437 protein-coding genes, 8 tRNA genes, 1 other RNA gene and 4 pseudogenes (2 of these 450 running past the window's edge) are annotated in these 450007 nt (G+C 68.1%); 256 read left to right on the forward strand and 194 right to left on the reverse strand.

Going from position 1 to position 450007, the window contains the following annotated elements; genetic code table 11:
* From ACFSXZ_RS15075 to ACFSXZ_RS15110, 8 genes are all read right to left on the reverse strand, one after another.
* Positions 1-969, reverse strand: partial view of a DNA polymerase III subunit gamma and tau gene (locus ACFSXZ_RS15075; RefSeq protein ID WP_378265575.1) — the 5' end (the start) only. The gene continues 987 nt to the left of window position 1, outside the view; the window shows 969 of its 1956 coding nt (coding positions 1-969); its start codon is at positions 967-969; its stop codon lies beyond the left edge, outside the window.
* An 89-nt stretch (positions 970-1058) separates the two neighbouring features.
* Positions 1059-1475, reverse strand: a complete 417-nt coding sequence (locus tag ACFSXZ_RS15080; protein ID WP_378265577.1) for an Imm1 family immunity protein — start codon at positions 1473-1475, stop codon at positions 1059-1061.
* Positions 1463-1993, reverse strand: a complete 531-nt coding sequence (locus ACFSXZ_RS15085) for a DddA-like double-stranded DNA deaminase toxin (RefSeq protein ID WP_378265579.1) — start codon at positions 1991-1993, stop codon at positions 1463-1465. The genes ACFSXZ_RS15080 and ACFSXZ_RS15085 overlap by 13 nt, the downstream gene beginning before the upstream one ends.
* Positions 1994-2297: 304 nt before the next feature.
* Positions 2298-2394, reverse strand: an RNA gene (gene ffs / locus ACFSXZ_RS15090) — signal recognition particle sRNA small type.
* Between the two features lie 9 nt (positions 2395-2403).
* Positions 2404-4452, reverse strand: a complete 2049-nt coding sequence (locus tag ACFSXZ_RS15095; protein WP_378265581.1) for an ArnT family glycosyltransferase — start codon at positions 4450-4452, stop codon at positions 2404-2406.
* 15 nt (positions 4453-4467) lie between these two features.
* The gene (locus ACFSXZ_RS15100; RefSeq protein WP_378265583.1) at positions 4468-5703 is read right to left on the reverse strand and encodes a glycosyltransferase; all 1236 of its coding nucleotides are present in this window, start codon (positions 5701-5703) and stop codon (positions 4468-4470) included.
* A 258-nt stretch (positions 5704-5961) separates the two neighbouring features.
* Positions 5962-7524 (reverse strand): sensor histidine kinase, encoded by a 1563-nt coding sequence (locus ACFSXZ_RS15105; protein ID WP_378265585.1) that lies wholly within the window; start codon positions 7522-7524, stop codon positions 5962-5964.
* Positions 7505-8248, reverse strand: a complete 744-nt coding sequence (locus ACFSXZ_RS15110) for a response regulator transcription factor (protein WP_378265587.1) — start codon at positions 8246-8248, stop codon at positions 7505-7507. The genes ACFSXZ_RS15105 and ACFSXZ_RS15110 overlap by 20 nt, the downstream gene beginning before the upstream one ends.
* A 165-nt stretch (positions 8249-8413) precedes the next feature.
* Between ACFSXZ_RS15110 and ACFSXZ_RS15115 the strand changes: the two genes are divergently transcribed.
* The 7 genes from ACFSXZ_RS15115 (at position 8414) to ACFSXZ_RS15145 (ending at position 14490) form a co-directional block, all read left to right on the forward strand.
* Entirely contained in the window at positions 8414-8968 is a 555-nt protein-coding gene (locus ACFSXZ_RS15115) for a hypothetical protein (RefSeq protein ID WP_378265589.1), read from the forward strand.
* A 55-nt stretch (positions 8969-9023) separates the two neighbouring features.
* Positions 9024-10256 (forward strand): sensor histidine kinase, encoded by a 1233-nt coding sequence (locus ACFSXZ_RS15120; RefSeq protein WP_378265591.1) that lies wholly within the window; start codon positions 9024-9026, stop codon positions 10254-10256.
* Positions 10241-10918, forward strand: a complete 678-nt coding sequence (locus ACFSXZ_RS15125) for a response regulator (protein WP_378265593.1) — start codon at positions 10241-10243, stop codon at positions 10916-10918. Before ACFSXZ_RS15120 ends, ACFSXZ_RS15125 begins: the two co-directional genes overlap by 16 nt.
* 93 nt (positions 10919-11011) lie before the next feature.
* Positions 11012-12424, forward strand: a complete 1413-nt coding sequence (locus tag ACFSXZ_RS15130; RefSeq protein ID WP_378265595.1) for a hypothetical protein — start codon at positions 11012-11014, stop codon at positions 12422-12424.
* Entirely contained in the window at positions 12421-12813 is a 393-nt protein-coding gene (locus ACFSXZ_RS15135; RefSeq protein ID WP_378265597.1) for a FixH family protein, read from the forward strand. Before ACFSXZ_RS15130 ends, ACFSXZ_RS15135 begins: the two co-directional genes overlap by 4 nt.
* Positions 12814-12820: 7 nt before the next feature.
* Positions 12821-13942 (forward strand): hypothetical protein, encoded by a 1122-nt coding sequence (locus ACFSXZ_RS15140; RefSeq protein WP_378265599.1) that lies wholly within the window; start codon positions 12821-12823, stop codon positions 13940-13942.
* Positions 13939-14490, forward strand: coding sequence for a hypothetical protein (locus tag ACFSXZ_RS15145; protein WP_378265601.1), 552 nt, complete (start codon positions 13939-13941; stop codon positions 14488-14490). Before ACFSXZ_RS15140 ends, ACFSXZ_RS15145 begins: the two co-directional genes overlap by 4 nt.
* Positions 14491-14531: 41 nt before the next feature.
* On the opposite strand, the gene ACFSXZ_RS15150 is transcribed toward ACFSXZ_RS15145, so the two are convergent.
* The gene (locus ACFSXZ_RS15150; RefSeq protein WP_378265603.1) at positions 14532-14786 is read right to left on the reverse strand and encodes a DUF397 domain-containing protein; all 255 of its coding nucleotides are present in this window, start codon (positions 14784-14786) and stop codon (positions 14532-14534) included.
* Between the two features lie 222 nt (positions 14787-15008).
* On the opposite strand from ACFSXZ_RS15150, the gene ACFSXZ_RS15155 reads away from it, so the two are divergent.
* Positions 15009-15464: a hypothetical protein gene (locus tag ACFSXZ_RS15155; RefSeq protein ID WP_378265605.1), complete on the forward strand. Its 456-nt coding sequence runs from the start codon at positions 15009-15011 to the stop codon at positions 15462-15464.
* Positions 15461-15634 (forward strand): hypothetical protein, encoded by a 174-nt coding sequence (locus ACFSXZ_RS15160; protein ID WP_378265607.1) that lies wholly within the window; start codon positions 15461-15463, stop codon positions 15632-15634. Before ACFSXZ_RS15155 ends, ACFSXZ_RS15160 begins: the two co-directional genes overlap by 4 nt.
* Positions 15635-15678: 44 nt before the next feature.
* Here the strand turns inward: ACFSXZ_RS15160 and ACFSXZ_RS15165 are convergent, their stop codons facing one another.
* Complete coding sequence (locus tag ACFSXZ_RS15165) at positions 15679-16536, reverse strand: helix-turn-helix domain-containing protein (RefSeq protein WP_378265609.1); 858 nt, start codon at positions 16534-16536, stop codon at positions 15679-15681.
* A 204-nt stretch (positions 16537-16740) separates the two neighbouring features.
* Between ACFSXZ_RS15165 and gndA the strand changes: the two genes are divergently transcribed.
* Complete coding sequence (gene gndA / locus ACFSXZ_RS15170) at positions 16741-18180, forward strand: NADP-dependent phosphogluconate dehydrogenase (protein ID WP_378265611.1); 1440 nt, start codon at positions 16741-16743, stop codon at positions 18178-18180.
* Between the two features lie 75 nt (positions 18181-18255).
* On the opposite strand, the gene ACFSXZ_RS15175 is transcribed toward gndA, so the two are convergent.
* The 4 genes from ACFSXZ_RS15175 to ACFSXZ_RS15190 form a co-directional block, all read right to left on the reverse strand.
* Complete coding sequence (locus ACFSXZ_RS15175; protein ID WP_378265613.1) at positions 18256-18975, reverse strand: Clp protease N-terminal domain-containing protein; 720 nt, start codon at positions 18973-18975, stop codon at positions 18256-18258.
* A 153-nt stretch (positions 18976-19128) separates the two neighbouring features.
* A complete protein-coding gene (locus ACFSXZ_RS15180) occupies positions 19129-19935 on the reverse strand; it encodes an IclR family transcriptional regulator (protein WP_378265615.1) in 807 nt (268 codons plus the stop codon).
* Between the two features lie 45 nt (positions 19936-19980).
* On the reverse strand, positions 19981-21102 hold the full coding sequence (locus tag ACFSXZ_RS15185) for a 5-methyltetrahydropteroyltriglutamate--homocysteine S-methyltransferase (RefSeq protein ID WP_378265617.1): 1122 nt from the start codon (positions 21100-21102) through the stop codon (positions 19981-19983).
* Positions 21103-21165: 63 nt separating this feature from the next.
* Positions 21166-22323 (reverse strand): beta-ketoacyl synthase N-terminal-like domain-containing protein, encoded by a 1158-nt coding sequence (locus ACFSXZ_RS15190; RefSeq protein WP_378265619.1) that lies wholly within the window; start codon positions 22321-22323, stop codon positions 21166-21168.
* A gap of 198 nt (positions 22324-22521) precedes the next feature.
* On the opposite strand from ACFSXZ_RS15190, the gene ACFSXZ_RS15195 reads away from it, so the two are divergent.
* Positions 22522-25230 (forward strand): sensor domain-containing protein, encoded by a 2709-nt coding sequence (locus tag ACFSXZ_RS15195; RefSeq protein WP_378265621.1) that lies wholly within the window; start codon positions 22522-22524, stop codon positions 25228-25230.
* 8 nt (positions 25231-25238) lie between these two features.
* On the opposite strand, the gene ACFSXZ_RS15200 is transcribed toward ACFSXZ_RS15195, so the two are convergent.
* Positions 25239-25850: a TetR/AcrR family transcriptional regulator gene (locus tag ACFSXZ_RS15200; RefSeq protein WP_378265623.1), complete on the reverse strand. Its 612-nt coding sequence runs from the start codon at positions 25848-25850 to the stop codon at positions 25239-25241.
* 670 nt (positions 25851-26520) lie between these two features.
* Here ACFSXZ_RS15200 and ACFSXZ_RS15205 point away from each other — a divergent pair.
* The 3 genes from ACFSXZ_RS15205 (at position 26521) to ACFSXZ_RS15215 (ending at position 28043) form a co-directional block, all read left to right on the forward strand.
* Positions 26521-27261 (forward strand): DUF998 domain-containing protein, encoded by a 741-nt coding sequence (locus tag ACFSXZ_RS15205; protein ID WP_378265625.1) that lies wholly within the window; start codon positions 26521-26523, stop codon positions 27259-27261.
* A gap of 98 nt (positions 27262-27359) precedes the next feature.
* Complete coding sequence (locus ACFSXZ_RS15210) at positions 27360-27791, forward strand: histidine kinase (protein ID WP_378266466.1); 432 nt, start codon at positions 27360-27362, stop codon at positions 27789-27791.
* A 42-nt stretch (positions 27792-27833) separates the two neighbouring features.
* Positions 27834-28043 carry a hypothetical protein gene (locus ACFSXZ_RS15215; RefSeq protein WP_378265627.1) on the forward strand — a complete coding sequence of 70 codons (210 nt, stop codon included), beginning with the start codon at positions 27834-27836 and terminating at the stop codon, positions 28041-28043.
* Between the two features lie 55 nt (positions 28044-28098).
* Here the strand turns inward: ACFSXZ_RS15215 and ACFSXZ_RS15220 are convergent, their stop codons facing one another.
* The 4 genes from ACFSXZ_RS15220 to ACFSXZ_RS15235 all read right to left on the reverse strand — a co-directional run bounded on the left by ACFSXZ_RS15220 (position 28099) and on the right by ACFSXZ_RS15235 (position 31891).
* Entirely contained in the window at positions 28099-28752 is a 654-nt protein-coding gene (locus ACFSXZ_RS15220; protein WP_378265629.1) for a hypothetical protein, read from the reverse strand.
* Positions 28753-29050: 298 nt separating this feature from the next.
* Positions 29051-29608, reverse strand: a complete 558-nt coding sequence (locus tag ACFSXZ_RS15225) for a GrpB family protein (protein ID WP_378265631.1) — start codon at positions 29606-29608, stop codon at positions 29051-29053.
* 536 nt (positions 29609-30144) lie between these two features.
* Complete coding sequence (locus ACFSXZ_RS15230; RefSeq protein WP_378265633.1) at positions 30145-31017, reverse strand: CPBP family intramembrane glutamic endopeptidase; 873 nt, start codon at positions 31015-31017, stop codon at positions 30145-30147.
* Positions 31018-31312: 295 nt separating this feature from the next.
* Positions 31313-31891 (reverse strand): TetR/AcrR family transcriptional regulator, encoded by a 579-nt coding sequence (locus ACFSXZ_RS15235; protein ID WP_378265634.1) that lies wholly within the window; start codon positions 31889-31891, stop codon positions 31313-31315.
* A gap of 71 nt (positions 31892-31962) precedes the next feature.
* Here ACFSXZ_RS15235 and ACFSXZ_RS15240 point away from each other — a divergent pair, with 71 nt between their 5' ends.
* From ACFSXZ_RS15240 to ACFSXZ_RS15250, 3 genes are all read left to right on the forward strand, one after another.
* Positions 31963-33507 (forward strand): FAD-dependent monooxygenase, encoded by a 1545-nt coding sequence (locus ACFSXZ_RS15240; protein ID WP_378265636.1) that lies wholly within the window; start codon positions 31963-31965, stop codon positions 33505-33507.
* A 641-nt stretch (positions 33508-34148) separates the two neighbouring features.
* Entirely contained in the window at positions 34149-34523 is a 375-nt protein-coding gene (locus ACFSXZ_RS15245) for a type II toxin-antitoxin system RelE/ParE family toxin (protein ID WP_378265638.1), read from the forward strand.
* Positions 34516-34878 carry an XRE family transcriptional regulator gene (locus tag ACFSXZ_RS15250; RefSeq protein WP_378265640.1) on the forward strand — a complete coding sequence of 121 codons (363 nt, stop codon included), beginning with the start codon at positions 34516-34518 and terminating at the stop codon, positions 34876-34878. The genes ACFSXZ_RS15245 and ACFSXZ_RS15250 overlap by 8 nt, the downstream gene beginning before the upstream one ends.
* 201 nt (positions 34879-35079) lie before the next feature.
* On the opposite strand, the gene ACFSXZ_RS15255 is transcribed toward ACFSXZ_RS15250, so the two are convergent.
* From ACFSXZ_RS15255 to ACFSXZ_RS15265, 3 genes are all read right to left on the reverse strand, one after another.
* Positions 35080-35153: transfer RNA gene (locus ACFSXZ_RS15255), tRNA-Phe, on the reverse strand.
* Between the two features lie 27 nt (positions 35154-35180).
* Positions 35181-35257: transfer RNA gene (locus tag ACFSXZ_RS15260), tRNA-Asp, on the reverse strand.
* Between the two features lie 13 nt (positions 35258-35270).
* Positions 35271-35343, reverse strand: a tRNA-Glu gene (locus ACFSXZ_RS15265).
* A 152-nt stretch (positions 35344-35495) separates the two neighbouring features.
* Here ACFSXZ_RS15265 and ACFSXZ_RS15270 point away from each other — a divergent pair.
* Complete coding sequence (locus ACFSXZ_RS15270) at positions 35496-36365, forward strand: alpha/beta hydrolase (RefSeq protein ID WP_378265642.1); 870 nt, start codon at positions 35496-35498, stop codon at positions 36363-36365.
* Between the two features lie 175 nt (positions 36366-36540).
* Here the strand turns inward: ACFSXZ_RS15270 and ACFSXZ_RS15275 are convergent, their stop codons facing one another.
* Positions 36541-36789 (reverse strand): hypothetical protein, encoded by a 249-nt coding sequence (locus tag ACFSXZ_RS15275; protein WP_378265644.1) that lies wholly within the window; start codon positions 36787-36789, stop codon positions 36541-36543.
* A gap of 604 nt (positions 36790-37393) precedes the next feature.
* On the opposite strand from ACFSXZ_RS15275, the gene ACFSXZ_RS15280 reads away from it, so the two are divergent.
* A complete protein-coding gene (locus ACFSXZ_RS15280) occupies positions 37394-37816 on the forward strand; it encodes a hypothetical protein (protein WP_378265646.1) in 423 nt (140 codons plus the stop codon).
* Between the two features lie 99 nt (positions 37817-37915).
* Here the strand turns inward: ACFSXZ_RS15280 and ACFSXZ_RS15285 are convergent, their stop codons facing one another.
* Entirely contained in the window at positions 37916-38119 is a 204-nt protein-coding gene (locus tag ACFSXZ_RS15285; RefSeq protein WP_027941311.1) for a cold-shock protein, read from the reverse strand.
* 364 nt (positions 38120-38483) lie between these two features.
* On the opposite strand from ACFSXZ_RS15285, the gene ACFSXZ_RS15290 reads away from it, so the two are divergent.
* Positions 38484-39728 (forward strand): L,D-transpeptidase, encoded by a 1245-nt coding sequence (locus ACFSXZ_RS15290; protein WP_378266467.1) that lies wholly within the window; start codon positions 38484-38486, stop codon positions 39726-39728.
* Between the two features lie 55 nt (positions 39729-39783).
* Here the strand turns inward: ACFSXZ_RS15290 and ACFSXZ_RS15295 are convergent, their stop codons facing one another.
* Entirely contained in the window at positions 39784-39921 is a 138-nt protein-coding gene (locus ACFSXZ_RS15295; protein ID WP_378265649.1) for a hypothetical protein, read from the reverse strand.
* 125 nt (positions 39922-40046) lie between these two features.
* Entirely contained in the window at positions 40047-41399 is a 1353-nt protein-coding gene (locus ACFSXZ_RS15300) for an MFS transporter (RefSeq protein ID WP_378265651.1), read from the reverse strand.
* A 235-nt stretch (positions 41400-41634) separates the two neighbouring features.
* Here ACFSXZ_RS15300 and ACFSXZ_RS15305 point away from each other — a divergent pair, with 235 nt between their 5' ends.
* The gene (locus ACFSXZ_RS15305) at positions 41635-42114 is read left to right on the forward strand and encodes a PaaI family thioesterase (RefSeq protein ID WP_378266468.1); all 480 of its coding nucleotides are present in this window, start codon (positions 41635-41637) and stop codon (positions 42112-42114) included.
* A gap of 3 nt (positions 42115-42117) precedes the next feature.
* Here ACFSXZ_RS15305 and ACFSXZ_RS15310 read toward each other — a convergent pair whose 3' ends face one another.
* The 9 genes from ACFSXZ_RS15310 to lanKC all read right to left on the reverse strand — a co-directional run bounded on the left by ACFSXZ_RS15310 (position 42118) and on the right by lanKC (position 55717).
* Positions 42118-44556, reverse strand: coding sequence for a serine/threonine-protein kinase (locus tag ACFSXZ_RS15310; protein ID WP_378265653.1), 2439 nt, complete (start codon positions 44554-44556; stop codon positions 42118-42120).
* Positions 44557-44634: 78 nt separating this feature from the next.
* Positions 44635-45597, reverse strand: a complete 963-nt coding sequence (locus tag ACFSXZ_RS15315) for a glutamate ABC transporter substrate-binding protein (protein WP_378265655.1) — start codon at positions 45595-45597, stop codon at positions 44635-44637.
* A complete protein-coding gene (locus ACFSXZ_RS15320) occupies positions 45597-46985 on the reverse strand; it encodes a hypothetical protein (RefSeq protein ID WP_378265657.1) in 1389 nt (462 codons plus the stop codon). The genes ACFSXZ_RS15315 and ACFSXZ_RS15320 overlap by 1 nt, the downstream gene beginning before the upstream one ends.
* Before the next feature lie 231 nt (positions 46986-47216).
* Positions 47217-47420, reverse strand: a complete 204-nt coding sequence (locus ACFSXZ_RS15325) for a cold-shock protein (RefSeq protein WP_378265659.1) — start codon at positions 47418-47420, stop codon at positions 47217-47219.
* A gap of 198 nt (positions 47421-47618) precedes the next feature.
* Positions 47619-49268, reverse strand: coding sequence for a thiamine pyrophosphate-binding protein (locus ACFSXZ_RS15330; protein ID WP_378266469.1), 1650 nt, complete (start codon positions 49266-49268; stop codon positions 47619-47621).
* A gap of 153 nt (positions 49269-49421) precedes the next feature.
* Positions 49422-51065: an ABC transporter ATP-binding protein gene (locus ACFSXZ_RS15335; RefSeq protein ID WP_378266470.1), complete on the reverse strand. Its 1644-nt coding sequence runs from the start codon at positions 51063-51065 to the stop codon at positions 49422-49424.
* Positions 51066-51112: 47 nt separating this feature from the next.
* Positions 51113-52837, reverse strand: a complete 1725-nt coding sequence (locus ACFSXZ_RS15340; protein ID WP_378265661.1) for an ABC transporter ATP-binding protein — start codon at positions 52835-52837, stop codon at positions 51113-51115.
* 136 nt (positions 52838-52973) lie between these two features.
* Positions 52974-53129, reverse strand: coding sequence for a SapB/AmfS family lanthipeptide (locus ACFSXZ_RS15345; RefSeq protein WP_378265663.1), 156 nt, complete (start codon positions 53127-53129; stop codon positions 52974-52976).
* Positions 53130-53152: 23 nt separating this feature from the next.
* Positions 53153-55717 (reverse strand): class III lanthionine synthetase LanKC, encoded by a 2565-nt coding sequence (gene lanKC / locus ACFSXZ_RS15350; RefSeq protein ID WP_378265666.1) that lies wholly within the window; start codon positions 55715-55717, stop codon positions 53153-53155.
* Positions 55718-56156: 439 nt separating this feature from the next.
* Here lanKC and ACFSXZ_RS15355 point away from each other — a divergent pair, with 439 nt between their 5' ends.
* Both ACFSXZ_RS15355 and ACFSXZ_RS15360 read left to right on the forward strand, forming a co-directional pair.
* Positions 56157-56522, forward strand: coding sequence for a hypothetical protein (locus tag ACFSXZ_RS15355; protein ID WP_378265667.1), 366 nt, complete (start codon positions 56157-56159; stop codon positions 56520-56522).
* The gene (locus ACFSXZ_RS15360) at positions 56515-56910 is read left to right on the forward strand and encodes a hypothetical protein (RefSeq protein WP_378265669.1); all 396 of its coding nucleotides are present in this window, start codon (positions 56515-56517) and stop codon (positions 56908-56910) included. The genes ACFSXZ_RS15355 and ACFSXZ_RS15360 overlap by 8 nt, the downstream gene beginning before the upstream one ends.
* Before the next feature lie 151 nt (positions 56911-57061).
* Here ACFSXZ_RS15360 and ACFSXZ_RS15365 read toward each other — a convergent pair whose 3' ends face one another.
* The gene (locus ACFSXZ_RS15365) at positions 57062-57436 is read right to left on the reverse strand and encodes a BlaI/MecI/CopY family transcriptional regulator (protein ID WP_378266471.1); all 375 of its coding nucleotides are present in this window, start codon (positions 57434-57436) and stop codon (positions 57062-57064) included.
* A gap of 282 nt (positions 57437-57718) precedes the next feature.
* Here ACFSXZ_RS15365 and ACFSXZ_RS15370 point away from each other — a divergent pair, with 282 nt between their 5' ends.
* The 5 genes from ACFSXZ_RS15370 to ACFSXZ_RS15390 all read left to right on the forward strand — a co-directional run bounded on the left by ACFSXZ_RS15370 (position 57719) and on the right by ACFSXZ_RS15390 (position 61152).
* The gene (locus ACFSXZ_RS15370) at positions 57719-57889 is read left to right on the forward strand and encodes a hypothetical protein (RefSeq protein ID WP_378265671.1); all 171 of its coding nucleotides are present in this window, start codon (positions 57719-57721) and stop codon (positions 57887-57889) included.
* A gap of 830 nt (positions 57890-58719) precedes the next feature.
* On the forward strand, positions 58720-59349 hold the full coding sequence (locus tag ACFSXZ_RS15375; protein WP_378265673.1) for a YeeE/YedE family protein: 630 nt from the start codon (positions 58720-58722) through the stop codon (positions 59347-59349).
* Positions 59349-59765, forward strand: a complete 417-nt coding sequence (locus ACFSXZ_RS15380) for a YeeE/YedE thiosulfate transporter family protein (RefSeq protein ID WP_378265675.1) — start codon at positions 59349-59351, stop codon at positions 59763-59765. Before ACFSXZ_RS15375 ends, ACFSXZ_RS15380 begins: the two co-directional genes overlap by 1 nt.
* A gap of 174 nt (positions 59766-59939) precedes the next feature.
* Positions 59940-60620 carry a VC0807 family protein gene (locus tag ACFSXZ_RS15385; RefSeq protein ID WP_378265677.1) on the forward strand — a complete coding sequence of 227 codons (681 nt, stop codon included), beginning with the start codon at positions 59940-59942 and terminating at the stop codon, positions 60618-60620.
* 265 nt (positions 60621-60885) lie between these two features.
* The gene (locus tag ACFSXZ_RS15390; RefSeq protein ID WP_378265679.1) at positions 60886-61152 is read left to right on the forward strand and encodes a GlsB/YeaQ/YmgE family stress response membrane protein; all 267 of its coding nucleotides are present in this window, start codon (positions 60886-60888) and stop codon (positions 61150-61152) included.
* Positions 61153-61230: 78 nt separating this feature from the next.
* Here the strand turns inward: ACFSXZ_RS15390 and ACFSXZ_RS15395 are convergent, their stop codons facing one another.
* The 3 genes from ACFSXZ_RS15395 to ACFSXZ_RS15405 form a co-directional block, all read right to left on the reverse strand.
* Positions 61231-61596 (reverse strand): hypothetical protein, encoded by a 366-nt coding sequence (locus tag ACFSXZ_RS15395; RefSeq protein ID WP_378265681.1) that lies wholly within the window; start codon positions 61594-61596, stop codon positions 61231-61233.
* A 31-nt stretch (positions 61597-61627) separates the two neighbouring features.
* Complete coding sequence (locus ACFSXZ_RS15400) at positions 61628-62011, reverse strand: TetR/AcrR family transcriptional regulator (protein ID WP_378265683.1); 384 nt, start codon at positions 62009-62011, stop codon at positions 61628-61630.
* A 144-nt stretch (positions 62012-62155) separates the two neighbouring features.
* Complete coding sequence (locus tag ACFSXZ_RS15405; RefSeq protein WP_378265685.1) at positions 62156-62380, reverse strand: hypothetical protein; 225 nt, start codon at positions 62378-62380, stop codon at positions 62156-62158.
* Between the two features lie 349 nt (positions 62381-62729).
* Between ACFSXZ_RS15405 and ACFSXZ_RS15410 the strand changes: the two genes are divergently transcribed.
* The 5 genes from ACFSXZ_RS15410 to ACFSXZ_RS15430 all read left to right on the forward strand — a co-directional run bounded on the left by ACFSXZ_RS15410 (position 62730) and on the right by ACFSXZ_RS15430 (position 69015).
* On the forward strand, positions 62730-65087 hold the full coding sequence (locus ACFSXZ_RS15410; RefSeq protein WP_378265686.1) for an RCC1 domain-containing protein: 2358 nt from the start codon (positions 62730-62732) through the stop codon (positions 65085-65087).
* Between the two features lie 74 nt (positions 65088-65161).
* Positions 65162-66463, forward strand: a complete 1302-nt coding sequence (locus tag ACFSXZ_RS15415; RefSeq protein ID WP_378265688.1) for a lipopolysaccharide biosynthesis protein — start codon at positions 65162-65164, stop codon at positions 66461-66463.
* Entirely contained in the window at positions 66430-67188 is a 759-nt protein-coding gene (locus ACFSXZ_RS15420; protein ID WP_378265690.1) for a glycosyltransferase family 2 protein, read from the forward strand. Before ACFSXZ_RS15415 ends, ACFSXZ_RS15420 begins: the two co-directional genes overlap by 34 nt.
* A complete protein-coding gene (locus ACFSXZ_RS15425; RefSeq protein ID WP_378265692.1) occupies positions 67185-67550 on the forward strand; it encodes a DUF2304 domain-containing protein in 366 nt (121 codons plus the stop codon). The genes ACFSXZ_RS15420 and ACFSXZ_RS15425 overlap by 4 nt, the downstream gene beginning before the upstream one ends.
* Positions 67537-69015 carry a glycosyltransferase gene (locus tag ACFSXZ_RS15430; protein ID WP_378265694.1) on the forward strand — a complete coding sequence of 493 codons (1479 nt, stop codon included), beginning with the start codon at positions 67537-67539 and terminating at the stop codon, positions 69013-69015. Before ACFSXZ_RS15425 ends, ACFSXZ_RS15430 begins: the two co-directional genes overlap by 14 nt.
* Here ACFSXZ_RS15430 and ACFSXZ_RS15435 read toward each other — a convergent pair.
* From ACFSXZ_RS15435 to ACFSXZ_RS15445, 3 genes are all read right to left on the reverse strand, one after another.
* Positions 68996-70924, reverse strand: coding sequence for a DUF6541 family protein (locus ACFSXZ_RS15435; RefSeq protein ID WP_378265696.1), 1929 nt, complete (start codon positions 70922-70924; stop codon positions 68996-68998). The two genes, ACFSXZ_RS15430 and ACFSXZ_RS15435, sit on opposite strands and share 20 nt — an antisense overlap.
* 68 nt (positions 70925-70992) lie before the next feature.
* Positions 70993-74106 carry a S53 family peptidase gene (locus ACFSXZ_RS15440; RefSeq protein ID WP_378265698.1) on the reverse strand — a complete coding sequence of 1038 codons (3114 nt, stop codon included), beginning with the start codon at positions 74104-74106 and terminating at the stop codon, positions 70993-70995.
* A 452-nt stretch (positions 74107-74558) separates the two neighbouring features.
* Entirely contained in the window at positions 74559-74882 is a 324-nt protein-coding gene (locus ACFSXZ_RS15445; protein ID WP_378265700.1) for a hypothetical protein, read from the reverse strand.
* On the opposite strand from ACFSXZ_RS15445, the gene ACFSXZ_RS15450 reads away from it, so the two are divergent.
* Positions 74881-75954: a zinc-binding dehydrogenase gene (locus ACFSXZ_RS15450; RefSeq protein WP_378265702.1), complete on the forward strand. Its 1074-nt coding sequence runs from the start codon at positions 74881-74883 to the stop codon at positions 75952-75954. The genes ACFSXZ_RS15445 and ACFSXZ_RS15450 overlap by 2 nt on opposite strands.
* Positions 75955-75960: 6 nt before the next feature.
* Here ACFSXZ_RS15450 and ACFSXZ_RS15455 read toward each other — a convergent pair whose 3' ends face one another.
* On the reverse strand, positions 75961-76785 hold the full coding sequence (locus tag ACFSXZ_RS15455) for a DUF72 domain-containing protein (protein ID WP_378266472.1): 825 nt from the start codon (positions 76783-76785) through the stop codon (positions 75961-75963).
* 160 nt (positions 76786-76945) lie between these two features.
* Between ACFSXZ_RS15455 and ACFSXZ_RS15460 the strand changes: the two genes are divergently transcribed.
* Entirely contained in the window at positions 76946-77581 is a 636-nt protein-coding gene (locus ACFSXZ_RS15460) for a GyrI-like domain-containing protein (protein ID WP_378265703.1), read from the forward strand.
* A gap of 24 nt (positions 77582-77605) precedes the next feature.
* On the opposite strand, the gene ACFSXZ_RS15465 is transcribed toward ACFSXZ_RS15460, so the two are convergent.
* Entirely contained in the window at positions 77606-77914 is a 309-nt protein-coding gene (locus tag ACFSXZ_RS15465; protein ID WP_378266473.1) for a TetR/AcrR family transcriptional regulator, read from the reverse strand.
* A gap of 95 nt (positions 77915-78009) precedes the next feature.
* On the opposite strand from ACFSXZ_RS15465, the gene ACFSXZ_RS15470 reads away from it, so the two are divergent.
* The 3 genes from ACFSXZ_RS15470 (at position 78010) to ACFSXZ_RS15480 (ending at position 82120) form a co-directional block, all read left to right on the forward strand.
* The gene (locus tag ACFSXZ_RS15470; protein WP_378265705.1) at positions 78010-79719 is read left to right on the forward strand and encodes an NACHT domain-containing protein; all 1710 of its coding nucleotides are present in this window, start codon (positions 78010-78012) and stop codon (positions 79717-79719) included.
* Positions 79720-79729: 10 nt separating this feature from the next.
* Positions 79730-80548 carry a hypothetical protein gene (locus ACFSXZ_RS15475; RefSeq protein WP_378265707.1) on the forward strand — a complete coding sequence of 273 codons (819 nt, stop codon included), beginning with the start codon at positions 79730-79732 and terminating at the stop codon, positions 80546-80548.
* 297 nt (positions 80549-80845) lie between these two features.
* The gene (locus ACFSXZ_RS15480) at positions 80846-82120 is read left to right on the forward strand and encodes an LCP family protein (protein ID WP_378265709.1); all 1275 of its coding nucleotides are present in this window, start codon (positions 80846-80848) and stop codon (positions 82118-82120) included.
* Between the two features lie 367 nt (positions 82121-82487).
* On the opposite strand, the gene ACFSXZ_RS15485 is transcribed toward ACFSXZ_RS15480, so the two are convergent.
* Positions 82488-83537, reverse strand: coding sequence for an NAD(P)-dependent alcohol dehydrogenase (locus tag ACFSXZ_RS15485; protein ID WP_378265711.1), 1050 nt, complete (start codon positions 83535-83537; stop codon positions 82488-82490).
* Positions 83538-83856: 319 nt separating this feature from the next.
* Here ACFSXZ_RS15485 and ACFSXZ_RS15490 point away from each other — a divergent pair, with 319 nt between their 5' ends.
* The 6 genes from ACFSXZ_RS15490 to ACFSXZ_RS15515 all read left to right on the forward strand — a co-directional run bounded on the left by ACFSXZ_RS15490 (position 83857) and on the right by ACFSXZ_RS15515 (position 94130).
* Positions 83857-85686 (forward strand): glycoside hydrolase family 15 protein, encoded by a 1830-nt coding sequence (locus ACFSXZ_RS15490; protein ID WP_378265713.1) that lies wholly within the window; start codon positions 83857-83859, stop codon positions 85684-85686.
* Positions 85683-87062 carry a glucose-6-phosphate dehydrogenase gene (locus tag ACFSXZ_RS15495; protein ID WP_378265715.1) on the forward strand — a complete coding sequence of 460 codons (1380 nt, stop codon included), beginning with the start codon at positions 85683-85685 and terminating at the stop codon, positions 87060-87062. The genes ACFSXZ_RS15490 and ACFSXZ_RS15495 overlap by 4 nt, the downstream gene beginning before the upstream one ends.
* Positions 87063-87115: 53 nt before the next feature.
* Entirely contained in the window at positions 87116-88855 is a 1740-nt protein-coding gene (gene ilvD / locus ACFSXZ_RS15500) for a dihydroxy-acid dehydratase (protein ID WP_378265717.1), read from the forward strand.
* Between the two features lie 38 nt (positions 88856-88893).
* A complete protein-coding gene (locus ACFSXZ_RS15505; RefSeq protein WP_378265719.1) occupies positions 88894-89961 on the forward strand; it encodes a C-terminal binding protein in 1068 nt (355 codons plus the stop codon).
* A 718-nt stretch (positions 89962-90679) separates the two neighbouring features.
* Positions 90680-91687 carry a hypothetical protein gene (locus ACFSXZ_RS15510; RefSeq protein ID WP_378265721.1) on the forward strand — a complete coding sequence of 336 codons (1008 nt, stop codon included), beginning with the start codon at positions 90680-90682 and terminating at the stop codon, positions 91685-91687.
* 841 nt (positions 91688-92528) lie between these two features.
* Complete coding sequence (locus ACFSXZ_RS15515) at positions 92529-94130, forward strand: AIPR family protein (RefSeq protein ID WP_378265722.1); 1602 nt, start codon at positions 92529-92531, stop codon at positions 94128-94130.
* Between the two features lie 42 nt (positions 94131-94172).
* On the opposite strand, the gene ACFSXZ_RS15520 is transcribed toward ACFSXZ_RS15515, so the two are convergent.
* On the reverse strand, positions 94173-95384 hold the full coding sequence (locus ACFSXZ_RS15520) for a helix-turn-helix domain-containing protein (protein WP_378265723.1): 1212 nt from the start codon (positions 95382-95384) through the stop codon (positions 94173-94175).
* 208 nt (positions 95385-95592) lie between these two features.
* Between ACFSXZ_RS15520 and ACFSXZ_RS15525 the strand changes: the two genes are divergently transcribed.
* The 7 genes from ACFSXZ_RS15525 to ACFSXZ_RS15555 all read left to right on the forward strand — a co-directional run bounded on the left by ACFSXZ_RS15525 (position 95593) and on the right by ACFSXZ_RS15555 (position 101060).
* Positions 95593-95940, forward strand: coding sequence for a GntR family transcriptional regulator (locus tag ACFSXZ_RS15525; RefSeq protein WP_378265724.1), 348 nt, complete (start codon positions 95593-95595; stop codon positions 95938-95940).
* A gap of 117 nt (positions 95941-96057) precedes the next feature.
* Positions 96058-96408, forward strand: coding sequence for a hypothetical protein (locus ACFSXZ_RS15530; protein ID WP_378265725.1), 351 nt, complete (start codon positions 96058-96060; stop codon positions 96406-96408).
* A 461-nt stretch (positions 96409-96869) separates the two neighbouring features.
* A complete protein-coding gene (locus tag ACFSXZ_RS15535; RefSeq protein WP_378265726.1) occupies positions 96870-97802 on the forward strand; it encodes a replication-relaxation family protein in 933 nt (310 codons plus the stop codon).
* Positions 97803-98188: 386 nt separating this feature from the next.
* Positions 98189-98419: a hypothetical protein gene (locus tag ACFSXZ_RS15540; RefSeq protein ID WP_378265727.1), complete on the forward strand. Its 231-nt coding sequence runs from the start codon at positions 98189-98191 to the stop codon at positions 98417-98419.
* Between the two features lie 177 nt (positions 98420-98596).
* Positions 98597-100291: a recombinase family protein gene (locus tag ACFSXZ_RS15545; protein ID WP_378265728.1), complete on the forward strand. Its 1695-nt coding sequence runs from the start codon at positions 98597-98599 to the stop codon at positions 100289-100291.
* A 140-nt stretch (positions 100292-100431) separates the two neighbouring features.
* Entirely contained in the window at positions 100432-100641 is a 210-nt protein-coding gene (locus tag ACFSXZ_RS15550; RefSeq protein WP_378265729.1) for a hypothetical protein, read from the forward strand.
* The gene (locus ACFSXZ_RS15555; RefSeq protein ID WP_378265730.1) at positions 100641-101060 is read left to right on the forward strand and encodes a type II toxin-antitoxin system VapC family toxin; all 420 of its coding nucleotides are present in this window, start codon (positions 100641-100643) and stop codon (positions 101058-101060) included. Before ACFSXZ_RS15550 ends, ACFSXZ_RS15555 begins: the two co-directional genes overlap by 1 nt.
* Before the next feature lie 44 nt (positions 101061-101104).
* On the opposite strand, the gene ACFSXZ_RS15560 is transcribed toward ACFSXZ_RS15555, so the two are convergent.
* The 5 genes from ACFSXZ_RS15560 to ACFSXZ_RS15580 form a co-directional block, all read right to left on the reverse strand.
* Positions 101105-101177, reverse strand: a tRNA-Lys gene (locus tag ACFSXZ_RS15560).
* A gap of 129 nt (positions 101178-101306) precedes the next feature.
* A complete protein-coding gene (locus ACFSXZ_RS15565) occupies positions 101307-102203 on the reverse strand; it encodes a CPBP family glutamic-type intramembrane protease (protein WP_378265731.1) in 897 nt (298 codons plus the stop codon).
* Between the two features lie 60 nt (positions 102204-102263).
* Complete coding sequence (locus ACFSXZ_RS15570) at positions 102264-102950, reverse strand: response regulator (protein WP_378265732.1); 687 nt, start codon at positions 102948-102950, stop codon at positions 102264-102266.
* Positions 102943-104070, reverse strand: coding sequence for a sensor histidine kinase (locus tag ACFSXZ_RS15575; RefSeq protein ID WP_378265733.1), 1128 nt, complete (start codon positions 104068-104070; stop codon positions 102943-102945). Before ACFSXZ_RS15575 ends, ACFSXZ_RS15570 begins: the two co-directional genes overlap by 8 nt.
* A gap of 218 nt (positions 104071-104288) precedes the next feature.
* Positions 104289-104804, reverse strand: a complete 516-nt coding sequence (locus ACFSXZ_RS15580) for a nitroreductase family protein (protein ID WP_378265734.1) — start codon at positions 104802-104804, stop codon at positions 104289-104291.
* A 73-nt stretch (positions 104805-104877) separates the two neighbouring features.
* On the opposite strand from ACFSXZ_RS15580, the gene ACFSXZ_RS15585 reads away from it, so the two are divergent.
* Positions 104878-105282: an SPW repeat protein gene (locus ACFSXZ_RS15585; protein ID WP_378265735.1), complete on the forward strand. Its 405-nt coding sequence runs from the start codon at positions 104878-104880 to the stop codon at positions 105280-105282.
* 109 nt (positions 105283-105391) lie between these two features.
* On the forward strand, positions 105392-108163 hold the full coding sequence (locus ACFSXZ_RS15590; RefSeq protein WP_378265736.1) for a penicillin acylase family protein: 2772 nt from the start codon (positions 105392-105394) through the stop codon (positions 108161-108163).
* Between the two features lie 30 nt (positions 108164-108193).
* On the opposite strand, the gene ACFSXZ_RS15595 is transcribed toward ACFSXZ_RS15590, so the two are convergent.
* Entirely contained in the window at positions 108194-109267 is a 1074-nt protein-coding gene (locus ACFSXZ_RS15595; protein ID WP_378265737.1) for an LLM class flavin-dependent oxidoreductase, read from the reverse strand.
* 93 nt (positions 109268-109360) lie between these two features.
* The gene (locus ACFSXZ_RS15600) at positions 109361-110464 is read right to left on the reverse strand and encodes a M50 family metallopeptidase (RefSeq protein ID WP_378265738.1); all 1104 of its coding nucleotides are present in this window, start codon (positions 110462-110464) and stop codon (positions 109361-109363) included.
* Between the two features lie 67 nt (positions 110465-110531).
* Between ACFSXZ_RS15600 and ACFSXZ_RS15605 the strand changes: the two genes are divergently transcribed.
* The 3 genes from ACFSXZ_RS15605 (at position 110532) to ACFSXZ_RS15615 (ending at position 113366) form a co-directional block, all read left to right on the forward strand.
* Positions 110532-110804: a PASTA domain-containing protein gene (locus ACFSXZ_RS15605; protein ID WP_378265739.1), complete on the forward strand. Its 273-nt coding sequence runs from the start codon at positions 110532-110534 to the stop codon at positions 110802-110804.
* Positions 110805-110871: 67 nt separating this feature from the next.
* A complete protein-coding gene (locus ACFSXZ_RS15610; protein ID WP_378265740.1) occupies positions 110872-112356 on the forward strand; it encodes a CoA-acylating methylmalonate-semialdehyde dehydrogenase in 1485 nt (494 codons plus the stop codon).
* Between the two features lie 5 nt (positions 112357-112361).
* Positions 112362-113366, forward strand: coding sequence for a Gfo/Idh/MocA family oxidoreductase (locus ACFSXZ_RS15615; protein WP_378265741.1), 1005 nt, complete (start codon positions 112362-112364; stop codon positions 113364-113366).
* Positions 113367-113407: 41 nt separating this feature from the next.
* Here ACFSXZ_RS15615 and ACFSXZ_RS15620 read toward each other — a convergent pair whose 3' ends face one another.
* The 3 genes from ACFSXZ_RS15620 to ACFSXZ_RS15630 all read right to left on the reverse strand — a co-directional run bounded on the left by ACFSXZ_RS15620 (position 113408) and on the right by ACFSXZ_RS15630 (position 114725).
* Complete coding sequence (locus ACFSXZ_RS15620) at positions 113408-113686, reverse strand: DUF6295 family protein (protein ID WP_378265742.1); 279 nt, start codon at positions 113684-113686, stop codon at positions 113408-113410.
* A 109-nt stretch (positions 113687-113795) separates the two neighbouring features.
* Positions 113796-114533, reverse strand: coding sequence for a dienelactone hydrolase family protein (locus ACFSXZ_RS15625; protein WP_378265743.1), 738 nt, complete (start codon positions 114531-114533; stop codon positions 113796-113798).
* A gap of 42 nt (positions 114534-114575) precedes the next feature.
* A complete protein-coding gene (locus ACFSXZ_RS15630) occupies positions 114576-114725 on the reverse strand; it encodes a hypothetical protein (RefSeq protein WP_378265744.1) in 150 nt (49 codons plus the stop codon).
* 165 nt (positions 114726-114890) lie between these two features.
* Between ACFSXZ_RS15630 and ACFSXZ_RS15635 the strand changes: the two genes are divergently transcribed.
* Complete coding sequence (locus tag ACFSXZ_RS15635; RefSeq protein WP_378265745.1) at positions 114891-115175, forward strand: DUF3040 domain-containing protein; 285 nt, start codon at positions 114891-114893, stop codon at positions 115173-115175.
* On the opposite strand, the gene ACFSXZ_RS15640 is transcribed toward ACFSXZ_RS15635, so the two are convergent.
* Positions 115176-115637 carry a DUF6328 family protein gene (locus ACFSXZ_RS15640; protein ID WP_378265746.1) on the reverse strand — a complete coding sequence of 154 codons (462 nt, stop codon included), beginning with the start codon at positions 115635-115637 and terminating at the stop codon, positions 115176-115178.
* 86 nt (positions 115638-115723) lie between these two features.
* Between ACFSXZ_RS15640 and ACFSXZ_RS15645 the strand changes: the two genes are divergently transcribed.
* From ACFSXZ_RS15645 to ACFSXZ_RS15685, 9 genes are all read left to right on the forward strand, one after another.
* On the forward strand, positions 115724-116578 hold the full coding sequence (locus ACFSXZ_RS15645) for a fumarylacetoacetate hydrolase family protein (RefSeq protein ID WP_378265747.1): 855 nt from the start codon (positions 115724-115726) through the stop codon (positions 116576-116578).
* A 250-nt stretch (positions 116579-116828) separates the two neighbouring features.
* Positions 116829-117953, forward strand: coding sequence for a tRNA dihydrouridine synthase DusB (gene dusB / locus ACFSXZ_RS15650; RefSeq protein ID WP_378266474.1), 1125 nt, complete (start codon positions 116829-116831; stop codon positions 117951-117953).
* 15 nt (positions 117954-117968) lie between these two features.
* The gene (locus ACFSXZ_RS15655; protein WP_378265748.1) at positions 117969-118307 is read left to right on the forward strand and encodes a hypothetical protein; all 339 of its coding nucleotides are present in this window, start codon (positions 117969-117971) and stop codon (positions 118305-118307) included.
* A 212-nt stretch (positions 118308-118519) separates the two neighbouring features.
* Entirely contained in the window at positions 118520-120346 is a 1827-nt protein-coding gene (gene glmS / locus ACFSXZ_RS15660) for a glutamine--fructose-6-phosphate transaminase (isomerizing) (RefSeq protein ID WP_378265749.1), read from the forward strand.
* A gap of 139 nt (positions 120347-120485) precedes the next feature.
* Positions 120486-120725 (forward strand): hypothetical protein, encoded by a 240-nt coding sequence (locus ACFSXZ_RS15665; protein ID WP_378265750.1) that lies wholly within the window; start codon positions 120486-120488, stop codon positions 120723-120725.
* 447 nt (positions 120726-121172) lie between these two features.
* On the forward strand, positions 121173-121922 hold the full coding sequence (locus ACFSXZ_RS15670; RefSeq protein WP_378265751.1) for a hypothetical protein: 750 nt from the start codon (positions 121173-121175) through the stop codon (positions 121920-121922).
* 314 nt (positions 121923-122236) lie between these two features.
* Positions 122237-122893 carry a maleylpyruvate isomerase N-terminal domain-containing protein gene (locus tag ACFSXZ_RS15675; protein ID WP_378265752.1) on the forward strand — a complete coding sequence of 219 codons (657 nt, stop codon included), beginning with the start codon at positions 122237-122239 and terminating at the stop codon, positions 122891-122893.
* A 42-nt stretch (positions 122894-122935) separates the two neighbouring features.
* Positions 122936-123352 (forward strand): VOC family protein, encoded by a 417-nt coding sequence (locus tag ACFSXZ_RS15680; protein WP_378265753.1) that lies wholly within the window; start codon positions 122936-122938, stop codon positions 123350-123352.
* A 64-nt stretch (positions 123353-123416) separates the two neighbouring features.
* Positions 123417-123956: a GNAT family N-acetyltransferase gene (locus tag ACFSXZ_RS15685; protein ID WP_378265754.1), complete on the forward strand. Its 540-nt coding sequence runs from the start codon at positions 123417-123419 to the stop codon at positions 123954-123956.
* Positions 123957-123976: 20 nt separating this feature from the next.
* Here ACFSXZ_RS15685 and ACFSXZ_RS15690 read toward each other — a convergent pair whose 3' ends face one another.
* The gene (locus ACFSXZ_RS15690) at positions 123977-124639 is read right to left on the reverse strand and encodes a YdcF family protein (protein ID WP_378265755.1); all 663 of its coding nucleotides are present in this window, start codon (positions 124637-124639) and stop codon (positions 123977-123979) included.
* Between the two features lie 102 nt (positions 124640-124741).
* Here ACFSXZ_RS15690 and ACFSXZ_RS15695 point away from each other — a divergent pair, with 102 nt between their 5' ends.
* Positions 124742-125404: an HD domain-containing protein gene (locus ACFSXZ_RS15695; protein WP_378265756.1), complete on the forward strand. Its 663-nt coding sequence runs from the start codon at positions 124742-124744 to the stop codon at positions 125402-125404.
* A gap of 87 nt (positions 125405-125491) precedes the next feature.
* On the opposite strand, the gene ACFSXZ_RS15700 is transcribed toward ACFSXZ_RS15695, so the two are convergent.
* The gene (locus ACFSXZ_RS15700; RefSeq protein ID WP_378265757.1) at positions 125492-126496 is read right to left on the reverse strand and encodes a hypothetical protein; all 1005 of its coding nucleotides are present in this window, start codon (positions 126494-126496) and stop codon (positions 125492-125494) included.
* 91 nt (positions 126497-126587) lie between these two features.
* Positions 126588-127478, reverse strand: a complete 891-nt coding sequence (locus tag ACFSXZ_RS15705) for a helix-turn-helix transcriptional regulator (protein WP_378265758.1) — start codon at positions 127476-127478, stop codon at positions 126588-126590.
* A gap of 81 nt (positions 127479-127559) precedes the next feature.
* Between ACFSXZ_RS15705 and ACFSXZ_RS15710 the strand changes: the two genes are divergently transcribed.
* Entirely contained in the window at positions 127560-127823 is a 264-nt protein-coding gene (locus ACFSXZ_RS15710; protein ID WP_378265759.1) for a nitroreductase/quinone reductase family protein, read from the forward strand.
* A gap of 349 nt (positions 127824-128172) precedes the next feature.
* A complete protein-coding gene (locus ACFSXZ_RS15715) occupies positions 128173-128601 on the forward strand; it encodes a hypothetical protein (protein WP_378265760.1) in 429 nt (142 codons plus the stop codon).
* A gap of 519 nt (positions 128602-129120) precedes the next feature.
* On the opposite strand, the gene ACFSXZ_RS15720 is transcribed toward ACFSXZ_RS15715, so the two are convergent.
* Positions 129121-129765 (reverse strand): class I SAM-dependent methyltransferase, encoded by a 645-nt coding sequence (locus tag ACFSXZ_RS15720; protein ID WP_378265761.1) that lies wholly within the window; start codon positions 129763-129765, stop codon positions 129121-129123.
* Positions 129766-130274: 509 nt separating this feature from the next.
* Here ACFSXZ_RS15720 and ACFSXZ_RS15725 point away from each other — a divergent pair.
* The 9 genes and pseudogenes from ACFSXZ_RS15725 to ACFSXZ_RS15765 form a co-directional block, all read left to right on the forward strand.
* Positions 130275-130478, forward strand: a complete 204-nt coding sequence (locus tag ACFSXZ_RS15725; RefSeq protein ID WP_378266475.1) for a type II toxin-antitoxin system HicB family antitoxin — start codon at positions 130275-130277, stop codon at positions 130476-130478.
* 347 nt (positions 130479-130825) lie between these two features.
* Positions 130826-131077, forward strand: coding sequence for a hypothetical protein (locus tag ACFSXZ_RS15730; RefSeq protein WP_378265762.1), 252 nt, complete (start codon positions 130826-130828; stop codon positions 131075-131077).
* Positions 131040-131483, forward strand: a complete 444-nt coding sequence (locus ACFSXZ_RS15735) for a type II toxin-antitoxin system VapC family toxin (protein ID WP_378265763.1) — start codon at positions 131040-131042, stop codon at positions 131481-131483. The genes ACFSXZ_RS15730 and ACFSXZ_RS15735 overlap by 38 nt, the downstream gene beginning before the upstream one ends.
* A gap of 2247 nt (positions 131484-133730) precedes the next feature.
* A complete protein-coding gene (locus ACFSXZ_RS15740; RefSeq protein WP_378265764.1) occupies positions 133731-134369 on the forward strand; it encodes a hypothetical protein in 639 nt (212 codons plus the stop codon).
* A 107-nt stretch (positions 134370-134476) separates the two neighbouring features.
* Positions 134477-134779 carry a putative quinol monooxygenase gene (locus ACFSXZ_RS15745; RefSeq protein ID WP_378265765.1) on the forward strand — a complete coding sequence of 101 codons (303 nt, stop codon included), beginning with the start codon at positions 134477-134479 and terminating at the stop codon, positions 134777-134779.
* A complete protein-coding gene (locus ACFSXZ_RS15750; protein WP_378265766.1) occupies positions 134779-135990 on the forward strand; it encodes a helix-turn-helix domain-containing protein in 1212 nt (403 codons plus the stop codon). Before ACFSXZ_RS15745 ends, ACFSXZ_RS15750 begins: the two co-directional genes overlap by 1 nt.
* Before the next feature lie 121 nt (positions 135991-136111).
* On the forward strand, positions 136112-136567 hold the full coding sequence (locus tag ACFSXZ_RS15755; protein ID WP_378265767.1) for a hypothetical protein: 456 nt from the start codon (positions 136112-136114) through the stop codon (positions 136565-136567).
* 14 nt (positions 136568-136581) lie between these two features.
* Positions 136582-136881 (forward strand): GntR family transcriptional regulator, encoded by a 300-nt coding sequence (locus ACFSXZ_RS15760; protein WP_378265768.1) that lies wholly within the window; start codon positions 136582-136584, stop codon positions 136879-136881.
* 557 nt (positions 136882-137438) lie between these two features.
* Positions 137439-138149: pseudogene (locus ACFSXZ_RS15765) on the forward strand (cell division protein FtsK); the annotation flags it as partial.
* 66 nt (positions 138150-138215) lie between these two features.
* Here the strand turns inward: ACFSXZ_RS15765 and ACFSXZ_RS15770 are convergent.
* Positions 138216-138286, reverse strand: a tRNA-Gly gene (locus ACFSXZ_RS15770).
* A gap of 88 nt (positions 138287-138374) precedes the next feature.
* Here ACFSXZ_RS15770 and ACFSXZ_RS15775 point away from each other — a divergent pair.
* Both ACFSXZ_RS15775 and dcd read left to right on the forward strand, forming a co-directional pair.
* Positions 138375-139565, forward strand: coding sequence for an oxygenase MpaB family protein (locus ACFSXZ_RS15775; RefSeq protein ID WP_378265769.1), 1191 nt, complete (start codon positions 138375-138377; stop codon positions 139563-139565).
* A 29-nt stretch (positions 139566-139594) separates the two neighbouring features.
* A complete protein-coding gene (dcd, locus tag ACFSXZ_RS15780) occupies positions 139595-140176 on the forward strand; it encodes a dCTP deaminase (RefSeq protein WP_378265770.1) in 582 nt (193 codons plus the stop codon).
* Positions 140177-140192: 16 nt separating this feature from the next.
* On the opposite strand, the gene ACFSXZ_RS15785 is transcribed toward dcd, so the two are convergent.
* The 5 genes from ACFSXZ_RS15785 to ACFSXZ_RS15805 all read right to left on the reverse strand — a co-directional run bounded on the left by ACFSXZ_RS15785 (position 140193) and on the right by ACFSXZ_RS15805 (position 146349).
* Positions 140193-141797 (reverse strand): acyl-CoA dehydrogenase family protein, encoded by a 1605-nt coding sequence (locus ACFSXZ_RS15785; protein ID WP_378265771.1) that lies wholly within the window; start codon positions 141795-141797, stop codon positions 140193-140195.
* 133 nt (positions 141798-141930) lie between these two features.
* Entirely contained in the window at positions 141931-142545 is a 615-nt protein-coding gene (locus ACFSXZ_RS15790; protein ID WP_378265772.1) for a TetR/AcrR family transcriptional regulator, read from the reverse strand.
* 38 nt (positions 142546-142583) lie between these two features.
* Entirely contained in the window at positions 142584-143558 is a 975-nt protein-coding gene (locus tag ACFSXZ_RS15795; RefSeq protein WP_378265773.1) for a cation diffusion facilitator family transporter, read from the reverse strand.
* A 44-nt stretch (positions 143559-143602) separates the two neighbouring features.
* Positions 143603-144028 (reverse strand): DUF742 domain-containing protein, encoded by a 426-nt coding sequence (locus ACFSXZ_RS15800; RefSeq protein WP_378265774.1) that lies wholly within the window; start codon positions 144026-144028, stop codon positions 143603-143605.
* Between the two features lie 89 nt (positions 144029-144117).
* On the reverse strand, positions 144118-146349 hold the full coding sequence (locus tag ACFSXZ_RS15805) for a (Fe-S)-binding protein (protein ID WP_378265775.1): 2232 nt from the start codon (positions 146347-146349) through the stop codon (positions 144118-144120).
* 131 nt (positions 146350-146480) lie between these two features.
* Here ACFSXZ_RS15805 and ACFSXZ_RS15810 point away from each other — a divergent pair, with 131 nt between their 5' ends.
* Together ACFSXZ_RS15810 and ACFSXZ_RS15815 are read left to right on the forward strand one after the other, a co-directional pair.
* Entirely contained in the window at positions 146481-146804 is a 324-nt protein-coding gene (locus ACFSXZ_RS15810; protein WP_378265776.1) for a DMT family transporter, read from the forward strand.
* Positions 146801-147361: a TetR/AcrR family transcriptional regulator gene (locus ACFSXZ_RS15815; RefSeq protein ID WP_378265777.1), complete on the forward strand. Its 561-nt coding sequence runs from the start codon at positions 146801-146803 to the stop codon at positions 147359-147361. The genes ACFSXZ_RS15810 and ACFSXZ_RS15815 overlap by 4 nt, the downstream gene beginning before the upstream one ends.
* On the opposite strand, the gene ACFSXZ_RS15820 is transcribed toward ACFSXZ_RS15815, so the two are convergent.
* Complete coding sequence (locus ACFSXZ_RS15820; protein WP_378265778.1) at positions 147362-147901, reverse strand: YbhB/YbcL family Raf kinase inhibitor-like protein; 540 nt, start codon at positions 147899-147901, stop codon at positions 147362-147364.
* Between the two features lie 187 nt (positions 147902-148088).
* Between ACFSXZ_RS15820 and ACFSXZ_RS15825 the strand changes: the two genes are divergently transcribed.
* The 5 genes from ACFSXZ_RS15825 (at position 148089) to ACFSXZ_RS15845 (ending at position 153075) form a co-directional block, all read left to right on the forward strand.
* Positions 148089-148700: a DUF4097 family beta strand repeat-containing protein gene (locus ACFSXZ_RS15825; RefSeq protein ID WP_378265779.1), complete on the forward strand. Its 612-nt coding sequence runs from the start codon at positions 148089-148091 to the stop codon at positions 148698-148700.
* Positions 148701-148866: 166 nt separating this feature from the next.
* Entirely contained in the window at positions 148867-150738 is a 1872-nt protein-coding gene (gene dnaK, locus ACFSXZ_RS15830) for a molecular chaperone DnaK (RefSeq protein WP_378265780.1), read from the forward strand.
* Complete coding sequence (gene grpE, locus ACFSXZ_RS15835) at positions 150735-151427, forward strand: nucleotide exchange factor GrpE (protein ID WP_378265781.1); 693 nt, start codon at positions 150735-150737, stop codon at positions 151425-151427. Before dnaK ends, grpE begins: the two co-directional genes overlap by 4 nt.
* A 44-nt stretch (positions 151428-151471) precedes the next feature.
* The gene (gene dnaJ, locus ACFSXZ_RS15840) at positions 151472-152647 is read left to right on the forward strand and encodes a molecular chaperone DnaJ (RefSeq protein ID WP_378265782.1); all 1176 of its coding nucleotides are present in this window, start codon (positions 151472-151474) and stop codon (positions 152645-152647) included.
* Positions 152647-153075, forward strand: a complete 429-nt coding sequence (locus ACFSXZ_RS15845) for a heat shock protein transcriptional repressor HspR (protein ID WP_378266476.1) — start codon at positions 152647-152649, stop codon at positions 153073-153075. The genes dnaJ and ACFSXZ_RS15845 overlap by 1 nt, the downstream gene beginning before the upstream one ends.
* Here ACFSXZ_RS15845 and ACFSXZ_RS15850 read toward each other — a convergent pair.
* A complete protein-coding gene (locus ACFSXZ_RS15850; protein WP_378265783.1) occupies positions 153072-153776 on the reverse strand; it encodes a dienelactone hydrolase family protein in 705 nt (234 codons plus the stop codon). The genes ACFSXZ_RS15845 and ACFSXZ_RS15850 overlap by 4 nt on opposite strands.
* Before the next feature lie 25 nt (positions 153777-153801).
* Positions 153802-154971 (reverse strand): globin domain-containing protein, encoded by a 1170-nt coding sequence (locus ACFSXZ_RS15855; RefSeq protein ID WP_378265784.1) that lies wholly within the window; start codon positions 154969-154971, stop codon positions 153802-153804.
* A gap of 323 nt (positions 154972-155294) precedes the next feature.
* On the opposite strand from ACFSXZ_RS15855, the gene ACFSXZ_RS15860 reads away from it, so the two are divergent.
* The 11 genes from ACFSXZ_RS15860 (at position 155295) to ACFSXZ_RS15910 (ending at position 166953) form a co-directional block, all read left to right on the forward strand.
* Complete coding sequence (locus tag ACFSXZ_RS15860; protein WP_378265785.1) at positions 155295-155756, forward strand: MarR family winged helix-turn-helix transcriptional regulator; 462 nt, start codon at positions 155295-155297, stop codon at positions 155754-155756.
* 168 nt (positions 155757-155924) lie between these two features.
* On the forward strand, positions 155925-157934 hold the full coding sequence (efeU, locus tag ACFSXZ_RS15865; protein ID WP_378265786.1) for an iron uptake transporter permease EfeU: 2010 nt from the start codon (positions 155925-155927) through the stop codon (positions 157932-157934).
* Between the two features lie 9 nt (positions 157935-157943).
* Entirely contained in the window at positions 157944-159164 is a 1221-nt protein-coding gene (efeB, locus tag ACFSXZ_RS15870) for an iron uptake transporter deferrochelatase/peroxidase subunit (protein WP_378265787.1), read from the forward strand.
* Between the two features lie 92 nt (positions 159165-159256).
* A complete protein-coding gene (locus tag ACFSXZ_RS15875) occupies positions 159257-159607 on the forward strand; it encodes a permease (protein WP_378265788.1) in 351 nt (116 codons plus the stop codon).
* 217 nt (positions 159608-159824) lie between these two features.
* Positions 159825-162437 (forward strand): ATP-dependent chaperone ClpB, encoded by a 2613-nt coding sequence (gene clpB, locus ACFSXZ_RS15880; RefSeq protein ID WP_378265789.1) that lies wholly within the window; start codon positions 159825-159827, stop codon positions 162435-162437.
* 99 nt (positions 162438-162536) lie between these two features.
* On the forward strand, positions 162537-163232 hold the full coding sequence (locus ACFSXZ_RS15885; protein ID WP_378265790.1) for a hypothetical protein: 696 nt from the start codon (positions 162537-162539) through the stop codon (positions 163230-163232).
* Positions 163229-163993 carry an SDR family NAD(P)-dependent oxidoreductase gene (locus tag ACFSXZ_RS15890; RefSeq protein ID WP_378265791.1) on the forward strand — a complete coding sequence of 255 codons (765 nt, stop codon included), beginning with the start codon at positions 163229-163231 and terminating at the stop codon, positions 163991-163993. Before ACFSXZ_RS15885 ends, ACFSXZ_RS15890 begins: the two co-directional genes overlap by 4 nt.
* Before the next feature lie 42 nt (positions 163994-164035).
* A complete protein-coding gene (pyrE, locus tag ACFSXZ_RS15895) occupies positions 164036-164605 on the forward strand; it encodes an orotate phosphoribosyltransferase (RefSeq protein ID WP_378265792.1) in 570 nt (189 codons plus the stop codon).
* A gap of 244 nt (positions 164606-164849) precedes the next feature.
* The gene (locus ACFSXZ_RS15900; RefSeq protein ID WP_378265793.1) at positions 164850-165239 is read left to right on the forward strand and encodes a DUF2784 domain-containing protein; all 390 of its coding nucleotides are present in this window, start codon (positions 164850-164852) and stop codon (positions 165237-165239) included.
* Between the two features lie 74 nt (positions 165240-165313).
* Complete coding sequence (locus ACFSXZ_RS15905) at positions 165314-165952, forward strand: TrmH family RNA methyltransferase (protein ID WP_378265794.1); 639 nt, start codon at positions 165314-165316, stop codon at positions 165950-165952.
* A gap of 8 nt (positions 165953-165960) precedes the next feature.
* A complete protein-coding gene (locus ACFSXZ_RS15910; RefSeq protein WP_378266477.1) occupies positions 165961-166953 on the forward strand; it encodes a glycoside hydrolase family 76 protein in 993 nt (330 codons plus the stop codon).
* A gap of 7 nt (positions 166954-166960) precedes the next feature.
* Here the strand turns inward: ACFSXZ_RS15910 and ACFSXZ_RS15915 are convergent, their stop codons facing one another.
* Positions 166961-167968, reverse strand: a complete 1008-nt coding sequence (locus ACFSXZ_RS15915) for a LacI family DNA-binding transcriptional regulator (protein ID WP_378265795.1) — start codon at positions 167966-167968, stop codon at positions 166961-166963.
* A 113-nt stretch (positions 167969-168081) separates the two neighbouring features.
* On the opposite strand from ACFSXZ_RS15915, the gene ACFSXZ_RS15920 reads away from it, so the two are divergent.
* The 3 genes from ACFSXZ_RS15920 to ACFSXZ_RS15930 all read left to right on the forward strand — a co-directional run bounded on the left by ACFSXZ_RS15920 (position 168082) and on the right by ACFSXZ_RS15930 (position 170285).
* Entirely contained in the window at positions 168082-168975 is an 894-nt protein-coding gene (locus ACFSXZ_RS15920) for a PfkB family carbohydrate kinase (RefSeq protein ID WP_378265796.1), read from the forward strand.
* Positions 168972-169604, forward strand: coding sequence for a nucleoside/nucleotide kinase family protein (locus ACFSXZ_RS15925; protein WP_378265797.1), 633 nt, complete (start codon positions 168972-168974; stop codon positions 169602-169604). The genes ACFSXZ_RS15920 and ACFSXZ_RS15925 overlap by 4 nt, the downstream gene beginning before the upstream one ends.
* Positions 169605-169871: 267 nt before the next feature.
* Positions 169872-170285, forward strand: a complete 414-nt coding sequence (locus tag ACFSXZ_RS15930) for a VOC family protein (RefSeq protein WP_378265798.1) — start codon at positions 169872-169874, stop codon at positions 170283-170285.
* Positions 170286-170318: 33 nt separating this feature from the next.
* Here the strand turns inward: ACFSXZ_RS15930 and ACFSXZ_RS15935 are convergent, their stop codons facing one another.
* The 4 genes from ACFSXZ_RS15935 to ACFSXZ_RS15950 form a co-directional block, all read right to left on the reverse strand.
* Entirely contained in the window at positions 170319-171005 is a 687-nt protein-coding gene (locus ACFSXZ_RS15935; protein WP_378265799.1) for a DedA family protein, read from the reverse strand.
* 101 nt (positions 171006-171106) lie between these two features.
* A complete protein-coding gene (locus ACFSXZ_RS15940; RefSeq protein WP_378265800.1) occupies positions 171107-171928 on the reverse strand; it encodes a YceI family protein in 822 nt (273 codons plus the stop codon).
* Complete coding sequence (locus tag ACFSXZ_RS15945; RefSeq protein ID WP_378265801.1) at positions 171925-174543, reverse strand: MFS transporter; 2619 nt, start codon at positions 174541-174543, stop codon at positions 171925-171927. The genes ACFSXZ_RS15940 and ACFSXZ_RS15945 overlap by 4 nt, the downstream gene beginning before the upstream one ends.
* A 3-nt stretch (positions 174544-174546) precedes the next feature.
* The gene (locus ACFSXZ_RS15950) at positions 174547-175056 is read right to left on the reverse strand and encodes a MarR family winged helix-turn-helix transcriptional regulator (protein WP_378265802.1); all 510 of its coding nucleotides are present in this window, start codon (positions 175054-175056) and stop codon (positions 174547-174549) included.
* Between the two features lie 199 nt (positions 175057-175255).
* Here ACFSXZ_RS15950 and ACFSXZ_RS15955 point away from each other — a divergent pair, with 199 nt between their 5' ends.
* Together ACFSXZ_RS15955 and ACFSXZ_RS15960 are read left to right on the forward strand one after the other, a co-directional pair.
* Entirely contained in the window at positions 175256-175678 is a 423-nt protein-coding gene (locus ACFSXZ_RS15955) for a PPOX class F420-dependent oxidoreductase (RefSeq protein ID WP_378265803.1), read from the forward strand.
* A 61-nt stretch (positions 175679-175739) separates the two neighbouring features.
* Entirely contained in the window at positions 175740-177128 is a 1389-nt protein-coding gene (locus ACFSXZ_RS15960; protein WP_378265804.1) for an FAD-binding oxidoreductase, read from the forward strand.
* A gap of 7 nt (positions 177129-177135) precedes the next feature.
* On the opposite strand, the gene ACFSXZ_RS15965 is transcribed toward ACFSXZ_RS15960, so the two are convergent.
* From ACFSXZ_RS15965 to ACFSXZ_RS15980, 4 genes are all read right to left on the reverse strand, one after another.
* A complete protein-coding gene (locus ACFSXZ_RS15965; RefSeq protein WP_378265805.1) occupies positions 177136-177867 on the reverse strand; it encodes a DedA family protein in 732 nt (243 codons plus the stop codon).
* Between the two features lie 63 nt (positions 177868-177930).
* Complete coding sequence (locus tag ACFSXZ_RS15970; protein WP_378265806.1) at positions 177931-178218, reverse strand: hypothetical protein; 288 nt, start codon at positions 178216-178218, stop codon at positions 177931-177933.
* 170 nt (positions 178219-178388) lie between these two features.
* Complete coding sequence (nagA, locus tag ACFSXZ_RS15975; RefSeq protein ID WP_378265807.1) at positions 178389-179537, reverse strand: N-acetylglucosamine-6-phosphate deacetylase; 1149 nt, start codon at positions 179535-179537, stop codon at positions 178389-178391.
* 70 nt (positions 179538-179607) lie between these two features.
* On the reverse strand, positions 179608-180174 hold the full coding sequence (locus ACFSXZ_RS15980; RefSeq protein ID WP_378265808.1) for a SigE family RNA polymerase sigma factor: 567 nt from the start codon (positions 180172-180174) through the stop codon (positions 179608-179610).
* A gap of 82 nt (positions 180175-180256) precedes the next feature.
* Here ACFSXZ_RS15980 and ACFSXZ_RS15985 point away from each other — a divergent pair, with 82 nt between their 5' ends.
* Positions 180257-180532 (forward strand): YciI family protein, encoded by a 276-nt coding sequence (locus ACFSXZ_RS15985; protein ID WP_378265809.1) that lies wholly within the window; start codon positions 180257-180259, stop codon positions 180530-180532.
* Here ACFSXZ_RS15985 and ACFSXZ_RS15990 read toward each other — a convergent pair.
* Together ACFSXZ_RS15990 and ACFSXZ_RS15995 are read right to left on the reverse strand one after the other, a co-directional pair.
* Positions 180501-181400 (reverse strand): SDR family oxidoreductase, encoded by a 900-nt coding sequence (locus ACFSXZ_RS15990; protein WP_378265810.1) that lies wholly within the window; start codon positions 181398-181400, stop codon positions 180501-180503. The two genes, ACFSXZ_RS15985 and ACFSXZ_RS15990, sit on opposite strands and share 32 nt — an antisense overlap.
* Before the next feature lie 72 nt (positions 181401-181472).
* Entirely contained in the window at positions 181473-182420 is a 948-nt protein-coding gene (locus ACFSXZ_RS15995; RefSeq protein ID WP_378265811.1) for an aldo/keto reductase, read from the reverse strand.
* A gap of 50 nt (positions 182421-182470) precedes the next feature.
* Here ACFSXZ_RS15995 and ACFSXZ_RS16000 point away from each other — a divergent pair, with 50 nt between their 5' ends.
* A complete protein-coding gene (locus ACFSXZ_RS16000; RefSeq protein WP_378265812.1) occupies positions 182471-183298 on the forward strand; it encodes an LLM class F420-dependent oxidoreductase in 828 nt (275 codons plus the stop codon).
* A gap of 112 nt (positions 183299-183410) precedes the next feature.
* A complete protein-coding gene (fbaA, locus tag ACFSXZ_RS16005) occupies positions 183411-184442 on the forward strand; it encodes a class II fructose-bisphosphate aldolase (protein WP_378265813.1) in 1032 nt (343 codons plus the stop codon).
* Between the two features lie 81 nt (positions 184443-184523).
* On the opposite strand, the gene ACFSXZ_RS16010 is transcribed toward fbaA, so the two are convergent.
* On the reverse strand, positions 184524-185285 hold the full coding sequence (locus ACFSXZ_RS16010; protein ID WP_378265814.1) for a DUF899 family protein: 762 nt from the start codon (positions 185283-185285) through the stop codon (positions 184524-184526).
* A 187-nt stretch (positions 185286-185472) separates the two neighbouring features.
* Here ACFSXZ_RS16010 and ACFSXZ_RS16015 point away from each other — a divergent pair, with 187 nt between their 5' ends.
* The gene (locus ACFSXZ_RS16015) at positions 185473-185880 is read left to right on the forward strand and encodes a DUF3151 domain-containing protein (protein ID WP_378265815.1); all 408 of its coding nucleotides are present in this window, start codon (positions 185473-185475) and stop codon (positions 185878-185880) included.
* Between the two features lie 12 nt (positions 185881-185892).
* Here ACFSXZ_RS16015 and ACFSXZ_RS16020 read toward each other — a convergent pair whose 3' ends face one another.
* Positions 185893-187113: a lipase family protein gene (locus tag ACFSXZ_RS16020; protein WP_378265816.1), complete on the reverse strand. Its 1221-nt coding sequence runs from the start codon at positions 187111-187113 to the stop codon at positions 185893-185895.
* Between the two features lie 59 nt (positions 187114-187172).
* On the opposite strand from ACFSXZ_RS16020, the gene ACFSXZ_RS16025 reads away from it, so the two are divergent.
* On the forward strand, positions 187173-187835 hold the full coding sequence (locus ACFSXZ_RS16025) for a TetR/AcrR family transcriptional regulator (protein WP_378265817.1): 663 nt from the start codon (positions 187173-187175) through the stop codon (positions 187833-187835).
* A gap of 11 nt (positions 187836-187846) precedes the next feature.
* Here ACFSXZ_RS16025 and ACFSXZ_RS16030 read toward each other — a convergent pair whose 3' ends face one another.
* Complete coding sequence (locus tag ACFSXZ_RS16030; protein ID WP_378265818.1) at positions 187847-188521, reverse strand: hypothetical protein; 675 nt, start codon at positions 188519-188521, stop codon at positions 187847-187849.
* A gap of 42 nt (positions 188522-188563) precedes the next feature.
* On the opposite strand from ACFSXZ_RS16030, the gene ACFSXZ_RS16035 reads away from it, so the two are divergent.
* Positions 188564-189850: an adenylosuccinate synthase gene (locus ACFSXZ_RS16035; protein ID WP_378265819.1), complete on the forward strand. Its 1287-nt coding sequence runs from the start codon at positions 188564-188566 to the stop codon at positions 189848-189850.
* Between the two features lie 24 nt (positions 189851-189874).
* On the opposite strand, the gene ACFSXZ_RS16040 is transcribed toward ACFSXZ_RS16035, so the two are convergent.
* The gene (locus tag ACFSXZ_RS16040; RefSeq protein WP_378265820.1) at positions 189875-191389 is read right to left on the reverse strand and encodes a DHA2 family efflux MFS transporter permease subunit; all 1515 of its coding nucleotides are present in this window, start codon (positions 191387-191389) and stop codon (positions 189875-189877) included.
* Between the two features lie 118 nt (positions 191390-191507).
* Positions 191508-192596 carry a glycerophosphodiester phosphodiesterase gene (locus ACFSXZ_RS16045; RefSeq protein ID WP_378265821.1) on the reverse strand — a complete coding sequence of 363 codons (1089 nt, stop codon included), beginning with the start codon at positions 192594-192596 and terminating at the stop codon, positions 191508-191510.
* Positions 192597-192896: 300 nt separating this feature from the next.
* Here ACFSXZ_RS16045 and purD point away from each other — a divergent pair, with 300 nt between their 5' ends.
* From purD to ACFSXZ_RS16095, 10 genes are all read left to right on the forward strand, one after another.
* Positions 192897-194159: a phosphoribosylamine--glycine ligase gene (gene purD / locus ACFSXZ_RS16050; protein WP_378265822.1), complete on the forward strand. Its 1263-nt coding sequence runs from the start codon at positions 192897-192899 to the stop codon at positions 194157-194159.
* 121 nt (positions 194160-194280) lie between these two features.
* Entirely contained in the window at positions 194281-194649 is a 369-nt protein-coding gene (locus tag ACFSXZ_RS16055) for a type VII secretion target (protein ID WP_378265823.1), read from the forward strand.
* Positions 194597-195220, forward strand: a complete 624-nt coding sequence (locus ACFSXZ_RS16060; RefSeq protein WP_378265824.1) for a DUF3558 domain-containing protein — start codon at positions 194597-194599, stop codon at positions 195218-195220. The genes ACFSXZ_RS16055 and ACFSXZ_RS16060 overlap by 53 nt, the downstream gene beginning before the upstream one ends.
* Positions 195217-196782, forward strand: a complete 1566-nt coding sequence (locus ACFSXZ_RS16065) for a hypothetical protein (RefSeq protein WP_378265825.1) — start codon at positions 195217-195219, stop codon at positions 196780-196782. The genes ACFSXZ_RS16060 and ACFSXZ_RS16065 overlap by 4 nt, the downstream gene beginning before the upstream one ends.
* Positions 196783-196840: 58 nt before the next feature.
* On the forward strand, positions 196841-197599 hold the full coding sequence (locus tag ACFSXZ_RS16070) for an ESX secretion-associated protein EspG (RefSeq protein WP_378265826.1): 759 nt from the start codon (positions 196841-196843) through the stop codon (positions 197597-197599).
* A gap of 95 nt (positions 197600-197694) precedes the next feature.
* Positions 197695-198036 carry a hypothetical protein gene (locus tag ACFSXZ_RS16075; RefSeq protein ID WP_378265827.1) on the forward strand — a complete coding sequence of 114 codons (342 nt, stop codon included), beginning with the start codon at positions 197695-197697 and terminating at the stop codon, positions 198034-198036.
* An 18-nt stretch (positions 198037-198054) separates the two neighbouring features.
* Positions 198055-199185 carry a transglycosylase SLT domain-containing protein gene (locus ACFSXZ_RS16080; protein WP_378265828.1) on the forward strand — a complete coding sequence of 377 codons (1131 nt, stop codon included), beginning with the start codon at positions 198055-198057 and terminating at the stop codon, positions 199183-199185.
* A gap of 51 nt (positions 199186-199236) precedes the next feature.
* A complete protein-coding gene (locus ACFSXZ_RS16085) occupies positions 199237-200388 on the forward strand; it encodes a pyridoxal phosphate-dependent aminotransferase (RefSeq protein WP_378265829.1) in 1152 nt (383 codons plus the stop codon).
* A 214-nt stretch (positions 200389-200602) separates the two neighbouring features.
* Complete coding sequence (locus tag ACFSXZ_RS16090; protein WP_378265830.1) at positions 200603-201361, forward strand: hypothetical protein; 759 nt, start codon at positions 200603-200605, stop codon at positions 201359-201361.
* Between the two features lie 383 nt (positions 201362-201744).
* The gene (locus ACFSXZ_RS16095) at positions 201745-201927 is read left to right on the forward strand and encodes a hypothetical protein (RefSeq protein WP_378265831.1); all 183 of its coding nucleotides are present in this window, start codon (positions 201745-201747) and stop codon (positions 201925-201927) included.
* Here ACFSXZ_RS16095 and ACFSXZ_RS16100 read toward each other — a convergent pair.
* Both ACFSXZ_RS16100 and ACFSXZ_RS16105 read right to left on the reverse strand, forming a co-directional pair.
* Entirely contained in the window at positions 201924-202502 is a 579-nt protein-coding gene (locus ACFSXZ_RS16100; protein ID WP_378265832.1) for an HAD family hydrolase, read from the reverse strand. The genes ACFSXZ_RS16095 and ACFSXZ_RS16100 overlap by 4 nt on opposite strands.
* Positions 202499-203455 (reverse strand): threonine aldolase family protein, encoded by a 957-nt coding sequence (locus ACFSXZ_RS16105; RefSeq protein ID WP_378266478.1) that lies wholly within the window; start codon positions 203453-203455, stop codon positions 202499-202501. Before ACFSXZ_RS16105 ends, ACFSXZ_RS16100 begins: the two co-directional genes overlap by 4 nt.
* A gap of 175 nt (positions 203456-203630) precedes the next feature.
* Between ACFSXZ_RS16105 and ACFSXZ_RS16110 the strand changes: the two genes are divergently transcribed.
* From ACFSXZ_RS16110 to purB, 4 genes are all read left to right on the forward strand, one after another.
* Complete coding sequence (locus tag ACFSXZ_RS16110; RefSeq protein ID WP_378265833.1) at positions 203631-204140, forward strand: SigE family RNA polymerase sigma factor; 510 nt, start codon at positions 203631-203633, stop codon at positions 204138-204140.
* Positions 204133-204804 (forward strand): hypothetical protein, encoded by a 672-nt coding sequence (locus ACFSXZ_RS16115; protein ID WP_378265834.1) that lies wholly within the window; start codon positions 204133-204135, stop codon positions 204802-204804. Before ACFSXZ_RS16110 ends, ACFSXZ_RS16115 begins: the two co-directional genes overlap by 8 nt.
* Positions 204805-204857: 53 nt before the next feature.
* The gene (locus tag ACFSXZ_RS16120) at positions 204858-205436 is read left to right on the forward strand and encodes a TetR/AcrR family transcriptional regulator (RefSeq protein ID WP_378266479.1); all 579 of its coding nucleotides are present in this window, start codon (positions 204858-204860) and stop codon (positions 205434-205436) included.
* Positions 205437-205542: 106 nt separating this feature from the next.
* Complete coding sequence (purB, locus tag ACFSXZ_RS16125; RefSeq protein WP_378265835.1) at positions 205543-206961, forward strand: adenylosuccinate lyase; 1419 nt, start codon at positions 205543-205545, stop codon at positions 206959-206961.
* On the opposite strand, the gene ACFSXZ_RS16130 is transcribed toward purB, so the two are convergent.
* From ACFSXZ_RS16130 to ACFSXZ_RS16145, 4 genes and pseudogenes are all read right to left on the reverse strand, one after another.
* The gene (locus ACFSXZ_RS16130; RefSeq protein ID WP_378265836.1) at positions 206958-208001 is read right to left on the reverse strand and encodes a zinc-binding dehydrogenase; all 1044 of its coding nucleotides are present in this window, start codon (positions 207999-208001) and stop codon (positions 206958-206960) included. The genes purB and ACFSXZ_RS16130 overlap by 4 nt on opposite strands.
* A 65-nt stretch (positions 208002-208066) precedes the next feature.
* Positions 208067-208978, reverse strand: coding sequence for an NADP-dependent oxidoreductase (locus tag ACFSXZ_RS16135; RefSeq protein ID WP_378265837.1), 912 nt, complete (start codon positions 208976-208978; stop codon positions 208067-208069).
* A gap of 163 nt (positions 208979-209141) precedes the next feature.
* A pseudogene (locus ACFSXZ_RS16140) lies at positions 209142-210109 on the reverse strand (MFS transporter).
* Positions 210103-210324 (reverse strand): hypothetical protein, encoded by a 222-nt coding sequence (locus tag ACFSXZ_RS16145; RefSeq protein ID WP_378265838.1) that lies wholly within the window; start codon positions 210322-210324, stop codon positions 210103-210105. Before ACFSXZ_RS16145 ends, ACFSXZ_RS16140 begins: the two are co-directional and overlap by 7 nt.
* Positions 210325-210398: 74 nt before the next feature.
* Here ACFSXZ_RS16145 and ACFSXZ_RS16150 point away from each other — a divergent pair, with 74 nt between their 5' ends.
* Positions 210399-211118, forward strand: coding sequence for a TetR/AcrR family transcriptional regulator (locus ACFSXZ_RS16150; protein ID WP_378265839.1), 720 nt, complete (start codon positions 210399-210401; stop codon positions 211116-211118).
* A gap of 73 nt (positions 211119-211191) precedes the next feature.
* Here ACFSXZ_RS16150 and ACFSXZ_RS16155 read toward each other — a convergent pair whose 3' ends face one another.
* Positions 211192-211560 (reverse strand): antibiotic biosynthesis monooxygenase family protein, encoded by a 369-nt coding sequence (locus ACFSXZ_RS16155; protein ID WP_378265840.1) that lies wholly within the window; start codon positions 211558-211560, stop codon positions 211192-211194.
* Between the two features lie 120 nt (positions 211561-211680).
* On the opposite strand from ACFSXZ_RS16155, the gene ACFSXZ_RS16160 reads away from it, so the two are divergent.
* The 3 genes from ACFSXZ_RS16160 (at position 211681) to ACFSXZ_RS16170 (ending at position 214041) form a co-directional block, all read left to right on the forward strand.
* Complete coding sequence (locus ACFSXZ_RS16160) at positions 211681-212445, forward strand: ABC transporter substrate-binding protein (RefSeq protein WP_378265841.1); 765 nt, start codon at positions 211681-211683, stop codon at positions 212443-212445.
* 3 nt (positions 212446-212448) lie between these two features.
* Positions 212449-213204, forward strand: coding sequence for an amino acid ABC transporter permease (locus ACFSXZ_RS16165; protein ID WP_378265842.1), 756 nt, complete (start codon positions 212449-212451; stop codon positions 213202-213204).
* 96 nt (positions 213205-213300) lie between these two features.
* The gene (locus ACFSXZ_RS16170) at positions 213301-214041 is read left to right on the forward strand and encodes a DUF2334 domain-containing protein (RefSeq protein ID WP_378265843.1); all 741 of its coding nucleotides are present in this window, start codon (positions 213301-213303) and stop codon (positions 214039-214041) included.
* On the opposite strand, the gene ACFSXZ_RS16175 is transcribed toward ACFSXZ_RS16170, so the two are convergent.
* The gene (locus tag ACFSXZ_RS16175) at positions 213960-214598 is read right to left on the reverse strand and encodes an MBL fold metallo-hydrolase (RefSeq protein ID WP_378265844.1); all 639 of its coding nucleotides are present in this window, start codon (positions 214596-214598) and stop codon (positions 213960-213962) included. The two genes, ACFSXZ_RS16170 and ACFSXZ_RS16175, sit on opposite strands and share 82 nt — an antisense overlap.
* Positions 214599-214890: 292 nt before the next feature.
* On the opposite strand from ACFSXZ_RS16175, the gene ACFSXZ_RS16180 reads away from it, so the two are divergent.
* The 4 genes from ACFSXZ_RS16180 (at position 214891) to purQ (ending at position 217847) form a co-directional block, all read left to right on the forward strand.
* Positions 214891-216378 carry an aldehyde dehydrogenase family protein gene (locus ACFSXZ_RS16180; protein ID WP_378265845.1) on the forward strand — a complete coding sequence of 496 codons (1488 nt, stop codon included), beginning with the start codon at positions 214891-214893 and terminating at the stop codon, positions 216376-216378.
* 9 nt (positions 216379-216387) lie between these two features.
* Complete coding sequence (locus tag ACFSXZ_RS16185; protein WP_378265846.1) at positions 216388-216828, forward strand: L,D-transpeptidase; 441 nt, start codon at positions 216388-216390, stop codon at positions 216826-216828.
* A gap of 96 nt (positions 216829-216924) precedes the next feature.
* Positions 216925-217161 (forward strand): phosphoribosylformylglycinamidine synthase subunit PurS, encoded by a 237-nt coding sequence (purS, locus tag ACFSXZ_RS16190; protein WP_378265847.1) that lies wholly within the window; start codon positions 216925-216927, stop codon positions 217159-217161.
* Positions 217158-217847 carry a phosphoribosylformylglycinamidine synthase subunit PurQ gene (purQ, locus tag ACFSXZ_RS16195; protein WP_378265848.1) on the forward strand — a complete coding sequence of 230 codons (690 nt, stop codon included), beginning with the start codon at positions 217158-217160 and terminating at the stop codon, positions 217845-217847. Before purS ends, purQ begins: the two co-directional genes overlap by 4 nt.
* Here purQ and ACFSXZ_RS16200 read toward each other — a convergent pair.
* Entirely contained in the window at positions 217796-219538 is a 1743-nt protein-coding gene (locus tag ACFSXZ_RS16200) for an ABC transporter ATP-binding protein (protein ID WP_378265849.1), read from the reverse strand. The two genes, purQ and ACFSXZ_RS16200, sit on opposite strands and share 52 nt — an antisense overlap.
* Positions 219532-221103: an ABC transporter transmembrane domain-containing protein gene (locus ACFSXZ_RS16205; protein ID WP_378265850.1), complete on the reverse strand. Its 1572-nt coding sequence runs from the start codon at positions 221101-221103 to the stop codon at positions 219532-219534. Before ACFSXZ_RS16205 ends, ACFSXZ_RS16200 begins: the two co-directional genes overlap by 7 nt.
* A gap of 78 nt (positions 221104-221181) precedes the next feature.
* Between ACFSXZ_RS16205 and purL the strand changes: the two genes are divergently transcribed.
* Genes purL through ACFSXZ_RS16220 form a run of 3 tightly spaced genes read left to right on the forward strand, consistent with a single transcriptional unit; the run spans position 221182 to position 224176 of the window.
* On the forward strand, positions 221182-223470 hold the full coding sequence (gene purL, locus ACFSXZ_RS16210) for a phosphoribosylformylglycinamidine synthase subunit PurL (RefSeq protein ID WP_378265851.1): 2289 nt from the start codon (positions 221182-221184) through the stop codon (positions 223468-223470).
* 48 nt (positions 223471-223518) lie between these two features.
* Positions 223519-223734 (forward strand): hypothetical protein, encoded by a 216-nt coding sequence (locus ACFSXZ_RS16215; RefSeq protein WP_378265852.1) that lies wholly within the window; start codon positions 223519-223521, stop codon positions 223732-223734.
* Positions 223735-223738: 4 nt separating this feature from the next.
* A complete protein-coding gene (locus ACFSXZ_RS16220) occupies positions 223739-224176 on the forward strand; it encodes a TA system VapC family ribonuclease toxin (RefSeq protein WP_378265853.1) in 438 nt (145 codons plus the stop codon).
* A gap of 18 nt (positions 224177-224194) precedes the next feature.
* On the opposite strand, the gene ACFSXZ_RS16225 is transcribed toward ACFSXZ_RS16220, so the two are convergent.
* From ACFSXZ_RS16225 to ACFSXZ_RS16245, 5 genes are all read right to left on the reverse strand, one after another.
* Positions 224195-225265, reverse strand: a complete 1071-nt coding sequence (locus tag ACFSXZ_RS16225; RefSeq protein ID WP_378265854.1) for a pentapeptide repeat-containing protein — start codon at positions 225263-225265, stop codon at positions 224195-224197.
* Positions 225266-225274: 9 nt separating this feature from the next.
* A complete protein-coding gene (locus tag ACFSXZ_RS16230) occupies positions 225275-226318 on the reverse strand; it encodes a hypothetical protein (RefSeq protein ID WP_378265855.1) in 1044 nt (347 codons plus the stop codon).
* 126 nt (positions 226319-226444) lie between these two features.
* On the reverse strand, positions 226445-227305 hold the full coding sequence (locus ACFSXZ_RS16235; protein WP_378265856.1) for a lysozyme: 861 nt from the start codon (positions 227303-227305) through the stop codon (positions 226445-226447).
* A gap of 220 nt (positions 227306-227525) precedes the next feature.
* Complete coding sequence (locus ACFSXZ_RS16240; protein ID WP_378265857.1) at positions 227526-228356, reverse strand: lysozyme; 831 nt, start codon at positions 228354-228356, stop codon at positions 227526-227528.
* 92 nt (positions 228357-228448) lie between these two features.
* Entirely contained in the window at positions 228449-229072 is a 624-nt protein-coding gene (locus tag ACFSXZ_RS16245; protein ID WP_378265858.1) for a type VII secretion system-associated protein, read from the reverse strand.
* A 55-nt stretch (positions 229073-229127) separates the two neighbouring features.
* On the opposite strand from ACFSXZ_RS16245, the gene ACFSXZ_RS16250 reads away from it, so the two are divergent.
* Positions 229128-229508 carry a sterol carrier family protein gene (locus ACFSXZ_RS16250; protein ID WP_378265859.1) on the forward strand — a complete coding sequence of 127 codons (381 nt, stop codon included), beginning with the start codon at positions 229128-229130 and terminating at the stop codon, positions 229506-229508.
* A 177-nt stretch (positions 229509-229685) separates the two neighbouring features.
* Here the strand turns inward: ACFSXZ_RS16250 and ACFSXZ_RS16255 are convergent, their stop codons facing one another.
* A complete protein-coding gene (locus ACFSXZ_RS16255) occupies positions 229686-230516 on the reverse strand; it encodes an SAM-dependent methyltransferase (protein ID WP_378265860.1) in 831 nt (276 codons plus the stop codon).
* Between the two features lie 169 nt (positions 230517-230685).
* Between ACFSXZ_RS16255 and ACFSXZ_RS16260 the strand changes: the two genes are divergently transcribed.
* The 6 genes from ACFSXZ_RS16260 (at position 230686) to arfB (ending at position 235775) form a co-directional block, all read left to right on the forward strand.
* The gene (locus tag ACFSXZ_RS16260) at positions 230686-231564 is read left to right on the forward strand and encodes a helix-turn-helix domain-containing protein (protein ID WP_378265861.1); all 879 of its coding nucleotides are present in this window, start codon (positions 230686-230688) and stop codon (positions 231562-231564) included.
* 183 nt (positions 231565-231747) lie between these two features.
* The gene (locus ACFSXZ_RS16265) at positions 231748-231987 is read left to right on the forward strand and encodes a DUF397 domain-containing protein (protein WP_378265862.1); all 240 of its coding nucleotides are present in this window, start codon (positions 231748-231750) and stop codon (positions 231985-231987) included.
* Positions 231974-232357, forward strand: coding sequence for a hypothetical protein (locus tag ACFSXZ_RS16270; protein WP_378265863.1), 384 nt, complete (start codon positions 231974-231976; stop codon positions 232355-232357). Before ACFSXZ_RS16265 ends, ACFSXZ_RS16270 begins: the two co-directional genes overlap by 14 nt.
* A gap of 144 nt (positions 232358-232501) precedes the next feature.
* A complete protein-coding gene (purF, locus tag ACFSXZ_RS16275) occupies positions 232502-234040 on the forward strand; it encodes an amidophosphoribosyltransferase (RefSeq protein WP_378265864.1) in 1539 nt (512 codons plus the stop codon).
* Between the two features lie 27 nt (positions 234041-234067).
* Positions 234068-235138 carry a phosphoribosylformylglycinamidine cyclo-ligase gene (gene purM / locus ACFSXZ_RS16280; RefSeq protein ID WP_378265865.1) on the forward strand — a complete coding sequence of 357 codons (1071 nt, stop codon included), beginning with the start codon at positions 234068-234070 and terminating at the stop codon, positions 235136-235138.
* A gap of 205 nt (positions 235139-235343) precedes the next feature.
* A complete protein-coding gene (gene arfB / locus ACFSXZ_RS16285; protein WP_378265866.1) occupies positions 235344-235775 on the forward strand; it encodes an alternative ribosome rescue aminoacyl-tRNA hydrolase ArfB in 432 nt (143 codons plus the stop codon).
* Between the two features lie 118 nt (positions 235776-235893).
* Here the strand turns inward: arfB and ACFSXZ_RS16290 are convergent, their stop codons facing one another.
* The 3 genes from ACFSXZ_RS16290 to ACFSXZ_RS16300 form a co-directional block, all read right to left on the reverse strand.
* Positions 235894-236823 (reverse strand): Gfo/Idh/MocA family protein, encoded by a 930-nt coding sequence (locus ACFSXZ_RS16290; protein WP_378265867.1) that lies wholly within the window; start codon positions 236821-236823, stop codon positions 235894-235896.
* A complete protein-coding gene (locus tag ACFSXZ_RS16295; RefSeq protein ID WP_378265868.1) occupies positions 236823-237683 on the reverse strand; it encodes a 3-hydroxybutyryl-CoA dehydrogenase in 861 nt (286 codons plus the stop codon). The genes ACFSXZ_RS16290 and ACFSXZ_RS16295 overlap by 1 nt, the downstream gene beginning before the upstream one ends.
* Positions 237684-237767: 84 nt before the next feature.
* Complete coding sequence (locus ACFSXZ_RS16300) at positions 237768-237953, reverse strand: DUF3073 domain-containing protein (protein ID WP_378265869.1); 186 nt, start codon at positions 237951-237953, stop codon at positions 237768-237770.
* 185 nt (positions 237954-238138) lie between these two features.
* Between ACFSXZ_RS16300 and ACFSXZ_RS16305 the strand changes: the two genes are divergently transcribed.
* Both ACFSXZ_RS16305 and ACFSXZ_RS16310 read left to right on the forward strand, forming a co-directional pair.
* A complete protein-coding gene (locus tag ACFSXZ_RS16305; protein ID WP_378265870.1) occupies positions 238139-239032 on the forward strand; it encodes a hypothetical protein in 894 nt (297 codons plus the stop codon).
* A 138-nt stretch (positions 239033-239170) separates the two neighbouring features.
* On the forward strand, positions 239171-240019 hold the full coding sequence (locus ACFSXZ_RS16310) for an SDR family NAD(P)-dependent oxidoreductase (protein ID WP_378265871.1): 849 nt from the start codon (positions 239171-239173) through the stop codon (positions 240017-240019).
* Here ACFSXZ_RS16310 and ACFSXZ_RS16315 read toward each other — a convergent pair.
* A complete protein-coding gene (locus tag ACFSXZ_RS16315) occupies positions 240016-240588 on the reverse strand; it encodes an RsiG family protein (protein WP_378266480.1) in 573 nt (190 codons plus the stop codon). The genes ACFSXZ_RS16310 and ACFSXZ_RS16315 overlap by 4 nt on opposite strands.
* 61 nt (positions 240589-240649) lie before the next feature.
* A complete protein-coding gene (ygfZ, locus tag ACFSXZ_RS16320; protein ID WP_378265872.1) occupies positions 240650-241771 on the reverse strand; it encodes a CAF17-like 4Fe-4S cluster assembly/insertion protein YgfZ in 1122 nt (373 codons plus the stop codon).
* A gap of 103 nt (positions 241772-241874) precedes the next feature.
* Here ygfZ and ACFSXZ_RS16325 point away from each other — a divergent pair, with 103 nt between their 5' ends.
* Entirely contained in the window at positions 241875-242723 is an 849-nt protein-coding gene (locus tag ACFSXZ_RS16325) for an aminodeoxychorismate lyase (protein WP_378265873.1), read from the forward strand.
* Here ACFSXZ_RS16325 and ACFSXZ_RS16330 read toward each other — a convergent pair.
* The 8 genes from ACFSXZ_RS16330 to ACFSXZ_RS16365 all read right to left on the reverse strand — a co-directional run bounded on the left by ACFSXZ_RS16330 (position 242714) and on the right by ACFSXZ_RS16365 (position 248286).
* The gene (locus ACFSXZ_RS16330) at positions 242714-243556 is read right to left on the reverse strand and encodes a 5-oxoprolinase subunit C family protein (protein ID WP_378266481.1); all 843 of its coding nucleotides are present in this window, start codon (positions 243554-243556) and stop codon (positions 242714-242716) included. The two genes, ACFSXZ_RS16325 and ACFSXZ_RS16330, sit on opposite strands and share 10 nt — an antisense overlap.
* Before the next feature lie 17 nt (positions 243557-243573).
* On the reverse strand, positions 243574-244185 hold the full coding sequence (locus tag ACFSXZ_RS16335; protein WP_378265874.1) for a 5-oxoprolinase subunit B family protein: 612 nt from the start codon (positions 244183-244185) through the stop codon (positions 243574-243576).
* Positions 244186-244190: 5 nt separating this feature from the next.
* Complete coding sequence (locus tag ACFSXZ_RS16340) at positions 244191-244805, reverse strand: FABP family protein (RefSeq protein WP_378265875.1); 615 nt, start codon at positions 244803-244805, stop codon at positions 244191-244193.
* A 243-nt stretch (positions 244806-245048) separates the two neighbouring features.
* Positions 245049-245360 (reverse strand): DUF1416 domain-containing protein, encoded by a 312-nt coding sequence (locus tag ACFSXZ_RS16345; protein WP_378265876.1) that lies wholly within the window; start codon positions 245358-245360, stop codon positions 245049-245051.
* A complete protein-coding gene (locus tag ACFSXZ_RS16350) occupies positions 245357-246193 on the reverse strand; it encodes a sulfurtransferase (protein WP_378265877.1) in 837 nt (278 codons plus the stop codon). The genes ACFSXZ_RS16345 and ACFSXZ_RS16350 overlap by 4 nt, the downstream gene beginning before the upstream one ends.
* Positions 246194-246234: 41 nt before the next feature.
* Positions 246235-246666 (reverse strand): DUF4395 domain-containing protein, encoded by a 432-nt coding sequence (locus ACFSXZ_RS16355; RefSeq protein ID WP_378265878.1) that lies wholly within the window; start codon positions 246664-246666, stop codon positions 246235-246237.
* A 264-nt stretch (positions 246667-246930) separates the two neighbouring features.
* Complete coding sequence (locus ACFSXZ_RS16360) at positions 246931-247353, reverse strand: TlpA family protein disulfide reductase (RefSeq protein ID WP_378266482.1); 423 nt, start codon at positions 247351-247353, stop codon at positions 246931-246933.
* 12 nt (positions 247354-247365) lie between these two features.
* On the reverse strand, positions 247366-248286 hold the full coding sequence (locus ACFSXZ_RS16365) for an LmeA family phospholipid-binding protein (RefSeq protein ID WP_378265879.1): 921 nt from the start codon (positions 248284-248286) through the stop codon (positions 247366-247368).
* Positions 248287-248379: 93 nt separating this feature from the next.
* On the opposite strand from ACFSXZ_RS16365, the gene ACFSXZ_RS16370 reads away from it, so the two are divergent.
* Positions 248380-249129, forward strand: a complete 750-nt coding sequence (locus ACFSXZ_RS16370; protein WP_378265880.1) for a winged helix-turn-helix transcriptional regulator — start codon at positions 248380-248382, stop codon at positions 249127-249129.
* Between the two features lie 9 nt (positions 249130-249138).
* On the forward strand, positions 249139-250014 hold the full coding sequence (mshD, locus tag ACFSXZ_RS16375; protein WP_378265881.1) for a mycothiol synthase: 876 nt from the start codon (positions 249139-249141) through the stop codon (positions 250012-250014).
* A 169-nt stretch (positions 250015-250183) separates the two neighbouring features.
* Here mshD and pstA read toward each other — a convergent pair whose 3' ends face one another.
* The 3 genes from pstA to pstS form a co-directional block, all read right to left on the reverse strand.
* Complete coding sequence (pstA, locus tag ACFSXZ_RS16380; RefSeq protein WP_378265882.1) at positions 250184-251236, reverse strand: phosphate ABC transporter permease PstA; 1053 nt, start codon at positions 251234-251236, stop codon at positions 250184-250186.
* Between the two features lie 58 nt (positions 251237-251294).
* Complete coding sequence (pstC, locus tag ACFSXZ_RS16385; RefSeq protein WP_378265883.1) at positions 251295-252248, reverse strand: phosphate ABC transporter permease subunit PstC; 954 nt, start codon at positions 252246-252248, stop codon at positions 251295-251297.
* 134 nt (positions 252249-252382) lie between these two features.
* Positions 252383-253489, reverse strand: a complete 1107-nt coding sequence (pstS, locus tag ACFSXZ_RS16390) for a phosphate ABC transporter substrate-binding protein PstS (RefSeq protein ID WP_378265884.1) — start codon at positions 253487-253489, stop codon at positions 252383-252385.
* Positions 253490-253906: 417 nt separating this feature from the next.
* Between pstS and pstB the strand changes: the two genes are divergently transcribed.
* Both pstB and ACFSXZ_RS16400 read left to right on the forward strand, forming a co-directional pair.
* A complete protein-coding gene (pstB, locus tag ACFSXZ_RS16395) occupies positions 253907-254683 on the forward strand; it encodes a phosphate ABC transporter ATP-binding protein PstB (RefSeq protein WP_378265885.1) in 777 nt (258 codons plus the stop codon).
* Between the two features lie 56 nt (positions 254684-254739).
* Positions 254740-255645 (forward strand): EamA family transporter, encoded by a 906-nt coding sequence (locus ACFSXZ_RS16400; protein ID WP_378265886.1) that lies wholly within the window; start codon positions 254740-254742, stop codon positions 255643-255645.
* An 8-nt stretch (positions 255646-255653) separates the two neighbouring features.
* On the opposite strand, the gene phoU is transcribed toward ACFSXZ_RS16400, so the two are convergent.
* Positions 255654-256319 carry a phosphate signaling complex protein PhoU gene (gene phoU / locus ACFSXZ_RS16405; protein ID WP_378265887.1) on the reverse strand — a complete coding sequence of 222 codons (666 nt, stop codon included), beginning with the start codon at positions 256317-256319 and terminating at the stop codon, positions 255654-255656.
* A gap of 100 nt (positions 256320-256419) precedes the next feature.
* A complete protein-coding gene (locus ACFSXZ_RS16410) occupies positions 256420-258795 on the reverse strand; it encodes an LCP family protein (protein WP_378265888.1) in 2376 nt (791 codons plus the stop codon).
* 425 nt (positions 258796-259220) lie between these two features.
* Between ACFSXZ_RS16410 and ACFSXZ_RS16415 the strand changes: the two genes are divergently transcribed.
* The 5 genes from ACFSXZ_RS16415 to ACFSXZ_RS16435 all read left to right on the forward strand — a co-directional run bounded on the left by ACFSXZ_RS16415 (position 259221) and on the right by ACFSXZ_RS16435 (position 264007).
* Entirely contained in the window at positions 259221-259892 is a 672-nt protein-coding gene (locus tag ACFSXZ_RS16415; RefSeq protein ID WP_378265889.1) for a VanZ family protein, read from the forward strand.
* A gap of 189 nt (positions 259893-260081) precedes the next feature.
* Complete coding sequence (mug, locus tag ACFSXZ_RS16420; protein ID WP_378265890.1) at positions 260082-260621, forward strand: G/U mismatch-specific DNA glycosylase; 540 nt, start codon at positions 260082-260084, stop codon at positions 260619-260621.
* Between the two features lie 203 nt (positions 260622-260824).
* A complete protein-coding gene (locus ACFSXZ_RS16425) occupies positions 260825-261607 on the forward strand; it encodes a response regulator transcription factor (RefSeq protein ID WP_378265891.1) in 783 nt (260 codons plus the stop codon).
* 153 nt (positions 261608-261760) lie between these two features.
* Positions 261761-263605, forward strand: a complete 1845-nt coding sequence (locus tag ACFSXZ_RS16430) for an acyl-CoA dehydrogenase (protein WP_378265892.1) — start codon at positions 261761-261763, stop codon at positions 263603-263605.
* 126 nt (positions 263606-263731) lie between these two features.
* Entirely contained in the window at positions 263732-264007 is a 276-nt protein-coding gene (locus ACFSXZ_RS16435; RefSeq protein WP_378265893.1) for a GlsB/YeaQ/YmgE family stress response membrane protein, read from the forward strand.
* A gap of 123 nt (positions 264008-264130) precedes the next feature.
* On the opposite strand, the gene ACFSXZ_RS16440 is transcribed toward ACFSXZ_RS16435, so the two are convergent.
* The 3 genes from ACFSXZ_RS16440 to ACFSXZ_RS16450 form a co-directional block, all read right to left on the reverse strand.
* Positions 264131-266011, reverse strand: coding sequence for a VanW family protein (locus ACFSXZ_RS16440; RefSeq protein ID WP_378265894.1), 1881 nt, complete (start codon positions 266009-266011; stop codon positions 264131-264133).
* Between the two features lie 16 nt (positions 266012-266027).
* Complete coding sequence (locus tag ACFSXZ_RS16445) at positions 266028-266321, reverse strand: GroES family chaperonin (RefSeq protein ID WP_378266483.1); 294 nt, start codon at positions 266319-266321, stop codon at positions 266028-266030.
* 107 nt (positions 266322-266428) lie between these two features.
* On the reverse strand, positions 266429-268258 hold the full coding sequence (locus ACFSXZ_RS16450) for an NHL domain-containing thioredoxin family protein (protein WP_378265895.1): 1830 nt from the start codon (positions 268256-268258) through the stop codon (positions 266429-266431).
* A 92-nt stretch (positions 268259-268350) separates the two neighbouring features.
* Between ACFSXZ_RS16450 and ACFSXZ_RS16455 the strand changes: the two genes are divergently transcribed.
* Complete coding sequence (locus ACFSXZ_RS16455; protein WP_378265896.1) at positions 268351-268914, forward strand: DNA topology modulation protein FlaR; 564 nt, start codon at positions 268351-268353, stop codon at positions 268912-268914.
* Positions 268915-268941: 27 nt separating this feature from the next.
* Positions 268942-269376 carry an FxsA family protein gene (locus ACFSXZ_RS16460; RefSeq protein WP_378265897.1) on the forward strand — a complete coding sequence of 145 codons (435 nt, stop codon included), beginning with the start codon at positions 268942-268944 and terminating at the stop codon, positions 269374-269376.
* Here the strand turns inward: ACFSXZ_RS16460 and ACFSXZ_RS16465 are convergent.
* Positions 269360-269950, reverse strand: a complete 591-nt coding sequence (locus ACFSXZ_RS16465; protein ID WP_378265898.1) for an SCP2 sterol-binding domain-containing protein — start codon at positions 269948-269950, stop codon at positions 269360-269362. The genes ACFSXZ_RS16460 and ACFSXZ_RS16465 overlap by 17 nt on opposite strands.
* Positions 269951-270009: 59 nt before the next feature.
* Between ACFSXZ_RS16465 and ACFSXZ_RS16470 the strand changes: the two genes are divergently transcribed.
* Complete coding sequence (locus ACFSXZ_RS16470) at positions 270010-270663, forward strand: TetR/AcrR family transcriptional regulator (protein ID WP_378265899.1); 654 nt, start codon at positions 270010-270012, stop codon at positions 270661-270663.
* On the opposite strand, the gene ACFSXZ_RS16475 is transcribed toward ACFSXZ_RS16470, so the two are convergent.
* Together ACFSXZ_RS16475 and ACFSXZ_RS16480 are read right to left on the reverse strand one after the other, a co-directional pair.
* A complete protein-coding gene (locus ACFSXZ_RS16475; protein WP_449224278.1) occupies positions 270623-271483 on the reverse strand; it encodes a MaoC family dehydratase in 861 nt (286 codons plus the stop codon). The genes ACFSXZ_RS16470 and ACFSXZ_RS16475 overlap by 41 nt on opposite strands.
* 84 nt (positions 271484-271567) lie before the next feature.
* Positions 271568-272911, reverse strand: coding sequence for a 3-oxoacyl-ACP reductase (locus ACFSXZ_RS16480; protein WP_378265901.1), 1344 nt, complete (start codon positions 272909-272911; stop codon positions 271568-271570).
* Between the two features lie 79 nt (positions 272912-272990).
* Between ACFSXZ_RS16480 and ACFSXZ_RS16485 the strand changes: the two genes are divergently transcribed.
* On the forward strand, positions 272991-274262 hold the full coding sequence (locus tag ACFSXZ_RS16485) for an acetyl-CoA C-acetyltransferase (RefSeq protein ID WP_378265902.1): 1272 nt from the start codon (positions 272991-272993) through the stop codon (positions 274260-274262).
* Positions 274263-274314: 52 nt separating this feature from the next.
* Here the strand turns inward: ACFSXZ_RS16485 and ACFSXZ_RS16490 are convergent, their stop codons facing one another.
* Positions 274315-274791: a DoxX family membrane protein gene (locus ACFSXZ_RS16490; protein ID WP_378265903.1), complete on the reverse strand. Its 477-nt coding sequence runs from the start codon at positions 274789-274791 to the stop codon at positions 274315-274317.
* Positions 274792-274951: 160 nt separating this feature from the next.
* Between ACFSXZ_RS16490 and ACFSXZ_RS16495 the strand changes: the two genes are divergently transcribed.
* Together ACFSXZ_RS16495 and ACFSXZ_RS16500 are read left to right on the forward strand one after the other, a co-directional pair.
* Complete coding sequence (locus ACFSXZ_RS16495) at positions 274952-276148, forward strand: AAA family ATPase (protein ID WP_378265904.1); 1197 nt, start codon at positions 274952-274954, stop codon at positions 276146-276148.
* 328 nt (positions 276149-276476) lie between these two features.
* A complete protein-coding gene (locus ACFSXZ_RS16500; RefSeq protein WP_378265905.1) occupies positions 276477-277412 on the forward strand; it encodes a bifunctional helix-turn-helix transcriptional regulator/GNAT family N-acetyltransferase in 936 nt (311 codons plus the stop codon).
* 6 nt (positions 277413-277418) lie between these two features.
* Here ACFSXZ_RS16500 and ACFSXZ_RS16505 read toward each other — a convergent pair whose 3' ends face one another.
* The 4 genes from ACFSXZ_RS16505 to ACFSXZ_RS16520 form a co-directional block, all read right to left on the reverse strand.
* On the reverse strand, positions 277419-277994 hold the full coding sequence (locus ACFSXZ_RS16505) for a peroxidase-related enzyme (protein ID WP_378265906.1): 576 nt from the start codon (positions 277992-277994) through the stop codon (positions 277419-277421).
* 41 nt (positions 277995-278035) lie between these two features.
* Positions 278036-279733, reverse strand: a complete 1698-nt coding sequence (gene mctP / locus ACFSXZ_RS16510; protein ID WP_378265907.1) for a monocarboxylate uptake permease MctP — start codon at positions 279731-279733, stop codon at positions 278036-278038.
* Complete coding sequence (locus tag ACFSXZ_RS16515) at positions 279730-280008, reverse strand: DUF3311 domain-containing protein (protein WP_378265908.1); 279 nt, start codon at positions 280006-280008, stop codon at positions 279730-279732. The genes mctP and ACFSXZ_RS16515 overlap by 4 nt, the downstream gene beginning before the upstream one ends.
* A 178-nt stretch (positions 280009-280186) precedes the next feature.
* Complete coding sequence (locus ACFSXZ_RS16520; protein WP_378265909.1) at positions 280187-280330, reverse strand: hypothetical protein; 144 nt, start codon at positions 280328-280330, stop codon at positions 280187-280189.
* A 162-nt stretch (positions 280331-280492) separates the two neighbouring features.
* On the opposite strand from ACFSXZ_RS16520, the gene ACFSXZ_RS16525 reads away from it, so the two are divergent.
* Complete coding sequence (locus tag ACFSXZ_RS16525; RefSeq protein WP_378266484.1) at positions 280493-280747, forward strand: helix-turn-helix domain-containing protein; 255 nt, start codon at positions 280493-280495, stop codon at positions 280745-280747.
* On the opposite strand, the gene ACFSXZ_RS16530 is transcribed toward ACFSXZ_RS16525, so the two are convergent.
* From ACFSXZ_RS16530 to ACFSXZ_RS16550, 5 genes are all read right to left on the reverse strand, one after another.
* Positions 280722-281594, reverse strand: a complete 873-nt coding sequence (locus tag ACFSXZ_RS16530; RefSeq protein WP_378265910.1) for an LLM class F420-dependent oxidoreductase — start codon at positions 281592-281594, stop codon at positions 280722-280724. The two genes, ACFSXZ_RS16525 and ACFSXZ_RS16530, sit on opposite strands and share 26 nt — an antisense overlap.
* An 83-nt stretch (positions 281595-281677) precedes the next feature.
* The gene (locus ACFSXZ_RS16535; RefSeq protein ID WP_378265911.1) at positions 281678-283501 is read right to left on the reverse strand and encodes a phosphoenolpyruvate carboxykinase (GTP); all 1824 of its coding nucleotides are present in this window, start codon (positions 283499-283501) and stop codon (positions 281678-281680) included.
* Positions 283502-283830: 329 nt separating this feature from the next.
* Complete coding sequence (locus ACFSXZ_RS16540; protein WP_378265912.1) at positions 283831-284517, reverse strand: hypothetical protein; 687 nt, start codon at positions 284515-284517, stop codon at positions 283831-283833.
* A 100-nt stretch (positions 284518-284617) separates the two neighbouring features.
* Positions 284618-286450, reverse strand: a complete 1833-nt coding sequence (locus tag ACFSXZ_RS16545) for a dynamin family protein (RefSeq protein WP_378265913.1) — start codon at positions 286448-286450, stop codon at positions 284618-284620.
* A complete protein-coding gene (locus ACFSXZ_RS16550) occupies positions 286447-286857 on the reverse strand; it encodes a nucleotide exchange factor GrpE (RefSeq protein WP_378265914.1) in 411 nt (136 codons plus the stop codon). Before ACFSXZ_RS16550 ends, ACFSXZ_RS16545 begins: the two co-directional genes overlap by 4 nt.
* Before the next feature lie 335 nt (positions 286858-287192).
* Here ACFSXZ_RS16550 and ACFSXZ_RS16555 point away from each other — a divergent pair, with 335 nt between their 5' ends.
* Positions 287193-287354: a hypothetical protein gene (locus tag ACFSXZ_RS16555; protein WP_378265915.1), complete on the forward strand. Its 162-nt coding sequence runs from the start codon at positions 287193-287195 to the stop codon at positions 287352-287354.
* 114 nt (positions 287355-287468) lie between these two features.
* Here the strand turns inward: ACFSXZ_RS16555 and ACFSXZ_RS16560 are convergent, their stop codons facing one another.
* Positions 287469-289022: a dynamin family protein gene (locus ACFSXZ_RS16560; protein WP_378265916.1), complete on the reverse strand. Its 1554-nt coding sequence runs from the start codon at positions 289020-289022 to the stop codon at positions 287469-287471.
* Positions 289023-289232: 210 nt separating this feature from the next.
* On the opposite strand from ACFSXZ_RS16560, the gene ACFSXZ_RS16565 reads away from it, so the two are divergent.
* Both ACFSXZ_RS16565 and ACFSXZ_RS16570 read left to right on the forward strand, forming a co-directional pair.
* Positions 289233-290396, forward strand: a complete 1164-nt coding sequence (locus tag ACFSXZ_RS16565) for a sensor histidine kinase (RefSeq protein ID WP_449224279.1) — start codon at positions 289233-289235, stop codon at positions 290394-290396.
* Entirely contained in the window at positions 290393-291052 is a 660-nt protein-coding gene (locus tag ACFSXZ_RS16570) for a response regulator (protein WP_378265917.1), read from the forward strand. Before ACFSXZ_RS16565 ends, ACFSXZ_RS16570 begins: the two co-directional genes overlap by 4 nt.
* An 8-nt stretch (positions 291053-291060) precedes the next feature.
* Here ACFSXZ_RS16570 and ACFSXZ_RS16575 read toward each other — a convergent pair whose 3' ends face one another.
* Positions 291061-291969, reverse strand: a complete 909-nt coding sequence (locus ACFSXZ_RS16575; RefSeq protein ID WP_378265918.1) for an SDR family oxidoreductase — start codon at positions 291967-291969, stop codon at positions 291061-291063.
* A gap of 217 nt (positions 291970-292186) precedes the next feature.
* Between ACFSXZ_RS16575 and ACFSXZ_RS16580 the strand changes: the two genes are divergently transcribed.
* From ACFSXZ_RS16580 to ACFSXZ_RS16610, 7 genes are all read left to right on the forward strand, one after another.
* A complete protein-coding gene (locus tag ACFSXZ_RS16580) occupies positions 292187-293125 on the forward strand; it encodes an ABC transporter ATP-binding protein (protein WP_378265919.1) in 939 nt (312 codons plus the stop codon).
* A 9-nt stretch (positions 293126-293134) separates the two neighbouring features.
* Positions 293135-293902 (forward strand): ABC transporter permease, encoded by a 768-nt coding sequence (locus ACFSXZ_RS16585; RefSeq protein WP_378265920.1) that lies wholly within the window; start codon positions 293135-293137, stop codon positions 293900-293902.
* A gap of 176 nt (positions 293903-294078) precedes the next feature.
* Positions 294079-294996, forward strand: a complete 918-nt coding sequence (locus ACFSXZ_RS16590; RefSeq protein ID WP_378265921.1) for an ABC transporter ATP-binding protein — start codon at positions 294079-294081, stop codon at positions 294994-294996.
* The gene (locus ACFSXZ_RS16595) at positions 294993-295736 is read left to right on the forward strand and encodes a hypothetical protein (protein WP_378265922.1); all 744 of its coding nucleotides are present in this window, start codon (positions 294993-294995) and stop codon (positions 295734-295736) included. The genes ACFSXZ_RS16590 and ACFSXZ_RS16595 overlap by 4 nt, the downstream gene beginning before the upstream one ends.
* Positions 295737-295876: 140 nt before the next feature.
* Positions 295877-296446, forward strand: a complete 570-nt coding sequence (locus ACFSXZ_RS16600; protein WP_378266486.1) for a hypothetical protein — start codon at positions 295877-295879, stop codon at positions 296444-296446.
* A gap of 184 nt (positions 296447-296630) precedes the next feature.
* Positions 296631-297341 carry a tRNA (guanosine(46)-N7)-methyltransferase TrmB gene (gene trmB / locus ACFSXZ_RS16605; protein WP_378265923.1) on the forward strand — a complete coding sequence of 237 codons (711 nt, stop codon included), beginning with the start codon at positions 296631-296633 and terminating at the stop codon, positions 297339-297341.
* On the forward strand, positions 297338-297919 hold the full coding sequence (locus ACFSXZ_RS16610; RefSeq protein WP_378265924.1) for a MarR family winged helix-turn-helix transcriptional regulator: 582 nt from the start codon (positions 297338-297340) through the stop codon (positions 297917-297919). The genes trmB and ACFSXZ_RS16610 overlap by 4 nt, the downstream gene beginning before the upstream one ends.
* A 12-nt stretch (positions 297920-297931) precedes the next feature.
* Here the strand turns inward: ACFSXZ_RS16610 and ACFSXZ_RS16615 are convergent, their stop codons facing one another.
* Complete coding sequence (locus ACFSXZ_RS16615; RefSeq protein WP_378265925.1) at positions 297932-299875, reverse strand: FtsX-like permease family protein; 1944 nt, start codon at positions 299873-299875, stop codon at positions 297932-297934.
* Positions 299872-300567 carry an ABC transporter ATP-binding protein gene (locus tag ACFSXZ_RS16620; RefSeq protein WP_378265926.1) on the reverse strand — a complete coding sequence of 232 codons (696 nt, stop codon included), beginning with the start codon at positions 300565-300567 and terminating at the stop codon, positions 299872-299874. The genes ACFSXZ_RS16615 and ACFSXZ_RS16620 overlap by 4 nt, the downstream gene beginning before the upstream one ends.
* 109 nt (positions 300568-300676) lie before the next feature.
* Here ACFSXZ_RS16620 and ACFSXZ_RS16625 point away from each other — a divergent pair, with 109 nt between their 5' ends.
* The 3 genes from ACFSXZ_RS16625 to ACFSXZ_RS16635 are packed head-to-tail and all read left to right on the forward strand — an operon-like array spanning position 300677 to position 304426.
* Positions 300677-302407, forward strand: coding sequence for a sensor histidine kinase (locus ACFSXZ_RS16625; RefSeq protein WP_378265927.1), 1731 nt, complete (start codon positions 300677-300679; stop codon positions 302405-302407).
* Positions 302408-302443: 36 nt separating this feature from the next.
* Positions 302444-303094 (forward strand): response regulator, encoded by a 651-nt coding sequence (locus ACFSXZ_RS16630; RefSeq protein WP_378265928.1) that lies wholly within the window; start codon positions 302444-302446, stop codon positions 303092-303094.
* A gap of 27 nt (positions 303095-303121) precedes the next feature.
* Positions 303122-304426: an amidohydrolase family protein gene (locus ACFSXZ_RS16635; protein WP_378265929.1), complete on the forward strand. Its 1305-nt coding sequence runs from the start codon at positions 303122-303124 to the stop codon at positions 304424-304426.
* A gap of 38 nt (positions 304427-304464) precedes the next feature.
* On the opposite strand, the gene ACFSXZ_RS16640 is transcribed toward ACFSXZ_RS16635, so the two are convergent.
* Positions 304465-305148: an SDR family oxidoreductase gene (locus tag ACFSXZ_RS16640; RefSeq protein WP_378265930.1), complete on the reverse strand. Its 684-nt coding sequence runs from the start codon at positions 305146-305148 to the stop codon at positions 304465-304467.
* A 53-nt stretch (positions 305149-305201) separates the two neighbouring features.
* On the opposite strand from ACFSXZ_RS16640, the gene ACFSXZ_RS16645 reads away from it, so the two are divergent.
* Positions 305202-306557, forward strand: coding sequence for an MFS transporter (locus tag ACFSXZ_RS16645; protein ID WP_378265931.1), 1356 nt, complete (start codon positions 305202-305204; stop codon positions 306555-306557).
* A gap of 10 nt (positions 306558-306567) precedes the next feature.
* Positions 306568-307203 (forward strand): HAD family hydrolase, encoded by a 636-nt coding sequence (locus tag ACFSXZ_RS16650; protein WP_378265932.1) that lies wholly within the window; start codon positions 306568-306570, stop codon positions 307201-307203.
* Positions 307204-307272: 69 nt separating this feature from the next.
* On the opposite strand, the gene ACFSXZ_RS16655 is transcribed toward ACFSXZ_RS16650, so the two are convergent.
* Both ACFSXZ_RS16655 and ACFSXZ_RS16660 read right to left on the reverse strand, forming a co-directional pair.
* Complete coding sequence (locus ACFSXZ_RS16655) at positions 307273-308364, reverse strand: inositol-3-phosphate synthase (protein ID WP_378265933.1); 1092 nt, start codon at positions 308362-308364, stop codon at positions 307273-307275.
* 52 nt (positions 308365-308416) lie between these two features.
* Positions 308417-308968, reverse strand: coding sequence for a PadR family transcriptional regulator (locus tag ACFSXZ_RS16660; RefSeq protein ID WP_378265934.1), 552 nt, complete (start codon positions 308966-308968; stop codon positions 308417-308419).
* A gap of 210 nt (positions 308969-309178) precedes the next feature.
* On the opposite strand from ACFSXZ_RS16660, the gene ACFSXZ_RS16665 reads away from it, so the two are divergent.
* The 3 genes from ACFSXZ_RS16665 to ACFSXZ_RS16675 all read left to right on the forward strand — a co-directional run bounded on the left by ACFSXZ_RS16665 (position 309179) and on the right by ACFSXZ_RS16675 (position 313805).
* Complete coding sequence (locus ACFSXZ_RS16665) at positions 309179-309580, forward strand: DUF5318 domain-containing protein (protein ID WP_378265935.1); 402 nt, start codon at positions 309179-309181, stop codon at positions 309578-309580.
* Between the two features lie 253 nt (positions 309581-309833).
* Entirely contained in the window at positions 309834-312224 is a 2391-nt protein-coding gene (locus ACFSXZ_RS16670) for a transglycosylase domain-containing protein (protein ID WP_378265936.1), read from the forward strand.
* 36 nt (positions 312225-312260) lie between these two features.
* On the forward strand, positions 312261-313805 hold the full coding sequence (locus ACFSXZ_RS16675; RefSeq protein WP_378265937.1) for a glycosyltransferase family 87 protein: 1545 nt from the start codon (positions 312261-312263) through the stop codon (positions 313803-313805).
* Between the two features lie 7 nt (positions 313806-313812).
* On the opposite strand, the gene ACFSXZ_RS16680 is transcribed toward ACFSXZ_RS16675, so the two are convergent.
* Positions 313813-314586, reverse strand: a complete 774-nt coding sequence (locus ACFSXZ_RS16680) for a deoxyribonuclease IV (RefSeq protein ID WP_378265938.1) — start codon at positions 314584-314586, stop codon at positions 313813-313815.
* 164 nt (positions 314587-314750) lie between these two features.
* Here ACFSXZ_RS16680 and ACFSXZ_RS16685 point away from each other — a divergent pair, with 164 nt between their 5' ends.
* The 11 genes from ACFSXZ_RS16685 to dnaB all read left to right on the forward strand — a co-directional run bounded on the left by ACFSXZ_RS16685 (position 314751) and on the right by dnaB (position 324218).
* Entirely contained in the window at positions 314751-315569 is an 819-nt protein-coding gene (locus ACFSXZ_RS16685; RefSeq protein ID WP_378265939.1) for a hypothetical protein, read from the forward strand.
* A 165-nt stretch (positions 315570-315734) separates the two neighbouring features.
* Positions 315735-316499 carry a hypothetical protein gene (locus tag ACFSXZ_RS16690; RefSeq protein ID WP_378265940.1) on the forward strand — a complete coding sequence of 255 codons (765 nt, stop codon included), beginning with the start codon at positions 315735-315737 and terminating at the stop codon, positions 316497-316499.
* Between the two features lie 79 nt (positions 316500-316578).
* Complete coding sequence (rpsF, locus tag ACFSXZ_RS16695; RefSeq protein ID WP_378265941.1) at positions 316579-316902, forward strand: 30S ribosomal protein S6; 324 nt, start codon at positions 316579-316581, stop codon at positions 316900-316902.
* A 10-nt stretch (positions 316903-316912) separates the two neighbouring features.
* A complete protein-coding gene (locus ACFSXZ_RS16700) occupies positions 316913-317410 on the forward strand; it encodes a single-stranded DNA-binding protein (RefSeq protein WP_378265942.1) in 498 nt (165 codons plus the stop codon).
* Between the two features lie 36 nt (positions 317411-317446).
* Positions 317447-317695: a 30S ribosomal protein S18 gene (gene rpsR, locus ACFSXZ_RS16705; RefSeq protein WP_027941586.1), complete on the forward strand. Its 249-nt coding sequence runs from the start codon at positions 317447-317449 to the stop codon at positions 317693-317695.
* Positions 317696-317707: 12 nt separating this feature from the next.
* Positions 317708-318166, forward strand: a complete 459-nt coding sequence (gene rplI, locus ACFSXZ_RS16710) for a 50S ribosomal protein L9 (RefSeq protein ID WP_378265943.1) — start codon at positions 317708-317710, stop codon at positions 318164-318166.
* Positions 318167-318372: 206 nt separating this feature from the next.
* Positions 318373-318756 (forward strand): hypothetical protein, encoded by a 384-nt coding sequence (locus ACFSXZ_RS16715; protein ID WP_378265944.1) that lies wholly within the window; start codon positions 318373-318375, stop codon positions 318754-318756.
* Complete coding sequence (locus ACFSXZ_RS16720; RefSeq protein WP_378265945.1) at positions 318753-319370, forward strand: DUF3558 domain-containing protein; 618 nt, start codon at positions 318753-318755, stop codon at positions 319368-319370. The genes ACFSXZ_RS16715 and ACFSXZ_RS16720 overlap by 4 nt, the downstream gene beginning before the upstream one ends.
* Before the next feature lie 25 nt (positions 319371-319395).
* Positions 319396-320715: a PPE domain-containing protein gene (locus ACFSXZ_RS16725; protein ID WP_378265946.1), complete on the forward strand. Its 1320-nt coding sequence runs from the start codon at positions 319396-319398 to the stop codon at positions 320713-320715.
* Positions 320712-321515 (forward strand): ESX secretion-associated protein EspG, encoded by an 804-nt coding sequence (locus tag ACFSXZ_RS16730; protein WP_378265947.1) that lies wholly within the window; start codon positions 320712-320714, stop codon positions 321513-321515. Before ACFSXZ_RS16725 ends, ACFSXZ_RS16730 begins: the two co-directional genes overlap by 4 nt.
* 420 nt (positions 321516-321935) lie before the next feature.
* On the forward strand, positions 321936-324218 hold the full coding sequence (dnaB, locus tag ACFSXZ_RS16735) for a replicative DNA helicase (RefSeq protein WP_378265948.1): 2283 nt from the start codon (positions 321936-321938) through the stop codon (positions 324216-324218).
* Between the two features lie 10 nt (positions 324219-324228).
* Here dnaB and ACFSXZ_RS16740 read toward each other — a convergent pair whose 3' ends face one another.
* Complete coding sequence (locus tag ACFSXZ_RS16740; protein WP_378265949.1) at positions 324229-324564, reverse strand: hypothetical protein; 336 nt, start codon at positions 324562-324564, stop codon at positions 324229-324231.
* A gap of 113 nt (positions 324565-324677) precedes the next feature.
* Here ACFSXZ_RS16740 and ACFSXZ_RS16745 point away from each other — a divergent pair, with 113 nt between their 5' ends.
* The gene (locus ACFSXZ_RS16745; RefSeq protein WP_378265950.1) at positions 324678-325439 is read left to right on the forward strand and encodes a dioxygenase family protein; all 762 of its coding nucleotides are present in this window, start codon (positions 324678-324680) and stop codon (positions 325437-325439) included.
* Positions 325440-325503: 64 nt separating this feature from the next.
* Here the strand turns inward: ACFSXZ_RS16745 and ACFSXZ_RS16750 are convergent, their stop codons facing one another.
* Together ACFSXZ_RS16750 and ACFSXZ_RS16755 are read right to left on the reverse strand one after the other, a co-directional pair.
* Positions 325504-328386, reverse strand: coding sequence for a hypothetical protein (locus ACFSXZ_RS16750; RefSeq protein WP_378265951.1), 2883 nt, complete (start codon positions 328384-328386; stop codon positions 325504-325506).
* Between the two features lie 167 nt (positions 328387-328553).
* Entirely contained in the window at positions 328554-329399 is an 846-nt protein-coding gene (locus ACFSXZ_RS16755; RefSeq protein ID WP_378265952.1) for a hypothetical protein, read from the reverse strand.
* A gap of 217 nt (positions 329400-329616) precedes the next feature.
* On the opposite strand from ACFSXZ_RS16755, the gene ACFSXZ_RS16760 reads away from it, so the two are divergent.
* From ACFSXZ_RS16760 to ACFSXZ_RS16775, 4 genes and pseudogenes are all read left to right on the forward strand, one after another.
* Positions 329617-330780 (forward strand): AI-2E family transporter, encoded by a 1164-nt coding sequence (locus ACFSXZ_RS16760; protein ID WP_378265953.1) that lies wholly within the window; start codon positions 329617-329619, stop codon positions 330778-330780.
* 50 nt (positions 330781-330830) lie between these two features.
* Complete coding sequence (macS, locus tag ACFSXZ_RS16765; RefSeq protein WP_378266487.1) at positions 330831-331967, forward strand: MacS family sensor histidine kinase; 1137 nt, start codon at positions 330831-330833, stop codon at positions 331965-331967.
* Positions 331964-332608: a response regulator gene (locus ACFSXZ_RS16770; protein ID WP_378265954.1), complete on the forward strand. Its 645-nt coding sequence runs from the start codon at positions 331964-331966 to the stop codon at positions 332606-332608. Before macS ends, ACFSXZ_RS16770 begins: the two co-directional genes overlap by 4 nt.
* Positions 332609-332660: 52 nt before the next feature.
* Positions 332661-333274 (forward strand): annotated as a pseudogene (locus tag ACFSXZ_RS16775) (DUF1707 SHOCT-like domain-containing protein).
* Between the two features lie 10 nt (positions 333275-333284).
* Here the strand turns inward: ACFSXZ_RS16775 and ptsP are convergent.
* Both ptsP and ACFSXZ_RS16785 read right to left on the reverse strand, forming a co-directional pair.
* Entirely contained in the window at positions 333285-334925 is a 1641-nt protein-coding gene (gene ptsP / locus ACFSXZ_RS16780) for a phosphoenolpyruvate--protein phosphotransferase (RefSeq protein ID WP_378265955.1), read from the reverse strand.
* Positions 334926-334989: 64 nt separating this feature from the next.
* Complete coding sequence (locus ACFSXZ_RS16785) at positions 334990-335862, reverse strand: ribokinase (RefSeq protein ID WP_378265956.1); 873 nt, start codon at positions 335860-335862, stop codon at positions 334990-334992.
* A 403-nt stretch (positions 335863-336265) separates the two neighbouring features.
* Between ACFSXZ_RS16785 and ACFSXZ_RS16790 the strand changes: the two genes are divergently transcribed.
* Positions 336266-337021 carry a TetR/AcrR family transcriptional regulator gene (locus ACFSXZ_RS16790; protein ID WP_378265957.1) on the forward strand — a complete coding sequence of 252 codons (756 nt, stop codon included), beginning with the start codon at positions 336266-336268 and terminating at the stop codon, positions 337019-337021.
* 48 nt (positions 337022-337069) lie between these two features.
* On the opposite strand, the gene leuS is transcribed toward ACFSXZ_RS16790, so the two are convergent.
* Positions 337070-339880 carry a leucine--tRNA ligase gene (gene leuS / locus ACFSXZ_RS16795; protein WP_378266488.1) on the reverse strand — a complete coding sequence of 937 codons (2811 nt, stop codon included), beginning with the start codon at positions 339878-339880 and terminating at the stop codon, positions 337070-337072.
* Positions 339881-339975: 95 nt separating this feature from the next.
* Between leuS and ACFSXZ_RS16800 the strand changes: the two genes are divergently transcribed.
* A complete protein-coding gene (locus ACFSXZ_RS16800; protein ID WP_378265958.1) occupies positions 339976-340383 on the forward strand; it encodes an SdpI family protein in 408 nt (135 codons plus the stop codon).
* A gap of 14 nt (positions 340384-340397) precedes the next feature.
* Here the strand turns inward: ACFSXZ_RS16800 and ACFSXZ_RS16805 are convergent, their stop codons facing one another.
* Positions 340398-341015: a YqgE/AlgH family protein gene (locus tag ACFSXZ_RS16805; protein ID WP_378265959.1), complete on the reverse strand. Its 618-nt coding sequence runs from the start codon at positions 341013-341015 to the stop codon at positions 340398-340400.
* 260 nt (positions 341016-341275) lie between these two features.
* Here ACFSXZ_RS16805 and ACFSXZ_RS16810 point away from each other — a divergent pair, with 260 nt between their 5' ends.
* The 3 genes from ACFSXZ_RS16810 (at position 341276) to ACFSXZ_RS16820 (ending at position 345976) form a co-directional block, all read left to right on the forward strand.
* On the forward strand, positions 341276-342574 hold the full coding sequence (locus ACFSXZ_RS16810) for an MFS transporter (RefSeq protein ID WP_378265960.1): 1299 nt from the start codon (positions 341276-341278) through the stop codon (positions 342572-342574).
* 10 nt (positions 342575-342584) lie between these two features.
* Entirely contained in the window at positions 342585-344042 is a 1458-nt protein-coding gene (locus ACFSXZ_RS16815; RefSeq protein WP_378265961.1) for a TNT domain-containing protein, read from the forward strand.
* An 86-nt stretch (positions 344043-344128) separates the two neighbouring features.
* On the forward strand, positions 344129-345976 hold the full coding sequence (locus tag ACFSXZ_RS16820) for a TNT domain-containing protein (RefSeq protein ID WP_378265962.1): 1848 nt from the start codon (positions 344129-344131) through the stop codon (positions 345974-345976).
* A gap of 40 nt (positions 345977-346016) precedes the next feature.
* Here ACFSXZ_RS16820 and ACFSXZ_RS16825 read toward each other — a convergent pair whose 3' ends face one another.
* A complete protein-coding gene (locus ACFSXZ_RS16825) occupies positions 346017-347456 on the reverse strand; it encodes a CCA tRNA nucleotidyltransferase (protein WP_378265963.1) in 1440 nt (479 codons plus the stop codon).
* A gap of 131 nt (positions 347457-347587) precedes the next feature.
* On the opposite strand from ACFSXZ_RS16825, the gene ACFSXZ_RS16830 reads away from it, so the two are divergent.
* From ACFSXZ_RS16830 to ACFSXZ_RS16870, 9 genes are all read left to right on the forward strand, one after another.
* Entirely contained in the window at positions 347588-348115 is a 528-nt protein-coding gene (locus ACFSXZ_RS16830) for an NUDIX hydrolase (protein WP_378265964.1), read from the forward strand.
* Entirely contained in the window at positions 348112-350286 is a 2175-nt protein-coding gene (locus ACFSXZ_RS16835; RefSeq protein WP_378265965.1) for a DUF6049 family protein, read from the forward strand. The genes ACFSXZ_RS16830 and ACFSXZ_RS16835 overlap by 4 nt, the downstream gene beginning before the upstream one ends.
* Positions 350287-350638: 352 nt before the next feature.
* On the forward strand, positions 350639-352474 hold the full coding sequence (murJ, locus tag ACFSXZ_RS16840) for a murein biosynthesis integral membrane protein MurJ (RefSeq protein ID WP_378265966.1): 1836 nt from the start codon (positions 350639-350641) through the stop codon (positions 352472-352474).
* A gap of 78 nt (positions 352475-352552) precedes the next feature.
* Positions 352553-354142: a protein kinase family protein gene (locus tag ACFSXZ_RS16845; protein ID WP_378265967.1), complete on the forward strand. Its 1590-nt coding sequence runs from the start codon at positions 352553-352555 to the stop codon at positions 354140-354142.
* A 10-nt stretch (positions 354143-354152) separates the two neighbouring features.
* Positions 354153-354761 (forward strand): RNA polymerase sigma factor SigM, encoded by a 609-nt coding sequence (gene sigM / locus ACFSXZ_RS16850; protein ID WP_378265968.1) that lies wholly within the window; start codon positions 354153-354155, stop codon positions 354759-354761.
* A gap of 97 nt (positions 354762-354858) precedes the next feature.
* Positions 354859-355611, forward strand: coding sequence for a hypothetical protein (locus ACFSXZ_RS16855; RefSeq protein WP_378265969.1), 753 nt, complete (start codon positions 354859-354861; stop codon positions 355609-355611).
* 94 nt (positions 355612-355705) lie between these two features.
* A complete protein-coding gene (trxB, locus tag ACFSXZ_RS16860) occupies positions 355706-356701 on the forward strand; it encodes a thioredoxin-disulfide reductase (RefSeq protein WP_378265970.1) in 996 nt (331 codons plus the stop codon).
* 32 nt (positions 356702-356733) lie between these two features.
* Positions 356734-357060: a thioredoxin gene (gene trxA / locus ACFSXZ_RS16865; RefSeq protein ID WP_378265971.1), complete on the forward strand. Its 327-nt coding sequence runs from the start codon at positions 356734-356736 to the stop codon at positions 357058-357060.
* A gap of 207 nt (positions 357061-357267) precedes the next feature.
* The gene (locus ACFSXZ_RS16870) at positions 357268-358413 is read left to right on the forward strand and encodes an N-acetylmuramoyl-L-alanine amidase (protein WP_378265972.1); all 1146 of its coding nucleotides are present in this window, start codon (positions 357268-357270) and stop codon (positions 358411-358413) included.
* 15 nt (positions 358414-358428) lie between these two features.
* Here the strand turns inward: ACFSXZ_RS16870 and ACFSXZ_RS16875 are convergent, their stop codons facing one another.
* Positions 358429-359076: a GNAT family N-acetyltransferase gene (locus tag ACFSXZ_RS16875; RefSeq protein ID WP_378265973.1), complete on the reverse strand. Its 648-nt coding sequence runs from the start codon at positions 359074-359076 to the stop codon at positions 358429-358431.
* A gap of 180 nt (positions 359077-359256) precedes the next feature.
* Here ACFSXZ_RS16875 and ACFSXZ_RS16880 point away from each other — a divergent pair, with 180 nt between their 5' ends.
* Both ACFSXZ_RS16880 and ACFSXZ_RS16885 read left to right on the forward strand, forming a co-directional pair.
* Entirely contained in the window at positions 359257-360570 is a 1314-nt protein-coding gene (locus tag ACFSXZ_RS16880; RefSeq protein WP_378265974.1) for an aminotransferase-like domain-containing protein, read from the forward strand.
* A 32-nt stretch (positions 360571-360602) separates the two neighbouring features.
* The gene (locus ACFSXZ_RS16885) at positions 360603-361553 is read left to right on the forward strand and encodes a D-alanine--D-alanine ligase family protein (protein WP_378265975.1); all 951 of its coding nucleotides are present in this window, start codon (positions 360603-360605) and stop codon (positions 361551-361553) included.
* A gap of 71 nt (positions 361554-361624) precedes the next feature.
* Here the strand turns inward: ACFSXZ_RS16885 and ACFSXZ_RS16890 are convergent, their stop codons facing one another.
* The 8 genes from ACFSXZ_RS16890 to rpmH form a co-directional block, all read right to left on the reverse strand.
* Complete coding sequence (locus ACFSXZ_RS16890) at positions 361625-362611, reverse strand: ParB/RepB/Spo0J family partition protein (RefSeq protein ID WP_378265976.1); 987 nt, start codon at positions 362609-362611, stop codon at positions 361625-361627.
* Positions 362608-363510 (reverse strand): ParA family protein, encoded by a 903-nt coding sequence (locus tag ACFSXZ_RS16895; protein WP_378265977.1) that lies wholly within the window; start codon positions 363508-363510, stop codon positions 362608-362610. Before ACFSXZ_RS16895 ends, ACFSXZ_RS16890 begins: the two co-directional genes overlap by 4 nt.
* Entirely contained in the window at positions 363507-364193 is a 687-nt protein-coding gene (gene rsmG / locus ACFSXZ_RS16900) for a 16S rRNA (guanine(527)-N(7))-methyltransferase RsmG (protein ID WP_378265978.1), read from the reverse strand. Before rsmG ends, ACFSXZ_RS16895 begins: the two co-directional genes overlap by 4 nt.
* A 157-nt stretch (positions 364194-364350) precedes the next feature.
* On the reverse strand, positions 364351-364896 hold the full coding sequence (locus tag ACFSXZ_RS16905) for a Jag family protein (protein ID WP_378265979.1): 546 nt from the start codon (positions 364894-364896) through the stop codon (positions 364351-364353).
* 70 nt (positions 364897-364966) lie between these two features.
* On the reverse strand, positions 364967-366046 hold the full coding sequence (gene yidC / locus ACFSXZ_RS16910) for a membrane protein insertase YidC (RefSeq protein WP_378265980.1): 1080 nt from the start codon (positions 366044-366046) through the stop codon (positions 364967-364969).
* A gap of 4 nt (positions 366047-366050) precedes the next feature.
* Positions 366051-366356: a membrane protein insertion efficiency factor YidD gene (yidD, locus tag ACFSXZ_RS16915; protein ID WP_378265981.1), complete on the reverse strand. Its 306-nt coding sequence runs from the start codon at positions 366354-366356 to the stop codon at positions 366051-366053.
* A complete protein-coding gene (gene rnpA / locus ACFSXZ_RS16920) occupies positions 366353-366760 on the reverse strand; it encodes a ribonuclease P protein component (RefSeq protein ID WP_378265982.1) in 408 nt (135 codons plus the stop codon). Before rnpA ends, yidD begins: the two co-directional genes overlap by 4 nt.
* 24 nt (positions 366761-366784) lie before the next feature.
* A complete protein-coding gene (gene rpmH / locus ACFSXZ_RS16925) occupies positions 366785-366928 on the reverse strand; it encodes a 50S ribosomal protein L34 (RefSeq protein ID WP_378265983.1) in 144 nt (47 codons plus the stop codon).
* A 525-nt stretch (positions 366929-367453) separates the two neighbouring features.
* On the opposite strand from rpmH, the gene dnaA reads away from it, so the two are divergent.
* The 11 genes from dnaA (at position 367454) to ACFSXZ_RS16980 (ending at position 381988) form a co-directional block, all read left to right on the forward strand.
* A complete protein-coding gene (gene dnaA / locus ACFSXZ_RS16930) occupies positions 367454-369049 on the forward strand; it encodes a chromosomal replication initiator protein DnaA (protein WP_378266489.1) in 1596 nt (531 codons plus the stop codon).
* A gap of 793 nt (positions 369050-369842) precedes the next feature.
* Positions 369843-370976: a DNA polymerase III subunit beta gene (gene dnaN / locus ACFSXZ_RS16935; RefSeq protein WP_378265984.1), complete on the forward strand. Its 1134-nt coding sequence runs from the start codon at positions 369843-369845 to the stop codon at positions 370974-370976.
* Between the two features lie 46 nt (positions 370977-371022).
* Positions 371023-371964: a phosphogluconate dehydrogenase (NAD(+)-dependent, decarboxylating) gene (gnd, locus tag ACFSXZ_RS16940; RefSeq protein WP_378266490.1), complete on the forward strand. Its 942-nt coding sequence runs from the start codon at positions 371023-371025 to the stop codon at positions 371962-371964.
* A 3-nt stretch (positions 371965-371967) separates the two neighbouring features.
* Positions 371968-373122, forward strand: a complete 1155-nt coding sequence (gene recF, locus ACFSXZ_RS16945; protein ID WP_378265985.1) for a DNA replication/repair protein RecF — start codon at positions 371968-371970, stop codon at positions 373120-373122.
* Positions 373123-373243: 121 nt separating this feature from the next.
* The gene (locus tag ACFSXZ_RS16950; protein ID WP_378265986.1) at positions 373244-373864 is read left to right on the forward strand and encodes a DciA family protein; all 621 of its coding nucleotides are present in this window, start codon (positions 373244-373246) and stop codon (positions 373862-373864) included.
* Positions 373865-374112: 248 nt separating this feature from the next.
* Positions 374113-376080, forward strand: coding sequence for a DNA topoisomerase (ATP-hydrolyzing) subunit B (gyrB, locus tag ACFSXZ_RS16955; RefSeq protein WP_378265987.1), 1968 nt, complete (start codon positions 374113-374115; stop codon positions 376078-376080).
* Positions 376081-376119: 39 nt separating this feature from the next.
* Positions 376120-378654: a DNA gyrase subunit A gene (gene gyrA / locus ACFSXZ_RS16960; RefSeq protein WP_378265988.1), complete on the forward strand. Its 2535-nt coding sequence runs from the start codon at positions 376120-376122 to the stop codon at positions 378652-378654.
* 40 nt (positions 378655-378694) lie between these two features.
* A complete protein-coding gene (locus tag ACFSXZ_RS16965) occupies positions 378695-379384 on the forward strand; it encodes a DUF3566 domain-containing protein (protein ID WP_378265989.1) in 690 nt (229 codons plus the stop codon).
* Positions 379385-379414: 30 nt separating this feature from the next.
* Positions 379415-379488 (forward strand) — tRNA-Ile (locus tag ACFSXZ_RS16970).
* Between the two features lie 641 nt (positions 379489-380129).
* Positions 380130-381320 carry a sensor histidine kinase gene (locus ACFSXZ_RS16975; RefSeq protein WP_378265990.1) on the forward strand — a complete coding sequence of 397 codons (1191 nt, stop codon included), beginning with the start codon at positions 380130-380132 and terminating at the stop codon, positions 381318-381320.
* Positions 381317-381988, forward strand: coding sequence for a response regulator (locus ACFSXZ_RS16980; protein ID WP_378265991.1), 672 nt, complete (start codon positions 381317-381319; stop codon positions 381986-381988). The genes ACFSXZ_RS16975 and ACFSXZ_RS16980 overlap by 4 nt, the downstream gene beginning before the upstream one ends.
* An 80-nt stretch (positions 381989-382068) precedes the next feature.
* Here the strand turns inward: ACFSXZ_RS16980 and ACFSXZ_RS16985 are convergent, their stop codons facing one another.
* Positions 382069-383118, reverse strand: a complete 1050-nt coding sequence (locus ACFSXZ_RS16985) for a MerR family transcriptional regulator (RefSeq protein WP_378265992.1) — start codon at positions 383116-383118, stop codon at positions 382069-382071.
* A gap of 301 nt (positions 383119-383419) precedes the next feature.
* Here ACFSXZ_RS16985 and ACFSXZ_RS16990 point away from each other — a divergent pair, with 301 nt between their 5' ends.
* The 4 genes from ACFSXZ_RS16990 (at position 383420) to ACFSXZ_RS17005 (ending at position 384390) form a co-directional block, all read left to right on the forward strand.
* Positions 383420-383608: a DLW-39 family protein gene (locus ACFSXZ_RS16990; protein ID WP_378265993.1), complete on the forward strand. Its 189-nt coding sequence runs from the start codon at positions 383420-383422 to the stop codon at positions 383606-383608.
* Between the two features lie 26 nt (positions 383609-383634).
* A tRNA-Ala gene (locus ACFSXZ_RS16995) sits at positions 383635-383707 on the forward strand.
* Positions 383708-383990: 283 nt separating this feature from the next.
* On the forward strand, positions 383991-384146 hold the full coding sequence (locus ACFSXZ_RS17000; protein WP_378265994.1) for a hypothetical protein: 156 nt from the start codon (positions 383991-383993) through the stop codon (positions 384144-384146).
* A gap of 67 nt (positions 384147-384213) precedes the next feature.
* Complete coding sequence (locus ACFSXZ_RS17005; protein WP_378265995.1) at positions 384214-384390, forward strand: CsbD family protein; 177 nt, start codon at positions 384214-384216, stop codon at positions 384388-384390.
* Between the two features lie 119 nt (positions 384391-384509).
* Here ACFSXZ_RS17005 and ACFSXZ_RS17010 read toward each other — a convergent pair whose 3' ends face one another.
* The 3 genes from ACFSXZ_RS17010 to ACFSXZ_RS17020 are packed head-to-tail and all read right to left on the reverse strand — an operon-like array spanning position 384510 to position 388702.
* Positions 384510-385418 carry a CPBP family intramembrane glutamic endopeptidase gene (locus ACFSXZ_RS17010; protein ID WP_378265996.1) on the reverse strand — a complete coding sequence of 303 codons (909 nt, stop codon included), beginning with the start codon at positions 385416-385418 and terminating at the stop codon, positions 384510-384512.
* 41 nt (positions 385419-385459) lie between these two features.
* A complete protein-coding gene (locus ACFSXZ_RS17015; RefSeq protein ID WP_378265997.1) occupies positions 385460-387949 on the reverse strand; it encodes an ABC transporter permease in 2490 nt (829 codons plus the stop codon).
* Positions 387950-387952: 3 nt separating this feature from the next.
* Positions 387953-388702, reverse strand: a complete 750-nt coding sequence (locus tag ACFSXZ_RS17020) for an ABC transporter ATP-binding protein (RefSeq protein ID WP_378265998.1) — start codon at positions 388700-388702, stop codon at positions 387953-387955.
* 162 nt (positions 388703-388864) lie between these two features.
* Here ACFSXZ_RS17020 and ACFSXZ_RS17025 point away from each other — a divergent pair, with 162 nt between their 5' ends.
* The 3 genes from ACFSXZ_RS17025 (at position 388865) to ACFSXZ_RS17035 (ending at position 391730) form a co-directional block, all read left to right on the forward strand.
* Entirely contained in the window at positions 388865-390079 is a 1215-nt protein-coding gene (locus tag ACFSXZ_RS17025) for a sensor histidine kinase (protein ID WP_378265999.1), read from the forward strand.
* Positions 390079-390705: a LuxR C-terminal-related transcriptional regulator gene (locus tag ACFSXZ_RS17030; protein WP_378266491.1), complete on the forward strand. Its 627-nt coding sequence runs from the start codon at positions 390079-390081 to the stop codon at positions 390703-390705. The genes ACFSXZ_RS17025 and ACFSXZ_RS17030 overlap by 1 nt, the downstream gene beginning before the upstream one ends.
* 170 nt (positions 390706-390875) lie before the next feature.
* On the forward strand, positions 390876-391730 hold the full coding sequence (locus ACFSXZ_RS17035; protein WP_378266000.1) for a spermidine synthase: 855 nt from the start codon (positions 390876-390878) through the stop codon (positions 391728-391730).
* A 31-nt stretch (positions 391731-391761) separates the two neighbouring features.
* On the opposite strand, the gene ACFSXZ_RS17040 is transcribed toward ACFSXZ_RS17035, so the two are convergent.
* On the reverse strand, positions 391762-392769 hold the full coding sequence (locus ACFSXZ_RS17040) for a M14 family metallopeptidase (protein WP_378266001.1): 1008 nt from the start codon (positions 392767-392769) through the stop codon (positions 391762-391764).
* Between the two features lie 406 nt (positions 392770-393175).
* On the opposite strand from ACFSXZ_RS17040, the gene ACFSXZ_RS17045 reads away from it, so the two are divergent.
* Positions 393176-393628, forward strand: a complete 453-nt coding sequence (locus ACFSXZ_RS17045) for a DUF6918 family protein (protein ID WP_378266002.1) — start codon at positions 393176-393178, stop codon at positions 393626-393628.
* A 142-nt stretch (positions 393629-393770) separates the two neighbouring features.
* On the opposite strand, the gene ACFSXZ_RS17050 is transcribed toward ACFSXZ_RS17045, so the two are convergent.
* On the reverse strand, positions 393771-394394 hold the full coding sequence (locus ACFSXZ_RS17050; RefSeq protein ID WP_378266003.1) for a hypothetical protein: 624 nt from the start codon (positions 394392-394394) through the stop codon (positions 393771-393773).
* Positions 394395-394482: 88 nt separating this feature from the next.
* Here ACFSXZ_RS17050 and ACFSXZ_RS17055 point away from each other — a divergent pair, with 88 nt between their 5' ends.
* Both ACFSXZ_RS17055 and ACFSXZ_RS17060 read left to right on the forward strand, forming a co-directional pair.
* A complete protein-coding gene (locus ACFSXZ_RS17055) occupies positions 394483-395043 on the forward strand; it encodes a peptidylprolyl isomerase (protein WP_378266492.1) in 561 nt (186 codons plus the stop codon).
* Between the two features lie 87 nt (positions 395044-395130).
* Entirely contained in the window at positions 395131-396042 is a 912-nt protein-coding gene (locus ACFSXZ_RS17060) for a rhomboid family intramembrane serine protease (protein ID WP_378266004.1), read from the forward strand.
* Here ACFSXZ_RS17060 and ACFSXZ_RS17065 read toward each other — a convergent pair.
* Together ACFSXZ_RS17065 and crgA are read right to left on the reverse strand one after the other, a co-directional pair.
* The gene (locus tag ACFSXZ_RS17065) at positions 396031-396441 is read right to left on the reverse strand and encodes a PH domain-containing protein (protein WP_378266005.1); all 411 of its coding nucleotides are present in this window, start codon (positions 396439-396441) and stop codon (positions 396031-396033) included. The genes ACFSXZ_RS17060 and ACFSXZ_RS17065 overlap by 12 nt on opposite strands.
* Before the next feature lie 69 nt (positions 396442-396510).
* Entirely contained in the window at positions 396511-396777 is a 267-nt protein-coding gene (gene crgA, locus ACFSXZ_RS17070; protein ID WP_378266006.1) for a cell division protein CrgA, read from the reverse strand.
* Between the two features lie 100 nt (positions 396778-396877).
* On the opposite strand from crgA, the gene ACFSXZ_RS17075 reads away from it, so the two are divergent.
* Genes ACFSXZ_RS17075 through ACFSXZ_RS17095 form a run of 5 tightly spaced genes read left to right on the forward strand, consistent with a single transcriptional unit; the run spans position 396878 to position 399954 of the window.
* Complete coding sequence (locus ACFSXZ_RS17075; protein ID WP_378266007.1) at positions 396878-397714, forward strand: class E sortase; 837 nt, start codon at positions 396878-396880, stop codon at positions 397712-397714.
* On the forward strand, positions 397714-397869 hold the full coding sequence (locus ACFSXZ_RS17080) for a hypothetical protein (RefSeq protein WP_378266008.1): 156 nt from the start codon (positions 397714-397716) through the stop codon (positions 397867-397869). The genes ACFSXZ_RS17075 and ACFSXZ_RS17080 overlap by 1 nt, the downstream gene beginning before the upstream one ends.
* A 53-nt stretch (positions 397870-397922) precedes the next feature.
* Positions 397923-398564, forward strand: coding sequence for an aminodeoxychorismate/anthranilate synthase component II (locus ACFSXZ_RS17085; RefSeq protein WP_378266009.1), 642 nt, complete (start codon positions 397923-397925; stop codon positions 398562-398564).
* Complete coding sequence (locus ACFSXZ_RS17090) at positions 398564-399316, forward strand: ATP-binding cassette domain-containing protein (protein ID WP_378266010.1); 753 nt, start codon at positions 398564-398566, stop codon at positions 399314-399316. The genes ACFSXZ_RS17085 and ACFSXZ_RS17090 overlap by 1 nt, the downstream gene beginning before the upstream one ends.
* Complete coding sequence (locus ACFSXZ_RS17095) at positions 399313-399954, forward strand: hypothetical protein (RefSeq protein ID WP_378266011.1); 642 nt, start codon at positions 399313-399315, stop codon at positions 399952-399954. The genes ACFSXZ_RS17090 and ACFSXZ_RS17095 overlap by 4 nt, the downstream gene beginning before the upstream one ends.
* Before the next feature lie 152 nt (positions 399955-400106).
* Here ACFSXZ_RS17095 and pknB read toward each other — a convergent pair whose 3' ends face one another.
* From pknB to ACFSXZ_RS17130, 7 genes are all read right to left on the reverse strand, one after another.
* A complete protein-coding gene (gene pknB / locus ACFSXZ_RS17100; RefSeq protein ID WP_378266012.1) occupies positions 400107-402116 on the reverse strand; it encodes a Stk1 family PASTA domain-containing Ser/Thr kinase in 2010 nt (669 codons plus the stop codon).
* Complete coding sequence (locus ACFSXZ_RS17105) at positions 402113-403348, reverse strand: serine/threonine-protein kinase (protein WP_378266013.1); 1236 nt, start codon at positions 403346-403348, stop codon at positions 402113-402115. The genes pknB and ACFSXZ_RS17105 overlap by 4 nt, the downstream gene beginning before the upstream one ends.
* A gap of 3 nt (positions 403349-403351) precedes the next feature.
* Positions 403352-404821 carry a peptidoglycan D,D-transpeptidase FtsI family protein gene (locus ACFSXZ_RS17110; protein WP_378266014.1) on the reverse strand — a complete coding sequence of 490 codons (1470 nt, stop codon included), beginning with the start codon at positions 404819-404821 and terminating at the stop codon, positions 403352-403354.
* On the reverse strand, positions 404818-406311 hold the full coding sequence (locus tag ACFSXZ_RS17115; protein ID WP_378266015.1) for an FtsW/RodA/SpoVE family cell cycle protein: 1494 nt from the start codon (positions 406309-406311) through the stop codon (positions 404818-404820). The genes ACFSXZ_RS17110 and ACFSXZ_RS17115 overlap by 4 nt, the downstream gene beginning before the upstream one ends.
* A complete protein-coding gene (locus tag ACFSXZ_RS17120; RefSeq protein WP_378266016.1) occupies positions 406308-407729 on the reverse strand; it encodes a PP2C family protein-serine/threonine phosphatase in 1422 nt (473 codons plus the stop codon). The genes ACFSXZ_RS17115 and ACFSXZ_RS17120 overlap by 4 nt, the downstream gene beginning before the upstream one ends.
* The gene (locus ACFSXZ_RS17125; protein ID WP_378266017.1) at positions 407726-408190 is read right to left on the reverse strand and encodes an FHA domain-containing protein FhaB/FipA; all 465 of its coding nucleotides are present in this window, start codon (positions 408188-408190) and stop codon (positions 407726-407728) included. Before ACFSXZ_RS17125 ends, ACFSXZ_RS17120 begins: the two co-directional genes overlap by 4 nt.
* Before the next feature lie 295 nt (positions 408191-408485).
* Complete coding sequence (locus ACFSXZ_RS17130) at positions 408486-409724, reverse strand: DUF3662 and FHA domain-containing protein (RefSeq protein ID WP_378266018.1); 1239 nt, start codon at positions 409722-409724, stop codon at positions 408486-408488.
* Between the two features lie 130 nt (positions 409725-409854).
* Here ACFSXZ_RS17130 and ACFSXZ_RS17135 point away from each other — a divergent pair.
* Positions 409855-409937: transfer RNA gene (locus tag ACFSXZ_RS17135), tRNA-Leu, on the forward strand.
* 250 nt (positions 409938-410187) lie between these two features.
* Here the strand turns inward: ACFSXZ_RS17135 and ACFSXZ_RS17140 are convergent.
* From ACFSXZ_RS17140 to ACFSXZ_RS17150, 3 genes are all read right to left on the reverse strand, one after another.
* The gene (locus tag ACFSXZ_RS17140; RefSeq protein ID WP_378266019.1) at positions 410188-410520 is read right to left on the reverse strand and encodes a hypothetical protein; all 333 of its coding nucleotides are present in this window, start codon (positions 410518-410520) and stop codon (positions 410188-410190) included.
* 60 nt (positions 410521-410580) lie between these two features.
* Positions 410581-411486 carry a serine/threonine dehydratase gene (locus tag ACFSXZ_RS17145; RefSeq protein ID WP_378266020.1) on the reverse strand — a complete coding sequence of 302 codons (906 nt, stop codon included), beginning with the start codon at positions 411484-411486 and terminating at the stop codon, positions 410581-410583.
* A 118-nt stretch (positions 411487-411604) separates the two neighbouring features.
* Positions 411605-411979 (reverse strand): FKBP-type peptidyl-prolyl cis-trans isomerase, encoded by a 375-nt coding sequence (locus ACFSXZ_RS17150; RefSeq protein WP_378266021.1) that lies wholly within the window; start codon positions 411977-411979, stop codon positions 411605-411607.
* A gap of 170 nt (positions 411980-412149) precedes the next feature.
* On the opposite strand from ACFSXZ_RS17150, the gene ACFSXZ_RS17155 reads away from it, so the two are divergent.
* A complete protein-coding gene (locus tag ACFSXZ_RS17155) occupies positions 412150-413175 on the forward strand; it encodes a trans-sulfuration enzyme family protein (protein WP_378266022.1) in 1026 nt (341 codons plus the stop codon).
* On the opposite strand, the gene ACFSXZ_RS17160 is transcribed toward ACFSXZ_RS17155, so the two are convergent.
* A complete protein-coding gene (locus tag ACFSXZ_RS17160; protein WP_378266023.1) occupies positions 413160-413594 on the reverse strand; it encodes a PPOX class F420-dependent oxidoreductase in 435 nt (144 codons plus the stop codon). The genes ACFSXZ_RS17155 and ACFSXZ_RS17160 overlap by 16 nt on opposite strands.
* Before the next feature lie 157 nt (positions 413595-413751).
* Here ACFSXZ_RS17160 and ACFSXZ_RS17165 point away from each other — a divergent pair.
* Both ACFSXZ_RS17165 and ACFSXZ_RS17170 read left to right on the forward strand, forming a co-directional pair.
* Positions 413752-415126: pseudogene (locus tag ACFSXZ_RS17165) on the forward strand (amidase).
* Between the two features lie 30 nt (positions 415127-415156).
* On the forward strand, positions 415157-416875 hold the full coding sequence (locus ACFSXZ_RS17170; protein WP_378266024.1) for a hypothetical protein: 1719 nt from the start codon (positions 415157-415159) through the stop codon (positions 416873-416875).
* Between the two features lie 3 nt (positions 416876-416878).
* Here ACFSXZ_RS17170 and ACFSXZ_RS17175 read toward each other — a convergent pair whose 3' ends face one another.
* Positions 416879-417727, reverse strand: coding sequence for an HpcH/HpaI aldolase/citrate lyase family protein (locus tag ACFSXZ_RS17175; protein ID WP_378266493.1), 849 nt, complete (start codon positions 417725-417727; stop codon positions 416879-416881).
* Positions 417728-417769: 42 nt separating this feature from the next.
* Positions 417770-418819 carry an HpcH/HpaI aldolase/citrate lyase family protein gene (locus tag ACFSXZ_RS17180; RefSeq protein ID WP_378266025.1) on the reverse strand — a complete coding sequence of 350 codons (1050 nt, stop codon included), beginning with the start codon at positions 418817-418819 and terminating at the stop codon, positions 417770-417772.
* A gap of 627 nt (positions 418820-419446) precedes the next feature.
* Here ACFSXZ_RS17180 and ACFSXZ_RS17185 point away from each other — a divergent pair.
* Both ACFSXZ_RS17185 and ACFSXZ_RS17190 read left to right on the forward strand, forming a co-directional pair.
* Positions 419447-420079 (forward strand): hypothetical protein, encoded by a 633-nt coding sequence (locus ACFSXZ_RS17185; protein ID WP_378266026.1) that lies wholly within the window; start codon positions 419447-419449, stop codon positions 420077-420079.
* A 21-nt stretch (positions 420080-420100) separates the two neighbouring features.
* A complete protein-coding gene (locus tag ACFSXZ_RS17190) occupies positions 420101-420751 on the forward strand; it encodes an NAD(P)H-binding protein (RefSeq protein WP_378266027.1) in 651 nt (216 codons plus the stop codon).
* A gap of 16 nt (positions 420752-420767) precedes the next feature.
* On the opposite strand, the gene ACFSXZ_RS17195 is transcribed toward ACFSXZ_RS17190, so the two are convergent.
* Positions 420768-422090, reverse strand: coding sequence for a D-arabinono-1,4-lactone oxidase (locus ACFSXZ_RS17195; RefSeq protein WP_378266028.1), 1323 nt, complete (start codon positions 422088-422090; stop codon positions 420768-420770).
* A gap of 85 nt (positions 422091-422175) precedes the next feature.
* Between ACFSXZ_RS17195 and ACFSXZ_RS17200 the strand changes: the two genes are divergently transcribed.
* Positions 422176-423357, forward strand: coding sequence for an amino acid deaminase/aldolase (locus tag ACFSXZ_RS17200; RefSeq protein ID WP_378266029.1), 1182 nt, complete (start codon positions 422176-422178; stop codon positions 423355-423357).
* Between the two features lie 104 nt (positions 423358-423461).
* On the opposite strand, the gene ACFSXZ_RS17205 is transcribed toward ACFSXZ_RS17200, so the two are convergent.
* Positions 423462-424085 (reverse strand): TetR/AcrR family transcriptional regulator, encoded by a 624-nt coding sequence (locus ACFSXZ_RS17205; RefSeq protein ID WP_378266030.1) that lies wholly within the window; start codon positions 424083-424085, stop codon positions 423462-423464.
* A 120-nt stretch (positions 424086-424205) separates the two neighbouring features.
* On the opposite strand from ACFSXZ_RS17205, the gene ACFSXZ_RS17210 reads away from it, so the two are divergent.
* The gene (locus ACFSXZ_RS17210) at positions 424206-425477 is read left to right on the forward strand and encodes a GH1 family beta-glucosidase (RefSeq protein ID WP_378266031.1); all 1272 of its coding nucleotides are present in this window, start codon (positions 424206-424208) and stop codon (positions 425475-425477) included.
* Complete coding sequence (locus tag ACFSXZ_RS17215) at positions 425474-426754, forward strand: MFS transporter (RefSeq protein ID WP_378266032.1); 1281 nt, start codon at positions 425474-425476, stop codon at positions 426752-426754. The genes ACFSXZ_RS17210 and ACFSXZ_RS17215 overlap by 4 nt, the downstream gene beginning before the upstream one ends.
* A 195-nt stretch (positions 426755-426949) precedes the next feature.
* Here ACFSXZ_RS17215 and ACFSXZ_RS17220 read toward each other — a convergent pair whose 3' ends face one another.
* Together ACFSXZ_RS17220 and ACFSXZ_RS17225 are read right to left on the reverse strand one after the other, a co-directional pair.
* Positions 426950-427348, reverse strand: coding sequence for a hypothetical protein (locus ACFSXZ_RS17220; RefSeq protein WP_378266033.1), 399 nt, complete (start codon positions 427346-427348; stop codon positions 426950-426952).
* A 7-nt stretch (positions 427349-427355) separates the two neighbouring features.
* Complete coding sequence (locus ACFSXZ_RS17225) at positions 427356-427685, reverse strand: hypothetical protein (RefSeq protein WP_378266494.1); 330 nt, start codon at positions 427683-427685, stop codon at positions 427356-427358.
* 292 nt (positions 427686-427977) lie between these two features.
* Here ACFSXZ_RS17225 and ACFSXZ_RS17230 point away from each other — a divergent pair, with 292 nt between their 5' ends.
* Together ACFSXZ_RS17230 and ACFSXZ_RS17235 are read left to right on the forward strand one after the other, a co-directional pair.
* Complete coding sequence (locus tag ACFSXZ_RS17230) at positions 427978-429360, forward strand: tetratricopeptide repeat protein (RefSeq protein ID WP_378266034.1); 1383 nt, start codon at positions 427978-427980, stop codon at positions 429358-429360.
* A gap of 71 nt (positions 429361-429431) precedes the next feature.
* A complete protein-coding gene (locus ACFSXZ_RS17235; protein ID WP_378266035.1) occupies positions 429432-430343 on the forward strand; it encodes a phosphotransferase enzyme family protein in 912 nt (303 codons plus the stop codon).
* A gap of 153 nt (positions 430344-430496) precedes the next feature.
* On the opposite strand, the gene ACFSXZ_RS17240 is transcribed toward ACFSXZ_RS17235, so the two are convergent.
* The 4 genes from ACFSXZ_RS17240 to ACFSXZ_RS17255 all read right to left on the reverse strand — a co-directional run bounded on the left by ACFSXZ_RS17240 (position 430497) and on the right by ACFSXZ_RS17255 (position 433402).
* Complete coding sequence (locus ACFSXZ_RS17240) at positions 430497-431519, reverse strand: copper resistance D family protein (RefSeq protein ID WP_378266036.1); 1023 nt, start codon at positions 431517-431519, stop codon at positions 430497-430499.
* 40 nt (positions 431520-431559) lie between these two features.
* Positions 431560-432075, reverse strand: coding sequence for a copper resistance CopC family protein (locus ACFSXZ_RS17245; protein ID WP_378266495.1), 516 nt, complete (start codon positions 432073-432075; stop codon positions 431560-431562).
* A gap of 11 nt (positions 432076-432086) precedes the next feature.
* Positions 432087-432827 carry a YcnI family copper-binding membrane protein gene (locus ACFSXZ_RS17250; RefSeq protein ID WP_378266037.1) on the reverse strand — a complete coding sequence of 247 codons (741 nt, stop codon included), beginning with the start codon at positions 432825-432827 and terminating at the stop codon, positions 432087-432089.
* A gap of 65 nt (positions 432828-432892) precedes the next feature.
* Positions 432893-433402: a hypothetical protein gene (locus ACFSXZ_RS17255; protein WP_378266038.1), complete on the reverse strand. Its 510-nt coding sequence runs from the start codon at positions 433400-433402 to the stop codon at positions 432893-432895.
* Positions 433403-433612: 210 nt separating this feature from the next.
* On the opposite strand from ACFSXZ_RS17255, the gene ACFSXZ_RS17260 reads away from it, so the two are divergent.
* The 4 genes from ACFSXZ_RS17260 to ACFSXZ_RS17275 are packed head-to-tail and all read left to right on the forward strand — an operon-like array spanning position 433613 to position 437196.
* On the forward strand, positions 433613-434260 hold the full coding sequence (locus ACFSXZ_RS17260; RefSeq protein ID WP_378266039.1) for an ABC transporter permease: 648 nt from the start codon (positions 433613-433615) through the stop codon (positions 434258-434260).
* A 4-nt stretch (positions 434261-434264) separates the two neighbouring features.
* Complete coding sequence (locus ACFSXZ_RS17265; protein ID WP_378266496.1) at positions 434265-435446, forward strand: ABC transporter ATP-binding protein; 1182 nt, start codon at positions 434265-434267, stop codon at positions 435444-435446.
* Complete coding sequence (locus ACFSXZ_RS17270; RefSeq protein WP_378266040.1) at positions 435446-436240, forward strand: ABC transporter permease; 795 nt, start codon at positions 435446-435448, stop codon at positions 436238-436240. The genes ACFSXZ_RS17265 and ACFSXZ_RS17270 overlap by 1 nt, the downstream gene beginning before the upstream one ends.
* Positions 436237-437196, forward strand: a complete 960-nt coding sequence (locus ACFSXZ_RS17275) for a glycine betaine ABC transporter substrate-binding protein (RefSeq protein WP_378266041.1) — start codon at positions 436237-436239, stop codon at positions 437194-437196. Before ACFSXZ_RS17270 ends, ACFSXZ_RS17275 begins: the two co-directional genes overlap by 4 nt.
* Positions 437197-437376: 180 nt before the next feature.
* On the opposite strand, the gene ACFSXZ_RS17280 is transcribed toward ACFSXZ_RS17275, so the two are convergent.
* Positions 437377-437832: a DUF6474 family protein gene (locus ACFSXZ_RS17280; protein ID WP_378266042.1), complete on the reverse strand. Its 456-nt coding sequence runs from the start codon at positions 437830-437832 to the stop codon at positions 437377-437379.
* A gap of 185 nt (positions 437833-438017) precedes the next feature.
* Between ACFSXZ_RS17280 and ACFSXZ_RS17285 the strand changes: the two genes are divergently transcribed.
* Positions 438018-439649: a TM0106 family RecB-like putative nuclease gene (locus ACFSXZ_RS17285; RefSeq protein WP_378266043.1), complete on the forward strand. Its 1632-nt coding sequence runs from the start codon at positions 438018-438020 to the stop codon at positions 439647-439649.
* Positions 439650-439726: 77 nt separating this feature from the next.
* Here ACFSXZ_RS17285 and ACFSXZ_RS17290 read toward each other — a convergent pair whose 3' ends face one another.
* Complete coding sequence (locus ACFSXZ_RS17290) at positions 439727-440485, reverse strand: SDR family NAD(P)-dependent oxidoreductase (RefSeq protein ID WP_378266044.1); 759 nt, start codon at positions 440483-440485, stop codon at positions 439727-439729.
* 172 nt (positions 440486-440657) lie between these two features.
* Here ACFSXZ_RS17290 and ACFSXZ_RS17295 point away from each other — a divergent pair, with 172 nt between their 5' ends.
* From ACFSXZ_RS17295 to ACFSXZ_RS17305, 3 genes are all read left to right on the forward strand, one after another.
* Positions 440658-441980: a UDP-glucose dehydrogenase family protein gene (locus tag ACFSXZ_RS17295; protein WP_378266045.1), complete on the forward strand. Its 1323-nt coding sequence runs from the start codon at positions 440658-440660 to the stop codon at positions 441978-441980.
* Between the two features lie 147 nt (positions 441981-442127).
* On the forward strand, positions 442128-443282 hold the full coding sequence (locus tag ACFSXZ_RS17300; protein WP_378266497.1) for a sensor histidine kinase: 1155 nt from the start codon (positions 442128-442130) through the stop codon (positions 443280-443282).
* The gene (locus ACFSXZ_RS17305) at positions 443279-443953 is read left to right on the forward strand and encodes a response regulator (RefSeq protein ID WP_378266046.1); all 675 of its coding nucleotides are present in this window, start codon (positions 443279-443281) and stop codon (positions 443951-443953) included. The genes ACFSXZ_RS17300 and ACFSXZ_RS17305 overlap by 4 nt, the downstream gene beginning before the upstream one ends.
* A 143-nt stretch (positions 443954-444096) precedes the next feature.
* Here ACFSXZ_RS17305 and ACFSXZ_RS17310 read toward each other — a convergent pair whose 3' ends face one another.
* Positions 444097-445548 (reverse strand): acyltransferase family protein, encoded by a 1452-nt coding sequence (locus ACFSXZ_RS17310; RefSeq protein WP_378266047.1) that lies wholly within the window; start codon positions 445546-445548, stop codon positions 444097-444099.
* 100 nt (positions 445549-445648) lie between these two features.
* Here ACFSXZ_RS17310 and ACFSXZ_RS17315 point away from each other — a divergent pair, with 100 nt between their 5' ends.
* Positions 445649-446752, forward strand: a complete 1104-nt coding sequence (locus ACFSXZ_RS17315) for a hypothetical protein (RefSeq protein ID WP_378266048.1) — start codon at positions 445649-445651, stop codon at positions 446750-446752.
* A gap of 12 nt (positions 446753-446764) precedes the next feature.
* Here the strand turns inward: ACFSXZ_RS17315 and ACFSXZ_RS17320 are convergent, their stop codons facing one another.
* Positions 446765-450007: the 3' portion of an FkbM family methyltransferase gene (locus ACFSXZ_RS17320; protein WP_378266049.1), read on the reverse strand. It continues 417 nt past the right edge of the window; only the last 3243 of its 3660 coding nucleotides appear in the window; the start codon falls outside the window, past its right edge; its stop codon occupies positions 446765-446767.

Raw genomic sequence — 450007 nt, forward strand, 5'->3', positions numbered from 1 at the left:
GGCCTGCGCGGTCATCCGCTTCAGTTCCTCTTCCGGTGCGGACACCAGGCCACGGGCGACGGCGTCGGGCACCGCGCGGACCAGGATGAGGTCACGCAGCCGGTCGAGCAGATCCGAGGCGAACCGCCGGGGGTCATGCCCGGCCTCGGCGAGGCGTTCCACGGTGCCGTACACCGCGGCGGAATCCTCGACGGCGAGTCCGTCGATCATGTCGTCGATCAGGGTCACATCGGTGACCCCGAGCAGCGCGACGGCCCGCTGATAGTCGACCCCGTCGGGACCGGCGCCGGCCAGGAGCTGGTCGAGCACCGACTGGGTGTCCCGCGCCGACCCGCCGCCCGCGCGGATGACCAGCGGATACACCGCCGGGTCGACGTGCATGCCCTCGGCCGCGACGTTGCGTTCCAGCAGCTCCCGCATCGCCCCCGGCGGAATCAGCCGGAACGGGTAGTGGTGGGTACGGGAGCGGATGGTCGGCAGGACCTTGTCCGGCTCGGTGGTGGCGAAAATGAAGATCAGGTGTTCCGGCGGTTCTTCCACGATCTTGAGCAGGGCGTTGAATCCCTGCGTGGTGACCATGTGCGCCTCGTCGATGATGAACACGCGATAGCGCGACTCGGCGGGCGCGTAGAAGGCCCGATCGCGCAGCTCGCGGGCGTCGTCGACACCCCCGTGGCTCGCCGCGTCCAGCTCGGTGACATCGATGCTGCCCGGCCCCTCGGGGGCGAGCGCCCGGCAGGAGTCACACTTACCGCACGGGTCGGGCGTGGGCCCCTCGGCGCAGTTGAGGGAGCGGGCCATGATCCGGGCGCTGGAGGTCTTGCCGCAGCCTCGCGGCCCGGAGAAAAGGTAGGCGTGGTTGATCCGGCCCGCCGCGAGCGCCGTGCGCAGCGGTTCGGTGACGTGCTCCTGCCCGACGACCTCGGCGAAGGTCGCCGGACGGTACTTGCGGTAGAGAGCCAGTGCCACGACGAGAGACTACCGGCCTACCCCCGCAAACCGCCCATTGGTCCGGCACAGGCCACGTCCGCCACCTGCCTGGCCCAGTCGACCGGCGCTCACTCGCCGGGTTGCCACTCGACGCGGGCGGACCGCTCCCCACCGGTGGCGAGGAAGTCGCGGATGGCTTGCCGCACGACAGCCAGCGGTACCTCGGCATTCGGGGGGAACTCGGTGTAGTTGTCCATGAAGTAGTACACCAACGGCTCGCCCTCGCTGGGGCCGTCTCCTGTGCTGTAGACGCCCTCGGGCCAGTCCCGCCCGCTGTAGCGAAGCACCCCTCGATCACCCCTGACGCCCACGTCGAGCCCCTGTGCGTAGGGGTCACCGGCGATGTGCGCTTCCAGAAGCATCGGCGCGTGCCCGGGTGACTCGCGCCGCACCCGGTCGATCAAGGCGTCCACTTCGTCCGGCGTGCTGATCGTGACGGGAGCGTCTCCGTGTCCCTGTGCGTAATACACGGCTAAGGTAGCCACGTCGATGTCTTCCCTCCGAGATATTCACGCACGAAGCCGTCCGTACCGTAAACGGTGAGCTTGTAGCCCGCAGGCAGGATCACGGGTATCAGCGCGTCGCACCCCAGCGGGCCTTCACACGGCACGTGGTTGATCACGAGCGTGGCCGAGCGGATCCCGTTCCGACGCATGTGAGCGGCCAATTTCATCTCCACATCGGAAGCACGCAACGGAATTCGGCGTGCCTTCAGCTCCTTGAACAGCCGGATAGCCTCATCGTATTTGCCGTCCTTACCGCTTGTCTCAGCATGGACTTCACCGTTCGCATCGATCCATCGGCCATGTGTCTTTCGACCATTGAACCGCCCGATGTCCGGAGGGAGTTCGGCTCGGAGTTGTTCGATGCGTTCCGGTGTCGGGGGCCCGGCGTCCGGTTGTGGAGCGGCCGCGGTGGCGCGGGAGTCCAGGGGGCCAAGTCGGTCCAGGTAGCGACGGACGAGGGTCTCGGCGTCCACCACGGCCCGGCCGGTCGCCTCCATACTGTCGCCGGCTTCCGCCAGCAGGGCCTGCGCGTGCCCGGCTTCCGGGGCGTGCGCGCCTTCCAGAGCCTGCGTGAGGTGCTGTCGGGCCTCGTGCAGCGCCTCAGCGGCTTGGTTCAGCGCGGCACGTGCTCGGTGCGTCCGACCGAGGACACTCCGTATCCGGTTTATGGCCTCAGCCAGCGTCGACACGCGTCCGCCCCTCCCGCGGCGTGAGCGTGCCAGGAGGGCGGCAGCCGGAGGGCCCTCCCGAGGAAGTTCACCCGGTGGTGTGGCGTCACGGGGAGTGAGCGGGGTGCGGGACAAAAAGGCGGACCCCCGCACCCGTCAGAGCCTGCTTATCCTTGCTGCCTTCCGGCCCTGGGGAGGTTCACAGGGTGGACGCCGCGGGGGTCCTCCTTCAGTGTAGATCAGGACGGCAACAAGGGTTTCGTCAGGTTGTAGAGGGTGGTGCCGCCGACCGTCTCCGCGGTGTACTTCGAGGCCACCCAGGACGCGATCGACTGGGCGTCACCGCGTCCACCAGGACCTCCGAACCCGCCGCCCCGGCCACCGGAGACGTAGTAGGTGATCTCACCCTTGGCCACGTATTCCTTGAACTGGTCGAGGGTCGGCGCCGGGTCGCCGCCGTTGAACCCGCCCATCGCCATCACCGGTTTGCCCGAGTACAGCGCGAGGCCCGCGGCGACCATCGAACCGTCGGCCGCGGCCGACCACTTGGTGCCGGTCGCCCGGAGCTTGGCAAGGACCTGGGCGTTCGGTTGGCCGCCACCGAACCCGCCGAAGCCACCGAGCCCGCCCGGACCACCGCGAGTCTCACCGGGGCCACCGCGAGTCTCACCGAACCCACCGCCGCGAGTCCCGCCGAACCCGCCACCGCCAGGGCCCCTTGCCGCGGCGCCGGCGGGACCGGAGACGGGCGTCCCACCGGAGTGCCCGATGCTCGCGGTCGCCACCGCGTAGGCGGAAGTCGCGAGCATCCCGGTGACGATCCCGGTGACCGCGAGCACGACGCCCACCCGGCGGATGCGATCGATCCCGACCAGGAGACCGAGGACCACCAGCGCGGTGAGCACCAGGATCAGGTACCGCAGCCAGGGCAGCCACGACGCTGTCCGGTCCAGCAGGATGAAGCCCCACACTCCGGCGGACGCGGCCATCAACGCGAGTACCACGCGTGCGGAGTAGTTGCGCCTGCCGCGCCACAGTTCCACCGTGCCGATACCGATCAGGCCGGCGATCCCGGGCGCGAGCGCCACCGCGTAGTACGGGTGCACGATGCCGCTCATAAAGCTGAAAACGGCCGCCGTGACAACGGTCCAACCGCCCCACAACAGCAGTCCGGCCCTGGTGCGGTCGGTGCGGGGGAACGAGCGAGTGAACCAGAGGCCCGCCACGAGCGCGATCAAGGCGGCGGGCAGCAACCACGAGACCTCCGTCCCGAAGGACTGCCCGAACATGCGCCCCAGTCCGGACTGGCCACCGAAAGCGGCGCCGCCACCGGGACCACCTCCACCGAAGGGCTGGCCGCCACCGGTGATTTCCCGCGCGATGTCCCGCCCGGCACCCTCACGTCCGGCGGCTGGTCCACCGCCGCCGAAACCGCCCCGGTTACCGAAGATACGGCCCAAACCGTTGTAGCCCAAGGCAAGTTCGAGCGCGCTGTTGGTCGTCGAACCACCGATGTAGGGACGGCTCGACGCCGGCCACAAGGCCACGACCGCCACGTACCACCCAGCCGAAACCAGAACCGCGGCCCCTGCGGCGCATACCTGCGCCAGCCGCTTTCCCAGTCCGGCCGGCGCGCACACCAGGTACACCAGCACGAACGCGGGAAGCACCAGGAACGCCTGCAGCATCTTGGCGACGAAGCCGAAACCGATCGCCGTTCCGGCCAGCACCAGCCACCAGGTGCCTGCCTTTTCCAGTGCCCGCACGGTGAAATAGGCGCCCAGCGTGAGCAACAGCACCAGAAGGGCGTCGGGGTTGTTGAACTTGAACATCAGCGCGGCGACCGGTGTCAACGCGAGCACCGCGCCGGCCAGCAGCCCGGCGGCGGGACCGTTGGTACGACGGACCGTCAAATAGACCAGACCCACCGACCCCACCCCGCACAGCGCGTTCGGGGCCAGCATGCTCCAGCTGGAGAATCCGAAGATCCGCGCGGACAACCCCATCAGCCACATGGCCGCCGGGGGCTTGTCCACGGTGACGACGTTCCCGGGGTCGAGCGAACCGAAGAACAGGGCCTTCCAGTCCCAGGTACCCGCCTGCACGGCCATCGCGTAGAAGTCGTTGGCGTAGCCGGAAGCGCTGAGATTCCAGAAATACAGTCCGGCGGTCGCGAGCAGCAGAACGGCCACCGCGGGCCGGACCCACCGCGGCCGCTCGCCGGTCCCAGGGGTGGCCGTCGGGCCGGTCCCCGAACTCATCACGGGCGGCACGAACGTAGTGGTCATGGGTAGTGCTTTCTCCTAACGATTCTTCCGGAAGACCCAGTTGCGCAACAAAAGGAAGCGCAGCAACGTGGCCACGAGGTTGGCGAGGACGAGCACGACGGGCTCGGCGACCCGGCTCGCCCCGGTGTATCCGTTGAGCAGGGCGAGTGAGCCGCTGGTGAGCGCGAGGCCGAGACCGAACACGATCAGGCCCTCGAACTGGTGCCGTCCGGCGTCCTTCCTGCCGCGCACGCCGAAGGTGAACCGGCGATTGGCCGCGGTGTTCGCGACCGCGGTCACCGCCAGCGCGACGAAGTTCGCCGCCTGCGCTCCCATTCCCAGGCGCAGCAACAGGAACAGCGCGAGGTAGGCGAGTGTGCTGGTGACACCGATGGCGGCGAATCGCACCAGCTGGGTGGCGAGCCTCGGCGGCACGCCGGGAGCGGACACGCTGATCGGCGCGCGTCCGAGCTGTGCGCGGATTTCCCTCAACGGCAGGGTTCCGGTGGTGAACGCCTTCAACATCCGTGCGACTCCCTTGAGGTCGGCGGCGGCCGTCGCGACGATCTTGACCGACGACGCCGGATCGTCGATCCAGTCCACCGGGACTTCGTGGATTCGCAACCCGGTGCGCTGGGCGAGGACGAGCAGTTCGGTGTCGAAGAACCATCCGGTGTCCTCCACCAGCGGCAGCAACCGCCGGGCCACGTCGGCGCGGATGGCTTTGAAGCCGCACTGGGCGTCGGAAAACCGGGCGGCCAGCGTGCCGCGCAGAATCAGGTTGTAGCAACGGGAAACGAACTCGCGCTTCGGTCCGCGCACCACTCGAGCGCCCCGGGCCAGGCGCGATCCGATGGCCAGGTCGGAATGTCCGGAGATCAGCGGGGCGACCAGCGGGAGCAGGGCCGCGAGGTCGGTGGACATGTCGACGTCGAGGTAGGCCAGCACCTGGGCGTCCGAAGCCGACCACACGGCGTTGAGCGCGCGGCCGCGGCCCTTCTCGTCGAGATGGCAGACGGCCACTTCGGGGAGGTCGGCGGCGAGCCGGTGGGCGATCGCGAGCGTGTGGTCGGTGCTCGCGTTGTCGGCGATCGTGATGCGGAACGGATAGGGAACAGCGTCGGTGAGATGGGCGTGCAGTCTTCGCACGCACCCTGCCAGGTCGTTTTCTTCGTTGTAGACGGGGATGACCACGTCCAGTACGGGGGTCGAGCCGCTTTCCGATGAGCGGCCCCGCGGCGCCGCGGGGGAAGCGTCTGCCGAGGTCGTCATGGTGGACACGATGTCGGGCCGGGATGTGGTCACCATAAGGGTCACCTGTGCGGAGGCTGTGAGCGTGTTCCCATAGCGGACAAAGGGGTTGATCCAGGTGGAGCGAGCCCGGCAAGATCGCGGAGCCGGGCCCCGGCGATGAGGTTTCGCCGCGCTGATGCGCACCTGCTGCCGCCCCGGATCCGGTTCCTCTGGCATCACGTTGGGCCGAACGTGGTTCTGCGAGGCAAGGTCCACGGCCCGCTCGACTGTGAGGACCTAGGCCCGGAGCCTCGCTCCGGGGGACGGTGAGGCGGAGAGGGTGAAGGCCGGGAACCGCACGGTGAATTCGGTGCGCCCGGGCCTGCTCGCCACCCCGACCTGACCGTTGTGCGCCGCCACCACCGCGGCGACGATCGCCAATCCCAGCCCCGTGCTGCCTGCCGCCCTGGACCGCGAGGTGTCGCCTCTGGCGAAGCGCTCGAACACTTCGGGTAGCACTTCGGGAGGAATGCCGGGCCCGTTGTCTTCGACCGTCAACGTGACCTGCCCCCGGGTGCTGAGGAGTTTCGTGGTCACCTCGGTACCGGGCGGGGTATGGGTACGCGCGTTGGTGAGCAGGTTGGTCACGACCTGGTGCAACTGGTTCGCGTCGCCGAGGACCGTGACCTCCTCGGGCGGCGCGTTCAGCAGCCAGCGGTGGTCCGGCCCCGAGACGTGCGCGTCGGCGACCGCGTCGGCCACCAGCCGGGCGAGGCCGACGGGTTCGTAGACGCGATGGCGTCCGGCGTCGAGCCGGGCGAGCAGCAGCAGTTCCTCGACCAGCTTCGTCATCCGGGCCGACTCGGACTCCACCCGGCCGATGGCGAAGGCGACGTCGGGCGGCACCGCGTCCCCGCTGCGACGGGTGAGTTCGGCGTAGCCACGGATCGCGGCCAGCGGGGTGCGCAGTTCGTGGCTCGCGTCCGCGACGAACTGGCGGACCCGGTTCTCGCTTTCGTGCCGGGCCGCGAGCGCGGCGTCGACGTGTCCGAGCATCCGGTTGAACGCGACGCCGACCTTGCCGATTTCGGTGCGGGGATCGGCGTCGACTTCGGGCACCCGGACCGAAAGCGCCACCTCGCCCTTGTCGAGCGGCAGTTCGGACACCTGCGCCGCCGTGTGGGCCAGCCGGTCCAGCGGGCGCGTGGTGCGGCGGAAGGTGACGGCACCGACCGCGCCCGCGACCAGCAACGCGCCCAGCGCCACCCCACCGAACACGAGCGCCAGTTGCCACCGGGTCGCCGAGACATCCGCGAGCGGCAAGCCGGTGATGGTGACCCCGCCGTCCGGATCGCGCACCGACACCAGCCGGTAGTCCCCGAGCTGCCCACCGAGGTCGAGGGTGTACTTGTGGCTGTCCGGAGGCAACGCCGACAGCTGCTTGACCTGCTCCTGCGACACCGGATCGAACGGCTCGCCCCGGACCGACTGGCTCGGACCCAGTTTGAGCACGCCGGCGGCGATCACGCCATCGGACGAGACGTGCATCGCGAGCGTGCCCGCGCCCTGCCCGAAGACCCGGAGCGCGTCCGGGGGCGGAGCGCCGGGAAAACCCGTGAAACCGGGCGGCCCGCCCGGCCGCGACGGCGCGTGCTGACCCCGTTCGCTCGCGGCGGTGAGCCGGTCGTCGAGCTGATGGAGAAGGAACCGGCTCAGCGCCACCTCGGTCGAAATCCCGACGACCAGGCAGACCAGTGCCAACAGGAAGATGAGCTGCGCGATCAGCTTTCCGCGCAGCGACAACGGGAACAAGCGGCGGCGGCGGTCACGCGGCCTGTCGTCAGGCCGGCTTGAGAACATACCCCGCGCCACGTCTGGTGTGGATCATCGGCTCCCGGCCGGCGTCGATCTTCTTGCGCAGGTAGGAAATATAGAGTTCGACGATGTTGGCCTGTCCGCCGAAGTCGTAGCTCCACACGCGGTCGAGGATCTGGGCCTTGGACAGCACGCGTTTGGGATTGCGCATCAGGAACCGGAGCAGTTCGAACTCGGTCGCGGTGAGGGAAATCCACTCCCCGCCGCGGTGCACCTCGCGGCTGTCCTCGTCGAGCGTCAGATCGCCGACGGTCAACGTCGATCCCGCGCCTGCCGAAACCACGTGGGACCGGCGCAGCAGCGCGCGCAACCGCAGGACGACCTCCTCGAGGCTGAACGGCTTGGTCACGTAGTCGTCGCCGCCCGCGGTCAACCCGGCGATCCGGTCTTCCACCGCGTCCCGCGCGGTGAGGAACAAAACCGGAAGGTTCGGGGCTTCCGTGCGTAGCCTGGAGATGACCTCGAGGCCGCTGAAATCCGGCAGCATCACGTCGAGCACGACCGCGTCCGGCCGGAATTCCCGGGCCACCCGGACCGCTTCCATGCCGTTCTCCGCACTGCGGATTTCCCAGCCTTCCATGCGCAGTGCCATGGAAACGAGTTCGGCGAGCGACCTTTCGTCGTCGACAACAAGGACACGCACCGGGGAACCGTCGGGGCGCCGCAGGTCGGCCCTGCCCCGCCCGGAGGTGGCTTTCGTCGACGTCATAGTTGCATCTTCGCCCGCGCGAGTGGGACTTGGCTGTGTAGTTCCTTTGTGTTTCCTGAGAGAACGCTTTCAGTGCACAGGATTGGCCCATCGTGTACACAGCGAGGCCACAGGCGGTTCCTCGAACCTGGCGAAGGACCACAGCATGGCACGAAAGAGGAACCGATGAGCACCGAGTCGACGACCACCGAGCAAGCTCCCCAAGCCTGGGGCGACCCACGACCGCCTTCACCGAAGTGGTCCGGCCGGAAGATCGCGGTGGCCGCCGCCGTCGCGGTCGCCATCGCCGCCTCGGGCGCGGCCGTGATCTACGCCGGAACCTCGTCGAACAGTGCCCAGCAGAGCACGCCCGCCGGTGGGATCGGCCAGGGACCTTTCCCCGGCTTCGCGGGCGGATTCGCGGGCGACGCGCTGCACGGCGAGTTCACCGTTTCCTCCGACGGCGGATACCTCACCGAACGCATGCAGACCGGGACGGTCAGCGCGTCGAGCGCGAACTCGGTCACCGTGAAGAGCGAAGACGGTTACACGCAGACCTACGCCATCGACTCCGCGACCGAGAAGCAGGGAAACCTGACCGACGGGAGCGCGGTGACCGTGATCGCGAAGGTGCCCACCGGCTCGGGCACGGCCACCGCGCTGAGCATCAGCGATGCCGACGCCGGGCCAGGCGGAGCCGGTGGCTTCCCCCGAGGCGGCCCGCCCGGGTTCGGGGGCTGATCCCCTTTCCTCCGGTTCCGCTTAGCAGGACTGGAGGTTGTGCCAGTCTGGTCGCGTGCGGAATGTCAGCGGCGCTCTGGCGCGGCAGTCGATGCTCGTCGCCGGGGTGTGCGTGGTCACCGATGGCGGGCAGTTCCTCATCCTCGGGCCGCCGCTGACCGGCTGGCGGCCCTGGGCGCTGCTGGTCGCGACCGTGATCGCGAACGCCGCCCTGGCTCTCCCGGCGCGGTGGTCCGGGGCGGTGCTGGTCGGCCATGCCGCGCTGACGACTGTCGGGCCGGTGTTGGGGCTCGGTATCCGCGCGGACGATGCCGGGCTGCTGATCGCCGGGTACCGGGCGGGTGCCTGGCTGGGAACTCGCTCGGCCGCGGTGGCGCTCGCCGCGTTGATGGCCGCGCTGGTGGCCAGCCCGATCCTCGCCGGTAACCGCGTCGGTCACGACTGGCGACTGCTCGTCCTGTATGTGCTGATGCGCGGTCTGCTGCCCTGGCTGGTCGGCCGGTACACCACCGCTCGCCGCGCCTACCTGGCCGATCTGGAACAACGCGAAACCGAGGCCGTGCGCCGCGCGGTCATCGAAGAACGCGGTGCCATCGCCCGCGATCTGCATGACGTGATTTCCCACCACGTCAGCGCGATCGGGATCCACGCGGGCGCGGCCCGTCTCGCGCTGGCGGGCCAGGACGCTGACGGCCCGGTGCCGCGGTCGCTGAGCGCGGTGGAAAAGGCGAGTCGCTCGGCGATGTCCGACCTGCACCGGCTGCTCGATCTCCTGCACGGACAGTCCCCCGAGGCGCTCCAGCCCGGCCTGAACGACCTCTGCGATCTGCTGCACGGACTTCCCGCCCGCCTGGTCGTCCACGGCAAAGCCCGGGAACTGCCGCCGTCGCTCGAGATCGCGCTCTACCGGATCGCGCAGGAAGCGCTGACCAACGCGCTGCGGCACGGGGACGGCGGAAGTATCGAGGTGGAACTCGCCTACACCGACAACGAGGTCGCGTTGACGGTCACGAACACAGTGCCGCGCGAGGCCAGGCAGAACGGCGAACGACATCATGGGCTGGCCGGCATCCGGCGGCGGGTGACGTTGTACGGCGGCAAGCTCGGCTACGGGCCGGAAGACGGCCGTTGGCGGCTCACCGCCTCATTCCAGCTCGAGGGGGAACCGACTGTGCCGATCGTTACCAACCCGACCACAGCCACGGCGGAAACGGGTCTCTGCAAGCGGTGCGGTTACGGACCGTCTCCGCCTGCTTTTGGTCGGATTGGTAAATGGCAGCCGAGATGAACGACGCGACGGCACTCACCGTCATGCTCGCCGACGACCACGCGCTGTTCCGCTCGGGATTGCGCGCGGTGCTCGACACCCAGCCCGATCTCGACTGCGTGGCCGAAGTCGCCGACGGCCGGGCCGCGGTCGCCGAGGTTAACCGGCTGCGCCCCGACGTCGCCGTGCTCGACGTGCGGATGCCGAAGCTGGACGGCCTCGCCGCGACCGAGGCGATTCTCGCCATGCCGGGCAACAAGACCAAGGTGCTCGTGCTGACCACCTACGACTCCGACGACTACGTCTACCGTGCGCTGCGGGCGGGGGCGAGCGGCTTCCTGCTGAAGAACGTGCCGCCGGAAGAGATGATCTCGGCGCTGCGGGTGGTGGCCCGAGGGGACGCGCTGATCGACCCGTCCGTGACGAGCCGGCTGATCTCTCGGTTCGCCACCAGCATCCAACCGCCGGTCCTCCCGCCCGAACTGGAACGACTGACCTCGCGGGAACGGGAAGTCCTCTCCCTGATCGCGCACGCGCGCAGCAACGCCGAAATCGCCGCCGAACTGAACGTCGGCGAGGAAACCGTGAAAACGCACGTCTCCCGCGTGCTGGCCAAACTCGGCCTGCGCGACCGTGTGCACGCGGTGGTTTACGCCTACCGGCACGGCCTCGCGCGGCCCTGACCTGTCCCGGGGATCGTCTCCCCCGTAAGAGGGATCGCCGGTCCCCCCGCGACGTGACGAAAACCCGGGCTCGGCTCGATACCTTCGGTCACGATGAAAACCAGGGGGTTTCGCGTCGCGGTGATCGTGCTGTCCTGCGCGTTCGCGGCCGTTTTCCTGCCCGTGCCCGCGTCGGCCGACAGCGCGCCCACCGGTGGTGACCTGCACATCGCGCAGACGCTCGGTGATCGGGACCTGACCGTGGTGATCCGGCGGGTCGACGGCGTGCCAGGACCGCTCCCGGTCGAGGTGGTCACGCATGCCGGCACCGCGCCCGGCACCCTCGGGCTGCGCGCGTTCCCGGTCGAGGGGGACGGAAACAGCACGGCTTCGCTGGTACTCGGGGTGCTCCCGGGCTCGTACCCGGCCACGCTCTCGGTGGACCGGCCGGGCCCGTGGGAACTGGCGATCGACGATGGCCGCGAGGTCGCACGGATCCCGTTCGTGGTGCCCGCCCGCGTGGTGCCCCCGTGGGAGAAGGCGGCCTACGGAGGATTCGTCGCGGCCGGATTGTTCCTGCTGGTCGCGTTGGTGACCGCCCTGCGCGCCAGACGCACTTGGCTCACCCTCGTGCCGGGCGCGGGCGTGGTGGCCGCGGTCGCGGTCGGCATCACCGCGGCCGTGCTGTCCGCGAGCACACCACCCCCGCCACAACCCGGGCCTCAACTGGATCCGACCGGTGCGGACGTCGCCGACCCGTACGCCATCGTCTCCTCGTTATCCACAATGGACTTTTCCCGGCCCCCGGTGAACCTCGTGGTGACCTCCGACGCCGTCGCGGGTGCCAGTGGTGAGGTGGAACTGGCCTTCACGGACGGCTCGACCGGGCGTGGCGTGGACGACCTCCTGGTGCACGACAACGCCTTCGTGCACCTGGTGATCATCGGTCCGTCGGGCGAACTCTGGCACCTGCACCCGGTTCGCGTCGCGGCGGGTCGCTACCGGGTGCGACTGAACCCACCCGAGCCCGGCGAGTACGCGGTCGCGGCCGAGATCGCCCGCCGCGGTGGCGGCGTGCAACTGGTCCGTGCGAGGTTGGATGTCCGCCCGGGCGGACGAAGCGTCTTCCCGGCCACCGTGCAGGCAGAGGTCCGGACCACCGTGGCCGGCGCCGGAAGCCCGAGCACGATCACCGCGCACTTCACCGGACCGGCCGATCTCCAGCCGTGGCTGGGCATGCTGGGCCACCTGATCGCCGTCGGCCCGCTCCCCGGCGACGCCGACCTGGGCACGGCCGCCCTCGCGGCACCGGTGTGGGCACACGCGCACGCGATGTTCCCGGCCACGCCCGGCGCGGTGGGAGGCCAGCCCGACGAGACGGTCGCGGCCTACGGGCCGGATGTCTCCTTCACCTACACCTTCCCGCTGCCCGGCCGGTACCGGCTCTGGATCCAGGCCGAGCGCGGCTACGCCGTGCTGACCGTGCCGGTGACCGTCGAGGTGCTCCAGAAGGGGGCCGGGGAATGACAAGGCGCCGAATTCTCGTCCTGGCACCCGCGGTAGTGGTGCTCGCGGCCGTGCTGGCGTTCCTCTTTTGGCCGTCCGGCGGTGGCCCCTCGGTGGCCCAGGCTTCGGGCCGTCTCTACCAGGTGCGCCTCACCGTGGACGAGCCCCGCCTGGGCGCGGGCGTCCTGACTCTCGACGTAACACCGTCCACTGTGGACACTGTCACGGTCGAGCCGGTGATGCCGCAGATGGGACACGCGCTCTCGCCGGTGCCCACGACCGAGACGGCGCCGGGTGCGTACCGGGCCGAAACCACGTTCCCGATGGTGGGGCAGTGGGAGATCACCGTGGCCCTGCACGGTCCTTCCGGTGCCGACCAGGTCGTCATTCCGTTGCTGGTCAAGGGATAGGAGAAGAATGGATCTCACTGCGAACCGGGGGGCCGTCACCACGACGGCCCGAGCGCGAGGGATGCCGGCGGCGCTGACGCTGCTGGCCGCCACGGTGATCTCCCTGGTCGGGCTGACCTGGGACATCCAGTGGCACAACGACGTCGGCCCGGACACCTTTTTCACCCTGCCGCACCTGTTCCTCTATTCGGGCAGCGCGATCGCCGGGTTCGTCAGCCTCGGGGTGGTGCTCGCCACGACCGCCGCGCAGCGGGCCGGCCGCGCGGTCGATCCGATCGTCGGCGGGCGCGCGATCCGCACCCTCGGCGTCTTCGCCGCCCCGGCCGGCTATCTGCTGTCCGGCGCGGGCGCCGCGTCGTTCCTGATCTACGGGCTGTGGGACCAGTGGTGGCACGGGCTGTACGGGTTCGACGCGGTGATCAACTCCCCGCCGCACATCGGGCTGTTGCTGTCGGCCACGGTGACGATGGCGGGCACCATCATGGTGTTCGCCGCGGCGCGGTCGGAGCGCTGGGGCCGGATCGGCACGCTGGGGGCGCTGGCCATCCTGCTCACCTTCAGCATGGTGACCGTCCTCGGGCTCAAGGACCTCGACGGCACCGTGAGCTGGACCAACGCGGCGAGCGGCTTCCTGTCCGTGCTCCTGGTGATGGTCGGCGCAGGTTTCCTCGGCCGTCCCGGCGGGGCGGTGGGCACCGCGATCATGGTCGGCGTCATCCAACTCGCGTTCTGGTGGTTCTCGCCATGGGCCGCGCGCGCCTACGCCGGCGCGGTCGGCCTGCCGATGCGTGACTACGTCTTCGTCGTGCCCGTGCTGCCGGCGCGGGTACCGATGTGCCTGATCGTGGTGGCGCTGCTCATCGAAGGCGCGCTCGTCCGGGGCCGGGCGTCCCGATGGGCCCCGGTACTGGCCGGCGCGCTCGGGTCACTGGTCGTGGCCGTGTGTGCCGCGTTCCAGTCGGCCTGGATCTACGCCGGGCCCGGGCCGAGGCTGATGGAGGAGGTCACGACCGGCGTGGCCGGCGCCGTGCTGGGACTGCTCGCCGGTTTCCTCGGCTGGCGTTTCGGACGGATGCTCCGCCTGGTCTCGCCGCCGCGGCCGGGGGAACTCGAAGGGGAGGCAGCATGAAAACGCGCCGGATCGGAAAGGTCGCCGCGGTCATGCTCGCCGTGCTGGGGCTGACGCTGACCGCCACCCCCGTGGCGGCCGCGTACGAGCCGGTGAACGTCGTGCACACCGAACGGGTCCAGGCCGGCCCGTACGGGCTGACGGTCGGGTTCAGCACGTGGCCGCTGCGGGCGCTGCAGTCGCTGGACTTCACGTTCGCCCCGGACGGCGGGATAGACGAGTTGTCGGGAACGCTGACGCAAATTCGTCCGGACGGCCGCGCGGGCCGGCGCCCGCTGGCACGGCACCCACGGAAGCGGGATGTCTGGGGTCTGGACGTGTACTCGCTCAAAACCTCGGGGGACTGGACCTTCCGGTTCGAGATCGACGGTCCGCAGGGACACGGTAGCGGGGAATTGAGCCGTCTCGCGGTGCTTCCACAGCCGGGGCCCCCGCTGTCGCTGGGCTGGTCGATCAGCGTGCTGCCGCTGGTCGGACTGGCCGTGTTCCTCGCGGTGGCCTGGCGGCGCACGAAGTCCCAGGTGGCCGGTACAACCCCGGCCACCTGAGAACGAACGCCGTCAATATCACACGAAAGTCGTTAATCAGCTCAGGACAGGAGGTCGAACTGGCCGGCCTTCACGCCGGCCAGGAAGGCCTCCCACTCACCCGTGTCGAAAACGAACACCGGGCTCGCCGCGAGCTTCGTGTCGCGCACGCCCACGAGGCCCGCGGTGCCGGTGTTGACTTCGACACAGTTTCCTCCGTTGGGCTCACTCGCGAAGGATTTGACCCACTTTCCCTCTTCGAAAAGACTTCCCGCGGTGCTGGGGTCGTAAGCCCGCGGGTGCGGACGTTCCGCCATGGGTGCTACCTCCGTGCGTGCTTGGCAGCTCGTCTGACATGGGCAAACGAGCCACCCCCCGACTTTCACGTCAACCCTCGTGGGGCCAGCCGGGTGATCCAAGACTTGACCACTCGACAGCAGGATTATTCCAGTAGTAGGATTAATCTCCCCGGCCGGGTGGCAGGTTCACCGAACCACCGGCCAGGGCCACAGGCAACAACCTCACGGGGGAGGTGTCCCGTGCTCGCAGCAGACACGGCCGCGGCACCCGCCGGGTTCGGCCATCGGCCACCCGGCGCGGTCCAGACCACGCCGTTGCCGTTCGTGATCGTCGGCAGCGTCAACGGACGTCAGACGGCTACGAGCGCGGCGACCCCTGCCGACGCACTCGAGGAGATGCTCGGCTGGCTCCGGCTCGACGAAAACGCCTCCGCCGTGTGGTACCTGCGCGAAGACTGGCCCGGCACCCTGCTCGCGATCGGCAGGCCCGCACCGGGCCTGGTCGGCGAGACCCGGCGCTGCGCACACCTTTTCCCCCTTCGCCCGGGAATGCTGTTGTACGGCTCCATAGTCGCGCATTGCGGGACCGAGCTCCACCTTCCGGATATCGAATGGCTGAACCTGGGCGCGGGAATGCCCTGTGAATGCTGCCTCGCGTTGTCCGAACCCGCCCAATGTCACCTGGAGGGACAATGACCGTCAGAATCGGGGACGCCGAAGGAATCGGCCGCTGGCCCTCCGCCCGTGAACACATCGCGCGCGAGCTGGCCGACGAGGCCGAACGCGCGCCGATGCGCACGAACTTCCGGCCACACCGGCTGGTCCGCCGGTTGTCCGCGCGAGCGTTGAGCAGGATCAAAGACTGAAAGCGCTTTCCGAAATCTTTCCGGGGCGTGGCCGCTGAAACCGGCTACGCCCCCATCTTCACGCGGTAGAAATCGGCCATGTCTTTGAGGAACTCCCGGGTCTCCTGACGTTCGAGAGCCGCGCCGCGCAGCCGGTCCCAGGCGTCCACGAAAAGCTGGAAGTCCTTCTGGTCGTCCAGGTAGATGCCGCCCGCAGAATGTTCGATGTAGACGAAATCCCTGGTGCGGTCGGGAAACCGCATGATGGTGAAGTCGTTGGGCACCGCGGCGAGCCGGGCGTCGAATCTGAGCACGTGGATGTAGACCCGCTGGCGGCGGTCGAGTTCCATCAGATGCTCGATCTGGTCCAGCATCACCGCCGGGGCGTCGCCACCCGGAGCCCTGCGCAGCGCGGCTTCGCTGAGGATGAACCGGTAGTACGGCGGCTGCGCCTGGTCGAAGACGGCCTTGCGGTCCAGCCGGTTGCGGACCAGGGAGGTCACGTCGGTGGCGCCGAACTCGGTGAACCGCTTGAGCATGTAGTGCTCGGACTGCAGCGGTCCCGGGATCCGCTCACCGTGCCAGGTCATGATCTCCACGGCGGCCGGTTCGAGATCGGTGAAGGTGCGGAACCAGTGCGGCACCACCGACCGGTACCCCGACCAGTGGCCGCGCTGTCCGGCCGCGGCGCGAGCCAGGTTCATCAGCGCCTCCGACTCGTCACCGTTGACGCCGAAGGCGTCCAGCATGGCCCGTACATCGCCGAGTTTGACGCCCACCGCGCCGGATTCGATCTTGTTGACCTTGCCCTGGGTACACCCCAGGACCTCGGCGACCTGCTGCTGCGTCATCTTCGCGGCGGTCCGCGCGTGCCGGAGTTCGTTCCCGAGTTGCTTGCGACGGGATGTGACGGTGCTAGCCATCGCGCATACCCCTGGCCGCTCCCGTTGACTCGTTCATGATCGCAATCCGTCGACTTTACCCTGTTCACGCACAGGATAGCCATGGTAACCGGCGGACGGTTGCCGGGGAAACAGCCTCGGCGCGCAGTTACACGGCCGTTCAACAGGCAGGCCACATGGGTCGCGCTAGGGTGACGACAGGGCCCGAGACGGGAAGGCAGGCAAGTGAGCACGAAGGCGAGCATCGGGGTCACCGGACTGGCGGTCATGGGGCGGAACCTCGCCCGCAACCTGGCCCGTCACGGGCACATCGTCGCGCTGCACAACCGTTCCGAGCAGCGGACGCGGGATCTCGTGGAGCAGTTCGGCGACGAAGGACAGTTCATTCCGGCCTACTCCGCGCGGGAGTTCGTCGATTCACTCGAACGGCCGCGTCAAGTGGTCATCATGGTCAAAGCCGGGGCACCCACCGACGCGGTGATCGAGGAGTTCGCGCCGCTGCTGGAAAAGGGCGACGTCATCGTCGACGCGGGCAACGCGCACTTCGCGGACACCCGCCGGCGCGAGGCCGCCCTGCGGGAGCGTGGTCTGCACTTCGTCGGCACCGGAGTGTCCGGCGGCGAAGAGGGCGCTCTGCACGGGCCGAGCATCATGCCCGGCGGCTCGAAGGAGTCCTACGCGTCGCTCGGTCCACTGTTCGAGGACATCTCGGCCAAGGTGGACGGTGTGCCGTGCTGCACGCACATCGGCCCGGACGGCGCGGGGCACTTCGTCAAGATGGTGCACAACGGCATCGAGTACTCCGACATGCAGCTGATCGCCGAGTCCTTCGACCTGCTGCGCGGCGCGCTCGGCTACGAACCGGCGCAAATCGCCGAGGTGTTCCGGACCTGGAACACCGGCAGGCTGGACTCGTACCTGATCGAGATCACCGCCGAGGTCCTCGCGCACACCGACGCCGCGACCGGCAAGCCGTTCGTCGACATCGTCGCGGATCAGGCGGAGCAGAAGGGCACCGGCCGGTGGACCGTGCAGATCGGCCTTGATCTCGGCGTGTCCATCAGCGGCATCGCCGAGGCCGTGTTCGCGCGTTCGTTGTCCGGCAGTGTCGGACTGCGCGAGGCAGGCCGCGGCCTGCCCGGCCCGACGCGAGCACCGCTCTCGGGTGCCGCCGCGGAAAGCTTCGCCGACGACGTCGAGCGGGCGCTGTACGCGTCGAAGATCGTGGCCTACGCCCAGGGGTTCAACCAGATCCAGGCCGGCGGGGCGGAATACGGCTGGGACATCGACCTCGGCGCGGTCGCCTCGATCTGGCGGGGAGGCTGCATCATCCGGGCGAAGTTCCTCGACGACATCCGCGCCGCCTACGCCGCCGAGCCCAAGCTGCCGACCCTGCTGACATCGGGTGACTTCCGCAAGGCGGTCGACGAGGCACAGGATTCCTGGCGGTCCGTGGTGTCCACGGCCGTGCGGCTCGGCATCCCGACCCCGGGCTTCTCCACCGCTCTCGCCTACTACGACGGCCTGCGCGCCGAGCGCCTGCCCGCCGCCCTGGTCCAGGGTCAGCGGGACTTCTTCGGCGCCCACACCTACCGGCGGACCGACCGCGACGGCTCGTTCCACACCGCCTGGGCCGCCGAAGGCCGCCCCGAGTCCCCGGCCTGATCGGGAGGAAGGAGTGTTTACTACGAAACATCCGTAGTAAACACTCCTTCCTCCACTTCCCGGCCCCGACGAGCGTCACCCCCGCTTGGACTTGAAGACGGCGAGGAGGCTGTCGATCTCTTCGTCCACGATGTCCTTGGTGAGGCCGAGTTCGGTGAGCACCTCGTAGGCGGGCCCCTCGCGCTGGTCGATGAGGCCGAGCAGGATGTGCTCGGTGCCGACGTAGTTGTGCACCAGCCGCAACGCTTCGCGGACGGTCAACTCCAGCGCCTTGCGGCTCCGCGCGCTGAACGGGATGCGTTCGGGCAGGTCGTCCACGCCGGGCGGCAGCAGGGCCGACACGCGCTTGCCGACCTCGGTCACCGACCCGGCATGTTTCTCGATGATCTTCGCCGCGATCCCGTCCGGCTCGCCGAGGAGGCCGAGCAGGAGGTGGATGGTGTCGATCTGATCGTTGTTGACGCCACGAGCGGCCCGCGCCGCGTGTTCCACCACGTTGCGGGCGCGCGGGGTGAAACGGCTGAAGTCCGCGTGCCCGGAGGAGGCGAAGAACTCCTTGGGGACGAAGCGTTTCTGCGCTGCCTGTTTGGAGACGCCCATGCTCGTGCCGATTTCGGTCCAGGACGCGCCGGACCGGCGGGCCTGGTCGACGAAATGACCGATCAGATGGTCGGCCACCTCGCCGACCTGCTCGGCCACCAGCACGGCGTCGGAGAGCTGCTGAAGCGGGTCCGAGCCGGGCGTCTGGCTCTTCACCGACTCGATCAAGTCGTCAAGACGAACTGGAATGCTCATGGTGATTCCTTATCTTTGTTCGCGAGCTGCGCGCCCCCGCGATCGTTCAGATTCCTTCGCGATTCGCGCCCGCAACCTGGTCGACGGGGCATCGATGCCATGCGTCAACCATAGGTTGACGATAGCGGATCGTCAACCATAGGTTGACGATCGTCAGACTGGAGCCTGCCAGTCGCCCGAAGGACCAACGGGTTGTCCCAGCGCCTTCGGAGCGCCGAGCGAGCGCGAAATCCCCCGGGCCGCGGCGCGCACCGCGGGCACCAGGACGCGGGGGTCGGTGCCCTCCACCGGAACCACGATGGAGATCGCGGCGACCGCGGTGCCGTCGGGGCCGAACACCGGCGCCGCCACCGAGACCGAGATCAGTTCCACCTGCCGGTCGCTGATGACGAACCCGTCACGGCGGATGCCGGCCAGCACGCGCCGAAGCTGCTCCGGAGCGGCGATCGTCTTCGGGGTGTAGGTCTTCAACGGCCCCGAAAGCACTTGTTCCTGCACCTCGGGCGAGGCGTAGGCGAGCAGAACCAAACCGACACCGGTGGCGTGGGCCGGAAACCGGCCACCGACCCGGGACACCACGTTCACCGCGTTACGGCCGGAAATCCGTTCGATGTAGACGACATCGGGCGCATCGAGCACCGCGAGCTGGACGTTTTCGTGCGTCGCCTCGTACAGGTCTTCGAGGAACGGCATCGCGTTCTCGCGCAGGCCGGTGCCGCGTGGTGAGAGCGACGCGACCTCCCACAACCAGAGACCGACGCGGTAACGCCCGTCGTCCTGCCGCTCCAGCGCACCCCGGCGAGCCAACTCGCCGACGATGCGATGCGTGGTGGACAGCGGAAGCCGGGCCCGGCGGCTCAGATCGGAGAGAGTCAGCGCGGGACGGTCCGGTGTGAACGCACCGAAGACGTTCAGTACGCGATCGACCACGGATGGCGCCTGCGCCGAGGTATGCCGCACAACTCCAGGTTACGGGGTCACCACGCCACCACGCCCGGTACCGGCTCAGCCCCAGACGAGCTCGGCCGTCTCGACGATGCGTTCCAGCTTGGCTTTCTGCTGGTCCTCGGTGAGGTCGTTGCCCTCTTCGGTGGAGGAGAACCCGCACTGCGGGGAGAGACAGAGCTGGTCGATGTCGACGTAGGACGAGGCCGTTTCGATCCGGCGCCGCAAGGAATCCACGCTTTCCAGCTCACCACGCTTCGTGGTGACCAGGCCCAGCACCACGTACTTGCCCTTCGGCACGAAGCGCAACGGTTCGAAGCCACCGGAGCGCTCGTCGTCGAATTCCAGGAAGTACCCGTCCACCTCGAGCTCGTTGAACAGGGCGTCCGCCACGAAGTCGTATCCGCCTTCGGCGACCCAGGACGAGCGGAAGTTGCCCCGGCACAGGTGCGTGGTGACGGTCAGTCCGGCGGGCCTGCCGGCGAGTGCGGCGTTCAGCGTCTTGATGTTGCGGATGTGCTGCTTCTCGGGGTCCCCGCCCATGCGGGCCACCATGGCGCGCTGCTCCGGGTCGTTGAGGTAGGCGAGGCTCGTGTCGTCGAGTTGCAGGTACGTGCATCCGAGTCCGGCCAAGCCGGCGATCTCCTTGGCATAGGCCGCCGCGAGATCGTCGTAGAACTCTTCGATGTCCGGGTACACCTTCTCGTCCACCGCGGCCCGGCCGCCCCGGTAGTAGATCATGCTGGGCGAGGGGATGGTCAGCTTCGGCGTCACGGAAGGGTCCACAATGGACTTCAGGAAGGTGAAGGCGTCACCGAAGATGACACCGTCGAGGTCCACCTTGGCGCCGACCTTCAGCCCGGCCGGGTTGAACTCGATGTCCCCCGCGGGATTGTGGAATCGGACGTGCAGCCGCTCCTCGCTCTTCGCGACGCCTTTCAGCTGGTAGATGAAATCCATGTGCCAGGAACCGCGCCGGAACTCACCGTCGGTCGCCGAAGCCAGGCCGGCCGAGCGTTGCAGTTCGACCGCGCCGCGGATCGCTTCGTCCTCCACGGCACGAAGATCGTCGGCGGAGATCTCACCACTGCCGAAGGCCTCGCGAGCGTGGTGGAGTTCAGCGGGCCGCAGCAGGCTGCCCACATGATCAGCGCGGAACGGCGGTGTCGTACGCGGAGTCATGCCTCGATGCTGGACGCGGCGGCCAGGGTAAGCAAGACCCGTTCCACCCAACGGCAATGTTGATCACCGGCCGGGACCGAGCACGACGGCCGTGTTGTGGCCGCCCATCCCGAGCGAGGACTTCAGCGTCAGCCCGCCGTCGACCGGTGTCTTCCCGCTGAGCAACTGCGGATGCCCCGGCGCCACCTTCGGCGGAGCGGGGAGGTAACCCCGCTCGTAGCCCATCGCCCCGACCGCGAGTTCGACCGCCGCCGCGGCACTCTGGCAGTGGCCGGCCAGCGGTTTGATCGAGTAGATCCCGGTTTCCGGACCGAAGAACTCCTCCAGCAGCGTCGCCTCGGCGGTGTCGCACTGTCGGGTCCCGGGCCCGTGCGCGTTCACATAGGCGATCTCCGAACCCGCCACGCCCGCGTTCTCGAGCGCGTCGGCGTAGCACGCGCGCAGGTGCTCCAGACTCGGTTCGATGGAGATGACGTGGTAGGCGTCGTGGGTCATGGCACCGCCCAGCACCCGGGCATAGGACCGCGCGGGCCGCTTCGACAACACGAAGGCCACCGACGCCTCGGCCATCGCGAACCCGCGGCTGCCCTCCTGGAACGGACGGCAGGCCTCCAGCGGCTCGGCGTCCGCGACCACCACCCGCAACCTGGTGAAATGCCAGATGTTCTGCGGATTCACCGACAGGTCGGTGGCCACGAACACCACGTCGTCGACGATCCCCGCGTCGAGCCACGCCTTCGCGGTCAGCAGACCCGCGTTACCCGACGCGCACATCGCCCCCACGCTGATCGCCGGGCCGTGAAAACCGAACTCCCGCATGAACATCGCGGGCGGGGTCGACGGCATCATCGACAGGTAGTCGCGGCCTCGCCCGAACCGGTTCCGCGCGTAGAAGTCCTGCCACATCGCGGTGTCCCGGAGCACTTCGGCGTGCACCACCCCGACCCGCCGTCCGGGTGTCCAGCCGCGCTCCCGGGCATCGGCGACGGCTTCCCTCGCCGATGCCCGCATGGCCCTGGCGAACCTGCTCGCTCCGTCTGTCTCGGCACCGCCGTCGGGAACCCGCACCACCCAGGCCTTTTCGTCGCCGTCGCGTCCGTACCCGCCTTCCAGCGTGGCCGCGTGTTTTCCGGACGACAGGCCCTCCCACAACCGTTCGCGGCCCCAGCCGTAACCGGTTACCGCACCGATTCCGCAAATTGCCATTTCCGGCGAGCTCATGGACTCGCTCCTCCTGAACTGTTCGCCCTAGGATCCTGGCGGGGGCGAAGGCCCCCAACAGGTCAGTTCAACGACCGGGCGCGGGTGGTCCATATCAATCCGGTCGGAAATGACCATGTTGGGTGCCTTCGCTCTACAGGAATGGCAACCAATGGTGTAGACACCAGTGACGAGGCTCTCGGCGGATCGGACGAAAGTATGGAGGCAAACGCCGACCGGCCCGCGCCGGTCGATCACGAGCAGGTGATCGACCTCGCGCTGTCGGCCGACCGTGCCGTCGTCTGGGCACTCGATTTCGAGGACGACAAGCTGACCTGGCACGACGGGTTCCAAGATCTTCTGGGGGCACCGGCCGAGCGGGTCGAGGCCATCGTGACCGAGTTGATCGAACCGCTGAAAACGGCCGCGCGGACTGCCGATCTCTGGCAGGATCTCGACCTTGAACGGCCCTACCGGAGCGCGCCTGGCCACTACAGGTGGATCCGGTTCCGGGCAAGGACGACGAAGAACGGTTTGCTGGGTATCGCCACCGACGTGACCGACCGACACGACGAGCGCCGCGAACTCGCCGACCTCGCCGACCGCTATCGGCTGCTCGTCGAGCTCAGTCCCGACCTCATCGGGGTGCACCAGGACGGCGTTCTGGTCTACGCCAACCCGATGCTGGCGCGCTTCGCCGGTGCCACCACCAGCGCCGATCTGCTCGGCAAGCCGATCACCGATTTCGTGGCCGACGAGTCGATCCCGGAGATGCTCGACCGCATCGCCTCGCTGACCGATCCCGGTGCCAGCACCGAGCCCTCCGAAGCGATACTGACCTTCACCGACGGCACCAAGGTTCCGATGGAAGTCGTCTCGGTCCGTACCACTTGGGAGGGCACAACCGCCTATCAGGTGATTTTGCGTGATCTCAGCGCGCAAAAAGCGGCGCAGTCTTCCCTGCGCTACCAGGCGGCCTTGGTCGAACACGTCAGTGACGCGATCATCGGCACCGACGCCGACGGTCGCGTGACCAGCTGGAACCCGGCCGCCGAAAGCATCTATGGGCTGCCAAGGGCGGTCGCGCGCGGGCGGCGGGTGGGCGAACTCGTCGGCGCCCCGCTCGAACCCGCGGAAATACTCCGGGCCGGCGGCGTGATCCAGGCCAGCCACCGGGCCTCCGACGGCTCGGCGCTCGAGGTCCGGGTGTCCGCGGCGGAGATGAACGGTGGCTACGTTCTCGTCTGCGCCGACGAAACCGCGCGACGGCAAGCCGAGCGGCAGTACAGCACGGTCGTCGCGTCGCTGGACGAGGGCGTGCTGGTCATCGGCCCGGACGGGATGGTCATCTCCGCCAACCCCGCGGCGGAACGCATCCTCGGCGTGCCCGAGGCCGCGATGAAGGGTTCGGCGCCGCGCGAATGGCCGCTCTACGACGAAGCCGGCAACCGGCTTTCCCCGTCGCAGTACCCATCCGCCCAGGTTCGGCGCACCGGTGTGCCCCAGGTGGGCCGCGTGATGCGCGCGCAGCGGCGTGACGGGCGGACGGTGTGGGTTTCCATGTCCTGCCGGGCGATGCACCCGGAGAACATCTCGGCGAGTTCGTTCGTGCTGTCGTTCAGCGACATCACCGAGCGCCGTGCGATCGGCGAACGGCTCGAGCACGACGCCACCCACGACCCGTTGACCGGGCTGGCCAACCGCACCCTGGTCCTCGACCGGCTCACCGGGGTACTGGGCGAGACCAGGATCGCGGTGTTGTTCATCGACCTGGACAAGTTCAAGGTCATCAACGACTCGCTGGGACACACCGTCGGCGACCGGGTGCTGCGGATCGCCGGGGAACGGCTGCGGCGCGCCGTGCGGGGTTCCGACCTGGTCGGCAGGCTCGGTGGTGACGAGTTCGTGGTGCTCGCCTTCGACACCCCCGGGCCGTCGTCGGTGAAGGCGCTCACCGAGCATCTTCGCGAGTCGCTCACCCGGCCGATCACGGTGGACGGCCGTCGCCTGCACGTCGACGCCAGCATCGGCATCGTGGTCGCCGAACCCGGCGACGAGCGCGGCGCCGACGATCTGGTGCGTGACGCCGACGTGGCGATGTACCAGGCGAAGACGCTCGGCCGGGGCCGCTTCGAATTCTTCGACGTGCAACTCCGGGAGCGGGTGCAGCGGCGGTTGCGGCTGGAGCAGGATCTGCGGGACGCGGTGCGCCTCGACAAGTTGTGGGCGGCCTACCAGCCGGTCGTCGACCTCCGGTCGAACCGGACGGTCGCCGTGGAAGGCCTGCTGCGGTGGACTCATCCGGCGCACGGGGCGGTGTCGCCGACCGAATTCATCCCGCTGGCCGAGGAAAGCGATCTGATCAATCTCCTCGGCACCTACGTGCTGAAGGAGACCACCCGCGAACTCGCGAAGCGGCGCGCCGAGGGGATCGAGGTCGATCTCAAGATCAACCTGTCCACCCGGCAGCTGGACGACCCGGGTTTCGTGTCCGCCGTGGCGGAGGCGCTGGAGCAGACGGGGCTACCCCCGAAGGCGCTGTGCCTGGAGATCACCGAAAGCGCGCTGATGCGGGATTCACACGCCGCCGACGACGCTCTGTCGGCGCTGCGCGGAATCGGGGTCCGGCTGGCGATCGACGACTTCGGCACCGGCTACTCGTCGCTGGCCCAGTTGCAGCGCCTCACCCTGGACACCCTCAAGATCGACCGGTCGTTCGTGACCGGGCTGGGCACCTCGTCCGACGCGGCGGCGATCGTCACGAGCATCATCGCGATGGCGCACGCGGTCGAGCTGACCGTGGTCGCCGAAGGCGTCGAGAACGCGACCCAGCTCGAACTGCTGCGTGACCTCGGCTGCGACCAGGCCCAGGGCTTCTACCTCGGAAAACCGCTTCCCGCCGAGGAGCTGTGGGGAATCGAGGAGTAGCAAGGGCCTCAACCCGCCGTGACGGTGGCGATCAGCTTCCCGACCTGCTCGCGGGTGGTTCGCCAGACCGCTTCCACCGAGTCGCCATCGGCCACGAACCCGGCCAGGACGACGCCCCGGATGGCGGCCAGCGCGGTCGTCACCACCGCCGCGCCGTCGCACCTGGCGACGAAGTCCGGCACCCGCTCGGCGAGGATTTCGGCGACGACGCTGTTCAGCTGTTTGTTCAGCATGGCGACCGGCGCCCGCAGCGCAGGATCGGTGCGGCCGGCCAGCCATAGCTCGACCACAGCGGTGAAGGCCGGGCTCTGATGCAGTTCCCACAATCGGTCCACGAGCGCCAGCACCATTTCCGCCTCGGTTTCCCGGTGTGGAGAACGCTCCCGGAACTCTTCGGTGATCCGCTCGGTCGCGTGCTCGAGCGCGGCCACCACGAGTTCCGTCTTCGTCGCGAAGTAATGCGCCTGAGCGCCCCTGGTCACCCCCGCCCGCGCGGCTATCTGTGCCCCGGTGACGTTCGGGTAGCCGTATTCGGCCAGGCAGTCGACCGTCGAGTTCAGCAATGCCGTCCTGGTGGCCGCCCGCCGCTCCGCTTGGGTGCGTCGTCTTACCCCAGCCATCCGGCCACCTTACTCACGGCGCGGGTAACGAGTTGTGAAGTTCGTTTCCCACAAGGATTTCACGGGCGAGTGCCGTCGATCCCGCCGGAAGGGACACCCGATTTCCCCGTCAGCCACCGGCAAGCCGACGTGTGCCTCGGTGAGCAGCAGGAAGACCCGGTCCCCACCGTGAGAGAACCACGAGCAATCCGTCCTATGTAGACAATCCGGCCGGCCTGTGACGGCCCTCCGGGCTCGGGCCGACCGGCGTGGGAACGATCACAACGAGACCATGAAACTTACTTACGGTGATGAAACACGTCATGCGCGCTGTGAGGCTTGCGGCGGAGCCGGTGCTCGTGGACCGCAGCTCCGATGACGCGCCCCTGGCATCACCGCGCTGAACCCGACGAGCCCACACGAGTGACTCCACCGCCCCGCCGCGGAACGGATCGTCACAGCGCTTACCTACCAAGAAACCAATGTGCTGGCCAAACTCGGATATGCGATCACTCCGCCGCAAGATGGGGAGCCGGCCTGACCGCGCCGAATCCGTCCAAACCTGGTAACGCGACACCGGCACTGAGAACTTCGGCGTACCGCCCGCCGAAGGCTGTCCCCCGTGCGAGCTACCAGGAAGTGTCCCCCGCACGGGGACCCGTCTACGTGGGGATTTTCGTAGTTTTCCCTCATGGACAACGACATCGCGAAGACGGACGAGAGCGACCAGACCGACAAGGCGGCCAGGAGGAACAAGGTGATGCGACGGTGGGCGCGCTTCGCCGTCGTCGCCAACGTCATCTTCTCGCTCTGCTGGTTGCTCGCCGCTGTCTGGCAGGGCCCGGCCTACAGCTCCGTCGCTCACACCATCAGTGACATGTACGCCGTCGGCGCCCCGGGAGCGGCCTTCCTGATCGTGTTCTTCACCTTGTGTGGCGCGGTGGTGATGTGGTTCGCCTACCGGTCGCTGTGGCCGTCGCTCCGGGAAGCGGGCTGGCCTGCCAAGGTGGGTGTCATCCTGGTGGCGGTTTCCATCTTCGGGCTGGGCGACCTGCTGAGCCTCTTCGAGCAGGAGGGTTGCCGGCTCGCCGACGCCGGATGCACCACCGAACTGCAGACCGCGAACTTCGGCGGTGCCACCGACGCGACCCTGAGCACGCTGGGCGTGTTCGCGCTGATGATCGGCGGGTTCTTCCTGTACATGGCGATGAACCGGCTGCCAGAGTGGAAGTCGTGGGCGCGGCCGGCCCTGTACGTGACCATCGCGTTCCTGGTGATCTTCCTGCTGGACGGAGTGCTGGGTGGCGCGGGAGTGGGCGGCTTGCTGGAGCGGGCGATCGCTTTGTCCGGCGCGGCCGCGCTCAGCGCGCTGGCGATCGGGGTGCTCCGCCGGACCAAGAAGGCCGCTGTCCCCGCCAAGGCCGCCGCATGATCGGCGGCACGGGGTTCTCGGGCACGACCTGCCGTCAGGTCGTGCCCGATCGCTCGTGGAAACAGAGGGCACGGCGCCTTGCCCGCGCGGCGCGGAGAATGCTCCCGCCGGGTCGGGCGGCGCGGCTGGCGGCGGTACGAGAGCACGCCAGGAGGGTCCGCGAAGTACACAGCCGGGTGACACACGACGTGACCGCGATGGTCGTCCAGGCCGACGCGACGCAGTTCCTGGTCGACGAGACCGCGGACCGCGCACAGGCCGGACTGCGGGCGATCGCCGAGACGGGTCGCCGGGCCATCGCCGACTTGCGGGATCTGATCGAAGCTCCCGACGCGGCCCCATGGCAGTCGTCAGGGCACGAGGCGGGCGGCCCACCTCGGCCCCTTCGACGAAATATCTACCGGAAACTTCGGTTCTTCACAGGAAACGCAAGGGCCGCGCGCCGGCGTACTGCCCATCGGGGCAGAATCTTTCGCCGCATCTACCCGGGCGGCAAGCACGATGTTGTGCGCATACAGTGGACTCCCTAACGTTTCGGGAACGTCAGGATTCCCCTTTCCATTGGAGTTTGAATGTTCCGCAAGGTTCTGGCCGTCGGTGCCATCGCGACTGCCTGCGTCCTGTCCTTCGCCCCGGCCGCGATGGCGGACGACTGGCGGTACGTCGAGTCGTCCATGGACAAACACAAGCTGGAGGCGGAATGCGACGCCGGCAAGGCCTTCGGCGGTTGGAACGAATGCAACATCACCGAGGACAACGGGTATCACCTCTTCGTCCGCTGATGTCGTCGTCGGTGTCGTCCCCGCCACGCGGGCCGGGACGACACCGACGGATCGGTCAGCCGGTGATCGCCAGCGGGGGCGAAGGATCACTGACGTGGTAGTCCGCCTCGAGCGTGAGCATGTCGGTGACATGGACTCTGCCGAAACAACCCATGATGTTCTGCGGCGCCAATCGTGCGACACCGGCCGGCAGTCCCGCGTTCGCCGTGAATGACAACACCCCGGTCGCGTTGCTGTATTCGGCTGGGACGTTTCCCACCATGTCGAAGGCACAGCCGGTGGCCGAGGCGTGCACGTTCACCGGCCCCACATAGCCGACGCTGGTGTTGGCCGCCGCGTCATAACCGGTGATGGTGAGGTTGTAAGGCTGGCCGAGCGGTGTCGCCGTGCCTGCTCCCAGCGGCGTCGTGCAGCTCTGGCGGAAGCTCACCGACAAAGTACCGATCCTGCCCGGGACGGCGTAGGTTCCGCCGGCGATCGATCCGGTCATGGTCGAAGCATGCGTTCCCGCCGACGACGGGCAGGTGAGGTGGACCCCGACTGTCCGGTCGGTGATGGTCACGGAGTCGGCGTACGCGGCGAAATGACGGTCCGCGTTGCCGTTCCGGATGGTGACACTCCCCGCCGCGGCGGCCGGGATGGCCGCCGCCACCAAGGCGGCGCAGACGGCCGCCCCCGCGGCCAGAACAGTTACCGTGCGTCTGTGCATTGAGATTCCCGTCTCCGATCTGAACCGCTTATGCGTTTTCCGGCACGAGCTGTACTTCTCCTGAAGAATCCCTCGTGGGGAACCTGTCGACCCGGAAACGTTAACCGGCCACGGAATACGGCACAAGAATCCTTCGCCACCTCCGGCGATGAGGTAAACCGTCCGAGGACCCCCGAAGAGTGGAAAATGCGGACGCGGCCATCATCCCCTTTTCAGGGAATTCCTTATCGAGTCGCGTCACCGCACAGTCTCCAAGCTCGGGAGACGCGCCGTGCCCCTTCCCTCCGCCGCGCGGGTGCTACTCCTGCCAGCCCGCGTGCCCGAGGATCTCGTCGATCACCGGTCGTTTCGCTTCGGCGTAGTAGTTGATGTCACGCCACTCGCGTTTCGCCAGTTCCCGCTTGGTCGCGACGTAGAGATCGCGGTCGGCCTCGCTGGTCCGCAGCCGGTCTCGGAAGGCAAGGTACCGCCTTGTCTCGACATGACCCGGCGGATAGCAGTGCAGGTTCACGGGCTCGTCAGGCTCACCGGTCCGGAAGCAACGGTGCTCCGGCTCACGGACGCGCAGGTCGTATCCCGCCGCTTCAAGGTCAGACAGGTAGGCCTGTTCGTCTTCCGGATCGTCGATGCCGACGACGATGTCGATGATCGGTTTGGCCGCCAGGCCTGGAACCGACGTGGAACCGATATGTTCGATCAGCCGAGCACGGCTGCCCAGGATCCTTCGTAGGTCGGCGGCACGGCGTTCAAAGCGCCTCGGCCACTCTGGGTCGTAGTCGACGATGGTGACCTTCGTGGGACGCAGCGGCCGGAGCAGGACCGCGGACAGTTTGGCGTCATCGAGTGCTTCGGGCATGTTCGCAGCCTTTCGGTGGGCAGCAGACCAACGTAGCGCGACGTCCGCTCGGCGATCAACTCCCAGCGGCGTTCCCGAGTGCTCCGCTCGACAGGCTCGACCGCGCGCCCCGAGGAGCGTGGCACAAGACGCATTCGGGCAGATTTCGGAAGCGGAGGCGCATTCACGGCGGTCCACCGGAGCACCCCGTGGTCGCCTTCGGGTAAACAAGTCCCAGGTGTTCGCCAGGAAAGGAAGAATTCACGTGCTACGCAGGCTTGTAACCGGTTTTGGTGTCGCACTGGTCGTACTCGGTGGCATGGTTTTCAATCCAGGGCCGGCCGGGGCCGATGTCGACCCACACGACCCCGTCGCGCAGGGAACCTGGGTTTTCATCAGGTGGTACCAGGGAGGCAACATTCCCTATCCGGGGTATCAGTGTGTCCAGGATGCTCTTACCCAGTACCCGGGCCACAACTATGACTGCAGGCCGGCGGGCGACACGACCCAGTTGTGGGTCGAGTTCTGAAACACCCCCGTCGGCAGGCCCTCGAGGATCACGACTGAGTCTGGAGCCGCGTGGTGGTCTCGGTCTTCCGCGAACGGAACGGGACCACCATTCCCCGGCGCGAGGCCTTGCGGATCAGGAACACGGCGGGCACCAGGCAGGTGAGCACGGCGAGCAGGCTGGCCTCCGGGCCGAACGACCCACCGGTCAGCACGGCCGGACCGGACAGCGCGGTGTTGAGCAGGCCGTCCGCGGCGTTCGAGGCCCCGGAAACGGTCGTGCCGAACACGCCGGACTCGAACAGGTTCCAGGCGAAGTGGAAACCGATCGGCAGCCACACCGAGCGGGTAAAGACGTAGCAGACACCCAGCGTGATCCCCGCCTCGATGGCGATGGAGATCGCACCCCACAACGTCGCACCGGAGTTGAGCAGGTGCGATCCACCGAACAACACAGCCGACAGCGCCAGCGCGATCCATGTGCCGAACCGGTCCTGCGCAAACCGGAAGATGACACCGCGAAAGAGCAGTTCCTCGTTGACCGAAGCGCTCGCCATCATCCCGATGCTCGCCACGAAGCCCCAGAAGGAGCCGGCGGAGAAGTGGTCCCAGCCGCCGAACATCCCGATCAGCAGCATCGTCGCGAGGAAGGCGCCGACACCGATGGCAGCTCCGCGCAGGAGGCCTGGCCTGGCCTTCTCGCGGGCCAGTTCAGGGACGCTGTCGCGCTGCTCGAGCCATCGTGAAAGCCGGGTGTAGGCGAACAATCCGGCCGCCGCGGTCCCGAGGCCGACGACGAGCGAGAGCGGGCCGAGGCCGACGACCGCGGCGTTGACGAGGCCCGCCACCACCATCACGACGATCATGGCGACCAGCAAGATGGGGAACCGGAACTTACGGAAGGAGTCCGTTTTCGTTGTCATGTCTGGAAAACTAGGCTCCCGCAAGCTGCCGGAAATCCCCTTGGGGAGGACACTTGCGTGTAGCTCCCACGGGGGACAAGCCCTCAGGTGCTTGAAACCCCCCAACCCGCCGCAGCGACTCGGCCGGCTCCCTGCGCTCGGATCAGAGCGTGGCAGCTTCCGGACGGGCTGTGCCTGGCCCTGGCTCTGGCCTCCAGCGTGCTCCCGGCCCGGATGGCCCTGCGCGGGACCGGAGCGCGGGCAAGCGTATGACCTCGTCGCCTCACTGCACGGGCAGGATCTTTCGATGAGCAGCTCAGCGAGGTGACGCGCGCCAGCCGCGTTCGAGGAGGGCAAAGGCGGCTTCGACGATGCGGGCCGGATTTTCGGAGCGGATGGCGAGCGCCGAGGTTTCCAGGGCGAAGTGGGCCAGTGCGGCACATTCGGGATCGGCTTCGGGGGCGCCGGTTTCGGCGGCAAGGGCGCGGCTGAGCGCGTCCTCGTGCCGCATCCACATCCGGTGCCAGTACTCGCTCAGCGCCGGAGTGCCGCGTACGAGGGTCATGAACTCTCGCGCCCCGTCGGCGGCGGCGCCGTACTCGACGCGGGCCAGCGTGTAGCCGCGCAACGCGTCCAGCACCGAAGTGCCCGGCGGGCGGTCGCGCACGGCGGCAACCAGGGCCTCCTCGATACCGGTGTCACGGTCGAAGACGAGGGATTCCTTGCTGGGGAAGTGTTTTTGCAGCGTCGTGGTGGACACGTCGGCGGCGTCGGCGATCTCGCGGACCCCCACGTTCTCGTAGCCGCGTTCGAGGAACAGCCGCAGGGCCGCATCGGCGAGCGCCTGGTGGGTGGCCGCCTTCTTGCGCTCCCGTCTGCCCATCCCGGTCGTCATACCTTGACAATATCACTAGTTGTACCGTGTACTCAGTTGTACGGTATCACCTTCGAGTCGAGGAGTTCTCTGTGATTACTCGTGTTCCAGTCCTGATCAGCGGTGGCGGGATCGCCGGACTGACTGCCGCCCTGCTGCTGCGACGCGAAGGGGTGTATCCGGTGCTGGTCGAGAAGCACGCCGGTGTGTCGCCGCAGCCGAAGGCGCGCCGGTTCAACCCGCGCAGCACCGAGGTGTTCCGGCTGCTCGGACTCGCAGCCGAGGTCGCCGAGGCGAGTGCGCCGCTGGCGTCGTTCACCGAGGTCCTGACCGGTCCGACGCTGGCCACGGCCCAGGTCCGGGACATGAGCGGCACCATGCGGCAACGGCGGCTGCAGCAGGCGAGGATTCCCGAGTTGAGCCCCGGACCGAACGTCCTGTGCCCGCAGGTCGTGCTGGAGCCGATCCTGCGCCGCGCCGCCGGGGAACGGGGCGTGTCCTTGCGGCCGGGTACCGAACTGGTGTCCTTCGCCCAAGACGACGACGGGGTGACCGCGCTGCTGAAGCCCGCGGACGGCGAGCCGTACGAGCTGACCGCGGACTACCTGATCGCCGCCGACGGCGCGCGCAGTTCCGTCCGCACCGCACTGGGCATCACGCGCAGCGGCCATGGCCATCTGGCCGACAACCTCGATCTCTACTTCCGCGCCGACCTTACGGACCTGGCACGGGAAAAGCCGTTCAACCTGTGCGAGATCGACAACCCGGTCGCCTCGGGCGCCTTCCTCTCGGTCAACGGCACCGACCGGTGGCTGTTCTCGACGGCCGACTTCCCCGAGGCGCACACGCTCGGCGACGGCGACTGGCACGATCTCCTGCGCATCGTGATCGGCATCCCGGATCTCGACGTGGAGCTGCTCAGCCGGTCCCCCTGGGAGTCGGCGATGCGCGTGGCCGACCGCTTCCGGGACGGCCGCGTGTTCCTGGTGGGCGACGCCGCGCACATGATGCCGCCGATGGCCGCGGCCGGAGCCAACACCGCCGTCGCCGACGCGGCCAACCTTGCCTGGAAACTCGCGGCCGTGCTGGCCGGACAGGCGGCGCCCGCCCTCCTCGACACCTACCACACCGAACGCCATCCGGCCGGCTACGCGATCGCCGAGGCCTCCAGCACCGTCCGCGGGCACGTCGGCGACATGCTCGCCGCCTACACCAAGCCGGACGCCCGGCACGACGACCTGCTGGCCACAATGTTCGGCACCCAGTACTCCGAGGGGGCGTTCGTACCCGACGGCCGCGGTCCCGCCCCCGTCGATCACTACGCCCCGGCGGGCCGTCCCGGCACGCGCGTGCCCCACGCCTGGCTCGACGCAGAAAAGTCCACTGTGGACTTCGCCGGCCCGGGCCTGACCATGCTCACCGGTCCGGACAACGGACGCTGGATCGCCGAAGCAGATCGTCTCGGGCTGCGTCTGGTCTCGGTGCCGCACCAGGACTGGCTCGCCGAGGTCTGCCTGCCCGCCGACGGCGCTCTGCTGCTACGCCCCGACGTCATCGTCGCCTGGCACTCGGCATCCGGGATACCACTCGCCGAGGCATTGCCGCGAGTGCTCGGCACCGCCGCCATCCCCGCATGACTGGCAGACCGGCTTCAGCCGGAACGGCCACCGGCCTCGACGTGCTGTGCGGTCACGGTCCGGTCCGCAAGTAGGCGTCTCGATGGTCGAGGCGCGAATAGCCCCTCGTCGGCATGAGCCGAGCGTGCCGACGGCTGGAAACTCCTCGCTGTGGCTCACCCAACCTGCAATGCAGGGCCGTGTCCAGCGCGCATCCACCACCGCATGGGACGCGGGATACCCCTTGCCCGCCCTCGTCTTCTGGGATCGGCACGTGGTGATGCGCTGTGCCGTGTGCGCCGTCGTCGTGCCAGACCAGGGTTTCACCCCGCGTTCGCGGGGTGATCCATTCGGGGACATACACATCGCGGCCGGTGGCACGTCGTACCGACGCGCGGGTGGTCCGAACCGAGGAAGTTGATTCCGTTGATCGTCCCTGCTGACACCGTGTGCGGGGGCTACTTCTGGAGGGGCAAGACCGCAGGTCGGACGCTTCGACGTACCGTCGCGACACACGCTGAACGGGGGTGAATGAGACCCAAACTGAACCCCTTGACAACGCCGTCGGTTCCTCCACGATCAAGAACGCACGCAGAGGTGTCCCGAAGGCGTCACAGGCCCACACTGATTGCAGTGCCATAACGCAGGGGTTATAGTGAGCGGTGAGATGGGAGGCAGAACTCCACGACGCTGTCGAGAGCCGGTATCTAGACCTGTGCGTCAGCGACCCGGAGACTGCCGACCTTGTCGAGGAGGCCATCGACACGCTGGAGCGTCTCGGACCAACGTTGAGCAGGCCACTCGCGGATCGGATCAAGGGTTCCGGAATACACAACCTGAAAGAGCTTCGCCCTGAATCCACAGGGCGTTCCGAAATTGGAATGCTCTTCGTGTTCGATCCGCGACGCTCCGCAATAGTGTTGGTGGCCGGAGACAAGGCAGGACAGTGGCAGCGATGGTACGAGGACGCCATTCCGCTGGCCGAGCAACGCTACAAAGAACATCTGGCCGCACTGGAGGTCGACAACGATGGCTAACTGGAAGGACGTCAAAGCGCGCAAGCGCGAGCTTGACATTGCCGCTGGCCGCGATGTCGAGGCGGCGAAGGCGGAAGCTCAGAGCCGCACACACGCATACGTGCTCGGATACCGTCTCAGCGAGTTGAGGGAACGAGCCGGGCTGAGTCAAACAGAGGTCGCCCGCCGCATGGGCGTCAAGCAGCCTCGCGTCAGCGCCATCGAGAAGGGCGGCCCTTCACAGATGGAAGTAGAGACCCTGAGCCGCTATATCGCGGCGCTGGGCGGACGCATGCGCGTGGTTGCCGGCTTCGGTGACCACGAGGAGATCGTTTCGGTGCCCGAGGTCAATCGAGACGAACTCGCCTCCGCCTGAACGCCAGGCCCATCTACGGCGTGATTGCCCTACGTCTAGACCACGCCTGCCCCACCAGCAGCAGACGCCCGGGGCTGCCCCACCCGCGACAGCGTGGGCCGGACCACTGGCCGACGCACAACTGAGACAGAAAATGAGACCCTGACATGACAAACGGCCCCCGCCGTGATCGGCGGGGGCCGTTTGTGCTGGTCTGAGGGGTGGCCAGGGCCGGGGTCGAACCGGCGACCTTCCGCTTTTCAGGCGGACGCTCGTACCAACTGAGCTACCTGGCCGGAAACGCCGGCTTTCGTGCCAGACGCTGGCGACCCTGACGGGACTCGAACCCGCGACCTTCGCCGTGACAGGGCGACGCGCTAACCAACTGCGCCACAGGGCCTTGCTGTACTGCGTACTCCCAACGGGATTCGAACCCGCGTTGCCGCCTTGAAAGGGCGGAGTCCTAGGCCGCTGGACGATGGGAGCTCGGCCGGTTTCGGCGAACCGACCGACCGCGCTCTCAGGTCCCCCCGGGAGCGATTACAAGCATAGGGTACGCCCACAACGCGCTCCAAACGGGTGTCCCTTAACCCCCGATCAGGCGGCGGACCTGCACTGACACCGCTAGCATCGGCTCAATGCCCGACAACTTCACACTGGACCGTGTCGAGCTCGGATCGGTCGAACTTCGGGTGCGGCACGGGGGATCCGGCCCTGCGGTCCTTCTCCTGCACGGCCATCCGCGTACGCACACCACCTGGTACCGGGTGGCGCCGCTGCTCGCCGAGCACTTCACTGTGGTGTGCCCGGACACGCGGGGCTACGGCGAGTCCTCGAAGCCACCGACCACCGACGATCATGAGCCTTACTCCAAACGTGTGATGGCTCAGGATTGCGTGGAGCTCATGCGAACGCTGGGTCACGAACGGTTCGCGGTGGTGGGGCATGATCGCGGAGCGTATGTGGCGACCCGGCTCGCGTTCGATCATCCGGACATCGTGCGGGCGCTGGCGGTGCTCGACGCCGTGCCGATCGGCGCGGCGCTGGCGAGGTGCGGGGCCAAGTTCGCACGGGAGTGGTGGCACTGGTTCTTCTTCGCCACACCGGACAAGCCGGAACGGGCGATCAACGCCGATCCGGACGCCTGGTACGACATCGGCACTCGCAATACGCCCGAGCGGTTGGGCGAGGCCAACTTCGCCGACTTCCGCGGCGCGATCAACGACCCGGCGACGGTGCACGCGATGCTCGAGGACTACCGGGCCGGCCTAGGCCTCGACCGCGAGCACGACGACGCGGAGTTCGCCGCGGGCAACAAGATTCGTTGCCCGACGTTGGCACTCTGGGCCTCCCGCGACGATCTCGACGACCTTTACGGCGACGTGCTCGGCGTCTGGCGGGAGTGGGCACACGACGTCCGTGGCGGCCGCATCGATTCCGGGCACCACATGGCCGAGGAAGCGCCCGAGGCGCTGGCCGCCGAACTCATCCGGTTCTTCGCCGGGTGACTTCCCGCCCGTATCGGGCCGCTATCGAACACATCGGCCTGGAATCTTCGCCAATCCGGCGGAAAGGGAGTTGCGAGCCGGATCCATGACGGTAATATTGCCGACTTCCAGGGGTGCGGCCAGGGAGCGCACCCCTGGAAATCCATGCCAGAGGGTCAGGGTTTCCCCGTGAGTGTCACCGCTGGACGGGGACCTGCCCCGTTTCGTCCGGAACCAGCCCCAACATGTCCAGCAGCTGCGCACAGTCCTCGGCGTCCGTCGCGCCGGCCGCTACCGCCAGGCGAGCCCGCCGTACTTGATCGTCGGAGACGCGTGGAGCGTCCGCCTGACTGGACCGCTGGGACGGGACACCCGCCATCCCGCCGCCCGCGTCCGCCCCTTCATACCGAAGGAGGAACTGTCGAACTTCCACCGACCCGCTCATTGCTCCTCCTCAATACTTAACTCCTGCAACGACCTGGCGCGAGGCTAGCGATCGGAAACAGCCGGACACAGCCCCCCGCAGAGTGAACCTGCTGGTCCCTACCCCGCACGCACAGCCACGATCAGGTGTACGGCAGGTGGCGTCACAGCGACGGCTCAGAGGACTTTTTCGAGTTCACCACTCGCGAAGCAGGCCCGAGTCGTGTAACAATCGACTTGCTGACACACCCCCGGTCAGCGCCTGTGGAGATCCCCTCCGACCCCCGCGTTCCTCCCCCTGGCGCGGGGGTCCTCCATTTTCGCCGTCTTGCCGGCAGGCTCCTTCCTCATTCGGGTGACACCCGCTTGGGTGGCGGGGAGTATTCCCCTTCGGGAAAGAGCGATCCTCGAGATCCGGGTCGGCTGCGCCGCGACGAGATCAGCGAGCGCGGGTCGGGTTACCGCGATCGCGAGAGCGGCGTGAGCTGCGGTGATTCCGCTGAGCTAACAGCAGGTTGCTCCAAGTGGGAAATGTGTCGCCCGAATGGCCTAACCAGTGAGCCACAGCATGTGTGTCTTGGCTCACATTCGAGCGAGTGTCGAGATCCAAACGTTATCGTGTGCAGGTGCTTCCATCACTAGGACGTCGCAGCAACACCCGGACCGACATCCGACCGGTTTCGCCGGGACGCCACCGGAACACCCCGGCCAGGGAGGCCGAGGCGGCCGTCGAAGACCACGAGCTCACCAGCTACCTCGCGGCCCTCGCCCCTCAGTCCGACCCGGAAAGCACGGGCACCGGCAAACGGTTCGGCGAGGCTCAGGTCTACCAGCTGCGGATGAACCTCGTGGCCGGCTCGCAGCTGCGTGAACTCGCGGAAAGCCGTGGCACCTCGCCCCAGGCGCTGGCCCGGGAATGGGTCCTCGAACGGCTGTCCTGGGAGGCGCAGGCCGCCTCCGCGCAGCGCCGCCAGTTCGCCGACCACCAGGGAACCCTCGACACCGACCAGCACAGGTTCAGCCGCCAGAACTGGGACGGCCGCTCCTAAGGCCGGCTCCGCCGTTCGAGGCCGGTTCCGCCGTCACGACAAGCGAGCCCCCGGCGAATGAGATTCGCCGGGGGCTCGTGACGTTCATGGCAGGGAGCGTCAGATGACGCGCACCTTCTGGGCCTGCGGGCCCTTCTGACCCTGCCCAACCTCGAACTCCACACGCTGGTTCTCCTCGAGGGTGCGGAAGCCGCGCCCATCGATCTCCGAGTAGTGCACGAAGACGTCGCCCTCGCCACCGTCCTGGGCGATGAAGCCGAAGCCCTTCTCGGCGTTGAACCATTTCACAGTGCCTTGCGCCACCGCTTTACTCCTCGTTACATCCGCATCGACAGCCGGTGAACCGGCTCCCGGGCCGTCCCGGGCGGTTCCAACGAGACGAGCAAAGAGCGGCGTAGCTCATGGCTCGCGTCAGAAGTTCCGCGAGTGTGAAGCCACGAACACGCAAAACGACGGCCTACGACGCAGCCTACCGGGATCTCGCGAAATCTGAACCCCCCGCGACGACCGTTCCCCGATGTCACCGAAACGTCGTACAGCGCTTCTCCGAAGATCGCTCCCGCAACCCGATAGGATGATGTTGTGCCTCTGTAACGTTCATCTTGCTATATAGAACGTGACCTCTGTCACTCTATTGGGGCTCAACGACGGGGGCGTGGCAGGCGTCATGTGGGGCATGTGGGGACGAAGGGGTAGGGACGACGTGATCAAGCACGGGATCGCGCGGCGAACGCGAGCCACTGTGGTCGGCATCGCACTGGCCGCGGTTTTGGGGACAAGCGCCTGCAGCAGTGGGTCAACCACCACCACGACACCGACGCCGATGCCGCCGAACGGCGGCGGCCAGGCCGCGACTTCGGCGCAGCCGGCCAAGTTCGTCACCCAGCCGGCGAACGGCGCGACCGCGATCGGGCCCGCGGACCCCGTCAAGGTCACCGTGAGCGACGGCAAGATCGACAACGTCACGCTCACCAAACCCGACGGCGGCACCGTCAACGGCCAACTCGCCGCCGACAAGCTGAGCTGGTCCACCACCGAGCCGCTCGGCTACGGCAAGACCTACACCTGGCACGGCACGGCGACCGGTACGGACAACAAGCCTGTCGAAATCGCCGGGGCCTTCACCACGGTGACGCCGAGGAAGCAGATCTCCGCCAGTCTCAACGTCGGTGACGACCAGACCTACGGCATCGCGATGCCGATCGCGCTCACCTTCAGCAGTCCGGTCGCCGACAAGGCGGAAGTCGAGCGGCACCTGTCGGTGGAGACCACGCCGAAGACCGACGGCTCCTGGGCGTGGCTGTCCGACACGCGGGTGCACTGGCGGCCGAAGGACTACTTCCAGCCCAACACCACGGTGAAGGTCAACGCGAACATCTACGGCGCGCGCTTCGGCAACGGCGCCTATGGCCAGGAAGACATGACCTCCGCGTTCACGATCGGCCGTTCGGAGATCGTCAAGGGCGACACCCGCACGCACCACATCCAGGTGATCCGCGACGGCCAGCAGATCGCCGACTACCCGGCCAGCTTCGGGCTCGACTCGGACCCGGGCCGCGTCACGCCCAGCGGCACGTACGTGGTCATGGAGAAGCACCCGACGTTCTCCATGAGCAACCCGCGCTACAACTACCACGACGTGAACGTGCCGTGGGCCACGCGGCTCTCCAACGACGGCGTGTTCATCCACGGCCTGGCCGCGTCGGTCTGGGCACAGGGCAGCCAGAACGTTTCGCACGGCTGCGTGAATCTCTCACCGGCGCGCGCGAAGGAGTACTACGACGGCGCACTCTTGGGCGACCCCGTCGAAATCGTGGGCAGCAGCGTGCAGCTTTCGGCTGCCGACGGCGACTATGCCGACTGGACCTACAGCTGGGAGAACTGGACCAAGCTTTCGGCCCTGGCCGGCTGAACCGCCAGGCCGATCCAGAGTGCCTTCTCGCCGCCTTGCCCGCGGCGAGAAGGCACTACCGCGTGGGCTCGGTCGTGTTCTCCCGGCTCTCCGTGTCGCTCAGCCATACCGGAATGGGCATCATCTGCTGGGTCTGGTCATCCAGCAGTCGCGCCGCCTCGGCCATGGCCTCGGTGTCGATCGGTTCCGTCATTTTCTCCCGTCCTCCTTCCTCTGGTCGTCATTGACTTGCCGGGGCATCATCTTGCCGTGGCCGTGGAGGCGAGTTCAATGCGGATAGTGCCCCGGCTCACGTGAGCCGGGGCACACTCGCCGAAATCAGCCCTCCGCGACGACCGGGCTCGTCACGACCTTCTCCTGTTCGACTTGGGCGATGGGCACCCGTGCGGTCTCCGGAATGAGCATGATCGGCACGATCGCGATCACCGCGGCGATCATCAGGTAGAACGCGGGCCAGTCCTCGTTGCCGGTGGAGTGGATCAACGCGGTGACGATCACGCCGCAGGTGCCACCGAACAACGACGTCGACACGTTGTAACCGATGGCGAACGATCCGTAGCGGACGCGGGTGGGGAACATCGCCGGGAACGTCGACCCGATGACCGCGAGCATCAGCAACAGCAACAACGCCACCGCGCCGAACCCGAGGATCAGCAAGGCGAGGCTCCCGCTCTGCATCAGCTTGATCGCCGGGTAGCTCACCACCAGGAAGCCGATGGCCGCGGTGAGCAGCATCGGTTTCCGGCCGATCCGGTCGGACAGCGCGCCCAGTGGCGCGATCAGCGCCATCTGCACCAGTTCCACGCCGATGATGATCATCGTGGAGGTGTTGTCGTTGATCTTCAACGTGTCCGTGAAGTACGTCGGCATGGTGGTCAGCAACATGTAGTCGGCGATGTTCAGCAACAACACGATGCCGACCAGGTTGAGGATCATGCGCCAGTTGCGGGCCAGCGTCTCGCCGAGCGGTGCCTTCTCGGCCTTCTCGCCCGCCGCCTCGAGCCGCTTGAACTCAGGCGTGTCCTCCAGTTTCGTCCGGAGGTAGAGACCGATCAGGCCCAGCGGCAACGCGATGAAGAACGGGATCCGCCAAGCCCAGCTCTCCACCTGGTCCGCGGAGAACGACAGGGTCACCGCCAGCACGACGATGTTGCCGAGGACGTAACCGGCGAGCGTGCCGAACTCCAGGAAGCTTCCCCAGAATCCGCGACGCTTCGTCGGCGCGTACTCGGCGATGAACGTCGCCGCGCCGCCGTACTCGCCACCGGTGGAGAAACCCTGGATCAGCCGCAGCAGCACCACCAGGACCGGAGCCGCGAACCCGATCGACGAGTACGTCGGCACGCAGCCGACCAGGAAGGTACAGCCGGACATCAGCAGGATGGTCAGCGCCAGCACCCGCTGACGGCCGATCTTGTCACCGAGCGGCCCGAAGAACGCGCCACCGAAAGGCCGCACCACGAAACCGATCGCGACCAGCGCGAGGGATTTGAGCACCGCCGTGCTGCCGCCGCCGGGAAAGAAGACGGTGCCGATACTCGTGGCGATCGCACCCGAGGTGAACACCCCGTAGTCGAACCATTCTGTAGCGTTACCCATTGCGGAGGCGAGGACCGCACGTTTGACCGTTCTGGGGTCGACTTCCCTTGTCTGAGCTGCTGGTTCCGTCATCTGCCCCGACCTCCTCTTCAGTTACGTGTCAGCACTCAAGGTTCGGACCATAGTGGTGTTGGCAAGTAATTCTCGCGGTTATCGTGGTTCTTGTCTCTTCGAACAGCATGTCTGTCCGATGTAGCGTGTGGCGGTGAGTGAAGAACGGCAGCGGGACCGGCCCCCATGGCCACCGGTCGAGACCGAGACGGTGACGCCGCATCCGGACGCCCCCGGCCCCGGCACCGAACTGGATATGCACTACGACCAGTGCTTCGGTTGCGGTGACGTGGAAAGCGGGCTGCACATGCGGACCACGGTGGGCGAGCACATGGTCGTGCACTCTCGGTTCACCGTCACCGAAGCACATCAGGGCGCGCCCGGCCTTGCCCACGGCGGACTTCTGGCCTGCGCCTTCGACGAGGCGCTCGGCTCCACGGTGGGAAACCTGCTCCGCAAGCCCGCCGTCACCGGCAAGCTGGAGACGGACTTCGTGCGCCCGGTTCCCGTCGGTACCACGTTGTACATCGCGGCGAGGCTGGACGGCGTGGCCGGCCGCAAGATCTACGTGAGTGCCGAAGGCAGGCTGGGCTCAGCGGACGGCCAGGTCGCCGTCCGCGCACGCGCGCTGTTCGTCCAGGTCGGCTTCGAGCACTTCACCACGCACGGTTACGCCGACGCGCTGCAACGATTCCGTAGCACCACCCGTGAGTCCAAATGGGACATAAACCCTTGAGCCTCAGGTGAGCGTGCGCGGACGGATCGCGTTCGCGCGGTCGACCAAGGCGATGCGATCGCCTTCGGTTCCCGCCAGGCGGGCCAACGCCCGGTAACAGCGTTCCAGTCCGAAGCGGATGTCCCGTTCGGACAGACTGCAGCCGAGCACCCTCGTTTCCGAGCGGTGTCCCTCCGGTGCGGCGCGCACCCACTCGAACGCGGCTTCGAGGACCTCGGCGGACAACCGGGTGCGACGCTCCGCGTCGAGGGCCAGCCGTTCCAGCCGGACGCTCGCGTCCGCCAGATCCCCTTCGGAGAGCGTGGCGTTCGCGGTCGCGCTGGTCCTGATCTTGATCGCCGCGACCTGCGCCGCCACGTAGTGGGTCGAGGACGAGGGCACCGACTCCAGCACTTCGACCGCGCTCGTCCGCGCGCCTTGCGCCAGATATACCCGCGCCAGCCCGAAAGCCGCGCTGACGTAGGACCGGTCGGTGCGCCACACCAGTTCGTAGAGCCGTGAAGCGGTGAAGTAGTCGCCGACGCCTTCCGCGCTCACCGCGAGGGCGAGTTTGGGCGCGATCTCGCCGGGCAGATCGTCGTACACCGCCTCGAAGGCCACCTGCGCGACGCGCTGGCGCCCGCCCGCGAGCTCGATCAGGCCGCGGTGCCAGTCGATCCGCCAGTCGTGCGGGTAACCGGCGCGGATGGCGAGGTACTGCGCGGCCTGCAACTGACGGTTCGCCTCCGCGAGCTCGCCGAGTTCGACGCGCGCCCGCACGATGCGCAGGCGCACTTCGATCGACTGCCGGGGCGCGTTCGCCAGCGCGTCGACGGCACCGCGCGGATCGAGCACCGTGGTGGTCGCGAGCACGCCGGCGCCGGGATCGCTGGTGTCGACCTGGGGAATCGGCAGGCCCGCCACCACCTCGACCGCGTCCGGCAGCGGCACCGGCTTGCCGGGCTCCGGCACCACGATGTCCACCCCGAAGGCGTTGGCCTCCGGACCGAACACAGTGGACACTCCGGGCCGCGGTTTCCTGGTGCCCAGAGCCAGGATTTCGCGCAGCACACCGGCGAGCTGGTCGGCCATGTCCTCGGCGGTGATGAACCGGCGGTCGGGGTCGCGATGGGTCGCCCGCTTGAGGAACCGGTGGTAGGAACCGAAAAGCTTGAACAGCGGCACGTCGTCCGGGCTCGGCAGCTGTTCCTTGTACTTGGTGGTGTAACCGTTGAACTCGAAGCTCAGCACGGCCAGCGTGCGCCCGACCGTGTAGAGGTCGGAGGCGACCGAGGCGCCCTGGCGCGCGAGTTCCGGTGCGGCGTAACCGGTGGTGAAGAACAACGGGCTGGAGTAGTCGTCCATGCGGCGCACCGCGCCCATGTCGATGAGCTTCAGTTGTTCGTGCGTCTGGATGACGTTGTCCGGCTTGAGATCGCAGTAGAGCAGGTTCTGGCTGTGCAGGTAACCGAGCGCGGGCAGGATCTCCAGCCCGTAGGCGATGACCTGGCCGATCGGCAACGGCTCCGGACGGCCGGTCCTGCGGTGGTGCTCCAGCGCGATCTGCCGCAGCGACTGGCCGCCGATGTACTCCATCACGATGTAGCCGACCGAATGGCCGGTCCGGGGATCGGGGTGCTGCACGAAGTTGTAGATCTTGACGATGTTCGGGTGCTCGACCTCGGCGAGGAAGCGCGTCTCGTTCACCGCCGCCGCCATCGCGGTGGCGTCCCCGGTGTCGATCAGTCCTTTGAGGACGACCCAGCGGTCGTTGACGTTGTGGTCCTGCGCGAGGTAGATCCACCCCATGCCGCCGTAGGCGAGCGCGCCCAGCACCTCGTACTGCCCGCCGACGAGATCGCCCCGGTGCAGCTTCGGCGTGAACGAGTAGGGCGTTCCGCACTGTTCGCAGGTGCCTTCCGGGCCCGAGCCTCCGCGGCCGACCTTGGACGAACAGTTGCCGCAGAAGCGTTTCTCCTCCGACACCACCGGATTCGTGAGCACCGCGGACGCCGGGTCACGGTAGGGCACCGGCGGCACGTCGACCAGGCCGACGCCCAGCCTGCCGCGGCGGGAGGAGCGCCGTCCGCTTCGCCTGGAGGTACCGGGGAAAGCGCCCGTCCCGGTGCCCGCGCCGGTCCCGAAGCCGGTTCCGGTCCCGAAGCCGGTTCCGGTCCCGAAGCCGGTTCCGGTCCCGGGACCGGTGCCTGGCCCCGTGCCCGGGCCGGTGCCCGGTCCCGTGCCGCTGCTGCTCTCCGGCAGGACGCTTTCGGTGCCCGGATCGGGCAGTTCCACGCTCTGCTGCCGCGGCGGTTGCTTCGGCGGCATGATGCTGCGCGTCTGCGGTGTCGGCGCGGACAACACGCTGGTCAGTTGCGGTTCGGCGCCGTTGCCGGCGCGCGCTTCTTCATCCAGCCGACCGGAAATCGGTTCGTGCCGTGGTTGCTGTGGCTGTTCCGGCATGGCCTTGTCTCCTACATCGACCGCAGGCGAACGTGACGCCGTTCCGGCGTCCGGGTCTTGGTCATCGAGTCACGCTCACTACTGGTACGCCACCTGTGGCGGGGCGGCCGGCCCGAGCAGCGGCAGTAGCCAGGTGTTGTAACTGTCCCGCCACGCGGCGCCGCCGCGGACGGTGTCGAGCACGGAGTTGACGTAACGCACCATGTCCTCGTGACCTCGGGGTATGCCCACACCGTAGTTCTCCTGGGTGAACCGGTCACCGACCACCTCGAGATTCGGGTCCTGTCTGGCCATGCCCGCCAGGATCACGTCATCGGTCGACACCGCGTCGACCTGCCCCTGCTGGAGCATCACCAGGCAGTCCGACCAGTTCTTCACCGAGACCGGCACGGGTCGCGCCGACGACTGGGAAAGCGTTTTCAACGATGTCGAGTCCGCGGCGGCGCACACGCGCTTGCCCCGGAGATCCCCGAGCCCGTTGACGCCGGTGTCGCGCTCGACCAGCACACGCTGGCCCGCCACGTAGTACGGCGACGAGAAGTCGATCTTCTTCAACCTGTCGCAGGTGATGCTGTAGGTCCGGACCACGACGTCCACCTGGTTGTTGACCAGCACGTCTTCGCGCGCCGACGACGGGATCGCCTTCCACTGCACGTGGTCGTGCCAGTCGCCGAAGAGCGCGTTCGCGATCTGCTTCACGATGTCGATGTCGAAGCCCTCGAACTGGCCGGTGCCCGGATTGAGAAACCCGAACAGGTAGGTCGTCTGGTCCACTCCCGCGATGAGCCGGCCGCGCTGCTTGATGGCGGCCATCGTCGAACCGGAGGGGATCGACGGGTTCGGCGCCAGGCTGCGAAGATCGCATCCGGACGAACCCGGGCCGCCACCGCTGGGGTCCGCGCCCCCGACGTTCGCGGGCATCGGCTCCCGCACGTCGCTTACGGGTGCCGGATCGACGGGGGCGCGCTGCCCGGCGCATCCGGCGATGACCATCAGCACCACCGCGAGCAGCGCGCCGAGTCTTCGCGAGGATCGTCTCATCAGCGGTACTCCCTCAGGCGGTCCCGGATTCCGATGGTCACTCCGCCCGCGGCGACCACGGCGAGCACCGCCACCCCGGGAGCCAGGAAGATCAACATTTGCCCGGCGGCATTGGTCTTGTCGACGAACGCCTGCCGCCCGTCGTCGATCGCCTTGCCCAGCGCGGTGTCGAGGTTGGCGAAGAAGGTCGCGGCATTGCTCGGCAGCGTCTGGTCGACGGCCTCCTTGACGGCGTCGACGTAGGCACCCCCGTCGTCCTTCTCGCGCAGATCCTTGTGGGTGGCCAACCACTTGTCCGCGTTGGTGATCGCGGTGTCCACCTGCGCGCCCGCGTCACCACCGACCAGGCCCTTCGCCTCGCCCAGCAGGCCGGTGAACACCGGTGCCACCTGCTGGAAGTTCGTCTCGTATTCCGCGCCGGCACCGCGGGCGACCAGGGTCATGGTCTCGTCGGCACGGGCCTGCACGGCGGCGGCGCGAGCACGGACGAGCACGTCGACCGGATGACTTCCGTCGTCCTGCCCACTGCCGACCAGGGTGCCCTGCACCACCAGCGCGATCGACCCCCACAACAGCACCAGTGCCATCGCGCCGGTCGCCACGACCAGGCCGATGTTGAGCAACCGGTTCGTGCGGCGGGTCAGATACACCTGCGTGGCGACCAGCGCGGCCAGCGAAAGGCACAGCAGCACCACGGTCAGCCACGGAACGCCACCGGCGTCGGCCTGCTGCGCTTCCAGCTGCGCGGTATCGATTTTGTAGAGGTCCGCGGCGACGGGAAGGATCGTGGCGCGCATCAGGTTCGACGCCTCCTGCAGGTAGGAAGCGCCGACCGGGTAGCCCAGGCGGTTGTTGGCCCTGGCCGTCTCGACCAGTCCGGTGTAGACGGGCAACTGCTGGCTGATGGCGGTCACCTTGGTCTCCGCGTCGCCGGTCGCGTCGGAAGCCGCCTTCGCCAGCGCCGAGCCGGCGCGGGCGATGTCCTGGTCGTAGCGGATGCGCAACTCGGGCGGCGGGTTGCCGGTGATCAGGAACGCGATGGCCGCCGTCGCGTCCGCGTCCGACAGCGAGCGGTAGACCTCCTGCGCGGCGGCGGTCAACGGCTCGCGGTGGCTGATCAGGTCTTCGGTCGTGCTGCTCCGCTGCTGGACCATGACGGTGCCGACCAGACCGGTGAGCAGGGTCGCGACCACGAGTCCGACGGCGAGGACGGTGAGCAGGCCCGGCGTGGTCCGCGCGGACCGGATCACGCCGCGCACCACGGTCGCCGGGAGTTCGAGCAGACCGGCGAGCCCGGATCGCGTGGTTTCCGGCGGCGGGGCGGGAACCGGAGATTCCGGGACGGGGCCGCTCGGCGGCGTCGTCGGACGCATCACGGTACTCGTCATAGCTTCCACCCCTCGCCCGGTCACCACTCGCATGAAGGTATCCGAGTCACCTGAGCGAGCCAACGGCTCCCGGACGGAAACGTCGCTGGTAGGCGCGATGCGGCTGTCCGGGTGACGGCCGGTGCGGCGAAGGCGTTATTGATATGTGTCATTCCGCTTCGCCCGGCACGATCGGACCCGGACATGACGGTGCCCCCGGCCTCGAGGCCGGGGGCACCGGAGTGCAAGCTCTCAGATCACGCTGACCGAGGTGGCCTGCGGGCCCTTCTGGCCCTGGCCGATCTCGAACTCCACGCGAGCGTTCTCTTCCAGGCTACGGAAGCCGTTGCCCTGGATTTCCGAGTAGTGCACGAAGACGTCGCCGCCGCCGTTGTCGGGAGTGATGAATCCGAACCCCTTCTCGGAGTTGAACCACTTCACGGTGCCCTGGGTCATCAAAAATATTCTCCAAATACTGCAAACACAACGGAAACGCCACTCCGGCGCTCCGGGTCGGATGCGAGACGGTTTGCTCTCCCGATGGGAAACCACTACGCCCGCGTAGTCTTGCGAGCGTGAACTAGCACGAACACAAAAGCTTCAGACCGACCTCAGTACATCACAGATCTCCGCCGGGCGCCACACCACCGGGCCTCAGCTCGAACGATTCGCCTGGAAAAGGGACGAAAGACGGACGTCGGGGCTGATCACGTCGGTGTCGGTCCGCACGTCGATCACGCTCGGCCGCTGATGGTGCAGGGCACGGGCGATCGTGGGTTCGAGCTGTTCGGGCGATTCGACGGTGTAGCCCGCCGCGCCCACCGAACGCGCCCAGGAAGCGAAATCCACCACCGGGAACGAAACACCGGACAACCGGCCGTGCGCGCGCGCCTGATGCATCGCCATATCGCCGTAGAGGCCGTTCTGCACCACGACCACGATGACCGGGGTCCGGTACCGGACCGCGGTCTCGATCTCCTGGCCCGTCATCATCATGCTGCTGTCCGCGACCATCGCGACCACCGTGGTCTTCGGCGCGGCGAGCTTCGCGGCGACCGCGGCGGGTACCGCGTAGCCGAGCGCGCGGTTGGCCGGGCCGAGCTGCGTCTTGGGCTCGGTGAAGCACCAGTAGCGCTGCACGAAACCGGCGAAGTTGCACGAGTCACTGGTGACCACGGTGTTCTCCGGCACGACCTTGCGCACCGCGCGGACCACGTCCGCCGGGTGGATGAGCGCGCTGCCGCGAGTGTCCGGCGGCGTCATGAAGGTGTGCGTGACCGCGTTCGCCGCCGAACTGCGCCGCGCGCGCGGCTCGGCGACCGCGCACAGCTCACGCAGGAACGGCTCGATCTCGCACTCGACGCGGAAGGTCAACCCGCTTCGCCAGGTCTGATCGAAGCCGGTACCGATCATCACCAGGGTCTGCGTCGGCAGCGGGTAGCGGTAGTTCTGGGTGGTGACCTCGTCGAGCCGAGCGCCGATGGACAGCACCAGATCCGCGCGGTCGAGCGCGTCGAGTTGCCGCTGCGGGATTCCGATACCCAGATGGCCCGCGTACCGGGCGTGGTTCTCCGGGAAGGCATCCTGCCTGCGGAAAGCGTTGTAGACGGCGAGCCCGAGCTTGTCCGCGACGGCGATCAGTTCCTCGCGCGCGGGGCGCGCGCGGCTGCCGGCGATCGCGACGGGGAAGCGAGCGTCCGACAGCAGGGCGGCGACCTCGTCCGCGGAGCGCAGCAAGGCGCCGGAGCGGTCCGGGGAAAGATCGGGCACGGGAAGCGGTCCGTCGAACGGGGCGACCCAGTAGTCCGCGGGGATCGAAAGCACGGCCGGTCCGCGCCGGCCCGTCTGCGCCTCTTCCAGCGCCTCGGCGATCAGGTCCGGGACGTCGGTGGCCGACTCGGCTCGGGCGGCCCACTTGGCGTAGGGCCGAAACATTTCGATCGCGTCGGGTTCGCCGGTCAGGCCGCCGCGCAGGTTCAGCGAGGGCCGGGCGGCGAGCATGACGAGCAACGGGGTCTCGTCCTCGTACGCGGTGTGCACACCGGCCATCAGGTTCATCGCGCCCGGCCCCCGGGTGGCCAGCACCAGCGCGGGGATGTCACGCAGTTTCCCGTCGGCCTCGGCCATGAACGCGGCCGCGGCCTCGTGCCGGGCCATGACCAGGGTCATCTTGGGGGCGAACTGGCAGGCGTCGAGAAATTCGAGAAACGAGTCTCCGGGCACGGTGTAAGCACGCCGCACCCCTGCTTCTACCAATACCCGGACCGCGACCTCCGCGACGGTCCGATTCTCCTCATGCCCGATGACACAAGATAATCAAACGCTCGTCGTGCCGGTCAAGCGGCTTCGCGATATCCGTCATGGAGGAACGGCCCGTCGCGCCGAGCGCGTCCGTTGAGGGTGGTGGTGGGCGTCGGGGGTGACGGGCGGGGTGAACGGGCGCGCTTCCGTTGGCAGCTAAGCCGCGACGGGATCGGTCCACGCGTTCACCAGCGCCGCGTACCGTGGCGATTCGCGCAGCAGCGTCGAGTGGTCGCCGAGCAGGGTCGCCCGCCCGTCCATGACGAGCACGCGGTTCGCTCGCAAGGCCGCCGACAGGCGATGCGCGATGACCACCAGGACACCGCCTCTCGCGGTGAAAGCGCGTTCGGCAAGGACCTCCGCGACGGGGTCGAGGTTCGACGTGGCCTCGTCGAGGATGATCACGCGCGCCGGGCCGGCATACACGCGCGCGAGCCCGAGCAGTTGCGCTTCGCCCGCCGAAAGCACGTCGTGACCGAGGTCACCATCGAGGCCGCCGAGCCGGGCCACCAGGTCCTCGGCGTGCACCGCTCGCACGGCGGCGGTCAACTGCGCGTCGGTGGCCCCGGGCGTGAACAGGGCGAGATTCTCCCTGACCGTGCCCGCGAACACGTAGGTCTCCTGGGGGACGAGCGCGACCAACCGGTGCAACGCCGAAGGCCGTACCTGATCCACCGGAACGCCGCCGATCAGCACTTTCCCTTCTCGTGGCGGCACGAGACCGGTCAGCAGCGCGGTCAGGGTGGACTTTCCGATCCCGCTCGGGCCCACCACCGCGAGGTGATCACCCGGGTTCAGCGTCAGGTCCAGGCCACGCACGATCGGTTCGGCGTGCTCGCTCCAGCCGAACGTCAGGCCCCGCACCGTGATCGTCTCGCCGGACGGATCGCGGTCGCCGGAACGCTCGGGCGGCACCGGCGTCACCTCGGCGAGCCTGCGGAGCGCGACCATCAGCCGCAGCACGACGGTGCTCGCCGTCGCGGCCAGTCCCTGCAACGCGGGTTGGAGCGAGCCGGCGAGGTAGATGAGCGAACCGAGCGCGGCGCCCGCGGTCATCCGGCCCGCGACCACCATGCCCGGCGCGACGATCAGCACCAGCAGCAACGGCGCGAAGCCGCCCACCGCGACGATCAGAGTGCGCAGCGCGCTCGCGTTGGCCATGCTCGCCGCGGCCTGTTCCTGTCTGGTCACGGACCCGTGCAAAGTCCGTGCGGCCACGGCTTCGGCGCCGCAGGCGGCCACATCGCGGATGCCGGTGAGTACCGAGCCCGCCACCTCCGCGGTCGCCTCGTCGGCCAGCGTGACCGTCCGCTGCCGGCGCGCGAGTGAGGGAAGAAGGCAGGCGAACAGCGCGATCGAGATCACCACCGGAACAGCGACCAACCACGCCAGCGAACCGGCCACGGTGAACAGGCCGGCCAGCGCACCCGCCGTCGTCACGACCATCCCGCGCGCCTGCACGAGCAGGCCCCCGGTGGCATCGCGGACGATTTCGACGTGCTGGGTGATCCGCGCGACACCGCTGGCGTCCGGCGCGTTGCGTGGCGGCGACGGATCGTTCAGCACGCCCCGCACGACCGCGGTGACCAGCGCGTCCCGCATCGGTTCCACGATGTCCGCGAGCAGCCGCCACACCAGCCGCGACCCGACCGCACCGGCCAGTGCCACCAGGGCGAACGCACCGAGGTAACCGGCGCCGACGACGGCCCGGCCCGCCGCGAAACCCTTGTCCACAGCCAGTTCCACGAGTCTGCCGGAGAAGAAGGCCGGTGCTCCTTCGAGCACCGAGCAGCCGAGCATGGCCAGACAGCCGCGCCACCGCGTCGCGAGCGTCGCCCAGTACACGCTCACACCTTCTCCTGTGTTCCGCGGGACACCCACTCGTGGTCGGTCCGCATCGCCGGGATCTCGCCGTCGTCGGCACCCTCGAACACCGCCCGGTAATCCGGGTCGGCCCACAGCACCGCGTGGGGGGCGAGTGCCCGTATGCGCCCGTTGTCCAGCCAGGCCACCAGATCCGCCCGGCCGGCCGTGACGGCCCGGTGCGTCACCGACACCCGGGTGGCGGCGGCCCCCCGGACGGCACTGTCCACTATGGACTCCGTGACCGTGTCCAGGCTCGCGGTCGCGTCGTCGGTGATCAGCACCCTCGGCCTTCGGACGATCGCGCGCGCGAGGCCGAGCCGCTGTGCCTCGCCGCCGGAAAGCGGTGTCTCCCGCAGAGCGTTGTGGTAGCCGTCGGGAAGGCGGACGACCAGGTCGTGAACCTGCGCGGCCCGGCACGCGGCGGCCACCTCGTCGTCGTCGGCCACCGTGCCGTACGAAACCGCGTCGGCGACGGTGGTCCCCAGCAAGGCCGGGCGCTCGAAGGCATAGGCGATCGCGGCGTGCAACTCATCCGCGTAAAGCTCACCGATCGGGACGCCGTCGAGCAGAACCTGCCCTCGTTCCGGCGCCTGAAGCCCACCCAGCACGGCCAGCAATACCGACTTGCCGGAACCCGACCGGCCTACCACGGCGACGGAACTCCCACCGGGGACGATGAGGTCGACCCCGTCGAGCGCGCCGGGAACGGTGACGCCCCAGAGTTCCACGGTGCCCGGCCCCGGCGGCACCCCTCGTGTGCCGGGGCCGGGCGCCCACGCGTCGAGGACCTCCGCGATCCGTCGCGCGCAGGAAGAGATCCGCGCCAGCGTGGTGAGCAGGGGAATACGGCTCACCAGCGTCATGCCGAGCGCGACGTAACCGAGCGCGGCGAGCACCTGCCCGGCGCTGAGGCGCCCCGCCTGCACGCCGAAGCCGGCCGCCAAGAGCACGGTGACCTCGACCGCGGGAAGCAGCAAGGCGGCCCGCCACACCATCTTGGCCTGCGTACGCCATATCCCGGTGCCCGCCGCGCCCAGGCGCGGCAGCGGCTCCAGCACCCGACGGGTCTCACGGTCGGCGGTACCGGACGCCGCGATCGTGCGCAGGCCGCGGAGGGCGTCGAGGAGCCGCGCGGACAGCTCTCCCGAAACCCGTTGATACGCAAGGACATCGTCCGCGGTGAACCGCATGTGGGACCGCGCGATGACCAACGCCACGGGCACGCTGGCGACGAAGACCACGGCCAGCCGCCAGTCCAGCGCGGTCAGCAGCGCGACCGCGCCGACCGAGAAGACCACTGCCGAACCGAGTTGCATGAGGGTCGGGGCGATCGCTCCGGCGTTCGCGCAGTCACCGGTGAGCCTGCTCAGCGCGTCGCCCGCGGCGAAGTCGGATCGGGACCCCAGGGCGAGCAGCCGGTCGGCGAGTCTGCGGCGCAACCAGGCGCTGGCCGCGGCCGTCGTGGTCGCGGTGAGGAGCACGGTGAGCACGCTCGTGGCGATTTCACCCGCCCCGACGGCGAAGAACCAGGCCACCTTGGGCCAGCTCAGCGCTCCGGCGATGGCCGAGTCGACGGCGGCCGCCAGCGCACCCGGGAGCACCAGGCCGGCGGCGGTGGACACCGCCGTGCACAGCAGGAGCAGCCCGACGCGCGCGCGATCCCGCTTGAGCGCGTCGACCAGCAGGGCCTCCCCCGGGTTGGACATCGGCCTTCCCTCGGTTCCGACCCGGGTTCACTTCCCAGGCTCTGTCGGGTTCGTGAGGTTCCTGTCACGATGAGAGCGGGAGCGGCGCACTTGGCCTGCGCCGCTCCCGCCGCACTACCTCAGCACCTCAGACTTGTCAGTCCTCGGCGCGCTGCTGGCACGCCAGCAAGGAGACGGTGCTGTGGCTGCAGGGGAGCAGCAGGCTCGCGTTGCTCGCGGTCGTGCTGCCGCCACCGCCGCCGCCGTGACCCGACGGGGCGTCCATGGCCTGCAGGTCGAGAACCAGTTCCATTTCGTGTTCCTTCCTAGGTGGTGTTACATCCACCGGTCCGGGGTGACCGGGGTCTGGGGGCCGCCGAAGAACGGCAGGGCGGCGGTGCCGTCGAGCGTCATGGCGAGCGCGGCGAGGACGCCGGCGCCACCGGTGGCGTAGTCCATGGACAACCGGGCGAGCTGGTTGCCGGGGAAGGCCGTGCCACCGCCGTAGGGCATCGCGTGCCAGGCCAGGCGGGACAGGTGCAGCGCGATCAGGCGCTCGGCCTCCTCGTCGCGACCGCGGTGCCTGCCCATCGCGAGCGCGACCATCAACCCGGCGCGGCCGAGCGTCAGACCGGGATGGGCGACGAACTCACCCACGCAGGCGGAGCGGAGCCCGGGGAGTCCGGCCACACTTTCCGCGTCCGGCCGGTGCGCCGCGAGTTGTTCGGCGACCATCGCGACTCCGGCGCTGCCGACGCGGACGTAGGGCAGCGTGCGGGCGTCGCCGTCGCGAACCTGGAGCGAGCCGTCGTCGGTCTCGACGCATTCTTCGAGGTCCCTGGCGAGGGCACGGTCCGCGAGATCCAGCCAGTCCTCGTCCTTGGTGTGCTCGAACAACCGGATGAACAGCAAGGCCGGTCCGGACCAGCCGCTGAGCAGGCCCGCCCGCCCGTAATCGCCGGGCGGCGCGGCGTTCGGAAGGGTTCCCGCGAGCCGGGTGGCGATCTTCATCGCGCCTTCGGCGAACGTGTGGTCGTGGCGGGTGGTCGCGAAGTGCAACAGGTTGAGGCCGACGCCGGAGAGACCGGTGTCCAGGCTGTGATCGTTGGTCTGGTCCACGAGCCGGGTGGATCCCTTGATCAGCTCGCCGGCTTCCTCGTGGTACCCGAAGCTCTCCAGCACGTAGGCGATGCCGTGCGCGCCGTCGTAGAAACCGGGGCGGTGCAACGGTTCCCGGCGGAGATGGGCGAGCAGCCAGCGCTCGTGTTCGGGGAACCGGCCTTCGCCCGTGACGTCCAGCGCGTACAGCACCCCCGCGGCGCCGACGCCGAAACAGGCGCCGCCCACGGTGAACTGCTCGGGATCACCGGGGAAGAGCCGGTCATCGCGCTCGGGGGTGGCGCTGGCGAGGATCGCGGTCGCGATCGACTTCCGCACCTGCGCCCAGTCCGGTTCCGGCTTGTCCAGCTCGCTGGAGAAGACCGGCGGAGCGCCGCGCCGCGGGGTGAGCACGTCGAGCACGCTGTCGGCGTAGTCGTGGCCGAGGCCGAAACGCCGGCGAACCGATTCGACCAGTCCGGGCAGTTTCCCGGGGGCGAACTCGAGCAGCGTGGTGAGCGGCAGGAAGATCCACAACCGGAGCGCGGCGAGCGCGTAGTCGTCGATCTCGAAGTCGTCCCGGTCGGCGGGAGCACGGAAACCGGGCGCGCCGAGCGCGGGCCTGCCGGGTCCGCCCGCTTCGAAGGCAAGCTCGAAGTCGATCAAGGACACGCGGTCGTCCTCGTCGACGAGGATGTTGAGCTGGTGCAGGTCGCCGAACACGATGCCCCGGTCGTGGATGGCCTTGACCATCCGCTCGATCTCGCCGACGAGCGCGAGCGCGCGCCGCGTGTAGCGAGCGACGGCGTCGGCGTCCGGTTCACGGCGGACGAGGGGATAGTTCTGCGCGAGCCAGGAACCGAGCTGGATCCCCGAGACCCGTTCCATCGCGACGAAGGTGTGCTCCCACACCGTGAACAGGTCGTACACCGCCGGTATGCCGGGGATGCCGTCCAGCCGGCGGAGGGTCTCGTACTCCCGCCGCAGCCGGGCCACCGCGTCGACGTGGTCGCGGTCGAGGCCGGCGTGCGGCCGGGCCTCCTTCAGCACCAGTTCCTTGCCGTCGGCCAGCCGGGTGGCGAGGTACACGCCACCGCCGTTGGAGAAGTGCACGGCGGAATCGACCCGGTAGGGAAACTGGCCGGGGTCACCGTTCTTCCGCGCCTCGAGGTGCGGAAGCAGGCATTCGGGAAGAACCTCCCAGTCCGGCACCTCGAACTTCGGGCCGCGCCGGTCGGGGACCAGGTTGCCCTCGCCGTCACGGATCGCCAGTACGCGGGCGCCGTCGGATTCGACCCATTGCTCGGCGAACCCGCCGTACCGCACATAAAGCGGCCCGTCGCCGTAGCGAAGATCGCTCAGAATATACGGCCCGGGCTCGCCTCGAAGCACCGCCGAAAGGTCGGCCAGGATCCGCTCCAGCGCCTTGTTGTCACTCGGATAAATGGTGACGAGCTTGCCGCTGGCATCCCGTGCCGCGTACTTCGCGTTGCGGGAGAGCAGGATTCCCTTGGTCCGCAGGTGCTTGAACGGCACGCCGTGCTCCACGCAATAGGTCCAGACCGCGGCCAGCACACGCTCGGCGCTGTCCATGGTCGCGGAAACGTGGATCTTCCAACCCTGACCGGGCAATGCGGCCGCCGGCGGCTGCAGATGCCGCCAGACTCCCTTGTCGAGGGCGACCCAGCCCTCCGGGGGCGTGGGCAACCTCGTGGCGAACTCGTCGCCGGCGTGCTCGGGCTTGCGCTGCAGGTCGAAGAACAGCGGGTCGGCGAAGCAGAACTCCTCGTAGCGAAGATCCATCGCGGTTCCCTCCCCCCGGCTAATCGGATGCTCTCGGCGTGTGGCCCGCCGATATTTGTTCACATTTCCCGGCGCCGGTTCCATCCGCCAATTCAGGGATTCCGCTGGGCTGATCAGGGTCGGTAAAAACACCCGCTACCGCCGGGTACCCAAACTCTGAGTCTGCCCGGGGCACGAAGATGACCACTCGATCGACCGAGTTTAAAATCAAAGAGAACGAAACTCGCACGTCAGCGAGTTGTAAGAATAGGTCTACGCGCGGTTGCCGCCACCAACCAACCACTATCGAGTCGGTAAGTTTCGTTCCTGTCGATCTTGACAGAAACGGCTGAACGGGTCAAGTCAAGCGCCCGAACGGCCCCCTCGCCGTAAGGGCCGGCGCGGACATCACCTATACTACAATAAGTAGTACGTAAATTGCGCTGCCATCGGAGGAACGGTGATTCCTGGTTTTTCGGCGGTGGTGGCACTGGGCTCACTACTGGTCGCCGTGTGGAGTTTCGTGCTCGCGGCACGGGGCCGTGAACCGACGCGCCCCCTGCTGGCCGGCCTCGCGGTGGTGGAGGTGCTCCTCGTCGTCCAGCTCGGCGTCGGCGTGGCACTGCTCGTCGCCGGGCACCATCCGGGCAGCCTCGCGACCTACCTGGCGTACCTGATCGGCTCGCTCGTGGTTCTCCCGGTGGGCACCGTGTGGGCGCTGGCCGAACGAAGCCGGTCGAGCACCGTCGTGCTCGGCATCACCTGCCTGGCGATCCCGGTGATGGTGCTGCGGCTGTACCAGATCTGGAGCGGGGCTCATGCGTGAACGGAAGACGGCCTCGGGGCCTGGACGTGTGCTGGTCGCCGTGTACGGGATCTTCGCACTCGCCGCCACCTCGCGGGCAGGTGTGCAGATCGCGACGAAGTTCCACGAAGCACCGCTGGCGTATGCGCTTTCGGCGTTTTCCGCGGTCGTCTACGTCGTCGCGACCGTGGCGCTGGCCCGGGCTGGACGGGCCTGGTGGCGCGTGGCGGTGGGGGCGTGCACCGTCGAGCTCCTCGGCGTGCTGACCATCGGCACGCTGAGCGTGTTCGACCGGGCGGCCTTCCCACAGGCGACGGTGTGGTCGGTCTACGGAGAGGGCTATCTGTTCATCCCGCTCGTGCTGCCCGTGATCGGACTGTTCTGGCTGAGGCGGACCACCCCGTCGTAACCGCGGCGAAGGTCAGGCCGGGTGACCTCTTTCCCCACGGCCCTGCGCGCCCCGCGAGCGTGTCGACAGGGCGTACCTCAGCCCTGTACCTCACATCGGACATGCAGACGCCCTGCCGCCACGCTAGCGGACAAAACGGCGCGCTCGGTGGTTACCGGGAGTGCCGCGCCTTGGCCTGGTCAGCGAGCGCCTGCCGCAGGGCCTCGGCCTCGGCCAGGCTCACCGACTTCGCGAAACGGGCGAGCGCCGGAGCCCTGTCGCCGGTCAACTCGAGGGCGTTCAGCATCAATTCGGCCACATACTCCGCCTTGCCCACTTTGGGCAGGTACCACCATGCTCGCCCGGACCGTGTACGCCGCACGACATCCTTTTCGGCCAACCGGGCGAGTACCGTCATTACCGTGGTATAGGCGAGATTACGATCGGCCAAGTCGTCGTGCACGGCCCGCACGGTCGCCGGTTCACCGCGCGCCCACAGTACGTCCATAACGGCGCGCTCAAGATCACCCAGTCGACCGGCGGGCACCCCTCTTCCCGTCGTCACGGTTGAATCCTAAAGGATGTTCCGATTTCCCGCGCGCCATTCGGATACGCGAAGCGGGGGCCCTGGATGAACCGCGCGGACCAGAGCCGATTAATCCAATCGGCAGAGCACGCGGAAAAGCAATCAGATGAATGGATCTCCGTCTCGAGTGGACGGCACCATGCGGTCATATCCGGCACGCCGTGGCCGGGAACGCGCACCGCGATCATCATGGGATGGTGATCGAAATTCGCGCCCTCGAGCGGGACGACTGGCGGCTGTGGCGTGAGCTCCGGCCGGCGGCGCCGGCCAGGCTGGGCGGCGGGCACCGGATCATCGACGCTCCGGCTGTCGGTGATGGAGGACAACGTTCCCGCCCTCGCCATCTACCGGCGTCACGGCTTCCGGGAAGCCGGCGGCGAAGGGCGCGAACTGATCTTGGTGAAGCACCTGTAGTTTTCACAACCGGTGGCCCTGGGCCGGACCAATCACCCCGGTCCGGACCTGACCGCGTCACGCCGGTGAATCGATCACGCCTGACCGGGTAAAGTGTTCGGACATTCCGGAAATCGGCAGCTCACAGGCCTCGCGCGGCGCGTCCGGCGGCTCCGCCGGTACACCGGTCGGCCCCATCGAGGGTGTGCCATCCGGCGGACTTTGGTTACACTCTCCGTCGCTCTCAAGATCGCGGCCGGCCATTGGAAAAATGAGACCGCGTCCACCGCCTGTGTCGGCCGGGTGGCGGGACGGTCAGATCGGAATGACGTGGGCTGTTCACACGCCGTTGCTTGTCCGCTTTTCCCGCTGCTCAGCGCAAGTCTGCGCGGTTGGCGCGACTACTATTGCGACACCGAAGACCGCTGGCACGACTGCGCCAGATACAAGTTGTCCCTCACCGGGCGCCCGATACCCATCACGCTGCTGCCCAACGGGCGTGACGCTCAGCACCTCGCGCGCGCCGCCGCGGCGGCGGGGGTGGAGACCATTGAGGAAACGCGGAAACCCCCGCGCGAACCGGAGCGCCCACCCCAACGTCAACAGGCACCCGCTCCCCAACGCCAACAGGCACCCGCGCCTCAACGTCAACAGGCACCCGCTCCCCGGCGAGTGCCTCCGCCCCGCGATGATTCCTTCGCCGAAGAAGTCACGCCCTGGTTCGGGAACCAGATCGGCAGGCTCGAGCCGCCGCCACCGTCGCCCGCTCCTCGACCCCAGAAGAAGAATCCGCCTGCCGGTCCCAAGCGCCGCTGGTGGAACCGCCTCGCCGATTGGATGAGAGAACCAGCATGAGTAGCTATTGGCCGTGGTGGGCCGGCGCCGCCGGACTCGCCCTCGTGACCATCAACTACACCCTGACCACGGACACCTCCTTCGGCATCTCGTCGGCCTGGGATCGCGTCCTGCACTGGCGTGAGGAACGCAGCCTGGAAAAGCTGAACGAGGAATTCCTCGACCAGCGTGTGCTCGCCGAGGCGCTCGCGGCCGCGACCGCCGAGCAGTTCGGCACCAGCACCGCCACGCTGACGGCGCCACCGCACGGTGAGGCGCCCGCACCCGCGCAGCCGGAGGCCACCGCCGCCGTCCCCCGCCCGACGCCCGTGATCGCGCAGGCCGCTCTGCTCGTGTCCGTCTTCCTCGGCGGCTTGATCGCGGCGTTCACCTCCGGCCGGTTCAAGCTCCGCTTGGACATGGGCCAAGGTTTCCGCGACATCGTCACCCCCAACCCCCTGACCATGGTCGCCGTGCTGTTCGCGGGCGGCGTGCTCGTCGGCTTCGGGACCCGCCTCGCCGGAGGGTGCAGTTCCGGCCACGGGCTGAGTGGGTGCGGACGGCTGCGCCCGGTCAGCCTGCTCGCCACCGCCGTGTTCTTCGGCACCGCCGTTGTCGTGTCGTTCCTGCTGTGGAAGGTGATCTGATGGCTACTCGTGGCGCGGTGCTCGGCGCGAACATCGTCGGCGGGCTGACCCTGGGCTTCGTCGTCTTCAACATCGGATTCGGCGACTACTCCGAGCTGAACCGCATGTTCACCTTCCAGGACCTGCGGATGCTGTTCTCCTTCGCCGGTGCCGTCGGCATCATCGTCGTGATGTTCGCGCTGCTCCGGGTCCGCAAGACGCCGGGACGCATCCACGCCGGCGTGGTCCCGGGCGCGATCCTGTTCGGCATCGGCTGGGCGATCTCGGGTGGCTGCCCGGCGATCCCGATCATCCAGCTGGCCGGCGGCTACCTGCCTGCCCTGATCACCATCGTCGGCGTCGTCGTCGGGGTCCGGCTCTGCCGCTGGGCCAACGGGAAGTACTTCCACCTCGACCGCGGCTCCTGCGGCCTGTAGAAACACCATCGGTTCGCGGGGCGAGGGTGCTCACCTTCGCCCCGCGACTCGCATCCTGACAAATGTCACGGCGCATCCGGGATGTTCGGCATCCCTCCCGGAGACCGGCCGAAGCGAAGCTGATTCCAGGCAAGACAAGCGGGAAAAAACCCGAAAGCCTGGAGGGAAGCCGATATGACCGTCGACGTCACCGCGCCGAAGAACACCACCTCTACCAAGAACCCGTTGGTCCAGGGCCTGACGCCGCTGGTGCTCGATGTGGCCTTGCCCGTCGGCACCTACTACCTGCTGAGCCTGGGGTTCGGGCTGAACGATCTGGTCTCGCTCGGATTCGGCAGCGCGATCCCCGCCGTTCGCACGATCTGGGGTGTCGTGGCGCAGCGCCGGTTGAACCCGCTGGCCGCGCTGATGCTCGTGGTCAACGTCGCCGGGCTGCTGCTCAGTCTGCTCAGCGGTGACCCACGGCTGATGCTCGCCAAGGAGAGCGGGGTGAGCAGCGTGATCGGCGTGGTGATGCTGGCCTCGGTGGCGATGGGCCGCCCGATCATGAGCTCGGTGCTGCGGCCGCTCTTCGGCGGGGGCGACCCGGCCCGGCTGGCCGTTTGGGACCGGCTTTCGGCGACCTCTCCGGCCTTCCGGCGCGCGGAGCACACCTACACGACCATCTGGGGTGTTGTCCTGCTTCTCGAATGCGCCGTACGCATCGTCGGTGTCTACACCCTGCCCGTCCACACGATGGTCTGGCTCGGCACCGTCATCCTGGTCACCGCGCTGGCCCTGGCGTTCCGCCTCAGCTTCGCCCTGGCTGTCAAGCCGATGAAGACGCTGTTCCTCGCGGAACGCGCCGCCGGCTGAGCCGGTACGCGACAGGAGCCCGGTCCACCGGTTTTCGGTGGGCCGGGCTCCTGTCACGGGTCCGACCCGGACGGTGTGGCAATCGGCGGACTCCCCGTGAGCCACCTGGGGGCCGGTGAGACCAAGATCACGAACGGGCCACACGGCGCGCAACGACAAGCACCGACCGCCGTCTTCTCCTCTCGAGGGGACCGCCCCTGGTTGCGTCGGAGGCGGTTCACCCCAACACTACGGGCCACCATTCGTGTGAACGAGAGGACAGCAAGTGGGCATCGTCAGTTGGATCGTGCTCGGCCTGATCGCCGGTGTGATCGCCAAGCTCCTCATGCCGGGCAAGGACCCGGGCGGCTGCATCATCACCATCCTGCTCGGCATCGCCGGCGCCTTCGTGGGTGGCTGGGTCGGCAAGACGGTCTTTCACGTCCAGCTCGGGAAGTTCTTCGATCTGCGGACCTGGGTCCTGTCCGTCGTGGGCGCGCTGATCATCCTCGTCATCTACCGGCTGCTCATCGGGCGGCGCCACCACGATTGACCGGCACTTCCCGTGTCCGGCCTCGGCCACCGGCTGGCGCCGCGTCAGGCCGAGGCCGTTCATGTGGACGGCTCCCCGCTACGGACGTTTGCCGACCGCGCCCTCGACGAGTTCCACCGTCTCGCGGGGGTTTTCGACCTCGACGACGAGCCGGTCGAAATCCTCGTTGTCGAGGGTGATCACAATGGCGTTCTCGGGTTTGCGCACGTCCCAGAACACCTTGTCGCCGTCCTGGACGAACGTGCCACCGTAATAGGTCTGGTAGAGATTGGTGCCGACTCGCTTCTCGATGGTACGGGGAAACTCGTCGCGAATACCGGGATCGACCGTCGCGCCCTTGACGTGGGCGATCGGGATGGTGATCTCGCTCTTGAGCGACCACACCTTCCGCATACCGCGGATTGTCACGACGAGCTCACCGTTGTCGACGGAGACGGTTGCCATGCGATGTCCCTTCGTTGCCGCTGCTGGGAAGTCACTGCTCCTGGCCATTACGAGCTCGCCGGCTCAGCCGGTCGAAGACGATCTCCGCCACGGGCCGGTCGTGCAGGCGTTCCAGCCTGCTGACCGCGGAGTCCAGTACGCTCCGCACGGTCTGGTCGGCCGACGCGCGCTCCCAATAGGCCACCACCACAAGATCGGCGATGACACCCGGGTCTTCCCCGGCCTCGACGAGGTGGCGGAAAGCGTTGCGGAACAAGCCCGCCTTGCTCGCGAAGGCCTGATAAAGGCTGCCCCGCTTGAGTCCCGTGGCCTGCACGAGTTGGTCGATCGAGGTACCCGCATAGCCGAACCGGGCGAAGACCTCCCCGACCCGGACCAGCGTTTCACCCTCGTCGAAGTCCCGCGACCGTGCCACGACGCGACCGTACTCGATTTATGAACGATCAGTCAAGATAGGTGCCGCTCCCCGACGTCCGCTCCGAAGGCCCCGGCCAGGGCGCCGCGGGCGACGCGCCCTGGCCGGTGAAACCGACTCGGCCGGATTACCGCCGAATCGCCGTCACAGACCGACCCGCCACAACTCGTAGACGCCGACGGCGTCGAGTCTGCACTGGTGGGGGAGATCGACGTTCTGACCGGCGACCATCCTCTGGTAGCCCGCTTCACACTCGCCCGCGGTGTTGTACCAATACCCGGTGTAGTACCAACCAGAAGCCGAAGCCGGCGTCGCGGCTCCCACGATCACACCAAGCCCGACGAGGGCACCAACTACGAACTTTTTCATCACAACCCTTCCCGTACACAGAGAAGACCTACAACGAGCAAATCGACTCGCTGGCACCAGAATCCGGGCGAAGCCCGGCCAAAACCACCTGTGCCACCGCGATCTTCCCGATCTGCCAGCAAAATCTTCCCGATCTCCGCCCGGACTCACGCGGTATCTCGGAAGGCGGCGGTCGAGTCCAAACCGGACACAGCGCCTTGCCGTGTCGAACGATTTACCTTGCGGTGCTTGACATTCCCGGCACCGAGTGGATCATCCGGGACTTCGGTCGTGCGCTAGGTTTTCCGGGGTACTTCTGCGAGACTTCTTCCTGGTTCGGGGTTCTCTGACTGGCGGGAGATTTTTCGTCGTGAGGTATCGAAGATGGGGTCTGCCCGCGGTCGGCGCGCTTACCGTGGTCCTGGTCTCGACGGTGGTTCCGGCGACGGCCGCCGCCGCGGCACCGAGTACCGCCGCTGTCAGTGCCACTCCAGCCGGTTCCAGCTACACCCCGGTGGTCCCGACACGTCTGATGGACACCCGGAATTCCGGTAAAATCGCGGCCCGTAGCGGGATCGGTGTGACCGTCGGGACCGATCAGGTACCGATGGGCGCGACAGCGGTCGTACTCAACGTGACCGGCCTCGACGCCGACGCGGCTACTTACATCGACGTGTATCCGGCGGACGGCCCACCCACCAGCGCCTCCAACCTGAACATCGTTCCGGGGGACATCCGGGCCAACCTGGTGACAGTGCCGCTGGCCGCCGAGCGGGCCGAGATAATCGCGGCTGGGCCCGGGGGGCTGGACGCTGTCGTCGATCTGGAGGGTTACTACTCGCCGGGCACCGGCGCGGGGTTCACTTCGTCGGCACCGCGGCGGGTGCTCGACACGCGCGACGGCACCGGTGGCGTGTCGGGAAAGGTCCAATCCGGACAGACGGTCAGCCTTGATCTGTCGGCACAGGTGCCTCTCGGCACGACCGCGGTGGCGTTCACCCTGACCGCCGTCGATCCGACCCAGGGCAGTTATGTCACCGCGTGGCCCGGTGACGCGGCACGACCGCTGGCGTCGAACCTCAACATCGCGCCCGGCCAGATCACGCCGAACGTGGTCACGGTCGGGGTGAGCGCGGATCGCAAGGTCAACCTCTACAACAACAGTGGCGCGGTGGACCTGGTCGCCGACCTGGCGGGCTACTACTCGCCGCAGTCCACGCAGGTGTTCTATCCGCTCGATCCGATGAGGGCCCTCGATACCCGGGACGCGAACGGGAATCCGCTCACTCCGATTCCGGACAAGGGAACCCGCCCGCTGGGCCTCGGGGGCTGGCTGCCCCCGAACGCGTCGTCGGCGGTGGTGAACCTCACCGGAACGAACGTGACCGCCGCGGGCACTTTCGTCACGGCATGGCCCTCGGGGCAGACCATGCCCACGGCGTCGAACCTCAACCTCGTCGCCGGGCAGACGGCGGCGAACTTCGCGGTCGTCGCGACCGGCTCCGACGAGGGGATCAACCTCTACAACCTCAACGGGAATGTGGACGCGATCGTCGACCTGTTCGGGTACTTCGCACCGCAACTCACGCCGTGTGCGTCGAACTGCGCCTTCGCTTTGGGTACGAACCTGTACGGACGGCTCGGCAACGGCACCACGTCCGCTCTTCCCCGGTCGCCCGCTCCGGTGTTCGGATTGTCCGGAGTCACGGCGACGACTGGAGACCAGGCCAAGGGGTATGCACTGCGGTCGGACGGCACGGTGTGGGCCTGGGGCGTGAACAGCGGTGGCGAACTCGGCAACGGCACGTCGGGGACTGCCGTTGTCCCGGGGCCGGGTGGCGGACAGCCATTCGACTCGCCGGTACCCGTCCAAGTCAACGGACTCTCCGATATCACGGCCATTGCGCTCGGTTTCGCCCTGCGGTCCGACGGAACCGTCTGGTCCTGGGGCCCCAACTACATGTGGCGTCTCGGCGATGGCAACACCGACGAGAACGGGAGTGCGCCGACTCCCGTTCAGGTCACCGGCCTGACCGGCGTGGTCGCCATCGCCGGAAATCCGAGTAACGGATACGCGCTCAAATCCGACGGCACCGTCTGGTCGTGGGGCGAGAACGTCCAGGGCGAACTGGGCAACGGCACCAGTGGGACGTCGAACACCTGCGTGGAAGGCCAGGGTATCTCGCCGAACGGACCGAACTGTGCCTCCGCCGTCCCGGTCCAGGTGTCGGGGCTGACCGGGGTGACCAAGATCGGGCTGGGTTTGGCGGCAAAATCCGACGGCACCGTTTGGCGATGGGGACCGCGCGGCAGCACCCAGCAGCAGGACAATGTCCCGGTCCAGGTGCCAGGTTTGACCAACGTCACGGCGTTTGCGGGGATAGGCCCGAGCACGTACTACGCCCTCCGCTCGGACGGCACGGTGTGGGCGTGGGGCGACAACACCTGGACGGGAGCCCTCGGAAACGGCACTACGTGCTCGACGAATTCCTGCTACACGACCGACCCGGTGCAGGTCACGGGACTGACCGGGGTCACGGCCGTCTCGGCGGGCGTGGTCACCGGATACGCCTTGCGGTCCGATGGCACGGTATGGGCCTGGGGCGGCGGACAGGACGGTGCACTCGGTGACGGGCAGCTGTTCACGTCCTCCTCGGTGCCGGTGAGGATCGCCGGTCTGTCCGGAGTCTCCGCGATAGGGGACTTCGGGTATTCGGTCGTCCCGTAGCGACGAGGAGGTCCGGCCGGGATTCTCGCCCGGCCGGACCCGCTTCCGGGATCCGCGCGGGCTACGGTTGGCCCGTGAGGGCACCGGCAATCGTCCAGCGACTCGGCCCCGCTGCCCTCATGGGGAGCGGATTGCTGGTGGTGGGCGTCTCCGGCTACGGCTTCCTCGCGCTCGCCGGGCACACGCTGTCCACGGCGGACGCGTCCGCCGTCGCCTCGCTCTACCTGCTGATCAACATCATCGGGCCGGGTGTGTTCTCGGCGCTGGAGCAGGAGACGAGCCGGAACGTCAGCGCGCAACTCGCTCGCGGCGCCGACACCGCGATGGTTCGGCGGCGGGCCCTGGCCGTCGGAGGCGGGCTGGTCCTGATCGTCGTGATCGCGCTGCTCGCCGCGTCGCCGCTGCTGGTCCCGAAAGCACTCGGGGGCCAGTGGGCGCTGTTCGGCGCGCTCGTCTTCGGGTCGGTGACCTCGGCGGCCGTGTATCTCGTTCGCGGCCTGCTGGGCGGCAGCCGACGCTTCGGCGGTTACGCGGCCACGCTCGCCATCGAAGGTGCCGCGAGGTTGCTTCCCTGCCTCGTCGTCGCCGCGGCGGGCGTGCCGCACGCGGCGGTCTATGCACTGCTTTTCGCGGCAGGCTCCCTTTTCGGTGCCGCCGCCGGACTGCCGGGCCTGCGCGGAAACGGGACGGGAACGGACAGGTCCGGTTCTGTCGCGACGATGGCGCGGGCCACGTCGGTTCTGGTGGGATCGACCTTGCTGGCCCAACTGGTGGCCAACCTCGCCCCGGTCGTGGTGACCGGCCGGCTGACCACCGACACCGCGACCGCCGCCGCCTTCGCCTCGGCCTTCGTCCTGGTCAGGGTGCCGTTGTTGGTGTTCGCGCCGGTGCAGGCCATGCTTCTGCCCACCCTGACCGCGGCGGCCACCCGGGGCGAACGGGCGACGATGCGACGGAGCCTCCGGCTGATGCTGGTCGCGGTGGGTGTCGTCGCGATCGCCGGTGTGCTGGCCTCGCTGGTCCTCGGCCCCTGGGCGGTGCAGGTGTTCTTCGGTGCGCACGTGCGGTTGCCGGCACCGATGCTCGGCACACTCGCGCTGGGCACGGGCGGATTGATGGTGGCTCAGGTCCTGCAGCCCGCGCTGGTGGCGCTGGACCTGCACCGCGCGGCCACGCTCTCCTGGTTGCTGGGCTCGATGACCCTGACCGGATTGCTCTTCCTGCCAGGGGATCCGTTGCGCGCGGCGGTGCTGGCCCAGTTGAGTGGGGCCGTGATCGTCGTCGCGGGAATGGGAACCGCACTGTCTTCCGCACTGAGGGGGCGGTGGCATAAGGTCCCGCTGTGCGAAGACAATCTCCAGGCGGACGTGTTCTGATCATTGTTCCCGCTTGGAACGAGGAAAGTTCTGTCGGCCGCACCGTGGGGGAAATCCGCAGTGCCCTGCCGGACTTGGACGTACTCGTGGTCGACGACGGTTCGACGGATTCCACCGCCGCCAAGGCGAAGGAAGCGGGCGCCGTCGTCCTGCAGCTCTCCTACAACCTCGGCGTCGGCGGCGCGATGCGCGCCGGATTCCGGTACGCGCTGCGGAATGGTTACGACACGGCGGTACAGGTCGACGCCGACGGGCAGCACGATCCTCGTGAAGTTCCGGCATTGCTGGAAAAGCTGGACGACGCCGACATCGTGATCGGCGCCCGGTTTTCCGGTGACGACGGGTATCCGGTCCGTGGTCCCCGCAGGTGGGCGATGGCGGTGCTGGCCAAGGTCATCTCCCGCCTTTCCCGGACCCGGCTGACCGACACCACCTCCGGGTTCCGGGCCACCGGCCCGCGTGCGCTGCGTCTGTTCGCCGAGCACTACCCGGTCGAATATCTCGGTGACACGATCGAATCCCTCGTGATCGCCCTGCGCGCCGGATGCCGGATCACGCAGGTGAGCGCGCGGATGCGGCAGCGTAGCGACGGGCATCCCAGCCACCGGCCGTGGAAGGCGAGTGTCTACCTGTTCCGGGCCGGTTTCGCCCTGCTGCTCGCGCTGGTCCGGCGTTGGGACCTGCCGGTGAGCAAGGTCGCCGTTCCGGCCGCGGAGGGAGCGTGAGCTCCTATCTGGTCGGGCTCGTCGGCAGTCTCCTTGTCCTGGCCGGAATCTTCGAGCTCCTGCGGCGACGACAGCTCAGCGAGAAGTACGCGGTGCTGTGGCTGGCCGTCGGGCTGGTCGTGCTGGTCCTGACCATCTTCCCCCGCCTGCTCACCGCGCTCACCGCGGCGACCGGCATCGCCCTGCCGACGAACCTGCTCTTCTTCGTCGCCATCACCTTCCTCGTGCTGGTCGCGCTGCACCTGTCCTGGGAACTGTCCAGAGTGGAGCACGAGACCCGCAAACTCGCCGAGGATCTGGCCATCCTCCGGCTCGAGTTGGACGAGTACAAACGACGGCAGAACCACCATGACGACAGTTGACATCCTGATGCCGTACTACGGCGACGATTCCCTTATGCGAGAGGCGGTGCGGAGCGTCCTGCGCCAGGACGATCCGCGCTGGCGGCTCACCGTCGTCGACGACGGCAGCGTGCCCGGCGTCGCGGAATGGTTCGCGACGCTGGGCGATACGCGGGTCCGTTACCTGCGCAACGAGCGCAATCTCGGGGTCACCGGGAACTTCAACAAATGCCTCGACCTGGCCGAGCACGAGTTGACCGCGTTGATGGGCTGCGACGACCGGATGCTGCCGAACTACGTCGCGACCGTGATCGCGGTGCACGAATCCGTCCCGGAGGCGGCGATCATCCAGCCCGGGGTCCGCCTGATCGACGACGAAGGGCGGCCGACGCGGACGCTGGTCGACGAGGTGAAGCGGCGGGTGTACGCGCCGAAGTTCCGCGGTCGCATGGTCATGGACGGTGAACGGCTGGCGTTGAGCCTGACGCGCGGGGACTGGTTGTACTTCCCGTCGCTGTGCTGGCGGACCGACCGGTTGAAAACGGTCCGGTTCCGCGACGATCTGCGCGTGATCCAGGATCTCGCACTGCTGCTGGAACTCGTACGGCGTGGCGAGCGGCTTGCCGTGGACGACACGGTCTGCTTCGAGTACCGGCGTCACGCGGCGAGCGAGTCTTCGGCCACGGCTCAGGAGGGTTCCCGGTTCGCCGAGGCGGAGGGGTTCTTCCTCGAAACCGCCGACTGGTTGCAGGCTCACGGTTGGCGGCGCGCGGCGCGAGCGGCGCGCCTGCACCTGTCGTCACGACTGTTCGCGCTGACCCTGATCCCGGGCGCCGCGGACAGGAAAGGGTTGGCGCGCCACGCCTTCGGTAGAGTCCGGCGGGTGACGGTTCCCGGATCCACCGACGGCTCGGAGTACACCCAGCGCTTGATGCGGCTCGAACAGCCGTTGTGGAAGCGCTTGTTCGACGTACAAGCGCCCTACCGATGGAATGTGCGGCGGATCTTCGGTGACCGTGAGGTGCTGGACGTGGGCTGTGGTCTGGGCCGTAACCTCGCGCACCTGGCGCCACGTGGTGTCGGCGTCGATCACAACGAGCATTCCGTGGACGTGTGCCGTGGTCGTGGCCTCACGGCGTTCACGACCGAGGAGTTCGGCGACACGGAATACGCGCGCCCCGGCCGGTTCAGCGGGATGCTCGCCGCGCATCTGATCGAGCACATGCCGCGAGCCGAAGCCGTGAAGGTCCTCTCCGGGTACCTCGACTTCCTGGCGCCCGGGGCACGGGTGGTGTTCATCTGCCCGCAGGAGCGCGGGTACACCACCGACAGCACGCACGTCGAGTTCGCCGACTTCGACGCGCTGGCCGACGTCGCGCGGCAACTGGGCCTCACCGTGGTGCGCAGGTTGTCGTTCCCGTTCCCGAGGAGCGCCGGGAAACTGTTCCCCTACAACGAGTTCGTGCTCATCGCGAGCAAGCCGTGATCTCGTAGAGTTTGAGCGGACCGTCCTCGGTGATCGGCCGGAAGCCCGGCCGGCCGCCGGGGTCGGCGAGTCCGGGGTACTTCTTGCGGGCCGGCGAGTCCGGCCAGAACACGTTGTCACCGGTGACGAAATACCGCACGCCGAGGCGTTCGGCGGCCGGGCACACCTTCGGATCGGTCGCCGCGTCGATGAGGTGCGCGCCCAGATAGTCCTGATCCGCCGTGGTGGCGATGTCCAGGTGCACCATCAGCGTCTTGCGGTCCTCCAGTGCCCACAGCAGGGCGCTGCCGTTCCACGGATCCCCGGCCACCAGGGCGCCGGGCGGGATCTGGGCCTTGATCCGGTCGAAGAAGGCGTGCTCTCGCCCGTCGACCAGGAGCACGGAGCGGTCGCTGAACGGATGGATGTACCAGGTGGCCAGCGCGGTGATGTGGCTGGACAGGTACAGGCCGAACGTGGCCGCGACGGTGACGGCGGCAAGTCCGACCGCGACCGGTGTCCGCCAACCTGCGGGCGACACGCGGCCGATCCACTTCGCGAGCAACAGGATCGCCACGACGGCCAGCGGCACCGCGGTGATGGGCACCATCGCGGCAAGCCGGTAGGAGTCGTTGTACCAGTAGCCGGTGAACTTCTGGGTCGACGGCGTGTTCACCGACGCCGACAGCACGTACAGCACCGCGGAAACGATTTGACCGGCTACCAGCCAGAACCGGTTCGAAGACCGGAGGGCGGCCAGCGCCCCCAGCAGAACCAGCGCGGACAGCAGCCACAGCGAGTCGTATCCGTCGGTGGCATTGCGGAGAACCTGGCCCACGGCCTGTGACGGCGTGGCGACCGGGTTCCAGTGGAAGCTCCGCACGGCCGCGAAGACCGGCGTGGTGGCGGCCCACCACCAACCGAGCAGGAAGATCGCGACGGCGACCGCGATCTCCGCGACGCCCCGCCAGCGCAGGCGCAGCGCACGGCGGATCAGCGCGGTGAAGACGGGGAACACCGCCAGGACGACGACGCTGAAGAGAACGTTGGGGTGCGCGAGCGCCAGTGCGACCGCGACCACCGGCGACAACGCCCACGCCCGCGCGCGGCCGATGGCGTCGTCCGTGGCCAGGCCGCACACCGACACCACCACGGCGAGTGCCGACGGCGCGATCGACATGCCCAGGAGGTTCGGCCACAGCACGCCCCAGCCGAGCAAGCTCCAGGGGAACGCGGTGAACCCGAGGCTGAGCACACCGGTGATCGCCATCGCCGCGGGGGACCGGCCGATCACCTGACGCACCAGGAACAGGCACGACAGCGGCCAGAGCACCAAAGCGACCGAGGCGGCCACGAGATTCGTCGCGACGGGAATGCTCGTGCCGGTCGTCAGCACCACCAGCGAAACGAGATCGTGCCATGCCCCGGGATAGAACGTCTCGGGAACACCGGGCACGCCGAGGGCGCCCATGCTCAGCGACGACGCGTTTCGCGTGTCCAGGATCCACGCGACCGCGTTGTAGTGGAACACCGCGTCGAACGTCTGTGACAGCATGTCGGGCTCGCCGAAGCCGCGCACGACCGTCCATACGCCGAGAAGGCCGGCGGGTACCAGGCCGAGCACCGCGGCGAGGGTGACCGCGCGTGGATCCGATGGGCGGGCCGGAGCCCGGCGGCGGACGACGAACGCGACCGTGGCGGTCACCAGCGCGATCACGCCACAGACGCCGGCGACCAAGGGTGCCGACCACGGCACCGACAGTTTCCTTGCCACGACGGCAAGTCCCGCGGTCTCCGCGATGGTCACGACCGGCGCGATGGCCCAGGCGGCGATGCCGCGCAAGCCGATGCCATAGGTGACCAGAAGTCCGGGCACGAGCAGCCACGCGATGCTCACCAGACCGATCGGCAGCGACGCGGACCAACTCATCGTTTCTTTCTTTCCTCCGAACGGCTCGGGGTCCCAGGCGTCGCCGGGACCCCGAGCACATTAGGCGATCAGTTCGACGCGTAATAGCCGAACAGGTCGGCCACGAGCTGGACGTTTCCCGAGTGGTTGTAGAAGTCGATCGCCGGACCGTTCACCGGAGCCACGACCGCGTTGGGGATCGTCTGTCCCGCAACGAAGTTCAGGTTCGATGAGGCCGGACGCGCGACACCCGAGGGATAGACGGTGACGAAGCTCCCGTCGGTCGGCTCGGTCACCGTGACGTTCAGCACCAGTGCCGCCGCACTGGACAGGGGCCCGGTGTTGCCCTGCCCGGCCGTGTCGGTCAGTGGCAGCGCGAGCACTCCGCCGCCCCCGATCGGCGTGACCTGACCCACGGCGACTCCCTGGCCACTGCGAGTGTCCAGCAAGCGCTGCGGCGCGGAAGCGTGGAACTTGTACCCCGTGCCACCGTTGGTGAAGTAGCCGAAAATGTCGGCCACGACGTGGACGTTGCCGAACCGGTTGAAGATGTCCACCGCGCCATCCGACCCGACCGGAACGGTCACCAGATTCGGAATCGTCTGCCCCGCATCGAAATTCAGGTTCGACGACGCCGGCTGAGCCTGCCCATCAGGGTAAAGCGTCAGGTAACCGCCGACAGTAGATTCAGTCGCGGTCACGTTGAGAACCACCGCGGTCACACCACTGGCAGGCACACCATTGGACCCGGCCAACGGCAACTTCAACGTCCCACCAGGTCCGATCGGGCTGGTGCCGGGAACCCCGATCGCCGACCGCGTGTCCAGCACCCGCGCGGGAGTCATCGGCTGGAAGAGACTGCCGCCGCCCGTCGAGTAGTAGCCGAAGAGGTCGGCCACGACGTGGACGTTGCCGAACCGGTTGAAGATGTCCACCGCGCCATCCGCCCCGACCGGAACGGTCACCAGGTTCGGAATCGTCTGCCCCGCAACAAAGTTCAGGTTCGACGACGCCGGCTGCGCCTGCCCATCCGGGTAAAGCGTCAGATAACCATCAGCAGTGGGTTCAGTCGCGGTCACGTTGAGAACCACCGCGGTCACACCACTGGCAGGCACACCATTGGACCCGGCCAACGGCAGGCTCAACGTTCCACCGGGACCGATCGGACTGGTGCCCGGAACCCCGATCGCCGACCGCGTGTCCAGCACCCGCGCCGGAGCCACGGGTGTGAAGGAACTGCCCACCGAGGCCGGTTTCGCGGAGCAGAGGGTTTCCACCAGCGTGGGAGCCTTGGGCGTGCCGAGACCGGTCGCGAGGTCGTAACCGCTGCCGGCCGCGTAAAGCCCACCGGTGTAGCCCGACGCCGTGACGTCGTTGTTGCCGGTCGTCACGTCCGAGAGCAGGCCCGCGTTCTGGTACAGGGCCGGGTTGACCAGGCCAAGCGGCCCGTTCGCCGCGCAGGAGTGGCTGGCGTCGGCCAGCGCCACGATCGCCGCCCACAAGGGAGCCGCCCCGCTCGTCCCGCCGATGATTCCCCAGTACTGGTTCCCGGAACCGTCCTGTCCGAAGGCGAACAGGTAGCCGGTGTCCGGGTCCGCCAACGCGGACACATCCGGTACCTGCCGGCAGGTGGCGCCGCTCGCGGCACCGCAGACGTTGCTGTAACCGGCGCCTTGGACACCACTCTGGTAGTTCGCCGCGCCCGACAACGACTGGTACCGCGACACACCGCCGCCGGTCGCCCCGGGCGGGTTGCTCGTGGTGTTCCAGGTGGTCTGGGTGACGGTGGAACCGCCGGGCGGCAGTGTCATACGAGTACCGCCGACCGCCAGGACGCCGGGCTGGCTCGCGGGGTCGTCGGTGGTCAGATCCGCGCTCGTCGGGGTGGTGGTGCCGTGGAAACACCCGGTGGACCCGGAATCGCCCGACGCCGCGACCACCGTCTGGCCCTGCGCGGCCGCCGCGGCGAACACCGTCGCCTCGGAGTTCCTGAGGGTCGGGTCGTAGATCTGCAGGTCGGAGTCGCACATTCCCCAGGACGTGGAGATCACCTGCACGGCGTCGTCGGTGACCATCCGGCGCAGGACATCGAGGTACTGCGCCGGAGTCGGGTTGTCGGGGCCCTGGTAGACCTTGACACTCGCGCCCGGCGCCATGCCGATCACGGTTTCGATGTCCAGCGCGGACTCGAGCCCGACATCAGTGGTCACGCTGGGGGGTGCCGTCGGGCCACCGTCCACCCTGACCGCGGAAACCTGCGCGCTGGTGCCGAAGCACTGCTGGTAGGCCGCGATATCGGCAGGCGAATAGTTTTCCAGCTCGAACACACCGACGGTGACGCCGCTACCGGTGTTGCCGTAGGAGCTGTACAGCTGGTTCGTGGCGTAGGCGTAGCTCGCGGAAAGAGTCTGCGGCTCCCAGTATTGCTGGGTGTCGGTCAACCCGTTACTGGCCAGGAGGTTGGCGATACTGGAGCAGTACGACGGTGCCGCCGAGTTGGGTTGGGCAGCGTGGGGCGTGACCGCGTCCTTGGGCGCCGTCACCTGGTGCCGGGGCGCGACGTGATGCGCCACGGGCTTGACGAAGTCGTTGAGGCCGACGATGCCGGTGACCGCCCCCTTGACCGAGGACGCCACCTGCGGCGCGGCGGTGTTGGCGTAGGTGGTGCGACCATCGGCGAGCCGGTAACCCGCGAAGCCGGTGTGCAGGGCTTCCCCCGCCTTCGCGACGGTGGTGTCCACGGGGATGGACATGCCGTCCGCCGACGGCTGCCCCGGTGTGAGGCCCTGTTCCTTCAGCGCGGCGGTGACCACGTCGATCGTGGCCTTGGTCGCGCCGAACACCGAAGCGAACTGTCCCTTGCCCAGGTACTGGTGATACCGGGGCGAGCCGGGCGTCGATACGGACGTCACGAAGGCCTGCAGTGCCGCCGGGTCACGCGGGGCGAGTTCAACGTCGAGATGCAGGGGCTTGGCCGCGTCGGGCGCCGCGATCGGCACCGCGCCGCTGGGCACGGCGGGTGCGGTGCCGACCGGCTGCGGCTGCTGGCCGGCGTAAACGTCCGCCGCGGTCGCGATCGGGGCCTGGCCGATCGAAATGCCCAGCGCGATGGCGGCGGCTACGGCGACTCCGCGCTCTCGACGGCGGTTGGTGGGTCTGCCGGTTCGCGGCAGCATCGACTCATCGGCGAAAGACTTCGCCATTCAGTCCTCCTTGAAGGCAAGCTGGATCGCACGACTCCACGCGGGGACCGGAGCAAGGCGCATGACAACGCGTCATTGCACGGCTTTGACTCACTCGGTCAGCACCGAACAAGACCCCCAGAAGCGGAACGAGCACACGGACAGTAACAGGTTCGGGACCCTAAAGTCGCACTTTTCGATAACGCTTTCGGGGGCGGAAGGTGAAACAGATCACCACCCGAAGAATGTCGACTAAATGACTTGACGGAAGGGAAGCGGAGCCTCACACGGCGAGACTCCGTTCAACGACGATGGCACAGCCACCGCACGTCCGGCTCAACCGCGGCCGTCATCATCAAACATCAACTGCCGGTATCCGGTGCAAACACAACGGTCGTCCATCTCGAAAATGCCTGACGTATGGTCTATACCAGGTCATCCTGGACAGCAATACGCCACACGTACGCAGGCCGTCAACAACGCGGCAAGCCAGGCTGACAGAAAGGAAACCGGCTACTGGGGAAATGGGTGATCTGGTCCCCTAGTTTCTCGGTCTTGTTGAAGACGGGGAGGACGAAGATCAGCGCGAACACCACGAACAACACCAGTCCGACGACAAAGGCGATGATGCTGAGCTTGACATAGACCTTGATGCCGTCGTTGAGGGTCTCGCCGAGGTCGCGCCCGCTGAAGAAGGCGCGCGACGTCCCGGGCTGGACCGGTCTCCCTCGATGCCGGCCGCCCGGCTTCAGGCGCTGTGCGATGCGGTGACCAGGGGCCGATAGGCTGGCTGCCATGCTCGGGGTGTGGCTTGAGGAACCCGGCGGACCGTGGACGCTGCGAGAGGTCGCCGATCGGAAAGTGTTGCCGGGCGGCGTCCTGGTTGATGTCCTCGCCGTGCGCGTACCGTCCTACACCCGCGACGTCTTGACCGGCGAACTGGGCTACGACCTGCCGACTCCGCTTGTCCCCGGGCCGACCTGTATCGGCCGTGTCCGCGATGTCGCCGACGACGTATTCGGTGTCGCGGTCGGTGAGGTGGTGTTGTGCAACTCGCTGTATTCATCGGGTGAGGTGCTGGGCTCGCCGGACGAGATTCTCATCGGCTGGACCGGCACCGGCAGCGACCGTTCGGCGCGCATGCAACAACGCTGGCGTCATGGCAGCTTCGCCGAGCGCGCCTGTTACCCGGCCGCCTGCGTGACGCCTTTGCCCGGCGCTGAGGAGTGGGCGCGGCCGGAACTGTTGCCCTTCCTGGCCTCGCTGGCCATCGCTGACGGAGGTTTGCGTCGCGGTGGATTGCGCGGTGGGCAATGCGTCGTTGTCAACGGCGCGACCGGCAACCTCGGCGGTGCGGGTGTGCTCGCGGCTTTGGCCCGCGGCGCGGCACGCGTAGTCGCCACCGGACGCCGGCAGGAGGCGTTGGCCGCGCTGCGACAGCTCGACCCGCGGGTACGGGTCGTGCCGCTTTCCGGTGATCGCCTCCTGGATCGCGACGCCATCCATGCCGAAACCGACGCCGGGGCCGACCTGGTGCTCGACGTCATCGCCCACACCCCCACGACCGATCCCACTCTGGCGTGCATCGATGCGCTGCGGCTGCGGGGAACCGCGGTCCTGGTCGGTGGTGTTCGCCACGAAATCGCCCTGCCCTACCAACGTATCCAGCGCCAACAGCTCACCATCACGGGCTCGTTCATGTTCGACTCCACCACCGCACTACAGGTGTGGCAGCTCGTGCGCGCCGGCGCCTTGGATCTCAGCCCCGTGCGTGCCCACACCTTCGGCCTGGACGAATTCGATGCGGCCATGGACGCCGCCGCGTCGTTGAGCGGCCTGGACTACGCGGTGTTGCTTCCCCGACCGTGACGTCGCTCAGAACAGGGTCGCGGGCCTGACCGGTTCCGGCTCCGGCAGCGCGTCGAGGACGGGCACCAATGCCCGCACGTCGTCGTGGAACCGGCGTGCGAGCGCCGGCGCGTCGTCGTTGTCGGGGGTGTGCACGAAGACCGTTGGCGACCGGCCCTCGCGCAGCCAGCCGGCGACCACCCTCGTCCACGGCCGCCACCCCTCGACGGTCTCCTCGATCGAGTCCCGGCCCAGGTAACGGAGGATCGGGCGGTCGGTCAACGCCCGCGTCCGCCGCGGCAGTCGCGGTTTCTTGACCCAGGCATCCCGCTCGGCCTCACTGGTCGGCGGGTTCCGGAAGAAGACCGTGGTGTCGAACGGCACCCACTCGGCGTCTGCCTCGGCGAGCGCCCGCTCCAGCAGTGACGTCGAGCCGGCGTCGGTGAAGAACGCGGGGTGGCGCACCTCCACGGCACGTCGGCGGTCGGTGGGGAGCCGACGCAGGAAGCGGCCGAGGGCGTCGATGTCCGAAGGGCCGAAGGAGCCGGGCAGTTGGGTCCACAGGACCGCCCGTTCGCCGAGGGGTTCCATCGCGTCCAGGAACGCCCGCATCTCGGCCTCGACACCGACGAACCGGCGCTCGTGCGTGACGACCTTGGGCAGCTTGACCATGAACCGGAAATCGGCGTCGATCTGCTGCGCCCAAGCCTCGACGGTGTGTCGGGCGGGGGTCGCGTAGAAGGTGGTGTTGCCCTCGACCGCGTTGCACCAGCCGGCATAGGCCCGCAGGCGCTCCTTGGCCGGCAACGACTGCGGCAGGAACCGCCCTGGCCACGCCTTGTGGGTCCACATCGCGCAACCAACATGAAGACGTGCCATGCCACCGGCCTCCCCTCGGTCGTCAGTGAAAACTACCGGCTGCCGAGTTCTCCGGGACGCTGGGCTGGGACGAACGTTGGCCCGGGTTGTCGGCAAACGAGAGTGATTCGATACTGGCGAGGATCGCGACTGGGTGGCCAAGGAGACCGCGGTGAACAAGTACGACATCAAGAAGGCCCATCACGTGCTCTACTCGGCGCCGTCAAACGAGTTCACCGTCATCGACGTGCCTGAACTCCGGTACATCGCAGTGGATGGCCGAGGTGATCCGAATACCTCCACCGCGTACGCGAACGCGGTCGAAGCTCTCTACAGGGTGGGATACACGCTGAAGTTCGCCAGCAAGAACACCCTCGGCCGAGACTTCGTCGTCGGCCCGTTGGAGGGACTGTGGCGAGCCGACGACCCCACCGTTTTCCTCACGCGGAGCAAGGAATCATGGGAGTGGACCATGATGATCAGCCAGCCGGACTGGATCACCGGGGAAATGGTCCAGACCGCCATCGACACCGTCACGAGAAAGAAGCACAACCCCGCACTGGCAGGTGTCCGGCTGCTGCCCCTCACCGAGGGGACCTGCGTCCAGATCCTGCACATCGGCTCCTACGACGACGAGACGCCCACTCTGGACCGCCTCCACAACCACTACCTTCCCGGCAACGGCCTCACCTTCAACGGCGACCATCACGAGATCTACCTCAGCGACCCACGTCGCACAGCACCCGCCAAGCTCAAAACGATCCTGCGGCAGCCCGTCAAGACCGTATAGCGAGCCCTTCGACCGGCTTGGCGGTCATCTCAACGTCAACCGCGGCGGCGGAGTGCAGAGCCGCACCAATTCATCAGGCGCCATCGACGCTATCGGTTCCAGGCGGAGAAGGTAGCGGGTCACGATGAGCCCGGCGAGTTGCGCGCAGAACGCTCCGGCACGTTGACGGGCGTCGGCACCGCCGATCCGGTCGGCGAGCTTGCCGACCATTTCCCGCTCGATCATTTCCTTCACCAGTACGGCGAACGCGTCGTCGTGCGCGACCCCTGCGATGAGGGCCCGCAGCGGCGCGCCCTGTTCCGGGTCCTCCCACAGGGAGAGCAGGCCGCGCAGCGCACGCTGAGGAAAGGCGGCCGGCTGATGGAACCGACCGTAACACCGACCAACCTCGGTAACCTTGACGCGGCGATGGGAATGGGGGCTCGCGAATGAGCGGTTTCGAAGGCGCCGTGCTCATGCTCGGCTCGGCGGTCGTGAAGAGCGCGGCGAAATTGTGGCTCGGCGACCGGACGGTGGCCGCGGACGCCGCCGCACAGGCTGTCGACCTGCTGGCCGCGCGCACGGCGAGCGCCGTCGAGCAGCGCCGGTTGCGGCGGATGTTCGAGCAGATGGAAGAGATCGTCGCCGAACGGCTCGCCCCGCTGGCGGAACACGAGTTCCGCGGCATGCCGGAGCACGAGCGACTCGCCGCGCTCGAAGCCGTCTCCGAGACCTTCGCCGCCGCCGCGTTGAGCGATGCCGACCTGTTCACCGCCGACCTCGACGCCGGCTTCGTCTGTCGTTACCTGCGGCGCGCCGTGCCCGGCGTGCCCGAGCGGTTCCTGCTCTCGGCGGACGCAACCGAGTTCTACCATCGCGTACTGCGGGAATCGTGTGCCTACCTCGTGCAGATCGTGACCACCCTGCCGCGGTTCCAGACCAGCGCGCTGACCGAACTGCTCCGGCGCGAAACCCAGGTCCTGGAACTGCTGCGGGAGGTGCTGGCCCGGCTGCCGCAGTCTCGTTCCGCCGGGGACTTCGAGGCCGATTACCGGCGGCAGGTCGTGACGGTACTGGATCGGATGTCGCTTTTCGGTGCCACGATCGGCGCGTCGAGCCGACAGTACCCGCTGTCGGTCGCCTATCTCAGCCTGGGCGTGGTGACCGAGGACGCCGACAACCGGCAGGGGTTCGGCGATATTTTCGAGGACGACGACGCCGTGCCTGTGGGACTGGCACGGATCGAGGAAATCTTGCCACGGACCACGAGGTTGCTCGTCCGTGGCGAGGCGGGGTCGGGCAAGACCACGCTGTTGCAGTGGATCAGTGTCCGGTGCGTGCAAGGCGACCTCGCCGACCTGCCCGGCTGGGCCGACGTCGTTCCGTTCTTCATCCGGCTGAGGCGCTACGCCTCCGCTCCCTTTCCCGCGCCGGAAGCGTTTCTGACCGAGGTGGGACGCCACATCGCGGATGAGATGCCTGACGGCTGGGTGCACGACCAGCTCCGGTCAGGGCGCGCGGTCGTCCTCGTCGACGGGGTGGACGAGTTGGTCGAGTCTCGTTGGCGTGAAGTGGCGCAATGGCTGCGTGAACTGATCGCCGCGTTTCCGGCGGCCCGGTATGTGGTGACCTCGCGGCCCGGCGCCGTGGAAGCGGCGTGGCCGAGGGAAGAACAGTTCGTCGTGGCGGAACTGCAGCCAATGCAGCCGCGGGACGTCACCGCGTTCGTGCACCGGTGGCACGAAGCCATGCGGGCACAATCCCTCGACGACGACGAGCGACGCAAGCTCGACGAGGTTGAAGCACGGCTCGCCGCCACACTCCTGGACCGGCGAGGGTTACGCCGCATCGCCAGGAACCCGCTGCTCTGTGCGCTGTTGTGCGCGTTGCACCGGGACCGCAACGCGCAACTGCCCGAAAACCGCATGGAGCTCTACGAAATCTCATTGCACCTGTTGCTGGAGCGCCGGGACAAAGAACGTGGACTCCCGCATCCGCAAGGTTTGTCGCGCATCGAGCAGACGTTGTTGCTGCAGGACATCGCCTACTGGCTCGTGCGCAACGGCTGGTCCGACGCCGAGACCGACCGTGTCTTCGAGCGGGTGCGGGTTGACCGGCCTGCGTCAACTGGAGTGCCGATTCAGGAGCGGGCACGGTGACTGGGAGTTCATGCGTTTCCTGCCACAGGTGCGGGGTGTCGCGGCCGCCGACCCGAACCTCCATGATCTCACGCCGTTCGCCGCGGCGAACTTGAACTTCCTCGCGATTCTCGGCGACCGTACCCGGTCCGAACCCCTCGACCTCGCGCCACTCGCGAACGCGCGCACGCTCGCTCGCATCGATCTGCTGGTCCCGACGTACAACTACGCGCGGCTCGCGGCACTGCCCAATCTCGTCGGTCTCCAGCTTGACCGATTCGGCGACGTGACCGCGCTCGCCGAACTGCGCGGTCTGACCGAACTCGAGCTCGTAGGCCTGCGCAGAGTCAAGGGGCTGCGCGACCTGACCCCATTGACGTTTCTCGACCACCCGCGGTGGTTCGGTCTGCACCATTGCACCGAACTGGTCGACGCGACAGTTTTGACTCGCTGGGCCGGCACCCTCCGGCGGGTCTGGTTGCGCGACAGCCCACTGCTGGACCCGGCCCCCTTAGCCGCGCTGACCGACCTGGAACTGCTCGACCTTTCCGGTTCAGCCGTAGAAGATCTCAGCGTGGTCGCGAAACTGAAGTCGTTGCGAACGCTCCGCCTCACCGACCACCACCCGCTGCCCGATCTCGCGCCGCTACGCGAACTTTCTGCGCTTCGCGACCTCTGGCTCTACGACAGTTCCGACATCGACCTGTCACCCCTGGCCGGGCAGGAACAGCTCACCGTCTATCTCACGCGCGGCCAGTCAGCCCACGGCGCCGACCTGCTCGGTCCCGGAAGCCGGGTCGTCAGTCGCGGCTCTCGCAGCAGCGTCGCGCCGAGGCCGGGGAACAGATAGTCGCGAATGTGGTGGCGATAGCGGCGGTCAGACCAGGGGCCGACCTGTCCGTGATCACCTGTTGGCCGAAGGTGATCACACCACGCCGCCGCAGGCTCCGAACACGCGCATCAGCGGACGCTTGACCGCGTTCACGATCTTTTGCTCTGGGAATGCCGAGACCCACGGCGAAGAAGCAACATTCCCGGGGCCGCGAAACGTTTGGTACGTAACACCTCATGGGCGGCCGCCCAGAAGGTCACACCGGCTTCACACGGAGCCCGGTGCGGTGACTGGTGGGATAACGGGGGCGACGACATGACGTGGGACGAGCCGACCCGCAGGCTGAAACCCGTCCGGCGGGTCCGGACCGGTGTGCTCGCCGGCCGGGTTGTGCTGGGTGTGGTGGCGACGCTGGTGCTCGCGCTGACCGGCTACGGGTGGTCACTGAGCCACGGCCTGGCCACCGGCCTGAACACATCGGGCGCGCTGGCCGGCGAAGCCCGCTCGGCCAACGGGGACACCAACATCCTGATCATGGGGCTGGACTCGCGGCTGGACGAGAACGGAAACCCGCTGCCGAAAGACATCTACGACGCCCTGCACGCCGGCACGCAAAGCGACGGCGGCTACAACTCCAACGTGCTGATGCTGCTGCACGTGCCGGGCGACGGCAGCAAGGCCACCTCGATCTCCATCCCCCGCGACGACTACGTCGACATCCCCGGTTGCCCGCTGCGGCAATGTCACGGCAAGATCAAACAGGCCTACGGGCTGGCCTTCGAAGCCCAACTGGAGAAGCTGCTGGCGCAAGGTGTCACCGACGGGGCCAGGCGCTACCAGCAGGCCCGCGAAACCGCCCGCAAGGCCGAAATCGACACCGTCCGCCAATTCCTCGGCGGCGTGACCGTCGACCATTTCGTCGAGGTCACCATGGTGGCCTTCTTCCAGGTCGCCCAGGTGGTCCAGCCGATCACCGTGTGTCTCAAGGAAAACACCCAGGACAGCTGGTCCGGCGCGAACTTCCGGGCCGGGCAGCAGCAGATCGACGCCGAACAGGCCATCCGGTTCGTCCGGCAGCGCCGCGACACCTCAGGCTCCGGCCTTGATTTCACCGACCTCGACCGCGAGGTCCGCCAGCAAGCCTTCATCGCCTCACTCGCCTACCAACTCAAACAGGGCGGCGCATTCACCAACCCGGCCAAACTGCAGGGCCTGCTCGACGTCGCCAAGCGCAACATCGCCATCGACTCCGGCCTCGATCTGCTGTCCTTCGCCGGCCAGGCCGCCAACCTCACCAGCGGCAACATCACCTTCACCACACTGCCCGTGCAGCGCTTCGGCCAGGACTCCTCCGGCGAGGACGTCAACTACGTCGATCTCGACCAGATCCGCGCCACCATCCGCCACCTCATCGGCACCAGCGCCGGCACAGCCGCCCCACCCACCGTGACCGCCACACCCACCCACACCGCCCACACCGGAACGTCCGCACCCAGCCCCAAGCCCACCCCGCGCAGCAGCCAGGACAACGGCAACACCCCGAGCACGCCCAGCGGCATCGGCGGCGGCGGCATCCCGTGCGTGAAGTAAGACCCCTGCGTCGCAGGGTGTACGAGGGCGCGCCTGTTGACGCCGAAGACCGACGGGCACCACCGATCCAGAGCTGGCCGCCACCATCGTCAATGCCCGCACCCAACGGGGCGAACCGTTCGCCGACGTGGACGAACTGCTCGTCATCGCCGACCTACCTGTCGCGGCACGGCGACCGCATCCGTGACCGGGCTGTGCTACTCCGCTGACTTCCCAGCGTGATCCGGGCTGAGGTGATCTCCTCGCGCGCGGGTTCACCCCTGACGGGCCGGGTGGTGCCGGTCAAGGGTTTCTCGGAGGCCGCGAAGCGCTCTTGACCGGTGCCGCCCGGCCTGGCTGCCCTCGGACGCGCCGTATCGGTTAAACCTCAGAAGATGATGAGCGGCTTTATGACGTCGTCAAGCTTCTTGTCGGAGACCTCGAACGCTGGTTCCATGTCGTCGAAGTGAAATGTATGGGTCGTCATGAGTGTTGGATCGACGCGCTTGTTCTCCAGGACCCGCAGCAGGCGTTGCATGCGCAGCCTGCCTCCGGGGCAAAGTCCTGTCGCGATCGTCTTGTCGGCCATTCCGACACCCCATGCGAGGCGCGGAATGTGGACGAATTCCCCTTCTCCGAAGTATCCGGTGTTGGACACGGTGCCGCCGGGTTTCGTTATCTTGACGGCGGTCTGGAACGTGATGTCCGCGCCGAGGGCTTCAATCGCGGTGTCGACGCCCTCACCTCGGGTCAGGTCGAGGATACGGTCCACGACGTCCTCTTTCGTGAAGTCCACGATCAGGTCCGCGCCATAGGTTCGGGCAAGTACCTGCCTTTTGGGAACCGACTCGACTCCGATGATGAATCCCGCTCCACGGAGTTTGGCTCCCGCGGTCGCCATCAGCCCGACCGGTCCTTGAGCGAGCACCGCGACGGTCCCGCCGATAGGGATGTTCCCCTTTTCTGCTCCCATGAACCCGGTGGAGAGCATGTCGGCGCAGTACACCGCCATGTCGTCGGGGACATCGTCGGGTATCTTCGCCATATTGGCGTCGGCTTCGTTCACGTGGAAGTACTCGGCGAATACGCCGTCCTTGGAGTTCGAGAATTTCCAACCGCCCAGCGGCACACCGGACTGTGACGAGTGACCGCCCTGCGATGCGGGGTCTCCCCAGTCGGGAGTGATAGCGCCGACCAGGACACGGTCACCGGGCTGGAAGATCTTCACCTCGCTGCCCACATCGTGTACCACGCCGACCGCTTCATGGCCCAGCGTCAGGTTCTCCCGTGGCCCGATACCGCCGGCGACCGTGTGCGAGTCCGACGTACAGATAAGGGCTCTGGTTGTCCGGACAACGGCATCGTTGGGCCCCGGGCGTGGTACCGGCTTGTCCATGAAGCCGACACGGCCGATTTCCTTCATCACAAATGCTTTCATGGCGCCTCTCATGTGTCCCCGGGCACGAGTGCACCAGCGACTGCCCTTGCGATGCTTCACCTTGTGCGGGTGACACTGTCTTGTAGCATCACGCGATTTTCTTGGGCCGTATCCGATAAATGACAAAGGGCTCGCTGATGCTCGCCATCTCGAGCGTTTGCCCACCTAACCCCAGGCAGGTGATGTGGCACCGCCATGCCGCTGTTAGGCAGGGGTGGCTATGTCCGTGCGCTGTCCGATAAGCGAGGGGTGCCATGCTCACGTTCGTCGCCTCGGAGTTCGACGGGCCGCGCCGTGCCGGTCAGCGAGGTTCGCGAGAATGTTAGAGCCTGATCCTGCCTTCAGACCAGTTCGCACCCGGGACGGCTATCCGCCGTTGGAGGATCTTGGGCTGATCGGTGATGGGTCGACCGTGGCGCTGGTCGGCCTGGACGGCAGCATCTGCTGGCTGTGCCTTCCGCGCTTTGATTCCGAGCCGCTGGTGTGCGGCTTGCTGGACCGGGATCACGGCGGTCACTTCAGCATCACACCCGACGGCCTCATCGAGGCACGGCAGCGCTATGAGCCCGACACCGGGGTGCTGGTCACCGAGATGCGCAGTGCCACTGGCACTGTTCGTCTCACCGATGCGCTGGCGTTGCGCCCCGGCGCTGACCTCACCGATGACGTTCCCGCGGGCCGGGGGGAACTGGTCCGGTCAGTGCTGGTCCTGCACGGGAGCGTCCGGCTGCGGGTCGAACTGGAACCGCGAGGCGGCGCGCAGGCACGAGCTGCCGCCAGCGGCCTGGTCGTCATGCCCGCGCGGCGGCCGGACCTGCGGCTACATCTGCGGTCCAGCCGCCCTCTGAGCGGCCTGCACGGCAGCTATGAGCTCCGGCAAGGAGAATCGCTGGATTTGGTGCTGTCGTGGGGACGCACTCGTCGTCACCACCGGTTCGACGCCGGCGCGATGCTGCAGGCGACCGTGGGGGCGTGGCGGCGTTGGATGACGCGCTTCAGCTATGAGGGCCCGGCCGAGCCGTTGGTGCGGAGGGCCGCCATCACGTTGAAGTTGTGCGACCACTGGGTCAACGGATCACTCGTCGCGGCGCCGACGTCGTCGTTGCCTGCGCCGATCGGTGGGGTACGGAACTGGGATTACCGCTACACCTGGATCCGGGACGCGGCCTTCACCGTGTTCGCCATGCGCCGGATCGGGTTCACCGATGAGGCCGACGCGTTCCTGGGCTGGGTCCTGGACGCCTTCGAGCAAGGCCGGCAGCCGCGGATCATGTATGACCTCGACGGGAGGCCGGTGCCCGAGGAATGGGAGGACACCGGGCTCGAAGGTTACCGTGGCTCCGCGCCGGTGCGGTGGGGCAATGGCGCGGCGGACCAGCGCCAGCACGACGTCTACGGCGAGGTCTTGGACTGCGCGGACCAGTGGGTCCGCGCCGGCGGCCACCTCGAGCAGCCGCTGTGGGCGGCGCTGGTCCGTCTGGCTTCGACGGCCGAAGATGCCTGGCGCCAGCCTGACCAGGGCATTTGGGAGGTCCGCAGCAATGGCCGGGTCTTCACCTACTCGGCGGCGATGTGCCAGGTGGCGCTGGACCGGGCCGCAACCATCGGCGAGCGGCTGGGTCTTCCCGGGCCGGTCCCGGCCTGGCGAGCCGCTGCGGTCAAACTGCGCCAGATCATTCTGGACGAGGCGTGGAATGAGGAAACCCGGACACTCAGCGAGCATCTCGATGGCGGCGGCAGCCTGGACGCCAGCCTGCTGGCACTGCCGCTGCGGCGAGTGGTGCCGGCGACGCACCCGCGCATGGTGGCTACCGCCACCGCCGTGGCCGAACGCCTGTCTGCCGGCAACGGCCTGCTCTACCGCTACTTGCACCACGACTCACCCGACGGCATCCCTGGTGATGAGGGGGCCTTTGTGCTGTGCAGTTTCTGGCTGGTCGACAACCTGGCCATGCAGGGCCGGCTCGACGAGGCGGAAGCACTGTATGCCTCCCTCTGTGCCCGGGCCAGCCCGCTGGGCCTGCTGCCGGAACAGATCGACCCGTCGACGGGCGAGTTCAGCGGGAACTACCCGCAGGCATTCAGCCATATCGGCGTGGTCGCCAGTGGCGTGACGCTCGCCCGGGCCAGAAAAGGTGCTACGACATGATCGAGCGACTGGCAATCTTCGGGGCGACCGGTGACCTCACCGGTCGCTACCTGCTGCCCGGACTCGCCGCGCTACGCGCGGCCGGGCAGCTCGGCGACGGCTTCCGGCTGACCGGTGCCGGCCGGGAGGACTGGGACGGCGACGAGTTCCGGCGGTGGGCCACCGCCCAGCTCGACCGGCACGCCGAGGAGTTTCCGGTTTCCGCCAGGCAGGCCGTCGTGTCGTCTTCGGACTACCTTCAGGCCGATGTCACCGACCCCGCCGCCGTCGCGGCTGTCGTTGCCGGTGACGAGCCCGTTGCCGCATACCTGGCGCTGCCCCCGGCGGTGTTCCCCGCGGCGGTGACCGCGCTACACGAGGCGCACCTGCCGCCGGGCAGCAGGATCGTCCTGGAGAAGCCGTTCGGCGAGGACCTGGACAGCGCCATCGAACTGAACCGTTTGCTCGCCGACCTCGTGCCCGAGCAGGCGGTGTTCCGCGTCGATCACTTCCTGGCCATGACCACGGTCCAGAACGTGCTCGGCACCCGGCTCGCCAACCGCATGCTGGAGCCGGTCTGGAACGCCACGCACATCGCCGAAATCGACATCGTCTGGGAGGAATCGCTGGCCCTGGAGGGCCGGGCGAGCTATTACGACGGGACCGGGGCACTCAAAGACATGCTGCAGAACCATCTCCTGCAGCTGCTCTGCCTCGTCGCCATGGAACCACCGATCAGCCTGGGCGAACGTGATCTGCGCGACCGCAAGCTCGACGTCCTGCGCTCGGTGCGGCCCCTCACCGACGCCGACATCGTCCGCCGCACCCGTCGCGCCCGCTACACGTCGGGGCGGATCGGCGACCGCGACGTCCCCGCCTACACCGGTGAGACCGGCGTAGACACCGCCCGCCGCACCGAGACCTTCGCCGAGGTCGAACTCGAGCTGGACAACTGGCGCTGGCCGGGCACCGTCTTCCGGCTCCGCACCGGGAAAGCGCTCCGGCGGGACCGCAAGGAGGTGGCCGTGCACTTCCGGCACGTACCGCACCTGCCCCTCGGCCACAGCGGGGAAACAGTGCCCAACGTGCTGAGATTCGGCCTCGACCCGGAAAACCTGACCCTGGACCTGACCGGCATCGGGGCCCACGCCCACACCTTTGTCCCGCTGACGTTGACCGCCCGGATCGACCCGCCCGGGTTACCCGCCTATGGCCGCCTGCTGCGCGACGTGCTGGACGGGAACGCGGCCCTGTCCATCCGCGGCGACGAAGCCGAAGAAGCCTGGCGCGTCCTGAGCCCCGTGCTGTCGGCCTGGTCCAAAGACGTCGTCCCGCTCGAGGAATACCCCGCCGGCTCGGTCGGGCCTGGCCCCAGGCAGCGGGAGGGCCCCGGCTAACCGACCGGCTCGGCCGCTCCACGAGTTGCCTGCGCGGAAGGAGAGAAACAGCGATGGGACACACCGGACCGCAGCTGCGCAGTCAGCGACTGCGCATGGTCAACCACCAGGGAGACGCACTCCGCCTCGGCATGAACTGGACCGAGGAAGACCTCGGCAAGCCACAGGTTCTGGTGGACAGCGCCTACGGCATGGGCCACCCGGGCACGTTCCACTTCCGCGAGCTGATCGAGGAAGTCAGCAACGGCGTCTACGAGGCCGGCGGGAAACCTGGAGTGTTCACCGTCAGCGACATCTGCGATGGCGTCGTCCAGGCCACCGACGGCATGAGCTACTCGCTCATCTCCCGCGACATCATGGCGGCCATGATCGAGATCCACGCGCTGGGCCATCCCCACGACGGCATGGTTCTGATCTCCGGCAACGACAAATCGGTGCCCGCGCACCTGCTCGCGATCGCACGCTGTGACCTCCCCGCCATCCACCTGCCCGGCGGCACACAGCTCAACGCGCCCGACTACGTCACCTCGAACAAGATGTGGGAAATGGGCGCCGCCGTCGAACGAGGCGAGATTGCCCGGCAAGACCTCGAGCACGCGCAGCGTGGCGCCTGCCCGACGTGCGGAGCATGCCAGTTCATGGGTAGCGCCAGCACCGGGCAAGTGCTGGCCGAGGCGCTCGGGCTCGCCCTGCCCGGGTCCGCGCTCGTCCCGGCGCCGCTGACCAAACTGCTGCGCTACGCCCGCGCGACAGGCAAACAACTCGTCACCATGATCCAGCGGAATCTCACGCCACGGCGCATCCTGACCCGTGAGGCGTTCGAAAACGCCATCATCCTGCACGCCGCCGTGGGCGGGTCGACCAACGCGCTCCTGCACCTCCCACCCATCGCCCGGGAGGCAGGCGTCGAGATCACCATCGACGACTTCGACCGAATCCACCGGCGGGTCCCGGTGCTGGCCAACGTCAAGACGACCGGCCGGTACCCGGTCGAGTACTTCTGGTACGCGGGCGGCGTTCCCGCCGTCATGCTCGAACTGCGGGAAATGCTGCACCTCGGCTGCCTCACCGTCACCGGCAAGACGGTGGGAGAGAACCTGGAGGAAATCGAGCACAACCCGTTCTTCTTCGCCGAACGGCGCGGCTACCTCAACAACGTCAAGGTCGACCGGGACGAAATCATCCGCCCCCGGTCCGACCCCTTCGCCACCGACGGCGGAGTGGCCGTGCTCTACGGCAACCTCGCGCCCGGCGGCGCGATGATCAAGACCTTCTCGGTACCCGAGGAAATGCACGTCCACACGGGGCCCGCCCGGGTCTTCGACTTTGAAGAGGAAGCGATCCACGCACTGGTCAAGCGCCAGATATCAGCCGGAGACGTCCTCGTCATCCGCTACGAAGGACCACGCGCGAACGGCATGCCCGAGATGTACTACGCGGCCGCTATCCTCTCCGCCGACCGCGTCCTGAACACCACCACCGCGATTGTCACCGACGGCCGCTACTCGGGTGCCATGCGAGGACCCTGTATCGGCCACGTCGCCCCCGAAGCACTCGATGGCGGACCCATCGCGCTCATCGAGGACAACGACCTTATCGAAATCAACGCCCCCGAACGGCGCCTGGCGGTCGTCGGAATCAAAGGCGAACATCGCCCGGCAGAGGAAGTCGACGCGATACTCGCGGAGCGACGCGGAATCTGGAAGCCGCCGCGGCCACGCCACAGCAGCGGGATCCTCTCCTTGTACTCACGTGTCGCCCGCGACACTTCGGAAGGCGCCTCCATCACCTAAGAAAGAAACACCAAATTTTCTCATGAAGGCGACGAGAAATGACGAAGCAGACACAGCCGACCGTCGTCATCGCCGACTATGATTACGGTGACGTGGAGATCGAGCGGGCGATCATAGAAGACGCCGGTCTCCGACTGGTCGCCGCCGACTGTAAGACCGAGGACGATGTCATCGACGCCGCCCGAGACGCGGACGCGATCATCGCCCAATACGCCACCGTCGGGGCCAGGGCCATCAACGCCTTCACCCGGTGCAAGGCCATCGCACGCTACGGCACCGGCGTCGACGTCGTCGACGTGGACGCGGCCACACGACGCGGCATCCTGGTCACCAACGTCCCCAACGACTGGTGCCAGAACGAGGTCGCCGACCACGCCATGGCCCTGCTTCTCGCCGCCACCAGGAAAATCTGCGCCTACGACCGTGCCACCCGCACCGGAACCTGGCGATGGCAGTCCGGCGAGCCGATCCATCGACTTCAGGGACGCACCCTCGGGCTGCTGTCTTTCGGCGCGATCGCGCAAGCGATCGCAGCCAGGGCACACGCGTTCGGCATGCTCGTCATCGCCCATGATCCCTACCTGGAACCGGAGGACGTTGTCGCTCACGGCGCCCAGCCGACCTCCTTCAACGAGTTGATCGAGCATGCGGACTACCTGGTGATCCAAGCACCACTCACCAAACAGACCCACCACCTCATCGGCGAGCCGGAATTCCGTCGCATGAAACCCACATCGATCCTCATCAACACAGCCCGCGGACCCATTGTCCACGACCACGCCCTCTACACGGCGCTGAAGGAAGGCTGGATCGCCGGCGCCGGCGTTGATGACATCGAGGAAGAACCCGCCAAACAGCGGAACTGGGAACCAGTGAACCCACTGTTCGGCCTCGACAATGTGATCATCACCCCGCACGCGGCCTACTATTCCGACGAAGCGATCCGCACCGTCCGCGACTTCGCCGCCCACGAGGTGGCGCGGGTACTCACCGGGCAGCCACCGCTGTCACCAGTAAACGCAGCCCAGCTCGCCATCGTGCAGCCGGGACCGTCGTCGCGGGCGGGAACCGGAGAGCCCATCGGGAGCCCACACGATCAAGGGTGATTCGCAATCCGTGACCGGTCCGCAGCCCGGATACCATGTCGATCCTGTGGGCCTAACGTGCCGGCATACGAACCACGACGTGCTGGTCGAAGGGCCTGAGATCAGGGTTCGGCCAGTGGGTGCCCGCCGTCTGGCGGCAGGTGATGCCCGACGAGCGACGACACGGTCGTTACCGAATGACGCCGTTGCAAGCTGATGGGTTCGCCTGGACTGCGCCCAGCCCACCCATCTCCGGCCCGTGTTCCGCACGTGCTGATTGGCCGATCAGTGACCGGTTCCCAGGTGTTCGCCGGCGTCGACTGCTGCCCGGACAACTCGAGGCGCGCGGCTGAGGTGTGCTGTGGTGAGCGCCATGGCATCCCCGGTCCGCCAGGAACGGGCACGGTGGGTGCACCGCCTGCACAGTCCTGGTCGCGCTGGGCGCGGCGTACCCCTCGTATCGGCACGGGCGGGACTGTTCGCGCTGCGGTTCGTCGCGGACCACACCACTACCGTCATCGTGGACGTGCTACGGAGCACAAGCACCACCCGGAAACCCACGACACTATCGTGCATTCCAATCGTGGCAGCCAATTCCGGCCCCAAAAATACGTCAGGCCCGTCATCCACACCTCATCGCTACGAAAGCCTCGGACTAGGGTGTCAGGCCATGCGCCACCGTGATCAACGTCAACCGCCCAGGCGGGCCTCCTTGCGTATACAGCCTGACAACCTGCGAATGCGCCGCAAACCGATAGCGCGCCGCCGCGGTATCACACCCGATTCTCGACCGGCCAAGCGCTGGAACGTCTCAGCGGTATGGGCAACGTTGACTACGGTCCTGTTCGTAATGGTCGCCGCAATCGGTGGAACATCATGGTGGCTGTACCAGGAAGGGCGACCGGGCATGCCCGTACCAGGCTCGTTCGACGACGAAGCCTCACGGGGTCTGATTTTCGTATCCGGACCCACCGGGGCCAAGATCTCGGCCACGCTCACCTTCTCTGGTGACGCGCTCAACGAGGCTACGTTGACGCTCTGGACCGACAACCCGCGCGACGACGACCCGATCGCGGTTCAAGTCAACCTCTACAACCGTGCGTTGATCACTCAAAACGACACTAAATCGACCGGCTTCGACTTTTTTGAGACCGAACACGATCCCTCGTCGTCGTATAATCGACAGGTCGGCGTGGTCAACCTGGTCCGGTCGACCGCAAGCAGTACCACCTCTAGCTGTGGAGCCAGCGAGTTCTGGGGAATCCGAATGGCTCGTTCGGTGTGTCTTCACTTCCGCGAACAACTACTAGCCAAAGACAGGGCCAGAATCGCCGGATCACTGCCCACGCTGTTCTGGCCGCTGACCTGCCCACGACCAGCGGCGGCAAAAGGCGTTGAAGATCACACGGAAGTCCTGGGGTTCAATCCCGCTCTCGCCACCGTGAATAACTCCTGCGCAACCGCCGATCCTGTCCCTGACCTGCCAGGCGTTCGCGTCCAAGTAGATGCCAAGCGTGAACCGGTTCGCATCGACTTCGCCTCGCCGCCACCCACGGACGCGGGCAAACTGGTGTGGGATTCCGAACAGGGTGGCGGTGAAGCTGTCGACGTCAGCTACGCCCTGCTCTCCGAGGAAGCACTCAGGCAGAACTACCAGTTCCTGTCGGGAGTGCTCATCGGCATCGCCGCGGCGGTCTTCCCGTTCGTCGTGCAGACGGCCGGTCGAATACGTCGTGTTCGCGGTTAGCGCTGAACGAGCCCACTTCTTGCTGTCACCATTCGCCCTTCTTGGCGAGCGTGCCTGATCCGCAGCAGAACCCAGCGAATAACCACGATCCATGAACCACGGAAGTGGTCAGTTTTCACGCGCCGCCGCCACGGGTTTTCTGAACCGCAGGAGGCGGTCGACCGGTACCACCCGACCAGCACCACTCCATGCCAAGGCGCACTCAAGCTTTGGCAAGAGGACCGCACCGAGTTTGGTTGGCTCGTGGGTTGGGTGGTTCAGGCCGCCCTCGCGCGCCATCGTCGCGCGGCCGAGCGGCACAGTATCGTGCATCCGCACTGGTGCGGTGTCGAGCGAGAGACTGGATAAGGGATCTCGTCATTGGCCGGGTACGTGGGTCGAAGTACCCGAGCAAAGCGTCGACCGCAGGTGATCGGGATCCGTAGCCACCTCTGCAACGGCTGCCGTCGCCGCGCGAGGTGAGTTCGTCGAGCAGTCCGGAAGTAACCTCGCCGGTCCTCGGCGTCAGGTCAGGTTGTGATCCTCGTTGGCTCTGTTGGGGAGCCAGCACTGTCCCTGGCTGTCCGGCACTGCAAATGGAGCAGTAACGCCTGGCCTTAGATCGACGACTTAGCGATCGTGGCTGGGGTCGGCGCGGCATGTGAAGCGGCCACTGACGCGGCGAGTCATTAACTAATCATGCAGAGGATAGGATTCGATGCCAAAGGCGCCAAGCAATGCCCAGACTCTCATAACACGAATCTTTGAATCGTGGAAGTCTGACAACCTTCCCGATTCGGACGACGGCACTGCGTTCGAGATCTTTGCATCGGAGTTAGTTCTGAGGCCCTACGGGTTGCCGATGGAGGATATTCAAACAGGAATTGTAGGCGGAGGACAAGATGGCGCAATAGACTCGATCTACGTCTTCTTTGACGACGCTCTTCTTGACGACGATTCCGAGGTCTTGTCAAACGATGCTCGACCAACAGAATTTGGCCAAGATCGCAACCTTGAACTTTGGGTCATACAGGCCAAACGGACACCATCGTTTACCGAAGAGGCAGTCGAAAAATTGGAGAATACTCTTCGTCGCATCCTTGACCTTTCGCTAAAATTAGACGAACTAACAAATTTATACAACAGCTCGGTTTTGGCACGAATATCATTGTTTCGATCTGCATGGGAAAAACTTCTAACTCGTCGACCGCTTATACACATAAATGTTGCATACACGACTCCAGGGGATCGAGGTAGCGTCAACCCACAGGTTGAGGCAAAGATATTTGCCCTTAAGTCGGCTATTTCTGAATGTGTCCCTGATGCCAAAAGGATTTCGGTTGATCTGCTGGGAGGAAAGGAACTTCTGGCCCGCTACAACGATCGACCTTCGTATACACTTACGATGCGCTACCAAGAAAGCGCCACCAGTGGAGAATCACATGTCGCCCTCGTGAAACTGAGTGAATACTATTCGCTCATCGTGGACGAGAAAGGTCGGTTGCGTCGTCATTTGTTTGAGTGGAATGTTCGTGATTATCAGGGGAACGTTGCGGTAAATCAAGACATTAGGAAGTCTTTGATCGACGCCGCAAGTCCAGAGTTTTGGTGGCTAAACAACGGCGTTACCATCCTTTGCAAGGAGGCCACGAGCGCGGGTAAAACGTACTCATTGACTGATATCCAGATCGTCAATGGCCTCCAAACAAGTCACGAGATATACGAGGCTTTAAGAAATTCGACCGATCAGGCCGTCGATCGCATGCTACTGGTACGAGTTATTGTGACGGCGGACCCGAAAACAAGAGATCAGGTTATTCGTGCAACTAATAGACAAACTGCTGTAACGGATGCATCACTTCGCGCGACAGACGAAGTTCAGAGAAACATTGAAGATTACTTCCTAACGAAGGGTTGGTACTACGATCGGCGAAAGAACTTCTACAAGAATGAAGGGAAAGACCCATCGAAGATTGTCGGTATCCCATTGCTCGGCGCAGCTGTAACGGCGACTGGCCTATTCCGCCCTGATAAAGCTCGAGGAAAACCGTCTTCGCTTTTAAAGAATAATGAAGATTACAAGTCGGTATTCGACCAGTCAATAGCCCTAGAAATCTACTTTTGGGTAGCTCAGCTTCAGCGGCGAGTGGACGCATTCATAGTGTCAGAACTGGCGGCGGCAACTACTCCCCAGAAAAGTAATCTCAAGTACCATCTGTCGATGTTACTTGTGGAACAACTGCACGGCGGACGAGTAAGAAGTCCTCAACAGCTCGGGCGAATTGCTAATAACTCATCGCTCCCGACCGATAGCGAGATGGGTGAATTATTTGATAAATTGAAGCAATGGTCTGATAATTATACGAACCGCGAAAGTGTAATTCTAGAACGCGCCACAAAATCGCAGAGATTCACGGATTACCTACTTGATCTGGCAGCGGAAGGCAGGGCCAGGGATTCTTAAGCGCGAGTGGAGGCGCCCTCGGAGCACGGCTCTACGACGCGGTTAGATGTGTATTCCGGCCCAGCGGGCGAGGTTGGCGAGGGTGTTGGTGCGGTAGCGGTCTTGGGTGGCGAGGGTGGTGATGGTTTCGCGGACTTGGGGGTGGTAGCGGGTTTGTTGGGGTGAGGTGTGGCGGGCGTGTTGGAGGGCTTGGAGGGCTTTGTGGCGGTTGCCGTGGAGTTGGTGGCCGCGGGCGAGGTCGATCCAGTGGTGGCCGATGCGTTCGGGGGGTGTGGTGGGGTGGAAGTGGACGTCGTGGGCGCGGGTGATGGCTTTGGTGCCGTCGCGTTGTTCGACGGCGAGGGCGACGGACCAGATGGCGACGTTGGTGGGGCCGAAGGCGAGGCGGTAGTCGTCGCGTTCGCCGGTGTGGGTGGCGGCCTGTTGGGCTTCGGCGAGGTGAGCGTCGGCGGTGTCGGCATCGCCCGCGCGGGCGGCGGCAAGTCCGGACTTTAGGTGCAGGTTTCCCCAGGTCGACCAGGTGGCTGGCGACGCGGTGCCGAGTTCGGGTTCGAGTTGGGCGCGGGCGTTGGCGAGCAGGCGTAGGGCGCTGTTCCAGTCGGCGGCGTTGATGAGTTCGCCGGCTCGGCGGTAGTCGCCGATGAGGATGGCGAGGGGGTCGCTGGAGTGGGTGGCGGCCCATTCGTAGCGGTCGACGGCGATGGAGGCGAGGTCGGTGTACCCGAGTTGGGAGGTGAGTTGGTCGGCGGCGTAGTAGGTCTCGGCGAGCAGGCCGTAGGCGCGTTCGCGGTCGTGGCCGGTGTGGTGGTGGGTGGCGGTGCGGAGTTCGGCGAGGAGCGCGGGGAGTTCGGCGCCGAGGGTGTCGAAGGTGGCCGCGTGCCGCAGTCGTGAGGCGTGGTCGACCGCTGTCGCGAGTTCGGGTAGGGGTCGTGGGGTGATGCCGGGTTCGGGTGGGAGGCGGTAGGCGGTGAGTTCGCGGCGGAGGTCGGGGATGACGGCGTGGATGCGGTGGTCTTCGCGGGTGTCGATGGGGTAGGGCTGGCCCATGAGTTGGGTGGCGGGGATGTGGAGGGCGCGGGCGACGGCGGCGATGAAGGCGGGTGAGGCGGGGACGCGGGTTTGTTCGACTTGTTTGACCAGGCTGAGGCTGAGGTGGGCGCGTTCGGCCAGTTGCTGTTGGGTCAGGCCGGCGAGTTTGCGGGCGGTCTTGACCTGTCGGCCGATCGCGTCGCGGTACTGGTCGTCTCCGGTCATGGCTTTTCGTCTCCGGCGTTTCCGGGTGTGGTTTCCTCTGTTGTACTCCTTGACCGTAGCGGTGTATTGCGTTTTGTTCCTTCCTTGTCCGTCGCACGGAGGACATCCCTTTACGTTCTGTCGTAACACCGGGATACCTGATCACGCCGATGCGCGTGACGTCCGGTGGCCGAGATGAAGGAATTGAGGAAAGGAGCAGGGATAGCGAATGGTTGCCACGATTGATTTCCGGGTCGATCCGACCAGCTACGCGTATCTGCAGATGGCCGAGCACCTGAAGGCACGTATCGAATCCGGCGAACTGGAGCACCACCGGGCGCTGCCCGCCGAGCGCCATCTGGCGGATCAGTACGGGGTGTCGCTGGGTACCGCCCGCCGCGCGACCGAGGAACTACGTCGGCGCGGTTTGGTCTGCACCTTGCGCAGCAAAGGTTCCTATGTCATCCACCCCCGCACCGGGTCTGGCCAGCACGGGCAGCCAAGCCCGGTATTACGGAGTCTGCCGGTCGCGGAACCGACCGCCGACCTGGTGGCTTTTCCCGACCTGGACCGCTGAGACCCGCGTATTCACTCGAATCGGCAGTCGCACGGTTTTTCGACCGATGTGGGCTTGCCGGACGCTCCCTGGTCCCCCCGGATGTTGGTGTCGGTCTTCATCGTTGGGGAGCGTCGTATGGCGGTGACGGATGCGGATGTGGTGGCGGTGCGGGTGTTCCCGGTGCTGCGGCGTCTGCTGGGCCTGCGGGAGAGCGGCGGGTGGTTCTTCCAACCCCTGTTCTCCGACAGCCGGTTGCTCGTCGTGGCCGGGGCGCGGCTGTGGCCGGGCGGCTGGTCGGACGCGATCGCGATCCGCACCGAGACCGACGCGAAAGGCCTCCGCTGCGACCCGGTGGGCGGGGTGGTCTGGAACCGTGAGGGCGGTGTGGCCGACGTGCTCGACGGCTTGCTCGAGCTTCCGGCCCCGCACGAACCGAACGCCCCCCGACTGGTCACGGCACACGCCCCCCGACTGTGGGTGCCATAACCAATCCCCCCGCAGCGCTGGCTGCAGTCTTCTCGCGACGAGCCGACCTGCGAAACACCCGGTGAGCTGGCACGATAGGCAACCAGCCGATCACCGGCCCGGCCACACGGATCTCACGATTTTGTCACGGTTTGATTAACGGTGTCGTTTTTGGGGCCGAAATCCGGAGTCCAGAATCGCCAGGATTTCTCGGTTCTCGACCGGAAGGCGGCGGTGATCATGACGGGCAGCGGTCCAGGCGCTGGTGAGGCGACGGTTGGCGGGGTGCCGTTGGCGGTGCATTTTGGGGTGCAGGTGGGGGTTCCCCTTGGGGTGCAGGCCAGAGTTGCCGGGTCGGCCTGCCGGGTTGCGGGCGTGTTTGTGCTGGTCGGTGGGCTGTGGCGGGTGCGGTAAGGGTGCCAGACTCAGTGGACATCCAACACAATTTCCCATCTGCCGCCGTGGGCGCGGGGTGGTTGACGGTGCGGGATCGGCGGGTGTTGGTGTTGCTGGAAGAGCATTTCACCTTCACCACCTCGGAGTTGGCGGTGCTGGCCGGGTTCGGGTCGCTGACCACCGCGCGGCACCGGCTGGCGGTGTTGCACGCGCGGGGTGTGCTGCACCGCGCTCGCCCGTTCCGGCCCGGTGGCGGGTCGTTCGAGTGGCACTGGATGCTCGGCCCCATCGGCGCCCGGATCGTGGCCGCGCAGCGCAGGGTGGCGCCGATCAAGCCAGCGAAGGTGGCCGCGCGGTGGCGCAAACTGTTCCACGGCTGGCGGTGGGAGGAACTGCACGCCCAGCACGCCTGGTTCTGCACCCTGATCACCACCGCACACACCCACCACGGCCCCGGCGGCGAGTTGGCCGTGTGGCGCTCGGCGTGGCGGGTCAGCCGCACGTGGAAGGCCACCACCGACGGCCACGGCATCTGGCGCTACCCCGACGGCCGCGAACTGCCGTTCGTGCTCCTGCTCGATGACCCGCCCCGGCTCGGCGTGCCCGAACTCCGCGCCCGGCTCACCAGCATCCCCGACCCCGCCCTCCCCTTCACCCACCGCGCGGGGTTCCGGCCCGACACCGTGACCCTGGTCTGGTGCTCCACGCTGCACCGCGAACAGACCCTCCGCCGCGCGATCACCCGACACCTCGGCGCCTCCACCGGCATGCCCGTTGCCCTCGCCTGCGCCGAATACGCCGAGCGCGTCCCCGCCGGACTGCATGACCGCGTGTGGGTGCCCTTGGGCCGCCTCCACCGCCCCTCCGGCCGCCACACCCTCGCCGAGATCGCCGACGCCGTGACCGCATCCACCGGGCCTGCGCCGGTCGCGACCGACCCGGCTGGGTATTGGAGGGAGGTGACGAGCAATGACCAGGTGATCCTCGACCACGACACCGACGGCCGCCGATGCGCCTAACCTTCGACGGGCCGTCTTCATTGCGTACCAACGAAATCTGACCCCGCAATGCGTCGAACTGCCTCAACCTCGGCGAGAATCTCGCCGCTGGTGTCGCGGCGGCAGTGAACGGGTTCAGTCAACCGGTGATCGCTGGCCCTGACGGGCGCCACGGCAGTCAGGGAGTCCAAGCGGCACACGGTTGCAGCAGCGTAGACCCGGCCAGCTCTTGAATCGCGCGTCACGGCGCGGCCACCACCCCAGCCACGAACCCTCCCGCGTGGGGGTTCCAGGGGTGTTGGTGACGATGGGCTGGCGAGTCCTGCCGAGCGACGGTTTACCCGTGACCACCCGACCAGCGCCCGCGATCTTTCGCCACACCGGCTCGCGGGCACCGAGGTGTCAACATGCCCCAACATTCCGAGCACGACACCGGCCACGGCGGCAAGAACGCCACCGTGCTCCCACTCCGCACCACCCGACGGTCCACACAGGACACCTGGCGTGTGGAACGGATCGACACCGAACCCATGACCACCCAACACCACAACCTCGCCATCACCACCCTCGCCACGCTGCTCACCCAATGGAGAAACCACCACGACACCACCACAGAAAAACCCGAGAAAGCCGCGTAATGGCACGGCGCTCCGTTTCCCCTTCTGATAACAAGAGCGATAATTGGTGCGGGAAACCGGTCCGTGAACCGTGCTTTCTCGCCAGACCAGTCATTGTCCGATAACCCGCGATCGTCCTGTGGCCGCCCGTACCGGCGGCCACAGGACACGCGGAAATACCGCATTGAGGGGGTTCGTATGGCGCGTTCGACGACCGCGCGGCGCAGCAAGAAAGCCGCCATGACACTGCTCGGTGAGGATGTGCGGGTGGGGATCTATGTGCGGCGCTCCACCGACGATGATCACCAGCCCTACTCCATCGAAGCGCAGGACACCCGCCTGCACGCCTACATCGACTCCCAACCCGGCTGGCGCCTGGTCGCCCGGTTCCCCGACGACGCTTCCGGCGCCACCACCCACCGCCCCGGTCTCCAACGCGCCCTCGCCGCGGCAAAAGCTGGGTTGATCGATGTGCTGCTGGTGTATCGGGTCGACCGGTTCTCCCGCAACCTGCGGGACATGGTCATGCTGCTCGACGACCTCGACGCCACCGGCGTGGTGTTCCGCTCGGCCACCGAACCGTTCGACACCTCCACCCCGATGGGCCGCATGCTGGTGCAGATGCTGGGCATGTTCGCCCAGTTCGAACGCGACACCATCATCGACCGCGTCATCGCCGGCATGGAACGCAAACACGCCAAAGGCAAATGGAAAGGCGGCAAACGCCCCTACGGCTACCAAGTCCACCCCACCACCCACACGTTGACCGTCGATGAGCACGAAGCGGTGATCGTTCGGCTGATCTTCAGCCTCTACACCCGCCAACGGCTGGGCACCCGCGCCATCGCCACAATCCTCAACGAGCGTGGCCACCGCACCACCACCGGCGGCCGATGGTCAGGCCACCAAGTCATCCGCGCCCTCAACAACCGCACCTACCTCGGCGAACTGACCTTCCGCGACAACACCATCACCGACACCCACCCACCGATCATCGACCTCACCACGTGGGAGCAGGCGCAAGCCATCCTCGACACCCGCGGCGAATCCCAAGCCCACCGGGCCACGTCCGGGTCGGACTACATCCTCACCGGACGCCTGCGCTGCCCCAAATGCGGCAAACCCATGATCGGCACCCGCGCTACCGGACGGAACAAGACCTACCGCTACTACACCTGCTGGAACCGCGCCCGCTACGACGCCACCACCTGCAACGCTAAACGCCTCAACGCCGACGCCGTCGACACCGCCATCCTCAACGCCCTGGCCACCTTCTACCGCACCCAACATGCCCTCATCCACGAGGTCATCGCCCACGAACAGAAACAACACCACGCGGCCAACGCCGACCGGCACACCGAAATCGAGGCCATCGATGTCGAGATCAGCAAGACCGGGCACGCGATCGACCGGTACCTCACCGCGTTCGAACACGGCACCCTCGACGACCACCTCCTCGCCGAACGCCTGAGCGACCTCCGCGCGAAAACCCAGCAACTCCAGACCCGCCGCGACGAACTCGCCGCTGCCCTTGATACCGAACCCGCCGCACCCGAGCCTGCGGCCCTCACAGCGGTGGCCGATCACATCGGGGAGATCATCGCCACCGGCACCCACAACCAGATCAAAGCCCTCGTCGAAGCACTGGTCGCCAAAGTCACCATCACCGGACCCGACCGGCTCATCCCCGTCTTCCGGATCCCCCAACCCCGCGCCGACGACGAAGGGGCCATCACCGCTCAACCAGCGGCAACGACCCCAGACACAGCGGTTCGCACAATGACTAAATCGGTGGGCCGCCCGGGGCTCGAACCCGGAACCCATGGAGTAGATGGCCGTCCCGGTGGTCGTCTGTCGTTGCTTGCCGACAGTGCTCCTCACCTCGCCGGATAGCAAACGCAAACACTGACTGCCGACGGATAGGTCTCGGTGCTTGCCGTCGTTTTGTGGGGGATGATCTTGACCGGAAACAACGTTCGCGGACCGGCCTCGGTTACAGCATCCGGCGGTGCGGTCATCGTAGACTTATGAGCATGAGCAGCCCCGAGCGTGACGAGCTGATGCGCCTGGCCCAGGAAATCCCTGACGACCAGGTGCCGGATGCCCTGCGCGAGTTGCGGCGCCACCTCCAGCCAGTCCGCGAGCGGCCGTGGCCTCCGGCCTTCTTCGGGAGTGCCCCGGGTGACGGTGTGAGCATCGCCGAGCAGGCCGACGACCTGCTGCGAGAGGGCTTCGGCCGATAGTGATCATCTGCGACACGGCTCCCATCGTTGCGGCCGCGCTGTACAAGGACCCGAACTACCACCGGTGCGTGGAGCTGTTCACCGGCCTGCGCTTGGCCAACCGGCAACTCCTGCTGCCCTCCCCGATCGTCGCCGAGGTCGGCTACCTGCTGGGAATCAAGGGAGGAGCGAAGACCGAAGCCTTCTTCCTCCGCGCACTGGCCGACCGCGACTTCATCCCCGTCGAACTGACGACCGCCGACTACTCCCGCATGGCCGAACTGGTCGAGCAATACCACGACCTACCACTCGGGACCAGCGACGCATCAGTGATCGCCCTCGCCGAACGGCTGGAGGTGGACGAGATCGCAACCCTCGATCTCCGACACTTCACGGTGGTCCGCCCACGACACGTCAAGGCATTCACCCTACTGCCCTGACGTGTCCCGCCAGGAGAGACTGACCGCCCTGGCAAATCGAGACGTGGGCCGCCCGGGGCTCGAACCCGGAACCTATGGATTAAAAGTCCACAGCTCTACCAATTGAGCTAACGGCCCGTCGTCATGAGCATAGCGGGTTGCCGGATGACCTCCATCAGCGTCCCGTCACACTGAGTCGAGATCGCCCGCGCTGCAGCCCCTTGGTCCACGCGGCGCTCTCGGCGGGCGTGGGCGGACGACCCTGCTTCAGGCTGGTTGCTGTTCCGCAGTGTGATCCTGCCGTCGGGCAGTGGCGCGAGTTCGACGCGGTTTCCGCCACCGGTGCCCCGCGGCCTGGCTGCTCTTGCGCCGCTCGGCGCCTGGCAGGGCGAAACGCAGTAGCAGCAGCGCGACCAGCGCGTGAATGCCGAGGTACACGAGCGCCACAGCGAGCGACCCCAGGGGCACCAGCACGATCGACATGTTCAAGACCAGGTGCAGGAGCACGGCTGCGGGTACCCCGCCGCGCAGCCTCTCACTGACGGAGAGCAGGCCCACCGACTGCAGCACCATCACCACGAAAAAGCCGAGCCCTTGTGCGGTCAGCAGGCCCATCGCGTGCTGGCTGGTGCCGACCAGGAAGAACAGCGGCAGGTGCCAGAGGCCCCAGATCGGGCCGATGACCAACGGGGCGCGCCGGGGCGACATCGTCCGGCGCAGTAGTGGCTGCAGGTAACCGCGCCAACCGAACTCCTCGGACAGCGGCCCCGTGACCAGCGCGAGTCCGACATACGGCAGCCATCCCCCGGCATCCGCCGCGTGGCCGGCGAACTGGCCCAGGTCCAGCACGGGGCCGCCGAACAACGGTGCGAGCGCCGCCGCGCCGACGGAGGGAGCGAGCCCGACCAGCAGTGCGGCAGGCAGCCAGCGCACGACCGCCGCCAGGCCGGCCTGCCGGGTACCGGGGCGGCCGGCGAGCGCGAGCAGCCAGGCGACCAAGGTAGGGCCGCAGGCAGCGACGGTGTAGAGGAGGTACACGAGCGGTTCAGCGATGTCGCCGCCGAGAGCGAGGGCGATCGCCCACCCGCCCCAGCTGAATCCGAAGGTGAGCGCCAAGAAGGTGATGGGCCGGGTCGGGCCGGCACCGGAGAGTCGGCGAAGCATGCCGGAAGCTTCCCTGTCCGTCCGCTCATCGCGGATCGCCGGCATGAGTGATCTTTGGAGTCATTCCTGAGGATGAATCCCCGGCACGACCAGACCCGACTCGTACGCGAAGACGACCGCCTGCACTCGGTCACGCAGCCCGAGTTTGGTCAACGTCCTGCTGATGTGGGTCTTGACGGTGTTCTCGGTGACATGCAGCCGTGTCGCGATCTCGGCATTGGACAGGCCCTGCGCGACCAGGCGCAACGTATCCGTCTCGCGCGCGGTCAGTGATGCCAACACGGTCACCAATGCCGCAGCGGGTCTTTGGGCCGGAGCGGTGCGTTCGGTCATGTTCGCTATCAAGCGGCGGGTGACGCTGGGCGCCAGCAGCGAGTCACCTGCGGCGATCGTCCGTACCGCACTGACCAGTTCGGTCCGCCGCATGTTCTTGAGCACGAAGCCGCTGGCCCCGGCGTGAAGCGCGTCGTAGACGTATTCGTCGAGGTCGTAGGTGGTCAGCATCAGAACCTTGGCGTCGGTGGCGGCGCAGATTTCCGCGGTGGCCTCGATCCCGCTCTTGTTCGGCATGCGCACATCCATCAGCACCACATCCGGGCGCAGTGCGAGGGCGGCCCGGATCGCTTCCTCTCCGTCCCCGGCCTCCCCGACAACCGTCATGTCCGGTTGCGCGTCGAGGATCACGCAGAACCCGTCACGCACCAGCACCTGGTCGTCCGCGACCAGCACTCGAAGCCCCTCACTCATCGACGGCCCCGGACCGCAACGCGGTGGCGCGCGCCGGCAAAGCGAACGTGGCGGTGACGACGAATCCGTCGCCTGACGGGGAAGTACCGGCGTGGAAGGCGCCACCGCATGCGGTGACCCGCTCACGCATGCCGATCAGTCCATGGCCACCTGTGCTCACGGAGGCGCCATGTCCGTCGTCGGCGATCTCGACCCGCAACCGCGTCGGTGACCAGTCGAGCCCGATCCTGACGGTGGTGGCCCCGGCGTGCCGCACCACGTTGGTCAGGGACTCCTGCACCAACCGGTAAGTCGCGACGGCGACCTCCGGCACGACCGTCTCCGGTTCACCGTCCTCGGCGACGGTGACGGCCAGACCCGCGCTGCGGGCACGTTCGGCCAACGCCGCGATTCCCGTCAAATCCGGGTGCGGGGCACGTTCGCCGCGCCCCGCACGGAGGACGCCAAGCGTGCCGCGCAGTTGGACGAGCGTGTCGTGCGCCGTGTCGGAGATCGTGTCGAAGACGCGGGCGGCCCGATCGGGGTCGCGATGCACGAGCAGCGGACCCGCCTCAGCCTGCACCGCGATGAGAGTCATCGAGTGGGCCAGGATGTCGTGCATGTCCCGGGCGATGGCCTCTCGTTCGTGGGCGGCAGCTTTTTCGCGTTCCTCCGCGTGTCGCAGCGCGCGCTCCTCCAGCAGCGCGATTCGGTCGTGGCGCGCCCGAGCGGCGACGCCGATGGCGAACGCGGTCGCGAACACGCCGCCCGACGTGAGGATCGACCCGGGTGCCTTCTCCAAGGTCTGCTGCGTGAAAACCACACCCGCGACGGTGCCGGCCGCCAGGACGACGCGGGCCGCGACCGAGCCGTGCGCGGCGACCGTGTAGGTCGCGACAAGCTGACCGTAGGGCCAGTCCACGTTCCCGTGCGCCACCATCAGCCCGATCGAGCCGACCCCGCACACCAGCGCCACCGGCAGGGGAGCCCGCCGTCGCCACGTCAGCGGAAGAGCGGACACCGCGGCGAAGATCAGCACGACCGGGCGAGCATCGCTGATCACCCCGGGCCCGGCGACTGTCACCAGAAAGCAGGCAGCCCCGATGACCGCATCCCAGGCCGTCGGATGCCGAGTGGTCATCCACCGTCCGATCGACCGAACTCGCTCTCCCACACGGGAAGTATCCACCGCCGGGCTTTTACGAGCCATCAACGAACACGATCGCCGCGGAATTTCCCGAACGGCGATTTCACCCGAGAATGCGGCTCGACAAATTCAACAAATCCCGGCTCTACCAAGAAGGCTCAGACCACCAACCGTCGCCGGCGAACGGCCTTCCCGGGAGGCAGCGGGGCAGGTCACCACCGGTCCCAGTGGACGACCGAGTCGAAATCGCGGCGGTTGGGGTGCTTGATCGGCCGGAGGGGGCGTCCGGACGGGTGGCCGAGTGCGATCAGGTAGGCGCACATCCTGTCCTCGGGCAGGCCGAGGATCCGGCGGGCGAGCGGCTGGTCGGCGACGGCGGAATGGCCGCTGCCGATGCCCAGGTCGGCCGCGGCCAGCATGAGGATGATCGTCGCCTGGCCGAGGTCGTACTGGGTTCGGTCGCGTTGCCCCTCGTCTTGGGGAACGGGTGCGACGAGGGCGATGGTGGCGGCCGAGCCGGCGATGTGGCTCGCTCCTTGCCACACGCCGGACAGTTCCCGCAGCTGGTCCCGGTCGGTGACGACCACGAAGTCCCACGGCTGCCAGTTCGACGCCGACGGTGCACGACGTCCGGCCTCGAGGATGCGTTCGAGGTCCTGCTTCGCTATCGGCTGGTCGGTGTATTCCCGGACATTTCGCCGTGCCCGGATCGCGTCCCAAGTGTCCATTTGTCCGCCGTACCCGATCGGGTCGCATGGAAACCGGGTCGCCGGGAACTCGGTACCCAGGAGGTGAGTGACCATGACGTCACAGAGCGCACGGGTGGGCATGCCGGCCGGCCTTGTCTTCCTGGCCGGTCTCTACCTTGTGCTTTCGCCGTGGGTGGTGGAAACCGCGGGGCAGTTCAGCATCGCCGCGAGCAACACCATCACGGGGCTGGCGCTGGCCCTGCTGGCGGTCGGCTTCGCCCGGCCGACGCACCTGCTGACCGGTATCGCCTGGGTGATCCCGGTCATCGGTGGCTGGGTGATCGGGTCGCCGTGGGCGATCTACCAGGGGTCGGGGGTCGTCCCGATGGATCTCCCGGGCGCGCCCTCGCTGACCACCGGGGCGTGGCTGAACAACGTGATCGTCGGCGCTGTCGTGGTGGTGGCCGGGATCGCCCTGGCGCTGTCGGCGAGTCGGCCCACACCCGTCGAACCATAGGCGTCAGCCGTTCGTAGCAACTAAACATGAGGGACTTTCGGGATTTCCCTACTCCGGGGTAGCGTGACCCATCGCACAGTGTCGTGCCCGGCGTACGGAGGAGGGGGCAATGCCCGGAAGAGCTCGCGGGATGGCGGTGGTCTCCGTCGCCGCGGTCACCGGACTGACCGTCGCGATCGGAGGGTCCGGCATTCCGGCCCAGGCGGCCCAGTCGAACGACTACTGCGGCGGGCACTGCGCCGACATTCTTCCGCCCGGCGAGAACGGCAACGCGACCTTGGCCGACATTCTCGCCAACAGGGCGCTCGGAACGAGGCCTCCGCACACGGACGATCAGCTCTCCACCTACGGCACCCTCGCCAACAAGTACGGCTCCGTCACCAACGCGACCATCAACCAGTTCTTCGGTGACGCGTCCTTCGGCGTTCCCTCCGACCAGGTCGCGAGCAGCGTCCAGCCTCGTTCCGATGTGACGATCGTGCGCGACAAAGCGCTCGGCGTCCCGCACGTCTACGGCCAGACCCGCTCCGGTACCGAGTTCGGCGCCGGGTACGCGGCGGGGCAGGACCGGTTGTGGCTGATGGACGTCTTCCGTCATGTCGGGCGCGGGCAGCTGAGCGGCTTCGCCGGCGGCGCGGAGGCCAACCGCCAGCTCGAGCAGGAGTTCTGGGCCGCGGCCCCGTACACCGAGCAGGACCTGCAGAACCAGGTCACCACCATCGCCAACAGCGGCGCCGCGGGCGCACAGGCCTTCGCCGACATCAATTCCTACATCGACGGCCTCAACACCTACATCAAGCAGGCGTACCAGGGTCGCTACTTCCCCGGTGAATACGACCTGACCGGCCACGTCGACCCGATCACCAACGCGGGCGGCATCGAGCCGTTCAAGCCCACGGACCTGATCGCGATCGCCAGCGTGGTGGGCGCGTTGTTCGGCACCGGTGGCGGCGGGGAGGTGCAGTCGGCTCTGGTCAAACAGGCGGCCGACGCGCGGTACGGCACCACCGTCGGTGACCAGGTGTGGCGCTCGTTCCGCGAGGAGAACGACGCCGAGGCGGACCTGACAATCCACAATGGACAGCGTTTCCCGTACGCGGCGAGCCCGGCTTCACCACAGGCCGTGGCCATGCCCGACCCCGGATCGGTGTCTCCCCAGCAGGAGATCTACGACCCCACCGGCTCGGCGAAGAGTTCCACGTCGACGGCGGCCGGTGTGCTTCCGGGGAACCTGTTGTCCGCCAAGCACGGTATGTCGAACGCCCTCGTGGTCTCCGGGAAGTACACCGACGACGGCCATCCGATCGCCGTCTTCGGCCCCCAGACCGGATATTTCGCGCCGCAGCTTCTGATGCTGGAGGAGCTGCAGGGACCCGGGATCAGCGCCCGCGGTGTCTCCTTCGCCGGCACCAACTTCTACGTCGAACTCGGCCGCGGCCAGGACTACTCGTGGAGCGCGACCTCGGCGGGACAGGACGTCACCGACACCTTCGCGGTGCCGCTGTGCCGTCCCGACGGCTCGGCGGCGGACAAGAACTCCGACCACTACCTCTACAACGGACAGTGCGTCGCGATGGAACCGTTGGAGGTCGACGACTCGTGGAGCCCGACACTGGCCGACAGCACCGCGGCCGGTTCGTACAAGCTGATCGTCTACCGGACGAAGTTCGGACTGGTGCAGTACCGCGCGACCATGAACGGCGCGCCGGTGGCCTACACCAGCCAGCGGTCCAGCTACCAGCATGAGGCCTCGTCGATCATCGGCTTCCAGATGTTCAACGATCCGGACCACATGGCGAGCGCCGCGCAGTTCCAGGACTCGGCCTCGCACATCAACTACACGTTCAACTGGTTCTACGTGAACTCGACCGAAACCGCCTACTACAACTCCGGCTGGAACCCGGTTCGACCGTCCACTGTGGATCCCAACCTGCCGGTCTCGAGTCAGTACGAGTGGGTGAACTGGAACCCCGGCACCTTCACCTCCGACTACACCACCCCCGCCGAGCACCCGAACTCGGTCGGCCAGGACTACTACATCTCCTGGAACAACAAGCAGGCGCTGGACTACACCGCGGGCGGCTTCGGTGAGGGCAGCGTGCACCGGTCGAACCTGCTCGACTCGCGGGTGCACTCCCTGGTGACCAGTGGCCAGAAGATCAGCCGGGCGGACATGGTCAAGGCGATGGAAGACGCGGCGGTGACCGACCTGCGCGGTGAGGACGTGCTGCCCACGCTACTGAAGGTGATCACCAGCCAGCCGGTGACCGACCCGAAGCAGGCCGCGCTGGTGACCCAACTGCGGACCTGGCTCTCCCACGGGGCGAAGCGGGTGGAAACCTCGCAGGGCAGCAAGACCTACGCCGACGCGGCCGCGATCGGAGTGATGGACGCCTGGTGGCCGCTCCTGGCTCAGGCGGAGTTCCAGCCCGGCATGGGTGATGCCCTGTTCACCGCGATGACCGGCGCGATCCAGATCAACGAGTCGCCCTCGGGCGGCCAGAACGGCCCCTCGGGGTCGAGCGGCATCAACCAGTCCATCTCCCACAAGGGTTCCTCGTTCCAGATCGGCTGGTGGTCCTATGTGGACAAGGACCTCCGCGCGGTCCTCGGACAGCCGGTGGCGGACGGGTTGGCTCAGCCGTACTGCGGCGCGGGCGACCTTTCCGCCTGCCGCACGGCGCTGCTGACCAGTCTCACCCAGGCCGGCGCCGAACCGGCGTCGACGGTCTACCCCGGCGACTCGTCCTGCTCGGCGGGCGACCAGTGGTGTGCGGACTCCATCATCCAGCGACCGCTGGGCGGGGTCACCGATCCCTCGATCACCTGGCAGAACCGGCCCACCTACCAGCAGGTGGTGCAGTTCGCCGGACACCGCTGAGGGGGGGCGGAAACCGCCGGGGCCGACGCCTTACCGCGCGGTCCCGGCGGCGGCCGGGTGGACCGGTGGGTCGGCGACGCCCGGCGCACGACGGGCGCCGAACTCCTTGCGCAGCACCGGAATGACTTCTTCGCCCAGCATGTCCAGTTGCTCCAGGACGGTCTTCAGCGGCAACCCCGCGTGGTCCATCAGGAACAACTGGCGCTGGTAGTCACCGAAGTGTTCGCGGAAGGTCAGCGTCTTGTCGATGACCTGCTGCGGGCTACCCACGGTCAGCGGGGTCTGCTCGGTGAAATCCTCCAGCGACGGTCCACCGCCGTAGACCGGCGCGTGGTCGAAGTACGGCCGGAACTCGCGCACCGCGTCCTGCGAGTTCCGGCGCATGAAGACCTGACCGCCCAGGCCGACGATGGCCTGTTCTCCAGTGCCGTGCCCGTAGTGCGCGAAGCGCTCGCGGTAGAGCCCGATGAGCCGCATGAAGTGTTCCTTGGGCCAGAAGATGTGGTTGGCGAAGAAGCCGTCGCCGTAGTACGCGGCCAGTTCCGCGATCTCCGGGCTGCGGATGGAACCGTGCCACACGAAGGGCGGCACGCCGTCCAGCGGCCGGGGCGTGGCGGTGAACTGCCGTAGCGGCGTGCGGAACTTGCCTTCCCAGTCCACCACTTCGTTGCGCCACAACGCATGCAGCAGCCCGTAGTGCTCCACGGTCAGCGGGATGCCCTGCCGGATGTCCTGCCCGAACCACGGATAGACCGGCGCCGTGTTGCCGCGCCCCAGCATCAGGTCGACCCGGCCGTCGGCCAGGTGCTGCAGCATCGAGAAGTCCTCGGCGATCTTCACCGGGTCGCTCGTGGTGATCAGCGTGGTGGCGGTGGACAGGATGAGCCGCTGGGTCCTCGCCGCGATGTAACCGAGCATGGTCGTCGGTGACGACGGCACGAACGGCGGGTTGTGGTGCTCGCCGGTGGCGAACACGTCGAGCCCCACTTCTTCGGCCTTCAGCGCGATCGTGACCATCGCTTTGATCCGCTCGTGCTCGGTCGGCGTGGTACCGGTCGTGGGGTCGGGCGTGACATCACCCACGCTGAAGATTCCGAACTGCATCAACCCAGCCTACCCGGTTAGTTGCGTGTTCAAATATGTACGGCCGCGCGAAGCGCGTCCGTTGAGGGTGGTGGTGGGAGACGGGTGGGGCTACTAGCTGAGACGGACGGGGTTGACCACGTCGGCCGCGACGGTCAGCAGCGTCACCGCCGCGCCGGCGAACACCAGCACCATGGTCACGCCCGCCAACCGTGAGTAGTCCACCGGGCCTGCGGCGGCCTTGCCGAACAGCCCGCGTACCGCGTCGCGGATCCGTTCGTACCAGATCACGGCGACGTGCCCACCGTCCATCGGGAGCAGCGGCAGCAGGTTGAACACCCCGATGAAGAAGTTGAAACTCGCCAGGAGCAGGAGGAACAGCGGCCAAAGCCCCTGCTGCACGGCCTCACCGCCGACGCGGCTCATCCCCACCACGCTCATCGGGCTGTTCGGGTCGCGCTCGCCGCCGAAGATCGAGTGCACCACCGCGGGAATCCGTCCGGGCAGTTCCAGCATCCGCTGCCAGGTCTCGCCGAACATGCGGCCGGTGAACTCCGCGGCTCCCCTGATTCCGGTGACCGGCCCATAGGCGTACATCCGCGCGAAGGTCACGCCGATCGCACCATCGCGGACATCGACCGTCACCGGAACGGACCGGCCGTCCCGCCGGACTTCGACGGTGATCGGACCGGCCGACTGGTGGATCCGGGTGATCGCGTCGCCGTAGGTCGGAGTCGACTGTCCGGCCACCGCCATGATCCGGTCCCCCGGCCGGATACCGGCCGCCTGCGCGGGCGCACCGCCGGTCACCGCCGCCACGTCGGGGCTCCCCGTGACGTTCGGCAGCCCCATCGTGACGGCCATCGTGTAGAGCAGCACGAAGCCGAGGAGGAGATGCGCGGCCGAACCCGACGCCATCACGACCGTGCGCTTCCACGCCTTGAACCGCCACATCGCACGCGGCGATTCCGCCGGTGTCACCTCGTCGAGCGCGGTCATTCCGGCGATGTCGCAGAAACCGCCGAAGGGAAGCCATTTGAGGCCGTACTCGGTCTCACCACGGTGGAACGAAAACACCGTCGGCCCGTAGCCCACGAAGAACCGGCGGACCTTCATGCCGAACGCCTTCGCGGTCAGCATGTGGCCCGCCTCGTGGAGCGCCACGGATACACAGATGCCCAGTACGAACAAGCCCACCCCGAGCGCATACGCCAGCACGCGCCCACTTTCGCACCCGTGGCGTCAAGCGCGCGTTCCTCGCCGGTGAACCGCCTAGACTTGAGCCATGCGCCGACGCCGTCCGGTGACCGAAGTGCCCGATGTGGTGGGGTTGGGTTCCGAGGACGCGTGCGAGATCGTCCGCCGCCGTGGTCTGGTTCCCCGGGGGCCCGACGGCGACGAAGAACCGGGCCCCGGCGTGGTCGTGGCGCAGGTTCCGGTCGCGACCGCGGGCGCCGAAGAGGGCAGCGAAGTCGTCCTGTGGACCCAGCTCGGCCCGGACGCCCCCGCGGATCCCGTTCCGCCTTCGCCCACCGAGTCGGCTCTTCAACCGGCTTGAAAACCGCGTCCGCGCCCTCCAGTGTGGATGCGGTGGCGGCACCCTTCGACACTTCGGGAGCGATCGGATGAGGACCATCGAACACTGGATCGACGGGACGACGACCCGGGGCGGGTCGACGCGCACCGGAGAGGTCTACGATCCCGCGACCGGCCGGCGGCAGGCCGACGTCCTGCTCGCGGAACCCTCCGATGTGGACACCGCGGTCGCCGCGGCGGCAAAGGCCTTCGCGTTGTGGTCCGACTCCTCGCTCACCCGGCGGGCCAGGGTGATGTTCGCCTTCCGGGAATTGCTGGTCCGCCACGAGGACGAACTGGCCCGGATCATCTCCAGCGAGCACGGCAAGGTGATCGACGACGCTCGCGGTGAGATCGTCCGCGGCCGGGAAGTGGTGGAATACGCCTGCGGCATCGCGGAAGCTCTCAAGGGAAGTTTCTCCGACCAGGTCTCCAGCGACGTGGACGTCTACGGCTTCCGCCAGCCCCTCGGCGTGTGCGCGGGCATCACCCCGTTCAACTTCCCGATCATGGTGCCGCTGTGGATGCACCCGATGGCGATCGCCACCGGCAACACGTTCGTCCTCAAGCCCAGCGAACGCGACCCGTCGGTGTCCCGGATGGTCGCCGAACTGTATGCCGAAGCGGGACTGCCCGACGGCGTCTTCAACGTGGTCCAGGGGGACAAGGTCGCCGTGGACGCCATTCTCGATCACCCCGGCATCGCCGCGGTTTCGTTCGTCGGATCCACCCCCGTCGCGAAGTACGTACACGAGCGCGCGAGCGCCACCGGCAAGCGAGTCCAGGCGCTGGGCGGTGCGAAAAACCACGCTGTCGTCCTGCCGGACGCGGATCTGGAGTTCGCCGCGGACCAGCTCACCGCGGCCGCCTTCGGCTCGGCGGGCCAGCGCTGCATGGCGGTCTCCGTGGGAGTGGCCGTTGGTGACGCGGCGGACGCCCTGGTCAAGGTGCTGGAGCGCAAGGCGGGCGAGGTCAAGGTCGGGCCGGGGAGCGAACCGTCCAGCGACATGGGACCGCTGGTGACGCGGGCGGCCAAGGAACGGGTGGTCAACGCCGTGGCGACCGGCGCCGAGCAGGGCGCGACGGTGGTCGTGGACGGGCGCGGGCTGTCCGTCGACGGCCACGAGGACGGCTTTTTCGTCGGCCCGTCCATCCTCGACCACGTCACCACGGACATGGACGCCTACCGTGAAGAGATCTTCGGTCCGGTGCTCAGCGTCGTGCGGTGCGACACCGTGGACGAGGCCATCGCGCTGATCAACGCGAACCCCTACGGGAACGGCACCGCCATCTTCACCTCCAGCGGTGACGCGGCCCGCCGGTTCCAGCGCGCGGTGAAGGTCGGCATGGTCGGTGTCAACGTGCCGATCCCGGTCCCGATGTCGTACTACTCCTTCGGCGGCTGGAAGGACTCGCTGATCGGCGACAGTCCCATCCATGGCCCCGAAGGCGTCCGGTTCTACACGCGGGCCAAGGTCGTGACGAGCCGCTGGCCGCACGCACGGGCGCGATTCAGTTTCCCGGCGTCCGAATAGCCGGCATGACTGTCCACATAGGAGTCATCGGCGCCGGCGCGATCGGTGCGGACCACGTCCGCCGCATCGGTGCGCGCGTGCCGGGAGCGGCAGTGGTCGCGGTGGCCGACATCGACCCGGCCCGGGCCGGCGAGGTCGCGTCCGGCGCCGGGGCGCGGGTCCTGCCCAGCGGCCTTGACGTCGTCACCGACCCACACGTCGACGCGGTCCTGGTCACGTCGTGGGGCCCGACGCACGCGGACTACCTTCTGGCCGCGATCGACGCCGGAAAACCGGTGTTCACCGAGAAACCGATGGTCACCACGGCCGCGGACGGGCTGCGGATCGTCGAGGCCGAGCAGTCGTCCGGCCGCAGGCTGGTGCGGGTCGGCTTCATGCGTCGCCACGACGCGGGTTATCGGGCCATGAAGGAGGTCCTCGCGTCCGGCGAAATCGGCACACCGCTGCTCATGCACTGCGTGCACCGCAACGCGACCGCGCCGGAGACCTATCACTCGGAGATGGCCATCAGGGACACGGCCGTGCACGAGATCGACCTCATCCGCTGGCTGCTCGACGACGAGGTCGTCTCGGCACAGGTGATCAGTCCAAGGCGGACGTCGAGGAGGTTCGAACACCTCCAGGATCCGCAGTTCATGCTGTTCGAGACCGCTTCCGGAGTCCGCGTCGACCTCGAAGTGTTCGTCAACTGCCAGTACGGCTACGACATCCGTTGCGAGGTGGTCGGCGAGATGGGGACGGTGGAGCTTCCGCATCCGGCCGATGTCTGGGTGCGGAGCGGCGCGCGGCTCCGGACCCCGGTTCTCCAGGACTGGAGCGAGCGTTTCGCCGCCGCCTTCGACGACGAGTTGATCGAGTGGGTCGCGTCGGTTCGAGAAGGCCGGGCCTCGGGACCGGATTCCTGGGACGGCTACGCCGTCGCGGCCGTCACCGACGCGGCGGCCGAGTCGCTGGGTTCGGGCGAGGTCTTGCCCGTGCTCCTCGACAAGCGGCCGGCGTTCTACGGCTGAACGATGGGGAACTCGCCGAACGGCGAGTTCCCCATCGGCCGTCAGGCGTCCGCGTGGGCGGAAGCGAGACCGGGTGGCGCCGCGGCGATGGCGCGGTGGATGGCGTCCGCGAGGGCCAGCGCGGCTTCCTCGGTCAGTTCCACGGGAACGCGCGCCGACGGACCCTGGTCCGGGTTCAGGAAGTCGATGTTGACGGTGTGCCCGTAGGGCGCGTGGACAGGGTGATCGACGTAGACCGTCGCGTGGGACAGCGAAAACCAGCCCTTCGCGGCCTTTCCACTGCCGTCGACCTCGAACTTCTCGGTCTGGTATGTGCACATGGGCGTTCCCCTTACAGTGTCGTTCTTCACCAATCCGACGGCAGCCACGGCGGAAACGGGTTTCCCAAGCAGTTCAGCTGCGGACCGTCTCCGCCTGCTTTCGGTCGGATCAGTGAAGGTGCTTGCCGAAGAACTCGAACACGCGCTGCCAGCCCTCGACGGCGGCGGTGGGCCGGTAGGAGGGCCGGTCGACGGCGAAGAAGGCGTGGCCGGCGTTGTCGTAGGTGTGGAACTCGTGCGGTTTGCCGAGCCGATCGAGCTCGGCGGACAGCGCCGCGGTCTCGTCCGGTGCCGGGAACTTGTCGTCGGCGCCGAACAGTCCGAGCAAGGGGCAGGACAGTTCCGATGCGAGCCCGAGCAGGGGCTTCATCGAGGACAGTTCCTTCGGCGGCTCCTTGACCACGAAGGCGCCGTAGCAGTCGACCGCGGCCTCCAGCGGGAGGCTGCATCCGGAGAGGAACGCCTGCCTGCCGCCCGAGCAGTACCCGATCACCCCGACCTTGCCGTTCGAGGTGTCCATCGCGCGCAGGTACCGCGCCGCGCCGCCGACATCGCCGACGAGCCGGTCGTCGGGGACCCCGCCCGCGGCGCGGGCGGCCGCCGCCGCGTCGTCGGGGTCCGCGCCCGGTGCCTCCCGCGAGTACAGGTTGGGGCACACGGCGTGGTAGCCGTGCACGGCGAACCGGCGCACGATTTCCTTCGTGGCCGCGTCGTACCCGGGCATGTGGTGGATCACCACGACGCCACCTCGTGACCCCGGGTCGAGCGGTTTGGCCAGGTAGGCCTCTATCTCGTCGTCAGCGTGGCCGGTGATGGTGATCGTGCCGGCCTGGATCGCGTCCTTCATGCCCGCAGCCTTTCACGACGGGGAAGGACGGTCACCTGGTGTTCAGGCGCCTGGCCCCTCGGCGTGGGCGTCGACGACCGTCGCCGCGGGCTCTTCGTCCGGGCTTTCGTCGAAGAGCTTCTCGAGGCCGAACTCCTCGGCCAGCGCGGCGAAGATCGGTGTGGTCTCCGGGTCCTGCTCGGTCACGCTCATGGCGGTACTGCCCCCTCGCTTTTCTGCCGCAAGAGTGTTGACACGCGGTAATCATACCTACTCACCGTGAGCAATCGGACGGCAACAGCCAAAACTTCACACAGATCGCCGTCATGACAACAGGACCCGTCCAGGCTCATAATGAGGGGGTAGAGGCGGTGCGCGATGGCACTTCACGGTGAAGAGCAGCGGCGACTGTCCGAGATCGAGCGGCAGTTGGCCGAGGAGAATCCGCGCTTGGCCCAGCGGCTCGCCGAGCTGCGGCCGATGCGGATCACAGGTGTGGTGCTGGCCATACTCGGCGTGTTCCTCTCGCCGGTGGCCGGTCTCTTCGTGCTGGTCGCGGCCGCGCAGACACACTCACCCCTCCTGATCGCGCTGGGCACGGTGCTCGCCGCGGTGGTGCCGACAGCGATTCTCTGGCGAACGTGGCTCCACCGTCTCGGGTGATTATTTCCGGTGGGTGAGGACACGCGGGACGACGAACCACATGACCACGAACAACAAACCCGTCAGACCGCCCACCACGGCCATCGCCACGCCCCCGTAGACCACCTTGGCGATCAGCGTCACCGTCACCGTGACCGCCGCCGCGAGACACACCACGCCGGCGAGCGCGGCGCGGTTGCCGGTGTCCACGATCTTCCACCGGCTCCCGGTCCGGAACAGGATGCGATGCCAGACCGCGGGCGACATCAGCAGCGCGGTGGCCGCCACGGTGAGCAGCACGGCGGTCAGGTGCAGCGCCTTCTCGAAGCCGCTGGCCTGCCGGAACTGGGCGGTGAACACCACCGCGAGCAGGAACCCGAAGAGGATCTGCACACCGGCCTGCGCCACGCGCAGCTCGCTCATCAGCTCCCCGACGTTGCGCGCCAAGCGCTGTTTCGGTGTCTCTTCGTCATCGGCGGGCATGACCTCCAGCCTAGGAAACCGGTCCACACTCGGCACGTCGATCCACAATGGACTGTTCGGGCATGGGTTGATCTAGGCTGGAACCCATGGAACTCATCCGACTCGGAGAACCGGGACACGAACGCCCCGCGGTCCGCCACGAGGGGACCACGTTCGACCTCAGCGGCCTGACCACCGACCTGACCGGCGACTTCATCGCCGACGGCGGCCTCGATCGCGTCCGCGCCGCACTCTCCGCCGGAACTCTGTCCACAATAGACGAATCGGGGCAGCGGATCGGCGCACCGGTGACCAGGCCCGGCGCGGTGATCTGCATCGGGCAGAACTACGCGGCACACGCGGCCGAGTCCGGCGGGACACCGCCCGAGTACCCGATCATCTTCTTCAAGCACCCCAACACGATCGTCGGCCCGAACGACGACGTGCTGATCCCACCAGGCGCGACCAAGGTCGACTGGGAGGTCGAACTCACCGTGGTGATCGGTAAAACCGCCCGGTATCTGTCCTCACCCGAGCAGGCACTGGACCACGTCGCCGGGTACACCATCGGCAACGACGTGTCGGAACGAGCGTGGCAGTCGGAAATCTCCGGCGGCCAGTGGTCCAAGGGCAAGAGCGCGGAGACGTTCAACCCGCTGGGACCGGTCCTCGTCCCTGCCGCCGACCTTCGCGACCCGCAGAAACTCGGCATCCGGTCGTGGGTCAACGGCGAACCCCGGCAGAACTCGTCGACCGCGGACATGATCTTCCCCGTGGCCCGGCTGATCCACGAACTCTCCCAGCACCTGGTGCTCGAACCCGGTGACGTGGTGAACACCGGCACACCCGAGGGAGTCGCCCTCTCCGGCCGCTTCCCGTTCCTGAAGGCAGGCGACGTGATGGAACTCGAAATCGACGGCCTCGGCCGCCAGCGTTCCGTACTCAGGGCCGCCGACGGCTGATCCGTCGGCGCTCGCGTCCAACCTCGCGTTTGTGCTGTCGTTCAGATGGCCTGCTCTCGCGGATTTGCCGAAGATCGCTCCGTTGATCTGCCGACGCGACCGTCGTGGATCTGCCGGCAGTTGCTCCGTGGATCTGCCGACGTCTCTGTCGACCAGACGCCGCATGCCGGAGCGTCGGAGCGGCCGGTTCACGGTCCGGCTACGCGCGATCGCGGCCACAAGCGACAATGGAAGTGTGGCAGCCCCGACCATGACCAGACCCGCCCTGAAGATCGGCCCGTATGAGGTCGACGCGCCGGTGGTGCTCGCCCCGATGGCGGGCATCACGAACGTGGCCTTCCGCAGGCTCTGCCGTGAATACGGCGCGGGGATGTTCGTGTGCGAGATGATCACGGCCAGGGCCGTGGTCGAGCGGCATCCCGGCACGATGCACATGATGACCTTCGACCAGGGCGAGTACCCCCGGTCCATGCAGCTCTACGGCGTCGATCCGAAGACCATGCGGGAAGCCGTCAAGATCATCACCGGCGAGGGGCTGGCCGACCACATCGACTCCAACTTCGGATGCCCGGTGGCGAAGGTGACCCGCAAGGGCGGCGGCGCGGCCCTACCGTTCAAGCGGCGGCTTTTCGCCGACATCGTCCGGGAATCGGCCGCCGCCGCCGAGTCCGCAGGGGTGCCGTTCACGGTCAAGTTCCGCATCGGCATCGACGAAGACCATCACACCTACCTCGACGCGGGGCGGATCGCCGAGGCCGAGGGCGCCGCCGCGGTCTCCCTGCACGCGCGCACCGCGGCACAGCGTTACTCCGGCCAGGCCGACTGGACCGCGATCGCCCGCCTGAAGGAGGCCGTGCACAGCATCCCGGTGCTGGGCAACGGTGACATCTTCTCGGCGGCGGACGCGCTGCGCATGGTCGCCGAAACGGGTTGTGACGGCGTGGTGGTGGGTCGCGGCTGTCTCGGACGGCCGTGGTTGTTCGGCGAGCTCGAGGCCGCGTTCGCCGGCCGCGAAATCCCCGCCGGCCCGCCGCTCGGCGAGGTCGCCCGGATCCTGCGGCGTCACGCCGAACTGCTCGTCGAGCACGACGGCCCCGGCAAGGCCATGCGTGACCTGCGCAAACACATGGCGTGGTACTTCATGGGCTTCCCGGTCGGCTCCGAGCTGCGCCGCCGGTTCGCCATGGTCTCCTCGCTGGACGAACTCGACGAACTCATCACTCAGCTCGACCACGACGCGCCGTTCCCCGAGGCCGCCGAAGGCCCGCGCGGCCGCCAGGGCTCGCCCGGCAAGGTCACCCTGCCGCACGGCTGGCTCGACGACCCCGACGACAACCTCGTCCCCGAGGCCGAGGACATGCACTCGGGCGGCTGAGCTCATCCGGCCTGCGTGATACCAGCCGCATTCCTGCCCGCGTTCGGGCAGGAATGTTGCGGCAACGCCTCGCCGGATGTCACCGTCGACGTCATGCCCCCCGCCGACCTGGTTCGTCACGTCGCGCTGTCCACCGGACTTCCGGCGCCGGTGGCGGAACGGGTGATCGCCGATGTCGTCGCCTACTTCCGCGAAACCACCGAGGAGTTCGTCCGGCGGCGTCACGCCGAGTTGCGGCGGCGCGGGCGGAAGAACGCCGAAATCTGGACGATCCTGATCGGGGAGTTGTCCGGGCGGCCGGTCGGCGCGGGTGAGGTGTCGGAGCGACAGTTGCGGCGCATGGTGTACGGGTGAGGGTTCCGTCAGGGGCGCGCGGACTCGCGACTAGGACAGGAGGTCTTCAAACCGCAGGGTGCCTGGTCAGGTGAGTACCGAACGCGCCATCCGAAGGTACCCGATCTTGGGGGCAGGGCTCCCCACCAGCACAACGCGACGTAGACACCGAACGAGAGCCCGGGCCCCAAGATCGGGTGGGCGTGTTTAAGAACAAGCACTGAGGAGACAAGATGTGCGGAATCGTGGGCTACATCGGGCAGCGGCGCGCCACCCCCATCCTGGTCGAGGGCCTTCGCCGACTCGAGTACCGCGGTTACGACTCGGCCGGGGTCGCGGTCGTCCACCGGGGCAGGCTCAAGGTCACCAAGGCCGCGGTCCGGGTCGACGAGCTGCGTGAACTCCTCGACGAGGACCAGCCGGGACAGGTCGGCATCGCCCACACCCGCTGGGCGACGCACGGCGAACCGACCGACGTCAACGCCCACCCGCATCTGGACACGGCCCGGCGCATCGCCGTCGTGCACAACGGCATCATCGAAAACGCGGAGGCGCTGCGGACCAGGCTCGCCGACGAGGGCGTGAAGCTGGTTTCCGACACCGATACCGAGACGCTCGCGCATCTCGTGGCACGCGAACTCGACCAGGGCGCGGAGTCACTCGAAGAGGCGGTCCGAGCCACACTCCGTGGGGTCAACGGCGCGTACGGCCTGGTCGTCCTGGATGTCCAGAATCCCGGCCAACTCGTGGTCGCCCGCAACGGCAGTCCCATCGTGCTCGGGGTCGGTGACGGCGAGATGTTCGTCGCCTCCGATGTCGCCGCGCTGGTGCGTCACACGCAGCGTGTCGTGTATCTCGACGACGGCGAACTGGCGACCATGTGGGCCGACCACTTCAGCACCAGCACGTTGCAGGCCCACCGGACGGCGAAGACCCCGACCACCGTGGACGTCGACGACGCCGACTACCAGCTGTCGGGCTCCCCGAACTTCATGCACAAGGAGATCTTCGAGCAGCCCGAGGCCCTCCGGCGCGCACTGCTCGGCAGGCTGGACGAACGGTTCGCCACCGCGCGGCTCGGCGGCATCAACCTCGACGCCCGGGCCCTGCGTTCGATCCGTCGCGTGAAGTTCCTCGGCTGCGGCTCGGCCTACTACGCCGGCCAACTCGGTGCGAACCTGGTCGAGGAACTGGCCAGACTGCCCGCCGACGCGGAGCCGGCCTCCGAGTTCCGCTACCGCAATCCGGTCGTCGAGGGGGAGACCCTTTACGTCGCGGTGAGCCAGTCGGGGGAAACCGCCGACACCCTTGCGGCTGTTCAGGAACTCCGCCGGAAGGGTGGCCAGGTGCTGGGCGCGGTCAACGTGGTCGGCAGCGCGATCGGCCGGGAATGCGGCAGCGGCGTGTTCCTGCACGCCGGGCCGGAAGTCTCGGTCGCGTCGACCAAGGCGTACACGAACATGGGCGCCTGTTTCGCGATGTTGGCGCTGTTGCTCGGCCGGGTGCGCGATCTGTCGGTTTCCGACGGCAGCCGGATCGTCGGCGCGCTCGCGGCGCTGCCCGACCGGATCTCCGAGGTGCTCGCGGCCGAGAACGACATCGCCGAAATCGCGCGCAAGTACAGCACGGCGGAACGGATGTTCTTCATCGGTCGCGTGCGGACCTGGCCGACGGCGCGTGAAGGCGCCCAGAAGCTCAAGGAAATCTCCTACGTCCACGCCGAGGCCTACCAGGCGGCGGAGTTGAAGCACGGTCCACTCGCGCTGATCGACCCGGACATGCCGTCGGTGGTGCTGGTCCCGGACGACGAGGTGCTGAGCAAGAACATCGCGACGATCGAGCAGATCAAGGCGCGGGGCGGCCCGGTGATCGCGGTGACCAACGCGCGGCTGCCGCAGGGACTGGCCGACTCGGTCATCCGGCTGCCGCACAGCGAACCCGAACTCGATCCGATCCTGTTCACCATCCCGCTACAGATCTTCGCATACCATCTTGCCCGCCATCTCGGTCGCGACATCGACAAACCGCGCAATCTCGCCAAGAGCGTCACGGTAGAGTAAGTACGATTAATCGCGAATAATCCTCTTTCGGCCGAACTTGGCAAATCTACGCGTTGAAAGCTGGACAAAGAGTGGCCAAATGTCGCTAAGCTGACGCTCCGCCGAAGCAGGCCAAGTAAAGGACGAAGGATGGGGGTCCATGGCCTTCAACGCGATGTGGAAGCCCGGACCGGAAGCCGCCGCCGGTATGCACATGAACGGCTCCAGCAGCCAGCCCGCTCTGGTGATCTACCTCGACCCGGACAGTCTCGCCATCATGCCGCCCCGTGACCAGGACGAATGGCCGGCCTTCATCCGGCTCATGCACGAGTTACGGGACGGTGCCACGGATGTGGCCGACCACCTGAGGCGTGCCATCGAAGCCCCCGAAGAAAAGTAAGCCGCCTCCGCCGGGGGCGGCTTCACTGCCGTCCGCGGTGAGGCCACCGGTTATCCGCCCGCACATCGGACATCCGCCCGTGCCGGTACACGTGCGGCGCCGACTCGCTCATACCGCGGCCGACGGCGCCGATTTCGGCCGAAGCGGGGCGATTACCGCCCATCAATGTCGCACAACCGAATCGAATAAGGATGCGAGCGAACGCGGCAGAACATTTTTTCGGGTGTGCATTCCGGGAAAATTATCAACCGAATTGCAGGGTCCGGTCACGATGGGGCCCACCCTGGCGACCCGGTCTACGAAATGCCGCGCCCCGTGGACGACGGCCCACCCGTCGAACAAGCCGAGACCACCCTCGACCTGATCGAGAACCACCCGAGGGAGACCACCACCCGGTAACCGGGGCATGATCGTACGGTTGCGTGCGCTGGAAGTACGGAGGTGGCCGTGTTCGATGTCGCGTCCCGGGACGAGGTCGAGCGTTTCCTGGTCAGGCTCGCCGAGGAAGACTCCCGGATCACCGCCGCCGCGGTGGTCGGATCGAGGGCGCACACCGCCGGCGACCGGTGGTCGGACATCGACCTCACTCTCGCGGTCGAGGACGAAACCGCACCCGTGGACATTCTCGATGAATGGCAAGCGAAACTGGCCGAGGATTTCGGGGCGACGGCCCTCTTCGATCTCGCCCCCGGCCCGATCATCTACCGCGTGTTCCTGCTTCGCGGAGCCCTGCAGGTCGACCTCTCGGTGACTCCGGCGAGCCGGTTCGCGGCCCGAGGTGAAACGTTTCGGCTCCTTTTCGGAAATGTCGCCACGGAACCGGTGCGGCAACGTCGTCGTGCTGGTACGGACATCTTCGGCCACGCCGTTCACCACGCGGTTCGCGCCCGTGTCTGCATCGAACGCGGACGCGCCCTCCAAGCGGAATACTGGATAAGCGGTCTCCGAAACGAGGCACTTACGCTGACGAGCAGGCGGGAAGGAGTTCAGGAATGGTACGCCCGCGGTGCCCATTTGCTGCCCGCGAACACCCGTGAACGTTATGCCGACGCCCTGGTCCGCTCACTTGACCCGGCCGAACTCGAGCGAGCACTCGAGGCCGCGATCAGCTTGCTCCTGGACGAGAGCGACCAAGCGCCGGAAATCGCTTCTCAAGTCGGGAGTCAACTGCGCGCCCTCATGAAATCCGGGCGGTAAAGGGGCGATCCACCGAAACCGTGCGACGGAAGTATTTCTCACACCGCTCTTATGGGCGCAGAAGCGGAAGGGTGCCCATACCTGTCCTCCGCTTCTGCGCTGTCCACGCCTCGCGGCGCGGACACGGGGGAACCATAGACAACCCGATCCCACTCATGTCAATGAGTCGCACCCCACCGCGGTGTATCGCGCGGACCACATTCGCTCCTTCAGTCGGAAAACATTAGTCCATTCGGCTGACCGCGACGAAAATCGATCCCGGGCCGCCGGCGACAACCCGGTCCGTCGTGAGCTGAATTTGCTATTTTTCGGCCGTGGACCTCTTTTCGCGCTCTTGGACAGCGTTGCGCACGGCCGTCGAGGAACTCGGAGATGACGACCTCGCCCGGCCGTCCGGCTGTGCCGGCTGGCTCGTGCGGGACCTGGTGTGCCACCTGATCATCGACGCACAGGACATCCTGATCACTCTCGTCACCCCCGCCGACACGGAGCCGACCCGCGATGCGGCGACCTACTGGGAGATCGCCGAAACGCCGCCGTCCGGGGATGACCCGCTCGACGCCCTGGTCGTCCGACTCGCCGCCGCGTACCAGGAGCCTTGGATGCTCAAATTCCACTTCGACGATGTCGGCTCGGCCGCGGGCCGCGCCGCCGGACTCGCCGACCCCACGGCCCGGGTCAGCACGCGCGACGAGGTTCTCACCGTCAGTGACTACCTCTCCGTTTACGTCCTGGAGTCGACGCTGCACCACCTCGATCTGATCGCGCACCTTCCCGACGCGGCCGAGCCCCCGCCCGAAGGCCTCGCGCGGTCTCGCGAGTTGCTGGAAAAGATCGCCGGAGACGCCTTCCCCGCATCGTGGTCCGACACGGACGCGCTCCTGATCGGCACCGGGCGGCGCCCCGCGACCGAAGTGGAGAACGCCGAACTGGGTGAGCCTGCCGAAAGAATCCCGCTCTTTCTCGGGTGATCTTTCCCGTGGGCGGCCGGCGAGTCTGGCAGGATGCGGCTCATGAGAACACAGGTGGCGTTCGACTGCGCGGACCCCCATGCCCAAGCCGCGTTTTGGGCGCAGGTCTTCGGCTCCGAGGTGGAAGACCACTCGACCCTGGTCGACCAACTGGTCGCCGACGGCCGGCTGCCCGCGGACGAACGGATCGTGGTCGACGGCCGCTCCGCATTTCGCGACGTCGCCGCATGCCGTGACCTTTCGGGTGTCGAACCACGGATGTTTTTCCAGCGCGTGCCCGAAGACAAGGTCGCCAAGAACCGGGTACACCTCGACATTCACGTGGACGAGGACGACAAAGACACCGAAGTCGAGCGCCTGAAGAAACTCGGCGCCGAATTCGTCGAGACACACCGCGATCGCGGGCCCGTCACCCATGTCATGCGCGACCCCGAAGGCAACGAATTCTGCCTGCACTGACTGATCGGGGCAAGATACCGGAAACCCGTTGCCCGGGCGCGCTTCGGAATGGCATCTTTTGTTGATGACGATCGCGTCTCCCAGTGTCCGCACCGCACGTGTCACTGATGCGGAAGCGATCGGCCGTATCCATGTGGTGGCGTGGCAAGCGACCTACGCAGGCGTCTTGCCCGCCGAATTCCTGCGGAACCTGTCCGTGGCCGACCGGCAGCGCGCTTGGCGGGAACGACTGGCACAGGACGACCCGCGGAGGCATGTTCTGGTCGTGACCGCTGACAGCGACGTGGTGGGGTTCGCGTGTGCCGGCGTCTGCCGTGACGATGACGCGCCGCCGCGTACGGGAGAACTGTGGAGCATCTATCTCATCCCGGCACACTGGGGTCACGGCCATGGCCGCCGGTTACACGATGAGACACTGGCCGCGCTCGAGCGCGACAGCTACCGGCGCGCGACTCTGTGGGTCCTGGACAGCAATGCTCGTGCACGGCGTTTCTACGAGAACAGAGGTTGGTCGCCTGATGGTGCCACCAAGGCCGAACCGATCGGTGGTAGCGCGCCGTTGACCGAAATCCGTTACGCCACGCGGCTCACCGCCTCGCGCTGACCGCCGCGGCATGGACCTGATCAGACGAGGCGAGCGGTGAAGCCCTTTTTCGTCAGTCTCGTGTAGGCCTCTTCGACGATTTCCGGTATTTCTTGCGGAATTGCGTAACCCTTGTCGGCGTAAACGGTAATACGCTGGGTGTCGCCGACGAGCATGGTGATAACGCGGTCGACGTCGCCGATGCTTTCGATGTATTCGTCCAGCGCGAGCGGACGGGATGCACAAGTGACGTCGACGCCGGGCCAGAGCTTCTTGCACGTGGCGTAGGCGCGGCGCTGCTGGTACGGGCGGCTGATCAGGATGACGGACTCGACTTTGAGGTCGCGCTCGTCCAGGAGCCGCCGGGTGAAGGTGATGTTGTCGCCGGTGTTGCGCGCCTCGGTTTCCATCAGGATCACGTCGTCGGGGACGCCGAGCCGGAGCGCGTGTTCGCGGTAGTGGACGGCTTCACCACGAGGGAAACGTTCGAGCGTGGTGGGTGCGTTGGCGCCGGTGAACACGATGAGCGGAAACATGCCCTGGTGGTACAGCTCGGCGGTGCGGGTGGCCACGCCCAGGTCGTGACTGCCCAGTCCGATGCCGACATCGGAGGGCCGAAGCCGATGGTGCATGTCGTGGTAGCGCCAGAGCGTTTCGACGTCTCCGCGCAACTCGTCCGGGAGTCGGGTCGAAGGCTCGGACATCGGCGTTTCTCCGGTCAGTCGGCGATCTTGAAGGTATCGGGACTGCCACGAAGCGTCGTAAACCTGTACGTGGTTGCCAGCCATGGGTGCGACAGTGAGTCCATGGACCGTGAGAACGCGCGCTTGCTGGCCGACGCGAACCCGTTTCCGGAGACGATCGACGCCAGGCTACGGCAACAACTGTCCTTCCTGATCGAAGTCGATCGGCTCAAAACGGTCTTGCGACAGTCGCCGCTGGCCGCGGTGGACCGGCGGGAAAACGACGCCGAGCACTCCTGGCATCTGGCCTTGATGGTGGTGGTGCTGGCCGAACACGCGGACGAGAAGATCGACGTGGGTCACACGATCGAGCTGGTCCTGGTGCACGACCTGGTCGAGATTCATACCGGGGACACACCGCTCTATGACACGGAAATGGGCGCCGACCAAGCCGAACGTGAGACAGCCGCCGCCGAGAAGCTGTTCGGCCTGTTGCCTGACGACCAAGCGACGCGCCTGCGCGCGCTGTGGGACGAGTTCGAGGCGCGGCAGACCCCGGAAGCCCGCTTCGCCAAGGCCATGGACCGCCTCGAGCCGATGCTGTTGAACTGGATGGCCCGTGGTGGGACATGGCGGACACCCGGCGTGACCGCGGACGATGTCCGGGCGCGCAAGGCGGTGATCGGGGACGCCTCGGCCTCGTTGTGGGCGGCCGGCCGTGAGCTGATCGACGAAGGCGAACGACGGGGCTGGGCACGGCCCGGTCATGGTCTGTCGACCGCCTGAGCCGTGGGGCCATACTCCGATCATGGAGTGAGAGATGATTCGTGCCGGGTCGCTCACGTTGCGGCCGTTCGACCGTCCGGCGACACCTCAGTGCCGCCGCAGTTCCGCGAGCATCAGGGTCGGGTCGTCACCGGCCAGGTTGGCGCCATTGGTTACATAGACCCGATCTCCTCGAACAGCGACGGCCGTGGTCCCTTCCATGCCGTTCTCGGCGTCCAACAAGGTCTCTTGGGTGCCGTCGGCGCCGACCCGCACGAGTTTGCTGGTCTCGTTGATCGCGGCGAGGATCTCACTGCCCCGGCCGGTGAAATCGAAGTCGTCGATGCCCGCCAGCCCCGTCGCCCGGACCTGGGCGCGGCCGGAGCCGCCGTCGTTGGTCACCGGGATGCGGACGATGGTGCCGTGGTCGGAGTTGCTCGCCCACACGGCGCCGTCGTGGATCTTCATGCCGTTGGCGCCGAAGAAGCCATCGGGTGCCAGAGCCGGATCCGCCGACCACACCGAGGCCGCGCCACCGCGCAACGGGGCCTGCCAGATGCGCCCTCCGGTGGAGTCCGTGACCAGGAAACGGTCCCGCTTGCCGTCGATGACCAGCGCGTTCGGGAACGTGTCGGCAGGCAACGGCACGACGAGCCGGGGTTCGCCGGAGGGACTGACCTGCCAGATCCCGGTCAGCCCGCCCTGCCCGGACGAGTAGAGGAAGTACACGGCGCCGCTGTCCGACCGGGCGACCCCAGTGACCACGGGAGTCCCGACGACCGGGGTAGTGCCACCGCCGCCTGGAGGCAGCGGCATGGTGAGGAGTACCCGGAGAGTCCCGTCCGGCGCGACGCGCACCACCTGGCGCGCGGGGATCATGCCGATGATCACGCCTCCGTCGGGTTCGAGGGCGATGCTCTCGGCGACCTGGCCCGCTGCGCGATCGAAGTGGGCGAGGACGCGCACGTCACCAAGGTGGGTGCCGATGGTGTGGTCGGGGTGCGTGGTGGCCAGGGCCGGGGGCACGGCGGTCGCTGTGCCCGTGGCGAGCAGGACGGCGATGCCGAGCGTGGCGGTGCGCCGCCACAGATTGGTGGGCCGGTGGGGAGACATGATCTTCCTTTGGGTCGATGGAGCGGGTTCCGGGCAGGACGGGACGCCCGACGGCCCACGCGGGTCTCGGGTGCGTGCCGCTGATACCGGGCTAACTCGGGAGGTGCCGGTCCGTCCGCGCTTCGCCGCGCGGGTCGGTTCCGGACGGGGCGAAACGTTCCTGGCCGAGCACGGCCAGAAGTTCCAACTGCGAGACCGCGCCGCTGCCCGGCGCGGGTGAGTACACGATCAGACGCTGGTCCTGCCGGGCCGTCGCCAGGATGTCGAAGTCCAACTCGATGAGCCCGACCACCGGGTGCAGGATGCGCTTGCGGTCGCTCCGACGGACCGCGACGTCGTGCCGGGCCCAGAGTTCGGCGAACTCCGGACTCTCCTCGCGCAACGCCCCGATCAGCTTGCCCACCAAGGGATCGGCCGGGCGGACCGCGAGGGTCGCCCGGAGATCGTCCACCTGCGCGCGGCTCTCGTGCTCGTGGTCCTCGGGAAGATAACGCCCGCGCATCTCCGAATCGGTGAACCACCGGTAGGTGCAGCTGCGAGCGAGGCCACGGAAACGGGTCTGCACCCCCAACAGCGCATCCGCCATCGGATTCTGCGTGAGCACGATGTTCAGGTCGGAGGCGATCAGAGCCGGTAGGCCCCGCAGCCCGTCCAACATCCGGAGGAGGCCACGGCTGACGTGCTCGTCGCCACCGACGCGAGGCGGAGCGTGATGACCGGCGATGCGGAAGAGGTGGTCGCGTTCGTCGATCGTCAGGCGCAGCGCGCGAGCCAGCGCGCTGAGCATCGAGACCGACGGTTGCGGTCCGCGTCCCTGCTCGAGCCTGGCGTAGTAGTCCGGTGACATGCCGGCGAGTTGCGCGACCTCGAAGCGCCGAAGCCCCGGAGTCCGACGCCGTCCCCCGGCCGGAACACCCACGTTCTCCGGCTGGAGCGACGCACGTCGGCGTCGGAGAAAGTCCGCGAGCTCGTTCCGTTCCATGCTTTCAGGATGGTCCTCGCGCGCCAGGACAACCAGGACTCGCCGATACCACCTTCGTCGGACGGACGATGATTCTGTCCTGTGGCCGACGGCGAGAACCTGGTGGTCTTCGCCTCCAACCTGGGCGCGCCACGCGACCCCGACTGGTTCCGCAACTTGGTGGCCCGCCCCGACGTGACGGTCGAGGTGGGTACCGAGCGATTCGCCGCCCACGCCACGCCCGCCGCGGGAACGGAGCGCGAGCGGCTGTACGAGTTGTTCGTCGCACGCAACCCGGGCACCGAGGAACATCAGGCCAAGGCAGGCCGACCGATCCCGATGGTCGTCCTTTCCAAGGTCGCCTGACAATCTGGAAGCAATTCAGAAGGCGCGTCCACAGTGGACGGAAGAGACTCGTGTCGGCAGGCAATTAGGCAACACGCCGTCCGGATTCTTATCGGATTTGTTGGGCGCAGAAGCGGAAACCCAACGGAGCAGACAACGGCAACCATGAACAACGCCCACCCACACCCCTCACCAAGTCGCGCCCAGCAGCGGCACATCGCGCGCCACCGCCATCCACCGAACCAGGCAAGGCGGGCGGTCAACAGTAAACACGTCCTCGCCCGGCGGGGCGGCCCCGACTGCACGCTGTGAGCTGCTTTCTTGAGTCCGCGCGGTACGGCGATCAGCCGTCGGCGGTTACGCTCCGGGAATGGTCAACGTCTTGGCTGGGATCATCGGCGCGCTGCTGGGTTTCTCGGGCGCGCTGCTCGGGGCTTGGATCAAGAGCAGGGGTGAACAGCGGCGGTGGCTGCGCGATCAGAAGCTGGCCGGCGCCGCCGAGATGGTCAGCGCGGGCAGCAACATCTACGAGCTGCGCAGCGGCAGCAAGGACTGGCTCGAATCGTTCGAACCGAGCGAGTTGCGCGAGTGGCAATCTCAGCTTCAGAAAGGTCGCGCGGTCATCCACCTGTTGTGCACTCAGGAAACCCGTGACTACGCCGACTCCTTCGCCGGGTGGTGCTGGCGGTCCAAGGCCCCTGGCGATGAGCACCTCGACGGGACCATCGAAGCGCTCCGCGCATTCACCGCTTCGCTTCGCAAAGAGATCGGCAGCGAGCAGCGAGGCAGGCGGGCATAGCAAAACGCGATGACAGGCCGGGAGATGCCCGGGCATGCTGGACCAGTGCGGCCGCGTAGTCATGCGGAATTGTCGCCGATCCGGGACCCTCGCCTGGATCCGTATCGGGACGGCACCGCACGGCTGGTGGAGAAAGATGCGGTTGTGGGCTTTCTGGCTCTCAGCACTGGGATCCGATACGAGCGGAAAGGGCCGTGGTGGCGTCGACGGCGGGATCCTGGAACGGAGTATCTGCTGTGGTGGGGCGAGATCTGGGACGGACGCGGGTGGGCATGGTCTGACGGTGGTTGGCTGGATGCTGCGGACGCCGCGGAAGAGTTGTCTTCGGGAGTGTTCGACTTCGACGGTCGTCCTGCCGGGTTGGACTGGGTCAACGGAGACGAAGCGGAGTCGATACGTCGTCGGCTAGGAGTGCGATAACCACGTCTTCAGCGTGTCGAGTTCGGTCACCCGACTGGTCCTCTCCTGATCTCCGAAGCGGTGCCGGGGTCCGGGGCAGAGCCCCGGAGGCTGCGGGCTTCAGGATCTCCGAGCGAGCAGATACCCCTGTGGCTGTGTCTCCTGCTCCTCGGCGGGACGCCCGCCCCAGAACACGGTCGTGAAGCCGGCGTCGTTCAACCGGCGTTCCATCTCGTTCGGTGACAGCCAGTAGATGTCAAATCTGATATCGAGGCCGGTACTGTGGCCCCCACGTCGGACTGTGTTGTCTCCGGCCTTGAACGCGGTCGCCAGATAGCCTCCGGGTTTGACGACACGAGCGAGTTCGCCGAACGCCGCCGGTCTGTCGGACGGTGCGAGGTACATGAGGGAGTACCAGCAGACCACGCCCGCCAGCGACCCGTCGTCGAAGGGAAGTTTGCGCAGGTCGGCGACAGTGAAATCGAAGTCAGGATGGTCACGGCGAGCCACGCGGACCATCTCGGGTGAAAGATCGATCCCACAGGGAGACAGACCCTTCGCTGCCAGATACGGCTCGAGGCGGCCGGATCCGCAGCCAACGTCCCCGACACTCGTTCCGAGTTCTGTGCTGTGTATCAGTTCGCAGAACAGGTTGAGAACGGCCCGGTCGATGGGCATGCGGTCCAGAGCGTCAGCCAGGCGTTCGGCGTAGAGCTCGGCGAGGGCGTCATGTGCCACCCTCAGCTCCTCGGTTTTGTTGTCCACGAACGAACCATAGGCGGACCAACGACGGCGGAGAGACGCCCTGCCGGTTCGAGAAGGCCCAGGACGAGAGGCAGTGTGGTGGGGCCGCCGTCCCGGTGTGCAAGAGCTTCGCATCGCCGACCGGAGGCCTCTGACCACAGCCAAGAAGCGTCCACAGTAGACAGAAACGACACGCGCCTGTAGGGCGACGACAAAACACGCCGTCCGGACCCTCACCAGACTTATCAGGCGCAGAAGCGGAAACGGTGCCCATAACCTCCCTCCGCTCCTGCGCTGTCCACACCCAGCGGAGCAGACAACGGAAACCATAAACAACGGCCCACCCACACCCCTCAGCAAGTCGCGCCCAGCAGCGGCACATCGCGCGCCACCGCCATCCACGAAAGTGACTGGTGACGGCGGCCGCAGCACGAATCCAACCGCACCCACTCGCGGACTTGTCTCCGGGACGGAGCGAAGCATCCTTAAGCAAGCGGGGCTGACCCGGAGGTGAAGTGACCCAATACGTGGTGCTGGTCGAACGCACAGAAGACGGCGGGTACGGCGCCTGGATTCCAGATCTGCCGGGGTGTGTCGCGCTTGGGTCCACGTATGACGAGGTGATCGCCGAGATGGTGGAAGCTGTCCGTTTACACCTGGACGGCCTACGCGCGGACGGTCTGCCCATCCCCGCACCGACAACGATTGCTAGCACTGCTATCGACGCAGCATAACCGTGTCTCGGCGACACGAACTCCCAACGATTGGGCGGACCTCTCGTTCCGGTTGACTGTCGGGACGCCAGACGAGTCGATCAAGAAACGACAAAGGCCCAGGTCCGAAGTAGACACCTTCTGACCTGGGCCTTTACACGAAGGGCGGATGACGGGAATCGAACCCGCGTTCTCAGCTTCGGAACCAGGTGGAACGCGCGGGAAAGTGAGCCCCACCTGTGGCGCGAGGTGTCCTCGGGGCACCTCCCTTGACCGTGGTCGACCCCCTCGAATGGCACGCTAATGGCACGGCGCGCCCGCTGCGGTGAGCCCACCCGTGAGGATCACGTTCGGCTAGACTGGGGCTTGTGAGCAGCGAGGGAAGCCAAGAACCTGCGAAGTCGCGCGAGGCTGCCCGTCGGATGCTGGAAGCAGTTCCGGATGAGCGCGTTTCGGCCGCGTTGAGCATGCTCCGGCAGCTTGCCGATGAGCCCGAGGCCGAGCGACCCCGTCGGCGGTTCCGGACAGTCGGCGTGTTCGACGCCGAACCCGACCTGGGTAAGCGCTCGAAGACGATCGTATGTGAAGAGCTTGCCGGCGGATCGAGCAAGACGGCGTGATCCGGTCGACACCGGTGTCGTCGTTGCCATGGGCAATCGTCGCGACGAAGACCACAAACGATGCACAGAGTTATTGACAACGACTCTCGAACCGTTGGTTCTGCCGGAGCCCTTGATGGTTGAGATCGGGTACATGCTGGGGTCTCGTGGCGGCGCAGCGGCGGAAGCGGATTTTCTGCGCGACATCGTCGACGGCCTCTACGTCGTGGAATCCATGATCCTGACCGACATCGCGCGTGCTGCAGACCTGGTCGACAAGTATGCTGACCTCCCGCTTGGCACGGCCGACGCCTGCGTCGTAGCACTGGCGGAACGTCTCGGCGTGACACGCATCGCAACGCTGGACATCAGGCATTTCTCCGTTGTACTGCCACGCCACGCCGCTTCATTCACCCTGCTGCCCTGACCGATACCGCATGGCCCCCTAATGGCCCAGAACCCGAGTCGATCAAGAAACGACAAAGGCCCAGGTCCGAAGTAGACACCTTCTGACCTGGGCCTTTACGCAGAGAGCGGATGACGGGAATCGAACCCGCGTTCTCAGCTTGGGAATCAAGTGGATCATGCTAGAAAGTAGCCCTGACCAGCGGCGCAAGGTGTCCTCGGGGTGCCACCGTTGACCATGGTTGACCCCCTCTAATGGCCCGTGAATGGCCCGGCGGGGCAGGCTCCCACCTGCACGGTTCGGGCTGAGGTGATCTCCTCGCGGCGCGGGTTCATCCCTGCCGGGCCGGGTGGTGCCGGTCAAGGGTTTGCCGGAGGCCGCGAAGCGCCCTTGACCGGTGCCGCCCGGTCTGGCTGCCCTCGGGCGCGCCGCGAGGAGATCACCGGACTGGCCTCCCCCGATCTCCGAAGCGGTGCCGGGGTCCGGGGCGGAGCCCCTTATTGGACAGTAACGCCTCCTACCCTGGTGCGGATGTGTCCAACGGGAGCCGGGACGAGTGGGGATGGGCACCATGGTGAGTGATGCTTGGGCAGGACTTGTCGGGGCGGCAATCGGTGCAGGCGGCGCAGTACTGGCTCAAATTGCTGCTGCAATCTTCACAGCACGCCGAGAACATTCGAAGCTAACTTGGGAGAAGGAGTCGCGCTTCCGAGAGTGGGAGAGAGACGAAGCGCACCGGACCTGGGCTCTGCGCCGAGATGCTTACGTAGCGTATCTCAACCTCTTACGCCCCCTAGTGGAGCGACTGTCTGGCTCTGACGTGCCGGAGATTGAGGCCAACTACCGCACATACGTGGAGTCACTCCCTGTATTCGACGACGACCTCAGGAACAAGGCAACTCTCCTCAGAACAGAGCTGAGCCTCGTCGCTCCGGCGCCTGTTTGCCAAGCCGCCGACGTTCTATGGGGAAGTTACTGTGCTTGCTACCTCACACTCGCGGACCCGTGGTACTTCGGATACGAGCAGCGGAAACGCAATGCAAAGGATCCCCTGACGTATTGGGTGAAGTGCTCGCACGCCATGCGGGCTGATCTCATTAGCTTTCAGAGTGCCTTGGCTCCGGCCAACCAGGCTCCTGGCAAGGTAAGACGGCCTCCATCCGGATCTGAACGCAGTAAAGCACCGAGAGAGGTTGCTGAAGACAACGGAGCTTGACGGAACGGTGGCGCGGAGCGGCACCAGGCGTCGATTGCCGGGCTTGCTTGAGCAGGCCGAATACCCGCGCGATCATCGCGGCCTCGTGGAGGCTGTCACGTTGCCCTTTCCGGACTCGGTGCGCTGTTGGCGGTGGCGCGCTGCCGGCCACCTTCGGCGTTGGTGCCGCGCGGCGCGCCGGGCCGGAGCGGAGCGGCAGGCCCGGACGTGTCGCGCCGGGTAAGTCGGGTACGGCCGTGAAGGTGACGGGCCGACTGCGCGCCGCCGCTGGCGGCGCGCCTTGATCCCATAGAGCCAAGTTCGGCAGCATGGCACAAGCGGGGGCACAAGCGGCGTCGATAAGGTGCCTATATGAGTGCTTCGTCAGCAGTTTCCTGGCTTGCCTTCGGCTTGTCCTGCATCACTCTTACTTGGCAAATAGTTTCTTGGGTTCACTCAGGGCCGAGATTGGTGGTTAGGGTTGGATGGGAGCGCCCGCTCGGTGTCGAGTCCGGCGAACATTGCTCCTATCTGGTAATTGTAGCCAATACCGGAAGGCAAACTGTTACCGTATTAGATTTCCACTTGGGAATTCAGTCCCGTCGATTAGATTCGAGAACACCATTCTTGCGCTCCCAAATTTACCGACACATGGTACCGAGACGCGCACGAATGATCTTTGATTATCCTCACAAGAACGATCCCATACGGGTTGAACCAGGCGGAGAGGTCTATATTCGGTGGCCTTCAGATCACCCGGACGAGCTCCTCAAAAGAGAGAAAAAGACTCGTGCCGATCTTGTTGGATGGGTACGCACTGGGACACGTTGGATCAAATCACGTAAAGGGATTTCCGAGCACCGGTTTCTCTATTCAATTCCCTGGACCAATGATTCCATAAAACGATATAAGGAGTCGATCGAGGACTCGGCCTAGCCCTAACTCCTAACAGCGGAAGGTGAAGGAAGTATAAGCACGGAACAGCGGGTTCTTTGTGCACTCGACCGAAGAAGTAATCACAAAAAGTCAACAGAGAATTTCTCACCCAACGAAAGCCACCGCAAGGAGAACGGGTGCCTGCCTGGCAAATAGCCTTGGAATACGTAAAGACGATAGGGATCGGCTCCCTAGTTGGCGTCCTCGTCGGCATCGTTGCGACTCGCTCGCAGAAAAGCCGAGAGGCTCTACAGAATATTCACGCGGAAAACTATCGCGAGGTAGTCAATGGCTATCGCGAGCTGTCTGCGCAGCTAATCGAAGTCGTAAACAGTGCTCGAAGTGCTGTCACCACAGCGAGATCCCGAAATGAAATCCTGGGTCGGATTCCAGAAACGAGCAAACGCGAGGCTGCCATCAAGCTGGAATCAATGATCCAGGAATCGATCCAGACATATAGATCCTCGCTCAATGGTCTCGAAAGTAAGGTAGCAGGCCTCATCGTGCACCGAAGCGAGACCAACTTTCACACTCAGGCAAACATCATATTGAGATTGGCCTCTATTCTTGAGACGAGTTTAACTATTTTAGATGAAGTTGATGCATCAAATGAAGAAATATCATCAGCCAGCGAAATATTTGACAGCCTTGAGCAATCAGTTAAGCTGCTAGGTCTATTCTGGGATCAGTGGAAGGTTGAAGCGGAGCGCTACGCCGTAGGCCTCAACCCCGTCCCCAGATTCCGGCGTCGCCACATTTACAACAAGCGACTATGAAGCGTTTTATGTCGTACATAGCCAGACTGACAGTACATCAAAGTGTGCATGTTGGTACCTTATATACTAGGTGGTATTATTAGTGCGGATCAACGATTGGAGCTGACATGTTTGCACTGGTAGCGCGGTTCTACCTGCGAGATGCCCCTGCGGCGGCGGGCTTCGACGCCCTGGTTGCCGAGACAGCGCCGAAGATCAGGGACATCGAGCCGGGAACGTTGATCTACGCGGTGCACAAGGTCAAGGACGCTCCGCTGTCGCGGGTCTTCTACGAGCTGTACGAGTCGCGCGAGGCCTTTGACCAGCACGAACAGAACGAGCACACGAAGCGGTTCCTGGCCGAGCGTGAGCAGTACCTGACCGGCGTCCGGGTCGAGTTCCTGGATGCACCGACTGGCAAGGGCTTCTGATGCCGCTGCCCAGTGATGCGAAGGCGCTCGGTCGGCGGGTCGCCGCGCATCGGACCAGGCGCGGGCTGTCGCAGAAGGAACTCGGGGCGAAGATCGACCGGTCCGAGAGTTGGGTCAGTCAGGTCGAGCGAGGTGCTCGCCGGATTGACCGCATGTCGGTCCTGGAGACGCTAGCCGAAGCGCTGGAAGTGCCGATCGGTGAACTGGCTCCCGAAGAGAACGTCGTCGCGGCTACGACGCAGAAGCCGCGGGCCGCGTCCAGCCTGAGCCTGGCTCTGTCGTCGAGCGATGCGCTGCAAGCAGTGCTGTCCGACAAGGCCCCGGTGGACGTTGATGCGCTCGGCGCCCGCGCTGAACAGGCGTGGGACTTCGCGCACGGGTCGGAGTACGAGAACCTGAGCGAGTTGCTCGGGACGCTGATCCCGGAGCTGGAGTACGCCTCGCGCAAGGCCACGGGCGAAGACCGACGCCGGGCGTGCATCGCGAAGGCGAAGGCATACCACGCTGCGGCGGGTGTGCTCTCGAAGATGGACGAGCTGGCGGCGGCCTGGGTCGCGGTGGACCGGTCCATCTCGGCGGCAGAAGAGGCGGACGACCCGCTGTTGATGGCGGCCGGCGCCTTCCGGCTGGCGATCGTGTTCCAGAACGCTCGCCGCCAGGACCTCGCCATGCGAACGGCGCAGACTGCGGTGAATGCCTTGGGCCGCATGGTCGAGGCGGGTGAGCCGGAGGCAGTCGCGATGCGCGGGGCGCTGTATCTCCAACTCGCGGTGGCGTCGGCTCGACTGAACCACGCAGAGGACGCTTACGGCTTCCTCGACCAGGCGCGGAAGGCGGCATCGTTCCTCGGCGTGGACCGCAACGACTACAACACCGAGTTCGGGCCGACCAACGTCCTTCTGCACGAAGTCAACGTGGCCGTCGAGCTGGGCGACGCGGGCCGGGCTCTCCGGGTCGCAGCCAAGGCCGACACCTCGCACATGTCGCCGGAACGTCAGGGCCGGTTGCTCATCGACGTGGCTCGGGCACATGCGCAACGACGGCAGGCAATCGAACTCACTGGGGCGCTGCGGCAGGCCTTTGAGATCGCGCCCGAGCAGGTCCGGACACATCACTTGGTGCACGAACTGCTCGGAGACGCGCTGCGCACCGACTACGGCAACGCTCCTGAGCTGCGAGAACTTGCCCAGCAGATCGGAGCTACCAGCTAACCCGCACTTTTTATACGATACCCGCACTTCTCGTGTTGACCCGCACCAGAAGTGCGGGCAACTTGGTCTATACAAGCCCGACCAGGGCTCCCGAAGAGACCAAGACGCAGAGGTGCAGAACATGGCGATTTCCAGGGGACATCGATTCTCAATCCAGTTCGATGAGGCGTTCCCGCAGGGGCTGGTGATGGTCGGCGAGGTCTCGCCGGACACCGAATACCAGTCCCGCGAGGACCGGGCGGCGGGTCGTGCGACCCGGCAGCGAGTTGACGAGATCACAGGCAAGCGGCAGTGGAAGGTGGCCGTGACCGACCCGTCCGAGCCGAACGCCAAGCGGGCTTCTTTCGAGGTCACGCTGTTGGCGGACGTGCAGCCCGTGCCGACGACCTCCGAGGTGCTGCCGGGCATGCGGCCGGTGGAACTCGACGGCCTGACGGCTGAACCGCGCGTGGCGGGCAACGGCGAGTTCAAGTACCAGTCGTTCCTGTTCCGCGCGACCGGGTTCAAGGCTGTGGCCAGCGGTGGCGGTCGGTCGTCCAAGGCTGGTGCGGGTGAGCAGTCGGCCAAGGCCGCGTGAGAGGGCGATCACGGATGACCTTGCAAGATCTGCCCTCGTCACAGCAGGACAACGCTGACCAGGCCGAACGACCGGGCGACGGGCCGGGTTACGTCTACCAATGGATGGCGGCACAGCTCGCGGCTCGGATCGAGTCGGGTGATCTGCGCTACCACCGGCGGTTACCGGCAGAGGCGGAGCTGGCGCGCGAGTACGAGGTGTCCCTGGGCACGGCCCGGCGCGCGACACAAATTCTGCGGGAGCGCGGGCTGGTGATCACGTTGCGGTCAAAGGGAACGTACGTGACCGCACGGCAACCCGGGCACGGCGGTTGAGTCCGGCACGGGGACGGATGCAGGAATTCGACGGCCCGTCCGTCCCCGTGCCTTCCACCCACATCCCTCGGGGAGGGAGGTGATAGTGGTGCCTTCCAGGTTACGGGGCCACCGGCGGAAATGGCTGGTGCGCCGACGCTGCTGGCTGTGCGGGCAGTCCAGACACGTGGTCCGCGACAAAGCCCGCGTGTGCAAGAGCTGCGCCTCACCGGCCGAAGGTCTCTGAACCACAGCTAATAAGCGTCCACAGTCGACAGTCTCAACGCACGCGGTTCGTGCGGCGATGAAACGCGCCCTCGTGCGGATTCCATTCAAAGTTTAGGCGCAGAAGCGGAAACGGTGCCCATACCTTCTCTCCGCTTCTGCGCTGTCCACACCAGATGGAGCAGACAAGTGGGAACCATAGACAACGCGTACCCGCGCCTGTCAACGAGTCGCGGCACGCAGCGGTGCGCCGCAGGTAAGAAATTCGCCCGGCTCGCGCCCGGCGACACCGAGTGTGCCCCCTGTGCCGGACGCCTGCCTCTCCCGATCGTGGCGAAGGCGGGTGGTCGGCGATGAACGCGCACGCCTTCGCGGTCCTGTTCGTGGGTGGGCTCGGCCTGGCGGTGGTGGTGTGGGTGCTGCACAAACTCGGCAAGGCCCTCGCCGCGATCGCCGAGACCCTCGCGGCCGCCGCGGTCGTCTTCCTCGCCTTGTGGTGGCTGGTCAAAGGGCTGGTTTGGGCAGCGAAGCAGATCGTGACGCATCCTCGGACCAGCCTCGCCGTGCTCACCCTCGTGGCCTGGTGTCGCTGGCTGGGCTGGGTCTCGCTCGCGACCACTTTCGTTGCGCTGGTGGCAGTGCTGGGTGTGTGGCGGTGGGTCGACCTGGTCTCGTTCGACCAGTGGGCCGGACGTGCCTTGCGGTCGTGGTGGCAACGCTGGACGGTCTACGCACCGAAACTGCCTGGCTGGTTGCACGCCTGCGGGTTGTCGGTCAAGGACGACACCGTGCCAGTCGACGTGACCGTGACGCTTGTCGGCCGTCGCAAGATCAGCCGAGACCGCGACAACGCCCGCGTGCGGATACCTCGCGTCCGTGGCGTGAAGTCGGGGCCGTCCTGGGATGAGGTGCGGGTGGAACTCGTGCCCGGCCAGAAACCGGAGGACTTCGACGAGGCCGCCCGGCCGCTGGCGTCGGCCCGGAAGGTCGCACGTTGCCAGGTGCGGGAGGTCGCGCCGAATGTGGTGTCCCTCGACTTCCAACGCCGTGACCTGCTCGCGAGTTGATCTAGAAACAACAAAGGCCCAAGTCCGAAGTAGACATCTTCTGACCTGGGCCTTCGCATAGAGAGCGGATGACGGGAATCGAACCCGCGTTCTCAGCTTGGGAAGCTGATGTTCTACCATTGAACTACATCCGCAGCGCCATAGAGCATACACGGCGCGCGCTTCCCCTCCGGTGCACCCCTGTTCTTGACACGTTCCCGGCAAGTGACAACGATCGTTGTCATGAACGAGCGGCTTCCTGATCCCGAGCTCTTCCGCCAGGGGAGCTTCCGGCTAGCCTCGCGGGTGTTCATCCGCAACGACATCCGCGGCACCGAGCAGCAGGTGCGCTGGTTCCGCCGGTTCGCGCAGGCGACCGACCCGCTCGCCGACGCGGTGGTGGCGATGTTCGGGCGCCGGGCGGACGGGCGCGAGTTGTTCGAAAGGGCGCTGCGGAGCGGGATCGGAGCGCTCGAGAACCCGCCTGAGGAGCTTGAAGCCTTCTTCCGTGAAGTGGAGTCGGCGCCGTACTGGGTCGACCACGACCGGGTGGAGCGGGGCGCCAAGGCGATCACCCGGACCGGCCTCCTCGGGCTGTTTCCCCTCGGTGACATGTCGCTGATGGGCGGCTATCTCGCCTCGAGGGCGACCAAGTCGCTCGTCGGCACCGGGGAGATCGACAGCAGGGCGAGCCGCAGGCTGATCGAGACCGCGGCGTGGTGGATCGACGTCACCACGCCGGGGAACCTCCGTCGCGGGGAGGTCGGGTACGCCTCCGCTGTGCGGGTCAGGGTGGTCCACGCCCACGTCCGGGCCGCGATGAACCGCCGTCCCGACTGGGACTACGAGGCCTGGGACCAGCCGGTCAACCAGGTGCAGACGGCCGGCACGCTCCTGCTGTTCTCGCTCGTCTTCGTCTTCGGCACCCAGGTTCTCGGCGTCCGCTACACAGACCGGGAACGCTCCGACATCCTGCACCTCTGGCGTTACGCCGGGTGGTTGCTGGGTGTCGACGAGGAACTCCTCCCAGCGGACGAGGACGATGCGTGGCGGCTCTTCTGGCTTCTGGTCGAGACCGAGTTCATCCCCGACGAGGATTCGAAGCGACTCGCGAGGGCGCTCGTCCGTACGCACCAGGAGGCGGGCGGGCCACTCGGCGGGACGCTGGCGCGAGTCCATTCGGCGATCAGCAGGCTGGTCCTGGGCAAGAAGAACGCGGATTTCCTGGAGATCCCGAAGGAGCCGATCGCGCAGGTGGCGGTGCTCGTCGCGGCCGCGACGAACTTCGCCGCCGAGACCGCGCGCCGGCACATCCCGGGCGCGACCGTGGTGCGGGAGTTCCTCGGTGACCTCGAGCGCAAGCGGTACCTGACCCAGTTGGCCAAGATCGTCAAGCTCGACCAGACCTACGCGCGGCACATGCGGGCCGCGTGACCTCCGGTCCTCCAGGTTAGGGTGGGGCCGTGCTGCTCAGTGACCGCGACCTGCGCAAAGAGGTCGAAGCCGGACGTCTCGGGATCGACCCGTTCGACCCCGCCATGCTGCAACCGTCCAGCATCGACGTGCGCCTCGACCGGTACTTCCGGGTGTTCGACAACAGCAAGTACACCCACATCGACCCCTCGCTCCAGCAGGACGAGCTGACCTCGCTGGTGGAGAAGGAGGGCGAGGACCCGTTCGTGCTCCATCCCGGCGAGTTCGTCCTGGGGTCGACCTTCGAGCAGGTCAGCGTGCCCGACGACCTCGCGGGACGGCTGGAGGGCAAGTCGTCGCTCGGGCGGCTGGGGCTGCTGACGCACTCGACGGCCGGTTTCATCGACCCCGGCTTCACCGGTCACATCACGCTCGAACTGTCGAACGTGGCCAACCTGCCGATCACGCTCTGGCCGGGCATGAAGATCGGGCAGCTCTGCCTCTTCCGGCTGACCAGCGCGGCCGAGCACCCGTACGGCTCGACCCAGGCCGGTTCGCGTTATCAGGGACAACGCGGCCCGACGCCGAGCCGCGCGTACAAGAACTTCCACCGGGTCGACACCTGGCGCTAGGCCAACGGGCGGCTCGTCAGGCGACCGCGCGGTCGATGATCGCCTTGGTGTCCACCCTCGGGGGCAGGGTGCCGAACGCGATGCCCCAGTCGCCACCGAGCCGGGACGCGCAGAAGGCGTCGGCGATGGCGGGCGGGGCATGGCGCACCAGCAGGGAACCCTGCAGCACCAAGGCCATCGTTTCGACCAGGCGCCGGGCACGGAATTCGATATCATCCAAAGAGGACAGTTCTTTCCGGAGCCGGGACACCGTGTCGTCGAGCCGCGCGTCGGCACCGGTGGCGAGTTCCACCTCGGCGAAGAACGCCTCGACCGATTCGGGCTGCTTTCCCATGGCGCGCAAGGCATCCAGGGCCGCGACGTTGCCGGAACCCTCCCAAATGGACAACAAGGGTGCCTCACGGTAGAGACGCGGCATGCCCGACTCCTCGACATAACCGTTGCCGCCCAGGCATTCCAGTGCCTCGGCGGCGTGCACCGGACCGCGTTTGCACACCCAGTACTTCGACACCGCGAGCGCGAGGCGGCGGAACGCTTGCTGCTCCGGATCACCCGTGGCGCCGGCCAGCCGCATCGCGACCGTGGTGGCGGCCTCGGATTCCACCACCAGATCCGCGAGAACGTTGGCCATCGCGGGCTGTCCGACGAGGTACTCACCGAACGCGCGGCGATACGAGGCGTGGTGCACGGCCTGCACAACCGCTTGCCGCATCAGCGAAGTCGAGCCGAGTACGCAGTCCAGCCTGGTGTTGTTGACCATCTCGATGATGGTCGGCACGCCCCGGCCCTCCTCGCCGACGAGCCAGCCGAACGCGCCGTCGTATTCGATCTCCGACGAGGCGTTGGAACGGTTGCCGAGTTTGTCCTTCAAGCGCTGCAAGAAGATCTTGTTCCGGGTGCCGTCGGGCAGCACGCGCGGCAACAGGAAACACGACAAGCCACCGGGCGCCTGCGCCAGCGTCAGGAACAGGTCGGACATCGGCGCGGAGGTGAACCACTTGTGCCCGGTCAGGACGTAGCCGTCGCCGGAAGGCGTCGCGGTGGTGGTGTTGGCGCGCACGTCCGACCCGCCTTGCTTTTCGGTCATCGACATGCCGGCGATCAGGCCGCGTTTCGTGGTGGGCACACGCAGGCCGAAGTCGTATTCGGGCGAGGCGAGGAGTCCTTCGTAGACGTCGGCGAGCGCGGCGGTGTGCCGCAACGCCGGAACCGCCGCGTAGGTCATCGAAATCGGGCAGATGTGGCCGGCTTCGGTGTGGTTCCAGACGAGCAGTTTCGCTGCACGCGCGGCATGTGCCCCGGCCCGGTCGTCCCGCCAGGGCGCCGCGTGCAGACCGTGCCCGACCGCCACTCGCATGAGTTCGTGCCAGTACGGATGGAACTCGACCTCGTCGATCCGATGCCCGTACCGGTCGTGTGTCCGCAGCACGGGCGGGTTCTCGTTGGCCACACGGCCCCACTCCTGGCCTTGTTCGCTACCGGCCAGCCGGCCCAGCTCGTGCAGCTCCTCCTCGGCCCAGCCCGCGCCTTCCCGGCGCACGCCATCGAGCAGCGCGGGATCGTCCGCCACGTCATAGACCAGCGGCGGTACCTGGTTGGTGACTTCATGGGTGGATGGCATGGGAACTCCTCTTATTTCGCGAGTTTGCGCGCCCCCGCGATCGTGTCGACAGGGCGCTCCTTGACAGCACCGTCGCCGGTGCGGATAGGCGCCCTGCCGCCCCGATAGCGGATCTAGACGGCGCGCTTTGGTGTCACTTCGGCTGCCGCGGCTCGACACCAGCATTGATTCCGCCCAGCGCCCGCAGGATGAACGGTCGCAGTTCTCCGGCCGTGTCGTTGGTGGTGAGCGGTCCGACGAGCATCTCCGTCGCGGCGCCGACCAGCGCGGCCGCGGTGAACGCGGCATCCTGCGGCGGCAGCTGGCCGCTACGGACGCCTTCGGCGATGTGCTCGGTGACGACCTCGCGGAAAACCCGCCGGAACACCACGCGCTCGGCTTCCACCGGGGCGTCGACGGGTTCGGCGAGCAGCGCGTAGGCGCGACGCGGTGCTTTCAGCGCGCGCCGGGCGAAGGTTTCGAAGATGGTGGCGACCCGTTCGGCCGGTTCGCCGGGCAGCATCGCCGCCTCGCGCACGGCTTCGACCTCTCGGCCGACCACGCCGCGGAACAGCTCGACGACCAACTCCGCCTTGCCGGCAAAGTGCCGGTAGACGCTGCCGGTGGCGATACCGGCCCGTTCGGCGACCGCGGCGACCGAACAACCGGCGTAGCCCCGGTCCGCCAGCAGTTCGGTGGCGGCTTCGAGGACGGCGGCGCGCTGGGCATCCAGTCGCGCCTGGACGCGCGGGGTGCGGCGGTACGGCACCCTTACACTGAAGCACTGATTCAGTGCTTCACGCAAGGTCAGGTGACCGGGTTGCCGTAGCGAGCGAGAACAGCGGCACGCAAGGCCGGATCCGTCCTCGGCACCGGTTCGATGAACACCTCGGTGACGTCCCCGCACGTCCGCGAAAGCTCGTCCGCCAGCCGGACGCAGGCCCGTTCCACATCGGCGGCGCCGAGCGCGTCGTCGAAGTCCACCCGCGCGCACACGAGAACCTGGTCGGTGCCCAGCAGCATGGTCTGGAGATCGACCACGACCTCGATCTCCGGCGCGGCGGCGAGCAGATCACGCACGCCCCGTACCAGGACCGGGTCGGCCTGCCTGCCGACCAGCAGGCGAAGGTTGGTGCGCCCGAGGATGTAGGCCACGACCGCGAGCAGCACGCCGATGGCGATCGAAGCGAGCCCGTCCCACACCGCCGACCCGGTGAGGTGGTCCAACGCGATCCCGGCGAACGCCAACACGAGGCCGACGAGCGCCGCCGAGTCCTCCAGGAAGACCGTCTTCGGCGCGGGATCGTCGACGAGTTTCAGGTACTCCAGCACGGATCTCTTCTGCTCGGCCGCCTCTCGCCGCACCTGCCGGTGGGCCTGCGTCCACGAAATCGCTTCCAGGACGAACGCCAGCCCCAGGACGGCGTAGCCGATGATCGAACTGGTCTGCTCGTGCTCCTCACCGAAGATCGTCGAAAAGCCTTGGTAGAACGCGAACAGCGCGCCCGAAGCGAAGATCGACACCGCGGCGAGCAGCGACCAGAAGTACCGCTCCTTGCCGTAGCCGAAGGGATGCACGCGATCCGGCGGTTTGCTGGACCGGCGCAACGCGGTGAGCAGGAGCAATTCGGTGATCGTGTCGGCGACGGAGTGCGCGGCTTCGGAAAGCAGTGCTCCGGACCCGGTGATGATTCCGGCGATCGCCTTCATGATCGCGATGGCCAGATTGACCGCGCCGGCGAGCACAACGGTGAGGGTGCTCTCCCCCTTTTCCTTGCTCACCAGATGATCGTAGGGGAGGAAAGGGACACCTACAGCGCAAGAAACTAGAGCTTGTTCAGACCGTCGAGCACGCGGCGCATCAGACCCATCGGCGGCCTGCCTTCGGCGGTGCGCTCGGTGCCGTGGATGTGCATCAGGCCCAACTCGGCCATGTCCGACAGCAGCACCCGCGCCACGCCGATCGGGACGGCCAGTTTCGCGGCCACCTCGGCGACCGAAAGCGGGGACCGGCAGAGCGCACGTACCGGCTGGTACTCCGCGCTCAGCGCCGCGCCTTCCCACTTCGCGTCGCCGCGGAGCGACACCATCGTTTCCAGCCGGAGTTCGTAGACGGAATGAGTGCGGCCCCGGGTCAGCACGTACGGACGGACCCGGGGTCCGGCAACGTCGTCGAGCCCCTCGATCCGGCTGCCCACCCGTACGCCACGCACCGGCTCGTCGGCCGGGCCGTGGCCGGTGGGATCGCTCATCGTCCTCTTTCCCCGTTTCGCGCGCAGGCTGCAGTACTTCGCGGGCTGCGTCGGCTGCGAGAGAACAGAATAACCCGCTTGTCGAGTCGTCAGTTGGCTCGCGAAGGATCCGCTTCCGGATTCGGCAACGCCTTCGGCCCTTCCGCCGGGGCGCGCTTGACCGAGGCGAGCAACAGTTGCGAGACATCCACGACTTCGGTCCGCTCGGTCGCCATCCCTTCGTTCTGCCGCGCGGTGACCCCGTCGGTGAGCATCACCCGGCAGAACGGACAGCCGGTGGCGATCTTCGTGGGCGCCGTGCCCAGCGCCTCGTCGACCCGTTCCAGGTTGATCCGCTTGCCGATCTTCTCTTCCATCCACATCCGCGCGCCGCCCGCGCCACAGCACATCGAGCGGTCGCCGTGCCGCGGCATCTCGCGCAGGTTCGCCCCGGTGGCGCCGACCAGTTCCCGCGGCGCCTCGTAGATCTTGTTGTGGCGGCCCAGATAACACGGGTCGTGGTAGGTCACGTCGTCGGCGATGGGCGCCACCGGGACCAGCCGCTTGTCCCGCACGAGCCGGTTCAGCAACTGGGTGTGGTGCACGACCTCGTAGTCCCCCCCGAGCTGGGGATACTCGTTGGCGAAAGTGTTGAAGCAGTGCGCACAGGTGACCACGATCTTGCGCTGGTCACGCCCCTCGAACACCGAGTTGAGCACCTCGACGTTCTGCTGCGCGAGCATCTGGAACAGGAACTCGTTGCCCGCGCGCCGGGCCGGGTCGCCGGTGCAGGTCTCCTCGGGTCCGAGCACGGTGTACCGCACGCCGGCGATGTGCAGCAGTTCGGCCACCGCGCGCGTGGTCTTCTTGGCGCGGTCCTCGAAGGCGCCCGCACAGCCGACCCAGAACAGGTATTCGGCGTCACCCAGTTCGCCGTCGAACACGGGCACCTCGAAGTCGAGCCCCTCGGTCCAGGCGAGCCGGTCCTTGGCGTTCTGGCCCCAGGGATTGCCCTTGTTCTCCAGGTTCTTGAACATCCCGTTGAGTTCGCTGGGGAAGTTCGACTCGATCATCACCTGGTAGCGGCGCATGTCGACGATGTGGTCGACATGCTCGATGTCCACCGGGCACTGCTCGACGCACGCGCCACAGGTGGTGCACGACCACAGCACGTCGGGGTCGATGACCCCGGACTCGTCGGCGCCGCCGACGAGGGGACGCCCGGCCTCGGCGAGGGCGAGCACGTCGATGCCCGCGTGCCGCTCCTCCTCGGTCGCGCCCTGGAGCCCGATCTCCTCGCCCGCCATGTCCTTCCTGCCGCCCGCGAGCAGGTACGGCGCCTTGGCGTAGGCGTGGTCGCGAAGTTGCGTGATGACCAGCTTCGGCGAGAGCGGCTTGCCGGTGTTCCATGCGGGGCACTGCGACTGGCAACGGCCGCATTCGGTGCAGGTGGTGAAGTCGAGCCAGCCCTTCCAGCTGAAGTCCTCGACCCGCCCGGCACCGAAGACGTCCTTCTCCGGGTCCGCCTCTTCGAAGTCGATCGGCTTGCCCGCGCTCATCATCGGCTTGAGCGCGCCGAGCGCGACACCACCGTCGTCCTCGCGCTTGAAGTAGATGTTGAAGAAGGCGCTGAACCGGTGCCAGGCGACGCCCATCGTCAGGGTGCGCCCGACCACGGCCAGCCAGACCATGCCGGAAAGGAGCTTGACCAGCGCGGTGATGGTCACGGCCGCGGTACTGGCGGGCAGCAGGGTGGCGAGTGGCTTGGTGACGAAGCTGCTCCACAGCGCCGGATCCTCGACACCGGCGGCGATCTTGAACGCCTTCACGCCGAGGATGCCGAGCCCCTCGATGATGACCACGGCCTCGACGAAATAGGCCCGGCGCTGGTTCGAGCCGGCGAACCGGGACTTCCTGCCCGAACGGCGCGGGTGGTTGAGCTGGCGGATGACGGCCAGCGCCACCCCGCCGGCGACGGTGCCGAGGCCGAGCAGTTCGGTGAGCAGCAGCCACGGCTCCCACGCGCCGAAGACCGGCCAGTGAAAGCTGGGGTCGAAGGTCTCGCCGTAGGCCTCGAACCAGGCGAGCGACCCGAGCAGGAAGCCCCACATCACCAGCCAGTGCCACGGGCCGACGTGCCGGAACTTGTTCATCCGCGTGTGCGCCGCGAACTCGCGGATCAGCGTGCGCAGACGGGCTCCGAACGGTCCGTTCCGGGTGGCGTCCGGCTGCCCCAGCCGGATGATCCGGACCATGCGCCACACGCCCGAGAAGAACAGGGCCCACGCGGCAAGGCTGGCGGCGACCCCGACCACTCCAAGTGTGATCTGCAGAACACCCATGATTGGCAAGCCCCTTCGATGGTCGTTACCGGACCGAGTTACTCATGAGTAATCCAAAAGTTCCGGGAAGTCTCGCGGATGTGGCGCGCGACTCTCTCTTTCTGGGACGATCGTTCAGGTAGTTTGGTGAGATGCCTTACCTGCTGCTCGCGCTGGCCATCGCCGCCGAGGTCGCCGCGACCGTCTCACTGAAGTTGTCGAACGGCTTCTCGAAACTCGCCCCGTCGATCGTGGTGGTCGCCGGATACGCGGTTTCCTTCGTCGCGCTGGCGAAAGTGCTCAAGATGGGCCTGCCGATCGGCGTCGTCTACGCCGTGTGGTCCGCGATCGGCGTCGCCGCGGTCGCCCTGATCGGTGTGCTGTTCCTGCACGAGCCGGTGAACCTGGTCATGATCAGCGGCCTGGTCCTGGTGGTCGGCGGGGTCGTGCTGATCGAAGTGGGGGCCACACGGTGAAAAGCCTGCGTGACGGGCGCAAGGAACGTGGGGAGAAGCGGCGCCGGGCGCTCATCGACGCGACACTGCGGGTGATCGAACGGGACGGCGTGGCCGGGGTCACGCACCGGTCGGTCGCCGCCGAGGCGGGAGTGCCCACCACCTCGACGACCTACCACTTCACCAGCCTCGACGACCTGCTGATCGCGACGTTGATCACCTGCGCGCACGACATGGCGACCGAGGTGTACTGGATGATCGACCGCGCCCGCTCGCGCGGCAGCCGGGGCGCCGACGAGGTCGCGAGCCTGCTCGCCGAGGCGCTCGGCCCGCGCCGAGGACGCACGATGGCCGAGTACGAGCTGTACCTCCTGGCCGCGCGCCGACCGGAGCTCCGCCCCGCCGCGCGGCGATGGCTGGACGTGCTGACCTCGATGGTCCGGCCGGACGACCTGGTCGCGTTGAGAGCCTTCCTCGCCGGGATCGACGGGTTGCTCATCCAGGGCTTGATCGACGACGAGCCCCCGACCGCGGAGGAACTCCGCCCCGTCGTCGACCGCCTACTCAGCTCCCCCTAGTCAGCCCTTGTTCTCGTAGACCGCGATCAAGAGCGCCCGGCCGATGGCGTGGCTGAACAGGTTGAAGCCGAGGAACGCGGGGGTCGCGCCCTCCGGGATGTCGAGCTTGGGGACGTCCACCGCGTGCACACCGAAGAAGTACCGGTGCGGGCCGTGCCCGGGCGGCGGGGCGGCGCCGAGGAAGCGCCGCAGTCCCCCGTCGTTGGCCAGCGTGACAGCGCCCTCGGGAAGCCCGGACCCGTTCTCGTCACCCGCACCGGAGGCCAGCTCGGTCACCGACGCCGGGATGTTGAAGACCGCCCAGTGCCAGAACCCGCTCGCCGTCGGCGCGTCCGGGTCGTAACAGGTGACCGCGAAGCTCCGCGTCTCGCTCGGAAAACCCTCCCACGCCAGGTGGGGTGAACGGTCCTCGCCGCCGGCTCCGAAGATCCCGCTCAGGTGCGGGGTCGCGAGCGTCTCGCCCTCCGCTATGTCGTTGCTGCGCAAGGTGAAGCCCGGCAGCGAAGGCAGAAAGTCATAGGGATTGGGTGACTGGGGCATCAATCCTCCTCGTCGGGAAAGGGTCACGAAGATCCGGCAACCAAGAGACTAGGGGCGCCGACGGCGACCCACCGGGCGAGGACCAGGGGTCGCCCTCCGGGAAGAACCAGGGATGGTCCCTGATGCCCGGTCGCGGCCCGCCCACTTAGCGTTCCGGGCACAGGAAAACTGACTGGGGAGGCAGCAAATGGGCAGAGCCGCGCTCGCCATCGCCGGAATGGCCCTCATCGGTATCGGCGTAGCCATCGGGGTCGGCTGGTGGTGGCCCTCGCGTGCCGACGCGGAAGCACGCCTGACCCAACCGATCCGGACAGTGCGCATCGACGCGGTGTCCTCGACCGTGCGGATCCGGACCGCGGACGGCTCCGCCACCACGGTCCATGAACATTTCGGCTACCACGGCCGTTCGCGCCCCGGCGACACCTTCCGGGTCGAAGGCGATCAGCTCGTGCTTCCGCCGTGCGGCAACTCGTGTTCCACGGACTACGACGTGACCGTGCCGCGCGGGACCGCGGTGACCGGTTCGACCACCTCGGGCGTGATCCGGCTGCAGGGCACCGGACCGGTCGACGTGTCGGCGACCTCCGGCGATGTCGACGTGACGCTCACCGATCCGCAGAACGTCCGCGTCCGCACCACCAGCGGTGCCATCCGCCTGTTCGTGCCGCACGACCGCTACCAGGTCACCGGCGACAGCACCAGCGGCGAACGCCGGATCGATGCGGCCACCGACCCGTCGTCACCGCACCTGCTCGAACTGACCACCACGAGTGGTGACGTGACGGTGCGCGAAAGGTGAAATCCGGTGCCGGGAACAAGCCGCCGCCCTCGGCCGTTACCCTGCACAGAAGGTTGAGCGAGACTGACTCAAGTCTGGTTTGACTCGACCGGGACGCCCGGGATAAAACTTGAGCGGGTCCCGCTCAAGTCGGGCACGATACAGCAAGTTCAGGAGGGAACACACCATGGCGCGAGCGGTCGGCATCGACCTCGGCACGACCAACTCGGTCGTAGCCGTCCTTGAGGGCGGCGAGCCGACGGTCATCGCCAACTCCGAAGGCTCCCGTACCACCCCGTCCATCGTCGCGTTCGCCAAGAACGGCGAAGTGCTGACCGGCCAGCCGGCGAAGAACCAGGCCGTGACCAACGTCGACCGCACCATCCGGTCCGTGAAGCGGCACATGGGCACCGACTGGAAGACCGAGATCGATGGCAAGGCCTACACCCCGCAGGAGATCAGCGCGCGTGTGCTGATGAAGCTCAAGCGGGACGCCGAGTCCTACCTCGGTGAGGAGATCACCGACGCGGTCATCACGGTCCCCGCCTACTTCGAGGACGCCCAGCGGCAGGCGACGAAGGAGGCCGGCCAGATCGCCGGGCTGAACGTGCTGCGGATCGTCAACGAGCCGACGGCGGCGGCGCTGGCCTACGGCCTGGACAAGGGCGAGAAGGAACAGACCATCCTGGTCTTCGACCTCGGTGGCGGCACCTTCGACGTGTCGCTGCTGGAGATCGGCGACGGTGTGGTCGAGGTCCGGGCCACCAGTGGTGACAACCACCTCGGTGGTGACGACTGGGACCAGCGGATCGTGGACTGGCTGGTGGACAAGTTCAAGGCGTCCCACGGCATCGACCTGACCAAGGACCGGATGGCGCTGCAGCGCATCAAGGAGGCCGCGGAGAAGGCCAAGATCGAGCTTTCCAGCTCCTCCAGCGCGAGCATCAACCTGCCCTACATCACGGTCGACTCGGACAAGAACCCGCTGTTCCTGGACGAGACGCTGTCGCGCGCCGAGTTCCAGCGGATCACCAACGACCTGCTGGAGCGCACCCGCCAGCCGTTCAACAACGTGATCCGGGACGCCGGCATCTCGGTCGGCGCGATCGACCACGTGGTACTCGTCGGCGGTTCCACCCGGATGCCCGCCGTGTCCGACCTGGTCAAGGAGCTGACCGGCGGCCGCGAGCCGAACAAGGGCGTGAACCCGGACGAGGTCGTCGCGGTCGGCGCGGCCCTGCAGGCCGGTGTGCTCAAGGGTGAGGTCAAGGACGTCCTGCTGCTCGACGTGACCCCGCTGTCGCTGGGCATCGAGACCAAGGGCGGCGTGTTCACCAAGCTCATCGAGCGCAACACCACGATCCCGACCAAGCGCAGCGAGATCTTCTCCACCGCGGACGACAACCAGCCCTCCGTGCAGATCCAGGTGTTCCAGGGCGAGCGCGAGATCGCGGCGCACAACAAGAAGCTCGGCATGTTCGAGCTGACCGGCCTTCCGCCGGCCCCCCGCGGCGTCCCGCAGATCGAGGTCACCTTCGACATCGACGCCAACGGCATCGTGCACGTGACCGCGAAGGACCTGGGCACCAACAAGGAACAGTCGATGACCATCACCGGTGGCTCCGCGCTGCCGAAGGAGGACATCGACCGGATGGTCAAGGACGCCGAGGCGCACGCCGAGGAGGACCGCACCCGGCGCGAGGAGGCGGAGACCCGCAACCAGGCCGAGACGTTGGTCTACCAGACGGAGAAGTTCGTCAAGGACAACGACGAGAAGCTCCCGGAAGACATCAAGGGCAAGGTCAAGACCGCGATCGACGAGGCCAACGAGGCCCTCAAGGGCACCGACACGGCCAAGATCAAGGAATCGATCGAGAAGCTGAACACCGCCTCCCAGGAACTGGGTACCGCGCTCTACGCGAACGCTCAGCAGGCGGGCGGGGCCGAGGGCGCCGCGGGCGGCGAGTCCGCCGGGGCTTCGGCGGGTGCCTCGGGTTCGCAGGCCAAGGCCGATGACGTCGTGGACGCCGAAATCGTCGACGAGGACGACAAGAAGTGACCGGAAAACACCGCCAGACCGAAGAGACGGAAGAGCCGGCCGAACCGTTGATCGTGCGGGACCGCCGCAAGATCGACCCGGACACCGGCGAAGTGCGTCCGGAGCCGGAGCCGGAGCCCGAGTCCGAGGAGGCCGGCCCGTCCGGTCCCTCCCTCGGGGAGTCCATTGTGGACGAAGCCGTGGAGGTGACCTCCGACATCGAGAAGGAGCTCGCCGAACGCACCGCGGATCTCCAGCGGCTCCACGCCGAGTACGCCAACTACCGCAAGCGCGTCGAGCGGGACAGGGAGGCGGTGATCGCGTCGGCCAAGGCCTCCGTGGTCTCCGACCTGCTGCCGTTGCTCGACGACCTGGAGCGGGCCGAGCAGCACGGCGACCTCACCGGTGCGTTCAAGGCGGTCGCCGACAAGCTCGTCGGGAGCCTGCAGCGGTCCGGTCTCGAGCCGTTCGGCAAGGAAGGCGAGCCGTTCGACCCGAGCGTGCACGAGGCGGTGCAACACAGCACCTCGCCGGACGTGGCAGGCCCGACGGTGACCACGGTGCTCCGCCGCGGTTACCGGTTCGGCGATCGCACCCTGCGCGCGGCGCTGGTCGGCGTCACCGATCACGAGCCCGCACCGGAACCGCGGGCCGTCGACTCACCGGACGAAGGCGAGTTGCCGTTGAACGGCGATGAAAGCTCCAGCTGAAAGAAGAAGGATGACGAGATGACAGGGGAGGAGGAGACGTCCGCATGAGCGCACGTGAGTGGATCGGCAAGGACTTCTATCGTGAGCTGGGCGTCTCCTCCGACGCGTCGGCGGACGAGATCAAGAAGGCCTACCGCAAGCTGGCCAGGGAGAACCATCCGGACGCCAACCCGGGTGACACCAAGGCCGAGCAGAAGTTCAAAGCGGTGTCGGAGGCCTACGGGGTCCTCTCCGATCCGACCAAGCGCAAGGAGTACGACGAGGCACGGCGGTTGTTCGGCTCCGGGGGCGCGGGCGGCTTCGGCTTCCCGGGCGCCGGCGGTTCGGGCAACTTCGACATGAGCGACCTGTTCGGGCAGACCGCGGGCGCGAGCGGCGGTTTCGGTGGCCTCGGTGACATCCTCGGCGGCCTGTTCGGCCGCCGAGGCTCGGCCGGGGCGGGCGCGAGCAGGCCGCAGCGCGGGGCGGACGTCGAGACCGACGTCCGGATCGACTTCGCCGAGGCGGTCAAGGGCGCGACCCTGCCGCTACGGCTGTCGAGCCCGGCGACCTGCGGAACCTGTCACGGCAACGGGGCGAAGCCGGGCACGCAACCGCGCACCTGCCCGGTCTGCGGCGGCTCCGGCCTGGTCAACCGCAGCCAGGGCGCGTTCGCGTTCTCCGAACCGTGCCGTGACTGCCGGGGGCGCGGCAAGATCATCGACGACCCGTGCCCGGAGTGCGGTGGCGAGGGCATCAGCACCCGCACCAGGACGCTGACCGTCCGGGTCCCGCCGGGAGTGGACGACAACCAGCGCATCCGGCTCGCCGGTCAGGGTGAGCCGGGCCGCGGTGGCGCGACGGCGGGCGATCTGTATGTCCGCGTGCACGTGTCGCCGCATCCGGTGTTCGGCCGCAAGGGTAACGATCTGACGATCACCGTGCCGGTCAGCTTCACCGAGGTGGCGCTCGGTGCCACGATCACCGTGCCAACCCTGGACGGGAAGGTGTCGCTGCGGGTACCGCCGGGTACCAGCAGCGGCCGCGTGCTCCGGGCTCGTGGCAAGGGTATCGCCAGGCGCGACGGCTCTCAGGGCGATCTGCTGGTCACTCTGCAGGTCGCGGTTCCGTCCACATTGGACGGTGACCAGCGCAAGGCCCTGGAGGCGCTCGCCCAGGCGTCCACCCACTACGACCCGAGGCCGGAGATCACCAGAATGCTCGGCGGATCGGAGCGGTGATGGTGTTCGGTGGCATGCCCAACGGGGCCGATGAGGACACGCCGGTCTTCGTGATCTCGGTGGCCGCACAGCTGTCGGGACTGCACGCCCAGACGTTGCGTTCCTACGACCGGCTCGGCCTGGTCTCCCCAGGCCGAGCCCCGGGCGGCGGGCGGCGGTACTCGATGCGGGACATCGCCCTTCTGCGCGAGGTGCAGAAGATGTCCCAGGAGCACGGCGTCAACCTGGCCGGCATCAAACGGATCATCGAGTTGGAGAACCAGGTCGACGCCCTGCGGTCACGGGTCGCGGAACTCACCGAGGAACTGGCCGCCGCCTACGCCGCGGCCCACCAGGCCGCGGCGGCGGTCCACGCCTCGTACCGCAAGGACCTCGTTCCCCTCAACCGGGAAACCGCACTCGTGGTCTGGAAACCGCGAAAGCGCTAAGAGGTACTGCGGAGGTGTTCGGCGAAGAAGGCGAACACCCGGCGCCAGGCGTCCTCGGCCGAGTCACGCTCATAGCCCATTCCGGCGACCTTGCCGAGCAGGTTCAGCGGCCCGAGGTGGAACTGGTTGGCGAAACCGTGCCCGGCGTTCGGGTACTCCTTGATGTCGTGGGGAATCCCCCGCTCACTGAACTTGGCCTCCAACTTGGCGGGTGCGTCCGCCAGCCCGCGATCCCGCTTGCCATAACTCCCCACCACCGGGCAGGAACCGTCCAAAATGGACATATCAGCGGGCGGTGGGCCGTAGAAGGGTGCCGACGCGTCGAATCCGCGTGAGGCCGCGACCAGCGCGAACCCGCCGCCCATACAGAAACCGACGACGCCGACCTTGCCCGTGCAGTCCGCGCGGTCGGCCAGCAGGTGCCGGGCGGCCTCGATGTCCTCGAACGGCTTGCCGGTGGCGGCCATCAGCGAACGGAACACCGACCTGACACACCGGACGAACCCGCCCTGTGAGTACAGATCCGGCGCCAGCGCCAGGTAACCGGCGGTCGCGATGCGGTCGGTGATGTTCCGCGCGTCCTCGTTCAGACCGAGAGCGTCGTGGATGACGACCACACCCGGCCACGGAGGTTCACCCGAGACCTTGGCGTGCGGTTCCGCCAGATAGCCGCGAAGGCCCTCGGCGACGGAGATCTCCATGGCGGAAGCCTAGTGCCCGAACCCGTCAGTCGAAGCTGAACGGGTCGTAGGAGATCTGGTCCAAGGCCGTCCCCGCGACCAGCATCCGGGAAACGGTCGCCCTGATCATCGCCGGGGATCCGGAGACCAGGACGTCGTGGTCCGGCCAAGAGCCGTACCGGGTGACCACGTCGGCCAGCGTGCCCTGTTCGAATCCGGACGGGGCGTCGGCTTCGACCACCGGCCGCACCGTCAGCCACGGGTTGCACGAGGCCATCATCTTCAGCCCCTCCAGGACGTAGAGATCTTCCCGCGTGCGGCCGCCGTAGAAGATCTGGACCTTCGGGTTTTCGCCGTACTGGGCGAGCCCGTCGAGAAGGGACTGCATCGGTGCGATCCCGGTGCCGCCGGCGATCATCAGCACTTTGCGGTCCTGTTCGCGGTCGACCCTCAACCGCCCCAGCGGCGGTCCGAACCGCCATACGTCACCGGCCTGGGTGTGACTGACGATCGCCCTCGACACCCATCCCCCGTCCACCGCGCGGACATGGAACTCGAGAGAGCCGTCCGGCCGGGGCGCGTTGGCCGGGGAGAGGTAACGCCACAGTCGCGGCCGCTGCGGGACCTCGACGCTGAGGTACTGCCCGGCACGGAAGGGGATCACCTGCTGGGGCTCCAGCCGGACCATCGCCAGGTCCCAGCTGATCCGCCGGTGCTCGGCCACGGTGGCCAGCCAGTTCGGCGGGTTGTCGTCGGCCGCGGCGGCTTCCTGCATCTGACGGGCGATGATGGTGTAGGCCTCCGCCCAGGCCTGTTCGACCTCAGGGGTCCAGTCCGGCCCCAGCTGCCGTTTCATCGTGGCGAGCAACGCCGTGCCGATCGCCTCGTAGTGCTGGGGCTCCACACCGAACTTGCGATGGTCGCGGCCGAGGTGACGCAGGAAGGGCACGAGGTCGTCGGGCTGGTCCACCATCTGCACGACGTGGATCAGCGCACGGACCATCCGGTTGCGCTGGACGTCCATGTTGATGGGAAAGAAGTCGCGCGTCGCCGGGGCCAGGGTGAAGACCATTCCGTAGAAGAACTGAGTGAGCTCCGGGAGGTAGGGCTCGGCTTTCGTCCACGAATCCTGGATCAGCCGCACCATCGCCGTGACGGCAGGCGGCGCCTCCCGGTGGACCGACCGGGGAACCGGGCTGACGGGATCCGCGCTCATTTTGTCCGAACTCTGTGCCGGTGCTTGCTCATGCCTGTTCTCGATTATTCATGCAGGCGCAAGAGGTGCGGATCCCCTGCGCGAGCCCAGGCCAGGCGCACCGGCGCTGGGTGAAATGATCATGAATAATCACCCCGTTCGGTCTCCGTGATTACCCCAACCGGGAGCCGCTGCGTCGAGACTATCCGCCGGCGGGGTGTTTGCTCGTCAAGTTGCTCCGTCCGGGTGGCCGCACCGAAGTGGTCGACCTCACCCGCACGATAGATGCCGAATGCAACTACCGGCGCTACCGTTGCTTGATCCAGCCGAACTCTGGAGGTGGGATGGGTCCGAGCGATGAAGCCGGGCTGGAACTGATCCGTCAGTTGCGCACCGCCGCCCAGTTGCATCACGCCTGGGTCGCCCAGACGTGGCAGAACGAACGCAAGTTTCATCCGGCGGCCGCGATGCTGCTGTCCGATCTGGCGCTCCACGGCGAATGCCGTCCGTCCGAACTCGCCAAGCGCAAGATGGTCGACGTCTCGGTGGTGAGCCGCCAGATCGCCCAGCTGACCGCGGCCGGACTGGTCGACCGCAGACCCGCGCCCGAGGACGGCCGCGCGGCGCTCGTCCGCGTGTCGGAGAGCGGTCACGCCGAACTGAAGCGCCTCCGGGAAGCCCATCTCGAGTTCTTCCGCACCGCACTCGGCCAGTGGAGCGAGACGGAGGTCTCGACGCTGACCAGCGCCATCACCGCCATGAACGAGGCGCTTCGTGGGCGTCTGGATGGCCAGCAGGCCGGCTGAACCGCTGGGCCCGCCGTGTGACATCGATCTGATGAGGCATGCCTACCCTGTCCCCGGCTCTCCTCCGTGCTTAAAGTGCCGGTCGTTACCAATCCGACCACAGCCTGGCCGGATTGGTAAAGTAAGGCTAACCAAGGTACGCGTGAGGAGCGGCCGGAGGAGGCGCACGTGTGGGCCGACGGTGTCCCCAACCTGCTGATCGGCCTTCGTGAAGGACTCGAAGCCGGGCTCGTCGTCAGTATCCTGCTGGCCGCGCTCAAACGCACGAGGCCCGAGGGCGCGAAAACGGGGTCCGCGCCGATCTGGCTCGGCGTCCTCGCGGCCGCCCTGCTCGCGATCGGTTTCGGCGCCGTCCTCACGTTCTCCCGGTCGGCGCTCTCTGCCACCGCACAGGAGACGTTCGGCGGAACGCTCAGCCTGATCGCGGTCTGCCTGGTCACCGCGATGGTGTTCTGGATGCGGCGCACCGCCCGCGGCCTGTCCCGCGAACTGTCGGCCAAGGTCGGTGACGCGCTCCGCATCGGAGCGGGCGCGCTCGCGCTGACCGCGTTCCTCGCGGTCGGCCGGGAAGGCCTGGAAACCGCGCTGTTCCTGTGGACCACCGTGCAGGCGGCGGGCGAGTCCACCGCACCCCTGATCGGCGCGGCGGCCGGGATCGGTGTCGCGGCCTTGCTGTGCTGGCTGCTCTACCGCAGCGCCATCAGGATCAACCTGGGCGTGTTCTTCTCGCGGACGGCGGTGCTCCTGGTGATCATCGCCGCCGGAGTGCTGGCCTACGGTCTCGGCGACCTCCAGGACGCGGGCGTTCTGCCGGGCCGCACCTGGCTGGCCTTCGATCTGACCGCCACGATCTCCCCGGACGCCTGGTGGGTGACCCTGGTCCGGGGCGTCACGAACCTGACGCCGAGCATGACCTGGCTCCAGGTCACCGCCTACGTGGTGTTCGTGGCCGTGGTGCTCGTCGCGTTCTTCCGGAAACCGGCCACCGCACCAGAACCCGCGGCCGAGCGGAGCTGGTCCGAACGCGTCCCGCGCCTGCCCAAGCGCTGGGCGGTGACCGCGGCCGTGGTCGTGCCCCTGCTCGGCGCGGGCCTGTTCGCCGCGCTCGTCCCGTCCTCCGGGGCCGAGGCCCGGCAGGTCACCATCACCGCCTCCGCGTGCGCGCCCGATGCCGGTCCGGTCGCCGCGGGGACGCAGGAGTTCACCGTGGCCAACAAGTCCGGCCGCTCCGGCGAGATCTACCTGATCCGGCAGAGCGACGGCGGCGTCATCGGCGAGGTCGAGGGCATCGGGCCGGGCACCCGCCGCACCATGCCGGTGAACCTGTCCGCCGGTGAATACGCCTGGCGTTGCGTCATGTCCGGCGCACCCGAGCGGCGATCGGCGGCCGTGGTGGCGACCGGCGCCGGTGGCACCGCGCCACCCGCGGTGGTGCCGGTGTCCGAATACGACCTCGAGGCACCGCTCAAGCAGTACCAGGACTATGTGGCGCCGCAGTTGTCCACGCTGGCCACTCAGGTCGACGCCCTGCGCGCTTCCCTGTCCCGGAGCGACCTGCAGGGCGCCAAGGGAAATCTGCTCCAGGCCCAGCTCACCTGGGAACGGGTCGGGGCCGCTTACGGCAGCTTCGGTGACATCGCCGAAGCCATCGGGCGTTCGCCGAACGGGCTTCCGGACGGCGTCGCCGACAAGGACTTCACCGGGCTTCGCCGGATCGAGTACGGCCTCTACCACGGTCAAAGCGCCGCCGACCTGAGTCCGGTCGCGGACCAGCTCGCCGCGGACGTGGCCACCTTGCGGACCAAACTGCCCACGGTCACCGCCGATCCGGGCGACCTGCCTCTTCGCGCCCACGAGATCCTCGAAGACTCCTTGCGCGACAAGCTTTCCGGCGCGTCCGATCAAGGTGCGAACACCGGATACCAGGAGACGCTGGCCGACATCGAGGGCACGCGAGTGGTGCTCGACGAACTCACTCCGCTGCTCGCCTCGCGACGACCTGACCTCGTCCCCACCGCGAAGCGGCAGCTCGACACGCTCGAACAGGCGCTGAAGGCGACCACCTCCGGACCGGCGACCGCCCCGCTCGCCGAGCGCCAGCGGGTCAACGCGGCCACCGGGCAAGTCCTGGAAACCCTGTCGCTCGTCCCCGACCTTCTCGAAGTCAGGCAAGGGTAAGGAAGACTCATGACACTGAGCAGGCGCAGGTTCCTGCAGGGCACCGGCGCGGGTGTCGCGGGCAGCGCGCTGGCCGGCGGGCTCGTCGCCGCCGGCGCCCACGCAGACGCCCGGTCGGCCACCGGCGACACCAGGACCGAGGCCGAGTCCTACCCGTTCCACGGCGCCAACCAGTCCGGCATCTACACCCCGCAACAGCGCGCCGCGGCCTTCGTCGCCTTCGATGTGATCGCCACCGACCGGGCCGGGCTCACCGACCTGTTCCGCACTCTCACCGAGCGCGCGCGGTTTCTCACCGCGGGCGGGACCCCCGAGGATCTCGGAGTGGGCTCGCCGCCGTCGGACAGCGCCGTGCTCGGCCCGTCCGTGCCCGCGGACGGGCTGACCCTGACCCTGTCCGTCGGCTCGTCACTGTTCGACGACCGGTACGGGCTCGCCTCACGCAGGCCGGTCAAGCTCACGCAGATGAAGACCTTCCCGGACGACGCGCTGGACCCGAAGTGGTGTCACGGCGACCTGATGCTGCAGCTGTGCGCGAACAACCCCGACACCGTGCAGCACGCCCTGCGGGACATCGCCAAACACACCCGGGGCGCGATGCAGGTGCGGTACCGGATGAACGGCTTCCAGTCACCGCCGAGGCCGTCGGGCACACCACGAAACCTGATGGGCTTCAAGGACGGCATCTCGAACCCGGTCCCGGCCGACAACCTCGTCTGGGTGCCAGGGGGCACCGCCGAACCGGCCTGGGCGGCAGGTGGTTCGTACCAGGTGGTCCGTTTGATCCGGATGCTGGTCGAGTTCTGGGACCGGGTGTCGATCCGGGAACAGGAGAAGATGTTCGGCCGCAAGCGGGACAGCGGCGCGCCACTGGACGGCGCGGGCGAGTTCGACGCGCCCGATTTCGCGTCCGACCCCGAGGGCAAGACGATTCCCCTCGACTCGCACATCCGGCTGGCCAACCCCCGCAGCCAGGACACGGACTCCAGCCGCTTGTTGCGCCGGGGCTACAACTACGACCTCGGCACCGACCTCAACGGCAACCTCGATGTCGGCCTCGTCTTCTGCTGCTACCAGCAGGACCTCGAGCGTCAGTTCGAGGCCGTGCAGCACAGGCTGGCCGGCGAACCGCTGACCGACTACATCCAGCCCTACGGCGGCGGCTACTTCTTCGCCCTCCCCGGCGTCCGTGATCCCCAGGACCACTTCGCCAGCGCCCTCCTGACTTAGGGTCACCCGAGCCTACGCGACTACTCACCGTTACGAGTTCACGACCGGGATCGATCCTTCGTGGCTGGTCACACCCCCGGTACCCTTGCCCCATGGCTACACCGGATGGACTGGAGGCGCGCGTCGCCGCGCTGGAAACCCAGGTCGCCGACCTGACTGAGAAAGTGCGCTACAGCGCGCATGACGCCGCCGCCGCGCGAGTCCTGGCGGGCGGAGCCGACCGCGACGTGACTGAGATCCGCGCGGAGATTCGCGACTTCCGGCAGGCCACGACCGCCAGCTTCAATGCGATGCGGGAAGACCTCAACGACCTTCGGCAGGAGACCGCGAACGGGTTCCTCGAGATACGCGGCAGGCTCGACGCGACCGCGGCCGGGCAGCAGCAAATCGTCGCTCTGCTCAACCGGGCCCTCGGCGAGCGGGACGAGTCCGGCGGCCAGTAGCCGCCAGGCAGGACCGTCGCCACAGCTTCGTCTACGTGTTGCCGGCAGGCCGCGCCCGCGGTGGAGCCTCCGGGTGTCGTGATGTTCACGCTGGTCAGAACCACGGTTCGTCGATTCACGGACTTGAGCGGAACACACTCAACTTTCCTGACGTTGTACATCCCGACGGCCGATGGTAGAGGCTGTCACCAGAGGGATTTCGACACAGGAGTGAGGGATGGACGCTTTCAACCCGACGACGAAGACCCAGCAGGCGATCTCGTCGGCGGCACAGGCGGCGACCGTGGCGGGCAACCCGAGCATCGCTCCGGCACACCTGCTGGGCGCGCTGCTGGCTCAGAGTGACGGCATCGCCGGGCCGCTGCTGACCGCGGTCGGGGCCGATCCGGGTCAGGTGCACAAGGAGCTGGAGCCGCTGATCAACGCGCTCCCGTCGGCCACGGGGGCCACCGTCTCCACTCCGCAGTTCGACACCCACGCGCTCAAGTCGCTGACCCATGCCCAGAAGCTCGCCACCGAGATGGGGGACGAGTTCGTCTCCACCGAACACCTGATGGTCGGGCTCGCCGCCGAGGGCGGCAACGTCGCCGACCTGCTCAAGCGCCACGGAGCCACGGCTGACGCGCTGCGTGAGGCGTTCGTCAAGGTGCGTGGCTCGGCCCGCATCACCAGCCCCGATCCCGAAGGCACCTTCAAGGCGCTGGAAAAGTACGGCGTCGACCTCACCGAACGGGCCCGCAAGGGCGAACTCGACCCGGTGATCGGCCGGGACGCCGAGATCCGTCGTGTCGTGCAGGTGCTCTCCCGCCGTACGAAGAACAATCCCGTTCTCATCGGTGAGCCCGGTGTCGGCAAGACGGCCATCGTCGAAGGGCTGGCCCAGCGGATCATCGCGGGCGACGTGCCGGAATCGTTGCGCGGCAAGCGCGTCGTGGCGCTCGACCTCGGTTCGATGGTGGCCGGCGCGAAGTACCGCGGCGAGTTCGAGGAGCGGCTCAAGGCCGTCCTCAAGGAGATCACCGAGTCGGCGGGCCAGGTCATCACGTTCATCGACGAGTTGCACACGATCGTCGGCGCGGGCAGTACGGGCGGCGATTCCTCGATGGACGCCGGCAACATGATCAAGCCGATGCTCGCCCGTGGTGAGCTGCGCATGGTCGGCGCCACCACGCTCGACGAGTACCGCAAGCACATCGAGAAGGACGCGGCGCTGGAGCGACGCTTCCAGCAGGTGCTGGTCGGCGAGCCGTCGGTGGACGACACCATCGGCATCCTGCGCGGGCTCAAGGAGCGCTACGAGGTGCACCACGGTGTCCGCATCACCGACGCCGCGCTGGTGTCCGCCGCGACCTTGTCCGATCGCTACATCACCGCCCGGTTCCTGCCGGACAAGGCGATCGACCTGGTCGACGAGGCGGCGTCCCGGCTCCGCATGGAGATCGACTCCCGGCCGGTCGAGATCGACGAGGTCGAGCGTGCCGTGCGCCGGCTGGAGATCGAGGAGATGGCGCTGGCCAAGGAAGAGGACATCGCCTCACGGGAGCGGCTGGCCGCGCTGCGCGCCGAACTGGCCGAGAAGCGTGAGGAACTCGCCGCGCTGACCGCTCGCTGGCAGAACGAGAAGGGCTCGATCGAGAAGGTTCGCGACTTCAAGGAGCAGCTCGAGCAGTTGCGAGGCGAGGCGGACCGGGCCGAACGCGACGCCGACCTCGGACGGGCCGCGGAGCTGCGGTACGGCAAGATCCCCGCGCTCGAGAAGGAGCTCGAAGCCGCGCAGCAGAACACCGAAAAGCGCGCCGAGGTGATGCTCAAGGAGGAGGTCGGCGCGGACGACGTCGCCGACGTGGTCAGCGCGTGGACCGGGATCCCCGCCGGACGGCTCCTCGAAGGCGAGACCGGGAAGCTGCTGCGGATGGAGGAGGAACTCGGCAGGCGCGTGGTCGGCCAGCGCGAAGCCGTGACGGCCGTGGCCGACGCGGTGCGGCGCGCCCGTGCCGGGGTGGCCGATCCCGACCGCCCGACCGGGTCGTTCCTGTTCCTCGGCCCGACCGGGGTGGGCAAGACCGAGCTGGCCAAGGCACTGGCGGAGTTCCTGTTCGACGACGAACGCGCGATGACCCGCATCGACATGAGCGAGTACTCCGAGAAGCATTCGGTGGCCCGGCTCGTCGGCGCGCCGCCCGGATACGTCGGCTACGACCAGGGCGGCCAGCTGACCGAGGCGGTGCGGCGGCGCCCCTACTCGGTGGTGCTGCTGGACGAGGTGGAGAAGGCACATCCGGACGTGTTCGACGTGCTGTTGCAGGTGCTCGACGACGGCCGCCTCACCGACGGCCAGGGCCGCACGGTCGACTTCCGCAACACGATCCTCGTGCTGACGTCCAACCTCGGCTCGCAGGCCATCGCGGACGCGTCGCTCGACGAGCGGCAGCGCCGGGACGCGGTGCTCGCGGTCGTGCAACGGAGCTTCAAGCCCGAGTTCCTGAACCGGCTCGACGACATCGTGGTCTTCCACGCGCTCGACACGGAGCAGCTCACGTCGATCGTGGACATCCAGGTGGCACGGCTGGCCGCCCGGCTGGCTCAGCGGAGGCTGACCCTTGATGTCACCGACGGGGCCCGCGAATGGCTGGCGCTCAACGGCTTCGACCCGATCTACGGCGCCCGGCCGCTGCGGCGGCTGGTCCAGTCCGCGATCGGCGACCAGCTCGCGCGCAAGCTGCTCGCCGGGGAGATCCGTGACGGTGACACCGTGCGGGTCGACGTCGGCAGCCTCGACGCCGGCAACATGCTGACGGTGACCGCGGCCGGAGCGAACGCCGGAAAGTGACCCGCGTGCTCGGGTGAGGCGCCGCGCCTCACCCGAGTGGGGACCGCGACACGGCCCGCTGATCTTGGTCCAGCGGGCAGGAGCGATACCCTGGTGGCCGTGGGTATTCCGGCGTGGATCTGGTTCGTCGTCGCCGCCGTCGCCTTGGTGGCCGGTCTGGTCCTTCTTGGCGCCGACCGCGCCAGAGAAAGCTCGCGTAACCGCGAGCGAATGCGCTGGGCCGACCTGCGCGGATGGCAGTTCACCGAGGAGGACGAGCGGCTGGCCAAGCAGTGGTCCGCGGGCGCCCTCGGCTACTTCGGCGCCCAGACGGCGGTCAACGTCGTCGCGGGCTCAACGTTCACCTCCGACGGCCGTCGTCCGGTGTTCGTGTTCGACATCGAGGCCGACGGGCAGATTCCCGCGGTGGTCGTCGCGGTGCGCTGCAACCGGGTCCATCCGGTACTGGTCGAGTTGTGGCTGGCGAGCGTGCCGTTCCAGCGGACGGGCATGCCGGAGCTGCTCGGCCCGGTCGGGCAGCGTTACGCCTTCGCCGACGACCCCGAGGGCGCCCGCAAGGTGATCACCCAGGACCTGGTGGACGCCGCGGACGCGCTCGGCGGGGATGTGGGCGTGGCGTGGCTCGAAGGCGAGTGGGTGCTCGCCAGCGCGGCGCCCCAGGCCGGCCCGTCCCGGCTGGAACGGCTGCTGCGTGATCTCGGCGAGATCGCCGACATCGTGGATCCCTTCGACCAGGACGACCGGAACGCCGGCCAGGACTGGCAGGACGACAAGTCGGAGAAGCCCGCGCAATGAGGACGGCACTGATCACCGGATCCAGCGCGGGCCTGGGCGCGGCCTTCGCCCGGCGGCTCGCCGCGGAGGGCTACAACCTCGTTCTGGTCGCTCGCGGCAAGCAGCGCCTGGAGACACTCGCGGCCGAACTGGCCGACCGGCACGGCATCACCGCGACGGTGCTGCCCGCCGATCTCGCCACCGCGGACGGGCGCGCGATCGTGGCAGCGCGCCTGGCCGACGCCCCGGTCGATCTTCTGGTGAACAACGCCGGGCTCGGGCTGTCCGGGGAGTTCTGGGAGATCCCGCCCGAAGACCTGGAGCACCAACTCGACGTCAACGTGACGGCGGTACTCCTGCTCACCAGGGCGGCGTTGCCCGGCATGATCGAGCGAGGGTACGGCGACGTGATCAACGTGTCGAGCGTGGTCGGGTTCTTCTCCGGCCGAGGCTCGACCTACACGGCGAGCAAGAGCTGGGTCACGTCGTTCACCGAGGGCATCGCGACCGCACTGCCGCCAGGGGTGCGCATGATGGCGCTCTGCCCCGGTTTCATCAGGACCGAGTTCCACGATCGTGCCGGGCTGGACATTCCGGTACCGAAGCCGATGTGGCTCACGGCCGACCGCGTGGTCGCCGACGCGTTGACCGATCTGCGCCGTGGCAAGGTCATCTCCATTCCCAGCCTGGGCTACCAGGCACTCGTCACGCTGGGGACCCTGCTGCCGCGTTCCGTGGTGCGGGCACTGTCCCGCCGCACCGGCGGCCGCGGCCGCACCTGACCAGCCTTCCAGGCCTTTCCCGCGGAATGTAAGACTTTGGCCGTGTCGAAACCGGTGTTGGATCAAGCGGCGAAACTCGAACTGGCCAGGCTCGTCTCGGAGCTCTCGGTCGTGCACGGCAAGGTGACCCTCGCCTCCGGTCATGAAGCCGACTACTACATCGACCTGCGCCGGGCCACCCTCCACCATGCGGCGGCCCCGTTGATCGGCAAACTGCTGCGCCGCCTGACCGCCGACTGGGACTACGTCGCCGTCGGCGGGCTGACCCTCGGCGCGGACCCGGTCGCCACCGCGATGCTGCATTCCGCGGCGGCCGACGGGGTGGTGCTCGACGCCTTCGTGGTGCGCAAAACCGCCAAACAGCACGGATTGCAGCGCCGGATCGAAGGCATGGAGGTCGCGGGCCAGCGGGTACTGGCGGTGGAGGACACCTCGACCACGGGAGGCAGCGTGCTCACCGCCGTGGAAGCGCTGCGCGAAGCGGGAGCCACCGTGGCCGGCGTGGCGACGGTCGTCGATCGGGACACGGGCGCGCGAGAGGCGATCGAAGCGGAAGGACTTCCGTACCGGTATCTGCTCGATCTGGACGATCTCGGACTCACCGCACCCTGATCCGCGGCGGAAAAGCCCTTGTGCCAACCCGCGGCTGCCAAGATGACCACAGAGCGCGCCCCGCGCAAGGTCGCGGAGTGAGCAGCGTGACCTGGCCCGCGCCAGGTCACGCACTCCTCACAGTCTGGCAACCAAGTGGCCAACACCATCCCCGAAACGGTATCTACCTGCCTTTTCCCCGTTATTCGCTGGGAAAGGGGGGTACCTTCGAATGTGAAGGGGCTGTGAAAGGGGGCGTTTGGCATTGTCGACGGCGAGAGTTCTGGCAGATCTGACCGTGGGCCTACACATTCTTGCGCTGCTCTACATCGGGCTCGGGGGTTTCCTGGCGTGGCGCTGGCCCAAGAGCATCTTTGTCCACATCTTTTTCGCCGCCTGGGGCGTCGCGGTCAACGTCTTCCCCATCGACTGCCCGTTGACCGCTCTCGAGGACTATTTCCGCAGGCTGCAAGGCCTTGGGCCGCTTCCCGGTGGCTTCAACGCCTACTACATCTACGGCACCGTGTTCCCGCGCTCGTCACTTCCGCTGATCGCGGCCAGCGCGCTGACCATCCTGGTCTTCTCCTACCTCGGCGCCTACACCCGCTGGCGCCACCGTGACCACACACCGGTCCACCCGGTGCCCCACGTCTGATTCGCACCGGTGGGCGCGTTCCGCGACGGGCACTGAGCGACAATCCAAGAGTGCTATCGGAGGAAACCGGCCCCGTGGGACCGACTGAATGGACCGCGCGGGAAGAGGTCGGGGTCGGGCCGTGGAGTGGCGAGTGGCCCGCCGACGACCGCTACGACCCGGACCTGTTGGCGGGTGGTGACCGTCGCAACGTCATGGATGCCTACCGGTACTGGCGCCGCGAGGCCATCGTCGCCGACGTCGACCGGCGAAGGCACCCGTTCCACGTCGCGATCGAGAACTTCCAGCACGATCACAACATCGGAACCGTGGTCCGTACGGCGAACGCGTTCGCGGCGGCGGCCGTGCACATCGTGGGACGGCGGCGCTGGAACCGGCGTGGCGCGATGGTCACGGACCGCTACCAGCATCTCGAGCACCATCCCGATGTCGCTTCCCTCGCGAAATTCGCCACCGAGCGAGGCCTCTCGATCGTCGCGGTGGACAACACGCCCGGCGCGCAGCCGGTCGAAACGGCGGTGCTGCCCCGGGAGTGCGTGTTGCTGTTCGGACAGGAAGGCCCTGGTCTGTCCGAGGAGGCGCAGGCCTCGGCGTCCTTCGTGGTGTCGATCGCACAGTTCGGCACCACGCGGTCGATCAACGCCGGAGTGGCCGCCGGCATCGTGATGCACACGTGGATCCGGCACCACGCCGACCTCTCGTCGGCCTGGTGACCTCGGCCATGTACGCGGACTGGGCGGCGGCCGCCGAACAAGCGATCGTGACCCGGCATCTGCGGCGCGTCTGGGGGATTCCCGGCACCCTGCTGGGCCGTAGCGGCTGGCCGCCGACCCCCGATCAGCGACTGCACTGGCACTGGAACTACTGGTGGCAGGCGCACCTGCTGGACTGCCTGATCGACGCCCAGCTCCGCGCGCCCGAACCCGCCCGCGCCGGGGCGATCGAGGTGTTCCTCCGTTCCATCCGGCTCCGGAACTTCGGCCGGTGGTCCAACGCGTACTACGACGACATGGCCTGGCTCGGCCTCGCCGCGCAACGGGTCGGCGCGAACGCGCCGCTGACCGTCGTTTTGAGCGAACTGCGGTCGGCGTGGACCCCCGAGGGCAGCGGCGGGATCTGGTGGCGCAAGGGTGACCGGTTCAAGAACGCGCCGTCGAACGGCCCGGCGGCCATCCTGCACGCGCGGGTCGGCGAGCACGACCGGGCGCGAGAGTTGTTCGCCTGGATGGAAACCACGCTCGTCGACCCTGGCACCGGCCTGGTCTGGGATGGTCTGCGCGTGGACGACAACGAGCTCGTCAAGATGATTTATACCTACTGCCAAGGAGTTTTCCTCGGCGCCTGCCTCGAACTGTCCGAAATAGACAGTGCGGCGAGGACCGTGCGGGCGGTGGCAGGCCACTGTGCCCGCGACGGCGTGCTGCACGGCCAAGGCGGCGGGGACGGCGGTCTGTTCGCCGGCATTCTGGCCAGGTACCTCGCCCTGGCCGCCCGGAAACTGCCAAGCGGGCAGGAGGCCGACACGGCGCGGGCGCTCGTACTGGCCTCGGCCGAAGCGTGCTGGAACGGCGCCGCGGACGCACCGGGCGGTCCACTGTTCAGTCCGGAGTGGACAGAGCGTGCCCCGGCGAACCCGGCGGATCACCCGGCACGGGATCTCTCCGTTCAGGTGGGCGCCTGGCTTCTGTTCGAAGCGGCCGCCACTCTCGCGTGATCGGTTCTCAGCACCCGCAAGAAGCGCGGTGCATCAGGTGCGGTGGAAGGCGCAGGGTCGTCGTGGCCCGATCCGGATCGGCGATACGGGCCAGCAGAAGCTGAACGGCACGGCGTCCGATCTCCTCGATGGGCTGGGCCATCGTGGTCAACGGCGGCTCGACGAGGTCGGACCACTCGGCATCGTCGTAGCCGGCGACGGCGAGGTCGGTGCCGATGCGGAGGCCGCGCGAACGCGCCTCGTGCAGCACACCCACCATCATCGCGTCGTTCGCCACCACCAAACCGGTCGGCCGGTCGGGCAGGTTCAGCAACGCACGCAGTGCCTCGGCGCCCCCGTCACGGGTCGAATACCCGCACGCGACCAGTTCCTGGTTCCACGGCAGTCCGCCGCGACCGAGGCCGAGCCGGTAGCCGAGAATGCGTTCCTCACTGGTGGTAAGGCCCGCCGCACCGCTGACAAAGCCGATGCGGCGGTGTCCGAGCGAGGCCAGGTGTTCGGTCAGCGCCGAGGTCGACTGGATGTTCTCCACACCGACCTGGTCCACGTCGGTCCGGGTGGTCAGCCGGTCGAGCAACACGGTCGGCACGCCCAGCGAGACGAGTTCGGTGACGACCGCGCCGTCGCCGGGTGACGGCGTGAGAAGCACACCGTCGACGCGGCGCGAGCGCAGCGCACGGACCGTGTCCTGCTCGGTCGCCACGGTGTCGTGCGTGTCGGCGAGCAGCACGGTATATCCGGCCGACGCCGCCTCACGTTCGACCGCCTGCATCAACGTGGCGAAATAGGGGTTGGCCACCAGGGAGATCGCCAGTCCGATGGAGCGGGTGCCGCCGGTCACCAGCGAACGCGCGATCGCGTCGCCGGTGTAGCCGGTGGTCTCGATCGCGCGCAACACCGCGTCCCGCGTCGCCGGCGCCACGGCTCTGGTGCCGTTGACCACGTGCGAAACGGTGGTGATGGAGACCCCGGCGAGCTCGGCGATGTCCCGCTGGGTCGGTCTCGGCGACTGCACCGTCCACGTCCTCCTCGCAAGCGTTTGCGCAAACGCTTGCCGAAAATCATAAGCGGCTTTAGCGTCCGGGGCAGCACGAGTTGTGCGCCATCGCGGAATATTATGCAAAGGGGATGCTGCCGGTGGTGAAGTGCGTTCTCGCGGGTTTGTGCACGGTCGACATCGTGCAGCGAGTCGCCGAGTTGCCCGCGCCCGGCGAGAAGGTGGCGTCGCTTTCGATGGAGGTAGCGGCGGGCGGTCCCGCGACGAACGCGGCGGTGACCGTCGCGGCACTCGGCGGCTCCGCCGTCCTGGTGACCGCCCTCGGCTCTCACCCACTCGCTGATTTCGCCCGCGCCGACCTCGCGGCCTGCGGTGTCGAGGTCTACGACGTGACACCGGAATCCCCCGCACCTCCGGCACTTTCCGCGGTCGCCGTGCGAGAACGCGACGGGGAACGCACCGTCGTGTCCCGCAACGCCGGCGCTTTGCCGCCGTCGAGCCGCCTGTCGTTCCCGCGACATCACGACCTGGTGACCAGCGCGAGCGCGGTGCTGATCGACGGTCACCATCCGGACCTGGCTCTGGGAGCCGCGCGCAGGGCGCGAGAACGCGGAATCCCCGTTCTGCTCGACGCCGGAAGCTGGAAGCCGGTTCTGACGGAGCTGCTGCCCTTGGTGGACATCGCCGCGTGCTCCGCGCACTTCCGGGCTCCGAGCGAGAGCCTGAGGGAACGCGGCGTGCCGATCGTGATCACCACGGCCGGTGCCGACCCGGTGCGGTGGTGCACTCCGGAGAGCTCGGGCGAAGTCCCGGTGCCGGAGGTCGCGGCGCGGGACACCCTCGGCGCCGGCGATGTCTGGCACGGCGCGCTCGCCTACGGCGTCGGGCGCTTCGAACTACCGGAACTCATCCGGCTGGCCAACGAGGTGGCCGCGACCCGTGTCGAGCATGTGGGCCCGAGGTCGTGGCTCACGGCGGTGAAGAACAGCGGTGCGAGGCGCCAGATGGCAGAAGGGATGTCATGAGTTTCGACGAATTGCGGGACAGGGCCGAGGCGCTGGCCACGAACGGCAAGAGGGTCCTGCTCGGCATCGTGGGTTCCCCCGCGTCGGGCAAGACCACGCTCGCCCGCGGCCTCGCCGACGCGCTGGGGGAGCGAGCCGTCGTGGTCGGCATGGACGGATTCCACCTCGCACAGGTGGAGCTCCGGCGGCTGGACCGGGCTGAGCGCAAGGGCGCGCCCGACACGTTCGACGCGCACGGTTACGTCCATCTCCTGCGCAGGCTGAAAGAAGCCAAGGAGACGGTCTACGCCCCGGAATTCCGCCGCGAGATCGAAGAGCCCATCGCGGGAGCGGTCCCCGTTCCGCCGGAGATCCCCCTGGTCATCACCGAAGGCAACTACCTGTTACTGGACTCGGATCCGTGGCACGCGGTGCGCGGCCTGCTCGACGAGGCGTGGTTTCTCGCACCCGACGAGCACGACCGCATCGAACGGCTGGTCACGCGGCACCGGCGATACGGGCGATCGCTCGTCGAGGCTCGGACCCGAGCCCTGGGCACCGACCAGCGCAACGCCGACCTGATCGCGCGCACCATCGATCGCGCGGACCTGGTGCTGGACGACCTCCCACTGACGAATTTCGCCGTCTGACGCCTGTGGATATCTCCAGCCGGTGAGCGGTCCTCCGATCCGTCGAGGCCGAAAAGCGCAGCAGGTCAGCCGGGGATGCGAAGTTGTCCCCAAAATGTGGATGAATTGAAGAGTTGTCCACAGGTGCCGAGACTTTCGCTGGGTAGCCTGGCGCCCAGGGGCTACCACGGCACGCGCGACAGGCACCGCACTCAGAGTGATCAGAGGCACTGAGCGCGGTTCAAGCCCGCCGGCGTGTGAGGCAAAGAAAGGATCGGCCGGCCGAATATGTCGAAGCTGACGAGTGTGCATCATCTTGCACTCACCGTGACGGATGTGGACCGGAGCGTGCCCTGGTACGAGCGGGTACTGGAACTCAGGGAAATCGCCCGGCGCGAAGACCCCGAGAACGGGATTCGCAAGGTGCACCTGCGGGCTCCGGGAGACGCCTTCACGGTGGCCTTGGTCCAGCATCCCGACACCGAACGCGGCGGCTTCGACGAGCGGAGAACAGGGCTGGACCACGTGGCGTTCAAGGTCGACACCCACGCGGAACTCGCGGAGTGGGAACGACGACTGGCCGAGTACGGCGTGACCTACACCGCGGCGACCCCATCGCGCACCCTGCCGGACGCCGCCGTGGTGGTGTTCCGCGACCCCGACGGCATCCAGCTGGAAATCTGGGCCGATACCCACTCCTGAGCCCCGGCGCCACACGGACACCGGGGACCGGCGTCAGGCGGCGTTGACACTCGCCTCGGTGTCGGTGTCGATCGGACGGCGGATTTCCCGGCGGTAGCGGACGATCCCGTAGGCCGTGCCGAACACGAAGAACACCACCGAAACCCACAGAATCACGGTATTGACCCAGGGCAACGCGTTCAGCAGCCCGGCACCGTAGTAACCGACCAGAACCAGCGTCGGCACCCACAGCACGGCTCCGAGCGAGGTGGCCAGCAGGAAACGCCGGGGGTCCATCCGCGCGGCACCCGCGATCAGCGGGGCGAGCGTGCGTACCCACGGAATCCACCGCGCGGTCACGATGGCGAAGAAACCCCTGCGGTCCAGGAAGTTCCGTGCCCGATCGAGTTGCTCGCGATTGAGCACTCTCCCACCACGCCGTGCGATGACATGGATTCCGGTCTGCCGCCCGATGTAGTAGCCGAGTTGATTACCCGCGATCGCGACCACCAGCGCGGCCAGTGAGAGCAGCCACGCGTTCAGTTCCGTCTGGTGTGCCGCGAGGATCACCCCGGCCGCGAACAACAGCGAATCACCGGGCAGAAACAGGCCGATGATCAGCGCACATTCGACGAACACGAAGCTGAGCACGATCACCCACACCACTACCGGGGTAGCGGTGTGCAGCCAGTTCAGCCAGCCGACATCGACGCCTTCGGACGCGGCGGAAACGACACTCACGGGCCGAAGCCTACGTTGCGCCAGCCGGACATTGTCATCCGATCGGCCGAATTGCCGGATCCGTTACCCACGGTAGAGGGCCACTTCACGCGGTCAGCACCCTAGAACTGAGGTAGGGACTCGCCTTGTACCGCCTCGATATCCAGTTCGATCTTGACTGTGGAACCGACCGCGGCGATGCCTGCGCGGACCATCGCGTTGTAATTGATCGCGAAATCGTTGCGATGCAATTGGGTCTCCGCGTGGAACGCCGCCCTTACCCCGCCCCAAGGATCGGGCGAGTAGCCACCGTAGGTGAGCGCCAGTTCGACCGGCCGCCGCTCACCGTGGAGGGTCAGGTCTCCGGCCAGCGTCCAGGTGTCCGAGCCGCGCTGGTGCATCGCGGTGCTCTCGAAGGTGATCACCGGATACTCCTCGACGTCCAGGAAGTCGGCCGAGCGCAGGTGGTCGTCGCGCATCTTGATCCCGGTGTCGATGCCCGCGGCCTTGATCAGCGCCCGCACCGACGAACGCTCCACCGGCCTGCCGATGGTGATCCGGCCTTCGACATCGCTGAACCGCGCCTTGACGCTGGCGATGCCCAGGTGGCGCGCGGTGGCCACGACCGTCGAATGCATTGGGTCGATCGTCCACGGCCCCTCCGGCGGCAGCTCGATCGCGCCGGCGACCGGAGTCAGCACCACCACGCCGAGCGAGCCACCGCCGTCCGAACCGATCTGGGCCGTCCTGGCGACCGGCGAATATCCGGCGCTGGTGAACACCGCGGTGTAGAGGCCGGGGGGCAGTGGCTCGGTGGCCACCGCCCCCTTGTTGTCGGCCACCGCACGCGCGACCTGCTGGCCCTGCATGTCGGTCATGGTCAGCACGGCGTTGTCCACCGACCAGCCTTCGGCGGTCCGAACCTGCGCGATCAGCCCACTCATGTGTGGTCCGCCAGCTCGTCGAGCACCTGCTCGTAGCCAAGGCGCACATCGTGCGACGCCTCACCGCCGGTCAGCGAGACCCGGCTGGTGGCGGGCGGGTAACCGCTCGCCACGACCGTGTAGTCGCCCTCGGGCAGATCGCTCACCACGTAACGGCCCGCCGCGTCCGTGCGGGCCACCGCGGCCACATGGCCCTGGGAGTCGAGCACCGTGATCCGCGCGTCCGGCACCACTCTGTCTCCTTCGGTGCGAGCCGTCCCGCGCAGGGTGATCGCCGGGATGAGCTCGAGATCCTGGCTCAGCAAGCCGCTGTCCGGCAGGGTGAGCATGGTCGCCACCGGCCGCATGTTCTCGGCGCTGGCGACGAGCGTGTAGGTACCCGCGCCCATCCCGCTGAACGAGTATGCGCCGTCACTGTCGGTGATGGCGGCTCCGGTCACCTCGCCGTGCGCGTCGGTGAGGGTGACGGTCGCGCCGGGGAACGGCGTGCCGTGCCCGGTGACCCGGACCACCCCGGTCAGACCACCCGAACCGATGAGCGTGAGGTCGAGCTTCGCCGCGTCGTGCCCGACGACCACACTGGCCGCCTGCGGCTGATGTCCGTTCGCCGACACGATCAGCACATAGGTGCCCGCGCCCGGCGCGCCGATACGGTAGCCGCCGTCATCGCCTCCGATCGCCCGCGCCACCTGCCTGCCGTGCTGGTCGATCAAGGTCAGCGCGGCGGCGGGCACACCCCGGCCGTCCTGCCGCCGGATGTGCCCGGTGACCGGCAGGTCGCCCGCGCTCATGACCGGAAGCTCGGCGGAGCCGTTGGCCGCCGGCAAGGACGACACGGCCGCCTGCAACGCGCCGTGCCCGTTGTCGGACGCCTTCGCGTGCCGTCCGGCACCCGCGCCCACCAGAGCCGGTTCCGGCTGGGTCAGCGCTTCTTCCGCGTCCGCCCAGCGCTCGTTCTGCGCGACCTCGCCGGTGAGCGGGGACGTGCTGCCCTCGACCGGCGCGGGCGCCGAGACGGGACCGCCCTGCAGCGGGATCTCCTTCACGAACAGCAGCACCAGAGAGGCCAGCACGGCGACTCCGGCCGCGACGTAGAACACGCCGTGCATGGAGTTGGTGAACCCGGTCAGGATGGGGACCCGGACCCGGTCCGGCAACTGTTCGATCAGCGAGGTGTTGGACTGCAACGCGTTGAGCTGACCGCCGCTGAAGCCGGGGGGCAGCTTCCCGCCGAAAGCGTCGGAGATCTTGTTCGGCAACAGGTTGAACAGGATGGTCAGGAACACCGCGACCCCGAGCGTCCCGCCCATCTGCCGGAAGAACGTCGACGCGGCGGTGGACACGCCCATGTCGCTGCGCGGGCCCGCGTTCTGGGCCGCGATGGTCAGGCTCTGCATACACCCACCGAGACCGAAACCGATCACCAGCGAGTAGGTCAGCGGCTGCCACAGCGGGCTGTCGTAGTGGACCTGCGCGTACAGCGCGGCGCCGACCGCGATGATCAGCGTGCCGACCACCGGCAGGACCTTGTAGCGGCCCGTCCTCGCGGACAGCTGCCCGGAAATCTGCGAGCTGATCATGATGCCGAGCACCAGCGGAAGCATCAGCAGACCGGCTTCGGTCGGCGAATACCCGCGAACCACCTGGAAGTACTGCGGCACCATGGTGATGCCACCGAACATCGCCACACCGACGATCGCGGTGCCCACGATGGTGACGCTGAAGGTCGAATTCCGGAACAGCCGCAACGGCAACAGTGCTTCGTCCTTCATCACGTATTCGACGAAGATGAACAGCACCAGGCCGAAGGCCGCGATCGCGTAGCAGATCACCGCCTTGGTCGAACCCCAGCCCCAGGTGCGGCCCTGCTCCGCGACGAGGAGCAGCGGTACCACGCTGACCGCCAGCGAAATCGCGCCGAACCAGTCGACGCGGTGGTCGGACCGGCTACGGTGCGGCAGGTTGAGGACCCGGCCGACGACGAACAGCGCGATGATGCCGACCGGGACGTTGATCAGGAAGACCCAGCGCCAGCCCGCGATGCCACCCAGGCTGTCGACACCGGAGAAGAACCCGCCCAGCACCGGTCCCAGCACCGTCGCGGAGCCGAAGACGATCATGAAGTAGCCCTGGTAGCGCACCCGCTGCCGCGGCGGCACGATGTCACCGACGATGGTCAGCGCCAGCGACATCAGACCGCCGGCGCCGAGCCCTTGGAAGGCACGGAACGCGGCCAGTTCGTACATCGAGTTCGCGAAGGTGCACGCGGCCGACCCGATCACGAACAGCGTGATGGCGGTCAGATAGAACGGCTTGCGGCCGTAGATGTCCGACAGCTTGCCGTACAGCGGAGTCGAGATGGTGGCCGTGATCAGGTAGGCCGTGGTGGCCCAGGCCTGCTGGTCGAACCCGTGCAGGCTGTTGGCGATCCGGACGATGGCGACGCTGACGATGTTCTGGTCGAGCGCGGCCAGGAACATGCCCAGCAGCAGCCCGCTCATGATGGTCAGAATCTGCCGGTGTGACAACGAAAACGGACTCTCCCCGGTGTCGCCGCCCGGCGCGGCCACCGCGCCCCCTTGGGACACCGACGGTTGTCGGCTTGCACTCGTCATGTCTCAAGCCCCCTTGTTCTGTTCGCAAATTTGTGGAGTGTGTGCCTCGAGCCCGCTGTTGAGCCGGTCGAGAAGATCACTGAGGGTGCGCCGGTCGTCCTCCGGCCAGTCGGCCAGCACACCGGCCAGCCATTCGTTCCGATGCCGTCGGCTCTCCTCGAACACGCGAAGGCCCTCGGCGGTGGGCGCGAGCAGGCAGGCCCGCCCGTCCTCGGGGTCGGCCTGGCGTTCGACGAGCCCGTGCTGCACCAGCGCGCTGCTCTGCCTGCTGATCGTGGAGATCTCCGAGTGCAGCGACTCGGCGAGCTTGCTCGTGCGCTGTGGACCGTCGTGGATCAGGTGGAAGAGGATGGCGTAAGCGGCGCGTTCGACTCCGTTCGCGCCCTGCTTGGCCATCATCGACTTCGCCGTCTTGCCGACCAACCGCATGAAGCGCACGAGTTGCACGCCGAGCTCGTCGGCAAGGTCGAGTTCGGCCTTGTCGATACCCTCCTGACGGAGTGGAGACGCCATGCTGCACCCCCTTCCCAGAACTCTTACTTGGCGACTGCAACTAGTTGACTGACGCAAGGATGCCACCCGATTGATTGGTTGCGCCAGTCAATTACCTCGCTCTGTGTCACAAGACACTTTAGTTGCCAAAGGCAACTGGTTTCTCACGCCTGTGGTCACCGCTGGTCACCGTAGGCCCGGGGTACGACAATTCCCGGACATGACCGATGACGCCCTGCGCGAACTCCTCCGCACCCGCCCCTTCGGCGTGCTCGCGACCATCAAACGCGACGGCAGGCCACAGCTGTCCAACGTCAACCACTTCTACGACACCGGATCCGGCCGGATCCTGGTTTCCGTCACCGACGGCAGGGCCAAGACCCGCAACCTGCGGCGCGACCCGCGCGCGAGCTTCCACGTGAGCAGCGAGGACGGCTGGTCGTACGCGGTGGCCGAAGGGACCGCCGAACTGTCGGCGGTCGCCGGGGATCCGCACGACGACGCCGTGGAAGAACTCGTCGAACTGTACCGGAAGATCCGCGGAGAGCACCCCGACTGGGCGGACTACCGCGCCGCGATGGTTGCCGACCGGCGGCTGGTGCTCCGGCTCCACGTCGAACGGATCATCGGGGTCATCCAGTAGTCGACACCACATAACGGAAATAATTTTCCGCGATACGAATTTCGGCGTCTACCATGCCTCCATGGGCACCGAAGCACTGCTGGCCGAACTGCGCGAAGCGCTGGGCAAGGACGCCGTCCTCACCGATCCCGACATCACCCACGGTTACTCGCGGGACATGATGCCGCTGGCACCGGCGGGACGGCCTCTGGCGGTGGTGCTGCCCGCCGATGTCGAAGGCGTTCAAGCGACCGTGCGCGCCTGCGCCCAAGCGAAGGTGCCGATCGTGCCGCGCGGTGCCGGCAGCGGACTGTCGGGCGCGGCGAACGCGATCGACGGCTGCGTGATGCTGGTGACGACCAAACTCGACCGGATCCTGGAGATCGACCCGGCCAACCGGCTGGCCGTGGTGGAACCGGGCGTGGTCAACCTCGCCCTCAGGCAAGCCGTGGAGAGGGAAGGCCTGTTCTATCCACCCGACCCGTCCAGCTACGACTGGTGCACCATCGGCGGCAACCTGTCCACCAACGCGGGCGGGCTGTGCTGCGTGAAGTACGGCGTGACCACCGATTCCGTGCTGGGGTTGGAAGCAGTGCTCGCTGACGGCTCGCTGCTGAAGACCGGCCGCCGCACGGTCAAGGGAGTGGCGGGCTACGACCTGGCGAAGCTGTTCGTCGGCAGCGAAGGCACCCTAGGCGTGATCACGAAGGCCACCGTGGCGCTGCGACCTCTCCCGCAGGCACCCGGGACGCTGGTCGCCGGGTTCGCCACCACCGAGGCGGCCGGAGAGGCGGTCACGCGCGTGGTGCGGGAGGGCCTGGTTCCCTCGCTCATGGAGATCATGGACGCCACGTCGATCAAGGCGGCCGAGTCCTACCTCAACACCGACCTCGGTGCCGGCTCGGACTGCCAGGCCCTGCTGTTGTGCCAGTCGGACTCGGGCGGCGAGGCCGCGCAGCGGGAACTGGCGGCGCTGGAGAAGATCTGCCTCGAGTGCGGGTCGACCATGGCCTACGCCACCGACGACCTCGCCGAGGGAAAGATGCTCCTGGAGACCCGCCGGGTGGTGCTCACCGCGCTCGAACAGTACGGGATCTGGCTGACCGACGACGTGTGCGTGCCGCGCACCCGGATCGCCGAACTGATCGCGGAGTGCCGGCGGATCAGTGAGGAGACACGCCTGCGGATAGCCGTGGTGGGGCATGCCGGCGACGGCAACATGCATCCGACGATCGTCTACGCCCCCGACTCGGAAGACGAGTTCGCCCGGGCACGCCAGGCGTTCGACGACATCCTCGCGGTCACCATGGCACTCGGCGGCACGGTCACCGGCGAGCACGGAATCGGCAAGGTCAAACGTGAGTGGCTGGAACGGGAGATCGGGCCCGTCGGTCTGCGGGTGCACCGCCGGATCAAGCGGGCGCTCGACCCGGACAACCTGTTCAACCCGGGCTCGATGTTCTCGCGGTGATTCCTCGTCAGCGGTCGATGCGGGGAATCTGCTGGGTGGCGTCGGTGTCGATCCGCTGCGTGGTCTCGGCGTCCGATTCCGAATCCGGCCCGGCCGCGGTGCGGGCGCGCCGGTTGCGGTACCACTCGACGACGATCGGGAGCACCGAGACCAGGACGATCAAGATGAAGATCGCCTCGATGTTGTTCTTGATGAACGGGATGTTGCCCAGCACGTGCCCGAGCGCGGTGATGCCCGCGGCCCAGAGGATGCCGCCGATGACGGTGTAGGTGAAGTACTTCTTGGGATCCATCCGCCCGACGCCCGCGATCCAGGTGATGAAGGTGCGGACGAAGGGGACGAAACGGGCCAGCACGACCGCCTTCGGGCCGTGCTTTTCCAGGAAGGCGTGCGTCTTGTCGACGTACTCCCGTTTGAAGAAGCGGGAATCCGGGCGGCGGAACAGCGCCGGGCCCGCCTTGTAACCGATGAGGTAGCCCAGCGCGTTGCCCACCAGGGCGGCGACCGAAACCACGAGGCAGACCAGCCACAACGGTGCGTGGATCGAGCCCTGCGCGACGAAGAGCCCGGCGGTGAACAGCAACGAATCACCGGGCAGCACCGGGAAGACGCTGCTTTCGATGAAGATGACCAGGCACAGGCCGACGATCACGTAGGCGCCGAACTGGGTCAGCAGGTATTCGGGATTGAACCATTTCGGCATCAGAGCCAGTGTGGTCGTGGTCTCAGCGAGGATCACGTCAATAGACGGTACAGGCTCACCCTGTGTGGCTCCGGCACCCCGGTGCCCCGGTGCCCGGGCTCAGAGCAGGGTGATCAGTCCGATGACCGATCCGGTGGCCAGCCCGAGCAGGACGGCGAGCAACAGGACCCAGTACGCGGGAATCCGGTTCGCGACGGGGTTCCTGGAATCCGGGCGGGGCGTGCGCACCGTACGTGGTTCCGCGATCGCGGCGCGTTCCCGTTGGGGAGAGCCGGAAAGCGGCCCGTACCCCGGTTTCTCCGGCGCGGGCTCGGGCGCCGGCGAACTCCTCGCCTGCGCACGCAGGGCGTCAGCCAGCAACCGCTCGGGGTCCTGGGCCTCGGTCACGTCGACCAGAATAGCCAGGCCGGCACGCGCTTCTCGACGCACGCGGTCCCTTGGCACACCGGCGTCACCGAAACGAGGACGAAAACGCTGTCGGTGTCATGCTGATTTTTCCGCGATCTTGCGGGCGCGCTCGGTGGCCACCTTTGCAGCCGTGAGTTGACACAAGGGTGTCACGCCACCCATTCGCCGCGCCGGAGAACCCGGACGGGCCGCAGGTCCTCGTCCAGGACGACGAGGTCGGCGGCGAGCCCGGTGCGCAGCGAGCCGGTGCGATCGGCGATGCCGAGCAGTTCCGCCGGACGTCCGGAGGTCGCGCGCACCGCGTCGGGGATGCCGAGCCCGGCGGCGCGGACCAGGTTCCGGAACGCCACGTCCATGGTCAGCGTGCTGCCGGCCAGCGATCCGGTCTCGGCCACGGTCGCCACGCCGTCGCGTACGTCGACCTCCAGCCTGCCCAGGCGGTAGCGGCCGTCGGCGGCGTCGGTCGCGGACATCGCGTCGCTGATCAGTACCGTGCGCCCCCGCCCGACGTACTTGGCCGCCAGGCGCAACGCGGTCGGATGGACGTGGACGAGGTCGCAGATGAGTTCGATGGTGACCCGCTCGTCGTCCAGCAGCGCGCCGATGGGTCCCGGCTCGCGATGATGCAGCGGGCGCATTCCGTTGAACAGGTGGGTGCCCACCGTGGCACCCGCGTCGATCGCCGGGCGGATCTGCTCCTCGGTGCCGTCGGTGTGCCCGATCGCGGCGATCACCCCGGCCTCGACCAGTTGCCGGACCGCCCGCACCCCGCCGGTCAGTTCCGGGGCGAGGGTGACCATGCGGACCGCGCCGTGACCGGCGTGGAGCAGGGCGTCCACGGTGGCGGCGTCCGGTTCCCGCAGGAGAGCGGGATCGTGGGCGCCGCAGCGGGCCGCCGCGAGAAACGGGCCCTCCAGGTGGATTCCGGCCAGTTCGCCGTCTTCGACCAGTTCACGCAGCACCGCCTGCTGGTTGACCAGCGAGCGGATCGGCTCGGAGACCAGGCTCGCCAGCATGGTGGTGGTGCCGTGACGGCGGTGCGCCGTGATCGCGCGGATGATCTCCTTGGTCTCGGCGCTGGAGAACGATCCGCCGCCTCCGCCATGGCAGTGCGTGTCGATGAAGCCGGGGACGACGAGCGCACCGGCGAGGTCCAGCCGCTCGCCGGGGGGAGGTGTGCCCGTGCCGACCCCGGCTATCCGTCCCTGCGCCACGGCGAGCCAGCCACCGTCGACCAGTCCTTCGGGAAGCGCCAGCCTGCCATCGGTGAGCACGAGATCCGTCACGCGCTCAAGCATATATTGGTCTAAACCAAGCTGGCCCATCTTTCCCGGTACCTGGGCATAACCCACCCGTTAGGGTGAGTTTCTAGGTTGTCATGGCCTTCTGCAACGACTCCAGGGCGCGGCTGGCGGTGGACTTCACCGTGCCCTTGGAGATCCCGGCCACTTCGGAGATTTCGGCCTCCGACAATCCACCGTAGTACCTCAGCACCAGGACCTCACGCTGGCGCGGCGGCAGCTTGGACAGCGCACTGACCACCGCCTGATGCTCGCTGGAGAGCATGGCGAGGCTCTCCGCGGACCGTGCGTTGACCGCGTGCGGCGGCACGTACTCACGAGCGGTCTTGCGCCGCCGCAAGACGCTGCGAGAACCGTTGACCACCGCCGTACGCAGGTAGCCCACGGCCGCCTGCGCATCGCGTAGCTTGCCCCAGTTGCGATGCAGGCCGGTGAACGCCTCCTGCACCACGTCCTCCGCCGTGGCCAGCTCGTCCACCAGCAGGATCGCCAGCCGGACCAGGCGCATCCGGTGCGTCCGGTAGAGATCCTCCAGAGTGAGCGGCGCGGCCGGCGCCACCTGCTGGGATCCGTCGATCGTGCGCAGGTGCCCGAGTGTGCGCTCGACGCTGCGCTCCGCGCTGCCGTCAGGCATGTACTCCGTCCCGTCCTGTGTCTCTCCGACGCGGCTAGCGTATCGGTAGCGAGGTTGTCGTAGTTCCACACGGAGGTAAGACGTGCCCTGGTTCGTCGTCGAGACCAAGTATGTCCCGGAAAAGTACAAGGCAGTGCGGCCGGCGCACCGCGAGTATCTGCAGGCACTCGCGGATGAGGGCACGGTGGCGGTGGCCGGTCCGGTCGGCGAGGACATCGGCGGGCTCATCGTCTGTCAGGCCGAAAACGCCGAGGAACTTCAGAAGATCCTCGACGTCGACCCGTACCACCTCGAAGGCGCGCTCGCCGAGCGGACGGTGCGCGAGTTCAAGCCTGTGATTGGTTCCTGGGTGCCGTAGCGGCCCGCCCGGCTGGTCCGACGACCGCGGACTCGTGGGCGCCCCTGGCCGCGATGTCGTCGAGCGCGGCCTGGTCCATCCGCGGCATCTGCGTCCGTGAGCCCAATTCGACCAGCCGGGGCAGGAACGCGCGGAACAGTTTGAGAACCCCCACCCAGCGCGGCACGTGGATGGCCCTGGCCCGGCGCAGGATGCCGGCTTCGAGGTCGTCGAGCGCGACGTTCAACGGGTAGGTCCGGCCGAGCGGGCCGGGCGTCTTCGACCGCATCCGGCCGAAGACCGGGTGCGCGTCGGCGCTTTCCACCAGATCCGTGCGAATCCAGGTCGGATGCGCGACCCCGACCTTGACGCCCAGGTGCGCGACCTCCGCACGGAGGCTGTCGCAGAACGCCTCCACACCGGCCTTCGCGGCGGCATAGTTCGCCATACCCGGCGCATGGGCGATCGCGGCCAGCGACGAGATCGCGAGCAGGTAGCCCCTGCTCGCGACCACGTGCGGCAGCGCGACGCGGAAGGTCCGCCACACGCCGAGCAGGTCCACTTCGATGACCTTCTCGAAGGCTGCCGGGTCGATGGACCGGACGAAACCGGTGGTCGCGATTCCGGCGTTGGCCACCACGACGTCGATACCGCCGAAATGCTCGACGATCTCGGCGATCGCCTTCTCCAGGGCGGCCCAGTCGGTCACGTCGGCGGTCCACGACCGGCCACCGACCTTCTCCGCGACTTCCTTCTGCTGCTCGGCCTCCAGACCGACCAACGCCAGCCGCGCCCCGCGAGCGGCCAGTCGTTCGGCCAGCCCTGCCCCGATCCCGCGGGCGGCTCCGGTGATGAGGACGACTTTGCCGTTGAGGTCCTTGGTGGCCATACCGGCAACCTACAACAACTTACCGACAGTAGGCTACTGCCCAGTAGAGGTAATTGCTTCCCGCCGAACGGGTCATCGGGTGGACTCCGGGGCCGACGCGTCGTCCAGTGCGGCGAGTTCACCGTCGGCGAGCCGGAGTTCGACGGAGGCGAGAAGATCGGCGAGTTGCCCGACAGTGCGCGCGCTGGCGATCGGCGCGGTCACGGTCGGCCGCGCGGCCAGCCAGGCGAGCGCCACGGCGGCGGGCGAACTCCCGTGCGCCGCGGCGATTTCGTCCAGCGCCGCCAGCACCCGTTCGCCCCGCGCGTCGAGATAGGCGAGGGCGCCCGCGGCCCGCGGACCCTTCTCGTCCGCCTCGGCAGCGCGGTACTTGCCGGTCAGAAATCCCCTGGCCAGGCCGAAATAGGGCATCACGGACAATCCTTGCGCACGGACCAGGGGCGCCAATTCGGTCTCATAGTCGCGCTCCATCAGGTTGTAGTGCGGCTGCAACGCGACATACCGGGCGAAACCCTCGCGGTCGGCCACGGAAAGCGCTTTCGCCAGCCGTGCCGCCGTGTAGTTCGAGGCGCCGAGATAACGGACTTTCCCGGCGCGCACCAGTTCGTCGAAGGCGCCGAGGGTCTCCTCGAGCGGTACGTCGTCGAAGTCCCGGTGCGCGTAGTACAGGTCGATGTGGTCGGTCCGCAACCGGCGCAGGGAGTCCTCGGCGGCCTCCCTGATGTTCTTCGCGGACAAACCGGGATGCCGTTGCCACGAACCGACCTTCGTGGCGATCACCATGTCGTCACGGCGGCCGCGAGCGGCCAGCCAGTCACCGATGATCGTCTCCGAGTCGCCGCCGGAAAGTCCGTCCCGGCCTGCCATGTAGACATCCGCGGTGTCGACGAAGTTGCCGCCTGCCGCCGAATAGGCGTCCAGCACGGCGAACGAATCCTCCCGGTCCGCGGTCCAGCCGAAGACATTGCCTCCGAGGTTGAGCGGGTAGACGTCGAGATCGCTGTCACCGATTTGGGCCATGTCCCACGGTAACCGGAATGAACCGGATCACCGGCCGGGTTGAGACTGACATGACCATTTCACTCGGCAAACTCGGAATCTGGCAGCACACTTCCGGTCTCACCCCGGAACTCGCCGCGGAGGTGGAGAAACTCGGCTACGGCGCGATCTGGATCGGCGGTTCCCCCGAAGGCGGCCTCGGCATCGTGGACGAACTGCTCGACGCCACCGACCACATCGTCGTGGCCACCGGCATCGTCAACATGTGGAAGGACGACGCCGCCACGGTGGGCGCCTCCTATCACCGGATCGTGGCCAGGCATCCGGGCCGTTTCCTGCTCGGTGTCGGCATCGGGCACCCCGAGGCCACCAAGGAGTACAAGAAGCCCTACGACAAGATCGTCGACTACCTCGACCAACTCGACGAAGCCGGCGTGCCCACCGAAGACCGGGCCCTCGCCGCGCTCGGGCCCAAGGTGCTGAAACTCGCCGCGGAACGGACCGCGGGCGCGCACCCGTACCTCACCACACCTGAGCACACCCGCGAGGCCCGGAAGGTGCTCGGCGACGGCCCACTGCTCGCGCCCGAGCACAAGGTCCTCCTGGAAACCGACCCCGACCGCGCCAGGGAGATCGCCCGCGCCAAGGTCAGGTCCCCGTACCTGCAGGCGATCAACTACCTGAACAACTTCCGCCGGCTCGGCTTCACCGACGAGGATTTCGCCGACGGCGGCAGCCCGCGGCTGCTCGACGCCGTGGTGGCCTGGGGCACGCCCGAGGCGATCGGCGCCCGCATCGCCGAGCACCTCGACGCCGGCGCCGACCACGTCTGCGTCCAGGGACTCGGCGACGATCCGCTGGCGGCCTATCGCGCGGTGGCCGAAACCCTGCTTTCTTGATCTTTCACCGGAAACGGCGAAGTTCGGCCCTGGGCCGCGGCACTCTGACGCCGCGGCCGGCAAGCTCGTACGATTCAGACCAGGAAGGCGCCCACTTGTAGGAGGACCAGAAATGCCCATCGCCACCCCCGAGGTCTACGCCGAGATGATCGACCGGGCCAAGGGAGGCGAGTTCGCTTACCCGGCCATCAACGTGACCTCCTCCGAAACCCTGAACGCGGCACTGGCCGGCTTCGCCGAAGCCGAGAGCGACGGCATCGTCCAGGTGTCCACCGGCGGCGCGGAGTTCCTCTCCGGCACGCGGGTGAAGGACATGGTCACCGGGGCGACCGCGCTGGCCGAGTTCGCGCACGTGGTGGCCGAGAAGTACCCGGTCAACATCGCGCTGCACACCGACCACTGCCCGAAGAACAAGCTCGACGGGTTCGTCAGCCCGTTGCTGGACATTTCCCAGGAACGGGTGAAGCGCGGCCAGAACCCGCTTTTCCAGTCGCACATGTGGGACGGCTCGGCCATCGACCTGGACGAGAACCTCAAGATCGCCACGGACCTGCTGGAGCGGGCGGCTCAGGCCAAGATCATCCTCGAGGTCGAGATCGGCGTCGTCGGCGGCGAAGAGGACGGTGTCTCGAACGAGATCAACGAGAAGCTCTACACCGCCGAGGGTGACTTCCTGAAGACGGTGGAGGCGCTCGGCACCGGCGGCAAGGGCCGCTACCTGCTGGCGGCGACCTTCGGCAACGTGCACGGCGCGTACAAGCCCGGCGCGGTGAAGCTGCGTCCGGACGTGCTCAAGCGCGGCCAGGCCGTCGTCGCCGAGAAGCTCGGCCTCGGCCAGGACGCCAAGCCGTTCGACCTGGTCTTCCACGGCGGTTCCGGTTCCCTGCTGGAAGAGATCCACGAGGCGGTGGGCTACGGCGTGGTGAAGATGAACGTCGACACCGACACCCAGTACGCCTTCTCGCGTCCGATCGCGGACCACTTCTTCACCAACTACGACGGCGTGCTGAAGATCGACGGCGAGGTCGGCAACAAGAAGACCTACGACCCGCGCAGCTACCTCAAGAAGGCCGAGGTCTCGATGGCCAACCGGGTCGTCGAGGCGGCGCAGGCGCTCAAGTCCGCCGGGACGAAGATCAGCTGACCCTCGCGGGAGCGTGGTTTTGGAAGGAAGGGGCGTTTACTACGGACTATCCGTAGTAAACGCCCCTTCCTTCGTTTCCGGTCAGCGGTGAGGACCCTGCCGGCCGAGGGTTTCCACGGGGGTCGCGCCGGGGCGGGTCCACTGCGGAACGGGGCGGCTGGTCGGGCCCCAGGTGACGTTCCCGTCCGCGTCCGTACGCCAGTACCAACACGGAGGGCGCCCCTCGGGCCAGCCTTCGGGCTTGTCCTCCCATGCCTCGCCGCGACCGTAAGGCGTCATGTCGAGAAGACCGAACGACCCGGCGAACCGCTCGTTGCCACGGCCCGTCGTGGAATAGGTGAGGAACACGCGGTCGCCGTCGCGCAGGAAGCTGGTGAGGTGAGCCATGGCTCCGCCGACCGGCTCCTCCACGTCACGCACCGAATACCAGGGCTGGGTGTAGCCCATGAACTCGACGTACGCGGCCACCTCGTCCCACCGGCCCGTGGTCAGGATGGCGAACGAGACACCGCGCGCGTTGAGGTAGACGGCGTCCTTCAGGTGCCAGGCCAGGTTGGTACAGCCCTCGCACTGCCCCTGGTGGGGTGCGCCGTCGTACCACATGTGCTTGTAGACCAGGAGCTCGTCACGGCCCTGGAACAGGTTCAGGAACGGGACCGGGCCCGCCGGTCCGACGACCTCGACAGTCCCGTCGAACTCCACCATGGGCAGTCGGCGGCGGGCCGCGGCGATCGCGTCACCCTCGTGGGTGTGAGCCTTCTCCCGGACCAGGAGTTCGTCACGCGCGGCCTGCCAGGTGGCAAGGTCGACGACGGGCGGGCGGCCGGGCGGCGTGGTCGTCATGGTGTCCTCCGTGGTGTCTCGGGGCGGGCAGCGTCCTCCGTGGCCACCAGAACAGACCTGCGTCGCAGCCGGAACTCATCGCGGCGGACCACGTCGGATTGGCACGCGAGGTATCGGCCCGGCGTCACCGCGAGTGGGCGGCAAGGCCCCGGTTCGCGGATGCCGCGGCCATGGCTAGATTCGAGGTATGACCAACCTGCTCGAACCCGAGCCGACCCGGTTGCCCGAGCGCGCCGGCCCCGAGGCCGCGCTCGACGCCGGCACCGACCCCACCGAAGTCGCCGCCGAGCACCCGGATTTCAGTGAGGCGTGGGCCGCGCTGGCCGAGCGTGCGCTGGACGCGGGCGAGATCGTCGCCGCCTACGCCTATGCCCGCACCGGCTACCACCGCGGTCTCGACCAGCTCCGCCGCAACGGCTGGAAGGGCTTCGGCCCGGTGCCCTGGAGCCACCGGCCGAACCAGGGCTTCCTCCGCGCCCTCGCGGTGCTGGGCAAGGCCGCCGGCCGGATCGGCGAGACCGAGGAGTACGAGCGCTGCCGTACCTTCCTCGCCGACTCCGACCCGGAAGCGGCCGAGGCGACCGGCCTGACCTGAAGTCCAGGCGGGTCACTCCGCCAGTTGGGCGCAGTTGTCCGGTGCCTTCGCGCCGTGGAAACGCCCCTCCAGCCAGGAGAAGGCGAGCGGATAGGCGTTGACCGCGCCGCCGACGTGCGTGGGCACCGGCAAGGTGTCGAACTGCACGGTCGCGCCGAGCGAGCACCACGACCGCGCCATCTCACGCCCCTGGCCGTAGGGCACGATGTCGTCTGCGGCGCTGTGTGCGACCAGGACGGGCACGGTCGGTTTGATCGAGCCGATCAGCTGTTCGGCGACGACCGAGGCGAACGGCTCCTGCCCGAGGTAGGCGGTGATCGGACGGCCGTCCTTGGTCAGGTCCGCGGTTCGGGTGAAGGCGTGGGCGATGAGGCCGTCGCCGGTGCACTCGGTTTCGACCTGTTTGGCGGCCTGCTTACCGCGATCGTTGAGCAGGGCGGGTACGTCCAGGTCCGGGTAGGCGTAGTTCATGCTCGCGACCGCGAACAACAGGAACGCCGCCGCGTAGTGACCGTCGAGATTCTTCGCCACGGCGGCGAGATCGGCCGGTGGCGCTCCGGCGTACGCACCTTTCAAATCGAGTTCGGGAGCGTAGGCAGGCTGGAGTTCCGCCGCGGCCGCGGACGCGCCGCCACCCTGGGAGTAACCGGCGATGGCGACCGGGCCGTCACCGGGCAGCCCGTCCGCGGGCAGGCGCTGGGCCGCACGGACGGCGTCGAGCAGCGCGTACCCCTCGGCCTTCCGGTTGACGTAGGTGTGCAGGCCGGGCATGCCCAGGCCCTCGTAGTCGGTCACCACGACGCCGTAGCCACGGGCCAGCAGGCCGGCGATGAACGGACCCTCGTACTCGTTGCCCGCGGCGAGCGCCTTCGAAGGCGCGCACTGGTCCCCCATGCCCTGTGTGCCCGGGGCGTAGCCGACGACCGGCCGCGGGCCGGCGCCGGACCACGGCGCCGAAGGGGTGAGCACCGTGCCGGTCACCGCGACCGGGTCCCCGTGGGTGTCCGTGCTGCGGTACATGATGCGCTGCGCGCTCGCGGGCGCGGCCACGAGCCGCGCCGGGTCGAGGAAGAACCGGCTGGGTTCGTGACGGAGGACGTCGCCCGGGCGGGCGCCCGCCAGCGACGAAGGGGGATCGTAGAAACCGAACGCGGCAGCCGGTGCCGTACCGGCCAGCAGCGTGATCGTGATCATCATGGCGATGGCCACCGGCCGACGGTGCGATGTCCGCATAGCGCCCCCGTAATTTTCGACACCGTTGTCGGAAAACAGGATCAGTGAGGTGGTCGAAGATGTCAACGGCCGGTGGCCGCGGACCTGGGCGGCCGCGCAAACTCCCCGCCGCGGAACAGCGCGAGCGCGTGCTGAGCGCGGCATGCCAGGCCTTCGCGGCGCACGGCCGTCAGGGCACCACCATCGAGGAGATCGCCCGGCTGGCCGGCCTGACGCGACAGGCGGTGTACGAGCAGTTCGGTGACAAGAACGCGCTGTTCGACGAGGTCGTCGCCCACGTCGAGGACCTCGCCTACACCACCATCGCCGCGCAGGGCGCGGGCGACGCCGACCTCGGCCTGAAGCCCTGGGCCCGGCGGAACTTCGCCACCCTGTTCGCGTTCGTGGCCGAGCACCCCGAAGCGAAGCCGATCCTGGACGAGGCCGAACGCACCGGCAACCCGGCCTTGACCCGGCTCCGCGCCCGGCTCGCGGAGGTCTACACGAAGGCCAGCCGGCAACGATGGGTGGCGCACGGAATGGAACCGGGACGGGCCGACACCGCACTGGTCACGATGTACTTCGCGATGACCGAAGCTCTGGTGGGCCTGTCCTGGGACGGGCCGGCGCCGGACCGCGAAGCCCTCATCGACCTGCTGACCGAGTTCACCGTCGGCGGTGTGCTGCGGCTCCATCGCCAGTCGCCGGACGTGATCGCCCGCGTGCGGGGCCCTGTCGAATGAGCAAGGCGGATTTACTCGGCCGAACGGATCAGGCGCAGGTCCTCGGTGTGCCGGTACCAGGTCCAGCGCTCGACGGGCCGTGGATGCTCGACCCCGTCGTAACGAGGTCGAGCGGGGGCACAGCCGAGCTGGAAAGCCCGAGAAGTGACCGTTTCCCCGCTCTTGAACAGGCCCTTCCGTACTCGCACCGCGAGCCCGGCCACCGCGTCCGGCCACACCTCGATGGCGCGGGCGGCGCCACGAAGGGCCACGAAGTCGTCGCAGTAAGCCACCCCGCGAACCGGTCCGATAGTGCCCTTGGCCACAAGTACTCCGCCCGCGTCGTCACGCACGAGGGGCACCGGGTCCGGTTCGGCGGTGAGCGCGACTTCGAGCGCGCGAGCAGGATCCAGCGGCAGGCCCCAACGGCGCGCCACCTCGGAGCCCGCCACCGTGGGCACGAAGCCGACCGGCGTGCCGGCCAGTTTTTCCTTGCGCAGCAAGCGGACCACGACCGCGGCGAGATCGGCGTCGCTACCGGCGACGACCAGCGGGACATCGGGATGGGCCGACAACAGCGGGTCGATCTCGGCCTTGCCCGGCCGTGACGGCACTCGCTCGACGAGATCCGGAAGGCGCGGCAGCACGTCCGTCGCCCCGCACACGAGCACCAATCGCCGGGCCACATGCTCCTCCGTTACGCTCATGCATCGGCTTCACCTTAAAACGCCGAATACCTGGAGTTTCACATGCCGGCCATCGTGCTCATCGGGGCCCAGTGGGGTGACGAAGGCAAGGGCAAGGCCACCGACCTGCTCGGCGACCGCGTCCAGTGGGTCGTCCGCTATCAGGGTGGCAACAACGCCGGCCACACCGTCGTGCTGCCCACCGGGGAGAACTTCGCCCTGCACCTGATCCCGTCCGGGATCCTCACACCGGGGGTCACCAACGTGATCGGCAACGGGGTCGTGGTGGATCCCGGCGTGCTGCTCGACGAGCTCGACGGGCTGGAGAAGCGCGATGTGGACACCGGCGGCCTGCTGATCTCGGCCGACGCGCACTTGATCATGCCGTACCACGTGGCCATCGACAAAGTCACCGAGCGCTACCTGGGCAGCCGCAAGATCGGCACCACGGGCCGTGGCATCGGCCCGTGCTACCAGGACAAGGTGGCGCGGGTCGGCGTGCGCGTGCAGGACCTGCTCGACGAGAAGATCCTCCGGCAGAAGGTCGAGTCCGCGCTGGAGGTCAAGAACCAGATCCTGGTCAAGGTCTACAACCGCAAGGCCCTCGACGCCGGTCAGGTGGCCGACGAGGTGCTGGCCGCGGGTGAGAAGTTCGCCCACCGCATCGCCGACACGCGCCTTCAGCTCAACAAGGCGCTCGAACGCGGCGAAACCGTGCTCCTGGAGGGTTCACAGGGGACGCTCCTCGACGTGGACCACGGCACCTACCCCTTCGTGACGTCGTCGAACCCGACCTCCGGTGGGGCATGCGCGGGCTCGGGCATCGGGCCGGGCCGGATCACCAGCGTCCTGGGCATCCTCAAGGCGTACACCACCCGCGTGGGGTCCGGGCCGTTCCCGACCGAACTGCACGACGAGATGGGCGAACACCTGCGCAAGGCGGGCGGGGAGTTCGGTGTCACCACCGGGCGTTCCCGGCGCACCGGCTGGTTCGACGCGGTGATCGCGCGCTACGCGGCGCGCGTCAACGGCATCACCGACTACTTCCTGACCAAGCTCGACGTGCTGTCCGGACTGGAGAAGGTGCCGGTCTGCGTGGCCTACGAGGTCGACGGGTTCCGCACCGAGGACATGCCCATGACGCAGACCGACGTGCACCATGCCCTGCCCATCTACGAAGAGCTGCCGGGCTGGTGGGAAGACCTGTCCGAATGCCGGTCCTTCGACGAGCTGCCCGCCAACGCCAAGGCCTACGTCGAGCGCCTGGAGGAACTGTCCGGCGCGCGGATCTCGGCTGTCGGCGTCGGGCCCGGTCGCGAGCAGACCATCGTCCGGCACGACTTCGGGTAAGCGCGGTCGTCGGGCGGCTGGGGATCAGGAAGCGACCGGTTCGGGAAGGGGTTCCGCCGCCGGGGCAGCGGGCTTGCGGGGCAGCAGGAACGCCGGGACGAGGCAAAGCGCGGCGAGTGCGAGCGTCCACACGAACGTCCAGGCGAAGGCGTCACCGGCCGCTTCGGCCGCCGATTCGTGCGTGGCCGGATTCATCAGCAGCGCGCTGGCGGCGAGCTGGCCTTGGCTGGTGGGCACGCCGAACTTCCCGGCGAGCAGGCCGGCCAGCACGATCGAAGCGAACGCCGAGCCCACCGCGCCCGCCGTCTGCTGCACGATGTTCACCGTGGTGGAGGCGCGCGCCAGGGAGCGCTCGGTGAGCGTCTGGAGCGCGGCGGCGCTGATCGGCATCATCGTGGCCCCCATGCCGAGACCCATCACGAACAAACCGGCGAGCAGCAGCGGATACGCCGTATGGGCGCCGAGTCGGGTGAACACCGACGCGCCGGCGAGGATCAGCACCAGACCGGGCAGCACGACCTTGCCCGGCCCGATCCGGTCGGCCAGCCTGCCGCCGATCGGCATGGTCAGCATCGCGCCGATGCCCTGCGGTGCGAGCAGGAGCCCGGCTTTCAGCGCGGTTTCCCCACGCACCAGCAGGAAGTAGGTCGGCAGCACCAGCATCGCGCCCATGAAGGCGACCACGAACAGCGACAGCGTGATCATCGCGACGCGGAAAGTCTTGTCCCGGAACAGTTTCAGGTCCACGAGCGGGTTGGCGGTCCGGCCGGCGCGCACGACGAAGCCGATGATCAGCGCGAGGCCGCCCACGGTGGGCAGCCATACGCCGACCGAACCGACCCCACCCGCCTGCGGAAGCTTGGACAGACCGAAGATCAACAAGGCGAGTCCCGGCGACAGCATCAGCATGCCGGCGAAGTCGAACCGGTCGGCGGGACGCGGCTCGTCCCTGGGCAGCAGCCGCAGGCCGAGCAGGAACGCCACCGCGCCGATCGGCACGTTGATGTAGAAGATCCAGCGCCAGCTCACCGCGTCGACGAGGTACCCACCGAGGATCGGTCCGCAGATCGGACCGAGCAGCATCGGGACCCCCAGCACCGCCATCACCCGGCCGATCCGCCGCGGCCCGGCCGCCTTGGTCATGATCGTCATGCCCGCAGGCATGAGCATGCCGCCGCCGAGGCCCTGCACGACCCGGAACGCGATCAGCGACGGGAGACTCCAGGCCATTCCGGCGAGCATCGAGCCGAGGAGGAACAACCCGATGGAAAGCAGATAGAGCCGTTTCGTACCGAACCGGTCGCACGCCCAGCCGGTGACCGGGATGACGGTCGCGAGCGCCAGCAGGTAGCCGGTCACCACCCACTGGATGGTGTCGAACGACGTCTGGAACCGCAGGGTGAGCGCCTGCAGCGCGACGTTGACCACCGTCGAGTCCAGAATCGCCATGACCGCGCCGAGCACGACGACCGCGGCGACCTTCAGCACCGCGGCGTCGAGTCTGTCGGAACCCGCGGCGCGGGCGTCGATGTCAGCCATAAGGTCCGTCCTTGGTCACATGGGTACGCCGAAGCCAAAGAGCTCCGGCGCTGACGAACCCCCATGACTTTCACACCGAAGAATAATCAAACGGACATCCGCGGCCCACCGTTTTTCCCTAAGAGCGCACGGCGATGAGCGCGGTGTCCGCCTGGTCGGCGAAAAAGCCGTCGATCCCGGTGGCCAGGAACGCCGCTTCCTCGGCGAAGATGTTCCCCCACGCCCTCGGGTCGTCCGACGAGCGCAGGTTCGTGGGCAGGAAGGCGTTTTCGTTACGGAAGGTGTACGGCACGACCTTGAGGCCGGCGTCGTGCGCGTTCCGGACCAGCGAGGTCGGCGCGGTCAGGTTGCCGGCCTTGTCCAGTGGGATGATCTGCCCCTTCTCGGGGCCGAGATAGTCGGCGTAGGTGGAGATTTCCTTCAGGCCGGCCGGAGTGACCAGGTCGGCATAGGTCCGCGGATCGCCCTTGGCGACGAAGTCGGCGGGCGCCCCGGTCGCGGAAGTGAGTTGCAGCAGCGGTACTCGCACCATCCGCTTCAGCTCTTTGAGGTTGCCCACCTCGAAGGACTGGATGATCACCGGCGCGCCGGGGCGGTTCAGTCCGTTGCGCTCGAGGACGGCCGCCAGTTTCGGCTCGGTGGGCATGCCGATCGACGCGAAGTAGGTGGAGTGCTTGACCTCGGGATAGGTGCCGAGCGTGCGGTGCAGTTCCCGGCCCAGCCGACGGGTCAGGTCCAGCACCTCCTGGTAGGTGGCGATGGGCCAGCGCCCGTTGTAGATGGTGTTGTCCGGCCGGATGTCGGGAATGCGTTCGACCGCGCGCAACGTCTTCAGTTCGGCGAGGGTGAAGTCCTCGGTGAACCAGCCGGTCTCGCTTTTCCCGTCGACCACCTTCGTGGTCTTGCGATTCGCGAACTCGGGGTGCTTGGCCACGTCGGTGGTTCCGGTGATGTCGTTTTCGTGCCGGGCGACCAGCTGGCCGTCCTTGGTCGGTACGAGATCGACGTCGACCCAGTCCGCGCCCTGCCGGAAGGCGAGTTCGTAGGAGGCGAGCGTGTGCTCGGGCCGGTAGCCCGGAGCGCCCCGGTGGCCGACGACCACGGGCCCGTCACCACCGGTGTGCGTCTCCTCCGTGGCGGCACCGGGCGCGGCGGCGCCCAGCAGGGTCAGCCCGGTCAGCACAAGGACCCCCAGTTTCTTTCGCATCTGTGGCAACCTCCAGACAAGGGATGATCAAGACTCTTCCGGCAAAGCGCGGTCCGCGCCACCAACCCCTGGCGACCACTGTCTGAACACCCCACCACCCTCAACCGACACGCTTCGCGTGACAGTTACCCCCGCCCGTCGCCCACCACCACCCTCAACGGACACGCTTCGCGTGACAGTTACCCCCGCCCGTCGCCCACCACCACCCTCAACCGACACGCTTCGCGCGACAGTTACCCCCGCCCGTCGCCCACCACCACCCTCAACGGACACGCTTCGCGTGACAGTTACTCTCAAGGCGTGCGTGTCCTGGTTGTCGGGTCTGGTGCCCGTGAGCATGCCTTGGTCCTCGCGGCGTCGCACGACCCGGCGGTGACGGCGCTGGCCTGTGCCCCCGGTAACGCGGGCATCGCGTCGCTGGCCGAGCAGGCCGGGGTCGACGTGACCGACCCTGCCGCCATCGCGGCGCTGGCGGTGAGCTGGAAGGCCGATCTGGTCGTGATCGGCCCCGAGGTGCCGCTCGTCGCGGGCGCGGCGGACGCCGTGCGCGGGGCGGGCATCGCGTGCTTCGGGCCGTCGGCGGCGGCCGCGCGGATCGAGGGGTCGAAGGCCTTCGCCAAGGACGTGATGGCCGCCGCGAAGGTCGCCACCGCGCACAGCGAAGTCGTCGACAGCCCCGCCCGGCTCGACGCGGCGCTGGCCCGCTTCGGGCCCACCTGGGTGGTCAAGGACGACGGCCTGGCCGCCGGCAAGGGCGTGGTGGTTACGGGCGATCTCACGACGGCTCGCGCCCACGCGATGACCCTGCTCGAGAGCGGGCATCCCGTCCTGCTCGAGTCCTACCTCGCCGGGCCGGAAGTATCGTTGTTCTGTCTGGTGGACGGCCAAACGGTGGTACCGCTGATACCGGCGCAGGACTTCAAGCGCGTCGGCGACGGGGACACCGGGCCGAACACGGGCGGGATGGGCGCCTACGCGCCGCTGCCCTGGGCCCCGCCGGACCTCGCCGCCGACATCGTGGCCAACATCGTGCAGCCGGTCGTGGACGAACTCGCCGCCCGGGACACGCCCTTCTCCGGCCTGCTCTACGCCGGGCTCGTGCTGACCGAGGACGGGCCGCAGGTCATCGAGTTCAACTGCCGCTTCGGCGACCCGGAGACCCAGGTGGTGCTCGCGCTGCTGGCCACTCCGCTGGCCGGGCTGCTGCACGCCACCGCGACCGGGACGCTCGCCGACCACCCGCCGTTGGAATGGCATCCCGGGGCCGCGGTGACCGTGGTGATCGCCGCCGACGGCTACCCGGGCGTGCCGAGGACCGGCGACGTGATCACCGGGGCCGAGGCCACCGGGGTGCTGCACGCCGGAACCCGCCGCCGCGAGGACGGTGCGGTCGTCTCCCACGGCGGCCGGGTGTTGTCGGTGGTCGGCACCGGTCCCGATCTCGCGGGCGCACGCGAGGAGGCCTACCAGCGGGTGGCGAAGATCCATCTCGCCGGTTCACACCACCGGACGGACATCGCCGTCCGCGCGGTGGCCGGCGAAACGACCGTTCCCGGCACCTGAGCCAGGCTCCCGGACTGCTCGGTTTCCCCGCCAAAACCCGCCACGCGTTGGTAGCCTTTGCTCATCAGCCGGCTACCGTCCGTACCCGGGGGTTCGCAAGATGCCAGACAACGTCACGACCGTGAGGGCCTTGAGTACCGCCGTACCGGGAGTGCCGGGCATCGCGGACATCAAGGTCGAGCCGGGCAACCTGCTCCAAGTAGCCAAGATCATCAATGATCAGGCGGACGAACTGGACGACAGGCTCCGGGGCAAGCTCGCCGATCTGAGCATCGAACCGCCCGCCGACGACGTCGTCAGCACGACCGCCACCGAAGCGTGGAATCGTCTGGTCGCACGTGGCGAAGGCTCCTACGCCGTCCGGGTGCAGGCCTACGTGAAGAACCTGCGGGACCTCGCGGCCCAGCTCAGGGAGGCCGCGAAGCACTATCACACCGGTGACGAAGACAACGCCGCGGCGTTCGGGGACCGCGGTGCCGGCCGGATCTAACGCGGCCGGGATCGTGGCGGTCCTCGTGCTGCTCACCGGCTGCTCCACGGACGTCCCGGGCGCGGCGAAGCCGCTGCAACCCGCCGCGCCGCGGACGAGCCTGCCGACGCGGACGAAGGACCTTTCCCTGCGGGACACCGACCCGTGTCGCCTGCTCACCCCTGGCCAACTCGACGAACTCAAGGAGAACGGCGCACCACGCGAAGTCGCCCAGGACAACCGGCGCGACGGACCGACCTGCGCGTTCGATGTCGACGCCACGCCACCGACCTACACCTACTACCTCGAAACGATCACCGACGCCGACCTGGAGGACTGGCTCTCCGGCGGCCACCGGAAGACCGGCATGATCCAGCAGCCGGTGGAGGTGCCCGGTTATCCCGCGCTGGTGCGCCACGCACCGGACGCGGGTGGCGTGCTCGACTGCGAAACGCTGGTGGGCGTGGCGGACGGGCAGACGCTGCGCGCCGAGGTGGCCCCGGACGACCGGTCGACGGGCCAGGAGCGACTCTGCGAAATGTCCACGAATCTGGCGAAAATGGCCCTGCGGACGCTGGGAGCGACACCATGACGATGTTCGACAGCAGTCGCTACGACCTTCCCACGCTGGTCGGGAAGCTGCACGACCAGCGCTTCGACGGCTACGACGCCGGCCTGCTCGCCACCGAGGTGGAAAAGTTCCGTGCCGGGCCGGGCACCGCCAGCATGGGTACCGCGGTGGACGCGCTGAAGTCGGTGGTCACCTCACTGGCCACGACGGATGCCACGTTGCGGCGTCAGCTTTCCGATCTCGGTGTCACCTGGCAGAGCCGGGCGGGCGGCCAAGCCGGTGCCGTGCTGGCCGAGCAGGCCGGTTTCGCGGGGCAGGCCTACGACAACGTGACCAAGTCCGCCCAGCTGATCTTCGATCAGGGGGAAGCGTTCAACCGGACCAAGAACAAGCTGCCCGAGCCGGGGACTCTTCGTAAAGGCGAGGGTGGCTATACCTTCGCCGACACCGTGTTCAGCATGTTCGGCTTCGAGACCGACCATGCCGGTGAGGTGCGAGCGGGTGCCGAAGCGCGGGCGCAGGCGGTCGACGCGCTCAATTCCTATGCCCACGACACCGGTGACTACCTCGCCGCTTCACAGTCGGTACCGGCCCCGCAGAGCCTGGACACCGTTCCGCCGCCCGAGTCCGTTCCCTTGCCGGACACCGGCGCGGGCGGATCCGGACCGTCCATTCCGGACAGTGGACCGACGATCGCGGCGGGCGCGAAGGACGTGTGTCACGCTCCCCCCGCGGTCCCGGCGAGCCAGCCACACCGGACGGTGGTCCAGCCACCGCCCGCGGCGGTGGGGCCCGGCCCCGTGGTGGGTGGCGGCGGGCCGGGCGACCAGGGCGTGACCACCCCGAGTTCCTTCGAGCCCCCCGAACCCGGCTCGCCGTCCTCGCCGGTCACCGATGTGGTGCCGGGTGGCGGGTCCGGTCGTTTCCCCGTCGGCGACGGTCATCGGGAAGGCGGCGTCCCCGGCCGGGCCGTCCCCGGTGGCGGCACCACCGGACCGGTCGGGCCCGGTCTGGAAACCGCTTTCCCGGGTACGTCCGGTGGTCCGGGCAGTTCGGGAAGTGTGGTGGGCGGGCCAGGAGGGAATTCGGGGGAATCCGGCGCGAGGTCAGGCGCCGGATTCGCCGGTGGACGGGCCGGAGAAGGCCCGATGGGTAAGGGAAAGATGTTCGGCGCCGCCCCGTCGAGGCCGTCCACTGCTCCGAACCTCGGGCCAGGGCCCGGACTGACGAATGCTCCAGGCGGGGTCGGCGGCTTCGCGGACAGCGCGACGGCGATCGGCGCCGGTGCCGCCGGTGCCGCGACCAGTGGCGAATCCGAGCGCCGGCCTCGTGGTTTCGGGCGCGGTACCGCCGCCGAGCGCGGCCTGTCCGAGGAAGAGACTCATCGCCCCCGGCGGGCCGTGCCCCCGACACCGAGCCGTGAGCGGACGCGCGCCATCCTCGAACCCGCGGCGACGCAGGACGGCGAAGAGGACGCCGAGCACGTGCGCCGGTACGGGGTCGACGACAAGGACCTGTTCACCGACCCGCGCGACGTGGCGCCCGACCTGATCGGCGACCGGCCCATGCCGGACGACCGATGAGACCCCTCGCGTCAACCCGCGGCTGTCAGGGTGGCCACAGCGAAGTTGCGGAGGAACAGTGACCGGTACGGTGCTGTCCGCTCTCGAGTTCGATGTGTTGTGGGAGAACGAAAAACTCCCCCCGCCGCATCCGGCGCTGCGGGTGCCGAGCCCGGGCCGGACCCACACCGAGCGCCGGACGCTGGTCGCGCGGGCGTGGGAATCGCTCGGCGAGCGCGGTCTCGCCCGCGGTACACGCCCTGCCGGTGACCTCGTCGACCAGCTCAATCTGCTGGCCCGCCCGAAGGTTTCCATCGACACCTGGGTGTGGACCGACCGGGAGATCAAGGCGCTCGCGGTGAGCATCGGCAGGCAGGCGCTGCTCGCGGTGGTGGACAACGGAGAGGTGTGGCTGATCCCGGCCCGCGACACCTCCCTCCCGTCGTCGGCGGTGTCGGTGGCCGGTGAACTGCATGCGGGGGTCGGGCATTCGGTGAGCGTCCCGCACGACGTGCTGCGTGCGGCCGACGCCGACGCGAAGGGGGAGCCACAAGCACTGGTCACCGCGCTGAGCGATCGCGGTGTCGAGTTGTGGCAGGCACAGGAACTGGCCGGCATGCTCGTCGGCATGAGGGCACGGGGCCAGTTCGGCGTGGAACGGCTGGGCCGCGACGGCACCATGCACCGGGCGGGCCGGGTGATCGCGTTCTACGACACCGACGCCGGCCGGTACCTGGTTCAGGTGGATGGCGGCGACGGGCGGGACTGGGCCACCGTCGCGCCCGCCGACAACCAGCTTCTCGCCACCCGGATCTGGGAATTGCTGGACGAGGTGTGAGTAATAACCCTGGAACCGGGCCAGACCGGATAGCGTCTCACCCGCGGTGAGAAGCACCATGAGGGAAGCGAACCGACAAGGGGATGGTGAAGCGCGTGGTCGAGCATGATCCGGACTCGCTGGAGCATGTCGCCGGTCGGATCGAAGCCATTCACCGGCACTTTCTCGAATCGAAGGCCAAGATGACCGGTGTGGTCGGCGAAAACCCGTTCGGCGCCATCAGGCACCCGGACGAGCGGCCGGGCGAGCATCCGTCGGAGGGGATGGCCGACGCGCTCGGGTCCTACCGCGATGGCATGCACGGACAGTTCGACGCCGCCGCGAACCTGATGTTGTCCACGGGCGGGGCACTGCGTGAGATCGCGCGAGTGATGCGTGAGACGGACAACGCGGCCGGCGACAACATCGCCGACAAAGGCAGAAGCCTGCAGCAGTAGGGACGGGGGGAAACAGCGATGGTAGCCGCGCCGGGGATGCCGCCCGAGTGGGCGGAGGTCACCTCCAAGGCTCAGCAGGTGGAAAAGCTGAACCCGGGGGCGATCCAGGATGTCGCGGATCAGTTCGACCGCGCTTCGAAGGATTCCGCGGATCATGCGGCGGCACTGCGCAGCGCGACCGCGATACTGGGTGGCGGTACCTGGTCGGGCCCCGCGGCCGACGCCTTCTTCAACTACGTCAAGACGATCGGCGACGCGGGGCAGAAGGTCAACGAACACCTCGACCAGGTGTCCCGTGAGCTGACCGATCTCCAGGCCGGGCTGTCCGACATCAAGGGCAAGATCCAGACCATCCAGGACGACGCCAAGAAGCAGATCGACAGCGCGAACAGCCAGGCCGTCACGCGGGCGAACGCGGCGGAGGGCCAGGAACGCGCCGTGCACGCCGGCATGGAGGGCGCGGTCATGCCGAGCCCGACATCGTCGGAGATCATGGCGACGAACGCGAAGAACACGAGTGCCATCGCCTCCGGGGCGCGTGACCAGATCCAGGGGCTGCTGAACTCCGCGAACGACCACATCAACCGCGTCATGGGCCTGGTCAAGCAGGACGTCGAGGGCGGTTACTCGACGGTGAAGCCACTCGGCACGGCGCCCGCGGTCGCGTCGAGCACCGGTGGTGCCACCTCCGGCGGTCACCACTCCTACTACAGCGGCGGCGGGGGCGGAGGCGGCGGTGACGGCAGCCTCGACGTGGGCGGAAGCGGTGGTCCCCCGGCGACACAGCCACCGGGAAACGTCCAGCAGTGGATCGAAGAGGCCATCAAGGAGTTGCAGGCCGCGGGCGTGCCGGTGACCGACGCCGACGTCAAGAACATCTGGGCGATCATCCAGCACGAGTCCGGCGGCAACCCCAACTCGATCAACCTGTGGGATTCCAATGCCAAGGCGGGGCACCCGTCGAAGGGCCTGATGCAGTGCATCGACTCGACGTTCAACTCCTACAAGCTGCCCGGCCACAACGACATCTACAACCCGGTGGACAACATCATCGCGGGTGTCCGCTACACGATGAGCCGGTACGGCAGCATCGCGAACACGCCGGGCATCCAGGCGATGGCCCACGGCGGCGGCTACGTCGGTTACTAGGGAAAGGCGTCTCACAACCCTGGGTGCGAGGGCTCGCCCTAACCTGAGGGAATGGTCGACATGGCGGCATTCCCTCCCCCTGCCCGGCGCGCCGACGTTCCGCCGTTCCACGTCATGGACGTACTTTCGGCGGCGCAGGCGCGGCAACGCACCCACGGTGACGTGATCTCGCTGGCCGCCGGTCAGCCGACCGATGGGGCGCCCGAGCCGGTCCGCGAGGCCGCCGAACGCGCGCTTCGTGACCGGAACCTCGGCTACACCGTCCAGCTCGGCATTCCCGAGTTACGCGAGGCCATCGCCGGCCACTATCGCCGCCGCTACGCGCTCGACGTAAGCCCCGACGACGTCATCGTGACCACCGGGTCCTCGGGTGGATTCCTGCTGTCCTTCCTCGCCGCGTTCGATGCCGGCGACCGGGTCGCGATGGCCCGCCCCGGCTACCCGGCCTACCGGAACCTGTTGTCCACGCTCGGTTGCGAGGTCGTCGAGTTCCCCGCGAGGTACCAGCCGACCGTGGATCTTCTCGAGGAACTCGGGCCGATCTCCGGTCTGGTCGTCGCCAGCCCCGCGAACCCGACCGGCACCGTGCTTCCCGCCGCCGAACTCGCCGCGATCGCGGGCTGGTGCGCGGCGCGAGGTGTTCGGTTGATCAGTGACGAGATCTATCACGGCATCTCCTACGGCGCGGAGACCGCCTGCGCCTGGACCAGTTCACGCGATTCCATCGTCCTCGGCTCGTTTTCGAAGTACTTCGCGATGACCGGGTGGCGGCTCGGCTGGATGCTGGTGCCACGGCGACTGCACCGGGCGGTGGACGTGCTGACCGGCAACCTCAACATCTGCGCTCCCGCGATCGCCCAGTACGCCGCGGTCGCCGCGTTCGAACCGTCCTCCTACGCCGAACTCGACGGCCACGTGGCGCGCTACCGCGACAACCGCGACCTCCTGCTCGACGGCCTCCGCGGCATCGGCCTCGACCGGGTGGCGCCGGTCGACGGCGCCTTCTACGCCTACACCGACGTGTCGGCCCACACCACGGAGAGTCTGAGCTGGTGCCAGCGGCTGCTCGCCGACACCGGGCTCGCCATCACCCCCGGCATCGACTTCGACCGCGTCGACGGCGGCAAGCACGTACGGTTTTCGTTCGCGGGCTCGGCCGAGGAACTGACCGAGGGCGTCAAACGACTCGCGAACTGGCTGTGACCGACCGTGGCGGAACCGCGCTACTCCTGAGGCGCTTGGCGGCCCTACGACGCGCTTAGCTCCGCTGGAGTAGGTCCTCAGGAGGTAAAGGCCCACTCCAGCGGAAGACGTACTTCTTTTGTGTGGTCCCCGACCGGTTGGCAACGATCGTCACGTCTGGAGGTGATGTGATGCTGAAGAGGGTCCATGATGAGAGCCGAGGAGGTGGGCCGACATGGAACTCGATGTCTACGTTCACGGCGAAATCGACACAATGGATGCCAGCCGCGTATTGGCGGGGCTGCATCATCTCGTCGATCTCGTAAAGGCTCTTGGTGGCGGGCCAGTTCAGTTCACCCACCTCCGGGAGGGCAGTGTCGACACAGGTCTTCGGCCTCTTCGTTCGTCTGACGACACGGACGCCGCGTTCCGACGCGTTCTCACCGGCCTTCGGGAAGCCGAGCGTGTGCCGTCCGTTCCGAATGGATGGGGTGACTCCGCGGTACAAGACGGCCGCGGCGTATCGGACAACCTGGGCACTTTCACCGATGCCGGCGTCGAACTGATCCTGCGTGACGGCGCCCTTGTCGTCGACCGGGTTCGTGTTACGAACGCAGCGCGCGACCACCTCAAACAGGCGACGGAGTCCAGGCGGATCGCTATCGGGTCCGTCATCGGGCGCCTCGACTCCCTGAGTTTGCATGACCGTCGAGAGGCACGCCTCTGGCCGGACGGGGGTGGGTCCTCAGTCACGATCCGCTTCTCGCAAGCGCAGGTCGACGAGGTGCGCCAAGAGGTGGGCCGTCGAGTCGAAGCTCGCGGCAAACTTGTCCGTGACTACCGAGGACGACCCGTTTCCGTGGAACTCCGAGTACTGACCCGGCTCAAGACGCGAGATGAATCGCCCCGCCTGGGCACGGGCGCCGGTGTCGCCCCCGACGCACTGGCGTCCACGGTGAAGGCATACCTGGGGGACGTGCGTGGCACGGCCTGACAGTTACGACATAGCGGTATGACCCTGGCGACGCCATCCACATCGCCAGCGCTGTCGAAGCCGGAGCGGATGTTCTTTTCACCCTCGACAAGGATGACTTCCCGATCGGATCGCGGGTCGCGGACGTGTGGGTCGATCGGCCTTACCTACCGGGTGGCCCCACCTTGTTCGACGACGAGTAATCGGGCATCCACCGCCCTGACGGACTACAAGATCCAGAGCGAGCACCCGGTATGGCCTGATGAAGCGCGGTGCCCACCCATCCGGAGGAACCCTGAGTTGTCCCTGAACGTTGGTCGGAGTGCGAGCGTTCCCGGCTCCTTCCGTGGGAGCCTGGCTGTGAGCGGGTCCGGATGACCCACAGGGAAAGGCGGAGGGATGCCATGTTCTGGAAGATCGTGGGGGCGCTGATCATCGCTTGGGTGGCGTTCATGGTGATCGGGTCGGTGATCGGGTTCCTGTTCAAGGCCGTGCTGGTGATCGCGGTGATCGGCGCCGTGGGCTTCCTCGGGGCGGCGGCCTACGGGGCGATCAAGGGCGGCAAGAGCCGCAAGCAGATTCCCTAACCTGCCGAACGCGCCGCCTCGGCACCGCGCCACACGTGGGCGCGCAGGCCGACCGCCCGCGCGCCGTCCACATTGGACTGCCGGTCGTCGAAGAACAGGCAGTCCTCGGCCGCGGCGTCCAGGCGGGAGAGCAGCCGGCGGAAGATCTCCGGATCCGGCTTGGCGACGCCGATGTCGCCGGAGAACAGCCGCACCCGGAAGTAACCCGCCCAGTCCTGCTTTTCGGCGAAGCGCGCGAACGAGGCCGGCGCGTTGGACAACAGCGCCAGCGCGGTACCGGCCTCGTCCAGGGCGGCGAGCAGTTCCAGCGATGTCGGCTCGATCCTCGACCAGCCCGCGATGTCGATCTCGGTCAACGTGTCCGAAGTGGACTTGTCGACATCGACTCCGAGCCCCTTGCCGATGGCCCGCCAGTAGTCGAGATCGGACGCGCCGCGATCGTAGGAGTCCCGCTGGGCCCAGTAGTGCGGTTCGAAGTCGGCGGCGGCCACTCCCAGCGTGGCGGCCAGCTCCGGCAGGGCGTTCGTCCGCCCGCAGATGACCTCGCCGTAGTCGAAGACCACCCAGTTCGTCACGGATGTCCCCCGGCCTTGATCCGCATCAGCGCCTCGTCGATGTCGTCGACGGAAAGGTCCCGGTGCGCGACGAACCGGACCCGGGTGCCCGTCGACATCGCCAGCACGCCGATCGCGGTGAGGGACTCGAGGGTCACCGAAATGTCGGCGACCCTGGCCACCACGATGTTGGTCTCCGGGGTGTCGACCTCCCAGCCGAGATCGGCCAGCCCGGCGGCCAGCCTCCGCGCCTTCTCGTGGTCCCCTTCCAGGTCGCCGATGCGGTCGAGCGCCACCAGCGCCGCGGCGGCGAGAACCCCGCCCTGGCGCACGCCGCCTCCGAGCATCTGGCGCATCCGCCGCGCTCGCTCGACGAACGTGACGTTTCCCGCGACGACGGAGCCGACCGGCGCGCCCAGCCCCTTGCTGAAGCACGCCGACACGCTGTCGACCCCCACGGTCAACGCGGCCGGCGGCAGGCCGAGAGCGACGGCGGCGTGCCACAGCCGGGCCCCGTCAAGGTGCACGCGCAGGCCCGCCCGCCGGGCGGTGGCCAGCAGTTGAGCGTGCTCATGGGGCGGGATGATCGCTCCGCCCGCCGCGTTGTGCGTGTTCTCCAGGCACAACAGCGCGGTCCGCAACAAGTAGTACGGGACGTTGCGGGGGCCGATGGCCTTGGCGAGGGTTTCCACCTTGGGACGGCCGGGCCCGGCGTCGTGCTCCAAGGCGTAAGGCATCCCGCCGGCGAGCCAGGCCGCCGAGCCCAGTTCGCTGTTGAGCACGTGCGCGTCCTTCGGCGCCAGGAACCGGTCACCGCGCTCGAGGTGCAGGCTCAACGCGATGACGTTGGCCATGGTCCCGCTGGGCGTCCACAGCGCGGCGGGCATGCCGAGCACGGTCGCCGCGCGCTCCTCGAGGGCACGGATGGTGGGATCACCGTCGAGCACGTTGTCCCCGACCTCCGCCGACGCCATCGCTCTGCGCATCGCTTCATCCGGTCGCGTGACGGTGTCGGAGCGAAAGTCGAGTGGTGAAACGCCGGTGAAGGTCACGGTTAGATCACATCACACCCGTTAGTTGATCTACAAGAAGGTATGCAACCGTAAGTGGGTCGGTTTCCGTCTTCATCACGAGACGCCCGGGAGGCCGGTGAACGAGCGCGACGAACAGGAGTTCGCGGAGTACTTCGCTGCCAAGCGAGACTTCGTGCGCCGGACCGCGTTCCTGCTCTGCGGGGACTGGCACCGCGCCGACGACCTCGCCCAGGTGGCGTTCGTCACACTGCACCGGCGGTGGCACCGGATCCGTGACCGTGCGGCCACCGACGCCTACCTCCGGAAGACCCTCGTCAGGGCGTCAATTGACGAGTCTAGGCGCCCTTGGCGGAGAGAGCGGCAGGTGGAGCGGCTTCCGGAACCCGAAACCCGCGACGACCCGGTCGACGATCGGGTCGCCACCCGCACCGATCTGATCAACGGGTTGCGCCAGGTACCGCCGAAACAGCGCGCGGTACTGGTCCTGCGTTATTTCGCGGGACTCGACGTCGCGGCCGTGGCCAACGCCCTCGGTTGCAGCGAAGGAAACGTGAAGAGCCAGACCTCCCGTGGCCTGGCCACACTGCGGAACGCGCTGGGGGCGGAGGTGGAGACCCATGGATGAGCGAGAGCTGGGCACGTTGTTCCGGGAGGCGCCGGGCGAGCCGCCCCCACCCACGTTCGACCTCACGGACGTCACCACGGCGTCCGCCCGGGCCACCGCTCGCCGCCGTTCGGCGCTGATCCTGGCGGCCGGCTGTGTCGTCCTGGTACTTGTGGGTCTCGGGCTGACCCGTTTCGGTTTCACCGGCACCACCACCTCGGGCGCACCGCAGGTGACGACCGGCGGACCACCGGCGGGGCGGCCCGCACCTCCCTCCGACGCCTCCACCCCGTCGCCCTTGCAGGGAAGCGGCGGTACCGGGGAGGCCGGCCCTCGGGCCGAAGGCACCTCAGGGTGCGAAAAGGTGGACCGGGAGCTCGCCACCGCCCTCGCCGGCGAGCTTCCGGTCACCGGTGCGGTGGACGCCTCTCCCGATCCCGCCTGTCCGGCCGGGGCGCGCTCCGCGGGATTCCGGATCAGCGACGGAGACCGAAGAGGGTTTCTCTCGGTGACGCTGGTGCCGTCGGGCGCCGTTCCTCCGCCGGCCGCCGGGGTGGCGTCGATAAGGAAAGAGACGCCGAGCGGGGCGACCCTGGTGGTTTCCAGCGCGCCGGACCCGGGCAGCGCGCCACCATGGGAGAACCACCTGGAGTCGATCGTGCGCGATCTGGCCCCGCGCTTTTGAACGCCGAGCCCGAATCCGATCGCGCGCCCCGGGTACCCAGCCTCTAGATTCGGATCATGACAGCGGCGAGCACGCCCAAGGGTGAGCGCAGACGCGCGGCCCTGATCGAAGCGGCTTCGGAGCTGCTGCTCGAAGGCGGTTTCGATGCCGTGCGGCACCGCGCCGTGGCCGAGCGGGCGGGGCTGCCGCTGGCGTCCACGACCTACTACTTCGATTCGCTCGAAGACCTGATCAGTGCCGCGATGGAGCACAGTGGCCGGGTCGAACTCGATCGTGGCCGGGCCGCGCTGGCCGGACTCGGTACCGAGCACCGCGATGCCGACGCGCTCATCGAGCTCGTGCTCGACCAGCTTCTCGGCGAAGAGGCCGGTCTCGAAGTGCTCCTGCTGCGCTACGAACGTTTCGTCACCACCGGGCGGAGGCCCTACCTCCGGCCGCTCATGCGCACGATGCAGGCCGAATTCCAGGAACTGCTGACCGAAATTTTCACCCGTTCGGGTTTTCCGATCGACCAGAAACGGTTGCAGCAGCTCATCGCGCTGGTCGATGGCGCGGTGGTGAACGCGCTGATCGAAGTGGATCCGGACCCCCGCGCCGCGGCCCGGGCCATGCTGCGCGACGCACTGCGGTAGCACCCCCGGCACCCCGTACCGAGCCGTTTAGGCTGTGTTTCTCCGTGCGCGCGCCCCTTCTCACCTCGAGCGAAAACACGGACTTCAAGACATCTAGGCTGGGGCCGTGACCTCCATTCCCAATGTCCTCGCCTCGCGTTATGCCTCCGACGAGCTGGTGTCGATCTGGTCGCCGGAGCGGAAGGTGGTCCTCGAACGCGAGTTGTGGATCGCGGTGCTGCAGGCGCAGGCCGAACTCGGTGTCGGGGTCGATGAGGACGTGATCAAGGACTACGAGCGGGTCGCCGATCAGGTGGACCTCGCCTCGATCGCCGCCCGCGAGCGAGTGACCAGGCACGACGTCAAGGCCCGGATCGAGGAGTTCAACGCGCTGGCCGGGCACGAGCACGTGCACAAGGGCATGACCTCGCGCGATCTCACCGAAAACGTCGAGCAGTTGCAGATCCGGCGTTCACTGGACCTGGTCCGCGGCCGGGTGGCGGCCGTACTGGCGCAGCTCGCGTCCCTGGCGGTGGAGCATGCGGATCTGGTCATGGCGGGTCGTTCCCACAACGTCGCGGCGCAGGCGACCACCCTCGGCAAACGGTTCGCCACGGCGGCCGATGAGCTGCTGGTCGCGTTCGAACGTCTTGATGACCTCATCGCGCGCTACCCGATGCGTGGCATCAAGGGGCCGGTCGGCACCGCCCAGGACATGCTCGACCTGCTCGGCGGCGAATCCGCGCTCGACGAGCTGGAACGCCGGATCGCGGACCATCTCGGGTTCGGCCGGACGTTCACCAGCGTCGGCCAGGTCTATCCCCGGTCTCTGGACTTCGACGTCGTGTCGGCGCTCGTCCAACTCGCCGCGGCGCCGTCGAGCCTGGCGAAGACCATCCGGTTGATGGCCGGGCACGAACTCGTCACCGAGGGGTTCAAACCGGGCCAGGTCGGTTCCTCGGCCATGCCGCACAAGATGAACACCCGTTCGTGCGAGCGGGTCAACGGGCTTGCCGTGGTGCTCCGCGGTTACCTGTCGATGACCGGCGAGCTGGCCGGCGACCAGTGGAACGAGGGCGACGTGTCCGACTCCGTGGTCCGCCGCGTGGCGCTTCCCGACGCGTTCTTCGCGTTGGACGGATTGCTGGAGACCTTCCTCACCGTACTCGGCGAGTTCGGCGCGTTCCCGGCCGTGGTGGCGCGCGAACTGGCCCGATACCTGCCGTTCTTGGCCACCACGAAGGTGCTCATGGCGGCGGTGCGCGCGGGCGTCGGCCGCGAGACCGCGCACGAGGCGATCAAGGAGAACGCGGTCGCGGTCGCGCTGGCCATGCGCGAGGAGGGGGCCCACAACGACCTGCTCGACCGCCTCGCCGCCGACGACCGCCTGCCCCTCACGCGTGAGGATCTCGACCGCCTCCTCGCCGACCGGCTCTCCTTCACCGGCGTCGCGGCGGCCCAGATCGTCTCCGTGGTCCAACGGATCGAAGGCGTGCTCGCCCGCTTCCCCGAAGCCACCGACTACACCCCGGCGCCGATCCTCTAGGACACGCGCACCGAGACGTGCCCTCGGTAGCGCCCGCTGACGAGGTCGACCAGAGCTTGCGGCACGGCGTCGAGTCCGCCCTCCACGGCGGTGTGCGGGTAGACCATGCCCTCGGCGAGCCACCCGGCGAACAGCGCGGGCCACTCGCCCAGCACGTGCGGCGCGTAGGCCAGGGCGTAGGCCCGGACGGTCAGGCGCTTCATGATCGCGGTCTGGGTGTCGAGGCGCGGCCAGGGTGCGCCCGCCTGCTGGGTCGACAGCGCGCCGCCCACGGCGATGCGGGCGCCGGCCGCCGCGACGGCGACGGCCACCTCGAACTGCGCGCCACCGACCAGGTCGAGATAGACCGAGATCCCGTCGGGCGCCACCTCGCGCAGGGCCCCGGCGAGGTCGTCCTGGTGGTAGTCGACCGCCGCGTCGAAACCGAGTTCGTCGACCAACCACCGGCACTTCTCGGCCGACCCCGCGGTCCCGATCACCCAGGCCGCCCCCAAACGCCGGGCGATCTGGCCCGCCAGCGAGCCGACACCGCCGGCGGCCCCGGACACGAGGACCACGTCATCCTTGCCGACCTGAGCGATGTCGCGTATCCCGAGCAGCGCGGTCGCCCCGTTCGCGGCGGCGAGGTGGTACTCGGGCGCGGGTAGCAAACGCGGATCGAGAATCCGCAGTGCGCCTGCCTCGACATCGGCATACTCCGCCCACGGTCCCCAATACGCGACCAGCGTCCCGGCCGGTACCGCCTCGTCCGGACTCGCCACGACGGTGCCGATGGCAGGTCCGACCGGCGGCTCGCCGAGCGAATACGGCGCTACGGGCAGGTTGCTGCTGGCATCCATGCGCTCGCGCAGCACGGCCGTGACACCCAGATGTTCGGTACGTACGAGGACACGGCCGGGCCCCGGTGGTCTCACCGAGACCTCGGCCGAGCGGAAGATCTCCGTCGTCAGCGGACCCTCGGGGCGGGCGATCAGGTGCAGCGCGCGGGCCCGGCCGGGGATCGACCCGGCGTCCGGTGGAATGGCGAGAATTTCGGACAAGATTTTTCCTCGGGGATTCGTCGGGTACTCGATGGATTCGTCGTCCACGGAAACGGACGTCGAATTCAGTTGATGACAAGCACCAGCCTGCCTCGGACGCGGCCACGCTCGCTGAGGCGATGTGCTTCGGCGATCTCTTCGAGCGGGAAGGTCCGGTCGACCGGAAGCCAGAATCGGCCCGCCTCGATCAGCTCGCCCACCTGGCCGAGTGAGTGGAACGCGTGGCCGTCGGCGAACCCATTGCTGAAATGCACTCCGTGCTTCTCGGAGCCCTCGAAGTCGGCGAGTGTCACCACGTTTTCCGCACCGCCGGCGAGTTCGATGAGCTGGGGCAGGATGCCATTCCCGGCGACATCGACCGCGGCGTCGACGCCGTCGGGGGCGAGCGCGCGAACCCGCTCGACCATGCCTTCGCCATACGTCACGGGCTCCGCGCCCAGCAGGCTCAGGTAGTTCTGGTTGGCGGGGCCGGCGGCGCCGATGACCCGTGCGCCACGTGCGACCGCGAGCTGGACGGCCGTGCCGCCGATTCCCCCGGTGGCGCCGTTGATGAAGAGTGTGCCGCCCGCCCCGACCTTGAGCTGGTCAAGGCTGCGTGTCGCCGTTTCGAGCGCGCAGGGGAGTCCGGCCGCGTCGACGAAACCCAGTGCCGGAGGGATGATCGCGCGGAAGGTCAGCAGTGCGAACTCGGCCGCGCCGGCGCCGTCGTCGGAAATACCGAAGACGCGATCGCCGACGGTCACGTCGGTCACGCCCTCGCCGACCTCGTCGACGACGCCCGCTACGTCGCGCCCGGTGGTCTGGGGGAGCCCCGCGCCGAAGCTCAGCATGCCCTTGCGGATCTTCCACTCCGAGGCGTTGATTCCGGCCGCGTGCACGACGATCCGGACCTGACCGGGACCCGGATGCGGGTCGGGCAGCTCCACGATCTCGAGCACCTCGGGGCCGCCGAACCGGCTGAACTGTGCTGCTTTCATTGTTTTCCTCACCTTCCGCGCGACCTGCGCGATCTATTTTCGTGTTTTCGCGGAGAGATTTTTCCCGGATTTTCACCGATGTCGAAGATTCGTCAATGCGCGATGACGGGCGCCACGTCCGGGTCGGCCGGCAGCGGGCCGCGACGAAAAAGAGTGGCGGCCACTATGGCACTCCCGAGGAACAATGCCGCCGCGATCCAGAACACGAAATGGTAGCCGGAGAGGGTGGCCTCGACGATCGTGTCCGGGGTTGCCGTCGCGGCATGCGCGTCGAGGTAATCCGTGATCGCGGCGGGAGGAGCACCGCCCCGGAGAACACCGCGCCCGCGATCACCAGTGCGCTCAGGGGAAGGAAGGCCACGCCGGTCTGAAGTGGGGTGAACTTCAGCGCTTCCGAGAGGTAGTAGAGGTAGTAGGTGAGGAACAGGAAGACCGCGAAACCACCGGTACCCGAAATCCCGATCGACAGATAGGCCCCGCCCCGGGCGCGGTCCAGGATCACCGACAGCGGGAGCAGCGGGTGACCGGTGCGGCGCTCGATCAGCACGAACACGACGACGAGCACTACGCCGGCGATCACCGGCCCCAGCGTCCAGAAGTCTTTCCAGCCCTTCGCCGCCGCGTTACCGAGGCCGTAGACGACACCGAACAGGCCGAGGAGCGCGGTGACCGTGCCCGGGATATCGAGCCGGGTGCGCTCCGGCCGGCCTCGGTCGCCGAGGACGACCAGCGCGCCGGCGAACGCGATCACGGCGATGATCACGTTCACGTACAGACACCACCGCCAGGACAGCTCCTGGGTGAGCAGGCCGCCCAGCAGCAGTCCCAGCGCACCTCCGGCGCCCGAGACCGCGCCGAAGATCCGAACGCGCGACCACGCTCGTCCGCGTCGTCCGCGAACGTCACCGACAACATCGACAGCGCGGCGGGCGCGAGCATCGCACCGAACGCACCTTGGACGATGCGGGCGAGCAGCAGCACTTCGAACCCGCTCGCGGCACCACCGACGACCGACGCGACCGCAAAACCGGTCATTCCGACGAGGAACAGCCGCCTCCGTCCGAAGAAATCCGACAGTCGTCCACCGAGCAGCAGCAGGCTGCCGAACGCGAGCGCGTACCCGGTCACCACCCATTGCCGGTCACCGATCGAGAAACCGAGGTCGTGCTGAGCGGCGGCAGCGCGATGTTCACGATCGTGGAGTCCAGAACGACCATCAGCTGAGCGAGGCTCAGGACGACGAGGGCGACCCATCGGTTGGCCAGGCGGGGTCCCTCGCGCACCGGGTCTCGGCCGCGCAGCGTGCCGGCCCGCCGGCCGGATCCTTCAGGTGTATCGATGCTCATAGCGACCTTCTTTTCCGTCGTTAAATTAACTTATCATCGGTAAGTCACCGATACGACGGGTAGGGTGAGTGATCGTGACCACGGAAGAGACCCGCGAGAGCGGGAGCCCGCCGACGTCGGCCGACGCTGGTGGCAGCGATGTCCTGTGGCTTCGCGAAGGCGGGGAACGCAAGCAGCGACGGGCCGCGCCGCTCACCCTGGAGCGGATCATCGACGCGGCCGTCGCGGAACTTGACGCGCACGGGTCGGAGCGGCTGACCATGCGGCGGCTCGCCCAGCGACTCGAGGTGACGTCGACCGCGCTCTACTGGCACGTTTCGAACAAGGACGACCTGCTCGACATCGCACTCGACCACGTCATCGGCGAAGTGCGGATCCCCGAGCCTGGTCCTGAACCCCGCGCCGCGCTTCGCGAGCTCTTACTCGGCTGGCGAGCGGCGATGCTCGCGCACCCGTGGTCGCCCAGCCTGCTCGGGCGACCCCTGCTGGGCCCGAACGTGCTGGCGCGGACCGAGTTCCTGCAGGCGATGCTGGTCCGCGCCGGGTTGTCCGGGAAAGAGCTCGCGACCGCCACCAGCCTGCTGGTCGACTTCGTCATCGGCGCGGCGATGAACGGCGCCACCTGGCGGTTGTTGGACAATCCCGCGGTCCTGGCCAAGGCACGGGCTCACATCACCGGCCTCAAGGAGCTCTATCCCACGCTCAGCACGTACGGCTTCGTCGACGGACGGTGGAGCCAGGACGAACTCTTCCACCTCGGCCTCGACCAAATCCTCGACACATTGATGCGTTGACCTCTCACGCGCGGCGGCCTGCCGGGACCCTTCTTGGCCTCTGGCGCGAATCTCGACAGTCGTGCCGCCGCGCTCAGCCTTCGGTGCCAAAGGCGAAAATCGGCCGGTACAGGCCCGTGTTCTGGATGGCGCGCTGAAACACCGGGTCGGCGCCCGCCTCCTGGGAGGCCGTCCGCATTTCGGGGTTCGCGGCGGCCGCGCGCCATGCCTCCTCGCTGTCCCACTGCGCGACGTTCACGAGCTGGAACCGAGTCTCGCCGGAGATGGCCTCGTGAAGCCGCGCATCACGAAAACCCGGCGCGGAGGCCATGATCCCGGCGAGCCGGCGCCAGCCCGCCTTGAAGACCTCCACATCCTCGCGCGGAATCTCGAAGACGTTGATGAAGGTGACCGGTCCGGTTGACTTACCATCGTTAAGGTTCATGTAACGATGGTAAGTCAAGGCCGGGAGCGGGATCAAGACGGGTGCGGTCCGTGAGTTCGTGTCTTCCTGACCAACCCAAAGTTCACAATGTGGGATCGTTACCCCCGTCGGGTGAGCCGGCTTGGCAAGGTGAAGGCCGTGAAGAGATTCGTCCTGGCAGCCATCGTCCCGGTCCTGATCACGATCACTTCCGCCTGCGGCGGATCCGGCTCACCGGCCCTCCGCGTCGGCACACTTTCCGATTCGAAGCCCAACGCCTATTCCGCGAACGGCCGGTTCACCGGGTTCGACAACGAACTCCTCCGGGCGATCGCGGACAAGCAGGGCATGAAACTGGAATTCGTCGCCACCGACTTCTCCGCGGTGCTCGGCCAGGTCGCGAACGGTCAGTTCGACATCGGCAGCGCAGGCATCGCGCAGACGGACGCGCGCAAGAAGACCGTCGACTTCTCCGCCGCCTACAACTACGAGTCACTCGGCATCGAAGCCGCACCGCAGGCGCCGGTCACCGACGAAAACTCGTTGGCGGGCAAGCGGGTCGGCGTCGTCCAGGGCACGATTTCGGACACCTGGCTGAGCGGCACGGTGCCTGCCGCCCAGGTGGTGCGATTCCCCAGCGACGCCGCCGTGGTGAGCGCACTCACCACACGATCAGTGGACGCGGCCGTTTTCGACAAGGCCAGTGCCGAGCAGTACGCGACGGAGAACCCGGCGTTGAAGGTCACGAAGTCGATCACCACGACGGTTCCGCACGGTTACGCGGTGCGCAAGGGCGACGGCGAACTGCTCGACAAGATCAACGGTGGACTCAAACAGGTGATCGCCGACGGCACCTGGACCCGGCTGCACCAGCAGTTCGAGCCCGGTGAGGCGGTACCCGCCGAGTTCAGGGCCGGCCAGTAGCGGATGAACGCCTTTCTCGGCACCTTCTTCGACTGGGACTACATCCTTCAGGTGTTGCCGGACCTGCTGCGCACAGGCCTGCTCAACACCCTGGTGCTGGCCGTCTGCTCGGCGGCCGTCGGCACCGTGCTCGGCATGGGCCTGGCCATACTCGGACTGTCGACGAAGCGGTGGTTTCGCTGGCCCGCCCGCGTCTACACCGACATCTTCCGCGGCCTGCCCACCATCCTGACCATCCTTCTCATCGGGCAAGGGCTCGCCGTGGTCGCGCGTGGCATCGTGGGCCGCAACCCCTACCCGCTCGGGATCCTCGCGCTCAGCCTCGTCGCCTCCGCCTACATCGGCGAGATCTTCCGGTCCGGTATCCAGAGCGTGGACAAGGGCCAGATGGAGGCCGCTCGTGCGCTCGGGATGAGTTACGCCAAGGCGATGTGGCTGGTGGTCATCCCACAGGGCGTCCGCCGCGTGCTACCCGCGCTGGTGAACCAGTTCATCTCGCTGGTCAAGGACTCCAGCCTGGTCTACTTCCTGGGCTTTCTCACCTCCGAGCGCGAACTGTTCCGCATCGCCCAGGATCTGGCCGCCAACACGGGAAACCTGTCGCCGCTTGTCGCCGCCGGGCTGTGCTACCTGGTCATCACCGTGCCGCTGACCCACCTGGTCAACCACATCGACAAACGGCTGCGCGCGGGGCGTGCGGCGACCCGGCGGGAGCCCGGTGGCCTCGACGGACTCGTCGCCGGCGGGAAGGTCGCCTGACGTGGTCCACCTCGGTTCCAGCGGTTCCTCTCCCAGGTGCTCCGCGTTCAACGAGCGGTCACTCCGCTGTGGCGCCGGCATGGCCCAATGGAGAGCATGGACGCACGACTGCTGGTCTCGCTGTCCGGCATCCGGCCCGGCACCCTGCGGGACTGCGCCGGCCTCGCCACGGAACTGGACCGCCGCAAGGTGCCGCTGTCCCTGCTGTTCGCGCCTACCGGTGAACACGCGGTACTCGACTGGGTCCGCGAGCGGACCCGGCTGGGTGACAGCCTGCTGCTGCACGGCTACGACCATCGTGTCACCCCGGGACACCGGATCAACCTCGGCCGACGGGCCGAGTTCGCCGCGCTCCCGGCCCACGAAGCGCGACTGCGCCTCATCGCCGCGACCGCCGCGCTCGACCACGCGGGCCTGACCGCGAACGGGTTCGCCCCGCCGCGCTGGCTCGGGTCGCGGGGCACTCAGCAGGCGCTCCGCGAGCTGGGCTTCCGGCTGTGCGCCGACCTCGTGGCCGTCCATGACCTGCGGACTTCGAAGGTGTACCGGGCCAGGGTGCAGCAATTCGCGGCAGGGGGACGACACACCGAGACGGTGCGCTGCTTCGCCCTGGTACTGGCCGCCGCGCGGGCTGCCCGGCGTGGCGGACTGGTCCGGCTCGGCGTGGCCGCAAGCGACCTGGCCAAGCCGGGCCCCCGGCAGGCGTTCCTCGACGCGATCGACGTCGCCCTCGAAAACGGGGCCGCCGCGGCGACCTACGCCACCTTCGTGGCCTCCCCGCGCGGCGCGACCAGCACCTCGGTGCCCTCAGGCGCGAGGTTGGTGAACAACCCGTAGTGCATCGCCGGGTTCGCGAGCACCGCCTCGTGAATCGGCACCGCAACCCGGGGGCCCACGGCACGCATGAAGTCCACCGCTTCGCCCGCCTTGAGCCAGGGCGCGCCGGTCGGCAGGCCGAGCACGTCGACCTTCTGCTCGGGCACGAAGAACGCGTCGCCGGGGTGGTAGAACGCACCGTGGTCGATCAGGTAACCGATGTTCGGGATGACCGGGATGTCGGCATGGATCACCGCGTGCTCGCCGCCGACCACGTTCACGGCGGTGCCGCCCAGTTCGAACGAATCGCCGGGACGCACGACCTGGTACTCCAGGCCGAGTTTGCGCACGGTGTCCTCGGAACCGGGATCGACGAACAGCTTCGCGCCGGAATTCGCTTCGAGCAAGGCCGGGAGCCGTTTCTCGTCGATGTGGTCGAAGTGCTGGTGGGTGATCAGCACCGCGTCCAGTTCGCGCTCGGCGTCGAAGCCCTCGGAAAACACGCCGGGGTCCAGCAGAATCCGCGTAGAACCGGTCTCCAGCAGGACGCAGGCGTGTCCATAATGGACGATTCGCATGATCGGTGTCGCTCCCTCACTCGGGCAGGAACTCGGACTTCGACCCACTACAAAGGACTTTTCCAGCCTATGCCCGCTCGCGATGGTGTGCCATCCTGGCCCAGATCACACGAGACCGCCTGCCAATCGCGAGTTGGCTGGGAAAGCAACCAGCCGAACGCGCCGTCCGAAGGTAGCCGATCTCGGGGGCAGGGCTCCGACCAGCAATAAGAGAGTCAGACGCTAAGAAGAGCCCTGGTCACGAGATCGGCTGGGCGCGTTCATTAACAGGCAGAGACAAGGAGCCGAGTCGATGACCGCGGTGAAGCCGGAAACCACCACGCGAACCTTCGAGTCACTCGACCCCGCCACCGGCGAGGTCGTCGGCACGCATCCCGTGCACACCGAAGAGGAGGTGCGGGAGGCCGTCGCGCGTGCCGAAGATGCCGCGCACTGGTGGGACTCCCTCGGCTTCGACGGCCGCGCCGTACGGCTGCGGCGCTGGGCCGCGGTGATGACCAGGCGTCTCGACGAGCTGTGCGCGATCGTCGGGAAGGAGACCGGCAAGCCGCGTGGCGACGCGCAACTGGAAATCGTCCTCGCGGTGGAGCACATCGCCTGGGCGGCCAAGAACGCGCGCAAGGTGCTCGGCCGCAAACGCCGTCCCGCCGGGGTCATGCTCGCCAACCACACCGCTTCCGTCGAATACCGGCCGCTCGGTGTGGTCGGCGTGATCGGGCCGTGGAACTACCCGGTCTACACGCCACTCGGCTCCATTACCTACGCGCTGGCGGCGGGCAACGCCGTGGTGTTCAAGCCCAGCGAACACACTCCCGGCGTCGGGCGATGGCTCGCCGACACCTTCGCCGAGGTCGTCGGAGAACACCCGGTGCTGCAGGTGGTCACCGGCTTCGGCGAAACCGGGTCCGCGCTCGTTCGCGCCGGGGTCGGAAAGATCGCGTTCACCGGATCGACGGCGACCGGCAAGAAGATCATGGCCGCGGCGGCGGAAAACCTGACCCCGGTGGTGATCGAGGGCGGCGGCAAGGACGCGCTGCTGGTGGACGCCGACGCCGATCTGGACGCGGCCGCCGACGCCGCGGTCTGGGGCGCCTTCTCCAACGCCGGCCAGACCTGCATCGGCGTGGAACGGGTGTACGTGCACGAGCGGGTGCACGAGGCCTTCGTGGCCAAGGTGGTCGAACTGACCCGCAAGGTCACCCCGGGCGAGAACTACGGCCCGATGACCATGCCGGCACAACTGGAGGTCGTCCGCCGGCACATCACGGACGCGCTGGAGCGCGGCGGCCGCGCGCTCACCGGGGGCATGAACGGCGTCGGGGATCGCTATGTCCAGCCGACCGTTCTCGTCGACGTGCCCGAGGATTCCGAAGCGGTGCAGGAAGAAACCTTCGGCCCGACGATGACCGTCGTGAAGGTCCGCGACATGGACGAAGCGGTGGCCAAGACGAACGCCAGCCGGTACGGGCTCGGCTCGACGGTTTTCTCCCGGCGAAACGGCATCCGGCTGGCGCGACGACTGAGGGCTGGGATGACCTCGGTGAACGCGCCGTTTTCCTTCGCGGGCATCCCGTCGCTGCCCTTCGGCGGGGTGGGCGACTCGGGTTTCGGACGGATCCACGGAGCCGACGGACTACGGGAATTCACGTGGGCCAAGGCGATCGCCCGGCAGCGATTCGCGGTGCCGGTCCGGCTGACCACGTTCACGCGCACGGACAAGACCGACAAGCTTGTCGCGAAGTTGACCGGCATCCTGCATGGACGGGGCGCAAGCGGGTAGCCATAACCTATGGCTACCAAGAGAACACTCATCGGAACAATCCTGATGGCGACGCTCTCGAGCCTGGGAATCGGTCTGGCTCCGACCGCGCAAGCAGCACAAACACCGTGTGACGCCAAGGCACGAGCCTGCCTTCAGTTGCACACCAACCGGGCCTGGCTGATGAACAACGGCTCGGTCACGCGCGGCGCCGTACCGGTCACCGTTGGAAGGCCGGGTGACGAAACGCCCACCGGTACGTTCCGGGTGCAGTACAAGGACAAGAATTTCTACAGCACGGAATACAACGGTCCGATGCCGTACTCGGTGTTCTTCACCAATACCGGCGTGGCCTTCCACGAAGGCAGCCTGCGTGTCCAGTCACACGGCTGCGTGCACCTGTCCCACGCGGACGCGGTCGCCTTCTTCCAGTATCTCCACCCCGGTGACGTGGTCGAGGTCAAGAGCTGACCGCCTCGCCGGAAACCGGGCGCGGCGGGTCGGCTCCAGAGGGATCGGATAGGCTCGTGGAGTACCCCCGACCTGCGAATACTGGAGCGACCCGCCGTGGCCCGAGTCGTGGTTGACGTAATGCCCAAGCCGGAAATCCTGGACCCACAAGGCCAGGCCGTCGCCGGTGCCCTGCCCCGCCTCGGTTTCCACGGGGTGAGCGAGGTGCGCCAGGGCAAGCATTTCGAGCTGGAGGTCGACGACTCGGTCGACGACGAGACGCTGGCCAAGATCGCCGAAGGCTTCCTGGCCAACCCGGTGATCGAAGAGTGGACGGTCCGGAGGCTCTCGTGAAGATCGGTGTCATCACCTTCCCCGGCACTCTGGACGACGTGGACGCGGCGCGTGCCGCCCGCTACGCCGGAGCGGAAGCGGTTTCACTCTGGCACGCCGACGAGGACCTGCGGGGAGTGGACGCGGTCATCGTGCCTGGCGGGTTCTCCTACGGCGACTACCTGCGCTGCGGCGCCATCGCCCGGTTCGCGCCGGTGATGGGCCCGGTGGTGGAGGCGGCCCGCCGTGGCATGCCGGTGCTCGGCATCTGCAACGGGTTCCAGATCCTCTGTGAGGCCGGGCTGCTGCCGGGTGCTCTGGTACGGAACAAGAAGCTTCACTTCGTCTGCCGGGACCAGTGGCTCCGGGTGGAGAACACGACCACGGCGTGGACCACGCGGTATGACGCCGGCGCCGAAATCCTCGTCCCGCTCAAGTCCGGCGAGGGTGGCTACGTGGCCGACAAGTCCACATTGGACGAACTGGAGGGTGAGGGCAGGGTGGTGTTCCGCTACGCCGGCTCGAACCCCAATGGCTCCTACCACGACATCGCGGGCATTCGCGACGCCACCGGCCGTGTGGTCGGCCTGATGCCGCATCCCGAGCACGCGATCGACGCGCTGACCGGGCCCTCCGACGACGGTCTCGGCATGTTCTACTCCGCGGTGGACGCGCTCACCTCGGCGGCGGCGACGAGCCGGGCGTAAGGACCGTCCGCGGCCAAGAGCTCGGTGTGGGACCCGAGTTCGGTGATCCGGCCGTCCTCCACGACCGCCACCCGGTCGGCGGCCGCCGCGGTGTGCAGCCGGTGCGCGATGGCGATCACGGTCCGGCCCGCCAGAACGCGGTTCAGCGAGCGCTCCAGGTGGCGGGCCGAGGACGTGTCCAGCAACGACGTCGCCTCGTCGAGCACCACGGTGTGGGGATCCGCGAGTACCACTCTGGCCAGCGCGAGTTGTTGCGCGGTGGCCGCGGGCACGGCCACCGCGCCCGCACCGAGGCGCGTGTCGAGGCCGTCCGGCAGTGAGCCGGACCACTCGGACAGCCCCACCGCGTCCAGCGCCCGCACCAGGGTTTCGTCGGTCCACTCGCCCGCGGGCAGCGTCAGATTCTCGCGCAGCGTGCCGGCGAACACGTGGTGCTCCTGGGTCAGCAGCAGCACCTCACCGCGCAACACGTCGTCGGCCAGCGCGGACACCTCCGCCCCGCCGATGGTGACCGATCCTGAGTGTGGCGCCGCGACACCGGCGAGCAGCCTGCCCAAGGTCGACTTCCCGGCCCCCGACGGCCCCACGATCGCCAGCCGCTGCCCGGGCGGCACCCGCAGATCGATTCCATGCAGGACCTCACGGTCCGCGGTGTAGCCGTAGCGCACGTCCCGCACCACGATCTCCCGGCCGCGCGGGCCGGCCGAGGGCACCCGATCCCGCCGGTCGCCACGGACCCCGAGCACGCGGCGCAGGGAGGTCGCCGAAACCTGCACGTCCTCGGTCCACCACAGGAGCTCCTCCAGCGGACCGCCGATGGCCTGCATGTACGCCAGCATCGTGGCGATGGTGCCGAGCGCCACCAGGTGCCGCTCGTACGCCCAGGCGCCGATCACCAGGATCACCACCAGCGGAAGCACCTGGGCGAACCGGGCCGACGGGAGCCAGGCCACGACGAGCCGTCGAAGGGCGAACTCGCCGTCCCTGGCGGCGCCGAGGTCGCGATTGCCCCGCGCGATCCGCTGCTCGGTCATGCCCAGCGCCTCGGCGGTCCGCGCCCCGTCCGCGGTCTCGTGCATGCTGGTCTGGACGTCGGCCCAGCAGTCCAGCATCGGCGCCACGACGGACGGCACACGGCGCCAGTACCAGCGCATGGACACCCCGATGAGCACCGCCGCGACCAGGAGGCCGAGCGCCAGCAGCGGCGAGGTCAGCACCATCGCGACCGTGGTGAGCAGCACGGTGATCAACGCGGCCACGACCTCGGGAACCCCGTTCCGCACCGCGAAGTCGATCCGGTCCGCGTCGGTGGTGGCCCGGCTGAGCAGGTCGCCGGTGCCGACGGCCTCGACCGTCCCCAGCGGGAGAAGCAGCGCCTGCTCCACGAAGCCTTCCCTGGTCTCGGCGAGCACCCGCTCACCGAGCATCCCACCGCGCAGCCTGGCGTACCTCCGGAGCACGGCCTGCGCGACCAGGACCGTGAGGAAGACCAGCGCCAGCGTGTCGATCGCACCGCCACCACCGGTCACCGAGTCGACCAGCCTGCCCAGGATCTGAGGCCCGACCAAGCCGAAGACCGTGGCGGCGCAGTAGAGCACCAGCACGGTCACCATCTCCGCCCGGTGTGCCCGGAACGTGCGCGACACCCAGGCCCGCGTCTGCGTCCCATTCGCCAAAGGCAATCTCAGCACGTGATCACCTCGTCCGCCACCACTGTCCACAATGGACTTTCGGTGAACACCACCGTTGTCCGCCCACGGCGCAGTTCGGCGATCCGCTCGGTGATGCGGGCTTCGGTGTGCGTGTCGACCGCCGAGGTCGGTTCGTCGAGGAGCAACGTGTCGGCGTCCAGGGCCAGCGCACGGGCCAGGCTCAGCCGTTGCCGTTGACCACCGGAGACCTCGCGGCCGCGCTCGCCGATCAACTCGTCCATCCCGTCCGGCAGGCTCTCGACGATGTCCTCGGCGTCGGCCGCCCACAGCGCGATCCCGGCCCGTTCGGGTGGACTGAACTGGTCGCGAAGCACCCCCGAAAACCAGATGTCCTGGTTGTGCGCGTAGACCACCCTGGCCCGCAGTTCGGCCAGCGCCACCCGGTCCGCGCGCACGCCGGACACGAGCACCCGCTCACCCTGCGGCGGCTCGGTGAACCTGGCCAGACGTTCCGCCAGCGCCTCCGCTCGCCTTCCGGCGTTGATCACGGTGAGCTTGCCGGCGACCACGGTCAGCCCGGCCGCCGAGTCGTGCAGTTCGAGCGGTCCCTCGGGCAACGGCGTCGGGTCCGCCGGGTCCGCCAGTGACGGACGAAGCCGCAGCACCCCGCAGACCTTCCGGGCCCCGACGAATCCCGACGTGAAGGCGTAAGCGCCTTCGGTGGCCGTGGTCACCGGCCACGCCAGGAACGCCGCCGCGGCATAGAACGAGACCAGTTCACCGACGCTGAGCCCACCGGTGGTCACCATCCGCGCACCGAGCCAGGTGATCGCCACGGTGACCAGGCCCGGCAACAGCACTTCGGCGCCGGAAAGCCAGGACTCGCTGCGCGCCACCTCGATCCCGGTCCGCCGCACCCGCTGGCTGGCCGCGCGGAAGCGGTGCAGGAACCGGCGTTCGCCACCGATGCCACGCAGGATCCGCAACCCGGACACGATGTCCGCGGCGAGCGCGTTGACCTCGGAAAGCTTCTCCCGCTGGGCACGTTTGCGGCGCTGCAACACGGAGACGAGCCGCCCCATGCTCAGCACCGCCAGCGGAATGCCGACCAGCGCGATCGCACCGAGCAGGGGCGCGATCGTCACCAGGGCGACACCGACCACGACGAACGCGAGTGTCGCGCCGACCACACGGCCGAGCGTCTCCAGCGTGTGGCCGATGCGGGCGATGTCGGACGAGGAGATCGCCATCACGTCACCGGTCGCGGCCTGCGCCCGCAGCGACGCGCCGAGCCGGGCGACGTGCTCGGAAACCGTGCGCTGGGTGGTGGTCGCGCCGTGGATCCACATGCCGTGCACGGCGAAGGTCATCGCCGCGGTGAAGCCGGCCTGCGTCACGCCGACCACCAGCAGCACGCCGATCGAGCGGCCCAGCCCGGTGCCGCGGCCGGCCGCTTCGACCGCGCCGCCGATGGCCAGCGGCAGGAGCGCGCCCGGCGCCCACGCCAGCGCGCCCAGCACACAGGCGCCCGCGGCCAACCACGGGCGCTCACGAATCAGGGCCCCGAAAAAGTGGAGGGGAAGCAGCCGAGCCGGCAGGCGCATTCTTCGCACGGTAGGGAATCCGGCACCGCGCTGGCGACCGATTTTCGCCCGCCTCGGCCCCTCGCCTACCCTCTAGGCGTGACGGAAACCCTGGTCATCGACACCACGGCGCACGCCGCGGACACCCCGGAGCGGCCCCAGCCCTACCGTGAGCTCGGGCTCGCCGACGACGAGTACGCGCGCATCCGGGAGATCCTGGGCCGCAGGCCGACCGACGCCGAACTGGCCATGTATTCGGTGATGTGGAGCGAGCACTGCTCGTACAAGTCGTCGAAGAAGCACCTTCGCTACTTCGGCGAGACCACCACGCCGGAGATGAAGGCCAAGATGCTCGCCGGGATCGGGGAGAACGCCGGCGTGGTCGACATCGGTGACGGCTGGGCGGTCACATTCAAGGTGGAAAGCCACAACCACCCGTCCTATGTCGAGCCGTACCAGGGTGCCGCGACCGGAGTGGGCGGCATCGTGCGCGACATCCTGGCGATGGGCGCGCGTCCCCTCGCGGTCGCCGACGCGCTGCGCTTCGGCCCGGCCGACGCCCCGGACACCCGGCGGGTGCTGCCCGGCGTGGTCGCCGGGGTGGCAGGTTACGGCAACTGCCTCGGCCTTCCCAACGTCGGCGGCGAGGTCGTCTTCGACCCGAGCTACTCGGGGAACCCGCTGGTCAACGCGATGTGCGTGGGCGCGATGCGGGTCGAGGACCTGCACCTGGCGTTCGCCTCCGGCACCGGCAACAAGATCATTCTGTTCGGCGCGCGCACCGGGCTCGACGGCATCGGCGGTGTCTCGGTGCTGGCCAGCGACAGCTTTTCCGGCGACGAGTCGGCCGGGGGGCGCAAGAAGCTGCCGAGCGTTCAGGTCGGTGACCCGTTCACCGAAAAGGTCCTCATCGAGTGCTGCCTGGAACTGTTCGCGAAGAGGCTCGTGGTCGGCATCCAGGACCTGGGCGGCGCAGGCCTGGCCTGCGCCACGTCGGAGCTGGCCGCGGCCGGTGACGGCGGAATGCACGTCGAGCTGGACCAGGTCCCGTTGCGGGCCAAGGGAATGGCGCCACCCGAGATCCTCTCCAGCGAGTCGCAGGAGCGGATGTGCGCGGTGGTCGATCCGTCCAATGTGGACGCTTTCCTGGCGGTGTGCCGGAAGTGGGACGTGCTCGCCACGGTCATCGGTGAGGTGACCGACGGCGACCACCTCGTGATCACCTGGCACGGCGAAACCGTGGTCGACGTGCCGCCGCGCACCGTGGCGCACCAGGGTCCGGTGTACGACCGCCCGGTCGCGCGACCGTCCACTCAGGACGATGTACGGAACGACACCCCGGACGCGTTGCCCCGCCCGTCCACCCCGGAAGAGCTGCGGGACACCCTCCTCGCGGTGATCTCGTCGCCGAACCAGGCGTCGAAGGACTGGGTCACCGAGCAGTACGACCGCTACGTGCGGGGCAACACCGTGCTCGCCCAGCCCGCCGACTCCGGCCTGATCCGGATCGACGAGGAGACCGGCCGCGGGGTCGCCGTTTCGACCGACTGCAACGCCCGGTTCGTCTATCTCGACCCGTACGCCGGCACCCAACTGGCGCTGGCCGAGTCCTACCGGAACGTGGCCACCAGCGGCGCCACCCCGGTCGCGGTCACCAACTGCCTGAACTTCGGCGCTCCCACCGATCCGGGAGTGATGTGGCAGTTCGAACAGGCCGTGCACGGTCTGGCCGACGGCTGCGCGAGTCTCGGCATCCCGGTGACCGGCGGAAACGTCAGCTTCTACAACCAGACCGGACAGACCGCGATCCTGCCCACCCCGGTGGTGGGCGTGCTCGGCGTGATCGACGACGTCCGGCGGCGGATCCCGCCGGGCATCGGCGCCGAGGCCGGCGAGACCCTGCTGCTGCTCGGCGAGACCCACGACGAGTTCGGCGGTTCCGTGTGGGCGCAGGTCGCCCACGGCCATCTGGGTGGCGTGCCGCCGCGGGTCGACCTGGAGCGTGAACGGTTGCTGGCCGAGATCCTTCTCGCCGGTTCGCGGGACGGGATGATCTCGGCCGCACACGACCTGTCCGACGGCGGCCTGGCCCAGGCGATCGTCGAAATGGCGCTGGTCGGGCAGTCCGGTGCGCGCCTCGTGCTCGACGAAGACGGTGACCCGTTCGTCCAGCTGTTTTCCGAGTCCGCGGGCCGGGTGCTGGTCGCGGTGCCCCGCACCGAAGAGTTGCGGTTCACCGAGATGTGCACGGCGCGAGGGCTGCCGTGGCGCCGGACCGGTGTGGTCGACCCGGAGTCGCAGTCGCTGGAAATCCAGGGAGTCGCCACGTTCGGGCTGAGCGAACTGAGGGAGGCCTGGGAGTCCACGCTCCCCGCCCTGTTCGACTGACCTGCGGTGATGTTGTGATGCGCTGATGCGCCGGTGTAGACTTGCGGCATGCGCACGACCCTGGATATCGACGACGGTGTGCTCGCCGCGGCACGCGCCATCGCCGACTCCGAGAAGCGTTCGGTGGGCTCGGTGATCTCCGAACTCGCTCGACGCGGGCTGGTCCCGCATCAGGAAACGGCATCCGGATTCCCCACGTTCGACGTTCCGGACGACGCACCGCCGATCACACCGGAAATGGTCCAGCGCGCACTGGACGAGTAAGAAGATGTCTACCGCTCTCCTCGATGTGAACGTGCTCGTGGCGTTGGCGTGGCCGAACCACGCGCACCACGCGGCAGCGCGCCGCTGGTTCGCCACCCACAGCGCCCAAGGCTGGGCGACGACGCCCATCACTGAACTGGGTTTCGTACGCATCTCGTCGAACAAGAAGATCATGCCGTACGCGGCGACGCCTGGTACCGCGATCGATGTCCTGGCCGGACTGTGCGCTTTGGCGGGACACGAGTTCTGGCCCGACGATGCCAGGCTCCTCGAACCGCCCCTCGAGTTCGATGCCCTCGGCAGCCATCTCCAAGTCACGGACGTGCACTTGACCCTGCTGGCCGCCAAGAACAAAGGCAGGCTCGTCACCTTCGACCGCGGCATCGCGAAGGCTTTCCCGGCGCAAGAACGAGACGTGATCGAGGTGCTGTCCGCCACCTGAGGAGGCTGGACTCGACGTTCAGTCGGCGGCGTGGGCGACCCGGGAGACGCCTTCGGCGTGCGGGAGGAGGGTCCAGAAACCGGGGACCCTCGCCCGGTCCGTGCGGACCAGCGTGTTGTAGAGCGCGACGGCCTTGGGGGCTCCGGAGATCCGCAGCTCCGCCAAGGCGTCGAAGCGTGTGCTGTGCAGTTCGAGCGTGGAGAGGAAGACCGCGTCGCGCAGGATCGCGTCGGCGGCGAAGTGGGCCTTCTTGAAACTCGCCTCGCCCCGGAACGTGCTGCGATCGAACTCGGCGATCCCACCGAATTCGGTCCCGCTGAACCACGCACGCTCGTCGAAAGTCGAGTCCTGGCACCGGAAACGGCCCCGCAGTCTGCCCTTGCCGAACGTGGTGGCGGTGAACCACGCGGGACCCCGGAACTCGCAGTCACTGAAATTGGTGCTGCTGAGCAACACGGCATAGCGCATGATCAGCGTGCCGATCGCGCGGCCCGACAGGTCGAAGTACTCCAGCGAAGCCCCGGTCAGATCGAGATCGAAGGTCTTCCCGCCGCTGCCCGCCGGCGGCAGCAACTGCACCACGAGCCGCTGCGCGGTCAGCCGGACCTGGAGTTCACGTTCGGCGACCGGGTCGGTCTTCTCGCTCTCCGAAAGGTGCGGGTTGTCGAAAGGCCTGCGCAGATAGGAACACAGCACGTCAAGGACGGTCTGGGTGTACTCGGAGTGGTTGTGCGCCAAGCCCGCGAGAGCATGCAGGGCGCCGACCCGTACCTGGTCGGCGTCGTGCCCCAACAGTTCCACGGACTTGGCGAACCGTTCTTCGGTGATCCGGGCGCGGTCGCGCGCGGCCCGCACCAGCTCGAGTTCGAGCCGGTCGGACTCCACCTTCTGGCGGCGTTCCTCCACCTGGCGGCGGCGGTCGTTCAGCCACAACGCGTACAGCGCCACCACCCCGCCCGCGGCGAGACCGCCCGTCCGGAGCGCGTCGGCGCGACTGGTCATGGGGTCGGCCAGCAGCCACCCGCTGACCGCGACCAACAACCCCACCGCCAGCACGAAAGTGACCGCGAGTGGACTCTTCAGGCGCATGACGCGGCATCAATAAACGTTGAACATGTCGACACAAGAGGCACTACCGGAGTCGTCGTCCGTGCCGATGGTGCCGATCGTGATCTTCTGCCCGCCGACCGAACCGGTGAGCTGGCCGATGCTCCACCCGCCACTTCCGGAAAGGGACTGGATCGACAACTGGGTGCCGGGAGCCGCGGCCTTGCTGACATCCGGCTGAAGCTCGGAAACCTTCTTCTGGCACACCAGTGACATCGCGCCGGCGCTGTCCGAGGCGTTGATCTTGTCCAGGAAGTTCTGCGCCGTCGTCCGGTAAAGTTCACCCCCGGAGCCGGAGCCCGAACTGCTGCTGGAAGTCCGCGACCGAGAGCTCGGCGAGGCCGAAGAGGACCGGGTACCCGAGCTGCCCCTGGCGAGCTTTTGCCAGCACCACTTGCCGTTCTCGTTCGCGAGCGTCCCGATGAACTGGCCCGAATTGCCGTCGTCGACGGTCACCTTGAGCGTGCCGGTGTAGGAGGTGTCCGACACCTTGGTCAGCGGGCCGGCGAGCGTGGCTGTCTTGACCGAGCCGATGTCGTCGATGGCGCTGGTGACCGATTTGTCGGCGTCAGGGCACTTCAGCGCGGTGAGCGAGGTCTTGTCGTGGTTGTTGATCGCCGTGACGAGGGACTGGGCCGTCGAGTCCGGCGCCGAGGCCGCCGCGGGCTCCGACTTGCCGAGGAAGAAGCCCGGAAGCCAGAACCCGGTGATCGCCAGCGCGACGATCACCACCGCTCCGACGCTGAGCGCGATCCACAGACCCTTCTTGCTGCTGCCGCCGCCCGGTGGAGGAGCGCCGTAACCGCCGTACTGACCGAACTGGCTGGTCGGCGGGTACCCGCCACCGCCACTTTGGTCGTACCCGGGATAGGGCTGGCCGTATCCGGGCTGGCCGTAGGGCTGCTGCCCCGGCTGCGGAAACCCGCCCGACTGCGGATAACCGCCGGGCTGCTGGCCGTACCCGCCGGGTTGTTGACCGTACGGGCCGGGCTGCTGGCCGTAGTCCGGCTGCCCCGGCTGTGGTGGATAGGTCATTGGCGCCCCCTTTCGGTGAACCTGCCTGCTGGGACGCGCTGTCCCTGGACACGGTTCCCCGCCACCGGCTCCGATAGGAGAAGCTCCGGCGACTGGCGCCGGAGCTTCTCCCAGTACGAAGCCGAATCAGTCGTGATTGGTGGCGAAGGCCGTCAGCCGGTCGTAGCCACCGTTGAAGCTGTCCTGGTCGATCGGATCCGAACTGTACTGCCAGATCGTGTAGAAACCCCAGTTGTATGGCAGAACTCCCACGCTGGAAGCGTAGCGGGCCACCCACAACGGGTTGGTCGAGCTGAAGTCACCGTTCACACACTCGTTCCACCAGGACGTGCTCGTGTAGATCGCCGGCCACTTGTTGGTCCGCGCGTGGTAGGTGTCGCTGAAGTCCTTGATCCAGGCCGTCATGGCGCTCGGCGACAACCCGTAGCAATCCCCGCCGCTGTAAGGGTTGTACTCCAGGTCGAGCGCACCGGGCAGCGTCCTGCCGTCGGCCGACCAGCCGCCGCCGTTCGCCAGGAAGTAGCCGGCCTGCGTCGCTCCACTGCTGTCGCTGGGAATCGCGAAGTGGTACGCGCCGCGGATCATTCCGATGTCGTAGGAACCGTTGTACTGCTGGGTGAAGTAAGGATTGGTGTAGTAGGTGCCCTCGGACGCCTTCGTGTAGACGAACCGGTAGCCCTGGTTGTAGTAGTCCGCCCAGTTCACGTTGCCCTGATAGCCGCTGACGTCCAGACCGGGCACGGTGGCCTCGGCGAAAACCCCTCGCGGCGGGATGCTGTCCGGGGCACCCGTCCCTTCGACCCGCCGGATCTGCGAGCCCATCGCGTGATCGTGTTCCGGCTCTTGCCGGTCGGCCGTCGTGCCACCGACGGTGCCGGCGGCGCTCGCGTTCGCCGGGGTGAGCCCGCCGAGAACGACCACGCCGGCCACCACGGCGGCGACCGCGACGAGGCGGCGCCGGCTTCTTCGTGCGATCGAAACGGACATCGAAGTATCCCTTTCCTGTTGCCCTCGCTGAGGACGGTCGTTGCAGCGACCGATCCGCGCGTGATTCTCATTGACGCCCGCACTCTTGTCACCGAATTTCCTGAAATTCCTGTGTCAGGTAAGCAATTTTCGACCAGACCACACTTTCGTCGTGGGCCTCTTGGACCACAGGAGCCGCGCGAAGCGCGTCCGTTGAGGGTGGTGGTGGGCGACGGGCGGGCTAGACCATCGAGCGCATGCTGAAGTCGTGCAGCCGGGTGGCCGGGCCTTCGAAGGTGTCCTGGTCGCCCGGCAACGCGCCCCGGTCGGCGAACTGCCAGACCATCCAGTGCGTCCAGCCGGCCGGCAGTGGACCGACGTCATCGCTGTAGCGAGCCACCCAGAGCGGGTTGTTCGGCCCGAACCCCTCGTTGCCACCGGTGCAGCGGTTCCACCAGGACGTCGAGGTGTAGATCGCCGGGAAGCGACCGATGCGCGCTCGATAGGTGTCGGAGAAGTCCCGCAGCCACCAGCTCATCGCGACCGGACCGAGGCCGTAACAGGTCTCGCCGTACGGGTTGTACTCGATGTCCAGCGCACCGGGCAGGGTCCGGCCGTCCGACGACCAGCCACCGCCGTGATCGACGAAGTAGTTCGCCTGCGCCGCTCCGCTGGAGACGTCGGGCCGGGCGAAGTGGTAGGCACCACGGATCATGCCCGCGTCGTAGGACCCGTTGTACTGCTGAGCGAACCGGGGATTGACATACCCGGTGCCCTCGGTGGCCTTGACGTAGACGAAGCGGCCGCCTGCCGACCACGCGCGCGGCCAGTCGACGTTCCCCTGATAACTGCTCACGTCATGGCCCGCGGCTCCGCCTGCGCGAGGCCTCGGACGGGCCGTGCGCGCGGAGGCGGTGCCTCCGTGGCCTTCGTGTTTGGCTATCTGCGATCCGGCGTAGGTGTCCGCCGCCTGACTGTAATCCGCGGCCGCGACCGCGGGGGAAACCAGCAAACCGGAGGCCACCAGGGCAGCGGCCAACCCGACACTCCAACGACGCACGTCGACTCCCATCCTCCGCCAGATGGGGTCACGATGACGCGCACTGCCACGCCTCGCGAGCCGATGATCACCCCAAAGCGTGGCGGCGGAGGCCTGGATCGACCTTATCGGCGATTTTCGTCCGCCAGCGCGCGCTCCAGATGCTCGGCGGGCACGACGGCGGTCACCACGTCATGCGGGTTGATCGCGACCGGATGCCCGGCGAGCAGCGGCACGATGTCCCGGCCGAGCACCGCGCGAGCGTGCGGCCACTCCTGGGGTACCAGCGACTTCGACGTGTACGCGGGCACCAGCACCCGGCCGTCGGTGTTGTGGAAACCGATCACGGTGCGCTGCAGCGGTGAAAGCGCGTAGACGAACAAGGTGGCGTTGAGGATGACCGGCGGCAGGTCCTCGGGCGGCCGGTGGTTGGTTCGCACCAACTGCAGCAGGCGTTCCAGGTCGTTGCGCGGCTCGGGGAAGCCGAGCGCCTTGGGCGAGGGCCGGTATCGGTCGTTGGGGTGAAAGTCCTCGACGATCTGACCGGCCGAATTCACCGGGTACGCGCCGACGACGGCCCAGGACGGCACCGGGCCGTTCGGGTCGAACGCCTCGTCGATGACGTAGAGCCAGCTGTTGGGGTTGGCCCTCGCGTTGCCGCGCATCTCGGCGGTGATCTTCGGTTTGCTCAGCCTTCCAGTGTCCTGGGGATTTGGTACGAGCCGGTCCGCTTCATCCCGCTGCGCCATGTTCAACCCCACGTCTCGCGTGCCGTCCTGCCGATGTTCACTCTACTGTGGCCCTGTGTCTCCTTCGCGTACGGTCGACCCCGGTGAGTTACATGCGGCAGTGCAGGTCGTAACCGCCTGGCTCGACGACGTGGAAGAGGCGCCGCCCCGGGCAGACGTGGCCAAGGCGGTAAGGCTCAGCCTACGGGCACTGGCCGCCGACGCGCCGGGCCGTAGCGTCGAAGTCCGGGTTCCGCCGTTCGCCGCCGTGCAGTGCCTCGAAGGCCCGCGGCACACCCGGGGCACCCCACCGAACGTCGTCGAGACCGACCCCCGCACCTGGCTGGAACTCGCCACCGGCCGGCTCCAGTGGACCGACGCGGTGGAGGCGGGACGGGTCACCGCCTCGGGCAGCCGCGCCGACCTCGCGCACTGGCTCCCGATCGTCCGCGCCTGAGAGACCGCCTGCGAGTCGTGAGTCAACTGGGCGAAGTAACCCGGAACGCGCCGTCCGAAGGTAGCCGATCTCAGGGGCAGGGCTCCGATCGGCCAAAACGAGAGTAAGCACTGAGGAGTAGAGCCCTGGCCATGAGATCGGCTGGGCGCGTTCACCAACAAACACTGAGGAAAGCGGTCAGGGCTTACGGCCGACGCCGCCGGCGATGCAGTGCTGCACCGGGGTCAGCGGCTTGATCCGGGGGCCGTCCGGCCACCAGTCCACGCACCGGACCACACCCGGCGGCACCATCTCCAGGCCAGGGAAGAACTCCTCGATCTCGGCCTTGGTGCGAAACGTTCCCGTGCCCATCATGCTGTGGCGGAACGCTTCCTCCATTTTGCGGGCCACCGCGCTGTGCTCGTCCTCCGGATCGAGGAAGTGGCTGACCGCGACGAACGAGCCGGAGGGCAGGAGATCCACGAACTCCCGCATCATCTCCGCGGGCCTGTCCGGGTCGCCGTCGTAGTGGTGCAGGGTGCCGAGTTGCAGGAAGGCGACCGGCCGGGTCAGATCGATCAGTTCACTGATCGCGGGATTCTCCATGAGCCGGCGGGGCTGGAAGATGTCGGCCGACACGAAGTGCGTCCGCTCGTTCTCCTCCAGCAGGGCACGTCCGTGAGCCAGTACCACCGGGTCGTTGTCGACATAGACGACCGTGATCTCAGGGTCGATCCGCTGCACCACCTGGTGGGTGTTCTCCGCGGTGGGCAGACCCGAGCCACAGTCGAGGAACTGGGTGATACCGGTCTGCAGGGCCAGGAAACGGCAGGCCCGGATCAGGAAACCCCTGTTCTCGGTCGCGAGGTCCTGGGCTTCCGGCGCGGCCTTCTGCACCTTACGAAAGACTTCGCGGTCGATCTCGTAGTTGTCCTTGCCATGCAGGAAGGCGTCGTACACACGGGCGATGCTCGGTCTGGCCGGGTCGACGCCGACGGGCACGGCGGTGCGATAAGTGGTCTCGGGCAATTCGATCGTCTCCGGGCGAAACTGTGAGGTGTGTCGCAGGCCGCGACCGAGAGTATCGGATGATCACTCGAGAGTAAACGCACGTGCATGTCTTCAAACCGCGTTCCGCCGCGGTGTACCTTGAGTAATCGGGCGATTCCATCCCTTGTCCCAGGAAGGTCCTCCCGCCATGGCTCCGATCGACCCCCGGACCGCCGATCAGGGCACCGGTCCCACCGCACGACGGATGATCCTGGGCGCCCAGCTTCGCAGGCTCCGCGAGCGTGCCGGACTGACCCGTGCACAGGCGGCGTGGGAGATCCGCGCCTCGGAATCGAAGATCAGCCGGATGGAACTGGGCCGGGTCGGCTGCAAGGAGCGCGATGTCGTCGACCTGCTCACCATGTACGGCGTCTACGACGAGGCGGAGCGGGCATGGGCCGTCGAAATGGTCAAGCAGGCCAACCAGCCCGGCTGGTGGCACCGGTTCAACGACCTGGTCCCCACCTGGTTCGACAACTACATCGGCCTGGAGGAAGCGGCGAACCGCATCCGCACCTACGAGCTGATGTTCGTGCCCGGTCTCCTGCAGACCGAGCCGTACGCGCGAGCGGTGGCCAGCCACGGTGATCCCGACTCCGCGGACGAAAACGTCGAGCGCCGGGTCGCCGTGCGGATGCGCAGGCAGAAGGTGCTCACCGGGCCGAAACCGCCGAGGCTGTGGGCGGTGATCGACGAATCCGTGCTGCACCGGCCGGTCGGCGGCGCCGCGGTCCTCAGGCAGCAGATCGACCACCTCCTCGAGATCACCGAACTACCTCATGTCTCGCTCCAGATCGTGCCGTTCGATCTGAGCGGCTACGCCGCCGAAGGTGCTTTCTCGCTGCTTCAGTTCGCCGAGCCCGAGTTGCCCAACATCGCCTACATCGAACACGGTTACGGCGCGATCTACCTCGAGAAGCCCGACGAACTGGAAATCTACGGCCGCACCTTCGACCGGCTGACGGTCGACGGTGAGACGCCCGAACGGAGCCGGCAGTTGCTCCGGAAGTTCCGCGCCGAGGCCTGACCCGGCGCGGCCCGGGCAGCGGCTCCGACCGGCGATCAAGCACATCCTCAGCATGAAGTGAGCTTGCTTCTGCACGTGCATTTACACGTTCCATCACTGCTGGTAGCCTTTCGGACACGGCCCAAATGCACGTGCAGGTGCACAGGCCGCACCATCGAGGTGAGCCGACCGAGAGGTGGACCCATGACAGACCGCATCGTGAACGGCATGTCGGCCGACCTGCTGACCGGTGTCTCGTGGCGCAAGAGTTCGCGCAGCGGGGCCCTCGGCAACTGTGTGGAGGTGGCCGCCCTGCCCTCCGGCGAGGTCGCGGTCCGCAACTCGCGCTTCCCCGATGGTCCCGCACTCGTCTACACCCGGGCGGAGATCGCCGCGTTCCTTGCCGGCGCCAAGGATGGCGAATTCGACGATGTCGTCGCCTAGAGTCGCTTCTCCTGCCGTGGTCACCAAACGGCTCCAGGACCTCGTCGCCCGCGGCTACCGGTTCGTCCACCGGACGGATGCCGAGGGCCGCGTGCTGTCGGTCCTCGGCATCCGTCCGCACCACACGGTCGTCGACGTGGTCTGCCTCAACGCCGAAGACGACGTGGTGGCCACCCGGGTACCCGGTGGCGAGGTCGACGTCCTCGAGCCGGCCAAGGTGCTCTGGCGCCGCGACGGGGACGCACGCACTGTGCTCGAGGACCTGCTCGCACTGCCGGACTCGGCCGAGGCTCCCGAAGGCAGGCCGGTGGCAGGTTGCTGGATCCGTACCGAAAGTGGCCGCGCCACCTGGGTCGCCGCGCAAAACTGAAGACCATCTCCGGGGAGTCGGGGGCGGCCCAACGTGGCCGCGACGAAGGAAAAGTTCCGCCGTCCACGTCACGTTGGGCCGTATGCCCCCGAAGCGCCACCTACACTGGAAGCAGGCCCGCCCCCGTCATCAGGAGCATTCGCGGTGGTTTCACACCACAACTCGCACGAGCCCGAACCGGAACCAAGGGAAGAATGCGGCGTATTCGGTGTCTGGGCACCGGGCGAAGAAGTCGCGAAGATGAGTTACTACGGCCTGTACGCGCTACAGCACCGTGGCCAGGAAGCCGCCGGGATCTCGGTTTCCGACGGCAAGCAGATCGTCGTGTTCAAGGATCTCGGCCTGGTGAGCCAGGTTTTCGACGAGCAGGTGCTGTCCTCCTTGCAGGGCCATATCGCGGTCGGGCACTGCCGCTACTCCACCACCGGCTCGTCCACCTGGGAGAATGCCCAGCCGACCTTCCGCACCACCGGCACCGGTAGCGGCCTTTCCCTGGCGCACAACGGAAATCTGGTCAACACGGCGGAACTGCGCGACCGGACACAGGCCGCAGGCCTCAAGCCGCACGCCGGCCTGACCGGTTCTTCCAGCGACTCGGACCTGGTCTGCGGGCTGCTCGCGGCCCAGGCGGCGGACAGGGGTTTCGAGGCAGCCGCGCTCGAACTGCTCCCCACGCTGCGCGGCGCGTTCTGTCTCGTTTTCGCCGACGAGGACACGCTTTACGCCGCCCGCGACCCGCACGGTGTGCACCCACTGGTCCTGGGCAGGCTCGAACGAGGCTGGGTGGTCGCGAGCGAGACGGCGGCGCTGGACATCATCGGCGCCTCGTTCGTACGTGAAGTCGAGCCGGGCGAACTGATCGCGATCGACGCCGACGGCCTGCGGTCTTCGCGGTTCGCCAACCCGGAGCCGAAGGGCTGCGTCTTCGAGTACGTCTACCTCGCCCGCCCGGACACCTCGATCGCCGGGCGCAGCGTGCACGCGACCCGGGTGGACATCGGAAAGCGCCTCGCGCAGGAGAATCCGGTCGAAGCCGACCTGGTCATCCCGGTGCCGGAGTCGGGGACACCCGCCGCCATCGGATACGCGCAGGCGTCCGGGATTCCCTACGGTCAGGGCTTGGTGAAGAACGGTTATGTGGGCCGCACCTTCATCCAGCCGTCGCAGACCATCCGTCAACTCGGCATCCGGCTCAAGCTCAATCCGCTGCGGGACGTCATCCGCGGCAAGCGGCTGGTCGTGGTGGACGATTCGATCGTGCGCGGCAACACCCAGCGTGCCCTGGTCCGCATGTTGCGTGAAGCGGGCGCGCTCGAAGTGCATGTCCGCATCGCCTCTCCGCCGGTGCGCTGGCCTTGCTTCTACGGCATCGACTTCGCCTCACGGGCCGAACTGGTGGCCAACGGCGCGGACGTCGACGGCATCCGCCGGTCCATCGGCGCGGACACACTGGGCTATGTCTCCCTGGACGGTCTGGTCGCCGCGTCCGATCAACCCAAATCCCGCCTGTGCACAGCGTGTTTCAGTGGTCACTATCCGATCCCGTTGCCGGAAGACGCACTGATCGGCAAGCATCTGCTGGAGAGCATGACGGAACCGTCGGCCACCACGGACCGGCCAGGGACCGTCCTTCCCGTCACCCAGGCCGGGTACGGTGCTGAGGATGCCGTCCGGCGTCCTTGAGAACCTCGAGTCTGGAGTCCGCCCGCCGTGAGCGAACCCACGCGCGCCACCTATGCCGCCGCCGGCGTCGACATCGACGCCGGTGAACGAGCCGTCGAACTGCTGAAGCCCCATGCCAAGCGGACGAAACGGCCAGAGGTGCTCGGTGGGGTCGGCGGGTTCGCGGGATTGTTCGCGCTCAAGCAGGACCGGTGGAAGGAGCCGGTGCTCGCCTCGTCGACGGACGGTGTGGGCACCAAGATCGCGGTCGCGCAGGCGATGGACAAGCACGACACGGTGGGCATCGACCTGGTCGCGATGGTGGTCGACGACCTGGTGGTGACCGGCGCGGAACCGCTGTTCCTCCAGGACTACATCGCCGTCGGCAAGGTCTACCCGGAGAAGATCGAAGCCCTGGTCGGCGGGGTCGCGGAGGGTTGTGTGCGGGCGGGATGCGCGCTACTCGGCGGCGAAACCGCCGAGCACCCCGGTCTGATGGGTGACGACGACTACGACCTTTCGGCCACCGGAGTCGGTGTGGTCGAGGCGGCGGACGTGCTCGGGCCGGAACGCGTCCGTCCCGGTGACGTGGTGATCGCGATGGGGTCGTCCGGCCTGCACTCCAACGGCTACTCCCTGGCTCGCCATGTGTTGCTCGACATCGCACGGATGCCGCTCGGCGGCCATGTCGAGGAGTTCGGCCGTACCCTCGGTGAGGAAATGCTCGAACCGACAAGGATCTACGCCAAGGACTGCCTGGCGCTGGCCGCGGAGGCGGAAGTTCGCACGTTCGCCCACATCACCGGCGGCGGCCTCGCCGCCAACCTGGCCCGGGTGGTGCCGCGCGGCCTCTGCGCGGAACTGGAACGCGGCACCTGGACGCCGGCGCCGGTCTTCGCGTTGATCGCGCACCGGGGCAAGGTCGAGCGGACCGAAATGGAGAAGACGTTCAACCTGGGCGTCGGCATGGTCGCCGTGGTCGGCCCCGAGGACGTCGACCGTGCGCTGGCCGTGCTCACCGCGCGCCACGTGCCGGCCTGGACCCTCGGCGAGATCCGTCCGTCGTCCGACCCCGACGGCCCGCGCGCGGTGCTTTCCGGTGACCACCCTCGATTCTGACGAACTGTCTGCAAACGGTGAGATGCCTGCGCAAATGAGCACTCGACGCGCCTTCCGCAGGTACCCGACCTTGGGGGCAGGGCTCTCACCAGCCAACAAGACGTTGCGTGCGGATGCCGGAGCCCTGGCCACAAGATCGGCGTAAACAGCAGCGCGAAACGCTTCCGTTGAGGGCGGTGGCGGGAGACGGGTGGGAGCGTTGAAAATGGACGCTGACCTCGGGGTCACGCAACGGTTGGTGATTCCGGCGGGGGAACTGGCCGAGCGGTTCTCCCGTGCCTCGGGGCCCGGCGGGCAGGGAGTGAACACCACTGATTCCCGGGTCGAGTTGTCCTTCGACGTGGCGCGCTCGCCATCGGTGCCCGACGACCTGCGGCCGCGGCTGCTGGCTCGCCTGGCGTCACGGTTGAGCGACGGTGTGTTGACCATCCGGGCGAGCGAACACCGTGCGCAACTGGCGAACCGGGAAGCGGCGCGGGCGCGACTGCTGGCCGTGTTGCGCGAGGCCGCGGCCCCACCGCCGGCGAAACGGCGCCCCACCAAGCCGAGCCGTGGCGCCAAAGAACGTCGCTTGGCCGAGAAGAAGCGGCGCGGTGACACCAAACGCGGCCGACGCACCCGCTACGACGAGAGCTGACTCAGCCGTTTGCCGAAGTCCGTGTTACCGCACGAGGTGAGGCGGGCGCGCGAGGGCCGAAGGCTTCGGATTCGCGGAGGCGGGCCGCCTGCTCGCAAAGGTAAGGGCACAGCGAGGGTCACGGCCCGTCTACGCGAATCCGATCGCGCGCCTTGAATGCACCGCCCAGCGACAGGGCCTTGTCGAGCAGGCGCTGAAGGTGCAGGCCGCGGTGGACGTCACAGGGATGGGTCGTCGTGCCGGTGGCGATCAGGGCCACGAACTCGTCGAGGAGGGCTGTGTAACTACCGGCCGCGCCGCCAGGATCGCGGTTCAGCGCGCGATAGCCGTGCGTGCCGTAGACGGAGAAGTCCGCGACGGTCGGCTCGACCGGCAACGCGATGGACAGCGTGGCCGAACTGGTGGCCCCGTTCTCGTGCCGGAAGATCAGGTGCCACAGGTCCTCCGACGTCCGATGCGCGCCGGCGACGTCGGCGATGGGACCGAGCGCGGCGTCCAACAGGTCCACCACGTGCGGACCGACATCGGCCAGCGCGCCCGTTTCGTGGCGCCACGGGGAGCCGCTGTACTGCCCGCCGAGGAGGGCCCCGGACAGCCAACGAGCGTTTCCACCGGTCCAGCCGCCGGTCGCGGCCAGGTCCGCGAGCCATTCGCGCGTCTGGGTCGCGAATCGCAACGTGAGCATCACCAGGCTCGTCACACCCGCCGCGGAAACCGCGCCCGCCAGCCGTTCCGCGGTGGGCACGTCCGGGGCGATCGGCTTCTCCAAGATGAGATGCTTGCCCGCCTTCGCGGCCTCGAAGGCCAATCCGGCCTGTATCGCGGGCGGCACGGCGAACGCCACCGCGTCGACTTCGTCGAGCAGTTCTTCGAAACTCGTGCTCACTTCGGCGCCGTGACCACGCGCCAGCTCCTCCGCCGCCTCACGACGGCGCGCCCACACCGTGGTCAGCGCGATGCCAGGATGACCGGCCAGCCCGGGTGCGTGCACCGACCTCGCCCACGGCCCTGCTCCCACAAGTCCGACTCGGACAACTGAGCCACGCATCAGTCGTAGGAGTAGAAGCCACGGCCGCTCTTCTTGCCGAGCAGCCCTGCGTCGACCATGCGCAGCAACAGCGGGGGTGGCGAGTAGAGCGGTTCCTTGAACTCCTCGTACATGGACTCCGCGATGGCCTTGATGGTGTCCAGGCCGATCAGGTCGGACAACCGCAGCGGACCCATCGGGTGCGCGGTGCCGAGTTCCATGCCGCGGTCGATGTCCTCGGCCGAGGCGAATCCGGACTCGATCATCCTGACCGCGGAGAGCAGGTACGGCACCAGCAGCGCGTTCACGATGAAGCCGGCCCGGTCCTGCGACCGGATCACCGTCTTGCCGAGGGTGCTCGTCGCGTGCTCGTCCGCCCGCCGCACCGTTTCGTCTCCGGTGAGCAGCGACGGCACCAGCTCGACCAGCGGCAACACCGGTACCGGGTTGAAGAAGTGGATCCCGATCACCTGTTCCGGCCTGCTGGTGGCCATCCCCAGCTTCATGATCGGAATGGAAGAGGTGTTCGAGGCGAAGACGGCATCGGCACGCTCGATGATCTTGTCCAGCGAACGGAACACCTCGACCTTGGCCTGTTCCTGTTCGATGATCGCCTCGATGACGAGGTCACGATCGGCGAAATCGGCCAGGTCGGTGGTGAACGTGACCCGTTTCAGTGCCGCCTCGGCGTCCTCCGCGGTCAGCTTTCCGCTGCGCACACCGCGCTGAAGCGATTTTTCGAGGCGGGCACGGCCCGCGTCGAGCGCGGGCCTGCTCACCTCGGTGATCATCACGTCGGCACCCGCGTGTGCGTGTACCTCGGCGATTCCGGAACCCATCAGGCCGGCTCCGACGACGCCGACCTTCTCCATGCCACCCACCCGAACCTCCACGCTGGCCGACGCCCGAGAACCCTACGAGGAACGAGGGCGGACCCTCCGGTCCACCCTCGTTCTCCTCAGCCGTCAACGACGGTACTCATCGTCCTCGTCGGCATACGGGTCCTCGTACTTGTCGTCCTCGTCGTGGGAGTTCTGAGAGGATTTACCTGACAGCTCGCGCTGCAAAGCCGCGAAGTCCGTGTCGTGAGTGCTGTACTTGAGCTCCCGCGCCACCTTCGTCTGCTTGGCCTTAGCCCGGCCGCGCCCCATGGCTCGACCCCCTCGCACAGGGACGGGGCGGCCGGGGGAAACGGCGGCCCCGCATCGTCTCGACAACTATTTCCTGTACATACCGTACCTTGTCTCAGGGGGAGAATGCGATGCGGCTTCTCCTCTCGTGGTGAGAGTCTCCCCTCGGTGCACCCGGACGACCGGCAACGTGCCACGATGCAGTGGTGCTCCGACCATTCGTGGCCTACCTGCGGGTGTACGAGCCGCTGTCCGCGTTCGGCGACCCACCCCCCGAGCAGCTCGTCAAGGCGGTCGCGACCACCCAGCTGACCAGGGCGGACGCCGGTGAGCGCGAGCAGTTCATGTGGCTGAGATCACAGACCGCGGCGCCGGTGCGGCTCCTGCCGGCCGAGCTGGCGAACGGCCGGCCGGCCCCGAGCACTCTCACCGACGTCCTGGTGCTGGACCCGTCCGAAGTGGCCGGTACGACCGGCCCCGCGCCGCTGGTCTGTCCCCTCGAACTTCGCGCCCGGTCGGCGGCCGCGCTGGTCAGCTTTCTCGGTGACGCCGAACCCGCGTTGCGGGCGAGCGTGCTGGAGTCCAGTGGGGTCACCGCGGAGACGGCACGGTCACGGGCCGGTGCCGCGCTCGGGCGGCTGACCAAGGCGGCCGTCCACGTGCTTTCGACGACCTGGACCGTGCCGCTGCCGTGGTTCGCCCTGGTCGACCCGGACCAGCGGCGGCTCGAACTGGGCGACGGCCGTGACGACCCCCGGCGCGAGATGTCCTGGCGCGTGGCGATGCCGGACGCGGTGCACCGGGCCGGCGAGGCCCGGGAACTCGTGGAGAACACGCTGGGTGATTCCGGACCGACCCGGATCCTCGTCGAAACCGAACGGTGGCTGGCGAACTTCCATCCCGGGTCGGCGGTCGAACTCGACTACGGCGGCCTCGTCCAGCTGATCGCCGACCCGCTGCTGGAGTCGGACACCTCGGCCGAAGAGGTGCACAACATCCTGGAGGCGCTGCGGTCCGGCGACGTCGAGCAGCTTGCCGAGTTGTTCAACGACCTGCGCGACTACTGGAGTGAGCTCGCCGCTCGCGAACACTGCAACTAGCCGGCCTCGCCGCCAGTCCGGGTCATGCCGTCAGGGCATCGCCCCATGCCTTGCGTGCCTTGGATCTTTCGGCGCCGCCCCGATTTCCTGAACGCGGGCCCGAACTGGCGGGCCCGCGAACCTGGACAGGGGAAACGCATGGCACCCAAGGCAGTCGTCACCGCCGGTACGCGCGGGATAGGGGTGGAAGTGGCGGCGGAACTCTCGCGACGCGGATACGCGGTGACCGTAGTCGGGCGGAACCAGGAGCACGGTGACGAGGCCGTGCGGCGAATCGGAAACGCCCGCTTCCGCCAAGCCGACCTTTCCAGCTTGGCCGAGGTCCGCGCGCTCGGCGCGAAGCTGGCCGCGGAGGGCCCGCTGCAGGTGTTGGTCAACAACGTCGGCGGTATGTGGTCGAAGCGGTGGCAGACCGCCGATGGCATCGAGGCCAGTTTCGCGGTGAACCACCTCTCACCGACCACGCTGACCGAGGCACTGCTCGACGCGTTGCGGGCGGGCAGACCAAGCCGGATCGTCGACGTCACTTCCTCGTCCATCACCACGGCCTTGCTGGACGGGCTTCCGGCCTACGACGACATCGAGCCCGACGAGTACTACGGCATGGCGGTCTCCGGCCGGGCCAAGCTCGCGCACCTGGCCTACAACCAGGAACTCGCGGAACGCCTACGGGGCAGCGGTGTCTCGGTGTTCGCGGCCGACCCGGGTACGGCCGCGACGCCGAACGCCGCGGAAATGACGCCCGAGATCCTGCCGCCGGCACTACGCCCGCTGTGGGAATCGATCCACCGCGGGGTCCAGCGCCCCGCGGCCGAAGCCGCACGTTCGATCGTGTTCGCGGCCACCGACCCGTCGCTGGACGATCAGACCGGGCTGGTCATCGGCCCCGACTGCGCCGCGACGGACTATCTGGCCACCGCGCTCACCCCGGAAGTGATCGCTTCGGCCCGCGCCCTCACCGACCGCGCGATGGCGATCGTTCGCTAGCTCGTGCCGCGTTCGCGGCCACGCTCGGCGTTGAGCAGGTCGTCCACCGATGCGGTGCCACTGGCGTAGCGACCGGCGATCTCGTCGTTGAACAGGTCCACGACCGCCTGCACCTCTCGTCGGCGTGCCGACACCGAGGTCTCTTCTTCGGCGTAGTCCCGGAGGGTGGCCGCGAGCTTGTTGTCGGTCAGGGATTCCACGTCGGACAGGTCGGAATCACCGAGCAGCAGTTCGGCCTGCCGCCGGTGCTGCCCGGCGCGCGAGGGCTCCAGGCTCTGGTGCCGCCCCGAGCCACGGGCGGGACGCAAGGCGTTGTCGGAGAGGATGGCGGCCAACTGGTCCACCACACTGCCCTGGCCACCGGTCCGGCGCCGTTCCTGTTCCGCGCGCACGATGTCGATCCGGGCGTGCAGCAACCGGCGCAGGTACGACAGGTCGGTCTCTTCCTGCGCGGCTTCGTCACGGCGCTCGCGGAGCCGGTCGAGTGACAGCTCTTCGAGGCCACGGACAAAACCAGGGTCGAGGACGCGGTCGATGCGACGTCGCCCGCCTGGCCGGACTTCGATCACGGCGACATCCTGCTCTATGCCGGTCACCGGCATCGGGCTTGGGGTTTCATATGTTTACCTGTCAACCCCGGAGTCTAGCCGCCGCCTCACGGCCGGGAGCGGCACCTTCCGCGGGGACTGAATCCGGGTCGATGGCGGCCGGTACCGCGCGGTCCTCCGCACCGGCCAGCAGTTCCGCGTCCAGCGGGGTCGACCTCTTGATCAACGCGAGGGCCACCGGGCCGAGCTCGTGATGCTGCGCCACGCTGCCGACCCGGCCGACGACCCTCTCCCCGAGGCGCACCGGGTCACCCGTTTCGGGGTAGATCTCCGGGGAGCCGTCGAGGTGCAGGAGCACCATCCGCCGGGGCGGACGGCCCACGTTGAACACCTTCGCCACGGTCTCCTGGCCCCGGTAGCAGCCCTTGGCGACGTGGGCCGCGCTGCCGATCCAGTTCACCTCGTGGGGAATGGTGCGCTCGTCGGTGTCCACGCCGAGGCGGGGCCGCAACGACTCCACCCTGAGCGCGTCGAACGCCCAGGTGCCCGCCGGCCGGGCACCGGCGTCGGTGAGGCGCCGCCACCAGCCGGTGAGATCACTTCGCGGTACCACGAGGTCCACGCTGGCGGGACCGGGCCACGGCATGCGCCGCGCGAATCCGCCCTCGAAAGTGGTCACGGAGTACGGCGCCGCCGCCACCGAAACGTCCACTGTGGACAGAACCCGATCGGCCTCCGGGCCCAGCAGCGTGAGCACGGCCAGTTCCCCGGTGACGTCGGAGATCTCCACCTTCGACCAGAACTTCATCGCCTCCAGGTATTCGAGGAGGGTCTGCTTGCCACCCTTCGGCAACGCGCTCGTCGCCCGCGCGCCGGGGTCGGTGTCGAGATGGACGGCGTCACCGGTGTGGGCCAGCACCATGTGCGCGTCGACGTGTCCGTGGCTGTCCAGTACCAGGGCTTCCGTGCCCCCGGCCAGTTCCGTCACGTGCTGCGAAATGACCAGATGCAGCCACGAAAGCCGCTCCGGTCCGCTCACGCGCAATACCTCACGGTGCGAACGGTCCACCACCGCGACACTCCTGGTCGCGGTGCGCTGTTCGGCGAAGGGATCCCCCCAGTGCCAAGGGACACCTGGCTCGGGGTTCCCGTCCGGTGGGGCGATCGAGCCAGGCGCGTCGAGGAGAGGTGACTGGTAGGACATGCTTCGATCGTAAGCCGCGCGAGGAGATTCCGTGCCTCCGCACAAGGGTGACCCCGCACCGTGCGCACATCGGCGAAACGACCGAGGTGAGTACGGTGAATCCATGCGCGTACTCGCCTTCCTCGACGGAACACTCGCCGACCCCGACGTTCCCCGGATCCGTATCGACGATCTCGGGCTGATGCGCGGCGACGGAGTGTTCGAGACGATCCTGGTCACCGACGGCACACCCCGGGAGCTGCGTCCTCACCTGGACCGCCTGGCGCGTTCGGCCGGCATGCTCGACCTTCCCGAACCCGACGACGAAGCCTGGCAGCGCGCGGTCGCGACGGTGATCGACAACTGGCAGGGCGACGCCGAGTTCGCCATCAAGCTCGTCTACACCCGCGGCCCGGAAAGCGATCCGTCGGCCGCCGTCACCACTTTCGCGCTGGGCCTGGACATCGCGGAGAAGATCGTCCGTGCGCGGGAGGAGGGGCTCTCCGTGATCACGCTCGAGCGCGGCATCGAACCGGAGCTCGCCGAGCGGGCACCGTGGCTGCTGCTCGGCGCGAAGTCCTTGTCGTACGCGGTCAACATGGCGGCCGGCCGGGAAGCCGCCCGGCGAGACGCCGACGACGTCGTGTTCACCGCGACCGACGGGACGGTGCTGGAAGGCCCGACCTCCAACGTGATCGTGGCCCGTGGCAGGACGCTGTTCACGCCCCCGGCGAACATCGGAATCCTGCCCGGCACCACCCAGGCCGCGGTGTTCCGCGCGGCTGAGCGGACCGGCTGGTCGACCAAGATCGAACCGCTTCGGCTGGAAGATCTGCGCACGGCCGACGGCGTCTTCCTCGCTTCTTCGGTCCGGAAGCTGACGCGCGTCCACACGCTCGACGGCGAACCGCTGGCCGACTCCACCGCGATCCACCGGGAACTCGCCGACGCTTACGACTCCCTCTACCGCTGAGCACGAAAGCGGACCCTCGTGCCGGGACGTGCTTGGGCGAGTGCGGGAAGTGCCGACGCGGTCACCACGGCCACCACCGGATAGCCGCCCGTGGTCGGGTGATCGGCGAGAAAGACCACCGGCAGACCACTGGGCGGTACCTGGATCGCGCCCGTGAGCAACCCCTCGCTGGCCAGTTCCGTCCCTTCGCGCTCCGTGGTGCGCGCCAGCCGTTCCCCGTCGAGGCGCAGGCCCACCCGGTTCGACTCCGGCGTCACGGTCCAGGTTCTCGCCAGCCGCTCGGACGGTTCGTCGAACCAGTCGTCTCGCGGCCCGAGCACGACCGGGACCACCAGTTCACCGGAGAAACGCGGCGGAACGAGCACGTCCTCGCCGGTAGGGAGGCCGAGCGGAGCACCGAGCGGGAGCACGTCTCCCGGCGCCAGCGGTGCCGGTCCGATCTCCGAAAGCGTGTCCCGCGACCGGCTGCCCAGCTGCGCCTCGGCGTCGATGCCGCCGGAAACGGCCAGATAGCACCGCAGACCGGTGGCCGGTGTGCCGACGGTCAGGGTCCGGCCCGGGGCCAGGTGGATGGGCACCTGGGAGCCGGCGGCCCGGCCGTCGACCGTGACCGCCACCGACGGGCCGGTCACGGCGACCGTGCACGAACACCGCGCCATGATGGCGAACCCGCCGAGCAGCGACTCGATCCCGGCCGCGGTTTCGGCGTTCCCGACCAGCCGGTTGGCCAGGCGCAGCGCCGGCGCGTCGAGCGCGCCGGAAGGCGGCACCCCGAGGTGGGCGTGGCCGGGGCGGCCCAGGTCCTGCACCAGGGTGAGCGGGCCGGTCGCCATCACGGTGAGGGATCTCGTCACGAAACGCTCCGGAATCGCACCCGGTCGCCCGGGGCGAGCAGAGCCGGACGTTCGGCTCGTGGATCGAAGAGCACGGCGTCGGTCCGCCCCAGCAACCGCCAGCCGCCCGGCGACGCACGCGGGTAGACCCCGGCGAACTCTCCGGCCACGGCGACCGAGCCGGCGGGCACCCGGGTTCTCGCACTGTCCAGCCTGGCCTGACGAAGGGGCTCCGGCAGACCCGTGAGGTAACCGAAGCCGGGGGCGAAACCCGTGAACGCGACCGTGTACTCCGCCTCCGTATGCAGTTGGACGACCTTCTCCACGGTGATTCCCGCCGTGCGCGCCACCAGTTCGAGATCATCACCGTCGTAGCGCACGTCCGGCACGTGCTCACGAGGGTCTCCGGCGGGCGGGTGAGTCAGGTCTGCTCCCTCGACCGACGCGCGGATCTCACCCAGCGCCTTCGATCCCGGCCGGACCGACACCAGAACCGTCGAGGCTCCGGGTACGACCTCGACGACCTCGGGGTGGGCGGCCGAAACGACCGTGGCGCGAACGGCGGCCGCCTCAGCGCGCGAAGCGCACTCGACCAGGACCGCGTCCGTGCCGTAGGTCAGCCAGCGCAAAACCGTCAGCCGACGATGCGGCGCAGATAGGCGGAGATGTGCGGCTGCATCGGCTCACCCACCATCGCGCGCTCTTCGACGTAAGCCAGATCACCGCCGTTGACGATGCCGTAGAGCCGCTGCGCGCCGGTGACCTCCTTGGCCGTCGCCGTGCGGACCACCGCGTCGGTGCCGAGCTCCCACGATGTCTGGTTGCGCGGTTTGCCGTAGAACATCTCGATGATGCCGGAGGAATGCGCGAGCAGGAGTTCGATCGTGTCGTCGGGCTGCGGCCGCCACCAGCCGACCTCACGGGCCGCCGGGCGGATCACGTTGCCCTCGTCGTCGAGCAGCCACGCGCGCGCCTCGTGGTAGAGGAACGGGCGCCCGTCGTGCGCGATGGTCAACTGCTGCGCGAACTTCCGTGGGCCGTGGATCGTCGGATAGTCGACCTCGCCCTCACCTCGCCACACGCCGACCAGCGGAAGCAGCGCGAGGCAGGCGGGATTGAGATCCGCGCCCTCGCGCAGGTTCGCGGTGTCCACCGGAATCGGCAGATCGTCGAACTGGGGCAGGTTGCGATCGCGGGTGTGCGCGGCGCGCTGCTCGGCGGCCTGGATGGCGTCGTCGCCACTGCTCATGGTCTCAGCGCTGGTCGCTGTAAAGGCGGTAGACGACGTAGAACGCGAACCACAGCACGGCGACCGCGACGATCACCAGCAGTGTCGTAAACAGGGTCTCCACGTCCAGCAGGGTACCTCAGGCCGGGGAGGCGATCATGGCGATGCCGCTCACCACGGCCGGCCCCCGGGCGCCCCTGGAAAAGAAGCAAGGGCTGTTTACTACGGATCATCCGTAGTAAACAGCCCTTGCTCCGAAAAAAGCTAAGCCACGGCGATCGTGACCTGGTGCAGGCCGGGGTCGGCGGCGGTGACCGACGCCTCACCGGTTCCGGTGCGATGGAGCGCGCGCACCACCCACGAGCCGGGCGCCGCGTAGAAGCGGAAGTCGCCGTCGCCGGAGGCCTGTACCTCACCGGCGAACTCACCGTCGCTGTTGAGCAGACGCACGTAGGCGCCGCCGAGCGGGCCGCCGTCACCGGTCACCCGGCCGGCCACCACCACCTGTCCGCGAGTGTCCAGGTCCGCCGGGGTGGCGGTCTGCACCGGCGCGCCGCAGCCGTCGTCGCTCATCATTTGGCTCCCGTCTCGATCGGCACGCCCACCAGCGAGCCGTATTCCGTCCACGAACCGTCGTAGTTCTTCACGTCACCCAGTCCGAGCAGCTCGTGCAGCGCGAACCAGGTGTGGCTGGAGCGCTCACCGATGCGGCAGTAGGCGATGGTCGGCTTGGCGGTGTCCAGGCCTTCCTGCGCGTAGAGGTCCTTGAGTTCCTCGTCGGACTTGAAGGTTCCGTCCTCGTTCGCGGTCTTGGCCCAGGGCACGTTGAGCGCCGTGGGAATGTGCCCGGCGCGCTGCGCGGACTCCTGCGGCAGGTGCGCGGGCGCCACCAGCTTGCCGGAGAACTCGTCGGGCGAGCGGACGTCGACGAGGTTCTTGGTGCCGATCGAGGCGACGACCTCGTCGCGGAAGGCACGGATCGTGGTGTCCGGCTCCTTCGCGGTGTAGCTGGTGCGCTCGCGCTTGACCTCGTCGCGGCTGAGCTCGCGACCGTCGAGCTCCCACTTCTTGCGGCCACCGTCGAGCAACTTGACCTTGTCGTGCCCGTACAGCTTGAAGTACCAGTAGGCGTAGGCGGCGAACCAGTTGTTGTTGCCGCCGTAGAGGATCACCAGGTCGTCGTTGGAGATGCCCTTCTCCGAGAGCAGCGCCTCGAAGCCCGCTTTGTCGACGAAGTCGCGGCGGACCGGGTCCTGCAACTCGTTCTTCCAGTCGATCTTGACGGCACCTCGGATGTGCCCTCCGTCGTAGGCGGTGGTGTCCTCGTCCACCTCGGCGAAGATGACGCCGGGCGTGTCCAGGTTCTCCTCGGCCCACTGCGTTGTGACCAGGACGTCTTCACGGCTCATTTGAGCTGCACTCTCTTTCTCTCTTCTCGTGGGTGGACAGTTCAGGACGCTTGGTTGGGCGCGAACCGCCGGATGATCAGATAGGTCTCGCACCCGAGACAGAAGTTGAAGGCGGCGTTGAGGAACGCGGCGAACAGCGCGAACGCCGTGGCCACGATGCCGAGCGCGGTGATTCCGGTGGCATAACCGAGGGTGCCCACCAACGCGAAGCCGAACCCGACGCCCTGCGCGAACCTGAGCGGTTGCTCGGCCTCGCGCTCCTGAGCCGGCCCGAGGCGAGGCGCCACGAGGCGGCGGTAAAGCACCGAGTAGGGCGCGCGTCTGATGCCGGCGAAGGCCCCGATGGCGAACACGACGGTCTGCGCCGCCAGTACCGGCCACCACGAGGTGACCAGGACGAGCGCGAGCACGACCGTGGTCAGCGCCGCGGCGAAACGTGGTCCTCGCGGATCCACCGTGGGTTCTGCTGGCATGACAACTCCCTGAACCGAGTGGGCGAAAAGGGGTTGAAGACCAAGCCTGAAGCGGCCCGGCCCGAGCGCACAGGTCGGCTGGCAGCGAAGCGCCGCTTACCAGGGACGGCTGGGTGCGGATGCACCACAACACAGACTGCTGCGCACGCGGCAGAGATCCACTGCGCGGCGTTGCGTCAGCAAAGTCAGAGGCAGCCTGTGCACGGCGTCCAGCCTACCCACGTTGTGTCCACCCGGGAACCTTGCTCACCTGGTGGAACACCCCTAGGAAACCCTGCTCAGGGGTCCGGCGAGCGCGTCCAGCACCGCGGGGCCGGAGGGCACCCCGCTGATCCGCAGGAGTTCCTCGCCGGACGGGGTGAACGCCAGCGTGGTGGGGGTGCGCAGCACGCCGAGCGCCTGCGCGACCTCGGGGCGGTCCGTGACGTCAAGGTCGACGTGCCGCAGGCCCTCGGTCTTCTCGGCCAGCGACGACAACAGAGCCCGGGTTTGGCGGCAGGGCGCGCAGAAGGTCGTCGAAATCTGGACCAGCGTGACCGCGCTTTGCGGATCGAGCGCGCTGACGACCGACTCGGGGAGGCCGCGCTCCCGCCCGGTGGCACGGATCCGACCGTTGCCCGCCCGCAACACCATGCCCGCGATCACCCCGACCACCAGCACCCCGGCGACGATCCACAAACCCGTCAAGCCCGTCAAGGCTCACCTCCGGCTGAACGTGACGTTCTGCGCCTCTCCCTTGACCGTGACCGAACCGCTGTTGACCTGCACCGCCGTCGGAGTCACCTCGAACGGCAGGGTGCCGGTGTCGATCCCGGCCTTGAAGTTGGGCAGCAACGCCTGTTGCACTGCCTGGGGAACAACGGTGGTCTCCTTGTCATTCCCGTACTGCAGGCGCTTCGGGACGATGTCGATCGCGGTGCCGTGCAGTTCGATCATGGCGAAGCAGAAGATCTCGATCTTCTGTCCGGCGATCTGGACATACCCGGAGACGCGGACGCCCGCCTTCGACTTGTCCTGGTCCTGCTGCTTCTTGTCCTTGTCCCCGGAGGACGAGTCGGAGGAGTCCTGCCCGGTCTGGACGTATTCGACGCTCGACGGCTCGATGCGCAGGTCCTCGATCTTGGTCAGCGGGTCGATCTTGGCGATGTCGCTGGCCTTGATGGTGACCTGCGCCTCCAGCCTCCCGATGGCGATGGCACTGGTGTTGCCGTTGACCAGATCCGACAGCGGCGCCGTGACGTCGTGCAGTTCGGCGTTGACACCGACGTCCTTGAGGTTCTGGATCGGGACTCCGGAGGCCGCCAGGGAGATGCGACCGTAGTGACCGCCGAGCGCCTGCGTGATGAAGGGGAACCCGTGGATGGTCACCGACGGGTCGTCGGCGAGATTGAGCTGCTGCCTTGCCTTCTGCGAAACCGTGTGCTCGGCGTAGGCCGCCGCGCCGAAGTCCGCACCGACCAGCAGGGCGATCAGCACGACGAGGCTGATCAGGATGCGGCGGGTACGACGGCCGCGACGCTTCGCGGCGTCGCGGGGGACAGCATGTGCGCGGGTCGCTGGTTCGCTCACTCTCGGTATCCGATCTCTGGGTCCTTGGCGTGACGTCGGTGTGACAAGCATGGCAGGGGGAGGTTTTTCCCGCTTTCCGCCGCTACTCTTACCTAAACGCCGACCAGGGATCGCAGGATCACGAGAAATGAAGGCGGTGTGGCGATGAGCCTCGACCTACTCGTACTGACTCCCGAACCCGAAGCCACTTCGGTGTTGCCAGCGCTGGACCTGCTGCCTCACACCGTACGCGTCCGGCCACCAGAGGTCACGGCCTTGCTGGACGCCGGCCATCGCGACGTCATTCTTCTCGACGCGCGCACCGATCTCGCCTCGGCGAAGAGTCTCTGCCGGCTGCTCAAGGGCACCGGCGAGGACGAAGCGGGCACACCGATCATCGCCGTGGTCGGCGAGGGCGGCCTGGTCGCGGTGAGCGCCGAATGGCGCACCGACGACATCCTCCTCCCCACCGCGGGCCCCGCCGAGGTGGACGCACGGCTGCGCCTGGCCACCACCAGGGACGGCGGCACGGCCCAGGTCGACGCCGAGCTCCGGGTGGGCGAGCTGGTCATCGACGAGGCCACCTACACCGCCCGGCTGCGCCGGCGCACCCTCGAACTGACCTACAAGGAGTTCGAGCTCCTCAAGTACCTCGCCCAGCACGCAGGACGGGTGTTCACCCGCGCCCAGCTGCTGCAGGAGGTGTGGGGTTACGACTTCTTCGGTGGCACCCGCACCGTCGACGTGCACGTCCGGCGGTTGCGGGCGAAGCTCGGTCCCGAGCACGAGCAGATGATCGGCACCGTGCGCAACGTGGGCTACAAGTTCGAGCGTCCCTCCAAGGGCGCCCCCAAACCCGGGTTGCCCGCGTTGTCCTTCGACGCCGACCTGCCGAGCGAGTTCTCGACGCCCTGACCGGTAGCCATGCGCTGGTTCGACGAACTGGATCCGGCCGCCGAGCGCGAGGTCCACGAACTGTTGGTGGCCGCGCGCGACGCCGACGGGCAACCGGAAGAGGTCACGGCACCTGCCGGTGGTCTGCACCTGCTGGCCCATGACGAGCGTGGCGAACTCGCCGGTTACGCGCATCTGGACACCTCCGGCGACGCCTTCGGGCACCAGGTCGCCGAGCTGATCGTGCGGCCGGATCACCGGTCCCGGGGGGTCGGCACCGCGCTCGCCCGGGCGCTGGCCGACCGGGTCCCCGGGAAACTGAGGGTCTGGGCGCACGGCGACCATCCGGCGGCCGCGCGGATCGCCGAACGCGAAGGCTTCACTCGCGCCAGGGAACTGCTGATCATGCGGGCGGCCGTCAACGACGACTGGCCGGAACCCGCGCCCCCGCAAGGGGTTTCGTTGCGCACGTTCGTGCCCGGCCGGGACGAGCGGGCGGTCGTCGACGTCAACGCCCGGGCCTTCGACTGGCACCCCGAACAGGGCAGCCTGACGGTCGAGGAATTCGAGGAGTCCGAAGCCGAGAGCTGGTTCGACCCCGCCGGGTTCTTCCTCGCCGAGCGGGATGGGCGGGTGATCGGGTTCCACTGGACCAAGGTGCACCCCGCGCACCCGCGCCGCTTCGGCGGCGAGGAAATCGGAGAGGTGTACGTGGTCGGTGTCGACCCGGACGCGCAGGGCGGCGGCCTCGGCAAGGCGCTGACCGTGGCCGGGCTGCGCTACCTGCGCGACAAGGGCCTCCGGCACATCATCCTCTACGTCGAAGCCGACAACGCGCCCGCGATCGCGGTCTACTCCAGGCTCGGCTTCGACCGGTACCAGTCAGACATCCAGTACGCACGCTGAAAGCGAGCAAGGTGTGTTTGCTCGGCCGGAGGCGGCGACGGCAGCCAGCCACAGCACGTGGTACCCGCCGGAGGCTGCTGCACGCGGCCGGACACGCTTTTCGTCCGGCCGCCGATCACTACGGTTCATCCGTAGTAAACACACCTTGCTTCATTTGAGACTCGTAGTGTCAGGCGCGCACCCTGGCGTACCGGGCGACGGTGCGGGCGATCAGGTTGAGCGCGACCACCACCAGGATGAGGGCCAGCGCGCCGGCCCAAGCCCGGTCGATGGCGGTCGAGTTGGGCTGACCGGCCTCGCTGAACACGAACAACGGCAGCGATGCCTGCGGCCCGCTGAACGGGTCGAAGTTGATCGCCTGCGCGCCGAAGACGGTGAGCAGCACCGGCGCCGTCTCGCCCATCACCCTGGCCACCGCGAGCATCACGCCGGTGACGATCCCGGCCGTCGCGGTCGGGAGCACCACGCGCACCACGGTCACCCATTTCGCCACGCCGAGCGCGTAGGAGGCCTCCCGCAGACTGCTCGGGACCAGCTTGAGCATCTCCTCGGTGGACCGGATCACCGTCGGCAGCATGAGCACCACCAGCGCCAGCGAACCGGCGAAGCCCGAGTAACCCTGGCCCAGCAACACGATCCACAGCGCGAGGACGAACAGTCCCGCCACGATCGACGGCAGGCCGGTCATCACGTCGACGAGGAAACTGACCATCCGCCCGAGCCTGCCGGTGCTGTACTCGACGAGGTAGATCGCGACGAGGATGCCCAGCGGCGCGGCGATCGCGGTGGCGATGCCGACCTGCTCCAGCGTGCCGATGATCGCGTGGTACGCGCCGCCGCCGGCGTCCGCCTCGGCCACCGATCGCATCGAGTGCCCGAAGAAGACACCGTCGAAGCGCGACAGACCACGGTAGATCGTGTAGCCGAGCACGCCGATCAGTGCCAGGAGTGCGAAGAGCACGGTGCCGAGCAGCACGTTCGTCATCAGCCGGTCCTTGGCGTGCCGCCAGCCCTCGACCATGGTCGAGACCACGGTCAGCGCGACCACATACAGGACGACGGCGATCAGGATGAAGCCCACATAGCCGCTGAGCGACGTGAGGAGGAACAGCAGAGCGGTGACGGCCACCGAGCCCGCCGCGACACCGGCCAGCGCGGCCCACGACAGCCGCGGACGGGTCAGCCTGCTCGTGATCAGCGGCTCGTCGAGCATCGCGGTCATCGTCGTTCCTCCTGTGTCGTGCGGGACACCCGGCAGGTCATGCCCGTATCTCCGCGTGTCATACCGCCCCCGGGCGCGGACCGCGCCGGACGATGGCCCGGGCGCCGAAGTTCACCACCAGCGTGATCGCGAACAGCACGAGACCCGAGGCGATCAGCGCGCTCCGTCCCATCGCGCCCGCGTCACCGAACTTGTTGGCGATGTTCGCGGCGATCGTCGCGCCCGCCGGGTCCAGGATCCGGATGGTGATCACGTTGCTGGCCGAGAGCACCAGGGCGACCGCGATCGTTTCGCCCACCGCACGGCCGAAACCCAGCACGATCGCGCTGATCATGCCGGAACGCCCGTAGGGCAGCACGGCCATGCGCAGCATCTCCCAGCGGGTCGCGCCCAGCGCGTAGGCGGCTTCCACGTGCTCGCTGGGAGTCTGGATGAACACCTCACGGCACAACGCGGCGACGATCGGGAGGATCATCACCGCGAGCACGACCCCGGCGGCGAACATCGACTTGCCGTAGGTCTGGTTCGTCGAAGCGAACAGCGGAATCCAGCCGAAGTACCGGTTGAGGAACTGGCTCAGCGGAATCAGGTTCGGCACCAGCCAGACCAGGCCCCACAACCCGAACACCACACTGGGTACGGCGGCCAGGAGGTCGGTCACGTAGCCCAGGGGCCGGGCGATCGCCTTGGGCGCGTAGTGACTGATGTAGAGAGCGACACCCACCGCGATGGGAACCCCGATGACCAGCGCGATCAGCGAGCTGATCACGGTGCCGAAGACCAGCGCCGCGATGCCGAAGACCTGGGTCTGATCGGGATCCCACGACAGCGTGACCAGGAAGCTCGCCTTGTCCCCGCGAAGAGCGGGCACCGCTTCCATGATCAGGAAGGCGGCGATGGCCACCAGGAGAATGAGGATGAAGGTCCCCGAGGCCTTGGCGATCCAGCGGAACACGATGTCGCCACGCCGTGACGGATGCCGGGAAAGTTGTGACGTGTCAGACGCGGGCACCGTCTCGGTGCCGGCGGGCTCCTGGCTGTTACTGGTGATGGCGCACTCCTGAAGTACCGTGTTTTCCGTTGTATACCCGAACCTCTCCGCCTCGCCGGTCACGTGACCGGCGAGGCGGATCGGGCAGGTCCGGATCAGCCGAGCGTGTTCACCGCCGCCGCGACCTTGGTCTGCAGTTCGGCCGGGAGCGGGACATAACCCTGACCGGACAGCGGGTTCTGCCCGTCGTTGCTGGCCAGGTAGCTCAGGAAGCTCTTGACCAGCGGCAGCTTCGCCGAGTCGTTGCCCTTCGAGCAGACGATCTCGTAGGTGACCAGCAGGGCCGGGTAGGCGTTCGCGTCGGCGTTGGTGTAGTCGAACTCGAGCTTGAGGTCGTTGCCCGAGCCCACGACCTTCGCCTTGGACAGGAAGTTCTTCACGTTGTCCGTGGTGAGCTCGACGAACTTGCCGCCCGCGTTACCGACCTTGGCATAGGGAATCTGGCTCTGCGTGGCGAAGGACAGTTCCATGTAACCGATTCCGCCCGAGGTGGTCTTCACACCCTGCGCGATGCCCTGGGTCCCGTTCGAGCCCTGGCCGCCCGGAGCCGGCCAGTTCTTGTTGGCCTCGAACGGGAAGTCCGCCTTGGCCTCCTTGGCGAGGTAGTTGCTGAAGTTGAAGCTGGTGCCCGACCCGTCCGACCGGTGGAAGGTCTGGATGCCCAGCGACGGCAGGTTGACCCCGGCGTTGTCCGCGGCGATGGCGGGGTCGTTCCAGTTGGTGATCTTGCCGGTGAAGATCTTGGCCAGCGTGCTCGCCGAGAGGTTCAACGGCGCCGTCACGCCGGGAACGTTGTACCCGACGGCGATCGGCCCGGGAACCATCGGCAGGTTGATCGCCGGGCCCGACTTGCACCGGGCGTCGGCGGCGGGCTGGTCCGAGGACGACAGGGCGAAGTCCGAACCGGCGAAGTCGACCGTGCCCTGCTGGAACTGCTGAACGCCCTTGCCCGAACCACCGCCCTGGTAGTTGACGGTCGCGCCACTGCACTTGTTCTGGTAGGCCTTGACCCACTCCGACATGGCGTTCGACTGCGCGGTGGAGCCAGCAGCGGTCAGCGTGCCGGAGGCACACTCGATGTTGCTCGTCGGCTGGTTGGAGCTGGCCGGGCCACCTGCGTTGTTGTCACTACCGCAGGCGGCCAGCAGCAGAGCGCCGGCCGCAACGATGCTGAAGGCGGCACCGTGCCGCTTGGTAATCACCTGAGAATCCTCCAACGGACGACTTCCCTCATCGCGACGAACAGTCGCGACCCGGACGGTAAGCAAGCCCGGTGGCCTGAAAGAAGACCCAAGATGAACGGAAGGTGAAACAGGCCGATGTACTTTTTCGATTCCAAATCGGTAAACGCTCCGTGATAAGCGCACGTCCCGCCTGGCCCTGTGATGGAATTCGCATGGTGGGGGCGGCCCGGGTGAACGTTACACGCAGCATGGGTCACACCCGTCACAGTCCACGATTCTGTTCACCTTCCGTTCATCTTTTCAGACCTGTCCGGCCACCCTCGCGCCCTAGTGTTCGGACACCGGTCAACACCACCGGCCCCTGGGGTCGACGAAAGCTGGTTACCCTTGATCCAAGGACCGGCAGTCCCGAACACGGAGTGAGCGTTTCCCGCGATGGCTAAACGAATCGACGTCAAAGACCTCGACATCTACTACGGGAAGTTCCACGCGGTCGACAGCGTGACGCTGTCGGTGCCGCCCCGGAACGTCACCGCGTTCATCGGGCCGTCGGGCTGCGGTAAGTCGACCGTGCTGCGCACGCTGAACCGCATGCACGAGGTCATTCCCGGTGCCAGGGTGGATGGCGAAGTACTTCTCGACGGCGAAAACATCTACGCCTCCACTATTGATCCGGTGCAGGTGCGCCGGACCATCGGAATGGTTTTCCAGCGCCCCAACCCGTTTCCCACGATGTCGATCCGCGACAACGTGGTGGCCGGTCTCAGGCTGGCGGGCACCAAGAACAAGAAGCATCTCGACGAGGTGGCCGAGCGCGCGCTGCGCGGCGCCAACCTGTGGAAAGAGGTCAAGGACCGCCTGAACAAACCGGGCGGCGGGCTTTCCGGCGGTCAGCAGCAACGGTTGTGCATCGCGCGCGCCATCGCGGTCCGGCCGGACGTCCTGTTGATGGACGAGCCGTGCTCGGCCCTCGACCCGATTTCCACGCTCGCCATCGAGGACCTGATCGGTGAGCTCAAGAAGGACTACACGATCGTCATCGTGACGCACAACATGCAGCAGGCCGCGCGTGTCTCCGACCAGACGGCGTTCTTCAACCTCGCCGGCGTCGGCCAGCCGGGCCGTCTGGTCGAGCTCAACGACACCGAGAAGATCTTCTCCAACCCCAACGAGAAGGCCACCGAGGACTACATCTCCGGCCGCTTCGGCTAAAGGCCCCACCGAAACCGATCGGTTACTGTCGGGGGGTCGCGGTAGCGTCTGGAGACGTGGTTTCGGTTCATGTGGAGAGTGTCGGCGGACGGTTTCCCCGCGCTCGTGTCGTGACGCTGGCGGGACGGGCTCTCGGCGGAATCCCGCCCACCGCGCAGATCCTGATCGGGATCGTCAGCGTGCAGGTCGGCGCGGCGCTGGCCAAACAACTGTTCGCGATCGCGGGCCCGGCGGGCACGGTGACGTTGCGCCTGTTCTTCGCCGCCGTGGTGCTGCTGCTGGTGTGGCGGCCCACGCTGCGTGCCGGGCGCCGTGGCTGGCCGGTGGTGCTCGGCTACGGCCTGATCCTCGGGATGATGAACCTCTGCTTCTACCAGGCACTCGCCCGGATTCCGCAGGGCATCACGGTGACGATCGAGTTCCTGGGCCCGCTCACGGTCGCGCTGGCGGGATCACGCCGTCTGCTCGACGCGGTGTGGGCGCTGCTGGCGGCGGGCGGAGTGGTACTGCTCGCCGAGACGCGCGGCGATCTTTCGTTGCTGGGCATTGTGTTCGCGCTGGGCGCGGCGGTCTGCTGGGGTGGCTACATCCTGCTCGGCGCGGCACTGGGCAGCCGTACCTCCGACGGCGGCGGGCTCGCGCTCGCGATGGCCGTCGCCGCGCTGGCGGCGATGCCCGTCGGCATCATCCAGACCGGTACCGGTCTGCTCACCCCGTGGGTGCTGGTCGCCGGGCTGGCCGTGGCACTGCTCTCGTCGGTCGTCCCGTATTCGCTGGAACTCGAGGCGCTGCGCCGGATCCCGCCGCGGGTGTTCGGCGTGCTGATGAGCATCGAGCCCGCGGTGGGAGCGCTGGCCGGGTTGCTGGTGCTCCACGAATCATTGCGGCCCGCACAGTGGCTGGCGCTGTGCTGTGTGGTCGCCGCTTCGATCGGCGCGACCCGCACCGCGAAGACCGGCTAGCCGGTCGGTCAGAAGTCGTCGCCCGGGCCGTAGCCGGGCATCTTGCCGGTGGCCACGAAGACCATTCGCTTGGCGACGGACACCGCGTGATCGGCATACCGCTCGTAGAAACGGCCGAGCAGCGTGATGTCGACCGCGGCGGCGACCCCGAATTCCCAGTCCTTCGCCATGATGACGCTGAAGAGGTGCCGGTGGATCTCGTCGACCCGGTCGTCGTCGGCCTCCAGCGAGCGGGCGGCGTCGACGTCCCTGGACTTGATGACCTCTTCGGTCCGGCGCGCCAGAGAGACCACGGCCTCGCCCATTTCGGAGAAATACGGGCGGACCACATCCGGCAGCGCGTTGTTGGGGTAGCGCCGCCGGGCCGCCTTCGCCACGTGCAAGGCGAGATCGCCCATCCGCTCGAGGCTTTCGGCGGCGTGGATCACCGCCAGGACCGTGCGCAGGTCGGTGGCCACCGGAGCCTGCAACGCCAGCAGGGCGTAGGCCTGCTCTTCGCACTCGGCGCGAGCGTCGTCGACCTTGGCGTCGTCTCCGATCACCCGCTGGGCCAGCGCCAGGTCGGCGTCGAGCAACGCCTTGGTGGCCGTCTCCATGGCGGTCGCCACCTGCGCCGACATCTTCGCCAGATTGCCGGCCAGTTCATCCAACTCGACGTGATAAGCCTCGCGCATGGCCACCACCTTACGGGCAGGACAGACCTGCTGCCGCATCGCCGAGTGAACCCGGAATGAACCCGCGCTAACGACTCCGGCGGTCAGGCTACGGAGCGTGTCAGCTGCGTGACTTCACGGTCGAACTCGTCTGGACGGCCGACGTCGACGGAGTCGAAGAGGCAGCGGGCGCGGACGGGTCCGGCAGCGGGGTGCCGTCGATGAGGGCCTGGAAGATCGCCTTCGCCTTGCTTTCGACGAGGACCTCGTTGCCGCGGCTGTTCGCCGTGCCGACGGTGGGCACGGTCATGAAGTTGACCTTGCTCGCGTCGAGCCCCTTCATCGACTGCGCGAGGGTGAGCATCTGGTCGACCCCGATGTTGTCGCCGAAGGTCGCCTTCGCGAACGAGGTCACGAAGCCGGAAAGCTGGCTGGGGCTGGTCATCACCCCATGCGACATCGCCTTTTCCATCAGCGCCTTGATGAACTGCTGCTGCCGCTTGATCCGGCCGTAGTCGGAGGTCGGGTCGCCGATGACGTGCCGGGCCCTGACGAAGCTGAGCGCCTGGTCGCCGGAGATGGTCACGTCCCCGGTCTGCGAAACCACCATGCCCAGCACGCTGTCCTTGATCGGCTTGTCCAGGTGGACGGTGACCCCCTGGACCGCGTCCACCATGCCCTTGAAGCCACCGAAGTCGATACCGACGAAGTGGTTGATCCTCATGCCGGTGATCTGCTGCATCCACTTGGTCAGGCAACGGGGCCCGCCGATCGCGTACGCGGTGTTCAGCTTGACCTTCGTCTCCGCCGGCACGACCTGGTCGCTGTAGTCGTTCTTCGCCACGTCGAACTGATTGCAGGCGGGCCGGGAGATCTCCAGGTCCCGGGGGAACGAGACGACCACCGCGCGGCTCCGGTCCGCCGGGATGTGGGCGAGCATCACCGTGTCCGAGCGCGCGCCCTGGACTTCGTCGGCGTTGCCGACGTTCTCTCCGGGCGTCGCGCCGATCCGGGTGTCCGAACCCGCGATCAGGAAGTTCTCGTCACCGTTCTGCGCACCGGCGTTCTGGATGTCGGCCGAATTCTCGTCGAGTGCGGAGACCTCGGTGAACTTGCTGTTGAACCAGGTCTTCGCGCCCCAGGCGGTGCCGAGGCCGAGGAAGATCAGCGCGGCGAGCACGGCCGCGGTGATCCGGCCGATCTTGATCGAAAGCTCGATCCGGCGCTGGTTCTTGTCCGGCAACGAATCCTGTGGCGCGTCGGCCTTCGCTTCGGTGGCCACCGCATCGGATTCCCCGGTGGCACGGCCCGGCGCCACCACGCGCTGCAGCCGGGTCCTGGTCTGCTCGAGCAGTTGCACCGGCCGGGAGGTGAACCTTTCCAGACGCTGTTTGCGGCGAGCCTCCTCGGCGGCGAGTTCGTCGTGCGCGGCGGAGAACCGGGCGAGCGAGTGGTCGATCTTGCGGCGAACCTTCGTGCCGTCGTCGATCGGCTCCATCTCGTCGGTCATGGTGAGCCGGTCTTCGAGCGAGGCCGACCGGCGGGCGATCGACGGACGCCCGGATCCGGGCCTGGCACCGTTCGGCGGAGGACCCGGCCGGCGCGCGGGCGGATTCGGCTGGCCGGAACGCGCGGCCGGTTTGCCCTGCTCCGATTCCGGTTCGGCCGGGGGCCGTTTCCGGGTGGGCGGACCGTCGGCGGCCGACTCGGCTTTGACCGGCCTGCGCGGCGGGAGGTCGTCGGCGGCGCGCGGCTCACCGTTGACCGGCCTGCGCGAACCTTCGGCAGGACGCGGCTCACCGTTAACCGGCCTCCGCGGACCTTCGGTAGCACGCGGCTCACCGTTAACCGGCCTCCGCGGACCTTCGGTAGCGCGCGGCTCACCGTTGACCGGCCTGCGCGAACCTTCGGCAGGACGCGGCTCACCGTTAACCGGCCTGCGCGGACCTTCGGCGGCGCGCGGTTTGCCGTTGATCGGCCTGCGCGGCGGACCATCGGCGCCGGACGGCTCGGTCTGGACCGGTCTGCGCGGCGGCGGACCATCGACGGCGGGTGGCTCGGCATCACGTCGCCGACGAGGCGGCGGGCCTTCGGGAGCGGGCGGCTCGGCCACCGGGAGACGCTGGCGAGGAGGCTGGACCGGGCGGCGCGGCGCACGATTCGGCGGCGGCGGTGGCGCGGCTCTGCGCGGCGGTTCGGACGTCCGCGGCTCCCGGCCGCGGGGTTCCGCGGCGGGCGGGGGCGCCTGGCGGCGGGCCGTGGGCGGCAAGGACGGGTGCGGATCCCGCGCGCGGCGCTCCGGCGGGTGCGGTGGCTCGGCCTCGCGTGCTCGGCCGGGCGAGTCGCCCGCGTCGAACTTCGGGCGGATGCCCGTGCGCTGCGCCACGAGGTCGGCAACGCTGATGCCGCCCTCCGTCTCGATCGATCGACGACGCCGGCCTCGGCCGGACGCGGCATCGCCCCGGGGACCGGGGCCCGCCGAACGGTCGTCTGGCACCCGGTCTCCTCTCTGTCGTTCGGGCGGGATCAACCGCCACGGGATTGATCGCCGGGGTGGCGAGCATCGTTATCGTACGGATACATCCCGTTCCTGACGACACCCACGGGGATTTTTCTTACATTCCGTGCGACAAACGGGCGAGAGAAGCGACGAACAGGGTGAACCACCCGCTCCGCTAATAGGCGAATAGCCGGGGAAAACTACGGACTGTATTCAATGCGTCTTACCGTGTCGCGGTCCGGGATCGGCCGGTCGATTCTCCCGGGCATGTCCCGCCACGGAGCGAAGCCGACCGCCGCCGGATGACTGGTATGTACCACCAGCCGTTGAACGCCGGCGTGCTCACGGTACTGGCCAAGTGGCGGAGCCGGACGGCTTTTCGACCGATCCCGCGCCCCCGCGGCCGGCCGTAGCGTTCAGGCATGACGAAAGCGCTGATCAGGAGGGCTTCCGCCGCCGCGGTGGCGGTCTACGCCTGCCTCGTGGCGGCCGCCGTGTTCTTTCCGCTGCCCGGACCCGGTGCCCACCCACCGGCCCAGACCATTCAGCTCGTGCCGTTCCAGTGGACCTCCGACGTGGGCAGAGAACTGCGGGAACGAGGGCTGTCGATCGCCCACGCGATCACCATGCCAGCGTTCGAAGGCGCGACGCTCAACGTGGCGCTGTTCGTCCCGCTCGGGATCTTCGCGCGGCTGCTGTGGAAACGCGGTGCCGTGGGTACCGGCCTGCTCGGCTTCGCCTGTTCGCTGCTCATCGAGACGACCCAACTCAGCGCCAACTGGGGTACCGCACCGTTCCAGTACCGCACCTTCGATGTGGACGACCTGATCGACAACACCACGGGCGCGCTGCTCGGCTGGGTCGTGGGCGCCGTGGTCCTGGCGCTGTGGACCTCGCGGGTTCGGATGACGAACCTGCCGCCGGCACGCGGGGTGCCGTTGGTGCTCAGTGACGGAACGGTTCCGACGAGGGCGGCGGGAGGCGAGTGGCCGCGTCGTGTTCACCCAGGCACGCCAGCCGGGCGGCTCGCCGAGCGGCCTCCCGTCGTGCGGCTCGTCGATCTTCCCAGGCGACCGTCGCGGCGGCCGCGGTGAAGAGCAGCAACACGAGCCCGAGGACGATCGCGATTTCCACGCCGCCTCCTTTGGCGTCGTCCCTTGTGTGGCAGATCACAGAGCGTACGCGTCCTTTGGTGAATTTGCCACCTTCCGGTCGGCTCGCGGGAGAACGGCCCGCGGGCGTCCGTGCCGGGGACCGCGGAAAACACTAGGATCCGGCTACCGATGGACGCCTCCACGCTCGCGGCCGCGCAGAACGCCACCATCCCCGACATCGTGGCGCCGGGACTCCACGTGTTGTTCTGCGGCATCAATCCCGGCCTGTATTCGGGCGCCACCGGACACCACTTCGCCCGGCCCGGCAACCGGTTCTGGCCGGCTCTCCACGCTTCCGGGTTCACTCCCCGACGGTTGCGACCGGCCGAGCAGGCCGAACTCCTGACCTTCGGCCTCGGCATCACGAACCTGGTCGCGAGGGCGACCGCCCGGGCAGACGAACTGACCGGCGCCGAACTGCGCGAGGGCGCGGCCGTACTGGAGGACAAGATCGCGCGGTATCGCCCGCGCTGGTTGGCCGTCGTCGGCATCACCGCTTACCGGACCGCTTTCGGGCGTCCCAAAGCCACCGTGGGCAGGCAGCCGGAGCAGCTCGGCGAGACGAAGGTGTGGGTGCTGCCCAACCCCAGTGGCCTCAACGCCCACTGGACGGCGGCGACACTGGCCGAGGAGTTCGGCCGGCTGCACCGGGTCGCGTACGCAGGGTAATCATATTTTTCGGCTTTGAAGAACCCGCGTCATACCCTCCGCGCGGGGTAGTCCGACAATGGAGTCGTGTCACAGCTGACCCGGTCCTAGCAGGGAGGATCGGATCGCGGTGCCGGGGAGACCCGGGCGGGCCGTCGAGGGGGACGACCCGCCCGCCTCCGGTCGTCCCGCACAGGTGTGACCACACCCTGGACGGAGCCGAGATGACGCACAGTAACGAAACGGGACAGGCTCCACCGCCCGCGGTAACCTCGCGCAACCTCGGAATCGCCGTCGTCGACTCCGTTCCGATCTACCGGGAAGGCCTGAGCGCCATCATTCAGCGCGCTCCGGGGATGCACTGGGCCGGGCAGGCGCCGAGCCCGCACTCCGCCCTGCAGATGGCCGAACAGGTACGCCTGGACGTGGTACTGGTCGACAGCGGCCTGGACCCGCACGGTCACCTGATCAAACTCCTGCTGGGTTCCGATCCGTCACTACTGGTCATCCTGTTGTTGCGGGATGCGCACCGCACTCCGGGTTTCCTGAGCGGTGCCCGGTCCGCCGGGGTGCACGGCGTGGTGCCGCGCTCGGTCGAGACCCGCCGGCTGGTCGAGGCGATCCGCCGGGTCCAGTTCGACCGGCGCTACGTCGACCCCACCCTGGTGCCCCTCGTCACCGCCAGCCGGTCCGGCACGCGGTCACTGGATGGTGGCGCCAAGCCGAAGCGGCCACGACTCCCGCTGTCACGCCGCGAGTACCAGGTCCTCCAACTGGTCGCCGAGGGACTGGAGAACGCGGCCATCGCGAAGATCCTGTTTCTCTCCGTGGAAACCGTCCGCACGCACGTGAAGAGCATCCTGCGCAAGCTCTCGGCGCGCGACCGGACACATGCCGTGACCATCGCTTTCCGTGGCGGGATTCTCGTCACACAACCGGATGACAGCCTCGAACGCCCCCCGACTTCCGCTCCGCCACTGGGTTTGGCCGACCACAGGATGCGGTGACGCCACTCTCGGCGCCGGTTTCAGGGGGTTCGTCCGGAGCATCCGAATGGATTTCACTTGCCGCCGGTTACCGACAGGTAATATCCTGAAGTTACCGGCCAGTAGGGGACCGACACGCGCCCAGCCGGATACCCGAACAAACGGAGCGAGCACATGGGCCACTACAAGAGCAACGTCCGAGACCTCGAGTTCAACCTGTTCGAGGTGCTCGGCGTCCAGAACCGCCTCGGCAAGGGCGTCCTGGCGGAGTCCGACGAGGAGACCGCCCGTGGCGTGCTCTCCGAGCTGAACACGCTCGCCGTCGGGCCGCTCGCCGAGTCCTTCGCCGATGCCGACCGCAACCCGCCCGTCTACGACCCGAAGACGTTCTCGGCCACCCTGCCCGAGTCGTTCAAGAAGAGCTACCGGGCGCTGTGGGACGGCGAATGGTGGCGCCTGGGACTGTCCAACGAACTGGGCGGCTTCGGCCTTCCTCCGACGGTCTGCTGGGCCGCGGCGGAACTCATCCTCGGCGCGAACCCGGCCCTGTTCATGTACCTGGCGGGCCCGAACTTCGCCGGAATCCTCGACCGCAACGGCACCGAGGAGCAGAAGCGCTGGGCGCGCATCATGATCGACCGGGGCTGGGGCGCCACCATGGTGCTGACCGAGCCGGACGCCGGCTCCGACGTGGGCGCCGGCCGCACCAAGGCGGTACTCCAGGAGGACGGTTCCTGGCACCTGGACGGTGTGAAGCGGTTCATCACCTCGGGCGACCAGGACCTCACCGAGAACATCATGCACCTGGTTCTGGCCCGCCCCGAAGGACCGGGCATCGAAGCCAAGCCGGGCACGAAGGGCCTGTCGCTGTTTCTGGTACCGAAGTTCCACTTCGACACCGAGACCGGTGAACTCGGCGAGCGCAACGGCGCCTTCGTGACCAACGTCGAGCACAAGATGGGGCTCAAGGTCTCGACCACCTGTGAGCTGACCTTCGGCCAGCACGACGTTCCGGCCAAGGGCTGGCTGCTGGGCGACGTGCACGACGGCATCGCCCAGATGTTCCAGGTGATCGAGTACGCCCGGATGATGGTCGGCACCAAGGCGATCGCCACGCTGTCCAGCGGGTACCTCAACGCACTCGAATACGCCAAGGAACGGGTCCAGGGGCCCGACCTGACGCAGATGATGGACAAGGCCGCGCCGCGCGTCACCATCACGCACCACCCGGACGTGCGACGCTCGCTGATGCTCCAGAAGGCGTACGCCGAGGGCCTGCGCGCGGTCTACCTCTACACCGCCTCGTTCCAGGACCAGATCTGGACCGGTGAGGGCGACGAGGAATCGCTGCGGCTGGCGGAACGGGTCAACGACCTGCTCCTGCCCATCGTGAAGGGTGTGGGCTCGGAGCGCGCGACCGAGCAGCTGGTGCAGTCCCTGCAGACCCTCGGAGGCTCGGGCTTCCTCCAGGACTACCCGATCGAGCAGTACATCCGCGACGCCAAGATCGACTCGCTGTACGAAGGCACCACGGCGATCCAGTCGATGGACTTCTTCTTCCGCAAGATCGTCCGCGACAAGGGACAGGCGCTGGGCTTCCTGGCCGGCGAAATCGGCAAGTTCATCGAGTCCGAGGCGGGCAACGGACGCCTGAAGAACGAGCGCGAGTTGCTCAAGCAGGCGCTGGAAGACGTGCAGGGCATGCTCGGCGCGATGATCGGCTACCTCACCGAATCGCAGGAAGACGCCAAGAGCGTCTACCGAGTCGGCCAGCACACCGTCCGGCTGCTGATGTCGGCCGGTGATCTCCTGGTCGGCTGGCAGCTACTCCGGCAGGCGGAGGTCGCGCTCGCCCGCCTCGACGAGCCGGCGACCGGCAAGGACCAGGCCTTTTATCAGGGCAAGGTCGCGGTGGCCTCGTTCTTCGCGAAGACGGTGCTGCCCGAGTTGAGCGCGCGGCGCGCGATCGTGGCGGCCGCCGACAACGACCTGATGGAGATTCCCGAAGCGGCCCTGTAGCGGGCTCCTTTTCACCGACGCCCCGGGCACCGCGCCCGGGGCGTCGTCCTTTTGTTCCCGTTGACCAGGTTTTGACGTGTTCGTTACGCGGGTATACCGGGGCCAACGGCGGATTAAGGAGATTCGATGACCCTCATCGCGATCATTACGGCGATCATTGTCGGTCTGATCATCGGAGCATTGGGCCGGTTGGTCGTGCCCGGAAAACAGCGCATCCCGATCTGGCTGACCATCGTGGTCGGCATCGTGGCCGCGTTCATCGGCACGGCCATCGCGCGCGCTGCCGGTTACGCCAACACGTCCGGTTTCGACTGGCTGGAGTTCTTCACCCAGGTCGGCCTCGCCGCGTTGGGCGTGTGGCTGGTCGCCGGCTTGTACGGCCGGAACCGGGTCACGCACTGACCGATCACCTTCGATCCGGGAGTGGAAAGCGCTTTCACGAGACGCTTTCCACTCCCGGGTTCAGGTCCGGCCGAGCGACCCGCTCCGCCGGACTTCCTTGTCTCCCAAGCATGGGACGATCTTTCAGCCGCAGCTCACGGACGGCTTCGGCGCATAACGCACCGAACGCGTGTCACGGCCGACCTCGGCGCCGGTGACCACGTCGTAGCGAATTCTGACGTCCGTGACGGTGAACCCGGGCTCGCCACCGGACGGACGGCAGGACGGCCCGGAATCCTGTTGGACCGGAGGAAGGACGACATCCTGCCACCCGCTGGTCATGCTTTCCACGTGATACCGCTTGGTTCCCCAGATTCGCACGGTCACGGTGTCTCCCGAGACGTAGGCCTGAATCGCCATGCCGCTCACCAAACTGTCGGTGAAGCGCAGGTCCGCCACCGAGCCGTCGTCACGGAAGGCTTCAGCATCCCGGCCCGGGGGATAACGGTCGACGTAGTAGCCGTGTTCGGTGTGCCCGGCGTCGGTCAGGCCCGCCAGGTAGGCCGCGTTGTAGAGCGTGCTCGCGAACTGGGAGAGACCACCGCCGATCACCAGCGGTCCCGAACCGTCCTCGTTCATCGCCGCCGGGGCGAAGCCCGTCGCCTGGGTCAGGGGGCCGATGCGCCCGGTAAGGCTGAAGGTCTGGCCCGGCCGGATGATCACGCCGCTCACCTTGTCCGCGGCGGCGGCCACGTTGGCCGCCATCACGCCCGACAGCGACCCGGTGGTGAACTCGGAGACCACCTCCCTGATGCCGATGCCCGCGGCGTCCTCGGTGGTCAGACCGGGCCGGGCGGTCTGGTAGCGGACGGTCAGATCCCGTCCGTCCGGCCGGGCGAGCACCGCCATCAGCGGGTTGAACGTGCTCGTCCAGTCGATCTTGCGCGCGTCGACCGACGGCCGGATGGCCGGAACGACGCCGGTGAAGTCGATTTCGGCGTCCTTCCCGGGTTTTTCGGTGGTCGCGAGTTGTGGCCGTAACACGTCCTGGAGCTTCGCCGCGTCGAGACTCATCTGCAGCGCGCCTCCCGGACGGGGCGCGAACCGCATCGCCGCGGCGATCGCGGCCGGTTTGAGCAGTGCGTCCGTGCCCTCGCCGTGCGCCACGACCGGCCTCGCGACCGCCGGGGCGACGACCTGGTCGAGTGTCTCGTGCACCCCCTCCGAAGTCGCGAGCACGGGGGTGACGCCAACGTCGAGGTGTATCCCGCCGTCGTCCAGCCAGTGCTGCTTGACGAGCCGCACGGCGCCCTTGGCGTCGGAAACCGCCTGCCCGGCTCGCGGTTCGACGGCGTGCGGGGTGACCTCCCCGTCGGTGCCGGGAATCGGTTCGAAGGTGATGTCGCCTTCGACCGGCAGGTGATCGAGTTGGTCGGCCACGAGTCGCGAGACCGCTCGATCGAGCGCGTCATCGTCCACGTCCGTGGCGACGGGCACCTCGTGCTTGGTGAAGAAGGATTCGATTCGGACCACCGGATCGAGCGACTGATGCCCCGCCCTGGCCAGAGTCGTGCGCCAGTCGAGGCTGAGGCCGGAAGCGGCCGGGTCGAGGGTGGTCCGGACATCACCGGCGGAAACCGGAATCGGCCGGTAGAGGCGCGGCTCCAGGTCACGCTGCAGTTTGGCTTCCGCGTCGGCGCGACTCAGCCCGCCGACATCGACACCGTCCACGACCACGCCGCGGGGCACCTTGCCCGCGTTGGCCATCAGGTCGATCGTGTAGAGCACGGCGGCGACCGCGATCAGGCCACCCGCGACCATCATCACCCGGCCGAGGAGCAGCTTCGCGCGTGAGCGATCGAAACGCGGGGGCCTGCCGACATCGAGGATCTCGTCGGCGAGGGCGTTGTCGGGAGGGACGAAGTAGTCCGAGGTCGGGCCGGCCCGGGAAACAGGCGCGGTGGCCCAGGTGTCCCACGGTCCCCGATCCGGGGCCCCGTGCGGCGAGGAGTCCTCGTCGGCCACCTACCCTCCCATCGCGCTACAAGTACAACCCCGTCCCGTGCTCCGTCCGCTCGGAGGCGACCGCGTGGATGTCGCGCTCCCGCATCACCAGGTAGGCCTCTCCCTGTACCTCGACCTCGAGCTGGTCCTCGGGGTTGAAAAGCACGCGATCGGCTACCTTCACATTACGTACACTACTGCCTACACCCAGTACATCACCCCAGGCGAGTCGGCGCGCCACCTGCGCCGTCGCGGGAATCACGATGCCGCCGCCGCTTCGCCGCTCGCCTTCCTCCGGCGCGAGCCGGACCAGCACACGGTCGTGCATCATCTGAATTTCCAGTTTGGGGCCGGGGACCGGCACACTCTTGGCGTCCGACACGCGACCAATGCTAGTTGCCCTGGTGAGCGTGGGAGAGCCTCCATGTTCCCGCGGTCTCAGGTGCCGGCGAAGACGAGCCTCAGTTCGGCCGGGCTCCCGGCCCTCAGCTGGACCGGCACGCCCCAGTCCTGGCGCACGACCCGGCACACCGGATGCTCGGCGTCCGAATCACAACTCGCCGCCTGAGCCACGATCTGCAGCACACCGCCGGGATGGCCTTCGGCCAGCCTGAGGGTGCGCCGCAACTCCGTGCCGGTGCCACCGCCGTCCACCAGGAGTTCCGGTGGCGACGCGCTGACCTCGAGCCGGGTCGGTGGCCCGTACCGGTCGTCGAGCTTTTCGCCAGGGGGTGGCGTGAACACCACCGTCAGGTCGACAGCGCCGGGCGCGAGCACGCTCGGCGGCCTGCGGACAACCTGAGCGGCGCCCGCGACCTGCGCGGATTCGCCGGCGGAAAGCCGTAAGGGGCGCAGGCGATGCGCGGCCGACTCGACTACATGAAGAGTTTCCTCGGTCACGAGGAGCCCCGACGGCTCAGCCAACCGGTCCGCCATCGTGGTGACCTTCTCGCTTTCCGGGTCGTAGCGGCGGACGGCACCGTTGTAGGTGTCCGCGATGGCGATCGTCCCGTCGGGCAGTACCGCGAGCCCAAGGGGATGCTGGAGCAAAGCTTCTTCCGCGTCACCGTCATGGTGTCCGAAGGAGAAAAGGTCCGTGCCGACCGCGGTATGCACGGAGAAGTCACCGTCGAGCCACCGCAAGGCCGACGTTTCGGCGTCGACAAGCCAGAGCCGATCGCCCTGCACGGCCAATCCGGACGTCTGCGCGAAAAACGCTTCTCGACGGTCACCGTCGCGCAGGCCTTCGACGGTCGTCCCCGCGAAGCGCGTGATGGTTCCGCGTTCCGGATCGAAAAGCCCCAGCGTGTGGTTCCCGGCCATCGCCACGACGACTCCGCCGGCGTGGTCCCACCACGCCACGTCCCACGGGCTGGTGAGATCGACCACCCGTGCGGGCCCGTCGGTTTCCCCGTCCCGCCACTGACGCCCGGTACCGGCCACTGTGGACACTTCACCGCTGGCCAGGTCGATACCGCGCAGCAGGTGCCCAGCGGTGTCCGCGACCAGCACGTGCCAGCCGACGCGCTGGGCGACATCGTCCGGCAGCACGGTCAGACCGGACGGTTCGGCGAAGCTCGCCACTTCGCTGGGCCCGTCCAACGAACCCCGTTCACCGCTGCCGAAACGTCGGAGGACCGTTTCGCCGTCGGAGCCGAGTTCGACGATCGAGTGGTGGGCGGTGTCCGCGACCAGAATGCGGCCGTCGTCAGTGGCCACCGCCTTGGCCGGAAACCGAAGGGGAGCGGGGCCGCTGTCCCTGGCGGGAACGTAGGGAGTTCCGCCACGACGAAGCGTGCCCTTCGCCTCGTGTGACACGACCTGCTCGGCGATCACGCGACGCAGCGCCCCGGCGTGCCCCTCGCCCGCCGCGACGTGCACCACGTAACCCTCCGGGTCCACGAGCACCAGCGTCGGCCATGCCTTGACCGCGTACTGCTGCCAGGTGATCATCTCCGGGTCGTTGAGCACCGGGTGGTGCACGCCGTGCCGGCGCACCGCCGCCTCGATCGCGGCCGCTTCGCCCTCGTGTGTGAACTTCGGCGAGTGCACGCCGATGGTCACCAGCACATCGGCGAACTCGGCCTCGATCGGCCGCAGTTCGTCGAGCACATGCAGGCAGTTGATGCAGCCCGAGGTCCAGAAGTCCAGCAGCACGATCTTGCCGCGCAGCCCGGCCACTTCGATCCGCTCGCCGCCGGTGTTCAACCACACATCGCCCGAGAGTTCGGGAGCGCGGACACGGGCTTGCCTTCGCTGCGCGGTCACGTGCGGATCCAACGCGCCGAGACGGCCTGGTTGTTCCCCACGACAACACCTTCGGCGCGCCTACGCTGTGGAACGGCGAAGGGGGGGCGAAAGTGGCGAGCGAACGCGGCGCCGGACCCGGCCTGAAGGGCATCAGGCGAGTCGCAGTGGTGGGATGCGGCGGTGCCGGCAAGTCCACCTTCTCGCGCCGGCTCGGCGAACTGCTCGACCTTCCGGTGGTCCATCTCGACCGGCACTACTGGCGTCCGGGGTGGGTCGAGACACCGGACGAGGACTTTCGCGCCACGCAACGAGCGCTGGTTCGCGCGGAGCGTTGGGTGATCGACGGCAACTACGCCGGCACGATGGACGTCCGGCTCCCCGTCGCCGATCTGATCGTCTTCCTCGACTTCCCTCGATGGCGTTGTCTGTTCCGGGTCGCGCGCCGGACCGTCCGGGGCTGGGGCCGGGATGGTCAGGCGCCGGGCTGTCCCGAGCGTCTGGACTGGGAGTTCCTGCGCTGGTTGTGGGACTGGCCGCGCGACGCGAGGCCTCGTGTCCTCGCGCGGCTGGACGAACACGGAGCCCGAGCGCGGCGGATCACCCTGTCCACTCCTCGCGAAGTCCGGGATTTCCTGGGCCGCCTGCGCTCCGGTGACCGGCCGCGCGGGGAGTAAATCGGGCGACAGGCGCGTTGAGAAGATATGGCTGTCGTGCTGCTGCTGTATTTGGTCGCCGAGATCGCCGCCGTCTGGGCGGTGAGTTCGGTCGTGGGGCTCTTCGGCACGCTCGGACTCCTGGTCGTCGGCGCGTTGCTGGGTTCCTGGCTCGCCCGGCGTGAGGGTGTGCGCGCGCTGCGGTCGTTGATGACCGCCGCGCAGGCGGGCCGAGGCGTGCAGAACGAGGTCACCGACGGCATGCTGATCGCGTTCGGCGGCGTGCTGATCATGGTGCCCGGGTTCGTCAGCGACGTGGCAGGCCTGGTCTTACTGGTGGCGCCCACTCGAAAGCTGGTTCGCCGTGCCTGGTTGCGCCGCGCCGAACGGCGGATGGCCGCAGGCGGCGCGAAGCGCGTGATCGTCGTGGACAGCGAGGTCGTGCCGGACGACCCCCGTCATCCGGTCATCGAGAGTCAGTGAGCGCGCTCGGCTTCGACTCGGGTTTCGGGATGTCGAAGTAACTGGTCAGCCGGACCACGGGCGCGTACTCGCCCTTCACCTTGACCTTTCCGGTCACGAACAGGGCGGCGACCGCGGCATTTCCCGTCGCCACCCGGAAGAAGTCCTCAGCGGCGATCGTGACCGTGGTCTGCGGCTCGCGTCCGAGTTCCGTACCGGATACGCAGCAGCCATCCTCGATCACGGTCTGAAACCGATCGAATCCACCCTCGCCCTGGCCTCCGTGAAAGCGCCAGGTGACCACGAAACTGAGCGAACGCGCCTTTTCCGCGAGGAACTGCTCCGACATCCGCCGGAAGGTCTCCTCGAGGAACAACGGCCGCAGTTCCGGATGCTCCGCGACAGCCCTGAGCTGCTCTTTCGACGCCCGGGCGACCACATCGACGAACGTTTCCGTGGACAGTCCGCGCAATCGCACCCCGGCCTCGGCGCGTTCGAGCATGTGCAGGGTTTCCAGCAGCCGGACGAACTGCGATGCGCTGAGTTTCCGGAAGTCGACACGCCGCGCGAGGACGTCGATCAGGTCCGCGGCCACGGCAAGACATTCTACCCGGCATCGACCAGGTAGCGTTTCTCCCCGGGAAGGAGGTCGGTGTGACCGATGACGTGAAGCCCGCACCGGCTCGGCCGCGGCGGCTACCGAGAGATGTGCGGGAACGGCAGATCCTGGACGCCGCCGTGCAGGTGTTCTCGCGACACGGCTACCACGCCGCGTCGATGGACGAGATCTCCGATGTGGCGGGCGTCTCCAAGCCCATGATCTACGCCTACCTCGGCGCCAAGGAAGACCTCTTCGCCAAGTGCGTCAGCCGCGAGGCGGCGCGCCTGCTGGAGGCGGTACGCATGGGCCTTCACGCGGACCTGCCCCCGGACATGCAGCTGTGGCACGGACTGCGCGGGTTCTACCAGTTCGTCGCCGCGCACCGCGATGGCTGGACGGTGCTGCACCGTCAGGCGCTGACCGTCGGCGGCCAGTTCGCCGGTGAGGTCAACGACCTGCGCGCCAGGGCGATCGAGATGGTCTCCACCCTGGTGGTCACCACGGGCACCAAGAAGGGTCTGGGCGATGTGGCGGAGTTCTCCGGACCCGCCCTCGCGGTGTCACTGGTGGGCGCCGCCGAGTCACTCGCCGACTGGTGGCTGGATCACCCTGACGTCTCCGACAGCGTGCTCGCGTCCTGGCTGATGAACCTCGTCTGGCTCGGCTTCAACGACCTGGTCGAAGGGGAGGTTTGGCGGCCGCAATGACGCCTTCGAGGTGAGGCACCGGCTTTCGCGCGCGCCAGAGTTCGAAGGCCCATCCGTCGCCGGTTCGCCACGAGGTGAACGCCACCGTCGAAGGCAGCGGCACGGGACGCTTGAAGCGGACATCGACGGTGAAGGAGTCGCCGAGCCTGCCTTCGAACGCGGCCAGCGCCCTCGCCTTGGTCCACATGCCGTGCGCGATCGCGGACGAGAAGCCGAACAACCGCGCGGTGAGCGGGTGCAGGTGGATCGGATTGCGGTCTCCCGAGACCTCGGCGTAGCGGCGACCGATGTCCGCGGGCAGCCGCCAGATCGCGGTGGGCGCGGGAGCGGTCGGCTGGCCGCCGCGCGCCGCCGGACCGGCGCCCTCGCCGCGCCTCAGGTAGGTGCTCACTTCTGTCCACACAGGACCGTCTTTTGTGGACAATTCGCTGAGCATGTCGAACTGGGTGCCCTTCTCGTGGGGCCGCAGGTTCTCCGCACGCACACGCAGGGCACAGGTCTCGCCGAGCCCGATCGGCCGGTGCTGGGTGATCCGGTTGGCCACGTGCACCATGCCCAGCAACGGAAACGGGAACTCCGGCTCCGTCATCAGCGCCATCTGCAAGGGAAAAGCCGACATGTGCGGGTAGGTCGGCGGTAGTTCGTCACCGAGCCGGAACCCGCAGATCCTGTTGTAGGCGGCCAGATGAGCGGGATCGATCCGGATCTCCGGCCGGACGTATTCGGTGTCGGGCAGGATTTCACCCTCGCCACGTGGCTGGAGTGCCTTGGCGTAGAGCTTGGCCAGTGACGGCGCGCCGGCCAGTTCCTTCACTTTCAATATTTCCTCCGCGAGCTTGCGCACCCCGCGATCGTGTCGGCAGGGCACTCTTTCCACATGTCAGTCACGTCAGAGGAAGAGGCGTCACGCCCCCAGGAGCGCTTGGCCGCATACGCGGACCACGTTGCCATTGACCGCCCCGGAACCGGGATTCGCGTACCAGGCGATCGTTTCCGCCACGTCGACCGGAAGCCCGCCTTGGGCAAGACTCGACAGGCGCCGGCCCGCCTCACGGATGACCAGCGGCACCTGCGCGGTCATCTTCGTCTCGATGAAACCGGGGGCGACCGCGTTGATGGTGCCGCCGCGCTCGGCGAGCGCCGCCGCCGCGTCCTGAACCATGCCGATCACGCCGGCCTTGCTGGCGGCGTAGTTGGTCTGGCCCACGTTGCCGGCGATACCGGCGATCGAGGACACCCCGACGATCCGTCCGTTCTCCCGGAGAACGCCGTCCGCCAGCAGCTTCTCGTTGATCGCCAGTGGCGCGGCGAGGTTGACCCCCAGCACCGCGTCCCAGCCCTGCGCGGTGAGATTGCCGAGCGTCCTGTCCCGCGTGATTCCCGCGTTGTGCACGACCACATCGACGCCGCCGTGCCGCTCGCGAAGGTAGTCGGCGAGCCGGTCCGGCGCGTCGTCCGCGGTGATGTCCAGCTGGAACGCGGAGCCACCGATCCGGTTCGCCACCTCGGAGAGGCCGGCACCCTGCGCGGGGATGTCGAGCGCGACCACGTGCGCGCCGTCGCGCGCGAAGACCTCGGCGATCGCCGAGCCGATGCCCCGCGAGGCGCCGGTGACGAGCGTGACCATCCCGTCCAGCGGCTTGTCCCAGTTCTCCGGCTTCCGGATCTCGGGGCTGCCGTGCGCGCCGACGCGGATCACCTGGCCGTCGACGAACGCCGACTTCGCCGACAACAGGAACCTCAGCGTGGATTCGGCCGCCTCCTCCGCCCCGGCCGCCACATAGACCAGCTGCGCGGTGGCGCCGCGCTTGAGTTCCTTGCCGACGGAACGAACGAAGCCCTCCAGGGCGCGTTGCGCGATCCGCTCACGGCCGACGGCCGATTCGGGTGGTGTGCCGAGCACGACCACCCGGCCGGACGGGGCGACCTTGCGGATCACCGGGTGGAAGAAGGCGTGAAGCTCACGAAGTTGCCGGGGATCGGTGATGCCGGTCGCGTCGAACACCAGCGCGCCATGACGCGTGTCCTTACCGGCCTCGTCGATGACCTCGATTCCGGCATCGGCCAGCTGGGCGCGCACCACCTTGTCCAGGCGTCCGCCGGGAGCCGCGCCGAGTAACGCGGGGCCCTCCAAGGGTGGCTGGCCCGGACGGTACCGGCGCAGGGCAGGCGGATTGGGCAGGCCCAGCTTGGGGACCACGAACTTCCCGAACGGGGTCCTGGTGAACTGCTGGTACCGATCGGCCATCGGGTCCCTCCTCGCGCATACCTACTGACAAGTAGGTTACTCTGGAGCCAGGGTTCCACAAGCGCAGTGGGAGGAAAACATGGACGTGGCCAGGGTCGCGATCATCGGCGGCAACCGCATCCCCTTCGCCCGCTCGAACGGGCCATACGCCAACGCCTCCAACCTGGACATGCTGACGGCGACCCTGGACGGACTGGTCAGCCGGTTCGCCTTGCGGGGCGAACGGCTCGGCGAGGTCGCGGCGGGCGCGGTGCTCAAGCACGCACGTGACTTCAACCTGGCGCGCGAGGCCGTGCTGGGCAGCAAGCTGGCGCCGGAAACGCCCGCGTCGGACGTGCAGATGGCGTGCGGCACCGGCCTGCAGGCGATCGTCAACGTGGCGAACAAGATCGCGCTCGGCCAGATCGACTCGGCGATCGCGGGAGGCGTGGACACCACGTCCGACGCGCCACTGGCGGTCAACGACGATCTGCGGCGCATTCTCGTCTCGATGAACGCGGCGAAGTCGCTCGGTGGCCGTCTGAAGCCGCTCGCCAAGTTGCGGCCTGGCCACATCGTGCCGGAGATCCCGCGTAACGCGGAGCCCCGCACCGGATTGTCGATGGGCGAGCACGCCGCGATCACCGCGAAGGAATGGGAAATCACGCGGGCGGAACAAGACGAGCTCGCGGCGACCAGTCACCAGCGTCTGGCCGCGGCCTACCGCGACGGCTTCTTCGATGACCTGCTCACGCCGTACCTGGGCCTGACCCGCGACCAGACCCTGCGCCCCGACTCGACCGCGGAAAAGCTCGGCAAGCTCAAGCCCGTCTTCGGCGGGCCGAACGGCACGATGACGGCGGGGAACTCCACCCCGCTTTCCGACGGCGCGTCCGCGGTCCTGCTCGCGAACGAGCAATGGGCGGCGGAGCGGAAGCTTCCCGTGCTGGCGTATCTCACCTTCTCGCGAACGGCGGCCGTGGACTACGTGCACGGACGCGAAGGCTTGCTGATGGCGCCGGCCTACGCGGTCCCGAGGATGCTCGACCAGGCCGGGCTCTCCTTGCAGGACTTCGACTTCTACGAAATCCACGAAGCGTTCGCGTCACAGGTGCTGGCCACCCTGAAGGCGTGGGAAGACCCGGGCTTCGCCAAGGAACGGCTCGGCCTCGACAACCCGCTGGGGTCGATAGACCGGGCGAAGCTGAATGTGCACGGTTCGTCACTGGCCGCGGGCCACCCGTTCGCCGCGACCGGCGGGCGCATCGCGGCCACGCTCGCGAAACTTCTGCACCAGAAGGGCTCCGGACGCGGCCTGATCTCCATCTGCGCCGCCGGCGGCCAAGGCGTCACCGCGATTCTGGAGAAGTAGCGAGCATGCCGGGGAGCAGGAGGGGTTCTCTCCTGCTCCCCGGCACCGACGCTCAGTTGCTGGAGACCTTCTTCGAGGCCTTCTTCGCGGCGCGACGGGCACGCCAGCCCAGCGAGGGCTTGCCCTCGGTGTCGGCCGCCGCGATCATCAGGCCACCCGCGAGCCCGGCGTTCTTCAGGAAGTGGATCATCTGGTCCTGCCGGTCACGCGGCTCCTTGGCGTCCCAGAAGGGGTGGGCCGCCGCGGTGGTCGGCACCAGGCTTCCGAGCAGGGCCAGCGCGGAAAGCCGGGGCAGCTTGCCGAAGGCGAACGCGGTACCCGCGATGATCTTCACGGCCGCGTCGATCCGCACCAGGGTGGCCGCGTCCGTCGGGACGGAGTCGGGCAGCCGCTCTCGCTGCCGACCGACCGTCTTGTCCAGCAAGGGTTTCGCGACCTCCGCGTGCATCTCGGTCTCGCGGAGCATGTTGACTCCGCCGACGATGAAGATTCCCGCGAGCATGGGGCGAGCCAGTCGACGCACAATCATGTCTGGAAAGTACCCACTCGACGTGACTACAACACTCTAACCTTCTCTTGGATGTTTTCTAGATTGGCGTATACGTCGGTAGCGGCCCGCCGCCGACACACCATCGGGTTTTCTCGGCAAATCTCGGGTCTTCGCTAGAAAGCCGGATACTGTTCGAGCGATGGACCCGATCCGCAACCCCTTCGCCCCTGGCGCCGGCCAACGGCCGCCCGAGCTGGCGGGACGGGAACGCGAGCTCAACGCCTTCGAGGTGGTGCTCCAGCGGGTCGCGCGGGGCAGACCCGAACGCAGTCTCGTGCTCACCGGCCTGCGCGGCGTGGGCAAGACCGTGCTGCTCGGCGAACTGCGGTCGATGGCGGTCCGGCACGGCTGGGGTGCGGGCAAGATCGAGGCCCGACCCGACGCCGACCTCAGGCGCCCGCTGTCGGCGGCACTACACCGGGCGATCCGGGATCTCGCCGTCCGGCATCGCGCGCCCGACCGGGTGGAGGAGGTGCTCGGCGTGCTCAAGGCGTTCGCGCTCAAGGCGAACAAGCCGGACGCCAAGCTGCGCGACCGGTGGCAGCCCGGCATCGACGTGCCCGCCGCCCAGGGCAGGGCCGACTCCGGCGACATCGAGATCGACCTGGTCGAACTGTTCACCGAGGTCGCCGAGCTGGCGGCCGACGTGGGCACCGGCGCCGCCCTGCTCATCGACGAGATCCAGGACCTCAAGCCACCCGACGTGTCGGCCCTGTGCGCGGCCTGCCACGAACTCTCCCAGTCCGGCGCGCCGTTGGTGGTCGTCGGCGCCGGCCTGCCCCACGTGCCCGCGGTGCTGTCCGCGTCGAAGTCCTACTCGGAACGGCTGTTCTCCTACGCCAGGATCGACCGGCTGGATCGCGACCAGGCCGACCGTGCGGTGACCGTGCCGATCGAGCGGGAGGAGGCCGGGATCGAACCCGAGGCGCTGGACGCCCTCTTCGACGCCTCGGGCGGATATCCGTACTTCATCCAGGCCTACGCGAAGGCCGCCTGGGACGCGGCACCTGCCGATCCCGTCACGATGCAGGACGTCCGGGTGGCCGCGCCCGAAGCCGAGCAGGAACTCGCCGTCGGCTTCTTCGGGTCGCGCTACGAACGTGCCACCCCGGCCGAGCGGGAGTACCTGCTGGCCATGGCCGAGCTCACCCAGGGCCGCGACGAAGGGGCTGGAACCTCGGACATCGCCGTGTATCTCGGCCGTAAGCCCTCCTCCCTGTCGCCCGCCCGGGACAGCCTGATGAAGAAGGGCCTGGTGTACTCGGCCGAACGCGGGCACATCGCCTTCACCGTGCCGCACTTCGGGCACTACCTGCTCGGCCGCGGCGACGATTGAGGCTTCTACAGCTATCTAGAACTCAGACTAGAAAGCTGGATAATCACTGAGAGGTTCCGTTCGCGAAACAGGTGTGCCGCGGTGGTGCAGACCCTCCGAATTCGCCCATTAGAGTGACGTGCGCCACATGGAGCGCAGGGTGTAACGCCGCCAGAGAAGTCGGCGATAGACCTGATGACCCCGTGATGCTGGCGGACCCCCGACCTGGCAGCATCACGGGGTTTTCCAATGCCCGCGTCCATCCGGGCTCCAACCCCTTCCCCATCCTGAAAGCGCTTGCGCACCGCGCTAGTCTTTGACTTAGTCAACGATGTTGTTGAGGTGGTCAATGAATCAGGGATTGCTGGAGCGGGTCGCCGAGGTCAGGGCGTTCAACCGGCTCTATACGCGCGTGATCGGCGTCTTGGGCGAGGGTCACCTGGGCTCCCCGTACTCGCTCAGCGAGGCTCGCGTGCTCTACGAACTCGCCCATGAAACGCGTGACGAGACGGTCGAGGTCACCGAACTGCGGAAGCGGCTCGATCTCGACGCCGGATACGCCAGCAGGCTCCTGGCCAAACTGGCCGAGCGCGGGCTGGTGACCAGGCAACGTTCCGCCGAAGACGCGAGACGGCAGGTGATCCGGCTGACCGAGGCCGGAAGGGCCGAGCAGCGGGTGCTCGAGGAGCGGACGGTCACCCAGATCGCCACCCTGCTGGAGCCACTGGACGAAGACGAACAGCGACGGCTGCTCAACTCGATGCGGACGATCAGCCGGCTTGTCGACGGGCGCGGGCCGGACGGCACGCTGGTGCTACGTCCGCCCCGGCCCGGCGACCTCGGCTGGGTGGTACAACGCCACGCCGACATCTATGCCCGCGAATACGGCTGGGGCACGTCGTTCGAGGCACTGGTCGCCCGCATCGTCGCCGACTACGCCGAAGAGCACGACCCGGCGCGTGAGGCGGCGTGGATCGCCGAACTGGACGGGGAACGAGTCGGCTGCGTGCTCTGCGTACGTGGTTCGGACGACACGACCGCGAAGCTGCGACTGCTGCTCGTCGAACCCACCGCACGAGGGCACGGGATCGGCCGGCGGCTGGTCGCCGAATGCCTCGAATTCGCGCGGACCCACGGGTACACCGCGATGGAGTTGTGGACCCACGATGTGCTCACCGCGGCCCGGAACATCTACCGGCGGGCAGGCTTCGAACTCGTGGAAAGCAAGCCGCACCACGATTTCGGCGAAGAGGAGGTCGGTGAGATCTGGCACCGGGAGCTGTGACCGCGGTTACCGCCGCTCGCGGCCCATCCGGTAGAACTCCGGGTTGGGCCGCAGGGCGGTCAGGTGCGCCAGGCGGTTCGACATCGCGAACAGCGCGGTGATGGCGCCGACGTCCCAGATCTCGTCTTCGGTCAGCCCGGCCTTCCGGGCAGCCGCCAGGTCGGCCTCGCCGAACTTCGCGGACTCTCGCGCCAGAGCCAGCGCCAGGTCCACGATCGCGCGGCCGCGCTCGTCGAGTTCGACCTGCCACGGGTTGCTCGACACGCGATCCGCGAGCTCCGGATCCTTGGCTCTGATCCGCAGGATCGCGCCGTGCGCCACCACGCAGTAGGTGCAGTGGTTGGCTCCGGAGGTCGCCACCACGACGAGTTCTCGCTCGGCCTTGCTCAAGCCTTCGGCACGGTCCATCAGCGCGTCGTGGTAGTCGAGGAAGGCACGCAGTTCGGCGGGGCGGTGGCCGAGAGCCCGGAAGATGTTGGGCACGAAACCGGACTTCTCCGCGATCACTCCCACGCGTTCACGAAGATCATCCGGCAGATCACCGAGTTCGACCACCGGGAAACGGCTGATGTCCTCGCTCATGCTCGTTCTCCCCGCCGGTTCACGTGCTCCTTCCCATCACGCTACTGCTTGTCGAGCACCGGCACCGGGCGCAGGTTCCGGTCGTGCTCGTCGGCGTGGTAATCGGCGGACTCGGTGTCGTCGGTGCCGTTGAAGACCTTGGCGCCACGGGCGATCAGGGTCACCACCACCGCCACCACCAGGTTCGCGATCAGCGCCACGAACCCGGGGTAGATCTGCACCTGTGAACCGGCGAACGGGTGCCAGCCGAAGACCGACAACTTGTCGAGCGCGAGGGCGGAGCCACCGAAGTGCGCCTTGCCCGTCTTGGGGTTGGGGATGCCGTAGAGCATGATCACGGCCCACGCCATGCCGACCGCCCAGCCCGCGATCAGGCCCCACCGGTGCAACCAGCGGGTGTAGAGCGAGATCGCCACGGCGGGGAGCGTCTGGAGGATCAGCGCGCCGCCGATCAGCTGAAGGTCGATCGAGAACTGCGGGTCGATGAACAGGATGAACGCCACCGCACCGAACTTCACCACGAGCGAGGCGAGCTTGGCCTGCTTGGCTTCCTGCGCGGGAGTGGCGTCCCGGTGCAGATATTCCTTGTAGATGTTGCGCGTCCACAGGTTCGCCGCGGCGATCGACATGATGGCGGCGGGCACCAGGGCCCCGATCCCGATCGCGGCGAACGCGATTCCGGCGAACCACGACGGGAACTGCGTGTCGAACAGCGCGGGCACCACGGTGTTCGAGTCGGCGTTTCCGGTGGCGGCGTTGGTGATCGGCTTGACCCCGGCGGCCAGCGCCACGTAACCGAGCAGCGCGAGCAGACCCAGCAACAGCGAATACGCCGGCAGCGCCATCATGTTCCGCTTGATGACGTTGCGGCCGCGGGAAGCGAGCACACCGGTCAAGGAGTGCGGGTACAGGAACAGGGCCAGCGCCGAACCGAGGGCAAGCGTCGCGTACTGCAACTGGTTGGTCGAGCCGAGCACGATCGAACCCGACGGCTTGCCCGTCTTGGGATCGGGCGTGGTCAGCTTCTGCTGGCTCACGTCGAAGATGTGCGACCAGCCACCGAGTTTGGCGGGCAGGTAGAACACCGCGACCAGGATGACCACGTAGATCAGGCCGTCCTTGACGAAGGCGATCAGCGCGGGCGCGCGCAGCCCGGACTGGTAGGTGTAGAGCGCCAGGATGACGAACGCGACCAGCAACGGAAGGTGCCCGATCAGACCGCCGCCGTTGACACCCATCGTGCGCAGGACCGCCTCGATACCGACCAGTTGCAGCGCGATGTAGGGCATCGTGGCGACGATTCCGGTGAGCGCGATCAACAACGCCAGCGTGGGTGAACCGAACCGGCCGCGCACGAAGTCGGCCGGTGTGACATAACCGCGTGAACGGGACACCGACCACATGCGCAGCGCGGGCAGGAACACGATCGGATAGAGGATCACGGTGTAGGGCAGGGCATAGAACCCGAGCGCGCCGGCACCGAAGACCAGGGCGGGCACGGCGACGAAGGTGTACGCCGTGTAGAGGTCACCGCCGACCAGGAACCAGGTGATCCACGAGCCGAACTTGCGCCCGCCAAGACCCCACTCGTCGAGGTGGTCCAGGGAAGCGGCGGCCCGCCAGCGCGACGCGGCGAATCCCAGCACGCTGACCACGACGAACAGCACGATGAAGATGACCAGTTCGGTCCACTGCAGGCCCCGGCCGGGCGCCTGCGCGAGAACGACTTCGGCGCTCACTGCTGATCCCCCTCATCCAGGTCGTCGACGGGGAGGTGGTCCTGTTTGCCGGTTTCGGCAGGCCGCTGTTTCGTCGTCACGTACACCAGAGCCACCGAAGCGACGCCGACCAGCACGAAAAGGAACTGGTACCAGTAGAAGAACGGCATCCCCAGCACTCTCGGCTTGTCGAAGTTGAACCACGGGGTGACCAGCATCAACAGAGGGAGGAGCAGGACCAGGTTCCACGCGCTGAGCCGCGTTCCACCCGTCCGACCGGCGACTTTGCCTGACATGAGACCTCACTTACGTTCTCCGCGCGGGCTCACCCTAGGACGTCCCGGCGATTTCGTCATCCGGTGTCCGAATATCGATTTGATCTCCCGCGCTCACCGCGACGGCCGGTGGACAACCTGTGGACGACTCCGCCGGGTCCCAGCCCGGCCGTCTCCCACCGCCACCTCCGCGCGACGGTCAGCCCTCTTCGGTGAGGGCCGCTTCGGCCGGCTCCGGTCCGGCGAGGTCCGGCTCGTCCTGGTCGCGGAACTTGCCGGTGACGATCACCAGCAGTAGGTAACCCAAGGAGAGAACGAGCATCGCGAGACCGGCCAGCAGCATCGTCGAACCTCCTTTCACGGCTTGTATTCCCTGAGACGATCCAGTTATGGCCCTCGTTGCCGCATCGGCGGTTTCTTTTCGGTCGCGATCGTGCTAGTCCACATCCTGTGCACAGATCCATCCACAGGGTGTGGATGGATGAGCACGGATAGACTCGGTCCCATGGTGCGAGTGCCGCTGACCGAAGCCGAACGCGAGCGCGGCGAGCGGCTGGGCGCGCTCCTGCGGGCGGCGCGAGGCCCACGGAGCATGGCCGAGGTCGCCACCGAGGCCGGGATCTCGGTGGAGACCCTGCGCAAGATCGAGACCGGGCGCATCCCGACTCCGGCGTTCTTCACCGTGGTCGCCGTCGCGGACACCGTCGGACTCCCCCTCGAAGCACTGCGCGAAGCTACGACCGGCGCAGCAGTTCGATGACCGGGGCGAAGGCCTCCATGTCGCGTTCCAGCACGGTCACATAGCCGATTCCCAGCCGCTCGCGGTTCGACCTGATCCGCGCGACGATCTCCGCCGGAGTACCGACGAGCAGAGTCGGCAACTCGCCCAGTCGCGCGGGAGAAAGCGCGGGCGCGTACGTCAGACGTTCCACGAGTGCCGCATCCCGGTCATCCGTCACGACCACGGACTGCACCAGGACGTTGAACTCGATCCTGGCCGCCCGATCACCGAGTTCGCGCCGGACGAACTCGACCCGCTCCTCGAATGCCTCGAAATCCGCGAGGCCGCCGTCGACACCGGGCGAAAAACCGGCGAACGCGATGATGTCGGCGTGCCGGGCGGCCAAACTCAGCATCCGGCGTCCCCACCCGCCGAGCAGCAGCGGGGGCCCGCCGTGCTGGGCGGGACGCGGCTGGTAGTCCGAGTCCTCGTAGAGTCCCCGGAGCTCGGTGATCATGCGCTCGAGGAAGTCGATTCGTTCGCCCGCGCCGGGGAAAGGCAGCCCGGCCGCGTCGAACTCGCCCTTCACATAGCCCGCGCCCAGACCCAGTTCCAGCCTGCCGTCGACGAACTGGTCCGTGGCCGCGACATCCCTGGCCAGCAGGGCCGGGTTGTAGAACGGCACGTTGAGCACGTAGGTCGTCAGGCGTACCCGCTCGGTGACCTCGCCCGCGAGCACGAGTGCCGGAAAGGGCGCCGGCATCCCGAGGTGGTCGGCCACCGAAATCACGTCGTAGCCGAGGGCTTCGGCCCGACGGCACTTGCCCACCCACTCGGCGCGCGTCCCCGGCGTCATCATGTTCACGCCGAACCGGAATCCGTCCATGGTTCCCCCACCGTAGACAGCCTGAAGGCCACCCTACCGGCGAAACGCGCGGTGAGAGTGGCCTTCAGGCACAACGGAAAGGGTCAGCCGAGGCGGGACCTCAGCGCGTCCAGCTCGTCATGGAGGTTGGAGGGCACCTTGTCCCCGATCTTGGCGAACCACTCCTCGATCAGCGGGATTTCCTGGCGCCATTCCTCGGCCTTGACGTCCAGCGCGGCCTGGATGTCTTCCAGGGGCTCGCGAAGGCCGTCGACGTCGAGGTCCTCGGCACGGGGCACGAAGCCGATCGGCGTCTCCTGCGCGGCCGCGCGGCCTTCGAGTCGCTCGACGATCCACTTCAGCACGCGCGAGTTCTCACCGAAGCCCGGCCACAGGAAGCGCTTGTCCTCGCCGCGCCGGAACCAGTTCACGTAGAAGATCTTCGGCAGCTTGGTCGCGTCGGCGTTCTTGCCCGTGTCGATCCAGTGCTGGAAGTAGTCACCCGCGTGGTAACCGATGAACGGCAGCATGGCCATCGGGTCACGGCGCACCTCGCCGACCTTGCCCGCCGCGGCGGCGGTCTTCTCCGAGGACATCGTGGCGCCCATGAACACGCCGTGCTGCCAGTCACGCGACTGCGTCACCAGCGGGACCGTGGTGGCGCGGCGGCCACCGAACAGGATCGCCGAGATGGGCACGCCCTTGGGGTCGTCCCACTCCGGAGCGAGGATCGGGCACTGCGACATCGGCGTGCAGTACCGCGAGTTCGGGTGCGCGGCGGGCTCGTCGGACTCCGGCGTCCAGTCCTTGCCCTTCCACGACGTGAGGTGCGCGGGCTTGTCCTCCATGCCCTCCCACCAGACGTCACCGTCGTCGGTGAGCGCCACGTTGGTGAACACCGAGTTGCCCTTCTCGAGGGTCCGCATGGCGTTCGGATTGGTGTGCCAGTCGGTGCCGGGCGCCACGCCGAAGAAGCCGAACTCGGGGTTGACGGCGTACAGCCTGCCGTCGTCTCCGAAGCGCATCCAGGCGATGTCGTCACCGAGGGTTTCCGCGCGCCAGCCCGGGATCGTCGGCTGCAACATGGCGAGGTTCGTCTTGCCGCAGGCGCTGGGGAAGGCCGCGGCGATGTAGTACGCCTTGTTCTCCGGGGAGATCAGCTTGAGGATCAGCATGTGTTCGGCGAGCCAGCCCTCGTCACGGGCGATCACCGAGCCGATCCGCAGCGAGTAGCACTTCTTGCCCAGCAGCGAGTTGCCGCCGTAGCCGGACCCGTAGCTCCAGATCTCGCGGGTCTCCGGGAAGTGCGAGATGTACTTCGTGTCGTTGCAGGGCCACGGAACATCCTGCTCACCGGACTCCAGCGGCTTGCCGACCGAGTGCAGCGCCGGCACGAACGAACGCTCGGTGCCGTCCTCCGCCACGAACTTCGCCAGCGCGTCGGCCCCCATCCTGGTCATCACGCGCATCGACGCGACGACGTAGGCGAAGTCGGTGATTTCGATGCCGAGCTTCGGGTCGTCCGACCCGAGCGGACCCATGCAGAAGGGCACCACGTACATCGTGCGACCCCGCATGCAGCCCCGGTAGAGCTCGGTCATCGTGGCCTTCATCTCGTCGGGGTGGACCCAGTTGTTGGTCGGGCCCGAGTCCTCCTCGCGCTCCGAACAGATGAAGGTCCGCTCTTCCACCCTCGCCACGTCGCTGGGGTCCGACGCGGCCCAGTACGAGTTGGGTTTAGCTTGCAGCGCAACAAAAGTACCGGCTTCGACGAGTTCGGAGTTGATGCGCGCGGCCTCGGATTCGGAGCCGTCACACCACACCACCCGGTCCGGAGTGGTGAGTTCGGCGACCTCCCGCACCCACGCAAGCACACCGCTGTGCGAGGTCGGCGCCTTGTCCAGACCCGGGATGGCTACTGCAGTCATTCCTTCTCCTGACCTCGACGGCGAAATAGCTTCGCGCACCGGGGGTGGTACCCGGTGTGCGGTTTCGGGGATTTTTTGAGAGTAACCGCGAGAAGAGGCCCTAACCGCCCCTTGACCTGTCGGTTCTCTCACAAAAACGATCAGGGAATCGATTCAGATATCGCTGAACCGGCTGAGCGCGAAAAGGTTTCCCGCCTGTCGTGATCTCACCGAGACCGTAATGCGCGCGAAACGCGTCGAGGCCACCCGCGCGAGTGGCGGATGACCTCGAGGTGGATTGCCCGGTTCGCCGGGAAAGCTCGGTTGTGACGACTACCCGAAGAGGTTCTTCAGTTCTGGGAGATCCACTGCCCGGTCGCGGAATCGATCTTCGCGACCCCTTCGACCGTGTCGTACTGCGGGCCGCCCCAGAGCTTGTCGCTGTCCGCGGCGACACCGTCGCCGCCCGGCATCTCGGTCCACTGGCCAGGACCGGTGTGCTGGTAGGTGTGCGATTCACCGGAAGAGGTGACGATCGTTTCGACATCGGCCTTACCGTCACCGTCTGTGTCGGTGAACAGGACGGTGTCTCCCTGGGCGTCGGTCATCACCGCGGTGTCGGCGGTGCCGTCGTGGTTGCTGTCCACGGTCGCCGGCCCGGCGTCCACGGTGCCGTCCTCGGTGTCGGCGGTGATGTCGCCGGCGTGCGCGGTGTCCGTCTCGTGCCCGCCTGTCCCGTCGTCGTGTGCCGCGACCCAGGCCCCGGTCGACGAGTCGTACGTCGCCTCGGCGATCACGTCGCCGTGCGCGTCGGTGTGGAGGTAGTGGTCGGCGCGGCCGTCGCCGTCGGCGTCGCCGTACGCGGTGATCGTGCCGTCGGCGTTGTCCATGCGGACCGTCTCGTAGACGCCGTCGTGGTCGATGTCCATGTTCTCTTCGGCGGTGTAGCTCTGACCGTCGACGGTGATCTCCATTTCACCGTCGTGACCAGTGGTGTCACTGGCTTCCGTCGCTGACCCGGTGTCGTCGATCCACACGCCGAAACTCCCCACTCGTTGCCCAGGAGGGTGCCTGGAGAAAACTGTCGTTTCCTCTAGGACTCACCGTATGCCGGTTGGGTTCCCGACCACAACCGGGTCAGTCCTGGTCGCGGAGCGTTCGCAGGCGGCTGAGCAGGGACTCTGCCCGCTCACGGGCTTCGGTCGTCTCGGCGATTCGCCGGGTGACCGAAGCCAGGCTGTTCGCGCGTTCCCGCGCATCCATCTTGATCGTTTTGTCGACTTCTTTGAGTTCGGCCTCGATCGCGTCGATGCGGCGGGCCAGCGCGTCGTCCAAGGCCAGGGAAAGCTGCTGTTCGGCCTCGATGAGCTGCTCGGCGACCAGTTGGTCCAGCGTCGACCGCGCATCCGCGATGGACTCCACCAGCCACTGTTTGACATGCTGCTTGTCCGCCGCGTGCCGGCGGGTGCGGGCCATCCACCAGCCCGCGCCGAGTCCGATCACGATCGTCGCCGGCAGCACGACCGGGTTCAGCAGGGCGACCCCGGCCAGCGGCAGCGCGGCGACCTTGCCCGCCCCCACGCCACCGGACACACCCATGAAGACGAGGAGCTTGTCCTCCGGCGTCGGCGGTTTCTTGTCCGGGGGCCTCAGCATCACCTGCGGTCCCCCGGTCCGCAGGAACTGGGCACGGATCACGTCGAGTTCCTCGGGGGAGAACAACTCGGCCAGCGCCACGTCGGTCACCCGGTTGAGCCGCCGCGCCAGGTCGGCCGACACGCCTTGCGATATCGCCTGCAACGCGGCGTCCACCTGCTGCGGCAGTGCCGCGAGCTGGTCCCGCTTGGCGGCGTCGATCCGCTGCCGGAAGTAGGACTGGGCATCGCGCGTCCGGCGGGCCGACTCGTGTCCGAGATCCACCCGCGCGCGCTGGATTTCCCCGCGCAGCCTGAGTTGCCAGCCGCGAGTGGACGACCTGCGGTCGGCGGCGAGGCGGTCCCGCCTCTGCCGAAGGGCCTCGGCTTCGGTCTCTCCGGCGGAAAGCGCTCTCTGCTCGGCCTTGAGCACGGCATGCCGTTCGGCGAAGGCGCTCGCCAACGCCCGCAGGGTGTTCGCTTCACCGAGCATCGCCGATCGTCCGACCAGCAACTCCTGCAGCGCCGCCTGCACCGCGCTCACCCCGGACCGCTCGCGCAGCATCTCGGCCGCCTGCGGGCTCGGGGCTTTGGCCGCCATCTCGAACATCCGCGCCGACACCGGGTGGAACGTCGCATCGGCGAACCGGGGCGCGTGCTCGGCCAGCAACCGCCGGTCGGCTTCGAGCACCTCCCGCCAGCCGCGGAACTGGTCTGTCTTCGACAGCGCGAACACCACCGTCTCGACCCGGTCACCGGCCTGGCGGAGGAAATCCAGCTCCCCCGCGGTGAACGGCGACGACGCGTCGACGACGAAGAGCAGCGCGGTGGCCGAAGCCGACGCCTCCAGGGCCAGCTCGCCGTGCATCGAGTCCAGCCCGCCCACCCCAGGAGTATCCACAATGGACAGACGCGCCAGGATCGGCACCGGTCCGGTGACTTCGACGTAGCGCGGCGGGATCTGCCCTTCGGGCAACTCGTGCGCCGCGGAAACCCAGCGCACCAGCTCACCGGGTGCGATCGGGACCGGCGGGAGCTGCCCCGGGTAACAGGCCCGCGCCGACCATTCCGGCGCGTGATCGAAAACGAGATACGTGGCGGTGGCCACCTCCGCGTCCACCGGCGAGGCGCCCGGCGTCGCGAGCAGGGCGTTCACCAGGGAACTCTTGCCCCGGTTGGTCTCACCGACCACCACGACCGACGGCTTGGCCCGCCGCGCGCGGCGCACGGTGTCGACCCACTCGGCCGCTCGGGGATCGGCTTCGCGCAGGCGGCCGATCAACTCGTCCCTGGCCTGCTTCACCTTGCCGGGCAGCGCCGCGATCGGATCGGTCATCGCTTCTTGTACACCGTCACGACGGGCGCCCGGAGGAGCCGGTCGTGGTCGGTGAACCCGACGACCTCGGTTTCGGCGACCACCCCGTCCAGGGCCGGATTGTCGGTGTCCACGGCCGCGCCTGCCTCGTGCAGCGACGGATCGAACCGCAGGCCGTCCGGCCGCACCGCGACCACGCCGACCCCGGCCAGTCCCTGTTCGATCCGCTCGACCACACCGCCGCTGCGGGCCCGGTCGAGTGCGTAGAGGCAAAGCTGGATCAGCGTCTGCCGGTCGGAGAGCGCGCGCTCCAACGGGGAGTCCACATCGGGTTTGGACGCGCCCTCGGGCCGGGCGGTTCCTCCGGCCTCTTCGATGATCTTGGCCAGCGTAGTCGCGGGGATGGGGCCGGTCGGCACCTCTTCCATCGCGCTCACCCCCGGTTCTCGCGCGGTCGTTGCCAGATGAGGCCGCGTCGGGCAAACCACTGAGAGCCGCAGCCGGTGCCTGTGTATCCGCCCTCAAGCGCGAGGAAAAGGTCTCCCACGAAGCACAGCATGGCGCACACCCGAACCGGCGGTGTCAGCACGGGGGTGGCCTGAACTGTTCGGGTCCCTGGAAGACATCGGTATGTCAGTGCCTTCTCCCGGTCGGACGAGCTGCCGAGCCTCCGTTCCGCTGGCGCACTCTGCGGAGCGCCCGCCCGGGCGGAATCAGGCGATCCCCGGGCCGAGATCCATGGCGTGGTCGGTGGAACTGGGTAATGGCGAGGGAGCCGCTGCCCGCGCAGGCCGAGAACATGATCAAGGCGGCTCGGACGGCCGGTCGTGCCGGAGTGGTCGCCGATGACATCACCTACCTCACCGGCATCGCCCCCAGGACCTTCCGCCGGTGGTGCGAGGAGCACGCAGGCGCATTCCGCTAGACACCGCGACGGACGGCGCCGGGCGATGGCCCGCCGCCGGACCATCATCGTTGCCGACCTGCCATGACAGCCCAGCCGCAGGCGACCTGTTGCCGGTAACCGCGGTAGGTCCGCTCAGCGCAGTTGTTGCCAGATGAGGAAATAGGAGCGGTGCACCACGTGCGCCACCCGGCTCTGTGCCGGGGTGGCGCCGAAGGAGGCGAACGAACGCCACCAGCCCGCGCGTTCCAGCGCGTGCGCGGCGAGTTCCGGCCGCGCGGCGCCGGGCATGCCCAGTTGAGCGTCGATATCGGCGTTGCTGCCCACCCGCAGCACCTCCTCGGCCAGATCCTCCGGCATGTCCACCGCGCCCGCGGCGACCACGGTCAGCGCTTCGAGCAGCCGGAGTTGATGCGCCTCCGGCTTGGCCAGGAGCACTTCGATCGCGTCGTGCACGCGCTGCCGTTCCGCCGGGTCACCGGAGGCGTGCGCGAGCGCGGTCACCGAAGCCAGCGCGGCGGCCGCCTTGATGCCGTCGGCGCGGGCGGCGAAGACCACGTTGAGCCGGGCGCGGACCGCGGCCAGGCCGGAGACCTCCAGCAACATGCGGCGCAGCGCGCCCGCGGTGATCTCGGGTTCGGCGCGGATCGCTTCGATCGCACGGCGAACGCCGTAGAGATCGAGCTTCTCCAGCAGCCGCAGCCTCGTGCCCGAGGGCACCTCACAGTCCCAGGTGGTGAAGATGTCGGCACCGAGGAGCATCGTGTCCAGCGTCGGATCGTCCAATTTGGACAGTTGACGAAGGGTTTCGGCGTCCGCCGAGGTGAATCCGCCCGCCTCGGCGGACTCGGCGATCAGGCCGATCACCGGCAGTACGTCGGCGACCCTGGGCTTGAGCAACGCCGCCTGCTTCTCCGCCAGGATCTCCGCGGCCCGCCACACCGGATCCCCTTCACCGGATTCCGCGCCCTGTACCGACTCCGCGGGGATGGTGTCGGCCTTGTTCAGCACCGCGATGGCGTTGACCGGACCGGCTTCACGGCTCGCCGTGGCCGCTGTGAACGCCGCGAGCGCCTGCTGGTCGTCCGCGCGTACGCCCTGGGTCACCACGTAGAGCACCGCCTCGGCACCCGCGACCGCGTTGCGGGACGTGGGATCGAGCTCCCCGATTTCCCCGGCGCCGGTGTCCTTCCGTGTGGCCGCGCCCAGCAGTTCCTCGGTGCGCGAAACGGACGCGGCGTCAAGCGAGCCCAGTCCGGGGGTGTCGATGACCGTCATGTCTTCGAGAACGGCATTGGTCAGGTAGGCCTCGATGTGCGAGACCTTCGAGATGTCCGCGCCCAGTTCGGCCGGGATCATGCCATCGGCGGCGAAGGGCAGCACCTGCTTGTGCCCGTCGGTGAAGACCACCTCGACCCGGTCCACCGTGCCGTACTGGAAGCGGGTGACCAGACGAGTGCACTCGCCGACGTCGGTCGGCGCGACCCGGCGCCCGATCAGCGCGTTGACCAGGGTGGACTTGCCGGACTTGATCCGGCCCGCGACCGCAACCTGGAGGGGAGCGCTCAACCGGCGCATCACCTCCGCGAACCCGGCCGCCGTGCGCGGCGAGACCTGCGGCTGCAACCGTCGGCACAGGTTCGCCACCGACAACGACAGCGGGCCCGCCAAGCGGCCCTGGTCGGTCACCTCACCCCCTCCCTTCCTCTGCCTCACACGCCGGCGGGCTTGAACCGCGCTCAGTGCCTCTGGCACTCGAATACGGTGCCAGAGCCGCGCGATCCGGGCCGAATCCTGCCAGAACTCAGCCTGGAGGCCTAGACAAGGTGGTTCCGCCGGATGACGCGGAGGTGCGGTGGCCTGACCTACGGTGAACGGGTGCGGCGACTGAGTTTGTGGATGCGGACGCATCCGATGGTCGGAGACAGCCTCATCGCGTTGCTGCTCCTGCTCTTCGACGGGTTGCTGTTCTCGCATGGGGCCAACAGCCAAGGCGGGCAAGGGCCCGAGTGGTACGTCGTCCTGCCCATGGACCTGGCGATAACGCTTCCCTTGGTGTTCCGCCGGAAGTATCCGCTGTGGGTGGCGTCCCTCGTGCTGGTCATCTCCATTCCGCACACCCTGCTGAAACTCGGGCTCGGTGGCATGGCGGCACCACTGATCGCGCTGTACTCCGTGGCCGTTTATGTGAACCGCAGGCAGGCCGTGTACTACCTGATCCCGCTGGTCGCCGTCGTCTCGGTCGATTCCGCGCTGGTCAGTACCGGGGAAGAATGGCTCTCCATCATCGTGGAGATGGTGCTGGTCGCGTTCACCTGGGTGCTCGCCGAGTTCGTCGGCGCACGGCGGGCCTACCGGGCCGAACTGGACGCGAGGCTGCACCTCCTGGAGACCGAGCGTGACCAGGCGACCAAGATCGCGGTCGCCGAAGAACGCAGCCAGATCGCTCGCGAACTCCACGACGTGGTCGCGCACGCGGTCAGCGTGATCGTGGTCCAGGCCGACGGCGCCTCGTTCGCGGTCCGATCCCAGCCGGAACTGGCCGAGCGCGCGGTGCAGACGATTTCGCGCACCGGACGGGAAGCGCTTGCGGAACTGCGCCGGCTCCTGCAGGTTCTGCGCAGTGACGACAGTCCGGGCAGCCCGAACGTCCCGCATCCCGACGCCGCCTCGCTGGCCGAACTCGCGGAGCGGATCCGGGTGGCCGGTATCCCGGTGGAACTCGACATCGCGGGATCGCTCGGCGGCCTGCCCGCCGGCGTCTCGCTCGGGCTGTACCGGATCGTCCAGGAATCACTGACCAACACGCTCAAGCACGCCGGCCAAGGCGCGCGGGCACGGGTACGGATCAGGCGGACCGAGGACGTGATCGAGGTCGACGTCACCGACGACGGCGCGGGCCGGGCACCGGCGCTCGCGCGTTCCGGGCCGTTGCCCGGCGGCAACGGCGTGATCGGGATGCGGGAGCGCGCCCACATCTTCGGCGGTTCGCTCGAAGCCGGGCCGCACTCCAGTGGTGGGTGGCGTGTGCACGCGACCCTGCCCACTAAATTGACGCCGTGATCCGCGTGGTGGTGGTCGACGATCAAGAACTGATGCGTGCCGGGTTCCGGATGGTGCTCGGCGCACAGGAGGACATCGAGTTGATCGGCGAAGCGGGTGACGGAGCAGACGCGGTCCGCCTCGCCGAGCGGCTACAACCGGACGTGGTGCTGATGGACATCCGAATGCCCGTCCTGGACGGTGTCGAGGCGACGAAGCGCATCGTCGAAGCCGGAAGTTCGAGGGTGCTCGTGATGACCACGTTCGACCTCGACGAATACGTGTACTCGGCGCTCCAGGCCGGGGCGAGCGGCTTTCTCCTCAAGGACACCCCGCCCGCCCATCTGGTTTCGGCGCTGCGCGCGGTGGCCAGCGGTGACGCCGTGGTTTCGCCATCGGTGACGCGGCGGCTGCTGGACCGGTTCGTCAACGCCGGGGGCGGACCGCCGCAGGACACCTCGGCGCTGGACGTCCTCACCGAACGGGAACGGGAGGTGCTGATGCTGATCGCCAAGGGACTGTCGAACCTCGAGATCGCCGAAACGCTCTTCCTTTCCGAAGCGACCGTGAAGACGCACGTCGGCCGGATTCTCGCCAAGCTCGAACTGCGCGACCGGGTCCAAGCCGTCGTGCTCGCCTACGAAACCGGTCTCATCCGTCCCGGCAACAACCACTGAAACGATTTTCACCGGAACGGAGCGGAATCCGCCTTCGCCTGGTCGAGACCGGCGTGACGCACCTCGGACAGCCAACGTCCGAAATCCGGCTTCGTGCCGTCGAGATCGGTGAAGCCGTAGGTGCGCATGAGGGTCCACGACGCGAGCGTTCGCCCGGCGAACCGGGCGACCTCCGGGTCGGTGACCAGCGCGGCGACTCCACGCGCGAGGTACGAGGGCGTCTCGGAGACGGCGAACGACGGCGGCGCGGTCTTTCCGATGGCCTCGCGCCAGTTCGCCTCGGTGACGCCGAAGACATCCAGCATCGACTCGGACCGGAGAAAGCCCGGCGTCACCGCCAGACCGGTGCAGCCGTGCCCGGCCAGTTCTTCCCCCAACGCCCTCCCGAGCGCCCGCACGCTGCATTTCGCCACGTAGTAAGGGATTCCCGCCTCGACATATTCGTCGTCCTCACCGTCGGTCACCTCGATGACCAGGCCACCCGGCCTGCGGATCACCAACGGCACCAGGCGGTGCAACGCGATGAGGTGGGTGTCCACGGCGTTGCGCACCATGTGCAGTGCGTCATCGATACTCGACTCCCAGTAGGCGTGCTGGAAGTCGAGGAACATGTCGCCGCCCCACACGTCGTCGACCAGGACGTCGAGCCGCTCGCCGATCCGGTCCCGCAGATTGTCCACATCGGGCACCGAGGTGAAGTCGCACCGGACCGTCACCGCCCGGCCACCCGCGGCTTCGACCAGTTCCGCGGTCTCTTCGATGGTCTCCGGACGGTTCAGCGGGGATCGTGCCGAGCGCGTGGAGCGGCCGGTGACGAACACCGTCATGCCGAGCCTGCCCAACTCGACGGCGATGGCCCGGCCGCACCCTCTCGTCGCGCCGGTGACCACCGCGACCTTGTTCGCGAAATCGTTCATGAATTCGGACCATAGCGACCGACCCTGACAAAACCGGGCGGGAAGCTCAGGGGGCTTTTCAGGGTCTTCACCGATCGTGCGAAGCCCGGACCCGGGGCAAGCTACTCCCACAGTCGGGGGCAAGTTCGGTCCACAGGATGATGCGCGAGGCCCATCGGGTGCACGACACTTCACCGCACCGGGGAAACAACCACAGGCACTGACCAGGGGAGCAACAATGATCGAGGCAACAGGCCTCACGAAGCGATACGGCAAGACGCTCGCCGTGGACAACCTGACCTTTCAGGTCGAGGCGGGCCGGGTCACCGGCTTCCTCGGCCCGAACGGCGCGGGGAAGTCGACCACGATGCGCATGATCCTCGGCCTGGACAACCCGACCGCGGGCCAGGTGCTGATCAAGGGTAAGCGTTACCGGGAGTTGAAGGACCCGCTGCGCACCGTCGGTGCCCTGCTCGACGCGAAGTGGGTGCATCCGAACCGTTCGGCGCGGGCGCACCTGCGGTGGATGGCGGCGGCGAACCGGATCCCGGCCCACCGGGTGGACGAGGTCCTCGACACCGTCGGGCTGACCAGTGTCGCGGGCAAGCGCGCGGGGGCGTTCTCGCTCGGCATGTCCCAGCGGCTCGGCATCGCGGGCGCCCTCCTCGGCGACCCCGAGGTCCTGCTGTTCGACGAGCCGGTCAACGGACTGGATCCCGAGGGCATCCTGTGGATCCGCAAGTTCATGCACCGGCTGGCCGACGAGGGCCGCACCGTGTTCGTGTCCAGCCACCTGCTCTCGGAGATGGCGTTGACCGCCAGCGACCTCGTCGTCATCGGCAAGGGAAGGCTGATCTCGCAGTCCAGCACCAAGGAGTTCGTGTCCAGGGCCACGGAGAACGCGGTCAAGGTGCGGAGCCCGCAACTGGAGCAGTTGCGCACCCTGCTCGTGCAGGCAGGCGCCGATGTCACCGACTCCGACGACGGAGTCACAGTGTCCGGAATGGACAGTGAGAAGATCGGGGAACTGGCCGCCGCCAACCGCATCGCGTTGCACGAGCTCAGCCCGCAGGCCGGCTCGCTGGAGCAGGCGTTCATGCAGATCACCGGGGATTCCGTCGAATATCACACCGGGCTCGAAGCCGAAGCACAGCACGTGCTCGAGCCGACACGCTAAGGGGAGACCATGACTTTGCTGTCCGTCGAGCGCCTCAAGCTCTTCACCACCCGCTCGCCGTGGTGGTGCGCGCTGATCACGCTCACCATCACCATCGGCTTCGCCGCCCTCGTCACGGCCAACGCCGACGACAGGGAGTTCGCCCCCACGGTGTCGTCCACCCAGATCGGTTACGGCCTCGGCATGGCCGTGATCATGGTGCTGGCCGCGCTTTCGGTGACCACCGAATACCGGTTCGGCACCATCCGCACCACCTTCCAGGCGATCCCGAACCGGATCGCGGCGCTGTTGGCCAAGACCACGGTGGTCGCACTGCTCTGCCTGGTCATCGGCGAGATCAGCGCGTTCGGCGCCTGGGGCGTGGGCAAGATGATCAAGCCGACCGCCGATCTCGCGCTCAACAGCACCGCGGACTGGATCAACGTGGCCGGTGTGGGCGTGATCTACGCCTTCGCCGCCATCATCGCGATCGCGGTGGGCATCATGATCCGGCACAGCGCCGGCGCCATCGCGCTCCTGCTCGTCTACTCGCTCGCGGTGGAGAGCCTGGTCGGGCTCATCCCGGGCATCGGCCACGACATCCAGAAGTGGATGCCGTTCAACGTGGCCGAAAAGTTCCTGACCGGGGACGCGGGGTCCAACTCCGGCCGCGGTCCCGGGGGCGGGCAGTCGTCCGGCGTGATCCTCAGCCAGGGCTGGTCACTGGCCTACTTCGCCGCCGTCGCGATCGGCCTGCTGGCGATCGCGATCACGGTGGCCAAGAAGCGGGACGCCTGACACAGGCCACCGACAGGGGGACTCCGGCGGGGCGCTGCGATTCGGGGGCAGCGCTCAGCCTGAGAAGGGGAAAGAAGAAGGTCCGGGCCGCTATCCGGGGAGCGGCCCGGACCTTCTCCCATGTTCGGCCGGCGAAAGGTGGGCGCGGTGCGGCCCCGGCTGGGACAATCCGAGCTGTGATCGAGGCGACCGGGCTCACCAAGCACTACGGCACCACCGTGGCGGTGCGTGACCTCTCGTTCCGGGTCGAGCCGGGCCGGGTCACCGGCTTCCTCGGCCCGAACGGCGCGGGCAAGTCGACCACCATGCGCATGATCCTCGGACTGGACCGGCCCACCCGCGGCGAAGTGCTCATCGACGGGCAACGCTATGCGGACCTGCGGCTTCCGCTGCGCGAGGTCGGCGCCCTGCTCGACGCGAACTGGCGGCATCCCAACCGCTCGGCCCGCAACCACCTGCGCTGGATGGCGACCTCGAACGGGATCCCGGACTCCCGCGTCGACGAGGTGCTCGAGCTGGTCGGGCTGAGTTCGGTCGCGAAGAAGAGGGCGGGTGGTTTCTCCCTCGGCATGCTCCAGCGGCTCGGCATCGCGAGCGCGCTGCTCGGCGACCCGCGGGTGCTGCTGTTCGACGAACCGGTGAACGGGCTGGACCCCGAGGGCATCCAATGGATCCGGACGTTCATGCACGCCCTCGCGGAAGAGGGCCGCACCATCTTCGTCTCGAGTCACCTGCTCTCGGAGATGGCGCAGACGGCGCGGGATCTCGTGGTGATCGGCAAGGGCAGCCTGATCTACCAGGGCACCACCGACGACTTCGTGCACCGCGCGACCGGGCGCACCGTGCGCGTCCGCAGTCCGCAACCGGAAGACCTGCGGACCGCGCTGACCGAGCGGCGGATCACCTTCACCGAGCAGGACGGCGCCTTGCTGGTGTCCGACCTGACCAGTGCGGAACTCGGCGATCTCGCCTTCTCGGCGGGAATCACGCTGCACGAACTGAGCCCGCAGACCGGTTCACTCGAAGAGGCATTCATGCAGTTGACCGGCGAGTCCGTCGAATTCCGCACGGGCACGCCGAAGGAGCCGGGGTGAATCTCCTCGCGGCCGAAACCATAAAGCTCTTCAGCGTGCGGACGACCTGGTGGTGCTCGGTTCTGGCGGTGCTCGTCTCGGCCGCTTTCGGCGCGGTTTTCACGTTCATCGTCGGTGACGAAATCCAGGTGACCGTCGCCACGACGCAGATCGCGTGTTCGTTCGGGCGCGCCGTGGTCCTGGTCAGCGCGGTACTGGCCGCCACCTCCGAGACAAAGGCGGGTCCGGTTCTTCCCGGCATGCCGGACCGGGGTCGCGTGCTCGCGGCCAGGGGCGCCGTGGTCGCGGGCTGGGCGGCCGCGCTCGGCCTGGTCGCCGGACTCTCCTCGTGGCTGCTCGGCACGCTGGTCAATCCCGGGCTCGACCTGGTACCGGCCACCGCCGCCGACTGGCGGGCGCTGGCCGGGCAACCTCCGCTGTTCGCGCTCACCGCGCTCTTCGGCCTCGGTGCCGGCCTGCTGTTACGCCGGACCGGCGTGGCCGTGGTGGCCGTGCTCGCGTGGTCACAACTCGTCGAAGGGCTCCTCGTCCTCCTGCCGCATTTCGCCGGCGGCCTCTACCGCTGGATGCCGTTCTTCGCCGCCGCGCGTTTCGTCGACAGCGACCTGACCGCGCTCGGACTGTCGCCGGACCACCTGCCGATGGGTCCGGCCGCCTACGGCGCCTACTTCGCCGCGATATCGGTGCTGATTTTCCTCGCGGGTGTCGGACGCAACAGAAAACAAGGTTTAAGAGATTAATCTGTGGATATTGGTATGGGGCCGGGGTTAAGAGCGGGTTAATACCGTGTGGTCGCTCTCACACGAAGCAGACAAACCATGCCTGAGCAGGGAATATGGAACTACCACGTCGGGAGACCTTACGGAGGTGACCCTTGACGGTGGATATCCGACGAGAAATCGGCACGCCTCTTGACGGACCGCCCGGTGACGCGCGGAACCCGACACTCGAACCGCTCGACCTGCTGCAGTGGGCGCAGGCCATCGAAGCACCCCGTGACACCGTGTCGGCGACGAAACCGGCGGAAATGCGTCGTGCCTGGATCCACCGCGCCCCGGAATCCGAGGTGCTGACCCTCTTCAAGGCCGTGAACGCCGGTGGCGAACCCATTCCGGCGCCCTGGTGGCTGCACGCACTCGCCGACGGACGGCTGGATTCCCGGGAAACCGGCTTCCGCATCGAAGACCGGATCGCGCAGTTGCTCTCCCGGCGTCCCGGCTGGGAGTTCCTGCCCTGGGCCGCCGACGGCGAATCCGGTTACTGGGAGTTCATGCCGTCCGAAGGGGGACGGTCGGGCCACCGCATCCCCACCACCATCCTGTGCACGAGCCGTCACCAAGGCTGGATCGACGTACTGCCCGCGCACAGCGGCACCACCCCCGAACCGATCGCGGTGGCGGGCCTGGCCGGTCTGCGGTCACGCCTGGGGGAGTTCGAAGCCGTGCGCTGACCGACCCATCTTCAAACTGGAGACGCCTGATCAAGTGAGCGATCGAACCCGCCCCCGAAGGTACTCGATCTCGGGGGCAGGGCTCCCCCTCGGCGAAACCGAACGTAAATACCAAGGCGAGCCCTGGCCACGAGATCGGGTGGGCGGGTTCTGAAAAAGCACTGATCCCGGCTACCTTGGGCCGGTGGAAAGCGAGCAGCAACCGCGGCTGCGGAGCGTGGTCAGCTACGTGCAGCGCGGCGGTCGCATGACCGTCGGTCAGCGACGTGCGTGGGACGAGTTGTGGCCGGAACTGGGCCGCGAGGTGGCCGATCTGCCCGACGGCCCGATCGACTTCGCCGCGTGGTTTTCGCGCCCGGCCCCGGTGCTGCTGGAGATCGGCTCGGGGATGGGCGAGACGACCTCCCGGCTCGCCGCCGCGGAGCCCGAAGTCAACTACGTCGCCGTCGAGGTCTACGAGGCCGGGCTCGGCCAACTCATGCTGCGGGCCGAAAAGCTCGGCCTGAAGAACCTGCGGCTCCTGCACGGGGACGCCGTGATCCTGCTCGAACGACACATCGCGCCGGCGTCGCTGTCGGGTGTGCGGGTGTTCTTCCCGGACCCGTGGCCGAAGAAGCGGCACCACAAGCGGCGCCTGATCCAGCCGTCGTTCGTGCGGTTGCTCGCCTCCCGCATCGCGCCGGGCGGGATGCTCCACCTGGCGACGGACTGGGCGCACTACGCCGAGCAGATGCTCGAGGTGTGCTCGGCCGAGCCGCTGCTGCGCAACCGTTTCGACGACTGGGCCCCTCGGCCGGACTGGCGACCGGTCACCAAGTTCGAGCAGCGCGCCGATTCCGACGGGCGAATCAGCCGCGACCTGATTTTCGAGCGCATTCCGGACCCACCTCGGTGAGCCTTCCCGGCGTCGGCCGCGTGATCATGAAAATCACCCTGTTGACGTTCCGGGAATTGCCGGGGAAGGCCGCCGTCGATTTCACGGTCGCATCGAATACCGTTTCCCGATGTGATCGGTGTAACAGCAAGCCTGATACGGTAGCCGCGATGAGCAACGAACGAACCGCCTACCTGGTGAAACGGCTCGAACTCGCCATCCGGGGGCGCCTGGACGCCGTCATGCGATCGCACGGCCTGACCGCCGTGCAGTACACCGCGCTCACCGCGCTCCAGCGGCAACCGGGCCTGTCATCGGCCCAGCTCGCCCGCCGGTCGTTCGTCAGCGCGCAGACCATGCAGGAGATGATCGTCAAGCTCGAGCGGCAGGGGCTGGTGAAACGTACACCGTGTGAGGAGAACCGCCGAATCCTCCGGTTGTACCTCACCGAAGCCGGCTCCGCGAAACTCAGCGAATCCGATCACGAGGTGGATGAAATCGAAACCGAAATGCTCGCCGATTTGAATGAGGCACAGGTCGAGGCGCTGCGCCGGATCCTCCGGATCTGTACGCAGCGCCTGACCAAATCCATGACCTGAGCGGAGAAACACCTATTCGTCGGAGAGCGGTTCGGCGCGAACCCGGTTCAGCGCCGGGGTGCATACCGAAGCACCGAGCAGCGCCACGCCGATGCCCAGGACGACCGGAGCGAGCAGCCACGGGCTGAGCACCGTCGCCACGGGGGTGTGACCGCGCGTGGCGACCGTCAGCAACCCGATTCCCACCCCTATGCCCGCCGCGCCGGCACCGACCGTCGCGACCAGCGCCGGAACCGCGGCCTCCGCGCGAAGTGCCCGCGACAGCACGCGGACGGGAGTGCCCGCCGCCATCAGCGCCCCGAACGTCCGGCGGCGATCCATCACCGAACCCGCGGTCGCGATCGCGGCACTGCATCCCGCGAGCACGCACGCCGCGATCAGGCCGATCGCGGTGATCCGCCGGATGTCGTCGAGCATCTGATGATTCCCGGCCAGATCGTCGGCGGGGCTGATCACGTCTCCGCCGCCCGCCTCCTTCGTCACGGCCGTACGGACCACCTCGCGATCGGCGCCGTCGGTCGGCACACTGATCGAGCCCTCCAGCTTCCCCTGTCCCTGATAAGCCGACGCTCGTACGGGTTGCCCATACCGGGCGAGATCGGCGTTGATGCGGTCCACGACCGACGCCGGTTCGTCCGCGTACACGTACGTCCTGATCGTGTTCGGCGCCTCGCCCGCCAAGGAGTCCGTCAGGCTGGGCATGATCGTCAACGCCATCGTGCCGACCAGCACGGCGAGCACCACGCCCGCCGTCGCCCGGTAGGCGCCTCGCGGGTCGTCGCGCAGCCTCCGCCCGGTGAGCAATCCGGCGGGACGGCGCCACCACCGCAGGAACAGAGCACCGACCGCGAAGGTCACCCAAGGCCCGATCACCACGGCCGCGAAGACGACCAACGCCAGACCGAGCAACGCGAAGTTCGCGTCGGCATGCTGGTCGAGCACCGTGAACAGGAACAGTCCCCCGGCGATGGGCGCCGCCAGCAACCGCCAGGCACGCAACGGCTTCGGTGTTTGGGCGGACGCGGCGGCCAGCGGGTTGTTCACCACGCGTCGCAATCCGGCCACCGCGGCGACGAGCACCATCACCACGATCGCGCCCGCCAGCGCGGCCTTCTCGGCCAGCGGTATCGCGAAGTCGCCCGGCATCCAGGTGCCACCGTTCCAGGGCACCCCCTCGACCAGACGGCCCAGCAACGGCTCGCACAGCGCACCCAGCAGCGCGCCGGCCAACGCGGCCACCCCGGTTTCGGCGGCCACCATGGCGGTGACCTGACCGGGGTCGGCGCCCGCGAGTCGCAGCGCCGCGAGCCGGCGTTCCCGGCGGGCCGCGGTCAGCCTCGAGGAAGAGGCGACCAGTACCAGGCTCGGGATCAGCAACACGACCACGCCGACACCGGCGAGGAACTTCAGGAAAGGGTCGGCCTGAACCTTCGCGGGATCACCGAATCCGTCGACCTTCGCGGCGGACTCGCTGATCTCTTTCGGCGTGTGCCCGACGAGCGCGATGAGCTGGCCCGGATACTCGAGCCCCGCGTCGGTGATGGTCCCCACCACACCCGGGTACCTGTCGGCGAGCCGTGCCGCGGGCACCGCGTGCATGCGGTCGGCCAGCGCCTGTGACACAAGCACCTCACCCGGCCGCGGAAGCCTCGGCACGCCGGGCGGCAGCGCGATCCGGGAACTGTCCCCGGTGGGCGCTACGGCGACGACCCTGATGGCGGAGCCCTCGAAGTAGTCCGTCGAGGAGCGTATGAGCATGGTTTCGGCATCGGCGCTCCGGGGATGGGGTGCCTGCCAGTAAGACCGGGCCGTACGGGCGTCGCTCGCCGACGGCAGGCTCATCAGCAACAACACCACCGCGGTCGCCACGGCGACGCCGACCCCGGTGAGGATGGTGGAGACCCGGGTCCGCCGGTCGGCGGCCAGCACCCGGAAGGCGAAACGGAGCGGGTTCACGACACCGCCACCCCGCTCGCGATCCGTCCGTCCCGGATGACGACCGTGCGCGGCAGCGAAGCGGCGAGATCACGGTCGTGGGTCACGACCAGCACCGCGGCCCCGGCGTCGGCGGCCGCGACCAGCAGCGCGTCCATGGTCTCCTTGCCGGTCCGGGTGTCCAGCGACCCGGTCGGTTCGTCCGCGAAGATCACCTTGGGCCTGCGGGTGAGCGCCCTCGCGATCGCGACGCGCTGCGCCTGGCCGCCCGACATTTCGCCCGGCCTGCTGCCTGCCTTGGTCGCCAGGCCGAGCCGCCCCAGCGACTGCCGGGCCACGCGGAGGGCATCGCCGCGCGAGACGCCGTCGAGCAACATCGGCAGCGCGACGTTCTCCTCGGCGGAAAGCTCGCCGACGAGCATTCCCGACTGGAAGACGAAACCGAATTCCCGCCGCCGCATCTCGCTGCGTTTCTTCTCCGAAAGCTGGTCGATCCGCTGCCCGGCAAGGTAGACCTCTCCGGCGTCGGCACGCACGATTCCACCGAGCACGTGCATCAACGAGGTCTTGCCCGAACCGGAGGGGCCGACGATGGCGACCATCGCGCCGGGTGCGATGTCGATGTCGATACCGGCCAGCGCGTACTGGGAACCGTACTTCTTGACCAGTCCGCGCCCGGAGAGCAAGCCGTGGGTGTTCCACTGAGGATTCATGCCGAACACCTTCACAGGGCCCCGCCGGCCGCAGATCGGCCTTTCGGCCGATACCGGGTGGCTGGACGGCCAGGACACCAGAGGTCGCTCCATCCTCTAACGTCACGATGTGCCGTTTTCCCAACGCTTGAGTTCAGCCTGGCGATGGCTGGGACTCGAGGGTGCCGTGCTGCTCGCAGCACTGCTGTGCGACCTGTTCATCATCTTCCCGGCCGCCTTCGACGATATCGGCCCGAAGGGCCGGGACCTGTTGCTGCTGCCAGGCATGCTCGCGTTCGGCGCCTGCGCGTTGTGGGGACGGCGACGTCCCGTGAAGGCCACCTTCGCCGGTGCCACCGTTCTCGTCTTTTCCGGCCTGCTGGACTACATGGCGGACGTAGCCGCCTATTCGACCCTGTTCAGAGACGTTTCCCTGAGCGAGACGGTGGCCGGTCTCGAACTTGTCTTCCTCTGTGTCCGGCGGGGCCGGATCCTCAACGCGTTCGCGGCCGTCTCGACGCTGGTGTTCGCGACGCTGTGCGCGATTGTCTTGCGGGGACATCGCACCGCCGCCTTCGGTATCGAAAATCTGATAACAGGTGGCGTTCTGCTCGCAGCCGTCGTCGTCGTGGGTATGCGCTTGCGCAACACGGAACCGACGGACCAGCCCACTCGGCTCTCCCGGCTGCTGAACCGGCAGTGGCCGCTCATCGGCGGAATGTGCCTGCCGATGTTCCTGGACCTCTACAACATGCTCCAGCACGGGGTCCGGACGTTGCCGTTGGCCGCACTCGTGGTCGCGGCCGCCGCGATCGCCGTGATCTCCACCCGGCGCCCCATGCCCGCCGCGCTCGCGCTGTGCGGTGTCATCCTCCTCTCGGCGGCCGCCGTCCAGTTCGTCCGTACGCGAAGCGAATTCCCGGCACCTTCCCTCCCGTTCACCGAGGTGCTGGCCGGGCTGGTCGTGGTCGTGCAACTCGTCCGGTACCTGGCGCCTCGCCGGGCCTGGACGATCATCGGTGCCCTCTCGCTGTCCGTGGCGGTCTCGACCGCGCTCAGCATCGGCAGACCGAGCTATGACCCAACCTCCGGCCTACGGTCCCTTGCCTCCTACGCGCTGCTCCTGCTCGGTATCGCGGTCGCGGTAGGGCTTTACTTCCGGGCGCGGGATTCCGAGCGAGCCAAAGTGGTCGAGGCCGCGGTGACCGAGGCACAGACCTCCGAGCGGATGGCGCTGGCGCGCGAGTTGCACGACGTCGTGGCGCACCACGTGACGGGAATCGTCGTGCAGGCACAGGCCGCGAAGATGATGGGAGAGCAGAACCCGGCACTGGCGATCCAGACGCTCGGCCAGATCGAAGTGGCCGGCACCGACGCGCTGACCGCGATGCGGCGGCTGGTGCGCAGCATGCGCTCCCACGACGAGGAATCCCAGCTGGCCACCACCGATCTGGCGGCCGATCTGCGTAGGCTCGCCGAGACCGGGCACCATGGCGTGCCCACGGTGATGGACCTGCGACGGTTGCCGCCCGGGGTACCGCACGAGGTGGGGCGATCGGCGCTGCGGCTGGTGCAGGAGTCGCTGACCAACATCGGGAAACACGCGCCGGGGGCCACCCAGGCGTGGGTCCTGGCCGAGGTCGTCTCCACCGACCTGCACATCAAGGTGATCGACAACGGGCGCATCGCTCAGGCCCCGCCGGAAGCGATCGAACGGGCCAGGAACCTGTCCGGCGGATACGGCTTGGTGGGCATGCGCGAGCGGGTCGAACTGCTCCGCGGAAGGCTTGTCGCGGGTCCCGTGTCCGAGGGCTGGCTCGTGGAAGCGTGGCTGCCACTGGAGGGAGCTCCCACGGCATAATGCCGCCGACATACCGGCGACGAATTGGGGGGACCCATGATCCGCGTGCTCATCGCGGACGACCAGAGCATGGTGCGCTTCGGATTCCGGATGATTCTCGACGCGCAGGAGGACATCGAGGTGGTCGCCGATGTGGCGGATGGCGTCGCCGCGGTGAGCAAGGCGCGTGAGCTTCGACCCGACGTGTGCCTGCTGGACATCCGGATGCCCGGCCTGGACGGGCTCGAGGTGACCCGTCAACTCGCCGGTCCCGGTGTGACGGATCCGTTGAAGGTGGTCGTCGTGACCACCTTCGACCTCGACGAGTACGTGCACACGGCGTTGCGCAACGGCGCCAGCGGTTTTCTGCTCAAGGACGCCGGCCCCTCGCTGTTGATCGAAGCGGTCCGGGCGGCGCAGCGTGGGGACGCCCTGGTGTCGCCGCAGGTGACCGTGCGCCTGCTCAAGCACTTCAGCACCCCGGCCAAGCGTGAAGTGGATCCGCCGAAGGAACCACTGACCGCCCGGGAACTCGACGTGGCCCGCGCCGCCGCCCGCGGCCTGACCAACACCGAGATCGGCGCGGAGCTGTACATGTCGCTGTCGACGGTCAAGACGCACCTGGCTTCGGTGCAGGGCAAGATCGGGGCGCGCAACCGGGTCGAGATCGCCGCCTGGGCCTGGCGCTCCGGGCTGATGGAGACCTGAGCATCCCGGGCGGCTTAGGATCGGCTGATGCCGTATCGATTCACCGCGCCGGTCGTCCTCCCGTGCGACCCGGCCTGTTCGGTCATCCGTGACGGTGCCGTCGATGTCGACGGCGGACGGATCACCTACTGCGGCCCGCGCGCGGAGGCGCCTGCGTCGACGGCGCGGGTGACGGCGCTGCCGGGAATTCTCTTGCCCGGTTTGGTGAACGCGCACGCGCACAGTCCGATGACGCTGCTGCGCGGAATGGGCGCGGATCTCCCGTTGCTGCGCTGGCTGCGAGAGGTGATCTGGCCGGCGGAAGCTCGCCTGCGGCCCGAGGACGTGCGCGCCGGAATGCTGCTGGGATCGGTCGAAATGCTGGGCAACGGGGTCACCACCAGCACCGAAATGTACTTCCACGCCGAGGAAATGGCCGAAGCCGTGCTGGCCACCGGTGCCAGGGCCGTTCTCGGCGGGCCGGTCATCGACCTGCCCGGACTGGACTGGCGGGAGATGATCGCCGACACCGACCGGTGGATCGACGCGGACGGCCTGCGGTTCGGTCCCGGCGACCGGGTGGAACTGTCCTACGCCGCGCATTCCGCGTACATGCTGCCGCCGGAGGCCTTGCGGTCGACCGCCGAGTCGGCGGCGGCGCGTGGAGCGCTGGTCCAGATCCACGTCGCCGAAGCCGCGGACGAGGACACCGGACAGCGGGCCGAATTCGGGTCCGTGCCACGGCTCCTCGACCAGGTGGGAATGCTCGACGGCCGGGTGATCGCCGCCCATGCGATCCACCTCTCGGACGAGGACATCGCGCTGTTCGCCGCGCGCGGGGTCGGGGTGGCGCATTGCCCCGGCTCGAACGCCAAACTCGCGTCGGGCTTCGCGCGGCTGGCCGACCTGCGCGCCGCCGCCGTGGCGGTCGGACTGGGCACGGACGGTCCGGCCAGCAACGACGACCTGGATCTCTGGGAGGAGGTCCAGCTCTCCGCGATGCTCGCTCGTCTGTCCACAAAGGACGCTACGGCGATCAGGGCCGGGGAAGCGTTGCTGCTCGCCACGCGGGGCGGCGCGGCCGCGCTCGGGCGAGACGACCTCGGTGCGCTGGAAGCGGGGCGATGGGCCGACATGGTGCACATCGGCATCGACGGCCCGGCCTTCGCGACGGGACTGGACGTCCCGGACGGGCAACTGCTGGCGAACCTGGTGTGGGCGGCCGGTTCCCGCCATGTGCGTGACGTCTGGGTGGCGGGTGAGCAGGTGGTCGCCGACTCCGAGCCCGTCCGCGTCGACCGCGCGAAGGTCCAGTCCGGGGCGCGCGAAGCCGCCGCGCGCCTTCGCGCCTAGCGCGGGTGTCAGCGTCCGGGCGAGGCGGTCTTCGAAAGCTAGCGCGGACGGATGGTGAGTTCGGTGAGGTGGGCGTCCGGGTCGGCCAGGACGGCGGCGAGCACGGCCTTGGCGACCGAATCGGGCTTCAGGTAGTCACCGGGCGAATAGTCCTTGCCCTCGCGGGCGATGATGGCCTGCTGCATCTCGGTGTCCGTGCGGCCGGGGAAGATCGAGGTGACCCTGACCCCGTTCGCCTCTTCCTCGGCGCGGAGCGCGTCGGCGAACGCCCGTACCGCGAACTTGCTCGCCGCATAGGGACCCCAGCCCGCCCGGGCCGCCAGTCCCTGCCCCGAGTTGATCACCACGACGTGCCCGCTCGCGGCGCGCAACGCCGGCAGCAGCAACCGGGTCAACTCGGCCACCGCGACCAGGTTCACCTCGAAGTTTTCGCGCCACATCCGGGGCTCCGCGGCTTCGATCCGCGAGAGCGAAGCGACCCCGGCCGAATGCACCAGCACGTCGAGGCGGTCGATCCCGGCCGTCGCGTCCCGCAGCGCGTCGAAATCGGTCAGGTCGACCGGCCACGGCCGGGCTCCCGGCAACTCGGCGGCCCGTTCGGTCAGCGAGCCGGGATCGCGGCCGCCGAGCAGCAGCCGATGGGACGGGTGAAGCGCCCGCGCGACCGCGGCACCGATCCCACGCGAAGCTCCGGTGACGAGAGCGAGTGATGTTCCGGGCACCATCCCACCGTAGATCCTTGACCTCCCGGACCGGGTGCCCTGTGATGTCGGGCATGTCGACGAGCACATTGGACGTCGGCGGGGCCACGCTGCGCAAGGTCTCCGTCCGCATCATGCCGCTGCTGATCCTGCTCTACTTCGTCAACTACCTCGACCGGGTCAACATCGGTTTCGCGGGCCCGAACGGGATGAACAAGGAGCTGGGCCTGTCGGCGACCGCGTTCGGGCTCGCCTCCGGCATCTTCTTCCTCGGCTACCTGATCCTCGAAGTGCCGAGCAACCTGGCGCTGCACCGGTTCGGCGCACGGCGGTGGATCGCGCGCATCCTGCTCACCTGGGGGGCCGTGGCGATCGCGATGGCGTTCGTACCCAACGCCACGGTGCTGGTGGTCCTGCGTTTCCTGCTCGGGGTCGCGGAAGCGGGATTCTTCCCGGGCATCGTGCTCTACCTGACCTACTGGTTTCCCGCCGCCCAACGCGCGAAGGCGGTCGCGCTGTTCATGGTCGCGATCCCGGTTTCCACCGCGATCGGCTCGACCCTGTCCAGCCTTCTGATCAGCGCCGGCCACGGGATCATGGGACTGTCGGGATGGCGGTTCATGTTCCTGGTCGAGGGCGTGCCCGCGCTGCTGCTGGCGTTCGTCACGTGGTTCTTCCTGACCGACGGACCGGAACAGGCCCGTTGGCTCACCCAAGAGCAACGCCGATGGCTTACCGGTGAACTCGAAACCGAACGCCAGTCCACCTTGGACCGCCACCCGTGGTCCCTGCGTGAGGCGCTGACCCGCCCGCGCGTCTTCGGCCTCGCGTTCGTCTATTTCGCCATCGTCTATGGCCTTTACGCGCTCGGCTTCTTCCTGCCGACCATCATCACCGAATTCGGGAAGCAGTTCGGCACGAAGCTTTCTGTGCCGCAGGCCGGACTGGTGAACGCGGTGCCCTATGTGGTGGGCGCACTCGTGATGGTGCCGTGGGCGCGGCACGGTGACCGCACGGGCGAGCGCAAGTGGCACGTGGCGCTGCCGATGCTGGTCGGCGGGGCCGCCATTCCGGTCGCGTTGTATCTCGGCAATCCCTACGCGGCGATGACCGCGGTGACGATCTGCGCGGTGGGCGTCTGTGCCGCGCTGCCGACGTTCTGGGCCTTGCCATCCGGTTTTCTCGCCGGCTCGGCCGCGGCGGGAGGCATCGCCCTGATCAACGCTCTGGGCAACCTGAGCGGGTTCGTGGCCCCGTACGTCACCGGGTGGCTGCGCGATCTGACCGGCAGTCAGCGCAGCGGCCTGTGGGTGGTCGGCGGCTGCATGATCGCCGGCGCCGTCGTGGCCGTCGCGCTCGGTGCCGTCCCGCGTGCCCGGCCCACCGGAACCGTCACCGATGACCAGGCGCACTCACCACTCGACCGATAGCGTCGCCGGTATGGACGCGGTGATTTTCGATCTCGACGGTGTGCTCGTCGATTCCGAGCGGATGTGGGACGAGGTGCGCCGGTCGGTGGTCGCCGGGCACGGTGGCCGGTGGACCGGCGAAGCGACCCGGGCGATGCAGGGCATGAGCACCCCCGAGTGGGCCCGCTACCTCGTCGAACGGCTCGGCGTCTCGTTGTCGCCGGAAGGGACCGCCGAGGTCGTGATCGAGGAGATGGCGCGGCGCTACGTGAGCGGCCCGCCGGTCCTGCCGGGCGCCGGGGAAACCGTGCGCGCCGTCGCGGCGCGGTTTCCGGTGGCGATCGCCAGTTCGTCGCCGCCGGTACTGATCACCGCGTTTCTGGAGGCGACCGGACTGACCGGCGTCGTCCGTGAAGCCGTTTCGAGCGAACAGGTCGCGGCGGGCAAACCCGCGCCCGACGTCTATCTCGAAGCCGCCGGACGGCTTGGAGTGGCAGCGGAATCATGTGCCGCCGTCGAGGACACGACGAACGGCCTTCGCGCTGCCTTGGCCGCCGGCATGACGGTTTTCGCGGTGCCGAACCCGCATTTCCCGCCGGAGGAGGAAGTGCTCGCGAAGGTCGCCGTGGTGCTCGGTAACATCACCGAGCTTCCGGATTCGCTCTAGGTCAGGCCGGGAAACCCCACGAAGAATGGCCCGTCTCCGAAGAGAACGGGCCATTTTCCGTTTCCGGCGTCAGCGCTCGATGTCGCCCCGGATGAAGGCTTCGACCGCTTCGTGCGCCTCCGAATCCGAGTACTGCTCGGGAGGCGACTTCATGAAGTACGAGGACGCGGACAGCAGCGGACCACCGATACCACGGTCGAGCGCGATCTTCGCGGCCCGCACGGCGTCGATGATGATGCCTGCCGAGTTCGGCGAGTCCCACACCTCGAGCTTGTACTCGAGGTTCAGCGGCACGTCACCGAACGCACGGCCTTCCAGCCGCACGTAGGCCCACTTCCGGTCGTCGAGCCACTGCACGTAGTCCGACGGGCCGACGTGCACGTTCGCCTTGCCGAGGTCCCGGTCGATCTGGGAGGTGACCGCCTGGGTCTTGGAGACCTTCTTGGACTCCAGCCGCTCGAGTTCCTTCATGTTCTTGAAGTCCATGTTGCCGCCCACGTTGAGCTGCATGGTGCGGTCGAGTTGAACCCCGCGGTCTTCGAAGAGCCTCGCCAGGACGCGGTGCGTGATGGTGGCGCCGACCTGGGACTTGATGTCGTCACCGACGATCGGCAGCCCGGCCTCGGTGAACTTGCGCGCCCACTCCGGGTTGGAGGCGATGAACACCGGGATCGCGTTGACGAAGGCGACTCCCGCGTCGAGCGCGGCCTGCGCGTAGAACTTCTGTGCCGTTTCCGACCCCACCGGCAGGTAGGACACCAGCACCTGAGCACCGGACTCACGCAGCGCGGCCACCACGTCCACCGGCGCCTCGTCCGACTCCTGGATGGTCTCCTGGTAGAACCGGCCGAGCCCGTCCAGGGTGTGCCCGCGCTGCACCGCGACCCCCAGCGGCGGCACGTCGGCGATCTTGATCGTGTTGTTCTCGCTGGCGAGAATGGCTTCCGAGAGGTCGCGACCGACCTTCTTGGCGTCGACGTCGAACGCCGCCACGAACTCCACATCACCCACGTGGTACTGGCCGAACCGGACGTGCATCAGCCCGGGAACGCGGGTCGCGGGATCGGCATCGCGGTAGTAGTGCACGCCCTGCACCAGTGATGCCGCGCAGTTGCCGACGCCAACGATGGCCACCTTCACGCGGCCGCTGTCGTCGCCCATGCCGGTCTCTCCTTCGTTCGTTTTGTTGACTGGGTCCATCTCAGGCGCGGCTTCAGCTCTGGAGCCCGCGTTGTTCGGCTTGCTCGTTCGCGATCAACTCGTTGAGCCACCGCACCTCGCGCTCACTGCTCTCCAGGCCCAGCCGGTGCAGCTCCCTGGTGTAGCGGTCGATCTTCTCCTCGGCCCTGGACAGCGCGGCCCGCAGGCCTTCACGCCGCTCCTCCACCCGACGGCGGCGGCCCTCCAGGATCCGCATCCTGACCGCGGCCGGCGTCCGCGAGAAGAACGCCAGATGAACGCCGAAACCCTCGTCGTCCCAGGTCTGCGGCCCGGCGTCGGCGAGCAGTTCGGCGAAGTGCTCCTTGCCTTCGGCGGTGAGTTTGTAGACCTTCCTGGCACGCTTGCCCCAGCTTCGGGCAGGCTCGGGAGTCTCGGCGGCCTCTTCGACGATGAAGCCGGCACGTTGGAGCCGACGCAGAGTGGGATACAGCGATCCGTACGAGAACGTGCGGAACATCCCGAACGTGTCGTGTAGCCGTTTGCGCAGCACATAACCGTGCATCGGCGCCTCGTGCAGCAGTCCGAGAATGGCGAACTCCAGCACGGTGCACCTCCCCTCCAGGGTCGAACCGCAAGCTCAACCTAACGCTCGATTATATCGGAACGATACATCGGAACGCCTCCCCAAGCGACGACGATCACCCGTGGGAATTTCACCGGAGAGTTATCGAGTCGTCGGCGTGTCCTGTGGCCGACGCGGATCCGGGCGAGTACGGCCCGTCGCGGGCACGGCCCGGGGACGTACTCTGTCAGCGTGCGAAACCAGAGACAGGTTGTGGACTACGCCTTACAGCGCAGGGCGCTGCTGGCCGATGTCCGCTCCGGTCGGATCGGCACGACCGAGGTCTGTGACGCCGGCCCCTACCTGCTCAGGGCCGCCAAGTTCCATGGCGAGCCGGGCGAGGGCCCTTGCCCGGTCTGCCGCCGTGACGTGCTGACTTTGGTGTCATGGGTCTTCGGAGACGAACTCCAGCACGCCTCCGGCTCGGCGAGGACACCCGCCGAACTCGCCCGGATGGCGAAGCTCTTTGGCGAATTCACCGTCCACGTGGTGGAGGTCTGCCAGTCATGCTCATGGAACCACCTGGTGCGGTCATACGTCCTGGGCACGGGGACTCCCCGCGGATCGACGAAGAAGAAGACAGCGGGCCAGTGACCGAAACCGTATGGACCACCGATCACAGAACGGCGTACCCCGCACTGCCGGTCTGGGAGGCTCATTCGTGAACGATCAGTACAACCGCTCCTGGCCGGGTCAGGAGCCAGATGAACCGCGTCGTGGCCAATGGCCGTCCGGTGACGAAGGGCACCAGTGGCCGCGTGGGAACGAGGGCCCGCAACCCCCTCGGCGACCCTCCTCCCCCCAGTGGCCCGGCCAGGAGCCATCGCCGCCCGGCCCCCAACGGCGCGTGCCGCCTGCCGGCGGCCGCACGCCGCCCCCCGGACCGCCGCCGCAGCGGCCGCCCCAGAGCCCGCCGCCGGATCGCCCAGGGCGTGGCGGCAACTTCCGTCAGCCGCCACCACCGCCGCCCGGCCCCGAACCCGGGCTGCTCACCCATTCCGAGCTGGGGAGCGCCGGCTACACCGACGACTTCGACGAAGAGGCCACGGAGTTCGCCAATCTCGGCGACGAACCGTCGGCACCGGAGGACGACGACGGTTCGGAGCTGACCCCGAGGCAGCGGAAGAAAAGGCTCTGGCGCCGGACCCGGCGCACCATGTACGTGCTCGTCGGACTCGGCGTGGTGATCCCGGCGGTCGCCTTCACCATCGCCTACTTCTTCGTCGACGTGCCCACGCCCGAGCAGGTGCTGGCCCAGCAGGGCCAGGTGGTGAGCTACTACTACGCCGACAACACGCTGATGGGCAAGGACATCCCGGACAGCGGTGACCGGCAGATCCTGCAGCCCGGCCAGATTCCGGAAGTGATGAAGAAGGCGGCGTACGCCGCCGAGGACGCGACCTTCGAGACCAACAGCGGTTTCGACGTGATGGGCATCTTCCGCGCGGTCTTCAACAACCTGACCGGCGGGCAGGGTGGTGGTTCGGGGATTTCCCAGCAGTACGTCAAGAAGGCCACCGAGAACGAGGCACCCACGCTCACCCGTAAGTTCACCGAGCTGGTCAAGTCGTTCAAGCTGAACCAGACGCAGTCCAAGCAGGAGATCATCGCCGGCTACCTGAACATCATCTACTTCGGCCGGAACGCCTACGGCATCCAGGCGGCGTCGCACGCCTACTTCAACAAGGACGCCGCACAGCTCACGCCCGCGGACGCGGCGTTCCTGGCCGGGATCATCCAGGGCCCGAGCAAGGGCGACAACTCCGACTACACGACCTGGCGCTGGAAATACGTGATGGACAACATGGTCAAGTACCACTGGTTGTCCCCCGCCGACCGGCAGACCGCGCAGTACCCGGTGCCGGTGCCCAAGGCGAAAGCCAGGCCGCAGGCCATCAGCGGGCCGATGGCGTTCATCCAGGCACAGGTGGAGGAGGAGCTGACCGCGGCGGGCTACTCGAAGGAGAAGCTCCAGGCCGGCGGCTACAACATCTACACCACGATCGACCCCAACGCGCAGCGTCTCGCGGAGCAAGCGGTTACCGACACCATGAAGGGCCAGCCTTCCGACCTGAAGAACGCGCTGGTCGCGGTCGACCCGAAGACCCGTGGCGTCGTCGCCTACTACGGTGGTCCGAACAACGAGCAGGACGCGAAGGACTGGGCCAGCACGCAACGAAACCCCGGGTCGTCCTTCAAGGCCTTCGACCTGGCCGCGTTCCTGAAGATGGGCAAGGGTCTCGGGGAAACCTTCGACGGCAGCATCCGCCGTCAGTTCGGCGTGCTGCCCGACGGTTCGCCGCGGTATGTGAACAACGCGAGCCAGGCCAACAGTTGCGGGACCCAGTGCACGGTGGCCGAGGCGACCAAGATATCGGCCAACACGGTGTTCTTCGACATGGTCGCCAACGTGACCGGTATCCAGGCCGTCGCCGACGTCGCCAAGGAGGCCGGGGTCACCGACCTGACCACCCAGAACCAGGGCGTGGACTACAACATCTCGATCGGTGGTGGCAGCACGGAAGTGACGCCACTGGACATGGCCACCGGCTACTCGACGTTCGCCGACAACGGCGTCTCCCTGCCCCGGCACTTCGTCGCGAAGGTGACCGATCCGGGCGGAGCCCTGGTGTATCAGGCGCCGACCGACCCGAAACCGGCCTTCACACCGAACGACTCGGACAAGAGCAAGCAGATCGCGGGCAACGTCACCATGGCGCTCAAGCCGGTGATCGGCTTCTCGCACCTGACCTGTCCGCAGGGCCACGAGTGCGCGGGCAAGACGGGAACCCAGCAGTACGACCCCGGCAAGGGAAACACTTCGAACCTCAACTCGCAGGTGTGGATGGTGGGTTACACGCCATCGATCTCCGTCGCTTCCTGGGTCGGCACGGGCGCCAACAAGGAACTGAAGGACAAGAACGGCAAGAGCGTCTCGAGTGACGGGCTGCCCGCCCAGGCCTGGCAGCAGTTCATCACCAACTATTTGAAGGGCAAGCCACCGGAGAAGTTCGACCAGGTGGAGCCGATCGGCAAGACGCCGGTGACCACCACCGAAGAACCCACTTCGAAGCCCTCGACCACACCGAGTACCCCACCGACGACCCCGAGTTCGCCACCGTCGACGCCGTCGTCCTCGTCGTCCTCGAGTTCGTCGACGAGGTCCAGGCCGAGCCTGCCGTCGACCACCATCGGGGGGATTCAGTTCGGAGGACCGGGCCCCAACGGAGGCGGCTGACAGGCAGACCACCCGACGGGCCGTAACATCGCGCGAGTGTCGAGCCCGACCGAACGAGCAGTCTCCGATTCCGCGCCGGCCTCCCTCGAGGAAGGCCGGCGCGTGCTGCCGAGCCGGACCGAGCCGCTCGTCGCCGCGGTGACCGCGCCGTTGGGTGGTCCGATCGGCGACCACGCGGCGGTGGGACGGCACTGGTTCTTCTCACCCCAGCGGGTCGGTCTCCTGCTCGCCACGCTGGCGTTGATGCTGTGCTGGTTCGGCAAGGCGAGCTGCATCCAGCAGTACACCGACGAAACCGGCCACAACCAGCTCGACTGGCGGGCGGGACGTCCCTACGTGGCGATGTGTTACACCGACCTCGTCCCGCTCTACACGGCGGAACGGCTGAACCTGCCCGATACGGTCCCGTACCGGACCACCTGGGTGGAGAACGCGGACACACCGAACGCCCAGCAGCACTACATGGAATATCCGGTGCTCTCCGGGTTCTTCCAGTGGACCGTGGCCAAGATCGCCCGGGTCTGGACGGCGGTGTCCGACGCCGGATGGCTACCCGGCGCGCTCCCCGTGGCCGTCTACTTCGACATCGCGGCGTTCTGGCTTTCCGCGGCCTGGCTGGTCACGGTGTGGGCGGTGGGCCGGACGGCGAACCGGAGACCGTGGGACGCCGCGCTGGCGGCCATCTCACCGCTGGTGCTGGTACACGCCTTCACCAACTTCGACACCATCGCCACCGCGTTCGCCGCCACCGGCATCCTGGCCTGGGCGAGACGGAGGCCGGTGCTCGCCGGTGTGCTGATCGGGCTCGGCGCGGCGGCGAAGCCGTACCCGCTGTTCTTCCTGGGGCCGTTGCTGGTGCTGTGTATCCGGGCGGGAAAGGTGCGCACGTGGGCGTTGACCGCGGGTGCGGCGGTCGCCACCTGGCTGGCGGTCAACCTGCCGGTCGCGTTCGCCTTCACTCCGGGCTGGCGTGAGTACTTCCTGCTCAACGCCCAGCGCGGCATGGATCCCGACTCGCTGTACAACGTGGTCTCCTACTTCACCGGCTGGGCCGGATTCGACGGCGCCGTGCCCCAAGGACAGACGCCGAGCGTACTGAACCTGGTGACGGCCGCGCTGTTCCTGCTGTGCTGCGCCGGAATCGCCTACATCGGGTTCACCGCGCCGCGCAGGCCGCGACTGCCGCAGTTGTGTTTCCTGGTGGTGGCGGCCTTCCTGCTCACCGGCAAGGTGTGGAGCCCGCAGTACTCGCTGTGGCTGGTGCCGCTCGCGGTGCTGGCGATCCCGCGCTGGCGACCGCTGCTGGCCTGGATGCTGGTGGACGCGCTGGTGTGGGTGCCGCGGATGTTCTATTACCTCGGTGTGAGCCACAAGGGTCTCCCCGAGGACTGGTTCCTCGGTTTCGTGGTGGTGCGTGACCTGGCCGTCGCGGCGTTGTGTTTCCAGGTGATCCGGGAGATCTACCGGCCTGGCCATGATCTCGTCCGGCTCGCCGGCGACGACGACCCCGCCGGCGGTGTCCTGGACGGCGCTCTCGACGCCGCCGCACTCAAGCGGCGACAGCCCGCGATGGCTTCGTAGCGCGCATTCAGGAAAGCGCTTTCCGCAGATAGGCGATGTCGGCGGCCTGGCCCTCCGAGGGCGTCTCCACCACCACGGGCGCCCCGGCCGTCGCGGCGACCCCGGCCAGTACGGCCGGGTCGATCGTGCCGTCGCCGTGCACCACATTGGCGTGCCGGTCACGGTTCGACCCGAACTCGTCGCGGGAGTTGTTGAGGTGCACCAGATCGATGCGCCCGGTGACCGCCCGGACGCGATCCGCCACGCCGTCCAGCTCCCAGCCGGCCGCGAAGGCATGGCAGGTGTCCAGGCAGAACCCGGCGCCGAACTCACCGACCAGATCCCACAGCCGTGCGATCATGTCGAGTTCGCGTGCCAGCGCACCGTCCCCGCCCGCGGTGTTCTCGATCAGGATCGGCACCCCGAAACCACCCTGTTCGGCCTGGCGCTCGAAGAGCTTGCGCCAGTTGGCCAGCCCTTCGGCGACATCCTCGCCCTTGCGCACATGACCACCGTGGACGATGAGCCCGGCCGCGCCGATCTTCGCCGCGGCCGCCGCGTGCTGGGCGACCGTCTTCCGGGACGGAATGCGGATCCGGTTGTTGAGCGAGGCCACGTTGACCACGTACGGCGAGTGGATGAACACGTCCACCCCGGCCGCGCGGATGGTCTCGGCGTCCGGTTCCGGCACCGGCGACTTCCAGCCCTGCGGATCGGCCAGGAAGAACTGCACGACCTCGGCCTCGCGTTCACGCGCGGCGGACAGCGGGTCGTCATCACGGACATGGGCGCCGATTCGCATGCCGCCACGCTACCGACCCGTCGCCGGGCTTTCCCGCTCCACATCCCCCGTGCCACCGACAGGTTTCGGGCTGGTGAAAAAATCAGTCGGCGCGGCGAGCGTCACTGCTGACCGTTACATTCGTTGTACCGGTGGGTAACGTCTCGGGCGGGAGGGGCTGCAGGATGCGAGGCCGAACACGCAGAACAGCGGCAGTCGGTGCGGCCGCGTTCGTACTGGCCGGATCGGCCGTACTGACCGGCTCCTCGGGCACCGCGTCGGCGGACACCGTCGACGCGCAGTGCGGCCAGACGGTGACCGTCAAACCGGGTGACACGATCAACACGCCGTTCGGCCTGAAGACGATCACCGACGGGGTCACGTCGCTGGTCGGAGGCCTGCTCGGCAGCCTCTGCACGATCACCGTGAACGTCGTGGACACGGCCGTCGCGCCGCTGCCCGTGGTCGGCCCGCCAGTGGCGGGCGTGGTCGATGGCACCGTGGCCGGCACGACGAACGGCCTCAGCAACGCCCTTCCGGGTAAGCAGGCGTCGCCTCCGCCCGCTTCGCAAGACGGTGGTGCGAAGAGCCAACCCGCCCCCGCGGCCCACGGTTCCCCGGCCCCCGCTGCCATTCCCGCGCCGAACAGCCCGGTCCTGACGATCGGCGCCCCAGGTCTCGAACTGCTGCCCTTCGGCTCGCCCGGTTACGCCCCGATCCGGGACTACAGCGGGATTCCCTACGCGCTGGCGGCATCGTGGGCGCCGTCGCCCGGCATCCGCTACGGAGGCGACATTCCCGGCTACGCACCCGAAGCCGGTGCGCTGAATCCCGCCGCACGGAATGCCGGCCCGGTGCAGAACGCGGGCCGCGCCGAAGCGCTGCCGTCCGGACCCGAGCCGGACGGTCTTCCGCTCGGTCTCCCCACGCTCGTCGCGGTGCTCGCGCTGTCCGTGGTGACCGCGGGAATGGTGCGGAGCTGGGTCCTGCGCGGAACCCGGTGATTCCTTCCCGGAAACCACGCCTTTTCCCGCCGGGCAAGGACATCGACCGACGGATGATCCGATCGGCAAGAACCGACTAGTATCGTTCGGACGTCTCTTTCGTTATTCGTTGGTGACCTAGTTCCTGGAGGTGCCGGTCCCGTGCGAAAGCGTCTGGTGAGAAGGATGGTGACGACGGCCGCACTCGCGGCGATGTTCACCTGCGGTCTGTTCACCGGTAGCGCTTCCGCCAGCACTGTGCTCGCACAGGGCTGCACTGGTTCCGTCGTCGGCAACATGGGCGATCAGGTGGCGGTGCAGGGCAAGGACGTCAGCGAGCTGGTCCGTTCCGCGGCCGCCGACGAGGAGGCCCTCCTCGGCCTCAACGGCGTTTCCCCGGACGAACTCGCCAAGGAGGTCACCGCCGAGGGCGCGATGACCGTGACCAGGGTGCCCAGCGTGCAGTCGGCACCGATCAGCGGCGAAGCCGTGGCTCTGGCGGTGACCAGGGCGCTCCGGAACGCGAACGGGCTCGGCTGGGACCAGACCACCAGGGGGAAGACGCTCGAAGCGATCGGCGAGGAGATCGCGGGCAACTGCGGGCTGACCGTCTTCGCCGCCAACTTCAGCTCGGTCGCCGCAGCCCCGGCCGCCCCGGCTCAGCCGACCGCCGTCCCGGGAACCAGCACGGAACCGGCGCCGTCACGCGACTACGGCAACATCCCCGCCACCGGGCACAACGGCGCGGCCCAGCCAGGGCAGTACCCGCCTGCCCCGGAGAGCGCCGCGCCCGCCGGCTCGGCCGACGTCCAGAACGCCGGGAACGCCAGCGAACTGGACCGGCAGCCGCCCGCGAACCCCCTTCGGTTACCCGTGGTGCTGGCGGGCATCGCGTTCGCCGGAGCGAGCGTGGCGCTCGTGCGGGCCTGGGTGCTGCGAAAAGTGTCTTAGCCACCGGTTACCCTTGACTCGGCAAACCCTCCTGCCACGGACCGTCCGTGGCCGCGAAGCCCACAGGAGGTGAGTGGTTGTGTCACGCCATTACGAGGTAATGGTCATCCTCGATCCGACGCTTGACGAGCGGACCGTCGCGCCGACGCTGGACACGTTTCTCAACGTGATCCGCACGTCCGGCGGCAGCGTGGAGAAGGTCGACATCTGGGGCCGCCGCCGGCTGGCCTACGAGATCAAGAAGCACGCCGAGGGCATCTACGCCCTGCTCGACCTGCACTCCGAGCCCGACGCGGTGAAGGAACTCGACCGGCAGCTCTCGCTGCAGGAGAACATCCTCCGCACCAAGGTCGTGCGCAAGGTCGCCCCGCGCAAGGCCGCCAAGGTCGCGGCGAAGGCCTGAGGCGAAAACCATGGCCGGAGACACCGTCATCACCGTGGTCGGCAACCTGACCGCCGACCCTGAACTGCGCTTCACCCCGTCCGGGGCCGCGGTCGCGAACTTCACCGTCGCGTCCACCCCGCGCACCTTCGACCGCGCCAGCGGCGAGTGGAAGGACGGCGAGGCGCTGTTCATGCGCTGCAACATCTGGCGTCAGGCCGCGGAGAACGTGGCCGAGAGCCTGACCCGGGGCGCCCGGGTCGTCGTGCAGGGCCGGCTCAAGCAGCGCTCGTTCGAGACCAAGGAAGGCGAGAAGCGGACCGTGGTCGAGCTCGAGGTCGACGAGATCGGCCCCTCGCTGCGCTACGCCACCGCCAAGGTGAACAAGGTCAGCCGCGGCTCGGCCCCGTCGGGCGGCGGCGGTGGGGGTTACGGCGGCGGCGGCAGTGGTGCGCCGGCCGACGACCCGTGGGGTTCGGCACCGCCCGCCGGGGGCGGCGGCGGTTTCTCGGACGAGCCCCCCTTCTAACCAACCACTCTTCAGCGATTCCCCAGGAGCTATACCGTGGCCAAGCCACCCATTCGCAAGCCGAAGAAGAAGGTCTGTGTGTTCTGCAAGGCCGAGCAGAAGGGCCGCCCGGAACTCATCGACTACAAGGACACCAACCTGCTGCGGAAGTACATCTCCGACCGCGGCAAGATCCGTGCTCGCCGGGTCACCGGCAACTGCAGCCAGCACCAGCGTGACATCGCCATCGCGGTCAAGAACTCCCGCGAGATGGCGCTGCTGCCCTACACGTCGACCGCGCGTTAAGGAGGCCCGTCAATGGCGAAGATCATTCTCACCACGGACGTGGCCAATCTCGGCGGCCCCGGCGACCTCGTCGAAGTCAAGGACGGCTACGCGCGCAACTACCTGCTCCCGCGGGGCTACGCCATCGTGGCCACCAAGGGCGCGGAAAAGAACGTCCAGACCATCCGCCGTGCCCAGGAGACGCGCCGGATCCGGGATCTGGACCACGCCAAGGAGATCAAGGCCGCGCTGGAGGGGCTGGGCACGGTCCAGCTCGTCGCCAAGTCCGCCGAGGGTTCGAAGAAGCTCTTCGGCTCGGTGACCACGGCCGACATCGTCGCCGCGATCAAGGCGGCAGGCGGCCCGGTGCTGGACAAGCGGGTCATCGAGACCGGTGGTCACATCAAGACCACCGGCAAGCACCAGGTCAGCGCTCGTCTCCACCCCGACGTCGAGGCCGGTATCCGGCTCGAGATCAAGGGCACGCACTGACTGACGAAGTAGAAGACAGCGCCCCCTTCCGCCGCGCGGGAGGGGGCGCTGTTCTGTGCGGGGCGGTACACCGCGGTGTTGTGCGTTTTCCCATGGGAACCAAGTCCGCTGCGCTAGCATCCAAAGGCTGATTCCGCTGATGTGGGGAAGCGGGACGAGCGAAGGGGACTTTGCGCATGAGCCAGCCAGGACAGTCGGGGAAGTACGTGGCCGACACCTTGACCAACGTCCCCGATCCGCCTCCGATCCGAGTCGGGAACAACGGCCCGTCGGGCGGATACCACTTTGAGCCGGACCAGGTCCAAGGCGTCATCAACAAGTGGCAGGACCTGCTAGTCGACCTCAGGAGCGACGTCGACTGGGCCCGAACGGTGGCCACGGTGGGTGCGCCGGGTAAGGAGTTCGCCAGCGCCGCCTTTGTCAGCAACGGCGCCACGCCCTCCGGCAACACGCTCCTGGAGCAGCACAAACGCATGGTCATCTACGTGGAGAACTACATCAAGGCGTTGCAGAAGGCCAGCGGGCAAATTCAGCAGACCGAACAGGAAGTCCAGCAGGCCGCGGCCCAGCAGGGAAAGGAAGTCATGTGAGCGTGTCCCGCGTGCTTCTCGTCGGCACCACAGCGCTGGCGGCGATCGGTATGGTCGCGGCCTGTTCGAGCGGCGGCAGCCCTGCCGGCACCGGACCGAGTTCCGCCGCTTCAACGGCAGCCAGCGCCGGGAGTCCGGGCGGCAACAGCGGAGCACCCCACGTTTCCGCGCCTTTGAACGTCGATCGGATCAATGCCAATCCGTGTGATGCGCTTTCCGCCGACCAAATCGACCGCCTTGGCATGGTCGGCCCGGGCCGACCGAGCCGAGACTCCATCGGGACGATGTGTCAATGGACTAGCGCGAGCTACAAAACGAACACGATGAGCATCAGCCTGATCACCGCCAACGACCTCGGGCTGGGCAACATCTACAACAAGAAGTCCGAACAGGCGTACTTCGAGCCGACCACTATCGACGGTTACCCAGCGGTCTATGCATCCCAGCCCGACGATCGGTCCACCGGTGACTGTGTGCTCGCGGTCGGTCTGACCGACCAGCGGATGGTCTTGGTGCAGGCGCAACTTGGCGATGGGCTCAACAGGTCCAATCCGTGCCCGGTGAACGAACGCACCGCGAAGGCGATGATCGAGCACCTGAAGGGCGCGGCATGAGAACCATCCGGAGGGGTTGATTGTCATGGTGAACGGTCCGCTCATCAAAGACGGCGCGAAGGGCGCCGCGATCGGCACGGTGATCATGCCCGGCGTCGGCACCGTCGTCGGTGGCATGGCCGGTGGCCTGGTCAGCCTCTTCGACGGTCCCGACGCTCAGCAGCACCAGTCGACCATCGGTGGCCAGACCATCGACGCGCGCCAGATCTACGAACAGATCAAAGGCGGTCCCGGCACGGGATCTCTGGATGCCGGCTCCCAGGCTGCCGACACGCTCAAGGGCAGGCACGAGTCCAGGGCCCAGCAGATCGACGCGCTGAACAAGCAGATGGACGCGGCGTGGCAGGGTGACTCGTCATCGGCCGCCCAGGCCGGCGGACATCCACTGGGAATCTGGCTGAGAGATTCTTCCGACAACCTCGCCGACTCCCACAAGTTCATCAACAACCAGATCACCGACTTCCACACCGTCGCGTCGAAGGTGCAGAGTCTTCCCTCGAACCCGCCGTCGATGGGCTTCGTGGACCACATCAATCCGTTCAGCGACAAAGACGACGAGATCAACGCCTACAACAAGAAGGGGCAGGCGAACGTCGACGCGTTCAACGCCTACTACCAGGCGAGCGCGCAGAACGCCGCGGGCATGCCGCAGTACAAGGCCTGGACGGGCAACAACATCGCCGACGGAAATCCGGGAGACGGCGGCAACGGCACCGGGTCGGGTGGCGGAGGCGGCGGAGGAAGCTTCCCCGGGGGCGGTGGTTCGGGGAGCGGAGCCGGGCATCTTCCCGGCTTCGGCGGCAAAATGCCTTCCACAAACCTGCCCGGCACCGGCGGCCCCGGTGGGACCGGCGACGGCCACATGTATCAGCCCAACCCGCCGAGTTCTTCGTTCCCCGGCTACAAGCCGCCGAGCTGGAACGACGGCACAACGGCTGCGGGATTCACGCCGCCCAGCACCTCATCCGACCCCAATGCCTTCGGGACCGGTGCCTTCGGCCCCGGTGGCGGGGGCGCCGGAGGGGGTGGCGCCGGCGGTGCCTTCGGCGCGGGCGGCGGCGCTTTCGGACCAGGTGGAGCGGGAGGACTCGCGGCCGGCGCGAGCACCGGTGCCGGGGCGGGCGCGGGTGGCAGCGGCAGTGGAGCCGGCGCGAGCGGGCTGCGGGGTGGTGCCGCGGGCGCGGCCGGACGTGCGGGCATGTCCGGTATGGGCGGCATGGGTCACGGCGGTAAGGGCAAGGGCGAGGACGACGAAGAGCACGAGACCAAGTACCTGGTCAGCGAGGACCCCAATGAGCTCTTCGGTACCGACGAGCTCACCGCGCCGCCCGTCATAGGCGAATGAGACCGGGGACGATCGTGCTCGACCAGCCGTTGACGCTCTATGCGCCCATCCTGCTCAATCTGATCCGGCGCCGGGGCGGTGAACCGCACCCCACCCTGACCGGGGAAGCCGTCTGGCTCGACGAGGCCGCTTCGCGCCAGGAGGACCAGCAGGTCAACGCCTTGCTGAGCCGGCACGGGCTGATGGGCGCGCGTGGTATGGACCGCGACCTGCTCAACGTGGTCGAGTCGATGGCGCGGCCGCAACTCGAGTACTACGGCTGGTTCGAAGGAAGGTTCGACGGGGCGCCGTCCAATTTCGCCGTGTTCGCCGGAAGTGGGCGCGGGGGTGCGTTCGTCGCCGTTCGTGACCTCGGCTCCGACGCGGTCGTGATCGCTTCGGAGCGCCCCGAAGAGCTCCTGCAAGGCTTCGTCAACCAGATCCCGGCCGGGCGGCCCGCGACCGGACAGCCGCTGGTCGCGGGGAAGAGCGAAATCACCGGCGGCGGTCAGGCCAGGGACGAGTCCGAGGTCTCCATCATGCGCCCCGCCCGTGGTGGTGCGGCGGCGATGTCTCCGGCGCGGGAAATGCAGCGTCTGATGACGGTCCAGCGCACCGGCGCCGGGAGTCTCTACGTGGCGGCGCGCAACCGGGCCGGTGTCCGCCGCCGGTGCGACCGGCCGTTGAACTTCATCGACACGGCCGAAGGCCGCTGGCTGATGGAGGAACGACCTGGTCGTGATCCCCTGGTGGTGTTCACTCCGGGGACACCACAGGTGCTCGCCGAGCGGTTACGGAACGCACAGAGCACGTTGGTCTGACCGTGGTAAGGGCCACCCCTTGAGCCCAAGGGGTGGCCCTTCTACTGCCCGTAGCATTCATCCACAGGCGACCCACACCCGGGGTGGATAAACGACCGCGCGACACGCCGGAGGAGCCATCCGGCGCGACACGCCGTGACCGGGTCGACAATCTTTTCCACACCTTGCCCACAGGCCTTGACCTGCAGGTTTCCTACAAAGGACAAGACTTGTCCCCAGTTTGCCCACAGGAGTGGGGCCGCTTGTGAACGAAAGAGCATGCTCTTCCACAGGTTATCCACAAGATCGTCCCCACACGATCAACAGGCAGGTTTGCAATGCTCCTTCCGAGGGACTTAGCGTGCCCGCGACCGGTAGCGTGCAGTGCACGCGATCCGGCATAATCGAACTGGTGTTCGCTGACAGGGAGGTGTCCGCGCGGTGGCGCTGACGGATGACCGAGGTCCCGCGTTTCCCCCGGACCCCGGTCCCGAAGATCCCGGACCGCGGTCCGGCGAATTCGACCGGAAGCCGCCCCAGGACATTCCGGCCGAGCAGTCCGTGCTCGGCGGCATGCTGCTTTCCAAGGACGCTATCGCCGATGTCGTGGAGGCGCTGCGCCCGGGCGATTTCTACCTGCCCAAGCACCAGGCGGTCTACGACTGCATCCTCGACCTCTACGGCCGTGGCGAACCCGCCGACCCGATCACGGTCTCTGCGGAGCTGGAACGGCGCGGTGAACTCGCCCGTGTGGGCGGCGCGCCGTACTTGCACACCCTGATCGCCACCGTGCCGACGGCGGCCAATGCCGGGTACTACGCGGAAATCGTCTCGGAAAAGGCGGTGCTGCGCCGCCTGGTCGAGGCCGGTACCAGGATCGTGCAGTTCGGGTACGGCGCGTCCAACGACGGCGGCGACATCAACGAGGTGGTCGACCGCGCCCAGGCCGCGATCTACGAGGTCACCGAGCGGCGCACCAGTGAGGACTACGTGGCGCTGGAGGAGTTGCTCCAGCCGACCATGGACGAGATCGACGCGATCGCCTCCCGGGGTGGTTCCGCGCAGGGTGTGCCCACCGGGTTCCTGGATCTCGACGAGGTGACCAACGGTCTGCACCCCGGCCAGATGATCATTGTCGCCGCACGTCCCGGTGTCGGCAAGGCACTCGCGCTGGACACTCCGCTGCCGACCCCGGACGGCTGGACCACGATGGCGCTGGTCGCGCCCGGCGATCGGCTCCTCGGGGCCGACGGGCGGCCGACCACGGTGGTCGCCGCCACCGAGGTGATGACCGGACGGCCTTGCTACGAAGTGGAGTTCTCCGATGGCACGGTGATCGTCGCCGACGCCTCCCATCAGTGGCTGGCCGACTCCGTGGTCCGTACCACGGAGCAACTCGCCGCTCTGATCGACGCCGGGCCCTCGCGGCTTCCCGCAGTGCGAGCGAGTTCCGCGATCACCCTGCCGCCACGGCCGCTTCCCCTACCCCCGTACGCACTCGGTGTCCGGCTGGGGAACCCGCGAGACTTCGTCGCCGACCTGGAGCCGGAAATTCTCTGCCGTCTCGAAGGTGAGACCGACGAGGCAAGCGCACGCGAAGCAGTAGAGGCGCTGGGGATATCGACCGACCCCCGTATCCCCGCCGAATATCTGCGCGCCTCACGCGCCCAGCGGCAAGCGCTGCTGGCAGGCCTTCTGGACGCCGCCGCCGAGGTCCTGCCGTCAGGTGCGATCCGGCTTCCCGCGCGGGGCAAGCTCGCCGAAGACATCCACGAACTGCTCGCGGGACTGGGATATCCGTGCGCGTCGATTCCCGGCGAGGGCACGGCCGGCCTCACCTTCACCACCGACGAGGTGGTTTTTTCCCTGCCGCGTAAGCAACTCGAGCACAAAGAACGGATCGCCACCCGCGCCCCCCGGTCCGCCCAACGCCGGATCGTCTCCGTGCGCCCGGTCCCGTCCGTGCCGGTGCGATGCGTGGAAGTGTCCGCGTCCGACCATCTCTACCTGGCCGGGCGGTCGATGATCCCGACCCACAACTCCACTCTCGGACTGGACTTCGCGCGTTCGTGCTCGATCAGGCACGGCATGACCAGCGTGATCTTCTCGCTGGAAATGAGCCGGATCGAGATCGTCATGCGGATGCTGTCCGCGGAAGCCCGGATCCGGCTGGCGGACATGCGTGGTGGCCGGATGTCCGACGACGACTGGACCAGGCTGGCGCGCCGGATGAGCGAGATCAGCGAAGCCCCGCTGTTCATCGACGACTCGCCGAACATGACCATGATGGAGATTCGCGCCAAGGCACGGCGGCTCAAGCAGCGCAACGATCTCAAGCTCGTGGTGGTCGACTACATGCAGCTGATGACCTCCGGCAAACGGGTGGAGTCGCGGCAGCAGGAGGTTTCGGAGTTTTCCCGTCAGCTCAAGCTGCTCGCCAAGGAACTCGAGGTGCCGGTCGTCGCGATCAGTCAGCTCAACCGTGGTCCCGAGCAACGCACGGACAAGCGCCCCATGCTTTCCGACCTGCGGGAGTCGGGGTCCCTGGAACAGGACGCCGACATGGTGCTGTTGATCAACCGGCCCGACGCGTGGGAACGCGACGATCCACGCGCCGGCGAGGCCGACCTGATCCTGGCCAAGCATCGTGCCGGGCCGACCAGCACCATCGTGGTCGCGCACCAGCTGCACTACAGCCGCTTCGCCGACCTCGCCCAGGGCTGACGCCGGGCCGCTACTCGCTGCGGACCTGGCTGTCGATGACGGACACCAGGGTCGGGACGAGGTCCTCGACCGAAACGTGCCACTTGTCCACGGAAAGGTGGCCGCTGACCTGCAAATCCGTGATTCCGTGCGCGCTGGCCAGCAGTAGCGCCGCGAATCGCCGGGCGTGCTGGGTGCCGACCAGATCACCGACGATGGCCAGGAACTCGTCCATGGCGCGTTCGCCCGCCCGCACCGCCGCGTGGACCGCGGTCGGATCGCCGGCGCGGCCCTGATCACGCGCCTCACGCGGCTGCTGCCCGACCGGATGCTCGACCGCATCCTCATGGCCGGTCTCCGTCGGCACTACCCGAAAACAGCCACGGCATAGGACCTTCGTCCGGCATACGACCTGGACGGAATATCGCCGATGCGCGCCCCGTCCTCTATAGTTGAAGATTCAAAGACTTGGAGGCCGCGATGAGTACGACACCGGTGCTCTATCTCAGTCACGGCGCGCCCCCGCTCGCCGACGACGCCGTCTGGACCCGCCAACTCGCCGGCTGGTCGGCCAACCTGCCCAAGCCGCGGGCGATCCTGGTCGTGTCCGCGCACTGGGAAGAGGCCCCGCTGACTTTGGGTGCCACCACGACGGTACCGCTGGTCTACGACTTCTGGGGCTTCCCCCAGCGCTACTACCGCGTGACCTATCCGGCGCCTGGCGCGCCCGACCTGGCCGCGCGCGTGCGCGCGTTGCTCCGCGGACCCGGGCTCGCCGTTCATGACTCCGACCGAGGCCTCGACCACGGTGCCTACGTGCCGCTGGTGGAGATGTACCCGGAGGCGGACATACCGGTCCTGCAGATCTCCATGCCCACGCTGGACCCCCAGAAACTCTTCGAAATCGGCCGTAAGCTCCAGCCGCTCCGGGACGAGGGAGTGCTGATCATCGGCAGTGGATTCTTCACGCACAACCTGTCGCGAATGGGCGCGATCGACGGCGAGCCACCGCAGTGGTCGGCCGAGTTCGATCATTGGGGCGACGAGGTGCTCCGCACCCGGGATGTCGACGCACTGCTCGACTTCGAACACAAGGCGCCCGCGGCCCGGGTCGCCCATCCCCGGACCGAACATTTCGCCCCGCTTTTCGTCGCCCTGGGCGCGGGAGCGGAGCTCACCCCGGAGACGGTGATCGACGGCTTCTGGTACGGCATGGCGAAACGGTCGGTGCAGCTCGGCTGAGGCAGCGGGCCCGGAACGCCCGGACCCGCTGCCTCGCTTCACCCTTACCGGTACACGAGATCCCTTACCGGTACACGAGATCCGTGATGCGCGAGAACAGGTCACCGCTCACCACGGTCGGCTGGTCGGCCCGGGCGCCGGCCGGCAGTCCCGGCAGCGACGGCAACTGGCCCGCCGGAACCGACGGCAACTGACCCGGGACGAACGACAGGACGTTCCCCGGCAGTTCGACGAAGTCGGCGCGGCTCGTGGCGGACCGCACCGGCAGCGTCTGCTTCGTCGCGACCGGCCGGGGCAACGAAGGCAGTGACGTGGCGGGCAGCTCCGACATGGTGACCGGCAGGTCGATCTTCGGCTCCTGGCCGGCCTCCAGCACGGAGGTCGCGTTGTCCGCGTGCGCGGTCGCGATGCCGCCCAGCAACGCCAGGGGCACGTCGAAGACCTGGGCCATCACACCGATCGGCAGGGTGCTGTCGATCCCGGACAGCGCGTTGTTCGCGCCCGTCGTGGTGTGGGTGCCGCCGACGGTCCCGGTCGTGGTGTTGGCCGCGGTCCCGTTGGCGATTCCGGCGGCCGCGACCGCGTCACCGAAGACCTGCGCGACGGCGCCCACCGGCACGTCGAAGATGTCGCCGGAAAGGGTGCCGGCTTTCCCCGACGTCGTGATGTCGCCGCCCGAACCCGCGTTGGTGCCGTTCGCGCCCGTGCCCTGAGCGGTCCCGAGCGCACCGACAGCGGGTCCGAAGACCTGCGCGATCGGCGCCAGCTGGGCCGCGACGACGTTGCCCGCGATGGCACCGCGGTCACCGTCGGTCTGCGCGGTACCCCCGGCGAGAGAGGTCACGTCATTGGCCGAGGTGCCGCCGGTGAGTCCGCCGACGGCTGCGCCGGTGCCGAAAACGTGCGCCAGCGTGGCGCCCGGCCCTTCGACGATGTTGCCCGCGATCGCGCCGCCCTCACCGGTAGCGGAGAGGTTGCCGCCCGCGAACGACTGGGTCGTGCTTTGGCTCTGGCCGAAGGCCTTGCCGACCGCGCCGACGCCGAGTCCGTGCAACTGCACGGGAAGGGACTCCGGCAGCGCGGCGAGGTTGCCGGCGGCCACACCTTCCTTGCCGTTGGCGTGTCCGTCGCCACCCGCGGAGGAGGTGGTGTAGGTCGTGGCCGAGCCGGTGCTCCGGCCGACCAAGGCGACCGCCGAGCCGAAAGCCTGGACCGGAGCGGACAGCGGGGCCTGGACCAGGTTGGCGCTGATCGTCCCGTGGTCGTCCTGGGTGTTACCGCCACCGCCGCCGGTCACGGTCTTGGTCTCCGAGGCGCTGCCCTGGCTCTGGCCGGCGAGCGAGCCTGCCATGCCGAACACCTCCGCCGGCAGCCCCACCGGCGCCTGCACGACATTGCCCGAGACGGAGGAGTCGTTGCCCTGGCTGCCGTTGTAGCCGCCGGCCTTGACGTGCTTCGTCTCGTTCGCCGCGCCACTGGCCTGACCCACCGCGGCAAGGGCGGTGCCGAACAGTTCGGCCGTACCCGCGGGCTGCGGGCTGACGCTGTTGCCGGCGACGAATCCGCCGTTGCCGTTGGTGTAGGTTCCACTGCCCGCGACCGCCGTGGTCGTGTTCTCGCACCCGTTCGCGTGGGCGTGTCCGATCACCGCGGTGGCGGTGCAGAAAACCTCGGCAGGCGCCGCGGCCGGAACGTCGGCGATGGTGCCGGACAGAGCCCCGCCCTCGCCGGTGGTGCTGGAAAAACCACCGGAAGTCGCGGTGCTGCCCAGCACTGTCGAGCCCGGCTTCGCCGAGCCGACCGACGAATGCCCGAGTACCGCGGCGGCGTCGCCGGCGACCGTGCCGGGCACCGCGGGCTGGGGCTGGACGACGGTGCCGCCCACCAGGGAATGCGCGCCGTCGGTCTGGATGTAGGTCGGGATGTCGTTCATCCCCGGCCTCGTCGAGCCCGCGGTGGCGCTGGTGATCGCACTCGAACAGCAGACATCCGAGTTGCCGAGGGCCGAAATGCCGTTGCTCGACGCCTTCACCGGCAAGGCGACCGGAACACCGGCGACGTTGCCGTTGGCCACCCCGTACGAACCGTGTGTCGCGATCGAGCCGCCGGATGCGGCCGAGCTGTCGGCGGCGAACGAGCTGTTGGCGTGGCCCAGCAGCAGGCCCAGCGCGTTGCCGGAAACCTGCACCGGCGTCGCGCCCTGGGGGCTGATCACATTGCCGGACAGGCCGCCGTTGGTGCCGTCGGTGGTGATGTCACCGGGTGCGGACCCCGACTGGGCCGCGCTGCCCGAGGTCTTGGCGCGGCCGCCGAGGCCGACCGCGTTGCCCGAGATCTGGACCGGGAGCGCCCAGTCGAGGGCGACCACGTTGCCGGCGAGGCCGCCACCGGCACCGCTGGTCGCGATCTCGTTGCCGTGGCTGTAGCTCTGCACGGAATCCGACTGCGCCTCGGCGTTGCCGAACAGGCCGATCGCGTTGCCGGTCACCTGGATCGGCACGACCAGGTCTCCGGTGATCTTGTTGCCCATGCACGGGTCGCCGGTCACCTCGGTCGCGCCGCGGCCTGCCGACGGGGCCGGGGTCCGGCCGAGCCGCTGACCGGCCTGGCTCGCGGTGGCGGCGACCCCGTTGGCCGCGCCGATCGCCGGGGAGGCCGGCTTCAGCGCCCCGGTCGCCGCGAGCGGCGCGATGGCCTTGTTCACCACGCCGGTCGCCGGGCGGGTGCTGACCTCCTGCTGGAACGCGGGCACGTTGGCTTGCTTGCCGAGTGCGCCGACGGCGTTCTTCGTGATCTGGACCGGGACACTGGCATTGATGTCCACCGGTCCGGCCGGACTGTCCGGGCTCCCGTTGTTCTCGTCGGCCGAGGCGATGCCGGTGCCCAGCATCAGCAGGCCACCCGTGACGAGCGCGGTCTGGATTCCGCGCCTTGCCCAGGTCTGCATCGAGGGTTTCTCCTTTTTCGTTGGGTTCCCATTGAGGGCTTGGTGGAGTGGGAGGGGCGCGGAAACGGCGCCCCCGATCGCGGGCACGGCTGAGCGCGCCAAAGCGAGGTGGGAAATGTGGGGTGGCCATGGGCGCGCCGAAGACGCGGGCCTACCCCGCAGACGGGTCAGTCAGGAGTGACGCCGGGTTGTGTACCCGGCTCGACCGGCATGCGCCGGAGGCCGAAACGAACGCCCTGAGGGCCGTCCGCGGCGGGGAAAACCGACGCCGGGGCCGGAACCCCGAACACCGGACCGTCGACGTGCGCGTTCGTGGCCGAACCACCCGGAAGCGGAAGCGCGGGGGGTGCCGGCGGCGCGTGCGGCGGAGTCAGCGGGGCCGGGCCCCTGAGCGAGTGACCGGCGGTGTGGTGACCGGTGCGGGCAATGATGCGATCGCCCTGGTTCTCCTGCGGCTCAACGGCCGTCGGCGCGGACCTCACCGAGCCCACCTGGCCCTCCGGCGCGGCGAGCGGGGTGCGCGCGCCGGACGGCGTGACGCCGGTGTCCGTCCCGGGCCGCGGTTCGAGCGATGGCAACGCCGGAACCTGGAGCAGTGGGCCGGAGGCCGGCCGCAGGAGTTCCACCAGGGCGGGCGCGGGGCGCAGCGCGTTATCGATCACTCGCGGGGTCTGTCGCGGCGGATCGGTGAGCAGGTCGAGCGGGCTCGCCGCGTTCGGCGCGGGGTGGGCCAATTCACGGTCGGCGACGGCGCCCACCGTGTCCCGCACATCGTCCGCGACCGCTCGGCGTTCACCTCCGCCGCGGTCGTCGGAACCAGGCCGGACGACATCGGAAGCCGCACCCGTCAGGTGCGAACAGGAGAGTTCCGTCGTGGCGGAGGCGCTCGCGGTACTGATCGCCCACGCCGCCGCCGTACCCGCGATCGCTCCGCCCGCGACGAACAGGGCGCGCGTCAGCCAGCGGCGCGTACGGGCGGTACCCCGCCCGGTGGCCACGTCCAGCCGCGTCATCGTTTCCCTGCTCTGATCGAGGGCGTCATCGTTTCCGAGTCGTATCCGAAAAGTGTTCGCATCGATACGAAAACTCAGGTGCGGCACCCAGACAACCAAACGGACCGTGGCTCCGCACCCCGAGAGTGGCCAGGTCGCCCCATCGTGTGACAGCCCGGTGCCAACACCCCTCATCGTCAGGCGCGCCCGTTTCGCCCGGGTCGCTAGGGTGAATGGTGTGACGGACGGCCGGAAGCCCCAGTTACCCGACGAAGACTCCTCGATCATCGCCGTGGTACCGAAAGGACTGCGTATCAGCGCCGCTTTCGCGTGGCGCTTCCTCGTGGTGATCGCCGCCCTCTACGTGATCATCTGGCTGATCGGCCGGCTGTCCGTGGTGATCGTCCCGCTGTCGATCGCGCTGCTGTTGTCGGCTCTGCTCGCGCCGGCGGTGGGTCACCTGGTCCGGCTTCGGGTGCCCCGGGGCCTCGCCACCGCGCTCGTGCTCGTCGGCGGTCTCGCCGTGCTCGGTGGGTTGCTCGCCTTCGTCATCATCCAGTTCACCGACGGCCTGCCACAGCTGACCCAGCAGCTGCACAACAGCCTGACCCAGATCCAGAGCTGGCTGATCAACAGCGTGCATCTGCGTCAGGAACAGATCCAGCAGGCCATCGACAACGCCATCGGGTTCCTGCAGAACAACCAGGGCGTCATCACGTCCAACGCGCTGACCACGGCCAGCACGGTCGGCGAATTCCTGACCGGCTTCCTGCTCACCCTCTTCATCACGATCTTCTTCCTGGCCGGGGGCGAGGGGATCTGGAGTTTCCTCATGCACGGCGTGCCGCGCACCGTGCGCCGCCGGGTCGACGTGGCGGGCCGCCGCGGGTTCGCCTCGCTGGTCAGCTACGTGCGCGCGACCGCGGCGGTGGCCGTGGTGGACGCGGTCGGCATCGGGATCGGGCTGTGGATCGTGCGGGTGCCGCTGGTGATCCCGCTCGCCACGCTGGTCTTCCTGGCCGCCTTCGTGCCGATCATCGGCGCGGTCGTGGCGGGCGCGGTCGCGGTGCTGGTCGCCCTGGTGACCAACGGGTTCGTGACCGCGCTGATCGTGCTCGGCATCGTGATCGCGGTGATGCAGCTGGAAAGCCACATCCTCCAGCCGCTGATGCTCGGCCGGGCGGTGAAACTGCACCCGCTGGCAGTGGTCCTGTCCATCGCGATCGGGCTCGTCGTGGGCAGCATCGCCGGCGCGCTGCTCGCCGTACCGCTGCTGGCCGTGCTCAACGCGGGCATCCGGTCACTGCTCCGCGAAACGGATCCGCATCCCGAAGACGTCGACGTGCTGCACGACATCGAAGCCGTCCCGGACGCCGCGCCACAGGAAGTCGAAGCCGAATAGACTGTGGCCGCTTTCCTCGGGGCAGGGGCACAGAATTGACATACGGCCAGATAAACCGCCGGTTCGGTCCGACCGCGCGCGAGCCCGCCACACCGCTCTGGTGGGGCGGCATCGGCCTGCGCGTGCTCACCCTGGCCTTCGCGCTCGGCGCGATCCTGGTGTACCGCGACGACTACCAACGGCCCCGCCTGGCGTGGATCGTCTTCGGCGGGATGGTGGTATGGACCGCATTGACCGGTCTGGTCTATTCACGGGAAGCGCTGCGCTGGCGGTGGCGCTGGTTCGTGGTCGTGGACCTGCTGGTTTCGTGCGGGTTGATGCTCACCTCGCCCTGGATCCTCAGTCACGCCCAGCTTTCCGGGGTCGATCCACTCATCACGACGGTCTGGGTCGCGGGCGTTCCGATCGCCGCGGGCACCCGCTTCGGCGGCAGTGGGGGCGTGGTCGCGGGCGCGCTGGTCGGTGTGGCCACGGCGTTCGCCCGGCAGCAGTTCACCCTCGATGTCGCACGCGACTCGGTGCTGCTCGTCGCGACGGGTCTGCTGATCGGGCTGAGCGCGACCACCGCCCGCGCGTCGGCGGCGCTGCTCGCACAGGCGCTGCGCGCCGAAGCCGCCACCGCGGAACGCGAACGGCTGGCCCGCTCGATTCATGACAGCGTGCTGCAGGTGCTGGCCCGGGTGCGCCGGCGGGGCGCGGAACTCGGCGGCGAGGCGGCCGAACTGGCAACGCTGGCCGGCGAGCAGGAAATCGCACTGCGTGCGCTGGTCAGCACCGAGCCGGCGCAGACCACCGACGGCGAATCCGACCTTCGTGCCGCGCTCCAGCTGCTGTCGTCATCGAAGGTGCAGATCGCGGCCCCTGCCGACGAGGTCCGCCTGCCCGCGCACGTCACCGCCGAACTGCTCGCCGTCGCGGGCGAAGCGTTGTCCAACGTGGACAAGCACGCCGGGGAACAGGCCAAGGCATGGGTGCTGCTGGAAGACCTCGGAACCGAGGTGGTGATGACCGTGCGGGACGACGGGCCAGGCATCGACGAGGGCAGGCTGGCCGAAGCCGAGGCACAGGGCAGGCTCGGTGTCTCGCGGTCGATGCGGGGCCGGGTGGACGAACTGGGTGGCACGATTTCCCTCACCACCGGGCCGGGGCAGGGAACCGAATGGGAGGTCCGGGTGCCGAAGCGATGATTTCCGTGCTGGTGGTCGACGATCACCCGATCTGGCGGGACGGCGTCGCGCGCGATCTGACCGAGCACGGGTTCGAAGTACGCGGAACCGCGCCCGACGGGCAAGCGGCGATCCGGATCGCCGCCGCCGTGCGGCCCGACGTCGTGCTGATGGACCTCAATCTCGGCAGCGGCTCCGGGGTCGAGGCGACCAGGGAGATCACGAACTCCCTGCCCGGCACCCGCGTGCTGGTGCTCTCGGCCAGCGGTGAGCACCAGGACGTCCTGGAGGCGGTGAAGGCCGGTGCGTCCGGCTACCTGGTCAAGTCCGCGTCAGTGCGCGACCTCGTCGACGCGGTGGAGCGGACCGCCGCGGGAGATCCGGTCTTCACCCCCGGCCTGGCGGGAATGGTGCTCGGCGAGTATCGCCGGATGGCCCAGACGCCCGCCGACGGCGCCGCCCCACCGCGCCTGACCGAACGGGAGACCGAGGTGCTCAGGCTGGTGGCCAAGGGCCTGACCTCACGGCAGATCGCCGGGCGGCTGGTGCTTTCTCCCCGTACGGTCGAAAACCACGTGCAGTCGACCCTGCGCAAGCTCCAGTTGCACAACCGCGTCGAACTGGCCCGGTACGCGATCGAGCACGGACTGACCGAGGACTAACCAGGGAATTTCCCGGATCCGCCCGGACCGGCGCGAACCTAGGCTTCCGGTCATGGGTGAGGAGACCGAGACCAAGCCACTGAGCCCGCGCGACTTCCGGGTGTCCGACGAGGAGCGCGAACACGTCGTCGGGGTGCTGCAGAAGGCCATCGGCCGCGGCATGATCGACCTCGACGAGTTCACCGAACGCACGGACACCGCGCTCGCCGCGCAGACCCGGGGTCAGCTGAACGCGGTACTGGCGGATATTCCCGGTCTGGTGCACCCAGGCGCCACCCCGTTCAGGCCCACGGCCATGGCCGGGGATCGCCGGCGGCTCGAGCTGTCCGCGCGCAGTATTCGTCGATGTCGCGCGGCGGCCCGTGGCTCGTGCCACCGGAGGTGCTGGTGCGCAACAAGTACGGTTCGACGAAGCTGGACTTCACCGAAGCACAGGTCGAAAGCCCCACCGTGCACATCGAGCTGGACGTCAAATGGGGCTCGGTCGAAGTGATCATCCCCGAGGGCGGGTCGATCGACCTCAACGGCATCACCGACATCAAGTACACCTCGGTCAACGACAAGACCGGCACGGACGGCCGCGCGGGCACGCCCCGGCTGCTGTTCTCCGGCCGGTTGAAGGGCGGCTCGCTGACCATCCGCCACCCCCGCCGTTTCTTCGGGTAAGAGTGACGGGTCAGCCGGTTGCCGCGCTCGCCGCGGCCCGGGCGGCTGCCGCGTCGGCCGCGGCAAGGGCGTCCCGCGCCGCGGCCTCGCACTGCGGCCGGGTGACCGCCGCGAGGCTCGCCCCGACGGCCCGGATCGCGGCCGCGTTCATCGAAAGGCTCGTCACGCCAAGACCCGTGAGCACGCGCGCGAGCAACGGGTCCGCCGCCGCCTCCCCGCAGACGCCGACGGGTTTTCCGGTCGCGCGGGCGGCCTCGCCGACCATGGCGATCAGCCGGAGAAGCGTCGGCTGCCAAGGGTCGTTGAGCGCCGCGACCGCGCCGAGCTGACGATCGGCGGCGAAGGTGTACTGGGCGAGATCGTTGGTGCCGATGGACACGAAGTCGACCGCGTCGAAGATCTCCCTCGCGGCCAGCGCGGCGGCCGGGACTTCGATCATCACTCCCGCCCTGCCGATCCCCGCCGCGCGCACCCGCTCGGCGAACCACGCGGCTTCGGCGGCGGTGGCCACCATCGGCGCCATCACCGACACGTCCGCCCCGGAATCGGCCGCCGCACCGGCGATCGCTTCGAGCTGCCGGTCGAGCACACCGGGCCGGTCGAACGCGACTCTGACCCCGCGAACGCCGAGCGCCGGGTTCGGCTCGGCCTCGGGTGCGAGGAAGGCCAGTGGTTTGTCGGCACCCGCGTCGAGCGTGCGCACGATGACCGGTTTGCCCGCGAAGGGTCGGAGCACCGCCGCGTAGGCGGCGCGCTGTTCGGCGACCGTGGGTTCGGCAGGGGCGTCCAGGTAACAGAACTCGGTCCGGAACAGGCCGACTCCCTCCGCGCCCGCGTCTCGCGCCGCGCGCGCATCGGACGGAGAGCCGACGTTGCCGAGCACCTTGACCGGGTGCCCGTCGGCGGTCCGGCCGGAGCCGTCCCACTCGGCGGGACCGGTTTTCGACGCCACCACCACGGGCGCGCGCGGGTCGGCGACCTCGACGACACCGGTGTCACCGTCGACGTCCAGCGCTTCGGCCTCGACGGCGAGGAGACCGCGTACGCCGACCACGGCCGGGATACCGAGAGCGCGCGCCAGGATCGCGGTGTGACTGGTCGGCCCACCTTCCTCGGTGACCAGGGCGAGCACGCGGCCGGCGTCGAGGCCCGCGGTGTCGGCAGGGGCGAGGTCGCGGGCGAGGAGAACGCTGGGCGAGGACAGGTCGGGCACGCCGGGTGGGGCCACGCCGAGCAGTTCGGCGATCACTCGGTCACGGACGTCTTCGATGTCGCGTACCCGTTCGGCGAGATAACCGCCGGCCGCGGCGAGGGTCTTGGCGAACCCGCCGGCGGCCTCGTACACCGCGCGGGTCGCGGGCAGGTTTTCCGCGACGACCAGCCGCTCGGCCTCGCTGACCAGCGCGGGGTCCGCCGCCATCATGGCGGTGGTGGTCAGGATGTCCGCGGCCTCGCCGGTGGCGGCCGTGGCGAGCGACTCGAGCCGGGCCGCCACCGCCTGTGCGGCGGGACCGACCCGGGCCGCCTCGGCCTGCGGATCGGCCGGCTCCGGCGTACCGGCCGGCTCGCCGAGGGGTTCGGCGACCCGGACCACCGGACCGCGTGCCCGCCCCGGGCTCACCGGCACCCCGGACAACTTTGTTGCCGACATGGTCTAGACCATACCCTTACCCGGATCGCTCGCACAGTCCTCGCTCACTCTCCAGGCAACGAGGTCAGCGTCGCCGGAGTTCCTGCGCGGACGGGTAGGACGGCTGGGCACCGGGCCGGGTCACCGAGATCGCGGCCACCTCGGCCGCCCGCCGGGCGGCCGTTTCCAGTTCTTCGGCGTCGGCGAGCGCGGCGGCCAGCGCACCGGTGAACGCGTCACCGGCACCCGTCGTGTCGACCGCCTTCACCTTCGGGGCAGCGATCTCGACGGTGCCGGAGGGCGTGGCCACCAGCGCACCACGCGCGCCGATGGTGACCACAGCGGCACGCGGACCGAGTTCGAGGAGCCTGGCCGGCTCGGCGGACGACCCCAGCAGCCACGCCGCTTCGTGCTCGTTCACCACCAGGACGTCCACCGCGGCGAGGACGGTCTCGCCGACGTCCGCGGCCGGCGAGAGATTGAGCAGGGTGCGCGCCCCCGCACCGGCCGCGACGGTGATGGCCCGCTCGACCGTGGGCAGCGGAACCTCGAGCGAGGCGACCACGACCTTCGCGCCGCTGGACGCGCCTTCGACGTCCGCGGGTGCGAGTTCGGCGTTCGCGCCGGTCGAGACGAGGATGGAGTTTTCACCGTCGGGGGTCACCGTGATGTAAGCCACTCCGGTCGGCCGATGGACGGTCCGGAGCAGGTCGGTGTGGACCCCGGCGCCGCGCAGCGACTCGGTCAGGATCGTGCCGTAGGCGTCATCGCCGATCGCCCCGGCGAGCGCCACGTCGGCACCGAGCCGGGCGGCCGCGACCGCGGTGTTCGCGCCCTTGCCACCGGGGGAGACCACGGTGTCGCCACCGAGCACGGTCTCCCCGGCGCCCGGACGACGATCGGCCGGAACCACCAGGTCGACGTTCGCCGAACCGACCACCAGCAGGTCATGGGTCATGCTCGCCGCCCCGCTGACAGCCGCGTGCCGGCACAAGATGTCATGCCGGAAGTTTGCCTGGTGCCATGCTGGTGCAACAGGAAGACCCACCCCCCTCCTTGACGAATATGAAGAATTTTGTAACTTCTTCCCATCGGGAGACGACACTGAGGTCAGTGACCAACGTGTTCACCCAATAGGGGTAAATCCTCTCTTGGGCCGTCCCAGGAGAGGTGTAGTGGACTCTCCCGTGCTGTCCGGCCCCGGCGCCCGCCGGGAGGACATCGGGTCGCCGGTACCGATCGCGTAGCCCCCCGAGCGATCGGTACCGGTGGCGCCCGCCGGACCTCCGGCGATGTCGCCGATCCCCGCCCGCCTGCGCGTTTCTCCCAAAGCTCGGCGAGCCCAGCCATAGAATGTCCGAATGGACAAGCCGACGCGCCGGAGCCGCGTGCGCGCGGCGACCGACCAGGACATCCGGCGGACGGCACGAGCCCTGCTCGTCGAGCGTGGCCCGGAAGCGGTGACCTTGCGGGCCATCGCCCGCGAACTGGGCCTGACGGCACCCGCGCTCTACCGGTACTACGGCTCACGTGACGACCTCATCGCGCACCTCCGCCTCGACGTGATCAGTGACCTGGCGGCCGAACTCGGCGAGGAGATCTCGGGCCTGACCACGGACGGCGCCGTGCAGTTGTTCACGGTCTGCCGCGGCTTCCGGCGGTGGGCGCTGACCCACACCAGGGAGTTCACGCTGGTGTTCGCCTCACCGACCGGGGACGTCGGTTCGACCACCGGAAGCGTGGCCACGCTGAACCGCGCCGACGAGCCTTTCGGGCGCATCTTCCTGATGGCCGCCGGACGGATCCTGGCGAACCACGAACTCACCATTCCCCCGGCCGAAGCCGTGCCGGCGGAACTGCGCGACGACCTCACCGCGTTCCAGGACGAGCTGCTGTCGGTACTCGAAGAGTCCGGTCCCGGTTTCCCACCGGACAAGCTCGACCTCGGCACCACCTACGTGATGATCCAGTTCTGGGCCCGCCTGTACGGGCATATCACCCTCGAGGTCTTCGGCAACTACCCGATCCCGCTGACCAAGCCCGACGCCGTCTTCGACGCGCTGCTGGCCGATCTTGCCCGGGAGATCGGGCTGGACAGTGAAAGCGCCGGTCTCTAGAAAGCGCTTTCACCGCCAACCACCCCCCGCCTCACGCGGGAGACACGGTCAGAGGACGACATTCACCAGGCGGCCCGGCACGACGATGACCTTGCGCGGAGTACCGCCGTTCAGCAGAGCGGCGATCTTTTCGTCGGACAGTGCCGCCGATTCCACCGCGTCCTTCGGCGCGTCGGCGGGAACCGTCACCCGGGAACGGACCTTGCCGTTGACCTGGACCGGGTAGACCACGGTCTCCTCGACCAGGTACCGCTCGTCGGTGACCGGGAAAGAGCCGTGCACCAACGATTCCGTGTGGCCGAGCCGCTGCCACAGCTCCTCGGCGATGTGCGGGCACAGCGGCGCGATCATCAGCACCAGCGGTTCGACCAGTTCCCGCGGCGTCGCCTCCGCCGAGCCGTACGCCTTGGTCACATGGTTGTTCAGCTCGATCAGCTTCGCACCCGCGGTGTTGAACCTCAGCTCCGCGTAGTCCTCGCGGACACCCGCGATGGTCTTGTGCAGCTGCCTGCGGTCCTCCTCGGTGGCGCCGGCCTCGGACACCCGCGGTTCGCCGGTGCGCTCGTCCACCACCAGCCGCCACAGCCGCTGCAGGAACCTGTGCGCGCCCACGACATCCTTGGTCGCCCACGGCCGGGAAACATCCAGCGGCCCCATCGCCATCTCGTAGAACCGGAACGTGTCGGCCCCGTACGACGCGCACATCTCGTCGGGGGTCACCACGTTCTTCAGGCTCTTGCCCATCTTCCCGTATTCCTGAGCGACCTCTTCGCCCTGGTAGAAGAACTTCCCGTCCCGTTCCTCGACCTCTTCGGCCGGGACGTGGAAGCCACGGGCGTCACGGTAGGCGTAGGCCTGGATGTAGCCCTGGTTGAACAGCCTGCGGTAGGGCTCCTCCGAGGACACCTCGCCCAGGTCGTAGAGCACCTTCTGCCAGAACCGGGAATAGAGCAGGTGCAGCACCGCATGCTCGACACCGCCGACGTAGAGATCCACCCCGCCGGGGTCGTTCGCGCCGTGCTCGGCCGGGCGCGGGCCCAGCCAGTACCGCTCGTTCTCCGGGTCGACGAACCGCTCGGCATTGTCCGGGTCCACGTACCGCAGCTGATACCAGCAGGAACCGGCCCAGTTCGGCATCGTGTTGGTGTCGCGCCAGTACCGTTTGGGTCCCTCACCGATGTCCAGCGTCACCTCGACCCAGTCACTGGCCCTGGACAGCGGCGGCGAAGGCTCCGCATCGGCGTCGTCCGGCGCGAAGGTCTTCGGCGAGTAGTCGTCCACCTCGGGCAACTCGACCGGCAGCATGGATTCCGGCAGCGCGTGCGCGATCCCGTCTTCGTCGTAGACCACCGGGAACGGTTCGCCCCAATAACGCTGGCGGGAGAACAGCCAGTCCCGCAGTTTGTACTGGACCGCGCCGGTGCCGTGGCCGTGTTCTTCCAGCCACGCGATGATGGCCTTCTTGGCTTCCTCGACGTCCATGCCGTCGAGGAAGCCGGAGTTGACCGCCGGGCCGTCGCCGGTGAAGGCCTTGCCCTCGAACCCTTCGCCCGGCTCCACGGTACGGACGATTTCCAGGCCGAACTTCTCCGCGAAGTCCCAGTCACGCTGGTCCTGACCGGGCACCGCCATGATCGCGCCGGTGCCGTAGCCCATCAGCACGTAGTCCGCGATGAAGACCGGGATCCGCTTGCCGTTGACCGGGTTCACCGCGTAGGAGCCGGTGAACACGCCGGTCTTGTCCTTGTTCTCCTGACGGTCCAGCTCGGATTTCCGGGCGGCCGCCAGCCGATAGGCCTCGACCGCCTCGGCCGGCGAGGCCGCGCCACCGGTCCAGGTCTCGTCCGTAGCGGACGGCCAGTTCGCGGTGGCCAGCTTGTCCACCAACGGGTGTTCCGGAGCCAGCACCAGGTACGTGGCGCCGAACAGGGTGTCGGGGCGGGTGGTGAAGACCTCGATCCGCTCGTCGCCGGCGGCGAAGACCACCCGGGCGCCCTGGGACCGGCCGATCCAGTTGCGCTGCATGGACTTGACCTTTTCCGGCCAGTCCAGCCGGTCCAGGTCGTCCACCAGCCGGTCGGCGTAGGCGGTGATGCGCATCATCCATTGGCGCAGGTTCCGGCGGAACACCGGGAAGTCACCACGCTCGCTACGCCCGTCCGGGGTCACTTCCTCGTTCGACAGCACGGTGCCCAGGCCGGGGCACCAGTTCACCGGTGCCTCCGAGATATAGGCCAGCCGATGGTTGTCCAGAATGGACAACTGTTCGGCGCGGGTCAGCTCACACCAGCCACGGCCGTCCGGAGTGCGGCGCTTGTCCTGCGCGTACTCGGCCTCCAGCTCGACGATCGGGCGTGCCTTGCCCCGCTGCTCGTCGTACCACGAGTTGTAGATGCGCAGGAAGATCCACTGCGTCCACTTGTAGTAGCCCGGATCGATGGTGGAGATCCGGCGGCGTTCGTCATGACCGAGGCCCAGCCTGCGAATCTGGCGCAGGTAGGTGGCGATGTTCTCCTCGGTGGTCTTGCGGGGGTGCTGTCCGGTCTGCACCGCGTACTGCTCCGCCGGCAGGCCGAAGGCGTCGAACCCCATCGTGTGCAGCACGTTGCGCCCGATCATCCGGTGATAGCGGGCGTAGACGTCGGTGGCGATGAAGCCCAGCGGGTGCCCGACATGCAACCCCGCGCCGGACGGGTACGGGAACATGTCCTGGAGGAAGAGCTTGTCCGAGGGAACGCCGTCGGCGGCGAGCGGGCCGGTGGGGTTCGGCGCGTTGTACGTACCGTGCTCGGTCCAGTAGTGCTGCCAACGCAGCTCGATCCGGCCGGCCAGCTCCGCGTTGTAGCGGTGACCAGGCATGTCCTCGGTTGCTTCGCTCACACAGTCATGGTAAAGGCCGGGCCCACCCGATTACCGCGCGGACCGCGCGAGACACCGACACCTATCCTGAGCACGTGTTCGTTGTCGCGCTGATTCCCATCGTGCTCGGTGTCCTGGTCGGCTGGAGCGGGCTGCTCGGCTGGCGAGAGCGGTTGCCTCGCGCCCGTGGCGCCGGCGTGCGCACCGCGGCGACCCTGCGTTCGGACGAGGCCTTCCGGATCGCGAACAAGGTCGCCGGCCTGCCCACCCTCATCGCCGGGCTGGTCGGAGTGCTCGCCGGGGTGGCCGGGTTGTTCATGCCCGGCACGGCGGGCCCGATCGTCGCCGGCGTTCTCGGGCTGGCGGGAATGGCCGTTCTCGTGGCCGGAGGCGGGCTCCTCGGCCACCGCGCGGCGTCGGCCATCCCGGTGCCGGAACCGGTAGCGGCGGGCGGATGCTCGGGCTGCGCCTGCGGCGGCTGCGAAGTCCTCACTCGCCGATAGCGCGCGACGGGCGGTCAGTTGCGCTGAAGGTCGCCGGGATGGGTGGCCAGCAGTGCCGTCGGCACTCCCTGGCGACGCAGTACCTGTCCCCACAGGTCGTGGTCCGGCCCGGCGAGAACGTCACTGGGCAGTGCCGGGACGATCAGCCAGTCCCCCCGTGTGATCTCCCCGGCGAGCTGACCGGCGTCCCAGCCCGCGTAGCCCGCGAAGACCCGAAGTCCCCGCACCTTCGGCACCAGCACGTCCGGGTCGGAGTCGAGATCGACCAGCGCGACCGGGCCCCGGACACCGATCAGCCCCGGCACACCGGCGGCGTTCTCCCCCACGCGTAACGCGGCCAGGCACAGCGCGGTCTTCTTCTCCACCGGGCCACCGACGAACACCGCCTGCGGTTCCACGACGTGATGTCCCCAGGTCGGGAGCACGTCGTCGACGGGCACGTCGCTCGGGCGGTTCAGGACCACGCCGAGGGTGCCCTCCTCTCGGTGGTCGATGACGAAGACCACCGTGCGGCGGAAGTTGGGGTCGAACATCGTGGGGGCGGCGACCAGGAGCGTTCCCGGCTCTACCTCGGCGTCCGGTGGCACCGGGTAATGATCGCACTCCTCGTGCCCGTGTTCCGCACCGCGCATGAACAAAGGGGAACGACGGTGGTACGAACGGGAACAACAGAGGCGGTGCCTCCGTTGAACACGATGGCCGGCGCACTCCGTGTCCCCCGGGCCCACTTGAGAAGAGCCTTTGTGGAATACCGTGCGGCTGGAGCCACACTGCGCCAACCCGCCGAGAGGCGACCAAGTGCGCCGGCCCCTTTTCCCCGGAATTTCCCGTTTGTTGAGTGCCTGCCTTCGGCAGGGAGGTTCGTCCGCGACTGACCGTAAGCTGTCGGGTTGTGACGGCAAGCGCGGAATCTCCCGCAGCGAAGGTGCGGCTGCGGTCTTTCGTCGCCCTGCCCGGTTTCCGCAGGCTGGTCTTTTCCCGGTTCGCCGCGCAGTGGTCGGACGGCGTGTTCCGAGCGGGGCTGGCGGGCGCGGTGCTGTTCAATCCCGAACGCGGCGCCGATCCTCTGACGATCGCGGGCGGCTTCGCCGTGCTGCTGTTGCCGTACTCGCTGATCGGTCCGTTCGCGGGCGCCCTGCTCGACCGGTGGGACCGCCGACGCGTGCTGGTCTTCGCCAACTTCCTGCGCGCCGTAGCGGTCGTCGGGACCGCGGCCGCCGTCGGATTCGGCGTGGCCGGCGCGGGATTGTTCATCCTCGCGCTGCTTGTCGAAGGCATCGCACGCTTTGTCGGGTCGGGGATGTCGGCTTCCCTGCCGCATGTCGTCCCGGCGCGCACGATCGTCACGGCCAACGCTGTCGTCGTCACCCTCGGGTCGGTGACCGCGGTGATCGGGGGCGGTTGCGCGATCGGGCTCCGGGCGGTGCTGGGATCCGGCAACGTCGGGTCCGCCTGGACGACCTCGACCGCGATCGCCGGCAGCGCCGTGGCCGCCGTGGTGGCCGCCGGCTTCTCACCGGGAAAGCTCGGCCCCGACGCGGTCGACGAGCCCCGTGATGTCGTGGTCGCGGTCGCGCGTGGGTTCGCCGACGGCGCCAGGGCGGCGCTGCGGGTGCCCACCGTCACCGCCGGGTTCGTCGCCCTTTTCGCGCACCGCGCGTCCTTTGGCATCTCGCTGTTGCTGACCGTGTTGCTGATGCGCTACTCGTTCACCGACACCGGCCCGCTGAAGGCGGGATTGCCGGGTCTCGGCCAGATGGTGTTCATGGCGGGTGCCGGCATCCTGGTCGCCGGTCTGTGCACCCCTCGCCTGGTGGCCGGCTTCGGCCGTCGGCGCGTGACGATCGGCTCGCTGGTGGTCGCCGCCGGCGCGCAGGCCGGGCTCGGCCTGCCGATGATCCTGCCGACCGTGCTGTTCGCGTCGTTCGTCATCAGCTTGGCGGGGCAGGTGCTCAAACTCAGTGTCGACTCCGCGATCCAGTCCGAAGTCGGTGACGAGGCCCGTGGCCGGGTCTTCGCGCTCTACGACACGTTGTTCAACATCACGCAGGTCGCCGCGGTGTCGGTGGCCGCCGTGATCACCCCGCTGGACGGCCGCTCACCGCTGCTGCTGATCGCCGCCACCGCCATCTACCTGCTGGGCGGGGCCTGCTACCTGGTACTCGTCCGGCGTAACGGAGCCCCCTCGTAAGGTGTTCTCCGTGAGCGCCCCGCAGGAGGAGCAAGCGCGGTTGCTGCTGCAGATCGGCAAGCTCGCCGCCCGGGAGGCGCCCGAAGGCTGGACCCGGATCGAAGTCCGGTTCCGCAGGCTCGGCAAGCACACCGAACTCGAGCCGGTGGCCTTCACGGCGAAGGCGGCGAGGCCGTTCGACGGCTCCGGCGAGCTTTCCGCCGCGCTGAGCGAACTCCGCACCCTGATGTACGAACCGGGGCGGGGAACCTGGTTGTGGATTCTCTACACCCTGCAGCGCGAGGGTGACATCGACTTCGACGTCGGCTCGGACCCATGGTGGGACACGCCACCGTTCGACCTGCCGGCGATGGTCGAGGCCGAGCAAAACGCTTTTCCCCGCGAGGCGGATCACCTGCCCGACTGGTGGCGTCGTGCCGCGGGGCTCCCGCTCGCCGTGACCTTCCGGCAGGCCCGTGTCGTCAAAGGAGCGCCCCCGGTGCCGGACGCGGAGATCCCGCTCCTGCTGCGGTACCTGGAGCGGCAACCGGAAGTGCTGATCAGCAGCGGTCTCGGGCCGGACGCCTTCACCGGCGGCACGGAGGTCGACGTGCCTCAGGGCTACCACACCGACGGCGCCTGGATCTGGCCTACCGCCGTGGCCCACTACCTGCGCAAATACGCCATTCCGCCGGAGCCGGAGTTCCTCGCTCACATCCGCGAACGGGGCTACCACGCGCCGTATGCCGACAAGCTCGTCCGGCTGACCGCCGCCGCCGACCTGCTCGGCAGGCCACGTCCCAAGGCCGACCCCCGGGAGGTGACTCCCACCAGCGGGGACATCGCCGCGGAGCTGGAGACTACGACCGATCCCCGGCTCGAAGACGCCGCCGTGCTCGTGGTGCTCGCCCAGCGACTGGATGAGCACGGCGTCCGCCCGGATTCCTACCGGATCGCCTCGCGGGCCGACGGCGCCTGGTGCCTCAACACGCGGGAGCGCGGCTGGGAAGTCGCCCGGTACGCCGACGGAAAACCGGTTTCCCCGCGCTATTTCGCCAGTGCCGAAGACGCCGCGCAACAGCTTCTCGGTGCGCTGCTCCTGCATCCGGCCCGCATGACCGGTAACGGCGAAACATCGCCGGAGACCGTCGCCGAAGTCGCCGACTGGCCGATCCAACCCGTCGAGGGCGAGCCACCGTTGACCCTGTTCCGCAACAAGCGCATGGTCCGTCTCGCGGCGGGCACCGTCGTCCTGCGCTTCGGTGACGACCAGGGCAACCTGGTGCACCACGACGAAACCCGGTTCCCGGCGACCTCGCTGCCGATCGAGCGGGAGCGCAGGGAGCGGCGGTACCGGATCCGGCGCACGCTGATCGTCCTGCTCGGGGTAGCCGTGCCGTGGGCGGGTATGCCTGGCGGTGCCATCGGTTACGTGCTGCCGAAAACGCTTCGTGACCACGTCGCGGACGGATCGCTGGAGAAGGCTTGAGCCACCACCGGCGGTGGTCGCCGACGCGAATCAGAGCCACCCATGAGCTAGGTTAGACCGGGCCTTTGACCTTCCCAGGGGGAGTCGTGCGGTATCGAGTCGAGCTGGCGGATCGGCCGGACGGTTTGTACGCGGTATGGAACGAGCAGGTCTTCCAGGCCCAGCGGTCGACAGCGGACGCGACGGTCCTGCTCACCACGATCCCGGGGGAGGACCCGCCCGGCGATTTCGACATCGAGTGGGAGTCCCAGCCGGCGAAGGTGGTTCCCGAGGCGGAGACGGGCGGCACCTTCAGACTGCAGACCTACTGCCTGTTCGACGACGAGATCTACAGCGTCGCCCCCGGTGACGATCTCCGGACCCTGACGCTGCGGTGGAGCGGGCAGGACGAGACCCAGGCCCGTCAGCTGGGGCTGACCGATTTCACCGCGATCGCGAGCGTCGACGAGATCAGCGCGGTGTGGCAGGAGCGGCACGACTTTCCGGGTGGGCCCCGCCCCGAGTTCGGCACCGGTGACCCGGAGGCGCTGGTGCGCGCGATCGCGCGAAGCCTGCGGCAGGCCCTGCCCGATGGCTGGGAGCGGGTCGCCGCGCAGTTCCGGCAGGTCGGTGACTACGCCGAGATCGAGGTCAGATCGGTGGGCAGTGGTCTTTCGGTGTCGCTGCCCGCCCCGGTCCAGCTCGGCCAACTGTTCGTGAGGCTGCGCTCGGCGATGTATCTGGCCGGTCTGGGGACCTGGTTCAAGGGGACGCTCACGCTGGAGGCTCCGGCCCAGTTCCACTTCGACTACGACAAGACCAACGAACCCACCTGGCGGCTGGCACCGGGTGAGGACAGGCTGACCGCCCGGTCCTACGACGCCGAACTGGAGTACTTCCCCCGCGATCGCAAACAGGTTCCCGACTGGCTCGCGGCAAAGGCCGGGCTTCCCCTCGATGTCCGGTTCGAGCGGGCGGGGATGGCCGACAACCGCCAACCGCTGCCCGCGGAGGAGATCCGCCCTCTGCTCGACTACCTCTACCGGGCACCGGTGGTACTCACCCGGCCCGCGCGCCTCCCGGATGCCTTCTCCCCGGGGGCACCGGCCGACGTGCCCGATGCCTTCCACACCGACGGAGTCTGGATCTGGCCCGCCGCCGTGCCGCACTACCTGCGGAAGTACGGTCTCCCGCCGGACCCGGAACTGGTGGAGCGGATCCGGGCCAACGGCTACCGGGTGCCCTACCTGCCCTTCGAACTGCGCGCGGCGGCGGAAGCCGAACTCCTTGGCAAGCCCTATCCACGAACGGCTCCGGTCGCCGAAGCGGACGCCGTGACGATGATCGATCGCGGCGAGGATCCGCCGATGGGCCTACGGGCCGCGGAGATACTGACGCTGGTGCGACGGCGGCTGACCGAGTACGGGATTCCGGACGAGGCCTACCGGATCGGCGAGTTCGCCGAGCAGGCCTGGTGCCTGGTGCGCACGCCCGCGAGCTGGGAGGTCGTCGGGCCGGACGGCGGCGAACCCGCGGTGTTCGCGCACGTCGAGGGGGCGGCCCGGTTCCTGCTCGGATCGTTGTTGCTCTACCCGGCGCGGGTGCCCGAGCGGCACTCGGAGCCGGCCGACTGGCCGATCGTGCCGATGCGCGGTGAGCCACCCCTGAACTTCTTCCGCGCGAAGCGGTTGATCGTCCTGGGTGCCGGGACCACCGTGCTGCGCTTCGGAAACGAGGCCGGGAATCTGGTGCACGAGGAGTCCGCCCGGTTCCCGGAGGCTTCCCTGGCCCCGGAACGCGAGCAACTGCGTCAGGTCTACCGGGTCCTTCGGCCGCTGCGCGTGCTCACCGGGGTGACCCTGCCGTGGGGTCCGATGCCGGGCGGCGCGGTCGCCTACTTCCTGCCGCGCACTCTCGCCCAGCATCGCGAGACGGGGGCACTCGAACGGCTGTGACCCGGCTTTCCGGTTGTTTCACGTTGAACAATCCGAACCGTCATTCCGGGGGTTCGATGCCGTTCTCCCGGGCCCACCGCACAAGTTCCGCGACCGCTTCCTCGTGCGTCAGCGGACCCCGGTCCAGCCTCAGCTCCTTGAGATGACGCCACGCCTGGCCGACGAGCGGCCCCGGCGGCAGGCCCAGCAGCTTCATGATCTCGTTGCCGTCGAGGTCGGGCCGGACCCGGGCGAGATCCTCCTGAGCCTCGAGCCGGGCGATCCGCTCCTCCAGGTCGTCGTAGGTCCGCTGCAGCGCGGCGGCCTTGCGCTTGTTGCGGGTGGTGCAGTCCGCGCGGACCAGTTTGTGCAGACGCGGAAGCAGGTCTCCGGCGTCGGTGACGTACCGCCGTACCGCCGAATCCGTCCACTCGCCCCGGCCGTATCCGTGAAACCGCAGGTGGAGGAACACCAGCTGGCCGATGTCCTCGATGACCTGCTTCGGGTACTTCAGCGCACGCAACCGTTTGCGCACCATCTTCGCGCCGACCACCTCGTGGTGATGGAAGCTCACCCCGCCACCGGAGGTGAACCGTCGCGTGTCCGGCTTGCCGATGTCGTGCAGGAGAGCCGCCAGCCGCAACACCAGGTCGGGCTCCCAGCCATCGGCCTTCTCCAGCGCGATCGCCTGGTCGAGGACCGTCAGGGAATGCTGATAGACGTCCTTGTGCTGGTGGTGCTCGTCGATGGCCAGCCGCATCCCGGGCACCTCCGGAAGCACCACGTCGGCCAATCCGGTGTCCACCATGAGCTCCAGCCCCTGCCGGGGACGCGAACCCAGGATGAGTTTCGACAGCTCGGCCTGCACGCGTTCGGCGGTGATCCGCGCCAGCTCGCCCGCCATCTCGGTCATCGCGGCCACCACACGCGGCGCCGGAGTGAAGCCGAGCTGGGAGACGAACCGCGCGGCCCGCAGCATCCGCAGGGGGTCGTCGGCGAAGGACTCCTGCGGCGTGGCGGGCGTGTCGAGGATCCCGTCCCGCACCGCGGCAAGACCGTCGAACGGATCGACAAACTGTTTTGTCGATACCTCGATCGCCATCGCGTTCACCGTGAAGTCGCGGCGCGACAGGTCGCCTTCGATCGTGTCGCCGAAGGTGACCTCGGGGTTGCGGCTCACCCGGTCGTAGGTGTCCGCGCGGAAGGTGGTGATCTCCAGCGTCGCGCCGCGCTTGGTCACGCCGACGGTGCCGAACTCGATGCCGGTCTCCCAGACACCGTCGGCCCAGCCGGACACGATCTTCAGCACCTCACCGGGACGCGCGTCGGTGGTGAAGTCGAGGTCGGGCGAGGACCGGCCGAGCATCGCGTCGCGCACGCTGCCGCCCACCAGGTACAGCCGATGGCCGGCACGCGCGAACAGCCCGGCGAGATCGTCGGCCACCGGCGAGATCCGCATCAGCTCGGTCACCGCATTCCGCTTCGCGGCGAGTTCGTTCACCAGGACCCAACCACCCACACTGTGCACTTATCCCGTACAGACACGAGAAACCAGCCTACCGATCCACCGAAAGTGAAGGTTCAGCTACGCGCTCGTAACCGCCGGACCGCCACACGCACTAGCATCGCAGCATGTCTGGATCGGCCGCTCGTGGTGGCGGGGGCAGGCCGCGACGCAGGTCGCGACGCCGCCGCGGCAAGCGGATGTCCACGGTCGACGAAACGTCGGCCGGCGGGCTGGTGGTCGATCCGGACCGCCTGCACGCGGTGCTGATCGGACGGCTGGACCGGCACGGCAAACTGCTCTGGTCGCTGCCCAAGGGACACATCGAGGACGGCGAGACCATCGAGCAGACGGCTGTGCGTGAGGTGAAGGAGGAGACCGGGATTTCCGCTCGTGTTCTGGACTCCCTCGGCACCATCGACTACTGGTTCGTGGCCGAGCGCCGGCGGGTGCACAAGACCGTGCATCATTTCCTCCTGGAAGCGGTCGGCGGCGAACTGTCGGACGAGGACGTGGAAGTCACCGAGGTGGCTTGGGTGCCGATCGCCGAACTGGAAGACAGGCTCGCCTACACCGACGAACGCGCTCTGGTCCGCAAGGCCCGGCAGTTGTTCGGAAACGGCGACAAGGCGCCGACAGAGAGGGTCGTGGAGTGAACAGGGGGTCTGGGGGGTTTCCCCCAGGCGGGACGCGGGGGACACGCACCCGCAGGACGCGGTGGGCCGCGGCGGCGCTCGCGGCGTTCTTCACCGTCCTGTCCGCGCCGCTCGCCCTCGCCCAGCCGAGTGAGGACGGCCCTCGGCTGAAGCTGAACGTGACCCAGCTCGATCCGCGCACGGTCACGCCTTCCTCCACCACCATGACGGTCGCCGGCACCGTCACGAACACCGGTGACCGACGGATAAGCGACCTCCAGGTACGACTCGAACTGGGCACACGGGAAACCTCCGAACGACAGGTCCGCTCGGCCATGAGCGGCCCGCCCGCCGCCCCGGATTCGATGTCGAAGTTCGTCGCGGTCGAGCCCTCGGTCCTGAACCCGGGACAGACCGGGCATCTGTCCGTCACGGTGAGACTCGACGGCTCGGGCGGCGCGCTCAGGCTCGCCGGAGCGGGCGTCTATCCCCTCCTGGTCAACGTCAACGGCACTCCGGACTACGGCGGCCAGGCCCGGCTCGCCTACCTGACCATGCTGCTGCCGGTGCTGGGCGCGCCCGGCAAGCAGATGGCGCCGGCGCCCGCCCAGCCCGCCGAGGCCACGATGCTCTGGCCCATCGCCGACACACGCCCGCGGGTCGTGGCCGCGCCCTACGGCAAGAAGGTCGTCCTCGGTGACGACGTGCTCGCGAGCGAGCTGCGCCCGGGCGGGCGGCTGGACGCGCTCGTCTCCTCGGCACGCGCGTTCCAGAACACCCCGCAGGTCGCCCACTCGCTCTGCTATGCCGTCGACCCCGACCTGCTCGACACGGTGGACGCGATGAGTCGCGGCTACGAGGTCCGCACCCTTTCCGGCAACATCGCGGGGGGTGGGGCCGATGTGGCGAAGGACTGGCTCGCCGCCCTGCGCTCGCTGGTCAACGGGCAGTGCGTGATTCAGATGCCCTTCGCCGACGCCGAGCTTCCCGCCCTGGCGAAGGTCCGCGGCGGGGATCTCATGAACTACGCGCTCAACACCAGCGCACGCGTTCAGCAGGTCATCGGCACGCGGCCACTGCCTGGTGTGCTGTGGACCGACGGACCGCTCAATTCGGCCGCGCTCTCCGCCCTGAACGGGGCCGGGATCAACACCGTCGTCGCCGACCCGGCCGATCTGAGCGAGAGCCAGGTGAGCGGTGGGGTGGCCGTGGGCGCTGACGTCCGCGTGGAGCCACTCGACTCCCTGGTGGCGACCGGCCTCGGCGGAGCACCGGCTCAGACGCAGTCCGCTTCGACGCCGCCGGACGATCCGGCCATCGCGGCCCAGAACGGCCTGGCCACGCTGGCGTTCCGGAGTGGGCTGGGCACCACCTCGTCGAGCAAGCCGATTCTCGTCGCCCCGCCCCGCCGTTGGGCCGCGCCGGAGGGCGAGCTCACCCAGCTGTTGCAGACCTTCGGCGATCTGCTGAACCGCAAGATGCTGACCCCGGCGACGCTGAGCCAGCTCCTCGCGGCCAGTGCCACCGGCAGCGCCACCATGAACTACACCACGTCGGCGACGCCGACCGCGGTCACCGACGAGATGGCCTCGATCGAGGCCACGATGACGGATCTGCGCGGCGCGATGAACGTCGATCCGACCGCTCAGGTGAACCCCGACCAGCTTCTGCTGCCCCTGCGGTACGCGCTGGTCCGCAACACCTCGACGGCTTGGCGGGCCACCTCGGGGGCGGCCGCCGTTTCGGTGGCCGACTCGCGGACGCAGCTCGAAGCCCTTCTCGACCAGGTGAGTGTGGACACTCCCGCGGTCCCCATCTCGATGGCCTCGGGTTCGGCACCTCTGCCGGTCTACCTGCGCAACAACCTGCCGGTGCAGGTCGTCGTCCGGATCACTCTGGACAACAACACCGGCCTGCGGCCCGGCGACGTCCCGGAACGCCAGTTGCTGCCCGCCGGGCTGGGCTTCCGCGTCCCGATCCAGATGGAGGCACTGCGCGCCGGCAAGTTCAGCGTGACGGTGAACCTGAGCACGCCGGGCGGCACGCCGCTGGGCAGCCCGGCCCGGTTCGACCTGCGCTCGAACGAGTACGGCGTGGCGACGTTGGTCCTGACCATCGCCGGTGGCGCGGCCCTCGTCCTGCTTTCGGGGCGACAGATCTATCGTCGAGTCAGAACCAGGCGCCGCGGGTGACTACCCTGGTATAACCGATTTGACCGCCGAGGATGGGGCACGCGCGTTGGACAGAGACCCGGGGTGGCCGCCCGAGCGTCCCGCAGAACGCACCGCTCGGCGACCGCCGCCCGAGCGAATACCGCCGTCGGAGCAGCCCACCAAGCGGCGTCTCCCGGCGGTGAACGGTCGTCGCCAGCCTCCGCCGCGCAGAGCCCGCCAGGCACAGCAGCCGCCGCCGGTAAGGCAGCCGCCGCCACGTCAGCCCCGCCAATCCCGGCAGGGGCCACAGCCACCGCAGCCGCCACCGGCGCAGCCGCCACCACCGCACCGCCCGGTCCGGCCCTGGCAGCAGGAACGCGAACAGGACAGCATGCCCTTCGGCGCGCCACCGCTGCAGCCAGGCGATCCCGACGCCACCGTGTTCATCCCCCGCGTCGGCGGGGTCCCGGCCAGTTCCAAATGGCCGGTCGCGGACCCGGATGTGCTGCGCCCGTACGACAGCCTGGCGACCCGGATGCTTCCCCGCGTCCAGCCGTCCCCCGCCACCTCGGCGAATTCGTTCGGCGAGGGCCCGGGGCTCGACGCGACCGGCTTCCTCCCCGCGATCACCGAGCGGCCTGCGGCCCCTTCGCTCGCGAAATCCAGCAGCAAGATGGCGATCGCCTCGCTGGTCAGCCGGATCACGGGATTCTTCTGGAAGATCATGCTGGTCTGGGCGGTCGGCACAGGCGTGGTGAACGACTCGTTCAACATCGCCAACACGATGCCCAACATCTTCTTCGAACTGCTGCTCGGTGGCGTACTGAGCAGCGTCGTGGTGCCCCTGCTGGTGCGTTCGCAGGACGACAAGGACGGCGGCGAGGCCTACACGCAGCGCATGTTGACCGTCGGGCTCGTGCTTCTCCTGGTGGGCACGGTGATCGCGGTCCTCGCCGCGCCTTTGCTCACCTCGCTCTACATCGACCCGGGTGACAAGGCCAGCCCTGAGTTGACCACCGCGTTCGCGCGGCTGCTACTGCCCGAGATCTTCTTCTACGGCGTGTTCGCCCTGTTGTCGGCGATCCTCAACGCCAAGAACATCTTCGGCCCGACGGCGTGGGCGCCCGTGATGAACAACATCGTGGTGATCGTGACGCTGGCGCTGTTCATGATCATGCCAGGTGAGATCACCTGGAACCCCGTGCACATGAGCGATCCGAAGCTGCTCGTCCTCGGGATCGGCGTGACACTGGGCATCGTGGTGCAGGGCGTGCTGCTGGTGCCACCGCTGCTGCGCACCGGTTTCCGGTTCCGCTGGCGCTGGGGCCTGGACAGCCGGATGCGCGAGTTCGGCGGTCTCGCGCTCTGGATCCTGGGGTACGTCGCGGTCAGCCAGGTCGGCCTCACCATCAACACCCGGGTACTGACCGTCGGCGACCCCGGCGGTGTCACGATCTATTCGAACGCGTGGCTGCTGTTCCAGCTCCCCTACGGTGTGATCGGCGTCTCGTTGCTGACCGCGATCATGCCCCGGCTGAGCCGGAACGCCGCCGACGGCGACACCCGCAAGGTGGTCGCCGACCTGTCCTACGCTTCGCGGATTTCGACCGTCATGCTGGTGCCCATCGCCGCCGTCATGACGTTGATCGGCGAGCCGGTCGGCATCGCGCTGTTCAGCGGCGGGGCCAACTCGGCCGCGGAGGCCGAGCGCCTCGGCCAGGCACTGGCCATCTCGGCGTTCGGACTGCTGCCCTACGCGCTGGTCATGTTGCAGCTCCGGGTGTTCTACGCGATGAAGGACGCCAGGACTCCGACCCTGATCATGGTCGTGATGACCGTGGTCAAGATCCCGCTGCTCTACCTGTGCCCGGTCCTGCTCGACAGCAGGCAGGTCGTGCTCGGCACGATGTTGGTGAACTCGCTGACCTTCGTCATCGGGGCGATCATGGGGCAGGTCTGGTTGTGGGTCAGCCTGGGCAACCTCCGCAGCAAGCGGGTGCTCGGTGTGATCCTGTTCACGATGGTGGCGAGCGGTCTCGGGGTACTCGCCGCAGTACTGGCGGGGACCATCGTGCCGGACTTCGGCGTGCGGATCACCGCCTGGATCAAGTTGATCCTGCAAGGTTTCATCGGACTGGGTGTGTCGTTCGGCGTGCTCGCGGCGCTCAAGGTGGAGGAACTGGCGCCCGCGACCAAACGATTCACCCGTTTGATCAAGCGCGGGTAACGATCGACACAGGGATAACTCGGAACGACACGGCGCGTTCCCGTACTCTCGACAGAGGTGTGCGAAAGAGGGCTTGGGGTGAATGAGAAGCGGAGCGAGCAGTCCGGAAACGCTCGAGTAGGTGTTCGCGCCAAGGGAGGTTCCCTGGCGCCGGGCAGCGTCGTCGGCGACGGCAGGTACCGCTTGCTCGCCCAGTTCGGGATCGACGAACGCGCGGGAGCCCATCTGTGGCGGGCGCGCGACGGCCAGCTGCGCCGGGATGTGGCACTGACGCTGCTGGTGGGCGACTCGGCCGACGCTGAGTCGGCCAGGCTCGCGCGCAAGACCCTGGAACGCGCGGCACACGCCGCGAAGTTCGACCACGACGGCGTCGCCCGGGTGCTCGATGTCCTCAGCCTCGGCAACGGGATCGCCTCCAGCGAGGGTCTGCTCGGCATCGTGGTCACCGAATGGACCAAGGGCACCGACCTGATCGATCTGGTCGCCGAGCATCCGGTGGCACCGCTGCCCGCCGCCCGCATGGTGGAGAAACTCGCCGAGGCCGTCGAGCGCGCGCACCACACCGGGCTCGTGCTCGGTCTCGACCATCCTCAGCGGCTGCGGATGACCACCGACGGCACCCTCCGGCTCGCCTTCCCCGGCCCACTACCCGACGCCACACTGCGGGACGACGTCAAGGCGATCGGCGCAGTGCTTTACCTGCTGTTGACCGGTCGTTGGGCACTGCCAGGAGGTCCCGCGGCCATTCCGGCGGCGCCGCACGCGCCCAACGGCCGTCTCGTGGCGCCCCGGTCGCTGCAGCCACAGGTTCCGGTGGAGTTGTCCTCTCTGGCGGTCCGGACCATCGAGGACGGCGGTCACGCCGGAATCCGCACCTCGGCGGCGATCCTGCGGGCGCTGGAAATGGCCGCCGAAGCCGAGGAACGCACCCAGTTGATCCAGGCGCAGGCCGCGGCCGGGGTGAAGACCGAGGACGACGGCACGATCTGGACCACCAAGCGGCCGATCAAGGACAAGGCCAGACGGCGCAAGCTGGCGCTCGGCGTGACCGTGCTGGTGGTGGCCGCGGTGGGCATCCTGGCCTGGCTGGGCATGCTCGCGATCAGCTTCTTCCAGAACGATCCGACCAGTGGCCCCGCGATCAACGTCGCCGCGCCGACGGCCACGGCCGCGCCCCCGCCGAACCAGGCCCCGCCGCCGCCGGCCTCGCCCACCGGGCAGGCGATCGGCGCCCCGGTGGCTCCGGCGGGCATCAGCGTCTTCAACCCCGACGGCGACGGGGACAACACCAGTCGCGCGAACAAGACCATCGACGGGGACCCGACCAGCTTCTGGCGCACCGACCAGTACAACCAGCAGTTCCCGACGATCAAAAAGGGCGTCGGCCTCATCGCGAACTTCACCGGGCAGATCAACCTGGCGAAGGTCACCATCGCGGCGGACAGCCCGGGTACGACGGTGGAAATCCGGGTCGCCGACTCACCGCACCCCGACCTCGCGTCCACGCGGGTGGTCGGCACGGCCACGCTGAATGGCGCCACCACCGACGTCACGCTGCAGCAGCCGCAGCGCACGCAGTACGTGATCGTCTGGATCACCCAGCTCGCCCACGCCGCTGGTAAGTACCAGTCCCAGATCGGTGAGCTGACGTTCCTGCCTGCCCAGTAGTCTTTGCCGGGTGACCGCAGCTGTACCGACCGACGCCGATCTGATCGCGCGGCACGTGTCCGGAGATCCGCAGGCGTTCAGCGAACTGGTGCGGCGACATCGGGACCGGATGTGGGCGGTCGCGCTGCGCACGCTGCGCGACCCCGAAGAGGCGGCGGACGCCCTGCAGGACGCCTTCATCTCCGCCTTCCGCGCCGCAGGCAACTTCCGGGCCGAGTCGCAGGTGACCACCTGGCTTCACCGAATCGTCGTCAACGCCTGTCTCGACCGCGTACGCCGTAAACAGGCCCGCCCCACCGTTCCCCTGCCCGAGACCGGCTTGAACGAACCGGCCACCCCGCGGGACTCCATGTCGGACCGGGAGACCCGGTTGGTCATCGACGAGGCGCTGGCTCAACTGCCCGAAGAGCAGCGCATGCCCATCGTCCTGGTGGACGTCGAGGGGTATTCGGTGAGCGAAACCGCCACCATGCTGGGCATCGCCGAGGGCACGGTGAAGAGCAGATGCGCGCGTGGCCGGGCGAAACTGGCCAAAGTTCTGGGCCATCTACGGAACCCCGATGCGATTGCGAACGTCTCAGGTTCCGAAAGCAAACGAACGCGGCGGGGGGACATGTGATCCACACCGCCGAAGCCGCGCTCATGAGCTTCCCACGGGTGCGCCCTGTCGACGCGATCGCGGGTACGCGCGAAGTCGCGGAAAACGAGGAGGGACGATGACGGACGAGAGCCGGGGGGTCGAGGCCGCCGGTCCGCCGTGGTCTGTCGATCTGCTCGCCGACCTCCACTCCGGGGTCCTCGACGACGGTGAGGCGACCCGGCTGCGTGTCCGGGTCGAAGCGGACCCGGAAGCTCAGGCGATTCTCGAAGCCCTCGATGCGACCGCCGCGGACCTCGCGGCATGGGGGTCGGCTTCGGCGCCGCCCCTCCCTGATGCGGTCGCCGCACGGATCGACGCGGCGCTGGTCCATGAGGCTCAGGAAATGTTCGGCACCGCCCCGGTGGTGGACATCGCGATGGCGCGGCGCAGGCGCAACCGACGGCTCGGCTGGCTCAGTGGAGCGGTCGCCGTCGCGGCCGCGACGGTCGCCGCCGTGGTGATCCTGGTGCCCAAAGGGACGACAACGGGTGGCAACCCGGTGGCCGAGGCGCCGCCGCAAGCCGGTCAAGCGGCTCCGCTCGCGGTACGGGGCGACCATCCGGAGGCGGCGGTCGGGCACTTGTCGACCGGCGTGAAGGATTACGGGCCGCTCGGCGGTCCGGAGCGACTTTCTTCGTGTCTTCAGGCGGCAGGCCTCGCCGCGAACGCCAACCCGATCGGTGTGAGCCCCGGCACGGTCGACGGCAGGCAGGCGGTGCTCGTCCTGCTGACCACGGGCTGGCTGGCGGAGTTCCGGCTCATCGCGTTCACCCCGTCGTGTGGACAAGGTGGCTCAGGCGTCCTTCTGGACAAGGTCGTCGGGAAATAGCTTCCGTGTGATGTGGGACCGTCGGCCGCCGGGAACACCTGACCCTACGATCGTGTTGACGCTTGTACGCGGGTCGCGAGAGTGGAGGTCACGGGTGGCAGCGGAAGACGTTCGGAACCTGATCATCATCGGGTCAGGACCGGCTGGATACACGGCGGCCGTCTACGCCGCACGCGCCCAGCTTGAACCGCTGGTCTTCGAGGGCTCTCAGTTCGGTGGCGCCCTGATGACCACGACCGAGGTGGAGAACTACCCCGGGTTCACGGACGGTATCCAAGGTCCGGACCTGATGGAGGAAATGCGCAAGCAGGCCGGCCGCTTCGGCGCCGAACTGCGCGCCGAAGATGTCGAGCAGGTCGAACTGGCCGGTGAGACCAAGTACGTCACCGCGAACGGTGTCCGGTACGCGGCGAAGGCGGTCGTCCTCGCGATGGGTGCCGCGGCGCGTTACCTGCACGTACCCGGTGAGCAGGAGCTACTGGGGCACGGAGTGTCGGCCTGCGCCACCTGTGACGGCTTCTTCTTCCGTGACCAGGACATCGCGGTGATCGGTGGCGGTGACTCGGCGATGGAGGAGGCCACCTTCCTGACCAAGTTCGCGCGCTCGGTGACCGTGGTGCACCGGCGTGAGGAGTTCCGCGCCTCCAGGATCATGCTGGACCGCGCCCGCAACAACGACAAGATCCGCTGGAAGCTCAACTCGCAGGTCACCGAGGTGCTCGGGGACGGCAAGGTCAGCGGCATCAAACTGCGCGACACCGTGACCGGCGAGGAGTCGCGGCTCGACGTGACCGGCTTCTTCGTCGCCATCGGTCACGACCCGCGCAGTGAGCTGGTGCGCGGACAGGTCGACCTGGACGAAGAGGGTTACGTGCTCACCCAGGGCCGCAGTTCCTACACCAGCGTCGACGGCGTCTTCGCCGCCGGTGACCTGGTCGACCACACCTACCGGCAGGCCATCACGGCGGCCGGCTCGGGCTGTGCCGCCGCCATCGACGCGGAGCGCTGGCTCGCCGAACGCGTCGGCACCGAAGCGGCCGAGGTGGCGCCCGAACTCGTCGGCGGTGGATACGGCGCCGCCACCCTCTGACCTCAGGGCTGGAAACCAACTAAGGAGAAAACATGTCCGACACCGTCAAGGTGACCGATGCCAGCTTTGCCGATGACGTGCTGACCAGCGACAAGCCGGTTCTGGTCGACTTCTGGGCGACCTGGTGCGGGCCGTGCAAGATGGTGGCCCCGGTCCTCGAGGAGATCGCCGCCGAGAACAAGGACAAGCTGAAGATCGCGAAGCTCGACATCGACGAGAACCCCGGCACGGCGCGGGACTATCAGGTCATGTCGATTCCGACGCTGATCCTCTTCCAGGGTGGCAAACCGGTGAAGCAGATCGTCGGCGCCAAGCCGAAGGCGGCGCTGCTTTCGGATCTGTCCGACGTCCTCGCCTGAAAAATGCAACGATGACCCGGGTGCCGGCGTCTTACCCGAGACGCCCCCCGGGTTTCTTTCTGCCCACGCCAGGTGCTCGGGACGCACCGACCGGCCCCACGTGGTCACGGAGAGTCCTCAAGGCAGAATAGGAGTCCGGGCCGCGCCCGGTACCAGGTTTGCGCCGCACCGGATTCGTCCCGGTGCCCAACGAAGAGCGAGGAGTGCATGCGGGTACTCCGCCGCGGTGACGCCGGCCAGGACGTCGCCGAGATCAGGTCGATGTTGAATTCATTGGGCCTGCTCAGGTCGGGGGGCGAGCAGGACGGTCACACGCTGTTCGATCACGACGTGGAAAGTGCCGTCCGTGGTTTCCAGCAGCGGCGCGGGCTGATCACCGACGGTATCGTCGGACCGGCCACCTACCAGGTGCTCCGTGGCGCGACGTTCCGCCTCGGCTCACGCCCACTGGCGTACCTGTTCTCATCGCCGGTGCACGGTGACGACGTGTTCACCTTGCAGGATCGGCTGACCGAACTCGGCTACGACGCCGGACGGCCGGACGGGCTGTTCGGCGCCCGGACCGAGAAGGCGCTCCGGAACTTCCAGCGTGACTACGGCCTCGCCGTGGACGGCATCTGCGGACCGGCGACGGTACGGGCTCTGCGCCAGCTCTCGCCCCGGGCCAGCGGCGGACGTCCCGTCCTTCTCCGCGAACAGGAACAGGTGCGGCAGTCCGGCCCCCGCTTGCGCGGAAAGCGGATCGTGATCGATCCAGGCCATGGCGGCGCGGACCCGGGGGTGGAGGTCGCCGGGGTGCGCGAGGCCGACGTGGCGTGGGACCTGGCCCGCCGACTGGAGGGCCGGATGAAGGCCACCGGCATGGAGGCGTTGATCTCCCGGGGCCCCGACAACGGCCCGAACGAGGCGGAGCGCGCGGCGTTCGCCAACGAGACCGCCGGTGACGTGTTCCTGTCCCTGCACTGTGACCGCAACCAGTCACCGCAGGCGCAGGGCGTCGCGACCTTCCATTTCGGCAACGGCCGCGGCACCACCTCGACGGTCGGCGAGCTGCTCGCCGGATACATCCAGCGAGAGCTCGCCGCGCGGACGGGCCTGGCGGACTGCCGGACGCACGGGAAAACCTGGGAGATCCTGCGGCTCACCCGCTGTCCCGCGGTGCGCATCGAGATCGGTTACCTGACCAACGCCGGCGATCGCGCCCGGCTGTCCGACCCGGCCTTCCGGGACGTGGTGGCGGAGGGCATTCTCGTCGCGGTCAAACGCTTGTACCTGCTCGGCGAGGGCGACCAGCCGACCGGCACGTTCACCTTCGCCGACGTTCTCGCCCACGAACTCGCCAAGGCCGAATAGCGGCCCCGTCACCGGTCAGGCCCGGGCGGCGCTCGGCTCCGCGGTGGTTATGGTGACCTGTCCCAGCAGGCGTTCCAGGGCCGCTTCGACGTCTTCCTTCCAGGAGATCGCCGACCGCAGTTCGAGGCGCAGCCGGGGCCACTTCGGGTGCGGACGCACCGTTTTGAAGCCGACCGCGCTGAGGAAGTCCGCCGGCACCACGCAGGTGTGGCCTGGCCCCTCCGCGGCGTTCTCTTCGGGGCTCGCGTCACCGAACGACTCGATGGCCCGCACCCCGCGCCGGGTCAGGTCCTTGGCGACCGCTTGGACCAGCATCCGGCCCAGTCCGCCGCCCCGGAACTCCGGCAGCACGTGGAAGCCGGTCAACAGCACGGCGTCCGCGCTGGGCGGGGAGGTGGGGAAGGCGTTCGCGCGGGGTACGGCATTCGGCGGCGCATAGAGCACGAAGCCGACCGGGAGGTTCTCGCTGTAGACGATGCGGCCGCAGGAGCCCCACTCCAGCAGCACGCTGGACACCCACGCTTCCTTCTCGACCTCGGTCTCGCCGAAGTCCTCGGCCTGCGCCTTCAGATGCGGCGCGAGCTCCCAGTAGACGCAACGCCGGCAGTGCTTGGGTAGCAGTTCCAGGTTGTCCAGCGTGACGCCCACGACGCGACGCGACACCCGACCTCCCGATTGTGGTCCCCGACGGCTCACCCGTTCGCGGGCGCGCGAAGCCCCAACTGCCGGATGATCCTTAGCCGAGGATAGGCCTCTGTGACCCACGCCGAAAGGCCGCGAAGGTCACAACGATGGGTGGTTACACTCGATGGACTTGCCCGACGACCCGCTTGCGAAGTGCCCATGAGTGACTTACCGCCCGAAAGAACCGGCCGCCACAATCTCGACCCGCATCTGAGCCGGTACGCCGCGCGTACCGCCGGCATGACCGCGTCGGAGATTCGAGCGCTGTTCGCGGTGGCGAGTCGGCCGGAGGTGGTCTCCCTCGCGGGGGGCATGCCCAACCTCGCCGCGCTCCCGCTGGACAGCCTGTCCGCGCAGGTCGCGGGTCTGATCGCCGACGACGGACTGGTGGCTCTGCAGTACGGCTCGGCGCACGGCGTCCCGGTCCTGCGGGACCAGATCTGCGAGGTCATGGCGCTCGAGGGCATCTCGGCCCATCCGGACGACGTCGTCGTGACGGTCGGCTCCCAGATGGGCCTGGACATGGTGACCCGGTTGTTCTGCGATCCGGGTGACGTGGTGCTCGCGGAGGGTCCTTCCTACGTCGGCGCGCTCGGTTCGTTCGCCGCGTACCAGGCGCAGGTCGTGCACGTCGCGATGGACGACGACGGTCTCGAGCCGAACGCGGTGCGTGAGGCACTCGACCAGGTCGCGAAATCCGGCAGGCGGGTCAAGTTCCTCTACACGATCCCGAACTTCCACAATCCCGCCGGGGTGACGCTCGCGGTTTCCCGGCGCGCGGAGATCCTGGAGATCTGCCGGTCACGCGGCGTACTGGTGGTCGAGGACAACCCGTACGGCCTGCTCGGCTTCGACGGTCAGACCTACCCGGCGCTCCGCTCCACGGATCCCGACAACGTGGTCTATCTCGGTTCGTTCTCCAAGACGTTCGCTTCCGGCTTGCGGGTGGGCTGGGTGCTCGCGCCGCATGCGGTGCGCGAGAAGCTGGTCCTGGCCGCCGAGTCGGCGACGCTGTGCCCGCCGACGCTGAACCAGTTGATCGTCTCCCGGTACCTGAGCACCCACGACTGGAAGGGTCAGATCAAGGTCTTCCGCGAGAACTACCGAGAGCGCCGTGACGCGATCATTTCGGCGTTGGAGCAGTACATGCCGACAGGCTGCTCCTGGACTCGCCCGGACGGCGGTTTCTACGTGTGGGTCACCGTGCCCCCGGGCGTCGACGCCAAGGCGATGTTGCCCAGGGCCGTGACGGCCAGGGTCGCCTATGCCTCCGGCACCGGGTTCTACGCCGACGGGTTCGGCAGCAGGCAGATGCGGTTGTCCTATTGCTATCCGACGCCGGAACGGATCAAGGAAGGCGTGCGGCGTCTCGCCTCGGTGCTCGAAGCCGAGATGGATCTCGTCCGGACGTTCGGTAACGTCAGCATGAAGCCGATCTCCGGGCCCGAAACACCGTCGCCCGACACGGCCTGACCGTCCATAGTAGACATTAGAGGAGTGCTGGCGTGGTCTTGCCGACCGTCGCAGTTCTCGCAGGCGGGCTTTCGCACGAGCGCGACATCTCCCTGCGTTCCGGTCGCCGGCTTTCCGCCGCGCTGCGCGAACAGGGACTGACCGTCGAGGAATGGGACACCGACGCGGGACTGCTCGGCAGGCTACGCGACGAGCGCCCGGACGCGGCCGTCGTCGCGCTGCATGGCGGTGAGGGGGAGAACGGCTCGGTCCAGACCATTCTGGAGATGCTGAAAGTACCCTACGTCGGCACCAGTTCGCAGGGCTGCCGCCGCGCCTGGGACAAACCCACCGCCAAGGCGATGCTTGCCAAGGCCGGCTTCGCCACTCCTGACTGGATCGTGCTGCCGGCGAGCACCTTCCGTGAACTGGGGGCCCAGGGCGTGCTCGACGCGATCGTCGATCACCTGGGCCTGCCGCTCATGCTCAAACCGGACGAAGGTGGCTCGGCGCTGGGCACACAGGTCGTCCGGGAAGCCGCGGAGTTGCCTGCCGCGATGATCGGTTGCTTCGCCTACGGGGACACCGTGCTGGCGGAACGGTTCATCGACGGGGTCGAAGTGGCGGTGGCTGTCGTAGAGCGCGACGGGGGCCCGCAAGCGCTCCCCGCCGTCGAGATCGTCCCCGAGAGCGGGGTCTATGACTACACCGCTCGCTATACGGCCGGCCTGACCGACTTCTTCACCCCGGCGCGGCTTCCCGAAGACACCGCCACGGCGGTGGGGGAGCTCGCGGTCGCCGCCCACCGGCTACTCGGTCTGCGGGACATCTCCCGCACGGACGCGATCGTCGCGGGCGACGGAACGGTTCAGTTCCTCGAAGTCGCCTCTTCGCCCGGCCTCACCGAGACGTCGACGGTGCCGATGGCGATCGAGGCCTCCGGCGCGAGCCTCGGTGCGGTGTTCACCGATCTGGTCTCCCGCGCGATCAAGCGGTCGGCCTGAGCCGTAGGGGCCTCACCGAACGCGAAAAAGGCGGGGCCCACGAATCATCACCGTGACGAAACGGCCTGGTGTCATTCCTTGTCGAGATTTCGTGTCCGTTTTGTCGCTTCTGGCGCCATGATCGCGACAATTCGCTCGAGATCATCGACCGAGCCGAACTCGACGACGATGCGGCCTTTCCGGCGGCCGAGGTCCACCTTGACGCGAGTGTCGAAGGTGTCCGAAAGGCGGGTGGCCAGATCCTGAAGGCCGGGTGCCTGCATCGGCTTCCGCGGTTGTGGCTTGGGCTTGGCAGGCGACTCGGACTTCTTGAGTGTGACCGCCTCCTCGGTCGCCCGCACCGACAGGCCCTCGGCCACGATGCGGGTCGCCAGATCCTCCTGCGCCTCCGCCTCCTCGAGCGACAGCAAGGCACGGGCGTGGCCCGCCGACAGCACTCCGGCCGCCACCCGCCGCTGCACCGGAAGCGGGAGCTTGAGCAGCCGGATGGTGTTGGTGATGACGGGCCTGCTCCGGCCGATCCGGGAGGCGAGTTCTTCGTGTGTCACTTCGAACTCGTCCAGCAGCTGCTGGTACGCCGCCGCCTCTTCGAGCGGGTTCAGCTGGACGCGGTGGATGTTCTCCAACAAGGCGTCGCGGAGCATTGCCTCGTCCGCCGTCTGGCGGACGATGGCCGGGATGTTCTCCAGCTCGGCCTGCTGTGACGCACGCAGCCGGCGCTCGCCCATGACGAGCTCGTACTCGTTGTCCGGCAGCTCCCGGACGACGATCGGCTGCATGAGCCCGAACTCGCGGATCGAGTGCTCGAGCTCGGCCAGGGCCTCCTCGTCGAAGACCTGGCGGGGCTGCTTGGGGTTCGGCTTGATCGCCTTGATCGGGACTTCGCGGTAGACGGCACCGGCCACTTCACCGGCGTCGACCTTCAGCGAACCACTGGCGGCGAAGGGCTCCTTGCCACCGTTCCGGGCCGATTCCGGGCGTACCTCGGTTCCCTCCGCCGGGCCGGTGGGGATCAACGCGGCCAGGCCGCGTCCAAGTCCTCCTCGGCGCTCGGTCATAGCGTGCCACTCCTCGAACCGTTCGTGCTGCCGCGCTCGGCGATCTCTTTGGCGGCGTCGATATAGCTCATCGCGCCCCGGGAGCCGGGATCGTAGGCGAGCACGGTCTGCCCATAGCTGGGCGCCTCGGAGACCTTCACGTTCCGCGGGATGACCGTCTTGAGAACGACGTCACCGAAGTGGCCGCGGACCTCGGCGGTGACCTGGTCGGCGAGCTTGGTGCGGCCGTCGTACATGGTGAGGAGGATGGTCGAGACCGAGAGGCTCGGGTTCAAGTGCTTCTGGACGAGGTCGATGTTGCTCAGCAGTTGGCCGAGCCCCTCCAGCGCGTAGTACTCGCACTGGATCGGGATCAGCACCTCGCGCGCCGCCACCATCGCGTTGACGGTCAGCAGCCCGAGCGAGGGCGGGCAGTCGATGAAGACGTAGTCCACACCGATCTCGTTGATGGCCTCGGCGGAGAGCGCCTCCTTCAGCCGCGACTCCCGGGAGGACATCTCGACGAGTTCGATCTCGGCGCCGGCCAGGTCGATGGTGGCGGGCACACAGAAGAGGTTGGGGGACTGCTCGCTGACCGCCGTGGCGTCGGCCAGGGAGACGTCGCCAAGGAGAACCTCATAGACGGAGGGTGTCCCGGAGCGATGGTCCACGTTGAGCGCCGTGCTGGCGTTGCCCTGGGGGTCGAGGTCGATCACCAGAGTCTTCAGACCGTGCACGGCGAGCGCGGCCGCGAGGTTGACCGCACTGGTGGTCTTGCCGACACCGCCCTTCTGGTTGGCGACGGTCAGCACCCGACGACGGTCGGGTTTCGGGAGCGTGTTGGGTTCGGGGTGCAGAACGCGCGCGGCCTGCACTGCCTCTTCGGCGATGGGCGTCCAGTCTGACGAAGGCGGGGTCACCGGCCGTGCCACCTCTTTCCTGTCGACGGTTTCACGTGAAACACGGGCCTGACGATCACCACGGTGGTCGGCGTGGAGAGCACACCGGCCCCACATTCGGAAACAGAGGGAGTGCTCCCGCCGACCCGGGCGACAGCCGCGGCATCGCGAGTGACCTCGTCCCGCGCGCTGGCCCCCTTCACTGCGAGCATCATGCCATCATCACGCACGAGGGGGAGACACCAGCCCGCCAAACGGGCGAGGGGCGCGACCGCGCGCGAGGTCACCACCTCGGCCACGCCGATCCGCCGCCGAATCGCCTTCTCTTCCGCTCGTCCGCGGATCACCTCGACGTCCAGACCGAGCGTCTCGGTCACTTCGGCAAGCCATTCGGTCCGACGCGCCATCGGTTCGACGAGCACGACACGAAGGTCCGGGCGAGCGATCGCTAGCGGGATCCCCGGGAAGCCACCTCCCGAGCCGACGTCGACCACCCGGGCGCCTTCCGGGATCAGTTCGGCGATGACCGCGGAGTTGAGCAGATGGCGGTCCCAGATCCGGTCGACTTCGCGGGGGCCGATCAGCCCCCGCTCGACTCCGTACCGCTCGAGGAGTGCCGCCAGCCGGACCGCGTCCTTGAGTCCGTCCCCGAACACCCGGCCGGCCACCTCGGGCACCTCGACCGAGCCTTCGACTTCCTCCACTCGTCACCCCTTGCCTCACTCGTTTCACGTGAAACCGATTGTCCCCGATGCCGGCCGCGCCACGCGGAAGGCACGCGAACTGTGCACCGTTTCACGTGAAACCGTGCACAAAAAAAGACCCGCCGGGGGAACCGGCGGGCCTCTTCCTGTCTGCGCGTCAGTCGGGGAGCACGACCACCCGACGCTTGGGCTCCTCGCCCTCACTCTCACTGTGCACACCGTCGATCGTCGCGACAGCGTCGTGGACCACCTTGCGTTCGAACGGGCTCATCGGCTGAAGGCGAACCTTCTCGCCCGTCGACAACACCGTCTCCGCGGTGGAACGACCGAGCTCCCGCAACTCCTCGCGACGACCCGCTCGCCAGCCCGCGACGTCCAGCATCAAACGGCTCCGGGTGCCGGTCTCCTGCTGCACGGCGAGCCGGGTCAACTCCTGCAGTGCCTCCAGCACCTGACCCCGGCCGCCGACCAGCTTCTCCAGGTCCTCGCCGCCGTCGATGCTCACGACCGCACGACCGGCTTCCACGTCCAGATCGATGTCGCCGTCGTAGTCCAGCAGGTCCAGCAGGCGCTCGAGATAGTCCCCCGCGATGTCGCCTTCGCGAACCAGCAGATCCGCCGTCGATGAGCCGCTTTCTTCGGCGCCTGTCGTGGCCGCGTCATCGTCCTGCGCGGTCTCGATCGCCTCGACCGTCTCCGACATACCTTTTCTCCTCTCAATGTCTGTCGCCGGTCACCTCGCGACGTCGCGCGAACGACCGGCCCGGCAGGCGTCAGCGACGCTTTTGGCTCGAGCCCTTCTGCCCTGAACTCTTGCCGCCCGACCCTTGTTTCTTCCGCTGCTGCGCCGAGCCACCCTTGGCGCGCGCGGGTTGCTGAGCGAACCGATGGGGTGAACCTGCCTTCGAGGTCGTCTGGCCGTTCGACGGCGACTTTCCGTCCGCGGACGACGCGGTCGCCTCCGTCGTGCTCGGCTGCACCGGCTTCTGACCGGGCTTCGGCTTCGCGCCGGGCTTGGGGGCGAGCGAGTCGCGCTTCTCCTTGGCCTCGGCCTTCTTCACGGCTTCTTCCTTGTCGATCCGGTTGTAGACCAGCCGCTGCTGCATCAGCGTCCAGCCGTTGTTGGACAACCAGTAGACCAACAGACCGATCGGGAAGAACGCACCGAAGACGAGCACACCCAACGGGAAGATGTACATCGTCAGCTTCTGCATCATCGCCGTCTGGGGGGTGGCCGCGGTCGGGTCCTGGCGCGCGGCCGAGTGGCGAGCCGTCAGGTGAGTCAGAACCGCGGCGAGAATCATCAGCGGGACGGCGACCGGAGCCACGTGCCAGTTCCAGCCACCGTTGATCCCGCCGAGCATCGCGGTGTGGTGGATGGCGTCACCGATGTTGACGCCGAAGAGCTTGGCGTTGACGTAGGACTCGACGCCCTGCTGGTTGAAGAAGTAGTTCTCGGTCTTCGGACCGCCGCCGGCGGGCTGAATGCTGAACGCACGCAGTACCCAGTTCAGGCCGATGAAGACCGGCACCTGCAGCAGCATCGGCAGACAGCTGCCGAGCGGGTTCACCCCGTGCTCGCGCTGGAGCTTCTGCATCTCCGCGGCTTGGCGCTGCTTGTCGTTCGCGTACTTCTTCTGGATCTTCTTCAGTTCCGGCGCGAACTCCTGCATCTTCTTCATCGACCGGACCTGGTTCACGAACGGCTTGAACATGATGCCGCGGACCGTGAAGGTCAGGAACATGATCGCGAGGATCCAGGCGATCGCATTGTTGGCGCCGAAGATGAAGCCGAAGACCTCGTGCCAACACCACAGGATGAAGGACACGGGGTAGTAGATGAAGTCGAGCACTGAGCTACTCCTCGGTTGACATACCAGGTCCGGTGTGGCGCCAGGAGAACGTCTCGGGCACCGGGTCGCGGCCAGGGGGAGTCCATGGTCCGCAACGCAAGAGCCGGCGCGCGGCGAGGTACGAGCCTCGCGCAGCGCCGAAACGGGTCAGGGCCTCGACCGCGTAGGCACTGCAGCTCGGATAGAAGCGGCAGCTCGGCGGGAGGTAGGGAGAGATGAATCGGCGATAGAACCGGATCGGCTGCAACAGGAGCCAGGCGACCGGCCCGGGCCGGGTGGCTTCGTCGGTCACGGTCGTGGAGTCGTTCACACCGCTGGCCCCTCGCTGGGATCGGAAAGCAGGCTCAGCCGCTTCAACGCGCCGTCGAGATCCGCCCCCAGTTCGGCACTGGACGCGGTGGCCGCGGGCGGCAGGGCCCTTACCACCAACGTAGCGCCAGGCGGCAAGGTTCCGAGCCGCGCCGCGAGCAGGTGCCGCAGACGGCGGGTGACGCGGTGTCGCACGACGGAGTTGCCGATGGCCTTACTCACGACGAAACCTGCCCGCACGTCCTGTCCCGCCGCGTCCGGGGAGCGCGGTGGAACAGCCGGTGCGGGCAGGTCCCGAGGTTTGATCGCATGCACGACAAGACGCCGCCGCCCCGCGCGGGCTCCCTTGCGCATCACCTCGCGGAAGTCCTCGCTACGCCGCAGACGGGCGGCGGGGGGCAGCATGGCACACCTGCCGGGAGGGCGCTGTCAGGCGGACAGCTTCTCGCGGCCCTTGCGACGGCGGGCCGCCACGATCGCCCGCCCGGCGCGGGTGCGCATGCGCAGCCGGAACCCGTGCGTCCGGGCGCGGCGGCGGTTGTTCGGCTGGAAGGTGCGCTTACCCTTGCTCACGACTACTTCTCCTGGTCTCGACGTATCCGGCGACACGCGGCCACCGTCAGGTCTGGGGTGTCCACCCACGGGCCATGCGAAGTGTGGACACGCGAAGATGCCCACTGCTAGCGGGGGACCTTACGAGAGTACGCACCGGGCGCAGTCGGCCGATAACCGCCCCCCGGTTCGGCGCGGAGCCCCCGCTCGGGCGGGCAACGAACAGCGCACCGATGCGTCTTGTGAACCGGCCCCCCACTTGTTAGCGTGTCTCCTCCAGCCCTGGGGGAGACGTCCCATAACCCGTTCGAGGGGCTAGACGCTGCCGTCGGCAGGTGTAGAGGCTCTGACTGGCGTAGGTTGCACCCGCGGGTCGAGTCGCTACGAGTCGCCGTACATTAGTGCACAGTTGTGGACAACTCTGTGGATATCCGCTGCGCGGTGTGACCATGGGGACCGGTATTGCCCCTCGAAGGTGTGGGCAAGTCACCGGTGAGGGTGATCTCGATGTTCGTCCGGGGCGACGAGGGGAGGGGAGCGGAGGCGGTGTCGGAGCACCAGATGAATCTCGGTGTCGTCTGGGACCAGGTGGTCCGCGAGCTGTCGGACGGCACGCTTTCACCTCAGCAGCGAGCCTGGATGCGAGTCACCCGGCCGATCGGGCTGCTGGACGGCACCGCGTTGCTCGCCGCGCCGAGTGACTTCGCCAAGGAAGCCATCGAGCGCGCGCTTCGCGACCCCATCACGCACGCGCTTTCCCGCCGTCTCGGCCGCCCCATCTCGCTCGCCGTCAAGGTCGACACCGCCGAAGTGGCGATGCCCCCGGCTCCGCCGGTCTACACGCAGTCACCTCCCCGGGTGGACAACGTCACCCCACCGCTGGCCCCGAACATGCCGACGCTGGACAACGGAATCCTCCCGCCCGTGCGGCGTCCCCTCGCTCAACCACCCGAACCGCTCAAGGCCACGGCGCCGGACGACGACGGGGACGAGGAAGTCGACGAAGAGGGCGACGCGCTGGCCACCGCCCACGAGATCTGGCCGATGTTCGCCGGGCAGCCGGCCGCCGGACAGCCCTACACGGCGCCGGCCCAGCCCCAGACCTCCAAGACGCGCCTCAACGAGAAGTACAACTTCGACACGTTCGTCACCGGCGCCTCGAACCGCTTCGCCCACGCGGCGGCGTTCGCCGTCGCCGAAGCTCCGTCGCGCGCGTACAACCCGTTGTTCATCTGGGGCGAGTCAGGGCTGGGCAAGACCCATCTGCTGCACGCCGTCGGGCACTACGCGCAACGGCTGTTCCCCGGCATGCGCGTGCGCTACGTGTCGACCGAAGAGTTCACCAACGACTTCATCAATTCACTGCGTGACGACCGCAAGGTCGCGTTCCAGCGCCGCTACCGCGACATCGACATCCTGCTGGTCGACGACATCCAGTTCCTCGAAGGCAAGGAAGGGACTCAGGAAGAGTTCTTCCACACCTTCAACACCCTCCACAACGCGAACAAGCAGATCGTCGTCTCCTCCGACCGGCCGCCCAAACGGCTGGAAACCCTGGAAGACCGGTTGCGCACCCGATTCGAGTGGGGGCTGATCACCGACATCCAGCCGCCCGAGCTGGAGACCCGGATCGCGATCCTGCGTAAGAAGGCGGCGCAGGACCGGCTGGCGGTTCCCGGTGATGTCCTCGAGTTCATCGCTTCCCGCGTCGAGGCGAACATTCGCGAGCTGGAAGGCGCGCTCATCCGGGTCACGGCGTTCGCGTCGCTGAACCAGCAGCCGGTCGACGTCGGTCTGGCCGAAATCGTTCTCCGCGATCTGGTTCCGGATTCGCAGGCCCCGGAGATCAGCGCGGCGGTGATCATGGCGACCACCTCCGAGTTCTTCGACGTCACGCTCGACGATCTCTGTGGTCCGGGCAAGACCAAGGCGCTGGCGACGGCGCGGCAGATCGCGATGTACCTGTGCCGCGAACTCACCGACATGTCACTGCCGAAGATCGGCCAGACTTTCGGCGGCCGCGACCACACCACCGTGATGCACGCCGACAAGAAGATCCGCAAGGAAATGGCGGAACGGCGCCGCATCTACGACCAGGTGCAGGAGCTCACCTCCCGGATCAAACAGCGCGCGCGGCAGTAAGCCGGCGCGCACCACGTCCACGACACATATTGCCGCCACCGGGTTTTCCCTGGCGTGGAACCGGCAGTCGTCCTTCCCGTGAAGACGGGCGGTTCGTTCCATCACCGGTGTTTCGGCAGCCCTCTCAGCGGTAAATCGCGACGCACCTCCGCTTTCCGCGGCAGGGCGCGGAATCGCGCGGCCGACCGTTCAGCCGGCCGGATGAGCCGCCGGACTGTGATCCCGGTAACGAGAAAGCTTCGAAGGCAGAGCGCGGTCACTCGACCGAGCGGACTCCGCGATCATCCGCGTCTGAGGACAACTCGGCCCACAACTTGGGGATGATCTTGTGGATAACCGGGGCCGATTGTGGACCGACCGCCAAGAGCCGAAAACTGTCCACGGACCGACCCGATTCATCCACCGGTTCCATCCCCAGGTGTCCACAGGTTCGCGTGCGGCCGGAGCTGCGACGACAACGGCTGTCCACACAACCCACAGCCCCTATTACTGTCACTGCCTTTGTCTTTGCCAAGAGAAGTTCCTAGCGGAAAACAGGCGGCTGTGGACATGGGGACAGCTCGGCGAACTGCGTTGACAAGTCGACATGTCAACGCAGTGCCCCGCGTGACGGGCCGAGCCGCCACGTTCTAACGTGGGTATCCACACCGCAGCCCGCACGCCGTTGGCGACATCGGCACCCGGGCCTCCACACACCTACGAGAACCCTGGTCAGCGCATTCCACCGCGCCGTCAGGGGCCATTTTCGATCTTCACGAGCTCTTTTGGGCTCTGCTGTCGAAGGGATGAGCACATGAAGATCCGCGTCGAGCGTGACGGGCTGGCCGACGCCGTCGCGTGGGTGGCGAGAAGCCTGCCGTCCAGGCCCCCGGTCCCGGTGCTCGGCGGTGTGCTGCTCGACGCCGGTTCCGACGGAGCCACCGACGCCCTGACCGTCTCTGGTTTCGACTACGAAGTCTCGGCCACGGTCGGTGTCCCGGCGACGATCGCCGACGGGGGCCGCCTGCTGGTGTCCGGGCGCCTCCTCGCCGACATCACGAAGTCCCTGCCCGCCCAGCCGGTCGAGATCGCCGTCGACGGGGCTCGTGCCTCGATCAATTGCGGGAACGCGCGGTTCAGCCTGCCGACGATGCCGGTCGAGGACTACCCCCAGCTTCCCGCCCAGCCCGCGCTCGCCGGTGAGGTGGCGGGTGACGCGTTCGGCCAGGCGGTCACCCAGGTCGCGGTCGCGGCCGGCAAGGACGACACGCTGCCGATGCTGACCGGCATGCGGCTGGAGATCTCCGGCAGTTCGCTCACCCTGGTCGCCACCGACCGGTTCCGCCTCGCGATGCGCGAGTTCGCCTGGGAGCCGGCCGAGGGCTTGGCCGACGCCGCGGTGCTGGTGCCGGCGCGCACCCTCGCCGAAGCCGCCAAGTCGCTCGGCGCCGGTGGCGGACGGGTTTCGGTCGGATTGGCCGGCGGGGAAGGCCTGCTCGGGCTTTCCGGTTCCGGGCGGTACACGACCACTCGCCTGCTGGACGCCGAGTTCCCGCCCTATCGGCAGTTGCTGCCCGCGCAGCACTCGTCACGTGCCGTGATCGGGGTGTCGCCGTTGTCCGAGGCGATCAAGCGCGTGTCACTCGTCGCCGAGCGGGGTACCCAGGTACGGCTGGAGTTCTCCGAGGGCACATTGCGGTTGTCGGCCGGCGGGGATGACGAGGGCAGCGCCGAAGAAGAACTCGGCGTGGACTACGAAGGCGAGCCGGTGACGATCGCGTTCAACCCGGCTTACCTGGTGGACGGGCTCGGTGCCCTGCACGCCGACCGCGCCGAGCTGACCTTTACCACCCCCAACCGGCCGGCACTGATCAAACCGGCCGACGAAGAGGGTCAGGTCATTCCCGGATACCTCTATCTGCTCATGCCGGTCCGCCTGCCGGGTTAGGTAGGCCGGAGTGGGTGTGCCACTGGCCGACGGAAGCCGGGCGCGCCTGGGAAACACAGCCTCCAAGCGCGGGACTAACGACACGAAGGGGAGTTCGATGGTTCAGCTGGGACTCGTCGGCCTCGGCAGGATGGGCTTCAACATGCGCGAGCGGCTGCGCGCCGCCGGGCACGAAGTCGTCGGCTACGACCGCAACGAAGCCGTCAGCGATTCGACTTCGCTCGCCGACATGGTGTCGAAGCTCGGTGCACCCCGCATCGTGTGGGTGATGGTTCCCGCGGGCGACCCGACGCGGCAGACGATCGCCGAGCTCGGCGATCTCCTGTCCGAGGGCGATCTGGTGATCGACGGCGGCAACTCCAAGTTCACCGACGACCGGCACAACGCTGACGGACTCGCGGCGAAGAAGATCGGCTACCTCGACTGCGGGGTGTCCGGCGGCGTCTGGGGCAAGGAGAACGGCTACGGCCTGATGGTCGGTGGCGCGGCCGAGGACGTCGAGCGGGCGATGCCGATCTTCGACGCGCTGCGTCCGGACGGGCCGCGCGAGGAAGGCTTCTCTCACGCGGGCGAGGTCGGTGCGGGTCACTACGCCAAGATGGTCCACAACGGCATCGAATACGGACTCATGCAGGCCTTCGCCGAAGGCTTCGAACTGCTCGAGGCCGCGAAGGTCGTCAAGGACGTGCCTGCTGTGATCAAGGGCTGGCAACGCGGGACCGTCGTCCGGTCCTGGCTGCTCGACCTGCTGGTCCGCGCGCTGGACGAAGATCCGGACCTCGACGATCTCGAAGGTTATGTGGAGGACTCCGGCGAAGGCCGGTGGACCCTGGAAGAGGCCATCAACAACGCCGTGCCGGCGCCGGTCATCTCGGCCGCGTTGTTCGCCCGGTTCTCGTCCCGGCAGAAGGACTCCGCCGCGATGCGTGCCGTCGCCGCGCTGCGCAACCAGTTCGGCGGGCATGCCGTCAAGAAGGTCGGCCAGTAGGTCTTGTACCTCCGTCATCTCCAGGTCACGGACTTCCGCTCATGGGAGCAGGCCGACCTGCCGCTGAGTCCCGGAGCGACGGTGCTGGTCGGTCCCAACGGGCAGGGCAAGACCAATCTGCTCGAGGCGATCGGCTATCTGGCGACCCTCGGCTCGCACCGCGTCGCCACCGACGCGCCGTTGGTCCGGCACGGGTGTGAGCGGGCGCTGGTGCGGGCGGCGGTGGTCAATGCCGATCGCGAACTGACCGTCGAGCTGGAGATCACGCCGGGCAAGGCGAACCGGGCGCGGGTCAACCGCGGCGCGATAGGCAGACCCCGGGACATTCTCGGGATCCTCCGTACGGTGTTGTTCTCACCGGAGGATCTGGCGCTGGTGCGCGGTGACCCTGGTGAACGCCGCGGATTTCTCGACGAGCTCCTGGTGCTCCGCGCACCCCGGTACGCGGCCGTGCGCTCCGACTACGAACGGGTACTGCGTCAACGCAACGCTCTGCTCAAGACCGCGGGCAAGAGAAAGGGACAGCGGGAGGATCCGTATGCGCTGTCCACGCTGGAAGTGTGGGACAACCACCTGGCCACCGCCGGCGCCGAGCTGCTCGCGGCCCGGCTGGATCTCGTCGCCGACCTCGCCCCGTTCACCTCGACCGCCTACGCCGAGCTGGCGCCGGACTCGCGACCGGCGAGAATCTCGTACCGATCGAGTCTCGGTGAGGCGCTGCCCGCCGGTTACGGCACGCCGGGCGGAGAACGAGCCGAAAAGGACAAGCTGACCGTTATCCTTACCGAAGCCTTGGCCGCGGCCAGGCAGGCTGAGCTCGAACGCGGGGTCAGCCTGGTCGGTCCGCACCGGGACGAGCTGGAACTGATTCTCGGCGAGGCCCCGGCGAAGGGCTATGCCAGCCACGGCGAGTCCTGGTCCTTCGCACTCGCGCTGCGGCTCGGTTCGTATGAGCTGTTGCGGGACGACGCCGGGGAACCGGTTCTCCTCCTCGACGACGTGTTCGCCGAACTGGACAAGCGGCGACGGTCCCGGCTCGCCGACGTCGCGTCGGCAGCCGAACAGGTACTGGTGACCGCCGCGGTGGACGAGGACGTGCCCGAAGAACTATCGGGAGTACGTTTCGCGGTCTCGAACGGGGAGGTCAAGCTTGCCTGAGGATCGGTCGGCAAGATCAAGTCAGGTACCACCCGTGACGGGGGCCACAGAAGTTACCCACCGATCTGGGGACAAACCTGTGGATAGTGTGGATAACACGGTGAACTCGTTATCGCCTCCTGTGATCAAGAGGCCGAACGGGGTATTCGACCAGTCACAGTCCGGGGATAACCCGACCGCGCCTGCCTCAGCGAATACTCAGCGTGAGCAGTCCGCTGGGCCGAACGAGAAGGGTGGCGGACGCGATCTCGCCCGGGCCGCCCTGGCCGCCGCCCGGGCCAAGGCGGAAAGCCGCGGCGCCGAGCCCGGAGTCCGCAAGCCGCGCAAGCCCAGTGAATTCGGGCAGAATCCCCGGCGGCGGCGGTGGTCGGGGCCCGGTTCCGATCCGCGTGACCCGCAACCGCTGGGCAGGCTGATGAGCCGCCTGTCCCGGGATCGCGGCTGGTCGGACCGGCTGACCAACGGCCGCGTCTTCGGCGAATGGGCCCGGCTGGTCGGCGACGAGGTCGCCGAACACGCGCAGCCGGTCGCTCTCAAGGACGGGGAGCTGACCGTCCAGGCCAGTTCGACGGCGTGGGCCACCCAGCTCCGGCTGCTCCAGGGGCAACTGCTGGCCAAGATCGCCGCCGGCGTCGGGCACGGAGTCGTCAAGAGGATGCGGATCCACGGGCCGGCGGCGCCGAGCTGGCGCAAGGGGGTCCGGCATGTTCCCGGGCGAGGGCCGCGGGACACCTACGGATAGTTTCCGCCTCCGGCAGGCGCCGCTCTTTCCGGTCTGCGTACGCCGCTGTGGGCACTCCTGTGCCGAGCGTAGATGAGAGCGCCGTAATGCCCCGGTATGGAGCGGATCTACCTCGCCACTTGTCCCGGTTCGAGATCGTGGCTCAGCGAGGAAACCAGAGGTGTCCTTGCCGTATGCCAGCGGAGGCGGCCAAGTAGAATGGTGGCGAGCGGGGATCTCTCGGGCGAGACTGAGGAGAAAGCAGGCCTGTGGCAGCCAAGCAGAACGACTACAACGCGTCCTCGATCACCGTACTCGAGGGGCTGGAAGCGGTCCGGAAGCGTCCGGGCATGTACATCGGCTCGACCGGTGAACGTGGCCTGCATCACCTGATCCAGGAGGTCGTGGACAACTCCGTCGACGAGGCCATGGCGGGCTACGCGACCCGGGTCGAGGTGACCCTGCTCGCCGACGGCGGCGTCCGGGTGGTGGACGACGGCCGGGGTATCCCGGTCGAGGAACACCCGGTCCACAAGAAGTCCACGCTGGAGATCGTGCACACCGTGCTGCACGCGGGCGGCAAGTTCGACAGTGAGAGTTACGCGGTGTCCGGCGGCCTGCACGGTGTCGGCGTGTCCGTGGTGAACGCGCTGTCCACCGCGCTCGATGTGGAAGTCCGCCGTGACGGCAAGATCTGGCGCCAGCGCTACGAGCATTCCGAGCCGGGTGAACTGGTCGATGCGGGCACCACCGAGGCGACCGGCACCAGCACCACGTTCTGGGCCGACCCGGAGATCTTCGAGACCACCACGTACAACGCGGAGACCGTGGCGCGCCGTCTGCAGGAGATGGCCTTCCTCAACAAGGGCCTGTCCATCGTGCTGCGCGACGAACGGGTCAGCGAAGAGGACGCCGAAACCGACGCGAGCGGTCAGCAGGCTCGCGTGAAGGAGCGTGTCTACCACTACCCGGGCGGCCTCGAGGACTTCGTCCGGCACATCAACGGCAGCAAGGAACCGATCCACCCGAGCGTGATCTCCTTCGACGCCAAGGGCGACGGCCTCGAGGTCGAGGTCGCGATGCAGTGGAACAGCTCCTACACACCTTCGGTGCACACCTTCGCCAACACGATCAACACGCACGAGGGCGGTACACACGAGGAAGGCTTCCGCGCCGCGCTGACCCGCGTGATCAACGTCTACGCCCGCGACAAGAAGCTGCTCAAGGAAAAGGACGAGAACCTTTCCGGCGAGGACGTGCGGGAGGGGCTCGCGGCGATCGTGTCGATCAAGCTCGCCGAGCCGCAGTTCGAAGGACAGACCAAGACCAAGCTGGGCAACAGCGAGGCGAAGTCGTTCGTGCAGACCAAGTCGAACGAGTGGCTTTCCGACTGGCTCGAACGCAACCCGGGCGAGGCCAAGACGATCATCAACAAGGCGGTGTCCAGCGCGCAGGCGCGGATGGCCGCGCGCCGTGCCCGCGATCTCGTCCGCCGCAAGGGCGCGCTCGACATCGGCGGACTGCCGGGCAAGCTCAAGGACTGCCAGTCCACCAACCCGGAGGAGTGCGAGCTCTACATCGTCGAGGGCGACTCGGCAGGTGGCTCGGCCAAGGAAGGTCGCGAGAGCCGGTTCCAGGCGATCCTGCCGATCCGGGGCAAGATCATCAACGTGGAGAAGGCCCGTATCGACCGGGTACTCAAGAACACCGAGGTCCAGTCGCTGATCACCGCGCTGGGCACCGGCATCCACGACGACTTCGACCTGTCGAAACTGCGCTACCACAAGATCGTGCTGATGGCCGACGCCGACGTTGACGGCCAGCACATCCGGACCCTGCTGCTGACGCTGCTGTTCCGGTTCATGCGGCCACTGGTCGAGCACGGCCACGTCTATCTCGCCCAGCCGCCGCTCTACAAGATCAAGTGGCCGCGGTCGGATCCCGATTACGCCTACTCCGACCGCGAGCGCGACGGGCTGATCGCCGCCGGCGTCGAGGCCGGACGGAAATTGCCCAAGGACGACGCGATCCAGCGGTACAAGGGTCTCGGCGAAATGAACGCCGAGGAACTGTGGGAGACCACCATGGACCCGGCCCGTCGCCTCCTGCTGCAGGTCACCCTCGACGACGCGGCCGCCGCGGACGAACTGTTCAGCGTGCTGATGGGCGAAGACGTCGAGGCTCGCCGCTCGTTCATCACCCGCAACGCCAAAGACGTCCGCTTCCTCGACGTCTAGTCAACAAAGCCACACCTCGTCGACTCCCTTGAAGGACCTATGACGGAAACCTTGCCGCCGGATCACGACCGCACGGAACCGGTCGACATCCAGCAGGAGATGCAGCGCTCCTACATCGAATACGCGATGAGCGTCATCGTGTCGCGGGCGCTGCCGGATGTACGTGACGGCCTCAAGCCGGTGCACCGTCGCGTCCTCTACTCGATGTACGACTCGGGCTTCCGGCCGGACCGTGGCTACAACAAGTGTTCCCGTGTCGTCGGCGACGTGATGGGCAACTATCACCCGCACGGTGACTCGGCGATCTACGACGCGCTCGTGCGGCTGGCCCAGCCGTGGGCGCTGCGGTATCCGCTGATCGACGGTCAGGGCAACTTCGGTTCCCCGGGCAACGACCCCGCCGCGGCCATGCGGTACACGGAGTCGCGGCTCGACCCGCTCGCCATGGAGATGCTGCGGGAAATCGACGAGGACACCGTCGACTTCTCCGACAACTACGACGGTCGCACGCAGGAACCCGACGTTCTGCCGAGCCGCATTCCGAACCTGCTGGTCAACGGCACTTCGGGGATCGCGGTGGGCATGGCCACCAACATTCCGCCGCACAACCTGCGGGAAGTCGCCGAAGGTGTCGTCTGGGCGTTGGACAACCCGGAGGCCGAAGACGACGAACTCCTGGCTGCGCTCATGCAGCGCATCAAGGGCCCCGACTTCCCGACCAAGGGTCTGATCCTGGGCACCTCGGGCATCGCGGAGGCCTACCGCACCGGGCGCGGATCGATCCGGATGCGCGCCGTGGTCGAGGTCGACGAGGATGTCCGGGGCCGGACCACCCTGATCGTCACCGAACTGCCCTACCAGGTGAACCCGGACAACCTGGTCGAGAACATCGCGACACTGGTGCGGGACGGCAAGCTCACCGGCATCAGCGACATCGCGGACGAGTCGAACAGCCGCCGCGGCATGCGCATCGTGATCACGCTCAAGCGGGACGCGGTCGCCAAGGTCGTCGTGAACAACCTCTACAAGCACACGCAGCTTCAGTACAACTTCGGCGTCAACATGCTGGCGCTGGTGGACGGAGTGCCGCGCACGTTGCGGCTCGACCAGATCGTCCGGCACTACGTCAAGCACCAGATCGAGGTCATCGTCCGGCGCACCCGCTACCGGTTGCGCAAGGCCGAGGAACGCGCCCACATCCTGCGTGGTCTGGTCAAGGCGCTGGACATGCTCGACGAGGTGATCGCGCTGATCCGGCGCTCGCCGAACGTCGAGGACGCGCGCACCGGACTGATGGAGCTGCTCGAGATCGACGAGGTCCAGGCCACCGCGATCCTGGACATGCAGTTGCGCCGGTTGTCCGCCCTCGAGCGCCAGAAGATCGTCGACGAACTGGCCGAGATCGAAGTCAAGATCGCGGACCTGAAGGACATCCTCGACAAGCCGGAGCGCCAGCGGCTGATCGTCAAGGAAGAGCTGACCGAGATCGTCGAGAAGTTCGGCGACGACCGCCGGACGCAGATCATCCCGTTCGACGGCGAGGTGTCGGTCGAGGATCTGATCGCGGTCGAGAACGTCGTCGTCACGATCACCCGGACCGGCTACGCCAAGCGGACCAAGACCGACCTGTACCGCTCGCAGAAGCGCGGTGGCAAGGGCGTGCAAGGCGCCCAGCTCAAGCAGGACGACATCGTGCAGCACTTCTTCGTGTGCTCGACGCACGACTGGATCCTGTTCTTCACCAACAAGGGGCGCGTGTACCGGGCCAAGGCCTACGACCTGCCGGAGGCCAACCGCAGTGCGCGCGGCCAGCACGTCGCGAACCTGCTGGCGTTCCAGCCGGACGAGTCCATCGCCCAGGTCATCGAGATCCCGAACTACGAAGTCGCGCCGTACCTGGTGCTCGCGACCAAGCGTGGCCTGGTCAAGAAGACCAAGCTGACCGACTTCGACTCGAACCGTTCGGGCGGTCTCATCGCGGTGAACCTGCGCGAGGGCGACGAGTTGGTCGGCGCGGTGCTCGCCGGGCCGGAGGACGACCTGTTGCTCGTTTCGGCCGACGGGCAGTCCATCCGTTTCCACGCCACCGACGAGGCACTGCGCCCGATGGGCCGGGCGACTTCGGGTGTGCTCGGCATGCGGTTCAACGACGGCGACGAACTGCTCGGGCTCAACGTGGTCAAGCCCGACAAGTTCCTGCTGGTGGCCACCGACGGTGGTTACGCCAAGCGGACGCCGATCGAGGACTATCCGGTCCAAGGCCGCGGCGGGAAGGGTGTGCTGACCATCCAGCACGACCAGCGGCGTGGCAGGCTGGTGGGGGCGCTCATCGTCGACGCGGACGACGAGCTCTACGCCATTACCTCCAGCGGCGGGGTCATCCGTACCGCCGCGGGGCAGGTGCGCAAGGCGGGTCGGCAGACGAAGGGCGTGCGGCTGATGAATCTGGGCGAGGGAACGACTCTTCTCGCCGTCGCACGCAACGCCGACGAGCCGTCAGGCGTCGGTAATGGCGAAGGCAACGGAGGAGACGACACCGGTGTGCCGGCCGAGCAAACCGATGACACCGAGTGACGGACGTTTCACGCGCACAGGTCGCGGTAAGGATTGAGTGGTGACATCACCCGAAAACCCAGAAGAGCCCACCGGCGACAAGGCGGCCCCGCCCTGGCAGCGGTTGGGCAAGGACGACGCCTCCCCGAATGGCAGCGCGGAGGCGGAGACCGTGTGGCTTCCCGGTGGCCAGCCCACGGAGAACGTGGTGCATGCCGAAGGCGACAACAGCGATAAGACCACCTTCGTCACATCGAGCGTTTCGCAGGGATTGTTCGGGAAACCGTTGGACCCGCCGCCCGCCAACCCAGGGCCGGCGGCACCCGGGGTGATGGGGGGGAACACCCGTGAGGCGCCCAGCGCGCTGCGCCGCCCCGGCCGGGGTCCGCGCCGCGCCAGCCTGCAGGTCAAGCGGTTCGACCCGTGGTCGGTGTTGAAGCTGTCCCTCGTCCTCGGTGTCGCGATGTTCTTCGTTTGGCTCGTCGCCGTCGGTGTCCTGTACACGGTTCTCGACGGCATGGGCGTGTGGGACAAACTGAACGGAACGTACTCCTCGCTCGTGTCGGGCGAGGGCAGTAGCGCCCCGGCCGATCCGCTGATCAGCGCCGGCCGCGTGTTCAGCATCGCCGCGATCCTGGGCGCCATCAACATCGTGCTGCTCTCGGCGCTGACGACGGTAAGTGCGTTCATTTACAACGTGTCCGCGGACCTCGCCGGTGGCCTGGAAGTCACCCTGTCGGAACGGGAGTAGAAGGCATCATGTAGTCTTCTTGCGTTCCCGGGGCCCATAGCTCAGGCGGTTAGAGCGCTTCGCTGATAACGAAGAGGTCGGAGGTTCAAGTCCTCCTGGGCCCACAGGGCGTAACAAGCCGGTTCGCGCAGGACGCGGACCGGCTTTTTGGTGTCCGGGTGACTAACCGGTCTGCCGTCCCGCACTGCTGCTCAGTCCGCTCCGTCCCACCCAGGACCGCCGGCATCGTCGTGTCCATCATTTTCATCGGGTGTGGCGTGTCACCCGCCGGGATGACGCCTTCCACGACCAGCAGCCGCGCGCCGGGTTCGCAGCGGCGATCGCTCGCAGGATGCGTCGGCTGTCCTCGTCGTAATCGGTGACTTCGACCTGGTCGCCGGAAGTCCGCAAAACCCCGAACGGGGCGAGTGAGCGGGTGAGTCGCCGCAGCGCGTCCGGGTGAGTGCCCGTTCGTATCGCCGAAATCAAACAAGATCGAACTTCGTCGAGACGATGGCACGTGCTGTGACCATTCTTGTATGCACAATCCGTAGTGCGATGTGCGGCACAAGATTTTCCGATGGAAGCGCAGAGTTGCGAAAACCGCAGACGTTCGGGCTTTTCCATCGCACCTCCTCGCCGTGGACCGGTTGCGACGGCTTGAGGGCCCGTCTGGCCCGACAGCGAAAGGGTTCGAATCCACCTGCGCCCCGTCCGATGCTCCGTTCCGGGTTCGGGTAATCGCGGCCTGGCTAGAATCTGCGCCATGCCGACGCCCTGGGTCACCGATCGGTTACGGATAATGCGGGACTGGTGGCGTGCTTACGACGCCGTGGTGTGGGATCGATGGCTTGCCGTCGTGTTCACCGGGTTGGCTGTCGTGCCGGTGTTGTCGAGCATGAGCCCGGAGTTCGGTGACCTGCCCCGGCGGCCGATGGACGTCTTCGGGGTTTTCCTCGTGTTGGCGCAGACGGCGCCACTGGCGGTGCGCAGCCGGTGGCCCGCCGCGTGCCTGGCGGTCGCCGGGGTGTCGACAGCGATCCACGAGGCGCTCGGCTATGCCCCGGAGTTCGGCAGTGTGTCGGTGTATATCGCGCTGTACTCGGTCGGCGCGCACCAGGAGCGGTTTCGGCGCGTCGTCGCGGTGGCGGCGTCGGCCGTGTTCATGGTGCTCACGACCGTCGTGCTCGCGCTCGGTTCACCCGATTCGTTGACCGATGACCTGATCTTCTACTTGCTCCTCGCCGCGTGCTGGACGGTCGGTGCCTTCGTGCGCCAGCGACGAGTGGAGGAGGCGGAACGGCGGCGGCTCGCCGCGGTCGCCGCGACGGCCACCGAACGGGCGCGTATCGCGCGGGAACTGCACGACGTGGTGACCCACCATGTCACCGCCATTGTCGTGCAGGCCGACGCCACACAGCTCTTCGTCGAGTCACCCGACCGGGTCACCACCACGCTCAGCACGATCTGTAAGACCGGCCGGCAGGCCCTGTCCGAGCTGCGGTATCTGCTCGATGTGCTGGAAGCGACCGGTGAGTCGGCCACACCGCGATCACCGGTCGAGGGGACTTTGCGGAACCTGGTGGAACAGATCCGGACGGGTGGACAGCCGGTGGATCTGGTCGAGGACGGTGATCAGTCCGCGCTCCCGGTCGCCGTCGGGCTGGCCGTGTATCGGGTCGTGCAGGAAGGCCTGACCAACGCCATGAAGTACGCCGCCGGGCAGCAGACCGTGGTCCGCGTCGCCCACCGGGATGGTCACGTCGAAGTCGAGGTGACCAACGACGCTTCTCCGGTACCGCTTTCCGTCGGTGCCCGAAAAGAACTGTCCGGCGGGCGAGGCCTGACCGGGTTGCGGGACCGGGTCGGGAAGCTGGGTGGTGAGCTGATGGCGGAGGAAGAGCCGGACGGCCGGTTCCGCCTGCGTGCGGTGATTCCCAGTGAGGGGCAACCTTGACCGTCCGTCTGTTGGTCTGTGAGGACGAGGAACTCGTCCGCGTCGGCTATGTCGCGGTCTTCGACTCGCAGCCGGACATGGAGGTCGTCGGTGAGGCCGCCGATGGCCCGGCCGCCGTCGAACTGGCGGCGCGCCTCGAACCGGATGTCGTCGTCATGGACATTCACATGCCGGGGCTGGACGGCATCGAGGCCACCCGGCGGATCGCCGGGCCAGGCGTCGTCGATCCGCCGAAGGTGCTCGTAGTGACCACCTTCAATGTCGACAAGTACGTCTACGAGGCACTGCGTGCGGGGGCCAGCGGCTTCCTGCTCAAGGACGCGCCGCTGGCCGAGTTGGTGAACGCGGTCCGCACGATCACACGAGGTGAGTCGCTGCTGTCACCCGCGGTGACCCGGACCCTCATCGGGCGCCACGCGGACCGCGTCCGTCCGACCTCCGCCGCGCGCGGCCAAGAGCAGTTCGACGTACTGGCCCCGCGGGAGCGCGAGGTGCTGCGCCTGATCGCGCGTGGCATGTCCAACGTCGAGATCGCCGACGAAATGGTGATCAGCTTCGAGACCGTGCGGACCTATGTGTCCCGCATTCTCGCGAAACTGGATCTGCGCGACCGGGTCCAGGCCGTCGTGTGGGCTTACCGCACCGGAATCGTCGGCACCGACGACTGAACCCCCGATGGCCGATGGTTCCACGTGGAACCGCCGAAGTCAGCGGAAAGTGCCGTGCGCGGCATGTTCGCGCCCTGCCGTCAGGCAGTGCGCAGGTCGGCGACCACACAGGCGATGTTGTCCGGTCCGCCCTCGGAGTTGGCGCGGTCGACGAGTTGCCGGACCGCGACCGCCGGGTCGGTGGCCGTGGTCATCACCTCACGCAGGGCTTGCGGCGGGACCGTGGTGTGAAGCCCGTCGGAACACAGCAGATAGCGGTCGCCCGCCTCCGCCTGGTGCAGGTCGAGATCGAATTCCGGGGCCGGATGGCCGGTGATCGCCCTGAGCAGGAGCGAACGCTGGGGGTGTGAAGTGGCTTCTTCGGGAGTCAGCTGTCCTTGTTCGATCATCGCCTGAACGTGCGTGTGGTCGTGGGTGATCTGGAACAACTCACCGTCGCGCAGCAGGTAGGCGCGCGAGTCGCCGACGTGTACCAACGCGAGTCGCGAGCCGGACCACAGCAGTGCCGTCAATGTCGTGCCCATGTCCTTGCCGGCGCCGGACATTTCGCGGACCGCCGTGCTCGCCCCGCGCGCGGCCTCTTCGAGGACATTGAGCAGGTCGCCGGCCGCTACCTCGGCGTCGGCCCGCTTCAGCGCGTCGATGGCGACGGCACTCGCGGGTCGTGCGTCCGATGCACACCCGAAGCCGTCCGCGACGGCGAACAGATGGGATCCGGCGTAGGCGGTGTCCTGGTTCGACGATCGGACCTGCCCTCGGTCGGACAGCACGGCGTACCGGACGGAGAGTGCGGACATGTCGACTTCCCTTCCTGACAGATAGTCGATGAGGAAGGCGGCGAGTTTGCCGCGGGCGCGTGTCTCCGCCTCGACCTGGCGCCAGTAGCCGGCCACCGAGCGGGCCGCCTCGTCGTCGTCGAGTTCGCAGATCACCTTGATGCGGGCCAGTGGCATGCCGAGCCGCCGCAACCACGCGACCAGGCGGGCGCGTTCCAGTTGCTCCGTCCGGTAGTAGCGATAACCGGAAACCGGATCGACGACCGCGGGGCGGACCAAGCCGAGTTCGTCGTACAGCCGCAAGGCTTTCGGCGACAGGCGTGACGCCCGGGCGAACGCACCGATGGTCAGCATCGTGCCCTCCTCATGCCGGGTGGCCCCGGCATGAGGCACTGTGCGGCTTGCCCCAAGGTAAAGGTCAACGGTTCCACGTGGAACGGCCAGAATCGGCGGGGAACCTGCCGCGCCGACCCTGGCCGTAGACCGTGGTTACCTCTCCCGCGCCGACCGGCTTCGTGGCGAGTCGCCCTTCACCCGTCAGTCACTGATCGCATACCCACCGGCATCGCGAATAATCGCGCTCCGGCGAAATCGCTCAGGATTCGGTGCAGTACCATCGGCAGAGTCAGGCCGAACCGTCGAGGAGGGGCTCAAGGTGAAGAAGCTGCTGGCGCTCGCAGTGGTCGCGGGTGGGGTGCTGTTCGTGATCAAGCGCAACAAGGACGCGAAGGCCGAAGCCGACCTGTGGCGCGAGGCCACCGCTCCGACTGAGAGGCCTTTCGGCAGCGTGTCGGCCAACGGCAGTGCTCCGGCGAAGGCCGCGGAGGCGGGCCGCAACAACTGAGACCTACGGGCGGCAACGCCCGTTCCGGGGCTGTAGCTCAATTGGTAGAGCACTGCCTTTGCAAGGCAGGGGTCAGGGGTTCGATTCCCCTCAGCTCCACCCGGATCTGTTCGGCGCTGATGCGTCTTCTCGGTGTCCTCTCGCTCTGTGGGAGCCGAGCCTTCACACCTCGAGGTGTGAGTTCCTCACCCTGGCGGGCGTTGGGCCCGCTCGTCGCGTGATCCGAGGTCCCCGGTCGATCGTGTGGTGCATTTCGGGTGGCGCGGTTTAAACGGGACGAGGTTGGGTATCCGAGGGCGGACAGTCCCCAGCGGATAGAGGTTATCCCCGAAGACCGATCTTTTCGATCTTCGGCCGGTTTTAACCGAAGGAGCTTGAAAAAGTGATCGTACTCGGTGTCATCCTGCTTATCGTCGGATTTTTGACCGGCATATCGATTATCTGGTCGATCGGAATCGCGCTCGTGATCATCGGAGCCATCCTGGCGGTGCTCGGCCGGGCCGGAACGAAGGTCGGCGGCCGCAGCCACTGGTACTGACCCGCACGTTTGCCGGAGCGCGGGACCGGGTAAGCCGGATCAAAGGCACACCACAACGGGAGGATGCATGAACGACAAAGCGGAAAACAAGGCCGAAGAAATCAAGGGAAAGGCCAAGGAAGCGGCCGGCGACGCCACCGATAACGAACAGTGGCAGGCCGAAGGCAAGGCCGACCAGGCAAAGGGTTCCCTGAAGCAGGCCGGCGAGAAAATCAAAGACTCGGTGAAGCACGTCACCGATTGAGTCGGCGAAGAGATCAGTTTCGGTCCGCCGCCCGTCGGTCGTGAAATCGAACTGATGCGAACGTGGCCCCAGGCCCGCCAATGGCGGGCCTGGGGCGTACGCGTGCCGCTCTGGAGTCTTCACCCGACCGCTTCGACGCTCGGCGGCTTGTACCCGAGCCTTCCGCGAGTCGCCGCGATCAGCACGACGGCGACCGCGGTCGAGGCGATGAGGAGGACGTGCGTCGTGTCGTGGTGGAAGTCGATCGCCGGGAAGATCGCCACCCAGGCGACGGAGAAGAAGTTGTTCACACTGGTGTGCAACAGCATGGCCAGCGGCAGGCTTTCCCCGGTGCGGTTGAACACCCAGGTCATCACCACGCTGAAGGCCGTGGCGCTGGCGACGAACTCGATCACCATCACCCAGTTCACGTCAGGCCATCCCGCCCAATCGGTGAGAAACAGCGGCAGGTGCCAGGCGCCCCACAGCGGGCCGAGGATGAGCGTGCCGCGCAGCGGCCCGAACCGCGGCTGGAGATGAGGGAGCGCGAAGTCCCGCCAACCGGGTTCCTCGGCGAGGCCGGTGGTGAGCAACTGGAAAACCAGGGCGGGCAGATAGGCGGCGAACACCGAGGCCGGCGGCAGATGCATGGCGCCCGCCCCACCGCCGAACGGGATCGACGTAATGATGAGCACGGCGGGAACACTGACGAGCACGAGCACGTACCAGCCCCAGTGGACTCGCCACCGCAGCAGTCGTCCGGCCCACTGGCGCAGACCGGGCTTGCCCTCCGCGAGCGCGGTCACGAGGAAAGCGGACAGGATCGGGCCGAGATAGGCACCCGGCAGCACGCCGAACAACTGCGAACTTCCCGCCACGGTGGGGAACTTGAAGTGGAGAATGCCGAGGCCGTTCTCGCAGAGCACGTAAGGTGCCCACGCGAGCCAGCTGAGGCCGAACGCGAGCGCGAAGAAGCTGGTCATCCGGTGGCGGCTGACGAAGTTCGGCCGCTCGACGGTCCGGGACACGACGCTTGCCTGCTGAGTCACGGGTCTTTCCTTTCTTCAGTGGTTTTCGTTGGTATGGCTGGTCATTCGCCGATGCTCAGCGCGTCGATCGGTGTCGGGCGCATGGCGGAGCGAGTGGGAAAAGCGATGGAACCCCAGCCGAGGACGATCGCGACGACCACGACTCCCAGGTAGGCCAGCGGGGGAACGGTCGGCAGCGCGGTACCGGTCAGGCTGACGCTGATACCGATCAGCGGCGGCAACGCGGCCAGTGAGCCGAGGACGACCGAAGCCACGACGACGATCCCCGCTTCGCCGCGCATCATCGACCGCACCTGCCGGGGTTTCGCGCCGACGAGCCGCAGCAACGCGAATTCACGAACCCGGGCCGCGGTGGCCAGGACCAGGATGTTCACCACCGCGATCGCGATGAAGCCCAGCACCACCAGATTGATCAGCAGGTTGACGTTCGACTCTCCGGCCAGCGCGGTGTCCCGCCCCGCGGTGTAGGTGGTCCGGTCGGCGATCCGCACTTCGGGATGCGTGGCCAGCGCGGCGTGGAGCGCGCCGACGTCGGCTCCGGAAACCAGGATCTCGTCGTCCAGCCTGCTGGTGGTGTGTGCGACGACGACATCGTTGGGCAGCGTCACGTCGCCGAAACCGAGACCGGCGCGGTAGATCGCGACCACTCGCGCGGTGTGCGCGGTCCCGTCGCCGAGATACATGGCGAGGGTCTCACCGACGTGGACGCCGAAGGTGTCGGCGGCGAGCCGGCTCACCGCGACCGTGTCACCGGACAGACCGTTCAGGTCGCCGTCGACGACGCCGAGGTCCAGGACTTTGCCGAGCCCGTCGGTGGTGATGCCCTGTGCCGGGTACGACTCGGTCGTCGGATCACCCAGTTCATCGTGGGTGACCAGGACGTTCGTGCGCGCCACCGGAGTCGCCGTCACGCCGGGCAGGCGCCGGAGCGTGTCCGCGACCCCCGGAGCGATGCCGCCCTGTGCGGCGAGGACGTGATCGGCGAGCACACCGGTCTCGGCCTGCCGCTGCGCCGCTGCCGTGGTCGTGGTGACCGAGAAGATCTGCACCGAGGCCAGTGCGACCCCCATGATCAGTGGCGTCGCGGCGGTCGCGAGCCTTCGCGAGTTGGCGAAGGTGTTGGCCCGCGCGAGGAATCCCGAGACCGTGCGGCCCAGCCCCGCCCGGCCGAGCAGCCCGGCCGTTCCGGTGAGCAGCCGCGGCCCGAGCAGTGCCACCGCGATCACCAGTATCAGTGCCGAGCCCGCCGCGCCCCCCAGCGCGGCGGTGCCGCCGGCCAGGATCGGGAGCACCAGTCCGCCTGCCAGTCCGAGCGGAATCAGCAGCCAGCCGGTGATCATCCGGACGCGACCCAGCTGCCGTGGCTCCACGGCGGCTTCGCCCAGCGCGGCGACCGGGCTGATCCGGGCGGCCCGCCGCCCCGCGATCAAGCCCGCGAGTGCGGCGGTGAGCACGCATCCGGCTACCGCGGCGAGCGGCGGCAGCGGTCCGATCGCGAACCGGAAGTCGTTCGGCAGCACGCCGAAATGGACCAGCCCGGCGCGCAGCAACAGGCTCACGCCGATGCCCGGAAGGGCACCCAGGATCGCCGCGACCAGCGCCACCAGCGTGGCCTCGGCGGTGATCAGCCGGTAGATCTGCCGCGGGGTGGCCGCGATCGCCCGCAACAGGGCGAACTCCCGCCGCCGCTGCTGGATCGTGAGGCCGAGAGTGCTGGCCACCACCGCCAGGACGATCATGAGCATGGCGCCGCCGAACGACGAGGCCATCAAGAGCAGGAACGACCGCGCCGCACCGGCATCGACGAACTCCGCCTCGGCCCGGTCCTGTCCGACCGACGTGACGACACCCGGCAGCGCGTCGTTGATCCGCTTCGCGAGTTCGTCGGCGGTGACGCCGCCGTCGGCGAGGACCGCGATGGCGTCGACCTGACCGGGCCGCCCGGAGAGCTGCCTGGCCTGTGCGTCGGTGAGGAAAGCGGTACCCGCTCCGTCGGTTGTGGCGGTTGTCCCGACCACCTGGTATCGGCCGGCCACAGCGCCGGTCTCGATGTCGACGACATCACCAGTGTGCACGCCGAGTCCGCGGTCGAGCGCCACTTCACCCGGCACCCGGGGTGGCCGGCCGTCGGCGAGCGCGACCGGGCCGAGTTGTGCGGAGGACCAGCCGTGCACGACCAGCGGCCGGGTCGTTTCCGGAGTGCGCAGCCCGGAATTCACGCTGACGTCGCCGACCGCGGCGTGGACGCCGGGCACCTGTGCGACCTGGCCGACCCGGGCTTCCGGCAGAGGAACACGTTCGGAGAACCGCGTGTCCAGATCGTGCGGCCCCGACGGGGACTGCGCGGCGGTGACCACGACCGGTGCCGAGGCATAGCGCTGAGGGGGAACCCCGGCGCGCAGCCCGGAATCGAGCAGGACCCCGCAGGCGGTGATCAGGGCGGATCCGAAGAACACCGCGATGAACGCGGCGACGAATCCTGCCCGGCGTCCCCGGATGGTTTGCCAGGCAAGGGAAAACATCGATCCCATGACTCATCGCTCCCCGAGCTGCGCCATGCGCTCCGCGATCCGCTCCGGCGCGGAGCGCGGCAGCTGGTCGACGATGCGACCGTCGGCGAGGAACAGCACCGAGTCGGCGTAGGAAGCGGCGAACGGATCGTGTGTCACCATCAACGACGTCTGCCCCCACAGATCCACCGCGTGCCGCAGCGCGTCCAGAACCTGCCGGGCGGTGCGGCTGTCGAGCGCGCCGGTCGGTTCGTCGAGGAACATCACGTCGGGCCGGGTGACCAGCGCCCTGGCGATCGCGACCCGCTGCCGTTGCCCACCCGAAAGCGCACTGGGGCGCCGGTTCATCGGCACGTGCAGGTCGATCGACCGCACCACTTCCGCGAGGAACCTGGGGTCGGACGGCCGCTGCGCCAACCGCAGCGGCAGCACGATGTTCTGTTCCACGGTCAGCGAATCGAGCAGGTTGTACGCCTGGAAAACGAAGCCGATCCGTTCCCGGCGCAATTCGGTGAGCTTGGTTTCGGACAGGCCGGTCAGGTCCGTTTCCCCGAGTATCACCCGCCCCGAAGTCGGCCGGTCCAGACCAGCGGCGCAGTGCAGGAAGGTGCTCTTCCCGGAGCCCGAAGGTCCCATGACCGCGGTGAAAGTGCCGCGACGCAATTCGACCGACACACCGTCGAGCGCGTGGACCGCGGTGGCACCCTCGCCATAGGTCTTGCGGACGGAATCCATGCGTACCGCGCAGGTGAGCGCATCCGCCACTGTTTTCATCGCGTTTCCTTTCCCCATTCGATGTCCTCGACGCTATGGGGGAAAACCACGCGGAACAGCGGCTCTGAGTACCGGATCGGGGGTGTAGCCCGCTACACCCCCGGGGTGATGCCCGGTAGAGTCCGCCACAGCCGCACAGGCGCACGAACCGCCGGGGAATCGATGAGAAAAGCGATCAAACGCAGTGCCGACGCGACCGCGCTGCTGGTAGGCGGTCTGCAGACGGCCTCGCCTGCTGTGCTCGGAACCGCTCTGGTGCCGTTGCTGTTGCTCGCCTTGCCACTGCTGCCCGAAGCCGTCGAACCGTTGCGTCTGCTCGCCGACGCCGAACGCGCGCGTGTCGGCCGGAAGCTGGGCCGTCCGATCCAAAGGCCTTACCACCGGCGGGAAGGCGGGTACTGGAAGCGCTCGCGGACAGTGTTGCGCGACCCGGCGACGTGGCGGGACCTCGCCTGGTTGATCAGCCATGGCGTGATCGGTGTGATCGTCGGGCTGGTCGCGGTGGGTTTGTGGCCCGCGGTGATCTCCAGCCTGACCACGCCGCTGTACTGGTGGGCCTTCCCGCGCGGCACGTTCAGCGCGGTCGCGGTGCGGGTCGACACCTGGCCGGAGGCGCTGACCCTTCCGTTCGCGCAGGCGGCGCTCTACGCGGCCATGGTGTGGTGGCTGGTTCCGCTGGCGGCGCGCGGCCAGTTGCGGCTCGCCGAAACGCTGCTCCGGCCGACGGAACACACGCTGCTGACCGAGCAGATCGAACGGCTCACCGAGACCCGGACCGAGGCACTGGAATCGCACGGTGCCGAGTTGCGCCGGATCGAACGCGACCTGCACGACGGTGTGCAGGCACAGCTCGTGTCGGTCGCGGTGCGGCTGGGGCTGGCCGAGCGCGCGCTGGGTCTGGAGCCTGAGATGGCGCGATCCCTGTTGCGGGAAGCACGCGCCAGCATCGAAGACTCGCTCGGCAATCTCCGTGGCGTCATCCGCGGTATCTACCCGCCGATCCTGGCCGACCGGGGGCTCGGTGGCGCGATACGCGCGTTGGCGAGTGGCCAGCGGATCCCGGTCTCCGTGTCGATCCCGGACCAGCTGCCCCGGCCGCCGGCCCCGGTGGAAGCGGCCGCGTACTTCGTCATCGCGGAGTCGCTGACGAACGTGACCAAGCACAGCACCGCCGAGCATGCGGAGGTCAGCGTCGAAAGCGACGCGGGACGACTGCGCATCGTGGTACGCGACGACGGGCAGGGTGGCGCCGACCAAGCGGGCGGAAGCGGTCTGGTCGGGATCCAGCGCCGGGTGGCGGCCCTGGACGGCAGCGCCCGTATCGAGAGTCCGGTCAACGAAGGAACCACGATCGAGGTGCTGTTGCCGTGCGGATAGTGATCGGTGAGGACAACGCCTTGCTGCGGGAAGGAATCTCGCTGCTGGTCAAGACCGCCGGGCACGAGGTCGTGGGGATCGCGGCCAGCGGTCCGGAGATCGTGCCCACCCTGCTCCGGCACCGGCCGGACATCGCGGTGCTCGACGTGCGGATGCCGCCGGACTTCCGGGACGAGGGCCTCCGCGCCGCCATCGAAGCCCGCAAGCAGTTGCCCGGCCTGGCGGTCCTGGTGCTGTCGCAGTACGTCGAGCAGACCTACGCCAGCGAACTGCTCGCCACCGGCGCGAACGGAACCGGTTACCTGCTCAAGGACCGGATCGGCCGGGTCGAGGAGTTTCTGGACGCGCTGAACCGGGTCGCCTCCGGCGGAACGGCGCTGGACCCCGAGGTGGTGTCGCAGCTGATGAACCGCCACGATCCGCTGAATGCCCTCACCCCACGAGAACGCGAGGTGCTGCACCTGATGGCCCAGGGGCACGACAACCTGGCCATCGCACGGCAGCTCGTGGTCACCGAGCGGGCCATCACCAAGCACATCGGCAACATCTTCCGGAAGCTGGACCTTCCGCCGTCCGACAGCGGTCACCGCCGGGTGCTCGCCGTGCTGGCCTACGTCAACTCGTGACCCGGCCGCGCCCGTGACCAGGCGTGGAGCCGGCGCCGGGGTACGGTAGACCTCGAACGCGGCGCACTACGGGGAGGTTTCGTGCATCGGGCCTTCACCTTGGAGACGGCGACGAACATCGCGCCGGGAAGCGGGAACGATCACTTCCGGCGAGTCGCCAAGGCCCCGCGATGAGCCGCCGGCAACGCGCGACGGGACCGGTGCCGGGGCAGTACCCGGTCCGGTTCGGCACCGCCGAACTGCTCGCGGACGCCGACTGGCCGGGTGGGTGGCTGCTCACCGTCGGTGGCGTCGCACAGTCCTATGTGGACCTCGAAGATCCGACCCACCTGGAGTTCGAGTACATCCAGCGCATCGGTGACGTCATCGAATGCCTGGAACCGGGACCGCTGGACGTGCTGCACCTCGGCGGCGCGGGATGCACGCTCGCGCGGTACATCGCCGCCACCCGGCCGGGTTCGCGGCAACTGGTCTTCGACGCGGACGCGGAGCTGATCGACCTGGTGCGGGAACAACTCGACCTCCGGAGCGTGCCGAACCTGAAGGTCCGCATCTCGGACGGCCGGGAGGGCGTGGCCACCCGCCGCGACGACTCGGCCGATCTCCTGGTGGCGGATGTGTTCTCCAGTGGCAGCATGCCCAGTGACATCGCGACCGTCGAGTTCACCGCCGACGCGGCGCGGGTGCTGCGGGAAACGGGAACCTACCTGCTGAACGTCGCCGACGGACCGGGGCTGGCCTTCGCGCGCCGAGTCGCCGCCACGGTCGGTCAGGTCTTCCCGCACGTGATCATGCTCGCCGAACCGGGGGTCCTGCGCGGCCGCCGGTTCGGCAATCTGGTGCTCGCCGCGTCCGCCCGTGAACTGCCGGTGGAGGCGCTCACCGCACGGGTCGCGTCGGCGGCCTTTCCGGCCCGGTGCCTCGCCGGAAAGACGCTCCGGGGTTTTTCCGGCAGCGCGAGGCCTCTGACCGACGAGACGCGCGTCAAGCCGCCGGTTCCGCCGTGGCACGCATTCGGCGCTTGAGCACCGAAAGCGCGCCACGAAGCGACGGTGCCTAGGTCGCCTGCGCGATCAGGAGATCCACGGCGGGGTCATTGCGGGTGGTCTGGGGAACGATCTGGGAATCGTCGGGATAGAACCCGGGATTGGAGCCCGTCGGGTACATCTCGAAGGCGAAACTGAGGATCTTGTGCTTGCCCCAGGCCCAGTCGTCGATGTCGCCGTCGGTGATGTAGAGACCGCTCGACTGCTCGGGGGTGTAGCCGTTGGTCGCGGCCATCGACTTGCCGATGCTCTGGAATCGCTGGGCCTGCGCCTGGGTCATGTCGGGACCGGTGGGGCTGGTCGTGTAGCCGAGCGGCCAGAGCACCAGTTCGGAATAGGTGTGGAAGTCGATGTGCGCCTTGATCTGGTGCGCGTCGACGAAATCGGCGAGTGCCTTGGTTTCGGGCTCGGAGAAGGCCGACGGGCCACGGTAGTCCTCGGCGCTCGGGTTCGAGCTGGAACCGTTGCAGCAGCCCCATTCGTAGTCCCAGTTGCGGTTCGGGTCGGTGCCGATCGCGCTGCTCCCGGGCACCGGCTTGCGCGTCTTTCGCCAGTTGTGGAAACGGCCGCCGGAGATGTCGTACTCGGAGCCGTCCGGATTCACGTTCGGGACCACGTAGATCGTGTGCGTGTCCACCATTGACTTGATCTTCGAATCGGTGCCGTAGCCGTCGGTGAAACGCTGCACGATGTGCAGGCACATTTCCGTGGTGAGGTGTTCCCGGGCGTGCTGGTTGCAGGTGAAGAGCACCTCGGGTTTTCCGCTGCCCGAAGAAATCGTGAGCAGGTTGAGGTCGCGCCCCTGATAGGACTTGCCGATACTGGACAACCGGGCGAGGTCGGGATGATTGGCCACGGTCTTCTGCAGTTCGGCGGTCACTTCGGCATAGGTGTGGTAACCCTCGTAACCGGCGGGGAAATCGGCGGTGGCGGCGTCGGCGGCGGGCGCGGTGCCGGCCAGCAGAGCGACCCCGGCCATAATGGCCAGCGCGCCGTGGAGCGTTCGTCTCGGGAACATTCCGCCTCCGTTCGATCACGGTGGGTAGTTCCCTCAGATTGGCGGAGCCTTGATCACCGCCACAACCTTCTTTGGTCGGGAAACCGCGCGTTCCGCCGGACGAGACAGCGCTTTCCGCGAACACGCGCTTCCCCGGCAAAGGTTCAGGCCTCTGCCGGAAACTTGATGCTTCCTTTGCCCCGCCCTCGGCAGACTCGGCGCCCGGTAAGAGGTCCATACCGACGAGCCGGGGCGGGCGGACGTGGAAAGGTGATCTTCACCTCGGCGTTGAACCGAGTCGCTGCGATGGCGAATCTTCCTTGTACTACGCTGAGCGCCACCCACGGCCGGGGAGGACCAGCACTCGGGCGGAGTGCCAAGGGCCGTGGGAAATCCCGTGTACCTCGAAACAAAGAAGGACAAGATCGTGGCTGACACCCTCAAGGAAATCCTGCTCGACTCCAGCAGGCGTCCGGCCGTCGTGACCGATCTGGAGAATCTGGTCGACCAGGAGGTCTCGGACAAGAGCGGCGTGTCGGGTGCGGTGATCAAGACTGGTTTCGCGGCCGTCAAGAAGATCAAGCCGGGCATCATCGGTGCCGCCGTCGACGGCCTGCTGGACGAGTTCACCGGCACCCTCGAGCCGTTCTACGCCGACTTCAAGGCCAAGGGCGGCGGGGACTTCGGCGCCTACCTGTCCGGCCGTGGCGACGAGGCGGCCGACGCGCTGCTGACCGTCACCGACGCTCGTGCCGAGAAGAGCAGCCGCGACGCCATCAAGAAGGTGTACGCCAAGCTGCGTCCGAACGGGAAGAAGAACGTCGAGGAGGCGCTGCCCCGGCTGGGCCAGCTGATCGACAAGCACGCCGCGACCGCCTGATCGCGAACCGGCACAACGGCCAAGGCCGCCGCGGGGGAGTTCCTCGCGGCGGCCTTGCTCGTCTCTAGCTGTGTTTCTCGAAGCCTCCGGCGCCCGCGCGCCCGCCTCACCCGAAGCGGAAACGCGGACTTCGGCAGGCGGTCTAGCTCTTCTTCTGGGCGGCCGGCTTGGCCGCCTGCTGGCCGTTGGCCTGGGGCTCGGCCGGCGACGGCGTGGCACGCGGCGGCTCGGTGGCCACCGGCGGCTGCGGCTTCGGGCGCAACGCGTACGCCGCACCCGCCGCGAGGACACCGGCACCGAGTAGCCACGGCCACCGACGGCTCTTCCGCTCACCCTTGGCGGCGACCTTCACCTCCGACACGGCGAGCTTGAAGTCCTTCCGGGCCTGCTTGAAGTCGCGCTTGCCCTGGCGCTTGCTCTCGCCCGCCGCCTTGGCGGCCAGCACGGCCGCCTTCCGGGCCCTGCGGCCGGGCTTCCGCATCTCGGCGAGCCTCGCGGCCGCCTCCGCACGGGCCTGCTTGCTCGCGCGAGCCAGCTCCTTGCGGGTTTGCCCGGACTTCTTCGCCAGGTCCTTGCGTGCCTTGCGCCCCCGCTTCACCGCCTCCTTGCGAGCTTCCTCGGTGCTCTCGGCGAGCAACTGCTCGGCTGCCTGCGCCGCCCTGGCTGCCACCCCGGCGCCCGCCTTGCCGGCCTCCGCGGCTTGTTTGCGCAGGCCCTGCAAGCCGGTCTTGACCGACTCACCAACCGAGTCCGCGGCTCGGGTCATGGCCTTCACCTCGTCAATCGTTGTTTTCGGGTTCTTCTCCCCGACACCATCCTGCCCGTTCCCGTCGGATCGCGCTGCGGATGGCACGATAAACCGCGTGACGCAGAGCAATGAATCCCTCGTCGGATCGAAAGTGGAAGCCACGCTGCACACCAATCGTGGCCCGATCCGGCTGACCCTCTTCCCAGATCAGGCGCCCAAGACGGTGGCGAACTTCGTCGGCCTGGCCGACGGCTCGAAGGCCTACTCGCGGCCGAACGCCAAGGGTGGCAACGCGGGGCCCTTCTACGACGGCTCCATCTTCCATCGGGTGATCTCCGGCTTCATGATCCAGGGCGGTGACCCGCTGGGCACCGGCCGCGGTGGCCCCGGCTACGAGTTCGGTGACGAGTTCCACCCCGAGCTGCAGTTCAACCGCCCCTACCTGCTGGCCATGGCCAACGCCGGGCCCGGCACGAACGGCTCGCAGTTCTTCATCACCGTCGGCCCCCAGCCCCACCTGAACTTCAAGCACACCATCTTCGGTGAGGTGGCCGACCAGGAATCGCGGAACGTGGTGGACGCGATCGCCAACACCGCCACCGGTGTCGCGGACCGCCCGATCGAGGACGTCGTCGTCGAAAGGGTCGAAATCAGCCGCAGCAGCTGACGGGCTGTGCGGTCCGTTACCAATCCGACGGCGGCCACGGGCAGGTCGGCCGCCTGCTTTGGCCGGATTGGTAACTTGGGAGGCATCGTGAACGAGCCTCCCCCCGAACAGGTGCCCTCGGCCGCCTGCTGGTGGCATCCCAGCAGGCCGACCGGGCTGAGCTGCGTGCGCTGCGGCCGCGCGGCCTGCCCGGACTGCCTGCGCGAGGCCCCGGTGGGATACCAGTGCGTCGACTGCGCGCACGAAACCCGCCGGCCGCGGCGGCGGAGCGAGGCCGGCACCACGCAGGTGGCCCCCCGCCCGGTGATCACGTCGGTGCTCATCGCGCTCAACGTGCTGGTGTACGGCTTCACCACGCTGCAGGCGCGAAACCCGGTGGACAACGACCGGGCCGCGCTCTTCGGTGACTGGGTGCTGTGGCCGAGGGCCATCGCGGGCGCCGACGAGTGGTGGCGCCTGGTGACCTCGGGGTTCCTGCACTACGGGCCGATCCACCTCGGGGTCAACATGATCTCGTTGTGGATCCTCGGCCGGGACATGGAGGCCCTGTTCGGCAAGCTCCGGTTCAGCGTGATCTACCTGGTGTCGCTGCTCGGCGGCGCGGTGTCGGTCTACCTGATGGACGATTCGAACCGGGGCACCGCCGGGGCCTCCGGCGCGATCTACGGCCTGCTCGGCGGACTGCTGGTCGTGGTGCTTCGGCTGCGGCTGAACCCCATGCCCGCGATCGTGACGATCGCGCTGAACCTGGTCATCACGCTGTCCATTCCGAACATCTCGCTGCTGGGCCATCTCGGCGGCCTGGTCGCCGGCGCGCTGGTGACCGCGGCGATCATCTACGCACCGTCCGGCCATCGGAAGGCCTGGCAGGTGGTCTCTGTCGCGGTTCTGGTCCTGGCGCTGGCCGCACTGGTCTGGTCCCGCGACGCGGACCTGGCCGGGGTCGTCTGCGACCACAAGGCCGGCCAGTTGCTGTGCAGCGCCCCGTCAGGGACGTAAGGCGGTCAGCACGTCCAGGACGTCGCGGGGATCGGTGCCGAGTTCCAGGCGGCTGAAGATGAACAGCTGGTCGCCGTTTTCGATTTCGAGGGTCTCGGCGTCGCGGCCGAGCCGGCGAGTGGTGCGCAGCCGGGTTCGGGTCTCCGTCCAGGAGAGGTGGACCCGGCCGTGCAGGCTCCGGACGTGGAGGCCCTGGTCGTCCGCCGCCAGCCTGGGCCTGACCAGGCTGCCGTGAGCCGAGGCGGCGGCGAGCAGGAGCGCGGCGAGGCCGAAGAGCACCCGGCCCCGGGAATCGGAAGAGAAGAACAGCGCGGCGAGCGCGAGCGCGGCGGCGGACCAGCCCAGCGTGATCAGGGCAGGTGAAGGCGCCCAGTGCGGCGAGGATCGCGAGTTATCCACAGGGGTTATCCACAATGGGGATGAGTCACACCCATGTAATTCGGTGTCAATCCGCTGTTCGGAGTATCCCTAGCGCCAGCGCATCGTCATGAGCAGACCGGAGATCATCAGCGCGAACCCGATCGCGAAGTTCCAGTTGCCCAGATCCGAGATGAAGCCGATCTTGTCCTGCGCGATGTAGTTCACCACGAGCCAGATCAACCCGAGAAGCATAAGGCCGAACATGACCGTCTTGTAGATCGGGTGGGACGGACCCGCGGCGCGCACCTTGACCGGCGTACGCCGATCGGCCGGCGGGGTGTACGCCGTCTTCTTGCGAACCTTGGACTTGGGCATCGGAATCCTCGACTACTCGGCTAGCTCATCGGGGGCACGCGGAGCGCACCCACCTCTATCTGCACACGTTAACGTAAGTGAGTTCAGGAGAGGAGTGCGCGTGGCGATCGGAGAGCAACCGCCCGCACCACCATCACCCGGTATCGCCACCAAGGTCGTGCGCGCCCTGGGGGAACTGCTGATCACGGCCGGTCTCGTGGTCCTGCTGTTCGTCGTCTACGAGTTGTACGTGACGGACCTGTTCTCCGGGCGCAAGCAGGTGGCCGCGGCTCAGTCCCTGGACGAGGAGTGGGCAGGCGCGCGACCGCGGCTGGGGCCCGTCGGCGACAAGGCCTTCGCCAAGCTCTACATCCCGGCGCTGGGCACCGACTACCACTACACCGTCCAGGAAGGCGTCGACGCCGCCGCGCTGGAAGTCGGGCCCGGGCATTATCCGGGCACCGCCCTCCCGGGTGAACCGGGCAACTTCGCGGTCGCCGGGCACCGGGTCGGCCGGGGCGCGCCCTTCGACGGCCTGGACAACCTCCGGTCGTGTGACGCGATCGTGGTCGAGACACAGTCCGACTTCTTCGTGTACCGGGTGCTTCCGCACGCCGACGAGGTCGCCGGCTGGGCGACGGGCAAGGGCAGGCAACCGCGCTGTTCCCACGTCGCCACCCTCAGGACGCCTGCCTCCGACGGCGGGCCCTACGGACAGACTTCCGGGCGTGAGATCGTCAGCCCGTCACAGGGGGACGTGGTGGCGCCGGTTCCGCACCGGCCGGCGGATGTGCTGCCGAAATCCGGGCAGGTCGCGTTGCTCACCCTCACCACCTGTCATCCGCGGTTTTCCGACCGGCAGCGGTTGATCGTGCATGCCGTGCTGACCAATCAGTTCACGAAAACGCCCGGCACCGGCTACGAACAACTACTCAAAGCGATCGGGGAGGAGGGGTGATGTATCGCTGGATCTGGCGGCACCTGCCCGGACCGCTCGCCGCGAAACTGGTGCTCGCGACCGTTCTGGTGCTCGGCCTGGTCGCGCTGCTGATGTTCGTCGTGTTTCCGTGGGCCGAACCGCGGCTTCCGTTCGACCAGGTCTCGGTGAACTGACCTCGGACAAGCGTTGAGGAATTCGTGTCGCAGGGCACCGGTACGATATGCGCATGCGTGTCCTGGTCGTCGACAACTACGACAGCTTTGTCTACAACCTTGTGCAATATCTCGCCCAGTTGGGTGCGGACTGCACGGTGTGGCGCAATGATGTCGTGGATCTCGAGCGGATTCCCGAGTTCGACGGGGTACTCGTCTCGCCCGGCCCGGGCACGCCGGAGCGGGCCGGTCAGAGTGTCGAGGTGGTCCGCCGTTGCGCCGACACGCACACGCCGATGCTCGGGGTGTGCCTGGGGCATCAGGCGATCGGTGTCGCCTGGGGTGCCACCGTCGACCGCGCTCCCGAACTGCTGCACGGCAAGACCAGCCAGGTGCGGCACGACGGCACCGGCGTGCTGGCCGGGTTGCCCGATCCGTTCACCGCCACGCGCTATCACTCGCTGACCGTCCTGCCCGACACGATCCCGCCCGATTTCGAGGTCACCGCACGCACCGAGTCCGGCGTGGTGATGGGCATGCGCCACCGCGCGCTGCCGGTGGAAGGGGTGCAGTTCCATCCCGAGTCGGTGCTGACCCAGGGCGGTCACCGCATGCTGGCGAACTGGATGGCGGGCGCCGGGCATCCGGTCGACAAGTCCATTGTGGACACGTTGGAACGTGAGGTCGCGACGCTGCAGAAGGCCGCCGCGGCCTGATGCTCCGGCTGCGGGACGTCGGCAAGCGCTATGGGCGGGGCGCTGCCGTGCTGACCGGGGTGACCCTGGAGATCGCGCCCCGGCAGATGATCGGCGTGGTCGGGACCAATGGTTCCGGGAAGTCGACCCTGATGCGCCTGGTCGCCGGGCTTTCCCGGCCCACCACGGGAACGGTCGAGGGAATCCCGTCGGTGGGCTATGTGCCGGACCGGTTTCCCGGCGGCACCAGGATGAGCGCGCTGAGCTATCTGCGCCACCTCGGCCGGATCGGCAAAGTGTCCGATGTGGACAAGAAGGCGACGGAACTGCTGGAGCGGCTGGCACTGGAAGGCGGCCCCCGCGCACCCCTGCGCGAGCTGTCCAAGGGAAACGCGCAGAAGGTCGGGATCGCCCAGGCGTTGCTCGGCGAACCCGAACTGCTGGTGCTCGACGAACCGTGGTCCGGCCTCGATCCCGCCGCGCACACCGTGCTGGCGGAACTCCTGGCGGAGGCGAAGGAGCGCGGTGCGGGCGTGATCTTCACCGAGCACCGGGACGATCTCGCGCGTGCGCACACGAGCGAGGTTTTCGAACTCTCCGGCGGAACACTGCACGAGGCGAGCGCCGAGCCGAGCGCCCGGATCGTCCTCCGCAACCCGGGTGGCCGCCTGGTCACCTCGAACGTTCCGTTGGGTCGTTCCGACGAGGTGCTGTTGAAGGCACTGCAGCGAGGTTGGTCGGTAGTCCGAGTGAACACCCCGGCGGCGAAATGATCCGATACCAAATGGCGCTGCTGGCTCATTCGCAGCGCTACCTGCTGCCCGGCCTCGCCTATCTGGCGTTCCTGGGCCTGCTCTACAACGGCGACGACCCGACCAGCCCGGCGCTGCCGGAGTTCGCGGTCAGCGCGGGCGCGATGATGGTGCTCGCGTGCTGGCTGACCATCACCCTGGTGGAAGCCGAGGATCCGGTGCAGGGCCTGATCACCCGGGTGCACGCCCGTCGACTGTCCATTTTGGTCGGTGGGGTGGTGGTCACCGTGCTCGCCTGTTGTGCCGTGCTGGCCCTGGCCTCGCTGATCTGGTCGATGATCACCCATGGCGGCGATCCGTTCGGTGAGCTCGCCTTCGGTGCGATGGCGCACATCGGTTGTGCCGGTGCCGGTATCGCGATCGGCCTGCCGTGCTCGCGGCTGTTGCTGCCACGGGCCGGCTACACGACCGTCGCCGCGCCCGTCGCCTTGCTGCTGGTGCTGCTCGTGCACTGGATCCCGTTCGTCAATCCGATGCTGCGAGCGCTTTCCTCGAACGACCCGGCGGCCGCGCCGCTGCTGTTCGGCCTCACCACCTCGTTCGTCGCGCTCGCGGGCAGTTCGGCCACCGTCATCGTCGGACTCAGGCGCCAGGACTGACAGCGCCGTTCGGTTACCGATCCGACTACAGCCACGGCGGAATGGGTGTCTACAAGCACATCGGCTGAGGACCGATCCGCCTACTTTCGGCCGGATCGGTAAGAAACGGGGGGTGGAAAGGATTTCCTTCCACCCCCCGTTTCGTGTTCGGGTCAGTTGCCGCCGAAACCGCCCCCGCCGCCGATGGGCGGAAAGCCCTTGGTGGACGAGGGCGCGCTACTGGTGCTGCTGGTGTTCATGATGTCGCCGATGATCAGTGTGATCGTCTGATTCTTGGTGATCTGCGTGTTCGCCGCCGGCAAGCTGCTCTGCACCAGGTTGTTCTGCCTCGGGTCGGTGACCCTGGTGGTCTGGGTGTTGACCGTGCCGTCCCATCCCGCGGCCTTCAACGCGGCCAGCGCGTCGCTCTGGGACATTCCGACGACCATGGGCATGGTGATCGTCTGCTGTGACCCGTCGGACACGGTCAGGGTGACGGTGCCGCCCTGGGGGAGGGTGGCACCGTTGGGCACCTGCTTGATCACCTGGCCTTCGGGTGCGGACGACGGCTGGTTCAGCACGGTGACCTTGAACCCGGCCGAGATCAACGCGGGCTTCGCCACGTTGACCTGCTGGCCGGTGTAGTCGGTCACCGGAACCAGGTTCTTGGTGTTGTACACCGTGATCTGGACCGTGCCACCCTGGTCGAGTTGGGTGTTCGCGGGCGGGTTCGAGCTCTTTACCTTTCCGAACTGGTTGACGTCGTCCGTGTCGGCGTGCTGGACCACCGGGTTCAGGTTCAGTTTGACGTTCTTGAGCGCGGTCGCCGCGTCGTCCTGGGTCATGCCGGTCAGATCCGGCACGGCGACCTTGTTCGGCGGGCCGCCGACGAACAGCGTGACCTTCGAGCCCTCCGTGGCAGTCGTGCCCGCCGGTGGGTCGGTGCGGAGGACTCGCCCCACATCGTCGGGGTTGCTGCAGGTCGGCTGGCCATCGAAGGTGCCGATACACGCGACGACCTGCCGGACCGGGGTGAACTTGGCCGTCCGCAACTGACTTTCGGCTTCCGCGACCAGTACGCCCTGCAGTCTCGGCACCTGCGCGGTGGCCTGCTTCGTGCCGAAGGCATTGGCGAGCCATAGCACGAAGGCCACCAGGCCGACCCCGAGTACCGACAACAGGACCGCCGTCCACACCTTCTTCTGGCGGCTCTTTCGCCTGGCGTCTTCGTCTTCGTACGGCGAGCCGTAGTCTTCGTAGTCCGCGGCGTGCCCGGGGGGACCGCCGCCGCTCATCACGTGGGTGCGCTCGTCGGCCGTCATCACCATCGGCGCGGAGGGGCGCTGCCCGGACAGCACGCGCACCATGTCGGTCCGCATCTCCGCGGCCGACTGGTAGCGGTTGGCCGGGCCCTTTGCCAAAGCCTTCAACACGATCGCGTCGACCACCGGGGACACTTCGGGGTTCACCGACGACGGCGGTTTCGGATCCTCCCGGACATGCTGGTAGGCCACCGCGACCGGGGAGTCGCCGGTGAACGGCGGTTCTCCGGTGACCAGTTCGTAAAGGACGCACCCAGCGGCGTAGACGTCACTGCGCGCGTCGACGCCCTCACCACGCGCCTGCTCCGGCGAAAGGTACTGAGCGGTACCGATCACCGCGGCGGTCTGGGTCATCGACGCCTGGCCGTCGTGCATGGCACGGGCGATGCCGAAGTCCATCACCTTGACCGCGCCCTGGTTCGTGATCATCACGTTCGCCGGCTTGACGTCCCGGTGCACGATCCCGTGCCGGTGCGAGAAGTCGAGCGCCGCGCAGACGTCGGCCATGACCTCCATCGCACGCTTGTCCGACAGCGGACCTTCGGTCTTGACGATGTCACGCAGCGTCCGGCCGTTGACGTACTCCATCACGATGTAGGGCAGCGGTCCGTACTCGGTGTTCGCCTCGCCGGTGTCGTACACCGAGACGATCGCCGGGTGGTTCAGCGCGGCCGCGTTCTGCGCTTCGCGGCGGAAGCGCTCCAGGAACTGGGGGTCGCGGGCCAGGTCCGCGCGAAGGATCTTCACCGCTACGTCACGGCCTAGACGGACATCGGTGCCGTGGTGGACCTCGGACATGCCGCCGTAGCCAAGCGTGTCGCCCAGTTCATAGCGGTTGGAGAGCAGTCGGGGTGTGCTCATCGGAGAAAGCCGTTCCGTTCCGTCCAAGGTTTCATGCCTGATAAGTCTTCTGTCGGGTTGCCGGAGATGCGCAGGGCACCGGTGGTGACGCTGTTCGCGCCGACTCGCGCGGGTCCTACGTTATCTGTCCGGTTCAGGAGTTTCGGCACCAGCAGGACGGCCGTCACGATGAGACCGACCACGATGACGGCGAGCACGACCCACACCGCCGTCAGGTTGCGCCTGCGGGGCAGGACCGGCAGCGGCATGACCCCGCTCGGATGTCCCATGTGGCCTCCGCTGACCGGCGCCATCCCCGGATGTGAACCCGGCCCGATCGGGGCCAGTGGAGCCGGCATCGGGGCCGGGGCGTAGGCCTGCCTCAGACCGGACGGGGTGGGCAGGGGATGGCCGGCCCGCACCGCCGCGGCCGCGGCCGCGAACTCACCCCCGTCGTGGTACCGCTGCCGGGGATCCTTGACCAGTGTCGCGTCGATCAGGGCGCGAATCCCGGGTGGGACGTCCGGAGGCAATGGCGGTGGTATTTCACGGATGTGCATCATAGCGACGGTGACCGCGTTCTCCGAGCGGAACGGCCGGTATCCCGCCAGGCACTCGTAACCGCAGACCGCGAGGGAGTAGACGTCGCTGGTGGGTTCGGCGTCGTGACCGAGCGCCTGCTCGGGCGCGATGTAGTGGGCGGTGCCCATGACCATCCCGGAGCGGGTCACCGGAGCCGCGTCGGCGGCCTTCGCGATGCCGAAGTCGGTGATCTTGACCCGGCCGTTCGCGGTCACCAGGATGTTGCCCGGCTTGATGTCACGATGCACCAGACCGCGCTCGTGCGCGGCCTGCAGCGCGTTGCCCGCCTGCTCCAGGATGTCCAAGGTGGCTTCGGCGTTGAGCCGGCCCTGCCGGGCCAGGATTCCCGCCAATGGTTCACCTTCGACGAGTTCCATCACGAGGTAGGCGATGGCGAGCTCGTCGCCTTTGTCCTGCGTCCCGGCGGTGGTCTCGCCATAGTCATGCACGGCGGCGATACCGGGATGGTTCAGCGACGCGGTCGTCCGCGCCTCGGTACGGAATCGGTGCAGGAACTCAGCGTCCCCGGACAACTCCGCCTTGAGCATCTTTACCGCCACGGTGCGATCCAGCCGGGTGTCGCTGGCCTGCCAGACCTCGCCCATCCCTCCGACGGCGATCCGGTGGACCAGCCGGTAGCGCCCGGCCAGGAGCTGCCCCGTGGACGGCATGGGTTAGCCACCCCCGAGCTGCGCGTTGATCGCGGCCCGCCCGATCTCCGCCGCCACGCTGCCACCGGTCGCCGCCAGGCCCCGGTTTCCGCCGGACTCGACGATCACCGCGACCGCGATCTCCGGATTGTCGGCCGGTGCGAAGCCGGTGTACCAGGCGTGCGGCGGGGTGTTCTTCGGGTCGGTGCCATGCTCGGCGGTGCCCGTCTTGGAAGCGATCTTGATGTTCGCCTTCTTGCCGCCGCCCGCGGTGTTGGCTTCCGACGCCTCCATCATCTGCTTGAGGATCTCCGCGTTCGCCGCGGACAGCGCCGGCGTTCCGGTGAGTTCCTGCGGGGTGAAGGTCTCCAGATCCGACAGGTCCGGCGCGAGCAGCTTCTTGACGAGCTGGGGCTTCATCGCCATGCCACCGTTGGCCACCGTGGCCGAGAGCAGGCAGTCCTGGAGCGGGGTGAGGCGCACGTCGCGCTGCCCGATCCCGGTCTGGTACAGCGCGGCCGTCGACTCGAGTTTGCCCAGGCTGGACGGCGTCACGCTCAGCGGAATGCTCAGATCGGTCATGCCGATGCCGAAGTTGGCGGCGGTGGCTCGCAGTTTGTCCGCGCCGAGTTGCCCGGCGAAGGTCGCGAACGGGACGTTGCACGAATGCGCGAGCGCTTCGGCGAACGTGTTCCCCTGACAGGGCGCACCGGCGTAGTTCTCCAGCGTCGTGTTCGTTCCCGGCAGGGTCACGTTCGGCGCGGAGCTCACCGGGGCGTTCGGCGAGGTTCCGTTTTCCAGCTCCGCCGCGGCGACCACCAGCTTCAACGTCGATCCCGCCGGGTAGGTCTCGGAGATCGCGCGGTCCAGCATCGGGTTCTTGGGATCGTCGGTGTACTGGGTCCACGCCTTCTGCTGTGCCTCGTCGTCGTGCGTGGCAAGCCGGTTCGGGTCGTACGACGGCGTCGACACCAGACCGAGGATTTCGCCCGTCTTCGGGTTCATCGCGACCGCGGCGCCGGTGTAGTTCCGTTGCGTCATCATCTGGTAGAGCGCGGTCTGCACGGCCGGGTTGATGGTGAGCTGGACGTTGCCACCACGGGGATCCCGCCCGGTCACCATGTCCGACAACCGCCGCACGAACAGGCGCGGGTCAGAGCCGTTGAGGATGTCGTCCTCGGCGCGCTCGAGACCGCCCGAGCCGTAGCGCCTCGAGTAGTAACCGGTGACCGTCGCGTAGAGCGGCCCGTCGAGGTAGCGGCGCTGGAACTTCAACTTGTCGTCGGTGGCCTGGACACCCGCCAGCACCTGGCCGTCGGCCTGCGACACGATGCTGCCGCGCTCGCGGGAGTACTCGTCGAGCAGCACCCGCCGGTTGCGGGAATCGGTGCGGTAGCTGTCGGCCTTGACCACCTGGATGTAGGTGATGTTCGCCAGGAGCAGCATCACCATGACGATCATGGTGATACCGATGCGCCGCATGGGCTTGTTCACAACTCACTCCCCGTGGGATTCCCCCCGTCGGCCGGCGGCCGCGACACCATGACCGTGTTCGCCTCGGCCAGCGGCGCCTGCGCCACCGCGATGGGGCGTGCTTTCGGTGCCGGTCGGCGCGCCGCGTCGGAAATCCGCAGCAGCAACGCGACCAGGATGTAGTTGGCCAGCAGCGACGAGCCACCGTAGGAAATGAACGGCGTGGTGATACCGGTCATCGGGATGAGCTTGGTCACCCCGCCCACGATCACGAAAACCTGCATCACGACCGCGAAGGCCAGGCCGGAGCCGAGCAGTTTGCCGAACGTGTCCCGCACGGCCAGCGCGCTGCGCATGCCACGGGTCGCCAGAAGCAGGTACACCAGCAGGAGGGCGGCCAAGCCGATGAAACCGAGTTCTTCGCCGAGGCCCGCTGTGATGAAGTCGGAATTGGCCTCGGGCACGATCTCCGGCCGCCCCGCGCCGAGCCCGGTGCCGCCGACCCCCCCGGTGCCCAGACCGAACAGGCCCTGCGCGACCTGGTATCCGCCGCCCGGGTCGTCATAGGTCTTGAGGGGGTCCATCCAGTTCGCGACCCGCTGTTGGACGTGCCCGAACAGGTTGTAGGCGATGACGCAGCCGACGGCGAAGAACGACAAGCCGACCCCGACCCAGATGCCGCGCTCGGTCGCGACATAGACCATCACCAGCACGATGCCGAACAACAGCAACGACTGGCCGAGGTCCTTCTCGAACATCAGGATCAGCAACGCCACGAGCGCGGCGATGACGATCGGCCCCAGGTCCCGGCCGCGCGGCAGTTCCACGCCGAGGACCTTCTTGCCCGCCACCATGAACAGGTCGCGCTTGGTCACCAGGAACGACGCGAAGAAGACCAGCAACAGGATCTTCGCGAACTCACCGGGCTGGATGGAGATCCCGGGCAACTTGATCCACACCTTCGCGCCGTTCGCCTCGGACAGCGAGGCGGGCAGCACCGCGGGCGTCGCGAGCGCGATCACCCCGAGCAGTCCGCAGATGTAGCCGTAGCGGGTCAGGCTGCGATGGTCCTTCACCCAGATCAGCACGGCCAGGAACAGCACCAGCGCGAACGTGGTGAACAGGACCTGTTTCGGCGCCACCGCGGAATAGTTGTCGCCGGACTGCACCGCGTCCGCGGCGGAAGCCAGGTCGATCCGGTAGATCATGACCAGGCCCAGCCCGTTGAGCAGCGCCACACACGGCAGGATCAGCGGATCCGCGTAGGGCGCCCACTTCCGGACGGCCAGGTGCGCGATGGCGAACAACGCGAGGTACGCCAGCCCGTACCACAGGATCGACCAGGACAGCTCCTGCTCCTGGTTGGCCTGGACGAGTACGAAGGCACAGGTGACGATGAAGGCCGCGAACCCCAGCATCGCGAGCTCCGTGCCGCGCCGGGTCGGTAGCTCGCGTTGCGGGTTGCTCTGGTAGACGGCACTCGCCTGCTCGGCCGGTGGGGGTTGGGTCATCCGCCACCGCCACCCGGCAAGATCGACGACGGGCAGTCCCTCCCCGCTTGGTCGGTGGCCGGTGCCGAACTCGATGCGGGGGGCGGTGCCGCGTTCGAAGCGGGAGGTTGGCCCGACGGCGGCGGTGGAGGCGGCGTGGACGAGGACGGCGGCGCGGAGGACACCGGCTGTCCGGGCATCGGCGGCGGGCAGTCCCGGACGGTCTTGGTGCGCAGGAAGCCGTTGATGTAGTCCCGCGCCGCCTGCAAACTGTCCTTCTTCACCCCACTGCGAACGGCGGTCTGCGCGTCCTGCTGCAACTGGGTCACGAGCAGCTTGTCGCACAGGGAGCTGCCGGCCGCGCAGGATCCTTCGGTCTGCTGATGCAGCTGGATGCCGAGCACGCTGCCGGGCACGCCACGGAAGATGGCCACCTCGGAGCCGGCGCCTTCACCGACGTAGTACTGGCTCAGCACGAAGTAGCGGGTCGCGACACCACCCGCGGCCAACAGGACCAGAACCAGGAAGATGCCCACGACCCAGCGCCATCGCTTGCGGCGCTTGGCTTTCGGGTCGTCCTCGGGGCCGGTGAACTGCTGCTTCGGCTGAGGCGGCGGGGCGGTCAGCGCGCGGGCGCGGGCGGCGGGCGAATCGCCCTGGTGGTTGTAGTCGTCGCTGCCGTCACCGGCGGCGCCACCCACGATCGGCGCGTCTTCGCCGTAGTCCACGTCGACCACGTCGGCCACGATCACCGTGACGTTGTCCGTACCACCGCCCTTGAGGGCGAGTTCGATCATGCGGTCGGCGCATCGCTGCGGATCCGGGATCTGGATGGCTTCGGCCAGCGTCTCGTCGCTGACCATGCCGGAAAGCCCGTCGGAACACAGCAGATAACGATCGCCGGCGCGGGCCTCCCGCACCACGAAGGTGGGCTCGACCTCATGACCGGTGAGTGCCTTGAGCAACAGGGACCGCTGCGGATGGGTGGCCGCCTGGTCCGCGGTGATCCGGCCCTGTTCGAGGAGTTCGTTGACGAAACTGTCGTCCCGGGTGATCTGTGCGAACTGCCCGTTCCGGTAGAGATAGGCGCGCGAATCGCCGACGTGCACCAGGCCCATGCGAGAGCCCGAGAACAGCATCGCGGTCAGCGTCGTGCCCATGCCGTCGAGATCGGGATCGTTCGCCACCAGCTCGGAGATCGCCGCGTTGCCGCCACCCACCGCCTCTCTCAGCTGGTAGAGCAGATCGTCGCCAGGCTCGTCGTCGTCGAGCGGGGCGAGGGAGGCGATGACGACTTTGCTCGCGACTTCACCCGCGGCATGGCCACCCATGCCGTCGGCGAGCGCGAGGAGACGGGGGCCCGCGTAGACGGAGTCCTGGTTGCTGGAGCGCACCAGGCCACGGTCACTGCGGGCCGCGTAGCGAAGGACGAGTGTCATGGGCGAAGCTCGATCACCGTCTTACCGATCCGGATGGGGACACCGAGTGGAACTCGGAGGGGTGCAGTGACCTTAGCCCGGTCCAGATAGGTGCCGTTGGTCGAACCCAGATCTTCCACGTACCAATCCGCTCCGCGTAGGGACAGCCGGGCGTGCCGGGTGGAAGCGTAGTCGTCGTCGAGCACCAGGGTCGAGTCGTCCGCCCTGCCTATGGTGATCGGCCGTCCGTCGAGCGTGATCCTGGTCCCCGCCAGCGCGCCGTGAGTCACGATCATCTGCCGGGGCGCCTTGCTCGACCCCCGTGGACGCTGCTCCTTGTTCCGCCGCAGGCCCGGAATCGCCACCTTCAGCCCGGAGGCCGCGTACAGATCCGACCGCACCACTCGCAGGGCGGCCAGCACAAAGAGCCAGAGCAGGACCAAGAAGCCCACTCTGGTGAGTTGAACGACCAGCTCTGGCACCTGTTGCGTCAGCTCCCGTGCTCGTCGCGGATCCGCGGGCGACCACGCTCTGGCGTCCAGGGCGCGCTTCGCGGGTTTCCCCGGCGGACGCGCACGCTTGCCGACGAGCGTCCCACGATGGCCGGGCCGCCCCGCGTGCGCTTACCGGCCGCCGGACTGGCCCGCACGTGGTCACCGCCTTCCGCGTTACCGCCCGCGACGCGGGACTGCGCCGCGGGACCCCCGAGGGTAATTCTGCGGGACACGCGAATCGGTGCTTGCAGCGGCTCACACAACGAGTGTGCTCGCCCGCGTGTCAGCCCTGGGTACGGAATACCAGGGAGGAATGCCCGACCCGGATGACGTCGCCGTCCGCGAGCTGCCAGGTCTGCACCGGGGTGCCGTTGACCGTGGTCCCGTTGGTCGACCCGATGTCGGCCAGCGTCGCGCTCTGGCCGTCCCAGGTGATCTCCAGATGCCGCCGGGAGACGCCCGTGTCCGGCAGCCGGAAGTCCGCGTCCTGACCGCGGCCGACCACGTTGCTGCCCTGCTTGAGCGAGTAGCTGCGGTTCGATCCGTCGTCCAGTTGCAGGGTGGCCGCGACCTGACGGTTGCCGCCTTGCACCGCGGGCGGCGCGTAGCCCTGCTGCGCGTACGGGTCCGGTGCGCCCTGGGGCGGGTAACCGCCGCCCTGCGGGGGCGGTCCGCCATAACCCGGCTGTCCGCCGTAGCCGCCGCCCTGGCCGTAGCCCTGGTCGTAACCCGGCTGTCCGCCGTAGCCGCCCTGGTCATACCCGGGCTGTCCGCCGCCTTGGCCGTAGCCCTGGTCGTACCCGGGCTGGCCGCCATAGCCACCACCCTGGTCGTAGCCAGGCTGGTGACCGCCTTGGCCGTAGCCCTGGTCATAGCCCGGCTGTCCGCCGCCTTGGCCGTAGCCCTGGTCGTACCCGGGCTGGCCGCCATAGCCACCACCCTGGTCGTAACCTGGTTGGCCGCCATAGCCACCGCCCTGGTCGTACCCGGGTTGTCCCTGCTGTCCGTAGCCGTACTGACCGCCATGCTGCTGGCCGTACGGGTCACCCTGGTCGTATTGGCCGTAGCCGGGGGGCTGGCTCATTGCTGGGTCTCCTGCGTTGCTGGGTCGTGCTGGCCGTCCTGGACCCGCGACGCCACGCGCGCTGACGTCCGGATCGACGGATGAACGGGTCTTGAATTGTCCAGTATGCAGCGCCTCGTTGCGCTCGAGCGAGACTACGACGTCACCATAGGTCTCCCAGCCGTGCTCGGCGAGGTGCTGTGCCACGGCTTCCCCGAGAACCGTGGTGACACGTCGTTCGTCGCCCGCCAACCGGTTGTGATCCTCAGACCCCAACGACACGATGTAGTGGTTCGGGGCGAGCAGCCTCCCGCCGGCCAGCTCACGAACGTTGTCCTCGCTCTCACGCTCCAGGGCGAGGGCCACCTCCTGGGTGACGACCTTGCCGCCGAACATGCGCGCGAAGGTATTGCCGACGAGGCTCTCCAGGCGTCGATCGAATCGTTCAACGCGGCCCACCGGGTCTCGTAGCCTCCTTCGCGGGTGTGCTTTCGACCCCGATCCTATCGGCAACTCGGGGCCCCGACACCGGCCCCGGTAAAACGGCTCCGACCGGCCTGCTACGCTTTCGGAGCTGTCGCGGTTACTCGGGCGAGTGGCGGAATGGCAGACGCGCACGGTTCAGGTCCGTGTGTCCGAAAGGACGTGAGGGTTCAACTCCCTCCTCGCCCACCCTCATTTCGTAGGCGAACCCTGCTCGCGGAGAGCGCTCGCCGGGCTCAATTCGTCAGTTGTTCTGGGGGTGCAACCCCCAGACCCCGCCCGGGGGGAACCCCCCGGACCCCCCGCTGTGGTTGCGTTGGGTGGGTTGGTTGGTTGGTTTCTGAAATTTCCTTGTCAGTTGTGGGCCTTCGCCCCCCACCCTAGCTGTGGTTGGGGTGGGGGGTTAGTCGTCGCTCTCGGGGAAGGCGTCGTGGGGGGGTCAGAATGTGATGTTGCCGTGGATGTCGCGGGTCTGTACCACGTTGCCGAGCACGGTCCCGGAGATCTCGTTGATCACGCCGCCGGTTTCCGCGTGCTGGGCCCAGCCGGTGCGCAGCGCCTCACCGAAGGCCGGGTCGGACACCTCCGCCACGGCGAGCCGCTCCGCCAGCGCCTCGATGGGTTCGGCGTTCCGGGGATCGGCTTCGGCGGCTTCGAGCGCCTTCAGCGCCTTGGGGTCCTTGCTGAACTTCTTCTTCACCAGGTCGTACAGACCGGTCGCGGCCTTCGTGGCGAGCGCGGTGGCGATGGAGATCAAAATCGGTTCCGGCACCATCCCACGGTAGTCGCTTCCCGCGCCCGCCCGATTGGCCCGATCCGGTCAAAAGCGGGGTCAGCCGGCCGGAGTCCACTCCGCGTTGGCGCCGCACAGCACGACGCACGGCAGTTCACCGGGAACCCGCCCGGCGAGGAACGCGGCGAACGACACCGCGCCCGCCGGCTCCACGGCGAGGCGGAACTCCTCCCACAACCGGTCGCGAGCCGACGTGATTTCGGACTCGCTCACCAGCACGGAGCGAACGGGGTGGGAGGACAACACGGCGAACGGCTTCTCGCCGGCCCGGGTCGCGCCCAGCGCCGACGAAGCCACTGAATTCACCTCGGCGTCGACCGGCCGCCCGGCGGCGAACGCCGCGTGCACACACGCGCACCGCTCGGGCTCGACGGTCACGGTCAGCCTGCCGTGGCCACCCAGCGCGATCCCCGCCGCCAGTCCGCCACCGCCCGCGGCGACCGCGATCGTGTCCACCTCGGGGGCGTCGCGCACGATTTCGGCGCCGACGGTGCCTTGTCCGGCGATCACCACCGGATCGTCGTAGGCCTCGACATAACGGGCGCCGGGCTTGCCCGCCGCTTCTCGTGCGGCGGCGGCCGCCTCGGCGTAGGTGGCACCGGCATGGACCAGTCGCGCGTTGGCCGCTTCGATCCGCCGCGCCTTGTCCGGTGGCACCGTGGACGGCACGAAGACCGTCGCGGGCAGGCCCAGGATCGCCGCCGCGGTGGCGAAACCGATGCCGTGGTTACCACCGGAAGCGGTGATCACGTGCTCCGGCCGGGGCCCGGCCAGCAGCGCGTTGAGCGCCCCACGCAGTTTGAACGAGCCCGTCCGCTGGAGATGCTCGAGCTTGAGCACCAACGGCCTGCCGTCCACCTCCGCGCGCAGCACGGGGGTGTGCCGCACGTAGGCGCGGATGCGGTTCTCGGCGGCGGTGACGTCGGTGGGAAGAGTGGTGGTCATGGTTACCACTGTGCGCACGCGAGCCGTTGGCCGCCAACACTTTCCGCTGGACGACCCGTGCCCGCCCGTGGCCGGAATCCGGGACCCGGCTCCGGCGTCCCCCGCCGCCGGGCTCTCCTCAGTTGACGCCGACCAGGTCGACCACGAAGACCAGCGTTTCCCCGGGCTTGATCACGTTCCCCGCTCCGCGATCGCCGTAGGCGAGGTGCGGCGGGATCACGAGCTTGCGCCGTCCGCCGACCCGCATTCCGGCCACGCCCTGGTCCCAGCCCGGGATCACGTGCCCTTGGCCGAGCGGGAAGCGCAACGGCTGACCACGGTTCCACGAGGCGTCGAACTCCTCGCCGGTCGAGTGCGAAACACCGACGTAGTGCACGGACACCTGATCGCCCGCCGTGGCTTCCTGGCCTTCGCCGACACTGATGTCGGTGACCTCGAGTTCGGACGGCGGCCGACCTTCCGGACGGTCGACCTCGGGCCGTTGCGGTGCCATGTGTTCCTCCTCATGTGCAGGTCGATGCACCGTACCGAGCACACGGCACTTCCGCGAACCGGCTCGCGGGGTGCGTGCCGGGTGGTGACGGGAAGACAGGAGGGCGAGGTTGCCACCGGGGCGGTGTCCGCCCCCAGAATGACCACGAGCCCTCGAACGAAGGAGAAGCGATGGACCGGACTCCCCGGACGCGTGCTGTCACCGCGGGCCGCCCCTCCGCCGCCGGCCAGCCGATGAACACGCCGATCGTCCCGGCCAGTTCCTTCGTCGCAGGGGGAGCGCACACCTACGCGCGCGAGGACGGCACACCCACCTGGGAAGCGCTCGAAACCGCCATCGGTGAACTCGAGGGCGGGCAGGCGACCGCCTTCGCGTCGGGTCTCGCGGCGGTCGCCGCCGTGCTCGATCTGTGCGAGGCCGGGGCCGAAGTCGTCGTGCCGACCTTCAGCTATGTGGGCACACGGGAACAACTCGGCCATGCCGCGCGCATGGGCCGCCTGAAGGTGCGGCAGATCGCGCCCGATGACACCACGGCGTGGGCGCAGGCGAGCCGGGAAGCCGACCTGTTGTGGATCGAGTCACCGACCAACCCGACCCTCGACCTGATCGACATCGCGCCGCTGACCGGACGGCGTGCCCGGGTGGTGGTGGACAACACCTTCGCGACACCGCTCGGAGCCACCCCGCTGGCCGCCGGCGCGGACATCGTGGTGCACAGCGCCACGAAAATGATCGGTGGCCACAGCGACCTTCTCCTCGGGCTCACAGTGACCGCCGACGAGACATTGGCGCGGGAACTGCGCTCCGCGCGGACGCGCACCGGCGCCACCCCGGGTGTGCTGGAAGCGTGGCTCGCCCTGCGTGGCCTGCGCACGTTGCCGGTCCGGCTGGCCGAGCAGTCGCGGACCGCGGCGCTGCTCGCCGAACGCCTCGCCGCCCAGCCCGCGGTGACCCGGGTACGCCAGGCCGGGACCATGATCGCGTTCGAGTTGCCGGACGCCGAGGCGGCGGACCGGTTGTGCGAACGGCTCGACCTGGTCGTGCACGCGACCAGTCTCGGTGGCGTGGAGAGCAATGTCGAACGCCGGGCGACGTGGCCGGGTGACGCGCACGTGCCGGCCGGTCTCGTCCGCTTCAGCGTGGGCCTGGAGGACCCCGAAGATCTGTGGCGGGACCTCGTTCAGGCGCTCGGCTGAACGACGCTGCGGGTGAACTGGAGGCGCTCGGGGTCGAGGTGCCAACTCACGACGCGCCGCGGGTGGATGCGGATGATCTCGTCACTGAAGAACCGGGGATCCCCGTAGGGCGGTGGCTTCCGGCCCGTCAGCAACTCGGCATGGCCCCGGATCTCGACCCCCCGGCCCCAGCCGGGTTTGACCTCGCCGGGCCGGTCCGGGGTCATGTCGTCGACCACGAACGACACCGCCGGGTTCTGCTGGATGTTGCGCCATTTCAGGCTCTTGCTCAACCGGGGTCCGCCGATGTCGATGGTGCCGTCGTCGTTGAGGGTGAAGCCCAGCGGCCGGACCTGAGGCGCGTTGTCGGGGCCGACGGTGCCGAGGCGGCCGAGCCGCTGGCTCCGCAGGTAGTCGGCCTCTCTGTCCGTGAAGATCATGGTCCGACCCTAGAACCTCGAGTTAACTAGAGGTCAAGTCGCGCGGTTGACCCCCGGGAACGGGAAACCATACTGGGACGGTAAGAGCCGCGTGAAGCGTTTCCGTCGAGGGTGGGCGGGCGGCCCCGAATCGGTCCACAATGGACAAAACGGGAAGGTGACCGTGATCGGCCTGAGCGCCACGGAGTTGCTCGCGGAATACGCGAAGGGAGCACTGTCGCCGGTCGAGGTGACCGAGGCGGTCCTGGCCCGCATCGACGCGCTCGAGCCGCGACTGCACGCGCTGTACGCCTATGACCCGGAACACGCACGTGCCGCGGCGAAGGTGTCCGAACAGCGATGGCGTTCCGGCGATGCGGGCCCGCTGGAGGGAATCCCGCTGACGCTCAAGGACAACATCGCGACGAGGGGCATCCCGACGCCCCTCGGCAGCGCGGCGACGGAACTGGTGCCCGCGCCCGTCGACGCCCCGGCGGCCGCGCGGGTTCGCGAAGCCGGAGCCGTGCTGCTGGCCAAGACGACGATGCCCGACTACGGCATGCTCACCTCCGGCCTGTCGAGCTTCCACACCGCGAGCCGGAACCCGTGGGACCTGTCCCGTACCCCCGGCGGGTCGAGCGCGGGCGCGGCCGCGGCGGCCGCCGCCTGGTACGGCCCGCTGCACGTCGGCACGGACATCGGCGGGTCGGTCCGGTTACCCGCGGGGTGGTGCGGACTGGTCGGGCTCAAGCCGAGTTTCGGCCGTGTGCCGGTGGACCCGCCCTTCCTCGGACGGGTCGCCGGCCCGCTGACCAGGACGGTCGCGGACGCCGCGCGGCTGATGAGCGTGCTCTCCGCGCCCGACGACCGCGACCACATGAGCCTGCCGCCGCAGGAGATTCCGTGGCATGAGCCGGGCGCCGGGGTCCACGGCCTCCGCATCGGCTTGCACCTCGACGCCGGAGTGGGGCTCGCCGTCGAACCGGAAATCCGGGCGGCGGTCACCGAGGCGGCCCGGCTGTTCGAGGCCGCGGGTGCGGTGATCGAACCCGTGGAGCCATACCTGACCCGAGCGATGCTGGACGGGGTCGATCTGTTCTGGCGCGTGCGGTTCTGGTCCGACATCTCCGCGCTGCCGCCGGAGCGGCGCGAGAGGGTGCTGCCCTACCTCGCCGAGTGGGCTCGCGAAGCCGCGGAACTGTCGGCGACCGAGGCCTACCGCGGCTTCGCCCAGATGGACGCGATGAGCGCCGCCACGCTGCGCGCCACCCGACTTCGACTTCGTCCTGTCCCCGTCGTGCCCGGTCTCGCCGCCCGGCGCGGAATCGCCGTCGCCGACCGAAGACCCGCGGCGGCCGTTGGAGCACATCGCGTTCACCGTGCCGTACAACATGTCGGGGCAGCCGGCGGTTTCGGTCAACTGCGGCTACACCGGCGAGGGCCTGCCCATCGGCCTGCAGATCGCCGGGCGCCGGTTCGACGACCTGGGAGTCCTGCGCACGGCGGCGACATTCGAAGGAATTCGGCAGCCACAACGCGCTGTCCCGCTGTAATCGGCAGTGTGTTGGTGAGACCATCGTGACATGCGCATGGTCTACACCGGAGCGGACGAAGAAGACTTCATCGACGCTCGGCAACGGCTGCTGGTCGAACTGGACGCCTGGTCGCAGATGCGGCAGCGGTTGGTCGACCCGGTGGTCGCCGCCGCCATGCTCGACTACCGCTTCGAGCGGGACGGGTTGCTCGGCCGATGGAGCCGTGAGGTGCTCCAGGCCGCGATGCTGACCTGGTTCCCGCGCAAGGTGGTCCTGCTGCATCCGGACACCAGCACCGTGCTCGCGACCGTGGAAGCCCTGCTCGACTTCTTCGAGGACGCGGATCTCTTCGACGAACGCAGCGAGCCGTTGCCGCTGCTCAGGTCCTACCTGACCGAGATCGGTGCCCAGTTCGACGCGGCGATGAACGAGCCCGCGAACTACGGCCTCGCCAAGTTCTGGGCGGTGGCGATGGCCAAGCACGGCATAGACCCGCTGAACGAACTGGCCGCGCAGCGGTTCGTCGAGCGGGTGCAGCGCGGCGAGGTGGTGGTCGACCAGGACCTCCTGCACGAAATCGCGAACCGGCACTACGAGGGTGATCCGGGCGCGGACCCGGTCGAGACCATCCCGGTGTTCGCCCTGGACTCCGACGAGGAACTCGCCCGGGAGGCCGAGGGCACCCTCGCCGTCCGGCGGCTGCGGCGGTTCGCCGAGTGGCTCGGTGAGGGGCGTCCGCTCGCCGAAGTCCGGGACATGCCCGAGCTGGTGGCGTCGGCGAAGAAGGCCGGGGTCGCGCGCGCCTATCGCGGTCGCCTCGTCCCGGTCAAGCGTGGCGCGCACCTGCTCGGGGATCCGCTCGCGTTGTGGCGGGCGGCGTTGCCGTTCGTGCTGGGCGACCGGTGGACCTTCGAACTCGCCGACGAACTGGTGGCCGAGCCGGCCACCATCCCGATGCTGGTGGAACTGCTCGGCGGGAGCAGCGACAGCATCCTGCGGATGATCGGCAGGCTGGTCGACTTCGGCCTGGTCGAGATGTCCCCGGCGGGCGAGGAACATCATCAGGACCTGGTCGACTTCGCCGGTGTCTCCTCGGTCGACGAGGTGCCCGAGGAAGAGCGACAGGTGGTACGGCTGAGGCCGCTCGGCTCCAGGGCCATGTACGACGCACGGCTGCTGGCCGGTGCCGAAGCGCTCACCCTGGAGGACCTGGCCGACGAGACCGCGGAGGTGCTCCTCGCCCGCCTGGCGCCGCTGCCGGGTGAGGTCTTCGACAAAGGCGCACGGCTCTGGCTGGAGGCTCGCGAGCCCGCCCGCGCGATGGCGGAGCTGACCGAAGTGGCGCGCCGCACCGACGACTTCGAGCACCGCATGCTGGCGTTCGAGTTGCTCGCGGAGGGCGGGGACGCGGGCATAGCGGCCATCGCCGGCATGCGCGAGCATTCCGCCGCCGGACCGGCCGCGCTCGCCTGGCTGCTGGACGCCGGCCTGATCGACTCCAGCGAGGTCAGCGGTCGTGAGCGGACCTACAGCATGGTCGACGTGCTGGCCGCCGGGATCCGGTCGGCGGGCCGGAAGAAGGCGCTGGAGGAGTTCGCCGCGCAGCCGCGTCCCGCGCAGTTGTTGTTCCTGGCCGACGCGACGATCTGTGGCCACCCGCGTACCCGCGAGGTGCTGGAGTCCATGGCCGTCGCCCACCCCGATCGCATGGTGTCCAACGCCGCCCGCAAGGCGCTGGACTGGCTCCACGACGACGAACGGTCGTGACGCTCAGGCGCCGACCGCCTCGGCCAGGGAAAGAATCCGCCGCGCGTTCTCGACGTGCAGGTTCTCCACCATCCGGCCGTCCACGGTGACCACACCCTGCCCGCGTGCCTTGGCTTCGTCGAAGGCGGTGATGATCGTGCGCGCCCGCTGGATCTCCTCCGCCGATGGCGCGAACACCCGGTTGCACGGCTCGATCTGACCAGGATGGATGAGGGTCTTGCCGTCGAAACCGAACTGCCTGCCCTGCCGGCACTCCGCCTCGAACCCGTCGAGATCCTTCACGTCGTTGTAGACCCCGTCCAGGATCACCTTGCCGGCCGCGCGGGCGGCGAGCAGGCACAGTGACAGACCGCCGAGCAGCGGCGCGCGGCCGGGGACGGTTTCGGCGTGGAGCTCGTTGGCGAGATCGTTGGTGCCCATCACCAGCACGGTCAGCCGTTCGCTCGCCGTCGCGATCTCCTCGGCCCGAAGCATCGCCGCCGGGGTCTCGACCATCGCCCAGATCGTCGTGTGCTCCGGCGCGCCACCGAGCTCCAGCGCACGCTCGACCTGACGGACATCGGCGGCCGAGTTCACCTTCGGCACCACCACGGCCGCCGGTCCCGCCTGCGCCGTCGCGCGCAGGTCGGCGTCGTGCCATTCGGTGTCCAGCCCGTTGACCCGGATGGTGACCTCGCGTGATCCGTAGGAATCCACCGCAGCGCAGACGCGCTCCCGCGCGCTTTCCTTGGCGTCGGGCGCGACCGCGTCCTCCAGGTCGAGAATGAGCGCGTCGGCGGCCAGCGACTTGGCCTTCTCCAGCGCGCGTTCGTTGGCACCGGGCATGTACAGCACCGAACGTCGAGCCCGCATTACTGTGGTTACCCGGGTGCCGCGATTCGACATGGTCATCCTTCATCCCTTGTATGCCTTGGCCAGTTCCGGGTCACGGGCGGCCAGTGCGTCGGCCAGCTCCACCACCACCCGGCACTGCTTCACCGAGGCGTCGTCCTGCATCTTGCCGTCGATCATCACCGCGCCGGTGCCGTCACCCATCGCCTCGATCACCCGGCGAGCCCACGCGACTTCTTCGGGCGCGGGCGAGAACACCTTCTTCGCGATCTCGATCTGTGCCGGGTGCAGGCTCCAGGCGCCCACGCACCCGAGCAGGAACGCGTTGCGGAACTGGTCCTCGCAGGCCACCACGTCGCGGATGTCGCCGAACGGGCCGTAGTAGGGCAGGATCCCGTTCGCCGCACACGCGTCGACCATGCGGGCGACGGTGTAGTGCCACAGGTCCTGCTGATAGGTGGTGCGGCCGGTGGAGAGGTCGTCGCCGACCGGATCGGATCGCACGAGGTAACCGGGATGACCGCCGCCGACCCGGGTCGTCTTCATCCGGCGGCTCGCCGCGAGGTCGGCCGGACCGAGCGAAATGCCCTGCATACGCGGGCTGGCGCCGGCGATCTCCTCCACATTCGCCACCCCGCTCGCGGTTTCCAGGATCGCGTGCACGAGTAGCGGCCTGCGCAGACCCGCGCGGGCTTCCAGCTGCGCGAGGAGCCGGTCGACGTAGTGGATGTCCGGCGCGCCCTCGACCTTGGGCACCATGATCACGTCGAGCTTGTCGCCGATCTCGGTCACCAGGGTGATCAGATCGTCGAGCACCCACGGTGAGTCGAGGCTGTTGATCCGGGTCCACAACTGCGTGGTGCCGAAGTCCACGGTCTTGGCGACCTCGACCAACCCCCGGCGCGCGGCCTCTTTGCGATCCGCCCGCACGGCGTCTTCGAGATTGCCCAGCAGTACGTCGACCTTCGGCGCCAGCGCGGGCAGTTTGGCGGTCATCTTCTCGTTGCCCGGATCGAAGAAATGGATCATTCTCGACGGCGGCGCGGGGATCTCGCGGAGCGGTTCCGGCGCCCCGACCGCGAGCGGCGCGAAGAAGTCCTTCGGCGAACGCATTGGGTGCCTCCTTCTTCTTCGGTGCGGGCGCGTGACCCTAACCGGGAACGTACGGGAACCGGTGCGGCGAAGCTCACCTCGAGAAGTGATTGAAGCGGACCGCCGTGTCGGCCGCGAACCGTGCCGGTTCCGTTACGGTGAGCTACTCCCTGCCGTCGCTCCATTCGGTGGTAAGACCCTCAGCTGGAGTAAAGGCGGCTGGTCAGGTGCGAGGCCGGGTAGCACGGCCGCGATGTCCGAACGCGACATCGAACCGGCTGCGCGGTGATCGGCACGCTGTGCGGTTCGTCCGCGGACGCCGGAAGCCGCGTTGCCGCGACACGGATTCGTGTCCGCTCCACCACGAATACCACGAATGTCCACAATGGATAGTAGGCTGCTACGGCTCGTTCTGGCGGTAATCCGCTGCGTAACACCGCTCAGCTGGGCCTCACCCGTTCGGTCGCAGGGTCGGACTGAAGTCCGTCGACCGCTTATCGACCGGTCACCGACCGTTGAGTGCCGTCGATCGCAGGTGTTTCACTTACCTGGCGATTAACGCCGCCGCCACTGGTACTCAAGTCATGTGCCTCTTTTCACGAGGTGCGACGCAGGGGAAGAGCAGGGCGTGAAGAAGGAGGCGGACTCGTGGCGGTAACACCAGGGCACACCGGCGACGCGGTGGTGACCGGCCGCTCATTTCCCACTCGTGTGGTGCCACCCGTCGAACTTCCGGCGAGTACCTCTTTCCTGGCGGGCGAAGCGGCCGCTCGCCTCGACTGGACCGGCGTCGTGTTGCCCGAGGTGACCATGCTCGGCCGCAAGGTCTCCGTGGTCGCCCGGCTTCGTACCGACGTGCACGCCGAGCGGATCGCCGTCGGCGCGGGCCCGGTCACCGACCGCGCCACCGTGGCGACCTGGACGTGGCCCGAGTTCGCGGAGACCGCTCCGGAGCCCGCGGCCGAGATCGTCGGCGTGCTCGCGGTCGGGCGGCACTGGCGCACCGCGATGGCCGCGGCGGTGCCGTTCGCCCGCTACGGCGATGCCGCGCTGGTGCTGCCTGCGTCGGCGGTCCTCACCAAGGACTACGTGGACAACTGCCTGCCGAGGGCGCGCTCCTACGGGATGGCGATCGTCTCCGCCGACGCCGACGCGCTGGTCGAGAGGGACCTCGAAGGCCGGTCCGAGCGGCTCGTCCTCCCGGAGGACGCCGTCTCGCGCTGGATCAACGAGGTGGTCTACGAGCAGCTGCTCGCGTCCTACGACCTGCCGGTGGCCTAACTCCTGGGTAGCCTCGCGCGTATGCGAGTGGTGATTGCGGGCGGGCACGGGAAGATCGCACTGCGCTTCGAGCGGTTGCTGGCCTCGGCCGGTGATCAGGCGGTCGGGATCATCCGCACCGTCGACCAGGCCGGTGACCTGCGCGATTCCAGCGCCGAGCCGGTGGTGCTCGACCTGGAGAACGCCCTGGTGACCGAGGTCGCGGAGGTGCTGAAGGGCGCGGACGCGGCGGTCTTCGCGGCCGGCGCGGGACCCGGCAGCGGTATCGCCCGCAAGGACACCGTCGACCGGGCGGCGGCGGTGCTCTTCGCCGAGGCGGCCGAAAACGCCGGTGTCCGGCGTCACATCCAGATCGGCGCGATGGGTGTCGCCCGGCCGCCGCGTCCCGGCGCGGACGAGGTCTATACCGCGTACCTGCGGGCGAAGAAGGCCGCCGAGGACGACCTCCGGGCTCGTGACCTGGACTGGACGATCCTCCGCCCGGGAAGGCTGACCGACGATCCCGGGACCGGCGAGGTCCACCTCGCCGAATCGGTCGACTACGGCAGCGTTCCCCGCGACGACGTCGCCGCCGTCATCCAGGCGATCCTGGAGGAAGCGGGCACCTTCGGCCGGACACTGGAACTGGTGGCCGGGAACACGCCGATCGACGAGGCGATCGTCCGCCTCTGACCTCGGGCGACGTGCCCTACTCGGGCACCGGTCCTTCGACCGGGCCCAGCACGCGGTCGAGGTAGGCGTTCGCGAACACCCCGTCGGGGTCGACCTCACGGCGCACCCGCCGGAAATCCTCGAAGTGCGGGTACAGCTTGGCCAGCGTGGCCGCGTCGAGGTCGTGCATCTTCCCCCAATGCGGCCGGCCCGCCACTTCGGCGACGATCGAGGCGAAACCGGCGAAGTATTTCCGGTACGGCATCCCGGTGAACTGGTGGATCGCGACATAGGCCGAGTCACGGCCCTGGGCCGTGGACAACCAGATGTCGTCGGCCGCCGCGACCCTGACCTCGACGGGAAAGGCGACCGGATCGGCCAGTTTCGGTACCAGCGCACGAAGTTCGGCGAGCACGTGGTGAACCGACTCGCGGGGAACGGCGAACTCGGACTCGACGAAACGAACTCCGCGATGCGTCACGAAGACCCGATGAGAGGTGTCGCTGTACTGGCGCGCGGAAAGCGCGGCCGCGGCGAATCGCCCCAACGGCCGGACCAGCCGGGGCATCGCGCGACCCGCCCGGCACAGGGTGCCGAACGCGACGTTTTCCATGATCTCGTAGTCGAAGAACTGCCGTGCCCGGCCCAACGGCCGGCGTGCCGCGCCGACCGGCAGCCGGTTGTTCCGCTTGACCAGCGCGTTCTTGCCGTAGGGGAACCAGTAGAACTCGAAGTGGTCGTTCTCCGCGGCCGACGCGTCGAAGCCTTCCAGAACCTGTTCCAGCGGTTCCGGCCGTTCCTGGGCCGACAGCACGAAGGACGGTTCACAGTGCAGCGTGACCTGGGTGATGACGCCGAGCGCGCCGAGGCCGACCCGGGCCGCGTGGAACAGTTCGGGCCGTTCGTCCGCCGAGCAGGTGACCACCGAACCGTCCGCGAGCACCAGTTCCAGGCGCGCGACCTGCGTCGACAGTCCACCGAAGCGGGCACCGGTGCCATGCGTCCCGGTCGAGATCACGCCCGCGATGGTCTGCGCGTCGATGTCGCCGAGGTTCGTCATGGCCAGGCCGAGCCCGTCGAGTTCCGCGTTGAGCTGCTTCAGCGTGGTGCCCGACCGAACCGTGACCAGCGCTCCATCGGCGTCCACCGAAGAGATCCCGGTCCAGCCGCCGAGGTCGATCGCGTCGGAGTCGGCGACGGCGATCGGGGTGAACGAGTGACCGCTGCCCCACGCTCGCACGCGCCTGCCACCGGCGGCGGCTTCGGCGATGGCCGCCCCGATCTCTCCGGTACTTCGCGGGGTGTGCACGTGCCGCGGATCCGCGCTCGCCGTGCCCGCCCAGTTCGTCCACCCGCTCACGGGCCCCACCTTCCCCTCGATCGCGTCCCGACGTCGTAGGTGAAAGTAATTCGCATTTGGCTTCTTGTTGTCGTACGGTACCTCCATGACCACGTCGAATGTGTACGACATGGCAACCGCGGACCTCGAGCCGCCGCTCGCCGTGCTCGATCTCGACGCCTTCGACGCCAACGCCCGGGACCTGCTCCGCCGCGCCGACGGACTGCCGATCCGGGTGGTCAGCAAGTCCGTGCGCTGCCGTCACCTGCTCGAACGCGTTCTCGCCGAAGACGGCTTCACCGGATTGATGTGCTATTCGCTGGCCGAAGCGCTGTGGCATGCCGAGCGGGGGACCAGTGACGACATCCTGGTCGCCTATCCCAGCGTGGATCGCACCGCGCTGCGCGCGCTGGCGGCCGTCGAGCGGGCGCGCTCGACGGTCACGATCATGATCGACTCGATCGAACACCTCGACGCCGCCGATGTCGCGGCCGGGCCGGACCATCCCGAAATCCGGGTCTGCCTCGAACTCGACGCCTCCTGGCGGCCGTTGCCGATGGTGCACGTCGGCACCCGGCGCTCCCCGGTCTTCACCCCTCGGCAGGCCGCCGACCTGGCCCGGAAAGTGGTGGCGCGCAAGGGTTTCCGGCTTGTCGGCCTGATGGGATACGAAGGTCAGATCGCCGGTATCCCGGACGCGGTGGGCCGGTTTTCGGACCGGCTGGTGGGCTGGATGCAGCGACGTTCGGCGGCGGAACTGGCGCGGCGCCGGGCCGAGGCGGTGCGCCTGGTCCGCGAGATCGCGGATCTCGAGTTCGTCAACGGCGGTGGCTCGGGCAGCATCGAGTCGACCCGCGCCGAGAAGGCGGTCACCGAGATCGCGGCCGGGTCGGCCCTGATCGGTTCCGCGCTGTTCGACGGCTACACACGGTTTCGGCCGCGACCCGCGGCCCTGTTCGCGCTGCCGGTTGTCCACAAGCCCAGCCCGGCGATCGCCACCCTGTTCTCCGGCGGTTTCATCGCTTCCGGCCCCGCTTCCCCTTCGCGCCTGCCGTCCCCGTACCTGCCGGCCGGGCTGCGGCTGCTCCCCTTCGAAGGGGCGGGTGAAGTCCAGACCCCGGTGACCGGAAAAGCGGCCCGTGACCTGCGGCTCGGCGATCGAGTCTGGTTCCGGCACGCCAAGGCGGGCGAACTCGCCGAGCGGTTCGACGAGTACCACCTGCTGCGCGAGGGCAAGGTCATCGCCACCGTCCCCACCTACCGCGGCGAGTCGCGAAACTTCGGCTGATCGACGGCCTGATTTTGTCCACAGGCTGTGGATGAAGTTTCGTGACTCAGCGTCGCGCTCGTGGTGACCCGGCGCAGGCGTGCCCGGCCCGAGAAGGCGGCCGCCTACTCTCCCAGGCGGCCGGCGAGGTAACCCTTGATCAGGTACTTGGACTCTTCGACGATCCGGGGATCGCCCTGGGGGTCTCCGGCGAAGGCGAGCTTGAGCAGCGCGTCGGCGACCTCGATCGCGACCGTCATCACCAAGGACAGCCGCTCGCCGGGGTTCGCCACGTACCTGCGCACCAGTTCGGTAAGCGAATCGGCGATGACCCTGTTGTTGTCACGGCTGTCGTCCAGCAGTTGCCGGTCGACGACGTCACCGAAATGGACCTTGGCGAAACCGGGCACCGATCGGTGCATGGTGAGGTAGATGTCGAGCACCGAGTCGACGACGTCCCACCAGTGCACCGGATCCTCGCGGGCCAGCCGCTCGCTGACCGCGGCGAGGAACCGGTCCACGTTGCGCTGGGTGAGAGCCTGGACGACCGCGCGTTTGTCAGGGAAGAACTGGTAGAGCGAACCGACCGCCACGCCGGCCCGCTTGGCGATCATCGTGGTGGTCAGTGCCTCGTAGCCGACTTCGTCGATCAGCTGTGCGCTGGCGTCCAGCATCAGCTCCACCCGCTTGGCGCTGCGCTGTTGCACGGGTTGCCTGCGGAGCGGGGTGGGCGTCTGGGTGTCCGACACGGCGTGCTCCTTCTGATGCTCTGAACTGCGACTTTAGCGCGTCGGCGGGCTTTGCTCCGGTCGAGGTGAAGAGCTATCGTATGAGAAATTTTCACATTTTGCGGAAAAGGTGGTCCGCCCGTGGAAAACCTGAGCTTTCCCTCCGATTTCCTCTGGGGAGTCTCGACCTCGGCCTTCCAGATCGAGGGCGCGACCAGCGAGGACGGACGGGGGCCCTCCGTCTGGGACACGTTCGGTGAATCCGCGGACGTCGCCTGTGATCATTACCACCGGTATCGCGAAGACGTCGCGCTGATGGCCGATCTCGGCGTCGGCGCCTACCGGATGTCCTTCGCCTGGCCGAGAATCCAGCCCGACGGGGCCGGCGTGCCCAATCCGAAGGGGCTCGCCTTCTACGACCGGTTGCTCGACGCGGTGTGCGAAGCCGGAATCTCCCCGGTCGCCACCGTCTACCACTGGGACACCCCACGGGCGGTCGAAGACGCCGGCGGCTGGTTGGTCCGGGACACCGCCGAACGTTTCGCCGAGTACGCCGCGATCCTCGGCGCACACTTCGCCGACCGGGTGAAGATGTGGATTCCGCTCAACGAGCCCATGGTGACCTCGATCTACGGCTACGGCATCGGCGAATACGCGCCGGGCGAGGTATTGCTGCTCGGCGCCGTGCCCACCGCGCACCATCAGAACCTCGCGCACGGCCTGGCCGTCCAGGCGTTGCGCGCCGCCGGGGCCCGGTCCGTCGGCACGGCCAACCACCACGCGCCGGTCTGGCCCGTGACCGACGGCGACGCCGACCGCGACGCCGCGGAATGGCTCGACGCGCTGCTCAACCGGTTGTTCGCCGATCCGGTGCTGCTCGGCGGCTATCCCGAAGAGATCATCGAGCACCTGCCGGACAGCTACGTGGCCGACTTGCCGACAATCGCCCAGCCGCTGGACTTCTACGGTGTCAACTATTACGAGCCGTACGCCGCCGCGGCCCCCGGTCCGGGCAATCCGTTGCCGTTCGAACTGCGGGCCGTCGAAGGATATCCGCGAACCACCAACGATTCGCCGATCGTGCCCGGCGCCCTGCGTGATCTGCTCGTCGGATTCCACCGGCGTTACGCCGGCCACCTGCCACCGGTGTACATCACCGAAAACGGGTGCAGCTTCGACGGCATCCACGACATCGCGAGAATCAAGTTCCTCGCGGCACACCTGATCGCGGTGCGCGAGGCGATGGACGCCGGGGTGGACGTGCGGGGTTACTTCGTCTGGTCTTTGCTGGACAATTTCGAATGGTCCAAGGGCTACCAGCCGCGATTCGGGTTGGTGCACGTCGACTACCGCACGCAGCGTCGAACCCCCAAGGATTCCTTCACCTGGTACCGGAAGCTGGTGTCCCGATGACCGAACCACTCGACGGTCCTCAGACGGCCGAAGTCACCGAAGCCACCGTGCCCGCCGCGCTGGCCGAGCCCACGACACGGGTCCGGCCCGGCTGGACCGCTCTTCTGTTCCTCGCCAACATCGGACTGTGGCTGGGCATCTACGCCCCGATCCAGGTTCTCCTTCCGGAGCAGGCCGAACTGCTCGACCCGGCGCACAAGGAGGTCGCCTTCGGGGTGGTCACCGGTGTCGGCGCGGTGGTGTCGTTGTTCGCCAATCCACTGGTGGGCCTGGCTTCCGACCGCACGAAATCACGCTTCGGCCGTCGTCATCCGTGGACGATCGCCGGGGCGCTCGCCGGCGCGGCCGGGCTCGCCGTGCTGGCGCTGGCGCCGTCCGTGGTGGTCATGATTCTCGGCTGGTGCCTGGTCCAGGCCGGACTCAACGGGATGCTCGCGACCCTGACCTCCACCGTGCCCGACCGCGTCCCGGTGGAGCAGCGCGCGCACATCGGCGGTCTGGTGGGAATCAGCCAGATGCTCGGCACCGTGCTGGGCGCGGTGCTGGTCACCGTGTTGATCACCGGCCTGACCGGCGGCTATCTCGCCTGCGCGCTGATCGTGGTCGCGGGTGCGGTGCTGTTCGTCCTGCGGACACCGGATCTGCCGCTGCCGCGGGACTGGCCGCTTCCGCGATGGCGTTCCGTGCTGGCCTCGGCGGGAGTCTCGCCACGGAAGCATCCGGATTTCGCCTGGGCCTGGGGCTGTCATTTCCTGATCAACCTCGGCAACGCGCTCGGCACCTTCTATCTGCTGTTCTTCCTGACCGACGCCGTGCACTACCCCGATCCGGCGTCAGGCCTGCTGATCATGATGGGCCTGTACGGCGTCGCGCTGGTAATCGGCGGGCTGTCGGTCGGCAGGCTTTCGGACTCCTCTGGCCGGCGTAAGCCGTACGTGCTCTTCTCCGTGGCCGTCATGGCGGTCGCGGCGCTGATTTTGACCGTCTCGCAGACCTGGCCCGCCGCGCTCGCCGCGTCGGTGCTGCTCGGTCTGGGATTCGGGGCCTACTGGGCGGTGGCGCTGGCCATCCTCACCCAGGTGCTGCCCGCCGCCACCGATCGCGCCAAGGACCTGGGCGTGGTCAATATCGCGAACCTGTTGCCGCAGGTCATCGCTCCGCTGGTGGCGACGGTGATGCTGGCCGATTTCGGTGGATACCCCGGCCTTTTCGCCGCCGCGGGTGTTGCCACGCTCGCGGCGGGAGCCTTCGTCCTCGGGGTCCGCTCGGTGCGGTGAAAGTGGGCCCGCGGGCCGGTGCCGGTCGGGGGAGGGGAGTGCAACGGCACCGGCCCGCGGAGTTCGGGGCCAACCAGGGCGGGGGCGGCCGCGAACCGTGATTTCAGCTGCGACCGTGGTGATCAAGGTACCCCCGGATTGAAGGTCTGGCTAGGGGATCCACTGTTAAGTTTTAGATTAATCGCCGAGCGGCGCTCAGTGAGCGACCTGCGGTACCAGCGCGTGCCGGGCGGCCGGCTCAGGGGCCTTCGTGCCCCGTGTCTGGCTTGGCACGGAAGAGTTCTTCCGGCGCCACGGGCGGCGCAGGTCCTGCTGAGGGGCGAGGCCGCCGGCCACGAGGTGCTCATGGGCGACCTGCCAGACCGAGCACGGTGCCTTGCACCGGTGCCACCTGGTCGAACAGGTCGGGCAGTCGCCTCGCTCGTCCGGCTCGTGCGCGGAGAGCATCGCGCGCCAGCCCTCGGTCAGCCGGGGCAGCTCGGAACGAGCCACCGATACCAGCGAGGGGGCGTCGGCGCGGTCGGCGAGGTCGGCGAGCATATCGAGGCGCTCCCACACCGCGTCGCGGAGAACTTGCCCGAGGATCTGGTCCACGAGGAACTCACCTTTCCGTCAGTTTGGCAGCTTCGTTGAGGGCCGCCCGCAACTGGCCGAGCTGACCTGCGGTAAGGCGCGCCGTTTCGCCCGGCGGACCCACCAGCACCACCTGGTTGTCCTGGACGAGCACGGTGACGCACCGTTCCCGGTTGATCATGTCGCCGCACTGCACGCGCCAGACCAGCTGGCCACTCTCGTACCGGCGCACCTGCGCGGCGCGCGGGTCGGCAACCGCGGGCATCGTGGCCCGAGGGGCCGAACGGAAGGCCTCACGTCCCGGCACCGGCCTCGGGTGCCCGGCGCGTGTCGCCGGAATCGAGTCCACGAACTCCACCGCGTTCAACTCCGCTCTCGTTCGGTTCGGGCTTGCCAACGGGTAATCCGTCGCTCTGCGTGATCGCCGACTGTGTGTGGCCGCTCACGGAGAACTGGTTTCTAGATTGCGATGAAGCCGGGCCGATGAGAAGCCGAACCGGCGGCACAGCGCCGACCGGCGCGGCCTTCACGGTAAACGGTCGCAAGATTTCGGCAGGGCCGATCAGGCTCGGCAAAATGGTGGTTCGCGCGGTTCAATAGTGGTGCCTACGCTGCGAATCAACCCCCAACGGGACGGTGAAGGGGCGCAAATGGACGCCAGCAACGTTGCGGATGCCCGGCAGGGACACCCCATCAACCCTGATGTCTGGGACAAACGGGAGATGCGGGAAGCCCTGGCCGCGCGCGAGGTGAGCGCGGTCTACCGCAACCTCCGTAAGGAAGGCATCTCCCAGCGCCAGATAGCCGCGATGACCGGACAGTCGCAGTCCGAGGTCTCGGAGATCCTCAAGGGTCGTCAGGTCATGGCCTACGACGTGCTCGCGAGGATCGCGGACGGCCTCGGTGTCCCTCGGGGGTACATGGGTCTCGCCTACGACGAGGCCACCGAGATCCAAGTCGTCGGCGCAGCCGACGCGCAGCAGGCTGAGGAGGACGAGTCCGTGAAGCGGCGGAACTTCCTCGCGCACGCCGCCCAGGTGACCATGGGTGCGGCGGTCTTCGGATCGTCCCCGCATTCCTGGGCCGCGAGCCCCGCGAGGACGCCGGCACCAGGCCATATCGGAATGACCGATGTGCGCCAGGTGGAGGCCGCGACAAGGGCGTTGCGCGCGCTCGACTACCAGTACGGCGGCGGCTTCTGCCGTGACGCCGTAGTGGCACAGCTGTCGTGGGGGCAGCAGATGCTCGACTCCTCGGCGGCCACGCCGGTGAGATCGCGCCTGTTCGTCGCATTGGCCGACCTGCACAGCCTGGCCGGATGGACCTCGTTCGACACGGGTCTGATGGACTCGGCGCGCGGGCACTTCGCCAACGCGCTCGAACTGGCCAAGCAGGGAGACAACAACCCGCTGGTGGCGAACATCCTGTACCGGATGGGCCGCGTGTACCTGCACCAGGAAGCCCCGAACGACGCGTTGAAACTGTTCCAGCTGGGACAGATCGCCGCGCAGGAGTCGGGTTCGGAACTGGCGATCGCGGTGCTCGCGGCGAACCAGGCATGGGCCTACGCGATGATGGAGAACGAGGACCAGGCGCTGAAGCTGCTGGGTCTGGCCAAGGACGAGTTCGCCCGTGCCAACGTGGCCGAGGCCGAGGACTGGGTGAAGTTCTTCAACCAGACCGACGTCTACGCCATGATCGGCACCGTTCACACGGTGCTGGCGCGCAAGGTGGACACCGCCCACACTCGCTATGCGATCCCCGCGCTGACCAGGGCGATCGATTCCTACGGCGAGGACATGCAGCGCAGCAAGACGTTCATGCTGAGCGAACTGGCCACCAACCATCTTCTCGACGGCGACATCGACCACGGTTCCAAGGTCGGCCGCACCGCGCTGGAGACTTCGGACGGGTTGAAGTCGGCCCGGATCAAGGACCGCATGGAGCCGCTGAAGGAGGAGGCGGAACGGCGGAAGAACAACCCGGACGCCCGTGATCTCAGCGAGCGCCTGAACGCCTTCTTCGCCGCGTGAACCGCCGATGCGAGACCGGGTAGGCGCCCGGCGCGTGCCGGGCGCGCGAAGCGGCTGAGTAGGCGGGTGTCATGACGGCGGCGATGGCACGAGTCCCGGAAGGACGGTTCACCCAGGAAGAGCTGATGTGGGCGCTGGGCGAGACATCGGCACTGCTGGGTCTCGATCCCCGCGGCGCGAAGCTCATGCGGTTCACCAACAACGCCGTCTACGCGCTCATCACCGCGCCCGTGGTGCTGCGGATCGTCGGTTCACGCGCGCTGCGGCACCGAGCCGCGAAGGTGGTCGCGGTGGCCCGGCATTTCGAGCGGCACGGTATCCCGGCCGTCCGCCTGCTGCCCGGTGTCGACCAGCCCATCGGAGTCGGCGAGCACGTGATCACCGCCTGGGTCCGGGTGGACGGGACCGCTCGGCGCGCCACCGGCGAGGACCTCGGCCGGCTGCTCCGGCGGGTGCACGCCGTCCCGCCACCGGAGGGGCTGGACGAGTGGTCACCGCTGGCCGATGTGCAGGCCAGGGTCGCCGACGCCGAAGAGATCGAGCCCCAGGACCGGCGATTTCTCCTGCGCAGGTGCGCGGAGGTCGAGGCGGCCCTGGGTGAACTGCGGTTTCCCCTCCCGCGGGGATTGATCCACGGCGACGCGCATACCGGCAACGTGATCAACGGTCCGGCGGGACCGGTGCTGTGTGATTTCGATTCCTCCTGCGTCGGGCCACCGGAATGGGACCTGACGCCACTGGCGGTCGGGCGCGAACGCTTCGGCGACCCGGCAGGCCGGTACCGGATGCTCGCCGACACCTATGGCTTCGACGTCACGGCCTGGGAAGGGTTCGCCGTGCTCAGGGCGGTGCGGGAGCTCAAGCTGGCCACCAGCGTGCTCCCCATCGTGCGCAGTCGTCCACAGGTCCGTGCCGAGCTCCGCCGTCGCCTGGACGACCTGCGAAGTGGCGGCGCGGTGGCCCGGTGGTCGAGGTATTCCTGACCCATCGGTCATGGTCGGTGGCATTCGCCGACATAACGTGACCGTTCGTCGTTTGCGCTCTGCACGTGCATTCGGTACGAAATTCGGCCCAACTGGTCATACGCCAATTGGCCCATCGACTACTCCAGTCGTGTCGCCAGTGATTACGTACTGTTAAGTAACTGGGGCTCGGGTCAACACCACGGCGAAGCCGAAGGCCAGTCCCATGGCGGTGAGTTCGAGCGTCGCCCACGCCGCGAAAGCCGTCCGTTCGTGCCGGACGATCCGCGGCATCAGCCGCCACCGGAGGTTGGCGCCCAGGACGGCGATCGCGGCCGTGCAGGCGACCTTCAGCAGCACCAGCCTGCCGTAGGGCGTGGTGAACAGGCCCGCCCAGAAGCCGATGGTCGGGTTGAGCAGGATCTCCACGCATCCGTTGAACAAGCCGGTCGCCGCGGACACCACCAGGCACAGCGTCGCGAGCCGGGAAAACCGGGGCAACGCGTGGGCCAGCAGGGTCCGGTTGGCGAACAACAGCACGGTCAGCGCGCCGAGGCCGCCGGTCCAGGCGACCGCGCTCATCACGTGCAACTCCATCGAGATCATCGTGTAGTCGTGGTAGTTCCAGTTCGCGGCGTGCCCGGTGACCGGCAGCGGCAACAGCGCGAACAGGCCGAGCCCGGCCCGGACCTCGGCCGGCACCCTCTCGCCGTGCCGCAGTGCCAGCATGCCGAGTCCCGCCTGCACCAGCGCGAGCACCGCGACGACCACCAGCGCCTTGCCCGCACCGATCTGGACGACGTAGTCCCGGAGGTCGCGCGGACCGATGTCGGCGGTCTGCGGACGGAACTCGGCGGTCTGGAGCACCAGGGTGACCATCGCGGTCACCGACCACACCAAGGCGCTCGCCACCGCGGCGTGCCGAGCCTTGGCCAGCACCGGATCGGCCAGCTTCGGCCTGTCGTAGCCGACCAGGACGGAGAGCAGGGCGAGCCCCACGGTGGTCACGGCCGCGATGTCGAGCAGCACACGCACGACCGGAATGGCGACCGAGACCACCTCGCTGACGTCCGTCACGCCCGGAATCGGCGTGATCGTGGTCAGCGCCACGCCGATGAGAACGCCGGCCAGCGACCCCGCGACCGCGGAGACGAAGGCGGAGTGGTGAGCCCGCGAGGTGGTCCCGGCCCGGGTCATGCCCTTACGTCCTCGAAGCCGAGGTCGATCCCGGTGCGGGTCATGAGTTGCGCTCCCGGCCCATCCGCAGTGCCAGGGTGAGTCCGATCACCAGCAGGACGACCGCGCCCACGACCCACACCCAGACCGGCACACCGCTCGACCCGCCGGACGATGAGGTCCCCGTGGCCGCGCTCGCGGTCGCGGGGGTGCCGTTGCCCGCCTTGGTGAGGGTGAAGGTGTACTGGTCTTCCACCGGATGCCCGTCGGCGGAGAGGATGCGGAAGCCGACGGTGTAGACCCCGGCGGGGCCCAGCGGGCGAACCGGCGCGGTGACCACGTTTCCGTTGATCGCCACGCTGCCCTCGGCCCACCGCGTACCGCCCGGCCCGGTGACCGCGACCTGGTTGATGTCGCCGCCCTGGACCGGCGCGTCGAAGGTGAGCGTGATCCTGGCGGGCCCGGTTTCCAGCGAGGCGTTCTTCGCCGGATCCGTGGAGATGAGCACGTTGTGCGCGGATGCCGGGGTGGCCGTGGTGACCATCGCGATCGCGGTCAGGGCCAGCGTCGCCAGCATTGCGCGGGCCTTCACGACTTCGTCCCCTTGCGGGAGCGAGTCAGCGCGCCCAGGCCGAAACCGACGCCGAGCGCTCCGGCGGCAAGACCCGCTCCGCCTAGCCAGCGCGCGGTGTCGTCGGAGGTTTTTCCGGCCGGTGCCACGGAAGTGTCCTGCGTGCCCATCGTCGCCATGCCGTGGTCATCGCCCGCCGAGGCCGCGACGAGCCGGACGGTCGGCGCCGGATGCTCCGGCTCCGGGGCACCCGGCGCCGCCACGTCGCTCCACTGGACGACCTTGTTGTTGTCGTAGGTCTGGACGGCGGGAAGCGCGAGACTGTCCACATTGGAGGGAAGAGTGGACGCGGTGATCTCGAACTCCTGGAACTGGTCGGCTCCCTTGGCGATCCCGCCACCGGGCTGCGCGGTCCAGACCACCTTGGTGACCGCCTGGGTGACGTCGAGGTTCTTGCCGTTCTTCACCGGAGCGGGCAGAGCGGTGTTGGTGACCTCCGCGGTCCAGCCCGGAACCGGCCGGTACCGCACGGAGCTGATCGCGTACTCCGGCTTGAAATCCACTTCGACCTTGACGGTCCCCGCGTCGGATTCCTCGTTGGGCACACGGAAGACGATGGTCCCGCTGCCGCCCTTCTGAGGTTGGTTGCCGTACACGTTCGCCGTGACGTGAGCCGACGCGACACCGGCGTCGCACAGCGCCGCGAGACCGAGCGCGCCCACCACGACGGTGGCGCGCAGGAGTTGTTTCCTGGACATGAAAAAGCTGCTCCTGAAAAGGTTTGGGAGACCCGGCGCTGGACCGCGCCGGGTGTGAGGGAAGTTCAGGAGCGCGCGGGCGGACCGCGCCTGCCGTGGATCCGGCGCAGCAGGACGGAGAGGACGGGTTGGTCCTCCGCCGCACGGATCGGTACCGGCGCGGGGCCGGCGGGCACCGGAGCGGGCCGCCACACCACCGGCAGCAGGAGGAGGACACTCGCGGCCGCGGCGAGCAGCATCGTCTCGGCGTGTGCCAGGAGCACGGCGGTCACCGCGGTGGCTCCCGCGTGCGCGACGACCATGCCGCCGGAAGGCGCCGCATGGGCCATCAACCCGGACAACACGAGGTGCATCGCGAGCTGAGCCGTGCCGAGAACCGCGAGGACGCCGACGGGCCCCCTGGTCTTCTCGGCGAGCGCGGCGCCGGTCCACCCCACGAGACCGGTCAGGATCAGGGTCGCCGCGGTGTCGGGCGGGCCGCCGCCGGCGAGCGCGTGCGCGCTGATCGCCAAGCCGGCCGAGGCCAGCGCGAGCAGACCACCACGCACCGTGCGGAGGTCACCTCGTCTGCTCACGCGCTCAGCGTAAGGGACGCTCGTCCATCCGGAGGTGCGACCGAACACGCAAGGGTCGCAGAATTTGAGTGAACGGTTATCTTGCCTGGTCAGCCGCCCTATTGTCACCTTGTCAAGAGGCGTCGGCCGGGCCGAACGGTTGCCCAAACGCCAACGATGCGTAACGGTTGGCCGTCCATTACCAACGTTGCCGGAAGTCGGGGACGGCGCATGAACCTGTTTGACTACGTCGGCGACCGGTGGAGCCGCCTGTCGCTGCAGGCGTGGCTTCACGTGAGCGAGGTCGTCCAGGCCACGCTCCTGGCCGCGGTGATCGGGATCCTGATCGGGGTGGCGGTCTACGCCAGCCCGCTCGGCTCGGCGCTCGCCACCGCGCTGGCCAGCACCATCTTGACGATCCCTTCGTTCGCCCTGATCGGGCTGCTGATTCCCCTGTTCGGTCTGGGGGTGATCCCGTCGATGATCGCGTTGGTGCTGTACGCGCTGCTGCCCATCGTCCGGAACACCATCGTCGGTCTGGGGGCGGTCGATCCGGCCGTCACCGAAGCCGCGAAGGGCATCGGAATGAGCCGTTTCGGTGTGCTCACCCGGGTCGAACTGCGGCTCGCCTGGCCCACGATCCTGACCGGGATGCGGGTGTCCACCCAGATGCTGATGGGCCTCGCGGTGATCGCCGCCTACGCCAAGGGACCCGGCCTCGGGTCGGAGGTGTTCTCCGGCCTGACCAGGGCGGGAAGCGCCAACTCCCTGAACCAGGCGCTGGCGGGCACGCTCGGCGTGGTCATCCTCGCGCTGATCCTCGACGGGATCTACGTCCTCATCGCCCGTTTCACCGTGCCAAGGGGTGTCCGTGTCTGAAACCGTGGAAAACACAGCGGCCGCCGAGCCTGGAGCCACCGGAGAGGGCGACTCCGCCGTCTCCGGAGCCGAGATCCAGCTCGAGAACGTGACCAAGCGTTACCCGGGGACCCGGGAACCCGCGGTCGGCGACGTCACGATGACGATCCCCGCCGGCAAGATCGTGATCCTGGTCGGGCCCTCCGGCTGCGGGAAGACCACCACCCTGCGGATGATCAACCGGCTGATCGAGCCCACCTCGGGCCGCATCACCATCGGGGGAGAGGACGCGCTGCGGCTCAACCCCGACCAGTTGCGCCGCAAGATCGGCTACGCGATCCAGCAGGCCGGGTTGTTCCCGCACTTCACCGTCGCCCAGAACATCGGGGTGGTGCCCGGCCTGCTCGGCTGGGACCGCAAGCGGATCGCCGACCGGGTCGAAGAGATGCTGGACCTGGTCGGCCTCGATCCGAAGGTCTTCCACGACCGCTACCCGCGCCAGCTGTCCGGAGGCCAGCAGCAACGGGTCGGTGTCGCGCGGGCGCTGGCGGCGGATCCCCCGGTGCTGCTGATGGACGAGCCGTTCGGCGCGGTCGACCCGATCACCCGTGGCAACCTGCAGGACGAACTGCTCCGGCTGCAGTCGGCGCTGGGCAAGACGATCGTGTTCGTCACCCACGACTTCGACGAGGCGGTCAAGCTGGGCGACAAGATCGCGGTTCTGGGCACCGGGTCGTCGATCCTCCAGTACGACACCCCGGAGGCGATCCTCGCCAACCCGGCCGACGACACCGTCGCCGGGTTCGTCGGTGCCGGAGCGTCACTCAAGCAACTCACCCTGCTGCGGGTCCGCGAAGTGGAACTGGGCGAGGACCCGGTGCTGGCGCGGCTCGACGAGTCACCCGCCGACGTCCGGCGGAAACTGACCGAGCGGAACGGCACCTATGCCCTGGTGCTCGACAACCGTGACCGCCCGGCGCGCTGGGTCCACATCCGCGACCTCGGCTCGGCGTCCTCGCTCGCCACGGCGGGCAAGCCACTCGGTGACCTGGTGAGTCTCCAGTCGACCCTGCAGGACGCGCTCGAGGCGATCCTCGCCGAAGGCGGTTCGGTGCCGGTGACGGGGCCGCGAGGCGAGTACGCCGGAATGATCGAGCTGGACACGGTGATGGCGACGGTGCAGCGGCTGCGGGAGGAACACTCCTGATGAGCACGGCTACCAGCGGTACTTCAGCCGCGTCCAGCGGTCTGTCCACCGGGTCGGGGGTGCGCCGGGCCGATCGCGCCCGGCTCGTCGTCCAGCCCGCGGCGGTGATCCTCATCGTCGGGGCGGTCCTGATCTGGGCGCTCACCCGCCACAACGACGCGACCGAGGCGCAGACCCTGAACTGGCCGACGTTGCTCAGCGGGACCTGGCAGCACCTGTTGATCACCGTCGCGGTGGCCGCGATCGTGGTGGCCGCCGCGGTCCCGCTCGGCATGATCCTCACCCGCTCCTGGGCCCGCCCGGTCGCGCCGGTGTTCTTGACCATCGCGAACATCGGGCAGGCCGCGCCCGCGCTCGGCATGATCGTGCTGTTCTTCCTGTGGACCAACTGGGAAGGCTTCTGGTGCGCGGTCCTCCCGATCGCCTTCTACTCGCTGCTGCCCGTGCTGCGGAACACCATCGTCGGCATCGACAGCGTCGACCGGTCGCTGATCGAGGCCGCCCGCGGGATCGGGATGTCCTCCTCGGGCGTGCTGTTCCGCATCGAGATGCCGTTGGCGCTGCCGCTGATCCTGGCGGGCCTGCGCACTTCGCTCGTGCTCGCGGTGGGCACGGCGACGCTGGCGTTCTTCGTCAACGGCGGTGGGCTCGGCGAACTGATCGACACCGGTTACAAACTCAACCGCGTGCCGGTTCTGGTCACCGGCGCCGTACTCGCGGTCGGACTGGCGCTGCTCGTCGACTGGGTCGGCGCGGTGCTGGAGCGGTTCTTCGGGCCTAGGGGGTTGTCATGAGGAGGCTTCTGGCCACCGGCGTCGCGGCGATGCTGGCGTGCTCGCTGACGGCGTGCGGTCTGGATGTGAACGCGGCACTGCCCTACGACGTGAAGCCCGGCACGATCCGGCCGGTGCCCAGCCTCGAGGGCGTGCACGTGACCGTCGGTTCCAAGGACTTCACCGAGAACATCATCCTGGCCTATCTCGCCGAACTGGCGCTTTCCGCCGCCGGTGCGCACGTCACGGACATGTCCAACATCAGCGGGTCGAACAGCGCCCGGCAGGCGGTGCTCAACGGGCAGATCAACCTGTCGTGGGACTACACCGGGACGGGCTGGCTTTCCTACCAGGGCAACGACAAACCGGTTCCGGGTGAGCAGGCACAGTTCGACGCGGTGAAGTCGGCGGACGAGAAACTCCACGGGATCACCTGGCTCGACTATTCGCCGGTCAACGACACCTACGCGTTCGGGACCACGGAGGCCTACGCGCGTGACCACAACCTGAAGTCCAATTCGGACATGACGGCGTTCCTGAAGGAACACCCCGATCAGGCGGTGTTCTGCGTGGAGACCGAGTTCGCCAGCAGGCAGGACGGGATGCCCGGGGTGAAGAAGGCCTACGGTTTCCCGACCACCACGGTGAAGACGTTCGGCACCGGGGCGATCTACAGCGCGATCGCGAACGGCACCTGCAACTTCGGCGAGATCTTCACCACCGACGGGCGGATCGCCGGTCTGAACCTCCGCGTCCTGGCCGACGACAAGGCGTTCTTCCCGCAGTACAACGCTTCGATCACGGTCAAGCAGTCGTACCTGGCCCAGCACCCGGCGTTGAACGACGTGCTGGTACCGGTGGGCAAGGCACTCGACAACGCGCAGATGATCGAGCTGTGCAAGCAGGTCGACGTGGACGGCAAGGACCCCGGCGAGGTCGCCCGGGACTGGATGGTCTCCAAGGGCTTCATCAGCTGACCGCGCCCTCGTAGCGGAGCAAGGTGGGTTTACTACGGATGATGCGGCGTTGAATCGGCGGCCGGACGAAAAGCGTGTCCCGTGCAGCGGCCTCCGGCGGACAACCTGCGCTGTGGTCGCCCGCCGTTGCCGCCTCCGGCCGGCAAATCCACCTTCCTCTGAAAAGAGGGTGCGAGGAGGTCAGAGGCCGAGGCGGTGCAGGACCTCGGCTTCCAGGCGTTCGAGCTCGGAGGCGACCGCCTGGTGCGCGGCGCGGCGGCGGGCGGAAGGCATGCGTTCGGCCGCGCGCACCGCGGCGGTGAGTTGTTCCAGCGTCGCCTGTGCGTCGTCGGCCCAGACCAGATCGTCCTTCTTCGCGCGTGCGGAGTGGCGCAGTTCGCTCACCGCCTGCGAGATTCCGGCGATGCGCGCCAGCAGGCCTGCTCCCCGGCCGGTGAACTCCGGCAGCGCCTCCACCGGGACACCGAGCTTGCGGGCCTGGTAGCGGTCGTAGGCTTCCCGCACCGCACCCGCCGCCTTGACCGCGAACGGCGCGAGCACGGGGGCCACGGCCGGTACCACGATCTTGGCCACCGCGACGGCGTTGCGCGCCTTCTTCGGCGTCAGTCCGCTTTCGTCCGCCTTCTTGCGTGCCATGGGTAGAACTTACTGGCATGGTGTGGCCATGAGCATGCCGGACACTCGTACGATGCCGGGTTTCCGTGCCCGGTGCCGCGGATCTTCCGGTGGTGTTCGCCTCGATCGCCTCCGCGCCGCCCGCTGGAACCGGGGCTTCACGCCGCGAGGACAATCTGTCGGTGGGTGCTTCTAAAGTGGTGGGCATGGAACCGGAGGTGCTGCTCGACGCTGGTGCGGTGAGTCGTTGCCGTCGTCGGGTGCATCTCGACCACGACCCGGCGATGCGGGAGACGCCGCTCGCCCCGCCCGACCCGGCGGCCGAACAACGCATGGCGGACGCCGCGACGCATCGCGACCTGATTCGCCGGCGGTTGATGGCGGCGGTCCCCGGCACCTGGGTCACGATCGCTCCCGGCGAGCCGTCGTCCGAACGTGTCCGGCTGACCGAGAGCGCGCTGGCCGAGGGCGCCTCGCACATCTGGGGCGGGTTGTTACCGGCCGATCGAGCCGAGCACCGGCGCGGTGGAGCCGAGTTGCTCGTCCGGGTGGACGGGGGCTACGTGCCGCTGCTGGTCGTCCGGCACCGGATCACCGATCCCGGCACCGGCGCGCTCACCACCGAGGTGGAAGATCTCGACCCAGGGCACGCGGTCGTGGACACCACCCGCAAGGTCCGCTCGCACGCGCGTGACCAGCTCCGGCTCGCCCATCTGCACCGGATGCTGGAGAGCACGGGCCACGCGTCGGATCGTCTGCTCGGCGGGGTGATCGGGCTGGATGCGGACGTGGTGCTCTGGCACGATCTCCAGGCGCCGAACTGGCCGGGCGGCCGTACGGCACTGGAGGAGTACGACGCCCGCTTCGCCGATCGGCTGGCCGTCGCGCAAGCCGCCGTGAGCGGTGGGCCCGCGCTCGCCGAACCGTCCCGTGTCCTGGAATGCCGCACCTGCCCGTGGTGGCCCACCTGCGAGACGGCGCTGAGAGCGGTCCGCGACGTGAGCCTGGTGGTCCGCGGTGAGGACGCGATGGAACTGCGCCGCGCCGGTGTGTCCACAGTGGACAAGCTGGCCGCGCTCGACCCGGCCGACGAGCCCCCGATCCTGTGGACGTCGAGCACGTTCGTGGACGCGGTGGTGCTGGCGCGCGCCTGGCTGGCCGACCTGACGATGGTCCGGAAGGTGCGCGAGGTCCAGGTGCCCCGCGCCGACGTCGAACTCGACGTCGACATGGAGAGCTTCGGAGAATCCGGCGCGTACCTGTGGGGCTGCCTGCTTTCCGGCGCGGACATCGGGCTGGAGCAGGGATACCGCTCGTTCGTCACGTGGGATCCCTTGCCCGCCGCCGACGAGGCGCGCTCGTTCGCGGAGTTCTGGGCCTGGCTCAGCGAAATCCGGGCACGAACGGTGGCGAGGGGGCTCACCTTCCGCGCCTACTGTTACAACGCGATGGCGGAGAACCGATGGCTTTTCGGCTCGGTGGAACGCTTCGCCGGCTTCGAGGGCGTTCCCGGCCGCGCGGCCGTTCAGTCCTTTGTGGACTCCGACGAGTGGGTGGACCTGTTCCGCGGCGTTTCGGAACAGTTCCTGTGCGCGCGGGGCAAAGGCCTGAAGGTGGTCGCGCCGGTGGCGGGATTCTCGTGGCGTGACCCGGAGGCGAACGGCGAGGCATCGATGCGCTGGTACCGGGCCGCGGTCGGCATGGACGGCGAGGCGCCCGACCTGGCCCAGCGGATGCGTCTTCTCCACTACAACGAAGACGACGTCCGCGCCACCTACGCCCTGCGCCGGTGGATGTCCGACTCGGCCAACGCCATCCCGTTCATGGGCGACCTATGACGCCTCTTGCCGGTCCGCGGCTGTCGAGGTGAGCACAGAGCGCGCCGTTGTCGTGCGCACGCAAGGTCGCGGAAAACTCAGCGTGGCGCCATCCGCAGTGCGCCGTCGAGCCGGATGACCTCGCCGTTGAGGTAGTCGTGCTCGATGATGTCCACGGCGAGTTGCGCGTACTCGTCCGGGCGTCCCAGCCGCTTCGGGAACGGCACCCCGGCCGCGAGACCGGCGCGGAACTCGTCGCTGATCGTGGCCAGCATCGGGGTGTCGAGGATCCCGGGCGCGATGGTGACCACGCGAATGCCGTGTGAAGCCAGATCCCGTGCGGCCGGCAGGGTCAGCCCGGCCACGCCACCCTTGGACGCCGAGTACGCCACCTGGCCGATCTGGCCGTCGAACGCCGCGATGGAGGCCGTGTTGATGACGACACCGCGAGCGTCGTCCTCCAGCGGTTCGGTCTTGGCGATCGCCTCGGCGGCAAGCGTGAGCACGGTGAACGTGCCGATCAGGTTGACCTCGATGACCTTCCGGAACAGCGCCAGGTCGTGCGCGCCCTTCTTGGACAGGATCCGCGCGGACGGCCCGATCCCCGCGCAGTTCACCACGGTGCGCAGCGGGACGCCCGCGTCCGACGCGGCTTCGACGGCGGAGCGCACCTGCTCGGCATCGGTGACGTCGGCCTCGACGTAGGTCACGCCGTCGACCGCGGGCGCCTTGGCGATGCCGGCCGGGAGATCGATCGCGAACACCCGGGCGCCCCTGGACGCCAATGCCCGCGCGGTCGCGCCCCCGAGCCCCGAGGCTCCACCGGTGACGATCGCGGCCGTGTCGGTGATCCGCATGCCCTGTCCTTTCCCAGCTCCTGGAGGATTTTCCGCAAGGTTAACGCTCGTTCGCGTGCGACGGGTGTGACCCTGTGAACAGCGTGGTGACGTGCCCACTCCTCGCGAGGAGTATTCGGCCGCGACCACTGCCGTTAGCGCGGAAGTCAACTCCGGCTGTCACCTTCGCAGCATGGGACAAGCTCGGATCGTGGTGGTCGGGACCGGATACGTCGGACTGACCACCGGCGCCTGCCTCGCCGGCCTGGGTCATCGGGTCACCTGCGTGGACGTGGACGAGGCGAAGGTGGCCAGACTCGCCGCCGGGCAGGTGGACATCCTGGAGCCAGGACTGGAGGAACTGGTCTCCCGCGGCCTGTCCGCGGGCAGGCTGTCCTTCGTGGTGGGGGCGCGGCGGGCCGCGGCCGTGGCAGACGCGGTGTTCCTCTGCGTGCCGACCCCGATGGGCGTGGGCGGCGCCGCCGACCTGCGTGCGGTGGAGGCGGTGGTCGCCGAAATCGGTGACGTGCTGCCGTCACGGTGCGCGTTGATCACGAAGTCCACCGTGCCGGTGGGCACGGCAGGGCGGATTCGTGACCTGCTGGGCCGCGACGACGTGCCCGTCGTGGCGAACCCCGAGTTCCTCCGTGAAGGCACCGCGGTCGCCGACTTCATGAGCCCGGACCGGATCGTGGTGGGGTCGGACGACCGCTCCGCCGCCGAGTGGGTCGCGGGCCTCTACCGCGACCTGGCGGCGCCGAACGTGATCACCGACGCGGCCAGCGCGGAAATGGTCAAGTACGCGGCGAACTGCTTCCTGGCCATGAAACTGTCCTACGTCAACGCGATCGCCGAACTCTGCGAGCGGCTGGGCGCCGACATCCTCGCGGTCACCGAGGGAATGGGCTACGACCGTCGCATCGGCCGGTCCTTCCTCAAGCCGGGTCCGGGCTGGGGTGGGTCGTGCCTGCCCAAGGACACCCATGCCCTGGTGCAGGTGGCCGACGCCGCCGGCTTCGACTTCACCCTGCTCTCGGCGGCGATCGTGGAGAACATCGCCCAGCGTGACCGGATCGTGGCGAAGATCGCGGGGGCCGTCGGTGGCCTCGCCGGTGCCCGGATCGGGGTGCTCGGCCTCGCGTTCAAGGCCGGGACCAGCGACGTGCGGGACTCCCCGGCGCTTTCGGTGGCGTCGATGCTGGCCGCGCACGGAGCCGAGGTGATCGCCTACGACCCGGCGGTCGGCGGAGGCTTCCCCGGCATGAACGTGGTCGACGACCCGTATCAGGTGGCCAAGGGTGCCGACGGGATCGTGGTGCTCACCGAGTGGGACGAGTTCCGCAAGCTCGACTGGACCTACCTCGCGGAGCTGATGCACGGCGAGGCGGTCATCGATACGCGGAACCTGCTCGACCCGCAGGCGGTCCTGGACGCCGGCCTGTCCTGGCTGGGCCTCGGGCGTCCCCGCCGCACGCGGGCCTCGCAGGGTGACCTGACCACCGCCGGACGGCCCTGAGTACCGTCGCCGTCGTAACCCAAGAGTCGCTTCTCGGCCGACGCGGACTCCTCGGACGTGCCGTAGTTTGCAGGGGTGTGCCGGGCTTTCCGCATGAGTGCCGCAGCGCGGAGCGCTTCCGTTGAGGGTGGTGGTGGGCGACGCATGATGGGGATCGCAGCGCGGAGCGCTTCCGTTGAGGGTGGTGGTGGGCGACGGGTGGGCTTCCTGCTGACGGTCGTGCCGATGGCCGTCGTACTGGGCGGAACCACGGCGGCCGGCCACGTGCAGCCGGGAACACCCCCCCTCGACCTCCTGGGCTACGCCTGGCTCGTCGCGGCGGCGTTGCCCTTGCTGGTTTCCCGCCGGTTCCCCCTGTCGGCGTTCCTCGCCGTCTCCGCTTTCACCTGGTCGTATTACGCGTCGGCTTACCCCGATGGCCCTGCCGCGGTGCTGCCGACCATCGCGCTGTTCACGCTGACCCGGCGTCGCGGTCCGCTGGTCGCCGGCGTCGCGGGCGCGGGAACGCTGCTGGGCGTTCTGGTGGGGCATCTTGTGCTGGGCGACAAGTTGACGTTCGACGCACGGGCGACGCTGTCCGTGGTGTGGCTGGCGGCTGTGCTCGGCATCGGGACGGCGGCGCGTAACCGGGGCGTGGCCGTGCGCGCGGCGCGGGATCAGGCCGCGGAGCGGCAGCGCCGGCTCGCCGAGCACGAGCGGTTGCAGATCGCCCGTGAGGTGCACGACGTGGTGGCGCACAGTCTCGCGATGATCAACGTGCAGGCCGGGGTGGCCGCGCACGTCGCGGACCGGCGGCCGGAGCAGGCCGTCGAGGCATTGCGCGCGATCAAGGACGCCAGTGCCGCCGCGCTGGCCGACCTGCGGGCGACCGTGGCGGTGTTGCGGACCGGCCAGGGGCTCGGGCCGGCGCCCAGCCTGTCCCGGCTCGAGGAGCTTCTGGAGCACACCCGGGCCACCGGCCGCGAGGTGCGCGTGCACGGGTCACCAGGAGAACTGCCGGCGCCGGTGGACGTCGCGGCCTACCGGATCCTGCAGGAGTCCCTCACGAACGTGGTGCGGCACGCGACCGATGCCCGCACCGTCGATGTCCACTTTGGATGGAAGAACGGGATGCTGGAGCTGGTGGTGGCCGACGACGGCCGCGACGCGACCGAACCCACGGCGGGATATGGCCTGCGCGGGATGTCGGAACGCGCGGCGGCGCTCGGTGGACGTCTCGATTTTCGCGTCCTCGACGGTGGTTTCGAGGTTCGGGCCGAGATTCCGGTCGAGACGCGCGGACTCGTGGAGGAGCGCCGATGACCATCCGGGTGGTACTCGCCGACGACCAGACGTTGGTGCGTGGCGGTTTCCGGGTGTTGCTGGAGACCGAAGACGGCTTCGAGGTGTGCGGTGAGGCCGCCGACGGCGCAGAGGCGGTGCGGCTGGCCCAGGAGGTGCGGCCGGACGTGGTGGTGATGGACATCCGCATGCCCGGGACGGACGGGTTGGAAGCGACCCGGCGGATCACCGGCGATCCCAACCTGGCGAGCGTGCGCGTGCTCGTACTGACGACCTTCGACGTCGACGAATACGTCTACGAAGCGCTGCGGGCGGGCGCGAGCGGGTTCCTGCTCAAGGACATCGAACCGGTCGAGTTGCTGCGCGCGCTCCGGGTGGTGGCGGCCGGCGAGGCGCTGCTCGCGCCGACGGTGACCAGGCGGTTGATCGCCGAGTTCGTCGGCAGACCCGAGCATCGCCGCGTCGACGCCCGCGCGGTCCGGCAGATCACCGACCGGGAACGCGAAGTGCTCGCCCTTGTCGCCGGTGGGTTGTCCAACGACGAGATCGCCGAACAACTCGTCATCTCCACGGCCACGGCGCGTACGCACGTCAGCCGCGTCATGACCAAGGTCGGTGCGCGTGACCGCGCGCAACTCGTCGTGCTGGCGTACGAGTCCGGTCTGGTCCGCCCTGGTTCACCGGGAACGTAGGCCGGAGATCAGCCGCACCACGAACACCACGGCCAGTCCGATGACGATCGAGACCTGCAACCACATTCGAGCCCTCCCTTTCGACCATGGTCTGTCGAGAAGGCGCGCGAGCGCCGGTCGAGGTTGCGGCCGCGGCCGGAATTTCACCTCTTGGGGGTGACACGCCGGGCGTGCCGGGGCGCGTCGAGCCGTCCGGCGATGGACCGCCGTTCGTCGACGACCGGTGTCACATCGGTCTGGGTCTCGTCCGGCACGGACCGGCGCCGGATCCTCGGCATCTCGACGGTGACCTCGCCGGGCACCGGGACCGGACCACGCCGGTGCCGGGGCGGCGGCCGACGTTGACCGCCGTTCGAAGTGCCGTCGGCGGGGGCGGGCGGTGACGGCTTGCCCGCGCGTGCGAGCTGCGGCTCGGGAGGTGGCGCCGGAGGTTCTTCGGCCGCGGGTTCGCGGGCGGGGGCACGATGCGAAAGCTTGCGCGCGAGCGTGTGGCTCGGGCGCTCCACGAAGCGATAGCTCAGCTCGACCACCCCGAACACGGCTCCGATCGCGATGATCGCCGCGATCGGGAACGGCAGGATCGGGCGCAACAACTGGAGCACCACGAACGAGACCAGCATGTGCAGGAGGTACAGCGAATAGCTGCGCTCCGACATCGACGTCCAGAACTTCCACTGGCGCAGCTTCGGCTCGGCGAAGTAGCCCATCATGAAGCACAGCACGGCGAACGCGAGGGACAGGTTGTACGAGCTGTCGATCCGGCCGACATTGATGATGTCCGCCAGCACGTACAACGACCATGCCACCCCGGTGAACACCCCGCCGGTCCAGAGCGGGATCTTCTTCGTCGTCGTGGCCCAGATGATCTGACCGAGCAGCATGGCCGGCAGGTAGGACACGTTCACCGCGAACAGCGAATACGAAGCGTTGAGCTGGCTGCGGCTCATCATCACCACGAAGATGAAGGTCAGTTCGAGCGCGATGCCCAGCCACGGCCAGCGGCGCAGTGCTGGCAGCACGGCCATCAGCAACAGGTAGAACAGGACCTCGACGATCATGGTCCAGGCCACCGGCACCAGCACGACCTGCGGGAAGATCAGGTAGTTGACCAGCGCGGTGTTGGTCAGGACGGTGAGCGGGGTGAGCTGCTGCGACTGGCCGGTCGACGGCGGGTGGAGGTTCACCACCAGCATCAGCGTGGTCAGCAGCACGACGAACAACATCGGCGCGTAGACCCGGATGAACCGGTTGACCGCGAAGCGGCCCTGTCCCTGCTTCAGCGCGATCGGCGTGACCACGTATCCACTGACCAGGAAGAAGAACGGCACCGCGATCTGGCCGATGCCCTGTTTGGACATGTGCATCGGATCGCTGGTGAGCGCCTCGATGAAGCTGATATAGGGCGCGTTCTCGCCCTTGGCCATGACCCACGGGTGCGCGATATGGCTGTAGAACACCAGCAACGCGCCTAGCCCGCGGCCGATGTCGATGAAAACGATACGATTCTTGGGCGCCGATTTCGGCGCAGAGGCCGGGGAACCGGTCGCCGACGTCCCGCGGGCCCCGTCCTTGACCGGACTCGCCTGCTCGACCACCGGCGATCACCCCCATCCTCACCGCGAAGCGCCTCAAGAAGGGTAGCGTCCATCGCGGGGTGTCCTCCAGCGATACTCCCACGGCGGCAGGGAGAGCCGGTTGTTCGGTCCCTTACGTTCGGCTCGGCCGGCTATCGCGCTCTACTACGGCCTTCAGGCGATCGCGTTCGCGGTGCTCATCGTGATGGGCTTGCGAGTGCACTACCCGCCGGACTTCTTCATCGGTCACTGGGACGGCGCCTGGTTCCTCGAGATCGCCGAACACGGCTACCGCATCCCGGTTCTCCTGGACCAGCACGGGATGCCGGTCCAGAACAGCATGGTGTTCTTCCCGCTCTATCCCGCCTTGGTGGCCTTGCCGGTCGCGCTCGGCGTGCCCGGGGTGTGGGCCGGATTCCTGGTGACGCTGCTCGTCGGCGGACTGGCGGCGGCCGGATTGTTCACGCTGGGCTCCGAACTGGACGGGCCGCGCACGGGCACCCTTCTCGCCGCCCTCTGGGCGATCGCGCCGGGTGCGGCCGCGCTGCACATGGTCTACTCCGAGTCCCTCCTGTGCGCGTTGAGCGCGTGGGCGCTGGTCGCCGTCGTGCGGCGGCGGTGGACGGCGGCCGGGTGGCTGACCGTTCTCGCCGGGCTGACCAGGGCGGTCGCTCTCGCGCTGGTGGTCGCGGTGATGGTGGCGGCGCTGATCGCGATCGTGCGCCGGGAGGACGGCCGGCGGCCGTGGCTCGCGATCCTTCTCGCGCCGCTGGGTACCGCGGGTTACCTCGGTTACGTGGCCTTGCGCACGGGCCGGCCCGACGGCTGGCTGTGGCTGCAGAGCGCCTGGCAGATGCGGTTCGACTGGGGTCGTTTCACGTGGGAAAGGCTCGGGCGGGGACTGGTCGGCGACTCCCCCTGGCTCACCCTCACTTCGCTGATCGTGCTCGCCGCCGTGGTGCAGCTCGTGTGGCTGTACACGACGAAGACACACCCGGCGCTCTACGTCTACGGCACGCTCGTCGTCTTCATCGCGCTGACCTCGTCGAACTACTTCCAGTCGAGGGCACGGTTTCTGCTTCCCGCGTTCACCATCCTGCTGCCGGCCGCGATGCTCGCGGCCAAGCTGCCGAAGCGCGCGCTCGCCGTGCTGCTGCCCGTCGGCGCGCTCGCTTCCGGCTGGTACGGCATGTTCCTGACCACCGTCGCGACCGTGAACCCGTAATTCTTCTTGTGGTCAAACGGTTTCCGGGGCGAGCCACAGGGTGAGGAAGCCCTTGGCGTCTTCGCGGGCTTCGGCGATCAGAGCCGCGTCGTCGCGGGTGGGCGAGGTGACGGGTCCGTTGTCGTCCACCGGAATCAGGCGGTAGCCGTACTTGCGGTATCCGGCGAGCACCTTGGCCGGGTCGTCACCGAGTTCCTCGATGGCCTCCGGACAGAACTCGCACACCACATGCGGGTGGTCGCGTTCCAGGACACCGGCGAGTCCGGCGAGCGCACGGTGATCACGGCCCTGGAGATCGACCTTGATCAGGGTGACCGGCTCGGCGGTCACCTCGGGTTCCTGATCGAGCCGGAGCGCCCGCACCGCGACGCCGGGGCCGGTCGCGTTGACCCTGTTGTCGCCACTGTTGTCCGGCGTGGCGTGCTCCAGACGCAACTGTCCCGGCGCGTCCCAGGCCGCCGCGTCGAACACGGTGACCCGCTCCGCCACCGTCGCGGGCAGATTCACCGTCACGTTCCGGTGCAGGTACGCGGCGTTGACCGGGTCGGCCTCGACCGCGACCACCCGGCTCACCTCGGGACAGGATTTCAGCAGCCGCAGCGTGTGGTACCCCACGTGCGCGCCGATGTCGAGGAACGCGCCCGGATTCCGGTTGGCGAGATCCGCCATCAACTCGGCTTCGCTGTCTTCCCAGGAACGGTGATAGACGATCCACGGCAGCATCACTTCGTCGACCGGCATCAGCAGCGCGCCGACATCGCACGGCACGACGTCCGCGTCCCGGGGCACCGGCGCGTGCGCGAGCCGTGCGGCTTCGCGGAATGCCGTGACATCGCGCGTGACCCGCTGGATCGCCTTCTCGTCGCTGTCGAGCCGCTGATCCCGCTCCGCGAACATGCCGTGCACGGCTTCCATCCGCGCGTCCAGCGCACCGGAAAGCTCGGCCGCGCCGGCTTCGAGGTTCCGCAGTGCCAGTTCGGTGGCCGGCGACTGGTGGTTCAACCGGTCGATCTGCGCGGCGAGCGCTTCGAGTCGCTCGTCGAACTTCCGGCCCTTCTCGGCCGCTTCGCGGGCCTCCGAGGCGCTCGCTTCGAGCGCTTCGATCCTGGACAACAGGCGGCTGACGGTGTCCTCGACCCCGCCGAACAGTTCGCCCATCACCCGGCGCTGGTGCACGTCGTAGTGGTCGATCGCGCGCAGCACGACCTTGCGCATCGCGGGCGCGAGCGGCAGGCGGGCTGGGCCCGCGGTTTCGGGACGCCAGTGCAGTGCCTGCGTGGCGCGGTGCATCGGGGACAGCGGATGCTCCGGCCCCGCCGGCGCCGTCGATCCCCGGTTCTGCCAGCTCCGGTAAGCGCTTTCCAGCTCCTGGCGCATCCACTTCGCGGCCGCTTCCAGGGAACGGGTGCGCAGGATGTGCCGGCGTGCGGCCTTGCCCCGGCGTGCGGCCTCGTCCGGATCGTCGGCGACCTGGCGCATCGCCGCGGCCGCGGCGTCGAGGTCGGGGTCGGCCCACACCGCTTCGGCCTGGTACGGATGACAGTCCTTGCCGACCGGGATCAGGCGGTACGGGATGGCCCAGCCGGTCGAGTCGTCGAGGAACTCGGTCGTGCTCGAATAGCCGGTGGAAATCACCGGCATCGCCCGTGCCATCGCTTCCGCGACGGTCAACCCGAAACCCTCGCTGCGATGCAGCGACACGTAACAGGTGCTTCGCTCGTACAGGTCGTGCAGTTCCGCCACGCTCAGGTAGCGCTCGACGAGTTCGATCCGGTCGTCACCGGCGACGGCCGCGCGCAACCGTTCCGCATCCAGCGGGTGCAGCTTGGCGTTGATCGCCTTGATGGTGAGCCGGACGTCGTCCCGTCCGGGGAAGGCGCGCTGGAACGCGGTGACCGTGCCCCACGGGTTCTTCCGCTCCGCGACGCTGTTGAAGTCGAACGCGAACAGGAACCGCACCGGTTCGCCTTTTTCGCGCGCCGGCGGCGAGGGCTCGCCCGGGTCGCGCACCGGCACCGGAATGGTCTTGACCGGGACCGGGGAATGCCGGGCGAAGGCGGCGCGGCAGAAGTCGCTCACCGTCCACACTTCGTCCACCATGCCGAACGCTTCGTGCTGCCACTCCGGGAAGTCCTCGAGTTCCCAGGCCCACAGGCCGATCCGGTAACGCTGGTGGCCGACCTCCGGGTGATGGGTCAGGATCAACCGGGTCTGGTCCGCGTTCACCGCGAGGATGCTGACCGGGTACCGCGGCCGCCCCACGGTCTCCGGGCTGTCCATCCCGGTGCGGTTGGACACGGCCTTCTCTTCCAGCACCGAAGCGATCCCGACACCACCGGCCTCGATCGCCTCGTGCACGATCCGGCCCATTTCACCGAGACCGAGTTCAGCGGTGAGATAGCCGAGCAGGTTCACCCCGAACTCGTCGACGGGCGGCTCGCGCCGGAGCGGCTGAGCGGGCAGGGCCCACTCGGGCAGGCCCGCTTCGGCCACACCGGAGCCTTCACACCAGAAACGGAAGGCATCGGCGTTTTCTCCGCAGGGATGCGGGAAGGCCATCTGCAGGTCGATCCGGGAAGCCCAGATCGCCTGCGTGAGCCGGTTGAGCCCGGCCGCGGCCTGCGCGGGGTCCGCGGGTGAGGACAACCAGGCGCGGAAGGCCGCTCCACCGTCATCGGCGTAGGCGTGCGGCGGAGGCTCGGTCTTCTTGCGGTCGGCCTTGATCCAGGCGTCGCGGAACACCCGGCGGGCCAGGCGGGGAACGGGCTTGCCGTCGGCGAAAGTGGCGAAACCGTAAGGAATCGCGTCGAGCGCCTCGGCGTAACCGGCTTTCTTGAGCGCGGCGCCGTAGGCGTCACAGAGCTTCCGCACCTCGGGGTTGGCCGACAACACCACACGCGGCTTGCGGGCACAGTGGTAGGTCAGCAGCCACGGCTTTTCCGGACGGTACCCGCTGAAATGGAAGAACCTCAGCGGCGCGCCACCCGCGGTGAGCACGCCATCCGCGGAGCGCTCGACCGGCCGTTCGTGCACGTTCCAGTAGGCCACGTCGAAACCGGGGTCGGTGACGACGTGATGGTCGAACAGCGACGGGACCTGGTCCACCCACCGCTGGTCGGTGAACAGTTGCTGTTCCGGGGCGACGATGGCGTTGTGGCGCAGGCGCTCGGCCCAGAAGTCCAGGAACTCCTCCGAGCCGGGGCCGACCGCGACGAAGCCCAGGTTGAACATCCCGGTGCCCATGATGACGGCTTC

The organism is Amycolatopsis pigmentata, assembly GCF_042684065.1.
In the GTDB taxonomy this organism is placed as follows: Bacteria; Actinomycetota; Actinomycetes; order Mycobacteriales; family Pseudonocardiaceae; genus Amycolatopsis_E; species Amycolatopsis_E pigmentata.

What these genes read in the sequence shown, in the direction of transcription:
- clpB (WP_378265789.1), top strand. Translation starts at nt 159,825, where the DNA reads ATGGACGCTTTCAACCCGACGACGAAGACCCAGCAGGCGATCTCGTCG.
- ACFSXZ_RS15475 (WP_378265707.1), top strand. Translation starts at nt 79,730, where the DNA reads ATGCGTTTCCTGCCACAGGTGCGGGGTGTCGCGGCCGCCGACCCGAAC.
- ACFSXZ_RS16890 (WP_378265976.1), bottom strand. Translation starts at nt 362,611, where the DNA reads ATGACCGAGCGCCGAGGAGGACTTGGACGCGGCCTGGCCGCGTTGATC.
- ACFSXZ_RS16080 (WP_378265828.1), top strand. Translation starts at nt 198,055, where the DNA reads ATGGTAGCCGCGCCGGGGATGCCGCCCGAGTGGGCGGAGGTCACCTCC.
- ACFSXZ_RS17035 (WP_378266000.1), top strand. Translation starts at nt 390,876, where the DNA reads ATGAGCCGCCGGCAACGCGCGACGGGACCGGTGCCGGGGCAGTACCCG.
- ACFSXZ_RS15760 (WP_378265768.1), top strand. Translation starts at nt 136,582, where the DNA reads ATGACCTTGCAAGATCTGCCCTCGTCACAGCAGGACAACGCTGACCAG.
- ACFSXZ_RS16065 (WP_378265825.1), top strand. Translation starts at nt 195,217, where the DNA reads ATGACGATGTTCGACAGCAGTCGCTACGACCTTCCCACGCTGGTCGGG.
- ACFSXZ_RS15450 (WP_378265702.1), top strand. Translation starts at nt 74,881, where the DNA reads ATGCTCGGGGTGTGGCTTGAGGAACCCGGCGGACCGTGGACGCTGCGA.
- ACFSXZ_RS17155 (WP_378266022.1), top strand. Translation starts at nt 412,150, where the DNA reads ATGGACCGGACTCCCCGGACGCGTGCTGTCACCGCGGGCCGCCCCTCC.
- ACFSXZ_RS16020 (WP_378265816.1), bottom strand. Translation starts at nt 187,113, where the DNA reads ATGCGGACATCGCACCGTCGGCCGGTGGCCATCGCCATGATGATCACG.
- ACFSXZ_RS16000 (WP_378265812.1), top strand. Translation starts at nt 182,471, where the DNA reads ATGACCATTTCACTCGGCAAACTCGGAATCTGGCAGCACACTTCCGGT.
- ACFSXZ_RS15470 (WP_378265705.1), top strand. Translation starts at nt 78,010, where the DNA reads ATGAGCGGTTTCGAAGGCGCCGTGCTCATGCTCGGCTCGGCGGTCGTG.
- ACFSXZ_RS15325 (WP_378265659.1), bottom strand. Translation starts at nt 47,420, where the DNA reads ATGACCCAGGGCACCGTGAAGTGGTTCAACTCCGAGAAGGGGTTCGGA.
- ACFSXZ_RS16435 (WP_378265893.1), top strand. Translation starts at nt 263,732, where the DNA reads ATGACCCTCATCGCGATCATTACGGCGATCATTGTCGGTCTGATCATC.
- ACFSXZ_RS15565 (WP_378265731.1), bottom strand. Translation starts at nt 102,203, where the DNA reads ATGCTTCGCCGACTCTCCGGTGCCGGCCCGACCCGGCCCATCACCTTC.
- ACFSXZ_RS15575 (WP_378265733.1), bottom strand. Translation starts at nt 104,070, where the DNA reads ATGACCACTCGGCATCCGACGGCCTGGGATGCGGTCATCGGGGCTGCC.
- ACFSXZ_RS16785 (WP_378265956.1), bottom strand. Translation starts at nt 335,862, where the DNA reads ATGACCCATGACCTGCTGGTGGTCGGTTCGGCGAACGTCGACCTGGTG.
- ACFSXZ_RS15190 (WP_378265619.1), bottom strand. Translation starts at nt 22,323, where the DNA reads ATGAGCTCGCCGGAAATGGCAATTTGCGGAATCGGTGCGGTAACCGGT.
- ACFSXZ_RS16350 (WP_378265877.1), bottom strand. Translation starts at nt 246,193, where the DNA reads ATGAGCCGTGAAGACGTCCTGGTCACAACGCAGTGGGCCGAGGAGAAC.
- ACFSXZ_RS15950 (WP_378265802.1), bottom strand. Translation starts at nt 175,056, where the DNA reads ATGGCGTCTCCACTCCGTCAGGAGGGTATCGACAAGGCCGAACTCGAC.
- ACFSXZ_RS16745 (WP_378265950.1), top strand. Translation starts at nt 324,678, where the DNA reads ATGAGTACGACACCGGTGCTCTATCTCAGTCACGGCGCGCCCCCGCTC.
- ACFSXZ_RS16870 (WP_378265972.1), top strand. Translation starts at nt 357,268, where the DNA reads ATGCGGGTACTCCGCCGCGGTGACGCCGGCCAGGACGTCGCCGAGATC.
- ACFSXZ_RS16015 (WP_378265815.1), top strand. Translation starts at nt 185,473, where the DNA reads ATGACCAACCTGCTCGAACCCGAGCCGACCCGGTTGCCCGAGCGCGCC.
- ACFSXZ_RS15385 (WP_378265677.1), top strand. Translation starts at nt 59,940, where the DNA reads ATGACCGTCGACGTCACCGCGCCGAAGAACACCACCTCTACCAAGAAC.
- ACFSXZ_RS15140 (WP_378265599.1), top strand. Translation starts at nt 12,821, where the DNA reads ATGGATCTCACTGCGAACCGGGGGGCCGTCACCACGACGGCCCGAGCG.
- ACFSXZ_RS16175 (WP_378265844.1), bottom strand. Translation starts at nt 214,598, where the DNA reads ATGCGAATCGTCCATTATGGACACGCCTGCGTCCTGCTGGAGACCGGT.
- ACFSXZ_RS16635 (WP_378265929.1), top strand. Translation starts at nt 303,122, where the DNA reads ATGCCGTATCGATTCACCGCGCCGGTCGTCCTCCCGTGCGACCCGGCC.
- ACFSXZ_RS15335 (WP_378266470.1), bottom strand. Translation starts at nt 51,065, where the DNA reads ATGCTCGGCTGCTCGGTGCTCGAAGGAGCACCGGCCTTCTTCTCCGGC.
- ACFSXZ_RS15230 (WP_378265633.1), bottom strand. Translation starts at nt 31,017, where the DNA reads ATGACAACGAAAACGGACTCCTTCCGTAAGTTCCGGTTCCCCATCTTG.
- ACFSXZ_RS16805 (WP_378265959.1), bottom strand. Translation starts at nt 341,015, where the DNA reads ATGCGCGGTGCGGAACACGGGCACGAGGAGTGCGATCATTACCCGGTG.
- ACFSXZ_RS15605 (WP_378265739.1), top strand. Translation starts at nt 110,532, where the DNA reads ATGCGCCGACGCCGTCCGGTGACCGAAGTGCCCGATGTGGTGGGGTTG.
- ACFSXZ_RS15150 (WP_378265603.1), bottom strand. Translation starts at nt 14,786, where the DNA reads ATGGCGGAACGTCCGCACCCGCGGGCTTACGACCCCAGCACCGCGGGA.
- ACFSXZ_RS16770 (WP_378265954.1), top strand. Translation starts at nt 331,964, where the DNA reads ATGATTTCCGTGCTGGTGGTCGACGATCACCCGATCTGGCGGGACGGC.
- ACFSXZ_RS15380 (WP_378265675.1), top strand. Translation starts at nt 59,349, where the DNA reads ATGGCTACTCGTGGCGCGGTGCTCGGCGCGAACATCGTCGGCGGGCTG.
- ACFSXZ_RS15125 (WP_378265593.1), top strand. Translation starts at nt 10,241, where the DNA reads ATGGCAGCCGAGATGAACGACGCGACGGCACTCACCGTCATGCTCGCC.
- ACFSXZ_RS16370 (WP_378265880.1), top strand. Translation starts at nt 248,380, where the DNA reads ATGAGCCTCGACCTACTCGTACTGACTCCCGAACCCGAAGCCACTTCG.
- ACFSXZ_RS16650 (WP_378265932.1), top strand. Translation starts at nt 306,568, where the DNA reads ATGGACGCGGTGATTTTCGATCTCGACGGTGTGCTCGTCGATTCCGAG.
- ACFSXZ_RS16725 (WP_378265946.1), top strand. Translation starts at nt 319,396, where the DNA reads ATGGTGAACGGTCCGCTCATCAAAGACGGCGCGAAGGGCGCCGCGATC.
- ACFSXZ_RS17105 (WP_378266013.1), bottom strand. Translation starts at nt 403,348, where the DNA reads ATGCCGTCCACGGGGCAGCTCCTGGCCGGGCGCTACCGGCTGGTCCAC.
- ACFSXZ_RS15635 (WP_378265745.1), top strand. Translation starts at nt 114,891, where the DNA reads ATGGCACTTCACGGTGAAGAGCAGCGGCGACTGTCCGAGATCGAGCGG.
- ACFSXZ_RS17235 (WP_378266035.1), top strand. Translation starts at nt 429,432, where the DNA reads ATGACGGCGGCGATGGCACGAGTCCCGGAAGGACGGTTCACCCAGGAA.
- ACFSXZ_RS15310 (WP_378265653.1), bottom strand. Translation starts at nt 44,556, where the DNA reads ATGCCGGAACAGCCACAGCAACCACGGCACGAACCGATTTCCGGTCGG.
- ACFSXZ_RS15110 (WP_378265587.1), bottom strand. Translation starts at nt 8,248, where the DNA reads ATGACGTCGACGAAAGCCACCTCCGGGCGGGGCAGGGCCGACCTGCGG.
- trxA (WP_378265971.1), top strand. Translation starts at nt 356,734, where the DNA reads ATGTCCGACACCGTCAAGGTGACCGATGCCAGCTTTGCCGATGACGTG.
- ACFSXZ_RS17025 (WP_378265999.1), top strand. Translation starts at nt 388,865, where the DNA reads ATGAGAAAAGCGATCAAACGCAGTGCCGACGCGACCGCGCTGCTGGTA.
- ACFSXZ_RS15185 (WP_378265617.1), bottom strand. Translation starts at nt 21,102, where the DNA reads ATGACTCCGCGTACGACACCGCCGTTCCGCGCTGATCATGTGGGCAGC.
- ACFSXZ_RS16240 (WP_378265857.1), bottom strand. Translation starts at nt 228,356, where the DNA reads ATGGGAGTCGACGTGCGTCGTTGGAGTGTCGGGTTGGCCGCTGCCCTG.
- ACFSXZ_RS16170 (WP_378265843.1), top strand. Translation starts at nt 213,301, where the DNA reads ATGGACGCACGACTGCTGGTCTCGCTGTCCGGCATCCGGCCCGGCACC.
- ACFSXZ_RS16530 (WP_378265910.1), bottom strand. Translation starts at nt 281,594, where the DNA reads ATGGACGGATTCCGGTTCGGCGTGAACATGATGACGCCGGGGACGCGC.
- ACFSXZ_RS16365 (WP_378265879.1), bottom strand. Translation starts at nt 248,286, where the DNA reads ATGCTTGTCACACCGACGTCACGCCAAGGACCCAGAGATCGGATACCG.
- ACFSXZ_RS15630 (WP_378265744.1), bottom strand. Translation starts at nt 114,725, where the DNA reads ATGAGCGTGACCGAGCAGGACCCGGAGACCACACCGATCTTCGCCGCG.
- ACFSXZ_RS16430 (WP_378265892.1), top strand. Translation starts at nt 261,761, where the DNA reads ATGGGCCACTACAAGAGCAACGTCCGAGACCTCGAGTTCAACCTGTTC.
- ACFSXZ_RS17080 (WP_378266008.1), top strand. Translation starts at nt 397,714, where the DNA reads ATGTATCGCTGGATCTGGCGGCACCTGCCCGGACCGCTCGCCGCGAAA.
- ptsP (WP_378265955.1), bottom strand. Translation starts at nt 334,925, where the DNA reads ATGTCGGCAACAAAGTTGTCCGGGGTGCCGGTGAGCCCGGGGCGGGCA.
- ACFSXZ_RS16260 (WP_378265861.1), top strand. Translation starts at nt 230,686, where the DNA reads ATGGCTCCGATCGACCCCCGGACCGCCGATCAGGGCACCGGTCCCACC.
- ACFSXZ_RS16220 (WP_378265853.1), top strand. Translation starts at nt 223,739, where the DNA reads ATGTCTACCGCTCTCCTCGATGTGAACGTGCTCGTGGCGTTGGCGTGG.
- ACFSXZ_RS16265 (WP_378265862.1), top strand. Translation starts at nt 231,748, where the DNA reads ATGACAGACCGCATCGTGAACGGCATGTCGGCCGACCTGCTGACCGGT.
- ACFSXZ_RS16185 (WP_378265846.1), top strand. Translation starts at nt 216,388, where the DNA reads ATGGCTACCAAGAGAACACTCATCGGAACAATCCTGATGGCGACGCTC.
- ACFSXZ_RS17245 (WP_378266495.1), bottom strand. Translation starts at nt 432,075, where the DNA reads ATGCTGGCGACGCTGGCCCTGACCGCGATCGCGATGGTCACCACGGCC.
- ACFSXZ_RS15960 (WP_378265804.1), top strand. Translation starts at nt 175,740, where the DNA reads ATGGGCACCGAAGCACTGCTGGCCGAACTGCGCGAAGCGCTGGGCAAG.
- ACFSXZ_RS16300 (WP_378265869.1), bottom strand. Translation starts at nt 237,953, where the DNA reads ATGGGGCGCGGCCGGGCTAAGGCCAAGCAGACGAAGGTGGCGCGGGAG.
- ACFSXZ_RS16680 (WP_378265938.1), bottom strand. Translation starts at nt 314,586, where the DNA reads ATGCGAATCGGCGCCCATGTCCGTGATGACGACCCGCTGTCCGCCGCG.
- ygfZ (WP_378265872.1), bottom strand. Translation starts at nt 241,771, where the DNA reads ATGTCCTACCAGTCACCTCTCCTCGACGCGCCTGGCTCGATCGCCCCA.
- ACFSXZ_RS16620 (WP_378265926.1), bottom strand. Translation starts at nt 300,567, where the DNA reads ATGAATCCTCAGTGGAACACCCACGGCTTGCTCTCCGGGCGCGGACTG.
- ACFSXZ_RS15210 (WP_378266466.1), top strand. Translation starts at nt 27,360, where the DNA reads ATGCTCCCGCCGGGTCGGGCGGCGCGGCTGGCGGCGGTACGAGAGCAC.
- ACFSXZ_RS16040 (WP_378265820.1), bottom strand. Translation starts at nt 191,389, where the DNA reads ATGGCTGACATCGACGCCCGCGCCGCGGGTTCCGACAGACTCGACGCC.
- ACFSXZ_RS16145 (WP_378265838.1), bottom strand. Translation starts at nt 210,324, where the DNA reads ATGAGCATCGATACACCTGAAGGATCCGGCCGGCGGGCCGGCACGCTG.
- ACFSXZ_RS16750 (WP_378265951.1), bottom strand. Translation starts at nt 328,386, where the DNA reads ATGCAGACCTGGGCAAGGCGCGGAATCCAGACCGCGCTCGTCACGGGT.
- ACFSXZ_RS15510 (WP_378265721.1), top strand. Translation starts at nt 90,680, where the DNA reads ATGCGCCGCAAACCGATAGCGCGCCGCCGCGGTATCACACCCGATTCT.
- ACFSXZ_RS15940 (WP_378265800.1), bottom strand. Translation starts at nt 171,928, where the DNA reads ATGAGTGGGCTGATCGCGCAGGTTCGGACCGCCGAAGGCTGGTCGGTG.
- ACFSXZ_RS15855 (WP_378265784.1), bottom strand. Translation starts at nt 154,971, where the DNA reads ATGAGCGCGGATCCCGTCAGCCCGGTTCCCCGGTCGGTCCACCGGGAG.
- ACFSXZ_RS17120 (WP_378266016.1), bottom strand. Translation starts at nt 407,729, where the DNA reads ATGACACTCGTCCTTCGCTACGCGGCCCGCAGTGACCGTGGCCTGGTG.
- pstA (WP_378265882.1), bottom strand. Translation starts at nt 251,236, where the DNA reads ATGACCGCGATGCTCGACGAGCCGCTGATCACGAGCAGGCTGACCCGT.
- ACFSXZ_RS17200 (WP_378266029.1), top strand. Translation starts at nt 422,176, where the DNA reads ATGACCACGTCGAATGTGTACGACATGGCAACCGCGGACCTCGAGCCG.
- ACFSXZ_RS17015 (WP_378265997.1), bottom strand. Translation starts at nt 387,949, where the DNA reads ATGGGATCGATGTTTTCCCTTGCCTGGCAAACCATCCGGGGACGCCGG.
- ACFSXZ_RS16115 (WP_378265834.1), top strand. Translation starts at nt 204,133, where the DNA reads ATGGATGAGCGAGAGCTGGGCACGTTGTTCCGGGAGGCGCCGGGCGAG.
- ACFSXZ_RS15295 (WP_378265649.1), bottom strand. Translation starts at nt 39,921, where the DNA reads ATGACGGAACCGATCGACACCGAGGCCATGGCCGAGGCGGCGCGACTG.
- ACFSXZ_RS15215 (WP_378265627.1), top strand. Translation starts at nt 27,834, where the DNA reads ATGTTCCGCAAGGTTCTGGCCGTCGGTGCCATCGCGACTGCCTGCGTC.
- ACFSXZ_RS15910 (WP_378266477.1), top strand. Translation starts at nt 165,961, where the DNA reads ATGTACGCGGACTGGGCGGCGGCCGCCGAACAAGCGATCGTGACCCGG.
- dnaK (WP_378265780.1), top strand. Translation starts at nt 148,867, where the DNA reads ATGGCGCGAGCGGTCGGCATCGACCTCGGCACGACCAACTCGGTCGTA.
- ACFSXZ_RS15165 (WP_378265609.1), bottom strand. Translation starts at nt 16,536, where the DNA reads ATGGCTAGCACCGTCACATCCCGTCGCAAGCAACTCGGGAACGAACTC.
- ACFSXZ_RS15340 (WP_378265661.1), bottom strand. Translation starts at nt 52,837, where the DNA reads ATGTCCAACCCGGGGGAGGCCCTGCTGGTCGACGCGCTCAAGCGGGAT.
- ACFSXZ_RS15610 (WP_378265740.1), top strand. Translation starts at nt 110,872, where the DNA reads ATGAGGACCATCGAACACTGGATCGACGGGACGACGACCCGGGGCGGG.
- ACFSXZ_RS15845 (WP_378266476.1), top strand. Translation starts at nt 152,647, where the DNA reads ATGGTGTTCGGTGGCATGCCCAACGGGGCCGATGAGGACACGCCGGTC.
- ACFSXZ_RS16790 (WP_378265957.1), top strand. Translation starts at nt 336,266, where the DNA reads ATGGACAAGCCGACGCGCCGGAGCCGCGTGCGCGCGGCGACCGACCAG.
- ACFSXZ_RS15525 (WP_378265724.1), top strand. Translation starts at nt 95,593, where the DNA reads ATGGTTGCCACGATTGATTTCCGGGTCGATCCGACCAGCTACGCGTAT.
- ACFSXZ_RS15665 (WP_378265750.1), top strand. Translation starts at nt 120,486, where the DNA reads ATGGCCTTCAACGCGATGTGGAAGCCCGGACCGGAAGCCGCCGCCGGT.
- ACFSXZ_RS16690 (WP_378265940.1), top strand. Translation starts at nt 315,735, where the DNA reads ATGGTGACGACGGCCGCACTCGCGGCGATGTTCACCTGCGGTCTGTTC.
- ACFSXZ_RS16485 (WP_378265902.1), top strand. Translation starts at nt 272,991, where the DNA reads ATGGACGTGGCCAGGGTCGCGATCATCGGCGGCAACCGCATCCCCTTC.
- ACFSXZ_RS16310 (WP_378265871.1), top strand. Translation starts at nt 239,171, where the DNA reads ATGGCACCCAAGGCAGTCGTCACCGCCGGTACGCGCGGGATAGGGGTG.
- ACFSXZ_RS16270 (WP_378265863.1), top strand. Translation starts at nt 231,974, where the DNA reads ATGTCGTCGCCTAGAGTCGCTTCTCCTGCCGTGGTCACCAAACGGCTC.
- ACFSXZ_RS15520 (WP_378265723.1), bottom strand. Translation starts at nt 95,384, where the DNA reads ATGACCGGAGACGACCAGTACCGCGACGCGATCGGCCGACAGGTCAAG.
- leuS (WP_378266488.1), bottom strand. Translation starts at nt 339,880, where the DNA reads ATGCCTGGTCACCGCTACAACGCGGAGCTGGCCGGCCGGATCGAGCTG.
- ACFSXZ_RS15220 (WP_378265629.1), bottom strand. Translation starts at nt 28,752, where the DNA reads ATGCACAGACGCACGGTAACTGTTCTGGCCGCGGGGGCGGCCGTCTGC.
- ACFSXZ_RS16585 (WP_378265920.1), top strand. Translation starts at nt 293,135, where the DNA reads ATGACTTTGCTGTCCGTCGAGCGCCTCAAGCTCTTCACCACCCGCTCG.
- ACFSXZ_RS15805 (WP_378265775.1), bottom strand. Translation starts at nt 146,349, where the DNA reads ATGGGTGTTCTGCAGATCACACTTGGAGTGGTCGGGGTCGCCGCCAGC.
- ACFSXZ_RS15550 (WP_378265729.1), top strand. Translation starts at nt 100,432, where the DNA reads ATGAGCAGCCCCGAGCGTGACGAGCTGATGCGCCTGGCCCAGGAAATC.
- ACFSXZ_RS15200 (WP_378265623.1), bottom strand. Translation starts at nt 25,850, where the DNA reads ATGGCTGGGGTAAGACGACGCACCCAAGCGGAGCGGCGGGCGGCCACC.
- ACFSXZ_RS16830 (WP_378265964.1), top strand. Translation starts at nt 347,588, where the DNA reads ATGTCTGGATCGGCCGCTCGTGGTGGCGGGGGCAGGCCGCGACGCAGG.
- ACFSXZ_RS16855 (WP_378265969.1), top strand. Translation starts at nt 354,859, where the DNA reads ATGACGGACGAGAGCCGGGGGGTCGAGGCCGCCGGTCCGCCGTGGTCT.
- pknB (WP_378266012.1), bottom strand. Translation starts at nt 402,116, where the DNA reads ATGAGCACACCCCGACTGCTCTCCAACCGCTATGAACTGGGCGACACG.
- ACFSXZ_RS15705 (WP_378265758.1), bottom strand. Translation starts at nt 127,478, where the DNA reads ATGGAACGGAACGAGCTCGCGGACTTTCTCCGACGCCGACGTGCGTCG.
- ACFSXZ_RS16505 (WP_378265906.1), bottom strand. Translation starts at nt 277,994, where the DNA reads ATGAGCGAGGACATCAGCCGTTTCCCGGTGGTCGAACTCGGTGATCTG.
- ACFSXZ_RS15595 (WP_378265737.1), bottom strand. Translation starts at nt 109,267, where the DNA reads ATGCAGTTCGGAATCTTCAGCGTGGGTGATGTCACGCCCGACCCCACG.
- ACFSXZ_RS15160 (WP_378265607.1), top strand. Translation starts at nt 15,461, where the DNA reads ATGACCGTCAGAATCGGGGACGCCGAAGGAATCGGCCGCTGGCCCTCC.
- rnpA (WP_378265982.1), bottom strand. Translation starts at nt 366,760, where the DNA reads ATGCTGCCCCCCGCCGCCCGTCTGCGGCGTAGCGAGGACTTCCGCGAG.
- mug (WP_378265890.1), top strand. Translation starts at nt 260,082, where the DNA reads ATGGACGCCTCCACGCTCGCGGCCGCGCAGAACGCCACCATCCCCGAC.
- ACFSXZ_RS15505 (WP_378265719.1), top strand. Translation starts at nt 88,894, where the DNA reads ATGACGAAGCAGACACAGCCGACCGTCGTCATCGCCGACTATGATTAC.
- ACFSXZ_RS16655 (WP_378265933.1), bottom strand. Translation starts at nt 308,364, where the DNA reads ATGGGCGACGACAGCGGCCGCGTGAAGGTGGCCATCGTTGGCGTCGGC.
- ACFSXZ_RS15620 (WP_378265742.1), bottom strand. Translation starts at nt 113,686, where the DNA reads ATGTGCACATACCAGACCGAGAAGTTCGAGGTCGACGGCAGTGGAAAG.
- ACFSXZ_RS15545 (WP_378265728.1), top strand. Translation starts at nt 98,597, where the DNA reads ATGGCGCGTTCGACGACCGCGCGGCGCAGCAAGAAAGCCGCCATGACA.
- ACFSXZ_RS15135 (WP_378265597.1), top strand. Translation starts at nt 12,421, where the DNA reads ATGACAAGGCGCCGAATTCTCGTCCTGGCACCCGCGGTAGTGGTGCTC.
- ACFSXZ_RS15515 (WP_378265722.1), top strand. Translation starts at nt 92,529, where the DNA reads ATGGAGGATATTCAAACAGGAATTGTAGGCGGAGGACAAGATGGCGCA.
- ACFSXZ_RS17285 (WP_378266043.1), top strand. Translation starts at nt 438,018, where the DNA reads ATGGAACCGGAGGTGCTGCTCGACGCTGGTGCGGTGAGTCGTTGCCGT.
- ACFSXZ_RS15175 (WP_378265613.1), bottom strand. Translation starts at nt 18,975, where the DNA reads ATGAGCATTCCAGTTCGTCTTGACGACTTGATCGAGTCGGTGAAGAGC.
- ACFSXZ_RS15235 (WP_378265634.1), bottom strand. Translation starts at nt 31,891, where the DNA reads ATGACGACCGGGATGGGCAGACGGGAGCGCAAGAAGGCGGCCACCCAC.
- ACFSXZ_RS16975 (WP_378265990.1), top strand. Translation starts at nt 380,130, where the DNA reads ATGCCGACGCCCTGGGTCACCGATCGGTTACGGATAATGCGGGACTGG.
- ACFSXZ_RS15685 (WP_378265754.1), top strand. Translation starts at nt 123,417, where the DNA reads ATGACGATCGCGTCTCCCAGTGTCCGCACCGCACGTGTCACTGATGCG.
- ACFSXZ_RS16575 (WP_378265918.1), bottom strand. Translation starts at nt 291,969, where the DNA reads ATGAACGATTTCGCGAACAAGGTCGCGGTGGTCACCGGCGCGACGAGA.
- ACFSXZ_RS17180 (WP_378266025.1), bottom strand. Translation starts at nt 418,819, where the DNA reads ATGCGTTCGCCGAAGGACTTCTTCGCGCCGCTCGCGGTCGGGGCGCCG.
- ACFSXZ_RS16630 (WP_378265928.1), top strand. Translation starts at nt 302,444, where the DNA reads ATGATCCGCGTGCTCATCGCGGACGACCAGAGCATGGTGCGCTTCGGA.
- murJ (WP_378265966.1), top strand. Translation starts at nt 350,639, where the DNA reads ATGCCCTTCGGCGCGCCACCGCTGCAGCCAGGCGATCCCGACGCCACC.
- ACFSXZ_RS15580 (WP_378265734.1), bottom strand. Translation starts at nt 104,804, where the DNA reads ATGGACACTTGGGACGCGATCCGGGCACGGCGAAATGTCCGGGAATAC.
- ACFSXZ_RS16030 (WP_378265818.1), bottom strand. Translation starts at nt 188,521, where the DNA reads ATGAGCGTAACGGAGGAGCATGTGGCCCGGCGATTGGTGCTCGTGTGC.
- ACFSXZ_RS16550 (WP_378265914.1), bottom strand. Translation starts at nt 286,857, where the DNA reads ATGGAAGAGGTGCCGACCGGCCCCATCCCCGCGACTACGCTGGCCAAG.
- ACFSXZ_RS16500 (WP_378265905.1), top strand. Translation starts at nt 276,477, where the DNA reads ATGAATCAGGGATTGCTGGAGCGGGTCGCCGAGGTCAGGGCGTTCAAC.
- ACFSXZ_RS16325 (WP_378265873.1), top strand. Translation starts at nt 241,875, where the DNA reads ATGCGCGTACTCGCCTTCCTCGACGGAACACTCGCCGACCCCGACGTT.
- ACFSXZ_RS15850 (WP_378265783.1), bottom strand. Translation starts at nt 153,776, where the DNA reads ATGGAGATCTCCGTCGCCGAGGGCCTTCGCGGCTATCTGGCGGAACCG.
- phoU (WP_378265887.1), bottom strand. Translation starts at nt 256,319, where the DNA reads ATGCGCGAGGCTTATCACGTCGAGTTGGATGAACTGGCCGGCAATCTG.
- gyrA (WP_378265988.1), top strand. Translation starts at nt 376,120, where the DNA reads ATGACGGAAACCTTGCCGCCGGATCACGACCGCACGGAACCGGTCGAC.
- ACFSXZ_RS16460 (WP_378265897.1), top strand. Translation starts at nt 268,942, where the DNA reads ATGGCTGTCGTGCTGCTGCTGTATTTGGTCGCCGAGATCGCCGCCGTC.
- ACFSXZ_RS16330 (WP_378266481.1), bottom strand. Translation starts at nt 243,556, where the DNA reads ATGGCGACCGGCCCGCTCACCCTGGTGCAGGACCTGGGCCGCCCCGGC.
- ACFSXZ_RS16425 (WP_378265891.1), top strand. Translation starts at nt 260,825, where the DNA reads ATGACGCACAGTAACGAAACGGGACAGGCTCCACCGCCCGCGGTAACC.
- ACFSXZ_RS15930 (WP_378265798.1), top strand. Translation starts at nt 169,872, where the DNA reads ATGTCGAAGCTGACGAGTGTGCATCATCTTGCACTCACCGTGACGGAT.
- dnaJ (WP_378265782.1), top strand. Translation starts at nt 151,472, where the DNA reads ATGAGCGCACGTGAGTGGATCGGCAAGGACTTCTATCGTGAGCTGGGC.
- ACFSXZ_RS15115 (WP_378265589.1), top strand. Translation starts at nt 8,414, where the DNA reads ATGAGCACCGAGTCGACGACCACCGAGCAAGCTCCCCAAGCCTGGGGC.
- ACFSXZ_RS16645 (WP_378265931.1), top strand. Translation starts at nt 305,202, where the DNA reads ATGTCGACGAGCACATTGGACGTCGGCGGGGCCACGCTGCGCAAGGTC.
- ACFSXZ_RS15445 (WP_378265700.1), bottom strand. Translation starts at nt 74,882, where the DNA reads ATGGCAGCCAGCCTATCGGCCCCTGGTCACCGCATCGCACAGCGCCTG.
- ACFSXZ_RS17280 (WP_378266042.1), bottom strand. Translation starts at nt 437,832, where the DNA reads ATGGCACGCAAGAAGGCGGACGAAAGCGGACTGACGCCGAAGAAGGCG.
- ACFSXZ_RS15925 (WP_378265797.1), top strand. Translation starts at nt 168,972, where the DNA reads ATGAGTTTCGACGAATTGCGGGACAGGGCCGAGGCGCTGGCCACGAAC.
- ACFSXZ_RS15690 (WP_378265755.1), bottom strand. Translation starts at nt 124,639, where the DNA reads ATGTCCGAGCCTTCGACCCGACTCCCGGACGAGTTGCGCGGAGACGTC.
- ACFSXZ_RS16025 (WP_378265817.1), top strand. Translation starts at nt 187,173, where the DNA reads ATGTCAACGGCCGGTGGCCGCGGACCTGGGCGGCCGCGCAAACTCCCC.
- ACFSXZ_RS16205 (WP_378265850.1), bottom strand. Translation starts at nt 221,103, where the DNA reads ATGCGCCTGCCGGCTCGGCTGCTTCCCCTCCACTTTTTCGGGGCCCTG.
- ACFSXZ_RS15755 (WP_378265767.1), top strand. Translation starts at nt 136,112, where the DNA reads ATGGCGATTTCCAGGGGACATCGATTCTCAATCCAGTTCGATGAGGCG.
- ACFSXZ_RS15680 (WP_378265753.1), top strand. Translation starts at nt 122,936, where the DNA reads ATGAGAACACAGGTGGCGTTCGACTGCGCGGACCCCCATGCCCAAGCC.
- ACFSXZ_RS17215 (WP_378266032.1), top strand. Translation starts at nt 425,474, where the DNA reads ATGACCGAACCACTCGACGGTCCTCAGACGGCCGAAGTCACCGAAGCC.
- ACFSXZ_RS15100 (WP_378265583.1), bottom strand. Translation starts at nt 5,703, where the DNA reads ATGACGACCTCGGCAGACGCTTCCCCCGCGGCGCCGCGGGGCCGCTCA.
- ACFSXZ_RS16755 (WP_378265952.1), bottom strand. Translation starts at nt 329,399, where the DNA reads ATGACGCGGCTGGACGTGGCCACCGGGCGGGGTACCGCCCGTACGCGC.
- ACFSXZ_RS15495 (WP_378265715.1), top strand. Translation starts at nt 85,683, where the DNA reads ATGATCGAGCGACTGGCAATCTTCGGGGCGACCGGTGACCTCACCGGT.
- ACFSXZ_RS15440 (WP_378265698.1), bottom strand. Translation starts at nt 74,106, where the DNA reads ATGGCGAAGTCTTTCGCCGATGAGTCGATGCTGCCGCGAACCGGCAGA.
- ACFSXZ_RS15195 (WP_378265621.1), top strand. Translation starts at nt 22,522, where the DNA reads ATGGAGGCAAACGCCGACCGGCCCGCGCCGGTCGATCACGAGCAGGTG.
- ACFSXZ_RS15360 (WP_378265669.1), top strand. Translation starts at nt 56,515, where the DNA reads ATGCGTGAACGGAAGACGGCCTCGGGGCCTGGACGTGTGCTGGTCGCC.
- ACFSXZ_RS16355 (WP_378265878.1), bottom strand. Translation starts at nt 246,666, where the DNA reads ATGCCAGCAGAACCCACGGTGGATCCGCGAGGACCACGTTTCGCCGCG.
- ACFSXZ_RS15955 (WP_378265803.1), top strand. Translation starts at nt 175,256, where the DNA reads ATGACCGATGACGCCCTGCGCGAACTCCTCCGCACCCGCCCCTTCGGC.
- ACFSXZ_RS15995 (WP_378265811.1), bottom strand. Translation starts at nt 182,420, where the DNA reads ATGGCCCAAATCGGTGACAGCGATCTCGACGTCTACCCGCTCAACCTC.
- ACFSXZ_RS15145 (WP_378265601.1), top strand. Translation starts at nt 13,939, where the DNA reads ATGAAAACGCGCCGGATCGGAAAGGTCGCCGCGGTCATGCTCGCCGTG.
- ACFSXZ_RS17090 (WP_378266010.1), top strand. Translation starts at nt 398,564, where the DNA reads ATGCTCCGGCTGCGGGACGTCGGCAAGCGCTATGGGCGGGGCGCTGCC.
- ACFSXZ_RS17040 (WP_378266001.1), bottom strand. Translation starts at nt 392,769, where the DNA reads ATGTTCCCGAGACGAACGCTCCACGGCGCGCTGGCCATTATGGCCGGG.
- ACFSXZ_RS15700 (WP_378265757.1), bottom strand. Translation starts at nt 126,496, where the DNA reads ATGTCTCCCCACCGGCCCACCAATCTGTGGCGGCGCACCGCCACGCTC.
- ACFSXZ_RS15745 (WP_378265765.1), top strand. Translation starts at nt 134,477, where the DNA reads ATGTTTGCACTGGTAGCGCGGTTCTACCTGCGAGATGCCCCTGCGGCG.
- ACFSXZ_RS17260 (WP_378266039.1), top strand. Translation starts at nt 433,613, where the DNA reads ATGAACCTGTTTGACTACGTCGGCGACCGGTGGAGCCGCCTGTCGCTG.
- ACFSXZ_RS15750 (WP_378265766.1), top strand. Translation starts at nt 134,779, where the DNA reads ATGCCGCTGCCCAGTGATGCGAAGGCGCTCGGTCGGCGGGTCGCCGCG.
- ACFSXZ_RS15480 (WP_378265709.1), top strand. Translation starts at nt 80,846, where the DNA reads ATGACGTGGGACGAGCCGACCCGCAGGCTGAAACCCGTCCGGCGGGTC.
- ACFSXZ_RS16035 (WP_378265819.1), top strand. Translation starts at nt 188,564, where the DNA reads ATGCCGGCCATCGTGCTCATCGGGGCCCAGTGGGGTGACGAAGGCAAG.
- ACFSXZ_RS15945 (WP_378265801.1), bottom strand. Translation starts at nt 174,543, where the DNA reads ATGACGAGTGCAAGCCGACAACCGTCGGTGTCCCAAGGGGGCGCGGTG.
- ACFSXZ_RS15130 (WP_378265595.1), top strand. Translation starts at nt 11,012, where the DNA reads ATGAAAACCAGGGGGTTTCGCGTCGCGGTGATCGTGCTGTCCTGCGCG.
- fbaA (WP_378265813.1), top strand. Translation starts at nt 183,411, where the DNA reads ATGCCCATCGCCACCCCCGAGGTCTACGCCGAGATGATCGACCGGGCC.
- ACFSXZ_RS17005 (WP_378265995.1), top strand. Translation starts at nt 384,214, where the DNA reads ATGAACGACAAAGCGGAAAACAAGGCCGAAGAAATCAAGGGAAAGGCC.
- ACFSXZ_RS15990 (WP_378265810.1), bottom strand. Translation starts at nt 181,400, where the DNA reads ATGGCCACCAAGGACCTCAACGGCAAAGTCGTCCTCATCACCGGAGCC.
- glmS (WP_378265749.1), top strand. Translation starts at nt 118,520, where the DNA reads ATGTGCGGAATCGTGGGCTACATCGGGCAGCGGCGCGCCACCCCCATC.
- ACFSXZ_RS16105 (WP_378266478.1), bottom strand. Translation starts at nt 203,455, where the DNA reads ATGGCGTCGGCGGAGGTCGGGGACAACGTGCTCGACGGTGATCCCACC.
- ACFSXZ_RS16135 (WP_378265837.1), bottom strand. Translation starts at nt 208,978, where the DNA reads ATGAAAGCAGCACAGTTCAGCCGGTTCGGCGGCCCCGAGGTGCTCGAG.
- ilvD (WP_378265717.1), top strand. Translation starts at nt 87,116, where the DNA reads ATGGGACACACCGGACCGCAGCTGCGCAGTCAGCGACTGCGCATGGTC.
- crgA (WP_378266006.1), bottom strand. Translation starts at nt 396,777, where the DNA reads ATGCCCAAGTCCAAGGTTCGCAAGAAGACGGCGTACACCCCGCCGGCC.
- ACFSXZ_RS15275 (WP_378265644.1), bottom strand. Translation starts at nt 36,789, where the DNA reads ATGAGCGGGTCGGTGGAAGTTCGACAGTTCCTCCTTCGGTATGAAGGG.
- ACFSXZ_RS15875 (WP_378265788.1), top strand. Translation starts at nt 159,257, where the DNA reads ATGGCTACACCGGATGGACTGGAGGCGCGCGTCGCCGCGCTGGAAACC.
- ACFSXZ_RS17295 (WP_378266045.1), top strand. Translation starts at nt 440,658, where the DNA reads ATGGGACAAGCTCGGATCGTGGTGGTCGGGACCGGATACGTCGGACTG.
- ACFSXZ_RS16045 (WP_378265821.1), bottom strand. Translation starts at nt 192,596, where the DNA reads ATGCGAAAGAAACTGGGGGTCCTTGTGCTGACCGGGCTGACCCTGCTG.
- ACFSXZ_RS16685 (WP_378265939.1), top strand. Translation starts at nt 314,751, where the DNA reads ATGCGAGGCCGAACACGCAGAACAGCGGCAGTCGGTGCGGCCGCGTTC.
- ACFSXZ_RS15585 (WP_378265735.1), top strand. Translation starts at nt 104,878, where the DNA reads ATGACGTCACAGAGCGCACGGGTGGGCATGCCGGCCGGCCTTGTCTTC.
- ACFSXZ_RS15810 (WP_378265776.1), top strand. Translation starts at nt 146,481, where the DNA reads ATGCCTTACCTGCTGCTCGCGCTGGCCATCGCCGCCGAGGTCGCCGCG.
- ACFSXZ_RS16245 (WP_378265858.1), bottom strand. Translation starts at nt 229,072, where the DNA reads ATGGCGCAGCGGGATGAAGCGGACCGGCTCGTACCAAATCCCCAGGAC.
- ACFSXZ_RS16700 (WP_378265942.1), top strand. Translation starts at nt 316,913, where the DNA reads ATGGCCGGAGACACCGTCATCACCGTGGTCGGCAACCTGACCGCCGAC.
- ACFSXZ_RS15775 (WP_378265769.1), top strand. Translation starts at nt 138,375, where the DNA reads ATGAACGAGCGGCTTCCTGATCCCGAGCTCTTCCGCCAGGGGAGCTTC.
- ACFSXZ_RS15715 (WP_378265760.1), top strand. Translation starts at nt 128,173, where the DNA reads ATGGTCAACGTCTTGGCTGGGATCATCGGCGCGCTGCTGGGTTTCTCG.
- ACFSXZ_RS17250 (WP_378266037.1), bottom strand. Translation starts at nt 432,827, where the DNA reads ATGTCCAGGAAACAACTCCTGCGCGCCACCGTCGTGGTGGGCGCGCTC.
- ACFSXZ_RS16085 (WP_378265829.1), top strand. Translation starts at nt 199,237, where the DNA reads ATGGTCGACATGGCGGCATTCCCTCCCCCTGCCCGGCGCGCCGACGTT.
- ACFSXZ_RS15590 (WP_378265736.1), top strand. Translation starts at nt 105,392, where the DNA reads ATGCCCGGAAGAGCTCGCGGGATGGCGGTGGTCTCCGTCGCCGCGGTC.
- ACFSXZ_RS16445 (WP_378266483.1), bottom strand. Translation starts at nt 266,321, where the DNA reads ATGATGCACGACCGTGTGCTGGTCCGGCTCGCGCCGGAGGAAGGCGAG.
- efeB (WP_378265787.1), top strand. Translation starts at nt 157,944, where the DNA reads ATGACACTGAGCAGGCGCAGGTTCCTGCAGGGCACCGGCGCGGGTGTC.
- ACFSXZ_RS17150 (WP_378266021.1), bottom strand. Translation starts at nt 411,979, where the DNA reads ATGGCACCGCAACGGCCCGAGGTCGACCGTCCGGAAGGTCGGCCGCCG.
- ACFSXZ_RS15640 (WP_378265746.1), bottom strand. Translation starts at nt 115,637, where the DNA reads ATGCCCGCCGATGACGAAGAGACACCGAAACAGCGCTTGGCGCGCAAC.
- ACFSXZ_RS16095 (WP_378265831.1), top strand. Translation starts at nt 201,745, where the DNA reads ATGTTCTGGAAGATCGTGGGGGCGCTGATCATCGCTTGGGTGGCGTTC.
- ACFSXZ_RS16730 (WP_378265947.1), top strand. Translation starts at nt 320,712, where the DNA reads ATGAGACCGGGGACGATCGTGCTCGACCAGCCGTTGACGCTCTATGCG.
- ACFSXZ_RS17190 (WP_378266027.1), top strand. Translation starts at nt 420,101, where the DNA reads ATGCGAGTGGTGATTGCGGGCGGGCACGGGAAGATCGCACTGCGCTTC.
- ACFSXZ_RS15785 (WP_378265771.1), bottom strand. Translation starts at nt 141,797, where the DNA reads ATGCCATCCACCCATGAAGTCACCAACCAGGTACCGCCGCTGGTCTAT.
- ACFSXZ_RS16545 (WP_378265913.1), bottom strand. Translation starts at nt 286,450, where the DNA reads ATGACCGATCCGATCGCGGCGCTGCCCGGCAAGGTGAAGCAGGCCAGG.
- ACFSXZ_RS16565 (WP_449224279.1), top strand. Translation starts at nt 289,233, where the DNA reads ATGCGGACGCATCCGATGGTCGGAGACAGCCTCATCGCGTTGCTGCTC.
- ACFSXZ_RS16345 (WP_378265876.1), bottom strand. Translation starts at nt 245,360, where the DNA reads ATGATGAGCGACGACGGCTGCGGCGCGCCGGTGCAGACCGCCACCCCG.
- ACFSXZ_RS16535 (WP_378265911.1), bottom strand. Translation starts at nt 283,501, where the DNA reads ATGACTGCAGTAGCCATCCCGGGTCTGGACAAGGCGCCGACCTCGCAC.
- ACFSXZ_RS16580 (WP_378265919.1), top strand. Translation starts at nt 292,187, where the DNA reads ATGATCGAGGCAACAGGCCTCACGAAGCGATACGGCAAGACGCTCGCC.
- ACFSXZ_RS17300 (WP_378266497.1), top strand. Translation starts at nt 442,128, where the DNA reads ATGGGGATCGCAGCGCGGAGCGCTTCCGTTGAGGGTGGTGGTGGGCGA.
- ACFSXZ_RS16010 (WP_378265814.1), bottom strand. Translation starts at nt 185,285, where the DNA reads ATGACGACCACGCCGCCCGGCCGCCCGCCCGTCGTCGACCTTGCCACC.
- ACFSXZ_RS17050 (WP_378266003.1), bottom strand. Translation starts at nt 394,394, where the DNA reads ATGACCCGAGCCGCGGACTCGGTTGGTGAGTCGGTCAAGACCGGCTTG.
- ACFSXZ_RS15455 (WP_378266472.1), bottom strand. Translation starts at nt 76,785, where the DNA reads ATGTGGACCCACAAGGCGTGGCCAGGGCGGTTCCTGCCGCAGTCGTTG.
- ACFSXZ_RS15405 (WP_378265685.1), bottom strand. Translation starts at nt 62,380, where the DNA reads ATGAAAAAGTTCGTAGTTGGTGCCCTCGTCGGGCTTGGTGTGATCGTG.
- ACFSXZ_RS16480 (WP_378265901.1), bottom strand. Translation starts at nt 272,911, where the DNA reads ATGGCCGATCGGTACCAGCAGTTCACCAGGACCCCGTTCGGGAAGTTC.
- ACFSXZ_RS16515 (WP_378265908.1), bottom strand. Translation starts at nt 280,008, where the DNA reads ATGTCAGGCAAAGTCGCCGGTCGGACGGGTGGAACGCGGCTCAGCGCG.
- ACFSXZ_RS16495 (WP_378265904.1), top strand. Translation starts at nt 274,952, where the DNA reads ATGGACCCGATCCGCAACCCCTTCGCCCCTGGCGCCGGCCAACGGCCG.
- ACFSXZ_RS16340 (WP_378265875.1), bottom strand. Translation starts at nt 244,805, where the DNA reads ATGAGCAGTGGCGACGACGCCATCCAGGCCGCCGAGCAGCGCGCCGCG.
- ACFSXZ_RS15820 (WP_378265778.1), bottom strand. Translation starts at nt 147,901, where the DNA reads ATGCCCCAGTCACCCAATCCCTATGACTTTCTGCCTTCGCTGCCGGGC.
- ACFSXZ_RS15980 (WP_378265808.1), bottom strand. Translation starts at nt 180,174, where the DNA reads ATGCCTGACGGCAGCGCGGAGCGCAGCGTCGAGCGCACACTCGGGCAC.
- ACFSXZ_RS16180 (WP_378265845.1), top strand. Translation starts at nt 214,891, where the DNA reads ATGACCGCGGTGAAGCCGGAAACCACCACGCGAACCTTCGAGTCACTC.
- ACFSXZ_RS15490 (WP_378265713.1), top strand. Translation starts at nt 83,857, where the DNA reads ATGTTAGAGCCTGATCCTGCCTTCAGACCAGTTCGCACCCGGGACGGC.
- lanKC (WP_378265666.1), bottom strand. Translation starts at nt 55,717, where the DNA reads ATGGATCTTCGCTACGAGGAGTTCTGCTTCGCCGACCCGCTGTTCTTC.
- ACFSXZ_RS15270 (WP_378265642.1), top strand. Translation starts at nt 35,496, where the DNA reads ATGCCCGACAACTTCACACTGGACCGTGTCGAGCTCGGATCGGTCGAA.
- ACFSXZ_RS16165 (WP_378265842.1), top strand. Translation starts at nt 212,449, where the DNA reads ATGAACGCCTTTCTCGGCACCTTCTTCGACTGGGACTACATCCTTCAG.
- ACFSXZ_RS17170 (WP_378266024.1), top strand. Translation starts at nt 415,157, where the DNA reads ATGCGCATGGTCTACACCGGAGCGGACGAAGAAGACTTCATCGACGCT.
- ACFSXZ_RS15645 (WP_378265747.1), top strand. Translation starts at nt 115,724, where the DNA reads ATGGAACTCATCCGACTCGGAGAACCGGGACACGAACGCCCCGCGGTC.
- ACFSXZ_RS15890 (WP_378265791.1), top strand. Translation starts at nt 163,229, where the DNA reads ATGAGGACGGCACTGATCACCGGATCCAGCGCGGGCCTGGGCGCGGCC.
- ACFSXZ_RS15085 (WP_378265579.1), bottom strand. Translation starts at nt 1,993, where the DNA reads ATGGAGGCGACCGGCCGGGCCGTGGTGGACGCCGAGACCCTCGTCCGT.
- ACFSXZ_RS15345 (WP_378265663.1), bottom strand. Translation starts at nt 53,129, where the DNA reads ATGGAACTGGTTCTCGACCTGCAGGCCATGGACGCCCCGTCGGGTCAC.
- ACFSXZ_RS15695 (WP_378265756.1), top strand. Translation starts at nt 124,742, where the DNA reads ATGGACCGTGAGAACGCGCGCTTGCTGGCCGACGCGAACCCGTTTCCG.
- ACFSXZ_RS16090 (WP_378265830.1), top strand. Translation starts at nt 200,603, where the DNA reads ATGGAACTCGATGTCTACGTTCACGGCGAAATCGACACAATGGATGCC.
- mshD (WP_378265881.1), top strand. Translation starts at nt 249,139, where the DNA reads ATGCGCTGGTTCGACGAACTGGATCCGGCCGCCGAGCGCGAGGTCCAC.
- ACFSXZ_RS16985 (WP_378265992.1), bottom strand. Translation starts at nt 383,118, where the DNA reads ATGCTGACCATCGGTGCGTTCGCCCGGGCGTCACGCCTGTCGCCGAAA.
- dnaN (WP_378265984.1), top strand. Translation starts at nt 369,843, where the DNA reads ATGAAGATCCGCGTCGAGCGTGACGGGCTGGCCGACGCCGTCGCGTGG.
- pstB (WP_378265885.1), top strand. Translation starts at nt 253,907, where the DNA reads ATGGCTAAACGAATCGACGTCAAAGACCTCGACATCTACTACGGGAAG.
- ACFSXZ_RS16490 (WP_378265903.1), bottom strand. Translation starts at nt 274,791, where the DNA reads ATGATTGTGCGTCGACTGGCTCGCCCCATGCTCGCGGGAATCTTCATC.
- ACFSXZ_RS15920 (WP_378265796.1), top strand. Translation starts at nt 168,082, where the DNA reads ATGCTGCCGGTGGTGAAGTGCGTTCTCGCGGGTTTGTGCACGGTCGAC.
- ACFSXZ_RS16525 (WP_378266484.1), top strand. Translation starts at nt 280,493, where the DNA reads ATGGTGCGAGTGCCGCTGACCGAAGCCGAACGCGAGCGCGGCGAGCGG.
- ACFSXZ_RS15300 (WP_378265651.1), bottom strand. Translation starts at nt 41,399, where the DNA reads ATGACGGAACCAGCAGCTCAGACAAGGGAAGTCGACCCCAGAACGGTC.
- ACFSXZ_RS17275 (WP_378266041.1), top strand. Translation starts at nt 436,237, where the DNA reads ATGAGGAGGCTTCTGGCCACCGGCGTCGCGGCGATGCTGGCGTGCTCG.
- ACFSXZ_RS17240 (WP_378266036.1), bottom strand. Translation starts at nt 431,519, where the DNA reads ATGACCCGGGCCGGGACCACCTCGCGGGCTCACCACTCCGCCTTCGTC.
- ACFSXZ_RS17305 (WP_378266046.1), top strand. Translation starts at nt 443,279, where the DNA reads ATGACCATCCGGGTGGTACTCGCCGACGACCAGACGTTGGTGCGTGGC.
- ACFSXZ_RS17115 (WP_378266015.1), bottom strand. Translation starts at nt 406,311, where the DNA reads ATGACCCAACCCCCACCGGCCGAGCAGGCGAGTGCCGTCTACCAGAGC.
- ACFSXZ_RS17020 (WP_378265998.1), bottom strand. Translation starts at nt 388,702, where the DNA reads ATGAAAACAGTGGCGGATGCGCTCACCTGCGCGGTACGCATGGATTCC.
- ACFSXZ_RS15250 (WP_378265640.1), top strand. Translation starts at nt 34,516, where the DNA reads ATGGCTAACTGGAAGGACGTCAAAGCGCGCAAGCGCGAGCTTGACATT.
- ACFSXZ_RS15395 (WP_378265681.1), bottom strand. Translation starts at nt 61,596, where the DNA reads ATGGCAACCGTCTCCGTCGACAACGGTGAGCTCGTCGTGACAATCCGC.
- ACFSXZ_RS17270 (WP_378266040.1), top strand. Translation starts at nt 435,446, where the DNA reads ATGAGCACGGCTACCAGCGGTACTTCAGCCGCGTCCAGCGGTCTGTCC.
- arfB (WP_378265866.1), top strand. Translation starts at nt 235,344, where the DNA reads ATGGACGCTGACCTCGGGGTCACGCAACGGTTGGTGATTCCGGCGGGG.
- ACFSXZ_RS15320 (WP_378265657.1), bottom strand. Translation starts at nt 46,985, where the DNA reads ATGACGAGTACCGTGATGCGTCCGACGACGCCGCCGAGCGGCCCCGTC.
- ACFSXZ_RS15825 (WP_378265779.1), top strand. Translation starts at nt 148,089, where the DNA reads ATGGGCAGAGCCGCGCTCGCCATCGCCGGAATGGCCCTCATCGGTATC.
- ACFSXZ_RS15225 (WP_378265631.1), bottom strand. Translation starts at nt 29,608, where the DNA reads ATGCCCGAAGCACTCGATGACGCCAAACTGTCCGCGGTCCTGCTCCGG.
- ACFSXZ_RS17290 (WP_378266044.1), bottom strand. Translation starts at nt 440,485, where the DNA reads ATGCGGATCACCGACACGGCCGCGATCGTCACCGGTGGAGCCTCGGGG.
- ACFSXZ_RS16230 (WP_378265855.1), bottom strand. Translation starts at nt 226,318, where the DNA reads ATGACCTATCCACCACAGCCGGGGCAGCCGGACTACGGCCAGCAGCCC.
- ACFSXZ_RS17230 (WP_378266034.1), top strand. Translation starts at nt 427,978, where the DNA reads ATGGACGCCAGCAACGTTGCGGATGCCCGGCAGGGACACCCCATCAAC.
- ACFSXZ_RS15860 (WP_378265785.1), top strand. Translation starts at nt 155,295, where the DNA reads ATGGGTCCGAGCGATGAAGCCGGGCTGGAACTGATCCGTCAGTTGCGC.
- ACFSXZ_RS15205 (WP_378265625.1), top strand. Translation starts at nt 26,521, where the DNA reads ATGGACAACGACATCGCGAAGACGGACGAGAGCGACCAGACCGACAAG.
- ACFSXZ_RS15800 (WP_378265774.1), bottom strand. Translation starts at nt 144,028, where the DNA reads ATGAGCGATCCCACCGGCCACGGCCCGGCCGACGAGCCGGTGCGTGGC.
- ACFSXZ_RS15540 (WP_378265727.1), top strand. Translation starts at nt 98,189, where the DNA reads ATGCCCCAACATTCCGAGCACGACACCGGCCACGGCGGCAAGAACGCC.
- ACFSXZ_RS15305 (WP_378266468.1), top strand. Translation starts at nt 41,635, where the DNA reads ATGCACTACGACCAGTGCTTCGGTTGCGGTGACGTGGAAAGCGGGCTG.
- ACFSXZ_RS15530 (WP_378265725.1), top strand. Translation starts at nt 96,058, where the DNA reads ATGGCGGTGACGGATGCGGATGTGGTGGCGGTGCGGGTGTTCCCGGTG.
- ACFSXZ_RS15570 (WP_378265732.1), bottom strand. Translation starts at nt 102,950, where the DNA reads ATGAGTGAGGGGCTTCGAGTGCTGGTCGCGGACGACCAGGTGCTGGTG.
- ACFSXZ_RS15435 (WP_378265696.1), bottom strand. Translation starts at nt 70,924, where the DNA reads ATGAGTTGGTCCGCGTCGCTGCCGATCGGTCTGGTGAGCATCGCGTGG.
- ACFSXZ_RS15375 (WP_378265673.1), top strand. Translation starts at nt 58,720, where the DNA reads ATGAGTAGCTATTGGCCGTGGTGGGCCGGCGCCGCCGGACTCGCCCTC.
- ACFSXZ_RS15290 (WP_378266467.1), top strand. Translation starts at nt 38,484, where the DNA reads ATGTGGGGCATGTGGGGACGAAGGGGTAGGGACGACGTGATCAAGCAC.
- ACFSXZ_RS15615 (WP_378265741.1), top strand. Translation starts at nt 112,362, where the DNA reads ATGACTGTCCACATAGGAGTCATCGGCGCCGGCGCGATCGGTGCGGAC.
- ACFSXZ_RS16905 (WP_378265979.1), bottom strand. Translation starts at nt 364,896, where the DNA reads ATGTCGGAGACGGTCGAGGCGATCGAGACCGCGCAGGACGATGACGCG.
- ACFSXZ_RS17145 (WP_378266020.1), bottom strand. Translation starts at nt 411,486, where the DNA reads ATGACCACCACTCTTCCCACCGACGTCACCGCCGCCGAGAACCGCATC.
- dusB (WP_378266474.1), top strand. Translation starts at nt 116,829, where the DNA reads ATGACCAGACCCGCCCTGAAGATCGGCCCGTATGAGGTCGACGCGCCG.
- ACFSXZ_RS15625 (WP_378265743.1), bottom strand. Translation starts at nt 114,533, where the DNA reads ATGAAGGACGCGATCCAGGCCGGCACGATCACCATCACCGGCCACGCT.
- rplI (WP_378265943.1), top strand. Translation starts at nt 317,708, where the DNA reads ATGGCGAAGATCATTCTCACCACGGACGTGGCCAATCTCGGCGGCCCC.
- ACFSXZ_RS16290 (WP_378265867.1), bottom strand. Translation starts at nt 236,823, where the DNA reads ATGCGTGGCTCAGTTGTCCGAGTCGGACTTGTGGGAGCAGGGCCGTGG.
- ACFSXZ_RS15315 (WP_378265655.1), bottom strand. Translation starts at nt 45,597, where the DNA reads ATGAGACGATCCTCGCGAAGACTCGGCGCGCTGCTCGCGGTGGTGCTG.
- ACFSXZ_RS17160 (WP_378266023.1), bottom strand. Translation starts at nt 413,594, where the DNA reads ATGATCTTCACGGACAGAGAGGCCGACTACCTGCGGAGCCAGCGGCTC.
- ACFSXZ_RS15095 (WP_378265581.1), bottom strand. Translation starts at nt 4,452, where the DNA reads ATGACCACTACGTTCGTGCCGCCCGTGATGAGTTCGGGGACCGGCCCG.
- ACFSXZ_RS16225 (WP_378265854.1), bottom strand. Translation starts at nt 225,265, where the DNA reads ATGCGCCTGAAGAGTCCACTCGCGGTCACTTTCGTGCTGGCGGTGGGG.
- ACFSXZ_RS16415 (WP_378265889.1), top strand. Translation starts at nt 259,221, where the DNA reads ATGACGAAAGCGCTGATCAGGAGGGCTTCCGCCGCCGCGGTGGCGGTC.
- nagA (WP_378265807.1), bottom strand. Translation starts at nt 179,537, where the DNA reads ATGCTTGAGCGCGTGACGGATCTCGTGCTCACCGATGGCAGGCTGGCG.
- ACFSXZ_RS15485 (WP_378265711.1), bottom strand. Translation starts at nt 83,537, where the DNA reads ATGAAAGCATTTGTGATGAAGGAAATCGGCCGTGTCGGCTTCATGGAC.
- ACFSXZ_RS16235 (WP_378265856.1), bottom strand. Translation starts at nt 227,305, where the DNA reads ATGTCCGTTTCGATCGCACGAAGAAGCCGGCGCCGCCTCGTCGCGGTC.
- ACFSXZ_RS16880 (WP_378265974.1), top strand. Translation starts at nt 359,257, where the DNA reads ATGAGTGACTTACCGCCCGAAAGAACCGGCCGCCACAATCTCGACCCG.
- ACFSXZ_RS17175 (WP_378266493.1), bottom strand. Translation starts at nt 417,727, where the DNA reads ATGCGGGCTCGACGTTCGGTGCTGTACATGCCCGGTGCCAACGAACGC.
- ACFSXZ_RS17095 (WP_378266011.1), top strand. Translation starts at nt 399,313, where the DNA reads ATGATCCGATACCAAATGGCGCTGCTGGCTCATTCGCAGCGCTACCTG.
- ACFSXZ_RS16215 (WP_378265852.1), top strand. Translation starts at nt 223,519, where the DNA reads ATGCGCACGACCCTGGATATCGACGACGGTGTGCTCGCCGCGGCACGC.
- ACFSXZ_RS15105 (WP_378265585.1), bottom strand. Translation starts at nt 7,524, where the DNA reads ATGTTCTCAAGCCGGCCTGACGACAGGCCGCGTGACCGCCGCCGCCGC.
- ACFSXZ_RS17085 (WP_378266009.1), top strand. Translation starts at nt 397,923, where the DNA reads ATGCGTGTCCTGGTCGTCGACAACTACGACAGCTTTGTCTACAACCTT.
- ACFSXZ_RS16555 (WP_378265915.1), top strand. Translation starts at nt 287,193, where the DNA reads ATGGCGAGGGAGCCGCTGCCCGCGCAGGCCGAGAACATGATCAAGGCG.
- ACFSXZ_RS15430 (WP_378265694.1), top strand. Translation starts at nt 67,537, where the DNA reads ATGACGACAGTTGACATCCTGATGCCGTACTACGGCGACGATTCCCTT.
- ACFSXZ_RS16520 (WP_378265909.1), bottom strand. Translation starts at nt 280,330, where the DNA reads ATGCTGCTGGCCGGTCTCGCGATGCTCGTTCTCTCCTTGGGTTACCTA.